The sequence below is a fragment of the Ruegeria sp. BB10 genome (genome assembly GCF_056535725.1).
The window spans coordinates 1-455,532 of record NZ_JBQFIW010000001.1 but is presented as its reverse complement, the minus strand read 5'-3'; the positions used below and the strand labels follow the sequence as shown (position 1 = coordinate 455,532).

General features: G+C 57.9%; 450 protein-coding genes, 6 tRNA genes, 1 other RNA gene and 7 pseudogenes (1 of these 464 only partly in view). 206 read left to right on the top strand and 258 right to left on the bottom strand.

The window, feature by feature from the left end; all coding sequences use genetic code 11:
- From cydB to ACR3EP_RS02305, 4 genes are all read right to left on the bottom strand, one after another.
- Nucleotides 1-743 carry the 5' portion of a cytochrome d ubiquinol oxidase subunit II gene (gene cydB, locus ACR3EP_RS02320; RefSeq protein ID WP_170374659.1) on the bottom strand. Its footprint begins 259 nt before the window's first position, so only the first 743 of its 1,002 coding nucleotides appear in the window; its start codon is at nt 741-743; the stop codon falls past the left edge of the window.
- Nucleotides 743-2,125, bottom strand: a complete 1,383-nt coding sequence (locus tag ACR3EP_RS02315) for a cytochrome ubiquinol oxidase subunit I (RefSeq protein ID WP_480636128.1) — start codon at nt 2,123-2,125, stop codon at nt 743-745. The genes cydB and ACR3EP_RS02315 overlap by 1 nt, the downstream gene beginning before the upstream one ends.
- Before the next feature lie 404 nt (nt 2,126-2,529).
- Nucleotides 2,530-2,820 carry a glycine zipper domain-containing protein gene (locus ACR3EP_RS02310; RefSeq protein ID WP_058283947.1) on the bottom strand — a complete coding sequence of 97 codons (291 nt, stop codon included), beginning with the start codon at nt 2,818-2,820 and terminating at the stop codon, nt 2,530-2,532.
- Nucleotides 2,821-2,963: 143 nt separating this feature from the next.
- Complete coding sequence (locus tag ACR3EP_RS02305) at nt 2,964-3,971, bottom strand: helix-turn-helix domain-containing protein (RefSeq protein WP_480636126.1); 1,008 nt, start codon at nt 3,969-3,971, stop codon at nt 2,964-2,966.
- Nucleotides 3,972-4,368: 397 nt separating this feature from the next.
- On the opposite strand from ACR3EP_RS02305, the gene ACR3EP_RS02300 reads away from it, so the two are divergent.
- On the top strand, nt 4,369-4,749 hold the full coding sequence (locus ACR3EP_RS02300) for a hypothetical protein (protein ID WP_170347760.1): 381 nt from the start codon (nt 4,369-4,371) through the stop codon (nt 4,747-4,749).
- Nucleotides 4,716-5,963 carry an HlyD family secretion protein gene (locus tag ACR3EP_RS02295; RefSeq protein ID WP_217353028.1) on the top strand — a complete coding sequence of 416 codons (1,248 nt, stop codon included), beginning with the start codon at nt 4,716-4,718 and terminating at the stop codon, nt 5,961-5,963. Before ACR3EP_RS02300 ends, ACR3EP_RS02295 begins: the two co-directional genes overlap by 34 nt.
- A gap of 435 nt (nt 5,964-6,398) precedes the next feature.
- On the opposite strand, the gene ACR3EP_RS02290 is transcribed toward ACR3EP_RS02295, so the two are convergent.
- The 5 genes and pseudogenes from ACR3EP_RS02290 to ACR3EP_RS02270 form a co-directional block, all read right to left on the bottom strand.
- Nucleotides 6,399-6,905, bottom strand: coding sequence for a tetratricopeptide repeat protein (locus tag ACR3EP_RS02290; protein ID WP_480636124.1), 507 nt, complete (start codon nt 6,903-6,905; stop codon nt 6,399-6,401).
- Nucleotides 6,906-7,081: 176 nt separating this feature from the next.
- Nucleotides 7,082-7,333: a hypothetical protein gene (locus ACR3EP_RS02285; RefSeq protein ID WP_480636123.1), complete on the bottom strand. Its 252-nt coding sequence runs from the start codon at nt 7,331-7,333 to the stop codon at nt 7,082-7,084.
- A 150-nt stretch (nt 7,334-7,483) separates the two neighbouring features.
- Nucleotides 7,484-7,930: an adenylate/guanylate cyclase domain-containing protein gene (locus ACR3EP_RS02280; protein ID WP_480636121.1), complete on the bottom strand. Its 447-nt coding sequence runs from the start codon at nt 7,928-7,930 to the stop codon at nt 7,484-7,486.
- A gap of 312 nt (nt 7,931-8,242) precedes the next feature.
- Nucleotides 8,243-8,949, bottom strand: a pseudogene (locus tag ACR3EP_RS02275) (IS6 family transposase).
- A gap of 70 nt (nt 8,950-9,019) precedes the next feature.
- On the bottom strand, nt 9,020-9,691 hold the full coding sequence (locus ACR3EP_RS02270) for a GntR family transcriptional regulator (RefSeq protein ID WP_480636120.1): 672 nt from the start codon (nt 9,689-9,691) through the stop codon (nt 9,020-9,022).
- Between the two features lie 115 nt (nt 9,692-9,806).
- Between ACR3EP_RS02270 and ACR3EP_RS02265 the strand changes: the two genes are divergently transcribed.
- The 4 genes from ACR3EP_RS02265 (at nt 9,807) to ACR3EP_RS02250 (ending at nt 13,856) form a co-directional block, all read left to right on the top strand.
- Nucleotides 9,807-10,805, top strand: coding sequence for a TRAP transporter substrate-binding protein (locus tag ACR3EP_RS02265; protein WP_010437266.1), 999 nt, complete (start codon nt 9,807-9,809; stop codon nt 10,803-10,805).
- Nucleotides 10,806-10,883: 78 nt separating this feature from the next.
- Nucleotides 10,884-11,369 (top strand): TRAP transporter small permease, encoded by a 486-nt coding sequence (locus tag ACR3EP_RS02260; protein WP_480636118.1) that lies wholly within the window; start codon nt 10,884-10,886, stop codon nt 11,367-11,369.
- A 10-nt stretch (nt 11,370-11,379) separates the two neighbouring features.
- Entirely contained in the window at nt 11,380-12,663 is a 1,284-nt protein-coding gene (locus tag ACR3EP_RS02255; protein WP_480636116.1) for a TRAP transporter large permease, read from the top strand.
- A gap of 47 nt (nt 12,664-12,710) precedes the next feature.
- Nucleotides 12,711-13,856, top strand: a complete 1,146-nt coding sequence (locus ACR3EP_RS02250) for an alpha-hydroxy acid oxidase (RefSeq protein WP_480636114.1) — start codon at nt 12,711-12,713, stop codon at nt 13,854-13,856.
- Between the two features lie 24 nt (nt 13,857-13,880).
- On the opposite strand, the gene ACR3EP_RS02245 is transcribed toward ACR3EP_RS02250, so the two are convergent.
- The 13 genes from ACR3EP_RS02245 to ACR3EP_RS02185 form a co-directional block, all read right to left on the bottom strand.
- Nucleotides 13,881-14,294: a methylglyoxal synthase gene (locus ACR3EP_RS02245; protein ID WP_480636113.1), complete on the bottom strand. Its 414-nt coding sequence runs from the start codon at nt 14,292-14,294 to the stop codon at nt 13,881-13,883.
- On the bottom strand, nt 14,275-14,793 hold the full coding sequence (locus ACR3EP_RS02240; protein WP_010437260.1) for a 2,4'-dihydroxyacetophenone dioxygenase family protein: 519 nt from the start codon (nt 14,791-14,793) through the stop codon (nt 14,275-14,277). Before ACR3EP_RS02240 ends, ACR3EP_RS02245 begins: the two co-directional genes overlap by 20 nt.
- A gap of 9 nt (nt 14,794-14,802) precedes the next feature.
- Nucleotides 14,803-15,504, bottom strand: coding sequence for an SDR family NAD(P)-dependent oxidoreductase (locus ACR3EP_RS02235; RefSeq protein ID WP_480636111.1), 702 nt, complete (start codon nt 15,502-15,504; stop codon nt 14,803-14,805).
- A complete protein-coding gene (locus tag ACR3EP_RS02230; protein WP_480636110.1) occupies nt 15,501-16,127 on the bottom strand; it encodes a 2-dehydro-3-deoxy-6-phosphogalactonate aldolase in 627 nt (208 codons plus the stop codon). The genes ACR3EP_RS02235 and ACR3EP_RS02230 overlap by 4 nt, the downstream gene beginning before the upstream one ends.
- Nucleotides 16,124-17,044, bottom strand: a complete 921-nt coding sequence (locus ACR3EP_RS02225) for a 2-dehydro-3-deoxygalactonokinase (protein ID WP_170548120.1) — start codon at nt 17,042-17,044, stop codon at nt 16,124-16,126. The genes ACR3EP_RS02230 and ACR3EP_RS02225 overlap by 4 nt, the downstream gene beginning before the upstream one ends.
- Nucleotides 17,025-17,714: an RraA family protein gene (locus ACR3EP_RS02220; protein WP_108861947.1), complete on the bottom strand. Its 690-nt coding sequence runs from the start codon at nt 17,712-17,714 to the stop codon at nt 17,025-17,027. Before ACR3EP_RS02220 ends, ACR3EP_RS02225 begins: the two co-directional genes overlap by 20 nt.
- A gap of 12 nt (nt 17,715-17,726) precedes the next feature.
- Nucleotides 17,727-18,758, bottom strand: coding sequence for a C-terminal binding protein (locus tag ACR3EP_RS02215; RefSeq protein ID WP_170378467.1), 1,032 nt, complete (start codon nt 18,756-18,758; stop codon nt 17,727-17,729).
- Entirely contained in the window at nt 18,751-19,245 is a 495-nt protein-coding gene (locus tag ACR3EP_RS02210) for a lactoylglutathione lyase family protein (protein ID WP_108861949.1), read from the bottom strand. The genes ACR3EP_RS02215 and ACR3EP_RS02210 overlap by 8 nt, the downstream gene beginning before the upstream one ends.
- A gap of 22 nt (nt 19,246-19,267) precedes the next feature.
- Nucleotides 19,268-20,056 (bottom strand): SDR family NAD(P)-dependent oxidoreductase, encoded by a 789-nt coding sequence (locus ACR3EP_RS02205; RefSeq protein ID WP_480636108.1) that lies wholly within the window; start codon nt 20,054-20,056, stop codon nt 19,268-19,270.
- A gap of 1 nt (nt 20,057) precedes the next feature.
- A complete protein-coding gene (locus ACR3EP_RS02200; protein WP_170351637.1) occupies nt 20,058-21,059 on the bottom strand; it encodes an ABC transporter permease in 1,002 nt (333 codons plus the stop codon).
- Nucleotides 21,056-22,579 carry a sugar ABC transporter ATP-binding protein gene (locus ACR3EP_RS02195; RefSeq protein WP_480636106.1) on the bottom strand — a complete coding sequence of 508 codons (1,524 nt, stop codon included), beginning with the start codon at nt 22,577-22,579 and terminating at the stop codon, nt 21,056-21,058. The genes ACR3EP_RS02200 and ACR3EP_RS02195 overlap by 4 nt, the downstream gene beginning before the upstream one ends.
- 84 nt (nt 22,580-22,663) lie before the next feature.
- On the bottom strand, nt 22,664-23,698 hold the full coding sequence (locus ACR3EP_RS02190; protein WP_480636104.1) for a sugar ABC transporter substrate-binding protein: 1,035 nt from the start codon (nt 23,696-23,698) through the stop codon (nt 22,664-22,666).
- Between the two features lie 26 nt (nt 23,699-23,724).
- Nucleotides 23,725-24,675: an SMP-30/gluconolactonase/LRE family protein gene (locus tag ACR3EP_RS02185; RefSeq protein WP_480636102.1), complete on the bottom strand. Its 951-nt coding sequence runs from the start codon at nt 24,673-24,675 to the stop codon at nt 23,725-23,727.
- A gap of 25 nt (nt 24,676-24,700) precedes the next feature.
- Between ACR3EP_RS02185 and ACR3EP_RS02180 the strand changes: the two genes are divergently transcribed.
- The 7 genes from ACR3EP_RS02180 to ACR3EP_RS02150 all read left to right on the top strand — a co-directional run bounded on the left by ACR3EP_RS02180 (nt 24,701) and on the right by ACR3EP_RS02150 (nt 31,661).
- On the top strand, nt 24,701-25,372 hold the full coding sequence (locus ACR3EP_RS02180; protein ID WP_010437239.1) for a GntR family transcriptional regulator: 672 nt from the start codon (nt 24,701-24,703) through the stop codon (nt 25,370-25,372).
- 225 nt (nt 25,373-25,597) lie between these two features.
- On the top strand, nt 25,598-27,073 hold the full coding sequence (locus ACR3EP_RS02175; protein ID WP_480636100.1) for a sugar ABC transporter ATP-binding protein: 1,476 nt from the start codon (nt 25,598-25,600) through the stop codon (nt 27,071-27,073).
- A 2-nt stretch (nt 27,074-27,075) separates the two neighbouring features.
- The gene (locus ACR3EP_RS02170; RefSeq protein ID WP_174818509.1) at nt 27,076-28,062 is read left to right on the top strand and encodes an ABC transporter permease; all 987 of its coding nucleotides are present in this window, start codon (nt 27,076-27,078) and stop codon (nt 28,060-28,062) included.
- Between the two features lie 56 nt (nt 28,063-28,118).
- A complete protein-coding gene (locus ACR3EP_RS02165; protein WP_010437236.1) occupies nt 28,119-29,114 on the top strand; it encodes a substrate-binding domain-containing protein in 996 nt (331 codons plus the stop codon).
- 52 nt (nt 29,115-29,166) lie between these two features.
- Nucleotides 29,167-30,069: a hypothetical protein gene (locus ACR3EP_RS02160; RefSeq protein ID WP_480636098.1), complete on the top strand. Its 903-nt coding sequence runs from the start codon at nt 29,167-29,169 to the stop codon at nt 30,067-30,069.
- On the top strand, nt 30,057-30,866 hold the full coding sequence (locus tag ACR3EP_RS02155) for an NAD-dependent epimerase/dehydratase family protein (protein ID WP_480636097.1): 810 nt from the start codon (nt 30,057-30,059) through the stop codon (nt 30,864-30,866). The genes ACR3EP_RS02160 and ACR3EP_RS02155 overlap by 13 nt, the downstream gene beginning before the upstream one ends.
- 303 nt (nt 30,867-31,169) lie before the next feature.
- Nucleotides 31,170-31,661: a carboxymuconolactone decarboxylase family protein gene (locus ACR3EP_RS02150; protein ID WP_480636095.1), complete on the top strand. Its 492-nt coding sequence runs from the start codon at nt 31,170-31,172 to the stop codon at nt 31,659-31,661.
- Between the two features lie 286 nt (nt 31,662-31,947).
- On the opposite strand, the gene ACR3EP_RS02145 is transcribed toward ACR3EP_RS02150, so the two are convergent.
- Nucleotides 31,948-32,655 (bottom strand): IS6 family transposase, encoded by a 708-nt coding sequence (locus ACR3EP_RS02145; RefSeq protein ID WP_480636093.1) that lies wholly within the window; start codon nt 32,653-32,655, stop codon nt 31,948-31,950.
- Between the two features lie 149 nt (nt 32,656-32,804).
- On the opposite strand from ACR3EP_RS02145, the gene ACR3EP_RS02140 reads away from it, so the two are divergent.
- Nucleotides 32,805-33,497: a hypothetical protein gene (locus ACR3EP_RS02140; RefSeq protein WP_480636092.1), complete on the top strand. Its 693-nt coding sequence runs from the start codon at nt 32,805-32,807 to the stop codon at nt 33,495-33,497.
- Between the two features lie 374 nt (nt 33,498-33,871).
- Here ACR3EP_RS02140 and ACR3EP_RS02135 read toward each other — a convergent pair.
- A tRNA-Ser gene (locus tag ACR3EP_RS02135) sits at nt 33,872-33,961 on the bottom strand.
- Between the two features lie 202 nt (nt 33,962-34,163).
- Between ACR3EP_RS02135 and ACR3EP_RS02130 the strand changes: the two genes are divergently transcribed.
- The 8 genes from ACR3EP_RS02130 to ACR3EP_RS02095 all read left to right on the top strand — a co-directional run bounded on the left by ACR3EP_RS02130 (nt 34,164) and on the right by ACR3EP_RS02095 (nt 41,803).
- Nucleotides 34,164-35,531 (top strand): SPOR domain-containing protein, encoded by a 1,368-nt coding sequence (locus ACR3EP_RS02130; RefSeq protein ID WP_480636090.1) that lies wholly within the window; start codon nt 34,164-34,166, stop codon nt 35,529-35,531.
- Nucleotides 35,532-35,548: 17 nt separating this feature from the next.
- Nucleotides 35,549-36,715: a D-alanyl-D-alanine carboxypeptidase family protein gene (locus ACR3EP_RS02125; RefSeq protein ID WP_170348191.1), complete on the top strand. Its 1,167-nt coding sequence runs from the start codon at nt 35,549-35,551 to the stop codon at nt 36,713-36,715.
- The gene (gene tmk, locus ACR3EP_RS02120) at nt 36,712-37,335 is read left to right on the top strand and encodes a dTMP kinase (protein ID WP_480636088.1); all 624 of its coding nucleotides are present in this window, start codon (nt 36,712-36,714) and stop codon (nt 37,333-37,335) included. The genes ACR3EP_RS02125 and tmk overlap by 4 nt, the downstream gene beginning before the upstream one ends.
- Before the next feature lie 10 nt (nt 37,336-37,345).
- Nucleotides 37,346-38,467, top strand: a complete 1,122-nt coding sequence (locus tag ACR3EP_RS02115) for a DNA polymerase III subunit delta' (protein WP_480636086.1) — start codon at nt 37,346-37,348, stop codon at nt 38,465-38,467.
- On the top strand, nt 38,464-39,270 hold the full coding sequence (locus ACR3EP_RS02110) for a TatD family hydrolase (RefSeq protein ID WP_170348188.1): 807 nt from the start codon (nt 38,464-38,466) through the stop codon (nt 39,268-39,270). Before ACR3EP_RS02115 ends, ACR3EP_RS02110 begins: the two co-directional genes overlap by 4 nt.
- Nucleotides 39,267-40,064, top strand: coding sequence for an MBL fold metallo-hydrolase (locus ACR3EP_RS02105; protein WP_170548103.1), 798 nt, complete (start codon nt 39,267-39,269; stop codon nt 40,062-40,064). The genes ACR3EP_RS02110 and ACR3EP_RS02105 overlap by 4 nt, the downstream gene beginning before the upstream one ends.
- A 42-nt stretch (nt 40,065-40,106) precedes the next feature.
- Nucleotides 40,107-41,039: an AEC family transporter gene (locus ACR3EP_RS02100; protein ID WP_480636085.1), complete on the top strand. Its 933-nt coding sequence runs from the start codon at nt 40,107-40,109 to the stop codon at nt 41,037-41,039.
- 71 nt (nt 41,040-41,110) lie between these two features.
- Nucleotides 41,111-41,803 (top strand): CbiX/SirB N-terminal domain-containing protein, encoded by a 693-nt coding sequence (locus ACR3EP_RS02095; protein WP_170395782.1) that lies wholly within the window; start codon nt 41,111-41,113, stop codon nt 41,801-41,803.
- 33 nt (nt 41,804-41,836) lie between these two features.
- On the opposite strand, the gene ACR3EP_RS02090 is transcribed toward ACR3EP_RS02095, so the two are convergent.
- From ACR3EP_RS02090 to ACR3EP_RS02070, 5 genes are all read right to left on the bottom strand, one after another.
- Nucleotides 41,837-42,859, bottom strand: a complete 1,023-nt coding sequence (locus ACR3EP_RS02090; protein WP_480636083.1) for a GGDEF domain-containing protein — start codon at nt 42,857-42,859, stop codon at nt 41,837-41,839.
- Nucleotides 42,856-43,443, bottom strand: a complete 588-nt coding sequence (locus ACR3EP_RS02085) for a heme NO-binding domain-containing protein (protein ID WP_480636081.1) — start codon at nt 43,441-43,443, stop codon at nt 42,856-42,858. The genes ACR3EP_RS02090 and ACR3EP_RS02085 overlap by 4 nt, the downstream gene beginning before the upstream one ends.
- A 121-nt stretch (nt 43,444-43,564) precedes the next feature.
- The gene (locus ACR3EP_RS02080) at nt 43,565-45,124 is read right to left on the bottom strand and encodes a trimethylamine methyltransferase family protein (RefSeq protein ID WP_170348182.1); all 1,560 of its coding nucleotides are present in this window, start codon (nt 45,122-45,124) and stop codon (nt 43,565-43,567) included.
- A gap of 120 nt (nt 45,125-45,244) precedes the next feature.
- The gene (locus tag ACR3EP_RS02075) at nt 45,245-45,937 is read right to left on the bottom strand and encodes an HAD family hydrolase (RefSeq protein WP_170548100.1); all 693 of its coding nucleotides are present in this window, start codon (nt 45,935-45,937) and stop codon (nt 45,245-45,247) included.
- Between the two features lie 24 nt (nt 45,938-45,961).
- Nucleotides 45,962-46,246, bottom strand: a complete 285-nt coding sequence (locus ACR3EP_RS02070; RefSeq protein WP_170548099.1) for a DUF3572 domain-containing protein — start codon at nt 46,244-46,246, stop codon at nt 45,962-45,964.
- Between the two features lie 87 nt (nt 46,247-46,333).
- On the opposite strand from ACR3EP_RS02070, the gene ACR3EP_RS02065 reads away from it, so the two are divergent.
- On the top strand, nt 46,334-47,734 hold the full coding sequence (locus tag ACR3EP_RS02065) for a diguanylate cyclase (RefSeq protein WP_480636078.1): 1,401 nt from the start codon (nt 46,334-46,336) through the stop codon (nt 47,732-47,734).
- Nucleotides 47,735-47,739: 5 nt separating this feature from the next.
- Here the strand turns inward: ACR3EP_RS02065 and ACR3EP_RS02060 are convergent, their stop codons facing one another.
- From ACR3EP_RS02060 to ACR3EP_RS02045, 4 genes are read right to left on the bottom strand one after another with little or no spacing between them, the layout of a single operon-like run.
- Nucleotides 47,740-48,213: a periplasmic heavy metal sensor gene (locus ACR3EP_RS02060; protein ID WP_480636077.1), complete on the bottom strand. Its 474-nt coding sequence runs from the start codon at nt 48,211-48,213 to the stop codon at nt 47,740-47,742.
- On the bottom strand, nt 48,210-48,560 hold the full coding sequence (locus ACR3EP_RS02055) for a hypothetical protein (protein ID WP_480636075.1): 351 nt from the start codon (nt 48,558-48,560) through the stop codon (nt 48,210-48,212). The genes ACR3EP_RS02060 and ACR3EP_RS02055 overlap by 4 nt, the downstream gene beginning before the upstream one ends.
- Nucleotides 48,553-49,164, bottom strand: a complete 612-nt coding sequence (locus ACR3EP_RS02050) for an RNA polymerase sigma factor (RefSeq protein WP_480636073.1) — start codon at nt 49,162-49,164, stop codon at nt 48,553-48,555. The genes ACR3EP_RS02055 and ACR3EP_RS02050 overlap by 8 nt, the downstream gene beginning before the upstream one ends.
- 6 nt (nt 49,165-49,170) lie before the next feature.
- Nucleotides 49,171-49,638, bottom strand: a complete 468-nt coding sequence (locus tag ACR3EP_RS02045; protein WP_170348176.1) for an EF-hand domain-containing protein — start codon at nt 49,636-49,638, stop codon at nt 49,171-49,173.
- A 199-nt stretch (nt 49,639-49,837) separates the two neighbouring features.
- On the opposite strand from ACR3EP_RS02045, the gene ACR3EP_RS02040 reads away from it, so the two are divergent.
- Both ACR3EP_RS02040 and ACR3EP_RS02035 read left to right on the top strand, forming a co-directional pair.
- On the top strand, nt 49,838-50,236 hold the full coding sequence (locus tag ACR3EP_RS02040; protein ID WP_170360144.1) for a DUF983 domain-containing protein: 399 nt from the start codon (nt 49,838-49,840) through the stop codon (nt 50,234-50,236).
- Nucleotides 50,237-50,261: 25 nt separating this feature from the next.
- Nucleotides 50,262-50,963 carry an NUDIX hydrolase gene (locus tag ACR3EP_RS02035; RefSeq protein ID WP_170409218.1) on the top strand — a complete coding sequence of 234 codons (702 nt, stop codon included), beginning with the start codon at nt 50,262-50,264 and terminating at the stop codon, nt 50,961-50,963.
- Between the two features lie 3 nt (nt 50,964-50,966).
- Here ACR3EP_RS02035 and ACR3EP_RS02030 read toward each other — a convergent pair whose 3' ends face one another.
- From ACR3EP_RS02030 to ACR3EP_RS01880, 31 genes are all read right to left on the bottom strand, one after another.
- Nucleotides 50,967-52,634 (bottom strand): ribonuclease J, encoded by a 1,668-nt coding sequence (locus tag ACR3EP_RS02030; protein ID WP_170548094.1) that lies wholly within the window; start codon nt 52,632-52,634, stop codon nt 50,967-50,969.
- Nucleotides 52,631-53,410 (bottom strand): type III pantothenate kinase, encoded by a 780-nt coding sequence (locus ACR3EP_RS02025; RefSeq protein ID WP_170360150.1) that lies wholly within the window; start codon nt 53,408-53,410, stop codon nt 52,631-52,633. Before ACR3EP_RS02025 ends, ACR3EP_RS02030 begins: the two co-directional genes overlap by 4 nt.
- 11 nt (nt 53,411-53,421) lie before the next feature.
- On the bottom strand, nt 53,422-54,171 hold the full coding sequence (locus tag ACR3EP_RS02020; protein WP_170348169.1) for a biotin--[acetyl-CoA-carboxylase] ligase: 750 nt from the start codon (nt 54,169-54,171) through the stop codon (nt 53,422-53,424).
- A gap of 54 nt (nt 54,172-54,225) precedes the next feature.
- Nucleotides 54,226-55,668 carry an NADH-quinone oxidoreductase subunit NuoN gene (gene nuoN, locus ACR3EP_RS02015; RefSeq protein WP_170348167.1) on the bottom strand — a complete coding sequence of 481 codons (1,443 nt, stop codon included), beginning with the start codon at nt 55,666-55,668 and terminating at the stop codon, nt 54,226-54,228.
- 15 nt (nt 55,669-55,683) lie between these two features.
- Nucleotides 55,684-57,228 carry an NADH-quinone oxidoreductase subunit M gene (locus ACR3EP_RS02010; protein WP_170348165.1) on the bottom strand — a complete coding sequence of 515 codons (1,545 nt, stop codon included), beginning with the start codon at nt 57,226-57,228 and terminating at the stop codon, nt 55,684-55,686.
- Nucleotides 57,228-59,375 (bottom strand): NADH-quinone oxidoreductase subunit L, encoded by a 2,148-nt coding sequence (gene nuoL / locus ACR3EP_RS02005; RefSeq protein WP_480636070.1) that lies wholly within the window; start codon nt 59,373-59,375, stop codon nt 57,228-57,230. Before nuoL ends, ACR3EP_RS02010 begins: the two co-directional genes overlap by 1 nt.
- A gap of 6 nt (nt 59,376-59,381) precedes the next feature.
- Nucleotides 59,382-59,687 carry an NADH-quinone oxidoreductase subunit NuoK gene (gene nuoK, locus ACR3EP_RS02000; RefSeq protein ID WP_005984024.1) on the bottom strand — a complete coding sequence of 102 codons (306 nt, stop codon included), beginning with the start codon at nt 59,685-59,687 and terminating at the stop codon, nt 59,382-59,384.
- Nucleotides 59,688-59,691: 4 nt separating this feature from the next.
- Entirely contained in the window at nt 59,692-60,294 is a 603-nt protein-coding gene (locus ACR3EP_RS01995; protein ID WP_480636068.1) for an NADH-quinone oxidoreductase subunit J, read from the bottom strand.
- Nucleotides 60,291-60,701 (bottom strand): carboxymuconolactone decarboxylase family protein, encoded by a 411-nt coding sequence (locus tag ACR3EP_RS01990; RefSeq protein WP_425080958.1) that lies wholly within the window; start codon nt 60,699-60,701, stop codon nt 60,291-60,293. Before ACR3EP_RS01990 ends, ACR3EP_RS01995 begins: the two co-directional genes overlap by 4 nt.
- Entirely contained in the window at nt 60,698-61,192 is a 495-nt protein-coding gene (nuoI, locus tag ACR3EP_RS01985; RefSeq protein WP_039524264.1) for an NADH-quinone oxidoreductase subunit NuoI, read from the bottom strand. The genes ACR3EP_RS01990 and nuoI overlap by 4 nt, the downstream gene beginning before the upstream one ends.
- 2 nt (nt 61,193-61,194) lie before the next feature.
- Nucleotides 61,195-62,232 carry an NADH-quinone oxidoreductase subunit NuoH gene (gene nuoH / locus ACR3EP_RS01980; protein WP_170348155.1) on the bottom strand — a complete coding sequence of 346 codons (1,038 nt, stop codon included), beginning with the start codon at nt 62,230-62,232 and terminating at the stop codon, nt 61,195-61,197.
- Between the two features lie 195 nt (nt 62,233-62,427).
- Complete coding sequence (gene nuoG / locus ACR3EP_RS01975) at nt 62,428-64,449, bottom strand: NADH-quinone oxidoreductase subunit NuoG (RefSeq protein ID WP_480636065.1); 2,022 nt, start codon at nt 64,447-64,449, stop codon at nt 62,428-62,430.
- A 3-nt stretch (nt 64,450-64,452) separates the two neighbouring features.
- On the bottom strand, nt 64,453-64,857 hold the full coding sequence (locus ACR3EP_RS01970) for a DUF5333 domain-containing protein (protein WP_226688668.1): 405 nt from the start codon (nt 64,855-64,857) through the stop codon (nt 64,453-64,455).
- Between the two features lie 98 nt (nt 64,858-64,955).
- Nucleotides 64,956-65,327 carry a hypothetical protein gene (locus tag ACR3EP_RS01965; RefSeq protein ID WP_480636064.1) on the bottom strand — a complete coding sequence of 124 codons (372 nt, stop codon included), beginning with the start codon at nt 65,325-65,327 and terminating at the stop codon, nt 64,956-64,958.
- A 23-nt stretch (nt 65,328-65,350) separates the two neighbouring features.
- On the bottom strand, nt 65,351-65,767 hold the full coding sequence (locus ACR3EP_RS01960) for an MAPEG family protein (protein WP_170348149.1): 417 nt from the start codon (nt 65,765-65,767) through the stop codon (nt 65,351-65,353).
- Between the two features lie 408 nt (nt 65,768-66,175).
- Nucleotides 66,176-67,474: an NADH-quinone oxidoreductase subunit NuoF gene (gene nuoF / locus ACR3EP_RS01955; RefSeq protein ID WP_480636062.1), complete on the bottom strand. Its 1,299-nt coding sequence runs from the start codon at nt 67,472-67,474 to the stop codon at nt 66,176-66,178.
- A 12-nt stretch (nt 67,475-67,486) separates the two neighbouring features.
- Nucleotides 67,487-67,708, bottom strand: a complete 222-nt coding sequence (locus ACR3EP_RS01950) for a DUF5337 domain-containing protein (RefSeq protein WP_170349358.1) — start codon at nt 67,706-67,708, stop codon at nt 67,487-67,489.
- A 32-nt stretch (nt 67,709-67,740) separates the two neighbouring features.
- Nucleotides 67,741-68,838 carry an NADH-quinone oxidoreductase subunit NuoE gene (gene nuoE, locus ACR3EP_RS01945; RefSeq protein ID WP_480636061.1) on the bottom strand — a complete coding sequence of 366 codons (1,098 nt, stop codon included), beginning with the start codon at nt 68,836-68,838 and terminating at the stop codon, nt 67,741-67,743.
- On the bottom strand, nt 68,838-70,061 hold the full coding sequence (locus tag ACR3EP_RS01940; protein WP_170409203.1) for an NADH-quinone oxidoreductase subunit D: 1,224 nt from the start codon (nt 70,059-70,061) through the stop codon (nt 68,838-68,840). Before ACR3EP_RS01940 ends, nuoE begins: the two co-directional genes overlap by 1 nt.
- Complete coding sequence (locus tag ACR3EP_RS01935) at nt 70,061-70,186, bottom strand: hypothetical protein (RefSeq protein ID WP_264187107.1); 126 nt, start codon at nt 70,184-70,186, stop codon at nt 70,061-70,063. The genes ACR3EP_RS01940 and ACR3EP_RS01935 overlap by 1 nt, the downstream gene beginning before the upstream one ends.
- 1 nt (nt 70,187) lies before the next feature.
- A complete protein-coding gene (locus ACR3EP_RS01930) occupies nt 70,188-70,361 on the bottom strand; it encodes a hypothetical protein (RefSeq protein ID WP_480636058.1) in 174 nt (57 codons plus the stop codon).
- Nucleotides 70,361-70,966, bottom strand: a complete 606-nt coding sequence (locus ACR3EP_RS01925) for an NADH-quinone oxidoreductase subunit C (RefSeq protein ID WP_170348140.1) — start codon at nt 70,964-70,966, stop codon at nt 70,361-70,363. The genes ACR3EP_RS01930 and ACR3EP_RS01925 overlap by 1 nt, the downstream gene beginning before the upstream one ends.
- A gap of 11 nt (nt 70,967-70,977) precedes the next feature.
- On the bottom strand, nt 70,978-71,511 hold the full coding sequence (locus ACR3EP_RS01920) for a NuoB/complex I 20 kDa subunit family protein (protein ID WP_010442777.1): 534 nt from the start codon (nt 71,509-71,511) through the stop codon (nt 70,978-70,980).
- Nucleotides 71,502-71,867 (bottom strand): NADH-quinone oxidoreductase subunit A, encoded by a 366-nt coding sequence (locus ACR3EP_RS01915; protein WP_050602775.1) that lies wholly within the window; start codon nt 71,865-71,867, stop codon nt 71,502-71,504. The genes ACR3EP_RS01920 and ACR3EP_RS01915 overlap by 10 nt, the downstream gene beginning before the upstream one ends.
- A 193-nt stretch (nt 71,868-72,060) precedes the next feature.
- Nucleotides 72,061-72,843, bottom strand: coding sequence for a crotonase/enoyl-CoA hydratase family protein (locus ACR3EP_RS01910; RefSeq protein ID WP_480636056.1), 783 nt, complete (start codon nt 72,841-72,843; stop codon nt 72,061-72,063).
- 9 nt (nt 72,844-72,852) lie between these two features.
- A complete protein-coding gene (locus ACR3EP_RS01905) occupies nt 72,853-73,707 on the bottom strand; it encodes a hydroxymethylglutaryl-CoA lyase (protein WP_170532802.1) in 855 nt (284 codons plus the stop codon).
- Between the two features lie 78 nt (nt 73,708-73,785).
- A complete protein-coding gene (locus ACR3EP_RS01900) occupies nt 73,786-75,714 on the bottom strand; it encodes an acetyl/propionyl/methylcrotonyl-CoA carboxylase subunit alpha (protein WP_480636054.1) in 1,929 nt (642 codons plus the stop codon).
- Nucleotides 75,715-75,717: 3 nt separating this feature from the next.
- On the bottom strand, nt 75,718-76,143 hold the full coding sequence (locus ACR3EP_RS01895; protein WP_480636052.1) for an ASCH domain-containing protein: 426 nt from the start codon (nt 76,141-76,143) through the stop codon (nt 75,718-75,720).
- The gene (locus tag ACR3EP_RS01890; RefSeq protein ID WP_480636050.1) at nt 76,143-77,747 is read right to left on the bottom strand and encodes a carboxyl transferase domain-containing protein; all 1,605 of its coding nucleotides are present in this window, start codon (nt 77,745-77,747) and stop codon (nt 76,143-76,145) included. Before ACR3EP_RS01890 ends, ACR3EP_RS01895 begins: the two co-directional genes overlap by 1 nt.
- Before the next feature lie 46 nt (nt 77,748-77,793).
- Nucleotides 77,794-78,369: a lysozyme inhibitor LprI family protein gene (locus ACR3EP_RS01885; RefSeq protein ID WP_480636048.1), complete on the bottom strand. Its 576-nt coding sequence runs from the start codon at nt 78,367-78,369 to the stop codon at nt 77,794-77,796.
- Nucleotides 78,363-79,892, bottom strand: coding sequence for an AMP-binding protein (locus ACR3EP_RS01880; RefSeq protein ID WP_480636047.1), 1,530 nt, complete (start codon nt 79,890-79,892; stop codon nt 78,363-78,365). Before ACR3EP_RS01880 ends, ACR3EP_RS01885 begins: the two co-directional genes overlap by 7 nt.
- Before the next feature lie 136 nt (nt 79,893-80,028).
- Between ACR3EP_RS01880 and ACR3EP_RS01875 the strand changes: the two genes are divergently transcribed.
- Entirely contained in the window at nt 80,029-80,631 is a 603-nt protein-coding gene (locus ACR3EP_RS01875) for an OmpW/AlkL family protein (protein WP_170348125.1), read from the top strand.
- Between the two features lie 44 nt (nt 80,632-80,675).
- Here ACR3EP_RS01875 and ACR3EP_RS01870 read toward each other — a convergent pair whose 3' ends face one another.
- From ACR3EP_RS01870 to ACR3EP_RS01860, 3 genes are all read right to left on the bottom strand, one after another.
- A complete protein-coding gene (locus ACR3EP_RS01870; RefSeq protein ID WP_480636045.1) occupies nt 80,676-81,839 on the bottom strand; it encodes an isovaleryl-CoA dehydrogenase in 1,164 nt (387 codons plus the stop codon).
- A 161-nt stretch (nt 81,840-82,000) separates the two neighbouring features.
- Nucleotides 82,001-83,191 carry a DegT/DnrJ/EryC1/StrS family aminotransferase gene (locus ACR3EP_RS01865; protein WP_480636043.1) on the bottom strand — a complete coding sequence of 397 codons (1,191 nt, stop codon included), beginning with the start codon at nt 83,189-83,191 and terminating at the stop codon, nt 82,001-82,003.
- A 3-nt stretch (nt 83,192-83,194) separates the two neighbouring features.
- Nucleotides 83,195-83,902: an HAD-IA family hydrolase gene (locus ACR3EP_RS01860; RefSeq protein ID WP_480636041.1), complete on the bottom strand. Its 708-nt coding sequence runs from the start codon at nt 83,900-83,902 to the stop codon at nt 83,195-83,197.
- A gap of 134 nt (nt 83,903-84,036) precedes the next feature.
- Between ACR3EP_RS01860 and glmU the strand changes: the two genes are divergently transcribed.
- The 3 genes from glmU to ACR3EP_RS01845 are packed head-to-tail and all read left to right on the top strand — an operon-like array spanning nt 84,037 to nt 87,949.
- Complete coding sequence (gene glmU, locus ACR3EP_RS01855; RefSeq protein ID WP_170548080.1) at nt 84,037-85,389, top strand: bifunctional UDP-N-acetylglucosamine diphosphorylase/glucosamine-1-phosphate N-acetyltransferase GlmU; 1,353 nt, start codon at nt 84,037-84,039, stop codon at nt 85,387-85,389.
- Nucleotides 85,390-85,392: 3 nt separating this feature from the next.
- A complete protein-coding gene (gene glmS / locus ACR3EP_RS01850) occupies nt 85,393-87,213 on the top strand; it encodes a glutamine--fructose-6-phosphate transaminase (isomerizing) (protein WP_480636039.1) in 1,821 nt (606 codons plus the stop codon).
- 52 nt (nt 87,214-87,265) lie between these two features.
- Nucleotides 87,266-87,949, top strand: coding sequence for a DNA alkylation repair protein (locus ACR3EP_RS01845; RefSeq protein WP_480636038.1), 684 nt, complete (start codon nt 87,266-87,268; stop codon nt 87,947-87,949).
- Here the strand turns inward: ACR3EP_RS01845 and ACR3EP_RS01840 are convergent.
- Nucleotides 87,937-88,368 carry a hypothetical protein gene (locus tag ACR3EP_RS01840; protein ID WP_480636036.1) on the bottom strand — a complete coding sequence of 144 codons (432 nt, stop codon included), beginning with the start codon at nt 88,366-88,368 and terminating at the stop codon, nt 87,937-87,939. The two genes, ACR3EP_RS01845 and ACR3EP_RS01840, sit on opposite strands and share 13 nt — an antisense overlap.
- A 90-nt stretch (nt 88,369-88,458) precedes the next feature.
- Between ACR3EP_RS01840 and moaA the strand changes: the two genes are divergently transcribed.
- Entirely contained in the window at nt 88,459-89,466 is a 1,008-nt protein-coding gene (moaA, locus tag ACR3EP_RS01835) for a GTP 3',8-cyclase MoaA (RefSeq protein ID WP_480636035.1), read from the top strand.
- A gap of 13 nt (nt 89,467-89,479) precedes the next feature.
- Complete coding sequence (locus tag ACR3EP_RS01830; RefSeq protein WP_480638987.1) at nt 89,480-90,790, top strand: 3-deoxy-D-manno-octulosonic acid transferase; 1,311 nt, start codon at nt 89,480-89,482, stop codon at nt 90,788-90,790.
- A gap of 51 nt (nt 90,791-90,841) precedes the next feature.
- Here ACR3EP_RS01830 and ACR3EP_RS01825 read toward each other — a convergent pair whose 3' ends face one another.
- The 7 genes from ACR3EP_RS01825 to ACR3EP_RS01795 all read right to left on the bottom strand — a co-directional run bounded on the left by ACR3EP_RS01825 (nt 90,842) and on the right by ACR3EP_RS01795 (nt 98,787).
- Nucleotides 90,842-92,005, bottom strand: coding sequence for a M20 aminoacylase family protein (locus tag ACR3EP_RS01825; protein WP_480636033.1), 1,164 nt, complete (start codon nt 92,003-92,005; stop codon nt 90,842-90,844).
- 57 nt (nt 92,006-92,062) lie between these two features.
- Nucleotides 92,063-93,205 carry an MFS transporter gene (locus ACR3EP_RS01820; RefSeq protein WP_480636032.1) on the bottom strand — a complete coding sequence of 381 codons (1,143 nt, stop codon included), beginning with the start codon at nt 93,203-93,205 and terminating at the stop codon, nt 92,063-92,065.
- A gap of 61 nt (nt 93,206-93,266) precedes the next feature.
- Entirely contained in the window at nt 93,267-94,544 is a 1,278-nt protein-coding gene (locus tag ACR3EP_RS01815) for a DUF3422 family protein (protein WP_480636031.1), read from the bottom strand.
- A 107-nt stretch (nt 94,545-94,651) separates the two neighbouring features.
- Complete coding sequence (locus ACR3EP_RS01810) at nt 94,652-94,816, bottom strand: VOC family protein (RefSeq protein ID WP_480636029.1); 165 nt, start codon at nt 94,814-94,816, stop codon at nt 94,652-94,654.
- Between the two features lie 352 nt (nt 94,817-95,168).
- On the bottom strand, nt 95,169-96,623 hold the full coding sequence (locus tag ACR3EP_RS01805; protein WP_170360212.1) for an NAD(P)(+) transhydrogenase (Re/Si-specific) subunit beta: 1,455 nt from the start codon (nt 96,621-96,623) through the stop codon (nt 95,169-95,171).
- A 13-nt stretch (nt 96,624-96,636) separates the two neighbouring features.
- Nucleotides 96,637-98,208 (bottom strand): Re/Si-specific NAD(P)(+) transhydrogenase subunit alpha, encoded by a 1,572-nt coding sequence (locus ACR3EP_RS01800; protein ID WP_480636027.1) that lies wholly within the window; start codon nt 98,206-98,208, stop codon nt 96,637-96,639.
- A 129-nt stretch (nt 98,209-98,337) separates the two neighbouring features.
- Complete coding sequence (locus ACR3EP_RS01795) at nt 98,338-98,787, bottom strand: methyltransferase family protein (RefSeq protein ID WP_170348100.1); 450 nt, start codon at nt 98,785-98,787, stop codon at nt 98,338-98,340.
- A 166-nt stretch (nt 98,788-98,953) separates the two neighbouring features.
- Here ACR3EP_RS01795 and kynU point away from each other — a divergent pair, with 166 nt between their 5' ends.
- A complete protein-coding gene (gene kynU / locus ACR3EP_RS01790; RefSeq protein WP_170348098.1) occupies nt 98,954-100,147 on the top strand; it encodes a kynureninase in 1,194 nt (397 codons plus the stop codon).
- On the opposite strand, the gene ACR3EP_RS01785 is transcribed toward kynU, so the two are convergent.
- Entirely contained in the window at nt 100,140-100,718 is a 579-nt protein-coding gene (locus tag ACR3EP_RS01785) for a TetR/AcrR family transcriptional regulator (RefSeq protein WP_480636025.1), read from the bottom strand. The genes kynU and ACR3EP_RS01785 overlap by 8 nt on opposite strands.
- 99 nt (nt 100,719-100,817) lie before the next feature.
- On the opposite strand from ACR3EP_RS01785, the gene ACR3EP_RS01780 reads away from it, so the two are divergent.
- Complete coding sequence (locus tag ACR3EP_RS01780) at nt 100,818-101,282, top strand: (2Fe-2S)-binding protein (RefSeq protein WP_480636024.1); 465 nt, start codon at nt 100,818-100,820, stop codon at nt 101,280-101,282.
- 3 nt (nt 101,283-101,285) lie between these two features.
- Entirely contained in the window at nt 101,286-103,526 is a 2,241-nt protein-coding gene (locus ACR3EP_RS01775; RefSeq protein ID WP_480636022.1) for a xanthine dehydrogenase family protein molybdopterin-binding subunit, read from the top strand.
- Nucleotides 103,527-103,565: 39 nt separating this feature from the next.
- On the opposite strand, the gene ACR3EP_RS01770 is transcribed toward ACR3EP_RS01775, so the two are convergent.
- The 3 genes from ACR3EP_RS01770 to ACR3EP_RS01760 form a co-directional block, all read right to left on the bottom strand.
- Nucleotides 103,566-104,345: a gamma-glutamyl-gamma-aminobutyrate hydrolase family protein gene (locus tag ACR3EP_RS01770; protein WP_170348090.1), complete on the bottom strand. Its 780-nt coding sequence runs from the start codon at nt 104,343-104,345 to the stop codon at nt 103,566-103,568.
- 220 nt (nt 104,346-104,565) lie between these two features.
- On the bottom strand, nt 104,566-104,991 hold the full coding sequence (locus ACR3EP_RS01765) for a GlcG/HbpS family heme-binding protein (protein ID WP_170348089.1): 426 nt from the start codon (nt 104,989-104,991) through the stop codon (nt 104,566-104,568).
- Between the two features lie 25 nt (nt 104,992-105,016).
- Nucleotides 105,017-107,149, bottom strand: a complete 2,133-nt coding sequence (locus ACR3EP_RS01760) for a malate synthase G (RefSeq protein ID WP_480636020.1) — start codon at nt 107,147-107,149, stop codon at nt 105,017-105,019.
- Between the two features lie 206 nt (nt 107,150-107,355).
- On the opposite strand from ACR3EP_RS01760, the gene pepN reads away from it, so the two are divergent.
- From pepN to ACR3EP_RS01735, 5 genes are all read left to right on the top strand, one after another.
- A complete protein-coding gene (gene pepN / locus ACR3EP_RS01755; protein WP_480636018.1) occupies nt 107,356-109,908 on the top strand; it encodes an aminopeptidase N in 2,553 nt (850 codons plus the stop codon).
- Nucleotides 109,905-110,333: a hypothetical protein gene (locus tag ACR3EP_RS01750; protein WP_170504715.1), complete on the top strand. Its 429-nt coding sequence runs from the start codon at nt 109,905-109,907 to the stop codon at nt 110,331-110,333. Before pepN ends, ACR3EP_RS01750 begins: the two co-directional genes overlap by 4 nt.
- Nucleotides 110,334-110,593: 260 nt before the next feature.
- The gene (locus tag ACR3EP_RS01745; RefSeq protein WP_480636017.1) at nt 110,594-111,724 is read left to right on the top strand and encodes a hypothetical protein; all 1,131 of its coding nucleotides are present in this window, start codon (nt 110,594-110,596) and stop codon (nt 111,722-111,724) included.
- A gap of 70 nt (nt 111,725-111,794) precedes the next feature.
- Nucleotides 111,795-113,306: an Asp-tRNA(Asn)/Glu-tRNA(Gln) amidotransferase subunit GatB gene (gene gatB, locus ACR3EP_RS01740; protein ID WP_480636015.1), complete on the top strand. Its 1,512-nt coding sequence runs from the start codon at nt 111,795-111,797 to the stop codon at nt 113,304-113,306.
- 140 nt (nt 113,307-113,446) lie between these two features.
- Entirely contained in the window at nt 113,447-113,857 is a 411-nt protein-coding gene (locus tag ACR3EP_RS01735; RefSeq protein WP_480636013.1) for a DUF4177 domain-containing protein, read from the top strand.
- A 17-nt stretch (nt 113,858-113,874) separates the two neighbouring features.
- Here the strand turns inward: ACR3EP_RS01735 and ACR3EP_RS01730 are convergent, their stop codons facing one another.
- Both ACR3EP_RS01730 and ACR3EP_RS01725 read right to left on the bottom strand, forming a co-directional pair.
- Nucleotides 113,875-114,099: a GDCCVxC domain-containing (seleno)protein gene (locus ACR3EP_RS01730; protein WP_226688691.1), complete on the bottom strand. Its 225-nt coding sequence runs from the start codon at nt 114,097-114,099 to the stop codon at nt 113,875-113,877.
- 32 nt (nt 114,100-114,131) lie between these two features.
- A complete protein-coding gene (locus ACR3EP_RS01725; protein ID WP_480636011.1) occupies nt 114,132-114,386 on the bottom strand; it encodes a BolA family protein in 255 nt (84 codons plus the stop codon).
- Nucleotides 114,387-114,494: 108 nt separating this feature from the next.
- On the opposite strand from ACR3EP_RS01725, the gene ACR3EP_RS01720 reads away from it, so the two are divergent.
- Nucleotides 114,495-115,118, top strand: a complete 624-nt coding sequence (locus tag ACR3EP_RS01720; protein WP_170348074.1) for a J domain-containing protein — start codon at nt 114,495-114,497, stop codon at nt 115,116-115,118.
- 6 nt (nt 115,119-115,124) lie between these two features.
- Here ACR3EP_RS01720 and ACR3EP_RS01715 read toward each other — a convergent pair whose 3' ends face one another.
- The gene (locus ACR3EP_RS01715; RefSeq protein WP_480636009.1) at nt 115,125-115,967 is read right to left on the bottom strand and encodes a Hint domain-containing protein; all 843 of its coding nucleotides are present in this window, start codon (nt 115,965-115,967) and stop codon (nt 115,125-115,127) included.
- Between the two features lie 517 nt (nt 115,968-116,484).
- Between ACR3EP_RS01715 and cobS the strand changes: the two genes are divergently transcribed.
- The 5 genes from cobS to ACR3EP_RS01690 all read left to right on the top strand — a co-directional run bounded on the left by cobS (nt 116,485) and on the right by ACR3EP_RS01690 (nt 122,540).
- On the top strand, nt 116,485-117,471 hold the full coding sequence (cobS, locus tag ACR3EP_RS01710) for a cobaltochelatase subunit CobS (protein WP_170360236.1): 987 nt from the start codon (nt 116,485-116,487) through the stop codon (nt 117,469-117,471).
- Nucleotides 117,472-117,475: 4 nt separating this feature from the next.
- The gene (locus ACR3EP_RS01705; protein ID WP_480636007.1) at nt 117,476-118,195 is read left to right on the top strand and encodes a sulfotransferase family 2 domain-containing protein; all 720 of its coding nucleotides are present in this window, start codon (nt 117,476-117,478) and stop codon (nt 118,193-118,195) included.
- Nucleotides 118,196-118,405: 210 nt separating this feature from the next.
- Nucleotides 118,406-120,283: a cobaltochelatase subunit CobT gene (cobT, locus tag ACR3EP_RS01700; RefSeq protein WP_170348067.1), complete on the top strand. Its 1,878-nt coding sequence runs from the start codon at nt 118,406-118,408 to the stop codon at nt 120,281-120,283.
- Nucleotides 120,284-120,356: 73 nt separating this feature from the next.
- On the top strand, nt 120,357-122,138 hold the full coding sequence (locus ACR3EP_RS01695) for an aminopeptidase P family protein (protein ID WP_480636005.1): 1,782 nt from the start codon (nt 120,357-120,359) through the stop codon (nt 122,136-122,138).
- Between the two features lie 60 nt (nt 122,139-122,198).
- Nucleotides 122,199-122,540, top strand: a complete 342-nt coding sequence (locus tag ACR3EP_RS01690) for a DUF427 domain-containing protein (RefSeq protein ID WP_170360242.1) — start codon at nt 122,199-122,201, stop codon at nt 122,538-122,540.
- 241 nt (nt 122,541-122,781) lie between these two features.
- Here the strand turns inward: ACR3EP_RS01690 and ACR3EP_RS01685 are convergent, their stop codons facing one another.
- Nucleotides 122,782-123,216 carry a hypothetical protein gene (locus ACR3EP_RS01685; protein ID WP_480636004.1) on the bottom strand — a complete coding sequence of 145 codons (435 nt, stop codon included), beginning with the start codon at nt 123,214-123,216 and terminating at the stop codon, nt 122,782-122,784.
- A 218-nt stretch (nt 123,217-123,434) separates the two neighbouring features.
- Between ACR3EP_RS01685 and ACR3EP_RS01680 the strand changes: the two genes are divergently transcribed.
- Nucleotides 123,435-124,799, top strand: a complete 1,365-nt coding sequence (locus ACR3EP_RS01680; protein ID WP_480636002.1) for a DUF3179 domain-containing protein — start codon at nt 123,435-123,437, stop codon at nt 124,797-124,799.
- Here ACR3EP_RS01680 and ACR3EP_RS01675 read toward each other — a convergent pair.
- The 16 genes from ACR3EP_RS01675 to ACR3EP_RS01600 form a co-directional block, all read right to left on the bottom strand.
- The gene (locus ACR3EP_RS01675) at nt 124,796-126,481 is read right to left on the bottom strand and encodes a chloride channel protein (RefSeq protein ID WP_425080992.1); all 1,686 of its coding nucleotides are present in this window, start codon (nt 126,479-126,481) and stop codon (nt 124,796-124,798) included. The genes ACR3EP_RS01680 and ACR3EP_RS01675 overlap by 4 nt on opposite strands.
- A 100-nt stretch (nt 126,482-126,581) precedes the next feature.
- Complete coding sequence (gene recN / locus ACR3EP_RS01670; protein ID WP_480636000.1) at nt 126,582-128,231, bottom strand: DNA repair protein RecN; 1,650 nt, start codon at nt 128,229-128,231, stop codon at nt 126,582-126,584.
- A gap of 35 nt (nt 128,232-128,266) precedes the next feature.
- A complete protein-coding gene (locus ACR3EP_RS01665; RefSeq protein ID WP_170360251.1) occupies nt 128,267-129,109 on the bottom strand; it encodes an outer membrane protein assembly factor BamD in 843 nt (280 codons plus the stop codon).
- Between the two features lie 127 nt (nt 129,110-129,236).
- Nucleotides 129,237-130,157: a UDP-3-O-acyl-N-acetylglucosamine deacetylase gene (gene lpxC, locus ACR3EP_RS01660; protein WP_170360253.1), complete on the bottom strand. Its 921-nt coding sequence runs from the start codon at nt 130,155-130,157 to the stop codon at nt 129,237-129,239.
- Between the two features lie 213 nt (nt 130,158-130,370).
- Complete coding sequence (ftsZ, locus tag ACR3EP_RS01655; RefSeq protein ID WP_480635998.1) at nt 130,371-131,981, bottom strand: cell division protein FtsZ; 1,611 nt, start codon at nt 131,979-131,981, stop codon at nt 130,371-130,373.
- A 349-nt stretch (nt 131,982-132,330) separates the two neighbouring features.
- Nucleotides 132,331-132,747, bottom strand: a complete 417-nt coding sequence (locus ACR3EP_RS01650) for a hypothetical protein (protein WP_480635997.1) — start codon at nt 132,745-132,747, stop codon at nt 132,331-132,333.
- Nucleotides 132,734-134,068: a cell division protein FtsA gene (ftsA, locus tag ACR3EP_RS01645; RefSeq protein WP_170360645.1), complete on the bottom strand. Its 1,335-nt coding sequence runs from the start codon at nt 134,066-134,068 to the stop codon at nt 132,734-132,736. The genes ACR3EP_RS01650 and ftsA overlap by 14 nt, the downstream gene beginning before the upstream one ends.
- Before the next feature lie 8 nt (nt 134,069-134,076).
- A complete protein-coding gene (locus ACR3EP_RS01640) occupies nt 134,077-135,078 on the bottom strand; it encodes a cell division protein FtsQ/DivIB (RefSeq protein ID WP_480635995.1) in 1,002 nt (333 codons plus the stop codon).
- A complete protein-coding gene (locus ACR3EP_RS01635; RefSeq protein ID WP_170360258.1) occupies nt 135,066-135,989 on the bottom strand; it encodes a D-alanine--D-alanine ligase in 924 nt (307 codons plus the stop codon). The genes ACR3EP_RS01640 and ACR3EP_RS01635 overlap by 13 nt, the downstream gene beginning before the upstream one ends.
- Before the next feature lie 101 nt (nt 135,990-136,090).
- Nucleotides 136,091-137,020 (bottom strand): UDP-N-acetylmuramate dehydrogenase, encoded by a 930-nt coding sequence (murB, locus tag ACR3EP_RS01630; protein ID WP_425080997.1) that lies wholly within the window; start codon nt 137,018-137,020, stop codon nt 136,091-136,093.
- A gap of 792 nt (nt 137,021-137,812) precedes the next feature.
- Entirely contained in the window at nt 137,813-138,061 is a 249-nt protein-coding gene (locus ACR3EP_RS01625; RefSeq protein WP_170348045.1) for a DUF2484 family protein, read from the bottom strand.
- Nucleotides 138,058-138,306: a DUF2484 family protein gene (locus ACR3EP_RS01620; RefSeq protein WP_170548058.1), complete on the bottom strand. Its 249-nt coding sequence runs from the start codon at nt 138,304-138,306 to the stop codon at nt 138,058-138,060. Before ACR3EP_RS01620 ends, ACR3EP_RS01625 begins: the two co-directional genes overlap by 4 nt.
- Before the next feature lie 75 nt (nt 138,307-138,381).
- On the bottom strand, nt 138,382-139,791 hold the full coding sequence (gene murC / locus ACR3EP_RS01615) for a UDP-N-acetylmuramate--L-alanine ligase (RefSeq protein ID WP_480635993.1): 1,410 nt from the start codon (nt 139,789-139,791) through the stop codon (nt 138,382-138,384).
- A complete protein-coding gene (locus ACR3EP_RS01610; protein WP_480635992.1) occupies nt 139,788-140,885 on the bottom strand; it encodes a UDP-N-acetylglucosamine--N-acetylmuramyl-(pentapeptide) pyrophosphoryl-undecaprenol N-acetylglucosamine transferase in 1,098 nt (365 codons plus the stop codon). Before ACR3EP_RS01610 ends, murC begins: the two co-directional genes overlap by 4 nt.
- Nucleotides 140,885-142,048 (bottom strand): putative lipid II flippase FtsW, encoded by a 1,164-nt coding sequence (gene ftsW / locus ACR3EP_RS01605; RefSeq protein ID WP_170348041.1) that lies wholly within the window; start codon nt 142,046-142,048, stop codon nt 140,885-140,887. The genes ACR3EP_RS01610 and ftsW overlap by 1 nt, the downstream gene beginning before the upstream one ends.
- A 214-nt stretch (nt 142,049-142,262) precedes the next feature.
- Complete coding sequence (locus tag ACR3EP_RS01600; protein WP_170374536.1) at nt 142,263-142,598, bottom strand: cupin domain-containing protein; 336 nt, start codon at nt 142,596-142,598, stop codon at nt 142,263-142,265.
- A gap of 181 nt (nt 142,599-142,779) precedes the next feature.
- On the opposite strand from ACR3EP_RS01600, the gene ACR3EP_RS01595 reads away from it, so the two are divergent.
- Nucleotides 142,780-143,958, top strand: a complete 1,179-nt coding sequence (locus ACR3EP_RS01595; RefSeq protein ID WP_480635990.1) for a BaiN/RdsA family NAD(P)/FAD-dependent oxidoreductase — start codon at nt 142,780-142,782, stop codon at nt 143,956-143,958.
- On the opposite strand, the gene ACR3EP_RS01590 is transcribed toward ACR3EP_RS01595, so the two are convergent.
- The 9 genes from ACR3EP_RS01590 to mraZ form a co-directional block, all read right to left on the bottom strand.
- Entirely contained in the window at nt 143,955-144,329 is a 375-nt protein-coding gene (locus tag ACR3EP_RS01590; RefSeq protein WP_254428516.1) for a glycine zipper family protein, read from the bottom strand. The genes ACR3EP_RS01595 and ACR3EP_RS01590 overlap by 4 nt on opposite strands.
- Before the next feature lie 108 nt (nt 144,330-144,437).
- Nucleotides 144,438-145,835 (bottom strand): UDP-N-acetylmuramoyl-L-alanine--D-glutamate ligase, encoded by a 1,398-nt coding sequence (gene murD / locus ACR3EP_RS01585; protein ID WP_480635988.1) that lies wholly within the window; start codon nt 145,833-145,835, stop codon nt 144,438-144,440.
- Between the two features lie 150 nt (nt 145,836-145,985).
- Nucleotides 145,986-147,068: a phospho-N-acetylmuramoyl-pentapeptide-transferase gene (gene mraY, locus ACR3EP_RS01580; RefSeq protein ID WP_170360278.1), complete on the bottom strand. Its 1,083-nt coding sequence runs from the start codon at nt 147,066-147,068 to the stop codon at nt 145,986-145,988.
- Nucleotides 147,069-147,092: 24 nt separating this feature from the next.
- Nucleotides 147,093-148,487, bottom strand: a complete 1,395-nt coding sequence (locus ACR3EP_RS01575) for a UDP-N-acetylmuramoyl-tripeptide--D-alanyl-D-alanine ligase (RefSeq protein ID WP_480635986.1) — start codon at nt 148,485-148,487, stop codon at nt 147,093-147,095.
- Nucleotides 148,484-149,965, bottom strand: a complete 1,482-nt coding sequence (locus tag ACR3EP_RS01570) for a UDP-N-acetylmuramoyl-L-alanyl-D-glutamate--2,6-diaminopimelate ligase (RefSeq protein WP_480635984.1) — start codon at nt 149,963-149,965, stop codon at nt 148,484-148,486. Before ACR3EP_RS01570 ends, ACR3EP_RS01575 begins: the two co-directional genes overlap by 4 nt.
- Before the next feature lie 21 nt (nt 149,966-149,986).
- A complete protein-coding gene (locus tag ACR3EP_RS01565; protein ID WP_170548052.1) occupies nt 149,987-151,774 on the bottom strand; it encodes a peptidoglycan D,D-transpeptidase FtsI family protein in 1,788 nt (595 codons plus the stop codon).
- Nucleotides 151,771-152,139, bottom strand: coding sequence for a cell division protein FtsL (gene ftsL, locus ACR3EP_RS01560; RefSeq protein WP_170348029.1), 369 nt, complete (start codon nt 152,137-152,139; stop codon nt 151,771-151,773). The genes ACR3EP_RS01565 and ftsL overlap by 4 nt, the downstream gene beginning before the upstream one ends.
- The gene (gene rsmH / locus ACR3EP_RS01555) at nt 152,136-153,128 is read right to left on the bottom strand and encodes a 16S rRNA (cytosine(1402)-N(4))-methyltransferase RsmH (protein ID WP_480638986.1); all 993 of its coding nucleotides are present in this window, start codon (nt 153,126-153,128) and stop codon (nt 152,136-152,138) included. The genes ftsL and rsmH overlap by 4 nt, the downstream gene beginning before the upstream one ends.
- 4 nt (nt 153,129-153,132) lie before the next feature.
- Nucleotides 153,133-153,636 carry a division/cell wall cluster transcriptional repressor MraZ gene (gene mraZ, locus ACR3EP_RS01550; protein ID WP_480635983.1) on the bottom strand — a complete coding sequence of 168 codons (504 nt, stop codon included), beginning with the start codon at nt 153,634-153,636 and terminating at the stop codon, nt 153,133-153,135.
- A 909-nt stretch (nt 153,637-154,545) separates the two neighbouring features.
- Between mraZ and ACR3EP_RS01545 the strand changes: the two genes are divergently transcribed.
- On the top strand, nt 154,546-154,770 hold the full coding sequence (locus ACR3EP_RS01545; protein ID WP_170374516.1) for a DUF1127 domain-containing protein: 225 nt from the start codon (nt 154,546-154,548) through the stop codon (nt 154,768-154,770).
- A gap of 521 nt (nt 154,771-155,291) precedes the next feature.
- Here ACR3EP_RS01545 and ACR3EP_RS01540 read toward each other — a convergent pair.
- Complete coding sequence (locus ACR3EP_RS01540) at nt 155,292-157,688, bottom strand: ATP-dependent helicase (RefSeq protein WP_480635981.1); 2,397 nt, start codon at nt 157,686-157,688, stop codon at nt 155,292-155,294.
- Nucleotides 157,689-157,877: 189 nt separating this feature from the next.
- Between ACR3EP_RS01540 and ACR3EP_RS01535 the strand changes: the two genes are divergently transcribed.
- From ACR3EP_RS01535 to ACR3EP_RS01510, 6 genes are all read left to right on the top strand, one after another.
- Nucleotides 157,878-158,417 carry a hypothetical protein gene (locus ACR3EP_RS01535; RefSeq protein ID WP_480635979.1) on the top strand — a complete coding sequence of 180 codons (540 nt, stop codon included), beginning with the start codon at nt 157,878-157,880 and terminating at the stop codon, nt 158,415-158,417.
- A 109-nt stretch (nt 158,418-158,526) separates the two neighbouring features.
- The gene (locus ACR3EP_RS01530) at nt 158,527-159,300 is read left to right on the top strand and encodes a GGDEF domain-containing protein (RefSeq protein WP_480635977.1); all 774 of its coding nucleotides are present in this window, start codon (nt 158,527-158,529) and stop codon (nt 159,298-159,300) included.
- Nucleotides 159,300-159,446 (top strand): hypothetical protein, encoded by a 147-nt coding sequence (locus ACR3EP_RS01525; RefSeq protein ID WP_480635976.1) that lies wholly within the window; start codon nt 159,300-159,302, stop codon nt 159,444-159,446. The genes ACR3EP_RS01530 and ACR3EP_RS01525 overlap by 1 nt, the downstream gene beginning before the upstream one ends.
- A 39-nt stretch (nt 159,447-159,485) precedes the next feature.
- Nucleotides 159,486-160,622 carry an alpha-hydroxy acid oxidase gene (locus ACR3EP_RS01520; RefSeq protein ID WP_480635974.1) on the top strand — a complete coding sequence of 379 codons (1,137 nt, stop codon included), beginning with the start codon at nt 159,486-159,488 and terminating at the stop codon, nt 160,620-160,622.
- Nucleotides 160,623-160,768: 146 nt separating this feature from the next.
- Nucleotides 160,769-164,206 (top strand): pyruvate carboxylase, encoded by a 3,438-nt coding sequence (locus ACR3EP_RS01515; RefSeq protein WP_480635972.1) that lies wholly within the window; start codon nt 160,769-160,771, stop codon nt 164,204-164,206.
- A 74-nt stretch (nt 164,207-164,280) separates the two neighbouring features.
- A complete protein-coding gene (locus tag ACR3EP_RS01510; RefSeq protein WP_170348022.1) occupies nt 164,281-164,664 on the top strand; it encodes an MAPEG family protein in 384 nt (127 codons plus the stop codon).
- A gap of 16 nt (nt 164,665-164,680) precedes the next feature.
- Here the strand turns inward: ACR3EP_RS01510 and ACR3EP_RS01505 are convergent, their stop codons facing one another.
- Nucleotides 164,681-164,833: a hypothetical protein gene (locus tag ACR3EP_RS01505; protein WP_170348021.1), complete on the bottom strand. Its 153-nt coding sequence runs from the start codon at nt 164,831-164,833 to the stop codon at nt 164,681-164,683.
- 148 nt (nt 164,834-164,981) lie between these two features.
- Here ACR3EP_RS01505 and ACR3EP_RS01500 point away from each other — a divergent pair.
- The 3 genes from ACR3EP_RS01500 to ACR3EP_RS01490 all read left to right on the top strand — a co-directional run bounded on the left by ACR3EP_RS01500 (nt 164,982) and on the right by ACR3EP_RS01490 (nt 166,117).
- A tRNA-Gly gene (locus tag ACR3EP_RS01500) sits at nt 164,982-165,056 on the top strand.
- Between the two features lie 34 nt (nt 165,057-165,090).
- Nucleotides 165,091-165,165 (top strand) — tRNA-Gly (locus ACR3EP_RS01495).
- A gap of 85 nt (nt 165,166-165,250) precedes the next feature.
- Nucleotides 165,251-166,117 (top strand): GNAT family N-acetyltransferase, encoded by an 867-nt coding sequence (locus tag ACR3EP_RS01490; protein WP_480635969.1) that lies wholly within the window; start codon nt 165,251-165,253, stop codon nt 166,115-166,117.
- Here ACR3EP_RS01490 and ACR3EP_RS01485 read toward each other — a convergent pair.
- Nucleotides 166,114-166,353: an Lrp/AsnC ligand binding domain-containing protein gene (locus ACR3EP_RS01485; RefSeq protein WP_058280212.1), complete on the bottom strand. Its 240-nt coding sequence runs from the start codon at nt 166,351-166,353 to the stop codon at nt 166,114-166,116. The two genes, ACR3EP_RS01490 and ACR3EP_RS01485, sit on opposite strands and share 4 nt — an antisense overlap.
- 154 nt (nt 166,354-166,507) lie before the next feature.
- Between ACR3EP_RS01485 and hisB the strand changes: the two genes are divergently transcribed.
- Both hisB and hisH read left to right on the top strand, forming a co-directional pair.
- Entirely contained in the window at nt 166,508-167,095 is a 588-nt protein-coding gene (hisB, locus tag ACR3EP_RS01480; protein WP_170348018.1) for an imidazoleglycerol-phosphate dehydratase HisB, read from the top strand.
- The gene (hisH, locus tag ACR3EP_RS01475) at nt 167,096-167,734 is read left to right on the top strand and encodes an imidazole glycerol phosphate synthase subunit HisH (RefSeq protein ID WP_480635967.1); all 639 of its coding nucleotides are present in this window, start codon (nt 167,096-167,098) and stop codon (nt 167,732-167,734) included.
- Between the two features lie 4 nt (nt 167,735-167,738).
- Here the strand turns inward: hisH and ACR3EP_RS01470 are convergent, their stop codons facing one another.
- On the bottom strand, nt 167,739-168,140 hold the full coding sequence (locus tag ACR3EP_RS01470; protein ID WP_480635965.1) for a DUF2147 domain-containing protein: 402 nt from the start codon (nt 168,138-168,140) through the stop codon (nt 167,739-167,741).
- A gap of 134 nt (nt 168,141-168,274) precedes the next feature.
- On the opposite strand from ACR3EP_RS01470, the gene hisA reads away from it, so the two are divergent.
- Nucleotides 168,275-168,997 (top strand): 1-(5-phosphoribosyl)-5-[(5-phosphoribosylamino)methylideneamino]imidazole-4-carboxamide isomerase, encoded by a 723-nt coding sequence (gene hisA, locus ACR3EP_RS01465; RefSeq protein ID WP_480635963.1) that lies wholly within the window; start codon nt 168,275-168,277, stop codon nt 168,995-168,997.
- Between the two features lie 49 nt (nt 168,998-169,046).
- Here the strand turns inward: hisA and ACR3EP_RS01460 are convergent, their stop codons facing one another.
- Nucleotides 169,047-169,493: a DUF302 domain-containing protein gene (locus ACR3EP_RS01460; protein ID WP_480635961.1), complete on the bottom strand. Its 447-nt coding sequence runs from the start codon at nt 169,491-169,493 to the stop codon at nt 169,047-169,049.
- Nucleotides 169,494-169,909: 416 nt separating this feature from the next.
- Here ACR3EP_RS01460 and ACR3EP_RS01455 point away from each other — a divergent pair, with 416 nt between their 5' ends.
- From ACR3EP_RS01455 to ACR3EP_RS01440, 4 genes are all read left to right on the top strand, one after another.
- The gene (locus tag ACR3EP_RS01455) at nt 169,910-171,952 is read left to right on the top strand and encodes a fused MFS/spermidine synthase (RefSeq protein WP_480635959.1); all 2,043 of its coding nucleotides are present in this window, start codon (nt 169,910-169,912) and stop codon (nt 171,950-171,952) included.
- 99 nt (nt 171,953-172,051) lie between these two features.
- Nucleotides 172,052-172,813: an imidazole glycerol phosphate synthase subunit HisF gene (gene hisF, locus ACR3EP_RS01450; protein ID WP_117872606.1), complete on the top strand. Its 762-nt coding sequence runs from the start codon at nt 172,052-172,054 to the stop codon at nt 172,811-172,813.
- Nucleotides 172,810-173,127, top strand: a complete 318-nt coding sequence (locus ACR3EP_RS01445) for a phosphoribosyl-ATP diphosphatase (RefSeq protein WP_170360315.1) — start codon at nt 172,810-172,812, stop codon at nt 173,125-173,127. The genes hisF and ACR3EP_RS01445 overlap by 4 nt, the downstream gene beginning before the upstream one ends.
- 73 nt (nt 173,128-173,200) lie before the next feature.
- Nucleotides 173,201-173,767 (top strand): hypothetical protein, encoded by a 567-nt coding sequence (locus ACR3EP_RS01440; protein WP_480635957.1) that lies wholly within the window; start codon nt 173,201-173,203, stop codon nt 173,765-173,767.
- Here the strand turns inward: ACR3EP_RS01440 and ACR3EP_RS01435 are convergent.
- The 4 genes from ACR3EP_RS01435 to rlmB form a co-directional block, all read right to left on the bottom strand.
- Nucleotides 173,764-174,234: a CoA-binding protein gene (locus ACR3EP_RS01435; RefSeq protein WP_170504682.1), complete on the bottom strand. Its 471-nt coding sequence runs from the start codon at nt 174,232-174,234 to the stop codon at nt 173,764-173,766. The genes ACR3EP_RS01440 and ACR3EP_RS01435 overlap by 4 nt on opposite strands.
- A gap of 198 nt (nt 174,235-174,432) precedes the next feature.
- Nucleotides 174,433-174,885, bottom strand: a complete 453-nt coding sequence (locus ACR3EP_RS01430; RefSeq protein ID WP_170360318.1) for a YHS domain-containing (seleno)protein — start codon at nt 174,883-174,885, stop codon at nt 174,433-174,435.
- Between the two features lie 106 nt (nt 174,886-174,991).
- Nucleotides 174,992-175,306, bottom strand: coding sequence for a hypothetical protein (locus ACR3EP_RS01425; RefSeq protein ID WP_174821525.1), 315 nt, complete (start codon nt 175,304-175,306; stop codon nt 174,992-174,994).
- Nucleotides 175,287-176,060, bottom strand: coding sequence for a 23S rRNA (guanosine(2251)-2'-O)-methyltransferase RlmB (gene rlmB / locus ACR3EP_RS01420; protein WP_170374477.1), 774 nt, complete (start codon nt 176,058-176,060; stop codon nt 175,287-175,289). The genes ACR3EP_RS01425 and rlmB overlap by 20 nt, the downstream gene beginning before the upstream one ends.
- Nucleotides 176,061-176,176: 116 nt before the next feature.
- Between rlmB and ACR3EP_RS01415 the strand changes: the two genes are divergently transcribed.
- Nucleotides 176,177-176,260, top strand: a tRNA-Tyr gene (locus ACR3EP_RS01415).
- Between the two features lie 34 nt (nt 176,261-176,294).
- Here ACR3EP_RS01415 and ACR3EP_RS01410 read toward each other — a convergent pair.
- From ACR3EP_RS01410 to ACR3EP_RS01395, 4 genes are all read right to left on the bottom strand, one after another.
- Nucleotides 176,295-177,413 (bottom strand): alanine racemase, encoded by a 1,119-nt coding sequence (locus ACR3EP_RS01410; protein WP_480635954.1) that lies wholly within the window; start codon nt 177,411-177,413, stop codon nt 176,295-176,297.
- Nucleotides 177,410-178,657: a D-arabinono-1,4-lactone oxidase gene (locus ACR3EP_RS01405; RefSeq protein ID WP_480635952.1), complete on the bottom strand. Its 1,248-nt coding sequence runs from the start codon at nt 178,655-178,657 to the stop codon at nt 177,410-177,412. Before ACR3EP_RS01405 ends, ACR3EP_RS01410 begins: the two co-directional genes overlap by 4 nt.
- Nucleotides 178,658-178,744: 87 nt before the next feature.
- On the bottom strand, nt 178,745-179,266 hold the full coding sequence (locus ACR3EP_RS01400) for a DUF2478 domain-containing protein (RefSeq protein ID WP_170374471.1): 522 nt from the start codon (nt 179,264-179,266) through the stop codon (nt 178,745-178,747).
- Nucleotides 179,267-179,338: 72 nt separating this feature from the next.
- Nucleotides 179,339-180,004 (bottom strand): NnrU family protein, encoded by a 666-nt coding sequence (locus ACR3EP_RS01395; RefSeq protein ID WP_170374468.1) that lies wholly within the window; start codon nt 180,002-180,004, stop codon nt 179,339-179,341.
- A gap of 168 nt (nt 180,005-180,172) precedes the next feature.
- On the opposite strand from ACR3EP_RS01395, the gene ACR3EP_RS01390 reads away from it, so the two are divergent.
- Nucleotides 180,173-180,835 carry a DNA-3-methyladenine glycosylase I gene (locus tag ACR3EP_RS01390; protein ID WP_480635950.1) on the top strand — a complete coding sequence of 221 codons (663 nt, stop codon included), beginning with the start codon at nt 180,173-180,175 and terminating at the stop codon, nt 180,833-180,835.
- A 40-nt stretch (nt 180,836-180,875) separates the two neighbouring features.
- Nucleotides 180,876-181,562 (top strand): hypothetical protein, encoded by a 687-nt coding sequence (locus ACR3EP_RS01385; protein WP_170548032.1) that lies wholly within the window; start codon nt 180,876-180,878, stop codon nt 181,560-181,562.
- A 3-nt stretch (nt 181,563-181,565) separates the two neighbouring features.
- Here the strand turns inward: ACR3EP_RS01385 and ACR3EP_RS01380 are convergent, their stop codons facing one another.
- Nucleotides 181,566-181,970 carry a c-type cytochrome gene (locus ACR3EP_RS01380; protein WP_170348001.1) on the bottom strand — a complete coding sequence of 135 codons (405 nt, stop codon included), beginning with the start codon at nt 181,968-181,970 and terminating at the stop codon, nt 181,566-181,568.
- Between the two features lie 92 nt (nt 181,971-182,062).
- Here ACR3EP_RS01380 and ACR3EP_RS01375 point away from each other — a divergent pair, with 92 nt between their 5' ends.
- Complete coding sequence (locus ACR3EP_RS01375; protein WP_170360332.1) at nt 182,063-182,500, top strand: DMT family transporter; 438 nt, start codon at nt 182,063-182,065, stop codon at nt 182,498-182,500.
- Here ACR3EP_RS01375 and ACR3EP_RS01370 read toward each other — a convergent pair.
- Together ACR3EP_RS01370 and ACR3EP_RS01365 are read right to left on the bottom strand one after the other, a co-directional pair.
- Entirely contained in the window at nt 182,484-183,170 is a 687-nt protein-coding gene (locus ACR3EP_RS01370; RefSeq protein ID WP_480635947.1) for an ABC transporter ATP-binding protein, read from the bottom strand. The two genes, ACR3EP_RS01375 and ACR3EP_RS01370, sit on opposite strands and share 17 nt — an antisense overlap.
- Nucleotides 183,163-184,458, bottom strand: coding sequence for a lipoprotein-releasing ABC transporter permease subunit (locus tag ACR3EP_RS01365; protein ID WP_480635945.1), 1,296 nt, complete (start codon nt 184,456-184,458; stop codon nt 183,163-183,165). Before ACR3EP_RS01365 ends, ACR3EP_RS01370 begins: the two co-directional genes overlap by 8 nt.
- Before the next feature lie 376 nt (nt 184,459-184,834).
- Here ACR3EP_RS01365 and ACR3EP_RS01360 point away from each other — a divergent pair, with 376 nt between their 5' ends.
- Nucleotides 184,835-185,188 (top strand): hypothetical protein, encoded by a 354-nt coding sequence (locus tag ACR3EP_RS01360; protein WP_480635943.1) that lies wholly within the window; start codon nt 184,835-184,837, stop codon nt 185,186-185,188.
- 2 nt (nt 185,189-185,190) lie between these two features.
- Here the strand turns inward: ACR3EP_RS01360 and ACR3EP_RS01355 are convergent, their stop codons facing one another.
- Together ACR3EP_RS01355 and proS are read right to left on the bottom strand one after the other, a co-directional pair.
- Nucleotides 185,191-186,102 (bottom strand): glycosyltransferase family 2 protein, encoded by a 912-nt coding sequence (locus tag ACR3EP_RS01355; protein WP_480635941.1) that lies wholly within the window; start codon nt 186,100-186,102, stop codon nt 185,191-185,193.
- Nucleotides 186,086-187,426 (bottom strand): proline--tRNA ligase, encoded by a 1,341-nt coding sequence (gene proS / locus ACR3EP_RS01350; protein WP_425081027.1) that lies wholly within the window; start codon nt 187,424-187,426, stop codon nt 186,086-186,088. The genes ACR3EP_RS01355 and proS overlap by 17 nt, the downstream gene beginning before the upstream one ends.
- A gap of 168 nt (nt 187,427-187,594) precedes the next feature.
- Between proS and ACR3EP_RS01345 the strand changes: the two genes are divergently transcribed.
- From ACR3EP_RS01345 to ACR3EP_RS01325, 5 genes are all read left to right on the top strand, one after another.
- A complete protein-coding gene (locus ACR3EP_RS01345; protein WP_480638985.1) occupies nt 187,595-188,959 on the top strand; it encodes an FAD-dependent oxidoreductase in 1,365 nt (454 codons plus the stop codon).
- Nucleotides 188,959-189,933 (top strand): isopenicillin N synthase family dioxygenase, encoded by a 975-nt coding sequence (locus ACR3EP_RS01340; protein WP_480635940.1) that lies wholly within the window; start codon nt 188,959-188,961, stop codon nt 189,931-189,933. Before ACR3EP_RS01345 ends, ACR3EP_RS01340 begins: the two co-directional genes overlap by 1 nt.
- A 91-nt stretch (nt 189,934-190,024) precedes the next feature.
- Nucleotides 190,025-191,098: an AI-2E family transporter gene (locus ACR3EP_RS01335; RefSeq protein ID WP_170360345.1), complete on the top strand. Its 1,074-nt coding sequence runs from the start codon at nt 190,025-190,027 to the stop codon at nt 191,096-191,098.
- Nucleotides 191,099-191,788 (top strand): HdaA/DnaA family protein, encoded by a 690-nt coding sequence (locus ACR3EP_RS01330; RefSeq protein WP_170374440.1) that lies wholly within the window; start codon nt 191,099-191,101, stop codon nt 191,786-191,788.
- Nucleotides 191,789-191,837: 49 nt separating this feature from the next.
- Nucleotides 191,838-193,382, top strand: coding sequence for a Ppx/GppA family phosphatase (locus ACR3EP_RS01325; RefSeq protein WP_170347991.1), 1,545 nt, complete (start codon nt 191,838-191,840; stop codon nt 193,380-193,382).
- On the opposite strand, the gene ACR3EP_RS01320 is transcribed toward ACR3EP_RS01325, so the two are convergent.
- From ACR3EP_RS01320 to scpA, 6 genes are all read right to left on the bottom strand, one after another.
- A complete protein-coding gene (locus ACR3EP_RS01320) occupies nt 193,379-193,750 on the bottom strand; it encodes a hypothetical protein (RefSeq protein WP_170347990.1) in 372 nt (123 codons plus the stop codon). The two genes, ACR3EP_RS01325 and ACR3EP_RS01320, sit on opposite strands and share 4 nt — an antisense overlap.
- A 38-nt stretch (nt 193,751-193,788) precedes the next feature.
- A complete protein-coding gene (locus tag ACR3EP_RS01315; RefSeq protein ID WP_170360350.1) occupies nt 193,789-194,766 on the bottom strand; it encodes an endonuclease/exonuclease/phosphatase family protein in 978 nt (325 codons plus the stop codon).
- Between the two features lie 4 nt (nt 194,767-194,770).
- Nucleotides 194,771-195,451, bottom strand: a complete 681-nt coding sequence (locus ACR3EP_RS01310; protein WP_425081031.1) for a TerB family tellurite resistance protein — start codon at nt 195,449-195,451, stop codon at nt 194,771-194,773.
- 9 nt (nt 195,452-195,460) lie between these two features.
- Nucleotides 195,461-195,985 (bottom strand): N-acetyltransferase family protein, encoded by a 525-nt coding sequence (locus tag ACR3EP_RS01305; protein ID WP_480635936.1) that lies wholly within the window; start codon nt 195,983-195,985, stop codon nt 195,461-195,463.
- Entirely contained in the window at nt 195,982-196,584 is a 603-nt protein-coding gene (locus ACR3EP_RS01300; RefSeq protein WP_170548023.1) for a VOC family protein, read from the bottom strand. The genes ACR3EP_RS01305 and ACR3EP_RS01300 overlap by 4 nt, the downstream gene beginning before the upstream one ends.
- A 107-nt stretch (nt 196,585-196,691) precedes the next feature.
- Nucleotides 196,692-198,818, bottom strand: coding sequence for a methylmalonyl-CoA mutase (gene scpA / locus ACR3EP_RS01295; RefSeq protein WP_480635934.1), 2,127 nt, complete (start codon nt 198,816-198,818; stop codon nt 196,692-196,694).
- A gap of 168 nt (nt 198,819-198,986) precedes the next feature.
- Here scpA and ACR3EP_RS01290 point away from each other — a divergent pair, with 168 nt between their 5' ends.
- Nucleotides 198,987-199,433 (top strand): DUF4174 domain-containing protein, encoded by a 447-nt coding sequence (locus tag ACR3EP_RS01290; RefSeq protein ID WP_170347984.1) that lies wholly within the window; start codon nt 198,987-198,989, stop codon nt 199,431-199,433.
- 76 nt (nt 199,434-199,509) lie between these two features.
- Here ACR3EP_RS01290 and ACR3EP_RS01285 read toward each other — a convergent pair whose 3' ends face one another.
- Nucleotides 199,510-201,555 (bottom strand): acetyl-CoA carboxylase biotin carboxylase subunit, encoded by a 2,046-nt coding sequence (locus ACR3EP_RS01285; protein WP_480635932.1) that lies wholly within the window; start codon nt 201,553-201,555, stop codon nt 199,510-199,512.
- Between the two features lie 114 nt (nt 201,556-201,669).
- The gene (locus tag ACR3EP_RS01280; RefSeq protein WP_170347982.1) at nt 201,670-201,873 is read right to left on the bottom strand and encodes a hypothetical protein; all 204 of its coding nucleotides are present in this window, start codon (nt 201,871-201,873) and stop codon (nt 201,670-201,672) included.
- 650 nt (nt 201,874-202,523) lie between these two features.
- On the opposite strand from ACR3EP_RS01280, the gene ACR3EP_RS01275 reads away from it, so the two are divergent.
- Complete coding sequence (locus tag ACR3EP_RS01275; protein ID WP_480635930.1) at nt 202,524-203,687, top strand: DcaP family trimeric outer membrane transporter; 1,164 nt, start codon at nt 202,524-202,526, stop codon at nt 203,685-203,687.
- 87 nt (nt 203,688-203,774) lie between these two features.
- On the opposite strand, the gene ACR3EP_RS01270 is transcribed toward ACR3EP_RS01275, so the two are convergent.
- From ACR3EP_RS01270 to ACR3EP_RS01260, 3 genes are all read right to left on the bottom strand, one after another.
- Nucleotides 203,775-204,128 carry an alpha-amylase family protein gene (locus ACR3EP_RS01270; protein WP_170347980.1) on the bottom strand — a complete coding sequence of 118 codons (354 nt, stop codon included), beginning with the start codon at nt 204,126-204,128 and terminating at the stop codon, nt 203,775-203,777.
- A 133-nt stretch (nt 204,129-204,261) separates the two neighbouring features.
- Entirely contained in the window at nt 204,262-204,744 is a 483-nt protein-coding gene (locus tag ACR3EP_RS01265; RefSeq protein ID WP_254429464.1) for a DUF6497 family protein, read from the bottom strand.
- A gap of 99 nt (nt 204,745-204,843) precedes the next feature.
- The gene (locus ACR3EP_RS01260) at nt 204,844-206,376 is read right to left on the bottom strand and encodes an acyl-CoA carboxylase subunit beta (protein ID WP_170347979.1); all 1,533 of its coding nucleotides are present in this window, start codon (nt 206,374-206,376) and stop codon (nt 204,844-204,846) included.
- A gap of 183 nt (nt 206,377-206,559) precedes the next feature.
- On the opposite strand from ACR3EP_RS01260, the gene ACR3EP_RS01255 reads away from it, so the two are divergent.
- Nucleotides 206,560-207,765 (top strand): multidrug effflux MFS transporter, encoded by a 1,206-nt coding sequence (locus tag ACR3EP_RS01255; RefSeq protein ID WP_170347978.1) that lies wholly within the window; start codon nt 206,560-206,562, stop codon nt 207,763-207,765.
- Between the two features lie 65 nt (nt 207,766-207,830).
- Complete coding sequence (locus tag ACR3EP_RS01250; RefSeq protein WP_170347977.1) at nt 207,831-209,231, top strand: helix-turn-helix domain-containing protein; 1,401 nt, start codon at nt 207,831-207,833, stop codon at nt 209,229-209,231.
- A gap of 74 nt (nt 209,232-209,305) precedes the next feature.
- Here the strand turns inward: ACR3EP_RS01250 and ACR3EP_RS01245 are convergent, their stop codons facing one another.
- From ACR3EP_RS01245 to ACR3EP_RS01220, 6 genes are all read right to left on the bottom strand, one after another.
- Nucleotides 209,306-209,545, bottom strand: coding sequence for an HP1242/YdcH family protein (locus ACR3EP_RS01245; protein ID WP_170374421.1), 240 nt, complete (start codon nt 209,543-209,545; stop codon nt 209,306-209,308).
- Between the two features lie 79 nt (nt 209,546-209,624).
- Complete coding sequence (gene betA / locus ACR3EP_RS01240; RefSeq protein WP_480635927.1) at nt 209,625-211,283, bottom strand: choline dehydrogenase; 1,659 nt, start codon at nt 211,281-211,283, stop codon at nt 209,625-209,627.
- A 72-nt stretch (nt 211,284-211,355) separates the two neighbouring features.
- Nucleotides 211,356-212,864, bottom strand: coding sequence for a choline-sulfatase (gene betC, locus ACR3EP_RS01235; RefSeq protein ID WP_480635926.1), 1,509 nt, complete (start codon nt 212,862-212,864; stop codon nt 211,356-211,358).
- Nucleotides 212,861-213,433 carry a choline-binding transcriptional repressor BetI gene (gene betI / locus ACR3EP_RS01230; protein WP_170347973.1) on the bottom strand — a complete coding sequence of 191 codons (573 nt, stop codon included), beginning with the start codon at nt 213,431-213,433 and terminating at the stop codon, nt 212,861-212,863. Before betI ends, betC begins: the two co-directional genes overlap by 4 nt.
- Nucleotides 213,434-213,522: 89 nt before the next feature.
- Nucleotides 213,523-214,431, bottom strand: a complete 909-nt coding sequence (locus ACR3EP_RS01225; protein ID WP_480635924.1) for a DMT family transporter — start codon at nt 214,429-214,431, stop codon at nt 213,523-213,525.
- A 40-nt stretch (nt 214,432-214,471) separates the two neighbouring features.
- On the bottom strand, nt 214,472-215,071 hold the full coding sequence (locus ACR3EP_RS01220; RefSeq protein WP_170347971.1) for a LysE/ArgO family amino acid transporter: 600 nt from the start codon (nt 215,069-215,071) through the stop codon (nt 214,472-214,474).
- Nucleotides 215,072-215,159: 88 nt separating this feature from the next.
- On the opposite strand from ACR3EP_RS01220, the gene ACR3EP_RS01215 reads away from it, so the two are divergent.
- Entirely contained in the window at nt 215,160-216,050 is an 891-nt protein-coding gene (locus tag ACR3EP_RS01215) for a LysR family transcriptional regulator ArgP (protein ID WP_480635923.1), read from the top strand.
- Here the strand turns inward: ACR3EP_RS01215 and ACR3EP_RS01210 are convergent.
- Nucleotides 216,045-217,334 (bottom strand): permease, encoded by a 1,290-nt coding sequence (locus tag ACR3EP_RS01210; RefSeq protein WP_480635921.1) that lies wholly within the window; start codon nt 217,332-217,334, stop codon nt 216,045-216,047. The two genes, ACR3EP_RS01215 and ACR3EP_RS01210, sit on opposite strands and share 6 nt — an antisense overlap.
- Nucleotides 217,335-217,469: 135 nt before the next feature.
- The gene (locus ACR3EP_RS01205; protein ID WP_170347968.1) at nt 217,470-218,210 is read right to left on the bottom strand and encodes a YebC/PmpR family DNA-binding transcriptional regulator; all 741 of its coding nucleotides are present in this window, start codon (nt 218,208-218,210) and stop codon (nt 217,470-217,472) included.
- A gap of 110 nt (nt 218,211-218,320) precedes the next feature.
- Here ACR3EP_RS01205 and ACR3EP_RS01200 point away from each other — a divergent pair, with 110 nt between their 5' ends.
- The 4 genes from ACR3EP_RS01200 (at nt 218,321) to ACR3EP_RS01185 (ending at nt 223,447) form a co-directional block, all read left to right on the top strand.
- Nucleotides 218,321-220,093: an SLC13 family permease gene (locus tag ACR3EP_RS01200; protein ID WP_170395579.1), complete on the top strand. Its 1,773-nt coding sequence runs from the start codon at nt 218,321-218,323 to the stop codon at nt 220,091-220,093.
- 16 nt (nt 220,094-220,109) lie between these two features.
- Nucleotides 220,110-220,844, top strand: a complete 735-nt coding sequence (locus ACR3EP_RS01195) for a glutamine amidotransferase (protein ID WP_480635918.1) — start codon at nt 220,110-220,112, stop codon at nt 220,842-220,844.
- A 72-nt stretch (nt 220,845-220,916) separates the two neighbouring features.
- Nucleotides 220,917-221,774 (top strand): bile acid:sodium symporter family protein, encoded by an 858-nt coding sequence (locus ACR3EP_RS01190; RefSeq protein WP_480635916.1) that lies wholly within the window; start codon nt 220,917-220,919, stop codon nt 221,772-221,774.
- An 11-nt stretch (nt 221,775-221,785) separates the two neighbouring features.
- Nucleotides 221,786-223,447 carry an FAD-binding dehydrogenase gene (locus ACR3EP_RS01185; RefSeq protein ID WP_480635915.1) on the top strand — a complete coding sequence of 554 codons (1,662 nt, stop codon included), beginning with the start codon at nt 221,786-221,788 and terminating at the stop codon, nt 223,445-223,447.
- 10 nt (nt 223,448-223,457) lie between these two features.
- On the opposite strand, the gene ACR3EP_RS01180 is transcribed toward ACR3EP_RS01185, so the two are convergent.
- The 3 genes from ACR3EP_RS01180 to ACR3EP_RS01170 all read right to left on the bottom strand — a co-directional run bounded on the left by ACR3EP_RS01180 (nt 223,458) and on the right by ACR3EP_RS01170 (nt 226,978).
- Complete coding sequence (locus tag ACR3EP_RS01180; protein ID WP_480635913.1) at nt 223,458-224,198, bottom strand: YbaY family lipoprotein; 741 nt, start codon at nt 224,196-224,198, stop codon at nt 223,458-223,460.
- A 95-nt stretch (nt 224,199-224,293) separates the two neighbouring features.
- Complete coding sequence (locus tag ACR3EP_RS01175; protein WP_170374398.1) at nt 224,294-226,072, bottom strand: SLC13 family permease; 1,779 nt, start codon at nt 226,070-226,072, stop codon at nt 224,294-224,296.
- 90 nt (nt 226,073-226,162) lie between these two features.
- Entirely contained in the window at nt 226,163-226,978 is an 816-nt protein-coding gene (locus ACR3EP_RS01170; RefSeq protein ID WP_480635911.1) for a TIGR00282 family metallophosphoesterase, read from the bottom strand.
- Between the two features lie 89 nt (nt 226,979-227,067).
- Between ACR3EP_RS01170 and ACR3EP_RS01165 the strand changes: the two genes are divergently transcribed.
- The gene (locus ACR3EP_RS01165) at nt 227,068-227,301 is read left to right on the top strand and encodes a putative hemolysin (RefSeq protein WP_480635909.1); all 234 of its coding nucleotides are present in this window, start codon (nt 227,068-227,070) and stop codon (nt 227,299-227,301) included.
- A gap of 5 nt (nt 227,302-227,306) precedes the next feature.
- Here ACR3EP_RS01165 and ACR3EP_RS01160 read toward each other — a convergent pair whose 3' ends face one another.
- Both ACR3EP_RS01160 and mgtE read right to left on the bottom strand, forming a co-directional pair.
- Nucleotides 227,307-227,870, bottom strand: coding sequence for a 5-formyltetrahydrofolate cyclo-ligase (locus ACR3EP_RS01160; RefSeq protein ID WP_480635908.1), 564 nt, complete (start codon nt 227,868-227,870; stop codon nt 227,307-227,309).
- Nucleotides 227,867-229,261 carry a magnesium transporter gene (gene mgtE, locus ACR3EP_RS01155; RefSeq protein ID WP_480635906.1) on the bottom strand — a complete coding sequence of 465 codons (1,395 nt, stop codon included), beginning with the start codon at nt 229,259-229,261 and terminating at the stop codon, nt 227,867-227,869. Before mgtE ends, ACR3EP_RS01160 begins: the two co-directional genes overlap by 4 nt.
- A gap of 140 nt (nt 229,262-229,401) precedes the next feature.
- Here mgtE and guaD point away from each other — a divergent pair, with 140 nt between their 5' ends.
- On the top strand, nt 229,402-230,691 hold the full coding sequence (guaD, locus tag ACR3EP_RS01150; RefSeq protein ID WP_480635904.1) for a guanine deaminase: 1,290 nt from the start codon (nt 229,402-229,404) through the stop codon (nt 230,689-230,691).
- Here guaD and ACR3EP_RS01145 read toward each other — a convergent pair.
- The 3 genes from ACR3EP_RS01145 to ACR3EP_RS01135 form a co-directional block, all read right to left on the bottom strand.
- A complete protein-coding gene (locus ACR3EP_RS01145; protein ID WP_480635902.1) occupies nt 230,688-232,022 on the bottom strand; it encodes an 8-oxoguanine deaminase in 1,335 nt (444 codons plus the stop codon). The genes guaD and ACR3EP_RS01145 overlap by 4 nt on opposite strands.
- Nucleotides 232,023-232,136: 114 nt before the next feature.
- Nucleotides 232,137-232,928, bottom strand: a complete 792-nt coding sequence (gene hisN / locus ACR3EP_RS01140; protein WP_480635901.1) for a histidinol-phosphatase — start codon at nt 232,926-232,928, stop codon at nt 232,137-232,139.
- A 46-nt stretch (nt 232,929-232,974) separates the two neighbouring features.
- Nucleotides 232,975-233,346 carry a helix-turn-helix domain-containing protein gene (locus ACR3EP_RS01135; RefSeq protein WP_170347955.1) on the bottom strand — a complete coding sequence of 124 codons (372 nt, stop codon included), beginning with the start codon at nt 233,344-233,346 and terminating at the stop codon, nt 232,975-232,977.
- Between the two features lie 338 nt (nt 233,347-233,684).
- Between ACR3EP_RS01135 and ACR3EP_RS01130 the strand changes: the two genes are divergently transcribed.
- Nucleotides 233,685-234,641: an NADPH:quinone oxidoreductase family protein gene (locus ACR3EP_RS01130; RefSeq protein WP_480635900.1), complete on the top strand. Its 957-nt coding sequence runs from the start codon at nt 233,685-233,687 to the stop codon at nt 234,639-234,641.
- Here ACR3EP_RS01130 and ACR3EP_RS01125 read toward each other — a convergent pair.
- Nucleotides 234,638-235,519: a LysR family transcriptional regulator gene (locus ACR3EP_RS01125; RefSeq protein ID WP_170516519.1), complete on the bottom strand. Its 882-nt coding sequence runs from the start codon at nt 235,517-235,519 to the stop codon at nt 234,638-234,640. The genes ACR3EP_RS01130 and ACR3EP_RS01125 overlap by 4 nt on opposite strands.
- Nucleotides 235,520-235,646: 127 nt before the next feature.
- On the opposite strand from ACR3EP_RS01125, the gene ACR3EP_RS01120 reads away from it, so the two are divergent.
- The gene (locus ACR3EP_RS01120; protein WP_170516520.1) at nt 235,647-235,856 is read left to right on the top strand and encodes a DUF1127 domain-containing protein; all 210 of its coding nucleotides are present in this window, start codon (nt 235,647-235,649) and stop codon (nt 235,854-235,856) included.
- Nucleotides 235,857-236,038: 182 nt separating this feature from the next.
- Nucleotides 236,039-236,818, top strand: coding sequence for a Bax inhibitor-1/YccA family protein (locus ACR3EP_RS01115; RefSeq protein WP_170347951.1), 780 nt, complete (start codon nt 236,039-236,041; stop codon nt 236,816-236,818).
- Nucleotides 236,819-236,985: 167 nt separating this feature from the next.
- Here ACR3EP_RS01115 and ACR3EP_RS01110 read toward each other — a convergent pair whose 3' ends face one another.
- Nucleotides 236,986-237,492 carry a hypothetical protein gene (locus tag ACR3EP_RS01110; RefSeq protein ID WP_170347950.1) on the bottom strand — a complete coding sequence of 169 codons (507 nt, stop codon included), beginning with the start codon at nt 237,490-237,492 and terminating at the stop codon, nt 236,986-236,988.
- Nucleotides 237,493-237,699: 207 nt separating this feature from the next.
- Nucleotides 237,700-237,867 (bottom strand): 50S ribosomal protein L33, encoded by a 168-nt coding sequence (rpmG, locus tag ACR3EP_RS01105; RefSeq protein ID WP_037309480.1) that lies wholly within the window; start codon nt 237,865-237,867, stop codon nt 237,700-237,702.
- Between the two features lie 280 nt (nt 237,868-238,147).
- Between rpmG and ACR3EP_RS01100 the strand changes: the two genes are divergently transcribed.
- The 3 genes from ACR3EP_RS01100 to ACR3EP_RS01090 all read left to right on the top strand — a co-directional run bounded on the left by ACR3EP_RS01100 (nt 238,148) and on the right by ACR3EP_RS01090 (nt 240,034).
- Nucleotides 238,148-238,783 carry a DUF1326 domain-containing protein gene (locus ACR3EP_RS01100; protein WP_480635898.1) on the top strand — a complete coding sequence of 212 codons (636 nt, stop codon included), beginning with the start codon at nt 238,148-238,150 and terminating at the stop codon, nt 238,781-238,783.
- An 11-nt stretch (nt 238,784-238,794) separates the two neighbouring features.
- Nucleotides 238,795-239,616 carry a DUF2182 domain-containing protein gene (locus ACR3EP_RS01095; protein WP_480635897.1) on the top strand — a complete coding sequence of 274 codons (822 nt, stop codon included), beginning with the start codon at nt 238,795-238,797 and terminating at the stop codon, nt 239,614-239,616.
- A gap of 85 nt (nt 239,617-239,701) precedes the next feature.
- On the top strand, nt 239,702-240,034 hold the full coding sequence (locus tag ACR3EP_RS01090; protein ID WP_170347947.1) for a GYD domain-containing protein: 333 nt from the start codon (nt 239,702-239,704) through the stop codon (nt 240,032-240,034).
- 9 nt (nt 240,035-240,043) lie between these two features.
- Here ACR3EP_RS01090 and rnpB read toward each other — a convergent pair.
- The 5 genes from rnpB to gatC form a co-directional block, all read right to left on the bottom strand.
- An RNA gene (gene rnpB / locus ACR3EP_RS01085) (RNase P RNA component class A) lies at nt 240,044-240,459 on the bottom strand.
- 44 nt (nt 240,460-240,503) lie between these two features.
- Nucleotides 240,504-241,217, bottom strand: a complete 714-nt coding sequence (locus tag ACR3EP_RS01080) for an N-acetylmuramoyl-L-alanine amidase (protein ID WP_254437381.1) — start codon at nt 241,215-241,217, stop codon at nt 240,504-240,506.
- Entirely contained in the window at nt 241,162-241,875 is a 714-nt protein-coding gene (locus tag ACR3EP_RS01075; protein ID WP_480635896.1) for a hypothetical protein, read from the bottom strand. The genes ACR3EP_RS01080 and ACR3EP_RS01075 overlap by 56 nt, the downstream gene beginning before the upstream one ends.
- A gap of 40 nt (nt 241,876-241,915) precedes the next feature.
- Nucleotides 241,916-243,403 (bottom strand): Asp-tRNA(Asn)/Glu-tRNA(Gln) amidotransferase subunit GatA, encoded by a 1,488-nt coding sequence (gene gatA, locus ACR3EP_RS01070; protein ID WP_170548000.1) that lies wholly within the window; start codon nt 243,401-243,403, stop codon nt 241,916-241,918.
- Between the two features lie 3 nt (nt 243,404-243,406).
- Nucleotides 243,407-243,694, bottom strand: a complete 288-nt coding sequence (gene gatC, locus ACR3EP_RS01065) for an Asp-tRNA(Asn)/Glu-tRNA(Gln) amidotransferase subunit GatC (RefSeq protein ID WP_058280141.1) — start codon at nt 243,692-243,694, stop codon at nt 243,407-243,409.
- 228 nt (nt 243,695-243,922) lie between these two features.
- On the opposite strand from gatC, the gene ACR3EP_RS01060 reads away from it, so the two are divergent.
- On the top strand, nt 243,923-244,081 hold the full coding sequence (locus ACR3EP_RS01060; protein WP_170360410.1) for a hypothetical protein: 159 nt from the start codon (nt 243,923-243,925) through the stop codon (nt 244,079-244,081).
- A 149-nt stretch (nt 244,082-244,230) separates the two neighbouring features.
- Nucleotides 244,231-244,794, top strand: a complete 564-nt coding sequence (locus ACR3EP_RS01055; protein WP_480635894.1) for a DUF4202 domain-containing protein — start codon at nt 244,231-244,233, stop codon at nt 244,792-244,794.
- On the opposite strand, the gene ACR3EP_RS01050 is transcribed toward ACR3EP_RS01055, so the two are convergent.
- Entirely contained in the window at nt 244,785-245,441 is a 657-nt protein-coding gene (locus ACR3EP_RS01050; protein ID WP_480635892.1) for a ceramidase domain-containing protein, read from the bottom strand. The two genes, ACR3EP_RS01055 and ACR3EP_RS01050, sit on opposite strands and share 10 nt — an antisense overlap.
- Nucleotides 245,442-245,501: 60 nt before the next feature.
- Between ACR3EP_RS01050 and ACR3EP_RS01045 the strand changes: the two genes are divergently transcribed.
- Entirely contained in the window at nt 245,502-246,194 is a 693-nt protein-coding gene (locus tag ACR3EP_RS01045; RefSeq protein ID WP_170516530.1) for a metal-dependent hydrolase, read from the top strand.
- On the opposite strand, the gene ACR3EP_RS01040 is transcribed toward ACR3EP_RS01045, so the two are convergent.
- Entirely contained in the window at nt 246,184-246,645 is a 462-nt protein-coding gene (locus tag ACR3EP_RS01040; RefSeq protein ID WP_170347939.1) for a nucleoside deaminase, read from the bottom strand. The two genes, ACR3EP_RS01045 and ACR3EP_RS01040, sit on opposite strands and share 11 nt — an antisense overlap.
- 61 nt (nt 246,646-246,706) lie before the next feature.
- Between ACR3EP_RS01040 and ACR3EP_RS01035 the strand changes: the two are divergent.
- The 15 genes and pseudogenes from ACR3EP_RS01035 to ACR3EP_RS00965 form a co-directional block, all read left to right on the top strand.
- Nucleotides 246,707-247,513, top strand: a pseudogene (locus ACR3EP_RS01035) (pseudouridine synthase); the annotation flags it as partial.
- A gap of 177 nt (nt 247,514-247,690) precedes the next feature.
- The gene (locus ACR3EP_RS01030) at nt 247,691-248,605 is read left to right on the top strand and encodes a 5-bromo-4-chloroindolyl phosphate hydrolysis family protein (RefSeq protein ID WP_170516532.1); all 915 of its coding nucleotides are present in this window, start codon (nt 247,691-247,693) and stop codon (nt 248,603-248,605) included.
- Nucleotides 248,606-248,635: 30 nt separating this feature from the next.
- Nucleotides 248,636-249,826, top strand: a complete 1,191-nt coding sequence (locus ACR3EP_RS01025; RefSeq protein ID WP_170347936.1) for a toxic anion resistance protein — start codon at nt 248,636-248,638, stop codon at nt 249,824-249,826.
- Entirely contained in the window at nt 249,801-250,796 is a 996-nt protein-coding gene (locus ACR3EP_RS01020) for a DUF2927 domain-containing protein (RefSeq protein WP_480635889.1), read from the top strand. The genes ACR3EP_RS01025 and ACR3EP_RS01020 overlap by 26 nt, the downstream gene beginning before the upstream one ends.
- A gap of 22 nt (nt 250,797-250,818) precedes the next feature.
- Nucleotides 250,819-251,967 (top strand): SPFH domain-containing protein, encoded by a 1,149-nt coding sequence (locus ACR3EP_RS01015; protein WP_170360424.1) that lies wholly within the window; start codon nt 250,819-250,821, stop codon nt 251,965-251,967.
- A gap of 35 nt (nt 251,968-252,002) precedes the next feature.
- Nucleotides 252,003-253,091: a TFIIB-type zinc finger domain-containing protein gene (locus ACR3EP_RS01010; protein ID WP_480635887.1), complete on the top strand. Its 1,089-nt coding sequence runs from the start codon at nt 252,003-252,005 to the stop codon at nt 253,089-253,091.
- A gap of 103 nt (nt 253,092-253,194) precedes the next feature.
- The gene (locus tag ACR3EP_RS01005) at nt 253,195-253,863 is read left to right on the top strand and encodes a nitroreductase (protein ID WP_480635886.1); all 669 of its coding nucleotides are present in this window, start codon (nt 253,195-253,197) and stop codon (nt 253,861-253,863) included.
- 25 nt (nt 253,864-253,888) lie between these two features.
- A complete protein-coding gene (gene dtd, locus ACR3EP_RS01000) occupies nt 253,889-254,326 on the top strand; it encodes a D-aminoacyl-tRNA deacylase (protein WP_170360429.1) in 438 nt (145 codons plus the stop codon).
- Complete coding sequence (locus tag ACR3EP_RS00995; RefSeq protein ID WP_480635883.1) at nt 254,326-255,429, top strand: glycerate kinase type-2 family protein; 1,104 nt, start codon at nt 254,326-254,328, stop codon at nt 255,427-255,429. Before dtd ends, ACR3EP_RS00995 begins: the two co-directional genes overlap by 1 nt.
- 51 nt (nt 255,430-255,480) lie before the next feature.
- Entirely contained in the window at nt 255,481-255,882 is a 402-nt protein-coding gene (locus tag ACR3EP_RS00990) for a hypothetical protein (protein ID WP_226688745.1), read from the top strand.
- Between the two features lie 259 nt (nt 255,883-256,141).
- Entirely contained in the window at nt 256,142-257,728 is a 1,587-nt protein-coding gene (locus tag ACR3EP_RS00985) for an ABC transporter substrate-binding protein (RefSeq protein ID WP_170360434.1), read from the top strand.
- Between the two features lie 15 nt (nt 257,729-257,743).
- Nucleotides 257,744-258,700, top strand: coding sequence for an ABC transporter permease (locus tag ACR3EP_RS00980; protein WP_170347928.1), 957 nt, complete (start codon nt 257,744-257,746; stop codon nt 258,698-258,700).
- A complete protein-coding gene (locus ACR3EP_RS00975) occupies nt 258,697-259,512 on the top strand; it encodes an ABC transporter permease (protein ID WP_170347927.1) in 816 nt (271 codons plus the stop codon). Before ACR3EP_RS00980 ends, ACR3EP_RS00975 begins: the two co-directional genes overlap by 4 nt.
- Complete coding sequence (locus ACR3EP_RS00970; RefSeq protein WP_170347926.1) at nt 259,509-261,146, top strand: ABC transporter ATP-binding protein; 1,638 nt, start codon at nt 259,509-259,511, stop codon at nt 261,144-261,146. Before ACR3EP_RS00975 ends, ACR3EP_RS00970 begins: the two co-directional genes overlap by 4 nt.
- A 150-nt stretch (nt 261,147-261,296) precedes the next feature.
- A complete protein-coding gene (locus ACR3EP_RS00965; RefSeq protein WP_170347925.1) occupies nt 261,297-262,133 on the top strand; it encodes an alkaline phosphatase family protein in 837 nt (278 codons plus the stop codon).
- A gap of 4 nt (nt 262,134-262,137) precedes the next feature.
- Here ACR3EP_RS00965 and ACR3EP_RS00960 read toward each other — a convergent pair whose 3' ends face one another.
- From ACR3EP_RS00960 to ACR3EP_RS00925, 8 genes are all read right to left on the bottom strand, one after another.
- The gene (locus ACR3EP_RS00960) at nt 262,138-263,061 is read right to left on the bottom strand and encodes an alpha/beta hydrolase (RefSeq protein ID WP_480635880.1); all 924 of its coding nucleotides are present in this window, start codon (nt 263,059-263,061) and stop codon (nt 262,138-262,140) included.
- A gap of 12 nt (nt 263,062-263,073) precedes the next feature.
- Entirely contained in the window at nt 263,074-264,963 is a 1,890-nt protein-coding gene (locus ACR3EP_RS00955) for an acyl-CoA synthetase (protein WP_480635878.1), read from the bottom strand.
- A 157-nt stretch (nt 264,964-265,120) separates the two neighbouring features.
- Entirely contained in the window at nt 265,121-266,941 is a 1,821-nt protein-coding gene (locus ACR3EP_RS00950; protein WP_170360444.1) for an ABC transporter transmembrane domain-containing protein, read from the bottom strand.
- Between the two features lie 128 nt (nt 266,942-267,069).
- Nucleotides 267,070-267,144 (bottom strand) — tRNA-Gly (locus tag ACR3EP_RS00945).
- A 108-nt stretch (nt 267,145-267,252) separates the two neighbouring features.
- Nucleotides 267,253-268,389, bottom strand: coding sequence for an N-acetylglucosamine-6-phosphate deacetylase (gene nagA / locus ACR3EP_RS00940; RefSeq protein ID WP_480635876.1), 1,137 nt, complete (start codon nt 268,387-268,389; stop codon nt 267,253-267,255).
- Nucleotides 268,386-269,414 (bottom strand): SIS domain-containing protein, encoded by a 1,029-nt coding sequence (locus tag ACR3EP_RS00935; RefSeq protein ID WP_480638984.1) that lies wholly within the window; start codon nt 269,412-269,414, stop codon nt 268,386-268,388. Before ACR3EP_RS00935 ends, nagA begins: the two co-directional genes overlap by 4 nt.
- Before the next feature lie 18 nt (nt 269,415-269,432).
- Nucleotides 269,433-270,182: a GntR family transcriptional regulator gene (locus ACR3EP_RS00930; RefSeq protein ID WP_480635875.1), complete on the bottom strand. Its 750-nt coding sequence runs from the start codon at nt 270,180-270,182 to the stop codon at nt 269,433-269,435.
- Nucleotides 270,169-271,044 carry a glucosamine kinase nucleotide-binding domain-containing protein gene (locus ACR3EP_RS00925; protein WP_480635874.1) on the bottom strand — a complete coding sequence of 292 codons (876 nt, stop codon included), beginning with the start codon at nt 271,042-271,044 and terminating at the stop codon, nt 270,169-270,171. The genes ACR3EP_RS00930 and ACR3EP_RS00925 overlap by 14 nt, the downstream gene beginning before the upstream one ends.
- A gap of 170 nt (nt 271,045-271,214) precedes the next feature.
- Between ACR3EP_RS00925 and ACR3EP_RS00920 the strand changes: the two genes are divergently transcribed.
- The 7 genes from ACR3EP_RS00920 to ACR3EP_RS00890 all read left to right on the top strand — a co-directional run bounded on the left by ACR3EP_RS00920 (nt 271,215) and on the right by ACR3EP_RS00890 (nt 279,322).
- Nucleotides 271,215-272,099, top strand: coding sequence for an N-acetylmuramic acid 6-phosphate etherase (locus tag ACR3EP_RS00920; protein ID WP_480635872.1), 885 nt, complete (start codon nt 271,215-271,217; stop codon nt 272,097-272,099).
- A 23-nt stretch (nt 272,100-272,122) separates the two neighbouring features.
- Complete coding sequence (locus ACR3EP_RS00915; RefSeq protein WP_170347916.1) at nt 272,123-273,376, top strand: ABC transporter substrate-binding protein; 1,254 nt, start codon at nt 272,123-272,125, stop codon at nt 273,374-273,376.
- Nucleotides 273,377-273,441: 65 nt separating this feature from the next.
- A complete protein-coding gene (locus ACR3EP_RS00910) occupies nt 273,442-274,356 on the top strand; it encodes a carbohydrate ABC transporter permease (RefSeq protein ID WP_170347915.1) in 915 nt (304 codons plus the stop codon).
- A 10-nt stretch (nt 274,357-274,366) separates the two neighbouring features.
- A complete protein-coding gene (locus tag ACR3EP_RS00905) occupies nt 274,367-275,206 on the top strand; it encodes a carbohydrate ABC transporter permease (protein WP_170360456.1) in 840 nt (279 codons plus the stop codon).
- Entirely contained in the window at nt 275,203-276,237 is a 1,035-nt protein-coding gene (locus ACR3EP_RS00900; protein WP_480635869.1) for a Gfo/Idh/MocA family protein, read from the top strand. The genes ACR3EP_RS00905 and ACR3EP_RS00900 overlap by 4 nt, the downstream gene beginning before the upstream one ends.
- Nucleotides 276,234-277,229 carry an ABC transporter ATP-binding protein gene (locus ACR3EP_RS00895; protein WP_170347912.1) on the top strand — a complete coding sequence of 332 codons (996 nt, stop codon included), beginning with the start codon at nt 276,234-276,236 and terminating at the stop codon, nt 277,227-277,229. Before ACR3EP_RS00900 ends, ACR3EP_RS00895 begins: the two co-directional genes overlap by 4 nt.
- Nucleotides 277,230-277,432: 203 nt before the next feature.
- Nucleotides 277,433-279,322, top strand: a complete 1,890-nt coding sequence (locus ACR3EP_RS00890; protein WP_480635867.1) for a PhoX family protein — start codon at nt 277,433-277,435, stop codon at nt 279,320-279,322.
- Between the two features lie 39 nt (nt 279,323-279,361).
- On the opposite strand, the gene ACR3EP_RS00885 is transcribed toward ACR3EP_RS00890, so the two are convergent.
- Both ACR3EP_RS00885 and ACR3EP_RS00880 read right to left on the bottom strand, forming a co-directional pair.
- Entirely contained in the window at nt 279,362-279,925 is a 564-nt protein-coding gene (locus tag ACR3EP_RS00885) for a tetratricopeptide repeat protein (RefSeq protein WP_170347910.1), read from the bottom strand.
- Between the two features lie 30 nt (nt 279,926-279,955).
- Complete coding sequence (locus ACR3EP_RS00880; protein ID WP_170374334.1) at nt 279,956-280,444, bottom strand: Lrp/AsnC family transcriptional regulator; 489 nt, start codon at nt 280,442-280,444, stop codon at nt 279,956-279,958.
- Nucleotides 280,445-280,546: 102 nt separating this feature from the next.
- On the opposite strand from ACR3EP_RS00880, the gene putA reads away from it, so the two are divergent.
- Together putA and ACR3EP_RS00870 are read left to right on the top strand one after the other, a co-directional pair.
- Nucleotides 280,547-283,948 (top strand): bifunctional proline dehydrogenase/L-glutamate gamma-semialdehyde dehydrogenase PutA, encoded by a 3,402-nt coding sequence (putA, locus tag ACR3EP_RS00875; RefSeq protein WP_480635865.1) that lies wholly within the window; start codon nt 280,547-280,549, stop codon nt 283,946-283,948.
- 42 nt (nt 283,949-283,990) lie between these two features.
- Nucleotides 283,991-284,734, top strand: coding sequence for a rhomboid family intramembrane serine protease (locus ACR3EP_RS00870; RefSeq protein ID WP_170360462.1), 744 nt, complete (start codon nt 283,991-283,993; stop codon nt 284,732-284,734).
- A gap of 3 nt (nt 284,735-284,737) precedes the next feature.
- On the opposite strand, the gene ACR3EP_RS00865 is transcribed toward ACR3EP_RS00870, so the two are convergent.
- Nucleotides 284,738-285,568 (bottom strand): IclR family transcriptional regulator, encoded by an 831-nt coding sequence (locus ACR3EP_RS00865; RefSeq protein WP_170409018.1) that lies wholly within the window; start codon nt 285,566-285,568, stop codon nt 284,738-284,740.
- A gap of 186 nt (nt 285,569-285,754) precedes the next feature.
- Here ACR3EP_RS00865 and bhcA point away from each other — a divergent pair, with 186 nt between their 5' ends.
- The 4 genes from bhcA to bhcD all read left to right on the top strand — a co-directional run bounded on the left by bhcA (nt 285,755) and on the right by bhcD (nt 290,174).
- Nucleotides 285,755-286,945 carry an L-aspartate--glyoxylate aminotransferase BhcA gene (gene bhcA, locus ACR3EP_RS00860; protein ID WP_170360466.1) on the top strand — a complete coding sequence of 397 codons (1,191 nt, stop codon included), beginning with the start codon at nt 285,755-285,757 and terminating at the stop codon, nt 286,943-286,945.
- 11 nt (nt 286,946-286,956) lie between these two features.
- Entirely contained in the window at nt 286,957-287,931 is a 975-nt protein-coding gene (bhcB, locus tag ACR3EP_RS00855) for a beta-hydroxyaspartate dehydratase BhcB (RefSeq protein WP_170360468.1), read from the top strand.
- 12 nt (nt 287,932-287,943) lie between these two features.
- Nucleotides 287,944-289,107 (top strand): 3-hydroxy-D-aspartate aldolase BhcC, encoded by a 1,164-nt coding sequence (gene bhcC, locus ACR3EP_RS00850; RefSeq protein WP_480635863.1) that lies wholly within the window; start codon nt 287,944-287,946, stop codon nt 289,105-289,107.
- A 77-nt stretch (nt 289,108-289,184) separates the two neighbouring features.
- Nucleotides 289,185-290,174, top strand: coding sequence for an iminosuccinate reductase BhcD (gene bhcD / locus ACR3EP_RS00845; protein ID WP_480635861.1), 990 nt, complete (start codon nt 289,185-289,187; stop codon nt 290,172-290,174).
- 72 nt (nt 290,175-290,246) lie between these two features.
- Here bhcD and ACR3EP_RS00840 read toward each other — a convergent pair whose 3' ends face one another.
- The gene (locus ACR3EP_RS00840) at nt 290,247-291,032 is read right to left on the bottom strand and encodes an inositol monophosphatase family protein (protein ID WP_170347901.1); all 786 of its coding nucleotides are present in this window, start codon (nt 291,030-291,032) and stop codon (nt 290,247-290,249) included.
- A gap of 96 nt (nt 291,033-291,128) precedes the next feature.
- A complete protein-coding gene (locus ACR3EP_RS00835) occupies nt 291,129-292,034 on the bottom strand; it encodes a LysR family transcriptional regulator (RefSeq protein ID WP_170395905.1) in 906 nt (301 codons plus the stop codon).
- Nucleotides 292,035-292,128: 94 nt separating this feature from the next.
- Here ACR3EP_RS00835 and metF point away from each other — a divergent pair, with 94 nt between their 5' ends.
- Both metF and ACR3EP_RS00825 read left to right on the top strand, forming a co-directional pair.
- On the top strand, nt 292,129-292,995 hold the full coding sequence (metF, locus tag ACR3EP_RS00830; RefSeq protein ID WP_425081076.1) for a methylenetetrahydrofolate reductase [NAD(P)H]: 867 nt from the start codon (nt 292,129-292,131) through the stop codon (nt 292,993-292,995).
- 189 nt (nt 292,996-293,184) lie between these two features.
- Nucleotides 293,185-293,847, top strand: coding sequence for a DnaJ domain-containing protein (locus ACR3EP_RS00825; RefSeq protein WP_254442389.1), 663 nt, complete (start codon nt 293,185-293,187; stop codon nt 293,845-293,847).
- A 52-nt stretch (nt 293,848-293,899) separates the two neighbouring features.
- Here the strand turns inward: ACR3EP_RS00825 and ACR3EP_RS00820 are convergent, their stop codons facing one another.
- The gene (locus tag ACR3EP_RS00820) at nt 293,900-294,418 is read right to left on the bottom strand and encodes a YHS domain-containing (seleno)protein (protein ID WP_480635859.1); all 519 of its coding nucleotides are present in this window, start codon (nt 294,416-294,418) and stop codon (nt 293,900-293,902) included.
- Nucleotides 294,419-294,649: 231 nt separating this feature from the next.
- Here ACR3EP_RS00820 and yghU point away from each other — a divergent pair, with 231 nt between their 5' ends.
- Nucleotides 294,650-295,528, top strand: a complete 879-nt coding sequence (gene yghU, locus ACR3EP_RS00815; RefSeq protein ID WP_480635858.1) for a glutathione-dependent disulfide-bond oxidoreductase — start codon at nt 294,650-294,652, stop codon at nt 295,526-295,528.
- Nucleotides 295,529-295,574: 46 nt separating this feature from the next.
- On the opposite strand, the gene ACR3EP_RS00810 is transcribed toward yghU, so the two are convergent.
- Nucleotides 295,575-296,363: an SseB family protein gene (locus ACR3EP_RS00810; protein ID WP_480635856.1), complete on the bottom strand. Its 789-nt coding sequence runs from the start codon at nt 296,361-296,363 to the stop codon at nt 295,575-295,577.
- On the bottom strand, nt 296,356-296,943 hold the full coding sequence (locus tag ACR3EP_RS00805) for a uracil-DNA glycosylase family protein (RefSeq protein WP_226688755.1): 588 nt from the start codon (nt 296,941-296,943) through the stop codon (nt 296,356-296,358). The genes ACR3EP_RS00810 and ACR3EP_RS00805 overlap by 8 nt, the downstream gene beginning before the upstream one ends.
- A gap of 233 nt (nt 296,944-297,176) precedes the next feature.
- Between ACR3EP_RS00805 and ACR3EP_RS00800 the strand changes: the two genes are divergently transcribed.
- From ACR3EP_RS00800 to ACR3EP_RS00785, 4 genes are read left to right on the top strand one after another with little or no spacing between them, the layout of a single operon-like run.
- Complete coding sequence (locus ACR3EP_RS00800) at nt 297,177-297,836, top strand: ABC transporter ATP-binding protein (RefSeq protein WP_170347894.1); 660 nt, start codon at nt 297,177-297,179, stop codon at nt 297,834-297,836.
- Nucleotides 297,814-299,388: a KpsE/RkpR family capsule polysaccharide export protein gene (locus ACR3EP_RS00795; RefSeq protein WP_480635854.1), complete on the top strand. Its 1,575-nt coding sequence runs from the start codon at nt 297,814-297,816 to the stop codon at nt 299,386-299,388. The genes ACR3EP_RS00800 and ACR3EP_RS00795 overlap by 23 nt, the downstream gene beginning before the upstream one ends.
- 5 nt (nt 299,389-299,393) lie before the next feature.
- Nucleotides 299,394-300,227, top strand: coding sequence for a 3-deoxy-8-phosphooctulonate synthase (gene kdsA / locus ACR3EP_RS00790; protein WP_480635853.1), 834 nt, complete (start codon nt 299,394-299,396; stop codon nt 300,225-300,227).
- A 14-nt stretch (nt 300,228-300,241) separates the two neighbouring features.
- Nucleotides 300,242-301,738: a phosphomannomutase/phosphoglucomutase gene (locus ACR3EP_RS00785; RefSeq protein ID WP_480635851.1), complete on the top strand. Its 1,497-nt coding sequence runs from the start codon at nt 300,242-300,244 to the stop codon at nt 301,736-301,738.
- A 33-nt stretch (nt 301,739-301,771) separates the two neighbouring features.
- Here the strand turns inward: ACR3EP_RS00785 and ACR3EP_RS00780 are convergent, their stop codons facing one another.
- Nucleotides 301,772-303,730, bottom strand: coding sequence for an AsmA family protein (locus ACR3EP_RS00780; protein ID WP_480635850.1), 1,959 nt, complete (start codon nt 303,728-303,730; stop codon nt 301,772-301,774).
- A gap of 96 nt (nt 303,731-303,826) precedes the next feature.
- Here ACR3EP_RS00780 and rimO point away from each other — a divergent pair, with 96 nt between their 5' ends.
- Nucleotides 303,827-305,215 carry a 30S ribosomal protein S12 methylthiotransferase RimO gene (gene rimO / locus ACR3EP_RS00775; RefSeq protein ID WP_226688757.1) on the top strand — a complete coding sequence of 463 codons (1,389 nt, stop codon included), beginning with the start codon at nt 303,827-303,829 and terminating at the stop codon, nt 305,213-305,215.
- A 508-nt stretch (nt 305,216-305,723) separates the two neighbouring features.
- Here the strand turns inward: rimO and ACR3EP_RS00770 are convergent.
- Together ACR3EP_RS00770 and ACR3EP_RS00765 are read right to left on the bottom strand one after the other, a co-directional pair.
- Nucleotides 305,724-306,080, bottom strand: coding sequence for a diacylglycerol kinase (locus ACR3EP_RS00770; RefSeq protein ID WP_480635847.1), 357 nt, complete (start codon nt 306,078-306,080; stop codon nt 305,724-305,726).
- A gap of 131 nt (nt 306,081-306,211) precedes the next feature.
- A complete protein-coding gene (locus tag ACR3EP_RS00765) occupies nt 306,212-306,400 on the bottom strand; it encodes a hypothetical protein (RefSeq protein WP_170347886.1) in 189 nt (62 codons plus the stop codon).
- 229 nt (nt 306,401-306,629) lie between these two features.
- Between ACR3EP_RS00765 and ACR3EP_RS00760 the strand changes: the two genes are divergently transcribed.
- A complete protein-coding gene (locus tag ACR3EP_RS00760) occupies nt 306,630-306,872 on the top strand; it encodes a CDGSH iron-sulfur domain-containing protein (RefSeq protein ID WP_226688758.1) in 243 nt (80 codons plus the stop codon).
- Here the strand turns inward: ACR3EP_RS00760 and ACR3EP_RS00755 are convergent, their stop codons facing one another.
- From ACR3EP_RS00755 to ACR3EP_RS00740, 4 genes are all read right to left on the bottom strand, one after another.
- Complete coding sequence (locus tag ACR3EP_RS00755; protein WP_170347884.1) at nt 306,873-307,133, bottom strand: DUF6455 family protein; 261 nt, start codon at nt 307,131-307,133, stop codon at nt 306,873-306,875. It lies immediately after the preceding gene.
- Nucleotides 307,134-307,251: 118 nt separating this feature from the next.
- Nucleotides 307,252-307,503: a DUF6455 family protein gene (locus ACR3EP_RS00750; RefSeq protein WP_170374306.1), complete on the bottom strand. Its 252-nt coding sequence runs from the start codon at nt 307,501-307,503 to the stop codon at nt 307,252-307,254.
- 69 nt (nt 307,504-307,572) lie between these two features.
- Nucleotides 307,573-307,941, bottom strand: coding sequence for a YigZ family protein (locus ACR3EP_RS00745; RefSeq protein ID WP_480635845.1), 369 nt, complete (start codon nt 307,939-307,941; stop codon nt 307,573-307,575).
- Nucleotides 307,938-308,645, bottom strand: a complete 708-nt coding sequence (locus tag ACR3EP_RS00740) for a M48 family metallopeptidase (protein WP_170516566.1) — start codon at nt 308,643-308,645, stop codon at nt 307,938-307,940. Before ACR3EP_RS00740 ends, ACR3EP_RS00745 begins: the two co-directional genes overlap by 4 nt.
- 122 nt (nt 308,646-308,767) lie before the next feature.
- On the opposite strand from ACR3EP_RS00740, the gene ACR3EP_RS00735 reads away from it, so the two are divergent.
- The gene (locus ACR3EP_RS00735) at nt 308,768-309,016 is read left to right on the top strand and encodes a hypothetical protein (protein WP_170347880.1); all 249 of its coding nucleotides are present in this window, start codon (nt 308,768-308,770) and stop codon (nt 309,014-309,016) included.
- Here the strand turns inward: ACR3EP_RS00735 and ACR3EP_RS00730 are convergent.
- A complete protein-coding gene (locus tag ACR3EP_RS00730) occupies nt 309,004-309,279 on the bottom strand; it encodes a DUF167 domain-containing protein (RefSeq protein ID WP_480635843.1) in 276 nt (91 codons plus the stop codon). The genes ACR3EP_RS00735 and ACR3EP_RS00730 overlap by 13 nt on opposite strands.
- A 138-nt stretch (nt 309,280-309,417) precedes the next feature.
- Here ACR3EP_RS00730 and ACR3EP_RS00725 point away from each other — a divergent pair, with 138 nt between their 5' ends.
- Together ACR3EP_RS00725 and ACR3EP_RS00720 are read left to right on the top strand one after the other, a co-directional pair.
- Entirely contained in the window at nt 309,418-309,996 is a 579-nt protein-coding gene (locus tag ACR3EP_RS00725; protein WP_480635842.1) for a nitroreductase family protein, read from the top strand.
- Nucleotides 309,996-310,691 (top strand): EI24 domain-containing protein, encoded by a 696-nt coding sequence (locus tag ACR3EP_RS00720; RefSeq protein WP_480638983.1) that lies wholly within the window; start codon nt 309,996-309,998, stop codon nt 310,689-310,691. Before ACR3EP_RS00725 ends, ACR3EP_RS00720 begins: the two co-directional genes overlap by 1 nt.
- Nucleotides 310,692-310,694: 3 nt before the next feature.
- Here ACR3EP_RS00720 and ACR3EP_RS00715 read toward each other — a convergent pair whose 3' ends face one another.
- On the bottom strand, nt 310,695-310,970 hold the full coding sequence (locus tag ACR3EP_RS00715; RefSeq protein ID WP_170347877.1) for a DUF1467 family protein: 276 nt from the start codon (nt 310,968-310,970) through the stop codon (nt 310,695-310,697).
- Nucleotides 310,971-310,985: 15 nt separating this feature from the next.
- Nucleotides 310,986-311,390 (bottom strand): methylmalonyl-CoA epimerase, encoded by a 405-nt coding sequence (mce, locus tag ACR3EP_RS00710; RefSeq protein ID WP_170347876.1) that lies wholly within the window; start codon nt 311,388-311,390, stop codon nt 310,986-310,988.
- 134 nt (nt 311,391-311,524) lie between these two features.
- On the opposite strand from mce, the gene ACR3EP_RS00705 reads away from it, so the two are divergent.
- A complete protein-coding gene (locus ACR3EP_RS00705; RefSeq protein WP_480635840.1) occupies nt 311,525-312,241 on the top strand; it encodes a response regulator in 717 nt (238 codons plus the stop codon).
- 220 nt (nt 312,242-312,461) lie between these two features.
- On the opposite strand, the gene aspS is transcribed toward ACR3EP_RS00705, so the two are convergent.
- The 4 genes from aspS to ACR3EP_RS00685 form a co-directional block, all read right to left on the bottom strand.
- Nucleotides 312,462-314,237, bottom strand: a complete 1,776-nt coding sequence (gene aspS / locus ACR3EP_RS00700; protein WP_170347874.1) for an aspartate--tRNA ligase — start codon at nt 314,235-314,237, stop codon at nt 312,462-312,464.
- A gap of 78 nt (nt 314,238-314,315) precedes the next feature.
- A complete protein-coding gene (locus ACR3EP_RS00695) occupies nt 314,316-314,987 on the bottom strand; it encodes a CPBP family intramembrane glutamic endopeptidase (protein ID WP_480635838.1) in 672 nt (223 codons plus the stop codon).
- On the bottom strand, nt 314,984-315,631 hold the full coding sequence (locus ACR3EP_RS00690; protein WP_480635836.1) for an aminotransferase class IV family protein: 648 nt from the start codon (nt 315,629-315,631) through the stop codon (nt 314,984-314,986). The genes ACR3EP_RS00695 and ACR3EP_RS00690 overlap by 4 nt, the downstream gene beginning before the upstream one ends.
- Entirely contained in the window at nt 315,586-316,713 is a 1,128-nt protein-coding gene (locus ACR3EP_RS00685; RefSeq protein WP_480635835.1) for an aminodeoxychorismate synthase component I, read from the bottom strand. Before ACR3EP_RS00685 ends, ACR3EP_RS00690 begins: the two co-directional genes overlap by 46 nt.
- Nucleotides 316,714-316,889: 176 nt before the next feature.
- Here ACR3EP_RS00685 and carB point away from each other — a divergent pair, with 176 nt between their 5' ends.
- Both carB and ACR3EP_RS00675 read left to right on the top strand, forming a co-directional pair.
- Nucleotides 316,890-320,234: a carbamoyl-phosphate synthase large subunit gene (carB, locus tag ACR3EP_RS00680; RefSeq protein ID WP_480635833.1), complete on the top strand. Its 3,345-nt coding sequence runs from the start codon at nt 316,890-316,892 to the stop codon at nt 320,232-320,234.
- 258 nt (nt 320,235-320,492) lie between these two features.
- Nucleotides 320,493-320,903 carry a VOC family protein gene (locus tag ACR3EP_RS00675; RefSeq protein WP_480635831.1) on the top strand — a complete coding sequence of 137 codons (411 nt, stop codon included), beginning with the start codon at nt 320,493-320,495 and terminating at the stop codon, nt 320,901-320,903.
- An 18-nt stretch (nt 320,904-320,921) separates the two neighbouring features.
- On the opposite strand, the gene ACR3EP_RS00670 is transcribed toward ACR3EP_RS00675, so the two are convergent.
- The 3 genes from ACR3EP_RS00670 to ACR3EP_RS00660 are packed head-to-tail and all read right to left on the bottom strand — an operon-like array spanning nt 320,922 to nt 325,475.
- Entirely contained in the window at nt 320,922-323,963 is a 3,042-nt protein-coding gene (locus ACR3EP_RS00670) for an efflux RND transporter permease subunit (RefSeq protein WP_170347868.1), read from the bottom strand.
- Between the two features lie 10 nt (nt 323,964-323,973).
- Nucleotides 323,974-325,011 carry an efflux RND transporter periplasmic adaptor subunit gene (locus ACR3EP_RS00665; RefSeq protein ID WP_170347867.1) on the bottom strand — a complete coding sequence of 346 codons (1,038 nt, stop codon included), beginning with the start codon at nt 325,009-325,011 and terminating at the stop codon, nt 323,974-323,976.
- Nucleotides 325,008-325,475, bottom strand: a complete 468-nt coding sequence (locus ACR3EP_RS00660) for a MarR family winged helix-turn-helix transcriptional regulator (protein ID WP_170347866.1) — start codon at nt 325,473-325,475, stop codon at nt 325,008-325,010. Before ACR3EP_RS00660 ends, ACR3EP_RS00665 begins: the two co-directional genes overlap by 4 nt.
- 165 nt (nt 325,476-325,640) lie before the next feature.
- Between ACR3EP_RS00660 and ACR3EP_RS00655 the strand changes: the two genes are divergently transcribed.
- Nucleotides 325,641-326,765, top strand: a complete 1,125-nt coding sequence (locus ACR3EP_RS00655) for a beta-ketoacyl-ACP synthase III (RefSeq protein ID WP_170374283.1) — start codon at nt 325,641-325,643, stop codon at nt 326,763-326,765.
- Between the two features lie 92 nt (nt 326,766-326,857).
- Here the strand turns inward: ACR3EP_RS00655 and ACR3EP_RS00650 are convergent, their stop codons facing one another.
- Together ACR3EP_RS00650 and ACR3EP_RS00645 are read right to left on the bottom strand one after the other, a co-directional pair.
- Nucleotides 326,858-327,979, bottom strand: a complete 1,122-nt coding sequence (locus tag ACR3EP_RS00650) for a PLP-dependent transferase (RefSeq protein ID WP_480635829.1) — start codon at nt 327,977-327,979, stop codon at nt 326,858-326,860.
- Between the two features lie 142 nt (nt 327,980-328,121).
- Nucleotides 328,122-328,583: a hypothetical protein gene (locus tag ACR3EP_RS00645; RefSeq protein WP_170347863.1), complete on the bottom strand. Its 462-nt coding sequence runs from the start codon at nt 328,581-328,583 to the stop codon at nt 328,122-328,124.
- A gap of 356 nt (nt 328,584-328,939) precedes the next feature.
- Between ACR3EP_RS00645 and ACR3EP_RS00640 the strand changes: the two genes are divergently transcribed.
- On the top strand, nt 328,940-329,518 hold the full coding sequence (locus ACR3EP_RS00640; RefSeq protein WP_480635827.1) for a thymidine kinase: 579 nt from the start codon (nt 328,940-328,942) through the stop codon (nt 329,516-329,518).
- Here the strand turns inward: ACR3EP_RS00640 and ACR3EP_RS00635 are convergent.
- The 5 genes from ACR3EP_RS00635 to ACR3EP_RS00615 all read right to left on the bottom strand — a co-directional run bounded on the left by ACR3EP_RS00635 (nt 329,515) and on the right by ACR3EP_RS00615 (nt 332,711).
- Complete coding sequence (locus tag ACR3EP_RS00635) at nt 329,515-330,465, bottom strand: 2-hydroxyacid dehydrogenase (RefSeq protein WP_480635826.1); 951 nt, start codon at nt 330,463-330,465, stop codon at nt 329,515-329,517. The genes ACR3EP_RS00640 and ACR3EP_RS00635 overlap by 4 nt on opposite strands.
- Nucleotides 330,465-330,803: a tRNA-binding protein gene (locus tag ACR3EP_RS00630; protein ID WP_480635824.1), complete on the bottom strand. Its 339-nt coding sequence runs from the start codon at nt 330,801-330,803 to the stop codon at nt 330,465-330,467. The genes ACR3EP_RS00635 and ACR3EP_RS00630 overlap by 1 nt, the downstream gene beginning before the upstream one ends.
- Nucleotides 330,796-331,611, bottom strand: a complete 816-nt coding sequence (gene proC / locus ACR3EP_RS00625) for a pyrroline-5-carboxylate reductase (protein ID WP_170374273.1) — start codon at nt 331,609-331,611, stop codon at nt 330,796-330,798. Before proC ends, ACR3EP_RS00630 begins: the two co-directional genes overlap by 8 nt.
- 36 nt (nt 331,612-331,647) lie before the next feature.
- On the bottom strand, nt 331,648-332,148 hold the full coding sequence (locus ACR3EP_RS00620) for a type III secretion system chaperone family protein (RefSeq protein ID WP_170347858.1): 501 nt from the start codon (nt 332,146-332,148) through the stop codon (nt 331,648-331,650).
- A 314-nt stretch (nt 332,149-332,462) separates the two neighbouring features.
- Nucleotides 332,463-332,711: an accessory factor UbiK family protein gene (locus ACR3EP_RS00615; RefSeq protein ID WP_037308471.1), complete on the bottom strand. Its 249-nt coding sequence runs from the start codon at nt 332,709-332,711 to the stop codon at nt 332,463-332,465.
- Nucleotides 332,712-332,808: 97 nt separating this feature from the next.
- On the opposite strand from ACR3EP_RS00615, the gene lgt reads away from it, so the two are divergent.
- The 5 genes from lgt to ACR3EP_RS00590 all read left to right on the top strand — a co-directional run bounded on the left by lgt (nt 332,809) and on the right by ACR3EP_RS00590 (nt 337,029).
- Nucleotides 332,809-333,696 carry a prolipoprotein diacylglyceryl transferase gene (gene lgt / locus ACR3EP_RS00610; RefSeq protein WP_480635821.1) on the top strand — a complete coding sequence of 296 codons (888 nt, stop codon included), beginning with the start codon at nt 332,809-332,811 and terminating at the stop codon, nt 333,694-333,696.
- Nucleotides 333,693-334,760 (top strand): class I SAM-dependent methyltransferase, encoded by a 1,068-nt coding sequence (locus tag ACR3EP_RS00605; protein WP_480635819.1) that lies wholly within the window; start codon nt 333,693-333,695, stop codon nt 334,758-334,760. Before lgt ends, ACR3EP_RS00605 begins: the two co-directional genes overlap by 4 nt.
- Complete coding sequence (pgeF, locus tag ACR3EP_RS00600) at nt 334,757-335,515, top strand: peptidoglycan editing factor PgeF (protein ID WP_170347855.1); 759 nt, start codon at nt 334,757-334,759, stop codon at nt 335,513-335,515. Before ACR3EP_RS00605 ends, pgeF begins: the two co-directional genes overlap by 4 nt.
- A gap of 270 nt (nt 335,516-335,785) precedes the next feature.
- Nucleotides 335,786-335,914: a hypothetical protein gene (locus ACR3EP_RS00595; RefSeq protein WP_302476795.1), complete on the top strand. Its 129-nt coding sequence runs from the start codon at nt 335,786-335,788 to the stop codon at nt 335,912-335,914.
- Nucleotides 335,915-336,246: 332 nt separating this feature from the next.
- On the top strand, nt 336,247-337,029 hold the full coding sequence (locus ACR3EP_RS00590) for a Hint domain-containing protein (RefSeq protein WP_480635817.1): 783 nt from the start codon (nt 336,247-336,249) through the stop codon (nt 337,027-337,029).
- A gap of 116 nt (nt 337,030-337,145) precedes the next feature.
- Here the strand turns inward: ACR3EP_RS00590 and ACR3EP_RS00585 are convergent, their stop codons facing one another.
- Entirely contained in the window at nt 337,146-337,646 is a 501-nt protein-coding gene (locus ACR3EP_RS00585) for an Lrp/AsnC family transcriptional regulator (protein WP_170374263.1), read from the bottom strand.
- Nucleotides 337,647-337,872: 226 nt separating this feature from the next.
- Between ACR3EP_RS00585 and trxB the strand changes: the two genes are divergently transcribed.
- The 5 genes from trxB (at nt 337,873) to ACR3EP_RS00560 (ending at nt 343,921) form a co-directional block, all read left to right on the top strand.
- Nucleotides 337,873-338,814 carry a thioredoxin-disulfide reductase gene (trxB, locus tag ACR3EP_RS00580; RefSeq protein ID WP_170547954.1) on the top strand — a complete coding sequence of 314 codons (942 nt, stop codon included), beginning with the start codon at nt 337,873-337,875 and terminating at the stop codon, nt 338,812-338,814.
- Between the two features lie 4 nt (nt 338,815-338,818).
- Nucleotides 338,819-339,277, top strand: coding sequence for an RES family NAD+ phosphorylase (locus ACR3EP_RS00575; protein ID WP_480635815.1), 459 nt, complete (start codon nt 338,819-338,821; stop codon nt 339,275-339,277).
- 69 nt (nt 339,278-339,346) lie between these two features.
- Entirely contained in the window at nt 339,347-341,017 is a 1,671-nt protein-coding gene (locus tag ACR3EP_RS00570) for an adenylate/guanylate cyclase domain-containing protein (RefSeq protein WP_170360523.1), read from the top strand.
- Between the two features lie 216 nt (nt 341,018-341,233).
- Nucleotides 341,234-342,952, top strand: coding sequence for a bifunctional sulfate adenylyltransferase/adenylylsulfate kinase (locus ACR3EP_RS00565; RefSeq protein ID WP_170347849.1), 1,719 nt, complete (start codon nt 341,234-341,236; stop codon nt 342,950-342,952).
- 120 nt (nt 342,953-343,072) lie between these two features.
- On the top strand, nt 343,073-343,921 hold the full coding sequence (locus ACR3EP_RS00560; RefSeq protein WP_480635812.1) for a hypothetical protein: 849 nt from the start codon (nt 343,073-343,075) through the stop codon (nt 343,919-343,921).
- Here ACR3EP_RS00560 and ACR3EP_RS00555 read toward each other — a convergent pair.
- The 4 genes from ACR3EP_RS00555 to ACR3EP_RS00540 form a co-directional block, all read right to left on the bottom strand.
- A complete protein-coding gene (locus ACR3EP_RS00555) occupies nt 343,918-344,793 on the bottom strand; it encodes a glycosyltransferase family 10 fucosyltransferase (RefSeq protein ID WP_170347847.1) in 876 nt (291 codons plus the stop codon). The two genes, ACR3EP_RS00560 and ACR3EP_RS00555, sit on opposite strands and share 4 nt — an antisense overlap.
- Nucleotides 344,790-345,677, bottom strand: coding sequence for a PhzF family phenazine biosynthesis protein (locus ACR3EP_RS00550; protein WP_480635810.1), 888 nt, complete (start codon nt 345,675-345,677; stop codon nt 344,790-344,792). The genes ACR3EP_RS00555 and ACR3EP_RS00550 overlap by 4 nt, the downstream gene beginning before the upstream one ends.
- Before the next feature lie 109 nt (nt 345,678-345,786).
- Complete coding sequence (locus ACR3EP_RS00545; RefSeq protein ID WP_170347845.1) at nt 345,787-346,011, bottom strand: DUF1150 family protein; 225 nt, start codon at nt 346,009-346,011, stop codon at nt 345,787-345,789.
- Between the two features lie 5 nt (nt 346,012-346,016).
- On the bottom strand, nt 346,017-346,430 hold the full coding sequence (locus tag ACR3EP_RS00540; RefSeq protein WP_170347844.1) for an Hsp20 family protein: 414 nt from the start codon (nt 346,428-346,430) through the stop codon (nt 346,017-346,019).
- A 165-nt stretch (nt 346,431-346,595) separates the two neighbouring features.
- On the opposite strand from ACR3EP_RS00540, the gene ACR3EP_RS00535 reads away from it, so the two are divergent.
- Nucleotides 346,596-346,820, top strand: a complete 225-nt coding sequence (locus ACR3EP_RS00535; protein ID WP_058280035.1) for a YdcH family protein — start codon at nt 346,596-346,598, stop codon at nt 346,818-346,820.
- Nucleotides 346,821-346,911: 91 nt separating this feature from the next.
- On the opposite strand, the gene ACR3EP_RS00530 is transcribed toward ACR3EP_RS00535, so the two are convergent.
- On the bottom strand, nt 346,912-348,297 hold the full coding sequence (locus tag ACR3EP_RS00530; protein ID WP_480635808.1) for an FAD-binding oxidoreductase: 1,386 nt from the start codon (nt 348,295-348,297) through the stop codon (nt 346,912-346,914).
- A 161-nt stretch (nt 348,298-348,458) separates the two neighbouring features.
- Here ACR3EP_RS00530 and purE point away from each other — a divergent pair, with 161 nt between their 5' ends.
- Together purE and ACR3EP_RS00520 are read left to right on the top strand one after the other, a co-directional pair.
- Nucleotides 348,459-348,947 (top strand): 5-(carboxyamino)imidazole ribonucleotide mutase, encoded by a 489-nt coding sequence (gene purE / locus ACR3EP_RS00525; RefSeq protein ID WP_170347842.1) that lies wholly within the window; start codon nt 348,459-348,461, stop codon nt 348,945-348,947.
- Entirely contained in the window at nt 348,940-350,007 is a 1,068-nt protein-coding gene (locus ACR3EP_RS00520; RefSeq protein ID WP_480635807.1) for a 5-(carboxyamino)imidazole ribonucleotide synthase, read from the top strand. The genes purE and ACR3EP_RS00520 overlap by 8 nt, the downstream gene beginning before the upstream one ends.
- A gap of 1 nt (nt 350,008) precedes the next feature.
- Here ACR3EP_RS00520 and ACR3EP_RS00515 read toward each other — a convergent pair whose 3' ends face one another.
- The 6 genes from ACR3EP_RS00515 to ACR3EP_RS00490 all read right to left on the bottom strand — a co-directional run bounded on the left by ACR3EP_RS00515 (nt 350,009) and on the right by ACR3EP_RS00490 (nt 355,811).
- Nucleotides 350,009-351,160: an alpha-D-ribose 1-methylphosphonate 5-triphosphate diphosphatase gene (locus tag ACR3EP_RS00515; RefSeq protein ID WP_480635805.1), complete on the bottom strand. Its 1,152-nt coding sequence runs from the start codon at nt 351,158-351,160 to the stop codon at nt 350,009-350,011.
- Nucleotides 351,157-351,930, bottom strand: coding sequence for an alpha/beta fold hydrolase (locus tag ACR3EP_RS00510; RefSeq protein ID WP_480635803.1), 774 nt, complete (start codon nt 351,928-351,930; stop codon nt 351,157-351,159). The genes ACR3EP_RS00515 and ACR3EP_RS00510 overlap by 4 nt, the downstream gene beginning before the upstream one ends.
- 38 nt (nt 351,931-351,968) lie before the next feature.
- Entirely contained in the window at nt 351,969-352,811 is an 843-nt protein-coding gene (locus ACR3EP_RS00505) for a DMT family transporter (RefSeq protein WP_170347838.1), read from the bottom strand.
- Nucleotides 352,812-353,000: 189 nt separating this feature from the next.
- Nucleotides 353,001-354,644 (bottom strand): chaperonin GroEL, encoded by a 1,644-nt coding sequence (gene groL / locus ACR3EP_RS00500; RefSeq protein ID WP_170347837.1) that lies wholly within the window; start codon nt 354,642-354,644, stop codon nt 353,001-353,003.
- A gap of 53 nt (nt 354,645-354,697) precedes the next feature.
- Nucleotides 354,698-354,985, bottom strand: a complete 288-nt coding sequence (groES, locus tag ACR3EP_RS00495; protein WP_170347836.1) for a co-chaperone GroES — start codon at nt 354,983-354,985, stop codon at nt 354,698-354,700.
- 151 nt (nt 354,986-355,136) lie between these two features.
- Complete coding sequence (locus ACR3EP_RS00490; RefSeq protein ID WP_480635801.1) at nt 355,137-355,811, bottom strand: DUF2161 domain-containing phosphodiesterase; 675 nt, start codon at nt 355,809-355,811, stop codon at nt 355,137-355,139.
- 124 nt (nt 355,812-355,935) lie between these two features.
- Here ACR3EP_RS00490 and ACR3EP_RS00485 point away from each other — a divergent pair, with 124 nt between their 5' ends.
- From ACR3EP_RS00485 to ACR3EP_RS00445, 9 genes are all read left to right on the top strand, one after another.
- Nucleotides 355,936-356,916 carry a TraB/GumN family protein gene (locus ACR3EP_RS00485; RefSeq protein ID WP_480635800.1) on the top strand — a complete coding sequence of 327 codons (981 nt, stop codon included), beginning with the start codon at nt 355,936-355,938 and terminating at the stop codon, nt 356,914-356,916.
- 109 nt (nt 356,917-357,025) lie between these two features.
- Nucleotides 357,026-357,946: a manganese-dependent inorganic pyrophosphatase gene (locus ACR3EP_RS00480; protein ID WP_480635799.1), complete on the top strand. Its 921-nt coding sequence runs from the start codon at nt 357,026-357,028 to the stop codon at nt 357,944-357,946.
- 127 nt (nt 357,947-358,073) lie between these two features.
- Complete coding sequence (locus tag ACR3EP_RS00475; RefSeq protein WP_480635797.1) at nt 358,074-359,150, top strand: DUF389 domain-containing protein; 1,077 nt, start codon at nt 358,074-358,076, stop codon at nt 359,148-359,150.
- Between the two features lie 106 nt (nt 359,151-359,256).
- A complete protein-coding gene (locus ACR3EP_RS00470; RefSeq protein ID WP_170347831.1) occupies nt 359,257-360,132 on the top strand; it encodes a TIGR01459 family HAD-type hydrolase in 876 nt (291 codons plus the stop codon).
- Nucleotides 360,133-360,232: 100 nt separating this feature from the next.
- On the top strand, nt 360,233-360,676 hold the full coding sequence (locus tag ACR3EP_RS00465; RefSeq protein WP_058275996.1) for a MaoC family dehydratase: 444 nt from the start codon (nt 360,233-360,235) through the stop codon (nt 360,674-360,676).
- Nucleotides 360,677-360,735: 59 nt separating this feature from the next.
- Entirely contained in the window at nt 360,736-361,497 is a 762-nt protein-coding gene (locus ACR3EP_RS00460; RefSeq protein ID WP_480635796.1) for a Stf0 family sulfotransferase, read from the top strand.
- A 51-nt stretch (nt 361,498-361,548) separates the two neighbouring features.
- Entirely contained in the window at nt 361,549-362,481 is a 933-nt protein-coding gene (locus ACR3EP_RS00455) for a bifunctional riboflavin kinase/FAD synthetase (protein ID WP_480635794.1), read from the top strand.
- Nucleotides 362,478-362,951, top strand: a complete 474-nt coding sequence (locus ACR3EP_RS00450) for a YcgN family cysteine cluster protein (protein ID WP_480635793.1) — start codon at nt 362,478-362,480, stop codon at nt 362,949-362,951. Before ACR3EP_RS00455 ends, ACR3EP_RS00450 begins: the two co-directional genes overlap by 4 nt.
- Nucleotides 362,951-363,985 (top strand): threonine aldolase family protein, encoded by a 1,035-nt coding sequence (locus ACR3EP_RS00445; protein WP_480635791.1) that lies wholly within the window; start codon nt 362,951-362,953, stop codon nt 363,983-363,985. Before ACR3EP_RS00450 ends, ACR3EP_RS00445 begins: the two co-directional genes overlap by 1 nt.
- Nucleotides 363,986-363,997: 12 nt before the next feature.
- Here ACR3EP_RS00445 and ACR3EP_RS00440 read toward each other — a convergent pair whose 3' ends face one another.
- Nucleotides 363,998-364,600: a DsbA family protein gene (locus tag ACR3EP_RS00440; protein WP_480635789.1), complete on the bottom strand. Its 603-nt coding sequence runs from the start codon at nt 364,598-364,600 to the stop codon at nt 363,998-364,000.
- Between the two features lie 108 nt (nt 364,601-364,708).
- Here ACR3EP_RS00440 and ACR3EP_RS00435 point away from each other — a divergent pair, with 108 nt between their 5' ends.
- Entirely contained in the window at nt 364,709-365,728 is a 1,020-nt protein-coding gene (locus tag ACR3EP_RS00435; protein ID WP_170347825.1) for a ribose-phosphate pyrophosphokinase, read from the top strand.
- Nucleotides 365,729-365,830: 102 nt separating this feature from the next.
- A pseudogene (gene rpiB, locus ACR3EP_RS00430) lies at nt 365,831-366,278 on the top strand (ribose 5-phosphate isomerase B).
- A gap of 1,044 nt (nt 366,279-367,322) precedes the next feature.
- Here the strand turns inward: rpiB and ACR3EP_RS00425 are convergent.
- From ACR3EP_RS00425 to ACR3EP_RS00395, 7 genes are all read right to left on the bottom strand, one after another.
- On the bottom strand, nt 367,323-367,673 hold the full coding sequence (locus tag ACR3EP_RS00425; protein ID WP_480635787.1) for an H-type lectin domain-containing protein: 351 nt from the start codon (nt 367,671-367,673) through the stop codon (nt 367,323-367,325).
- A gap of 116 nt (nt 367,674-367,789) precedes the next feature.
- The gene (locus tag ACR3EP_RS00420) at nt 367,790-368,200 is read right to left on the bottom strand and encodes a F0F1 ATP synthase subunit epsilon (protein ID WP_170374225.1); all 411 of its coding nucleotides are present in this window, start codon (nt 368,198-368,200) and stop codon (nt 367,790-367,792) included.
- A 12-nt stretch (nt 368,201-368,212) separates the two neighbouring features.
- Nucleotides 368,213-369,637, bottom strand: coding sequence for a F0F1 ATP synthase subunit beta (gene atpD, locus ACR3EP_RS00415; protein WP_170347820.1), 1,425 nt, complete (start codon nt 369,635-369,637; stop codon nt 368,213-368,215).
- Between the two features lie 19 nt (nt 369,638-369,656).
- Entirely contained in the window at nt 369,657-370,532 is an 876-nt protein-coding gene (locus tag ACR3EP_RS00410; RefSeq protein WP_058280013.1) for a F0F1 ATP synthase subunit gamma, read from the bottom strand.
- A gap of 15 nt (nt 370,533-370,547) precedes the next feature.
- Nucleotides 370,548-372,086, bottom strand: coding sequence for a F0F1 ATP synthase subunit alpha (gene atpA / locus ACR3EP_RS00405; protein WP_170347819.1), 1,539 nt, complete (start codon nt 372,084-372,086; stop codon nt 370,548-370,550).
- Nucleotides 372,087-372,647, bottom strand: a complete 561-nt coding sequence (locus tag ACR3EP_RS00400) for a F0F1 ATP synthase subunit delta (RefSeq protein WP_480635784.1) — start codon at nt 372,645-372,647, stop codon at nt 372,087-372,089.
- Between the two features lie 311 nt (nt 372,648-372,958).
- The gene (locus ACR3EP_RS00395; protein ID WP_480635782.1) at nt 372,959-373,693 is read right to left on the bottom strand and encodes a methyltransferase domain-containing protein; all 735 of its coding nucleotides are present in this window, start codon (nt 373,691-373,693) and stop codon (nt 372,959-372,961) included.
- A 61-nt stretch (nt 373,694-373,754) separates the two neighbouring features.
- Between ACR3EP_RS00395 and gloB the strand changes: the two genes are divergently transcribed.
- Together gloB and clpA are read left to right on the top strand one after the other, a co-directional pair.
- Complete coding sequence (gene gloB, locus ACR3EP_RS00390; protein WP_480635781.1) at nt 373,755-374,522, top strand: hydroxyacylglutathione hydrolase; 768 nt, start codon at nt 373,755-373,757, stop codon at nt 374,520-374,522.
- 166 nt (nt 374,523-374,688) lie between these two features.
- The gene (gene clpA, locus ACR3EP_RS00385; RefSeq protein WP_170347815.1) at nt 374,689-377,013 is read left to right on the top strand and encodes an ATP-dependent Clp protease ATP-binding subunit ClpA; all 2,325 of its coding nucleotides are present in this window, start codon (nt 374,689-374,691) and stop codon (nt 377,011-377,013) included.
- A 52-nt stretch (nt 377,014-377,065) separates the two neighbouring features.
- Here clpA and ACR3EP_RS00380 read toward each other — a convergent pair whose 3' ends face one another.
- From ACR3EP_RS00380 to ACR3EP_RS00365, 4 genes are all read right to left on the bottom strand, one after another.
- Nucleotides 377,066-377,596 (bottom strand): phosphotransferase, encoded by a 531-nt coding sequence (locus ACR3EP_RS00380; protein WP_480635779.1) that lies wholly within the window; start codon nt 377,594-377,596, stop codon nt 377,066-377,068.
- A gap of 230 nt (nt 377,597-377,826) precedes the next feature.
- A complete protein-coding gene (locus tag ACR3EP_RS00375; RefSeq protein ID WP_480635777.1) occupies nt 377,827-379,464 on the bottom strand; it encodes a peptidoglycan -binding protein in 1,638 nt (545 codons plus the stop codon).
- Between the two features lie 3 nt (nt 379,465-379,467).
- Nucleotides 379,468-380,646, bottom strand: a complete 1,179-nt coding sequence (locus ACR3EP_RS00370) for a biopolymer transporter ExbB (protein ID WP_480635776.1) — start codon at nt 380,644-380,646, stop codon at nt 379,468-379,470.
- A 69-nt stretch (nt 380,647-380,715) separates the two neighbouring features.
- Nucleotides 380,716-381,246 carry a gamma-glutamylcyclotransferase gene (locus tag ACR3EP_RS00365; RefSeq protein WP_480635774.1) on the bottom strand — a complete coding sequence of 177 codons (531 nt, stop codon included), beginning with the start codon at nt 381,244-381,246 and terminating at the stop codon, nt 380,716-380,718.
- 67 nt (nt 381,247-381,313) lie between these two features.
- Here ACR3EP_RS00365 and ACR3EP_RS00360 point away from each other — a divergent pair, with 67 nt between their 5' ends.
- Entirely contained in the window at nt 381,314-382,315 is a 1,002-nt protein-coding gene (locus ACR3EP_RS00360) for a DUF2125 domain-containing protein (protein WP_480635772.1), read from the top strand.
- On the opposite strand, the gene ACR3EP_RS00355 is transcribed toward ACR3EP_RS00360, so the two are convergent.
- From ACR3EP_RS00355 to ACR3EP_RS00340, 4 genes are all read right to left on the bottom strand, one after another.
- Entirely contained in the window at nt 382,312-383,142 is an 831-nt protein-coding gene (locus ACR3EP_RS00355) for an extensin-like domain-containing protein (RefSeq protein WP_170347809.1), read from the bottom strand. The two genes, ACR3EP_RS00360 and ACR3EP_RS00355, sit on opposite strands and share 4 nt — an antisense overlap.
- Nucleotides 383,139-384,059: a prephenate/arogenate dehydrogenase family protein gene (locus tag ACR3EP_RS00350; protein WP_480635771.1), complete on the bottom strand. Its 921-nt coding sequence runs from the start codon at nt 384,057-384,059 to the stop codon at nt 383,139-383,141. Before ACR3EP_RS00350 ends, ACR3EP_RS00355 begins: the two co-directional genes overlap by 4 nt.
- Nucleotides 384,056-385,141, bottom strand: coding sequence for a histidinol-phosphate transaminase (hisC, locus tag ACR3EP_RS00345; RefSeq protein WP_480635769.1), 1,086 nt, complete (start codon nt 385,139-385,141; stop codon nt 384,056-384,058). Before hisC ends, ACR3EP_RS00350 begins: the two co-directional genes overlap by 4 nt.
- A 65-nt stretch (nt 385,142-385,206) precedes the next feature.
- The gene (locus ACR3EP_RS00340; RefSeq protein WP_480635767.1) at nt 385,207-386,622 is read right to left on the bottom strand and encodes an aminotransferase class V-fold PLP-dependent enzyme; all 1,416 of its coding nucleotides are present in this window, start codon (nt 386,620-386,622) and stop codon (nt 385,207-385,209) included.
- 102 nt (nt 386,623-386,724) lie between these two features.
- On the opposite strand from ACR3EP_RS00340, the gene ACR3EP_RS00335 reads away from it, so the two are divergent.
- Nucleotides 386,725-387,186, top strand: coding sequence for an Lrp/AsnC family transcriptional regulator (locus tag ACR3EP_RS00335; RefSeq protein WP_480635765.1), 462 nt, complete (start codon nt 386,725-386,727; stop codon nt 387,184-387,186).
- Between the two features lie 124 nt (nt 387,187-387,310).
- On the opposite strand, the gene rpsD is transcribed toward ACR3EP_RS00335, so the two are convergent.
- From rpsD to ACR3EP_RS00320, 3 genes are all read right to left on the bottom strand, one after another.
- Nucleotides 387,311-387,931, bottom strand: a complete 621-nt coding sequence (gene rpsD / locus ACR3EP_RS00330; RefSeq protein WP_170347804.1) for a 30S ribosomal protein S4 — start codon at nt 387,929-387,931, stop codon at nt 387,311-387,313.
- A gap of 203 nt (nt 387,932-388,134) precedes the next feature.
- Nucleotides 388,135-388,512, bottom strand: coding sequence for a hypothetical protein (locus ACR3EP_RS00325; RefSeq protein ID WP_170516620.1), 378 nt, complete (start codon nt 388,510-388,512; stop codon nt 388,135-388,137).
- Nucleotides 388,513-388,827: 315 nt separating this feature from the next.
- Nucleotides 388,828-391,110: an adenosylcobalamin-dependent ribonucleoside-diphosphate reductase gene (locus ACR3EP_RS00320; protein WP_170374200.1), complete on the bottom strand. Its 2,283-nt coding sequence runs from the start codon at nt 391,108-391,110 to the stop codon at nt 388,828-388,830.
- 129 nt (nt 391,111-391,239) lie between these two features.
- On the opposite strand from ACR3EP_RS00320, the gene ACR3EP_RS00315 reads away from it, so the two are divergent.
- Entirely contained in the window at nt 391,240-391,671 is a 432-nt protein-coding gene (locus ACR3EP_RS00315; RefSeq protein ID WP_170347801.1) for a DUF1489 family protein, read from the top strand.
- On the opposite strand, the gene hisG is transcribed toward ACR3EP_RS00315, so the two are convergent.
- The 3 genes from hisG to hisS are packed head-to-tail and all read right to left on the bottom strand — an operon-like array spanning nt 391,672 to nt 394,937.
- Complete coding sequence (hisG, locus tag ACR3EP_RS00310) at nt 391,672-392,361, bottom strand: ATP phosphoribosyltransferase (protein ID WP_170347800.1); 690 nt, start codon at nt 392,359-392,361, stop codon at nt 391,672-391,674.
- The gene (locus tag ACR3EP_RS00305) at nt 392,358-393,446 is read right to left on the bottom strand and encodes an ATP phosphoribosyltransferase regulatory subunit (protein ID WP_480635762.1); all 1,089 of its coding nucleotides are present in this window, start codon (nt 393,444-393,446) and stop codon (nt 392,358-392,360) included. Before ACR3EP_RS00305 ends, hisG begins: the two co-directional genes overlap by 4 nt.
- Before the next feature lie 3 nt (nt 393,447-393,449).
- Nucleotides 393,450-394,937, bottom strand: a complete 1,488-nt coding sequence (hisS, locus tag ACR3EP_RS00300) for a histidine--tRNA ligase (RefSeq protein WP_170347798.1) — start codon at nt 394,935-394,937, stop codon at nt 393,450-393,452.
- A gap of 126 nt (nt 394,938-395,063) precedes the next feature.
- Between hisS and ACR3EP_RS00295 the strand changes: the two genes are divergently transcribed.
- Both ACR3EP_RS00295 and ACR3EP_RS00290 read left to right on the top strand, forming a co-directional pair.
- On the top strand, nt 395,064-395,258 hold the full coding sequence (locus ACR3EP_RS00295; RefSeq protein ID WP_170360583.1) for a SlyX family protein: 195 nt from the start codon (nt 395,064-395,066) through the stop codon (nt 395,256-395,258).
- 105 nt (nt 395,259-395,363) lie between these two features.
- Complete coding sequence (locus ACR3EP_RS00290) at nt 395,364-396,122, top strand: SDR family NAD(P)-dependent oxidoreductase (RefSeq protein ID WP_480635760.1); 759 nt, start codon at nt 395,364-395,366, stop codon at nt 396,120-396,122.
- A gap of 44 nt (nt 396,123-396,166) precedes the next feature.
- Here the strand turns inward: ACR3EP_RS00290 and ACR3EP_RS00285 are convergent, their stop codons facing one another.
- From ACR3EP_RS00285 to dnaE, 3 genes are all read right to left on the bottom strand, one after another.
- Nucleotides 396,167-396,535 (bottom strand): hypothetical protein, encoded by a 369-nt coding sequence (locus tag ACR3EP_RS00285; RefSeq protein ID WP_480635759.1) that lies wholly within the window; start codon nt 396,533-396,535, stop codon nt 396,167-396,169.
- A gap of 5 nt (nt 396,536-396,540) precedes the next feature.
- The gene (locus ACR3EP_RS00280; RefSeq protein ID WP_170347795.1) at nt 396,541-396,762 is read right to left on the bottom strand and encodes a YMGG-like glycine zipper-containing protein; all 222 of its coding nucleotides are present in this window, start codon (nt 396,760-396,762) and stop codon (nt 396,541-396,543) included.
- A gap of 85 nt (nt 396,763-396,847) precedes the next feature.
- Nucleotides 396,848-400,348 carry a DNA polymerase III subunit alpha gene (gene dnaE, locus ACR3EP_RS00275; RefSeq protein ID WP_480635757.1) on the bottom strand — a complete coding sequence of 1,167 codons (3,501 nt, stop codon included), beginning with the start codon at nt 400,346-400,348 and terminating at the stop codon, nt 396,848-396,850.
- A 343-nt stretch (nt 400,349-400,691) separates the two neighbouring features.
- Between dnaE and xdhA the strand changes: the two genes are divergently transcribed.
- The 7 genes from xdhA to ACR3EP_RS00240 are packed head-to-tail and all read left to right on the top strand — an operon-like array spanning nt 400,692 to nt 410,061.
- Nucleotides 400,692-402,053 carry a xanthine dehydrogenase small subunit gene (xdhA, locus tag ACR3EP_RS00270; RefSeq protein WP_480635756.1) on the top strand — a complete coding sequence of 454 codons (1,362 nt, stop codon included), beginning with the start codon at nt 400,692-400,694 and terminating at the stop codon, nt 402,051-402,053.
- Nucleotides 402,050-404,464: a xanthine dehydrogenase molybdopterin binding subunit gene (gene xdhB / locus ACR3EP_RS00265; RefSeq protein WP_480635754.1), complete on the top strand. Its 2,415-nt coding sequence runs from the start codon at nt 402,050-402,052 to the stop codon at nt 404,462-404,464. Before xdhA ends, xdhB begins: the two co-directional genes overlap by 4 nt.
- Nucleotides 404,464-405,399 (top strand): xanthine dehydrogenase accessory protein XdhC, encoded by a 936-nt coding sequence (xdhC, locus tag ACR3EP_RS00260; RefSeq protein ID WP_480635752.1) that lies wholly within the window; start codon nt 404,464-404,466, stop codon nt 405,397-405,399. The genes xdhB and xdhC overlap by 1 nt, the downstream gene beginning before the upstream one ends.
- On the top strand, nt 405,396-406,913 hold the full coding sequence (locus ACR3EP_RS00255) for an ABC transporter ATP-binding protein (RefSeq protein WP_170347790.1): 1,518 nt from the start codon (nt 405,396-405,398) through the stop codon (nt 406,911-406,913). Before xdhC ends, ACR3EP_RS00255 begins: the two co-directional genes overlap by 4 nt.
- A 36-nt stretch (nt 406,914-406,949) precedes the next feature.
- The gene (locus tag ACR3EP_RS00250; protein WP_170360597.1) at nt 406,950-408,032 is read left to right on the top strand and encodes an ABC transporter permease; all 1,083 of its coding nucleotides are present in this window, start codon (nt 406,950-406,952) and stop codon (nt 408,030-408,032) included.
- A gap of 3 nt (nt 408,033-408,035) precedes the next feature.
- A complete protein-coding gene (locus ACR3EP_RS00245) occupies nt 408,036-408,956 on the top strand; it encodes an ABC transporter permease (RefSeq protein WP_170547920.1) in 921 nt (306 codons plus the stop codon).
- A gap of 31 nt (nt 408,957-408,987) precedes the next feature.
- Nucleotides 408,988-410,061, top strand: coding sequence for a BMP family ABC transporter substrate-binding protein (locus ACR3EP_RS00240; RefSeq protein WP_170347786.1), 1,074 nt, complete (start codon nt 408,988-408,990; stop codon nt 410,059-410,061).
- A 3-nt stretch (nt 410,062-410,064) separates the two neighbouring features.
- Here the strand turns inward: ACR3EP_RS00240 and ACR3EP_RS00235 are convergent, their stop codons facing one another.
- From ACR3EP_RS00235 to ACR3EP_RS00225, 3 genes are all read right to left on the bottom strand, one after another.
- Nucleotides 410,065-410,943 carry a hypothetical protein gene (locus ACR3EP_RS00235; protein WP_480635750.1) on the bottom strand — a complete coding sequence of 293 codons (879 nt, stop codon included), beginning with the start codon at nt 410,941-410,943 and terminating at the stop codon, nt 410,065-410,067.
- A gap of 116 nt (nt 410,944-411,059) precedes the next feature.
- Complete coding sequence (locus ACR3EP_RS00230; RefSeq protein ID WP_170374176.1) at nt 411,060-412,292, bottom strand: HlyD family secretion protein; 1,233 nt, start codon at nt 412,290-412,292, stop codon at nt 411,060-411,062.
- 3 nt (nt 412,293-412,295) lie between these two features.
- The gene (locus tag ACR3EP_RS00225; protein ID WP_170349334.1) at nt 412,296-412,676 is read right to left on the bottom strand and encodes a hypothetical protein; all 381 of its coding nucleotides are present in this window, start codon (nt 412,674-412,676) and stop codon (nt 412,296-412,298) included.
- 152 nt (nt 412,677-412,828) lie between these two features.
- Between ACR3EP_RS00225 and ACR3EP_RS00220 the strand changes: the two genes are divergently transcribed.
- Entirely contained in the window at nt 412,829-413,902 is a 1,074-nt protein-coding gene (locus ACR3EP_RS00220; RefSeq protein ID WP_480635748.1) for an NAD(P)/FAD-dependent oxidoreductase, read from the top strand.
- Complete coding sequence (locus ACR3EP_RS00215) at nt 413,899-414,552, top strand: DUF938 domain-containing protein (RefSeq protein WP_480635747.1); 654 nt, start codon at nt 413,899-413,901, stop codon at nt 414,550-414,552. The genes ACR3EP_RS00220 and ACR3EP_RS00215 overlap by 4 nt, the downstream gene beginning before the upstream one ends.
- A gap of 42 nt (nt 414,553-414,594) precedes the next feature.
- Here ACR3EP_RS00215 and ACR3EP_RS00210 read toward each other — a convergent pair whose 3' ends face one another.
- The 5 genes from ACR3EP_RS00210 to ACR3EP_RS00190 form a co-directional block, all read right to left on the bottom strand.
- Nucleotides 414,595-417,102 carry a GcvT family protein gene (locus ACR3EP_RS00210; RefSeq protein ID WP_170504526.1) on the bottom strand — a complete coding sequence of 836 codons (2,508 nt, stop codon included), beginning with the start codon at nt 417,100-417,102 and terminating at the stop codon, nt 414,595-414,597.
- A 136-nt stretch (nt 417,103-417,238) separates the two neighbouring features.
- Nucleotides 417,239-418,513 (bottom strand): hypothetical protein, encoded by a 1,275-nt coding sequence (locus ACR3EP_RS00205; RefSeq protein ID WP_480635745.1) that lies wholly within the window; start codon nt 418,511-418,513, stop codon nt 417,239-417,241.
- 66 nt (nt 418,514-418,579) lie between these two features.
- The gene (locus ACR3EP_RS00200; RefSeq protein WP_480635744.1) at nt 418,580-420,001 is read right to left on the bottom strand and encodes an FAD-binding oxidoreductase; all 1,422 of its coding nucleotides are present in this window, start codon (nt 419,999-420,001) and stop codon (nt 418,580-418,582) included.
- Between the two features lie 12 nt (nt 420,002-420,013).
- A complete protein-coding gene (gene ggt / locus ACR3EP_RS00195) occupies nt 420,014-421,807 on the bottom strand; it encodes a gamma-glutamyltransferase (RefSeq protein WP_480635743.1) in 1,794 nt (597 codons plus the stop codon).
- Nucleotides 421,808-421,846: 39 nt separating this feature from the next.
- Nucleotides 421,847-422,833 (bottom strand): 2-hydroxyacid dehydrogenase, encoded by a 987-nt coding sequence (locus ACR3EP_RS00190; RefSeq protein WP_170349330.1) that lies wholly within the window; start codon nt 422,831-422,833, stop codon nt 421,847-421,849.
- A 170-nt stretch (nt 422,834-423,003) separates the two neighbouring features.
- On the opposite strand from ACR3EP_RS00190, the gene ACR3EP_RS00185 reads away from it, so the two are divergent.
- On the top strand, nt 423,004-423,492 hold the full coding sequence (locus tag ACR3EP_RS00185; protein ID WP_480638982.1) for an SH3 domain-containing protein: 489 nt from the start codon (nt 423,004-423,006) through the stop codon (nt 423,490-423,492).
- A 27-nt stretch (nt 423,493-423,519) separates the two neighbouring features.
- On the opposite strand, the gene ACR3EP_RS00180 is transcribed toward ACR3EP_RS00185, so the two are convergent.
- Nucleotides 423,520-424,026 (bottom strand): ferritin, encoded by a 507-nt coding sequence (locus ACR3EP_RS00180; protein WP_480635741.1) that lies wholly within the window; start codon nt 424,024-424,026, stop codon nt 423,520-423,522.
- Nucleotides 424,027-424,456: 430 nt separating this feature from the next.
- On the opposite strand from ACR3EP_RS00180, the gene ACR3EP_RS00175 reads away from it, so the two are divergent.
- Nucleotides 424,457-424,531: transfer RNA gene (locus ACR3EP_RS00175), tRNA-Gln, on the top strand.
- A gap of 631 nt (nt 424,532-425,162) precedes the next feature.
- Here ACR3EP_RS00175 and ACR3EP_RS00170 read toward each other — a convergent pair.
- Nucleotides 425,163-425,765, bottom strand: a complete 603-nt coding sequence (locus ACR3EP_RS00170) for a helix-turn-helix domain-containing protein (protein ID WP_170360624.1) — start codon at nt 425,763-425,765, stop codon at nt 425,163-425,165.
- A 146-nt stretch (nt 425,766-425,911) separates the two neighbouring features.
- On the opposite strand from ACR3EP_RS00170, the gene glyA reads away from it, so the two are divergent.
- The 13 genes and pseudogenes from glyA (at nt 425,912) to ACR3EP_RS00105 (ending at nt 440,308) form a co-directional block, all read left to right on the top strand.
- Nucleotides 425,912-427,165, top strand: coding sequence for a serine hydroxymethyltransferase (gene glyA, locus ACR3EP_RS00165; RefSeq protein ID WP_480635739.1), 1,254 nt, complete (start codon nt 425,912-425,914; stop codon nt 427,163-427,165).
- An 11-nt stretch (nt 427,166-427,176) separates the two neighbouring features.
- The gene (lpdA, locus tag ACR3EP_RS00160; protein WP_480635738.1) at nt 427,177-428,556 is read left to right on the top strand and encodes a dihydrolipoyl dehydrogenase; all 1,380 of its coding nucleotides are present in this window, start codon (nt 427,177-427,179) and stop codon (nt 428,554-428,556) included.
- A gap of 14 nt (nt 428,557-428,570) precedes the next feature.
- Nucleotides 428,571-429,515 (top strand): lipoyl synthase, encoded by a 945-nt coding sequence (lipA, locus tag ACR3EP_RS00155; RefSeq protein ID WP_170347764.1) that lies wholly within the window; start codon nt 428,571-428,573, stop codon nt 429,513-429,515.
- 25 nt (nt 429,516-429,540) lie between these two features.
- Nucleotides 429,541-430,911 carry an alanine/glycine:cation symporter family protein gene (locus ACR3EP_RS00150; RefSeq protein WP_226688796.1) on the top strand — a complete coding sequence of 457 codons (1,371 nt, stop codon included), beginning with the start codon at nt 429,541-429,543 and terminating at the stop codon, nt 430,909-430,911.
- A gap of 81 nt (nt 430,912-430,992) precedes the next feature.
- Nucleotides 430,993-431,415 (top strand): universal stress protein, encoded by a 423-nt coding sequence (locus ACR3EP_RS00145; RefSeq protein WP_170347762.1) that lies wholly within the window; start codon nt 430,993-430,995, stop codon nt 431,413-431,415.
- Nucleotides 431,416-431,431: 16 nt separating this feature from the next.
- Nucleotides 431,432-432,525, top strand: a pseudogene (gcvT, locus tag ACR3EP_RS00140) (glycine cleavage system aminomethyltransferase GcvT).
- 17 nt (nt 432,526-432,542) lie between these two features.
- On the top strand, nt 432,543-432,908 hold the full coding sequence (gene gcvH, locus ACR3EP_RS00135) for a glycine cleavage system protein GcvH (RefSeq protein WP_170352139.1): 366 nt from the start codon (nt 432,543-432,545) through the stop codon (nt 432,906-432,908).
- A gap of 144 nt (nt 432,909-433,052) precedes the next feature.
- Nucleotides 433,053-435,907 (top strand): annotated as a pseudogene (gene gcvP / locus ACR3EP_RS00130) (aminomethyl-transferring glycine dehydrogenase).
- A gap of 74 nt (nt 435,908-435,981) precedes the next feature.
- On the top strand, nt 435,982-436,980 hold the full coding sequence (locus ACR3EP_RS00125) for a helix-turn-helix domain-containing protein (RefSeq protein WP_480635735.1): 999 nt from the start codon (nt 435,982-435,984) through the stop codon (nt 436,978-436,980).
- A gap of 123 nt (nt 436,981-437,103) precedes the next feature.
- The gene (locus ACR3EP_RS00120; RefSeq protein ID WP_480635733.1) at nt 437,104-437,430 is read left to right on the top strand and encodes a hypothetical protein; all 327 of its coding nucleotides are present in this window, start codon (nt 437,104-437,106) and stop codon (nt 437,428-437,430) included.
- Nucleotides 437,431-437,550: 120 nt separating this feature from the next.
- Nucleotides 437,551-438,663: a DUF4153 domain-containing protein gene (locus ACR3EP_RS00115; protein ID WP_480635731.1), complete on the top strand. Its 1,113-nt coding sequence runs from the start codon at nt 437,551-437,553 to the stop codon at nt 438,661-438,663.
- Entirely contained in the window at nt 438,660-439,337 is a 678-nt protein-coding gene (locus ACR3EP_RS00110; protein WP_170552636.1) for a response regulator transcription factor, read from the top strand. The genes ACR3EP_RS00115 and ACR3EP_RS00110 overlap by 4 nt, the downstream gene beginning before the upstream one ends.
- The gene (locus tag ACR3EP_RS00105) at nt 439,334-440,308 is read left to right on the top strand and encodes a sensor histidine kinase (protein WP_480635729.1); all 975 of its coding nucleotides are present in this window, start codon (nt 439,334-439,336) and stop codon (nt 440,306-440,308) included. Before ACR3EP_RS00110 ends, ACR3EP_RS00105 begins: the two co-directional genes overlap by 4 nt.
- Nucleotides 440,309-440,397: 89 nt before the next feature.
- On the opposite strand, the pseudogene ACR3EP_RS00100 reads toward ACR3EP_RS00105, so the two are convergent.
- From ACR3EP_RS00100 to ACR3EP_RS00070, 7 genes and pseudogenes are all read right to left on the bottom strand, one after another.
- A pseudogene (locus ACR3EP_RS00100) lies at nt 440,398-442,195 on the bottom strand (BCCT family transporter).
- An 84-nt stretch (nt 442,196-442,279) separates the two neighbouring features.
- Nucleotides 442,280-442,408, bottom strand: coding sequence for a hypothetical protein (locus tag ACR3EP_RS00095; protein WP_480635727.1), 129 nt, complete (start codon nt 442,406-442,408; stop codon nt 442,280-442,282).
- 140 nt (nt 442,409-442,548) lie between these two features.
- A complete protein-coding gene (locus ACR3EP_RS00090) occupies nt 442,549-443,808 on the bottom strand; it encodes an efflux RND transporter permease subunit (RefSeq protein WP_480635726.1) in 1,260 nt (419 codons plus the stop codon).
- Nucleotides 443,808-444,641 (bottom strand): efflux RND transporter permease subunit, encoded by an 834-nt coding sequence (locus ACR3EP_RS00085; protein ID WP_480638981.1) that lies wholly within the window; start codon nt 444,639-444,641, stop codon nt 443,808-443,810. The genes ACR3EP_RS00090 and ACR3EP_RS00085 overlap by 1 nt, the downstream gene beginning before the upstream one ends.
- Nucleotides 444,601-445,395 carry an efflux RND transporter permease subunit gene (locus ACR3EP_RS00080; RefSeq protein ID WP_480635724.1) on the bottom strand — a complete coding sequence of 265 codons (795 nt, stop codon included), beginning with the start codon at nt 445,393-445,395 and terminating at the stop codon, nt 444,601-444,603. Before ACR3EP_RS00080 ends, ACR3EP_RS00085 begins: the two co-directional genes overlap by 41 nt.
- 8 nt (nt 445,396-445,403) lie before the next feature.
- Entirely contained in the window at nt 445,404-445,631 is a 228-nt protein-coding gene (locus tag ACR3EP_RS00075; RefSeq protein WP_480635723.1) for a permuted SH3 domain-containing protein, read from the bottom strand.
- The gene (locus tag ACR3EP_RS00070) at nt 445,625-446,503 is read right to left on the bottom strand and encodes an efflux RND transporter periplasmic adaptor subunit (RefSeq protein ID WP_480635722.1); all 879 of its coding nucleotides are present in this window, start codon (nt 446,501-446,503) and stop codon (nt 445,625-445,627) included. Before ACR3EP_RS00070 ends, ACR3EP_RS00075 begins: the two co-directional genes overlap by 7 nt.
- A 183-nt stretch (nt 446,504-446,686) precedes the next feature.
- Here ACR3EP_RS00070 and ACR3EP_RS00065 point away from each other — a divergent pair, with 183 nt between their 5' ends.
- The 5 genes from ACR3EP_RS00065 (at nt 446,687) to ACR3EP_RS00045 (ending at nt 449,499) form a co-directional block, all read left to right on the top strand.
- Nucleotides 446,687-447,100: a VOC family protein gene (locus ACR3EP_RS00065; protein ID WP_480635720.1), complete on the top strand. Its 414-nt coding sequence runs from the start codon at nt 446,687-446,689 to the stop codon at nt 447,098-447,100.
- A 19-nt stretch (nt 447,101-447,119) separates the two neighbouring features.
- The gene (locus ACR3EP_RS00060) at nt 447,120-447,587 is read left to right on the top strand and encodes a cysteine hydrolase family protein (protein WP_170377932.1); all 468 of its coding nucleotides are present in this window, start codon (nt 447,120-447,122) and stop codon (nt 447,585-447,587) included.
- A gap of 38 nt (nt 447,588-447,625) precedes the next feature.
- Complete coding sequence (locus ACR3EP_RS00055; protein ID WP_170350942.1) at nt 447,626-448,141, top strand: hypothetical protein; 516 nt, start codon at nt 447,626-447,628, stop codon at nt 448,139-448,141.
- A gap of 141 nt (nt 448,142-448,282) precedes the next feature.
- Entirely contained in the window at nt 448,283-449,086 is an 804-nt protein-coding gene (locus ACR3EP_RS00050) for a cation:dicarboxylate symporter family transporter (protein ID WP_480635718.1), read from the top strand.
- Entirely contained in the window at nt 449,032-449,499 is a 468-nt protein-coding gene (locus ACR3EP_RS00045; protein WP_480635716.1) for a cation:dicarboxylate symporter family transporter, read from the top strand. The genes ACR3EP_RS00050 and ACR3EP_RS00045 overlap by 55 nt, the downstream gene beginning before the upstream one ends.
- 461 nt (nt 449,500-449,960) lie before the next feature.
- On the opposite strand, the gene ACR3EP_RS00040 is transcribed toward ACR3EP_RS00045, so the two are convergent.
- Nucleotides 449,961-450,845, bottom strand: coding sequence for a hypothetical protein (locus ACR3EP_RS00040; protein ID WP_480635715.1), 885 nt, complete (start codon nt 450,843-450,845; stop codon nt 449,961-449,963).
- Between the two features lie 122 nt (nt 450,846-450,967).
- Between ACR3EP_RS00040 and ACR3EP_RS00035 the strand changes: the two genes are divergently transcribed.
- The 7 genes and pseudogenes from ACR3EP_RS00035 to ACR3EP_RS00005 all read left to right on the top strand — a co-directional run.
- Nucleotides 450,968-451,219 (top strand): hypothetical protein, encoded by a 252-nt coding sequence (locus tag ACR3EP_RS00035; RefSeq protein WP_480635713.1) that lies wholly within the window; start codon nt 450,968-450,970, stop codon nt 451,217-451,219.
- A gap of 10 nt (nt 451,220-451,229) precedes the next feature.
- On the top strand, nt 451,230-451,817 hold the full coding sequence (locus tag ACR3EP_RS00030) for a sulfatase-like hydrolase/transferase (RefSeq protein ID WP_480635712.1): 588 nt from the start codon (nt 451,230-451,232) through the stop codon (nt 451,815-451,817).
- 29 nt (nt 451,818-451,846) lie between these two features.
- The gene (locus ACR3EP_RS00025) at nt 451,847-452,752 is read left to right on the top strand and encodes a sulfatase-like hydrolase/transferase (protein WP_480635710.1); all 906 of its coding nucleotides are present in this window, start codon (nt 451,847-451,849) and stop codon (nt 452,750-452,752) included.
- Between the two features lie 225 nt (nt 452,753-452,977).
- Nucleotides 452,978-453,838, top strand: a complete 861-nt coding sequence (locus tag ACR3EP_RS00020) for a sulfatase-like hydrolase/transferase (RefSeq protein WP_480635709.1) — start codon at nt 452,978-452,980, stop codon at nt 453,836-453,838.
- A gap of 160 nt (nt 453,839-453,998) precedes the next feature.
- Nucleotides 453,999-454,661 (top strand): hypothetical protein, encoded by a 663-nt coding sequence (locus tag ACR3EP_RS00015; protein ID WP_480635707.1) that lies wholly within the window; start codon nt 453,999-454,001, stop codon nt 454,659-454,661.
- 4 nt (nt 454,662-454,665) lie between these two features.
- Nucleotides 454,666-455,355 carry a DUF3179 domain-containing (seleno)protein gene (locus tag ACR3EP_RS00010; protein ID WP_480635705.1) on the top strand — a complete coding sequence of 230 codons (690 nt, stop codon included), beginning with the start codon at nt 454,666-454,668 and terminating at the stop codon, nt 455,353-455,355.
- Nucleotides 455,352-455,532, top strand: a pseudogene (locus tag ACR3EP_RS00005) (DUF3179 domain-containing (seleno)protein); the annotation flags it as partial. The gene ACR3EP_RS00010 and the pseudogene ACR3EP_RS00005, both read left to right, overlap by 4 nt.

Here is a 455,532-nt window from a genome sequence, read left to right as displayed (position 1 = left end):
CCGCGATGAAGCATCCAAGCAATGAGAGCAACAACAGCCGGCACACACACAGAGAAAACTACACCGGGCCACGAAAACCATCTGATCAGATAGATCGGATCTTGGAACGGGGTCAAAAGACTGACGAGGCCAATCAACCCGAGCGTCATGAGCATCAGTGGACGTGCATAGGAACGCATCTGGTGCTGTATTCCGCCCGTTGTTTTCATATTGAGCCAGGTCGCGCCCAGCAAGGCATACCCGATCACCAAGGCCACACCCGATAGGACAGAGAACGGCGTCAGCCAATCCCACTGTGCACCTGCGTACAGCCGATCTTCGACCGGAATGCCCTGGACCAGCGCGCCAAGCGTGATGCCTTGGCAGAAGGCAGCCACGGTTGAACCGCCGTGAAACGCGACATCCCACAGCCAGCGCCCACGCACCGTTCGCCACCGGTATTCGAAGGCGACACCGCGGAAAACAAGCGCAAGAAGCATGATGATAACGGGCAAATAGATCGCGGGCATCACCACGGAATAAGCCAGCGGGAAAACAGCGAACAAACCTCCGCCGCCCATGACCAGCCAGGTTTCGTTCCCGTCCCATACCGGAGTGACTGAGTTCATCATAACATCCCGATCTTTGTCGGTTTTCGCGAATGGAAAGAGGATTCCAATTCCAAGATCGAAACCGTCCAGGATCACGTAGGTTAAAACGGCAAACGCTATTATGCCTGCCCAGATTGTCGAGAGTTCAAGCATTACGCCGCCTCCGCCATAGTCGGGATTTCAATAGTTCTGTAATTTTCCCGAGGACCTTCGGCGGGTGCTTTGCCCATGAGGCGCAGCATGTAGAACGTGCCCGCTCCGAACACGGCGAAATACACTACGATGAACGCTATCAAAGACGCGGCAACAGAAGGTGCATCCACTTGTGAGAGTGAGTCCGATGTCCGCATCAGCCCGTACACCGTGTACGGCTGGCGCCCCACTTCGGTGGTAATCCAACCGGCCAGTACCGCTACAAACCCGCTGGGCGCCAATAGAACGGATGTCCGGTGCAACCAGCGATCTTCGTTGAGGCGGCCGCGAACCCGCTGAACAAGCGACCACAAGCCGATGCCCAGCATGGCAAAGCCGATGGCGAGCATGATGCGGAAGCTGTAGAATACAATCGCGACCGGGGGTTCTTCGTCATCGGGGATAGTGTCCAGCCCGTCAAGCGGCGCGTTGGGGTCATGTTTCAGGATCAGCGATGATAGTTTCGGGATTTCGATGGCGTAGTCCACGCGCTTTTCATCTTCGTTTGGAATGCCGAACAGGATTAGCGGTGCACCTTCGGGGTGGCTGTCAAAGTGACCTTCCATCGCCATCACTTTCTGCGGCTGATGCTCCAGCGTATTCAAACCATGAAGGTCGCCGGCAACGATCTGCAGAGGGGTGATTAGAACGGCCATCCACATTGCCATCGAGAACATTCGGGTGATCTCAGCCGTGCGATTGCGCCGCAGCAAATGCCACGCCGCAACCCCGGCCACCACAAAAGCAGTGGTGAGATAGGCGGCAAGAACCATGTGCATCAGGCGGTAGGGGAAGGACGGATTGAAGACAATCGACCACCAGTCATCGGGAATGAACTGCCCCAGTTCGTTGATGTCAAACCCAGCTGGGGTTTGCATCCAAGAATTGACTGACAAGATCCACGTAGCCGATATCAGAGTGCCAAGAGCGACCATCGCTGTGGCCATCATGTGCAAGCTCGGACCGACGCGTTCGCGACCGAAAAGCATAATGCCGAGGAAGCCTGCCTCCAGGAAAAAGGCTGACATGACCTCGTAAGCCATCAAGGGCCCGATTACAGGGCCTGCGGTGTCCGAGAATGTGCTCCAGTTCGTACCGAATTGGTACGACATCACGATGCCGGACACGACACCCATCGCAAAACCAACTGCGAAGATCTTTTTCCAGTAGTTGAACAGGTTGAGGTAAGTCCTGTCATTGTGCCATAGCCAGAGGCCATTGAGAACGGCCAAGAAGCTTGCCAAGCCGATAGAAAAGGCCGGGAAGATGATGTGAAATGACACAGTAAAGGCAAACTGGATGCGTGCCAGAGTCTCTGCGTCAAAGTTTGCGAATAAGTTCATTGCCGTTTCCTTTGGCATTGGGTTGCAAAGTGCGGCAGTGAACAGAAGTACCTCGGCTGCCAGCTCATCGATGTCATTCAGATGAGCCGGATTTGGGTTGTTACCTGTTTCAGTTCATTTGGGTTCTGGACGGTTGTTTTTGGGTTTTGGACAAAACCCAGTTCCCATTGGCTGGGACTGAGGCTGAAAGTTGAAACCGCGCCTTCTGGAAACAATTGCGTTCGAGGGCTCAAAACAAAGTTGCCACCCGGCTCGTTTGTGAGCTGGATGGCAACCTATCAGAAACTGTGCGAGTTCTGTGCGGGATGGTCAGTCAAACTGCGTCTGGATGCTAACAGCGCATGCTGACCGGTCGGGTTTGTTCGGCTGTGTTTCTCCTTGTTTGCTTCACTGGGGGTGGTGTCTTAGTCGTTCCAGTCTTTGTGTTCTTCTTTAAAGTCGTCGCGACGCTCCTGGGCTTCGTCCTGCGCGTCTTCGAAATTGTCCTTTTGGATCGCGCCGCCTACGGCTCCGACTGCGGCACCAGCAGCCGCGCCACCTACGATGCTTTCGCCTGCGATACCGGCGACAGTGGCGCCGACAACTGCACCCTTGATCGCCTTGTCGGTGACGTAGTCAGCATGAGCTGTTGCCGCCATGGTGATCAGAAGTGCGCCTGAGATCGGGGCGATAATGAATTTCTTCGAGGTCTTCATAGGGTTCATCCTTGTTCTGGGTTAGCAACCACCGTGGCTGCTGTGTGCCATTGAACTAGGTGACCCGATGGCCCGCTTTCTTTTGGAGACGGGACAAGGTTTTGTGGATCTTGGACATCTTTCGATCCCCGGTGCCAGTCCCTCTAGCGGCCAGCTTTACGGAATCTGGCAGGCGTTTCACCTGTCCAGCGCTTGAACGCCACCGAAAAGGCGGCCTGATCCGCAAATCCAAGCATGAAGGCAACACGGGCAACACCCTCACCGCTACGCAGCATGCGTTTGGACAGGTCGCACAGCACACCTTCCAGAAGAGCCTTAAAGCTTGTTCCCTCGGCCGACAGGTGCCGTGTCATGGTCCGACGCGTCAGGCCAAGTTCTCCGGCTATATCGTCGCCGTTTGGTATCGGTCCGGGAAGACGTTCGCCGAGCATATCCATTATGCGGTCGGACAGACTACGGACTGCATCAGGCTGCGCCTTCAGTTGCTCTTCTCCGTGCCTTCGTAAATGTCCCAATAAGGTGGGGTCTGCCGTTGGTATCTTAAAACTCATGCCGTTTGTGGGCAGGGCCAAGGCGTATCCAGACTTGAAGCCTACGACATCACATCCCGCCAATTCGGCCAGCCGCCGGCAGTGCTCGTCGTCGTCCGTTTCCAACTCGATAGAGATCGGGGCAAGCCTGCCAGAGGTGATTTGTTGAACTCGCTTATAAAGGCCGAATATCAGCATTTCGCGATGACGAGGATATTGATGTGCCGGGATTACATTGCTCTCCAGAGTGATCCTTGGCTCGTCGGGCGCCCCCACCACGTCCAGACTCAAGTCAGGGTCTTGCATTGCGTAAAAACGTTGCGTAAGCGCCAGCGCGTCTTCGATCGTTTCGGCTGCACGAACGATGTAAGCCAAAAGCGTTCCGGGACCTTGCGCCGAAAGCCCAACGCGCGCGGCAAAAGTTTTGTCTTCCAAAACCCGGCAGGCAGTTTCAACTGCACCCGCCTCATGTAGCAGCTCGACAGTTGCGTCGGGGCTATCGCCGATATCAACGGGTGCCCCCGCCATTTCCAGGACTTCGGGAAACGGAATGCGCGCGCCGGGTTCTTGAGAATAACGCAGCCCGACGTTTCGCAGTCTGTAAGTGCTGATGCGTGGCACTTTCGCGTCCTCCCCTGAATGGCACGCAACTCCCTGCAGTCACAGTAATTGTCCAGAAGCCAACAACAAATGTCCAGAACCCTCAGGATTGCTGGCGCGACGACGGTTAGGTCCGGGTCATCAGAAAGGAAACGACCATGATCTACTTCGCAAGGTACTACCGCGTACTGAAGGCAATCCAAAACTCCGCCAAGCAAGAGTGGTCCGGGGGGAACATCCACGGTCTGCGCAGTTCGCCACTTGGCGAGAAAACACCGAACGGACGTCGTTGGGATCCACCCTACGCCCCGCAGGAACAGCCCTCAGAACCCGCACAACAACCAACCGAGAATTGACGTTCTCCAAACACTGAAAATCTACATTCGCAGCGTGGCTGCGTAACAAAAGGACCTGAAACATGAAACCACCCGCGTTCCTGATGGCGCCCTTAGTTGGCGTCATTTCAACTCCGGCCTTTGCCGCTGGCGGCGATCCCAGATGGTGGGTCGCGCCCAACCAAACCGACACCTATGCATGGGTAGGCTTGGTCGTTCTCGCCCTTGCGATCCTGCTGGTCGTACATCTGTACGCGCGCTTTGAACGTTACACCGAACACAAGTCAATCGGCACTCCGCTGCGCACAACTATTCCGACAATGCTCACTGTCGCCTTGGCGTATGAGCTGATGCCTGCCCTGAGCCACTTCAGCAGTCTACTGCCGGGTGCCTTAATCCTGACCGCAATCGCTCGCGACTTCATGTTGTGGTGGCGTCCATCGAAAGAGGAGTTGGCAAAATGATTGAGCTTCTAGTAACCTCTTTTCCGTTTGTCCTGCGCGTGATTTATCTGAAATGGCGCGGGCTACCGGTCACCCTCTACAATGTTCACCGAGCGCTCTTCATGTGGTTCGTTCTCGCCCTGATCGTGTTCTTTGCTGTATTCTACTACTATCCCAAGTCCTACACCGGCCTCGTGCCATTCAGAACTGTTCCGGTCGTCGCCGAGAACGGCGGAACCGTTACGGACATCTATGTAAAGGGCGGCGATCGTGTCGAACCGGGCGATCCGCTGTTTGCAGTCGAGAATGCGTCGGAACAAGCCGCTGTAGATTTTGCGATGCGCAAAGTTGAAGAGATTGAAAGCGCGAAACTGGCCGCTGAGTTGCAGGTCCAGACCGCGCAGGCCGTGGTGGATGCCGCAGTTACCGCTAGAGAACAGGCTGAGCTGGTGCTGATGGATCACGAGGCACTTCAAGCAAAGGGCTCTGCGGCATTTCAAGTGAGCCAGCTGGAGCGCGCTCAAGCAACTTTGAGCACTCGGGAAGCTGAGGTTGAGGCTGCTGAAACGCAACTTGGTGTGGCGCAAGTTCAGGCGACGGCTGTTCTGCCCGCCCAACTTGCATCGGCGCGTGCATCGTTACAGCAAGCTCAGGTGGAACTCTCAAAGACCCTGACGCGCAGCTCTGTCGATGGTGTAGTTGAACAAGTTACCCTGAATGTTGGTTCACGCGCAGCGCAAGCCGCAATGAGCCCCGCAATGCTGATCGTACCCGACCGAAAAGATGTAGAGAAAGGACGCGTCGTAGCCGGCTTCTCACAGGTTTCTCGCACCGAACTGTACGAAGGTATGGCCGCAGAGGTGGCTTGCGAAAGCAACTTCAACATCTCGATGCGCAACACCGTTCTTCCTGCAAGGATCGTACGTATTCAGGAGCAGATTTCTTCGGGTCAGCTCGCGCCTAGCGGTCGCCTGATTGAGCCGAGTGAAAAGGCGAAACGGGGTCAGATCGTTGTGCATCTCGATCTGGTGCACCCAGAACACCGCGAACTTTTGGTGCCAGGTAGTGGTTGCATCGTCCAATCCTACACCACCAAATTTGAAGGTGACATGGAAGGAACACTTGTTGCCCACGGGATCCAGGCTATGGGTATCATCAAGGCAGTCGGTCTGCGGGTTAAAGCTTGGTTCGGTCTGACTTCGGGTATCGGCTTGATCGGTGGTGGACACGCCTGATTTTCCAAAGACCCTCCTATTCAGTAAATGCGGCTCCCGATAAACGTTGGGAGTCGTTTCTTCTAGATCACATGCCAAAAAAATGTAAGTTCTGTTTCGGCGTTCTGATACCCGGCGAACGGTAGGTAGGTCCGCTCAGGTAATCTTTTGCAGGAAAATGACGACCACATACAGTAGACCGGAATGTCAGTTTTGACCGCATAGCCGCCGTCGGTTGATCGCGCAGCAGCAGTCACTATGGGCTCGGTGCGGCCATTCGCTGCTAGTTGCTCGTACGACTGCTTTGCGGACAAAGTGGTCGTTAGACTCCGGCGATCCAAGACCTTTTCTTACACAGAGAAGACGCGTTAATCCTCAATCTTTAAGTTAGCAAATTGTGTATTCAACCAGCGAGGCGAAGTGAGGTTGTCGCCATAGCGCTCCTCAATTCGGCTTTCAATCTTTAGATATCTCGCGATCTTTGAAGTATTCAGTTTGAATGAATGTAGAAGGTCTAAAGTCCGGATCGTGAAGCAACAAATCGCGAACTGCTCGTTCAAGCTTGCAGTCATTATTCAAGTGAGTTGCGGCCGCAGTCCGATAAGCTGCCGCCCGCCGAGTGAGCCTCGCAAATTCATCCACGGTGTTAAAACAAGCCTCAAAATCATGCATGACATAGTAGGCAATTGCCTCTAGTTCGCGGCAATATTCGGGCAAAAAGGGATCAAGCATCTTTGCACGCTTTTGGTACTCAAGAGCAGTCTTTCCATCTCCGAGAAAGTTATGGAGTTCACCGGTTCGTCCGACAATGAACGCGTGATTGGGGTTTAACTCCAGAGCGCGATTGAAGTGGAACTTAGCCCGTTCAAAGTCACGAACATAGAGCGCCAAGGAACCGGCAATTCGATGGCTTTCAGCGTCCGTTTCATCCAGCTCGACAGCTAGGTTCCCTGCTTCGACCAACTCATCCCATACATCTTCACCGGTCCATTCTGCTACTGTAGCGACAGCGCACGCCCTCCACGCATGAACTCGACCATATCTTGGATCTCGTTTCAGCGCTTCGTCAAACCAATGAACTGCTTCCTGTGCATTCTCCTTTGTGACTCCACCAATCCGGTGATAGTACAAACCGCGGATTAAACATTCATAGGCTTCCGGTCACCCGGACGTTTGCGCTGTGCCGTGGCTTCCATTTGCCGTTCGATCTGGCCAGCCACACTAGCTACGATTTTAGCAACAAGGTCATCTTGGAAATCGAAAAGATCCTCCAGATTGCAATCCGCCCGCTCTGCCCAAAGCTGTTCGCCTGACACTGCATCCGTCAGATACGCGTTGATCCGTATGCGATTTCCCAGCTTGCGAACCCCGCCCTCAAGACAGAAACGCACGCCGAGTTTCTGTCCAAGTTCACGAGCGTCCGCCGCAACCCCTTTAACCCAAAACTAGTATTCCCGGAGATCGTGAGAATGTCAGGGAACCGGGACAACTCTGTAATGATGTCTTCCGTCAGGCCATCGGAAAAATACTCCTGCTCGGGATCATTGCTCATGTTCTTGAAGGGAAGCACAACAATTGAGTTGGTGGACTTTGAAGTTCCGCCACGCAGGAAGGCTACTGTCCTCGATAAGGGCGGTTCCGCAACTGTGCGTGCCAAGCTCGCCTGCAACAGCGTAGACCGTAATTGGTTCGGAAATATTTTTTAGCTTTCGGGTGCCCTTGTTCTCAAATTTTAGCTGGGCCGACCGCTTGGCGTGATCGAACACTGCATTGCTTACGAGGACCATACCCGGCTCGGCTTCAGACTCAATACGACTTGCTACATTTACCCCATCGCCAAGCAAATCGTCGCCATCTACTACGACATCGGCAAGATGGACCCCAACCCTGATTTCTAGTCCAATCTCTCGCTTGGTTACTGGTGCAGCGAGTTGAAGTTGTAAGTTGTAAGCACAGCGAACAGCCGCCACCGGGCTAGAAAACTCCAAAGAAAGCCATCACCCGCGCGGTTGAAGACCCGCCCATTGTGCGTAGACGCAACAGTTCCGATTAACTCGTTTAACAGTGTAACACGATTTATCGTGTCGACTTCATCTTCACGCATTCGAGTGGAATAACCGACAACATCAGCGGCCAAGATCGTAGACAATCTCCTATTCATATTGAAGGTTCCTTTTGCGCATAAATTTTAAGCCCTAATGCACGATTGCCCCATAGTAAGCCATTTGACTTCAAGAGTCTGCAAGGGGTGCTGTCAGACTAATTCGAACTAGTTTCAGTTTGCCGCAGAAACCGTGAAGCTATCCGGAACAAAGTTGACGCCACTCGCTAAGAGCGGCGGCGCGCGTCAGCTTGAAGGTATCTCTGCTGGCGAGCGATCTTTCCTGGTTGAAGTGGTTGTAAACGGAGGAATGGACGGAGGCGAATTTCTGTAGACTTCGCATGCGCCTGAAACGTTGCATCGCGCGTTCGCGTCGTCGAAACGGCAGGTGCGAGTTCTCGACGCGGTTGTTGAGCCACCTTCCCGTCTTTTGTGTTTCGAGCGTGCCCAGCTCTCTGAGCGCGGCTCTGTATGAGGCGAAGCGATCCGTGACGACGTTTTCCGCTTTACCGTGTCGCTTCATCAATTTCCTGAGGAATTTCAACGCGGCCTGCTTGTTTCGGCGTTTGGTGACGATTGCTTCCATCACTTCGCCCTCATGATCGACAGCCCGCCAGAGGTAGTGTCTCTTGCCATCACCTTCACGAAAACCTCGTCCACGTGCCACTTCCAATTGGAGTGTGTTCTAAATTGCTGAATACGCTTTCTTCGGGTCTCAGAAGCAAACACCGGACCAAACCTGTTCCACCAATATCGGACAGTTTCGTGGCTCACGTCGATGCCTCACTCGTGCAGCAGGTCTTCGACATTCCGAAGCGAGAGCGGGAAGCGGATGTATAACATCACCGCAAGGCGGATGATCTCTGGACCGGTCTTAAAGTAATTGAAAGAGGCAGGTCTGGTCATGGGCAAAGCTACGCAACCGCCCTGCCCCGCTCAAGCAAAGTTCTACTGACAAGACCAGATGGCAGAACAACTATGCTTGCTTCAGACCAACCAAATCGGAGTAAGAACGCTCACCGCGAGTGATTTGACGTTTGAGGGTGTTCGTTGCTGCTTTTACTTTACCCTCGTCCAATAGCGATGTGATCGCTTGATGTTCCTTGAAAGATTTCTTCGTTCGATTGGAACGTTTGGACAGGTGTGTCCGCATAGTTTGGACGATATCACTGACTTTTTGATATCCATCCCGCAGGTAACTGTTTCCGCAGGACCTTAAAAACGCGTCGTGAAACTCGGCGTCAAGTTCCAAGTACTGTTCGAATTCATCCGCTTCCTGCGCTTCCGACATCTTCGAAACAATTGTAGACAGCTCATTGATCAGAACCGAAGGGTTCTTTTCAAGCGCCTGCTCCAAAGCTGCAGATTCCAGGATTAGCCGATACTGGCAAAGCTGCACCACGTCCTCTTGAGAAAGAGAGAATACAAAGGCTCCTCGATGAGGAAAGATCTGAACGAGACCCTGAAGATTCAAAGCTGATAGAGCTTCGCGAATCGGAGTTTTGCTGATGCCCATGGCATTTGACAACTTCACTTCCGGCAACGATTCACCCAATTGAAACGTGCCATTGATTATGCCTTTTCGGATATGCTCTTCAGCAGTTTTACTCAACGAATCCGGGCGCTTAATCGGCAAAATCTCGGTCATTTTCACTTCGTCCAATTTCGTCTTTCTAACACAATAGCACATGTAAGATTGATTTCTATATTATATCTGATATCTCAGATAATAGATCGAAAAACTAAATCCGTGGGAGGATACCTTGTTCAAGAAATCAACATTGGCGCTTGGCGTCGTCATGTCAGCCGGGCTTGCTTTTGCAGCATCCGCTGAAACAGTCATTAAGGTTGGGCATGGCGCAGCAGAAGCGTTTCATATGCATCGCGCGCTACTGAAATTTGAAGAACTGGTCGAAGCTGGCTCGAATGGTGAGATCGACGTACAGATATTCCCTTCGTCGCAGATGGGCCCTGATCGCGAAATGATCGAAGGTGTTCAAACCGGCGTTCTGGAAATGGCCATTCCTCCTTCCTCTTTCTTCGCGGGCTGGGATCCGGCTTTTGCAGTAATTGAACTGCCCTACATGTATTCCTCCAAGGACATCGCCTTTGATGTTCTTGATGGTGATGCTGGTGATGGCATGCTTGCACGGGTCGAAAACCAGGGATTGGTCGGTCTTGGCTGGCTTGAATTGGGTGTACGCAATGTGACCAACAATGTCCGCCCGGTTGCAACCCCCGCAGATCTCGAGGGTGTCAAGCTACGTACCATGAAGGTTCCGGCGCATGTGGCGACATTCGAAACGCTCGGGGCCAACCCGACGCCGATGAACTTTGGTGAGGTCTATTCTGCTCTCCAGCAAGGCGTGATCGACGGCCAGGAAAACCCACTGGCGATCATTACCTCACAGCGTTTCTACGAGGTTCAGAAATACCTTTCGACCACGGGCCATGTCTTTGCGGTCTATATGCCCGTCATCTCCAAACCGTTCTTTGACTCGCTGTCCGCAGAGCATCAGCAACTGGTCCGGGACTCGATGGCCGCCGCACGTGAATATCAGGCTGAACTGGTCGCGAGCGAAGATGCGGAACAACTGGAACAGATTCGTGCTGCTGGTGTCGAGGTTCTGGAACTGACTGCAGAGCAGCGACAGGCCTTTGCCGACAAAACCGAAAGCGTCCGTCTGCAGTATCGCGACGAGGTTGGCGCTGAAGCCTATGACGACTGGGTAGCAGCGGTTTCCGCAGCGAGCGGAAGCTGACCCTCGGACTACTCAGCCAATACGGGCACCCGCGCCATGAAAGTTCGGGTGCCCCTTTCGTTCAAGGGGAGGTGAACGGTGTCGGTTATCAAATGGATCGATATGAATGCCGAAAAGGTCTTAGCCAGTGCACTTTTGGCCGCGATTGTCTTGTTGATCTTTGGAAATGTGTTCATGCGCTACATTCTGAATGCCTCTCTTTCATGGGGCGAAGAGCTAACGCTTTGGCTGTTTGTATGGTTTGTCTGGCTAGGCGTAAGCTATGCGTTCCACACAGGCGATCATGTGCGTATCACGGTCCTGCGTGATGTCCTAAGCGAGCGCGCAAGGCTTTACGCGGATGTTGTGATCGCGCTTCTTGTCCTTGGATTTCTGATCGTTCTGACAATTGAATGCATCAAGCTTATCCGACAGCCTTTTGTCGCCAGCCAGAGTTCGGTCGTTTTGGGGCTACCGATTCCGATCCTTTATGCTTCGGCGCCGATTGGCGCGGGCCTGTCCGCGATCCGCGTCACTCAACATCTGTTCCGAACCCTGCGTCTGATCGCAGGAACCAAAGCGTGAGGAACCCGGCATGCTTGCAACAACGCTTTTCTTGACGCTCTTTGCCCTGTTGCTCTTCAGCGTGCCTATTGGCATCTGTCTGGGCTTGGCCACTATGATCGTGATGGTCTTTGTAGATGGCACACCACCCATGGTTCTTCTGGCACGGTCGGTGGTAACAGGCGCGGACTCCTTTCCTCTAATTGCCGTCCCTCTGTTCATATTGGCAGGCGACCTGATGCAACACGGCGGAATGTCTCGCCGACTGGTTGGATTTGCCAATGCGCTGATCGGTCATATCCGGGGTGGGCTGGCTTATGTGAACGTGCTCGCCTGTGTGTTTTTTGCCGCCATATCCGGCTCATCTCCTGCGACCGTAGCCGCCATCGGGTCGAACATGATCCCAGAGATGGAAAAGGTCGGCTATACGCGCAAATTCAGCGGCGCATTGACAGCATCCTCAGGAATGATCGGTGTAATGATCCCGCCAAGTATTCCCTTCATCATATATGGTGTTACTGCCGAGGTTTCGATCGGCAAACTGTTTCTTGCAGGCGTTGTTCCTGGCATCCTTTTTGCCCTCATGTTCATGTTGGTCGCTCGTGTTCTGCTGCGAAAGGACGAGGTTGTTCAGCAATCGACGACTACGTTCTCAGGCCCGGGCGTCTGGCAGAGCTTCCGGTCTTCCATCTGGGCGCTATTGGTGCCGGTAATTATCCTTGGGGGCATCTACAGCGGTATCTTCACCCCAACCGAAGCCGGTGCCGTGGCCGTAGTCTATGCCGCTTTCATCGGCATATTCGTCTATGGCGACATCACCCTCAAGGACCTGCCAGAGGTTTTGGCGGGCAGTGCAAAGACCAGCGGGACCATTCTGATATTGGTGATCATGGCGACCGCCTTTGGCAGGTTGATCACGCTCGCAAGAATCCCGACAGAGCTCGCAACAACAATCACCAGCCTGTCCGATAATCCGATCATCATTTTGTTGTTGATCAATTTGCTTTTGCTGGTGATCGGCATGTTCATGGAGACGATTTCGTCGATCATCATCATGACGCCGATCCTGCTGCCGGTTGCAACCACGCTGGGTGTCGATCCGATCGTTTTTGGTGTCATCTTGACGGTCAACCTAGCCATAGGGTTCTGCACACCGCCATTGGGTGTAAACCTGTTCGTGGCCAGCAGCATTTCGAAGGTTTCCATCGAAAGCCTCAGCCGGGCAATCCTGCCATTCTTTGCTGGCATGCTGATCTTGTTGATGTTCATCACTTATGTGCCCGCAATTTCCTTGGCCTTGCCATCCCTTTGGTGACCGGCTGAAGCCCTACTAACGTTAGACAACAACACCAGAGGACCCGGATGGATCTGGACCTATCTCACCCGTCGATAGAAGACCTTCGGCAAACCGCACAGAAGCGTATTCCGAAGTTTGCTTTCGAATACCTCGACAGCGCGACCGGCCGGGAGCTGGGGTTGAAGGTCAACCGGGACGCACTTGATGCCATCGGATTCATGCCGCGTGTACTATGCGGCCGAACACAGGCCGACCTGCAGACTACATTGATGGGTCAAACTTACGATCTGCCATTCGGGATTGCACCGGTCGGCATGTCCGGCCTGATGTGGGCAGGAGCAGAGCGAATGCTTGCCAAGGCAGCAGTCGCTCACAACATTCCGTTTTCGTTGTCCAGCGTGGCGGTTGCTTCACCGGAAGATGTGGCACCTTACATTGGCAATAACGGATGGTTTCAGCATTACCCGGTGAACTCCGGCGATCTGCGTCGCGCCATGCTGCCGAGGATTAAGGCAGCGGGATTTCATACGCTGATTGTCACGGTGGACGTTCCAGAAGAGAGTCGGCGCGAACGACAACGCCGCGCCAATCTGACGGTGCCTCCAAAAGCTGACCTGCGCACGCTGACAGAAATGGCATCACGACCCGCCTGGTGCCTTGCACATCTGCGCGAGGGCATCATGCCACGTATGCGGTTCTTTGACGATTACGTCCCGACCCGCGGGCGAGAAAGCTTTACCCATGCAGGCGCTCTGATCCGTGGGATTCCAGATTGGGACTACCTGCGCGAACTGCGGCGGGAATGGGAGGGTCACCTGATCGTCAAGGGTGTTTTGCGGCCGGAGGACGCGCAAAAAATGGTGGCCGAGGGCGTGGATTGCATCTGGGTCTCAAACCACTCCGGGCGTCAATTCGAAGCCGGACCCGCTGTGATTGACCAACTCCCGAACATCCGCGAGGCGGTCGGTATAGATGTGCCACTGATCTACGACTCTGGCGTTGCCTGGGGATTGGACATCATGCGTGCCCTGGCGAAAGGTGCAGATTTCGTCATGGTCGGGCGCGCCTTTCAATATGCTGTTGCAGCGTTCGGAGCACGAGGGATCGACCATCTCGTTCACATCCTGAAAGCTGACATTGAGGCCAACATGAGCCAGCTTGGTAGCGAAAACCTCGGCAGTCTGGCAGAGCACCTTTTGAAAACCAGCTGATCGGCGCTTGCGGCGCGTGGCGTATCACGCAGGCGCGTTTTCATCCTCGTCAATCAGCCCCTTGACGATCAGATCCGCAGTTGAGCGCGAACATGCCATTGGCAGATTATATACCGTTGCGAGACGGGTCAGAGCCTTAACGTCGACGTCATGTGGCATGGGTGAGAGAGGGTCGACAAAGAAAATCAATGCATCCAGTTTCTCTTCGCAGATCATGGCGCCGATCTGTTGGTCGCCTCCGAGTGGTCCACTTTTCAGGCAGGTCACATCCAGTTCTGGATAGGCTTGCTTAATGCGACTACCGGTAGTCCCAGTCGAAAAGATTTGTACTCTGGACAGGCGGGCCAATTGCAGACCCACCCATTCAACGATTTCGTCCTTTCGCGCATCATGCGCTACAAGCGCGAAACGCGGCGCATCACCGGATGAATTGTTCAACGTAATCTTCTCCAAGACCGACTTCCCCGAAGTGTTTTCGGCACAGATCAATCTTGGTAAAGACATCTTCGTAGCCAGTGACCTTGCCCCACGGATCAACATAGCACATCACGCCATTGACCTGGAAATAGGTGACCATCTCTTCAACATCGTCGGGAACGACCAAAGTATGAGTCTCACCCGGCGGCTCAAAGACATATCCCCCCTCTTCCGCAACCCAATCATGTTCCAGATAATGCCAGCGCCCTTTCAGGACAAAACCGTGGACTGGCTGTGGATGGCGGTGCCGCGAAAGAACACCAGCTTTGCGCACTTTGAGAAGGTTCATCCAATAACCTTGCGAGCGGTTCAAGCAGAGCGGTCGGAACCAGACGTTCTCTGCCTGCGGAACCCATAGCCTGTCGTCTTCGCTCATGGCATTCGGGATCACGATCTCGTCTTGCGCATCCTTGGGAAACGGCAACTGATATGGCATTCGGGCGGTGTCATCGTCATTCATTGATTTTCCTCACATAGCGAGATAGCCGCCATCGACCGGATAGATTGATCCGGTCACAAAGCTGGCGTTTTCACTCAAAAGCCATTGCACAAGCGCACCGACTTCTTCGGGTTTCCCCCAGCGTTTCATAGGCGTACGCGCCATGATCCCCGCTGTTCTTTCAGGGTCTTCCCGAAGGCCCTGGGTCATCTCTGTCTCAATCCAACCCGGCGCGATGGCATTGACCCGGATTCCGTCTTCGGCCCAGCGACCTGCGAGCGCCTTGGTCAACTGTGCCACGCCGCCCTTAGAAGCGGAATACGCCGGAACCAAAGGCCCACCAAAGGTACTGAGCATAGAGGCGGTGTTGACGATGGCCCCACTCGCTTCAGCCAACAATGGATGCGCGGCAAGACAGCAGCGCATGGTGCCTGTCAGATTCACATCGAGCACCTTGGCGAAGACGTCGATGTCATATTCTTCGCCACGCAAAAGAATACCTGCGCAGTTCACCAAGGCATCGAGACCCGTGAGTTCGCCGAATACATCATTGATGGACGTCTGGTCGGTGACATCCAAGAGCTGCACCTTTAACCCGTCCTGAGGCTCGAATGCATCCATTTCGGATTGGGAGGCGGATGCGGCAATGACGGACCAACCTGCGTCTGCCAACGACCGTGCAACACCCGCACCAATCCCTCGCGTACCGCCCGTAACAAGGGCCTGTTTCATCCAAGTTCCTCCAATACATTGGTGAAGGCGCGCGCGCGCCTGCCGATATCATCCAATGTATAGCTCGGTTTGAACAGCGCGGAACCCAGCCCATATCCATCTACACCCGAGGCATGATACGACGCCATCGTATCAGGCGTTATGCCGCCCACCGCAGCGACGACTGCGTCTGCAGGCAATACGGCGCGCATTGCAGCGATGGCAGCGGGTGGCACCATTTCCGCCGGAAAGAATTTGAGGACCGATGCTCCGATATCCAACGCCGTAAAGGCCTCGGATGGGGTCATGACACCTGGACACCAATACAGACCCCGCGCGACAGCCGCGCGCCCGACGTCCGGATTCATATTGGGCGACACGATGATCCGCCCGCCTGCATCTGCGACCGCCGCAACCTGATCCGTAGTCAACACAGTGCCAGCGCCGACTATGGCTTGTGCGCCATGTTTCGCAACGATCTGCGTAATCGATTCCAGCGGGTCCGGTGAGTTGAGCGGCACTTCGATTATCCGAAACCCGGTATCGAAGAGTACATCAGAAACCGGGCGCGCATTTTCTGGTGCAAGCCCCCGCAAAATCGCAATCAGCGGGTACTCGGCAAGAGCTGCGGTGAGGTCAATCATCCGACCAACCCCGCAGCGCGAGCAATCAGAAAATGCCCTTTCGCAACGATATCATCTGGCGCGCGACGGCTTTCGAAACCAGCAGTTCGAAGCGCGATTTCGTATCGGTCGGACAAGTCGCTTCGTCCAACAACAGTGATCGTGCCGACGTCTTTTACTTCGCCGGTCGCGGCAGCAACCTCGGTCCCGATCAACAAGCCCGACAAGTAGTCGGCCGTGGCAACCTTTGGGATTTTGCCCATGAGAGGAAGCGTCCGAACATGAAAAAGGCTGTGCAGCAGGTTCGACTCACCGCTGAGGCCCGCCTTTACGCCCATCACGAATGCGTCTTCGCTGAAGGCGTCCTCCTTCATCAATGTGCCAAGGATCGTGTGTTCTTTCAGCGCCGAAAAGATCTCACCTGTCATGTAAGTCGAGAAATCCACGATCTTCCCGTCCGCAACCTGAACCCATTTGCTGTGCGTTCCCGGCATCACGAACATACCTTCACTCAAGCCAAGCGAAGATGCCCCGATGATCTGGGTCTCCTCGCCCCGCATTACGTCCGGTCCTCCAGCATGTTCTGTCGAAGCACCTGTCACAAAATGAATACGCGCTCCGTTGGCCGCTTCGTGCGGGACCAACGCTCGCGCAAGACCGCCAGCACCCAGCGGCATTTCAGCATATTGCGTTTCTACCCAGCCATTGCGGCTGGTGATCATGCCAGATGCCAGGATCGGCAGGTTAGCCTTGGCGACCCAAGGGCCGATTAGACGATCAAGGACCGCCTCAAAGGTTTGTCCCGCAACCTGCATGATACCTTCAGGCGACGAGACCCCATCGATCACGTCGCCCTCCGCACCAATTAGAAATGCACGAAACGATGAAGTGCCCCAATCTACGCCGATCAGCGCTGGTTCAGATGCGACCGAATTCATTTAGCAGATCCTCAACGGTTTTGCCTTGGGCCACCCATTTACGGGTTTCCTCCTCACGGTCAGCTTGCTCTTGAGCAAGGCGCACGGTTTCTTCTGCAATTTCCTGTGGAACCACGACGACGCCCATAAGATCAGCTACAATGAAATCTCCGGGGTTTACCACGACGCCCCCACAGGCGATTGGCACATTGATCGAAAGTTCTTCTTTACGTTCCGAGAACATCGTGTGCGTTCCGCGCGGCGTGATCGCGCGCGTCCAGATTGGCCAGTTAATGTCTTCCAACTCATCTGTGTCACGCCCAGTGCCATCTACGATCATACCCCGAATGCCACGGTTCTTGGCCAGGCCACCCATTAAACCGCCGCAGACTGACGTTTGACGATCACCACCCGCGTCCACAACGATCACGTCCCCGGGTTGTCCCATTTCAAGCGCTCGCAATGGGTCCACCAGATCACCTTTTGAAAGCTGGACCGTCACGGCCTGGCCTGTCACCTTGGCGCGGAAAGCGGGCTTGATGGCGCTGTCCATCACGCCTGTTCGGTACTGCACATCCGCAAAAATGGCAGCAGCAGAGTACGCCTCCAACACCTTGTCGAATTTTTTGAGAAGTTCCGGGTTTCTTTCAAAATCATTAAAAACCCTAAGGTCCGTGCTGACGTCTGGCATTCTTGTCTCCTGTTATGCGGTAGATACGGCCAATGCGTCGGCATTGACTGTGTAGTCGGGGTTTTGTCCTGTCAGGACCTTGGCCACTTGCGTAGCCGCGGTAACCCGCGCTGCGTGTATCGATTCCTCGGAATAGTAGGCGGCATGTGGTGTTACGAGGACGTTGGGCAGTGTGAACAACGGGTTGTCATCAGGCGTCCAGTTGGCGCGCTTTGCCGGCTCTTCTTCGGGGTCGTCGAGTCCTGCAGCGGCCAAATGGCCTTCGGTCAGCGCCCGGAACAGGGCTTTGTTGTCGACCGTTGGTCCGCGTCCAGTGTTCACGAGTATCGCACCGGGTTTCATGACCGAGAATTCGGCATCCGACAAAAAGTGATGCGTGTTCGGCGTCATCGGCGCCTGCATCAGGATATAGTCGGACCTTGCTAGCAATTCGGGCTTGCTCACCAGCTCGACCCCAATCTTCGCGGCGACTTCTCTTGGCAAATACGGGTCGTAAGCGATGACCGTAACTCCGAAAGATTGCGCCCGCGCAACGATGGCTTGCCCGATTTTACCCAGCGAAACGACACCCATCGTCCGCCCGCGCAACCGGTAGACCGGCTGCCCGCTTTGCCATTGCCAGACCCCTGCGTGAGTGGCCCGATCATAGTCAGGCAACTTGCGCGCCAGGGTCAGCCAAAGGGCAATCGCGTGATCGGCGACTTCCTCGGTGCAATAGTTTTGCACGTTGGTAACGAGGATGCCTTTTTCCGTTGCCGTGCCGACATCCACGATATCTACGCCTACGCCATAGCGCGCGATGACTTCGCAGTTCCGCATCCGCGTAATCGTTTCTTTCCCGATCCGGGCATATTGGTTCATCATCGCTGCGCAATGCGGCGCGACATCAAACAGGTCTTCCTGGCGCTTGGCCTGAAGCGCAATCACCTCGGCTCCTGCGGCTTCCAGGATTTCCGTCTCAACGGCAACATTACCAAAGTCGTAATCGGTTATCACGACCTTGGGTTTGTCCGTTCTGGGGGGAAAGTCGGCGCGATCAGTCATAAGCACCCGCCGAATAGGTCAATTCGTACGAGTGGCTGTAGAGCTCGAAGATGTTGCCAAACGGGTCTTCCATATAAACCATGCGATAAGGCTTTTCACCTGGGTAATACTTGCGCACTTGGCTCATGCGCTGGCGTCCGCCCAGGTCTTCGATAACCTTGATGCGGCCTTCCAGATCCTCGTCCTGTACGCAGAAATGAAACAAGCCACGCCGCCAGTATTCAAACGGGCGTTCTTCTTCGACGGTCTTCGGGAACTCAAACAATTCGATGCCAACACCGTCGCCCATCGACAAATGTGCGATGCGGAAGCTTCCCCAGCCTTCCCCAAATACATCGTCGCACATCTGACCGATGGCGCTTTCGTCATGCAGGATTTCAGTTGGTTCCATCAGCACGTAAAGGCCGAATGCCTTGGAATAGAACTCCACGGCTTTTTCCAGGTCGGGAACTGTGATGCCGATGTGAGAGAAAGTGAGAGCGGCCATGTAGGGCTCCTCCAGTTAGAAGTTAAAGAATGTTGCGAACGATGCCGCCTTCGATCCGGTGCGCAGAACCATTGGAGGCTGTGCTTGCTGAGATCGTGACGATCATGCGGGCGACTTCGTCTGGTTGGACAAAGCGTTGTATGAGCGATGTGGGCTCATCTGATTTGAAGTAATTGTCGACGATCGTATCGAGCGGCTCACCCTTTTGATCCGCGAGACCGTCAAAATAGGCTTCGACACCTTCGGTCCAGGTCGGACCAGGCAGGATCGAGTTAACCCGGACTTTCGTGCCCTTTGTCAGTTCTGCCATGCCGCGTGTCAGACCTAACATGGCAGTTTTAGTGACAGAATAATGCACCATCTGAGGGAGCGGTTTCACTGCCGCTTCGCTGGCCATGTTGATGATAGATCCCTTATCCCGGCCAAGCATGTCAGGCAGGAAAATTCGGCTCATCCGAACGGCGGACAGGACATTGATGTTGAAGTAGTGCATCCAGTCGTCATCCGTGAGATCCTCGAACGGTTTGACCGAGAAGATGCCGACATTATTCACAAGAACATCCACCGCCCCGCGCGCGCGGGCAAAATCCGCCAGTGTTTCTGCATCTGAGGTCTTGGTCAGGTCGGCCGCAATGCCTTCGACCTTGCCCAGAGATGACAGGTCGTCGACGCAGTCGGACACTTCCGCCTCGGTAAGGCCATGCACGATGACCCGCGCGCCTTCTTCCAGGTAGACCCGGGCAGTGGCTTTGCCGATGCCGGAACCTGAGCCAGTCACCAGGACCAGCTTATTTTTGAGCCCTAGATCCATCTCAGGCCTCCTTCTTAACGTTAGATGACTGCTGCGATGAGGGGCGACCGAATATTCGACCCATCAAGCCCGAAATTTCCGCACGCCACATATCTATGCCAACGGCCAACAGAATGATCAGGCCCAACACGATGTTCTGAACCGATGATGGCGCAGCGTTCAGGTTCAAACCGTTCTGGACGATAACGATTGTCATCGCCCCCATCAGCGTGGCGAGGATGTTGCCGCGGCCGCCTGCAAGGCTGGCCCCGCCGACAACAGCAGCGGCAATGGCCTGCAGTTCCAGCGTCTGGCCATAGTTCGGTGAACCAGAGTTGAGGCGCGCGGACATCAGGATCGCACCAACCGCAGTCATGAAACCTGCGATGACAAATGTCGTCGTCTGAACTTTACGTACGTTGATACCTGTCAGAACAGCAGCGGCTGGGTTGCCACCCACGGCATAAATCTCACGGCCGAGTTTCGTGAAGTTCATAGTGAACGCGGCAAGGACGTAGAAGAACACGAGATAGAAGAAAGGCATCGGAACGCCGAACAGCTTGCCGTAAAAGATTGGCTCCAGCGCCGGATCCAGCGAAAAGATCGGAGACCCATTGTTGAAGGTCAGCGCAAGGCCCCTGAAGGCAATCAACGCCGCCAATGTTGTGATGAAAGACGGGATACGCCCGTAGGCTGTTATCAGCCCAATGAACAGACCAAGCAATCCGCCCATGAGAAGAATGAGTGGCAACGCCAGAACCAGTGGAATGCCAACAAATTTCAACATCTGCGCAAGGATCATGGTCAGTAAAGCCACCATAGACCCGGAACTCAGATCGATGCCCGCAGCGAAGATCACGATAGTAGACCCGATTGCGATCAAGGCCACGATGCTTACCTGTAGCGACAAGTTAGAAAGGTTGCCCGGGTTCAGGAAGCGTTCCGTCGTAAGTGCCACGATCAGTGCGACGATCACCATTGCTGCAAATGGTCCGATCAACTGGGTGTCAAAGATCCGCTTCATGCGAAAGCCTCCTTAGGCTTGGATTGAGGAGTGTCGGCGGACGCGCGCACAAGGTCGTCATGAGTGAGGTCGGATGCATCGACCGTGCGCACTATCGTTCCGTGCTGCACGACGGCAATCCGATCGCTCATCGCAAGCAACTCATCATGGTCTGAACTGATCAGAATGATCGATTTTCCCGCCCGCGTGAGCCTGTTAATCAGCTTGTAAACAGCGATCTTGGCGCCGATATCGATCCCTTGCGTCGGCTCATCAAGGATCAGAATGTCCGAGGCTGAGAACAGCCAACGTGCAATCACGATCTTCTGCTGATTACCACCAGACAAGAAGTTGACCGTCTTTTCCTCAGCCTGGGTCGAGATTTCCAGATCGCGGATCAGGTCATGGGTGGCTTGCTCTTCCGCCTTGAGATTCAAAACACCGAACCGGCTTAGCCCGCCGAGGGACGCTGCGGTGACGTTCCCGCTTGCGCGGAAATTGAAGAACAACCCGTCAAACTTACGGTTCTCCGGAACAAGGGCCAATCCAGCACGGATCGCATCGATTTCCCGGCGGAAGCGAACCGATCTGCCGTTCAGTGACATCTGCCCGGCGGTAAGCTCATCTGTCCCAAATAGGGCGCGGGCAATCTCTGTGCGGCCACTGCCCAATACGCCACCCAAGCCCAGAACTTCACCCCGGTGCAACGAAAACGATACATCTTTCACGCCCGAATTGGTGGCCAGACCCGCCGCCTCCAGCACGATATCCTTGGTCGCGTTCTGCTCCTTGGGATAATGTTCACCAATGTCCTCACCGACCATTGCGCTGACAATCTCAGAGACGTTGATCTTGGTCTCGCCACTTGCGCGCACAACACAGCCGTTGCGCAAGATCGTCACCTCATCAACGATCCGTTCAACCTCATCCAGCCTGTGCGACACATAGAGAATAGCGGTGCCGCGCTCACGCATATTGCGCAGTAGCTGGTGCAGGCGCTCAATTTCATCTTCACCCAATGCCGCTGTTGGCTCATCCAGAATGATCATGCGGGCGTCCATCGCGACTGCCTTCGCGATCTCGACCAGTTGTTGCTCGCCGACCGATAGCGAGCCGGTGATGGTCTCGGGTGAAACATCGACATCCATTTCCGCCAAAACGCGAGCGGCTTCGTTGTGGACCTTGGACCAATCGATCACACCAAAGCGGGACCGAGGCATATTGCCAAGGAAGATGTTTTCGCCAACCGACAAGGTGGGCACGATCGAGAATTCCTGAAAAACTGTTGCGACGCCCAGCTCACGGGCCGCCTGCGGGTCGCTGATCGTGACCGGCTTGCCATTGTGCAGGATTTGACCGCTATCGGGTTGCTGTACGCCGGACAGAGTCTTGATCATAGTCGACTTGCCACAGCCATTTTCACCCAGCAGCCCATGAATGGAACCGGGCAAAAGCCGGATGCAGACCTTGTCATTCGCCAAAACCCCAGGATAGGCCTTGGTAATATCGACAAACTCCCAAAGGGGCGTTGCGGGTGTCATCGCGATTGCCTCGACAAAAGTGAAACTCGGTTGGTTTGCGACCCGGCAGCACGCGCACGCGCCACCGGGAAGCGGGGAGAAAACTCAGTACTCTTTGGACGGCTGCGGGAAGAGCTTTTCTGGCTCTTGCAGCACGCTGATCGCACCATCTTTGTCTTCAATTGATGTGGGCGTTTCGATCCAGCCGCCGGGATAGGACCCGTTGAGCGCATCAATGGTTGCGTGCATAGCCGCCTTACCCATCAGGAATGGTGAGGTGTTGACGGTTGCCGTGATGTTGCCAGCCGCAATTTCTTCAAGGCCGGACGTGTCGCCATCATTGCCCAAAAGGACGATGTCACTGCGGCCAAGCGCTTTCGCCGCAAAAGATGCCCCGATGATCATGTAGTCGTTCGCCGCAAAGATCATGTCGAGATCGGGGTTCGACTGCAGGATATCCATGCCAGCTGTGTTGCCGCCTTCAACGTTCCATTTACCGTCAATCGACACCACAACGTCGAAGTTATCGTTGCCCTCGATACCGTCGAGGAAGCCGCCCACACGCTCGGTCGAGTGATAGCCAGGCTGCCCTTCGATGATTCCGACCTTCAACGGTTGATCGCCATAAGTTTCAATGGCCCAGTCAGCGATGGCATGTGTGCCATTGCGCTGAGAGTACCCGACCACGCCATGAATTGGTGTCGGGAAGTTCGGGATGTCCGAGTTGATCATCAAAACTGCCATGCCCTTGTCGACGGCCTGCTTCAGCAGCGGTGCGGCAGCAAATTCATCGTGTGTACCAAAGATGATTGCATCCACATCCTGCGTCAGCACATCCTGGATCATTCCCATTTGGCCGTTGATGTCCGCACCGGACTGGGGCGCAAGCATGAAGACTTCGACCCCGGCCTCAGCAGCAACCGCTTTGATGCCTTCACCGATGGCGATGTAATAGTTGAACTCGGTCGCCGGCGGCATATACGCGATCCGGAACGTATCGTTTTTGGGTTCTATTGCATCGATTGGCGCTTGTGCCCCGTCCTCAAGTGGAACCGGTGTTGGATAATTTTCCGCCAGAGCGACCGTTGCCAGCGTGGCGAACCCCGCGACAAGCGTAGTGGTCATAAGCGTTTTCAACATAGTTTTCTCCTCCAGAAATTCGTCGGTTATCCTTTGAATGGCGCGTCGATCACGCCACGAACGCCGGGTTTCACAGCAAAGAGGCCGCCGGATTCCGGTTCTTTTGTTAAAGCTGCGTCGTCACTCATCAGCCTTGAGGTCGTGATGAACAGCGTGTCGAGATCAGGGCCACCGAAAGCGCAACAGGTGGGCTTCCAGACCGGCACCTCGATCACGCGATCTATCGTGCCGTCAGGTGCGACGCGAACAACGCGATGACCTTCCCATTCGGCGTTCCAGACGCCCCCTTCCGCATCGACACAGGACCCATCAGGCAAGCCAGGCTCATCATTGAAAGAAGCGTGCTGCCGACGGTTCGAAACGGTTCCACTGCGTGTGTCGTAATCAAATGCAACGATTTCCCGATCCGGGGTATCCGCAAAGAACATCGTCTCACCGTCGGACGTAAAGCAAGTCGAATTGGCGCAAGACACTCCTTCGATAATCGTCCGTACACTCAAATCCTTATCGACGCAGATGACTGACGAATCGGCTTTACCAGAAACTTCGTTCATGCCTCCAACAATCAATCGCCCCTGGCGATCAGTTCGCCCATCGTTCAGCCGTGTCTCCGGATTGTTCGGCTCGAATCGCGTCACGAGGGTTTCCTCGCTATTGGGCGACTCGAACAAGACAACTCGATCAGCATAAGCAACTATCAGACCGCCAGACGCGCGCGGCGCGAAGCAACACACGCGCTCCGGCATCTCATGAGAAGCGGTGTCTGACGTTGCAGGATCAAATGACCAAAGCGCGCAGCCCTCAATGTCGGTCCACCAGATAAGGCCATCGGCGGGATTCCAGAAAATCCCTTCCCCGTGCTGGTTCTTACAATCGACGACCAACTCTGCGCGCACTTTTTGATCTCCTAAGTACATTCTGATATCTGATATACCAGCTTGCCTAATCTGGTGTATCAGATATCTTGCATCTGGCAACACCTTTTTTTGGAGATATCCTCAGATGGCGCTTGAGAGACCCAAGTCTTTGCGTGAACTCGCACTGGAACATTTGCGGAATAGTATTATCGATGGCTCCCTGAAAATGGGTCAGGTTTTGTCGGAGCGAAAAATCTCCGAAGAGCTGGGCGTATCGAAATCGCCAGTCCGCGAAGCACTCGCTCAACTACGTGACGAAGGGTTGGTCAGTATCGAGCCTCAAAAAGGCGCACGTGTTTTTTCGCTGTCTGAGCCGGAAGTGACTCAGATCTGCGATTTCAGACAGGCTATCGAAACTGCCGCCTTTGAACTTGCGTTGTTGCGGAACCCGGAAGGTCTTGCCGACGACATGCAGCGTGTCGTGAAGGACATGGAGAAGGAACGCAGGCGAGGTAATGAAAAGGGCTACCTTTCACTGGATACCACATTTCATCAGTTGATTTTTGAACATGCCGGTAACGATTATCTGACGGCCAGCTATACACGCTACATCGGTAAGATTGCCGCATTGCGAACCCATTTGGCGAAGCTGCCACAGCATACTGAGCTCTCCTTCGATGAGCATTCGAAAATCGCTATTGCCGTTCGCGAAGGTGACATGGCCAAAATCAAATCTCTTCTCACAGCGCATATTGACCGCACCAGACAAGCCTACAAAAGCGCCGCCATCGTCCTCGAAGGAGCGACCGCATCCTAGCAAAAACGTAGCTTCGTTGTGACGGGGGCGGGCCAGAACGGCGGCGCCCCTTTCTTTTGAGCACCTCACTGTCTTTTCTTTTTCCGTTGACATCTGAGATATCAGATGCCAATCAGAAGGCGGGAGGAAGCTTATATGACGCCAGCAATGAAACCTGACTCACCGGGGCTACAGCCACTGATCCAACTGGATCGGGTTGGCAAAAGCTTCGGCACGAACATTGTTTTGGATGGCGTCGACTTTGAATTGAGACCCGGCGAAGTTCACGCGCTATGCGGGGAAAACGGCGCCGGAAAATCCACCTGTCTCGGCCTGTTTTATGGACTTCACCAACCTTCTGCTGGGCGTATCCTGTGCGACGGCAAGGAACAGCGGGTCGAAAGCCCGTCGCATGCGCAATCCCTGGGCATCGGCTGTGTTTTCCAAGAGCTCAGCCTCGCTGGCGCACTCTCTGTTGCGGAAAACATCTACGCGGGGCGCGTACCCACCCGATTTGGCGTAGTTGACTGGCCTGAACTGCGCCGCCGTGCGGAGGCGTTACTGGCGGAATTCGGTCTGGATATCGACGTCTCAACACCCGTAGAAAACTTGCCAATTAGCTCCCGCCAGATTGTTGAAATCGCCAAGGCGCTGTCGTTGAATTCCCGCGTCCTTTTGCTGGATGAACCGACATCGGCATTGGCACCCGACGAAGTAGACGCACTATTCGAAGTCCTAAAGTCCCTGACAAAGAAAGGGATTGGCATCGTCTATGTCAGCCACCATATGGCCGAGATTTTCCAGATCTCGGATCGCATTACCGTTTTGCGAGATGGGCGCCACATCAGCACTTTACCGGTTTCGGAAACTTCTCAGGAACAAGTCATTGCCGAGATGATCGGCGGCGCTCACCCCGGTGATGTCACGCGGTCAGGTAAGGTTAACGGCGAAGAGGTTTTGCATGTCCAAGACCTAACCCATCCAGGTGAATTCGAAGACGTTTCTTTCTCCATTAAAGCCGGAGAGATTGTAGGGATGGCAGGGTTGATGGGCGCTCGCCGCAGCGAGATTGTTCGATCGATTGTCGGGCTGATGCATGGCGCGACCGGGGAGATCAGACTTCACGGCAAGCCTGTTAACTTTGCGTCCTTGCGGCAGGCGATGCGTGCTGGAGTCGGGTTTGTTCCCGAGGAACGCAAGACTGAAGGCCTCTTTCTGGAGCAATCACTCAGCGACAACCTGATCGCGGCTAGCCTTTCCGATCATGCGTCTGCTGGGCTCATGCGTTCGGGCTCGATCAAAGCAGCTAGCCAAGCAGCCATTGACGCCTTCAGTGTCAAAACCAGCGGGATTAACGAACTTGTTGGTGATCTCTCAGGGGGCAATCAACAAAAGATAATGTTGGCCAAGTGGCTCAAACGCGCGCCAGCTCTTCTGATCATCGAGGAGCCCACAAAAGGGGTCGATGTCGGAGCCAAATTCCAAATCCACACGGAACTATTGCGTCGAGCTGCCGAGGGAATGGCCATCCTCGTCGTGTCATCCGATTTTCCCGAACTTGTTTCTCTCTCAACCCGCATCCTTGTCGTCCACGACGGTCGCCTCATGGGAGACATCGCAGCCGCTGAGGCAACCGAAACAACGCTTCTTCAAATGGCCGCCGGAAATTCCGCCCCAATTGTTGATGCGCCCCAAACCAATCAATCAGGAGTCGCGACGTGACCATGACCGCTCAAGCCAACTTGCCCATGAAGCGTCCGCTGCTGCGCCGTGTTTTGCAAGCTTTTGTCGATATTCGTGAACTGACTCTGATCGTTCTGATCGCCGCCATCATCATCGTGATGTCCAACGTCAATCCCTACTTCCTCAGCTTCTCGAACTTTCGAGCCGTGGCCGTGGGCATGGCCCCGACCGCGATCATCGTGATCGGTATGGCGATCTTGCTTGCCTCTGGCGGGTTCGATCTTTCCGTCGGGTCGGTAATGGCCTTGTCTTCTACCGTCGTAGCCATGCTGCTTTTGACCGGCATGCCAATTCCGCTCGCTGTGGTATGCGGATTGGTGCTGGGTGGAATTGTCGGCGTAGTGAACGGTTTGCTGGTGACCGGCCTCGGGATCAATCCGCTTATCGCAACCCTCGGCACGATGTCGATTGCGCGAGGCATCGCTCTTGTCCTGACGGAAGGTTTCTCAGTCTCAAGCCTGCCGGCATCATTTGCCTGGATCGGTAAAGCTGACATAGGCGGCTTTCCGGTAATCGTCTTGTTCACCATTCTGCTCGTCGTTCTGTTTGACCTGGCCGTCCGCCATACACGCTTTTTCCGTCAGGTCTATTTCATCGGCGCCAATGAAAAGGCCGCGATGTTGTCAGGCATCCATGTCACACGCGTGCGTATCATTCTGTACGCACTGACCGGTATTCTGGCTGCTTTGGCCGGAGTTTTGCTGGCCTCGCGCCTGATGAGCGGCACGCCCACGGCAGGAAACGGTATCGAACTTCAGGTTCTGGCAGCGGCTGTCATCGGTGGCGCATCTCTACGCGGCGGCGAAGGTACTATTCTTGGTGCTTTCCTCGGCGTCGTTTTCGTTGCGTTGATCAACAACACTATGACGATGCTGGCTGTATCGATCTACTGGCAGATGATCGTCATCGGCGGTGTACTCGTTACAGCGGTCGCCTTGGACATGCTGATCCGAAGCAAACGGGGCTAATCCCGAAGCTTTCCAAAACTTAACAACAACCAAAGATCCAAAACAGGGAGACTACGATGACTGAATTGAATGTGAATCGGCGCAGGCTGCTGACAGCGGGCACCACCGCAGGATTGGCCGCAGCGTTTGGACTGCCCATGCTGTCCAAAGAAGCCATGGCGCAAGCGGCCGGCAAAGAGTATGTTTTCCTGTCCATTGTCACGCAGGTGCCGTTCTGGGTGGACTATCGCAATGCGATGGAAGACCTTGAAGAATTGATGGGCATCAAGGCCACATTCACCGGTCCGTTGGATTTCGACACGGCCGCACAAGCACGTCAATTGGATGAACTGATCGCAAGACGCCCCGCAGGCATTCTTATCTTCCCCGGTGATCCAGCCACTCTGGCCCCCGGCGTCGAACGTGCGGTCGAGGCGGGCATTCCGGTCACATGTTGTATTGGCGATATTCCCGACAGTCCCCGGTCCACATTCCTTGGTATCAACGGTGTTCAGGCAGGACGTGTCGGCGGCGAAATGCTCGCGCAAGCGATTGGCGGCAAGGGCAAAGTTATCCTCGGCACTTTCCCTGCCCCTTCCACATTGGAGCGTGTCGAAGGGTACAAACAAATCTTTGCCGAGAAATACCCGGATATCGAGGTTGTCGACGTCGTCAACGATAAGGCCGACCCGTCTTATGCACCGACAGCCTATCTTCAAGCCATTCAGGCGAACCCGGATATTGTTGGCATTGGCGGTACGGACGGCGACAGCGGCAAAGGCGCTGCAATTGCCGTTAATGAGGCGGGACGCAAGGACATAAAGATCGTCGCGATGGACCGAAATGATGATATGCTTCCCTATATCGAAGACGGCACAATTCACGGCGCAGTGGCTCAGAAATCCTATCTTGAGATCTTTCTCGCCTTCCACATGATGCATTGGCAGAACACTGACGCGCTGAAGGTATTGCCCGATTGGAAGGCGGCTGGCATCAATCCTCTACCCGAGCGTGTTGAAACCGGGGTTATGCCGATCACTGCCGAAAACGTCGTCCAGTTCAAGCACACCTAAGGGATTGTCCCGGTGCATTCTATCGCGCCGGGAAACCGATAGGAGGGGGTACATGTCGGACAGATGGAGCGTTCTTCACCTGCAGCAAAACGATCTGCAGCTGACACTCCTGCCCGGCATCGGGGGCCGCTTATGGGATGTGAATTTCCAGGGGCGCTCCCTCCTCTTTCAGAACACAGATCTCGACGGGTTGGAGGTCGATGACACGCGGCTTACTGATCTACCCACACGCTCTCCACAATTTGGTTTTCCACTCTGGGGCGGTGAGAAGACGTGGATCGCCCCGGATGCATCCTGGGTAAATGGCGCTCCGTTTCCCGTGTTGGATAGCGGCGCTTACCAGATCACTTCAAGAAACAGCACTCGTATCGACATGACCAGCGCAGTATGTCCGACCTCGCACTTATCGGTGTCGCGTCGCATCACACTGACCTCAGCGGAAAGCTGGGAAATAGAACACCTCGTGGTCAACCATGGGACCTCCTCTCGCCTCACCGGCATTTGGTCAGTCATGATGCTTAACACCCCTGCCAAGATCGGTGTCGAGTTGGAAGACCCCGCGTTTTATCCTGTTTTTGGCTCTTCCGAAGGGATGATAGCTACGCACGGCAAAAGCATTGTCGTGGATTGCAACAGACAGCAGGAATTCAAGGTCGGGCTACCGAACCCAAACGGACGTACAGTGGCGCGGTGCGGCGCTGATGGCCCTCTGCTGATGTGTTCAGTACCAGAACCTCAACAGGGCGATCAATTTGCACACGACTATCCGTTTGAGGTCTTTAACTCGGGCGATTACGCCTATTGCGAAGCGGAGTGGCACTCCCCGGCACGCAACCTCGCACCGAATGAAACGCTGAATTTTCGGCAAAAGTTTCACGTTTTGGCGGACGAGAATGCACCCCAAATGCCATTGGGCCTCACAAACAACAAGGAATTCCTGTCATGCATGTCTTGATCACAGGCGCTGGTGGGCATCTAGGCCGCAAACTTTTCGACGCGCTAGAAAATGACCCCGATTACATCGTTTCTGGCCTCGACATTCGCCCCGTTGATCATCCCGACATTCACACCGCAGACCTGTCTGACGACAGCAGTTGGGTCAGTTTGCTAAAGGGCGTGGACGTTATCGTGCATCTTGCTGGTGACCGAGAGCCCTCCGCCACTTGGGCCTCCGCGATCAAACACAATATGGATGCAACGCTTTCTCTCTATCACCATGCGGCAGCCATGGGCGTCAGCCGCGTCGTTCTTGCCAGCTCCAACTGGGTCCATGGCGACAAAAGGTTCACGCATGAGGTGCTCAACAGCGCGACACCACCAGGGCCAGTAAACGCCTACGGCATGTCAAAGCTATTCTGTGAACGGACAGGGGCCTATTTCGCCGAGCATCACGGACTGTCGGTCATCTGCTTGCGCATCGGCTGGACGCAATGGACTCACGGCAACCAACCCGGCACACACATGGCGATGGGCCGGTGGGGTCAGGAAATGTGGTTGAGTGATCGGGACTTTCTAGGCGGAATGCGCGCCGCAATAGATGCCAAGGATATTTCCTTCGCAGCCCTGAACCTAATGTCAGATAACCCAGGTATGCGCTGGGACATCACCGAAACACGACAAGCGATTGGCTATTCTCCAAAGGATGGAAGCCCCGCGAAAATAACATTGGGCATTTCCTTGAGATCCATGCTGCAGCGGCTGTTTACAGTCCGGCTCCCTAGTTATTTCACGACACGTTTTCCAGATTGGTAGAGTATAAGGCCCGGACATTGTTGCGTCTCGCACAATCAGCTTCCGAAACCTCCTATCGAATTAAGAACTTGAAAGATACGCGCCTAAGTACCAATCACCTGGCGCCTGGCTCACAGGTCTGCTGCAGGACGAAACAGGTGATCGGTTGACCGCCATCTGTCTTTGCTGCGTTGCGGCCCGCCAAACCGGCCACTCGCTGCGGGTGCGGAGTTTTCAGATTAACGAACTCACAGTTCGCGGACTAAGCAGGCATTTGTCGATCAAGCGAGTATTGTTGGACTTATATCCGGGCAACACGAACGCTTGGGCACCATTGTTTATGAAGGTCATCAAATAAAGAGACTATTTCCATCCCTTCCCGAGGACGCAACACTTGGCAGCGTCTTTCAAATGTTTCCGGACAGGCTTTCACTTTGGTGCCAGTATGAGAGCCTTGTGATGCGAGGAGAGAGTAAACTTTCCGCCTCCGAACGTGAGTTAATCGCTGCCTACGTTTTCGGGTTGAATGCCTGCTCCTATTGTCACGATGCGCATACTGTATTTGCCCGCGCCTATGGCATTGATCCAAAACTGGTTAAAGCGCTGATGGAAGACCTTCATTCAGCGCCTGTCGATCAACGATTCAAGCCCATCCTTGCTTATGTAAAGAAGCTCACTCTATCGCCTTCCCGTATGATTGAGGCGGACGCACAGGCGGTCTATGAAGCCGGTTGGTCGGAAAGTGCGTTGTTTGATGCGGTCCAGGTTTGTGGTGTTTTCAACTTCGTGAACCGCCTCGTTGAGGGACAGGAATAAGAAAAGTTGTTTAGAACCCTGAAACGATTGATGGGAAACCGTCGCAAAATTGACCAGCACGTCATTCTATACTGACTTCGGCAGGGCCAATGTGTGAGCAAATGGGTCGGCTTTGGGTTCCCAGCAGACCTCCGAGGCGACGCAGCATCCTGAGATATTGTCTCTCGTCATTGTCGGGTTGTCGTCGTGGGAGGGCATGGCAGATCGGAGGATCAGTCATGGAAACCCAAACTGGTGCTGTCAGACGAATTCGAACCAGTCTCAGTTTGGTGTGGAAACCGCGATCCTATCCGGAACAAAGTTGACGCCACTCGACGAGAGCTGCGGTGCGTGTCAGCTTGAAGGCGTCTCGGGTGGTGAGAGATCTTTCCTGGTTGAAGTGGTCGTAAACGGAAGAATGGACGGCTGCGAATTTCTGTAAACTTCGCATGCGCCTGAAACGCTGCATCGCGCGTTCTCGTCGTCGGAACGGGAGGTGTGAGTTCTCGACGCGGTTGTTGAGCCACCTACCCGTCCTTTGTTTTTCGGTAGCGCCAAATTCTCTGAGCGCGGCTCTGTATGAGGCGAAGCGATCCGTGACGACGTTTTCCGCTTTTCCGTGCCGCTTCATCAATTTCCTGAGGAATTTCAGTGCAGCCTGCTTGTTTCGGCGTTTGGTGACAATGGCTTCCAGCACCTCGCCTTCATGATCAACGGCCCGCCAAAGATAATGCCGCTTGCCATTCACCTTCACGAAAACCTCGTCAACGTGCCACTTCGATTTTGAAAAGGCTCGGAGTTGCTGAACCCGTTTTCTTCGGATCTCTGATGCAAACATAGGGCCAAACCTGTTCCACCAATATCGGACAGTTTCGTGGCTCACGTCGATTCCTCGCTCGTGCAGCAGATCTTCGACATTCCGAAGCGAGAGCGGGAATCGGATGTACAGCATTACCGCTAAGCGGATGATCTCGGGACTGGTTTTGAAGTACTTAAAAGAGGCAGGTCTGGTCATCCCTAAACGCTACGCAACCGCCGTGCCCCGCTCAAGCAAAGTTAATCTGACAAGACCCGAAAGATCACGGCGCCTGGCGCACGGGTCTAATGCGGGACGAGACAGGTGATCGATTGACGCCAACCCACACCACGCGCAAAGGTAGACGGTTGCGTTACTACGTCTCCAACAGATTGATCTCGGGTGGCATGGATGTCTCCGGCTGGCGATTGCCCGGCCCGGCGCTGGAACACGCTGTCATGGATGTCATCGTCAGACACCTGCAAGACGCCGCCGCCGCGCACCAGGTTCTGGCGCAACTGGAGGCTGGGTCAGCCGAGGCAGTGCAGACTTCAGTTGCGGATTTAGTAACCCGACTTCGACGGCAATGCGGTCAAGTCGGTGCTGATATTCTAGCCACCGGAAGAATTGCACGAGGACAAATTGACCTCGAATTGAACCGCAAAACCCTGGCAAGCACGTTTGGCATCTCTGCCGATCATCTACACCCGGATCTCACGCACATCACCGCATCCTTCGATCTGCGCCGCCGCGGCGTCGAGGCCAAGGTCATCGCCGGAGACATGGCACCCCAACCCGATCCCCACCTCTGGTCCATGCTGATCCGCGCCGATGGCTGGGCGCGCGATCTGAAAGCCGGGGTTCAACTGATGGAAATCGCACGCCGCGAAAGCGTCCCCGGCGCCTTCATCCGCACCCGTGCTCAGCTCGCCTTTCTCTCCCCGAAGATTCAGGGAGCGATTCTCGACGGCACACAGCCTCCCGAACTCACACTCAAGCGTCTGGTCAGCGTGACCCACCCAGTTGATTGGTCCGAACAGGAACGCCTGTTCGGCTTCTGACATCTCCAGATCCTACGTCCCTGATACGGGGTTCGCCCTCCCTGATCCGTCGGCAAAATTCCCTGTTCCAATGAGAGAATTCCCTGTTCCACGTTTTAGGGAATTTGCAGGATAAACCTCTGTAAAATACTTAGTTCTGACCCGAGAAATGACGGAACTTAGACCCTTTTCGCGAAATTTCCTGTAAATTGCCGGGTATCAGGGAAATCCCGCCCAAAGCGACCCCGCCAAAATGCGGCACTGAGACTAGAGATCGCAATCTACTCAGAGTGTACGGTGTGCGCTGTCTCTGATTGAAAGCCCACGTGCCAACGCGCGGGAATTGCGGCACAATTCCGGATCAGAAAATACAACTGAAGTGAGACAGGTATGAGTGGCGGGGAGACAGGGATTCGAACCCTGGGGACGCTCTCACGCCCAACGGTTTTCAAGACCGCCGCATTCGACCACTCTGCCACCTCCCCGCGTGGGGCTGGGTCTAAGGCCAACTGAAATCGGTGGCAAGAGCAAATAGGGAATTCTCGCCTAAGCATGTGCAGTGGTCTTTCCATGACACCTCACCCACGTTATGCTTTGCAGGAAAGACCGTAACAGACCGGCAAGACAGAACCGGCAATTGGCGGCGGGGTTCAGGAAACGAGACCCCTTCAGGCAAGGGATGACAAAATGAAGCGAGCGACTGAGACACGCGTAAAACCGCGATCGTGGGCGGTGCTGGCCGTGACATTGGCAATTCTGGCGGGGTGTGACGAGACACTGTCGACCGAGGAAGCATTGTCGGACGCACCAAGTGACGGCACCCAGACCAGCGGTACCGTCGAACTGTTTCCCGGTCATTCAGACAAATCAGGCGCAACGGTCGAAGCGCCAGAGGCCTTCAATGTGACCGAGGCCGCGCTGTGGGATGGGCGTCCGTCCTTGGGCGGTATCTGGGTTGCCCACCCAGATGTGACTCAACCCGAACGCGTTGTCATCAAGAATCCGAAAAACAACAAATCCGTGAATGGCGCCTTGTTCCGGCGGGAAAGAAACCTGCCCGGCCCGGCTTTGCAACTGTCCTCTGCGGCCGCTGGCAAGCTGGGTATCCTTGCGGGTGCGCCGACCAAGGTTCAGGTTACTGCCCTGCGGCGCAAACCCGTAGAAAAAGAAGAACCCAAGCCCGAAGAAACCGCGACAACCGAGAATAAATCGGTCACCGATGAAGCAAAATCAAAAGACGCAGCCATAGAAACGGCTACGGCAGATGCCGAAAAGCCCACAAAGCGGAAATGGTGGCAAAAGAAGGAAACGGTTGCCGCAGCAGGTGCAGCCGGAGCCGCTGCAGCGGCAACAGGCGACGCCGCAGCTGAAGCAACCGCCGATGCCGCGGAGGACGTGGTTGAAACCGCAGCTCAGGCCACACCGTCCTCTACTCAATCTGAACCCGAAGTCAGCCCGTCCGAGGAAAAGCCCGCCAAACGGAAGTGGTGGCAAAAGAAAGAACCGGTTGCCGCAGCAGGTGCCGCCGGAGCCACCGCGGCGGCAACAAGCGACACCGCAGCTGAGGCAACCGCTGATGCGGTGGGAGAAGTGGTAGAACCCGCAACTCAACCCACCGCGGCCCCCTCTCTGTCTGACCCCGAAGTCACCCCACCCGAGGACAAACCGGCCAAGCGGAAGTGGTGGCAAAAGAAAGATCCTAACGAGATCACTGAAACGCCGCTTGACCCCGTTGCAGGTGCTGCAGCCGCGATTGAAGCGGCCGACCCCACCCCGGTAAGCGCGCCTGCTCCGGCGGCTCAGGATCCAAAACCACGATCTCTGACCAAGCCGTTTGTTCAGGTTGGAACCTTCAATGTCGAAGCCAATGCCAAGAGCGCGGCGCAAAAAATTGAGCGGAACGGAATGACTGCCAATGTTCGCGAGCTGAAGACCAACGACAAAACGGTCTGGCGCGTATTGGTTGGCCCGGCGAAAACCCGCTCGGAACGCAACGCATTGCAAAGCGACGTCAAGGACCTTGGTTTTTCCGACGCGTTCTCTGTCAAGAATTGAAACAAAGGAGGCCCCTCGTGCTGTCCTCACTGCGATCATCCGTTTTGACCCTTGGGCTGGCTGTGTTTGCCCTGCCCGCCCAAGCCTTTGATACAACAGCCCGCGCGGCATATGTGGTAGATCAGACCACAGGTACGGTTCTACTGTCCAAAGAGGCCGATTTGCCCCTACCGCCTGCCTCTATGTCCAAGCTTATGACGCTTTACGTGGCGTTCGAGGCACTGCGCGATGGCCGCCTGACATTGGATGAAACATTGCCGGTTTCAGAACACGCCATGAGCTATGGCGGCTCAACCATGTTCCTGAACACGCAGGACCGCGTTCGGGTCGAAGACCTGTTGCGCGGCATTATCGTACTGTCGGGCAACGACGCTTGCGTGGTGATCGCCGAGGCGCTCAGCCCTGACGGAACCGAGGCTGGGTTTGCCCGATACATGACGCAACGTGCGCAGCAAATGGGCATGAACAACTCCAACTTTGCCAACTCGAACGGCTGGCCCGCTGCCGGTCATATGATGTCCACCCATGATCTGGCTGTGTTGGCAAATCATCTGATTTCGGATTTCCCGGAATACTACCCCCTGTTCGCCGAGGAAGAGTTTGAATTCGATGGCCGCGCGCCGTCGAACAAACGCAACCGCAACCCGCTGCTCAAGCTGGGGATCGGTGCCGACGGTCTGAAGACCGGCCACACGCAAGAGGCCGGGTATGGCCTTGTCGGGTCGGCCAAACAGGGTGACCGTCGGGTGATTTTTGTACTCTCAGGTCTCGACAGCACCGGCAAACGGGCAGAGGAGGCTGAGGCCGTGGTTAACTGGTCGTTTCGAAATTTTGTCGAGAGGACAGTTGCCAACGCGGACACGCCAATAGCCGAGGCCAAGATCTGGATGGGCGCGCAAAAGACCGTGGGTCTGGTCCCGGAAGAGGACCTGTCGCTGCTGTTCCCAGTTCTGGGTGACAAGAATATCGAGGCCGAGGTTGTCTATGACGGGCCGGTCAACGCGCCAATTGAAAAGGGTCAACAACTGGCTGAGCTGGTTATCAAACCCGAAGGATTGCCGGAAATCCGACGCCCATTGGTGGCGTCTGAAAGCGTCCCGGCCGGAGGCTTCGTGGTGCGCATGATGACCGTGGGCGGTATCTTTCTGACCGATGTAATCGGCAATCCACTGGATGCATTGTGACAAATCCTGGGTTGTTTCTGACCTTCGAAGGCATTGACGGATCAGGCAAATCTTCGCAGGCGCGCATGCTTGCCGAGCGTTTGCGCGACCTTGGTCATGAGGTCGTGCTGACGCGCGAACCCGGTGGCTCGGTCGGGGCCGAAGAAATCCGCCGCCTGGTTTTGGAAGGCGACCCCGACCGCTGGTCGGCCGAAACGGAATTGCTGTTGTTCACTGCCGCGCGGCGGGATCATTTGGAACGCACAATCGAGCCCGCCCTTGCCGCTGGCAAAGTGGTTATCTGTGACCGATTTGCCGATAGCACTCGCATGTATCAGGGCCTGTCGCGTGGCGATTTGCGCGGGGTGGTTGATCAATTGCACAGCTTGGTGATTGGGCGCGAACCCGATCTGACACTGCTGATCGACATGGACCCACAAACCGGTCTGGCCCGCGCCAAGGGGCGACAGGGCACAGAAGAACGGTTCGAAGATTTCGGCATCGATCTGCAGCAAAAGATGCGCGCCGGATTTCTGGCGCTGGCCGATGAGTTTCCGGACCGCTTTCGCGTGATTGACGGCAACCGCGACATGGACAGCGTTGCACAGGATGTGACAGATATCGTTCTGCAAGCTTTGTGACTGACGATAGATGAGCGACGATACCCCAACCCCGGATCAGGCCCCCGGTGCCCCGCACCCGCGCGAAACCCAGCAACTGTTTGGGCAAGCCGCGGCTGAACAGGCATTTCTGAGCGCCTACACCTCGGACCGGCTGCACCACGGCTGGCTTTTGACTGGCCCGCGCGGGGTGGGCAAGGCAACCCTGGCCTGGCGGATTGCACGGTTTTTGCTGGCAACGCCGCCGATGGAAGAGGATGGGCTGTTCGGTGCCCCTCCGCCACCTGAAACCCTTGCGATTGATCCCGAACATCCGGTCGCACACCGCATACTGGCCGGGGCCGAGCCAGGGCTGGCCGCCATCACCCGATCCGTGAATGATCAGGGGCGGTTGCGGAACGAAATTGTCGTTGATGATATTCGCAAGCTGGGGAAATTCTTCGGTCTGTCCTCGGCCGATGGCGGGCGGCGTGTCGTAATCGTCGATTCAGCGGACGAGATGAATGTCAGTGCGGCTAATGCCCTGCTGAAAATGCTCGAAGAGCCACCTGCGCGCACGACATTACTGTTGGTTTCGCACCAGCCGTCACGCCTGTTGCCAACGATCCGATCCCGTTGTCGAACCCTGCGCCTTTCTCCACTTGGACCTGAGGATATGCAAGCCGCCCTCGTGCAAACGGGTGCGGACCTGCCCGCGCAGACCGACCATTTGGCGGCGCTGGCTGCCGGGTCGGTCGGCGATGCGGTGCGGTTGATCAATCTGGGTGGGTTAGAGATTTATGCTGAACTGATCGCCATTCTCGGCACCCTGCCCCGCATGGATCGCCAGCGCGCGCTGGCCCTGGCCGAAGCCGCCGCCCAACGCGGCGCGGCAGAGCGGTTCGAACTGCTGCTGACCCTGATCGACGTCGTCCTGTCGCGCCTGGCGCTGACCGGCGCAACCGGTGCGCCGCCACTACCCGCGGCTGCGCCGAATGAGGCGGAAACGCTGTCACGTTTGTCCCCATCTCCGCATCAGGCCCGTCAATGGGCCGAGGTTGCGGCGACAATCACGGCCCGCGCGCGCCATGGTCAGGCGGTGAACCTTGACCCTGCCGTTCTGGTCCTAGATACGGTGTTCAAGATACAGGAAACCGCCGGTCAGAGCAGATGAGCGACACCCCCCAGATCACCGACAGCCATTGCCATCTGGACTTCCCCGATTTTGAGGGGCAGCTGGACCAGATCATCGCCAATGCCGCCGAAGCAGGCGTGACCCGCATGGTCACGATCTGCACCCGCTTGCGCAACGAACCCACCATTCGTGCCATTGCCGAGGCACACGCGCCGATCTTCTATGCCGCAGGCACCCATCCCATGAGCGCCGCGGATGAGCCGATGGCCACGGTCGACGAACTGATCGCGCTGTCCCGGCACCCGAAATTTGTCGGCATCGGCGAAACAGGACTGGATTATCACTACACCGCTGACTCAGCCTCGGTGCAAAAGCAATCGCTGCGCGTTCATATCGAGGCCGCCCAGCACACCGGTCTGCCGCTGATTATCCACGCCCGCGCAGCTGATGATGACATGGCGCGCATTCTGGCTGAGGAACACCGCAATGCGCCCTATTCCTGCGTAATGCACTGTTTCTCATCCTCGGCGGAACTGGCCCGCGCCGCGCTGGATCTGGGTTTCTACCTGTCCATGTCCGGCATCGCCGCCTTCCCCAAAAGCCAGGAATTGCGCGATATCTTCGCCGCCGCGCCCGTCGACCGCGTTCTGGTGGAAACTGACGCCCCCTATCTGGCCCCGCCGCCTTATCGCGGTAAACGTAACGAACCGGCCTATACCGCCCACACCGCCCATAAGGGGGCCGAAGTGTTCGGGTTGGACTATGCCGATTTCGCTGCCCAGACGCAGGCCAATTTCGACCGTCTGTTCACCAAGGCCGCAACCTACAAGGCGGCTGCATGACCCAGCTGCGCTGCACCATCCTTGGCTGCGGCTCGTCCGGCGGCGTACCGCGACTGGGCGGGCATTGGGGGGATTGCGATCCGCAGAACCCCAAGAATATTCGCCGCCGCTGTTCGATGCTGGTTGAACGTGACGGGCCAGATGGCACGACCACGGTGCTGATCGACACCACCCCCGACATGCGCAGCCAATTGTTGAGTACTGGAACAGGGCGTTTGGATGGCGTGGTTTATACTCATTCCCATGCCGATCACGTCCACGGCATCGATGACCTGCGCATGATCGTCTATAACATGCGCGAGAGAGTATCGGTCTGGGCCGACGGTGATACGCAGAACGCCCTGCTGGGGCGGTTTGGGTATGCCTTCATCCAACCCGAAGGCTCTCCCTATCCGCCGATCCTTGACTTGAAATCCATCGACGGCCCGTTCGAAATCGACGGCCCCGGCGGTTCGATCCCGTTTCACCCCTTCAAGGTCAATCATGGCTCGATCGATTCTTTGGGTTTTCGGATGGGTAAGCTGGTGTATCTGCCGGACGTCGCCGAACTTTATGACGACGCTTGGCCTATGATGGAAGGGCTGGACTGTCTGGTCATTGACGCCCTGCGCCGCAGCCCTCATCCCACACACGCCCATCTGGATAAAACGTTGGAATGGATCGATCAGCTGAAACCCAAACGAGCGGTTCTGACCAACATGCATATCGACCTCGACTATGTCACGGTTGACGCCGAAACCGCCGATCACATCACCCCTGCCTATGACGGTATGGTGATCCATCAGGATTTATAGGGCACTTCCGTTGCAGCCCGCGAAACACTCTGGGGCGGCTGGATGCTGCAAACTCTGATCGAAGTTATCCTGCCGGTATTTCTTGTGATCGGTGCCGGACACACCGCGACCCGTCTGGGGTATTTCAAAGAAGCCCATGTCGAAGGGTTGATGAAATTCACCCAGGGCTTCGCGATTCCCTGCCTGCTGTTTCTGGCCATCGCACATCTGGATCTGAGCGCCAGTTTCGATCCCCGGCTACTTGGCAGCTTTTATGCCGCCGCAGCCCTGTGTTTCACCGCCGGGTTGTTCGGCGCCCGCCTGATCTTTCACCGCGAGTGGGAAGATTGCGTCGCCATCGGCTTTTGCTGTTTGTTCTCGAACTCGGTTTTGCTGGGCCTTCCGATCACGGAACGCGCCTTTGGGTCCGAGAATTTGGACGGGAACTACGCCATCATCGCCTTCCATGCACCATTTTGCTATGCCATCGGCATCACGGTGATGGAAGTTGTCCGAAACCGGGGGAATGGCGGCAGGCGCATGATCCGGTCGGTGATGTCGGCAATGTTCCGCAATGCGCTGATCCTCGGTATCGCGCTGGGATTTATCGTTAACCTTTCAGGAATTGGCGTACCTTCAGTTTTGGACGAAGCGCTTGGCCTTATTACTCGTGCCGCCCTGCCCGGCGCCCTGTTTGCGCTGGGCGGAGTTCTGGTCAAATACAAGCCCGAGGGCGATCTGCGCGCGATTGCCTATGTCTGCTGCATTTCATTAATCCTGCACCCCGCCCTGGTTTGGCTGTTTGGGACCTCTGCTGGTCTGCCTCAGGATTTGTTCCGCTCGGGCGTTCTCACAGCGGCGATGGCGCCCGGCTTCAACGCTTATATATTTGCCAACATGTACGGACACGCAAAACGGGTGGCAGCCTCATCCGTTTTGATTGGAACGGCGACCTCGATTCTGACGGTCTGGTTCTGGCTGACACTTTTAGGTTGATGGCACCTTAGTTTGGATTGACTCTGGCGCGGCGGGACGCACCTATCGGTAAAGCTAAAAGGACAATTCGAATGCACCACGCCCTTATCGTCGCCCATGGCCAACCGTCGGACCCGACCCCGGCCGAACAGGCCTTAGCCGAGTATGCCGCCGAGGTCGACGTACTGTGCGCAAAGGTGACTGTGCGGTCGGCAACGCTGGCGGCACCGGGTATATTCGAAGAGCGCGTTTCAAAGCTGACAGATGACGCGGTAATTTACCCGCTGTTCATGGCAAATGGGTGGTTTGTCACCAGCGCGCTACCCAAACGTCTTGCCGGGCGAAATCTACGCATTCTGGACCCGCTTGGTATCGACCCTGAACTTCCAAAACTTGTGGCCGGGGCGCTGCGCGACAGGTTGGTGGAAAACCAGTGGACGGCGCAGGAAACGGATCTCGTTGTGGCGGCTCATGGCTCAGGTCGCAGTCGCAACCCATCTGCCGTTGCCTTTGCTTTCGCTAGCACGTTAGAAAAATATCTGGCATTCAGGTCCATTCGTGTGGGTTTTGTCGAAGAACCCCCTTCCATCTCCGAGGCCGCGTCAGGTCTGTCGGCGCAAGCTATTTGCCTGCCCTATTTTGCCTGCACCGGCGGTCACGTTCTGGAGGACCTGCCGCAAGAGTTGGCTGAAGCCACGTTCAAAGGACAACTCATGCCAGTTGTCGGAGAGCTTCCACCGATCAAGCGCCATATTGCAAACACTCTGAGCCGTGTGTTCGATTAGCCTTGATCGCATCTAAGCCGGGTCCGCGCGATTTTAATCCAAACGAACCCCGGATGCCGGGTCGCCTTGTCGATGCCCCACCAGTGTCGAGTATAAGCAATGCCGAGATCTGCCTTTCCTCTTCGCCTCATACAGCGCCAAATCAGCCGCGTTCAGAATTTCCGCGGATATGGGGGGCGAAAACTGCGTGGACAACGCGGTCCCGATACTGGCTGATATCCGACAGGGGTTTTTCTCGAACACCATTGGTTTTTGCAGCCGGTCAATAAGACGTGACGCAATTGCTGAAAGGACAGATTCATCCATCAAACCCTTGAAGATAATAACGAACTCATCCCCGCCAATGCGGGCCACTGTATCATCGTTGCGGGTTTCCTCTACCATGATCCGGGCGGCCTGCTGCAACACGTGATCCCCCGCTGCGTGCCCATATTGATCATTGACCGACTTGAAGAAATCCAAATCCAGATGCATCAGGGCGAAAGGCGAATTCCCGGATATCAGATGGCCCAGAACCACGTCCATGGCCCGACGGTTCTTTAACCCGGTCAGCATATCGGTAAAGGCTTGTTCTTCGGCGGCCAACATCGCCCCTTGCAGCCGCAGGTTAAGCGACCGCGAAGCCTCCATCGCGGCCGATTTAGCCTCGACCAGGTACAGCAGTTCGATCGCAAGGTCGGTGCCAGAAAAGTCCGCACTGGTCAGCGCATAATCACGTACAGCATCCAAAATCGAAATGCCGAAGGACAGGTTAATTACTGCGCCTTTTCCGTTGGGCAGTGGGGCAATCAATCCCTTCAACGCCGTTCGTGGCGTATCATGGAGTTTCAGGTGCAGTTTTGCGCCAGCCAACGACATCAGCGCCGAAAGGGTTGTGACAGCGCGCGGGCGTATCAACTCGAATACGTCCAGAAATTCTTTCCCCTCCATCGGTTGATCCGGGCGAAGTTTCTGCAACGTCGGCCCTACGCGTGTTATCCGCCCAGTTTCGCTCACCAGAACGAACATTGGACATAGTGTTTCCAGCAAAGAACCCAGATCGCCAGTATCCATCATGATTTGCGCGCCCCAAGATCGAAATGACGCCCTTCGGCAAAAGCGCTTTCCACAAGTACGACTGAGATGACTTCGGCCTCGCCCTCTTGCCCGTCATGGAACAACATGGCCAAGGCACCGTAATCGTCGGCCATGGCGCGCAAAACCCCGACCATAACGCTGGAATATCCGGCCAATCCGGGATGACAATACAATTGATATTCTGTTGGGCTCACCTCAATAAGCTCCAACATTGGCACGCAAAGGTCGGAAACTGCCAAACGGACGCGGTCGGACAAGTCATCCAGGGAATGCAGGAACTCTATATAAGTGACGCCGCCAAAGCGCAGCAGACGGCGCAGATCCTCCATATTCGGGTGAGACACCAGATATGTTCCCAAATCCTCGAGTATTTCGGCACGTGGGCGCTTTAGTTCGTCGCACAGTGCGTCCAAAACCCGGGCAGTCATGTCATCATCGTAGACGAGCATGGCCTCGAACTCGGTAAATCCCAGCTCAGCCATCTCGGTCACGCGCAACCAGCACGTCTGCCCGTAGGTCGCGCATACGAAGGATTGTACCGCCCGATTGATCAGACCATGCATAAAATGCCCCAGATTGGTTACTTCTCCAATCTGGCCCGAGATTCCTTAACAAACCCCCAAGATAGGACGTTGGATTCCAACAATCTGAACAAATATCACAGTGGAAGTCTTTGACAGAGAACTAGAAATCCGTCGGCGCCCCACCTTCGGCCTTGCGACGGGCGACAAAGTCGGCAAGCTCATCCCGGATCGCATCATCCAGCGCCGGTGGTTCAAAGCTGGTGATGATCTCTTTGAACATGTGATGGGCCCGCTCCGCCGTCCAAATGCCACCCGCAACATTCCACCCCTCGAAGTTCTTCCAATCACTCAGAAAGGGTTGATAGAATGCGGTGGTGTAGCGGTCCTGCGTGTGCTGAATACCAAAGAAATGGCCGTCATTGCCCACCGACCTGATCGCATCCAACGCGATTTCATCTGGACCGGTCGCGGTAATTTCAGGCTGCATATAGCGCTGAATTTGCTGCAATATTTCACAGTCCATGATGAATTTCTCGGGGCTGGCGATCAACCCTCCCTCAAGCCAACCTGCTGCGTGGTAAACCATATTGGTACCCGACTGAACGGACGCCCACAGAGAGTTCGAGGTCTCCCAAACCGATTGGCCATCGGGCACGTTTGCGGCACACACTCCCGACGACCGCATCGGCAGGTTGTAGAACCGTGCCATTTGTCCAGTCATCTGGGTGGAACGCATGTATTCTGGTGTACCAAAGGCAGGTGCGCCTGACTTCATATCCACATTGGATGTGAACGTCCCGATTACGCAGGGAATCCCCGGGCGCACGTATTGGAACAGAGCGATTGCGCACAAGGCTTCGGCCAGCGATTGCGCCACAGCCCCCGCCATCGTTACCGGAGCCATTGCACCAGCCAACGTGAACGGCGTCACAACAATCGCTTGCCCCCGCCGCGCCAAACGCAAGCAACCGTCAATCATCGGGTGGTCGTGTTTCAGCGGTGAGGTCGAGTTGATGTTCGAATACATCCGAGGCGTTGCCTCGAATTCCTCGTGGCTCAGCCCGCCAGCGATGCGGACCATCTCCATCACATCTTCGACCCGTTCCTTCCCGAGGCAATAGGCATGCATCGCCTTGTCGGTCAGCGTTAGCTTGTCATAAAGCACATCCAGGTGCCGGACACTGGCATGTATATCGACGGGTTCAACCGGATACCCGCCCGCAAAGTGAATGCAATTGAAATATTGCGTCAGTTTCAACAGGTTGCGGCACATATCTCGATTGCCGGGAACCTTGGTACCGATCTCCATATCCCAGTAATTCGGCGGCGATGATACGTTGCCGAACACCATGTTCTTTCCGCCGATCTCAATCGTGCGGTCCGTATTTCGCGGAGTAATCGTAAAGCTTGACGGGGCTTTGCCCACCATCTCCATGACAAAGTCCCGGCCCATGCGAACATTGTCGCCCTCGACCGTACATCCTGCCTCACGCAGAATGCCTTTGGCTTCTTCGTTGTAGAACTCGATCCCGATCTCTTCGAGGATGCGCATGGCCCCTTCATGGATCGCCTCGATCCCGTCCTGATCCAACGGTTCAGTCGGGCGGTCGATGTTGATTGGCGGGCTCCACGGCATCTGGTCGATTACCGCAGTACCTCTGCGTTCAGCGGCCCCGGCACGTCCACCACCACGACGCCTACGAGTTTTTGTGTCTGCCATCTGATCCTCCGGAGCTTGCTCTATCACAAGCAAGCCCCGAAGGTCGGGGGCTGGCCGCTCTGTCTGCGACAGACTTTGTCGGTTTTTTATCCCGAAGCGACGAAATTGGCTGGAGCGTGATCAGTTTATCGCCAGCCAGTCGGGAATGTGCCCGATATCCGGCAAAACGACATCCGCCATGGGTGCCAGTGCTTCGGCCGGAGCCATGCCCGTGAGAACGGCAATTGTCGTCATCCCGGCAGCGCGACCAGCTTGCAGGTCGTGCAGGCTGTCGCCCACCATGGCCACCTGTTCAGGTGCCACGCCTACATGGGTCGCAAAGGCAAGCAACTGCCCGGGCCCTGGTTTGTACCCGTGGCCGCTGTCATAGCCCGCGACAAAGTCAAAATGATCGCGAATCCCGACCGATGAGAGATGCTGTTTCGCTGGCATCTCACCGTCATTTGTGGCCACGCCCAGCTTTAGCCCAGCCTGTTTCAAACCTTCCAGAAAGGGGGCCAATGGCACGGCCTGCGCCTGCGGAGCCGACGCCGATTCGGTGTTCAGGACATCGACCAGATCTTCCTGCGTCATGTCGGGAAGATGCGGAACCAAGGCTTCGGCGATTTCATCAACCGTACCGGCGATGACGATGCTGTCCTCGGAATAGGTGGCCTTTTCCAGGTCAAAGCCGATAACACGCCCCAATTCTGAAGCGCGTGCAGGGTCTCCGTCGGCCAGGCGCAACACGACATTGCGCCCGAAAGCCCCCCAGGTGTTGGCAAAGTCAAACAAGGTGCCGTCCTTGTCGAACAGGATCGCGTCGATAGGCATTGCATGCTCCTGCAAAGTTGTGGGTCAGGTCCAGTGGACGTCAGCGCCACCGGACAAAACCGCGCGGGCCTGTCCAGGCAGGTCATAGGGCACGGAATTCGCGTCACAGAAGGCGATTACCCACGAGTCGTCAAGCATAAGAAACTCCAGCACCGACCCCAGAAACTCGGGCTCGCCTGCTCTTTCGCGCAGGTCCTGTGTCGATGCACCGGTTGAGCCAAGGAAAATTGGCAGCAATTCTTCATTGCCCACCAGCCAACTCAGAACATTGAGCGCCAGCGTTTCGGCAGATTGGGCGTTGATTGACATAAAGTAGCCCCGGATCAGGTCTTGGAAAGGGTTTGTTAACCAGACTCATAAACACTTTAGCAACGCATGCAATAAATGGTGACTGATATGTCCGTGCAGGGAACCATCCTTGTCCTCGACGGGGCCTCAACCAATCGCATCATGCTGAAGGTTCAGCTAACTGCGGCTTGGTATCACGTTGTTCAGGGTGAACGGCTTAAGGGTCTGCCCGGGCTTTTACGGCGTGCCAGGCCCGACCTGGTTCTGACCTCGCAAACCTTGCCGGACGGCTCTGCCGCTGACGTAAAGAAGCTTGTCATGGCAGACCCGGATTTGACCGATGTGCCTGTGGTTGCGATCGCACAGCAAAACGACAAGGCCGCGCGGTTGAATGCGCTGGCTGACGGGTTGGACGATGTTCTGGCCCACCCGTTCAAGGATACGTTCCTGCTTGCGCGGGTTCGCAGCCTGTTGCGCGCGCGCGCCGATACCCAAGAATTGCAGGTTGGAACCAGTTCGCACCCCATAGGATTTGCCGAACCCAGCGCTGCGCTGATCATGCCTGCGAAAACCGGTCGAGTCGCTATTCTGACACAATCGTCATGCACCAGCGCTTTGTGGAAAAAGGCCCTATTCAAGCAGACACCGCACAACCTATCCGCTCATACAACATCCAACCTTCGGGGTATTCTGTCGGGACCTGTCCCTGATGCCATCGTGTTCGAGGTCAGTGCAAACCCGTCGGACCTCAAACTGCTGGCCGATCTGAAATCGCGAAGCACAACGCGGCATACGGTTCTGATTGGTGTTCTTGAGGAAGAGAATACCGAATTGGCATCCGAAGCGCTTGATCGGGGTGCCGACGCGATTTGCATGGGTAGTTTCTGCCCCGAAGAAACGCTGTTGCGCCTGGAAAACCAGATTGTGCGAAAGGCCCGGCTGGACCTGATGCGCGCGTCGCTCAGGCGCGGGTTGGAGGATTCCTGGGTCGATCCGTTAACCGGCCTGCACAATCGCCGATATGCGATGCACGCGATGGATCAGATCATGCACAAGGCTGCGCGGACCGAACAAGGTTTTGCGGTGATGCTGGCTGACCTGGATCACTTCAAGTGTATCAACGACTCCTTCGGCCACACCGGCGGGGATCTGGTGCTGGCCGAGGCAGCGGCCCGGATGAAACAAACGATTGGCTCGGCCGGGTTCATCGCACGAATCGGTGGCGAAGAGTTCATGGTTGGCCTCGCCGAAGCAACGCAGGCCAAAGCACTGAAACTAGCAAGAAGCTTGTGTGATTGCATCCGTGACAAACCTTTTGAGCTGCCAGACGCCCCTGCCCCAATACCGGTCACGATCAGCATCGGACTAATCGCAGCCCAACCAAACGGATTGTCGCAATCACTTCAACCACTCCGGTTGGAGGGGCTGATCAAATCGGCCGACACCGCGCTTTATGCTGCCAAGTCGGCTGGGCGCAACCAGGTTCGGGTCCGGCAGAGCGCAGCCTGAACCGATCAATCCTTGTGCTTGCGCCCATGCGCCTTGCGCTCGACCACTTCCTGCAGCCGGTCCGCGTAAGCCTGACGTTCCGCGTCAGTCATCGCGGTAATGCGGTCCAGCCATTTATCCTGTAATGCGCTTTGCAATTCGGCCATGGCTTGCGCCTGTTGCTGCAGCAGCGCCTGCACCGCCTCGGGATCGAACGGTTCCGCGCGCAAGGCTGCCTCAAGCGCGGCAAAGTCCTGCGACCGCATCTTCGCCCCCTTGATATGCCGCTCAGACAACTCACCGCGCAACGCTTTCCGTTCCTCTTTGGGCAGCGCCCGGTACAATGTTGGGGCAAATCCGGGCGGACCCTTGCCGTGATGCCCGCCTTTGACCCTGTAAACAGTGCCCAAAGCGACCCCGACAACCAAAAGGTTCAGCGCCAGCGATACGGTCAAAAGAACCGTCACCCACCGTCTTTTGGGTTTGGCATTATCGCTCATTCGGCGTCCTCCAGAAAAGTTGTGTCCAGGCCAAGGTCAGCGACCACAAAGCTGGTGTCCTGCGGAAAGATAATCGTTGCCGGGTCAGGTAAAAAGTCGGGCGCGGCAAATCCAATCCAAACCCCTGCGGCACTGGCCGCGGCCAAACCACCCATGCTCTGCCAGCCTCCGATCCCGTCCAGCAGCCGCGCCCAGACAGAACGCGGTGGATCTGCAGGTTTCATCCGGTCAAGACGCACCGTTTCGGCGTCCGTCAGAATGCGAACCGCCAGATCATCGGGCAGTTCCGGCCGGGCTTGCCGTGCCTGAGCAAACAACTGGTCCAATTTCATGTCATCTTCAGCCATCTTCGTACCCCAGTTCATCTTGCCGTCCTGCCAGTATTGCCGCCAAGGCGCGCTTTCCGCGCGCGGTCAGGCTTTCTACCGCTTCAGTCGAAATGCCCATGATCCCGGCGATTTCAGGGTTGGGCAGTTCTTCGATATGCCGCAAAATCACCGCTTGCTGTTGGCGGTCTGGCAATTGCGACAACGCTGATTGCAGCGCATCCTTACGCGCCGCTTCTTGTAGCCGCTCGGTAGCGCTCAGGTCTTCATCCTCGGGCTCGGGCACATCGTCCAGACAGTCCGGCCTTTTCTTGCGCTGCACATCCACACACAGGTTCAGCGTGACCCGATACAGCCAGGTGGACACCTTGGCCTGCCCCGGCGCCCATTTTGGGGCCATCTGCCACAGCCGCATCATGGCGTCCTGCGTTACGTCTTCGGCCTCGGCCCGGTTGCCCAGCATTCGCATCGCGACTGAAAAACAACGCGGCCCCAACCGGTCAGTCAACTGACGGGCAGCCGCCGCGTCGCCGCCCGCGAACTGCCGCAGCAACGCATCATCTGTCGTATCCGCGGCACATTCTGCGCCGCGGACATCCTGTAAGGGAGAGGTCAGATCCTCCATCCTTCATCAGCTGTCGTCAGAGTCCGCCTTGCCGTGTTTCTTGTGCTTGCGACCCATCCGCTCTTTCGCATCGGCGTATTCCTGTTCCGAGATCGTTCCGCTGTTATCGGCGTCGATACGGTCAAACATCTTGCCAGCGCGGCGCGGTTTGGGCAACTCGTCTTCACTCAGAAAGCCGTCCTGATTGGCGTCGTGTTTTTCGAACATCTTGGTCACGCGGTCATTGGCGCGTTTTTGGCCAGCGGCCTGCATTTCTTCGACGCTCAGTTTGCCGTCGCCGTCAGCGTCAGCGTTCGAGAATCGCTGCGTGCGGTGGGCCTCCAATTCTTCCTGCGTCAGTTGACCGTCACCATTGGCATCCAGTTCTTGAAAGCTTGCAGGTTCACGATCCTTTGGTCCGGCCGCCAATACGGACGTGCCTGTGATTGCAATAGCCGAGATAAGGATGGCCGGAATGAATTTGGCGCTTTTCATGTCGTTTTCCCTTTGTTTGGCGGCCCCATCGCCGCTGCTCACATAAGTTCAAACGCAGGGCTGGATGCTTTCCGTCGCAAAAATCCAAAAAACTTTGCAGGCCTTTACCAACACCCCACGCCACAAAGCGACGCACCCCTCTTTTTTTCAGGGCAAAACAAGCGCATTATCCGGCTCAAACGAACGCGCGAGTTTTACAATGACAGATCAAACGATCGACACCACGACTGAGAATGACCGCCCCACTTGGCCTGCTTTGGTCAAAGGCTTCCGCTGCCGCTGCCCCAAATGCGGCGAGGGCAAGGTTCTGAAAGGCTATCTGAAGGTCAAGGACAGCTGCGACTCTTGTGGGCAAGAGCTGTTTCACCATCGGGCAGATGACGGTCCGGCGTACCTGACCATTCTGCTGGTCGGACACCTGATGGCACCGGCCCTTCACGTGTCTTATGTAGAGTTTCGCCCGGAACCGATGACCATGTTCCTGATCTTTGCCATCGGTTGTACGGCCCTGTCCTTGTTCCTGCTGCCTCGGCTGAAGGGCGCGGTTGTCGCGTACCAATGGGCACGTCGCATGCACGGGTTCGAAAAAGCGCAATGACCTCGCTCATCGGCTCGCACAGAACATGACAGTCGACAAATCAGCGATACGGGACGCGGCAACGGTCATCGTTCTGCGAGATCGTATGATCGAGCCGTCCATCCTGATGGGGCAACGCGGTGCAAAGGCCGTATTCATGCCCAATAAGTTCGTGTTTCCAGGCGGTGCCGTCGATGCCGAGGACAGCTCGGTCCCTTTGGCCACGCCCCTGCCCGCGTTGTGCAGCGACAGGCTGGACGAAAAGTCCGAACCGGGATTGCAAAACGCACTGGCCGCAGCCGCAATTCGTGAATTGTGGGAAGAAACAGGGCTGATCCTGGGGGATCCCGGCGGGTGGAGCGGCACAGTTCCGGACGATTGGCAGGGCTTTGCCGACTTGGGTTACCGCCCATCGGCCAGCGCGCTGCAATTTGTGTTCCGTGCTGTGACCCCTCCGGGGCGCCCACGCCGTTTCGACGCACGGTTCTTTCTGGTCGATGCCAACGCCGTTCAGGGGGATCTGGATGATTTCAGCCGCGCGTCGGATGAGCTGTCCCATTTGCAATGGGTCCCGCTGGACCGCGCGCGCGAACTGGACCTGCCTTTCATAACCGAGGTCGTTCTTGCCGAAATAGCGGCCCGGGCTTCAAATCCCGAACCACCCGCCACCGTGCCGCTATATCTGCATACCGAAGAACAAAGCCTGTTCTTGCAGCTCAAGGGTTATCCCATGCCCGACGCGGACTAGGCGTCACCTCATCCGGCTGATAACCGTCGTCACCTCGGGCTTTTTACCGATTTCTGACTTGGCGGTCTGGCGCACGATGCGGCGCAAAGCTTCCTCCAGCTTGTCATCGTCGCGCAACGTCTTGGCATCGGCCCGCATCAGAAATTGGTTCAGATCCTCTTCCAACACCTCAATCAGCGCCGCCCGCGACGTCCCGATTTCAGGCAAGCCCATCGTGTCGCACCACGGCTCACCCAGCGGCTCGTCCTCTTCGTCCAGAATGACCGTCACGGTCACGTGCCCGTTCAAAGCCATGCGAATACGGTCACGCACGATCCCGTCCAGAGCCCCGACCTTGACGGTGCCGTCCAGATAGGTGCGGCCGGTTTCAATATAATCCACCACCTGCGGCGCATTGCCTGTCAGGTCAACCATCGTTCCGTTGACGGCCAGAATGCCCGTACGCCCACCGGCCTCGGCCAGTTTAGTGTGTTCACGCAAATGCCGATGCTCGCCGTGCATCGGGATCACCATCTGCGGGTCGATCAGGGCGTGAACTCTTTCAAGATCCGGTCGGTTGGCATGGCCGGACACGTGGTACAGACCTGAACTGTCATCCACCACATCCACACCCTTTTCGCTGAGCTGGTTCATGATGAAAATCACGCCGCGCTCATTTCCGGGGATGGTTTTGGATGAGAACAGGAACAGATCACCCTCTTTCAGCTCCAGCCCGCGGTATTTGCCCCGCGCCAGTTGGGCACTGGCGGCGCGGCGTTCGCCCTGGCTGCCGGTCACGATCAGCATCAGGTTCTGGCGCGGCATGTCCACGGCCTCTTCGGCACTGACAACCTTGGGAAAATCCGTGAGGATTCCAGTTTCAGTCGCGGCTTCAATCATCCGTCGCATGGCACGCCCCAGCAACACAACCGAACGCCCGGCGCGCTGGCCCGCTTCGGCCAGTGTTTTCACCCGTGCAACGTTCGATGCAAAGGTGGTCGCAACCACCATACCTTCGGCGCTTTCAACCAGTTTGGTGATCTCGGGGCCAACCTCGGATTCCGAACGACCCGCATGGCCAGAAAAAACATTGGTGCTGTCACAGACCAGCGCCTTAACACCGGATTTCGCGACCTCGGCCCACAGATCGGGATCAAAGGGCTCACCCACCACGGGGTTTTCATCCAGCTTGAAGTCACCAGTATGCACAATCCGCCCCTTGGGCGTGTCGATCACCAGCGCAGCACTTTCGGGGATCGAATGCGACACAGGCAGGAAGCCAATCGTGAAGGGACCGACCGAGACCTGCTCGGGCCAGGCCGATACCGTGCGGACCGCGTCCTCGGGGTGACCATGTTCCTCCATCTTGCGACGGGCAATGTTGGCGGTGAAGGCGCGTGCATAGACAGGTGCGCCCAGTGTCTCATAGCAATGGGCCACGGCGCCGACGTGGTCTTCGTGCGCGTGGGTGACGAATACGGCCTCAAGCCGGTCCGCCCTTTCGCGCAGCCACGAGATATCGGCATGGATCAGATCAACGCCCGGCGTCGTGTCCATATCCGGAAAGGTCACGCCAAGATCCACCAGGATCAGACGCTCTTTCCCGGGCTTTCCATAGCCATAGACATACGCATTCATGCCAATTTCGCCGGCGCCACCCAGCGGCAAATAGATCAGTCGTTCACTGCTCATGTCGAGCCATTATCCTTGTTATAGCGATGGATCACGGTCAGCCCGTGCATCGTCAGATCTTCTTCGATCGCGTCAAACCCGACATCCGCCTGATCGAACAAAGGCGCAAGCCCACCGGTGCCGACCACTTTCATCGGCATACCGTATTCCGCCTTGATCCGGGCAATCAGCCCCTCGATCAAGCCGGAATAGCCCCAATACACGCCGGACTGGATGCAGCCAACCGTATTCGTACCAATCACCTTTTCCGGGCGGGTAATGTCGATATGCGGCAATGCAGCCGCGCCTTGGTGGAGTGCCTCAAGGCTGAGGTTCACACCCGGTGCAATGATGCCGCCAACATAGGCACCGTCGTGGGCCACTACATCGAAATTCGTGGCCGTCCCGAAATCGACCACAACAACATCGCCGCCATGGCGGTCAAACGCGCCCACGGCATTGGCCAACCGGTCCGGGCCGGGGATTGTTCCTTCGTCAATGCGCGGTGCCACGGGCAACAGGCATTCAGGCTTGCCCACAACCAGCGGCCGACACCCAAAGAAGCGATCAGCAAAAATACGCAGGTTAAAGACCACACGCGGCACGGTCGAGGCGATCACCACGTCAGTAATCTCCGCTTCGATCCCGTAATGTTTCACCAGCGTCGAATACCAAGTGAAATAGGCATCCGCCGTACGCGAATGATGGGTCGAGGTGCGCAGGGTACACAGGAACTTTTCGCCGTCCCAGATCGAGAAAACGGTATTGGTGTTGCCGCAGTCGATAGCCAGAAGCATCTGAGCCCCCTTTAGAAGTACACGTCCGCCGCAGGAATGCTGACACGGCCTTTTGCGGTCTTTAGGACAAGGTTGCCGCCCGAGTCCACGGTTTCAAAGGTTCCAACCGTTTCAGATGTCGAGGTTCGCGCTGTGATCACTTCACCCAAGCGAGCGGCACGAGACAGCCAGGCAGTGCGGATCGGCTCGAACCCGTAGGTCACGAACTGAGTTTCATATTGTGCATAAGCCGCGGCCAATTCGGTCAGAAAATCCTCGGGCAGCACTGCGGCACCGGTTTCCGACAACAGAGAGACTGGCCGCACCGCGCTTTGTTCCACCGCATAGGCTGGGGGCGCCTGGGAAAGATTTACACCGATGCCAATCGACAGATACGACACGCCCCCGCCCTTTCCGGTGCTTTCCAGCAAGATGCCCGCCAGCTTGCCCCCGTTCAGCAGCACGTCGTTGGGCCACTTCAATGACAGCCCGTCGGCGCGACCGGTGACCGCGACACAGGCGTCGAACAGCGCCAAGGCCGCCACAAAGCTGCGCAAGGCCGCTTGTTCCGGATTACCCTGCGGTCGCATTAACAAGGTCGCCGCCAGGTTGCCCTTGGGGTTGGCCCACGCCCTACCCCGTCGTCCCCGCGCCGCCGTCTGGTGATGCGCCATGATCCACACAGGGCCCGGCGCCGTAGGGGCAAGCCGGGCAGCCTCATTCAATGTACTGTCGACTTCCTGCACGATGTGCAGTCCGTATCCTTGCGGCCAATCAGTCACGTCAAAAAGGCCCGGCCTTTTGACCGAGCCCCCTGAAATTGGATGTTAAACACGTCAGTTGACAAGCGTCGCTGCCGCAGCTGCAGCCGCGCCTTCGATGCCGAACTGATAGAAAACGCCCACCAGCATCAGCGCCGCCGACCCCATCAGCGCGACCCACAGAACCGGGGTCGAGTGGGTTTCGATCGGATCCTCGTTCTCGGCCCCGAAATACATGTAGAACACGATCCGCAGGTAATAGAACGCACCGATCACAGAAGCGATGGCCGACACGATCACCAACCCGGTCAGACCCGCGCTGATACCAGCCTGCCAGACGCCGAACTTGGCGAAAAAGCCCAACATTGGCGGAACGCCAGCAAGGCTGAACATTAGGATCAGAACAGCCAGGGCCTTACCCGGATCGCGTTTGGAAAACTGGCGAAGCGCATCGATATCAGTGACGGGTTTGCCATCGCGCTCCATCATCAGGATGAAGGCAAAGGTGCCGATATTCATGGTCACGTAAATTGCCAGATACATCAGCATCGCTTTGATGCCCATTTCCGTACCCGCTGCCAGACCGATCAGCGCATAACCCATATGGGCAATCGATGAAAACGCCATCAGCCGCTTGATATTGCGCTGACCAATCGCGGCAACCGCACCCAGCAGCATCGACAGAACCGAAAGCAGTACGATCACCTGCTGCCAGTCTTTCACTACGCCACCAAAGGCGTCATGCATCAAGCGGGCAAACAGCGCCATCGCCGCCACTTTTGGTGCGGTAGCAAAGAAGGCGGTGATCGGCGTGGGCGATCCTTCGTACACGTCCGGCGTCCACATATGGAAGGGCACAGCCGAAACCTTGAAGGCAAGGCCCGAGATCAGGAAGATCAGGCCGAACAGCAGACCAACCGAGATGTCGTCATGGTGGACCGTTTGGATGATGCCCGAAAACAGCGTCGTGCCAGTAAAGCCATAAACAAGCGATGCACCATACAGCAGCAGCCCCGAACTGAGCGCACCCAGTACGAAGTACTTCAGACCGGCCTCAGTTGATTTGGCGCTGTCACGACGCAACGCAGCCACGACGTACAGCGACAGGGATTGCAGCTCCAGCCCCATATACAAGGACATCAGATCGCCTGCGCTGACCATCATCATCATACCGACAGCAGCCAGTGCCACCAGCAACGGGTATTCGAACCGCAACAGATCGCGGCGGGTCATATATTCCTGGCTCATCACCAGAACAGCCGCAGCCGACAGCAGGATCGCGACCTTGGCAAACCGCGAGAACCCGTCATCGACGAACATCCCGTTGAACGCCACGTTGGTGCCATCGCCATTGGTTGCAATCCAGAAGGACAGCAGCGCCATCAGCCCCGCCGTCGTCCACACCAGAATTGGCGCCAGCGCGTCTTTCGTCGTGTAAACTGCCCCGATAAGGGCGGCCATCGCATACACGGCCAGAACGATTTCCGGCAGGATTATTGTCAGATCAGCCTGGATCATGTCTCCAAAGCTCCCTTAATGCGAGGCGGCCGTCTGGGTCGCGGCCTCAGCCGCGGCCAGAGCCGAGTCATAGTTCGAAATCAGCGCGGCGGTCGAATTGCCGATCACATCGGTTACCAGCGACGGGTAAACGCCAAGCAGGATGGTCATCACGATCAGCGGTGCAAAGATCAGCCGCTCGCGCGAGCTCATGTCCGTCATTGCCTTGAGGCTTTCCTTGATCAGATCGCCAAACACGACCCGGCGATACAGCCACAGCGCATAGGCAGCCGAGAAGATCACGCCAGATGCAGCCACAGCCGTCACCCAGGTATTGACCTGGAACGCGCCCATCAGCGTCAGGAATTCACCGATGAACCCGGATGTGCCCGGCAGGCCGACATTGGCCATTGTGAACAGCATGAAGACCAGCGCGTATGCGGGCATGCGGATCACCAGACCGCCATAAGCGTCGATGTCACGCGTGTGCATGCGGTCATAGATGACACCGACACACAGGAAGAGCGCGGCCGAGATAAACCCGTGGCTGAGCATCTGGAAGATCGCGCCGTCAATACCCTGCTGGTTCGCAGCAAAGATACCCATAGTCACAAAGCCCATATGAGCAACCGAGGAATAAGCGATCAGCTTTTTCATATCCTCCTGCACCAGCGCCACCAGCGAGGTGTAGACTACTGCGATGGCCGACATCCACAACACCAGATCGGTCATCACCGCTGACCCGACCGGGAACATCGGCAGACTGAACCGCAGGAAGCCATAGCCGCCCATCTTCAGCAGGATCGCCGCCAGCACAACCGAGCCTGCAGTCGGCGCCTGAACGTGTGCGTCAGGTAGCCAGGTATGAACCGGCCACATCGGCATTTTCACCGCAAACGAGGCAAAGAAGGCCAGGAACATCAACGTCTGCATACCGCCGACGATATAAACGCCCAGCACGCTGAACCCTTCGGACGAGAAATGGTGGCTCATCAAGGCTTCGATATCAGTGGTGCCTGCATCGGAATACATCGCAACCATCGCCACCAGCATCAGCACCGAGCCCAGGAAAGTATAGAGGAAGAACTTGAAGCTCGCATAAATCCGGTTCGCCCCACCCCAGATGCCGATGATCAAGAACATCGGGATTAGGCCGGCCTCGAAGAACAGGTAGAACAGCACCAGATCCAGCGCCATGAACACGCCCAGCATCAGCGTTTCCAGCAGCAGGAAGGCGATCATGTATTCTTTGACGCGGTCGGTGACCTGCCAGCTGGCCAGAATAGTCAGCGGCATGATGAAAGTGGTCAGCAGTACGAACAGAACGCTGATACCATCTACACCCATCTTGTATTTTAGGCCCAACAGCCACTCGGCCTCTTCCACCATCTGAAAGCCGGTATTGGACGGATCAAAGCCTGTATAGATACCGATCGAGACAAGGAAGGTCACCGTGGTCGCCACCAGTGCAACCCATTTCGCGTTGCGCTGCGCAGCCGCGTCCTCACCATGCAGGAACAGGGCCAGGATGCCTGCCGCCACTGCCGGAATAAAGGTGACGATCGAGAGGATATTATCCATTAGTGTGCGCCTCCGCCGATCGACATCCAGGTGACCAGGGCAGCGATACCCAGAACCATCCAGAAGGCATAAGTAAAGATGTAGCCCGTCTGTGCCTTGCCTGCGAGGCGGGTAAAGAAGGGAATAACACCCATCGAAACCCCGTTCAGGAAGCCGTCGATGGTATTGCCATCACCGCGTTTCCACAGGAACCGACCAAGCGCAACGGTGGGTTTGACAAAGATCGCATCGTAGATCTCGTCAAAGTACCACTTGTTCAGCAGGAACAGGTAAAGCGGACGCTGGTTCTGTGCCAGACGCCCCGGCAGGGACGGGTTCACGATATAGAACCAATAGGCCATGACAAAACCCAGCGCCATCGCGACAAAGGGTGAGACCTTGACCCATTTCGGGGCGGCATGCGCATCGTCCAGAATATGGTTGTCCGGCGCGATATAGATCGCGCCCTCGCCCGGCTCACCCGCGAAGACATAGTGGTGATCACCGCCATGCGCGTCCTTCTCGCCGTGCCCATCATCGGCATGAGTATCTTCTGCGTGCCCCTCATCAGCGTGTGCATCATCCGCATGTGAATCCGCAGTGCCATGATCGCCCGCCTCGGCATGCTCCGACGCCTCGGCCACCGGAATGCCATAGAACTTGCCGACCTTATCCGCGTGACCAAAGAAGTTGCCATACCAGATCATCCCGGCAAAGACCGCGCCCAAGGACAGCACGCCCAAAGGAATCAACATGGTCATCGGACTTTCATGCGCATGCTCATGCGTATGTTGATCACCGCGCGGCGTGCCATAGAAAGTCAGAAAGATCAGGCGCCAGCTGTAGAACGCAGTGAACGCAGCCGCGATCACCAGCAGCCAGAAGCCATAGGCAGACCCACCAGCATAGGCACTCTCGATGATGGCATCTTTGGACAGGAACCCGGCGAACCCGATGGTGGTCAGCGGAATACCAACCCCGGTAATAGCCAGTGTCCCGATCATCATCGCCCAGAAGGTATAAGGGATTTTCTTACGCAGACCGCCGTATTCGGTCATTTCCTGCTCGTGATGCATAGCGTTGATCACCGAACCGGCCCCAAGGAACAGCAGCGCCTTGAAGAAGGCGTGCGTAAACAGGTGGAACATCGCCGCCGAATACATGCCCACACCAGCGGCCACGAACATGTAGCCCAGCTGCGAACAGGTAGAATAGGCGATGACGCGCTTGATATCGGTCTGAACCAGACCCACGGTCGCCGCAAAGAACGCGGTCGAGGCGCCTAGTACGGTGATGAACCCAGTCGCACCCGGCGCGAACTCCATCAGCGGCGACATGCGGCAGACAAGGAAGACACCTGCTGTCACCATGGTCGCAGCGTGGATCAGTGCCGACACTGGTGTCGGGCCTTCCATCGCATCCGGCAACCAGGTGTGCAGGATCAGCTGCGCCGATTTACCCATCGCACCGATGAACAGCAGCACACAGATCACCTCGATGGCGTTCCACTCACCCCACAAGAAGTGCAGTTGCGTTTCCGCTAGCTCAGGGGCCGACGCGAAAATGTCGGAAAAATTGATGCTGTCCGTCAAGAAGAACAGCGCAAAAATCCCCAGCGCAAAACCAAAGTCGCCCACCCGGTTGACAATGAACGCTTTCATCGCCGCCGCGTTGGCCGATGGCTTGCGGTAGTAGAAGCCGATCAGCAGGTAAGACGCGACACCCACACCTTCCCAGCCAAAGAACATCTGAACCAGATTATCCGCCGTCACCAGCATCAGCATGGCAAAGGTAAAAAACGACAGATAAGCAAAGAAGCGCGGCTTATAGCTCTCGCCTTCACGCCATTGCGGATCATGGGCCATATAGCCAAAGGAATACAGGTGTACGAGCGCCGATACGGTCGTCACCACGATCAGCATGATCGCGGTCAGCCGGTCCAGCCGCACGGCCCAGCTTGTCGAGAGCGAGCCGCTCTCGATCCAGCGCATGATCTCGACCTGCTGGGTCACCCCGTCAAAGGTGAAGAACACGATCCACGACAGCAAACAGGCCAGAAACAGCAGGCCGGTGGCGGTCCACATCGCGGCTTTTTCGCCAATGAATCGCCAGCCGAACCCGCAAAGCAGCGCGCCCACCAGCGGGGCAAAGAGGATGGTAGTTTCCATGTTCTCTTACCCCTTCATCATATTGACGTCTTCAACCGCGATGGTGCCGCGGTTGCGGAAGAAGCAGACCAGAATGGCCAGACCAATCGCCGCCTCGGCCGCTGCAACGGTCAGCACGAACAGCGTAAACACCTGCCCGACCAGATCGCCGAGGAAACTGGAAAACGCCACAAGGTTGATATTCACCGCCAGCAGCATCAGTTCGATGCTCATCAGCAGGATGATGACGTTCTTGCGGTTCAGAAAGAGACCGAAGATGCCGATGACGAACAGTGTCGCCGCGACCGTAAGATAGTGTTCAAGTCCGATCATCGTCTCAAAGTCCCTGCCCCGGTTTCACGTCCTTCAACTCCATCGCCTTGGCCGGGTCGCGCATCATCTGGCCGATGATGTCCTGACGCTTGATGTCCTGACGGTGGCGCAGCGTCAGAACAATGGCGCCGATCATGGCCACCAGCAGGATCAGGCCCGCCAGCTGGAACAGAAGGAAGTATTGATCATAAAGGATGACACCCAGCGCCTCGGTGTTATGGCGATCAACAGGCACCGGCTGAGCCAGATTGGCCGCCGCGCCCTGCGCGCTGTCCCAGGCCCCAAAGGCCATGACGAACTGCATCAGAATGACCAGACCGATCAGCAAGGCCAATGGCATGTAACGCGCCATCTCGGCCTTGAGCTCGGCAAAGTCCACATCCAGCATCATCACCACGAACAAGAACAGAACCGCGACCGCGCCGACATAGACGATAATCAGCAGCATCGCCACAAATTCGGCCCCCAGCAAAACGAACAGCCCCGCCGCAGACAGGAAAGACAGGATCAGCCACAGCACCGAATGCACCGGCTGGCGGCTGATCACCGTGAACAGCCCGCCGGTGATGGCGCTGATGGCAAACAGGTAGAAGGCAAAGACGGTCATTGATCCTCATCCTCGTTATCGCCCATGACCTCTTGCGCCAGATCCAGTGCGCGGGTCATGGCCGGGATGCCGGCAAAGACCGACATCTGGCCGATCGTTTCCACGATCTCTTGTTTCTTTGCGCCCGCTTCCAGCGCGTGACGCACGGTCTGACGCACCGCTGAATCCGCCTGCGCGCCCTGACAGGTCAGCCCGGCCAGCGTCAGCAGCAGGCGGGTCTTGGCGTCCAATCCGTCCTTGTTGACGGTGTTGCCGAACATCATTTCCATGACCTCTTTCGGCATGGTCGGCCACAGCGCCTCGAACCCTTTGGGCGAGAAATTCTCCATCGCCGGGTTCATCGCCTTGGCCATGTCCTGAGCCTGCTTCATCATCAGGTCGAACGGATTTTGGGGCGTGTCACTCATCTGTACGGCGCGTCCATTTCCAGATTGCGGGCGATCTCGGCTTCCCAGCGTTCACCGTTATCCAGCAGCTTTTCCTTGTCGTAGAACAATTCTTCCCGGGTTTCGGTCGCAAATTCGAAGTTCGGGCCTTCGACAATGGCATCGACCGGGCAGGCTTCCTGACAGAAGCCGCAATAGATGCACTTGGTCATGTCGATGTCATAGCGTGTCGTACGGCGGCTACCGTCCTCGCGCGGTTCGGCGTCGATCGTGATAGCCTGCGCCGGGCAGATCGCTTCGCACAGTTTGCAGGCGATGCAGCGCTCCTCGCCGTTCGGATAGCGGCGCAGGGCGTGTTCGCCCCGGAAACGCGGGGACAGAGGGCCTTTTTCGTGCGGGTAGTTCACGGTGGCCTTCGGGGCGAAGAAATACTTCAGTCCCAGCTTCATGCCGACCCAGAAATCCTGCAGCAGGAAGTACTTGGCAGCGCGGGTGTAGTCGATTTGCGTCATGATTAACCTCCTACGCTCCAACGGGCGAATGCCCCCCAGAACCAGTCGAATTTCGCCGCAAAGGCCACAAACACCACCCAAGCCAGTGAGAATGGCAAAAACACTTTCCAACCCAGCCGCATCAATTGGTCATAGCGGTAACGCGGCGTGATCGCCTTGACCATTGCAAAGAGGAAGAAGAAGAACGCCATTTTGGCGACCATCCACAGCACTCCGTCGGGCAGACCCGGGATCGGCGATAGCCAGCCACCGAAGAACAGCAGCGATGTTAGCGCGCACATCAGGAAGATCGCAATGTATTCGCCTGCCATGAACAGCAGGAAGGGTGTGGCCGAGTATTCCACCTGATAACCGGCGACCAGTTCGGATTCCGCCTCGGGCAGGTCAAACGGTGGGCGGTTGGTTTCCGCCAGCGCCGAGATGAAGAACAGGAAGACCATCGGGAAATGCGGCAGCCAGTACCAGCTGAATAGGCCCAGCCCGCCATCCTGCGCGCGTACGATGTCGCCGAAATTCATCGACCCTGTAGAAATGATCACACCAATGATGATCAGGCCGATGGAAACCTCGTAAGAAATCATCTGCGCAGCTGAGCGCAACGATCCTAGGAACGGGTACTTTGAGTTCGACGCCCAACCACCCATAATCACGCCATAAACCTCCAACGAAGATACGGCGAAGACATACAGAATGGCAACGTTGATATCTGACAGGACCCAGCCATCGTTGAACGGGATCACCGCCCAGGCGATCATCGCCAGAACAAAGCTGGTCAGCGGTGCCAGAATGAAAACCGTGCGGTCGGCCCCGGCGGGGATGACCACTTCTTTCACCACATATTTCAGCGCATCTGCCACCGATTGCAGCAGGCCATAGACGCCCACCACATTGGGACCGCGGCGCATCTGTACCGCTGCCCAGATCTTGCGGTCGCCATAAACGAGGAACAACAGCGAGATCATCACAAAGGCTACAACGGCAAGCACTTGCGCCAAAATGATGATGGCTATTCCGCCTGGGGTGTTAAAGAAATCAGCCATTGGTCCTCACACCGTGGGTATTCCGTTTTCCGCGTAAATTGCGAAGGCCATTTGCCTGCGCAAACTGCGGCTGGGTCGGCGCGTTGGTGTAAACAGCATCCGCCGCACTTACGCCACCCTTATTGTTGCGTCTCACGCGCATTTTCCCAGCCACCTTATTGCAGGCGCCCGAAAGCGATATGAAACAGGTCTGTTTCATTCCGCCGCGATCTTCCTGGCCTTGCGTGCCTGTGCCTGCGCCGACAGCTCGGCCATCAGTTGCGAGGCGCGGGCGATTGGATTGGTCAGGTAAAAGTCCTTGATCGCATTGCGGAAAGTGGCTGTACCTAGGGGGCCAGCCTCCATCAATTGCACTTCGTTTTCGATCACCTCGTCGATGCGCGTAAGATGCGGCACTGCTTCGATCAGCGCACTGCGCAACTGCGCCAGCGAGTCGTAAGGCAGCGTCGCGCCCAATTCGGCCGACAAGGCCCGCAGGATCGCCCAGTTTTCCTTGGCCTCACCCGGTGCAAAGCCTGCGCGCATGGCCAGCTGAGGACGGCCTTCGGTGTTCACGAACAGGCCGTTTTCCTCAGTATAGGCGGCGCCTGGCAGGATCACATCGGCGCGGTGTGCGCCCCGGTCGCCATGGCTGCCCTGATAGATGACGAACGCGCCCTCACCGATCTCGACCTCGTCCGCGCCAAGGTTATAGATTACGTCCGCCGCGCTGATCGCGTCCATACCACCTTCGTTTGTCGCATCCACGTCCATCGCACCCACGCGCGAGGCTGCTGTATGCAGAACGATCAGACCGCTTTCTGTATTTGCAGCAATGGCTTGCGCAGTGGCCAAAACAGCGGCACCGTCAGCCTCTTGCAGCGCACCCTGCCCCACAACAACCAGAGAGGCCTTGCCTTTGATCACATCATCGCCGCCCATATCGACGACTTTTTGCAGTGCTGCGCGGTCATCACCCATGTGGTGATATTTATAGGTCAGATCGACAGCCGGACCGACCAGAGCAACCTCGGCCCCGTGCGCCCATGCTTTGCGGATACGCGCGTTCAAAACCGGAGCTTCCTCACGCGGGTTGGTGCCGATCAACAGAATACGCTCGGCTCTGTCGATATCCTCGATCGCAGCAGTCCCGGCATAAGCCCCACGGTTACCCGAAGGCAGTCGGGCACCGTCGGTGCGACACTCGACGACACCGCCCAGGCTTTCGATCATCTGTTTGAGCGCAAAGGCCGCTTCGACTGGCGCCAGATCACCCACGATACCCGCCGGTTTCTCGGCACCTTTCAGCGCCTCGGACGCTTTGGTCAGCGCCTCGGGCCACGAGGCCGGGCGCAGCTTGCCGTTTTCGCGAATATATGGGCGGTCCAAACGCTGACGCCGCAGACCGTCCCACACAAAGCGGGTTTTGTCGCTGATCCACTCTTCGTTCACACCGTCATGGTTGCGCGGCAGGAAGCGCATGACCTCACGCCCCTTGGTATCCACCCGGACGTTCGAGCCCAAGGCATCCATCACGTCGATGCTCTCGGTCTTGGTCAATTCCCACGGACGAGCCGTAAAGGCGTACGGTTTCGAGGTCAGCGCCCCCACCGGACACAGGTCGATGATGTTGCCCTGCAGGTTCGAATCCAGCGTCTGGTTCAGATACGAGGTGATCTCGGCATCTTCTCCGCGCCCCGTCTGACCCATCTGAGTGATCCCGGCAACCTCGGTCGTGAACCGCACACAACGGGTGCAGCTGATGCAGCGCGTCATCGCAGTGCCAACCAGCGGTCCCAGATCCAGATCGTCCACCGCGCGCTTGGCTTCCTTGAAGCGGCTGCCCGACAGACCATAGGCCATCGCCTGATCCTGCAAGTCACACTCGCCGCCCTGATCACAGATCGGGCAGTCCAGCGGGTGGTTGATGAGCAGAAACTCCATCACCCCTTCGCGGGCCTTTTTGACCATGGGTGAGTTCGTTTTGACCTCCGGCGCTTGCCCTTCGGGGCCGGGGCGCAAATCGCGCACCTGCATCGCGCAGGACGCCGCAGGTTTGGGCGGGCCGCCCACAACCTCAACCAGGCACATCCGGCAGTTCCCTGCGATCGACAAACGTTCGTGATAACAGAAGCGCGGCACCTCGACCCCGGCTTGCTCACAAGCCTGGATCAGGGTCATCGCACCATCGACTTCGATTTCCTGCCCGTCGATATTGATCTTACGGAGGTCAGACATCGTCTAGTTCGCCCTCAAATACACGCCAATGGCGCTGTTTCTTTCAATCTCTGCCCGCCCCAGCGTGCAGAAGGAATTGGGGTTTTCGTAGGTGACGCCGTGTCGGGCCAGATACGCCTCGCCCTTGGCGCGCATCCGGTCCTTTTCAGCATCCGAATCCACATACGCCCGGATTTCATTGTCCGAGTATCCCAGTTTGTTCGCTTGCGACTTCAATCCCCACAGCACACCGATCGCTTTCAGACGCCGCCCGCTGATCGAGGGGCAATACTCTGAAATCTCATTTGCAATGGCGATGTAATAGAGTTCGTTGTCGATCTCTTTGACTTCGCGCAAGGGCGGTTTCGCTTCAACGATGGTGGGCAAAGCCAGCACAGACAGCAGCGTCAACATTTTCACACTGGACATGACAATTCCTTTCGTCTTGGGAAACCCAAGACGACCGGCAGTCGGGGTGCTATGCAATAACATCCCCCGTGTCTTCGAGTGATATGCGAACACACGCGTCATGGTCGCTGGCAAGCTCCTGCAAAGGTCAACTTGTCGTCGCTGACACGCAAGTTCTGGGGTTCAGTATCCGGGCCGACCTTCCACGCGATGCTGGAAGAACCGAAGTTCTTGATGCAGAATTTCGTCCCCTCGTACCGTCCCGCTTCGCGCGCGCCGTCCAACGAGGCAGAAACCCCATTCACAACCACGGTGAATTCGGTCGGCATCTTTTTTTTATCGACGGGCTTTGCTTTGGCCCGAAAATACTTACCGTCAAACAGGACACGATCACTGGACGACGTGATGCCACCGCACGCCGAAACAAGTGACAACGTAAGGACACCGGCCAACACGGACACGCGACCGGCAACACTTTTACGTCCTAGCATCTGATTTTTTCCCCAAGTCTTCATCAAAACGCCGCCACTATTGCCATAATCCCCATCACGACCATGCAGGCCCAGGCGATGACATACAGAACCGAGCGCAAACCAGCAGACGGTTTGCCGATACCGCGAATATGCACCACCAGCATTATCAGGCGCGCCAGCAACGCGACCGAAGCCAGCAGGTTAACCCAAAATGGGCTGGCCCCCATAAGAATGGCCGCGACAATGACCGTCAGATAGGCGGGCAGCGTCTCGGTCCCATTCAGGTAGGCGCGATTCAGGCGATAGGCCTTGTCAGCATAATCTTGTTCGGGTGTGGCCCCCGGCGCCAACCCTTTGCTTTGTTTCGCCAAAGCCGTGAATGGCGACATGAACAGGAGTACGAGCGTGAAGATCACTATCGAAGTAACTGCGTGGGAGTAGTCGGTTAGAAATTCCATCTAGGTCACTCCTTTACCAGAAATCGCCCGATAGCATCTTCGGTTCCTGCCACGCCTCGTCCAAACGCACACAGAGATTTATTGTTTGAAATTTCTACATTTCTGTCGTCGAGAACATTCCTTACTTGCCCCTTAAGCCAATCGGATCTCCCATAGAATAAGAACTTGCGCATTTTTGCCGACGCAATCCCTGAGCCGCAGTCAGTTCTGTCGCGGTCAGTACGTAACTCTGGTAATCTGAACCGCCAACAGTGGCCAGACCGCTGCATCTGTCTTTTATGAAATGAGCCGCAAGAACCTCACCGACAGCCTGATCGTATACCGCACGTTTCGCAGCTGCGGCTGGGGCTGCTACAGCCCCGATAAGCAAGAGTGCGACACAAGTTGTTCGAAAGCTCCGCATCTCGATCACTCCGCCGCCATCGCGCCCATGCGGCCCGATTTCTGGGCCTTGATGCGATCTTCAATCTCTTCGCGGAAGTTGCGGATCAGGCCCTGGATCGGCCAGGCCGCCGCGTCGCCAAGGGCGCAGATGGTGTGGCCTTCGACCTGTTTGGTCACATCAAACAGCATGTCGATCTCTTCCAGCTCGGCCTCGCCGCGCACCAGACGGTCCATCACGCGCATCATCCAGCCGGTGCCTTCACGGCAGGGCGTACACTGACCGCAACTTTCATGTTTGTAGAATTTCGACAGCCGCCAGATCGCCTTGATAATGTCCGTGGACTTGTCCATCACGATGACCGCAGCAGTCCCCAGGCCCGAGCCCAGATCGTTGCGCAGGTGGTCAAAATCCATGATCGCATCGCGCATTTTCTCGCCGCGCACACAGGGTACCGAAGACCCACCCGGGATGACCGCTAGCAGATTATCCCAACCGCCGCGAATGCCGCCGCAATGGGTTTCGATCAGCTCCTCAAAGGGAATAGACATTGCCTCTTCGACCACGCAGGGGTTGTTCACGTGACCCGAAATGGCAAACAGCTTGGTCCCTGCATTGTTCTGACGGCCGAATCCCGCAAACCAGTCCGCACCACGGCGCAGGATGGTCGGCACAACCGCGATGGATTCTACGTTGTTCACCGTGGTCGGGCAGCCATACAACCCCGCGCCCGCCGGGAACGGAGGCTTCATCCGCGGCATACCTTTCTTGCCCTCAAGGCTTTCGATCAGCGCGGTCTCTTCTCCGCAGATATAGGCACCGGCGCCGTGATGCAGGAACAGATCGAAATCCCAACCCGAACCGGCGGCGTTCTTGCCTAGCAGACCCGCGTCATACGCTTCGTCAATCGCGGCCTGCAGCGCCTCGCGCTCGCGGATGTATTCGCCGCGCAGGTAGATATAGCAGGTGTGTGCGTTCATCGCGAAAGACGCGATCAGGCAGCCTTCGATCAACGTGTGCGGATCATGGCGCATGATCTCGCGGTCTTTGCAGGTGCCGGGCTCGGATTCATCCGCATTCACCACCAGATAGGCCGGACGACCATCACTTTCCTTGGGCATGAACGACCATTTCAGACCAGTTGGGAAACCCGCGCCACCGCGCCCACGAAGGCCCGAGTCCTTCATCGTCTGAATGATCCAGTCGCGCCCATTGCCAATCAGGCCAGCTGTGCCGTCCCAATGCCCGCGGGCCTGCGCACCTTTCAGCGTGCGCTCGTGCATCCCGTAGATGTTGGTAAAGATCCGGTCCTGATCCTTCAGCATCGCGTGTTACCTTCAGCTATCCTGACGCATGCGCCAGAGTTGAAATATGTTGACGCCCGCATAGACGAACGCCGCCAGAGCGGCGAGATCAAACAACAACGCATGGCGCGTCGTCAGTTCCAGTGCGGGGCCAATGAACAGGTTCATGGCAAGCCAAATGGTCATCGTCACTGCAATGACGATACCTATGTGACGACCCTTGCGGGCTATGGCCTGTTCTTTGTCCTTGTCCATCTCATCCTTCATGCCCCGGATGGGCATGCGTCCTAGTCTTCGTAAGTGCCGTCTTCCTTGGCACGTTTGGCGAACTCGGTTTCCTCGCCCGCCGCCAGCTTACCGGCCTGTTCGATCCAGCCGTCCCGCTCGATCCGACCTTTGAACTTCAGCCGCGCATCAACCCAAGCCACCTGTTCCGATGTCCAGGCCGCAATCTGGTCGTAGTGGTAAAAGCCCAACTCGTTCAGCGTTTCTTCCAGCTTGGGTCCGACACCTTTGAGCATCTTCAGGTCATCAGCTTTTCCATCGCGCGGCGCGGTCAGGGTTTCCGGCTGGTCTTCTTTCGCCTTCGCCTCTTCGGCCTGTTTCACCGCAGGCTTGCCCGGTGCCGGCGCCTTCGGAGGTTTCGGTGCTGCCTTGGTCGCTGCAGCCTTACCGTCCTTACCCAGCCAAGGGGTCAGGATGGGCACTTCGGTCCCATCAATCCGCTTGACTGTATCGCCCAGATCATTCGCCAGTTCGACACTGGCGTTAAACTGGGTTCGACCACTGTCATATTCCGTCAGACTGGTCAGACCCTTGAGAGGTTCTGCCGCATAACGCCCATTCTGCGGGCCCGGTGTCGGAACTTTGCCCGCAACCAGATCGTCGAGGATTTTGCCAAAGCTCTCGGTGGTCAGGTCCTCATAATAGTCCTTACCAATCTGCGCCATCGGCGCGTTGGTACAGGACCCGAGGCATTCCACCTCTTCCCAGCTCAGCTTGCCATCGGCAGATAGTTCATGCGGCCTGGCAGCGATCTTGTCCTTGCAAACCGCAATCAGATCCTCGGCCCCGCAGATCATGCAGGACGTCGTGCCGCAGATCTGAATATGTGCCACCGAGCCAACCGGTTGCAACTGAAACATGAAGTAGAAAGATGCGACCTCAAGCACGCGGATATAGGCCATGCCCAGCATGTCGGCGACGGATTCAATCGCCGGACGACTCAGCCAGCCTTCCTGCTCCTGCGCGCGCCACAGCAACGGGATAACCGCGCTGGCCTGGCGCCCCTCGGGGTATTTGGTGATCTGCGCTTCGGCCCATTGCTGGTTGGCAGCGGAGAAGGCAAAGCTTTCGGGTTGTTCGGGGTGGAGGCGGCGGAGCATTAGCGGTCAATCTCTCCAAATACGACGTCCATGGTGCCGATGATGGCAGCAACATCGGCCAATTGGTGGCCTCCGGCGACGTGGTCCATAGCTTGCAGGTGCAGGAACCCCGGTGCGCGCAGTTTGGCGCGGTAGGGTTTGTTGGTGCCGTCGGCGACAAGATAGACGCCGAACTCGCCCTTTGGGGCCTCAACGGCGGCGTAGACCTCACCGGCGGGAACGTGGAAACCTTCGGTGTAAAGTTTGAAATGGTGGATCAAGCTTTCCATCGAGGTCTTCATGTCTGAGCGTTTCGGCGGGGTGATCTTGCCGCGCGCCAGAACATCGCCGGGGCACTCACGGATTTTGACGATGGCCTGCTGGATGATCGACAGCGACTGGCGCATCTCTTCCATGCGCACCAGATAACGGTCGTAGCAGTCGCCGTTCTTGCCGACGGGGATCTGGAATTCGAACTCGTCATAGCATTCATAAGGCTGCGCGCGACGCAAATCCCATGCCAGACCAGACCCGCGCACCATCACGCCCGAGAAGCCGTATTTCTGGATGTCATCCTCGGTTACGACGCCAATATCGGCATTACGCTGTTTGAAGATACGGTTTTCGGTCAGCAGACCGTCGATGTCATCGAGAACGGCGGGGAATTCGTGGCTCCACGCCTCGATATCGTCCAGCAGTTCCGGCGGCAGGTCCTGATGGACACCACCAGGGCGGAAATAGGCGGCGTGCAGGCGGGCACCGCAGGCGCGCTCATAGAACACCATCAGCTTTTCGCGTTCCTCGAAGCCCCACAGCGGCGGCGTCAGCGCGCCGACGTCCATCGCCTGCGTGGTCACATTCAGCAGATGGTTCAGGATGCGCCCGATCTCGGAATAGAGAACACGGATAAGCGAGCCGCGACGCGGCACTTCAACCCCGGTCAGCTTTTCGATGGCCAAACACCAGGCGTGCTCCTGGTTCATCGGCGCCACGTAATCCAGGCGGTCGAAATACGGCAGGTTCTGCAGATACGTCCGGCTTTCCATCAGCTTTTCGGTGCCACGGTGCAGCAGACCGATATGCGGGTCACAGCGTTCGACGATCTCACCGTCCAGCTCAAGCACCAGACGCAAAACCCCGTGTGCCGCAGGGTGTTGCGGGCCGAAGTTAATGTTGAAGTTGCGGATCTTCTGTTCTCCGCTCAGCGCGTCCGTGCTGCCGTCATCGTATCTTGAGCCGTCCATCAACGCCCCCGTTTTTTCTTTTTCGCTTCGGCCCGAACCCGAACCTTTTCAGCTTCGGCCGCTTTGGCAGCGGCACCTGCCAGCAGCACCCCCAGCGCACCCAGAATGATAAGTTCACCCATCATCTCAGCGGCGCTCCAACTCTTGCAGTTTCAGCCCAACCCACCACAGCAACGCAATTGTGCCAAATGGAACCAGACAAAGAAGGCACCAGAACTTGTTGATCCCGAAAAACGGCAAAATCTTCACCATCGGAATGATGGTCATTGCAGAAAGGATCAGCCACCAGATGCCACCCATTATTCAGTCTCCTGTTTTTCATCCCCCGGAAGAATGTAGTTCGCGCCTTCCCACGGGGACATGAAATCAAACTGACGGTATTCCTGCACCAACGACACCGGCTCATAGACAACGCGCTTTTGCGCTTCGTCATAGCGCACCTCGGTATAGCCGGTGGTCGGGAAATCCTTGCGCAGTGGGTGGCCGCGGAACCCATAGTCGGTCAGGATGCGGCGCAGGTCCGGGTGGCCCGAGAACAGGATGCCGAACATGTCGAACACCTCACGCTCGAACCAGTTCGCCGAGGGGTGAACGTCAACGATCGAGGGCACCATGTCTTCTTCTCGAATTGAAACCCGCAGGCGGATGCGCTGGTTCTGGTACATCGACAGGAAGTGATACACCACATCGAACCGCTTGGCCCGTTCGGGGTAATCCACGCCAGTGATGTCAACCAGCGACGAAAACTGGCAATTCCGGTCGGATTTCAGGAACTCAACGAATTCCACAAGGTTCGACGGCGCCACATCCACGTTCAGCTCGCCATGGGTCACATCCCAGGACAGAACGCAATCGGCCCGTTTCAGTTCAAGCTGCGCGCCGAGTTCTTTGAGTGCTTCGCTCATCAGCTCTCTCCTCAGCGTACGATGGTGCCGGTGCGGCGGATTTTGCGTTGCAACTGCATCAGGCCATACAGCAACGCCTCGGCGGTTGGCGGGCACCCGGGGACGTAGATATCCACTGGAACCACGCGGTCACAGCCGCGCACGACCGAATAGGAATAGTGGTAATACCCACCGCCATTTGCGCAGGACCCCATCGAGATCACATAGCGCGGCTCGGGCATCTGGTCGTAAACCTTGCGCAGGGCCGGGGCCATCTTGTTAGTCAGCGTTCCCGCCACGATCATTACATCGGACTGACGTGGGGACGCCCGCGGGGCGATACCAAACCGTTCGGCATCATAACGCGGCATCGAGGTGTGCATCATCTCAACCGCGCAGCACGCCAGACCGAAGGTCATCCAGTGCAGCGATCCGGTGCGGGCCCAGTTGATGATATCTTCGGTCGAGGTCAGCAGGAACCCTTTGTCCTGCAGCTCGGCATTCAGGGCCTGGGTGGCGACTTCTTTGTCGACGCCAGCGGTGTTTGCACCCGTCATCACTCCCATTCCAAGGCCCCCTTCTTCCATTCATAGGCAAAGCCGATGGTCAGAACGCCCAGAAACACCATCATGGACCAGAACCCAACATCGCTGATGTCCTTGAAGCCCACGGCCCACGGAAACAGAAAGGCGATTTCCAGATCGAAGATGATGAAAAGAATCGAAACCAGATAGAACCGAACGTCGAATTTCATCCGCGCATCGTCGAAGGCGTTGAAGCCACATTCATATGCGCTGACCTTTTCAGGGTCGGGGTTGCGGACTGCCAGAACCACAGCCGCCAGAATCAGGACGATTCCAAGGCCGACAGCAACGGCCAGAAACACCAGAATCGGGAGATACTCCCGTAGCAGGTCTTCCACGAATAGCTCCTTTCCTGCGCAACCCGGTCGGGGGGCGCCGTCAATTGGCGTGTTGACTGGACATTCTCTATCCGCGCGGGGTCAGAGGGTCAACCGAACACAGTCGCAGACAGGAGTAATAATCCACTTGTCATGCCCTGTGATCCGGGAAAGGTGATTCCTACTGCAACTGCAATGAAATTAAGGCCTAAACCTAACTTTTCCATACAGGTTTTCGCTTTTCAAAGAACGCACCGATTCCCTCCATCGCTTCGTCGGTTTCCCACCGATCCACCAAGGATCGGATCGTCTGGTCAATCACAGCATCGTCAATATTGGGTCCCAGCTTGCTGACCAAATCCTTGGCCGAGGCAACCGCGCCTGGCGCACAGGAAAGATAGGGCAGAACTTCGGCTTCGACCGCATTAGCTAAATCGGTTGCCGGAACGGATTTGGCCAGCAGCCCAAGCTCGACCGCCTCGACAGCATCGAACAAACGGGCCGACATGAACACGCGCCGCGCCCGCGCCTCACCCATCCGGGCAATCACATATGGGCCAATCGTGGCGGGGATCAGGCCCAGCCGCGTTTCGGTCAGAGCCATTTTTACGCTGTCCACACCAATGGCCACGTCGCAAACGGCAGCCAAACCAACACCACCGCCAAACGCATTGCCCTGAATTGCACCGATCAGCGGGCGGGGCATGGTGTTCAGCGCCTGCAGCATCTCGGCCAGCTTGCGCGCCTCGGCAAACCGCGTTTCGGGGTCGGCGGCCATCTGGTCCTGCATCCAGCCCAAATCACCGCCTGCACAAAAACTCTTGCCCGCCCCGGTCAGCACCACCACGCGCACTGTGTCATCTGCACCCAGTTGCGCGGCCGCTTGTGTCAGTTCGGCAATCATCTGCGCCGACATCGCGTTGTGTTTTTCCGCCCGGTCGAGCGTCAAAGTCGCAACTCCACGCGCGTCTGTGGTCACCGAGATCGTTTCAAACATGCCCGCCCCTCACTCTGGCCGCATGGCCCGCGCCATTTGCGCGGCCTGCTCTACGATTTCCAGATCAAGCCCGGTTTCATAGCCCAACCGCTCCAGATGGGCGGCCACGGCCTCGGTCGCGACATTCCCCGCAGCTCCGGGCGCATAAGGGCAGCCGCCCAATCCACCAACTGCCGTATCAAAGGTCCGCACGCCCAGCGCCAGGGCAGCATCAATATTGTCGAGCGCCCGGCCATTGGTGTCGTGGAAATGCCCAGCCAGACGGGTTACTGGCACGCGTTCTCGTACGGCCAAGAGCATATGCGCGATGGTATCTGGCGTCCCCTGCCCGATTGTATCGCCCAATGAGACCTCATAGCAGCCCAAGCCAAACAGCTGATCAGCGACCTCGGCCACCTTCTCGGGCGGTGTTGGGCCATCATAGGGGCAGTCGGTCACGCAAGAGACATAGCCACGCACCGGCAGATCAATGTGGCGCGCGGCCTCGAGGATCGGTGTAAATCTCTCGATGGATTCGGCAATCGTGGCGTTGATATTGGCTTTCGAAAATCCCTCGGAGGCCGAGGCGAATACTGCAATCTCATCCGTTTTGGCCGTCAGGGCGTCCTCATATCCACGCATGTTGGGCGTCAGCGCGGCATAGCGCACCCCATCTGTCCTTTTTATTCCGGCCAAAACTTCCGCACTGCCGGCCATCTGCGGCACCCATTTGGGCGATACAAAACTGGCTACTTCGATCCGGTTGAACCCGGCGCGGCTGAGGCAGTCGACCAGCGCCACTTTCTCGGCAACCGGGATCTCACGCTGTTCATTTTGCAGGCCGTCACGTGGACCTACTTCGAAAATCTCGACCCGCTCACCCATGGCCGCGCTCCTCCCGGTTTTGTTTCGTGTCCTGTTCGGATGGCCTGACTGTGCCACGCGATGCGGCGCGCGAACAGGTCACTCTTCTTTTAATCTGATCAGGGCCGCTCCGGCTTCGACCTGCGCGCCGTCCTCAGTCAGCACCTCGGCAATGACACCGTCGCGGGCGGCCAGAAGGGAATGTTCCATTTTCATCGCCTCCAAAATGGCAAGCCTGTCTCCCTCACTTACCTTTTGACCAACGGCGGCAAACACCGCCTTGACCAATCCGGGCATGGGGGCTTCGATCACGTTAGTATCGCCTGCAGCGCTGGCATCGCGGTCCAGCGGATCAACAATGTCAAACGCCTGCCCGTAGGTGTCAAAGACCGTGATCCGCGCGCCCGAAACCGACACCTGCGGCATTGGGCTGCCGTCAATGGACCAGATACCGTTGCTGCGCTCGGCAATGACAGTATCTTCCCCGACCTGCCAAACCTGACGATTTGAACCTTCAACCTGAACATCAAGATCAAGGGTGTCATCTACCTTTAGCTGAACTGCACGGTGCAACGGAGCCCACAGGGAAAACCCAGTCTCTTCCTTCGTATCGACCAAGTCCAACGCCGTCATCGCAGCCGCCACGCATGTCGCTGCCGAAATCGGAGATACTTCTGTCAGCGCATCAATATCCCGCCCTATCAGCCCGGTATCCACATCACCTGTGGCGAAACCTTCATGCCGGGTCAGCGCGCCCAGAAAGGCGAGGTTGGTCACGGTGCCCGCGACCTCGGTCTGCTGCAGGGCACGATGAAGCTGTTCCAGTGCAACCGCGCGCGTGGGGCCATGGACGATGACTTTAGCGATCATCGGGTCATACCATGGGCTGATCGTGTCACCCGCACGCACTCCGCTATCGGCACGGCAGGCCGTAGGGAATTGCAGATGCGTCAGGCTGCCCGTTGCAGGCAGGAAGCCCTTGGGCACGTCCTCGGCATAAAGACGGGCCTCAAATGCGTGGCCAGTGATGGATAGATCGTCCTGACGTTTCGGCAACGCCTCGCCAGCGGCGACCCGCAATTGCCATTCGACCAGATCGACCCCGGTGATCGCTTCGGTCACGGGATGCTCGACCTGCAGGCGCGTGTTCATCTCCATGAACCAGAACCTGTCCGGACGCAGCCCGTCCGAAGCATCAACGATGAATTCAACCGTCCCTGCGCCCTTGTACCCGATCGCCTCGGCGGCCCGCACGCCCGCCTGCCCCATCGCCTCGCGCATCTCAGCCGTCATACCCGGAGCCGGAGCCTCCTCGATCACCTTCTGGTGCCGGCGTTGAAGCGAGCAGTCTCGTTCAAACAGATGCACCGCATGGGTGCCGTCGCCAAACACCTGCACTTCGATATGGCGGGGTTTGGCGACAAATTTCTCGACCAGAACGGCGTCATTGCCAAAGGCTGTTTTGGCCTCACCACGGGCACTGTCCAATGCTGAGGCGAAATCCTCGGGGCGTTCGACCAGCCGCATGCCTTTGCCGCCACCACCCGCCACGGCCTTGATCAACACAGGGCAGCCGATGGTTTCAGCAGCGCCCGCCAGATGCTCGGGGTCTTGATTGTCACCGTGATACCCAGGAACAACGGGCACACCTGCCTGCTCCATAAGAACCTTGGCCGCATCCTTGAGACCCATCTTGCGGATCGCATCCGCCGAAGGGCCGATAAACGTCAAACCAGCCGCATCGACCGCATCCACGAATTCGGGGTTTTCCGAGAGAAAGCCATACCCCGGATGGATCGCCTGAGCTCCGGTATCCAGCGCAGCCTGAATAATCACGTCGCCCTTCAGGTAGCTTTCAGCGGGAGCCGCGCCGCCGATATGGACAGCCTCATCGGCCATCTGCACATGTTTTGCCGAGGCATCCGCGTCGGAATAGACCGCAACACAGAAGACGCCCATTTTCTGAGCCGTTTCCATGACGCGACATGCGATCTCGCCCCGGTTGGCAATCAGGATTTTATTGAACATGTCTTACCCCTCAACAGCCAGATCTTCGACAAGACGGAAACGTTCGCACAATAACTCCATCTCGGGATCGAAACCGCCATTGCGCTCGAAGTAACGACGGTGATCCTCGCGCCATCCTTCAAGCGTTTCATTCTCACCCTCGGCCAATGCAAAGACCTCAGTCACATCGCAAAAACGACAGATCGTGACATCGACCGTTTCGATCACCAAAGCCGGGGTGTCATCCCATTCCAGAACGATATCGCGTCGCCCGACAACTGGTGTCTCAGGGCTTCCGTCCGGATAGTCGCGCAGCGCCCCACAAGTTGCTTTTTTTTGGCCTGAGCGCACCAATGCCAGCAATTCAGCACTCAAGGCAGCGCTATCGCCGAACTTAAAAGTCTGTGCGTCCGGGTAGCGGGCCATTACTTCTTTCAGGTCCATGCACATCACATCCTGAACACGCCGAAACGTGTCTCTTCAATTGGGGCATTCAGCGCGGCGCTCAGCGACAGCGCCAGCACATCGCGGCTTTTGCGTGGGTCAATGATGCCATCATCCCACAACCGGGCTGAGGCATAGAGCGGGTGCGACTGTTCCTCGAACATCTCCAGTGTGGGGCGCTTGAACTCGGCCTCCTCCTCGGCAGACCAGGTGCCGCCCTGCCGTTCGATCCCGTCGCGTTTGACGGTGGCCAGAACGCCCGCCGCCTGCTCGCCCCCCATCACGGAAATCCGCGAATTCGGCCAGGTCCATAGGAAGCGCGGCTGATAGGCCCGTCCCGCCATGCCGTAATTCCCGGCCCCAAAAGAACCGCCGACCAGCATCGTGACCTTCGGCACGTTCGTCGTGGCCACTGCTGTCACCATCTTGGCCCCATGCCGTGCGATACCCTCGTTTTCGTATTTCCGACCAACCATGAAGCCGGTGATATTCTGCAAAAACACCAGAGGGATTTTCCGCTGCGAACACAGCTCGACAAAATGCGCGCCCTTCTGCGCAGATTCGGAAAACAGCACGCCGTTGTTGGCAATGATCCCGACAGGGCAGCCTTTGACATGAGCAAACCCCGTCACCAGCGTCTCGCCAAAGCGCGGTTTGAACTCATCGAAACGCGAGCCGTCGACCAGCCGCGCGATCACCTCGCGGATGTCATACGGCGTGCGCAGATCGGCGGGCACAACGCCCAGAATTTCCTCGGGGTCATAGGCCGGGTCCTCGGGGCTGGCCCAATCCACCGTCTGCGGTTTGCGCAGGTTCAGCGACCCGACCGCGCGCCGTGCCAGAGCGAGCGCGTGGGCGTCATCCTCGGCCAGATAGTCGGCTACACCAGACAAGCGAGTATGAACGTCGCCGCCACCCAAATCTTCGGCGCTGACGATCTCTCCGGTCGCGGCCTTGACCAGAGGCGGCCCCGCCAGAAAGATCGTGCCTTGGTCGCGCACAATGATCGTCACATCCGACATCGCAGGCACATAGGCCCCGCCCGCCGTACACGACCCCATGACCACGGCGATCTGTGCAATCCCTTTGGCGCTCATCCGTGCCTGATTGTAGAAGATGCGGCCAAAGTGGTCGCGGTCGGGGAAGACCTCATCCTGATTGGGCAGGTTCGCGCCGCCGCTATCGACCAGATATATGCAGGGGAGGTTGTTTTCCTCAGCAATCTCCTGCGCCCGCAGGTGTTTCTTGACCGACATCGGGTAATAAGTGCCGCCCTTCACGGTGGCGTCGTTGCACACCACCATGACCTCGCGCCCCTGCACCCGACCAATGCCCGCGATGACCCCAGCACAGGGCGCAGCATCGCCATACATCGCATGCGCCGCCGTCGCCCCGATCTCAAGGAACGGAGACCCCGGGTCCAGCAAGTTCGCCACCCGACGACGTGGCAGCATCTTTCCCCGGGATTCATGCCGCGCGCGGGATTTCTCACCACCGCCCACGCGGGCTGCTTCGGCGGCGGCAGCGATTTGTGCCAGCGCATCGAGATGAGCGGTGCGGTTTGTCTTGAAGCCCTCAGAGGCGGGCATGGCTTTGGATGTGAGTTTCATTCTTTGCTTTCCTGGTCCATCAGAAAACCCGCCGAAATAAGAAGCATCATCTTTCCTCCAACAACGTCTTCAACCAAACCACTCTTTGGCTCGTTCGCTCCAAGCGACACCCGGCCCCAAGGAGTTTCGCACCTGTTCCCCCTCTCCACTGAAGATACTCCACCAAGCAGTCCGCCTCCCGCATTTCTTCCCAACGTTCTTGTGCTTCGGTTAAACTCGGCACTCTAAAAGGTAGAGAGGAAGCTTTCTCAGCGTCTCCTTCATCAAGCATGCTGTAATGAACCAGCAGGTCTGCGGCACTCTCGTCCACCAGCGTGTCCCAGACCGCTGTTTCAGCTTCGACGCAAAAGTAAATTCCCAGAGTGCTTTGCCCCCAAGAAATATCTTCATTCATGCAATCGCCCGAAAAAGCACCAATACAGTCGGAAAGGTCTGTTGGTGCTCCAGCACTTTCGACACACCCACGGACTTGAGCATCCATGTAGGCTTGGTCCACGGTAGTTTGTCCGTGCTCATCTTGAACTTGATAGCTCTGTGCCCAAAGGTCTTGGGGCAGCACAAAGGTGAGAACTGAAACAGTGCTTAGAGTAAGCAAATCAAAGCTGTGCAACTTATTCAGCATTGTTTGTCCTCCGCCGCCGCTCGCACTTTCAATTCCTTCCGGATCACCTTCCCCGTCACCGTCATCGGCAACTCCTCCAGAAATGCGACCTCACGCGGATAGGAATACTGAGCCAGACGCGCCTTGACCCAGTCCTGCAACTCCGACCCCGAAGCCTCGGCCCCCGGTTTCAGCACCACAAAGGCCTTCACGATCTCGGTCCGTAGTGGGTCGGGCTTGCCGACCACGCCCACGGTCGCCACCGCCGGGTGGGTTAGCAGGCAATCCTCGATCTCGGCCGGGCCGATGCGGTATCCGGCTGAGGTAATCACGTCATCATCGCGACCGACAAAGCGTAGATACTCGCCCTCCCACACGCCGCGATCTCCGGTGATCAGCCAGTCGCCGCGAAACTTCTCAGCCGTCGCCTCGGGCCGGTTCCAGTATTCCAGCAACATCGAGGCCGAGCCGCGCCGGATGGCCACGTCACCCTCTTCATCGATCGGATTGCCGTCTTCGTCGATCACCGCGACTTCATGCCCCGGCACCGGTTTACCGATGCAGCCGGGTTGCACCGGGAAATCCTCGGAACAAGAAGACACGACCATGTTGCATTCGGTCTGGCCGTAGAATTCGTTGATCGTCAGGCCAAACGCCTGTTGCCCCCATGCCAGCATCTCGGCCCCCAGCGGCTCACCGCCCGAAGCGACCGAGCGCAGACCGGGGATTGCCTGATCCGCCGCCTTCAGCATGCGAAGTGCGGTCGGAGGGAAGAACACGTTCCGCACACCGCCGCGGGCGATCACGTCGGCGCAGGCTTCCGGCGTAAACTTTTCCAACCGCGCCGCGACCACAGGAATACCCAGCGCAAGCCCGGGCATCAATACGTCGAACAGACCTCCGATCCAGGCCCAATCCGCAGGTGTCCATAGGCAACCGCCTTCGCGCAGGTGATTGTGGCTGATCGAGACACCCGGCAGGTGGCCGGTCAGAACCCGGTGCCCATGCAGTGCGCCCTTGGGGCTGCCCGTGGTGCCCGAGGTATAGATCAGCACCGCCGGGTCCTCGGGGCCTGTATCTGAGCAGGGGAACGGATCATCCGATGGCGCAATATGTTCGACCAGAACCGGGTGGGCCAGATCGCCCAGCAACGCGGCTCCTTCGGCATCGGTCAGCACCAGACGCGCACCCGCATCCCCCACGCGCGAGGCCAACGCATCCCGCTTGAACAGCTTGAACAGCGGCACCGAAATCGCCCCAAGCTTCCAGATCGCCAGATGCGCCGCCGCACACCAGGGCGACTGGCTCAGCAACACACCCACGCGGTCGCCGGGCTGCACCTGCTGATGCAGTTCACGTGCAATCCCGTCCGTCATGCGCGTGAGTTGACCGAAGGTAACGGTTTCGCGGTACCCGTCTGTCAGATCAACGATGGCCACATTGTCACGAGGATGCGCCAAGCATTGTCGCGCCATATTGAGCTGATCCGGAAAATCCCAGACGCCCGCCTTCCGCATACCGGGTATGCACCTATCGGGATGCATGCGCAAAACCCCTTGTTTTTCTTACCCTTGGCGGGCGCGGACGCCCCCCTGCTTTCACAGGAACTTGATACAGATCAGAGTTCGCAACGGTCCGGTCCTGCACAAGCGACTCATCAACAAATTCAAAGGCCATAAAATGACCAAAACACTCGCCGCTTTGACGCTCTCGACTGCGCTTGTCGCACTTGCCGCCCCTGCAATGGCCCAAAACCAAGGTGACTGGACCGTGGGTGTCGGTGTTGGTTATCTGGACCCGAAATCCGACAACGGAACCCTGGCTGGTCTCGATACCGACATTGACGCAGACACCAGCGCGATCTTCACAGTAGAGTATTTTGTCCAGGACAATCTTGGCATCGAACTGCTGGCCGCGACCCCGTTCAGCCACAGCATCGCGCTGGGGGGCACCGATCTGGCCAGCACCAAACACCTGCCGCCCACCCTGTCGCTGAACTATCACTTCGCGACCAACAGCGCCTGGAAGCCCTATGTTGGCGCCGGACTGAACTACACCATCTTCTTTGACGAAAAATCCGCGCTTGGGGATCTGGACATCGACAACTCCTTCGGTGTGTCGCTGCAAGCCGGTTTGGACTACATGGTCACCGAAAAAGGAGCCGTGCGTCTGAACGTGCGCTGGTTCGACATCGACTCGGACGTCAAACTGAACGGCACCGATATCGGCACTGCAGAAATCGATCCCTGGCTGGTCGGCGTATCCTACGTCCATCGCTTCTGATCCTTGTCTTTAACGCCTCGCCACCCTTTGGCGGGGCGTTTTTCTCAGCGCATTTCGCTCATCAACTCGCGCCCGATCAGCATTCGGCGAATTTCGCTGGTGCCCGCGCCGATCTCCATCAGCTTGGCGTCTCGGAATATCCGGCTGACCGCTGAATCCGACAGGAACCCGGCCCCGCCCATCGCCTGCACAGCCTGATGCGCCTGCGTCATCGCCTGTTCCGAGGCGTAAAGGCAGCACGCCGCTGCATCCTGACGGGTCACGTCACCCCGGTCACAAGCTTTGGCAACTTCATAGACATAAGCCCGCGCGGAATTCATCGCGGTATACATGTCGGCAATCTTGCCCTGCATTAGTTGGAAGCTACCGATCGGTTTGCCGAACTGCTTACGCTCGGCCAGATAGGGCATGATCTCGTCCAGACAGGCAGCCATGATGCCGGTGCCGATCCCAGCCAGCACGACTCGTTCATAATCCAGACCTGACATCAGAACCGCAACGCCCTTGCCCTCTTCGCCCAGAACGTTCTCGAACGGCACTTCGACATCTTCAAAGATCAGTTCGGCTGTGTTCGACCCCCGCATCCCCAGCTTGTCGAAATGCGGAGAGGTCGAGAATCCCTTCATCTCTTTCTCGATCAAAAAGGCCGTGATCCCTTTTGAACCCGCCTCGGGGTCAGTCTTGGCATACACGACCAGCGTGTCCGCGTCCGGCCCATTGGTGATCCAATATTTGTTGCCGTTAAGACGGTAGTGATCGTTACGCTTTTCCGCGCGCAGCTTCATCGACACAACGTCTGATCCGGCAGAGGCTTCGGACATTGCAAGCGCGCCAACATGGTCACCCGAGATCAGGCGCGGCAAGTATTTCGCCTTCTGCTCGTCATTGCCGTTCAGCTTGATCTGATTGACGCACAGGTTCGAATGCGCCCCGTAAGACAGCGAGACCGAAGCCGAGGCCCGCGCCACCTCCTCCACCGCTACGGTGTGGGCCAGATAGGACATCCCCGCCCCGCCATACTCTTCGGGCACGGTGATGCCCAACAGCCCAAGGTCACCCATCTCTTTCCACAGTTCATTGGGAAAGGCGTTCGATTGATCGACCTCGGCCGCCATCGGTTTGACCCGATCCTGCGCCCAGCGATGCACCATCTCGCGCAGAGCGTTCACATCCTCACCCAGATCAAATTGCATTGTGGCCGTGAACATGTTGCGACCTCCTCATCGAATTAATGAACACTTGTTCAATAATTAGGTAACAGCGAATCCTCCACGGGTCAATGAGAAGGCTAGCACCAAAGAAAATGCCACCCCGAACAGGGTGGCATTTTTCAAGATTAAAGCGTGCGCCAAAGGCGCACTCAATTGGATCACGATTGAAACACAGCCCCAACTTCGGCCCGGATGATGCGCGCGATCAGGCGGCAGTCGTCCAGCGAAAAAGTCAACGGCACGCGCATATCCATCACCCCGGCAAGGATACGATCACTTGCGGGCAAAGGCGTGCTTTCGGTATAGCGCCAGCTGTCATAGCGCGAGGTGAATCCCGTCGGCTCCGCCCCACCAAACCACTTAATCTCAACCCCCCGTGCACCGCAACGACGGATTACCTCGGCAATACGTTCGGGCGTCCAGTCGAGCAGCAAGAACTGGATCGACGAACCGACATAGGTCTCTTGCTCGGGACGCTCGACGATGGTCAGACCGGGGGTGTCCCGCAGGCCGGCCGCGATCTCGTCATAGCGTTCGTTCCAGCGCTGCACCTGCCGGTCAAGATCACGCAGTTGCGGGCGCAGGATCGCGGCGCGCAGATTGTCCATGCGGCCGGACACATTGGGCGTGGTGTATTTGATCTTTTCAAACACCTCGGGCCCCGGTGCAGCAAGGTGGCGTTCATATAGCATGTACGAACCCGACAGCATCGTGGCCTTGGCCGCAAGCACGTCGTCATCGGTGATCAGCAGGCCGCCTTCACCGGAATTGACGTGTTTGTACGTCTGGCAGGAATAGCACCCAATCGCCCCCTGACGCCCCGACAATTGCCCGCGCCATGCGGCACCCATTGTGTGGGCGCAGTCCTCGATCACCGCAACGCCCGCCGTATCACACATCTGCATTAACCGGTCCATATCGCACAGATGTCCGCGCATGTGGCTGAGCATCAGCACCCGCGCCTGATCCAGCTTGGCCTCAAGATCATCCAGATCAATCGTCAGATTCTCAGTCACGCCCACAAAAACCGGCCTTGCCCCGACCGAGGCAATCGACCCCGGCACCGGCGCAAGCGTGAAGGCGTTGGTCAAAACCGGATCACCCGGCTGCACCCCCACGGCCCGCAATGCGGTGGCCAGTGCATAACCCCCAGAAGACACAGCCAGACAGTATTTCGCCCCCATTTGCGCCGCGAACTCCTGCTCCAGCAGCGCGGTTTCGCCCAACTCTCCGGGTACGACGTTATAGCGATGCAGACGCCCATGGCGCAGAACGGCCATGGCGGCGTCAATCGCCTCTTCTGGAATAGGTTCCTGCTGGGTGAAGCTGCCAGTGAATGTTTCGGTCATGGGCTAGTTCTGATCCTGCAAAGGGTTGGGGTCAAGAATTTGTGCCGCCGCACCAATCAGTCCGGTGACCAGCTCAGGCAGATCATCAAAGTGATGCAGCAGTGCTTCGGGTTCCAATGCGGCCATATCTTCCCCGGACGGGCCAAACGTCACCAGCACCGAGGGCACGCCCGCTGCCCGCGCCGTATTTCGGTCGGTGTCGGAATCGCCGATCAGCACACACAAATCGGGGTGTCCCCCGGCCCGGCGCGCGGCTTCGCGCAGTGGTTCGGGGTCCGGTTTGCGCACGGGCAACGTGTCTGCCCCCACCAAAGACGCAAACTGATCCCGCACGCCCATCTGGGTCAGCAACTGATGGGCCAGAGCCTCGGGTTTATTGGTGCAGATACCTACGCCATAACCTTGGGATTTCAGTATTTCGACAGCCTCAAGCGCACCGGGATAGAACCGAGTGTGGGTGTCGATGTCCTTCGCGTAAGCCTCAAGCAGGGTGGGATAATAGGCCAGAACAGTATCCTCATCATAAGCACCGACCCGCTTCAGCCCATGGGTCAGCATCATCCGTCCACCCCGCAAGGCAACGGCTGCGTCATCATCGTGAACCAGGACATCCCCATGCCCCATCTGGCGAAAACAGTGGTTGGCCGCAGCCAGCAAATCGCCCGACGTATCGGCCAAAGTTCCGTCCAGATCGAAGATTACTGTGCGCATTGTGCCTCCTGCCTCGGCGGTTTATTGCCGTCTCGTGTTGCAAACGGCAATCTTGTTTGATCCGTGAACCGCTTGCGCCTTTGCCCTCAGCGGATAAAACGGAGCGCAACAAAACACAAAGAGAAATCGATTTCATGAGCACTGCCCTTGTCATCCTTGCCGCTGGAAAAGGCACCAGGATGCATTCGGATATTCCCAAAGTTCTTCATCCCATCGCGCAGGTCCCGATGCTGGTGCACGCCATGCGCGCCGGGGCCGTATTGTCGCCCGAGCGGACCGTGATCGTCACCGGGCACGGGGCTGAAGCCGTAGCCAAGGTTGCAACTGCCGAGGATGAAGCGGCGCAAATCGCTGTTCAGGACGAGCAGTTGGGCACTGCCCATGCCGTCGCGCAGGCACGCGAGGCTTTGGACGGATTCACCGGCGACGTCGTGGTTTTGTATGGCGACACGCCGTTTCTGCAGCCCGATACGCTGGAACGCATGATCGCGGCGCGGGCAGAAAACGATCTTGTCATTCTGGGGTTTGAGGCCGCCGATCCTGCGCGTTATGGTCGCCTGGTGATGAACGGTGACAGTCTTGAGCGGATCGTCGAATTCAAAGACGCATCGGATGAAGAGCGCGCGATAACCTTTTGCAACTCTGGTCTTTTGGCCTGTGATGCGCAGGCGTTGTTTTCCCTGATCGACACGGTAAGAAATGACAACGCGGCAGGTGAGTATTATTTGACGGACGTCGTGGAAATCGCGCGCGCGCGCGGTCTGAAAGTCACCGCAGTCGCCTGTGACGAAGCACAGACATTAGGTGTGAACTCCCGCACCGATTTGGCTGCGGCAGATGCTGTGTTTCAGGCCAGTGCCCGTGCCGAACTGTTGGATCTTGGCGTCACCCTGATGGCACCCGATACTGTTTATCTGGCCGCTGACACCGTCATCGGGCGCGACACTGTGATTGAACCCAACGTGGTTTTTGGCCCCGGCGTCACAGTCGAAAGTGGTGCTACAATCCGGTCGTTTTCGCATTTGGAGGGCTGCCACGTCAGCCGCGGTTCTATTGTTGGGCCCTATGCCCGCCTGCGCCCAGGTGCCGAATTGGCCGAAAACGCCCGCATCGGCAATTTTGTCGAGATAAAGAACGCCGAGATCGCCGAAGGGGCCAAGGTTAACCACCTCAGCTATATCGGTGACGCGTCGGTAGGTGCGGCGTCGAATATCGGCGCTGGAACAATCACCTGCAACTATGACGGTGTGATGAAGCATCGCACCACAATTGGTGAGAATGTTTTTGTCGGCTCAAACACAATGCTGGTGGCCCCGGTGAAGGTCGGAGACGGCGCAATGACAGCCACCGGCACAGTCGTGACGCGAGACGTCGAGCCCGACGCGCTGGCCGTGGCCCGCGCCAAGCAGGACAACAAGCCGGGTTATGCACGTAAATTGTTTGATATGTTGAAGGCGAAGAAGGCTCGCCGCGACAAAGGAGCCTGATCTATGTGTGGAATTGTAGGTGTACTGGGGCAACACGAAGCCGCCCCTATTTTGGTTGAGGCGCTGAAACGGCTGGAATATCGCGGCTATGACAGCGCCGGTATCGCGACGGTCAATGACGGTGAACTTGGGCGGCGTCGGGCTGTGGGCAAGTTGGTCAACCTCAGCGATTTGCTGGTGCACAATCCTCTGCGCGGAAAATCGGGCATCGGGCATACCCGTTGGGCCACACATGGCGCACCATCAGTCACCAACGCGCACCCGCACAAGGCAGGCCCCGTGGCCGTGGTGCACAACGGAATCGTCGAAAACTATCGCGATTTGCGGGCTGAGTTAGCCGAACATGGCGTCGATTTCGTCACCGAGACCGATACCGAAACCGTGGCCCTGATGGCCGAGCATTATCTGAACAATGGACTATCGCCCGTTGATGCGGCGTTCAAAACCATCGAGCGGCTTCAAGGGGCGTTTGCACTTGCATTTCTGTTTGACGGGCAAGACGACCTGATCGTCGCGGCGCGTAAGGGCTCACCTTTGGCCATTGGGCATGGGGAAGGCGAAATGTATGTGGGTTCGGACGCCATTGCGCTGGCCCCGCTGACGGATCGTATCACCTATCTTGCAGAAGGCGACCGGGCGGTCCTGACCCGCACTTCGCTTGAAATCCGCAACGAAGCCGGAGAACTGGCCAACCGCGAGACCCGCCAGATCAAACTGGATCAAACACGGGCCGACAAGGCGGGTCACAAGCATTTCATGGCAAAGGAAATCGCCGAGCAACCCGTGGTGGTTGCCGAGGCAATCCAATCCTACCTGCCCACTGGCGGCAACGAGATAACTCTGCCGTGTGAGCTGGATTTCAGCAAGCTGGACCGCCTGACCATGGTCGCCTGCGGAACTGCCTTTTATGCCTGTCTGACAGCAAAGTACTGGTTCGAACAGTTGGCCAGAATGCCCGTCGAGGTCGATATCGCCAGCGAGTTTCGCTATCGCGAACCTCCGATCCCCGATCGCACGGCGGCCTTGTTTGTCAGCCAGTCGGGTGAGACCGCCGACACGCTGGCCGCGCTGCGCTATTGCGAGGGCAAGGCCGATAAGATCGTTTCGGTGATCAATGTCCCCGAAAGCTCGATCGCGCGCGAAAGCGACATCGCCCTGCCGATCCATGCTGGGGTTGAGATCGGTGTGGCCTCGACCAAAGCTTTCACTTGTCAGCTAAGCGTATTGCTGATGCTGGCGCTCAAGGCGGCTGCGGATCGGGGCACCCTAAGCGATGAGGAACTGGCTGATCATGCCGCCGCATTGCGTGGATTGCCGACCGCACTAAATGCCGCGCTGGATCAGAACCAGTCCATCAAGGCCTCGGCCCAGCGCTTGTCCGAGGCGCGCGATGTGCTGTTCCTGGGCCGCGGCCTGATGTATCCACTGGCTATGGAAGGTGCGCTGAAACTAAAAGAAATCAGCTATATACATGCCGAAGGTTATGCATCTGGCGAGCTAAAGCACGGTCCCATCGCCTTGATCGACAAGCACATGCCGGTGGTGGTCATGGCCCCGCGCGATGCGGTGTTCGACAAGACCGTGTCGAACATGCAAGAGGTCATGGCGCGCAAAGGCAAGGTCATACTGGTCTCGGATGATGACGGCGTTACCGAGGCCGAGGATGGGGTGTGGAGCACTATTCGCATGCCCCATATCCATCCCAGCCTTGCCCCGATCCTGTATTCGGTTCCGGCGCAGCTGCTGGCCTATCATACGGCTGTCGCCAAAGGTACCGATGTGGACCAGCCCCGCAATCTGGCAAAATCCGTCACCGTCGAATAAGCCAAGATCGGGCCGCGCACACGGCCCCGTTTCACCAACAGGGCGGCAAACGTTGAATTTCTATCTGGATCAGATCAAAGCTCATGCCGACCTCGAGCGCGCGAGCCAAATGGCGGCCTATCACAAGGTCGACCGCCCCTATCTGGGTGTCGCGAACCCCGTTCTGAACGACCTGACGAAAGATTGGCGTCAAGACCTGGATGTATCTGAGCGCGTGGAGTTGGCGGATGCCTTGTGGCAGACCAATATACACGAGGGCCGTCTGGCCGCTGCCAAACTGCTGACCCAGGCCCGCATTCGGCCTGAAGGGGCGGTCTGGGATTTACTGCACAGTTGGTTGCCCGATTTCGACGCCTGGGCTACGGCCGATCACGCCTGCATGGCGATGCAAAAACGTCTGTCAGCCGACCCAACCCGGTTGGATCAGGTGGAAATCTGGACGACTTCCGATCATATGTGGACACGGCGCGCAGCGCTGGTTGCCACCCTGCCCTGGACCAAGCAGAATCACCCCAAACCCGACGATCTGGCACGGCGCGACCGCATCCTTGGTTGGGCGGCAAGCTATGTGCCGGACCGGGACTGGTTCATTCAGAAAGCCATTGCTTGGTGGCTGCGTGACCTGTCCAAACACGACGCTGAACGCGTCATCGCTTTTCTGAAAACCCATGGTGACGCGATGAAGCCTTTCGCCCGCCGCGAAGCCGGAAAATACCTGAAAGATCAGTTGGAATAGACCTCAAGTTCAACCAATTCGTCGAATGGCAACAACAAGACCCGCATCGCATCCAGAGACAACCGACTGCCACCGCTTTCGGGCCCTGGCGCTGGAACCAGCGTAATATAAGCCTGCGAGCCGGTTCTGGGAACGACCACGCGACCGGTGAATTCGACGTCGACCAGCGGAGTTTCCAACCAACGACCCGGCGTGGTCGGATCGCCCAGTCCGGCTATGGTCGTCTTTGCGCCCACCCAGCCGGCAGCAGTGGCCGCAACGGGTTCTGGTTCAACTGCTTCCTCTGCCACAACCTCTTCGACCACGGCGTCTTCAGGTTCAGAAGGCGTCTTTTCGCCCCCAAAGACCCGATCTGTCGTGGACCGCACGGTGTCGCATCCGGCCACCAGCATACACAAAGCAAATAGCATATATCTCATGCCATCAACCTATCGCCCTGTGCGCATCTGTACCAGCGCAAAGGAAACTTCGCCCTTGTCGCAGGCAGGTCGCGGCTTTACCTATGTCGCATGACTGCTCCGCTTATCGACCCATTCGCACGTGCGATCACCTATCTCCGCGTCTCTGTTACGGACCGCTGCGATTTCCGCTGTGTTTACTGCATGTCCGAGGACATGAAGTTTCTGCCAAAGAAAGACCTGCTGACGCTGGAAGAGCTGGACCGCATGTGCTCGACCTTCGTGAAGTTGGGGGTTGAAAAGCTGCGCATTACCGGTGGTGAGCCGCTTGTGCGCAGAAATATCATGACGTTTTTCAACAGCATGACCCGCCACCTGGACAGCGGCGCGTTGAAAGAGCTGACGCTGACCACCAATGGCTCGCAGCTGCACCGTTTTGCCGATGACCTTTACGCAGCCGGTGTGCGCCGGGTAAATATCTCGCTGGATACGCTGGACGAAGATAAATTCGCGGCGATCACCCGCTGGGGCCGTCTTAAACAAGTGTTGAACGGCATCGACGCGGCGCAGAAAGCCGGGCTGAGGATAAAGATAAACGCGGTGGCCCTGAAGGGCTTTAACGAAGAAGAATTGCCCACGATCACGGAATGGTGTGCGGAACGCGATATGGACCTGACCTGGATCGAAGTCATGCCCATGGGCGATATCGGCAATGAGGATCGTCTGGATCAATACTGGTCGCTCAAGGATGTTCGTAAGGAATACGAGAACCACTATTCCGTGACCGATCTGGCAGAACGCAGCGGCGGGCCAGCGCGTTATGTTCGCCTAGAGGAAACCGGCCAAAAGATCGGCTTCATCACCCCTCTGTCGCATAATTTCTGCGAAAGCTGCAACCGCGTGCGCCTGACCTGCACTGGTGAGCTGTTTATGTGTCTGGGCCAAGAGGACATGGCTGACCTGCGTGGTCCACTACGCGATCACCCCGATACAGAGCAACCGCTCGAAGACGCAATCCGCGCGGCGATCAACCTCAAGCCCAAGGGACATGATTTCGACTATTCCCGCCAGGCGGTCGACGGCAAGATGAGCCGTCACATGAGCCACACAGGCGGCTGACGTGCCGGACCAGATGGGCCGACCGACGCTGCTGTATCATCTGTATTGCGGCCTGACCTCTGTTGTGGAGCCGTTTGTCTGGCGCACCGTACGGAACAAGCTGCAAGCCGCGGATGTTTCCGTAACCCGACAACAGGAACGCCAAGGCCGTGCCAGCCTGCCCCGCCCCGACGGCCAGATGATCTGGTTCCACGCCGCCAGCGTTGGTGAAACCCTTTCGGTCATCAGCCTGATCAAACGGTTGGGGGAACGTCTGCCGGATGCCGAGTTTCTGATCACCTCTGGCACGCCAACCTCGGCTGCGCTGATCGAAAAACGCATGCCACCACGAACGCGGCACCAGTACCCTCCACTAGACACCGCAAGCCCTGTGCGGCGCTTTCTGGACCACTGGCACCCAAATGCCGGTATTTTCGTCGAAAGCGAAATCTGGCCCCGTCTGATTGTCGAAGGTGCCAAGCGTGGCATGCCCTTGGCTCTGCTCAACGCACGCCTGTCGGACAAATCCGTCGAAGGCTGGAAGAAACGCCCGGACACAGCCCGGTTCATTCTGGATCGTTTTCGCCTGTTCCTGACCCAGAACGACAAGACCGCGCAAAACCTGATCGTGATGGGCGCGCCCGCTGATCGTGTACAGCCGGGCACGAACCTGAAGGCCATGTCTGACCCCTTGCCGATTGATCAGGCCACGTTGTCCGAAATCCGCGCACAGATCGGCGCCCGCCCCGTCTGGATCGCCAGTTCGACACATGCCGGTGAAGAGGAAACCGTTCTTGCCGCCCACGCAGAGCTGCTCAAACGCTGGCCCGACCTGCTGCTGTTGCTGATCCCGCGCCACCCTGAACGCCGCGCCGAGGTCGCCAGTCTGGCAACCCAAGCGGGGCAAACTGTGGCCATTCGATCGAATGACGACAAGATCACCGACAAAACGCAGGTCTACATGGCAGATACGCTGGGTGAAACCGGCACATGGTACGCGCTGTGCCCTATTGTGTTCCTTGGCGGATCACTGAAAGAGATCGGCGGCCATAATCCGTTCGAACCGGCCCAGGCGGGTGCCGCTGTAATCACCGGCCCCGGCAATTTCAACTTTGCCGAAACCTTCGCCCCGCTGATCGAATCCGGCGGGGCGCTACAAGTTCAATCTGCTTCCGAACTGACCGAGGCCGTGGAAACCTGGCTATCGGACCAAACCACGCTGGACACAGCCCGTAAGGCTGCGAAATCCTGCGTAAACACCCAACAATCGGCACTGGATGCAATCGTTGAGACGCTATGCACCGAACTCAGCTTAACTGGGTCGGGTTCAACGTCATCTGACTAAGTTTGTCCCGGGTAGCGCGAGGGGCTGGCCCCTCGCCACCCAACGCCAAGATCAGGCCGCCGGCATCCGCTGTTCGACAATCTCAGCCCACCAGCTGCACCCTGCCGGAATGGCCTCGTCGTTAAAGTTGTACTCAGGGTGATGCACCGCCGCCGTGTCGCCATTGCCAACCAGAATATACGCCCCCGGCCGTTCTTCGAGCATAAAGGCGAAATCCTCGCCGCCCATGATCAACGGCGCTTCGTCGCAATTGCCCGCCACTGAACGCGCGACATCCGCTGCAAAGTCGGTCTGCTCGTCGCTGTTCACCATCACCGGATAGCCCAAGTAATAGGTGACATTGGCCGTTCCGCCAAATGTCGCCGCGATACCGTTGCAAATCTCTTTGATGCGCTTTTCCGCCATTTCCCGCATTTTTGAACTCATCGTACGGACGGTACCTTTGATCTGTACCGTTTGGGGGATGACGTTAAAGGCGGTGGTCGAGGTTTCAAACGACGTAACTGAAACCACGACCTGATCCACCGGATCTGCATTGCGCGACGCCACCGTCTGCAATGCCAGAACCGCCTGCGCCGCCATCACGGTTGTATCGACTGTCTCATGCGGTTTGGCCGCGTGACCGCCCTTGCCCTCAAAGGTGATATCAAATTGATCTGTGGCCGCAAAGAACGCACCGGGACGAATGGCAAAACTGCCGACCGGGCGACCCGGCCAGTTGTGCATGCCATAGACCTCTTGGATGCCCCAACGGTCCATCAAGCCGTCCTCGCACATCTCGCGGCCTCCGCCGCCACCCTCTTCGGCAGGTTGAAAGATCACCACGACGGTGCCGTCGAAATTCCGCGTTTCCGAGAGGTATTTCGCCGCGCCCAGCAACATCGCAGTATGCCCGTCATGGCCACATGCGTGCATCGCCCCATCGGTCTTGGAGGCATACTCCAGACCCGTCGCCTCATGTATCGGCAGTGCATCCATATCGGCCCGCAGACCGATCACCTTGCCCCCCGTGTCGACCTTACCTTTGATCACCCCAACGACCCCGGTGCGACCAATTCCGGTGACAACCTCATCACAGCCGAATTCCTTCAGCTTCTCAGCAACCAGTGCGCTGGTGCGGTGCGTTTCGAATAGAATCTCGGGGTTTTCATGAATATCGCGCCGCCACCCAGTGATTTCACTCTGCAATTCGGCAAAACGGTTTTTGATCGGCATAGTCTTCTCCCATCTTTTTTCTTTGCCCCGGCTTTATCCCGGCGCGGAATTCTCAAGTCAGTCCAAATACGCAGGCCGCAGCGCGCCGGACAGCAGGACAATCAGGATGGCCAAGGGCAACAAAACCATGAATGCCAATCGTAATGTAAGCATCTCGGCCAAAATCCCAATAAGCGGTGGGCCGATCAGTAACCCTCCGTACCCCAGCGTCGCCACACTGGCGATGGCCTGCCCCGGCGGCACATGCGGATCATTGGCTGCCCGGCTGAAGGCCAGCGGCATGATCACAGCATAACCAACCCCCATCAGGGCAAAACCCGCCAAGGCCAATCCCGCCTCTGATGCCGAGATCACACCGAACACGCCAAGTGCCGCGCAAATGCCTCCAAAACGGGCCGTTGCGACAGGACCAAACCGCGCGATTGCAAATCCGCCAGCCAGCCGAAACGCCACCATCGTCACCGAAAACACGGCATATCCCAACGCAGCGACGCTTTCGGCGGCACCGGTCACATCGCGCAGGAATATTGCACTCCAATCCGCTACGGCGCCTTCCCCCAAAGCGCCGCACAGCGCAGTGAACCCAACCAGGATCAACGCACCGGACGGCAGGGCAAAGACACTGCCGTCATGTGAGACAGTTCTGCGCGACGTCCACTTAACCCAGGACAGGGTCAGCGCCAGCGCCACGACAACTCCGCCAGCCAGTAAAAAGTGCTGCATTACTGTCAGTCCCAGCTGCACCGCCCCGTATCCGCTAAGCGCCCCCAACCCGGCGCCCAAACTCCACATCGCGTGGAACGAGGACATGACTGGTTTGTCATAGGCTTGCTCGACCTCGGCGGCCCAGGCGTTCATGGCCACATCCATTGAACCGTGAAAGGCACCGAATACGAACAGGAACCCCGCCAGCACCCAGAACCCATCGGCCACGGCCAACAGGATCAGAGACAACGTGTACAGCACCGCAATAACCCGCGTGATGGCTACGGCCCCGAACCGATCAGACAACCGCCCCGTCACCGGAAAGGAACACACAGCCCCCGCTGCCATGAACAGCAGACCATAGCCCAAAGCCTCATGCGTCAATTCCAGCCTGTCCCGCACGGCTGGAATGCGAGATGCCCAAATGCCAAACAGCGCACCGTTCAGGATGAACATGGCAGCCACCGCCCGCCATGCAGACATAATTCCGATCACAGAAAACTCCCACGCGCAGTTTGCTGTTCCTAAAGCGCCCTAGGTAATTCGCAATTGTGGGCTATTGCAAACGCTTTCGAATCTGACGGATGGCAACCCAGACGCACAGAATGACAGGGATCGTCACAACCGAAGTCAACCGTCCCTGACTGATCCCATCCTCGGTCAGCGGGTAAAGAAAGTCACTGACCAGCGTCACCGCGTAGAAACTGATAGCTACCACAGACAGCCCTTCGACGGTGTGCTGTAGCCGCAGCGCAATCTGGGCACGCCGATCCATGCTTTCCAGCAGTGCCTGGTTTTGCGCACTGCGTTCTACATCGACCCGGGTACGTAACAATTCTCCGGCACGGATCGCCCGGTCGGACAAAGCCTGCAGGCGGCGCTCGGTGGATTTGACGGTTCGAATGGCTGGATCATACCGGCGCATCATGAAATCGGCGAAACTCTGACGGCTCTCAAACCGCTCTTCTCGCAGCACTTCGATCCGCTGGTTCACGATTGCCTCATAGGCCCCCGTCGCCCCAAACCGAAAGGAACACTGGGCGGACAGCGTTTCCAGCTCGGTCGAGGTGGACAATAGATCGGGCAGCAATTCATCTGGGTGGGCCGTGTTGTCGGTCATTTGCCCCATCAACTCGGTCAGCCTACCGTCCAATTCACCGATACGTGGGGTCAGCTGTTTGACGCGGGCAAACCCAAGCATTGACATTGCTTTATAGGTCTCGATCTCACACAAACGCTGAATGATCCGCCCCGTCCTGCGTCGCCCTGTGCCCTTGCTGACAAACAACGCAAAGCGCATATGCCCGGCCGGATCGATACGGAAATCACTGGCACAAATGGCGGTATCGTCCAGCACCCGGGCCACGGCAAGGCTTTCAGGCTCGAACCAGTTCCCCAGAGAGGACCGGACCGCTTCGTCGTCCTTGCGTTCAACCACGCGGAGCATGGCCGACGTCACCCTCTGCCCTGGGCTGGCCATCAACCAATCAGGGGGAAAGACTTCGAAATCTGCCGGGTTGAAGGGGCGATCGCTGACATTTTGTGTAATCGCAGTGTAAGTGACGAATTCGGTATGCTGTTCCCATTTCAACCAATGACGGCCAATCTGACCAGCGTAATGCGTCGCCTCCGGCTGCGGATGTTGTGCGCCGTGGCGATCCAGCAGATTGATCAGATGGGCCAGATCCTCATTTCGGTCCCGCGCCACGGCTGCGTCTGGCTTCTTGATCGCCAAGAACACCACCGTGCACGGCGTCGCGGCCACCGGAAAGGGGCGCGCGTGCAGTTCATTGGCCAGCGCATAGCGCAGCGGGTGATCATCAATGGGCGTCATGCAGAGCTCCGTTTTGTCCGGGGCACTATACGCCACCTCAAAAATACATCAATTCTCTTTTTATTTCATATACTTAAGTGGATACGGCTGTATACATTCCCTCTATCTCATTGATTTGGCTGCCACAGCTCGGTCGGATTGCCCTCGGGATCGTGAATGCAGGCAAACTTTCCCACCTCACTGTCCCACTCAGCACGTGTTTCCACGGTGATCCCGGCGGCCTCAAGCTGCGCTATCAGCGCCGCCAAATCGTCTTCTTGGAAATTGATCATCCATTGCTGATCTGCGCGGCCGCAGTATTCCGTATCTTCGGCAAATGGGGCAAAGACAGTAAACCCTTCGCGCTGCTACCAGGGCAAAGGATCGTAATGATTGACGCCCAAGTGTTTCTCATACCACGCGCTCAACGCGTCTGGGTCGCGGGCCCGAAGGAACACACCACCTATGCCGTTTACTTTCTGCGTGGCTACTCTCCTGACACCCACCACGTCAGACCAGTCTATCAAAATCCGCCTGCTTCATCTGGCTACAAATATCCCCAAGGTCCGGAGGCAGAGCCTCCTTCACTACAAATAAGAAAAGGGCGCCCGAAGGCGCCCTTTGCAATTTGGTTACACCCCAAGCTCAGTCGATCATGGGCAGAAGCTTGTCCAAGCTGGCCTTTGCGTCGCCATAGAACATGCGGGTGTTTTCCTTAAAGAACAGGGGGTTTTCGATGCCCGAATACCCGGTGCCCTGGCCGCGTTTGGACACGAACACCTGTTTCGCCTTCCAGCATTCCAGAACCGGCATGCCGGCGATGGGGCTGTTGGGGTCTTCCTGTGCCGCAGGGTTCACGATGTCGTTCGAGCCGATGACGATGGCCACATCCGTTTCGGGGAAGTCGTCGTTGATCTCGTCCATCTCCAGCACGATGTCATACGGCACCTTCGCCTCGGCCAGCAGCACGTTCATGTGGCCCGGCAGACGGCCCGCGACCGGGTGGATCGCAAAGCGCACGTTCTTGCCCTGGGCGCGCAGCTTGCGGACCAGTTCGGATACCGACTGCTGCGCCTGCGCCACGGCCATGCCATAGCCGGGGATGATGATGACACTGTCAGCATCGTTCAGCGCTGCGGCCACACCATCGGCCTCGATGGCAATCTGCTCACCCTCCACGGCCATCTGTTCGCCCTGCGGGCCACCAAAGCCGCCCAGGATTACGCTGACAAAGTGACGGTTCATCGCCTTACACATGATGTAGGACAGGATCGCACCGGACGAGCCCACCAGCGCACCAACCACGATCAGCAGGTCGTTGCCCAACGAAAAGCCAATCGCCGCCGCGGCCCAACCCGAATACGAGTTCAGCATCGACACAACCACGGGCATGTCGGCACCGCCGATTCCCATAATCAGGTGATAGCCAATGAACAGCGCGGCCAGCGTCATCAGGAACAGCGGGAAGAAGCCGCCGGTCGAGGTGTACCAGACCAAGCAGATCAGCGAGAGACCTGCAGCCGCCGCATTTAGCGCATGACCGCCCGGAAGCTTGGTCGCCGCCGATGTGACCTTGCCGGCCAGCTTGCCATAGGCCACGACCGACCCGGTAAAGGTGATCGCACCGATGAAGATGCCCAGGAACAGTTCGACATGCAGGATTGCCAACTCAGCCGAGGTTTTCTTGGCAATCAGCTTGGCGAATGCCCCCAGATCAGAAAGGTCCGCTTCTTTTGCACTGTCGGCAATGGCCATGACCTGCGCCACGTTGCCAATCTCAAAATGTGCGTTGAAGCCAACGAACACAGCCGCCAGACCAACCAGCGAGTGCATCGCAGCCACCAGCTGCGGCATCTCGGTCATCTGCACGCGTTGTGCGACGTACTGACCGATCAGGCCACCGCCCGCAATCAGCAGCAGCGACAGCAGCCACAGCCCCGAACCGGGACCAACCAGCGTGGCAAAAACCGCCAGCGCCATACCGACGATGCCATACCAGACCGCGCGCTTGGCACTTTCCTGGTTCGACAATCCGCCGAGCGAAAGGATGAACAGAACAGCCGCAACAACGTAGGCGGCAGTAGTGAAGCCAAATTCCATGTGCCCGGCCTCCTTAAGATTTCTGGAACATGGCGAGCATGCGCCGGGTTACGAGGAAGCCGCCGAAGATGTTAATCCCGGCCATGAAGACAGACAGCGCCGCCAGCAGAATAACCAGGAACGACCCCGATCCGATCTGCATCAAGGCCCCAACAATGATGATCGACGAGATCGCGTTGGTGATCGCCATCAGCGGTGTGTGCAGACTGTGTGCAACGCCCCAGATCACCTGGAAGCCCACAAAGATCGCCAGCACAAAGACGATGAAGTGCTGCATGAAGCTGGCCGGAGCGATCAGCCCCACCAGCAGCATCAGCGCGCCACCGACACCCAGCAGGGTGAACTGCTGTTTGGTCTGCGCCTTGAAGGCCGCAATCTCTTGCGCCTTTTTCTCTTCCGGGGTCAGTTCCTTGACCTCGGGTTTTTTCTGCGCCGCAATCGCCTGCACCTTAGGCGGTGGCGGCGGGAAGGTGATCTCGCCCTCATGGGTCACGGTCGCGCCACGGATCACGTCATCTTCCATGTCGTGATTGATCTGACCGTCTTTCTCAGGGGTCAGGTCCGTCATCATGTGGCGGATGTTGGTCGCGTACAGAGACGACGATTGCGCCGCCATCCGGCTGGGGAAGTCGGTATAGCCGATGATGGTCACGCCATTGTCGGTCACGACCTTCTCATCCGCGACGGTCAGCTTGCAGTTGCCGCCCTTTTCCGCCGCAAGGTCAACAATGACCGAGCCCGGCTTCATCGCCTCGACCATATCCTTGGTCCAAAGCTCGGGCGCTTCGCGGTTGGGGATCAGCGCCGTGGTGATGACGATGTCCATTTCCGGCGCTAGTTCACGGAACTTGGCCAGCTGCGCCTCGCGGAACTCGTCCGACTGGACGCTGGCATAACCACCGGTGGCCGCGCCGTCCTGCTGGTCTTCTTCAAAATCCAGATAGACAAACTCGGCGCCCATGGATTCGACCTGTTCGGCCACTTCGGGGCGCACGTCGAACGCGTAAGTGATCGCACCCAGCGAGGTCGAGGTCCCGATCGCCGCCAGACCGGCAACACCGGCCCCTACGATCAGCACCTTCGCAGGCGGCACCTTACCGGCCGCCGTCACCTGACCGGTAAAGAACCGGCCAAAGTTGTTGCCCGCTTCGATTACCGCTCGGTAACCGGCGATATTGGCCATTGACGACAGCGCATCCATTTTTTGTGCGCGGGAAATACGCGGCACCATCTCCATGGCGATGACGTTGGCGCCCTTGGCCTTAGCCGCTTCCATCCCTTCTTCGTTCCCTGCCGGGTTGAAGAAGGAAATCAGCGTCTTGCCCTTGGTCAGTCGCTTTAGCTCGGTTGCGTCGGGCTGTCGGACCTTGGCAACAATGTCAGCCGCTTTCCACAGCGATGCGGCGGTCTTGACCAACTCAACGCCTGCAGCCTCATACGCCGCATCCGAAAAGCCCGCAGCAGCCCCAGCGCCTTTCTCAATCAGGCACTCATAGCCCAGTTTCTGCAACTGCACCGCAGAGTCCGGCGTCATCGCAACGCGGTTCTCGCCCTCATATATTTCCTTCGGTGTGCCTATCTTCACTGGCAGTCCCCCTAGTTCTCACTCAAGCTGAGCGGGTGGTCGGTATTCTTCGTTAAGCAAACATGTATCTTGCGCAACATTATTTCGCAAGTGCAGCATTCACGATATGATATTATCGGTCTATCCATCCTAAACCCACCGGCGGGTTTTACGTTCGTAACGGGCAAAATCAGCGTGAAAAGTACGGCGCAGGCGGTCTTCTTCGGGCAGAATGAACCGGCGCTCAAGCACCCAGACGAAGATTGGGATAAGGATCAGAGACAGCACAGCATCAAACCGTAAAACCAAACCAGCCAGAATCAGAACATCGCCAACATAGATCGGGTTGCGGCTGCGTTTATAAATGCCTGACTGAACCAGCGCCGAAGGTGTTTCGTGCGGGATAACGGTTGTTTTGTGACGGCGAAACTCCATAATCGCCAATACGGCGAGCAGAATGCCGCCCCCGATCAGCAACCCGCTTAACAAGTCAGTCAGTCCACCGTCCAGCGACAAGCCCAGGGGGAAATGACGCGCCTGCAGCCAGGCCAGAAAAGCGAACCCAACAAGCCAGACGGGCGGTATGTCGATCCGGTGCATGCGCATCCCCGCAACTGACAACATGCACAGGCATGTCGTTTCTGGCCGATGTCCTACCGCTTTCGAACCGAAATGGCAAAAGCTCAGGTTGTCGCATCAATGGACAGGCCGATACGGATCGGCTAGGCCGAAAGAAAGCAACACAACACAAAGTAGTGAGCCGCCCATGACCGACTTTGCCGCGACCAAAGCCATGTTCGATCTGCCCGAGGATGTCATTTATCTGGACGGCAATTCGCTGGGTCCGTTGCCGCTGGCTGCCAGTGATCGTGTCAGTGACATGATGGTCAAGGAATGGGGCCAGATGCTGATCACCGGCTGGAACAAGGCCGGATGGATGGGTTTGCCGACCGGCCTGGGCGACCGCATTGGCCGTCTGATCGGCGCGGAACCCGGGACGGTTGTGACCGGCGACACCCTGTCGATCAAAGTGTATCAGGCCGTGGCATCTGCGCTGGAACTGTGCCCGGACCGCAAGGTGGTCCTGTCGGATAACGGCAACTTCCCGTCTGATTTGTATATGGTGGACGGGCTACTACGCTCGCTGGGGCCGGGTTATGAACTACGCGTTGTCGCACCCGAGGACGTGGCCGCTAACATAACCGACGACGTCGCCGTGTTGATGCTGACCGAGGTGGACTATCGCAGCGGGCGCATACACGACATGAAGGCGCTGACCGAACTGGCACATGCAAACGGGACGGTCACTGTCTGGGATCTGGCCCATTCCGCCGGAGCTATCCCAGTGGACCTGTCCGGCTGCAACGCCGATTTCGCGGTGGGCTGCACATATAAATACCTTAACGGGGGCCCCGGTGCGCCAGCCTTTATCTATGTCGCGCCACGCTTGACAGATCGCGCCCGTCCGGCCTTGTCAGGTTGGCTGGGGCACGAGGCACCCTTCGCCTTCGACCTGGACTACCGCCCCGGCAGCGGGATCGAGAGGATGCGGGTCGGCACCCCTCCGATCCTTCAAATGACCGCCCTGTCCGCCGCGATGGACATCTGGGACATGGCGGACATGGCTGATGTGCGCGCCAAATCCATCGACTTGACCGAGTTGTTCATAGCCCGTGTCGAAGGCACCTGCCCTGAGTTGGAACTGGCCAGCCCACGTGATCCGCAGCAGCGCGGCAGTCAGGTCTCGTTTCGGTTTACTGAAGGTTACGCCGCCATGCAGGCTCTGATCGCGCGCGGCGTGATCGGAGATTTCCGTGCGCCGGATATCATGCGCTTCGGGTTCACGCCTTTGTATATCGACGCGAGGGACGTCGAGCGCGCTGTCGAAATCTTGGCTGACATTATGCAAAACCGTTTATGGGATGCACCGGAATTCAAAGTGCGGCAGCGGGTTACCTGACCTCAAGCCCCGCACCGATCAACGCCGCGATCTGCGCAACCTGCTGTTCATAGACCTCTGCACCTGCACCGATCAGCTTGAGCCCCTTAAGCGTGGCCGTAATCGTCCGACCAGTCTCGGCCGCACCGGCCAGCAGGCGCACCCGCCCGGCTCGTTCTTGCTGTGTCAGCCAATCCGCGTATAGCCCTGACAGTTTAGCCTCACCCTCCTCGATGATCTCGGCGGACAAGGATTTGGTGTTGTCCAGCATCTCAAGCCCATGAGGCGAGGCCAGTATCGCGGCCATCCCTGCCGTCTGCGCCTGAATCGCACTGGCTAGAACCTCGGACACTGAACCTGACGTTGCCAGCGCCTCGGCAACAGCCGCGCATTTTTCGACATAGTAGATCTCGGTCAGTTTACTGACGATCGCCTCTTTGTTCTTGAAATGCAGATACAGCGCCGGCCGGGACATCCCCGCCCCCTGCGCAATGTCATCCATCGAGGTTTTTCGGTACCCATAGGCGGCAAAAGCCTGAAAAGCCGAGTTCAGGATGGTTTTTTGCCGTAAATCTTCAACTGCTTCCGTCATACCAGAACCTTTGACATTTTTTGTATATTTTGTCAATTGACACACTGACACTTTGCGCTAAATATGTCAGCAACCAGCCACAGCCAGATGAGGTGCGCCATGGCGACCACCCTGAAGATTAACGGTAAGCAACATCGGGTTGACCTGCCCGATGACGTCCCCTTGCTTTGGGTCTTGCGCGATGAGGTCGGCCTGACCGGCACCAAATTCGGCTGCGGCGTGGCGGCCTGTGGTGCCTGCACAGTTCATATTGATGGCGAGGCTGTGCGCTCGTGCCAGGTGAGCCTGTCGGATGTTTGGGGCGATGTCACCACGATTGAAGGTATCGGGACGCCGGGTACGATGGCGACAATCCAGCAAGCCTGGGTCGATCATCAGGTGGCGCAGTGCGGATATTGCCAGTCGGGCCAGATCATGCAGGCCGCTGCGTTGCTGGCTGAAAACCCTGCACCTTCGGACGCCGATATTGATGAGGCGATGCAGGGCAACCTGTGTCGTTGTGGCACCTACCCCCGTATCCGCGCTGCGATCCATGACGCGGCTGGCAAACTGAAGGAGGCGTAACTCATGGCTTCTGTTGGTAAAATCCTTCGCCGCACTTTCCTGATCGGCTCGGCCGCAATTGTCGGCGGCGTAGCATTCGGCGCCTATTATGTCAGCCGCCCCGCCGCGAACCCGCTAAAACCTGGCGAGGGTCAGGCGGCGTTGAACCCGTTTGTCCTGATCGACCAAAACGGCGTAACCCTCTTTGCACCGCGCGCTGAAATGGGTCAGGGTGTCAAGACCACATGGGCCGCGCTGATTGCCGAGGAATTGGACGTGGATCTGAACCAGATCACTGTGCTGCACGGTCCGGCGGCAGCGGCCTACTATAACTCTGCCATGCTGGGGGAAGGTCTGCCTAACAAGGGTTATGACATATCGGACTTCCAGCACAATCTGGGCGAAGCGCTGGGTGTGCTTGGCAAAGCTCTTCACCTCCAGGTCACCGGCGGGTCGACATCGATGAAGGATGGGTTCGAGCGGATGCGTCGGGCCGGTGCCTCGGCCCGAGACACGCTCAAACGCGCTGCGGCCCTTCGTTTAGGTGTTGACCCGTCGGAACTGGGAACTGCCGCAGGGCATGTCATCGCGCCAAATGGCGACAAGATTGCCTATACGGACTTGGCCGTAGACGCCGCCGGACTTGAGCCGGTCGAAGTGCCCCTTCGCGATCCGTCCGAATGGCGTTATCTGGGCCAAACCCAGCCGCGTCTGGACATGGTCGAAAAGGCAACTGGTACCGCCGAGTTTGGCGTCGACGTTCGCCTGCCGGGGATGAAATTCGCGGCCGTGCGCATGAACCCCAAGCTGGGCGGCGCGATGAATGGTTTTGACGACAGCGCCGCGCAATCCATGCCGGGGGTCGAGAAAATCGTTGATCTGGGCACAGGTGTCGCCGTGATTGCCAACAACACGTGGCTCGCCAATCAAGCAGTCGAGGCCATCGACGTGGATTGGGGTGACGCCCCCTACCCGCCCGAGACGGATGGCATTTTCACCAAGATCGCCGAGGCGTTTGATGACTCGGCGAATTCGACAATGCGCGACGATGGCGATGTCAGCGTCACACCCGAAGGCGCAACCGAGATTACCGCAGAGTATCAAGTGCCATATTTGGCCCATGCCACGATGGAGCCGATGAACGCCTCTGCGCTGTATACCGGCGATGCGTTGGAGCTGTGGTGCGGCAATCAGGCCCCAACCCTGATCCGGTTTCGCGCGGCCAACACCGCTAATCTGGACACCGAAGCGGTACAGATCCACACCACATATCTGGGTGGTGGGTTTGGTCGCCGGGGTGAACTGGATTTCGGCGAGATTGCCACCAAGGTTGCCATGGCCATGCCCGGCACCCCGGTTCAGACGACCTGGAGCCGCGAAGAAGATATGCGCCACGACTATTACCGCCCCGGCGCCATTGCCCGGATGCGCGGGGCAGTGCAGGACGGCAAGGCAGTTCTGATTGACGGCAAAGTTTCGGCGCAATCCTGCACTCAGCAGGCCGTGACGAGATACACTGGCATGCCTGGTGCCGGCCCGGACAAGGTTCTGGTCGAAGGTTTTTTCAACCAGCCCTACGCGGTGCCGAACTACCGCATGAGCGGCCACATCCCCAAACTTGACGTCCCCGTCGGGTTCTGGCGGTCGGTCGGCAACAGCCATAACGGCTTCTTCCACGAAACCTTCATGGATGAGATGGCCTATGCCGCGGGCCGCGACCCGCTGGAATTCCGGTTGGAACTGATGAAGAGTGAACATGCACCCTCGGCCGGATGCCTTGAAGCGGTGCGCGAAATGTCCGGTTGGACCGGGCAGACACCGGACGGCGTGGGGCGCGGCGTGGCGTTCACCTACAGTTTCGGTACTCCGGTCGCACAAGTGATCGAGGTGGTAGACGAAGACGGCACCATCCGCATCAACAAGGCGTGGATTGCCTGTGATATGGGGCTGGCTCTGGACCCCGAGAACGTCAAAGCGCAGATGTTCGGCGGCATGATGTATGGTCTGTCAGCAGCCTGCTTCGGCGAGATCACCTTTGCCGAAGGTGAGGTCGAGCAATACAACTTCCCCGACTACGATGCGATCCGAATGCATACTGCTCCGCAGGTTGAGGTGCGCGTGCTGGAAACCAACCGCCACATGGGTGGCGCGGGCGAACCCGGAACGCCGCCATCAATGCCGGCGCTTGGCAATGCGTTGTTTGATCTGACCGGAGAACGCGCCCGAAAGCTGCCTCTGAATCAGCAGTTTGATCTGTTGATTTGATTGCAATGCGCCAGTCCCCTTTGTGGATCAGCGCGACATTCACGCCCGTTGCTGTACCAGACTGGCATCCGAACCGGTGGCCCATGCCCGTACTGCGGCACCGAATGCCTCGAACAAAGGTCGGGAAACGGGATCGTTCATTGCATCCCATTCAGGGTGCCATTGCACCGATAGAGTAAAGCCTGGCGCATCCTTGATATAGATCGCCTCGGGCGTACCATCAGGCGCGTGGCCGTCGATGACAACACGGTCACCGACCGTCTTGATACCCTGCCCGTGCAAAGTGTTGGTCATCACTTCGGGCGCGCCGAATAGTTGGTGGAATACGCCACCTTCGTCCAGTGTCACCACATGTCGCAAGGCAAACTTCTCTTCCAAAGTTCCGTCCGGGGGCATGCGGTGGTTCATTCGACCCGGCAAATCGCGTATTTCAGGATAGAGCGTGCCGCCCATGGCGACGTTGACCTCTTGAAACCCGCGGCAGATGCCCATGAAGGGCTGACCACGCTCAACACAGGCGCGAACCAAAGGCAAAGTGACCGCATCCCGCGCCCGGTCGAACTCACCATGCGCGTCAGTGGCGTCCTCGCCGTATTCTTCGGGATGTACATTCGGGCGCCCACCGGTCAGCAGGAACCCGTCGCAGACCTCAAGCAATTCCTCAACCGTGACAAAGCGCGGGTCGGATGGGATCAGCAGCGGCAGACAATGCGAAACATTAGCCACGGCCTCAGAGTTCATCGTTCCACCCGCATGGGTAGGGTATTCATCGTTCATAAGGTAAGAGTTGCCGATGATACCGACGACAGGTCGAGACATTCCGCATTCCTTGCAGTTTCTGTAACTAACAGGGAAGCTATCCTCAGCAGAAAGAACGTGCAACAGAACACGTCCTGCATGACGGCGCAAGGACGTGTTCAACTGCGCACAAAACGTTCGGGCTATACGGCAAATGTCGGAACAGAATTACAAATGATACCAAGTTTTTGAGAGTTTTTCCCTATTCTCTGGAAAAACCAGCACCACAGGCTGATCGAAATCAGGCTTCTCCGGTCAGGCCTGCCCCCTCGACCCCGGTCATACCCGCAACGACATCATTGTCCGATGTGTCGCCTGTCACACCAATGGCCCCGATCACCGCGCCCTTGCGATCACGCAGCAAAATTCCCCCCGGAACCGGCACAACCTGACCACCATAAACGCCGTTCACCGCATTCATGAAATAAGCCTGAGCTTCGGCACGTTGCATTTGCGCAGTGCCCGCCATGCCCAGCATGACCGACCCATAAGCCTTACCATGCGCGATAGCGAAACGGCCGGGCGCTGCGCCATCTTCACGTTCAAACGCGATGACGTGCCCACCCGCATCCAAGACCACGACCGAGAGCGGCTTCAGCTCCATCTCGCGGCCTTTCTCAAGAGTTTTGCGAATGATCGTGCGGGCTTTGCGCAGAGAAATGGTCATGGTGTGTCCTAACGTTTTTGCGAAGTTAAAGGCTGGCTTTCAGTTCAAGACGGCGCGCATGCAGAACCGGCTCGGTATACCCCGAAGGTTGAATACGTCCCTTGAATACCAGATCACACGCGGCCTGGAAGGCGATCCCGTCGAACCCCGGCGCCATCGGCGAGTATTCAGGATCATTTTCGTTCTGACGGTCCACCACGGCAGCCATTTTTTGCATCGCAGCCATCAATTGTTCTTTACTGACGACACCATGATGCAGCCAGTTGGCCAGCGCTTGCGAGGAGATCCGGCAGGTTGCCCGATCCTCCATCAGACCCACATCGTTGATATCCGGCACTTTCGAGCAGCCCACGCCCTGATCAATCCAGCGCACGACATATCCCAAAATGCCCTGAGCGCTGTTTTCGATCTCACGCGTGATCTCATCTTCGCTGAGGTTGCGGCCATCCAGCAGCGGTATCGTCAGCAAATCCCGCAATGTGCCACGGGCGCCACCAGCGGCCAGTTCGTCCTGACGGGCCAGAACGTCGACCTTGTGGTAATGCGTGGCGTGCAGGGTCGCAGCGGTCGGTGACGGCACCCAGGCGCAGGTCGCGCCGGATTGCGGATGGCCGATCTTGACCTCAAGCATCTCACCCATACGGTCGGGCATCGCCCACATGCCTTTACCGATCTGGGCCTTGCTCTTCAGGCCGCAAGCCAGACCGATATCGACGTTACGGTCTTCGTAAGACGCAATCCAGGGCGTGTTCTTGATGTCGCCTTTGGGCAGCACCGGACCTGCTTCCATCGAGGTATGAATCTCGTCCCCCGTCCGGTCCAAAAAGCCGGTATTGATGAAAGCCACGCGCGATTTCGCAGCTCGGATACATTCCTTGAGGTTGGCCGAAGTGCGGCGTTCCTCATCCATGATGCCCAGTTTTACGGTGTTGCGCGGCAGACCGAGAATGTCTTCGACCAAGTCAAAAATCTCGACCGAGAATGCCACCTCTTCCGGCCCGTGCATCTTGGGTTTCACCACGTAAACCGACCCGTTGACCGAATTGCCGCCTTCGCGCTGCAGATCGTGCATTGCGATCACAGTGGTGCAGAGCGCATCCATTAGACCTTCACCGGTCTCATTGCCGTCGGCATCCAGTACGGCGGGGTTGGTCATCAGGTGACCCACGTTACGCACCAGCATCAGCGAGCGGCCTTTCAGCGTTGCCTGCTCTCCATCTGCGGTGGTGTAATCGACATCCTCTGCCAGCTTGCGGGTGAAGGTATTTCCGCCTTTGGAAACCTCTTGCGTCAAGTCACCTTTCATCAGGCCCAGCCAGTTGCCATAGGCCACAACCTTGTCTTCGGCATCAACACAAGCAACCGAGTCTTCGCAGTCCATGATCGTTGACAAGGCCGCTTCGACGACCACATCGGCGATGCCTGCCGGGTCGGATGCGCCGATCGTGCTGGACGGATCGATCACGATTTTGACGTGCAGACCGTTGTTCTTCAGCAGTACGAATTCGGGGTTTTCAGCGGCGCCGCCATATCCAACAAAACGCGAGGAGTCCGCCAGCGCGGGCACCAGTGCTCCGTTTTCCACACGCAGTCCCGAGACATCCGCCCACGAACCGCTGGCCAGCGGTGCAGCGTCATCCAGAAAACCTTTGGCCCAGGCGATCACCCGTGCGCCGCGTTCAGTGTCATATCCTTTGCCAGTGGGAAGATCACCCATCGCATCAGTGCCATACAGCCCATCATACAAACTGCCCCAACGGGCGTTCGCAGCGTTCAGGGCAAAACGGGCATTGGTAATCGGAACAACCAACTGCGGCCCGGGGATTGCTGCGATTTCGGGATCGACATTTGCCGTTTCAATCTGGAAATCGGGACCTTCTTCTACCAGATACCCGATTTCTCGCAGGAATGCCTCGTATGCGGCGGCATCATGGGCCTGCCCCTTGCGTTCCAGATGCCAACCATCAAGACGGCTTTGAATTTCCGACCGCTTGGCAAGTAGTTCCCGATTTTTTGGGCCAAGCTCATCAACCAAGCGGGCGAAACCGGACCAGAACACCTCGGGCGTGACACCTGTTCCAGGCAATGCCTGATTTTCGATGAAAGCCGCCAGCTCCCAGGCAATCTGCAGCCCTTTCCGGGTTTCTCTGCCGCTCATAAGTCAATTCTCCCGCATTGTGTACGTTGGCATGCAGGCGTCAATTAGTGCGAAAGTTTCCGATAGGCAACAGACCCCTCAAGTTTCCGGTGGAATTTGAAGACCAAATTGACCTGCCTGGCGGCTCGGAATACCCAGCATCGGCTTGCGGCTGACAAGTGATCCCCATAACGTCACGCCAGAACTCAACCGATACGAGGCCCCCGATGCGTGACGCTGCCCCCACCACGATCTATCTGAAAGATTACACGCCTTTTGGCTATCTTGTGGACAGCGTGCATCTGACGTTTGATCTGGCAGATCATGCCACACGCGTTACGTCTCGTATTGCGTTCCGCCCCAACCCCGAGGCAACGGATCGTACGTTTTTTTTGCATGGCGAAGACCTGACCCTGATCTGGGCGGTTGTTGACGGGGTCGAAGTCACCCCCAATGTCACCGACAAGGGCTTGACTGTTGAAGTCCCCAATGCGCCCTTCATCTGGGAGGCCGTTGTCGAGATCGACCCCGGTAACAACACCGCGCTTGAGGGCCTGTATATGTCGAACGGCATGTATTGCACCCAGTGCGAGGCTGAAGGTTTCCGCAAGATCACCTATTACCCCGACCGGCCCGACGTGATGTCCGTGTTCACCGTACGCATCAACGGTGACTTGCCGGTCTTGCTGTCCAACGGCAACCCCTCGGGCAAGGGAGAAGGCTGGGCTGAGTGGACCGACCCGTGGCCCAAACCCGCCTATCTGTTCGCGTTGGTCGCAGGCGACCTGATCGCCCATCCCGGTCAGTTCACCACCATGTCGGGCCGTGACGTGGAACTGAACCTCTGGGTGCGCCCCGGAGACGAAGGCAAATGCGCCTTTGGGATGGGGGCGCTGAAAAAGTCGATGAAATGGGACGAAGACGTCTATGGCCGCGAATATGATCTGGACGTGTTCAACATCGTGGCCGTTGATGACTTCAACATGGGCGCGATGGAGAACAAGGGGCTGAACATCTTCAACTCCTCCGCCGTTCTGGCCAGCCCCGAAACCTCGACCGATGCCAATTTCGAGCGGATCGAGGCAATCATTGCCCATGAGTATTTTCATAACTGGACCGGCAACCGCATTACCTGCCGCGATTGGTTCCAGCTGTGTCTGAAAGAGGGCCTGACGGTGTTTCGCGATGCGCAGTTTACGTCCGATATGCGCTCGGCCCCGGTGAAACGCATCCATGATGCGATCGACCTGCGCGCACGGCAATTTCCCGAAGACAATGGCCCGCTTTCACACCCCGTTCGACCCGAAAGCTTTCAGGAAATCAACAACTTCTATACCGCGACAGTTTATGAAAAAGGCGCCGAGCTGATTGGAATGCTCAAACGGTTGGTCGGGGATCAGGCCTATGCGCAGGCGCTAAACCTCTATTTCGACCGCCATGACGGGCAGGCCTGTACTATTGAAGACTGGGTCAAGGTGTTTGAGGACACGACAGGCCGCGATCTGACCCAGTTCAAACGCTGGTACAGCCAATCCGGCACGCCGCGCATCTCAGTTGCCGAAGACTGGCAGGATGGCACCTATACCCTAACCCTGTCACAAAGCACCAAGCCTACACCCGGCCAGCCCAAGAAACTGCCGCAGGTGATCCCCGTCGCCGTGGGCCTGCTGGGCCAGAACGGGGACGAAGTGCGCGCCACCGAAGTGTTGGAGCTGACCGAAGCCGAGCAAAGCTTTACTTTCACTGGACTGGCAGCAAAACCTGTGGCCTCCATCCTGCGCGATTTCTCGGCCCCGGTCATTCTGGAACATGACCACACGGATGCCGAACGCGCATTTTTGCTGGCCCACGACACCGATCCGTTCAACCGTTGGCAGGCAGGGCGGTCGCTTGCGCAAGATACGCTGCTGCGCATGATCCGCGAAGATTCAGCGCCGGGAACGAACTATCTGGATGGTATGTTGGCCGTGCTGCGTGACGGCGATCTGGACTCAGCCTATCGCTCTTTGATGTTGGGTCTGCCAACGCAATCCGAACTGGCTGCGGCCTTGTTTGAAAGTGGTAATACTCCTGATCCGATGGCGATATGGACCGCCGTCGAAACCCTGCGCCAAGCGACCGCACAGCATGTGCAGGACCTGCTGCCAAGGCTGCACAGCGAAACACTGATCGACGCGCCGTTCAGCCCCGATGCTGATCAGGCCGGCAAGCGGGCGCTTGGTGGCGCAGTACTGTACTTGACTTCGCGGCTGGATGGCGGTGCCAAAGCGGTCGAGGAATACGCAGCAGCCGACAACATGACCCGCCAACTGACCGCCCTGTCTTGCCTGTTGCGGGCGGGCGCGGGCCAAACCGAACTGGCGGACTTTTACAGGCAGTGGCAGCATGACCGGCTGGTGGTCGATAAGTGGTTCGGCCTGCAGGTGACAACGGCCTCTCCTGAAACTACGCCGGATGTTACGCGCACATTGACCAAGCACCCTGATTTCAATTGGAAGAACCCCAACAGGTTCCGGGCAGTCATGGGGGCGTTGGCGATGAACCACGCCGGGTTCCATCGTGCGGACGGGGCAGGATATGCGTTGTTGGCAGACTGGCTGATCAGGCTGGACCCGGTTAACCCCCAGACCACCGCCAGGATGTGTTCTGCCTTCCAGACTTGGAAACGCTATGACACCGATCGTCAGGACCTGATGAAAGTTCAGCTGACGCGTATCGCCGACACACAGAACCTGTCGCGGGATACAACGGAAATGGTGTCTCGCATCCTCGGCGCATGACCCCGTTTACTTTCCAACGCCACAACGGGACGCCACGCGCCGTCGTGATCCTGATGTGCGTCTACGCGGGGCTGATCGCGTTGGTTATTCTGTTCGATGCGGCGTGGTGGCTGGTTGGGTTGCTGAGCTTGCCCACCCTGCCCGCCCTTTGGGACATTGCGCATGGCACAAGTGCCGGACTAACCTTGGATCACCGCGCAATACGATGGTTTTCAGGCAATCGCGAGGCTGAGGTTGCCTTGGCCGATATCGACCATGTCCGGCTCGACACGCGCTGGGACTTTTCCGTGCGCACGTCACTGGTTCTGGCCTCGGGCAAGCGGATTCGGCTGCCGGATGAAGCCACACCACCCCACAAGACCCTTGAAACTGTCCTGCAAGACGCCGGATTACGGGTTGAACGGCACCATTTCACTGTTTTCTGAAACAATCAGTCGGAAAGGGACCTATTCTCCCGGCCTGTCACACAACACCCCCCAAAAAACTTGAATTTGAGGTGATTTTCGGTAAAAGTTTCAAGCTAACTTACCAGTTTGTTACGGTTTCGAGTTTTACCATGTTTCGGTTTTTCAGGGCACGTGAGGCCCTTTCTTATTTATCCAAGGGTCATTCCACGCAAAACGTGCGGGTAACCGACTGCGCGGTGACGGCATCACTGCCGGATAAAGGGCAATTGAACATTCCAGTGGCCGATATCAGGACCGAAGACCTGACCGCCCGTAACACCATTGAAGAAGGGCGCACACTGGCCAGACAGGACCGCTGGGCCAAGCTGTCCAAAATGATGCATGCCGCCGACAAGGACCGCGCAATCGCATCGGACGCAACACCGATTGCCGATCTGTTGGCCTTTGGCGCGCGTTCCGACGTTGTATTGGCAGTGGAACATGCCCTGTCGGATGGCAGCGCGCTGTGCGAATATGACTTGCTGGGCGGTATCTCAGAGCTTGAAGACGAAATGCGTGAGCATCCGAGTGATCCGATGATTACGCTGGTGGTCGCCTTAGCACACATTGACCTGGCCTGGGCATGGCGCGGAACCGCAACGGATGCCACGTTGCCGCCCCTTCACCGGTCGCGTTGCGCGGCCCATTTCGACCGGGCCGCAGACCTTTTGCCGACATGCCGCGCTGCGTTGCCAGACAGCCCCATTGTCGCAGCCGCAAGCTGTGCCCTGTTGGCAGGTCAACGGAAGACCAACCAGCGTGTAGCCGAAGAATACGAACGCCTGATCTCCCTGGATCCGCACAATCAGCGGCCTATGCGGGCGATGGGCACGCATCTGCTGCCGCGTTGGTTTGGCAGCTATGAAAAGCTTGAAGTTCAGGCACTGCGGAACGCCGCGCGGACTGGCGACATCTGGGGCGCTGGCGGCTATACTTGGGTCCAGTTTGACGCCATCGCATTGGACGAAGAGGCCTGCGCTCGTCTGGATGTCGAGTACTTCCTGGAAGGGTTGGATGACATTTTGCATCGCCGCCCCGATCAGCAGACCGTCAACATGCTGTCGGCCTATTGCGCCATCACGATACAGAACGGTCAGGGCCTGAACGAAAAGGCCGACCTTGTGCGCTCGCAAATTCACGAATCTGCAAACAGGCTGATCCGCGACCACATGACTGAACTGCACCCGCTGATCTGGGCGCATGCCGCGAATGGGTTCAACAACTCGGTTCGCATCAATTCTGCCGAACGGTTTGCAGCCCGCGGCAAGCGCGATGCGTTGCGTGCCATCCGTGATCTGTTCCGCGAGGAACTGCGCAGCGGCACGGACGTGACCTTTACACCGTCTGGTCTGCGCCTGTCTCAACACTGATTCCCCCTTGCCCCTCGCCCCTGCCGGGCCTAATACGCAGGCTTAGACTTCTGCGGAAATGAGGCGCGCCATGCTCGACCTGACATATGAAATGCCCAAACCCAAAACCATTGCCGGGGCCAAGCACGATTGGGAACTGGTGATCGGGATGGAGGTGCATGCGCAGGTCTCGTCCAATGCCAAACTGTTCTCGGGAGCGTCGACCCAATTTGGGGCCGAACCGAACGCGAACGTGGCCTTTGTGGACGCGGCGATGCCGGGCATGCTGCCAGTGATCAACGAATACTGCGTCGAACAGGCCGTCCGCACCGGGCTGGGCCTGAAGGCGGATATCAACTTGAAATCGGCGTTTGACCGCAAGAACTATTTCTATCCTGACCTGCCGCAGGGATACCAGATTTCCCAACTTTATCACCCGATTGTGGGTGAAGGTGAAGTGCTGGTTGAAATGGGTGATGGAACCGCGCGCAACGTGCGGATCGAACGCATCCATATGGAGCAGGATGCGGGCAAATCGATCCACGACATGGACCCGCATATGTCCTTTGTCGATTTGAACCGGACCGGTGTCTGCCTGATGGAGATCGTCAGCCGCCCCGACATTCGCGGACCCGAAGAAGCGGCGGCCTATATCGTCAAGCTGCGTCAGATCCTGCGCTATCTGGGCACCTGTGATGGCAACATGCAAAACGGCAACCTGCGGGCTGATGTGAACGTCTCGATCTGTTTGCCGGGCGCGTATGAGAAATACCAGGAAACGCAGGATTTCTCGCATCTGGGCACCCGCTGCGAAATCAAGAACATGAACTCGATGCGCTTTATCCAGCAAGCGATCGAGGTTGAAGCCCGTCGTCAGATTGCCATCGTCGAAGGCGGCGGCAAGGTCGATCAGGAAACCCGCCTGTATGACCCGGATAAGGGCGAGACCCGCTCGATGCGGTCCAAGGAAGAGGCGCACGACTATCGCTATTTCCCCGACCCCGACCTGCTGCCGCTTGAGATCGAGCAGGCATGGGTGGACGATATCGCCGCCAAACTGCCAGAGCTGCCCGACGACAAGAAGGCGCGCTTCATAAGCGAATTCGGCCTGACCGATTATGACGCTTCCGTGCTGACCGCCGAGGTGGAATCGGCCGCCTATTTCGAAGAAGTTGCCAAGGGCCGCAACGGTAAGCTGGCCGCAAACTGGGTCATCAACGAATTGTTCGGTCGCCTCAAGAAAGAAGACCACGACATCACCGAGTCGCCCGTGTCGCCGGCACAATTGGGTGGAATCATTGACCTGATCGCATCGGATGCGATCTCGGGCAAGATCGCCAAGGACCTGTTCGAGATTGTCTATACAGAGGGCGGCGACCCGGCGCAGATCGTCGAAGAGCGTGGCATGAAACAGGTGACCGACACCGGCGCGATTGAATCTGCACTGGATGAGATCATCGCCGCCAACCCAGCGCAGGTTGAAAAGGCCAAGGTGAACCCGAAACTGGCGGGCTGGTTTGTCGGCCAGGTAATGAAAGCCACGGGTGGCAAGGCCAACCCCAAGGCAGTGAACGAGCTGGTCAGCAAGAAGCTGGGCTCGTAAAGCCTTCGAGATATCGAACAGTCGCGGCGGGGTTTGAACAAAACCCTGCCGTTTTTCTTTCCGCCACGTCCATGCGATGATGACTTTCCCAAAATCGCCAACATGTTAGATTGCCGGAACACGGCAACCAGGAAAATCCGATGCAGCGCTACGAATACAAAGTTGTCCCAGCCCCGCAAAAAGGCACCAAGGCCAAGGGCGTCAAAACCGCCGAAGGACGGTTTGCAGCATCCGTGGAACAGCTGCTGAACGAGATGGGGCAAGACGGCTGGGAATATCAGCGGGCCGAATTGCTGCCCAGCGAGGAACGCACTGGCCTGACCGGTTCAGCCGTGAACTGGCGCAATGTGTTGGTCTTTCGGCGCGAGATCGAGGCGTCTTTTGTCTCGACCCGTAACCCAACCGAAACGCCGGACAGCGTGCCGCTGGCGCAACCCGTACCTGGACCCGAAACAGTTGTTGCCCCGGCTCCGATTGCCGAAGAGGTGAATGACCCGCCCCTGTCGCTGAAAGGGTCCGAGGCGAAATCCGAACCTCAGGAAAAGCCCTGATCGCGGCGAGTCTCAAGTCAAGCGCAGCACGTTTTTCCCTGTTGTATCGGAGGGCAAGGCACCGTTGCGTATGAGCAATAGACGCAGCAATCGCCCTCCAGAGGCTTCAGCACTTGGTGGCAGGATTTGCATTCATAGAACCACTGACACGCGTCCGTGGGCATGGTTTCCGTTTCGACGTGCCCACAGGATGGGCAGGTCAGGGTGGACTCGAGCGTAAAGGCCGTCTCCGTTCTGGACATTTGATCCCTCCCCTCAAAGCACTTTGGGCCAGCTACCCCCCAATATCCAGCGCCAGAGCATGGATGCGCGGCACGATATCGCCCAGCGCCTTGTGTACAGCGCGGTGGCTGGCGACGCGGGACTGGCCCTCGAACGCGCTGGCGCGGATGCGGACATTGAAATGGCTCTCGCCTCCGTCCTGATACCCGGCATGGCCGCGGTGGCTTTCGCTGTCGTCGACGACCTCCAGCTCACGCGGATTGAACGCGGCTTCAAGGCGCTGATAGATTTCGTCACTCACGCTCATTTTTTCGCTCAGCGGCAAAAAATTTACCGCTCCCCCTCTTCTACTTTCGGCTGCTTAGACTAAACTGCTGCCTCCGAGTCGAAAAGATGCCTTGTCGAGGATCAGAGCATGGTAAAATCAGACCCCTTCGGATTCGATATGTCCGTTTCCAGCGCAAAGAAAAAGAACCCGCGCGGGCGCCGGGGGATGTCGGGTGCGTCAGAGACCTCGACGCGAATCTGCGATCACGAGGGTTGTGAGGAGGCCGGTAAGTTTCGTGCGCCCAAGGCGCCGGATGTGCTGGACGACTTCTACTGGTTCTGCCAGCAGCACGTCCGCGAATATAACAACAAGTGGAACTTCTTCGACGGCACCACCGAGGCCGAGTTGAACGCTCAGCGCTCAAAAGACAAAGTGTGGGAGCGTGAGACCAAGCCGATGGGCGACCCCGAAGCGCGTGCCTGGGCCCGTCTGGGCATCGAGGACCCGCATCAGGTTCTGGGCGAGAACGCTACTAAGAACCCCGGCCGCGCCAATTCCGGAGGCCGCCGCCTGCCCCCCACCGAACGCCGCGCAATCGAGATTCTTGAAGCGCAGGACAGCTGGTCCAAGGCTGAGGTGCGCAAGGCCTACAAAAAGCTGATCAAGGTATTGCACCCGGACATGAACGGCGGCGACCGCTCCCAAGAGGAACAGCTGCAAGAGGTCGTCTGGGCCTGGGATCAGATCAAGGACAGCCGGAATTTTAAGTAAGCTCTACTACGCTGAAAACGTACCCCGCAGCGCCTGCGCTTCGGGGCGTTTCAAGCAACGAAGTTTGGTTTTTGGCACCTGCGCGCTGTCACTGAGTTCGGGAAATAGCACGCGCAGTTCGTCAACATCTTCGCGGCTGAAAGAATTCAAAGACTGACCGCCGACATACAGGCTTTCACTTTGCAGGCCATGCGAGGACAGGATGGCATGCTGCTCGCAGGCAATGTGAAAGTAGGTGACGGGCTCATCCGTTCCTATCTGACGGATCGTATCATCGTTGACCAGATGAATCGCGGCCGAGAAGACCATCGGTTCCCCAAATAGCAACTCAGCCCGCCAGCCTTCAATCACAATCCGGTGTTGCGGGGATACGTACAGATCGCGGTTGGGCAGACCTTTGCCTAACGCGTTGCGCTGAATTCTCACTGGGCGAAACCTTGGCTGGAAGCGCAAAGTCTGAGCGCTGAGTGTTCGTTTCCCGATCCATACAATAGGAAGGGTTTGACCATCAGATACGCAAACCCTGTCGCCAACCGACAGTTCTTCGACGGGGCAAGGGCCATTTTTAGTTTCTATCAGCGTCCCCTTCACAAAACACGGTACTGTTCCGGCAGGCAGGTCAACTGTCACACTGAGAGAGGCATTGTTACCATTTCCCGGATTCCCCGTCGTCGCCCGTATTAGAACCGTAAGTTGTGTATTCGGGGGAATGTCAGCGCCCGGTGTAAGTTCAACGGTCAAAACTCCGCTGGATGAAATCGATACAGTGTAGTCGGAAGGATTCAAGCCACCTGAGCCAGTTACGGTCACGCTCCAAGACACAGCTTTGGTCGTGGTATACTGCTGCATAACCGAGGTCGACCCGCTGGGGATCGAGATAGAAGAGGGACCTGAAATAACAAGCGACATCGCAAAACTTACTGTTTAACGCACAACGGAAACGATATCCGGAGCTTATCACGCGTCGATTAACCCAACATTAACTTCTGAATATTCTAATTCATTAGTTTGTTTTGGGACCCCGATTCATGAGCTTACCCTTTGGTTACCGTTAATTTGGTCTTGTCCCCTAGCGCCTATCTCAAGCTGAACCTGCACTCTGCCTAATTAGCACTATCAGCCAGAGCGCCAAAAGTTGGAGGAAGAACGCGCCCCTCGGCCTGTTTCGAATGGAACTTATTTGTGTCGCCCAAGGTTCGAATGAGCGACCACGATCGCTTGTCGAGCACTTCTATAAGGCCAGTTTCGAAGAAACATCCTCTCAGCCTCCGCGCGGCGCCTCTTTCCCTTGCCCTTCCCGGCAATATGTTGCACCACACACGGGTTCAAACCCGGCAAAACGGGCCAAAGGATAAGGACAAGGCGAATGGCTGACGGATCGATTGATATCAACGCAAAACCCACCGAGGAAATCTCGGTTCGGGACGTATTCGGCATTGATACCGACATGGCGGTCAAAGGCTTTGCAGAGCGCAGTGATCGGGTTCCAGCCATCGACCCGACCTATAAGTTTGATCCCGAAACCACACTGGCGATTCTGGCAGGGTTTTCACATAACCGCCGGGTTATGATTCAAGGCTATCACGGCACCGGTAAATCGACCCATATCGAACAGGTTGCCGCCCGTCTGAACTGGCCCGCTGTACGTGTGAACCTGGACAGCCACATCAGCCGGATCGACCTGATCGGTAAAGACGCGATTAAACTGCGCGACGGCAAGCAGGTCACAGAATTCCACGAGGGCATCCTGCCGTGGGCGCTGCGCAACCCCGTAGCCATCGTATTCGACGAATACGACGCAGGCCGCGCCGACGTGATGTTCGTGATCCAACGCGTGCTGGAACATGACGGCAAACTGACTTTGCTGGACCAGAACGAAATCATCACGCCGAACCCGAATTTCCGCCTGTTCGCCACTGCAAACACCGTGGGTCTGGGTGACACCACTGGCCTCTATCACGGGACGCAGCAGATCAACCAGGCGCAGATGGACCGTTGGTCGCTAGTCTCGACCCTGAACTACCTGAGCCACGACGCCGAGACGATGATCGTCCTGTCGAAAGCGCCGCATTACAATACCGAGAAAGGCCGCAAAACCGTCAGCCAGATGGTGACCGTTGCTGATCTGACCCGGACCGCCTTTATGAACGGCGACCTGTCTACCGTGATGAGCCCGCGGACCGTGATCAACTGGGCCCAGAACGCCGAGATTTTCCGTGACGTAGGATACGCCTTCCGCCTGTCTTTCCTGAACAAATGTGACGAACTGGAACGCCAAACCGTCGCCGAGTTCTATCAGCGTTGCTTTGACGAGGAACTGCCGGAAAGCGCTGCCAGCACAAGCCTGGGATAAGTAGGTGCAATTTGCCGCGCAAAAATGCGTGTTCATCCACGTACCGAAAACCGGAGGAAACTTTTTTACGCGCTGTTTCCTTCGGTTCTCAGACGATGCCATCGTCACCAGCGGCCACCAAGACGGCACAGACCGGTTCGAATTAAGCGGTGACGCTACCAAGTCCAAGCATCAGACACTTGCGGAATACAGCCAACTGATTGGCCCGGCCTTTGCCGAATATACCGCTTATGCCTTTGCCCGCCCCCCGGTCGAGCGGATGATCTCGCTGTACTATTCGCCCCACCGCTGGATGAGCGCGCAAGAAGGGGGTGGTTTCGGCCTTGATCCCCGCAACGAACCAATAAACCTTGAGGAATTTGAGACACTTGTGTCGGCTAACAAATCCATCTCGGACTTGTTGGATATCAAAAATGTTTCAGGTAGGTTAACTGTCAACAAAAGCGCCCGGCATGCGTCAGGGGCGCGCGTGTCGCTGTTGGATTTTGCCGATTTACGGCACGGGCTTGAGGCATTTGGCCGGGAAAACGGCTTTGACCTAACCGACATGCCCGGCAAGAAAGTGAACTCCAGTGCTGTAAACGATCCCATGAAGCTCAACACCGGACAGATGCGTGACTTGACGAATATCGTTATGCGCTCGCACCACGGCAAAGATCAGAAACTGTTCCGGAAAAATGGGCTTAAGGGAGTGCTTGAGGGTCTTGTAGGATGGTTCAGGTAGGAACCGCCAAGTCGTTTTGGGGCGCACAAGGCTGGGCAATCTCCCTGGCCTGTAGTTTATAGTTAGTTTGACGCACGCCACCCATCGAGACACCCCATGATTTTACCATAGGTCCCGCTCTGGTTTCATGCGAAAACGGGGTTGGCCCTATGGTCAAGGCCCTGAATTGGCACTAGGTTGCCGGGACAGAACAAGACCGGACTGCCACCGATGAGCAAACCCAACGACAACCCCGCTGATCCGTTCAAGAAGGCTTTGGCCGAAGCCACCAAGGTTATGGCCGACGACCCTGAATTGAACGTGACCTACACAGTCGACCCTTCTGGTATATCGGGCGAGTCGATGCGTCTGCCGCAAGTCAGCCGCCGGATGACGCGCGAAGAGGTTTTGCTGGCACGCGGTACGGCGGATGCTCTGGCGCTGCAGCGGAAATACCATGACGACGCCACCCATGCACGCTACGCGCCTCCGGGTGATATGGCGCGGGATTTGTACGAGGCGATGGAAGTCGCGCGATGCGAGGCGATGGGTGCGCGGGATATGCCCGGCACTGCCAGCAATATCGACGTCAAGATTGGGCATGAGGCCCTGCGGCGCGGATACGACCAGTGCAAGCAGCCAGCGGATGCACCGTTAGCGGTTGCTGCGGGCTATCTGATCCGGCACCTGGCCACGGGGCGGGACCTGCCCCCGGCGGCCTCTAACATCATGAACCTGTGGCGTGGATTTATCGAAGAACAGGCCGGTGGCACGCTGGAAAACCTAGACGAACTGCTCTCGGACCAGGCGGAATTCGCCAAGTTTGCCCGCCAGATGATCAAGGATCTGGGTTACGGCGACCAGCTGGGCGATGACCCTGATGAGTTGGACGACGAACAGGAAGATCAGGCTGAAGACGACGCCGAGGAACAGCCCGATCCCGACAGCACCGGCCAGGATGACCAAGAGGAGCAGGACGCCGACGCCACGCCCGAGCAAACGCAGGAAGAACAGCAGGACCAGTCTCAGGCTCAGGTCTCGATGGATGAGATGGCCGAAGATGAGATGGGCGATGAGGCAGAGATGCCCGAAGGTGAGGCTCCGCTGGAACCCCCTGCCCCCCCGCCGGCATCCGAAGCTGATCCCGATTACAAGGTCTATCTCAACACCTATGACGAAGAGATCGCAGCCGAAGATCTGGCCGAACCGGCCGAACTGGAACGGCTGCGAGCCTATTTGGATCAGCAGTTGGAGCCCCTGAAGGGCGCTGTTAGCCGATTGGCCAACAAGTTGCAGCGTCGCCTGCAGGCACAACAGAACCGCAGCTGGGAATTCGACCGCGAAGAAGGCATTTTGGATGCGGGCCGTCTGGCGCGAGTTGTGGCAAACCCGACTACGCCGCTTAGCTTCAAGGTCGAGAAAGACACCGAATTCCGCGACACGGTGGTAACGCTGTTGTTGGACAACTCGGGCTCGATGCGCGGGCGTCCGATTTCTATTGCGGCGATCTGTGCGGATGTTCTGGCGCGCACGCTGGAACGCTGCAATGTGAAGGTTGAGATTTTGGGCTTTACCACCCGCGCGTGGAAAGGCGGATTGGCGCGCGAGGCGTGGTTGAACGATGGTCGCCCGCAACAGCCGGGGCGTCTTAATGATTTGCGCCACATCATCTACAAGGGCGCGGATGCCCCTTGGCGGCGCGCACGGCCCAATCTGGGCCTGATGATGAAAGAGGGGCTTCTGAAAGAGAATATCGATGGCGAGGCGTTGGAATGGGCGCATCGCCGAATGCTGGCCCGGCGCGAAGCACGCAAAATTCTGATGGTGATTTCGGATGGTGCACCAGTTGACGATTCAACGCTCAGCGTCAACCCCGCTAATTATCTGGAAAAACACCTGCGCGACGTGATCGCCATGGTGGAAAAGCGCAAAATGGTGGAACTGCTGGCCATCGGCATCGGTCACGACGTCACCCGCTATTACGACCGCGCGGTGACGATCACTGACGTCGAACAACTGGCAGGCGCAATGACCGAGCAACTGGCAGCCCTGTTCGATAGTGATCCTCGCGCACGTGCGCGGGTGATGGGGATGAAAAGGGCCAGCTGAGGCTGGCCTTGCCCCGGGCCAGAGAATTTTCCAAAAGAATAAGGGGTGAACCCCCGCTTGGGAGAGGTATGTGATGTTTCAGTCCTTTGAGGTGACGGCGCGCCCGGAACAGGGGCCACCCCGGTTGGCGGCTCTGCGGGGTGAAATTGCGAACGAAGGGCTGGACGGATTTCTGATCCCGCGCACAGACGCGCATCAGGGCGAATACGTGGCCGCTCGGGATGAAAGGTTGGCGTGGCTGACAGGGTTCACGGGATCAGCAGGGTTTTGCGCCGTGTTGCCAGATATAGCGGGCGTGTTTGTCGATGGCCGGTATCGAACCCAGGTCAAGGCGCAGGTCGCCGCCGAATTCACTCCGGTTCCGTGGCCCGAGGTCAACCTAAGCACCTGGTTGAAGGAACACCTTCCCGATGGCGGCAAGGTAGGTTTTGATCCGTGGCTGCATGCAGCAGGTCAGATCACAAGCGCAAAGAATGAGCTGACCGACAGCGGCATCGAACTGGTGCGCTGTGACAATCTGGTGGACCGCGTGTGGTCCGACCAGCCCACCGCCCCGATGAACCCGGTCAAGACCCATCCGATTGAGTTTGCAGGTGAAACCGCGGACAGCAAAATCACCCTTCTGGCCGAAGCCCTGCGCGAGGCAAATTGCACAGCTGCAGTAATCACGTTGCCGGATTCGATCATGTGGCTTTTGAACATTCGCGGCTCGGATATCGGGTACAACCCGGTGGCGCATGGCTTTGCTATTCTGCATGCCGGTGGCCGGGTGGATCTGTTCATGGATCAGGAAAAACTGTCCGAGCCGTTGACGGATCAGGCTTCCGTCCACGCGCCGAGGGCATTTCTGGACGCCGTTACAGCGCTAGAGGGGAAGATACAGGTCGATTTGGGAACGCTGCCTCAGGCTGTAGCCGATGTGTTGCAGGATCGGATGGTGGATGGCGGAGATCCCTGCGCCTTGCCCAAGGCCTGCAAGAATGCGGCCGAGATCGCGGGCAGCGCCGAAGCGCATCTGCGCGATGCAGCGGCGGTTATTGAAACCCTTTGCTGGTTGGATGCGCAGGCTCCGGGTACCCTGACCGAGACGCAGGTGGTGACCCGCCTTGAAGAGAACCGGCGCAAGGACAATGCGCTGCAGGATATCTCGTTCGACACGATTGCCGGCACTGGTCCGAACGGCGCGATCATGCATTACCGCGTGACCGAAGAAACCGACAGCCGCCTTGAAGATGGTCATATTCTGGTTCTGGACAGTGGCGGGCAATATCTGGACGGCACCACTGACATCACGCGAACTATCGCCATCGGTAAAGTCGGAGATGAGGAAAAATCCTGCTTTACCCGTGTGTTGAAGGGCATGATTAACCTATCCATGCTGCGCTGGCCTGTCGGGCTGGCCGGGCGTGACATCGAATGTATCGCACGGGCCCCGCTGTGGGCCGGGGGTCAGGATTTCAATCACGGTGTCGGACACGGTGTCGGTGCCTACCTCAGCGTTCACGAAGGCCCCCAGCGCCTGTCCAAAGTCAGCCATGTGCCCTTGCAACCCGGCATGATCCTTTCCAACGAACCGGGCTATTACCGCGAGGGCGCCTTTGGTATCCGCATCGAAAACCTCGTAGTTGTTCAAGAAGCCCCAGCCCTGCCCGGTGGTGACGCGGAACGCGCGATGCTGAACTGGCGGACCCTGACATACGTCCCAATTGACAGAAGGCTGATTGTGACCGACATGTTGACGTCGGCAGAGCGTGACTGGCTGAATACCTATCACTACGACGTTGCGAAAAAACTGCGCTCAAGGCTGGGCGACGACGCGCAACTGTGGTTGGATGCCGCAACTGCGCCTATCTGACACTGACCTGTTACATACACAGAGCAGAAGAGAGGCCGAAAATAAGACAAGGGAAGAAAAATGGTTGAGATCACGATCCGCAAAGCTCCGGGCAAATGGAGCGTTCGTTCCGGTGGTGCCGTACTGGGTGAAAGCACTGGCGCGCTGGAACTGATCGAAGGTGATCTGACTCCTGTGATCTATTTCCCCCGTACCGATATCGCGATGGCCTTTCTGGATAGCACAGACAAGGTCACCCACTGCCCACACAAGGGGGATGCCTCGCATTTCTCGATCGTCAACAAATCCTCGGTGACCGAAAACGCCGCGTGGAGCTATGAAACCCCTGTTCCCGCCATGGCCGAGATCAAGGGTTATGTGGCCTTTTACCCGGTCGAGTCGGTGAAGGTAGAGCAGATCTAGCGAAAGACCTTTCAGAAGCTCTACCTACTGTTCAATCAGGTACTCTTCCCAAAAATTTATGGTCGGGCCTCATGAATAACTCGACAGGTTGTTTGCGATTTTGGAGTTTTGTCACGTACTTGTTTCTTTATGCTCACCAACCACTTGGCCACATCGGATTCGCACGCTAATATTGCGTTTTCCTGTGCTTCAATCGGGTCTGGAAACCCCCATGAATACCCAACGGAGCCGTTTTCTGCGATTACGAATGCACCCGACGAAGATGCAGAGTTTTTCTTTTGGTATTCCGGAAACTGGAATTTCCGTACTGGCTAAGTGTTGTTCCTCCAAAATTCGGGTCATAGTCTTTTGGCACTGTCACAGCATAAACCGCGCACGTATCCGGGTATTCAGAAAGCAAACGGCAATCTCTTAGGCTTTGCTCTTTCGCGACAGCAAGCGAGTGACGGTTGGCAACCCAACCACTGCTGTTTTGTCCAGAAACAACAAATGCCGCAAAATACTCTTTGGTTTTAAATTCTCTGAACCTGGATTTTTGTCGTTTCGACAGTTTTAGATCCATCAAAACTGAAGTTTTCTTGGAAGATTTGTTAACCTTTATCTCAGCAGAAACAGCCGGGACTGTGACCGCATTAACCGCACCCAGCAAAGCAGCCAACCTAAAGTAAAATTTCACGCACAGGCCTTTCCGATTCTCACGTAGGAAATTCTACTATTGATGGTTTCGAAGCTTCTTTCCAGAAAGAATGCTTTGTTGCTCGCAAGGTAAGATGAAACGAGATTTTCTTAAAACGTTGGCACCAATTTAGGTATGCTTCTTTCCCTCACGCACCTGTTGCATGCATGTGAACAGCGGCCGATGCACACTGGACATGGTCACCATCGGAGGATGCCATGTCGATCACCCGTCGCAGTTTTACTGGAATGCTGGCCGCAGCCACGCTACCCAGCGCGCTGTCAGCTCAACAAGACCCCGTGCTTGAGGCTGTCAGGTCCACTCTTTACGGCAGCAACGCAGAATTCGAACAGGGAATGGCCTATCTGGTGCAACGCGGTAACCCGGATGTGGTTCCCGCCCTGCTGACCGGAATGCGTTACGGAGGGCGACGTACCGACGAAATCGCCGAAGTGATGCAGACCCTGACCGGTCAGAACCTTGGCACTGACTGGTTCGATTGGATGTTGTGGCAGGAAAAGAACCCGCAGGTGGTTCCGCACCCTTCGTTGATCCCGTTCAAGCGTGAGGTTCTTCTGGGGATTGACCCGAATTTTGACGACTTCTTGCGCCCAAAATACCTGCAGCGCGACAAGATGAAGATCCGGCTAGAGGAAATCACCTGGGGCGGCGTTAGCAAGGACGGCATTCCTTCGCTCGACAATCCAACACTGATCTCGGCCTCAAAAGCCAGCTACCTGAAAGACGATGATCTGGTCTTTGCCGTCTCGATCAATGGGGATGAACGCGCCTATCCGCTGCGGATCATGGGATGGCACGAGATGTTCAACGAGGTGATCGGCGGCGTTCCGGTAGCGCTGGCTTATTGCACATTGTGCGGATCGGGTATCTTGTTCGAAACTCACGTGACGGGACGGCGAAAACCGCTTGTCTTTGGATCATCTGGTTTCCTGTACCGTTCCAACAAGCTGATGTTTGATCGCGAGACGCATTCGCTGTGGAACCAATACACCGGGAAGCCGGTTGTGGGCCCGCTGGTCGGCAGTGGAATCACGCTACAGCAGCGCCCAGTGGTGATCACCACATGGGAAAGCTGGAAAACTTCACATCCCGGCACGCGCGTTCTGTCTCAGAACACCGGCCATCGGCGCAACTATGGCTCTGGCGTGGTGTATCGTGAGTATTTCGCCTCGCCCGAACTGATGTTTCCAGTACTGGTTGACCAATCCGAACATCGGCAGAAAGACTATATCTTCGCTATCCGCCAGTTCGGCGCGGCGCGGGCCTGGCCTTTGGATGCGTTTAGCAAGACGCGCGTGATCAATGACGCGATTGCCAACCGGCCGCTGGTTCTGATCGGCAACCCCGACAAGCGCGCGGTACGGGCGTTTGAACGCGCCTCGCACCGGTTCACCGCGTCCGACGGCGGCCTGGTGGATCAGACCGGGCAGAAATGGACCATGACCGAAGAGGCGTTGATCGGACCAGACGGAACTCGCTTGCCGCGTGTGGCTGGACATATCTCTTACTGGTTTGCATGGGACAATTATCTAGGCGACGCGGCAACGGTCTACGACGGTTAGGAATGTTCCTCGGCCGCCGTGGCGGCCAGCGCCCGGTTATAGGCCTTGAGCGCGTCGATATGAAATAGAGCACCGACCGGGGATTCGTTACCCTCGTCGTCAATCACCACAACCGGGATGCAAGGGATGTCGTCGTGGTCGAAATAGGGCATCGCCGCCTCAAGCGTGGCACTGGCCTGTACGCATAGGCCCTGCTCTATCAACTCCTGTGCCTTTTCTTTGGTGATCGAGCGCGGATCCCCAATCGGGCGCATCACCGCCCCGGTGCGCAACATCGCCAACAAATAGGCCTGTGGTCCTGCGGCCAGATGAACATCGCGGCGCTCCAGCTGTGTCAGGAAGAACGACCGGTCCACAAGACGTGAGGCCAAGGCTGTCGACATCGAAACCGAGACCATAACCGCAATTCCGATCTGCCAATCTCCGGTCAGCTCAAAAACGATCATCGTGGTGGAAATCGGCGCACCCAGCACTGCGGCGGCCACGGCACCCATGCCCGCAAAGGCATAGAGCGTATGGGTCCCGGACACATCCGGCAGCAGCCCGGTGGCGATTAACCCAAAGGCCAATCCGGTCAGAGCGCCAACCATCAGCGAAGGAGAAAACACACCACCGCCCATACGCCCCCCCATGGTGATGGCCAAAGCAACTGTTTTTATCACCGCGAACAATATCGCGACGGTCAGGGTCAGATCGCCAGTCAGGGCACGGATCGTCGTTTCATATCCGACCCCGATGATATGCGGAAACCAGATCGCCAGCAGTCCCAGCATCGCACCGGACACGGCGGGGCGCAGCCAACGTGGCAGCGACAGGCGATTTTGAACGTGAGTGCCGATGTCCTCGGCAAAGAAGATCGAGCGCATCAACAGCAACGACACCAGCCCGCAGATCAGCCCAAGGATCAAAAAGGCTGGCAGCTCCACATAGAATTGCAGCGAGCCCGGGGTTTCCAGAACGAACTCGGTCACATCTCCGTATTCCAGCCGGTTGATCACCGTACCCGCGACCGAGGCGATAACAATGGGCGCAAATGCATGCACGGCAAAGTGGCGCAGCACCACCTCAAGCGCGAATAATGCCCCAGCGATGGGTGAGTTGAAGCTGGCTGAAACCGCTGCTGCCACAGCGCAGCCCAACAGATCGCGGCCAGTGATGCCATCCGCATGGATACGCTCACTGACCCAGGTCGAGATCACTCCGGCCATATGCACCACCGGACCTTCCCGACCAGTTGACCCGCCTGTGCTGAGCGTAATCAGCGAGGCAAAGAACGAGGCGATTCCCGCCTTCCCCTCAACCCGCCCATTGGTCAGCGCCGAACCCTCGATCACGTCCGCAACTGAGCGTACGCGGCCGTCATCGGTGAACCTGTGCAGGATAACGCCAACGATCAGACCACCAATGATCGGTATGATCAGGATCAGGAACCATGGCAATTTCTCAGCATGGCTGTGCAGCAACAGGATATCATCTGTGTCGTAGACATAGGCCTGCAGCGACCGGATCGCCTTGCGGAACCCAAGGGCCATAAACCCTGCCGCAATCCCAATTGCCAACGCAATGAACCAGAACTGAATTTGGCTAGGCCCACGTCGCAACATAACCCGCCACGCATCCTTCATCGCGGCCAGAGCCTGATTGAGCTGGTTGCGCAGAACGGTGCGGGTCGTTTGGGTCATTGGCACTCGGGGATCAAGGTATATTCCTTAGTAAGCCACGGAGCCCCCTTATAAAAGTAGGATCGCGACGGTTTGAAAACCGGAAAGCGGCAAATTTAACTCAGGCGTCCAACAATGCGCGGGCGGCGGCGCGCGCCTCGTCCGTGATGGTGTCCCCTGCGACCATCCGGGCGATTTCATCCACACGGTCTGGTTCGGCCAGCGGAATAACGGTGGACAATGTCTGCCCGCCAGTTACCTGTTTTTGAACCCGCCAATGATGCGCCGCGCGGGCGGCAACCTGCGGCGAGTGGGTCACGACCAGAACCTGCCCCCCCTGTGCCAAAGAAGCCAGACGGCGACCCACCGCATCAGCAGTCGCCCCACCGACACCCCGGTCGATTTCATCAAAGATCATAGTTCGCGCGCTATCGTCGCCGGTCAGACACACTTTGAGCGCCAGCAAAAACCGGCTGAGTTCCCCGCCCGAAGCGATCTTATTCAGTGGGCCAGACGGAGCGCCGGGATTGGTGGCAACGGTAAAGGCCACCGCATCCACCCCCTCAGGTCCGGGATCGGCGCCCGTGATTTCGGTTTGAAATACCGCGCGTTCCATCTTCAACGGTGCAAGCTCGGTCATCACGGCCGCATCCAATTGCCCGGCCGCCTGTTGGCGCGCGGCGCTAAGTGCGGCGGCGGCGTTGTCATAGGTTTCCTGTGCAGCCGCAACCGCAGCACGCCGATCCGCCAAGTCGGCGTCACCTGCATCCAAACGGGTCAGTCGATCACGCAGCGTGTCGGCAAAAACTACCAATTCGTCAGGCACCACATCATGCTTACGGGCCAACGCTCGGATGGCGAAAAGACGTTCTTCTGCGGCTTCAAGCTCAGCCGGGTTAAAATCCAAAGCTTGAAGGCAGGCGCTCACCCCGTCCTGCGCTTCACCCAATTCGATCAAGGCGCGCCCCAATGCGGCTATCGGGGCCTCAAGCTGCCCGCCCGCATTGTCGGACACGCCTTCCAACCAACGCACCGCGTTAGACATCGCCACCTCGGCCCCATCTGCGCCCAACAGGTCAAAAGCACGGGCAACGTCATCGCGAATGCGTTCAGCCCCTTGCATCATGCGCCGACGGGCATCCAATTCAGCATCCTCACCGGGCTGAGGGTCCAGCTTGTCCAGCTCGGCAACGGCGTGGCGCAGAAACTCCTCCTCGGCGCGCATGGCGGCCAGCGTCGCCTCGGTCTCGTCCAAATCCTTACGCGCGCGGGACATATCCATCCACGCCGCACGCACAGCTGCCAGAAGGTCCTCTGCCCCCGCATAGTCATCCAGCATTGCCCTATGCCCGCGCGGGTTCAGCAACCCGCGATCATCATGCTGGCCGTGCAGTTCGATCAACGTCTCGGACAGGGCGCGCAGTACCTCACCGGAACAGCGCCGGTCATTGACCCAAGCGGTCTTGCGCCCCTCGGCTGTATTAACCCGGCGCAGGATCAGTTCCTCACCACCAGGCAAGCCTGCCTCGGCCAGAATCGCATGGACGGGGTGGCCATCTGGCAGCTCAAACTCGGCTACAACCTCCCCCTGCGCAGCGCCTTGCCGAACCAATTCAGCCCGCCCTCGCCAGCCCAGCACGAAACCCAGCGAATCCAGCAAGATCGACTTGCCCGCCCCGGTTTCACCGGTCAATGCGTTCAAACCCGGCTGAAACGTCAATTCCAGCCGGTCAATGATCAGCATGTCGCGGATATCAAGGGCGCGCAGCATCGGGTCTTAGCGTCCCACGCCTTTAGCCATGACGATTACAACCACTCACCTTTGATGGTCTGACGGTAGATGGTGCTTAGCCAGTTGTTTCCACGGCTCTTCAATTCCAACCCACGCGAGGTCAGCAATGCATAGCCCGCATCGTACCATTCCGACGATTGATAGTTGTAACCCAAGATAGCACCGGCTGACTGCGCCTCATCCACCAAGCCCAGCGACAGATAGGCTTCGATCAGACGATACAGCGCCTCAGCTGTGTGGGTTGTGGTCTGGAAATCTTCGACCACGACACGGAATCGGTTGATTGCTGCGGTATAGTGATCCTGACGCAGATAATAGCGCCCGATCTCCATTTCCTTACCAGCAAGATGGTCGAAGGCCAGATCGAATTTCAGAACCGCCGACGTGGCATATTCGCTATCAGGATAAACCTCGATCACTGTACGCAATGACTGCAGCGCCTGAAAAGTCAGCCCTTGGTCGCGGCCAACCTCGTCAATCTGGTCATAGTAGCTCAGCGCCAAAAGATACTGCGCATAGGCCGCATCTTCGTCAGTCGGATAAAAGTCGATATAGCGCTGCGCCGCTGCCCGGCTTTCTTCATAGTTCTTGTCCGTGTGGAACGAGAACGCCTGCATGATCAGCGCGCGCTTGGCCCAATCCGAATAGGGATACAAACGCTCAACTTCCGAGAAGTACCACGCCGCATCATCCGAGCGATTCTGCGACAGCTCAAACTCGCCGCGTGTGTAAATCTGTTCTGGCGTAAAGCCTTCCAGGTTCTGATTGCGGTCTGCGCCTTTTCCGCCGCATGCCGTCAAAACTGCTGTCAGAAGAATCGCGCCTGCGAATCTGACTGCCGCTTTGGTGCCAACCATTCCGCCTATCCTCGTCGTATTGCTTATCGGGGCACGCCCCGGATTGGCCTTTGGTCTAGCATAGATAATTCCGGGGCAAAACGCCTTAGTACACTCACTAGCGGAATTGTCGGCAGAGTTGATCCAATCAGGCGACTTCGGGGATTTCGTCCCAAACAAGGCCCTGACCCGGCAGGCGCGCGGCCTGTTCGGGGGTACACAGTACCGGACGCACCGCACCAGGCGTTTCAAACAGCTTGCGCAGCAGCGTGTTGGTCATCGCGTGGCCGGATTTGTCGCCAGTGAAGTGACCCAGAATCGGGCCTCCCGCCAGGTAAAGGTCGCCCAGAGCATCCAGCATCTTGTGGCGAACAGCCTCATCCGCATGGCGGAAACCGCCAGGGGTCAGAACTTCGTCACCCTGTACAACGACAGCGTTTTCCAGCGTCCCACCCAAGGCCAGGCCGTTTTCGCGCATCGCTTCAACGTCTGTGCGGCGGCAGAATGTGCGGCAATCGCTAAGCTCACGTGCGAACGAGCCGTTACGCATGTCCAGCGTTTTGGTCTGATGGCCAATTGCGCCGTCTTCGAAATCAATGTGGAAATCGATGATCAACCCATCTGCGGGCGCGATTGACGCGCTGGCGCCTTCGCGCGTGGCAGTGACGGGCTTGAGAACTTCGAACGCAAGAACAGGGCTGGCCTGACGACGTACACCCTTGGCCATGATACCGCGCACGAAATCAATCGACGACCCATCCATGATCGGAACTTCGGGTCCGTCAATCTCGATCAGCGCGTTATGCACGCCGCATCCGGCGAGCGCGGCCATGATATGTTCGACGGTCGACACCGAAACATTTGCATCGTTCACCAGACGGGTGCAAAGCGGCGTCCGCTCGACCACGTCATAGATCGCGGGGATCAGCGCATTGCCCAGCTCGATATCCGTCCGTTTGAACCAGATGCCGTGACCGGCGGCTGCCGGTTTCAGGACCATCGTCGCAGGCTTGCCGCTGTGCAGCCCGACGCCTGTAAACGTGATCGGAGATTTGAGCGTATGTTGCAAGGTGAACCTCGGTGAGTGGTGTCCGGCCTTTTCGGTCCGTGTTGGACACTCACCTAAGGAAGCAAGCGTCAAGGCTCAACTCACTCTTTGTAACTGAATGAAACATGAATGTAACAGATCGGCAAAAGCCTGCTTACATACAGTTAAAGCCGTGTATTTCAAAAGAAAAGGGTCGCCAAAAGGCGACCCTAAGTCGTTAATTTGTTACCGTGATCAGTTGGCCTGACGACGCAAGAAGGCGGGAATTTCGATCCGATCCTGATCGGGGTCGGCCTCATCATGCGCAGGTGCCGTAGCGTCAGCTTGGCGCATCGGGGGCTGCTGGCGCACCGGCTGTGCCGGCGTATCGGCGGCGTGGCCGGTCATCCGATCGATCAGGCGGTTAAAGCCGAACCGGGAACGATCCTGCCCTTCAGCCTGCGGTGCGGGGGCCGGTTGCGGTGCCTGTGGGCGCGGCGCCGCATACCCACGTTCAGAGGCCGGGACATTTTGTACAGCGGCCTGCAAACGCTGCAGCGCTTCGGGCGACGGTGTGCCTGCGGAGTGCTGTGGCTGCGGTGCGACAAAGCTTTCCGGCGCGGGCTCAATCGGTTCAGGTGTCGGCTCGAACTCAGCCACACGGGGCTGATAGGCCGGGGGTGGTAGACCGTCATCGTCACGCTCCACCTGCGGCTGCGCCGGTTCCTCGGCGGTTTCGAACAGCGAAGGTTCACGGTTCACTTCTGGCTGGGGCGCGGGCTCCGCTACTTCGGCCACAGCAGCGGGGGTCTCATCCTGCTGCGCCTCTTCCGCGGAAACGGTACGGGTCAGCGGCTCGGACATCGAGCGACGCGCAACCGGAACGTCGACGGGCTTTTCGCTGGCGTCGATACCAGTGGCCACAACCGACACACGCATACCGCCTTCCATCACGGTATCCAGGGTCGAACCGACGATGATGTTGGCCTCGGGGTCCACTTCCTCGCGGATGCGGTTGGCCGCTTCGTCCAACTCGAACAGGGTCAGGTCGTGCGAGCCGGTGATGTTGATCAGCACGCCCTTGGCACCCTTGAGGCTAATTTCGTCCAGCAGCGGGTTGGCAATCGCCTTCTCAGCCGCCTGAACCGCGCGATCTTCACCGGTGGCCTCGCCAGTGCCCATCATCGCCTTGCCCATCTCGTCCATCACGGCACGAACATCAGCAAAGTCGAGGTTGATCAGACCCGGACGGACCATCAGGTCAGTCACACCTTTAACGCCCTGATACAGAACGTCATCCGCCATCGAGAATGCCTCGGTGAACGTGGTCTTTTCGTTGGCCAGGCGGAACAGGTTCTGGTTCGGAATGATAATCAGCGTGTCGACAACCTTTTGAAGTGCCTCAACGCCGTCTTCAGCCTGACGCATCCGCTTGGCGCCTTCAAACTGGAAGGGTTTTGTGACAACGCCAACAGTGAGAACGCCAAGCTCCCGCGCGGCCTGCGCGATGATCGGCGCCGCACCCGTACCTGTGCCACCGCCCATACCAGCTGTAATAAAGCACATATGTGCGCCAGCCAGATGGTCGACGATCTGCTCGATGCTTTCTTCGGCCGCCGCAGCGCCCACGGTCGGACGGGCCCCTGCCCCCAGACCTTCGGTCACTTTCACGCCCAATTGCACCCGCGCCGAAGACTGGCTTTGCTGCAGCGCCTGCGCATCAGTGTTGGCGACGACAAAATCAACGCCGTCCAGCTGTTTCTCAATCATGTTGTTGACAGCGTTGCCGCCCGCGCCACCAACGCCAAATACTGTAATCCGAGGCTTCAGTTCGTCGTGCCCGGGCATCGAAAGATTCAATGTCATGCTCTGTCCGCCTGTTTTATTGACCCGCCAAAGCGGTGTTTTTCTTACCTATCCGCTTACAATCCTACCGGTCCAAACGGCAAAGGTCACGCCAAAAATCGCCGAATCCCACAAAATATGGAGGAAATAAGGCAGTCGTCAGCGGTATTTTGCATTCATAGCCAGATGTTGCGGATTGAACTCAATCCACCACAAAGCAAGCGACACACGCGCCGCAGTCAACATGCACGCCACTCGAGGGATTCACTGATTTTTCAGATGCGGAAAACTGCTCAGGTCCTGCCGCAGGGCCTCTGACGGGCCTTGTGGATATCTTGCGGGATAAGACCGCTGGCTGCAAGCCATTTCTTTAGCTAATTGGGGTACTTGGGCAATTCAAACCGTCTTCGGTAATGCTGCGCACCTCTTGAATTTCGCGTCGGTTGAAGTTGGCAAGTCGCACCAAAAGGCGGCCCTCGTGCTGAAAGGTCCACCAGCACACCGGCACGTCATCCGGGTCATCATCGTACAAAAAGCAGATCTGACCATTGGGTGTAGTGATCTGCCCATAGACACAACCCCGCCCCTCCATCCGCCAGACAGACAGTTTGGGGCTGAGAAATTCCTCGGTCCCCACCAGAAGGCCGCTGGGATAGTCGTGAAACGTAACGGTTTTACCCTGCACAGCAGCCAGAAATGCCTCAGGCGGTATCCGTGTCTGGGCGTGTGTGGCAAGCGGGGTTGCAACGACCAGCGCCGCAACGCCGACCGCTTTACCAATTGTCACGGAACCAGCGCATGGCGCGCTTGAAAGGTCGCGCGGCATAGGTATCGACCGGAATTTCGAAATCCCACCATTCGTCCTGCGGATGCGCAGCGAACAGGCTAAGCCCCACCGCTGACGAAAAACCTGGGCCTGTCGCCGATTGCGGCAGACCGTGAACGCGCAAGGGTCGACCCAAACGTACGCGCTGACCCAGAATGCGGGTAGCGAGGCCATCCAGCCCCATGATCTGACTGCCACCACCTGTCAAAACGATCTGCTGGCTGGGCATATGCTCAAATCCGGCGGCATCCAAACGCACACGCACTTCTTCCAGAATCTCTTCGACGCGAGGGCGCATGATACCGATCAACTCGGCCCGACTGACGGTGCGGCGGTCGTGTTCCCAATCACCGGTATCACCACCAATATCGATCAGGTCGCGGTCGTCAGCGCCAGTCGCGTGGACACCTCCGTTAAAGGTCTTGATCCGTTCGGCCACAGCCGCCGGAACACCCAGTCCCATCGAGATATCGGCGGTCACGTGGTCGCCGCCCATACGCACGCAATCGGCATAGATCATGTGTTTTTTCATGAAAATCGACACGCTGGTTGTACCGCCACCCATATCGATACAGGCGGCACCCAACTCTTGTTCGTCCTCGACCAGGGCCGAGACGCCAGACACGTAGGCCGAGTTCGCGATCCCCGCCAGTTCCAGATCGCAGCGTTTGATGCAGCGCACGATGTTCTGGATCGCGACGGCATCGACGGTCAACATGTGCATGTCGACCGCAAGGCTTTGGCCCATCTGCCCGCGCGGATCGATCAGCCCCGAGCGATTATCTAAGGCAAAATTCACCGGCTGGGCATGCAACACTTCGCGCCCTGCCCCGTAATCGGGCACGTCGCAAGCGTTCAAAACACGGCCAACCTCGGCCTCGGACACAACCTGACCTTCCAGATCAACCTGAGCGTCCAGACCGTAAGAACGCGGGTTTGCGCCCGAGAAACAGGCGATTACGTGATCCACCCGGATATCAGCCATCTTCTGCGCCGCCTGCAACGCGGTACGGATGGCGCGTTCGGTTTCCTGCATGGCAGTGACTTCACCAAACTGCACACCACGCGACCGCGTGGTCGCAGCGCCAATCACCCGAAATCCGGTCTGACCGGCCAGGGACCCGATGCTGTTATCTTCGCTCAAGCGGTTTGCGCCATCGAAGCGCAGCACAAGGCAGGCAATCTTGGAACTGCCGACATCCAGAATGGCGACAACACCGCGTTGCATCGCCTGCCTGCGCATCTGCCGCATGGCCCGTTGGGACTGATAAAGATCGGTCATCATGTTCGTTACTGCCCGTTACCCACTGTCACTTTTGTATTCCACCAGTCTTCGCTGGCAGCTTTGGTCATTCTTATTGTCGGGCGCTGCCCAAGCCGCATGTCCACCACGGCCACGTCACGCTCCAACAGGTCCTGCACTTCGTTCACGGCAAGCACACGTTCCAACGCGCGCACCGGGCGTTCGGTTGGCAACATGATGCGTTGGCCGCGATCCAGAACCAGATCCCAGCGGCGTTCACCGATCCGCACCAGACCGCGAACCCGGCCACCCAAGCTGCGGGCAGTGGTCACCAGTTGCAGCGCCTCGGCCACATGGGCATCCGCACCCTTGCCTGCGATCAGCGGCAGGTTGGTGTGTTCCTTACGCGAAGCGATGCGTTCCACATGCGCGCCGGTTTCATCCAACAGTTCGATCCCGCGGCGCGTGCGCCAGACGATGACGGGCTGACGCTCTTCAACATCCACTTGCAAGATACCACCGGGGCGCACCCGGACCGAGGCGGATTTGACCGGGTCCAGCCCGGTGATCGTGTCGCGGATCTGTTCGACATCCAGATCCCAGGAGCTTATCGGGAAATCCAACGGCACCACTTCGCGGATGTCTTCAGACAGATTGGTGCCCGCGCCATCAATCGCCATCAGATTGACCATGAATTCAGGCCGCTGCTGGATCGAGGTCTTGATGTCGGCCACATAGGCCACCACAGCCTCGCGCCGCTCGGTCGAGCCGAAATAGATCCCGGCCGCAGCGCAGAGCGCGAATATGGGCAAACCAACCCGCAAACCCCGGCGCACACCCGGCGTCAGCATCCAACGCTGCAATCGGTAATTCAGCCGCGACGGCGCCGGATCAAAGCGTTGCGATTTGCGACCGAACAGCTTGACCCCACTCAACCGCAGCTTTGGCTCCGCCTCGGACCGCGCGCCCGAGCCAAAATCCGCATCCGGTCCGGCCAGCGGCTTTGATCGGTGGATCACCGGCGCACGAGTGGCCCTTAGCGGTCGCATGAGGCGTCCTCCACCATCCACGCGCAAAGCTGGCCAAAGCTCATGCCGAAATGCTCGGCCTGTTCTGGCACAAGCGACGTTGGCGTCATCCCGGGTTGCGTGTTGGTTTCCAGCAGGAACAGCCCATCAGCCCCCATGCCGTCATCCCAACGAAAATCAGTGCGGCTTACCCCCTTGCACCCCAACGCATCATGGGCGCGCAATGCGTAATCCAGACAACGGTCAAAGATGTCTTGCGGGATTTCGGCTGGCAGCACATGCCAGGACCCGCCTGGCTTGTATTTGGCGTCATAGTCGTACCAACCACCATCGGTCATGATCTCGGTCACGGTCAGCGCGCGGTCCCCCATCACGGTCACTGTCAATTCACGACCTGCGATGTATTTCTCGACCATCACGAATTCAGGCATATCCTCGGACAGTTGCGGCGGGCCGTTTGACCCTTCATGCACGATATAGATACCGACGCTGGAGCCTTCGTTATTGGGCTTGGCGACGTAAGGAGGTTCCATAACGTGAACCTCGATCACCTCGATCTTTGGAACGATCACGCTGGGCACTACGGGCAGACCTACGGCCTGATACACCTCTTTGCTGCGTTGCTTGTCCATCGCCAGCGCCGAAGCCAGCACGCCGGAATGCGTGTACGGAATGCGCATCCACTCCAGCAGACCCTGCACGCAACCATCCTCACCCCAGCGGCCATGCAGGGCGTTGAAAACCACATCTGGTTTGATGTCTAAAAGGCGCGCGTAAAGGTCGGGACCTGCGTCCAGCTCTACTACTTCAAAGCCTTCTCCCCGCAGGGCGGCTGCGCATTCGCGCCCAGAGCTGAGAGACACCTCGCGTTCCGCCGAGGGGCCACCCATCAATACCGCCACTTTGGGGTTTGTCCTGCTCGACTTACCCACTTAGCGCCTCAATGTCCCAGGACCTTATGTAGTGGTCCGTACTGCGTTATGCCTTTGATCCGTCGCCTGAATTTGCCTGTTATGGTCTGACGGTTGGGGCTTTATTCTTTCAGCGGATCACCGACCCGCATGATTTCCCACTCTAGCGTGATGCCGCTTGTTTCGTAAACCTTTTTTCGCACCTCTTCGCCCAGACCTTCCAAGTCAGAAGCCGTGGCAGAGCCGGTATTGATCAGGAAATTCGAATGCTTTGGGCTCATTTGCGCCCCGCCCCGCGATGCCCCGCGCATACCGGCATCGTCGATGACTTTCCAGGCCTTGAGGTCATGCACGTCATCAGCGCGACCCGTGGACGAAAAGCCCGCCGGGTTGCGAAAGGTCGAACCGGCACTGCGGTCTTTGGTGGGTTGGGTCTCGTCGCGCTTTTGCAATTGTGCCGCCATGCGGGTGTGCAATTCCTCGGGGTCACCAGCCGGACCTTCGAAGGTAGCGGAAACCAATACCGCCCCGTCGGGCAGATCGGACTGACGGTAGCGAAAGTTCAGATCCTCTGGGCTCAGGTCCAGAACCTCACCCTGTCGCGTGACGATGGTGGCCTTGCGCAGCACATCCTCTGTGTAGCTGCCATAGCATCCCGCATTCATCCGCACAGCCCCCCCGATCGAGCCGGGAATGGTGCGCAGAAACGTCAGGTCCACACCCACATCCGCCGCCTTGCGCGCCACATGCGTATCCAGCGCTGCCGCGCCAGCGGTGACGGTGTTGCCATCGACCGAAATACCGTTGAACCCGCGCCCAAGCCGGATCACCACCGCGCGCAACCCGCCATCCCGAACAATCAGGTTCGAACCAACACCCATTGGGAAGACGGGAACCTCAGCAGGCAAGTCGCGCAGGAAGTGCTGAAGGTCTTCGATATCTGCAGGCTGGAATAAATAATCCGCAGGCCCACCGACCCGAAGCCAGGTTAAATCATTCAAAGGTCGGTTTTCAGTGAGTTTGCCACGAGGCGCAGGAAGTGTTTGAACCATGGCGCTCTGGTAGTTCGATTCTGTTCGCTTGTCATCTATCTGGACTAAGTTTTGCATACGCTTTGACCGCTGTCGGCTACGCAGACCTGTACTGAATCCCAAAACCAACCCGGTTCCCAAAGGAAAGGCTGTGAACATAACGAAAAGATTATAGAAGTCTTCGGCCCGCCACCACATCGGCTCTAACAATCCTACGTTGTCCGAAGCCAGAAACCCATAGGCACTGGACAAAACAAGAAACAACAAAAGATAGACGGGCCCACGAAAACGACCCCGTTTAACAAGATTGTGGGATGCCAGCCCGGATAAAAATACCGGAAGCGCCATCGCCAACACGACAGCGGCTACTACTTCAATTATCTCCAATCAGTGTCCTCATCTGAATGTTTGGTCAAAATGGTTCAGCTGTCCTCAACCAAGCGTTTCTTTGGAGCACAGCATTTTACCCTCTTGGGTTATTACACGGGCGCAATACTGGCATCAGACTTCAACTTCCTGAGCAAAATCCGGTGCAATCCACCAGTCAAAATTCCAAGGGTAAGACCTGGCACGAATTGGACGATCACGCTCGAGGTATAAGCGACTGTAAATAGCACAACGAACCCCTCGGCGCTCTGACTGGCGTACGCGCTAACAGGGGTCCAATACCACACGGCAAAAGAAACAAACAAAAATATAAGAAGATAGATCGGTCCTCTGAACTTCCCTTTAATAATAAGAATGTGTGAGGCTATCCAAATCAAAAACAGGGGCAGAAAGAATGCGAGAGTGTAAAATACGTATTCGACCATGTCAGTGTCCAACAAGCCGTCGCACCCAACGCCCCAGATAAATCACCGGCCAGCGCAGCACCGACATGCCTGCTGCCATTACAATCAACCCGATCCACGGTCCGTTCTGAAGCGTCACGTATCCCAAAATCGGAATCCCCACCGCAATCAGGATATAGGCGCGGGTCCAGTGATTGTCTTTGCTGGGGATCATCGCCAGCACATTTGCGGCAATTCCCCAAAGCGCGGCAAGGGCGATGGACAAGTTCATTTCTGAACCTCCGCACCGGTCCAACGGCGCCAGTAAAACCGGATGGGATTGCGGAACATGGATACAAAGGCAGCGCTAGCCAACAGCCCAAACACCCAGCCATAGTCATGGCCCAGCCAGACAATCAGAGCAGGCGCAGAGATGAATAACACAACTCCAGGCGGGAACTGCAGACGCATCGGCAACATGGCCACAATTGTCGAGGCCACGACCCACAAAGCTGCAAACATTACCGAATATGCCATATGCCCCTCCGAGGACATCCCGTCTGCGATTGCGACGTCACACTTTATAGTTGCAATAGGCGAGAGTCCATTGCCTCAGACCGCCTGTTTTTGCTGCAATCGAGCGGGCAATCCGTTGGCCCAAGCACTGATCGTACCTGCCCCCAGGCAGACGACCATATCTCCGGGACGCGCCTGTTCGCGAACCAGACGTTCAAGATCGCCTTCGTCCAGCAATGCGCGGGCGTGTCGATGGCCGTGGCGGATCAGGCCCTGCACAAGATCATCGCGGGATGCACCCTTGATCGGGTCCTCTCCGGCGGCAAATATGTCAGCGATGGCAACGACATCGGCGTCGTTGAAACACGTGCAGAAATCATCAAACAGGTTGGACAGGCGGGAATACCGGTGCGGCTGATGCACGGCGATGACCCGTCCCTCAGTGGCCTGACGGGCAGCTTTCAGCACAGCAGCAATTTCCACAGGGTGATGGCCGTAATCGTCAATGATGGTGACCCCATCAACCTCACCCACCTTGGTAAAGCGGCGGTTCACGCCACCGAAATTGGCCAGCGCATCACGAATTTCCGAGGTCTTCATGCCTAGGTGCCGGGCCACTGACGCCGCAGACAAGGCGTTTGAGACGTTGTGATCACCGGGCATCGGCAAGGTACAGCCTTCGATCACCGTGTCTTCGTATTGCAGGTGGATGTCGAAATGCGCGATGCCGCCTTTGTAAGTCAGGTTAACTGCACGTACATCGGCCTGCGCATTGAAACCATAGGTCCGCACGCGCCGGTCAGTGATGCGGCCAACCAGCGTCTGCACCTCGGCATGATCGGTGCAGCACACGGCCAGACCGTAGAAAGGCAAGTTCGACACGAACTCGTAGAAACCGTCGCGCAATTTGTCGAAGTCGCCCCAGTGTTCCATATGCTCGGGGTCGATATTGGTAACAATGGCTATGGTCGCAGGTAGACGATTGAACGAGCCGTCGGATTCGTCGGCCTCGACCACCATCCATTCGCCCTGTCCCATCCGCGCGTTGGAGCCATAGGCGTGGATGATCCCACCATTGATCACCGTCGGGTCGAAATCACCGGCCACCATCAACTCGGCCATCATGGTGGTGGTGGTTGTTTTGCCGTGGGTTCCGGCAATCGCGATGTTGGACTTCAGGCGCATCAATTCGGCCAGCATGTCAGCCCGGCGTACAACCGGCAGTCCGCGCGCGCGGGCACCGTCCAATTCCGGGTTGCCCGGTTTGATCGCGGTCGACACCACTACTACGGCGGCGTTTTCCAGGTTCTCGGCGCGTTGGCCGACAAAAATCTCGCCCCCCAAGCTGGCCAGACGGTCAGTGATTTTCGAGGCCTTCAGGTCCGACCCCTGCACCCGGTAGCCAAGGTTCAGCAGCACTTCGGCAATGCCCGACATCCCGATCCCGCCGATCCCTACGAAATGGATCGGCCCTACATCTTGCGGCAGTTTGGTTGCAGGATTCATGCGGTCTCCTTCTGCGCCAGTTGCTCGACAAGGGCCGTCAGACGCTCGGTTGCGTCCGGAGCTCCGGTCGAAAGGGCGGCATGGGCCATTTTTTGCGCGGCTTCAGGGTTAGTCAGAACTGCGGTGATTTGCTCGGTCAGCGAGGAAACGTCAAGGGCGTTTTCTGGAATCATGATCGCCCCACCCGCCTGTACCAGCCCGCGTGCATTGGCGGTCTGGTGGTCGCCTGCGGCAGCCGCAAACGGGATCAGGATCGAGGGTCGCCCGATGACCGAAATATCGGCAACGCTTGACGCCCCCGAGCGCGAGATAACCAACTGTGCATCCGACATGCGGCGGGGAACGTCGTGAAAAAACGGTTTGACCTCGGCACGGATGCCGTGATCAGCGTAGAACGCCGTAACCCGTTCGCCATCTTCGTCACGTGCCTGATGGGCAACGCGGATATGGCCGCGCAGCAATTCGGGCAAAGCTGCAATCGCGCCGGGCACCACATCGCTGAGGATGCGCGCGCCCTGCGATCCCCCCACCACCAGGATCGACATCGGGTAATCTCCGGGCGGAATGTAACCCGCCGCCGCGCGTTCAAGAACGGCGGCCCGAACCGGATTGCCAGTATGGATGCCCTTTGCCCCCTCGGGCAGGTCCGTGGGCCAAATACCGCAAGCTACCTGAGACACGCGGGTCGCAAACAGCTGGTTTACCCGTCCCAGAATACCGTTCTGTTCATGGATCATGCGCGGGATTTTCAACATCGTCGCCGCGCCCAGCGCCGGGATCGAAGGATAACCGCCAAATCCCACAACCACATCCGGCCGGTCGCGCATCATCTGCAATGACATGCTGGTCACGCCACCCGCAATCTTGGGTCCGACCAGCGCCTTTGCGGCCAAACCACCACGCGCGAAAGTGGCCGAGGACGCCTCGACAATTTCGGTCGAGTGCGGGAAGCCACTGGTATACCGTGCGCCGCGCGTATCGGTAGACAGGCGCACGCGCCAACCTTTTTGCAGCATCGCCTCGGCCAGCGCTTGTGCCGGGAACATGTGCCCCCCGGTGCCGCCAGCTGCAATCAGAAGGTAGGGTTTGTTCATTAACCTCGTCCGCGCAGAATATCGCCAAGCTCGCCCTGTGGGCGGGTGCGGGTGAAGGCCAACAACATGCCAACCGCGATGCCGCCCGCAATCAGGGATGAACCACCATAACTGACAAACGGCAGCGTCATGCCCTTGGCGGGCAGAAGCCGCACCGCAACACCCATGTTGATCATGGCCTGGACGCCAAACATGCAGGCCAGACCTGTGCCTGCCAGACGGATGAACATGTCCCGCTCGCGCATCAACCGCAGCAGCGAGCGTACAACGATGATCGAATAGAGCGCGATGATGATCAGCACCAGGATCAGGCCGTATTCCTCAGCCGCGACAGCGATGATAAAATCGGTATGCGCATCGGGCAGCGACCATTTTACCTGCCCCTCGCCCACGCCAACACCGAACAATCCACCTTCGCGAATGGCGTTGGTGGCATAGCCCAGCTGCGTGGTCGGATCGACCTCTTGGTTCAGGAACCCGTCGATGCGGCGGGCAAAGTGTTCCGAGTTCGAATAGGCCAGCATACCGCCCAGCACGACCGCCCCGGCCATACCCAGCAGAAGCAGCATAGGTGCCCCTGCCACAAAATACATCACGCCCCAGCCAAACAGGATCAGACAGGCTTGACCGAAATCAGGTTGCAACACCAGCATGCCAACGATGGCCATGCACAGCGCAAAGGACCATAACCGCCCCGGAGGACCGTTGATTTCCTGCGACGCGGCCAGCAACCATGCGGCCACGACAATAAAGCCGGGCTTTAGAAACTCGGATGGCTGCATCGAGGCAAAGCCCAGCGAATACCAACGCACTGCCCCCTTGCCGAAATCGGTGCCAAAGACCGGCAGAAACGCCAGCGCCACAAACGACGCAAGAAAGCCCAGCACTGCCAGACGCCGCACCAGTGTCGGGGACATCATCGAGGTCAGCAGCATCGCAACCAGAGCCAGCCCGCCAAAGATCGCCTGCCGTTCGACATAGTGGAACGGGTCAAACCCGTTGCGCCCGGCCAACGGCGGCGACGAGGCCAGCCCCAGCAACAGCCCAATGACAAACAGGATCAGCACACAGGACATGGTCCAGCGATCAATCGTCCGCCACCACTTTGGTAGAATCGGTTCTCCGCGCTGGTCCTGGACCGCGCCATACACCATCTCAGTCATGAGATACCGCCACTTACTGCCTCGTTCACGCCCCGTTTTCGGGATCTGATTGAGAGTCTACAGACATTTTTGCGTTTGGGCTAGCGGAATGAGCGGGTATGCGGAAAACGGCCCGTCAGTGGCGGTGACCTTAGCAATTGGACAAACGGCCCCAATCCCATCGCGGTGTCAAAGGGGCTGAATAATGCCCGCGCAGGACAGCGCAGAATTTACGTCACTCTTTGATTGGATACCGATCCGGCTCTTCAAACACGTCGATCACACGGGTCCCGGCCTTGATCTGCCCGCCGTGTTCCACCCCGGCCGGAATCGAATAGCTGTCACCGGGACGGTAGGTTTTGGTAACTCCTCCGATAGTCAGCTCGACCTCACCTTCGATGACCGTTCCCCATTGGGCCCCATGTGAATGCAATGGAAGCTCCATATCCTGAAGAAACGTAAAAAACGCCGCGAGGCCGGCGTCAGATCTTATGACCGCCGTCTGCACGACATCCTCGGGGAAAGGCACATCCAACTTTGGAAACGCAGTAATAAAGTCCGGAAATCGCATCCATTCATCCTTTTTCGAAAACGCGCGTCAAAAGGGCAGCATGTCAGCGCGTTGGGTAGCTGGCAATCTGTATTTCTACTGAACAAAGCGCTTCACGTGCAGTGACGCATGAAGGCTTTAGCAACGTGCCGAAACCGCGCTGGCTCTTGCCTTCCTTCCAATTCCACGCCATGCGCAGCCCATGACATATGACACGATCATCCTCGGTGCCGGTGCAGCCGGTATGATGTGCGCGATCCATTGCGGTGGGTGCGTTCTGGTGATCGATCATGCCAAAGCGGCCGGAGAGAAAATTCGCATCTCAGGTGGCGGGCGTTGCAATTTCACCAACATGTACGCCGGGCCGGGCAACTTCCTGTCGCAAAACCCGCATTTCTGCAAGTCGGCCTTGGCGCGATATACGCAGTGGGATTTCGTTGACCTGGTCGGGCGCCACGATATCGCGTGGCATGAAAAAACCCTTGGCCAATTGTTCTGCGACGGTTCCTCGAAACAGATCATTCAGATGCTGTTGACCGAGATGGAGCGCGCCGGGGCCGATCTGTGGGTGCGTACCGAGTTGAAAGACTTGCGCAAGACCGAGGCCGGTTTCGCGCTGGAAGTCGACCGCGAAGGGCAGCGCCTCAGCCTGACTTGCACCAATCTGGTTCTGGCAACGGGCGGTAAGTCGATCCCCAAGATGGGTGCAACCGGCTTGGCCTATGATATCGCCCGCCAGTTCGGTCTGCGGATCACCGACACACGCGCAGCATTGGTGCCGTTCACCTTCTCGGACGGGAAATTCAAGGACCTTTCCGGCGTGTCCCTGCCCGCACGCCTGTCAAACGAGCGCACCAGCTTTGACGAGGCGCTGCTGTTCACCCATCGCGGCCTCAGCGGGCCATCGGTGCTGCAATTGTCTTCTTATTGGCGCGAGGGTGAGGCGATCCGGGTCAACCTGATACCCGATCTTCCCCTTTTCGACCTGCTGCGCGATCAGCGGCAGAGCGGGGGCCGCAAGGCCCTGACCACCGAACTTGCCCGCCACTTGCCAACACGGCTGGTGGAGTACCTAAGCCAGCATATTCCGATGCAGGGCAACCTGGCCGACCAATCCGACGCGGCACTGACCGATTTGATTACGGCCCTGTCCAATTGGCCACTGACCCCTTCTGGCACCGAAGGTTATCGCACCGCCGAGGTCACCCTGGGCGGGATCGATACTGATGATCTGTCGTCAAAAACGATGGAGGCCAGGGATGTCCCCGGCCTCTATGCGATTGGCGAAGCGGTGGATGTCACCGGTTGGCTGGGCGGCTACAATTTCCAATGGGCGTGGTCCTCGGGCCACGCTGCTGGAGTTGCAATCGCAACCCGTTAGCCGACGACGTTATAGCCACGTCCGCGCATACAGTTGCGCACGATGACTTCTTTATTCTGGTTTTTGTTGATCACGTCCGCACCGGCACCGACCAGAGCGCCAGCGACCGCTGCACGACCCAGATTGTCGCTGCTGTCCTGAACGATCCCGGTAACCGCAGCCGCACCTGCCGCGCCGATTGCGGCGTTCCCGGCGGTGGAGCCATCAACGCTGGCTTGCGATGCAGCCAGCTGTTGGCATTGCTGCAGATCCACGTTGTAGTTCGGGCCAATCGGGCCATCGACAATCGGCTGATAATTGGCACCAACATTCGTGCAGGCACCAGCCACCAAAACGGCGGGTAGGATCAGAGAAAACTTACGGTATGGCATAGTCATTACCTCGTGTTGAATTTGCCCGGAGCCAAACGTAATTGTCACGGCGCGTCAAGCTGATAGCACTGTAGCTTGGCCCAACCGGCGGTCTATTGCAAATGACTATCACGCCAGCCGTTGCCGAACCTGTTCAGCGAAGTCCTCTCCGCGCTGTTCAAAATTGTCATACTGATCGAAACTTGCCGCTGCAGGGGCCAGCAGCACCGTCTCTCCCGGTTGCGCATCTGACATGGCCTGCGCTACGGCTTCCGCCATTGTGGTGCAGACCTGCGCTTCGGCTTCAAGTTGAAGCGCGAAATTGGCAGCTTCGCGCCCGATCACATAAGCCTTGAGCACCTGATCCGCCGCGCCGTTCAACGCTGAAAGACCACCCTCTTTTTCCAGTCCCCCACAAATCCACCGGATCTTTTTAAACGCGCTCAACGCCTTCAGCGCGCTGTCTACATTGGTGGCCTTGGAATCGTTCACATAGGTCACGCCGTCCACTTCGGCGATAATCTGGCTGCGATGCGGCAAGCCGGGATAGCTGTGCAGCGCATCCTCAATTACGCGCGGCGCCAGCCCCAACGCGCGGCAGGCAGCATAGGCGGCACAAGCGTTCTGATGGTTATGAACGCCGGGCAGGCCCTTGATCTGACGCAGGTCGATTGACCCAGCCTGCCGCCCCTTGCGGTACTCCGACAAGAACCCCTTGCGTGCAAAGACCTGCCACCCCGGCCCGGTCAGTTTGCGCGCCACCGAGACACGGATGACCCGGTCGTCAGTCGGCCCTTCGGACAGCTGGCCCGCCAGAAACGCGCCTTCGTTTTCATCCACACCAATCACTGCGCGATCCGGTCCGCCCTCGGCAAATAACCGGCGTTTGGCTGCGAAATAGCCCCCCATCCCGCCATGCCTGTCCAGATGATCCGGAGACAGATTGGTGAACACTGCCACATCCGGCGTCAGAGCGCGGGCCAGATCGGTCTGATAGCTGGACAACTCCAACACAACCACCGACCCGTCTCCACCCGGATCAATATCCAGCACCCCGCGCCCAATATTCCCTGCCAGCTGTGCCTCACGCCCGGCTTCGGTCAGGATGTGATGAATCAATGCAGCGGTGGTTGATTTCCCATTCGACCCGGTCACCGCAATAACGCGAGGCGGAGTGTCATAGTTGTTCCATTCCGGCCCGGCAAAGGATCGGAAGAACAGCCCAATATCGTTGTCCACCGGCACTCCGGCGTCTAGCGCAGCAACCACAATCGGGTTCGGTTCGGGATAGAGATGCGGAATTCCCGGCGACACGATCAGCGACGCGATGTCGTCAAACGCCCCGTGGCGGTGCAAATCGGCGCAAGTGAAACCTTCTGCCTCGGCTGTTTCGCGAGCGGCGGGATTGTCATCCCAACAGACAGGCTCAGCCTTACCTGCCCGCAATGCACGGGCCGTGGCCAGACCCGATCGGCCAAGCCCCAGAACCGCAACCTTTTGCCCTGAAAACCCTTTGACCGGGATCATGCCGCCCACCTTCTTCTGACGTCCAATTGGCCGTCACACTGCGCAGAAGAAAACTCTATTGGCAAGGGCAACAAAAGGCTCGCGCGTCAGCGCGAGCCGGGCACAACAGGTGGCAGGTGGACCGCAGGTCCGCCGAACCTGGCGGGAGCGTTACCGGACTTTCAAAGTCGCCAGACCAATCATCGCCAGGATCAGCGAGATGATCCAGAACCGGATCACAATGGTCGGCTCGGCCCACCCCTTTTTCTCATAGTGGTGATGGATTGGTGCCATCAGAAACACGCGGCGACCGGTGCGTTTGAAGTACAGAACCTGAATAATCACACTCAGCGCTTCCACAACGAAAAGCCCACCGACAACGGCCAGTACCAGCTCGTGCTTGGTGGCCACCGCAATTGCACCTAGCGCGCCGCCCAAAGCCAGCGAACCGGTATCGCCCATGAACACAGCCGCGGGTGGCGCGTTGTACCACAGAAACCCAAGCCCCGCGCCAAACAGTGCCGAGGTAAAGATGAAAATCTCCCCCGTACCCGGCACGTAATGCACGTCCAGATATTCGGTAAAGTCGACCCGACCGACCGCATAGGCAATGATGCCAAGTGTCGAGGCCGCAATCATCGCTGGCATAATCGCCAGCCCGTCCAGCCCATCGGTCAGGTTCACGGCGTTGGCCGCGCCCACGATCACAACAATTGCGAACGGAATATAGAAAATACCCAGATTGACCAGCGTGTCCTTGAAAACTGGCACCGCCAATTGGTTCTGCAGCGCCTCAGGGTGATGCAATGTCGCCCAAAGCGAAGCCAGAACCGCAATAATCACCCCCAGCGCCATCCTTGTCTTTCCGGACACACCCTTAGTGTTCTGCTTGGACACCTTGGCATAGTCATCTGCAAAACCGATTGCCGCATAAGCCAGTGTCACAAACAACACCATCCAGACATAAGGATTGTCCCACCGCGCCCAGACCAGCGTTGAGGTCACCAGCGCACCAACGATCAGCAACCCGCCCATAGTTGGCGTACCAGCCTTGGAAAAATGCCCCTCAGGACCGTCGTCTCGGATCGGCTGACCTTTACCCTGTTTCCTGCGCAATACGTTGATCAGCGGCTTGCCGAAGATAAAGCCAAAGATCAACGCGGTCAGAAAGGCTCCGCCCGCACGGAAGGTGATATAGCGGAAGAGGTTAAAGAAATCCCCCCCATCCGACAGGGCGGTCAACCAATAGAGCATGTCAAAACCTTTCTCATGCGGAGGTCATGGGTCAAGCGCGCTCCCTTGCCCCATTTTCCGCAAACCGTCAACAATCTGAGCCAGCGCCATGCTCAGCGACCCTTTGGCCAGAACCGTATCGCCTGCCCGGATCAAATCCGGCAGATGCGCGGCCATTTCGGTGCTTGTTTCACTCCACAACCCGCGCTTGCCCTCGGGCAGCGCTGCATGCAGAGCCTTCATCAACGGACCGATACAGTGAACCTGATCGACCTGCGCCATTGCCGCGACATCCGCCATTCCGGAATGCATGGCGATTTCCTGCGTGCCCAACTCTTTCATATCACCCAAAAAAGCGACCCGGCGCGTGCCCTCCGCCGCAGCCAACACATCCAACGCGGCCTCCATCGAGGTGGGATTGGCGTTATAACTGTCATCCAACAGCTCAATCTGCCCGCCCGCCGCCAGCGGCAGCACCTCGCGCACGCCCCGCCCTTTGACCGGAGACCATTGGCGCAGACCTGCGATGGCTTCATCAAGATCAACACCCATTTCAACACAGGCCGCCAATGCACCCAGCGCATTCATGGCAAAATGCGTTCCTGCCGATTGCACGTCATAGGTGATGGTGGCATCCCCAACCGCAGCTTCCGCACGCACCGAGTCGCCTCCTTGCGAGATATCGGTCAAAGCGTAATCTGCAGCCTTACGGCCAAAATCAACGATACCGGCCCCGTAGTCCTGCGCGATCTGACGCAAAATTTCTGCGTGTTCGATATCTGCATTCACGATGGCCGCTCCACCGGGTTCGAGCCCTTCGAAGATCGCGGCTTTTTCCTGAGCGATACCCGCAACCGAATCGAACGCCTCAAGATGGACCGCCGCAACCGTCGTCACCAACGCCACATGCGGGCGTGCCTGACGCGCCAACGGGGCAATCTCTCCGGGATGGTTCATGCCGATCTCGATCACGGCGAATTCAATGTCGCGCGGCATCCGAGCCAGCGTCAGGGGAACGCCCCAATGGTTGTTATAGCTGGCCACGCTGGCGTGGGTTTTTCCCTGCTTTTCCAATATGGTCGCCAGCATTTCCTTGGTCGAGGTCTTTCCGACGCTGCCGGTAACACCCACCACGCGCGCGTCGGTTCGGGCGCGGCCTGCTTGCCCCAATGCCTCTAGCCCGATCTGAACATCATCGACTATCAACAGCGGAGCGTCTTTCGAAACACCTTCGGGAATGCGCGACACCAAAGCAGCACCCGCACCTTTTTCCAACGCCTGCGCCACAAAATCATGCCCGTCACGCTCGGCTTTGAGAGCAACGAACAAATCGCCCGGCTGAATGGTCCTGGTGTCGATCGATACGCCATTTACCGCCCAATCGGTCGTGGCGCGCCCTCCGGTGGCCTCGGCCGCCTCGGCTGCTGTCCAAAGCGTCATGCCACCCTCCCGTCCAGCGCGGCCACACTGATACTGGCCTGTTCCACATCATCAAACGGCAACACCTGATCACCGACGATTTGCCCAGTCTCATGGCCTTTTCCGGCGATCAACAGCGCGTCACCGGGTTGCAGAGCGTCAATGCCGCGCAGGATGGCTTCGGCCCTATCGCCCACTTCGGTGGCCTCCGGCGCACCCAGCAGAACAGCGGCGCGGATCGTGGCCGGGTCCTCGCTGCGTGGGTTGTCGTCGGTGACAAAGACAAGATCCGCATGATCGGCGGCTGCCTTACCCATCAGCGGGCGCTTGGTGGCATCCCGATCCCCACCCGCGCCGACAATGGCGATCAGGCGCCCCATGACATGCGGCCGCATCGCCTTGAGCGCCGTTGCCACCGCGTCCGGCGTATGGGCGTAATCGACAAATACCGCTGCGCCGTTGTCACGGGTCGCAGCCAGCTGCATTCGGCCCCGAACGGTTGTCAGGTGCGGCAAGGTTTCGAACACACGCTCGGGCTCTTCTCCGGCGGCGATGACCAGCCCGCAGGCAAGCAGGATATTCTCGGCCTGAAACCCTCCAATCAGGTTCAGACGGGTTTGCAGCACCTTGCCCTGCCAGGAAAACCGCAAGTCTTGCCCGGTTGCGTCAAAACGCTGACCGATTAGGCACAGATCGGCATCGCCCAGCCCGACGGTCAATACACTTTGACCCCGCGCTTCGGCTATTTTGCGAACCTCGACACCTTTGGGGTCGCTCATGTTGATTACCACGGTGCCGTCCTGTGGCAACACACGATCGAACAATCCCACCTTGGCGGCGAAATAGGCCTCGAAGGTTTCGTGATAGTCTAGGTGATCCTGCGTGAAATTCGAAAAGCCCGCAGCGGCCAGATGCACGCCATCCAGACGACGTTGTTCGAGCCCGTGCGAAGACGCCTCCATCGCGGCATGGGTCACGCCGTTTTCCGCAGCTTCGGCCAAACAGCGGTGCAAGGTAATCGGCTCGGGCGTGGTATGCGCCAGCGGTGCGGTCCACGCACCCTCAACCCCTGTTGTTCCAAGATTGACGGCGGCCAGTCCAAGTTCCATCCAAATCTGGCGTACAAATGTGGCCACGGACGTTTTTCCGTTTGTCCCAGTGACAGCCACGATGTGCTGCGGCTGGGCCCCAAACCAAAGCGCGGCACATCCGGCCAGCGCTTGACGGGGGTCTTCAACCACGATCAAAGCAGCGTCCGATGCGGCCAGTTCCTCCGCCGCTATTTCAGCGCCTTCGGCATCTGTCAGGATCGCAGCGGCCCCCATACGCAGGGCGAATTGTATGAACTCTCCACCATGTACGCGGGTGCCGGGAAGCGCAGCGAACAGATAGCCATCCTTCACCTCACGGCTGTCAACGGCCAGCCCGGTAATGTCGGGATTCGCCCCGCCCCGCGCAGTCAGGGCCAGTTGGCTAAGTGTTTTCGTCCTTGTGCCCATGACCCACCTCTGCTGGACAGCCTAATTTGAGGTCAGGGTTATAGCAGCGCGCGCCTCAGGCTCAAGCCGGGGACGCAACCCAAGTAGCGGGGCAATCCGTCCGATCAGCTCGGCAGCCACGGGAACTGCCGTCCAACCCGCCGTCCGCCGCTTTTCGCCGTAGGCCACGATGGACGGTTCATCCAGAGTGACGATCAACACATATTTCGGATCATAGGCCGGGAAGATCGTCGCGAACGTCGCGATTACCTTTTCATCATAATACCCACCGCGCGGCTTGGGCTTATCCGCCGTGCCGGTCTTACCCGCCACGTCATAGCCTGCAACATCGCCAAAGCTGGCAGTGCCATCTGTCACCACACGGCGCAGCATGTTCTGCGCCTGTTTCGCGGCGCTTTCGGACATGACTCGCGGCCCGTATTGAGCACCATTTTTGCGCAGAATGGTCGGGCTGACATAATGCCCGCCATTGGCTATCGCTGCATATCCGGCTGCGAGATGCATCGGGCTGGTGGATAGGCCATGACCGTAAGAAATGGTTACCGTACTCAGCTCGCCCCATTTCTTGGGCTTGAGCGGTTCACCGCCTGCGGCCTCGACAATTTCAAAGGGGGTGGGTTCGAACATGCCCAGCGCCTCAAGGAAATCCTGCTGACGACGCGACCCGATCTGCAAGGCCAATCGGCCCGTGCCACGGTTCGAGCTGTGGACGATCACATCCGCAACGCTGATCTTACCATAGTTCTTGCCGTTGAACTCACCAATCGGGAACCGTCCGATCCGCATCGGACCAGAGGTGTCGATGATTGTCTCAGAATTCACTAACCCCAACTGAACAGCCTGTGCGGCAGTAAAGATTTTGAATACCGAGCCCAGCTCATAAACGCCCTGCACATAGCGATTGAACAATGGGCTGTCCGACGGATCAAACCCCGAGGTTGGCGGGCGCGGACGGTCGTTCGGATCGAAGGACGGCAGCGACGCGGCCGAGATGACCTCGCCCGTGTGTGCGTTCATCAGCACCGCCGAGGCCCCTTTGGCGTTCATGATCTTCATGCCGCCATACAAAACCTGCTCAACCGCCGCTTGAATGGTCAGGTCCAGCGAAAGTTGCAGCGGTTTGTTGCCGTTGGCCGGGTCACGCAGATAATCGTCGAATTGCTTCTCGACCCCCGCCACGCCGATAACTTCGGCGGCGCTGACGCCTTCGCGGCCAAAGCCCGAACCACCCAGAATATGCGCGGCCAGACGCCCATTCGGATACAACCGCATCTCGCGCGGGCCAAATAAGATGCCGGGATCGCCGATATCATGCACCGCCTGCTTCTGTTCCGGTGAGATACGTTTCTTGATCCACAGGAACTTACGACTACCGGTGAAATCTTTGACTAGACGCTCTTTTTCCAGATCAGGGAAGATCGCCACCAGCTGATCTGCAGCGGCGACTGGGTCGATCATTGCAGGCGGCTGGGCATAGACAGAATAGGTGTCCAGATTTGTCGCCAGAATGCGCCCCTCGCGATCCACGATATTTGCGCGCTGCATCGCAATCGCAGCACCGGGGGCGCTTGCCAGCGGCTCTTGTGCCTCGGACGTCGCAAGCATGCCCATTCGGACCCCTACCACCGAGAAAGCGCAGAAGAAGAACAGGCCCAGCACCAGCAAACGCCCTTCGGCGCGGGCACGGGCGCGATCTTTCATGTCTTCGTGACGCTGACGGATGTTTTCCCGCTCGATCGCCTTTGGGTTTTCCCCGCGGGCGCGAGCGTCAAGAACACGGGCCAGGGGGCGCAGAGGGGTACGGGTCATGGGATCTGCACCTCGCCCAGCGCCTGAGTACTGGTGATCGCCTGCAACTCGACCGGGTCGACGATAGGCAGGTCCGGGTCCTCGGCGTAAGAAATCTGATCAGCGCGTCCGAATTGTTCGGCGCGCAGCGGCAACAGGCCCAGACGTTCAAAGTTCAGGTCGGCCAATTCGCGCAGCCGGTCGGGACGGTTCAGGTAAGCCCATTCGGCGTTCAAAACGGCCAGCCGCACCTGCGCCATGCCAATCTCGCGCTGTAGCTTCTGAGTTTCCTTCACCACTTGCTGGGTGCGGTAATTCTCTTGATACGCCCAAAGCGCCAGTCCGAACACGGCCAGAGCAGTCAACACATACAAAACACTCTTCATTTTGCCCTTCCCCCCAGTTGCGGCATCCCAATGGCGCGGGCATCAATTTCCCCTGCCGGAGCCTCAGTCCGTACCGCCACACGCAGCTTGGCCGAGCGCGCACGCGGATTTTCCTGCAATTCCTGTTCATCCGGACCCACAGCTTTGCGGGTCTTGAGCGTGAACTGCGGCAGTTCTTGTTCCATTTCAGGTGCATAGCGATTGGCACGCCCGGTCTTGCCTGCGCGGGACTGAAAGAACCTTTTGACCATCCGATCCTCGATGGAATGGAAAGTCACAACAGCCAGTTGCCCGCCTGGCTTCAACGCGCGTTCGGCAGCCATAAGCCCCTGAAACAGCTCTTCATATTCCGCGTTCACTGCAATCCGCAGCCCCTGAAAGCTGCGCGTTGCCGGGTGCGACTGCCCCGGTTTGGGGCGCGGCAAGCAAGATTCGATGATCTGAACCAGACGCAGGGTCGTCGTAATCGGGTCATCCGCCCGCGCTTTCACAATCGCCTTGGCGATCCGTCGGCTGGCGCGTTCTTCACCATAGTGGAACAGAATATCGGCCAGTTGGGCCTCGGTCGCCGTGTTCACCAGATCGGCGGCGCTCTCACCCTCCTGGCTCATTCGCATGTCCAGCGGGCCGTCCTTCATGAAGGAAAAGCCACGCTCGGCCTGATCCAACTGCATGGACGAGACGCCGAGGTCCAGCACCACGCCATCCAGATCTTGCGCGTATTCATCCATGCGGGAAAACACCCCGGGCTGCATAACCAGCCGGTCGCCATAGCCACCCGCCCAGTCTGCCGCCATCTCAAAGGCCAACGGATCACGGTCTACGCCAATGACTTTGTCAGCCCCGGCCTCCAGTAGGCCACGTGTATAACCACCCGCCCCAAACGTCCCATCCAGCCAAGCACCGGACACCGGCGCCACAGCGGCCAGTAATGGGCGCAGCAGAACAGGGATATGAGGTTTGTCGGAAGGGGTGTCAGCGCCGGCCATGCCGTCACGCGTCCCCGACGCCATCTAGGAACTCCAGAGGATCGAAATCCTCGGGCTGTTCGTCCAGCCAATCTTCGGCGGCCGCCAGCTCTTCAGACTCATATGTCTCAGGCTTCCAGATCTGGAACGTATCACCCGCGGCAATAAAGAACGCCTCGTTTTCAAGCCCGATCTTGGTGCGCAACTTGACCGGCAGCACAAGGCGACCCGTCTCATCCACAGTTGTCGGGAAAGACTGACCGTGGAACATGCGCTGCAGCATCTTCCGCTGCATCGAACCACGCGGAAGCGCGTCAATCTTGTGATCGACCTCGTCAATCGCCTGCATGGTATAGCATTCAAGGAATTTGCGGCGGTGATCTCCATAGACGATCACCAGTTCGGGGGTATCACCGGGCTGCCAGTTCGGGTCCGAAGCCTCAAGCACACGGCGAAACGAGGCCGGGATCGACACCCTACCCTTCGTATCCACCTTGTGGTGGCTTTCACCTCTAAACCTGCGCGCCAAGACGACTGTCCCTTTCGCTTGCGCCCCACCCAAAATCCACGTTCCCCCCGGATGAAAAACGGCGGGTTGATCTGCTGCCACTGATCAACCCGCCGCATTGACCCGCTTTGCGGGATGTCCAGCTGCGCGCGCCACCTGGGGGGATGTCTGCTCGCCCGCGCGCCGGATCTCTTGATTGATGAAAGCGAGATGCCTGTATGAAACCTGTTTTTATTGGTTCGGGGTCGTTTGGCGCCCCATGTGCCTCGTCCTCATCGGATAAACAAGGGATGCCATGGGAATTCATGGAAATCAATAGGAAACTTCAAGGCACTTAAGCAAGAATCGCAATATAGACACATGGCAATCAATTGAAAACCACCCGCGCTACACCATAATTAGAATTTATATCGAGGCAAAATACCATATATAGCTAAAAGTTTACACTGAACATCATGTCCCATGAATTCCCAAAAATTTTCCAGATTTTGGAAAATTCAATCACCCAGAGGTCAATCTCACAGCTTCCACCGTACGAATCACCTTCCATTTGCCGCCCCCTATGCAAATCGCCAAGGCATTCCCAGACGTCGCCCATGATTTCCCATGCACACCAGAACACTCTTTTAGTGAGGCAAGAGGCGCACCTTAATCAAAAGATGCTCAACTTAGAAACATCGCGCTTAAAGAAGCGGCAATTTTTACTAACCAGTAAAATTCGGAAGATTGCCACCGTGGGCAAGGCACTCATAAAACTCCTGTTTTTAAGGCCCAAATGACAACAGCACACCAACACGTTGATATCTATGCATTTGCCGCATAGCAGCATTGACAAGTTCACCTATTGTGCATGTGCAGCATTTCCTTATCTTCATCCTCAAGCAAACGCCGAGACACAGCGGCAAAAACAAAACATATCGGGTAACACAGATGGCTGTAGCAACACATCAGACCGCGCTCAAAGGCGCACCGGCAACCGGCTTGGCATCACTGATTGAGGCTGCAAAAACCAGGTTCGTTCGGTACCGGGTCTACCGCCGGACTGTGAATGAACTGTCCGAACTGTCGAACCGAGAGCTGGCCGATCTGGGCCTGCACCGTTCGATGATCCGCCGCGTGGCAATGCAGGCGGCCGAAGAATACGTCGCGCACTAAGCGCGCACTGACATAACCGAGATCAGGTCCTTCCTCCTCCCTTTAGGATCTGTATTTCAGCGGCGATATCTCTCCTCCTCCCTGATATCGCCGCACCTTATACCGGCCCTGAAAGCCGGACACTGACACACCGGGTACTTCTCCTCCCTTTCCCGGTGTTAAAAGCGCGCGGCGACGTCTTCCTCCTCCCTGACGTCGCCGCGACTTACACATACCGGGATCAAACCCGGATTCGGATACATCAGGGCTCTTCTCCTCCCTGCCTTGATGTTGAAAGCCCGCGGCGACACCTCTCCTCCTCCCTGGTGTCGCCGCGACTTACACATACCGGGATCAAACCCGGGTTCGGATACATCGGGGCTCTTCTCCTCCCTGCCCTGATGTTGAAAAGAACGGCGGTTCCCCTCCTCCTCCCCGGGAACCGCCGTTTTTCTTTTTTCACAAATGAAACAGGGCGCCGCAGCCATGGCCGGGCGCCCCAAAAAAAACCGAGCATGTGCCGTCAGGAACATTCCTTTTGATTAAAAGGGTATGTTGTCCTTGGCCGACAGGAACCGCGAGACCACCTTTTTGGTGCCCGCCTTTTCGAAATCCACCTCGACCTTGTCGCCTTCGATGCCGATCACCGCTCCATAGCCGAATTTTTGGTGAAACACGCGCTCGCCCAGGGTGAAGCTGGCGACCGCGGTTGCATCGATCACCGTGTTGCGGGTTTCGCGTGGCTGAGACAGCCCATACTGCCCCTGCCGCGCTTGCATCCGCTTCCAACCGGGCGAGTTATAAACATTTGCCTCAGCCGCGCGGGTTTCGATCCCCGCCGCAGGCTGACCGCCGCCATAAAGCCCCGGAGGTGTCAGCACCTCAACATGATCCTCGGGCAGTTCGTCGATAAACCGCGACGGCATCGAATTTTGCCACTGGCCGAACACGCGTCGATTTGCAGCGAAGGATATCGTACAAACTTCTTCCGCGCGGGTGATACCCACGTAAGCCAGCCGTCGTTCTTCCTCGAGGCCCTTAAGGCCGGATTCGTCCATCGACCTTTGCGACGGGAACAACCCGTCTTCCCACCCGGGCAGGAACACGGCGGGAAACTCCAGCCCCTTGGCCGCGTGTAGGGTCATGATCGAAACCTTGGCCCCGTCACCCTCCTGCTCGTTATCCATAACCAGGCTGACATGTTCCAGAAACCCTTGCAGGTTCTCGAAGTTGTCCAACTGGTTCACCAACTCCTTGAGGTTTTCCAGTCGTCCTGGCGCCTCGGGCGTTTTTTCATTTTGCCAATGGGTGGTATAGCCGGACTCATCCAGAATGATCTGTGCCAGTTCGATATGCGACACCTCCGGCTCGCCGAACCGCGTGGGCGTAGTACCGTCATCAATAACCGAATCGTCGTCGACCTCGATCCGAGGCCCACGCGTCATCGCATTCCACCGGGCCAGCCCGTCGATCAACTCGCGCAGCGCCTTGCCGCCCTTGCCCTTGATCAACCCGTTATCGACCGCGATCCGCGCGCCATCAACCAGTGACACGCCATGCTCGCGCGCTGTCATCTGGATCGTCTGCTGCGCCTTATCTCCAAGGCCGCGTTTCGGAGTATTCACAATCCGCTCAAACGCCAGATCATCGCCGGGGCTGACCACCAGCCGGAAATAAGCCATGGCATCGCGGATCTCCATCCGCTCATAGAAACGCGGGCCGCCAATAACCTTGTAGGGTAAACCGATGGTCAGGAACCGGTCTTCAAACGCGCGCATCTGATGCGAAGCACGGACCAGAATGGCAATCTCATCCAGATTAAAGGGCCGCGCACCCCGAGTTCCGCCTTGCATCGCGTCGATTTCTTCGCCGATCCAGCGGGCCTCCTCCTCGCCATCCCAGTGGCCGATCAGACGAACTTTTTCGCCCTCTTGCGCGTCGGTCCAAAGTTCCTTGCCCAGACGGTTTTCGTTTCCGCGGATGACATTCGACGCAGCGGCCAGAATATGCGGGGTCGAGCGATAGTTCTGTTCTAACCGTACCACGTAAGCGCCGGGAAAGTCTTTTTCGAACCGCAGGATGTTGCCTACTTCGGCCCCGCGCCAGCCATAGATCGACTGGTCATCATCGCCTACGCAGCAAATATTCTTATGCGCCCCGGCCAGCAGGCGCAGCCATAAATACTGGGCCACGTTGGTATCCTGATACTCGTCCACCAGAATATAGCGGAACCAGCGTTGATATTGCTCCAACACATCCTGATGCGTTTGAAAGATCGTGACCATGTGCAACAGCAGGTCGCCGAAATCCACCGCGTTCAGCTCGCGCAGGCGGACTTGATACTGAGCGTAAAGCTCAATGCCCTTGTTGTTATAGGCCCCGGCATCCGCTGCGGGCACCTTGTCTGGCGTCAGAGCGCGGTTTTTCCAATCGTCGATGATTCCGGCCAGCAATCGTGCGGGCCAGCGTTTGTCGTCGATATTGGCGGCCTGAATCAACTGCTTAAGCAAACGCAACTGATCGTCCGTATCCAGGATGGTGAAATTCGACTTCAACCCTGCAAGCTCAGCATGGCGCCGCAGTAGCTTGACGCAGATAGAATGAAAGGTGCCAAGCCAAGGCATCCCTTCGGCCGGTTGACCCAACAGGCGACCCACACGGTCTTTCATTTCACGTGCGGCCTTGTTGGTGAATGTCACCGACAGAATCTCATTCGGTCGCGCCCGCGCCGTGCTGAGCAAGTGGGCAATACGCGCGGTCAGGGCTTTGGTTTTACCCGTCCCCGCCCCGGCCAGCATCAGAACCGGACCGTCCAACCGCTCAACCGCGTCACGTTGCGCCGGGTTCAACTCATCCAGATAAGGTGCGGGCCGCGCTGCCATAGCGCGTGCCGAAAGCGATGCGCCCTCAAAGGCGTCCATTTCGTCGAAACTGCTCATGACTCCAAACTACGCTGGTTCCGCGACAAGGGAAAGGGTTTGTTCACGGCTTGTTCACCTAAAAAGCAACAAATCCTTAGCTACAGCTCTGAGCAATTCGAGCTTTTTTGTCTGCTCCTATGCCGGTCTCGTTAACTCTCTCTCAAACTCTGGCCTCAATGCTGATGTCAGATTGCGAGGGGACGGGATATGAGCCTCACGGCTCGGGGACGGCTTGCCTATCGGATAAAATGGGCGGGGATCACCGTTTTGTTGATAGCGCTGGCGGCGGTTGCAGGTTGGGGAGTCTATTCTCTTCCGGCACCGGTTGTGGACCGAATGCTGAAAACTGACATATTGAAACAGTCCGAACTGTGGAAACGCCGCGTTGTTCTGCATCTAAAAGATCCCGAAACGGCGCTGCAAACCGGCAAGATCGACCCGCATGATGCCGAATTTCTTTCTTCGATGCCCGAAGCGTCGGATGTGTATCGGTTCAAAATGTTCGACACGGCCGGGCGCGTTATCTGGTCAACACGTCCCGAGGAAATCGGATCCTACGAAACGCGTGCCTTTTTCCGCAGTGATGTTGCACGCGGAATGACGCATTATATTCAGGAAGCGCTCCCACAGTCTGAGATCGACGGACTCGACCTGCATTCCGAAAGCACGCGTACCGCCGTGCAACATCAGGTGGCTGAGGTGTTCGTTCCGATCACAAAAAAGCGGACGCTTCATCGGCGCGATTGAGTTTTTCACCGATTTCACCGATCTGCGCACAACATTTATTACCCGACTGAGGGTTTCACTTTCGATCCTTTGCGGCATTGCTCTGTTCGCTTTGGCCAGCGTCTCATTGGTGACATATCGCACCAACCGTCTGCAGCTACGCGCGCTGCAACGGCAATCAGCCAAAGAACGCAACCTGATGGATGAACAACTTAGGTTGGCGCGTGAGGTACGCCTGTTGGGCGAATTGAATGAATGGCTACAGTCGAGCCGATCCCTGGATGAACTGTTCGACATGGTTTCACGGTTTATGACCCACATCCTGCCCGAGGCAGAGGACAGCGTCTATCTCTACTCCAACTCGCGCGATGTTCTGGATGGCTGCGCAAGCTGGAACGGCGGCACTCACAAGGCGCATATCCACCCTGAAGGATGCTGGGGTCTGCGTCGCGGTCGCACATACCAATACGGCGCGTCTGAGATTGATTTTGTCTGCGAACATGCCGAACCCCATGATGGCCGCCCCTATTTCTGTTTTCCCATTCTGGCGCATGGCGAAACAGTTGGCCTGCTCCATCTGCGGGCGCATGAAGGCAGCCAAAAAGTGTTTCATTCCAATAGAAAACTGGCCCAACTGTGCGCGGAACAGATCAGCAAGGCGATTGCAAACGTGCGAATGCGGGACCAATTGCATGACCAATCGGTCCGTGATCCGCTGACCGGCTTGTTCAATCGCCGACATATGACCGACACGTTGCGCAAATCCATCAGCCGCAGCCAACAGACAGGCGCACCGCTGAGCTTGATCGCTGTGGATGTGGACCACTTCAAGAAATTCAACGACACCCATGGTCATGATGCGGGCGACATGGTGCTGCGCGCGGTTCTATGCCGCAGGATTTGATGCGTGCATCGGATGACGCCCTGTATGTGGCCAAAGACAAGGGTCGAAATCAGGTGCAGGTCGCCAATGGCACTGATCCGGCACAGGGTAATAAAAGCAAGCCCGAGCAACCGACCAAATCGACAACTCAGGCATCAGCGGCCTGAAAACCTTGCAGAATCACTGTGTAGGTCGGATCAATTCGTATGGACCTGCACAGCTCATTCCCCAGCATTGGCGATCTGAAACGCCACGCACGGCGCAAGGTTCCGCATTTCGTATGGGAATATCTGGATAGCGGTACAGGGTCCGAGGTCACGCTGCACAAAAACAGGGCCGCACTGGATGATGTGGAGTTTTTACCCTCAATCCTGCACGGTCCTATCGAATGTGACACCAGCACACGGTTTTTGGGCCAAGACTTTCCCTTGCCCTTCGGTATTGCGCCGATTGGAATGTCGGGGCTGATCTGGCCGGATGCTGAGAAACTGCTGGCCCTCGCCGGTGCCAAGGCAGGGTTGCCGTATACTTTGTCGACCGTCGCCAGCCAAAGCCCCGAAGATCTGGCTCCTCATCTTGGTCAAAACGCCTGGTTTCAACTTTACCCTCCAAAGGACCCGGATATTCGCGCGGACATGTTAGGTCGCATCAAATCCGCCGGGTTTTCAACGCTTGTGCTGACAGTTGACGTCCCGGTTGCATCGCGGCGCGAACGGCAGGTGCGATCTGGCCTGACCCATCCACCCCGACTGACGCCACGTTTGCTGGCGCAGATCGCCCAACGCCCGACTTGGGCCTTGGGCATGGCGCGACATGGTATGCCGCGAATGAGGACGCTCGACAAATACATCGATGGCGATAGCGCGCTGTCCCCCACGGCGCATATCGGATACCTGCTGCGCACATCGCCGGATATGGACTATGTCAAATGGTTGCGCGATGCATGGGATGGTCCGTTCGTTTTGAAAGGCGTGATGCGCGCCGAAGACGCGGCTCGCCTGAAACAAGCCGGTGTTGATGCGCTCTGGGTCTCGAATCACGGTGGGCGGCAGTTCGATGGCGCCCCGGCTAGCATTTGTGCGCTTCCCGCCATACGTGCGGCCACAGACTTGCCGCTGATCTTTGACAGTGGCGTTGAAGGCGGGCTTGATGTTCTGCGAGCTTTGGCGCTTGGGGCGGATTTCGTCATGCTGGGGCGGGGTTTTCTTTATGGGTTGGCTGCCCTTGGGTCACGCGGCCCGGCCCATGTCATCGACATTCTGCGACAGGACATGCTGGCGAATATGGGCCAGATGGGTTTGGCAAAGTTGGATCAACTTACGCTACGTCAATACAGCAATTGATGCTGCAGCGCAGAATTGCTAGTAAGTTTGCGCCACCAAGCGGCGTTTGCGAGCGTTAACATGCCGGTTCTACCCAGAACGACTGATATACGAGCGCGTATTGTCCGCCTATGAATACGGCCAAACCACCAAGACCGGGACCTGATATGACCAACTTCAACAAGATCCTGATCGCCAATCGCGGCGAGATAGCCATTCGCGTGATGCGCGCAGCAAACGAGATGGGCAAACGCACCGTCGCTGTCTTCGCCGAAGAAGATAAGCTGGGCCTGCACCGGTTCAAGGCGGATGAGGCCTATCGCATCGGCGAGGGGATGGGACCAGTTGCTGCCTATCTGAGCATCGACGAAATCATCCGCGTGGCCAAGGAATGCGGCGCGGACGCGATCCACCCGGGCTATGGCCTGCTGTCCGAGAACCCCGATTTCGTGGATGCCTGCGTTCAGAATGGCATCACCTTCATCGGCCCCAAAGCTGAAACCATGCGCGCGCTTGGTGACAAGGCCAGCGCACGACGTGTGGCTATCGCGGCGGGCGTACCCGTCATCCCGGCGACCGAGGTTCTGGGCGATGACATGGACGCGATCCGCAAGGAAGCTGCCGAGATCGGTTATCCGCTGATGCTCAAGGCGTCTTGGGGCGGCGGCGGTCGCGGGATGCGCCCGATCGAATCCGAGGACGAGCTGGAAGAAAAAGTACTGGAAGGCCGCCGCGAGGCCGAGGCTGCGTTCGGCAACGGCGAGGGGTATCTGGAAAAGATGATCACCCGCGCCCGCCATGTCGAGGTGCAAATTCTCGGCGACAAACATGGCGAGATCTATCACCTCTATGAACGCGACTGTTCGGTCCAGCGCCGGAACCAGAAGGTCGTGGAACGGGCCCCTGCCCCGTATCTGTCCGAAGAACAGCGCGCGGAAATCTGCGAACTGGGCCGTAAAATCTGCGCCCATGTGAACTATGAATGCGCTGGCACTGTCGAATTCCTGATGGATATGGAAACCGGCAAGTTCTACTTCATCGAAGTGAATCCGCGCGTGCAGGTCGAACACACCGTCACCGAAGAAGTCACCGGCATCGACATCGTGCAGGCGCAGATCCTGATCGCCGAGGGCAAAACCCTGGCCGAGGCCACAGGTGCCGCCAGCCAGGTTGATGTGCATCTGAACGGTCACGCGCTGCAGACCCGGATCACCACCGAAGACCCGCAGAACAACTTCATCCCCGATTACGGCCGCATCACCGCCTATCGCTCGGCCACGGGTATGGGCATCCGTCTGGATGGCGGCACGGCTTATGCGGGTGGCGTGATTACGCGGTATTATGACTCGTTGCTGACCAAGGTAACCGCAAAGGCCCCAACGCCCGACGCGGCGATTGCCCGGATGGACCGGGCCCTGCGCGAGTTCCGTATTCGCGGCGTCAGCACCAATATCGACTTTGTCATCAACCTGCTGAAACACCCGACCTTCCTGTCGAATGAATACACCACCAAATTCATCGACACGACGCCGGACCTGTTCACCTTCAAGCGTCGTCGCGACCGCGGCACCAAGGTTCTGACCTATATCGCGGATATCACCGTGAACGGGCATCCCGAGACCGTAGATCGTCCCGCCCCGCGCGCTGATCTAAAAGAAGCCAAAGCCCCCGCGCCCAAAGCCGAGCCGCAAATGGGCACCCGCAATCTGCTGGAGCAAAAGGGCCCGCAGGCTGTAGCCGACTGGATGAAGGCGCAGCGTCAGCTGCTGATCACCGACACCACTATGCGTGATGGCCACCAGTCTCTGCTGGCCACCCGGATGCGGTCAATCGACATGATCAAGGTGGCACCGACCTATGCGGCCAACCTGCCACAACTGTTCAGCGTCGAATGCTGGGGCGGCGCAACTTTCGATGTGGCCTATCGCTTCTTGCAGGAATGCCCGTGGCAGCGCCTGCGTGACCTGCGCGAAACGATGCCGAACCTGATGACCCAAATGCTGCTGCGCGGGGCGAACGGGGTTGGCTACACCAACTATCCCGACAATGTAGTACAGGAATTCGTACGTCAGGCGTCCAAGAATATCGACGTGTTCCGCGTGTTCGACTCGCTAAACTGGGTCGAGAACATGCGCGTTGCGATGGATGCAGTGGTCGAGAATGGCAAAATCTGCGAAGGCACCGTTTGCTATACCGGTGACATTCTGGACCCGGATCGCTCCAAGTACGACCTGAAATACTATGTCGGCATGGCGAAAGAGTTGCGCGATGCAGGGGCACACGTTCTGGGCCTGAAGGACATGGCAGGTTTGCTGAAACCGGCCTCGGCCAAGATTCTGATCCGGGCGCTGAAAGAAGAGGTCGGGCTACCGATCCACTTCCACACGCACGACACCGCCGGCATCGCCAGCGCCACCATTCTGGCCGCATCCGAGGCCGGCGTGGATGCGGTGGATTGCGCGATGGACAGCTTCAGCGGCAACACCTCGCAGGCAACGCTGGGCACTGTGGTCGAAGCGCTGCGCCATACCGAGCGCGACACCGGGCTGGATATCAAGGCAATCCGGGAGATCAGCGATTACTTCGAGGCAGTGCGCGGCCAGTACGCGGCTTTTGAGTCCAGCCTTCAAGCCCCCGCGTCTGAGGTGTATCTGCACGAAATGCCAGGTGGTCAGTTCACCAATCTCAAGGCACAGGCGCGCAGCCTCGGCCTTGAAGAGCGTTGGCACGAAGTGGCGCAGATGTATGCGGACGTGAACCAGATGTTCGGTGATATCGTGAAAGTAACACCGTCATCCAAGGTCGTCGGTGACATGGCGCTGATGATGGTCAGTCAGAACATGACACGTGACGATGTGGAAAGCCCGGATTCTGACGTGGCCTTCCCCGACTCGGTCGTCGACATGATGCGTGGCAATCTGGGTCAGCCTCCTGGAGGGTTCCCGGACACCATCATCAAGAAGGTGCTAAAAGACGAGGCACCGAACACCGACCGCCCGGGCAAGGACGTGCCGGCGGTTGATCTGGAAGCCACACGCGCCGAGCTGTCCAAGCAATTGGAAGGCAAAGAGGTCGATGACGAGGATCTGAACGGCTACCTGATGTATCCCAAGGTCTTCCTGGACTACATGGGCCGTCACCGCGTCTATGGTCCGGTCCGCACCCTACCCACGCGCACGTTCTTCTATGGCATGGAGCCAGGCGAAGAGATCACCGCCGAGATCGACCCGGGCAAGACACTGGAAATCCGCTGTCAGGCCATTGGTGAGACCGACGAAAAAGGCGAAGTCAAAGTCTTCTTCGAACTCAACGGCCAGCCCCGCGTGATCCGGGTGCCGAACCGCATGGTCACCTCGACCACGCAGGCGCGGCCCAAGGCCGAGGCGGGCAACCACGACCATGTCGGCGCACCGATGCCAGGTGTTGTGGCCACTGTCGCCGTCACAGCTGGTCAGCAGGTCAAGGAAGGCGACATGCTGCTGACCATCGAAGCGATGAAAATGGAAACCGGCATCCACGCCGAACGCGACGCGACGGTCAAGGCCGTTCACGTGCAGCCCGGAGGCCAGATTGACGCTAAGGACCTGCTGGTCGAACTGGAATAACCGGTTTAGCCGTCTAAATTAACAGGGGCCGCGCGGGGAACCGGGCGGCCTTTTTTACGCCTAGGAGGATCAAGATGCTGTCCGTCACCCCAATCTACGCCGCACTGCTGGCGATTTTGTACGTCGTCTTAAGCGCCAAGGTTATCAGCCAACGTCGCAGCGACAAGATTTCCTACGGGGACGGTGGCAATCAGGACATGCTCAAAGTGATGCGGACGCATTCCAACTTTGTCGAATACACACCCTTTGCCCTTCTGTTGATCGCGATGGTCGAGCTGCAAGGCGCGGGTGGGCTGCTGCTGAATCTGCTGGGGCTGGCCCTGCTGACTGGACGGGTGATGCATGCCTATGGCTTCGGTCGCAGCCCGCAGATCGTGATTCTGCGCCAGATCGGGATGCTGCTAACCTTCACGGCCATTCTGGTGGCCGCAATTGCAAATCTCGTGCTGGCGCTCTGATCCGGCTGGCGGGGGCTTATCCCGCCAATATCTGCGTCTCAATCAGTGGTGCTTTCATTAGGACCGGCTCAACCTCGACCAGTTTGCCATCATCTTCCGCACAGAACACGGCCGTCAACACGATCAGTGCAGCCAGCAGTGCCATTTTCATATCTGCAACCCGTATCATTTCCTCTCCTCGAACCCTCTTGTTTTATAATGCTCTGTGGTTTGAACGTGCGGCGGCGGGGTTTCCGTCGAAAGATTTTTCCGCCTTTTTGTCTTTTTCTGCTTGCAGGCCCGCGTGGGAATTTATACATCCCTCCTCACTCAACGGCGCGGGCGTAGCTCAGGGGTAGAGCATAACCTTGCCAAGGTTAGGGTCGGGCGTTCGAATCGCCTCGCCCGCTCCATTGAGAGGTCTTCGGACCAACATTTGTATCTGATGCGGGCGTAGCTCAGGGGTAGAGCATAACCTTGCCAAGGTTAGGGTCGGGCGTTCGAATCGCCTCGCCCGCTCCAGATACAAACCCATTCAAACACACTGGTTTCTTCGTAAGCGTTGCGCCATTCTGGCCGTGATTTCAATCATGCACGGAATTCGCCAATGTCGGACTATGTCATTCGCCCCCTTACTGCCGCCGAAGTCGAACACGCCGTGGATTGGGCCGGTCGCGAAGGGTGGAATCCGGGCAAACATGATGCCAAGTGCTTTCGCACGACAGACCCGGATGGGTTTCTGGGTGGGTTTCTGAATGGCGAGATGATCGCGTCGGTATCAGCGGTAAATTACGACGAAACCTTCGCATTCCTGGGGTTCTATATCGTCAAACCCGAGTTTCGCCACCATGGCCACGGGCTTGAGATCGCTCAGCATGCGTTGGCCCATTGTACCGGGCGCAATATGGGGCTGGATGGCGTGGTCGAGCAACAGGACAATTACCGCAAGTCCGGCTTTACCTTTGCCTATAACAACTATCGTTTTGCCGGCACGAAAAGTCGGATGTTGGCTAAGCTGGGAACCAGACAGAACGATCAAATCACCGATCTGACCCAAGCATCCGACGCCTTGAAAGACTATGATCGCGAACTGTTTCCCGCGCCACGCGACTTGTTTCTGGGCGACTGGCTGAGTGCCTATAGCCACGTATCGAAAGTCTTTACCGAGAACGGCAGAATCAGAGGGTACGCAACACTTCGCCCCTGCCTCACTGGGTATAAGGTTGGCCCTCTGTTTGCGGATAACTCCGACATCGCAAGGGCTTTGCTGGCCGCAATTCTGACTGCAATCCCTGAGGATCACAATGAGCATGAGGTCTTCGTGGACATGCCTCAACCCAACCCATCAGCGTTCGCGCTGGCCGATGAACTTGGGTTGGACAAGGTGTTCGAAACAGCCCGGATGTATTCAGACTACGAACCAGACATCGATCTGAGCCGCATCTTTGGCGTCACGACCTTTGAGCTTGGTTAAAACGCCTTGAACGTCATCGTGGTCAGCGACCGTTCGATGTTGGGAATCACCAGCAGGTTTTCATTGATGAAATGGCCTACATCTTCGGTCTCGGGGATGTAAAGCTTCAGCAGCAGGTCAAACTCACCGCTGGTCGAATACAGCTCAGAATGGATTTCGCGCAGGGCGATTTCCTCGGCCACCTTGTAGGTAGAGCCGGGTTTGCAGCGAATCTGGATGAAAACGCAAGTGGACATGGGCCGTGCCTTGTTGGTTCAGTTTCCTGCAGGCTGGCATGGGCCGCGACCGGGCGCAATCCCCTGCAACAGTTTGCGGTGAATGCCACGCTTGGTCTGGATAAGGCGGGCCATCCCCGTCTATAAGCGCGCCTGTAGCAAAAGGAATTCGCCCATGCGCAGCGCAAAGATCAGCCGTCAAACCGCCGAGACCGAAATATCGGTCGAGGTCAATCTGGACGGCACCGGCACCTATGACAACCAGACCGGCGTCGGTTTCTTCGATCATATGCTGGACCAGCTGGCGCGCCATTCGCTGATCGACATGACGATCCGCGCCAAGGGTGATTATCACATCGACGACCACCACACGGTCGAGGATACCGGCATCGCGCTGGGTCAGGCGTTGACCCAGGCCCTAGGCGACAAGAAAGGTATCCGCCGCTATGGCGAATGCCACCTGCCCATGGATGACGCCCAGGTGCGGTGTGCGCTGGATCTGTCGGGCCGTCCGTTCCTGATCTGGAACGTGGACCTGCCGACGCCCAAGATCGGCGCGTTCGACACCGAACTGGTACGCGAGTTCTTTCAGGCGCTCAGCACCCATGGCGGCATCACGTTGCACATCGACCAGTTGCACGGCTTCAACAGCCACCACATTGCCGAGGCCGCGTTCAAAGCCGTCGCCCGCGCCCTGCGTCTGGCGGTTGAGACTGACCCGCGCAAGGCCGATGCGATTCCGTCGACAAAGGGCGCGCTGTAAATGCTCACGGCCATTATCGACTACGAAAGCGGCAACCTGCACTCGGCCGAAAAGGCGTTTCAGCGCATGGCGCGCGAAATGGATGCCGGTCAGGTCGTAGTGACCTCGGACGCGGATGTTGTGGCGCGGGCCGACCGTCTGGTTCTGCCCGGTGACGGCGCCTTTCCAGCCTGCGCGTCTGAACTGCGCGGCCACAAGGGCATCTATGACGCGATGGTCGAGGCGGTGGAACAAAAAGGCCGCCCGTTTCTTGGCATCTGCGTCGGGATGCAGCTGATGGCCTCAAAAGGTCATGAATACACCGAGACCGACGGCCTGGATTGGGTGGCCGGTGATGTGCTGCGGATCGAACCCTCGGACGATGCGCTGAAGGTGCCCCATATGGGTTGGAACGATCTGGTGCTGGAAAGCGATCACCCAGTGTTCAGTGGCGTCAAAACAGGTGATCATGTCTATTTCGTCCACTCCTACCATTTTCGGGTAACAGACCCGGCAGAGCGGTTGGCTTTTGTGGACTATGGCCAAGAGGTCACGGCCGTGATTGGCCGCGACACAATGGTTGGCATGCAGTTCCACCCCGAGAAAAGCCAGGACGTGGGCCTACGCATGATCGGAAACTTCCTGACCTGGATGCCCTGAACGGTTACTGAACCCGCGTCCAGGTCTGCCCACGGCAGACCAGACCACCAGCAACACAGCCTTTGACAGTCAGCTCATTCTGACTGTCCAGTGTCATTTTCGAGTTGTAGGTCTTGTCGCGGTCTGGCGCCCAGATTTTTCCGCTGTCGTACTGACCATCCCCCTCGGGCACCATATCCCAGATGATCTGTTTGCCCAGGTTTTCATATTCCAACTGCTGGTTGCCATCACCGTCGAAGGCGCTGTCAATTGTGCCACAAATCGCACTGCCACATTCCGCAATGGTTACATGCAGATAGCCGCCCGTATCCCCCGGCTGGGTCTTCCACAGCCCATCAACCGGGTCAGCCGCAAAGGCGGTGGTCGCCATGGTGGCTAAACCTGCTGCAAGTAGAAATTTCTTCATAATGCTCTCCCTGTGTTGCGATCACTCTGGCCCGGCGACCGGCTTCGGGCAAGAATGACTTTGCGTCGCGTTGCATCCCCTGCCCTGACTGTGCGATATCCCGCGCGACTGACCAAGATATAGGGCCGCCCGACATGATCCTCTACCCCGCCATTGACCTCAAAGACGGCCAGGCCGTGCGCCTGCTGCGCGGTGAAATGGACAAGGCCACCGTGTTCAATGACGATCCGGCCGCGCAAGCCCGCGCCTTTGTCGAGGCCGGGTGCGAGTGGCTGCATCTAGTCGATCTGAACGGCGCTTTTGCCGGTGAGCCGATCAATGCCGCGCCGGTCGAGGCCATTCTGAAAGCCTGCAACGTGCCCGCGCAGTTGGGTGGCGGCATTCGCGACATGACCACAATCGAAACCTGGATCGAAAAAGGCCTCGCTCGCGTAATTCTGGGTACGGTTGCAGTGGAAAACCCCGATCTGGTGCGTGAAGCAGCAAAGGCATTCCCCGGCAAGGTCGCTGTGGGCATTGACGCGCGGAACGGTATGGTCGCCACCAAGGGCTGGGCCGAAGAGACCGACGTTCAGGTCACCGATCTGGCCCGCAGTTTCGAGGATGCAGGCGTCGCAGCCATCATATACACAGACATCAACCGCGATGGCGCGATGCAGGGCCCGAATATTGAAGCAACCGCCGATCTGGCCCGCGCCGTCTCAATCCCGGTCATTGCCTCGGGAGGTGTCAGTTCGCTGGATGATCTCATCGCCCTGCGCGATTGCGGCGTCGAATTGAACGGGGCGATTTCTGGTCGGGCGCTCTATGACGGAGCCCTCAATCTGAAAGAGGCCCTGGCCACCCTGAGCAACTAGAGCGGGCCCAAATGCGCCAGCAAGAAGTGCAGCTGGCGCATTCCTGATGTTATTGAGCCGCGACCGAAGTCAGTTTGGCCAACGCACCGCGCATCTTTTCGATGACCGGAGAATTCTCGACGGCGTCAAGCTCATCCATGGTCTCTTTCGGGTCTTCATAAGCCAGCCAAACCTGACCGTTTTCATCCTCATAGGCTTGAACTTTCAGTGGCAGGAACAATCCCGCCCGCGGGTCGATCTGCATCGCGGGCGTTCCCAGCGCCGGGTTGCCGAAGATCAGCACCTGATTGGCTGGGATACTCAGCCCGACCTTTTCCGCACCAGCCGCGTGATCGACGCGCGCAAATACGGTCGCGCCTGCATTGCCAACGGCGGCTTCAAGTGCATCCATTACCTCGGGTACGGATTTAGCTGTGTTTACCTTGATGATATCGTCTGCCATCGCTGCGACGGTCCCCCCAAATACAAAAGCGGCTGTCAAAAAAAGTTTACGCATCTCTTTGATCTCCTGATGAATTTGGGCGCAGTGTTCACAGTTTTGAACCGGGTGGCAATCACATCTCCGGCATCGGCGAGGCTTTGCCGGTTGCGAATTAAATGGGTTTCAATGGGTCCGCCGCGACCGATGACAAATCGTGAACAATTCCACGTTTCCGGTAAGAGTTTGCACATATCAGCCGCAAAATAGTCTTATTCCGTCGCTAGGGCTGAACCGCAATCTAATGCCGGAGTTTCATTGTGTCCGTTTCAAACGTATCTCAACCGACTGAAAATTGGCGCTATTATGCTCCGGTCATCAGTTTTTGCGCGACAATTTTTGTCAGCGCTAGCCTTTTGTTTTTTGTTCAACCGCTTTTCGCAAAACTCGTCTTGCCCAAAATCGGCGGTGCACCGGCGGTTTGGACAACAGCTATGCTGTTTTTCCAACTTATGTTGATAATGGGATATCTGTACGCCCATATCCTGACCCGGTGGTTTAGCCTGCGTTGGCAACTTGTTACACATCTGGCCCTTTGGCTGATCGCCCTCAGCTTTTTACCCTTGGCCACGCAAGAAGGCTGGAGATTCGATTCTTCGCAATCTATTGCCCTTCAAACGCTGATTCTGTTTGCGGCAGGGGTAGGCGTTCCATTTGCAGTGCTGTCCGCAAATGCCCCGCTTCTTCAGGCATGGTATTCGCGCTCTGGCGGTCCATCGGCCAACGATCCATATTTTCTGTACGCAGCCAGCAATGTTGGATCGCTGCTGGCCCTGTTGGCGTTCCCACTGATGGCCGATCCATTCTTTGGTGCGCAAGACATCAGCCTGTTCTGGTCCGTCGGATTTGTCGTGTTTGGTATTCTTATGGCCGTCAGTGGTGTGTTTGCCCTTCGTGGTGGAACCGAACCTGTCGCCGTACATGAACCGCAAACGACAGGCAGCGCCCTGAGCATCAAGACAATTTCCACTTGGGTGTTCATTGCATTCATTCCGTCATCCCTGATGCTGGCCACAACAACCAAGCTCAGCATCGATCTTGGTGCCATCCCGCTAATCTGGGTTCTGCCACTGGCGACATATATCCTGACCTTCATTCTCGCTTTTACCAAATGGCGTCGAGTCACCCTGGATAGTCTGAAAGTTCCGGTTTTGATCGCGCTGGCAATCGCCGTGGTCCTGCTGTCCAAGGTTGCACCGACGCACAAGGCCTTGGCGTTGATGATGCTGTATGTTCCGATCCTCTTTCTGGTCGCCCTGTTTGCGCATAGGCTTCTGTATGAACTTCGGCCACCAGCCGAGCATCTGACCGTCTTCTATCTGGCGCTTTCGGTTGGAGGGGCTTGTGGAGGCCTGTTCAACTCGATCATTGCGCCGGTCTTCTTTGACCGCGAGATCGAATTCGCCCTGACACTCATTGCGACCGGTGGACTGTTTCTGCTGCACGCAGGTACTTTTAGTATCCGTCACGTTGCCATTGGAATCATTGCGTCGATTCCGCTGTTGTTCGTGACAGGCGCACTGCGCTTCAGCCTCGTGTTCGACTCTCGCACACTTGGTATCTTGGTGGCGTCCTCACTTGTTGCCGCAGTGCTACTGGCCTTTAGAAATGCCCCGACCCGATTGGCGACAGTTCTGCTGATCGTTTTGGCACCGAACCTGATCTCGAAGACTCAGGTCTATTTCCGCGATCGCAGCTTTTTCGGAACCCACGCCGTCTATGATTTCAAAGAGTTCCGGGTCTACAAGAACGGAACCACCGTACACGGCTGGCAAAGGCAAACACCGCCTAGTACGCGGCCGGTCGGATCCTCGTATTATCATCCGAACGGGCCAATGGCCGAAATCCTGACATCGGAATACGGCCAGAACTCGGACAATGTCGCAATTGTCGGCCTTGGGACCGGTGCGTTGGCTTGCTATGGGCAACCGCATCAGACGTGGGATTTCTTTGAGATCGACCAAACCGTTGATCGCATTGCACGCGACCCTGAACTATTCACGTATATGTCCACATGTGCACCGGACACGACCACCCATCTGGGCGACGCCCGGATCGTTCTGGAATATCAAAAGTTCGACTTTGATATCATGGTGCTGGACGCCTACAGTTCAGACGCGATACCGCTCCACCTGATCACGCAGGAGGCAATCGAGGTCTATCTGAACCATCTGGATCAGGATGGCACGTTGGTCTTCCATATCTCGAACCAGTATTACGATCTTTCACCGCAACTGGCGCGAGCCGCAGCAACGCTGAACCTGCACGCAGCACTTCAAATGGACGATGCCACCGAGGAAGAAGAAAAAACCGGCGCGTCTGACACGCATGTCGTCATCCTGAGCCGAGACAAAAATCGCATCGAATCGTTCATCGATACCGGCAAGTGGGAGCCTTTGGTCACCGACGGTCAGGTTCCGTGGACGGATGACAAGGCGAACCTTCTGTCGGCCCTCAAGATACTGCACACAAACTGATTGCACATAACGCAACCTGTGCCCCGCCACAGTCAGGCTGTTCAGCACTGGCATCGGCGGGGCTTTGTAGGTAGAGGTGCGGCAACAAAGGATGCCGACATGCTGAAAACCCGCATCATTCCCTGTCTGGATGTCGCTGATGGCCGTGTGGTCAAGGGCGTGAATTTCGTTGGCCTGCGTGATGCTGGTGACCCGGTTGAATCGGCCAAGGCCTACGACGCCGCCGGCGCAGATGAGATCTGCTTTCTGGACATCCACGCCACCCATGAAAACCGCGGTACAATGTTTGACGTGGTACAACGCACCGCCGAGCAGTGCTTTGTGCCCCTCACCGTGGGTGGCGGTGTGCGTACTAAAGATGACGTGCGCGCTCTGTTGCTGGCTGGTGCGGACAAGGTCAGTTTCAACTCGGCCGCCGTGGCAAACCCCGATGTGATTGCGGAATCGGCTGATCAGTTCGGCAGCCAGTGCATTGTCTGTGCCATCGACGCCAAGACCGTCAGCCCCGGCAAGTGGGAGATTTTCACCCACGGCGGCCGCAAACCCACCGGCATTGACGCGGTGGAATTCGCCAAAACCGTCGTCGCCAAAGGTGCCGGGGAAATCCTGCTGACGTCAATGGACCGCGACGGCACCAAGGCCGGGTTCAACCTGCCCCTGACCCGCGCCATTTCCGACGCGGTGGACGTACCAGTGATCGCTTCGGGCGGGGTTGGAAACCTTGACCACCTGGTCGAAGGTGTGACCGAAGGCGGGGCCAGCGCAGTTCTTGCCGCCTCGATCTTTCATTTCGGCGAATACACTATCCGCGAGGCTAAGGAACACATGGCCGCTGCAGGTATTCCGATGAGGCTAACATGAGCATTCTGCACGACCTGGCCGCCACCATTGAGGCCCGTAAAGGAGCTGATCCTGACTCCAGTTGGACCGCCAAGCTACTGGCAAAAGGGCCCGAGAAATGCGCCGAAAAATTCGGCGAAGAGGCCGTCGAAGCCATTATCGAGGCCGTCAAGGACAACAAGGCCGCGCTTACGGCAGAGGCGGCGGATGTGCTCTATCATCTGCTTGTCATGCTGGCTGCGCGGGATGTGGCACTGGATGATGTGCTGGCGGAATTGGAACGTCGTCAGGGCACCAGCGGCATCGCCGAAAAATCCGCGCGCCCCAAGGGGTAATCGGCAGGGTTTCGTCATACCGCTCAACCCTTTATCATCGTGTTTCATGCTTTGCAGATCGAAGGGCACGCAGATGATCAAAGCTTTGGCCTTGGTGCTGGCCCTTCTGACGTTGGGGGCATGCGCGTCCCCTCCCCCTTCGACCGGAGATGAAGTTCAACGGCTGGCCAGCGAAATACGCAGCCTCGGCCCCGATATCGCCCCGGAAGAGGCTGACCGCGCCGCGCGCATTGCCTATTCCTATACGGCGCAATTGGTGCAGGAATACGAAATCACCGACCCTCCGTTGATCCACAACGCCAAGGTCAACAAGGGTCTGCGCCCGCGCGGGCTGTGCTGGCACTGGGCCGAAGATATCGAGCGCCGCCTGAAGCAGGAAAACTTCCAGACGCTTGACCTGCACCGCGCCATCGCCAACGCCGACAACCCGTTCAGAATCGATCACAGCACGGCCATCATCAGCCGCAGAGGGGAAACGATGTATGACGGTGTGGTGTTGGATCCGTGGCGCTATGGCGGCGTGCTGTTTTGGTCGCCGCTGATCGAAGACACAAAATACGAATGGGTGCCACGCGACGTCGTTTTGGAGAAGCGCCGCGTGGAACAATACGGCGATCTCTTGCCCTATACCGGCGGCTAGATTTTAGACGAGATGACACCAGTGGCAAATCCGCCCATGCGCAACTCACCAAACAGGCGCTGATATTCGATCTTGGGGCAACGGTTCATCACCACATCCACCCCGCGCGCCTGTGCCTTGGCGGCAGCATCAGCGTTTTCAACTCCGATCTGCATCCAGACGGTGCGCAGGTTCGGGAAGGCATCCAATGCCTCATCCACAATAGGTGGCACAGCTTCGGACCGGCGGAAAATGTCGACCATATCCACGGGCTCAGAAATCTCGGACAACGTTGCCCTGACGGTCTGACCAAACAGCTCTTTGCCTGCGTGGCCCGGATTGACCGGAATGACCGTAAAGCCCTTCAAGGAAAGATATCGTGCCACATAATAACTGGGGCGTACCGGGTTCATTGACACACCCACAACAGCGACAACTTTGGTGCGCTGAAGAATCTCTTTTAGGTGCTTATCGGAATAGTCGGCCATCTGCGCACCCTATGCCGTCCTTACCAAAGAAAAAAGCGCCCAGGTTGAACCTGAGCGCCAGTTGTTGGAACGAGGGACAGTGAAATGACCCGCGGCAGTTCCGTTCCGCGGTCACTGTGACATTTAGGCATAAATTGAGAGAAAAAAAGAGGGGGTGCGCATTTTTGTGATGACAGATCACGAAAAGCGAAAACCCGCCTATTGCTCGTAAAGAATTACAGGCCAATGCGCCTCGGCCATACGGATATATTCCGTCCTGGCTTCACGCCACATCGCTTCGATTTCGGGTGAGTGGGTCAGATACAGCCGACCGTCCACGACCTGCCATGCCTTGGGATCGGTGCTAACAAGCGATCCATGCGCCATGGCATAGGCGCAATATCCACCGAATTGAGGGGCAAAGGCACGTGGATCACGTTCAAACGCGTCACGGTTCTCAGCGGTTGCAAAGTGCCACTGGGCCCCTTTCCAGACAACGGCGTATTTCGGCTGACCATGAACCGGAGCATCGCCATTGAAATACGACACCACGTCATACCCGGACATCGCGGTGCCATCGGTCACGTAGAAGACAGGTATCTCCTGCGCTGTTGCGGCAGGAGTGATCAAAGCGGCGGCAATCGCGCCCAGAAGAAAACGTCGGGTCAACATCACAGAAATCGGAACAAGGTCATCAGGGTCTCAAGATGCAAGTTTTATGACCAAGTGACACCCCACTTAACGGGCTTGTGATCACCTGTGTCGCCCAGGCGCCACATCAATCAAAGATGTCTTCGATGACATCCCATGCCTCATCCAACACGTGTGAGAAGACACTCTTTTTCTTTTTCTGCTTCTTTTTCTTGTGGCTTGCAGTCGGCTTTGCCGCACCACGCCTTGATTGGCTTTCGGACAATTTACGCTTGGGCATCATCTTGAGGTTATGCAATGGCGCCCCGCAGCTGGAACAGCTCAGCTCATGACGGTCCTGACCTTTCAGAACCAGCGCAGCGCGGGTCCCGCAATAACAACAGGTGGCGATTTTGGACGGGCTGGGAATGGCACTCTCCTGTCTATCTGTGCCTTGAGGCATATAGGGCAATTGCGGCAGCATTTGAGACGTTAAGTGACCCAAACCCGCCCGCTGCGTCGATTTTCACCAGTTGATCAACTGTTTCTTTGGTTTTTTGCCGCAAGCCCGGCCCCTCGGCCCCCAATACCAACGCAACCGGCTGATCAAGTTTGCCACCCAACGCTGTCTCAATGGTTTCTTCGGCCTCACCATCCAGACCAAGAACCAGAAATCCCATGTTCTGAAGCTCGACGATGGCGTCGGCCAGATTGCGAACCCGCAAATACGGCTGACGTTCCAACGCGCCGCTAGCGGTTTTAGCCAGCGCCCCGGTTTCCGGCGCCGAATGGTGCCGCGTGCCGATAACCGCACTGGCCCCCAAAACCTCGGCTGAGCGCAGAATCGCCCCGACGTTATGCGGGTCGGTCACCCGGTCCAGCAGAATCACGCGAGGATGTTCGCGCCCGATGCAATTCTCGGCCAGCCCACCCCAATCCAGCGGTTTAACCTCAAGCGCTGCGCCTTGATGGACAGACCCCGGATCAATCGGCGCGGTGAATTTGCGCGGATCGACCATTTCGGCCTCAATCCCTGCAAAATCAATGGCCTCTGTCAGCTTGTCCTGCGCATTTCGCGTCACGATCAAACGCAGTTTTTGCCGCTTCGGATTCATCAACGCATCGCGTACAGCGTGAAGGCCAAACAGCCAGACAGTTTCGGACGCAGCCGCTTTACGGGCTTGTTCTTTCTCAACGACCCACTTGGGTTTCTTCATTTCTTGGGCCTCCGGGCCGGGAAATCGGTTTCCTGCGTCAAAGCGGTATTTTCCTGTTGACGCTCCTTTAAGGCGCTAGTAATCACGCCTCCACGTCAGGTGCAACGCCTGACAGTGGGCGACAGGCCGCAAGGTGTGGCAGGGGACTGTAACTCCCTCGCGGAGACGCACGCCTGGTTCGATTCCAGGGTCGCCCACCATCTTCTTCTGATGGTGACAAAGTGCAAGGGGCCGTTAATTCGGCAGGCATTCCCATTCGTCTACCACCTGACCACCCCTAACTGCCAATACGATCCCGAACTGGTTCAGCACTGCTTCGCTCTGACTTGGGTGCAGCAGGGCGATGTCGCCAGGTTTGACAGGCGCATCAGGTGGGCCTGTCCAGACCTCCTGATTGGTTGAACGTCCGAAAATGGAGGAATAGCCAAAGCCGTTGGGAAATACCGGTTTACCGCGGAAATACCCCCCGAAAATCGCAAGATCGGTTTTGCGCCGGGCCAGAAAATCCAATCCCGGCAGCGAATTACCGGGCATGGTTTTCAAAACCGGAGTCGCGATGAACGCTGCGGGTTGAAATCCCTGTGTCGTTTTGTGGTCGAAATCTGTGGGTTTCACGAGGACCGACCCAAAAGCGATCTCGGTGGTCTTACCTGTTGTGCGGTAGGACTGAAAAGTCAGACTGCCACCCGTGTTCAGGCACAGCCCCTTGGCCTCATTCGGCAGGCTGGAAACGGCGTGATCGAACGCATCCGCGCTGGCCCGAAAGGCACGCTTGCCCAAGAAATGCGGCAGTTTGGCCAGATGCGCCTCGTACCCCATAACACCGGACAACCGCGCATTAGGGTTTGTCGCAATTTCTTGCGCAATGCCCGCAACTTGATCTGGTTGAAAACCTCCGCGATGCAGGCCGATATCAACCTCAAGCGACAGGCGCAGGGCTAGCTGACGATCCGCCGCAAGGGCCAGATAGGATTGCAACCGTTCCGACGAGTCGATCAGCCATTGAACACGCGCGGCTGCATCCGGACATTCGCTCAGAACCCGCGCAGCCGACCGGACAGGGAGAGGTTTGCCGATCAAATGGTCGGTTTTCGGCTCGGCCTTCAACAGCACCAACAGCATGGGCTCGGAAAACGTCATCAGGCCCGAGGTCTGGATCAGGCCCCGAATATGATCCAGCAGCGGCAAACAAGGCAGGGATTTGGCGACCAATCGACGGTCCAACCCATCATCCGACCTGTCCACCGCCAAGGCACAATTTGCATCGAGCCTGTCCAGATCAACCACCGCGACCGGCTTGTCCACGCCATACGCACGCAGCGTTTCAGAAAGGTTTTGGAGATAGTCCATCATGGTCGAAAAAGCCTGGCAAGCGCGGGCGTAAGGAGCTTGCCCGACGGGTCCAATTGTTCCCGCAGCGCGCAGAAATCGTCGAAATCAGGATACAGGGTGGATAGTTCTGCATAGCCGAGGCTGTGCATTTTGCCCCAATGCGGTCGTCCGCCAGCTTCGATAAACAGTGGTTCAATGGCGTCAAAGTACCGTTGGTGATCCTCGTTCGCATCTGTGTGTATCGCAATTGAAATGCGCGGCCCGCCCTGAAATGGGGATAGGCAGGCCGAGTCGCCCGCAGTTTGGCGGACTTCAATTGGGAAATAGATATCCTTGTGGTCGCGATGCAGCCGGGTAATGACCTCTTGCAGAACATCTTGGGCGACGTCGGGCGGCAGGTGGTATTCCATTTCTTTGAACCGAATATGCCTGTCACTGCACAGTACCCGCCAGCTTTCGCCCACATAGTCTTCGTCCGATTGCGCCATGGTCAGTAGTCGCAACAGCAAATCGCGTAGCCCACTGCTGAGCCGACCAACATTGCGCGCCAGCTTCAGCACTTTGACGGCAATCATGTCCAGATCACGTGGTGCCCTGCTTTCGGCTGCGTCTGAAATTTCATGGCGCAGCTCGACGGCCTTACCGGTGAAAGGGATATAGAAGAACTCGAAATTTCGGTTCTGTGCCCAGTTCTGGTGCATGTTGGCGATGCAGTCCTGCAGATCAGCCAATCGTACCCTTCGGCGCAGGTTGTATTTCGGCACGACCGAGATTTGGGCCTCGGTCAAAATGCCCAACATGCCCAAAGTGACTTGCGCCATCTCAAGCGGAAGGTCGTCGGTTGTCAGAATATCCCCACCCGCGCTGACCAGTTTTGCGGCGGTGATTTCCGCTGCCAGACAGGGCAGCGAGCGTCCGGTGCCGTGTGTGGCGGTTGATACTGCACCGGCCAAAGACTGTGTGTTGATGTCACCGAGATTGCGAAAGGCCATTCCCTGCCCTGCCAAGGCCGGAGACATGTCGCGCAGCCGGGCATTTGCGTTCACCCAAACCTTGTCTTCCCCGACTTCTCCGACCACTGGCAAGTCGAGATCCGACAAGTCCAGTATCCGATCCCCACCGGCAACGATGGGTGTGAACGAATGACCCGCGCCTACAACCCGCAGCGTGCCTGACTGCGCCACGGCTTGCTGCAACTCGGAAATCGAGGTTGGGCGTTTGATCGGCGTCTGCGTACGCTGGTTTCCGGCCCAGTTGGTCCACATATGCAATCTCCTCCGAAATCGAAGATTGCAGCACAGGTGGAACGAAACAAGTCAGGACTACAGAGGTTTACCCAACGAGAGGTTAACTCAGGCCGCAGCCGCGCGTTGCGCGTTGACCCGGTCGAACCAAGCAGAGATGGCTTCGAGGTTCGGCTCCAGCTGCTCGGCCGCGCCGCCGGTGAACTCTTGAAACTTTTCCTTGTTCAATCCGTTCACGCCGACCAGCACGGGGATATCCAGTGTCAACGCTTCGGCGATCACCGGGCGAAAACCGCGCCCGTCAGCCTCATGCTTGCCGAACTTGTTGATGATCAGCAACTGCGGCGCATCCTCAAGCGAGTTGGTGACATACCCCACAGCCCGCTCCAACGCAGCCGGGTCCAGCCGACAACCGCGCGAATGCTCGCCCAGAGATTGCGAAATGCGGATGGTCTCGCCGTCTGGCAGCACACGGACATCCATGTCGCATTTGCTGCTGTCGGCGCATTCGGTGTTAGTTTGAACCACGCCGACCAGACGGGCATCGTTGGCCAGAAGATGTTCGGCAACGGCGCTCAGCAGGCGGTCGGTCGCGCCGCGATCGGTGGTGGTAACATAGGCCAGATACATTGAAAGACCCTCATAGTCCTAAAGTGTGACTTTCCAGATAGCACGCATGACCCGGTCCGGCCACTCCTTGCGTTATGGCAGGGGCGAAAGGCCGATCACAGGCGCGTGCAGGTGAAGCAGAACCACAAATGCGGCCAAGGAAATCAGCGCGATCCCCAAGCCAGGCCAGGGTTGCGGCGCGCGCAGGGAAAACCGCGCCGTATTGCGGGACAGGCGCACCCATTCGATCCCCATATCGCGCGCCTTGCGCTGATCGATCAGCGCCATGCCCCACGCTGCAAAACCAGCAAATAGGCCGAACAGGATGACATGCGACAGGCTGCCATTCGCCAGAAGATGCGCCAAGGCCCACAGCATCATGGCAGCAAGAAGCGGGTGACGCGTGGTGCGCAGGATACCGGGGTTTTCGGGGTCGAACCGACGGTGGCCCAGGCCGCCAAAAGAAAACGGATTTTGGATTGTCAAACCTGCCACGGCCAACCAGCACACCACTGGCATGGTCAACAGCGGCACCCAACGCAGGATGGGAAGCGGTGGAATTACTTCAACATAGGGCGCTTGCGCTGCGGCGACGATCAGCCAGCCCAAAACTAGCAGGGACAACGCGGAATACGCCGTAAAATACCCCCTGCGTCCCATCACGTCGATCAACCGCCCGCGCACGACGGGTCGGGCGGGGATGGCGTGGGTCAGCAGAAAGGTGATCAGTGCGGCAAGGAAAAGGGCCCAACCCAGCATGATATTCTCCGTTAATGTTGGCCGCTATTTAGGTCCGTAACGCGGCATGATCCTTGTCCGAAATCAAGTCGGGTGCGGCGCATGGGGTTTCCGCGCATGTTCTGGGGATATTGTTTCAACGCTTGCAACCCGACAATGAACAGGCAACCCTGCCTGCGGAGGACACCGATGCACCATTTCGATGAGATCTACACCATGGCTGCCAATCGCCACGGTGGGCCCGACGCGTTGCGGGTCAAGCTGAGCAAACCTAAAAGCGTGGCTGAGTTAACCGCCCTGCCCGATGATCGCTGGCTTTCGATCATCACGAAATGCGTCTTTCAAGCCGGGTTCAACTGGAAGGTTATCGAAAACAAATGGGATGGGTTTGAAGCTGCCTTTGATGGTTTTGACGTCGGCCGCTGCGCCTTTATGGATGATGAGAAGTTCGACGCCCTGCTGCAAGACACCCGCATTGTCCGCAACGGCACCAAGATCGCCACGGTCCGCGACAATGCCGCGTTTCTGTTGGAACTGCGTCAGGAAGGTGGCGTGGGAAAGGTGCTGGGCGGCTGGCCCTCGGCTGATTACGTCGGCTTGCTGGCGATGCTAGGCAAGCGCGGGTCGCGTCTGGGTGGGGCCTCGGCGCAATACGCCATGCGATTTGCCGGGCGCGACAGTTTCATCCTGTCGCGGGACGTCACCGCCCGATTGATTGCTGAAGGCGTGATCGACAAAGCGCCAAGCTCCAAGAAGGCGATGGCTGCCGTTCAAGACGCATTCAACACCTGGATGGACCAATCCGGGCGGTCGTTGACGGAAATCAGCCGGGTTTTGGCGATGAGCCTGTAAAACCGGTTGCAGTGCGGGTGCTTCACACTAGGCTCACTTCATGACCTGCCGCATTTTGATGATGGTTCTCCTTCTGCTTGCATCCTGCGGTCGCCCGCTGACCGAGCAGGAACGTGCTTTTGCCACCGCTGTTCAGGGCGAGTCGCTGAATCTGGATCGGGTGCGCCTAGTCGAGGGGGCTCCGGTCGCGCCAATCACGTTTTACCGCAAGGAACGGCCCCGTCTGGCCTGCCGTGAACGCATATTGCCAGCCCCGACCGAAGGGGTCGTCACAGCAAAGCCCGCCGCCGTAGCCCTGTTCAACAAGGTCTATTTCACGCGTGAGTGGTATCTTGAGGACTATATGTCCGACTTCCCCGAGCAGATGAACCTAATCGCCGGAATGCTGCTGGCGCATGAGCTGACACATGTGTGGCAATGGCAGAACCGGAAAACCACAGGCTATCACCCTTTGCGTGCAGCGGCCGAGCATGGTGGCAACAAGGACCCCTATCTGTTTGATATCGAAACCTCGTCCGACTTCCTATCCTACGGGTTTGAACAACAAGGCGCGATTGTCGAGGAATATGTCTGCTGCCGGGCGCTGGACCCTCAAGCCCCCCGCACCCAACGCTTGCACGACATGCTGGGCGCACATTTCGACATTTCACCCCTGCCGAACCAACCGCGTGAGCGCGATATCGTCATCCCCTGGAGCGGTGCAAAAACCGAAGGCATTTGCCGCTAGACGTTACCCGCCTTGCAATGTTTCAAGATAGGCGATCAGATCCACGATCGGCTGGCTGGTCAGAATCGGCTGCCCCTCTGGTGTTTTCATCGAGGTATCCTGCCCGTCGAAATAAGGACCATAGACTGGCATCGGGCTGCCGTGGCTGACCAACGGATCGCGCCCGTCAATCCGCGCAACGACGCGCGCAGTTGGGAAAACACCGTCTTCTCCGGCCAGCTTGGTCAGATCAACCGGCTGAATGACCAATATCCCCGCCATCGGCCCATGCCCGGTCGCATCGATTCCGTGGCAGGTTGCACAATAGTGCTGATACAGCTCGGCCCCGGTATCCACATCCTGTGCCGCGACCTGCGCAGCGGTCACAAGCACTCCGAACGAAACGGCAGTCATTAGGGGTCTGGGCATCGCATCCTCCTGTCACGATTGACATATACAGGCTTGCCCGAGGGCCGGCTTGGCGCAATGATCCAGATCAACGAAGCAGATGGGTACGGGCAATGACACAATATGCAGTTATCATGCTGGCCGCCGGGATTGGCGTTCCAATCCTTGCCGCTCTGAACGCGGCGCTTGGAAAGCTGATCGGATCACCGACCACCGCCGCCGTCATCCTGTTCGCCATCGCGTTCGCAGCATCCGCGCTGGTGATGGTTTTATTTACCGGCACGGGCGCGCTGCCCAAAGTCACGCAGGCCCCGAAACACCTGCTATTGGCCGGTGTCCTGATCGCCTTTTACGTCCTATCCATCACCCATGTCGCACCGCATTTCGGTGTCGGTAATGCGGTGTTCTTCGTTTTACTCGGGCAACTGATCAGCACGGCAGCCATCGACCACTTCGGGCTTTTCGGCGCGCAAGTCACGCCGCTGACATGGATACGCGCAGGTGGGATCGCCGTGATGGCCGCGGGCGTTGCGATCACTCAACTGGCCTGAGTATACCGCCCTCCAACCGCAGCTTGCGGTCCATCCGCGCGGCAAGTTCCATGTTATGCGTGGCGATGAGTGCCGACAGCCCTTCGTCCCGCACCAGTGCCATCAGCGCGTCAAACACCTGATCCGAGGTTTCGGGATCCAGATTTCCTGTCGGCTCATCCGCCAGCAGAACGCGCGGCTTGTTGGCCAGCGCCCGGCAAAAAGCAACCCGCTGTTGTTCACCGCCTGACAGCGCCGCCGGGCGGTGATCAGCGCGCGGTGCCACACCAACGCGGTCCAGCAAAGACTTCGCCCGCGCTTGTGCCGCCGCCTCGGACACCCCGTTGGCCAGTTGCGGCAAGGTGATATTCTCCAGCGCCGTGAACTCGGGCAGCAGATGGTGGAACTGATAGACGAACCCGACGTCCTGACGCCGCAATGCGGTGCGTGTCCGGTCGCCCTTACCCTTGAAATTCTGACCCGCAATCTCGACCGAGCCGTCATCCGGCGTGTCCAGCAAACCGGCAATGTGCAAAAGGGTCGACTTGCCCGCGCCGGATGGTGCAACCAGCGCCACCGCTTCGCCCGCGTGCAGTTCCAGATCGGCCCCACGCAGCACCTGAACCTCGCCCGGTGTGCCCTTCAGATAGGTCTTGGTCAGACCGCTCAATCGCAATGTCACATCATTCATAGCGCAGCGCCTCAACCGGATTCAGCCGCGCCGCGCGGCGGGCGGGGAAATAGGTGACGAAAAAGGACAGGCCCAGCGACAAGCCGATTGCCTTCAACACGTCCGACAGGTGCAGTTCGGCGGGCAGGGCATAGATGCCGCGAATGGAAGGGTCCCAGACACCGCCACCCATGACGTAGTTCACGAACGAAAAGATCGGGTCGATATAAATCGCGAACAAGCAACCCAGAACAACACCCATCACGGTGCCTATGATACCGGTGAATGCACCGCAGATGAAGAACACCCGCAGTACGGACCCCTCGCTCAGACCGATGGTGCGCAGGATGCCGATATCGCGCCCCTTGTTCTTCACCAGCATGATCAACCCCGAGACGATATTCATCGCCGCAATCAACACGAGGATCGACAGGATGATAAACATCACGTTGTCCTCGACCTCTAACGCGCGCAGGAACCCGCCCGAGGCGTCCTGCCAGGTCCAGATCTGACTTCGTTCGCCGGCGGCCTCAAGAATAGGGATCAGGATCGGTGTCAGTTCTTCAGGGCGGTCAACTATCACCTCGATCTCATCCGCAACGCCCTCGCGGTTGAAAAAGCCCTGCGCCTGTTCGAACGGCATATAAACGCGGGTACGGTCGATATCATAGCGCCCGGCCGAGAAGACATAGACCACCCGATAGGCATTTACACGAGGTGAGGTACCAAAGGCCGTCTTCACCCCGTTAGGGGACGTCAGTTTGACCGTATCCCCCACAGTTGCCCCAATACTGCGCGCCACGCCCGAACCGATGGCGATAACGTCCTCTCCATTCTGGAATTCGGAGAGATCCCCCACCGCCTGTTCGCTTTCGGCGACGCCGGGCAGGTCCAGCAGGTCGTCAGGCTGAATGCCAAAGACCTCAACCCCGCTGCTGCGCTCGCGATTGGTAATCAGCACCTGCCCTTTGACCAAGGGCGCGGCGCGTTCAACGCCGGGCACCTGCGCAACGCGCTCAGCCACTCCGTCATAATCCGCGATGGTGCGGTCCAGGTTACCCTGCGCATCAAAATTACCCGCCGAGTAAACAGTGACATGCGCATTGGCCCCCAGAATGGTACCCACGAACTCGGATCGGAAGCCCGACCGAACGGCCAGCGTCGCGATCAGGGCAAACACCGCCAGTGTAATTCCGATCAGTGAAATCCAGGTCATCACGCTGACACCGCCCTCGGCACGGCGTGCGCGCAGGTATCGCCAAGCGATCTTCCATTCGAATGGGGCAAAGGGCGGGGGCGTCTTGGCCATGTCTGCTCCGGGGCTTTTTGGTTTGCGCGACCCTTTCGGCATTTGCAGGGATGGTCAAGGTGGTTATGCGCTTCCCGCCCGGGATCGGCAATCCTGCGACTTTTATTGACATCGCCCAATGCGAATCACTCTATGTATCAGGAAGGCCGCTCTGGCGGAAGGAGATGGAAATGGCCCAAGTTATACCCTTGGTTGTGACCCCCTTCACAGACAACCCCCAATTGTTTCAGCTATGAAGTCAATAGGGCCGTTGCGTGAGTTACTGAACTCAAAATGCAACATTGATTAAGCAATATTCTTTCGCCTTTTGCTTATTTTTTAAAACTTTGTCACCCTAGATGTAAGGGGGATACCATTTTAAGAGCGGGGGTCGCTCATGTTTGTAAAGAGTAATAAGGAATTGTTGGACCCGATTTTGGTCCGAAACGCATCTTCAGAACTGGATTGTGAAACAGCAGCATTGTTGCGCGCAGTCATTCGTCCTGTATTCGATACAGCGGCAAGCTGGGCAAATTTGACCGATATCCTGAAAGACAAAGGATACCGATTGGCGTTCCGTCAGGGGCGGCTGTGCATTACGGATCGCACGACCGATCAACGGGTTTGTGGGATACGCTTTCTAGGGTTCGAATACAAAGATCTGGTCAGACGTCTGGGCCGTCCGATTGTCGTAGCACGCGGCAACAGTGCGGATGGTGAAATTCTGACGGAACGACCGGAACCGCAGTGAACCTAGAAAGACCGCCAGAACTGAGCCTTGCGACGTAACGTCTTTGTCAGGCTGTAAAGAGCGGCACGCGCGATAGCGGGCTGCGATAGCGATTTCAGCAAAATGGCGCCTGAAACCCGAACCGGCAAATGGCCTTGCTTGTACCAACCAAAGCGCTGCGCGTCCGAGTACCCGGACAGATCGCAGAACTGACTGTAGTTTTTCAGCCAACATGCGGCCATTTCGGCCCCGGCAGCGTCTGTGTCTGCTGATACTCCACCGATCCGAAACAGTGATATTGGGGCCTGCAACCGCTGGCCGGAATGGCCAGACAGGATCATTCGCAAAACCATGTCATAGTCCGCGGCGATACGGAATTGCAGGTCGTGACCGCCCAATTCCTGAAACAACGCCCGTTTCAGGACCATCGCATTGTGACCGAATGGTAAGCGCTGCAAGATGGATTTCGGGGTTAGCCGACGGGCATGACGACGGTTGCCCTCATCATCGAAAAAGACGGTTTCACCATACACAAAATCGGGCTTATCGGGCTCGATAGCTTTTTGCACCCTCAACAGGCTGTCAGGGTCTGCAATCAGATCGTCCGAGTTGAGAAACAAGACATACTCGCCGCGACACCGATCAACCGCCTGGTTCATCGCGTCATACAGGCTTTTGTCTGCCTCGCAGAAGTACCGCACCGGAATGGGGTCGCCCGACTCCGAGATTTTCTGAATCGTGTCTTTCAGCAGGTCCTGCGTTCCGTCATCGGATTGGCCGTCCCAGATCACATGCTCGATGTCACGGAGCTTTTGCGACTGCACGCTGTCCAGGGCGGCGAGGACTTGCACCTCGCGCCCTGCTTCGATCAGGTTCCGCGTAACGGTGACGACCGAGATCAGCGGCCGATGATCCTGTTCAGGCGATTTGCTCATAGATTTCGGCAACTTTCGTGACGGCAGCTTCGGGGCTCAACTCCTCGCTTTCACCGGTACGGCGGCAGGTCAGCTCAACGACGCCGTTTTTCAGACCCCGCGGCCCGACGGTGATACGCCACGGCAACCCGATCAGGTCCATGGTGGCAAACTTGCCCCCTGCCCGTTCGTTGCGGTCATCATACAGCGGCTCAAGACCCAGTGCGGTCAGCGCGCCATAGAGTTTGTCGCAGGCGGCGTCAGCCTCATCATCACCCTGCTTGAGGTTTACGATACCGCAATGGAACGGTGTTACGCCCTCGGGCCAGATGATGCCCTTGTCGTCATGGCTGGCTTCGATGATCGCACCGATCAAGCGGCTGACACCAATGCCATGGCTGCCCATATGGACCGGCGTTGGCTTGCCATCGGGGCCTTGAACAGTCGCGCCCATCGCCTCGGAATACTTGGTTCCAAAGTAGAAGATCTGGCCCACTTCGATCCCACGCGCCACACGGCGACGCTCTTCGGGCACCTGATTGAACAGCGCCTCGTCATGGGTTTCATCGGTACGGGCGTATTTAGAGGTGAATTCTTCCAGAATGGCCTGACATTGCTCTCGGCTGTCATAGTCGATTTGACGATCACCAAAGGTCAGATCGGTGACGGCGCTGTCATAGAACACCTCGGATTCACCGGTTTCGGCCAGCACGAGGAATTCATGGGTGTTGTCTCCGCCTATCGGGCCGCTGTCCGCACGCATCGGGATCGCCTGCAGGCCCATGCGTTCATAGGTGCGCAGATAGGTAACCAGATGACGGTTATAGGCGTGCAGAGCGTCTTCCTTGGTCAGGTCGAAATTATACCCGTCCTTCATGTAGAACTCGCGCCCCCGCATCACGCCAAAGCGCGGGCGGATCTCGTCACGGAACTTCCACTGGATTTGGTACAACGTCAGCGGCAGGTCCTTGTAGCTGCTGACGTGGCCGCGGAAGATATCGGTGACCAGCTCTTCGGCCGTGGGCGTGAACAGCATATCCCGGTCATGCCGGTCCTTCATACGCAGCATTTCCTGACCGTAGTCATCATAGCGCCCGGATTCACGCCACAGGTCTGCCGATTGGATAATCGGCATCTGGATCGCGATATGGCCTGCGCGCGCCTGCTCTTCATGGATGATATTTTCCAACTTACGCAGAACTTTGAAACCCAGCGGCAGCCAGGAATAAATCCCGGCCGATGCTTGCTTGATCATCCCGGCGCGCAGCATCAGCCGGTGGCTGACGATCTGGGCCTCGGACGGGTTTTCCTTGAGAACGGGCAGAAAGTAACGGCTGAGGCGCATTGTATGACCTTCACGGGTGAGAATTCGACTTCAAAGGTCCTTATTCCAAAGCCCCGCCGGGGGCAATCGGCCATTGGTTATTTTGCGACCTCGGGACGGTCGGAATTTTGATTGACCCGCCAGCCAAGGTTTTCAATGGTGGCTAAAATGCAAACCCATGAGGCGCCGATGCAAACCATTCAGGAACCCGCCCGTCAAATTCCCGTTGCTCACAAAACCGACGTTCTAGTTGTGGGCTCCGGCCCCGCGGGGCTAGCCGCTGCCTTGGCGGCAGCGCGCGCAGGGGCCGAAGTGTCTCTGGTCGACCGCTTTGGCTGCATGGGTGGCAATATCACCGCCGTGGGAGTCGAAGGATTTGCTTGGTACCGCCATGAGAAAACCGTCGAAGCAGGCGGCATTGGTCTGGAATTTGAAACCCGCGCCCGGGACATGGGGGCAGCGGTGCCAGAGAGCCAGTCGCTCAGCTATGAGTTGGACAGCGAAGGGTTCAAACTGGTTGCTGACAAGCTGGTCGAAGAGGCCGGGGTGCATCCGATGTTGCACCGTCAATTCGTTGCTCCAATCATGGATGGTGACCGGATCACCGGCGTCATCACCGAATCCAAAGCCGGGCGTGAGGCGATTTTGGCCAAGGTAGTGATCGACGCCACCGGGGACGCGGATGTAGCCCATCGCGCAGGCGCGCCCACCTACAAGACCGCGCGCGAGGATATGATGGCCGCTTCGGTCATGTTCCATCTGGCAGGCGTCGACAAGCGCGCCTTCATGGAGGGCGTCAAGGCCGACCCGCAGACCTATAAGGACTGGGGCGGCGGTGGCGAGTGGAACATTGAAACCAGTGGTAAAGAGGACGACATGTTCTCACCCTTCGTCAAGAAACCGTTCCAGCAAGCCATCGAACAGGGTCTGATCCCACCGCATCTGAACACCATCGCCGGCACTTGGGGCGCGGTCCACGATACGGGTGAGCTGACTTATATGAACCTGATCCATATGGACGGGATAGACGGCACCGATCCCGATAGCCTGACCCGTGGCGAGATCGAGGGCCGTCGACAGTCAATGCTAGCCATCGAGGCGCTGCGCCGTTTCATGCCCGGCTGCGAAAACGCGCGTCTGCGGAATTTCGGCATGACCATCGGCATTCGCGACACCCGCAAGATCGATGCGATCTACAATATGACCGAGTACGACGCCCGGCATCAGGGTCGGTTCGAGGATACGATCGGCATCTATCCTGAATTCATCGACGGCTATGGCATCCTGATCCTGCCGACCACGGGCCGGTATATGCATGTGCCCTACCGTTCGATGCTGCCGAAAGGCGTTAAGGGTCTGCTGGTTGCAGGCCGGTCGCACGGGGCAGACAAGGTGGCCCATGCCGCCACCCGCAATATGTCCTGCTGTGCAGTCATGGGTCAGGGGGCCGGAATTGCAGCCGCCCTGTCGCTGAAAAGCAATCAGGACTTGCATGGGCTGAACCTAGCCCCGGTTCATGCCGAACTTGACCGCCAAGGCGTCAGGGTTCACTGATGGGTCGCATTCCCACTATCGACATCGCCCCGCTGTTTAATGCGTCCCATGCGGATTATGAGCAGACCGTTCAGCAGGTTATGAGCGCCTGCACTGATATCGGTTTTTTGTCGATCACTGGAACTGACATATCCACTGACACGGTTCAAAACATGCGCGTCTGTGTGCAGGCCATCTTTGACGTTGAAGAAGGTGCCAAGTGGGATCAGGCCATCACCCGCGACAATTATCGCGGGTTCATCCCGCTGGGGTTCTTCACCCCAAATGACGGGTCTGGCAAGGCGGACAAATACGAAGGCTACAAGTTGCACTATGAGGTCGCCAGCGATGCGCCGATCCGCAACGATTGTGCCTTGTACGGCCCGAATGTCTGGCCGTCGCAGGTGCCAGACGCTCGCGGAATGATCCTTGACTACTGGTCCCAACTCGACCGCGTTGCAGATGCCTTGCTGGGTGCATTGGAAACAGGACTGGGCCTGCCCGCGCGCCAATTGCGGGACGCTTTCCGCGATCCCATGACCAACATGACTCTGCTGCACTATCCGCCTCAAGCCCCCGATGAGGGCGGCTATGGCATTCATCCCCACAAGGACACCGATGCCCTGACCATCATCGCCCCTGATCCCGTCGGCGGACTTGAAGTGCAAACCCGCAACGGCGGCTGGATCAGCCCTGATTACCCGCCGGGAGGATTTGTCGTCAATATCGGAGACATGCTGGAACTATGGTCCGGCGGGAGGCTGAAATCTACGCCGCATCGGGTGGTGAATCGCTCGGGACAGGAACGTTACTCGTTTCCTTATTTTGCCGTGCCCCGCCATGACGTGGTGGTTTCACCTCTGGTCGCCCCCCTGCCCGGCTTTGATCGGCCCGCGGTACATTGCGGCCATTGGTCTGCGGAAATCTGGCGCACCAACTGGCCGGACGAGGCCGCCCATGACGCCACGCCTGAACTGGGCACGCTCAGCGATTAGCGCCCGGGAAATGTACGGGCGATGAAGCGCTTGCATCATGGGGCTGCATGCGCCAAGAACACTGGCAAGAGCCGAAAACAAGGGGACAGCCATGGCTTTGCCGGTGAAGGATCAGCTCAGGTACTGGGGCATAGCCGCTGTAGTTTTTGTGCTTCTATTGTGGGCACTTGGCGACGTTCTTTTGCCCTTTGTGATTGGCGGAGCAATCGCTTACTTCCTTGATCCAATTGCAGACCGGTTGGAAAACTTGGGGCTGTCGCGAATGGCCGCGACAGGGATCATCACCATTGTCGGCGTTCTGGGATTTGTGCTCATGGTGCTGATGGTGGTGCCCGCGCTGATTACCCAGTTGATCGATCTGGTCGAAGTTATGCCCAGTCTGCTTAAAGAACTGCGCGGCTTCATCGAAAAACAATTCCCATCCCTGCTGGATACCGAATCCAGCTCTCACCAATTCCTTGTGTCGCTGGGCGAGACGTTGCAATCCAAAACTGGAGACGTTCTGCAATCCGTCGCCGCTTCGCTGGGGTCAGCCATCAACGTGGTGGTTCTGCTTGTCATCGTGCCGGTGGTCGCCGTGTATCTGTTATTAGATTGGGATCGTATGATAGCCCGCATAGGAGAGCTGCTACCTCGTGACCACGCCCCAACGATCAAGCGGCTGGCGGGTGAGATTGACGATGTTCTTGCCTCATTCGTCCGCGGCATGGGAACCGTCTGTCTGATCCTGGGCACTTATTACGCCGTTGCGCTGATGATTGTTGGTCTGCAATTCGGCCTGATCGTGGGCTTCATCGCGGGGCTCGTGACATTCATCCCCTATCTGGGTGCCCTGATTGGCGGCACGTTGGCTATCGGCCTTGCGCTGTTTCAGTTCTGGGGCGATTGGCTTCATATCGGCCTGGTGGCAGGCATCTTCGCGCTGGGACAGGTGACCGAGGGCAATTTCCTGACGCCCAAGCTGGTTGGCAGCTCGGTCGGGTTGCACCCTGTCTGGCTGCTGCTGGCCCTGTCCGTCTTTGGCGCGCTGTTCGGCTTTGTGGGTATGCTGGTTGCTGTTCCGGTTGCCGCAGCGCTGGGCGTGGTCGCCCGGTTCCTGACCTCAATCTATCTGGACAGCCGCCTGTATACCGGCCTCGACGGGTTGAAGCAGGAAGACGAATAAATGGCCCAACAACTCAGCTTTGATCTACCGGCCAAAACCGCACTGGGCCGCGAAGATTTTTTTGTCTCGCCCGCCAATGCGCTGGCCGTTGCGATGATCTCGGCGACATCGTGGCCCGGTAACAAGCTGGTCCTCAGCGGCCCTGCCGGGTCTGGCAAAACGCATCTGGCCCATGTCTGGGCTGCCGAAACCGGCGGGCGGATCATTCAGGCCCGTGATGTGCGGTACGAAGACGTGCCCGCCTTGGCCAGCACTCCGATAGCGGTCGAAGATATTCCGATGGTCGCAGGCGACCTCGATCAGCAAAAAACCCTATTTCACCTGCACAATCTGGTGTTGGCAGAAGGCCATGCGCTGTTAATGACCGGGCGGTTGGCGCCAAAGCTGTGGGAACTGCCACTGCCCGATCTGCAAAGCCGGATCGAAGGGGCGCATCACGTGGCGCTGGACCCACCGGACGATGCCCTTTTGGGGGCCGTTCTGGCCAAGCTGTTTGTCGACCGCCAACTGAACCCCGGACCAGACGTGATTGCCTATCTCGTCAAGCACATGGATCGGCGGTTCAAGACCGCAGCCGAGGTCGTAGCCCGGTTGGATCATCTGGCCTTGTCGGAAAAGCGGGAAATCACCCGCGCTCTTGCGATCCGGGTGCTAAACGCGGACATGACAGATGTCGCATCCGACAATTGACCCGCACACTGCGATTTCGCATTCTGCCACCCGAATATCTGGAAACGACATGGATCAGATTGCAGAAGCCAAAATCCCGGACTGGGGATCGTTCGGCAAGCCCTTGTTCGACAACCCCGAGGCCCGCGCCCTGTCGCGGGTGGGCGTGGTCGACGTTGGATCGAACTCGGTCCGGATGGTAATCTTTGACGGGGCCGCGCGATCCCCGGCTTATTTCTACAATGAAAAGATAATGTGCGAGCTGGGTGCGGGCCTGTCGGAATCCGGGTTCCTTAACCCGCGCGGGCGCAAGCGTGCGCTGTCCGCTTTGCGCCGGTTTCAGCAATTGGCCAATGATCTGGACCTACCGGGCCTGCATGTCGTGGCAACCGCTGCAGTGCGCGAAGCCAAGGATGGACCGGATTTTTGCAATCAGGTTCATTCGGAAACCGGTTTGACCGTTCAGGTCATAGACGGCGGCGAAGAGGCGCGCTTGTCCGCGCAGGGTGTGTTGCTGGGCTGGCCCGGGGCTTATGGCCTGATCTGCGACATTGGCGGTTCATCCATGGAACTGGCCGAGATTGGCGACGGTCAGGTCGGGCGCCGTCTGACCTCGGCCCTGGGGCCATTGAAACTACGCGATATCAAGGGCGGGCGGCGCGCGCGCAAGGCCCATATCAAGGCCACCATGGAAGAACTGCGGGATCAGCTGGGGCCGCAGCGGGATCGCCTGTTTTTGGTGGGCGGCAGCTGGCGCGCCTTTGCACGTCTGGACATGCTGCGCCGGGGTTATCCGCTGAACGTGCTGCATGAATACCGCATGACCACAAAGCAGGTCCGTGAGACCATAAAGTTCATCGAAAAAGGTGATCCGGATCAGCTGCGCAGTCAGGCGGGCGTGTCTAGTTCCCGCATGGCGCTGATCCCCTATGCGATGGACGTTCTGGCGCGGCTGATCCGCACTTTCAAACCAAAGGACATCGCGATCTCAAGCTATGGCATCCGCGAGGGGCTGCTGTACGAGCAAATGCCGCAAATCCTGCGCGACCGTGACCCGCTGATCGAAGCCAGCTACTTCTCCGAAGCCAAAGATGCCCGTCTGCCCGGATTTGGCAAACACCTTTTTGATTTCGTCATGCCGTTGTTCAAATCCGCTCCGGAGGCACGCGTGCGCCTGATCAAGGCAGCCTGCCTGCTGCATGACGTCAGCTGGCGCGCTCATCCTGATTACCGAGCCGAGATCTGTTTCGACAATGTCACCCGCGCCAATCTTGGCGGGCTGAAACATTCAGAACGGGTTTTTATCGGCCTTGCGCTGCAACACCGATATCGCAACAAGCGCGAGGGCAACCGGTTCGAGCCACTTTATAAACTGCTGGACGAGAAAGATCAGAAACAGGCTGAAATTCTGGGCAAGGCCATGCGCTTTGGCGCCATGCTGTGGATGCACCACGATGTCAAAATGGGCACGCTGCGATTCTATCCCAAAAAGCGTCAGCTTGAACTGCGGCTGCCCAAAGCCGCAGAGCCATTGTTCAGTGAGGTGGCCGAAGCGCGCCTGAATTCCTTGGCGAATGCCCTAAAGTCAGAGGTTCACGTCACTATCCGAGGTTAGATTTCCGTCGCTCCGTCAGCTTCTTCTTCGATTTGCTCGGGCTCTTCTGGTTGATCCTCAGGCTTTTTGCGGATGATGATATCCCCATTGGGCAATATCTCAGGCGCTTCATAGGCGCTCCAGTCCTCGATCTCACCCGCCAGTTCGGCCAGGGCTGGGCCCATCTCTTCAAAGAATGACTGCATTGCCGGGCCAAATTGGCTGACCAGCCCCTGCAAGTCTTCCAGCGCGGGTTCCATTTCCTTGCGCAAACCTTCAAAAAACAGCTCGGCCCCCTGCTCCATCAAGGATTTGCCGGTATCTTCCTCGGCCTGTGCGGGCAAGGCCAGCGCGACCGATAACGCGCAGATCGCAATGAGATGTTTCATGTCAAAGAATATAAGCAGAGCCTTCCGTCGATAAAAGGTCACAACGCGATATCCAGAGTAACGGGGAAGTGGTCGGACGCGGTCAACAAGGCCTGATGCAAGTCCTCTGACGCACGAAGGCCTGCGTCTTTGAAAGGGTGCCAGATACGCCACGCCGGACGTTTGGCACGCAAGTTTTCACTGACCATGATGTAGTCCAGCAGCGCCTCAAGATACCGCCCACCCTCGCGGGCAAACCGGGCGGTTGACGGCTCTGCGTCCGTCCCCGCGGCATGCGGGTCAAACAATCCGGCCTGCAGCAGAATTTCGACCGAGGATCGGCCAAACAGGTGTTCAAACTCATCCAGCCCCGGCCCATCGTTCAAATCGCCCAGCAGGATGACCTGTTCCTCGGCCTCGACATGCGCTTTGACACGCCGAGACAGCCACACGGCCTGCGCCAGTTGCTTGCGGCGATTCGCGATCGAGATGCGGATCGCCTCATCCCGCGATCCCGCCCCGTGCGGGGCCTTGGATTTCAGATGCGCCCCGATCAGGCGAAGCTGCGCGCCGGATCGGATCTGCACCGCCAGTTCCATCGGGGGTTTGGAAAAACGCACAAGATCCTCGGTCGCATCGATATCGAGGTCGATATGGAACACGTCGTCGAACCTGGGGGCCGCATCGTTGCCCGCAACCGGGTCGTGCCGCGCTTGCAGCACATTCGGATCGTAAAGCAGCGCCAGTTCTTGATGGGTATCGTTGGGAAACCCCATCACCGCGTGTGAGGTGCGCAGATCAAACGCCTCGGCAAAATTCTGCAAAGCACGGATGGTGTCCTGCGATTTCCCGGAATTGGGGGCTTCGACAATCAAAACTGCATCCGCGTCAATTGCCGTCAGAACCTTGGCGATGGCCTCGACCTGCTGCGCTTTGGTGACGTTGTGACGACCGGACCACCGGTCATTGACGACCAAATTATCATTGCGGTCAAACAGGTTGGCGAACCATTCGATGTTGTAGGTCGCCAACCGCATTCGCCTACGCCCGTGCGCCGTTGATCTCGTCCCAGGCGCGGTTGATGTCGATCATCTTTTTCTCGGCCAGACGGATGGCTTCTTCGGGCACACCGCGGGCCATCATCGCGTCGGGATGGGTATCACGAACAAGTTGCCGCCAAATCTTGCGGATTTCAGGCAGCGGCATGTCGTGCGGCACTCCCAACACGGTATAAGGGTCATTGGGTGCGTCAGGCACAAACCGCGCGCGCAAGGCCATGAACTGCGCGTCGGTCTGACCGAAAATGCGGCTGACCTGTTCCAGAAATTCGTTCTCGTTCGGGTGATAGAACCCGTCGGCCATGGCGATGTGAAACAGCCCCTCCATCAGGTCGCACAGCGTAGTGCTGTCATCGGCAAACATACGGGCAATCTTGCGGGCATAGTCCTGATAACCGGCAACGTCCGTCCGGGCCATGTCGAAAACACGTGCGGCACCGGCCTCATCATCGCGGGCAATCTGGAAGACATCGCGAAAGGCGGTGACCTCATCCCGCGTCACCTGCCCGTCAGCCTTTGCCATCTTCGCACCCAGCGCGATCACGGCAATTGCAAACGCAACCGAGCGTTCCGGCGGCGTGCGCAGTTTTTCAAATACGTCCGTAAGGCTTTCACCCTGGGCAAGCGCACTTAGCGCATCGGATATGCGGGTCCAGATCGACATGGGCGCACCCTAGCGTCCGAAATCGCGACTGTCAGGTACGACAGGTGGGTCAGAGGAAATAATTTTCTGCATCAGCACAAGATCCAACCGTTTGCCCCATTTGAATCCAACCTCTGGCATGTGCCCCACTTGCTTAAACCCCAGCGCCGCGTGGAATGCGACCGCCCCAGGATTCGCCGAGGAGATCCCGGCCACCAGCACATGCACACCTTCCACCCGGGCGGCGGTCTCAAGCGCCGCCATCAATGCCCTCCCAACCCCCTGCCCCCGCGCATCAGGGGCCAATTGGATCGTAAGCTCGCGGCACTGCGTGTAACCTGGCCCAGAGCGGTATGGGCCGTAGGTGGCAAAACCCACAACTTGCTTGCCTTTTCCCGCAACCCAATAGCCGTCCCCACGAGAAACAATATCCTTGGCGATGCTTTCGACGCTGCGCTCATCCGTGGTGAAGGTCACAAGCGTATCGCGGATGATCGTGTTGGTGATTTCCGCGATTGAGGCCGCGTCCGCGACCATTGCGCGCCGTATTTTCATTCCAGCACGCGGGGGCCATGCGGGGTTTCGAACTCGGCCCGCAAGGCGGCCGGACCGGTATCGAACACCACGGTTTCCAGATTACCCAGCAACCGCGCCAGATCCAAAGCGTCAGGATGAAAAACCACCAAACGTCTCAGGCGGCATCCACTGTCTTGCAACATACGCGCCGGGTGTAGATCGCCGTACCATTGAATGAGCGCAGGAAACAGATTGTCGAATGGCAGCCGCCCGTTGGGCGGGACCGCCATTTGCCACCTCAGCGCACCTCGGGTCAGGTCAATTGGTTGGCCTACGCCATCTGGGAACATGGACAGCGCGGCCTGGATATCTGAGACCCGGCATATCCAGTTTGTTAGGCGCGGCTGGCCAGAAAATCGATCCAGATCGAACCACCGTGTGCGCTTTAGTTTTGGTGCCTGCGGATCAATCGCGATGGCCTCGAGATAGAGCTCTTCCCGCAAACCCAGTAAACGGTTGTGCGTGCCGAAAGCATCATGTTTACCGCCCGCCTGCAATGGCACTCCCAATGCCTGTTCGATATGGGCCGAGGCTTCTTCCAATGTCTCGCCCGCAACGGCCAAATGATCCAGTAACACCTGCGCTGCCTCCAACAAAAAACGACCAGATCCTGATGGGTCTGGTCGCATGTTTTCGCCAACGGCGGTGAATCACAAGATTTTTCGGCGAAAAATCTTGGCTGGCCTCAGCCTTTTGCTTCTCGGATCAGACGCAGGATATCCTGCGCGGCCTCGGGGATATTGGTTCCCGGACCAAAGATCGCCTTTACGCCATGGTCAAAAAGGAACTGATAATCCTGCTGCGGGATCACGCCGCCACAGATCACAATGATGTCCTCTGCCCCGGCTTTCTTGAGTTCCTCAACCAGTTGCGGCGCCAGTGTCTTGTGCCCCGCGGCCTGCGAGGAAATGCCAACCACATGCACATCGTTATCAACTGCGTCTTGCGCAGCTTCGGCAGGTGTTTGGAACAACGGGCCAACGTCCACGTCAAACCCGATATCGGCAAAGGCTGTGGCGATGACTTTGGCACCCCTGTCATGCCCGTCCTGCCCCATCTTGACCACCAGCAAACGGGGGCGACGGCCTTCGGCTTCGGCGAACTCCTCAATGGATTTCTGGATCGCAGCAAAGCCCTCATCACCTTCGTAAGCCGCGCCGTAGACACCGGCCAAAGTCTTCACCTCGGCGCGGTGGCGGCCGAATTCTTTCTCCATTGCCATGCTGATCTCTCCTACGGATGCGCGGGCGCGGGCGGCCTCGACCGCAGCAGCCAGCAGGTTGCCACCCTCGCGGGCAGTCTTGGTCAGTGCGTCCAGCGATTGTTGGCACGCAGCTTCGTCGCGGGTGGCGCGAATGCGTTCCAGACGTGCCACCTGAGCCTCACGCACGGCGACATTGTCGACGTCCAGGATGTCGATCGGATCTTCCTGTTCCTTGCGGTATTTGTTGACCCCGACGATAACCTCGTCACCCCGGTCGATCATTGCCTGACGACGGGCGGCGCTTTCTTCGATCCGCAGTTTCGGCATGCCCGAGGCCACGGCCTTTGTCATGCCGCCCATTTCCTCGACTTCTTCCATCAACGCCCAGGCCTTTTCGACCAGTTCATTGGTCAGGCTTTCGATGTAGTACGACCCGGCAAGCGGATCGACCACATCGGTCACGCCGGTTTCTTCCTGCAGTACCAACTGAGTATTCCGCGCGATACGTGCCGAGAAATCGGTGGGCAGCGCAATCGCCTCGTCCAGCGCGTTGGTATGCAGCGATTGGGTACCGCCCAGAACCGCACTCATCGCCTCATAGGCGGTGCGAATCACGTTGTTGTAAGGGTCCTGCTCTTGAAGCGACACACCAGAAGTCTGGCAGTGGGTGCGCAGCATCTTCGACCGCTCGGATTTTGCTCCGAACTCGGTCATAACCCGGTGCCACAAGGTGCGTGCGGCACGCAGTTTGGCAATCTCCATGAAGAAGTTCATGCCTATGGCAAAGAAAAATGACAAGCGTCCAGCGAATTTGTCCACGTCCATCCCGGCCTGCGTTGCGGCGCGTACGTATTCACGCCCGTCCGCCAAAGTATAGGCCAGCTCCTGCACCAAGTTCGCACCGGCTTCCTGCATGTGATAGCCGGAGATCGAGATCGAATTGAATTTGGGCATCTCATTCGACGTGAATTCAATAATATCCGAGATGATCTTCATCGAAGGATCGGGCGGATAAATATATGTGTTGCGCACCATGAACTCTTTCAGAATGTCGTTCTGAATGGTGCCCGACAGGACGGATTTGTCGTGCCCCTGCTCTTCGCCCGCCACGATAAAGCTGGCAAGGATGGGGATCACCGCACCGTTCATCGTCATCGAAACCGAGACCTTGTCCAACGGGATGCCATCGAACAGGATTTTCATATCTTCAACGCTGTCGATGGCCACACCAGCCTTGCCGACATCACCAACCACGCGCGGGTGGTCACTGTCATAGCCCCGATGCGTCGCCAGATCGAAAGCAACCGAGACGCCCTGTTGGCCCGCAGCCAGATTGCGGCGGTAAAAAGCGTTCGATTCCTCGGCCGTCGAAAACCCGGCATACTGGCGAATTGTCCACGGCCGCCCCGCATACATCGTCGCCTTCACCCCGCGCGTAAACGGACCGAAACCGGGCAACGATCCCATATGCGGAAGATTTGCAGTGTCCTCCTGCGTATAGAGCGGTTTGACGTCGATGCCTTCCAACGTCTCTTTCGTCAGGTCCTCCAACGGACGCCCGCGCAGCTCTTTTTCGGCTAGCGCGCGCCAGTCTTTCGTATCGGTCATAGCGATATCCTTTTTTCAATTCGGGTCGCGCTGGGGCCTGGCCTGCGCGTTGTGGTGTTCGGACGGGTTGGTTCAGACAGCGCTTTACGCAAAATTTTGAACCTTTGATGCAATTCGCCGGTCGCATTCACCGACGCAGGGGCTATATTCAATTCAACAGGAGGCCCCATGATACGAACGCTTGCCCTTGTTTTCTCGGCACTATTCCCGCTGGCCGCCTTGGCTGCCGACGGGTCCGCACCGGTGGAAGACGAATTTGTTCGCCCTACTGGTGACAGCGATCTCAGTGAGTTTCTTTGGGTCAAACGGCCCATCGTCGTTTTTGCCGACACGCCAGCCGACCCGCGGTTCCAGCAACAGATCGATATGCTGACCGAAGGCGAGGCAGCGATGCGCGACCGTGATGTGGTCGTGCTGACCGACACCGACCCTTCGGCGCGGTCTCCGATCCGGTCGCAGCTGCGGCCTCGCGGGTTCCAAATGGTATTCGTCGACAAGGACGGCGTGGTCAAACTGCGCAAACCGTCCCCATGGAGCGTGCGTGAAATCGGCCGGTCCATCGACAAAACCCCCCTGCGCGAACGCGAGATTCGCGAGCGGCGCCAGGGCGGCTGAACGCATTCGCCACGCCCAAAGCACCCGGCGCAAAACGCCGGGACCGTATGGATATATGACGATCGCGCGAACATGATCACTCGAACTCGATGATCACGTCGTCCACGGCCAGACTGTCGCCGGGGCCTGCGTTGATCTTGGCGACCACACCTTTCTTCTCGGCGCGCAGGATATTTTCCATCTTCATTGCCTCGACCGTACAAAGCGCCTGACCTTCCTGAACCTCCTGACCTATTTCGACGTCGATCTTCACGATCAGTCCGGGCATCGGGCAGAGCAGCATTTTCGAGGTATCAGGTGGCAACTTCTCGGGCATCAGTTTGGCCAGTTCTGCCTGACGCGGTGTACGGACATGAACTTTCAGGTCAGCACCTCGATTGCGAATACGGAAGCCGCCAGAGATTTTGCCGACCTTCAGAACAAGCGGAGCGCCGTCTACATCTAGCAACGCAAGCTGATCGCCCGGTGTCCAATCTGATGCAACACGCATCACCGCACCGTCAGTGAACGTAACCGTTGACCCGTCATGATCCGCCTCGATGGCAAGTTCGAAATCCTGACCTTGCAGGGTAACGGTCCAATCGGTTCCGACCTTACGCTCGTGATTATCCATGCGGCCCGAAACACGGGTGCGGCGAATCTCAGCAACACGATGCATCGCCGCGCATGAGGCCGCGATGCGACGCAAGTCGGCCTCGGGCAAGGTTACACCTTCAAACCCGTCGGGATATTCTTCGGCGATGAAGGCCGTTGTCATATCGCCGCTGACGAATTTCGGGTGATCCATCACAGCGGACAGGAACGGCAGGTTGTGACCGATGCCTTCGACCTCGAAACTGTCCAGCGCTACACGCATCGCCTCAATCGCGGCTTCACGGGTCGGGGCCCAGGTACACAGCTTAGCGATCATCGGGTCGTAATACATGCTGATCTCGCCGCCTTCATAGACGCCGGTATCGTTGCGCACGGCGGCCTCACCATTGGGCGCGTCACCCTGCCACTTGCCGTTGACCAACATTGGACCAGCAGCGGTTTCCTGCGGCGGGCGATAGCGGGTCAAACGGCCAATCGACGGCAGGAAGTTGCGATACGGGTCCTCCGCATACAGACGGTTTTCGATGGCCCAGCCGGTCAGGGTCACGTCGTCCTGCGTGATGGACAGAGGCTCACCCGCAGCAACGCGGATCATCTGTTCGACCAGGTCGACGCCGGTGATCAACTCGGTCACTGGGTGTTCCACCTGCAGGCGTGTGTTCATTTCAAGGAAGTAGAAGTTCTTGTCGCCATCCACGATGAATTCCACCGTACCCGCGCTGGCGTAGTTCACAGCCTTGGCCAGAGCGACAGCTTGTTCGCCCATCGCCTTGCGGGTTTCGGGGTCAAGGAAGGGCGACGGGGCTTCTTCCACGACTTTCTGGTTCCGGCGCTGGATCGAACATTCACGCTCGCCCAGATAAATCCCGTTGCCGTGGCTGTCGCACAGCACCTGAATTTCGATATGGCGCGGCTGGGTCACGAATTTCTCGATGAAAATCCGGTCATCGCCAAACGAATTCGCGGCCTCGTTCTTGGAGGACTGGAACCCTTCGCGCGCTTCTTCGTCGTTCCACGCGATCCGCATGCCTTTACCGCCGCCACCGGCGCTGGCCTTGATCATGACCGGATAACCGATTTCGTTCGAAATCTTCACCGCCTCATCGGCGTCTTCGATCAGGCCCATATAACCGGGAACAGTCGAAACACCCGCATCCTGCGCGATTTTCTTCGAGGTGATCTTGTCACCCATGCTTTCAATCGCACCAACCGGGGGACCCACAAAAGCCACGCCTTCGACATCCAATGCCTCGGCGAATTTGGCGTTTTCAGACAGAAAACCGTAACCCGGATGCACCGCCTGCGCCCCGCTCTGGCGGATGGCATCCATCACCTTGTCGATCACAATATAGGACTGGTTCGCGGGCGGCGGGCCGATGTGTACGGCCTCATCCGCCATCGATACATGCAACGCTTGTCTGTCCGCGTCCGAGTATATGGCAACTGTGCCGATACCCATCTTGCGTGCAGTCTTGATGACCCGGCAGGCGATCTCACCCCGGTTGGCGATCAGGATCTTGTTGAACATGGAACGTCCTTTGTCTTGATGTTCTGGAAACGCAAAACGCCGCCGCAGGGCGTAAACCCTGCGACGGCGTGATGCGCAATGGCAACCGGAGCGGCGGGCGCCCCGAATTCTTGGTTAGTAACAGTTCTTCTGTGTTTTGCAGTACAGCACGTTGCCCGCAGCCCCGACTGCTGCGCCGACAAACGGATCCGCTCCGATGACCGCCGAACCCAGTGCCCCTGCGCCGCCGCCAAGCAACGCCTGTTCACCGAATGAGTCGCCGCAGGCAGCAAGGCCCGCGCAGGTCGCAACGGCCAGGAAGAATTTTGAGATTCGCATGTGTTTTGCCCCTTTAGCTTTCTTGATGCATTGGGGCGCAGATGCCGGAACCAAGCGCTGTTATTCAATAACAAGCGCTGGAAATGGATGTTTTGCGCAGATTTATGCCGCATTAAGCCTGCATTGTGCGCAAAGAAAAACGCGGGCAGGATTTTGTGGGTTTCACAAACCTGCCCGCGGAAGGAAGGGGTACGGAATAGTAGGTGCTTGTGCGGCGCAGGCAAAGTAGAGCCGCACGGCCCGATCACATTGCACGGCACAAATGAGGCCGCAAACAAAGTATTGTTTCCACCCAAATTTCCGGCCAGAATTCGCCCATAAGGCGAATTCCCGCGCAAAATCGTGCCGACACCGGGTCGTCCCGACTGGAAAACGCCATCCTCTGAATCAGTCACACTTCCGTTACAAGTCGCGCTTCCGAGGCAATTTTCTGCACGTGCAACATCACGTTTCAGTTCGCGGATTCCGCGTGAAAAAGTCTTTGTGAACGTATGGTTAACCGATCTGTTCACCTTACTGTGAAAAATACCGGCTCTTTGCACAATTTTGCTTGAGGAAAACGGCGCTTTCTTTGCCGTTCTCGTGATTTCCCCCAATGACGTTTGCGTGAAACTTTGCGTGGGCACACTCGCACACAAGGAATCAACTGCATGATTACAAATAGAAAAAAGGCAATCTTGCTTGCTGCCTCTGCGCTTAGCGTCACGGGCACGCTCGCGCTCGCTCAAGATGCCGGAACCCAGGCCGAACTGGATGCGCTGCGCGCCCGCGTCGAGGCGCTGGAGACCGCAAATACCGGCTCTGGGGGCGGAGACGGAGACCTGAGGATCGGAAACACCACCTTGGATCTCTATGGCTACGTCAAGGCCGACTTTTTCTACGATACGGATTTTGAACTTGGCGATTTGGCCGATACGTCGCGGATTGGTGAGCCCCAATTTGCCACGGATGGAACCTTTGGCGCCACGGTTCGCCAATCTCGGGTCGGATTGCGCACGACGACGCCAAGTGCGTTGGGCGATATCGGTGGTCAACTGGAACTGGATCTTTTCTCCGGCGGTACGGACGGTCCGGCCGAATTGCGTCTGAGACACGCCAACATCACAATCGGTGACCACTGGTTGATCGGTCAGTACTGGACCAACTTCCAGCCGCTGGATACCTACCCGACCTCTGTGGAATTCAACGGCCCCGTTGGTATCCCCTTCGCGCGTGTCCCTCAGGTACGCTTTACGAATAAGATTGGCGGCAACGCAACCTTTGCCCTTTCGGTTGAAGAAAATGTCGGCGCTTCGAATTCCGATGATCCGGTTCTGACGGCGTCGGCGGAATATAATGACGGGAAATACATCGCCCGAGCCTCGGCCTTGTACGGCAGGGCACAATCCGGTGATGTCGAAGTTGATCAAACCGGCTTTACTCTGTCGGCTGGTATCCGTCCCTGGGAAGGTGGTCTGTTTCAGGTCAACTACGTCGACGGCGAAGCGCTTGGCCCATATCTGATCGGCTTCGGGGACGCCATCGTCGGTGGCGAGGCCAACGACGTTGACGGCTTTACCGTCGAACTCCGGCAGCAAATTAGCGAAAAGTGGAATGTCGGCATTGCCTATGGCGAAGAAGATTACGACCTGCCCACCTCGACCGGAACTCTGGCTTTTACCGAGCTTGAGACAATCCACGTCAATGCCTTCTACAAGGCAACCGACGACCTGACGTTCAGCGCCGAATATTTCTTTGGCGAACGCAACGACGCGTCTACAGGCCGGACATTTGACTCGGACCGTGTTCAATTCGCGGCCCAGCTGAATTTCTAGGCACACAAATCCACCCTGCCCGATCCTGGGCAGGGTTTTTTCCGAAGTTTCCCCCGAATGGATATGCGCGACAGCGGGTTGCACGGATCAGCGTATCCCGTCGAAGATATCTGGGAACGACATGCGCGCCGCGTCCACATCAATCACCAGCAGCGCATCATAGCTGGCCGGATCGAACGGATCTTCGGCCGCGATCACCTCACGCTCGAACAACCAACTTAGGCGACCGGCGTCCAGGTTGCCGCGCTCGAACGGCTGGTCTCCGAAATTCTGCCACAGCGCTTCCATAAACGCCGCATCCGCACGGCGATCGGCGGGTTTGCGGTCACGGAACCGCTCGCGCCGGGCAATCGGGGTTACGCCCTTGGGATTGGCGCGGCGAATGGTGAACTGAAAATCAGTTCCGGCCAGACGTCCGGGAAATCCGCGGTGCTTCAGCATGCCAGCACCTCGTTGTTCGATATATTCCGGGAAACAAACTTGCACCCGAGTGCAGACGGGATCATTTCGCGCACCTCCAAAGTCGCTTTGGTGTCTAGGAACGCTCGGACGTGGTGAAAACGGGGTTTCATGGTCAGAGCCCCTCCCAGATACATTGGGATTGCTCCAACCGGTAGGCTTCAAAGAACTGAGTTGCGTCAGGTGAAGATCGCCCGAATTCAAGGGGTCGATCAGACAAGGAGATTACGACCCGCGCCGGATCAAGCTCGTATTTCGCGACATAGGCCACCGCAAGGGTTTGGCACAGATGTTCCATGTCCACCGAGGCCACATCATACCCGATCCGTCCAACGTCCGATCCGATCTTAGGCGCGATAAAACGGAACCTGACCCACAGCTCGCCCGGGTTGTTGTCCAGCAGCACATCACTCAGATGCACCGGCTGACCAGAGGGGACAGGCAACAGGTTTTCGGATTGAGCGATTGCAGGGGAAGTCCATGCCAGAAACGCCATTACAAAAGCGCGATCCCAGACCCACAAGTGGGCTCCTCTCTCCGGGATCGCGCGCGCATGGCTTTCGGCCCGCGCGTGTTTGTATCTGGTAAGACGTCTCATCTAGCAGCTTTGGCCTCAAAGTCAAACGTACCGACAGTTACCTTGCCATGACCCGCCCAAGGAACATTCTGCAAAGGGCAGGTCATTCAGCGCAGTCCGTTACAGCGGAATGTTGTCGTGCTTTTTCCACGGGTTTTTCAGCTGCTTGTTGCGCAGGCTGGCAAATGCGCGCGACACTCGGCGGCGGGTGGATTGCGGCATGATCACCTCGTCGATGAAACCGCGCTCAGCCGCAACAAAGGGGTTGGCAAAGCGATCTTCGTAGTCCTGCGTGTGCTGCGCGATCTTTTCGGCATCGCCCAGATCGGCACGGTGGATGATCTCAGTCGCGCCCTTGGCACCCATCACCGCGATTTCAGCTGTGGGCCAAGCATAGTTGAAATCGCCGCGCAGGTGCTTGGAGGCCATAACGTCATAGGCGCCACCATAGGCTTTGCGAGTAATCACGGTGACCTTTGGAACCGTAGCTTCACCATAGGCAAACAACAGCTTGGCGCCGTGCTTGATCACCCCGCCATATTCTTGCGACGTCCCCGGCAGGAATCCGGGCACGTCCACCAGCGTCAGGATCGGGATTTCAAAACAGTCGCAGAACCGCACGAACCGCGCCGCCTTGCGCGAACTGTCGATATCCAGACATCCAGCCAGAACCATCGGCTGGTTCGCCACGACACCCACGGTCTGCCCTTCCAACCGGATGAAACCGGTGATGATGTTCTTGGCGTAATCTTCCTGAATTTCGTAGAAGTCGCCCTCATCCGCCACCTTGGTGATCAGCTCTTTCATGTCGTAGGGCGTGTTGGGATTGTCTGGGATCAGAGTATCCAGCGAGGTTTCAACCCGTTCGGGGCTGTCAAAGAACGGACGAACGGGCGGTTTCTCTTGGTTGTTCAGCGGCAGGAAATCGACCAGACGGCGCACCTCGGCCAGTGCTTCGACGTCGTTTTCAAACGCGCCATCAGCGACCGAGGACTTCTTGGTGTGGGTCGACGCACCACCCAGTTCCTCTGCCGTGACAACTTCGTTTGTCACGGTTTTCACCACGTCGGGGCCGGTCACAAACATGTACGACGTGTCTTTGACCATAAAGATAAAGTCGGTCATCGCCGGGCTGTAAACCGCACCGCCCGCACATGGCCCCATGATCACGCTGATCTGAGGAACGACGCCCGAAGCCATGATGTTGCGCTGAAACACTTCGGCATAACCGGCCAGCGAAGCCACGCCTTCTTGGATTCGCGCCCCCCCCGAGTCGTTGATTCCAATTACAGGTGCGCCGTTTTGGATCGCCATATCCATGATCTTGCAAATCTTCTGCGCATGGGTTTCCGACAGCGAACCACCAAACACGGTGAAGTCCTGACTAAACACATAGACCATGCGGCCATTGACTGTGCCCCAGCCTGTGACCACACCATCACCCGCAGGCTTTTGATTTTCCATCCCAAAGTCAGTGCAACGATGGTTGACGAACATGTCGAACTCTTCGAAACTGCCCTCATCCAACAACAGTTCGATCCGCTCGCGTGCTGTCAACTTACCGCGGCCGTGCTGCGCGTCGATACGCTTTTGCCCACCCCCAAGACGGGCGTCGTTGCGGCGGTCTTCAAGCTCAGTCAGGATGTCTTTCATGGCGCTAATTCCCTGTGAAATTTAGGCGGACACTATACGCACGGATGCCGTTGCCAAAGTACATTTCGGCAAATTTGCAAACCTTTGGCAACAAAGTTATGGAAAACTGTAAAATTGCTAAGTTTCATACTGAAACACCGTCTTGGATAGCATTCCCTGAAACGGTCATTATACCTGTGAACCATGCAGTTTAGTTCACCTATGGCGCGTCGGTCGCCACCCACCATTTTCACGCTGGTTTTGCTGTCGGGGCTGTCCGCCCTCAGCCTGAACCTGTTCTTGCCCAGCCTCCCAAATATGGCGCTGCATTTTCAGACCGACTACAAGGTCATGCAACTTTCCATCGCGCTGTACCTGCTGGTCAATGCGGTGCTGCAGGTACTGATCGGCCCGATTGCGGATAAAGCGGGGCGTCGCCCGGTTTTACTATGGGGATTGGCTCTGTTTCTGATCGCCACGCTGGGCTGTATCTATGCGCCGACGGCCGAGGTTTTTCTAGCCTTTCGAATGTGCCAGGCCATCGTGGTGGTCGGCATGGTGCTGAGCCGAGCAGCCGTCCGGGATCTTTATGATCAGGATCAGGCGGCCTCGATGATCGGCTATGTGACCATGGGCATGGCCATCGTACCGATGATCGGCCCTGCCATCGGCGGCCTGCTTGAGGAAAGCTTTGGGTGGAAAGCCAATTTCTGGCTGCCTTTCGGCCTGGGCGCTTTGACTCTGGCCTTGACCTTTGTCGACTTTGGGGAAACCTCCGCCAAAAGCGGTAAAACGCTGGTACAGCAATTCCGGGAATATCCAGAGCTGCTGCGCTCACCTCGGTTCTGGGGCTATTCCTTGTCCTCTGCCCTGTCTTCGGGCGCTTTTTTTGCCTATCTGGGCGGCGCGCCCTTCATCGGTACGGAATTGTTCGGCCTCAGTGCCGCGCAGGTCGGCATCTATTTCGGCGCTCCTGCTGTCGGGTATTTTGTCGGCAATTTTCTCAGCGGTCGATACTCGGTCAGATTTGGCGTCAACCGGATGGTATACTGGGGATGTTGGCTGAACGCGATGGGTGTTGCCTTGTCGGCCATCCTGTTTCTGGCAGGTTTTGGCACCGCGCTCAGCTTCTTTGGCCTCATGACCTTTGTGGGCCTTGGCAACGGCATGACGATCCCCAACGCGACCTCGGGCGCCCTGTCGGTTCGTCCGCATCTGGCCGCCACCGCCTCGGGCCTCAGTGGCGCGATCATGCTGGGCGGTGGTGCGGGCCTCAGCGCCCTGGCCGGGACGCTGCTGACCCATGAAACCGGCGCCATGCCCCTGCTTTGGCTGATGCTGGCAACATCGGCGCTGGCGATCTGCGCGATTGCGTCCGTCATCCGACGCGAGAGGCAACTGGGCTTGTAACACAGCTTGCACCGCATGGTTTGCAAAGTTAGCTTGCCACAACGGAAAAGTTGCAAAGAAACGCCATGGCCACTCAAAAGCTATATGCCGGTGCGAAACTGCGCGAAATGCGCACACGCCTGACCCTGACGCAAAAGGAATTCGCCACCAAATTGGGCGTCTCATTGCCCTACTTAAACCAGATGGAGAACAATAACCGGCCGATCTCGACCACAGTTGTTCTGGCTCTGGCACAGGAATTCGGTATGGACGTGACCGAGCTGAGCACCGGCGACAGCGAGCGTCTGGTCTCGGACATGCGCGAGGCTTTGGCCGACCCGGTTTTCGATGACGCCATACCACCACTGGCCGATCTGCGCCTGACGGCCTCGAACGCCCCTGCGCTGGCGCGCGCGTTCATTGCACTGCACCGCACCTATCGGCAAACCCATGAACGGCTCGCTTCGCTGGACGAAGCCTTGGGTCGCGAGGACGCGCAGATTCAGGCCAGCCCCTGGGAAGAGGTGCGTGACTTTTTCCATTATTGCGACAACTACATCGACGCGGTCGACCGCGCGGCCGAACATTTTTCGACCCGCGCTGGTAAGGCCGATGGCATAAGGGCGGAAGCGATCAACAGTCTTAATGAGCGCGACATTCGGGTGCAATTTGTCGATATCCCCGAAACACGGAAATACGACGCTGACAGCAAGACACTGCAACTCTCGTCCCGTATCGCTCCGCAAACACAAGTGTTTCAACTGCTGCTGCAGTTGGCGCTTATCAGCCAGGACAAACTGCTCGAAGCCACCCTGGACTTCGCCAAGTTCCAAAGCGAGGAAGCCCGCGCCATCGCCAAGATCGGTTTGGCCAACTATTTCGCCGGGGCGTCCTTGATGCCTTACGACGCCTTTCTGACCGCAGCGCAGGATTATCGCCACGATCTGGAACTGCTCAGCAACCGGTTCGGCGCGTCAATCGAACAAGTGGCACACCGGCTTTCCACACTGCAACGCCCCGGCGCCAAAGGCATCCCGTTCTTCTTTGTCCGCGTTGATCAGGCTGGTACGATTACCAAACGCCATTCGGCCACTCGCCTGCAATTTGCACGTTTCGGCGGTGCCTGCCCCCTGTGGAATGTCCACCGTGCCTTTGAAACGCCCGGCCATTTCCTGCGGCAACTGGCGGAAACACCCGACGGCGTGCGCTATATCTCTCTGGCTCGGGATGTTTCGAAATCGGGCGGTTCCTATGGCGCGCCGGTGCGTCGCTATGCCATCGCGCTTGGTTGCGAAATCCGCCACGCCGAAGCGCTGGTCTATGCCGACAATCTCGACATCAATAACGCCAGCGCCTATGAGCCCATCGGCATCTCGTGCCGTATCTGCGAACGGCAAACCTGCCACCAACGCTCGGTCCCGCCGCTGGAACGCCGCCTGTCGATCGACGCCCACACCCGTGGAACCCTGCCATATAAGGTCACCTGATCTTCACCTGGCCTGAAAATACTTGAGGGGAGTCGCGGCCTGCGGCGACGGGGGCATCGCCCCCGCCTTAAGGTTTAGGCTTTCGACAAGATCGCCCAGATCTCATCCTTGAGCGCCGCGCGCTTCTTGCGCATTTCACCCTCGGTCAGATCTTCGACTGGTTCGATGTTGGTCTCGGCCCGATGCACGATGCGGTTGATCTCGTGATACTCATCCGCCAGCCGGGCAAAATGTGCATCCGCTTGCTTGAGTTGGCTCATCAGTTCGACCTTGTCCGGAAACTCTTCGGCCAGTTCATGCGGGGTGTGGGACATTCCTGTTCGCTCCTCAAAATATGTCGTTGCGATTCAGGTCTATACGTCTTTTCCACACCCTGCTTTGACGCGGATCAAATCACCGCTGCGCTGTTGCCCATGCCGGATGAATCCACGGACGGTCATTGGCTTTTGGCAGGGCTTCTTTACCCAACAGATGATCCGACATTTTCTCACCCACCATGATCGACGGCGCGTTGAGGTTGCCGTTGGTGATCTGCGGAAAGATCGAGCTGTCGGCGACGCGCAGGCCGTCCACACCAATCACACGACCCTCAGGATCGACCACCGCATTCTTGTCATCGACCCGACCCATGCGACAGGTACCGCAGGGGTGATAGGCGCTTTCGGCATGTTCGGCGATGAAGCCATTCAGCTCTTCGTCTGTCTGCACGTCGGCACCCGGCTGGATTTCCTTGCCCGCATAGGGTTTGAACGCATCCTGCCCGAAAATCTCGCGGGTCAGGCGGATACATTTGCGGAAGTCCTCCCAATCCGTTTCGTGGCTCATGTAGTTGAACCGGATCACCGGCGCGTCCTCGGGCTTGGCCGAGCGAAGCGTGACTGCCCCGCGCGAAGGCGAACGCATCGGCCCTACATGCGCCTGAAAGCCATGCCCCTCGGCCGCCGCCTGCCCGTCATACCGGACAGCAATCGGCAGGAAGTGATACTGGATGTCCGGGTATTCGACACCGGGGTTCGACCGGATGAAGGCCGCGCTTTCGAACTGGTTCGACGCGCCAAGGCCGGTTTTGGTAAACAGCCACTGCGCCCCGATCAAGCCCTTGCTGATCAGGTTCCAGTGCTTATACAGCGTGATCGGCTGCAGCGAAGCCTGTTGGATATAAAGCTCCAGATGGTCCTGCAAATTCGCCCCCACACCGGGGCGATCAGCGACAACTTCGATCCCATGTTCGGCCAGATGTGCCGCCGGACCAATGCCCGACAACATCAGCAGCTTGGGCGAGTTGATCGAGGATGCGGCCAACACCACCTCGCGCCGCGCACGGATAATTTCCTTTTTACCACCACGCACCAGCTCAACACCCGTCGCACGGCCGTTCTCCATGACCACGCGCGCGGCCAGCCCGCGCACGATATCGCAGTTTTCACGATTGAGCGAAGGCTTCAGGTAAGCATTCGCAGCCGACCAGCGCCGCCCTTTCCAGACGGTCTGCTCCATCGGGCCAAAGCCTTCCTGTTTTTCGCCGTTATAGTCTCCAGTAACTTCATAGCCAGCTTGCTGACCAGCATCGACAAAGGCCTGAAACAGCGGATTTTCACGGGGACCGCGCGAAACATGCAGCGGCCCATCAGTGCCGCGCCATTCAGGATCACCACCATGGCCACCATCATGCCAGGTCTCCATACGCTTGTAGTAGGGCAGCACATCCGAATAGGACCAGCCATCAGCCCCCATCTCGGCCCAGGTGTCAAAGTCACGCGCATGACCTCGCACATAAACCATGCCGTTGATCGAGGATGACCCACCGATCACCTTGCCACGCGGACAGGCCAGACGGCGGTTATTCAGGTGCGGCTCGGGTTCAGAATGATAGCCCCAGTCATAGCGCGACATATTCATCGGATAGCTCAGCGCCGCGGGCATCTGGATGAACGGACCGACATCGGTACCGCCATGTTCGATCACCAGAACCGAGGCCCCAGCCTCGCTCAGGCGATAAGCCATCGCGCATCCTGCGGATCCTGCGCCAACGATGACGAAATCTGCTTCCATTATTTGGTCTCCATGCCCCGCCGAACCAAGTTGCGAATTTTCGGCGAGGTATCTTCGATTAGGTTGATAAGTCTATTCGCCACGCGGAAAACGCGCGTTTTCCTCAACGACATTCAGATCCATGTGATTGCGCATGTAGCGTTCCGATGCCTTCTGCAGCGGCTGGTAATCCCACGGGTAATACCCACCCTGCCGCAGCGCCTCGTACACCACCCAGCGGCGGGCCTGGCTGGCGCGGACATCCGCGTCGAACTGATCTAGATCCCAGCGGGCCTCGGACTTGGCGCGCAGCGTTTCCAGCGTTCCGGCATGCGACGGGTCTTCGGCCAGGTTGGCCTGTTCGTGCGGGTCGGCCTCAAGATCGAACAACTGGTCCGGGTCCAGCGCGCAGCGGTTGTATTTCCACTTGCCATAGCGCAGCGAAACCAGCGGGGCATAAGATGCCTCGGCCGCATATTCCATTGCTACGGGCGCGGTGCGCTCAACGCCCTTGGCCAGCGGCACGAGGTCTTCCCCATCGGTCCAAGGTTCGATCTCGGCCATATCGACACCTGCCAATGCACCCAATGTCGGCGTCACGTCGATTGTCGAAACTGGCGTGTCGATCCGACCGGCAGGCAAGTCAGAGGCCGAAATCATCAGCGGAACACGGGACGAGCCCTCGAAGAAGGTCATCTTGAACCACAATCCACGCTCACCCAGCATATCGCCGTGATCCGAGACAAAGAGGATGATCGCCTCTTGCCGTGTACTTTCCAGCACTTCAAGAATCTCGCCTATCTTGTCGTCCAGATACGAAATATTGGCAAAATAGGCGCGGCGGGATTTGCGGATATCTTCTTCGGTGATGTCGAAGCTGCGCCAGTCATTGGCGTCAAAAATCCGTTTGGAGTGCGGGTCTTGGTTGTCATAGCCAAGGTCCGCGATCTCGGGCAGCAGATGTTCGCAATCCTCGTACAGGTCCCAATACTTGCGGCGCGCCACATAGGGATCATGTGGATGGGTAAAGCTGACGGTTACGCACCAGGGTCGGTCATCCTTACCGCGCGCCAGATCATACAGCTTGGTTTTGGCGTTATAGGCGACCTCGTCGTCGTATTCCATCTGGTTGGAAATCTCGGCCACGCCTGCGCCCGTCACCGAGCCCATGTTGTGATACCACCAATCAATCCGTTCACCCGGTTTGCGGTAGTCGGGCGTCCAGCCGAAATCGGCCGGATAGATATCGGTGGTCAGGCGATCCTCGAACCCGTGCAACTGATCGGGGCCGACGAAATGCATCTTGCCGGACAGGCAAGTGTAATACCCCGCACGGCGCAGATGGTGCGCATAGGTGGGGATGTCGCTGCGGAACTCAGCGGCGTTGTCGTAGACGCCGGTCCGCGACGGCAACTGGCCGGACATAAAGCTGGCCCGCCCCGGCGCGCATAGCGGCGAGGCCGTATATGCATTGGCGAACCGTGTCGACCTTTCCGCCAATTTCTTCAGATTGGGTGCATGCAGCCAGTCTGCGGGACCATCTGGAAAGAGTGTCCCGTTGAGCTGATCCACCATCAGGATCAGAATGTTCGGTTTTGTCATTTTTCAGCCTCGAGCAGAGTGTTGAGGACACGCAATGCGTGATTAACCGCCAGTTGCGGCTTTTTCGGCGCGCTCAGCGCGGCGCGGATATACAGCCCGTCAATCAGAGCAATCATATTCTCGGCCGCTTCGACCGGGTCGCTCATCAACGGGCGCAGGGCATCAATCAGATTGGAACGGATACGCGCCTGATAGATCTGCCACAGGCGCAGCGCGTCATCGTTGGTTTGGGCCAGAACGTAAAACGTCATCCATGCGGCAATGACATCGGGCGTAAAGCACGAGGGCGCAAAACAGGCCCGGATGATGGCCTGCGCCCGCTCCTGCGGTGCGGCTGCCTTAAGCTCGCTGCGAGCCTCGGCACCGAAATCGGACAGGATGCGTTGCATCGCCGCCAGAAAAATCTGGTCTTTGCCACCGAAATAGTGATGCGCAAGGGCGCTGGACATGCCGGCCCGCTTGGCGATTTGGCTGACGGTCACATCTAGGGATTTCTTCGACCCAAGCTCGGCAATCGTCGCCCGGACGATTGCGTCACGGCGGATCGGCTCCATTCCGAGTTTCGGCATAGCTGTCCCCTCCCTATGACTGGTAGGAAAACGCTACGGTGTTTTTATTGACTCGTCAATCAATAACCATTTCCGCACGCTGAAACCTGCTAGAGTTTTGAAGCTATACTGGGCGTGGTCAGGTTGCTGCGGTTCAGAACCGCTTCGCGCCAGGCGATGAAGCTGACGGCAGACAGGATCAGCGTACCCCCGGCAACAACCCAGATGTCAACACTTTCGTGAAAAACCAAAGCGCCCAGCAGTGTGGCCCAGATCAATTGCAGGAAGGTCACCGGCTGCGTGACCGCCACCGGAGCCGCCTGCAAGGCCAGCGTCATGAAATAGTGCCCCGCGGTGGCAAAGCAGGCGACCAGAAACAAAACCCAGATGTCACGCAAGCTGGGCGGCTGCCAAACGGCGATGGCAAAGGGGATCAACGCCAGTGTCACCCAAATCGACAAATGCGCCACGACCACCGATGGTGGAATATCGCGCACCAGCAGTTTGGCCAGCAGGTAGGACCCTCCAAGCAGCAGAGCAGTTCCTAACATGGCCAGGTGACCGGTCGAAACCTCTCTGAACCCCGGGCGCAGGATGATCACCACACCGACCAACGCCACCATTATCGCCGCAATTCGGCGAAAGGCCAGCGGCTCACCCAAGAACAGCGCCGCACCCAACGTGACATAGACCGGCGTCATATAGTTCATCGCCGTGACCTCGGCCAAGGGGATCTGGGTCATCGCATAGAACCACAGCATCACAGCAAAGGCGTGAATGATCCCACGCAGCCCGAACAGGGTCAGATGACGCTTTGTGAGATGAGTCGACAGGATCAAACGCAGGGCCGGCAACAGAAATACCAACCCCAGAGCATAGCGTATGAATGCCGCCTGGATCGGACTCATTGTTGTGCCCAGCGATTTGACCAAGGCCGTCATCACCACAAAGGACAGCCCGGCGGCAAACATCCAGAACATGCCCGCAAGGGGCCGGTATGAGGTTGCAGACGTTTTCATGCCGAAACCTGAACACTGAAAACTGCGCAGGTACAACCCTTCACATGGCAACAAGTTTCAGTGCGATCCCCAGCATGACAATACCGATGACCACATCCAGAATCTGCCAGGCACGCGGTCTTACAAAGACCGGGGACAGCACCCTGGCCCCATAACCGAGGGAAAAGAAGAACACGAAGCTGGACAGCATCGCACCGCTCGCAAAGGCCAGACGGTCATCATACTGGGCCGAGATCGATCCGATCAACACTACCGTATCCAGATAGACATGCGGGTTGAGCCAGGTAAAAGCCAGCACCGTCAGCAGCACTGACCGCAGGCTGGCGCGTTGGCCTTTGGTCACGTCCATCGCCGCCCCGCCCTGCCACGCAGATTGCAGGCTGCGCAGCCCGTACCACGTCAGAAAGATCGCCCCTCCGTATCGCATGACTGTCTCAAACCAAGGTGCCGCTTCGGCCAGCGCACCAAACCCCGCGACACCTGCGGCTATCAGGATGGCATCCGACACTGCGCAGGTCAGACACAGGGGAAAAACGTGTTCGCGCCGCAATCCCTGACGCAACACAAAGGCGTTTTGTGCTCCGATGGCTAGGATGAGACTGAAGCCCAGTAAAAAACCGGCGAAAAGGGATGCGGACATGATGCCTCCTGTGCGTTCAGGGGCATTGACTATGTGCATTTTTGCATCCTATCAAATTAAAGATGTTGATCCTAATTAAGTTTAGCTAATGATACTCGACCCCAACCACTTGTCGGCTTTGTCGTCGATTTTGCGGCACGGCAGTTTTGAGGCCGCTGCGACGGAACTTACGGTGACGCCTTCAGCCATATCCCAGCGGATCAAGGCACTGGAAGATCGCGTGGGGGCAGCATTGATCAATCGCGGACCGCCTTGCACCGGAACACCGGCAGGGCTGCGTATTGCCCAGCATGCTGAGGATATCGGTTTGCTCGAAGCGAAGCTGGCCCGCGAACTGACATTGGATCAAGGCACCGGCCCGGCCCGTGTCCGCGTGGCAGTGCCTGCCGACGTTCTGGCCACGTGGTTCATTGATGCCATGGCACAGGTAGATGGGTTGTTGTTTGATCTGGTGGTGGATGATCAGGATCACTCGGCCGAGTGGTTGCGGCGCGGCGAGGTCAGCGCTGCAATCACGGTAGGCGGTCAGCCGGTTTCGGGGTGCGACACCTATGCCTTGGGCGCGCTGCGCTACATCGCGACCGCCAGCCCGGCCTATATGCAACAATGGTTTGCCGAGGGTGTAAACGAACGCTCGCTGGCCCTTGCCCCTTGCTTGACGTTCAACCGCAAGGACAACCTTCAACGAACGTGGATCATCGAACAGATGGGGTGCCGGATTTCCCCACCCTCGCATTTTCTGCCGTCTCCGCAAGGGTTTGTGGATGCGGCCATAGCTGGGATGGGTTGGGGCATGAACCCTGTCGGGCTGGCGAAGAGCGCACTAAATGATGGGCGACTACGTCCGCTGCTGCCTGAGGCCCCTCTTGACGTGGGTCTGACTTGGCAGGTGGGGCGCGTTCTGTCCTCTGCGCTGATTCCGCTGACCCGTGCGGTCAGACAAACCGCGGCAAAGGAGCTTCTTCCGTCGCAATCATGACTGTCCTGGTTGCGCGCCCTTGGCCTGTTCCGCGTTGGGAAGGACCACGCGGTAACAGGTGAGGGCAGCAAACAGACTGACCATAGTGATGAACACAATGGCCCACGCAACCTCATGCATATGGGCGACCCCGGCCAAGGCCGCCGACAGGATCACCGCCGTGATCCGGCAAATACTTTTGATCGCCGCCGCGCCTTTGACACGTTGATCCTTTGGGGCCACGTCCAAATAATACAACTGCCGCGCACCGCTTATGCCAGTTACGGCCACGGTCACAACGAACAGCGCGATAGCATGCAGATGAACTGCGTGATCAATACCCAGAAAGTGGACAGTAACCAACGTGGCACCTGTCGCGGCAACCATCAGGTTTCCGGCCACCATGACGGCGCGGTGGGATTTCATGTTCACCAGCTGCCACAGCGGTGCCGAGACCAAATATCCCGACGCGGATGAGATGATCATGGCCGTCAGTCCCTTGGCTGAGGCATGATGCGCCTCGGCCGCGATCAGGGCAAAAAATGGCACCGACAGGGAGACCACGACCAAGGGCAGCCGCATGACCAGATACCGACGGAACCAAGCCTGGTCGAACATGGCGGCAATATCGGTAAAGTTCTCTGAGAATTTCCGTTTCCGCACCCTTTGCGGTGTGTCCTTGACCTCATCCTCTCGTGCGATTTCCGAGATCGCAAGAATGGACAGGCCAGACAGAACGAAAAAGGCCACCGAAACCGCAATCACGGTGGAATGGCGGGAAAACGGTGGGTTTTCCTTGGTGATCTCATGCACCAGCAGCGCCAATCCGATGGCTCCCAACCCGCCTATACCTAATTGAAGATAGTGCATGATCATCCGCGATTTGGATTGCACTTGATCCCCTATCAGATCCGTTAACATCAACGATTGAATTTCTTCGATCAGGCCGATCACGAAGAACGCCGCGACAAAGGCCAGTGCAATTGCAGGAACAAACCCGGTCGCGGCCACCAAAACAGCCATGACAAGACAGGCGCCTATACAAACCTCGGTAAGGGCAATCCCGCGTTTCTTCTGCTGTCGCGCCGAAATCGGCTGTGCCAGAAAGATATCCGAAATCATGCTGCCGACCATCCGAATGGACACCAATGCGCCTGCGATGAACATGGGCAATTCAAAAGAAACGGCCAGAAACGGCAGGACGATTGAAGGGCTGCCAAGCGTCCACGCGACCTGAGACAGGATGCTCTGACCGGTCAGAACAGGAATATTGCGTTTGGGTTGGCTGGCTGGGCTGTCCGTCATTCGCTCAATCAGATTATGTGCCGTTTGGGCACAGATATTCTGGTCAAGCCTATCGGGTTCTGTCCAACCGGCCAAGAACCCACAAAGCAAAAAACCCGACCAGAGGCCGGGTTTTCCAACAGAAATTCAAAACGCTTAAAGCTGCGCCATGACCTCGTCTGTGGCCTCGAAGTTCGTGGTCACGCGCTGTACGTCATCGTCATCTTCCAGCGCATCGACCAGCTTCATCAGCTTTTGCATGTCTTCCAGCCCCAGCTCGGTTGTGGTGGTGGGTTTCCAGATCAGCTTGGTAGATTCGGATTCGCCCAGCGCGCCCTCCAGTGCGTTCGACACATCATTCAGGTCGGTGTCAGCACACCAGATGATGTGACCGTCTTCCGAGCTTTCGACGTCTTCGGCGCCGGCATCGATGGCGGCCTCAAAAACGGTGTCCGCATCGCCTGCAGTGGCCGGATACACCACCTCGCCCTTGCGGTCGAACATGAACCCGACCGAGCCGGTTTCACCCAGATTGCCGCCATTCTTGGAAAAGGTTGAACGCACGGTCGAGGCGGTGCGATTGCGGTTGTCAGTCATCGTCTCGACGATCACAGCCACACCGTTCGGGCCGTAACCCTCATACCGGATTTCTTCGTAATCGTCGCCTTCACCCGCAACCGACTTTTTGATGGCCCGGTCGATCACGTCCTTGGGGACTGAGTTCGACTTGGCCTCTTTAACTGCCAAACGCAGGCGTGGGTTCTTTTCGGGATCGGGGTCGCCCATCTTGGCGGCGACGGTGATTTCTTTCGACAGTTTGGAAAACAGCTTGGACCGCGCGGCGTCCTGACGTCCCTTGCGGTGCTGGATGTTGGCCCATTTGGAGTGGCCTGCCATGGTGCGTCCTCGTGATAGTGATTGCGTATTCGGCGCTCATATAGACGTTTGCAGGGCATGGGATCAAGAGAGCGGCTTGCGAGACGCCCCCTTGCGGGTATGGTGACGGGATGACGACAGATCAGATTATTCTTTTCACCCTTTTTGCCACTGTATTCGGAATGCTTCTGTGGGGGCGGTTTCGCTATGATCTTGTGGCGTTTTCTGCGCTGTTAATCGGGGTCGTTCTTGGCGTCGTGCCGGTGGACAACGCCTTTGCCGGGTTTGGACATCCGGCAACCATTATTGTGGCGTTAGTTCTGGTTGTCTCAGCAGGGCTGGTTCGGTCGGGGGCGGTGTTTCTGATCACGCGCACGCTGGTTGATGCCTCGCGCGGGCTTGGCGCGCATATCGCACTGATGGGCGGGATCGGAGCTGTTCTGTCGGCTTTCATGAACAACGTGGCCGCATTGGCCTTGTTGATGCCGGTCGACATTCAAACCGCGCGCAAGGCGGGGCGGTCGGTAGGCCTGACCCTGATGCCGCTGAGCTTTGCCACCATTCTGGGCGGAATGGCCACCCTGATCGGGACGCCGCCAAATATCATAATCGCCTCGATCCGTGCCGAAACATTGGGAGAGCCGTTCCGGATGTTCGATTTCGCCCCTGTCGGCGGGTTAGCGGCCATTGCCGGGCTGACCTTTGTGTCTTTGATCGGATGGCGTCTGATCCCGAACCGCGGCCCGCAAGAGGAAACGTCCGAGGCGCTGGCGGAATACATCGCCGAACTGACCATCCCTCCGGAATCAGCGCATATCGGCAAGCGGGTCAGCGAATTGTATGAGGCTGCCGAGAAATCCGACGTCGCCATCATCGGTTTGATCCGCGATGGCAAGCGGCGCTATGGACGATCGGCCCATGCTACCTTGAAACCGGGCGACGCGCTGGTGCTTGAGGCGCGGCCCGAGGCACTGGATGAATTCCGTGCAGCGCTGAACCTCGATTTTTCGGACACGCGGAGGCAGGAGTTGCTGACGGCCGAGGGCGACGGGTTGGAAGTGATCGAGGTTGTTGCCACCGAAAGCGCCCGCATCACCGGACGCACCGCGCAAGGGTTAGGGCTTGCCTGGCGGCAAAGCACTGTGCTGATGGGCATCTCGCGCCAGGGTCGCCGTATCACCGAACAGGTCCGAAAGACCGAAGTCGAGGCAGGCGATATCCTGCTGCTGCTCTGCCCTCGTGACCGCAGTGCCGACGTGACCGAATGGCTGGGCTGCCTGCCGCTGGCCACGCGTGGCCTGAACGTCACCGCCAATGACAAGGCCTGGCTGGCCATCGGGCTGTTTGTCGCTGCGGTGTTGGCCGCAAGTGTCGGGCTGATCTACCTACCGATTGCCCTGGGGTTTGTCGTAGTCGCCTATGTGCTGACCAAAATCTTGCCGATTGCCGATCTCTATAACCATATCGAATGGCCGGTCGTTGTGCTGCTGGGATCGATGATCCCATTGGGCAGTGCTCTGGAGACTTCAGGCGGCACCGAATTGATCGCCAATGCGCTAGTGCAACTGACGGATGGCCTGCCCGCATGGGCGATCCTGACGGTATTGATGGTTGTTACAATGACCCTGTCGGATGTGCTGAACAACACCGCCACGGCCATCGTCGCCGCCCCCGTTGGCATCCAAATGGCGCGCACGCTTGAAGTCTCTCCCGATCCGTTTCTGATGACGGTTGCCGTGGCAGCCTCGGCCGCGTTCCTTACCCCGATCGGGCACAAGAACAACACGCTGGTGCTGGGGCCTGGCGGATATCGGTTCGGGGACTACTGGCGCATGGGGCTGCCGCTGGAAATCCTCATCGTTGCAGTTTCCGTTCCTGCCATCCTTGTCTTCTGGCCGCTTTGACGGGTAAGGGCACTGCATGAAACGATTTCTGATCCTGCAACTGCGTCCCGAGACCGAAGCTTCGGACGCCGAATACGCCTCGATTCTGGACAAGACCGGTCTGTCGACGGACCAGACCCATCGTATCCGTCTGGATTGTCAGGGCCTGCCCGCGGGTCTGGATGTGACAGATTATGCCGGCGTTATCGTAGGTGGAGGCCCCGGTTGCGTCAGTGATGATCCGGCGACGAAATCCGAGATGGATGCAAGTATCGAAGCGGCCATCATGGGTTTGATGCCGCAGATTACCGCGAATGATCACCCTTTCATGGGCTGCTGTTACGGATTGGGCATTCTGGCGGCGCATCTGGGCGGCGATGTCAGCAAGAAACAGTTCGGAGAACCCGTCGGCCCCTCGACCTGCCAACTGACAGATGAAGGCGCGCTTGACCCGCTGACCGCCGGGCTGGGCGACAGTTTCGAGGCTTTCGTCGGCCACAAAGAGGCTGTGCAGTCCCTGCCCGACGGATGTGTCCACTTGCTGGCCTCGGACCCCTGTCCGTTTCAGATGATCCGCTGGGGTCAAAATGTGTATGCCACGCAGTTCCACCCCGAGGCCAACGCGCAAGATTTCGAACAGCGCATCAATATCTATAAGGATTTCGGCTATTTCCCGCCCGAAGACGCCCAGCGCCTGATCGATATCTGTCACGCCGCCGAGGTCACCAAGCCCGGCGAAATCCTGCGTCGCTTCGCCCAACGCTACATGTGACCCAACGGCGCGGTTGCTTGCGCGTTGAACCCTCGCTTAGGCTGATCCGAACGACTGAGGGAGGAGTTGTTCTTGGATTTGCTAATAAATGTCGGGCTGCCGTTGTCGCTGGCCATTATCATGCTGTCCCTTGGTGTTGGGCTTCAGGCATCTGACTTCCAACGGGTGCTGCGCCGGGGTTATCCTTTTGCCATAGGCGCGCTAAGCCAAGTTGTTTTGCTGCCCGTCGCAGCCTTCATCATAGTCAAACTCTTCGCTTTGCCGCCCGAGATCGCGGTGGGGTTCATGCTGCTTAGCTTTTGCCCCGGAGGGGTCACCAGCAACATCCTGTCCAAACTGGCCAAGGCCGATGTCGCGCTGTCGGTTAGCCTGACTGCCGTGATCAGCCTGTTGTCCATGATTACCGTTCCCGTTTTGGCGGCTTGGACCATCGCTCACTTCATGGGCGAAGACGCGCCCGAAGTGTCGATCACCGGGCTGGCCATTGCAATGTTCCTGATAACCACACTGCCCGTCGCCATCGGCGTCAGCCTGCGCCAATTCGCAGCCGGATTTGCCGAACGGATCGACGCGCCGCTGTCCAAGACGGCCACCGTTCTTTTCGTTCTGATCGTGATCGCCGCGCTTGCCGGGAACTGGCAGTTGTTCGTCGACAACCTTGGGATCATGGGCGCGAGTCTGATCACGCTGAACGTTGCGCTGTTGGCGATTGGATTGGGAATTGCCCGTGCCGCGAAGCTGTCGTGGACGGAAAGCAAAACGGTCTCAATCGAAACCGGCATTCAGAATTCGACGCTGGGGATCACGTTGGCGGCGCTGATCACCGGGACAGACAGCGGGTTCAGCCCGCTGGCTCTGCCCTCGGCCGTCTACGGGATCATGATGTATGTCGTGGCCCTGCCCTATATCGCCTGGCTCCGCAGCCGCTGAAAGGACAAGAAATGACCAACACTACTGCTGACGCCATTGTCGTGGGCGCCGGACTGGCCGGGCTGGCCGCTGCGGCTGAGTTGGGGGATCGTGGCAAGAAGGTGATCGTGCTGGATCAGGAGCCTGAGCATTTTCTGGGCGGGCAAGCGCATTGGAGTTTGGGCGGTCTTTTCATGGTCGACACGCCAGAACAGCGCCGGATGGGCATCAAAGACAGTCAGGACCTTGCGCTGCGCGACTGGATGGGCAGCGCGCAGTTTGACCGCGAAGAAGACGCATGGCCCCGCAAATGGGCCGAGGCCTATGTGGAATTCGCCGCAGGTGAAATGCGTCCGTGGCTGTATGAGATGGGTCTGCGCTGGTTCCCTATCGTTGGCTGGGCTGAACGCGGTGGGTCCTATGCGGATGGTCATGGAAATTCAGTGCCGCGGTTTCACATCACATGGGGCACCGGACCGGGCGTTCTGAAGAACTTTGTCCGCCGCGTGCGCGAACATGTCAGCGCCGGTCTGATCGAGTTGAAATTCCGCCATCAGGTCAGCCACATCATTATGCAGAACGGGTGCGCCAAAGGGGTCTCGGGTGAGATTCTAGCCGATGACACGGCACCCCACGGTGCCAAAACCAACCGCGATGAAGTTGGTGAGTTCGAGGTCTATGCGCCCTCGGTCATCGTTACCTCGGGTGGGATCGGCGGCAATTTTGAGATGGTGCGCAAAAGCTGGCCCCGCGATCGGCTGGGTGAGCCGCCCAAAGATATGGTGGCGGGCGTTCCATTTCACGTGGATGGTCGTATGATCCCCATAAGCGAAAAGGCCGGCGGGCACGTCATCAACGGCGACCGGATGTGGCACTATACTGAGGGTGTGCGGAACTGGAATCCGATCTGGCCCGCGCATGGCATCCGTATCCTGCCCGGCCCCAGCTCATTGTGGTTTGACGCGCGTGGCAATCGGTTGAAACCGCCCTTCATGCCGGGGTTCGACACGCTGGGCACGCTGCAGGAGATTCTTAAAACAGGATATGAATACAGCTGGTTTGTTCTGACCCAAAAGGTGATCAAAAAGGAATTCGCCCTGTCGGGTTCCGAACAGAACCCAGACATGACTGATGGCGGCTGGCGCGAGGTGCTGTTCCAGCGCGTCCTGACCGGCTCAAAAGCCACCGCGCCTGTCGAGGCCTTTAAGGAACATGGTGAGGATTTCATTGTCGCCAACACTCTGACCGAACTGGTCAGCGGTATGAACCAGATGGGCGATGGGTTGATTGACGAGGCGCATCTGCGCGCCCAGATCGAGGCGCGGGATTCACAGGTCGACAACCCCTTTACCAAAGACGCGCAGATGGCCGCCATTCTGGCTGCTCGCAACTATCGTGGCGACAAGCTGATCCGCACCGCCAAGCCGCACAAGTTTCTTGATCCCGCAAACGGCCCGCTGATCGCCGTGAAACTGCACGTGCTGACACGCAAAACGCTGGGTGGATTGCAGACCAATCTCGACAGCCAGATGATCGGCGTCGATGGTCAGGTTGTGCCCGGCCTGTTTGCGGCAGGCGAGGTCGCCGGGTTCGGCGGCGGTGGCTATCACGGTTACAATGCTCTTGAAGGCTCGTTTCTGGGCGGCTGCATATTCTCGGGCCGCAATGCCGGGCGATCAAGGGCCGTCGCCTGACGGCCCCGCCTTACCGGGTGCGCACGAATTTGATAACCGGTTCGCCTGCGGCATCCAGAAAGGCCAGCGCATCGCCTTCAACCGCGTAAGTGGTGACGCTTTGCAAGGCTTGAAAGAATTGCCGCTCAACCTCTTCCAAGGCCGGAGGACACGCCATCAGCGTGGCAGCCATATTGTCAGGGAATGTGATAGTCGCACCGGAAATGTCGGCCTGCCCGTTGAACCGGTTGCAGCCACCGCTGCCTGAAAAGGCACCATCTGGGGCAAAGTTAATCTCTGGGCGGCGCTCTGCTTCAATCGGTGCGCCGTTCAGGGCGGCGGCCGTCCACTGCGTGTTGTCCAGCATGTTTCCCCCCTGCACTTGCACCAGCATAAGGTCTGCGGAATTTCCTGCCCCATCGGTCAGAACCGGATAGGCCGTATCGGTGGTGAACAGCAGGTCTTGCCCCTGGCTGATCGAGGCCCGCACCACATAGCGGTGCCCGTCCTTAATCAGCGCGTCATCGAATGTCAGCTCGAACTGCGCGGGAACGCTGTCCATTGCATAGCGTTTAGCAGCAAGGGACACTGCCGGCGCATCGGCCAGAGAGACATCCTGAAGCTCGACATATAGCGTCGCATCGGGCGGCACGGCAATCCGCTCGCGATAGGCAGCGGTTCCCGTTACGGTTCCAGCATGGCTTTGGCTGCCCAAAATAGTCAGGACAAGAGCGCAGACAACGATGGCCTGGCCGAGCTTTGGAAACGGCATGACACAATCCTTTCACTTCCACTTTGGTGAAAAGATCGTGGCCAGATCAGTATTTACAAGACCTAGTGATCCAAATCGGCGATTCCACGCCTGATTTACAGGGGCCAGATCAGCGGGATCAGCAACGACGCCAGCAGCCCAACAGTCAGGTTCAGCGGAATGCCGACCTTCATGAAATCGACAAACCTGTACCCGCCCGGACCATAAACCATCATGTTGGTCTGATACCCGATCGGCGTCGCGAACGAGGCTGAGGCCGCCACCATCACCGCCACCACCAGCGGGCGCGGGTCAATCCCGACCGCCTGAGCCAACCCGATGGCAATCGGTGTCACCACCACGGCCACCGCGTTGTTTGATACCAGTTCGGTCAGCACCGAAGTCAGCAGGTATACGGCCCAGATGATCAGGAAGGGCGGCAATGAGCTGAGGCCCGGAGCAATCGCCTCGACAATCAGCGATACGGCCCCGGATTTATCCAGCGCGGCCCCTATAGCCAGCATCGAGAAGATCAACGCCAGCAAGCGGCCCTCGACAAAAGAAAATGCCTCATCCGCGTCGATGCAGCGCGTGATCAGGACCACCGCAACTGCCAGAACCGACAGCAACAGGATCGGCGCGACACCCAACGCGGCCAAGGCGACGATACCGACCAGCGCGCCAATCGCAATGGGGGCATGGCTTCGCCTGAACGCACGTGCCGACGGTTGCGAAACGTCGACCATGTCCATGTCGGCGGCCAGTTTCTGAATGTCAGCGGGCGATCCTTCCAGCAGCAGCGTGTCGCCGACCCGCACCACAAGATCATCCAGTTGACGCCCGATATTCTGGTTCCGTCGGTGTACAGCCAGCACATAGACACCATACCGACGCCGCAAACGCAGCGTGCCCAGCGTCCGACCCACCATGCGGCAACCTGGGGTGATCAGAACCTCGACCGTCTTGGTCTCAACGGCCGAGACCTGATCGACGCGCTTTAGTTCCTTGTTGCTTTGCAAGCTCAGCAATTCGGTCATTTCGGTTCGCAGAACGACACGGTCGCCAAGTTTCAGCTCAACACCTTTCAGATTACGCCGCAGCGACTCATCCCCGCGGATTACGTCGATCAGCCGCACACCGGGGCGCTTGAACAGCTGAACCCCTGTGACCTCTCGACCGATCAGGTTGCTTTCAGGCGGAATGACAGCCTCGGTGAAAAACTTCATTTTGGATCGGTCAGACAACAACGTCGCCATGCTGTCCCGATCCGGCAGCAGTCGCGGCGCGATGAAGCGCAGGTAGACCATACCGTAGATCACCAGAGCGATGCCCAACGGGGTCACCTCGAAAATGGTGAAGGCAGTCATCCCCTGCGCACGGGCCACACCATCCACCAACAGGTTGGTCGAGGTTCCGATCAACGTCAGCGTGCCGCCTAAAATCGCTGCATAGCTCAGCGGGATCAGCAGTTTCGAGGCCGGAACATTCAGCGTGCGCGCGATCTGCACAAATACCGGGATCATCACGACAACCACCGGCGTATTCGACACCACGGCCGACGCCAGCACAACAAACGCCATCAGCAGCCCGATGGCGAAACGCGGGTTTACCTGTGCTTGCTTTTGCGCGGTCGAGGTAAATGCGTCCAGCGCGCCAGTGCGCACCAGAGCCCCCATGATGATGAACATCGCCGCAATCGTCCACGGCGCCGGGTTGGATAGAACCGCCAGCGCGCTTTGATACGGCAAGATACCCGTCACCAGCATGATGGCGACACCGCCGATGGCAACGACCTCGGTCGGATAGACCTCACGCAGGAACATGACGAACATGCCCGCGACGACCAAAAGCGCCAGTATTGCGCTGCCTGTTTCTGTCAGTTGAAGGAATTGCATTCTTGGTATTCTGTCCGAACCCTAGCCTGGCTTGCGCGCCCGGCAGCCAGTGTCACGCATTGCGCGCGGCAGAGCAAGCCTGACATCGCCTTATTGCGGCCCGGCCTGCTGCAAACGCCCACCGACGCGCACCATTTGCACAGATTTTGCCCGCCCGTCGCGGTCATCGGTTTCAACGAACACACCGCTCAGCGTTGCTTCGCCATTGGCCGGGGTGAACCGCGCCTTGGGCATGCCGGTGATAAAGCGGCGCATCGGCTCGACCTTGTCCATCCCGATCACCGAGTCATAGTCGCCACACATCCCCGCATCGGTCAGATACGCCGTGCCACCCGGCAGGATCTGTGCATCCGCAGTTGGAACATGCGTATGCGTGCCGACCACAAGGCTGGCACGTTTGTCGCAATAATGGCCCATCGCCATCTTCTCAGACGTGGCCTCGCAATGCATATCCACGATGATCGCCTGGGCCTGCCCGCCACGCGGGTGGGACTTCAGAATGGGCTCAACCGCCGAGAACGGATCGTCAAAGGGCCGTTTCATAAAGACCTGCCCCAGAACCTGCACCACCAGAACCTTGCGCCCACCTGGGGCTGTATACAACCGATGCCCCCGCCCCGGCGCACCCTTGGCAAAATTCACCGGGCGCACGATACGCGGTTCGCTCTCGATGAATTGCAGCATTTCTTTCTGATCGAACGCGTGATCGCCCAGCGTTAGACAGTCCGCGCCCGCGTCCAGCAGCAACTTGGCATGATCACCGGTCAACCCCATCCCGTTCGAGGCATTCTCGCCATTGACCACAACGAAATCCAGCCGCCATTCGTCGCGCAAACGCGGCAGATGTTGCTGTATGGCCGTGCGTCCCGCGCGGCCCATGACGTCACCCAGAAAAAGTATCCTCATCCAACCTGTCCTAAGTGTGGCAATGACCAAGCACAAGTGATTAAGCTGCCTGCATAATCTGTCAAAGCACATTACACAGGAGAATCTTTATGTCTCGCATCCTTCTGGCGGCCGTCGGGCTCGCGATTTTGACCGCCTGTCAGCCCATAACGCCGCACGAACTTGCGCCACAACTGGCAAACCCGGCGGCGACCCATTGCATCGACGCAGGTGCCAAGTACGAAATCCGCGATGGCGACAATGGCCAGACAGGTGTTTGTATTTTGCCGGATGGGCGCGAAGTGGACGCGTGGGAGTTCTTCCGTGAAAACAATCCGGGCTGAGGTGATCAGGCCGGAAACGTCAGAACCCGGCTTTCCGTAATTACCATGTCCAATGGCTGATCCGTTGGCTCCAACGGCAGACCCTCGGCCTGCTGCGCGTCAAAGGCAAAGCCAATGGCCAGTGTTGAACGTATGGCGCGCAGGCCTTCCAGCGTGCGGTCATAAAAGCCGCCGCCGTAACCCAGCCGCCCGCCCTGCGCATCGAAAGCGACCAGCGGCACGATCAGGATTTCCGGATCGAAGTAATCGTCGACCTCGGGCACTTTAGCTCCGAATGGGCCATCTTTCAGCGTACCCTCTGGGGTCCAGCGCGAAAACTTCAGCGGTTGACCTGCAGCCTGTATAACCGGCACGCCGACCGGTCCATAAGCCGAGGCCTCGGCCATCGCCGGCACCGGATCAATCTCGGTTCGGATCGGCATGTAGCCGGACAGGGGCACGCCTCGATGACCTGCCAGAACTTCGGACAAGCGCCCCGCCGCACCGGGCAGACGGGTGTCAAATGCAACCTTACGGCGTGCAAAAGCCGCTTTGCGCGCCGCAGCTTTGATTTCGGTTAGATCGGTCACAGTAGTACCACGCTGGCGAGCCCAAGAAACAGGAAGAACCCCATGACGTCCGTTGTGGTCGTCACGAAGGTGCCGGAGGCAAGCGCCGGGTCAGCGCCCAAACGGTCCAGCACCACAGGTACTACCGTACCAATGAACCCCGCGATGATCATGTTCACGACCAAGGCGGCACCGATCACGACACCCAGCAGCGCGGAATCAAACCACATCATCCCGACGGTTCCCAAAACGATGGCGAAACACAGGCCGTTCAGCATCCCCACCAACAATTCCCGCCGGATCACGCGCAAAACGTTGGAACCCGTAAGGTCGCGCGTCGCCAAGGCCCGCACCGCAACAGTCAGCGACTGAGTGCCCGCATTGCCGCCCATCGACGCCACGATCGGCATCAGGATGGCCAGCGCCACCAACTGATCAATCGCCGCCTCAAACTGCGAGATCACCAACGAGGCGCAAATCGCCGTGCACAGATTCACCGCCAGCCACGGCAGGCGACGCTTGCTGGTCGCGGCAACGCTGTCGGACAGCGAGCTCTCGTTGCTGACACCCGCAAGGTGCAGCATGTCCTCTTCGTATTCCTCATCCAGAACAACCATCGCGTCGTCGATGGTGATCACACCGACTAGCCGCCCGTCTGCATCGACCACGGGCGACGAGATCAGGTGATACTGGTTGAACGCATATGCCACGTCCTCTTCGTCCTGATCGACAGGAATAGTGTGGAACTCTTCTTCGGCGATGTCGTGCAGCGGCACCTCACGCCGAGCGGCCATCAGCTTGCCCAGCATGACCTGCGCTACCGGTTTCAACCGGGGATCGACCAAAACAACGTGATAGAACTGTTCCGGCAGGTCGTCATTGGCCCGCATAAAGTCGATGGCCTGCCCAACGGTCCAATGTTCGGGGGCCATGACAACCTCGCGCTGCATAAGGCGGCCGGCCGAGTTTTCGGGGTAGGACAGCGCCTGCTCGGCCGCGATCCGCTCAGAATCCTCTAGCGCGTCAAGGATGGCCTCTTGCTGCGGTTCTTCGAGGTCTTCTAGAAGGTCGACAACATCGTCGCTTTCCATGTCCCGTACAGCGTCGGCCAGAACGTCCGGGCGCAGAACCTCGATAACCTCTTCACGAACGGCCTCATCCAGTTCCGACAAGATATCACCGTCGAATTCCTTGTCGTACAGACGGATCAGTTGGGCGCGTTCCTGAGGGCTGATCTGTTCCAGAAGGTCGGCGATGTCCGCAGCGTGCAGCGGATCCATCAGCTCGATCAGTTTGTCGCGATCATCCACTTCGACCGCGTACAGGATATCCGCCACAGTCTTGCGATCCAGCGCATAGACGTCTTCGTCACTTGTGGACTCGGTTACGGGTTCATCAAAGCCTGTTGTCATGTCTGCCCCCGTTTCGCGCGCTCATTGCCCCCTAATTAGAAGAAGCAGCTACCGGAAAACAATGACAATGCGCCGATTTACCGGCAAGTTTCGCCCGCCTATGCTGTTTCACAGTCCTATTCAGGCGGAGATGGATGAAAATGGCGCAAAAAACGCTGCTGAAAGGTCGTGTTCTGAGCTTTACGGGTTCCCCTTTTGAAGGAGAACCGACCGAAGCCGTGAAAATCAGCGGGGCCGTTCTGGTTGAAGACGACCGAATATCCGCTGTTGGGGATGCCGAAAGCCTGTGCGCCAACAACTCCGAGGCCAACGTGGTGGATCACGGCCAGAACGTGATCATGGCAGGTTTCGTCGATGCGCATGTCCACTATCCCCAAACAGCGATGATCGCCAGTTGGGGCAAACGTCTGATCGACTGGTTGAACACCTATACCTTTCCCGAAGAGATGAAATTCGGTGATCCGGCCTATGCCGGTGAAATCGCCAATCGCTATCTCGACCTGACAGCTGCGCACGGCACCACGACCATGTGCAGTTTCTGCACCATTCACCCCGAAAGCGTTGATGCATTTTTTACCGCCGCGCAAAAGCGCAACCAACGGGTTGTGGCGGGCAAAACCTGCATGGACCGCAATGCGCCCGAGGGGCTGCGGGACACGGCGCAAACGGGTTATGATCAGTCCCAGACGCTGCTTGAGAACTGGCACGGCATAGATCGCCTGTCTTATGCTATCACCCCGCGTTTTTCGCCCACGTCCACGCCGGAACAACTGGAAGCCATGGGCGCGCTCTGGGCCGATTACCCGCATTGCCTGATGCAAACCCACCTGAGCGAACAAACCGATGAGATCGCCTGGGTCCGCGAGCTATTCCCCGAGGCACGCGATTATTTGGATACCTATGAAAAATTTGGCCTATTAGGGTCGAACGGCCTGTATGGCCACGTTATCCATCTTGAGGCACGCGAACGTGATCGCCTGCGCGAGGTCGACGCGGCGCTAATCCACTGCCCGACCTCGAACACATTCATCGGCTCTGGCTTGTTCGATATGGCGGGGTTGATGCGTGACGGCCATCGCGTCGGGTTGGCGACGGATACCGGCGGCGGGTCCAGTTTTTCGATGCTGCGAACGATGGCAGCAGCTTATGAAATCGGACAACTGCGCGGGGCGCCGCTGCACGCCGCGCAACTTTTGTGGCTAAGCACGGTTGGCTCAGCACGTACGCTAAGGATGGACGATTGCATCGGCAACGTTGCACCGGGGATGGAGGCTGATCTGATCGTGCTCGACCTCGCCTCGACTCCCGCCATTGCCCAGCGCGAAGCCTGCGCCGAGAACCTGTGGGAGGCCATCTTTCCCACCATCATGATGGGCGATGACCGGGCGATCGCAGAGGTCTGGATCGCCGGTCAACGTGTTTCCAACTAGACTTGCAGGGCGCGGGCCAGCTGGTTCTGCCGCTCGATCACGCGGGGCATGTCCAAACTGGTGACATGCCCGTCACATACGATCTGGCGGCCCTCGACGAACAGGTGCTTGACCTTCACCGGCCCGGCCAACAGCAAAGCCGCCGGATCCCAACTGCCGGCGCTTTCGATACAGCTTGTGTCCCAAATCGCGATGTCAGCGCGTTTTCCGGGCTCCAGACGTCCGCAATCAGGACGGTTCAGCACATCTGCACCACCGCGTGTCGCAATCTCTAGCACTTCGCGCGACGACATGGCATCCGCGCCGTTGGCTACCCGTTGCAACAGCATGGCCTGACGCGCCTCGAGGATCATGTTGCCAATGTCATTGCTCGCTGAACCATCCACGCCCAGTCCAACAGGCACGCCGTGATCCCGCATCTCGCGCACCGGCGCGATGCCCGAACCCAGCCGACAATTGGAACAGGGGCAATGCGCGACGCCGGTTTGTGTTTTGGCGAACAGGTCTATTTCCACCCCATCCAGTTTGACGCAATGGGCGTGCCAGACGTCCGTGCCGGTCCAGCCCAAATCCTCGGCATATTGGCCCGGACGGCAGCCAAACTGGGCCTGCGAATAGGCGATGTCCTCGTCATTTTCCGCCAGATGAGTATGCAGCATAACGCCCTTGTTCCTAGCGAGAAGCGCAGCATCGCGCATCAGGTCACGGCTGACGGAAAATGGCGAACACGGTGCAAGCCCTACACGGCACATTGCGCCTTCGGACGGGTCATGAAACGCGTCGACCACACGGATCATGTCGTCCAGAATCGCTTTCTCTTTTTCGACCAAGGCGTCGGGCGGCAGACCTCCGTCGCTTTCCCCGATACTCATCGCACCGCGCGTCGGATGGAATCGCATTCCGATCTCGGCGGCGGCAGCAATCGTGTCATCCAGCCGGGCACCGTTGGGGTACAGGTAAAGGTGGTCGGAACTGAGTGTACACCCTGACAGCGCCAGCTCGGCCAACCCGATCTGGGCCGAGACAAACATTTCTTCGGGCCCAAAGCGGGACCAGATGGGATACAGCGTCTTAAGCCAGCCAAACAGCAGCGCATCTTGCCCACCGGGCACCGCGCGGGTCAGGCTTTGGTAAAGGTGGTGATGAGTATTCACCAGTCCCGGCGTTACGACGCATCCTGTTGCGTCATGCACCTCTCCAGTTGTTTGCAGCCCGTGGCCGACTTGTTCGATCTGTCCACCACGGATCAGGATATCCGCGCCGGAAAACTCGCGGCGTGTGTCATCCATCGTCAGGATGGTGTCTGCGTTCTTGATCAGGATTTCGGTCATGTCGCCCTCCTTGCATCCGCCCGTTTCGTGCAAGAAGGTATGGGCTGGCGGAAAACGGGCATAAGAACCAGCCGGGCAGAGATTACCTGACCAGCCTTAACCCGACAAGCTGTTTCAGTAGTTGCGCAGAAGCTTTAGCGCCGCCGCATGTAATTCGGCATTTGCCGCAGCCAACACCCGTCCGCCCTCATGGGCTGGACCACCTTGCCAATCTGTCACGATACCACCTGCGGCCTCGATCACCGCAATGGGGGCTTGAACATCATAAGCATTCAGGCCCGCTTCGATCACCAGATCGACCTGCCCCGCCGCCAGCAAAGCGTAAGCGTAGCAATCCATGCCATACCGGGTCAGTTGCACCTGTTGGGCCACAGCCTCGAACCCGGCGCGGTCTTCAGGGGTGCCGACCTCGGGGAAGGTCGTGAACAGAATGGCCTGATCCAGGCTGGAGGTTTTGCGAGTTTTCAGCGGCATAGTTCCGGTCGGCCCAGTCGCCTGTGCAACATCCGCTGATCCAAGGAAACGTTCGCCGATATAGGGCTGATCAATGACGCCCAAGAACGGCCCGTTCTGGTTGCTCAGCGCGATCAGCACGCCCCATGTCGGTGTGCCGCTGATAAAACCGCGGGTGCCATCGATCGGGTCCAACACCCACGTCCGGCCGGAATTGCCCTGCGTCTGGCCGAACTCCTCGCCGAAAATGCTGTCATCGGGGCGGTGCTTGGCCAGAACCTCGCGCATGGCCTTTTCCGCATTCCGATCCGCGACCGTGACCGGATCAAAGCCGTCGACCAGCTTGTTCGAAGTCTCAATATTTGATTGTCTAAAAAACGGAAGAATGGCCGCACGCGCCGCGTCGGCCATTTCTTCGGCTACATCCAGATCACTTAAAGTTGTCTCTTGCATGCGCTACCCGTGCGGATCACACGTGCCAGAGTCAACCCCGGTTCTCTCAGGCGACGTCGCTCAGGACGCGGGCAAGTTCGAACAAGCGGCGGCGCTGGTTTTCCGGAATCGCATAGTAAGAGCGCACCAGATCTAGAGCTTCCTTGTCCCCCATCAGATCGGCCGGAACCGATTTTTTGCCGGCTGTTTCCTTTTCAGATTCTTCCAGACCTTCAAAGAAAAAGCTGACGGGAACATCCAATGCCTCGGCAATGTCCCAAAGTCGCGACGCGCTGATCCGGTTGGCCCCGGTCTCGTATTTCTGAATCTGTTGAAACTTAATACCAACCTGCTGCGCCAACTGCTGTTGGGTCATGCCAATCAGCCAGCGGCGATGCCTGACGCGTTTGCCCACATGGACATCGACGTGATGGGTCATTGGTATTCTCCTCTTAACTACACACACAACTAATTCGGGTGTGCGACATGCATGTACTACCGCAACACTAGCGAGCCGCCCTTAACCACTCCCTAATCAGGAACATGCCCCCCAAATCAGCACCTGGGACAATATTGCTCTTTTTGGGCTTTTTTTCAAGAAGGTTGAATCTGTTTCGCCATGCACAGGACTAAGGTTGTGCCCTTTCGATCCCGCACACGCAGTTACCGTGGGGAAGCCTGAGACGTCATCCATACAGTCCTTTCCGCCGCGCCGGGTAAGCGATTGACATTCCCCGGTCAGCACGAACCTATGCGCCAAACCACAGGAGCCCGACCATGCTGGCCTATAGAATTTCATCCACGGACGCCGCCGCCCAGCTTTGCGACATTGACGTGCCGACCCCACAAGAAGGCCAGGTCCGTGTCGCGATCAAGGCATGCGGTCTGAACTTTGCCGATCTGCTGATGCAGAAGGGAACGTACCAGGACACGCCGCCCGCGCCGTTCACTCAAGGAATGGAAATCGCCGGCGTGGTCGAAACAACAGGTCCCGGCGTTTCGCATCTAAGCCCAGGTGACCGGATTGCGGTCTATTCAGGTCTGGGCGGTCTGGCGGAATTCGGGGTGTTTGACGCTGAACGCGCAATTCCCCTGCCTGACTCGGTCAGCTTTGAGGACGCCGCCGCGATTCAGATCGCTTATGGCACCAGTCACATCGCCCTGGATCACCGCGCCCAATTACAACCCGGAGAAACTCTGCTGGTCACTGGCGCGGCTGGTGGTGTTGGGCTGACCGCCGTCGAGATCGGCAAGCTGATGGGGGCAACCGTAATTGCGCAGGCGCGCGGCGCAGACAAACTGGCGGTCGCTCAGGCAGCGGGGGCGGATCACCTGATTGATGCGTCCGAGGATTTACGCGCGCGTGTCAAGGAACTGGGCGGAGCGGACGTGGTGTATGACGCCGTTGGCGGCGACGTGTTCAAAGCCGCCTTTCGCGCCACCAACCCCGAAGGCCGCCTGCTGCCTATCGGTTTTGCAGGCGGAGATGTGCCGCAGATTCCGGCCAATCATCTGCTGGTTAAGAACCTGACGGTGATCGGCTTTTACATCGGTGGTTATCTGACCTTTCGGCCGCAGATCGTTCAGGACAGTTTTGACACGTTGTTTCGGTGGTGTGCCGAAGGGCGGATCAAGCCGCATATCAGCCACGTGCTGCCCCTGTCGGATACCGAGAAAGGCCTGCAATTGTTGCGCGACCGCGCGGCAACCGGCAAGGTCGTGATTACGCCCTAACCGACCACAGCCTTCAGGGGCGCACTGCCGAGCATGCGGAAATTCTGTCGAACCAAAGCTGCAAGTGCCTCAACCAACGGCCCGCGTCCGGTATCGCCTCCGTACAGGTTGATCATATGTTCGGGCAGCTCAGGCAATACACCGCCATCATCGATTTGAACCAAATGCGCAGCCTCGGTTCCGTCGAGCATGGCGTGGACGGCCAAGTCAGCGGCGACGGTCGCCTCGATGGTGCGATCATTTTCGGTTTCAACCGACAGCTCCCACGGGATGCCAGCCTCATCCAATGCCGCGATGACCTGTGGCCGGAACATGCAGCGACGGCCAAGCGCTATTGGGATCGGCCGCTTGCGCCACGCCGATCCACCCGGCGCCCCGATCCAGCGCAACGGCAATTCGGCGATGATTTCGCCCCCCTCGCCCGCACTTGCCTCAGTTGTGAGGATCAAATCGCATTCGCCGCGTTTGAACATTTCCTTCAACTGCATCGTGTACGAAGAAACCAACTGCACCCGCACCCGTGGGAAATCCACGTTGAACCGCTGCAGGACACGCGGAATAGCCGGGTAAACGATGTCATGCGGCACACCCAGAACGACTTCGCCCTCAAAGGCTTGGTCAGTGAGTTTCGAGATCACCTCATCGTTCAACGCAATCATCCGGCGGGCATAAGCCAACAATTGTTCTCCGGACGCTGTCAGCGCGATGGTTCGGCCACTGCGATCCAACAGTTCCAGTCCCAGCAGCTCCTCCAGACGCTTCAACTGCATTGAAACGGCGGATTGCGTCAGGTGAAGGAACCCGGCGGCACGTGTCACTCCACCCTGATCCGCCACCGCCACAAACGATCGCAATGTCGTAATGTCCAAATTCCGCATGTTCACGAATCCTTATGCATCACTTCAAAAACATTCATTTTTAAAATGTGTCATAGTGCGCCATATAAATCAAGGAACTTGATGAGAGATCGAAAACTCATCGAGGATCGATGAAAGGACATATATTATGACCCAAATTGCAATTCACAGACCTTGCCCGCCCCGTCGTCGTTTTGGCCTGACCATGTTGTTGGATGCGTTCTCGCTGCGTCGCCAGCGTTGCACGCTTGCCAGATTGGATGCCCGAGCGCTGGAAGATATCGGAATCACCCGCGAACAGGCCGATGCCGAAGCCGCTCGCCCCTTCTGGGATGCACCGGAATACTGGCAAAAATGACTCTGACACTCATGTTTTCCTTTTGAATGGCGGCCCGCTGACGCAGGTCGCCATTTTGTTGCATGTTTTAACCGGTTTCCCGCTCTAAACTCTTGAAACACGGCCCGCAGTTGCCGATATTTGCTGGGAACGGGGTCCGGGTTTCGGACCGCGAAAAGAATTATGTGAAGGGAGACCCTTTAATGGCACAATTTGACACGATCCGGACGGCTGCCGGTACGCGCGCTGCCCAGATTGACGAGGGCCTGCGCGCCCATATGAACAAAGTCTACGGCACGATGTCCGTGGGCATGCTGATCACGGCGCTCGCCGCATGGGCGATTGCCGGTCTTGCTGTGACGTCTGATCCGACCAACGCAGTGGCCCAGATCGGCGCTGACCGTTATCTGACCAGCCTGGGTGGGGCACTATTCATGTCGCCGCTGAAATGGGTTGTGATCTTCTCGCCTCTGGCCTTCCTAATCTTCGGATGGGGCGCACTTATGCGGCGCGGATCGGCTGCAGCCGTACAGCTGGGCTTTTTCGTCTTCGCCGCCGTAATGGGCGTGTCGATGAGCTCGGTGTTCATGATCTACACCCCCTACTCGATCGCACAGACGTTCATCGTGACCTCGATTGCCTTTGCTGGCCTAAGCCTCTTTGGCTACACCACCAAGCGCAACCTGAGCGGCATGGGCACGTTCCTGATGATGGGTCTGATCGGCCTGCTGGTGGCGATGGTCATCAACATCTTCCTGCAATCGCCTGCGATGATGTTCGCAATCTCGGCCATTGGTGTATTGATCTTTGCTGGTCTGACCGCGTTCTACACCCAAGACATCAAGAACACCTACATTGCGCACGCAACCCATGGTGATCAGGAGTGGTTGAACAAAGCCGCGATTGACGGCGCGCTGAGCCTGTATATCTCGTTCCTGAACATGTTCCAGTTCCTGCTGATGTTCATGGGGCAGCAAGAATAACGCGCTTCAACACTGCACCAATCAAACAGGGCGGGTCCAAAACGACCCGCCCTTTTCTTTTGCCTATTTAGCCGTTTCACTGCCCGGCGGACACCTCGACCGGTGCCCCAAAAAGACAAAGGCCCCGCTCAAATGGCGAGGCCTTGGAAGTTAGAAAGAACGGGGTCTTAGCTGCAGTTCAGCGGCACCGCAAAACCCGAACTGCTGTCGGAAGAGCCCTTGCGGTAAACGTCACCCGCAGGCAGACAGCCGGTAAACTGTTCCGCGTTGCGACCAAAGTTGGCACCGATCTGATTATCGACGCGCGTGCTGTTGTTCGGGGTGCGCAGAACACCATAGAGGGTGCCGTTCACATTGACGGTGCTGAGGAACAGATTGGTGTCCTGCCCGGTCAGAACCACCGAGTCCGTATCGCTGCGCCCACCATTTTCAATTGCAACTCGGGCAACTTTCTCTGCCTCAGTCTCATCCGTCGTGACGGCCACGGCAGGCAGAACAGCCAGTTCAGCCGGCACATTCGTTGCAGGCGGAAGGATGCCCACTGCACCGGGTACATCCGAAAGCGAGCGCGGTTCACCATCGATACCCGTGAATCCGATGCCTTCGCGGTTATAGGGATCTTCACAGGCCGCTAGGGCCAGAATGATCGTAGAGGAAAACAAGATTTTTTTCATGACGGCCAACATTTTGGAACGAGTTGTTGAAGCGTATGAGTAAGACGTCAAAAAAAGCAACCCGTCGACGATCCGATTGCCCCAATCGCTGATGCTTCGTTGCAACGGCGCGGAACGCCACAAGCGCGATCCCATCGGGATATGCGCAAAGAAAAAGGGTCCTGCCGCGGCAGAACCCTTTAAAAACTGTCCAAGCTGGACGGCAGATTACTTAATCTTGCCTTCCTTATACTCGACATGTTTCCGAACGACCGGATCGTATTTACGAATGGTCATTTTCTCGGTCATGGTGCGCGCGTTTTTCTTGGTCACGTAGAAGTGGCCCGTGCCCGCGGTCGAGTTCAGACGGATCTTGATTGTCGTCGGCTTCGCCATGGTTATCTCCTGCGTCCGGAAAGGCAGGGGCCTTTCGGTTGAATTCCTATGAGCGTGCGCTTTTACTCGGTCGCGCAGCCGAGTCAACCAGATTCCGCGCACAACGCGCACAATTCCTGCAGTCGCACCCTGCCCCGGTTTGGCGCGATCACGGTTCTGTGATAAGGTCCCGCCGTTCTATCCCACAAAGAAGCCGACGACAGGCTCGTATTTCGAAACGGCAGCAACAGGCGAAACCCTCTGCGAGCAGAGGTTTTAAGCATGTTTTTGGGGGGCTATCATGACGGAATGGAAACTTCAGGGTGAAGAATTGGCCAATTGCAACTGCAACTTTGGATGCCCGTGCCAGTTCAGCGTTCTTCCAAGCCATGGCAATTGCGAGGCTGTTGTCGTGTTCGATATCGAATCCGGGAACTATGGCGACACCGATCTGGCCGGGGTGCGCGCGGCTGGCGTGTACCACTGGCCCGGCCCCATTCACGAGGGCAATGGCCAAATGCAGCTGATCATTGACGAAGCCGCCAGCGCCGACCAGCGCGCCGCTATTGAGGCCATCATGAAAGGTGAAGACACCGACGAAATGGCGACCATGTGGTACGTTTATAGCGCCATGGCCCCGACAAAACATGAGACTTTGTATGCCCCGATCGAATTGAAGTGGAACCGGGATGAGCGTGCTGGATACGCCAAAGTTTCGGGTATCTTCGATGTAGAGGTCAGCCCGATCCCGCATATCGTCTCAGGCATGCCGCATCGTGCCTCGATACAATTGCCCAACGGGTTCGAGTATCGCCACGCCGAGGCGGCCTCGGGGACCGCCAAGACAACAGGCGGCGCGATCAGCCTAACCTTTGACGCAACACACGCGCATTTGGCGCATCTCAACATCTCAGGCCACGGAGTCCTCGGCGCGTAGCGGAGGCTGACATGAACACGTTCCCTCCCCGACCCGGAGTCGTAGATCGGGTGCTGCGGCGCGACAGCGGCATCGTTGTGTTCTGCGTTCTGCTGATCATTCTGGGCGCGTCCTGGTACACGATTGCGGGCATCGGTATGAACATGTCCGCCATCGACATGACCCGAATGGCTGGCCCGATTGGCGAGCCGATGAATATGGCGACTGAAACACGCTGGACGCCGATCTACGCCGTTCTGATTTTCCTGATGTGGTGGGTCATGATGATTGCCATGATGACCCCCAGCGCTGCCCCCACCGTTCTGTTGTATACGGCGATCAAACGAATGGGGCCGGACAAGTTGCGGGCGTCGCGTCTCAGCCTGCTTTTTTTGACGGGCTATCTGGTTGCCTGGGCGGTGTTCAGCATCATTGCAACCGGGGCGCAATGGGCGATGGAAAGCGTCGGACTGTCCGATGGGCCGATGATGACGATCCACTCGAAATTTTTTGCCGGATGCGTACTGGTCGCTGCCGGTTTGTACCAGTTGTCCAGCTTGAAAACCGCTTGTCTGCGCCACTGCCGCAGCCCCGCCCAATTCCTGGCCGACCACAACAGGCCCGGTGCCTATGGCGCGTTTCGTACCGGCGCGCTGCATGGTGCGTTTTGCCTTGGATGTTGCTGGGCGTTGATGTTGCTGCTGTTCGTGGGCGGTGTGATGAACCTTTATTGGATTGTGGGGATTGCCGTTTATGTCGCGCTGGAAAAGCTGATGCCACGGGTGCGGTGGTTCGTTCCGCTCACTGGTGTTGCGTTGATCGTCGCGGGCGTTTGGCTGATCGCAATCTCATAGATCGCGACAGGCTGAAACGTTCATAAGGGCTGAAGGACCGGCCAAATTTCAGGTTCTGCATTAACTTTTTTGACAGGAGGTAGTCATGCCTATTTTCATTACCTACGCGTCCTATTCGCCGGAAGGCGTTAAGGGAATGCTCAAGAAACCCGTGGACCGTTCGGGCGCGGTCAGGGCATTGCTGAAAAAAGCCGGCGGTAAGCTGGTGGCGTTTTACATGACCTCTGGCGACAATGACGTGGTGGTTGTCAGCGAATTGCCGGAAAGCACGGATGCAGTTGCTATAGGCATGGCCGTTGCAGCATCAGGCGCGGTGTCAAAAGTTGAAACCGTGCGCGCATGGAAGGCAAAGGACTTTGTCGCTGTGACCAAAAAAGCCGCAAAACTGACCGGAGCCTACAAGGCGCCGGGCCGTTAATCGGGATCTACGCGCGGAGGGCCTGTAAGCCGGATCTTGTTCCAGGGTTACCCCCTTCGATGACCATTCCTCTAGGCCGTGCATTGCTGCGCGGCTCAAGCTGCCAACCCGGTCCCTCTCGGCCAAGACGCGCTTAGCGGCGGTATCGGCTGACGCCGACCGGCCCGCGCGGGGACCCTATTTGGCATTGCTCCCGGTGGGGCTTGCCGTGCCGCCGCTGTTGCCAGCGGCGCGGTGGGCTCTTACCCCACCGTTTCACCCTTACCGCTTATTGCCTGAGGCGAACCTCTGCAATGGTGCGGCGGTCTGATTTCTGTGGCGCTTTCCGTCGGGTTGCCCCGCCCGGGCGTTACCCGGCACCGTTGTCTTGTGGAGTCCGGACTTTCCTCTCGGGCATACGCCCCAGCGGCCATCCGTCCCTCCGCGCGGGGTGTGGGTATGCTCTGGGTACGGCGGCGTCAAGTGCGGATCAGGTTTTCTTGATCAAGGGTATAAGGTCAGCCGGTTCCAACGGGCCGTCACCCCATGGACGATATCTGAGGCGTACCGCGGCCAGAAGCGTGTCATGGTCCGTCTCCGCCGAGTAACCTGCTGCGCGCGCCAACGCATTGAACGTATTTAAAGGGGTTTTGCCAGGGTCGTGTTGAGAGCGCTTTCCGGCAAGGGCCATGTGTTCCAGCCGCTGCCAAGGAAAGCGCGGACCGGGATCGGACTTACGGCCCGGTGCCATGTCGGAATGGCCAATTACATGTTCAGGGGGGATAGCCCACCGGTTCATGATCTGGTGTAACAGGGTTTCCAAAACGTCCAACTGCAGCTCGGAAAAAGGGTGCGCGCCGGTGTTGTCCAGTTCAATTCCGATCGAACGGGAATTGATATCGCTCTGGCCATGCCACTCACCCGCCCCGGCATGCCAGGCCCGATCCTCCTCGCGCACCATCTGCCAGAGTGTACCATCCCCACCGATCAGGTAATGCGCGGATACTTCATGGGCAGGGTCGCACAGCCGGTCCAGCGCCTCGGTTGCGCTGTCCATCGCGGTATAGTGCAGCACGATCAGCGACGGGGTCAGCCCATCCCTGCGTTCGCCAAAGTTAGGGGACGGGTGCCAGTTAGGCGTCAGCGGCTCAGTTGTTGACGGCACTGCGGAACGGGCTGGGGTCCCAGCCACAAGCGTAGCCATCGCCATCCGGGTCAAGTCCCTTGCGGTCGCGTTGCGGGCCACCGTTGGACAGGAACTCAATCTGAGCCTGATCCGGGGATGGAAAGCGGGCGCAATTGCGCTGCGCCTTGGCCTGAAGGTTCAGACCTGCACGGCTGTATAGTTGGGTCCCGACCGGGTTCGATGTGTTCAGCGCGTATTGCACGATATTGGGCTGACCATCCGTTCCACGTTCCGGAACGGCGGTGGGCGCGACCACCTCATAGGTCTGGCGGTTCTGTTCGATCAATGCGGCGTCGGATTCGATGGTGCGACGGTCAGAGACCGCTCCAAAATCCTGCTCATCGGAAATCGCGTTGTTGGTGGGGTCTTCGACGGGCGACGGTGCCGGAGTGATCGCGCCTTGCCCTGAGGTGCCAGCCAGCGCAGCCGCGGTCGCCGAAGCGATGTCGGCATTTTCGCCGGTTGGCAACGGGGCTACTGTGCCAGGCGCGCCCAGCTGCTGTTCTGACACGTCGGGCGGGCCAAGCAGCGGGTTGCCAGTATATCCCTGCCCCGCCAACTGGGCCTCACGCTGTGCCTGATAGGTGGGGGTGTTGAAATCCGTGCCACCTATCGGGGCCACCGTATTACAGGCGGCCACGAACCCGATTGCGGGGATCAGAAGCGTAAAGCGCATCCAGCTGCTCCGTCTTGCGTTGTCTTGCCTGACTTGAGGATTACCACCATTTGCCAGGCTTGGCCACAAACCCGGCGGCGTTTTCCAGCGCATAGGCCGTGTTGAGCAGATCGCCCTCTTCCCACGGGCGACCAATCAGCTGCAGACCCAGCGGCAGGCCCTGTTTGTCCAGACCGGCAGGCACAGAGATGCCCGGCAGACCGGCCAGGTTCACTGTCACCGTAAAGACGTCGTTCAGATACATCTGAACCGGGTCCGCCTCGGTCATTTCACCCAGGCCGAAAGCGGCCGACGGCGTTGCCGGGGTCAGGATCGCGTCGACACCTGCGGCGAAGACATCTTCGAAGTCTTTCTTGATCAGGGTACGGACGCGACGCGCGCGATTATAGTAAGCGTCGTAGAAACCTGCGGACAGTACATATGTACCGACCATGACGCGGCGCTGCACTTCGTGACCAAACCCTTCGGCGCGGGTCTTTTCGTACATCTCGGTGATGCCGTCGCCCTGCGCCAACTGAGCGCGGCGGCCATAGCGGACACCGTCATAGCGCGCGAGGTTCGACGAGGCCTCAGCCGGTGCGATCACGTAGTAGGCAGGCAGCGCGTATTTGGTGTGCGGCAGCGAGATATCGACGATCTCCGCCCCTGCCGCTTTCAGCATTTCGGCCCCTTCAGACCACAGCTTTTCGATCTCGGCGGGCATGCCATCCATGCGGTACTCTTTTGGGATACCGATTTTCTTGCCTTTGATGTCACCCGTCAGCATCGCCTCGAAATTCGGAACGGCCAATTCGGCGCTTGTCGAATCCTTGGCGTCGTGACCGCACATGGTTTCCAACATGATCGCCGCATCACGTACGTTCTTGGTCATCGGACCGGCCTGATCCAGCGAGGATGCAAAGGCCACGATACCCCAGCGCGAACAACGACCATAAGTCGGCTTGATACCGGTGATGCCAACAAAGGCGGCAGGCTGACGAATCGAGCCGCCTGTATCGGTGCCGGTTGCGGCTAGGCACAGGTCGGCTGCAACGGCCGAAGCGGACCCACCCGACGAGCCACCTGGTGTCAGCTGCGCGTCATCATTACCACGGCGCCAGGGGCTTACCGCATTGCCATAGACGGATGTCTCGTTGGACGAGCCCATGGCGAATTCGTCCATGTTCAGCTTGCCCAGCATCACGGCACCCGCATCGGCCAGTTGCTGCGACACGGTGGATTCGTATTCAGGCTTGAAGCCATCCAGAATCTTTGACGCGGCCTGCGAAGGCACGCCCTTGGTGCAGAACAGGTCCTTGATACCAATCGGCAGACCACACATTGACGGTGCGTCGCCACCCTTGATCCGCTCATCAGCCGCTTTGGCGCGTTCCAACGCAATCTCGGGCGTTTTATGGACAAAAGCGTTCAGCGCGTCCGCGTCATCAATAGCCTTAAGGCAGGATTCGGTCAGCTCGACCGAGGTCACATCACCCTTACGCAGCGCGTCGCGGGCCTCGGCCAGGCCAAGTTTGTTCAGATCGCTCATGTCTTACTCCACCACTTTGGGGACTGCGAAAAAGCCTTCGCGTGCGTCGGGGGCATTGGCCAGAACCTTGGCCTGCTGATTGCCGTCGGTGACCACATCCTCGCGACGTTTAAGGCGCATCGGCTCGACCGAGACCATCGGCTCGACGCCTTCGACATCGACCTCATTCAGTTGCTCGATGAACCCAAGGATTGTGTTGAACTCGGACGCCAGCGCGGGCAGCGCGTCATCCTCGACCTTGATCCGGGCCAGTTTGGCCACCTTGGCGGCGGTGCTTTGGTCAATCGACATCGGAAAACCTCATATGCGTTAGGGGGCATTTACCCGTCTGATGCCCGGGTCGCAAGTCCGCCGAAGAGCGGATGTGACGCTGTTTCCGTCGTCGGCGCGTCCAGCCATTCAAAACTGAATAACCAGTATACGCAAAAGTAAACCAATTAGTTCAGTTTTCACCTTGAAAAAGTGAACCAAACTGTTCACCTCATGATCCATGGCACAGCCAGAAACCGGAGAAAGAAAATGAAAACCTTCATTACCGCAGCCCTTTTGACCGCAACCATTCTGAGCACCCCCGCCATGGCCTTCGGCCCTACGACGCAAACCCTGATCCCCGACGTCTCGTTCCCGACCCCCTCGCCCGAGACGGTGACACAGGATAGCGCCAAAGTCGGCAAATAAGGTGCCTTTTGCCGCCGGGCCAGAATCCCCCCGACTGGCCCGGCCAGGATGCAATTGACTGCTGCATCCGATGAAACCAACCGCTACGATGGTGCGAAATACCCCGCCGGAATGCATTGCAAATCCGGCAAAAGCCAACGGAGCAGAAAATGAGCGCACGCAAGCAAGCGGTTCTGGACGCAATAGATACGGCCAACAGGCAAGACCCCACAATCGAAGATGGCCAACCCGCTGCCCTGCTATACGGCCAGAGGATGAGCACCGAGTTGGACCGGCTGTTTCCAGACGCGTCGGACCCATTGCAGATCGCGGCACGCGGTCAGCATGTGGAACGCTGGAAGCTGGCGCGCAGCGAATACCCCGAAGGCCGAACCGGGTACCTGACCTGGCGCAAGGCACAGGCTGAACATCACTCCGAGATTGTCATGGGGCTGATGGAGCAAGCTGGATACAGCAAAGACGAGGCCGAATCCGCCGGTCGCATGCTGCGCAAACAGGGCATCAAGCGCGATGACGAGGTTCAGGCGCTAGAAGACGTCATCTGTTTCGTTTTCCTCAAGTGGTATTTCGCGCCTTTCGCGGAAAAACACTCGGCCGAGAAAATTCAACGCATTGTGGAGAAAACCGCGCGCAAGATGTCAGGCGACGGACGGACGCGGGTGCTGTCCGAATTTAACCTCCCGGAACATCTGGCCGCCGCGTTTCAGGTCTGAGACACGCGCGCCAGATTCCTACGATAGACCTCGATCATCCATCCCAGCATGGTGGCGTTCAGGATGTGCCACATGAAATGCGTGCCCAGCGGCACCTGCGCACAAATGGGGTCATCGAGCGCACGAAATGCAATCGAGACGATAAGGATCACCGCCCCGATGGCCAGTCCCTGCGCTGTATCCGGCGCCCGATTGCGCAGCAGGAATGCATAAATCAGGATCAGCAGCGGAACCGGAGCGTAAGCCGCTGATCCGCCCAGCCCCGGAACAAGCTGAAACACGGGCACGGTCAGCGCCGCGTAAGGTATGAACAGGGCCGTCAAGATTGCCGCGATCATCGGTCTAAACCGCCAGACATCCCGGTTGATGGCAAAGATATAGACCAGAATGTACAGCAGGATCGGCACGACATCCGCCATGGCCGCCCAGGTCTGCGCATGGGTATGGAACAGAAAACTGCCAACACCGATGGTAGCCAGAATGGCCACAAGCGCCATTGCCAGCGGCATCCCCCGCCCCCGAACGCGCCGCCATATAACAAACGCCGCGATCAGAAACGCCGCGTTTGTCACCGCGTTGATCGGCTCGGCCCAATAGGCGGGCGACAGACGCTCACAATAGCCGTCAATTTCCTGAAACCAGTCCATGCACTTTTACATAGCCGATGCTAGGTTGATGCCAACAGTATGATCAGGAGGATTTTTTCAATGAATATCATCTGGCTGGGCCACGGCAGTTTCCGTATTGAAACCGGGGGGCAGGTGCTGTTGATCGACCCGTGGCTGACCGGTAACCCGGTGTTGTCCGAGGACCACCATGACAATGCGCTGGATGGTGCGACGCACATTCTGCTGACGCACACACATTTCGATCACGTCGCAGACGTGGTGTCGCTGGCCAAGCATCTGAAGGTTCCCGTGGTCGGCCAATACGACCTGATGGGGTATTGGAGCGAGACCGAAGGGCTGGAAACCGTCGGCTTCAACAAAGGCGGCACAGTGGATTTGAACGGGGTCAAGGTATCCATGGTGCCTGCCTCGCACAGCTCGACCTTTTCAACGCCGGACGGCCTGCGGACCGGAGGCAGCGAGGTCGGCTTCATGATCGCCTCGGAAGATCACATGCTTTACGTGTCAGGGGACACCGACATCATGGCGGATATGGAGTGGATGGGCGATTACTACAAACCCGACATCGGCATCCTGTCAGCAGGCGGACATTTCACCATGGACATGAAGGGCACGGCCTATGCGGCCAGACGGTATTTCAACTTCAAGACGGTGATTCCCTGTCACTACAAAACTTTCCCAATTCTGGAACAGTCTGCTCAGGCGCTGATTGATGGGTTGCCGGGGGTGGACGTGATCGAACCTGAGTTGATGAAACCTATCACTCTTTAATATCACGGCGTGCAGCGAAGAAGGCTCTCAGAAGATCGGCGGCTTCTTGGGCTGCGATGCCGTCGTAAATCTCGGGGACATGGTGCGCCTGTGTGTGGGTGAAAACCCGCGCGCCATGGGCCACACCGCCAGATTTCGGATCGGCAGCCCCATAATAAATGCGCCGGATACGCGCCGCGGCCAAAGCTGCCGCGCACATGGCGCAGGGTTCCAGCGTGACGTAAAGGTCATGATCCGGCAGCCGTTCAGACCCGGCCTCGGCACAGGCTGTGCGCAGGGCCAGAATCTCGGCATGGGCAGTGGGGTCGTTCATTTCGCGTGTCCGGTTGCCCGCCGCAGCCACGATCCGGCCGTCAGGCGCGACAATTACGGCCCCAACCGGAACCTCTCCGCGATCTGCCGCAGCGCGCGCCTCGACTAACGCCTTATCCATATGCGATTTGAACGTCATGCCCCTGACTGCATCAGAAACCTGCCTTTCGCAAGCGGGCGGGATGCGCTATGGGCTGCGGATGACAAAAACCCCTCCTCCCGGCGACCGGATCGCCAAAGTGCTGGCCCGCGCGGGCGTTGCCTCGCGCCGTGAAGCGGAACGCATGATCGAAGCTGGCCGCGTGGCAGTGAATGGCAAGGTTATTGATAGCCCAGCCCTAAACGTGACTGCCAAAGACAAGGTCGTCGTCGACGGCAAACCTGTGTCGGAACCCGAACCCTCGCGTCTGTGGCTGTATCATAAGCCGTCCGGTCTGGTGACAACGACCCGCGACGAAAAAGGCCGCGCCACTATTTTCGACAACCTGCCCGAGGATATGCCCCGCGTCATGAGCGTGGGTCGGCTTGACCTGAATTCCGAAGGGTTGCTGCTACTGACCAATGACGGCGGCATCAAACGCAAGCTTGAGCTGCCTTCGACCGGTTGGCTGCGCAAATACCGTGTTCGTGTGAATGGCCGCCCCAAGGACGAAGACTTTGCGCCGCTGCGCAAGGGGCTTGTGATCGACGGAGAACGCTTTCTGCCGATGGACGTTTCTCTGGACCGCCAGCAAGGCGCAAACGCATGGCTGACCATCGGCCTGCGCGAAGGCAAGAACCGTGAGATTCGCCGCGCAATGGAGGATATCGGCTATGCCGTGAACCGCCTGCTACGGGTATCTTACGGACCGTTCCAACTGGGCAGTCTGAAACCCGGCGAGGTTGAAGAGATCCGCCGCCGCGTTATGCGCGACCAACTGGGTCTGGACCCTGAGCCCGAAACCAAACCCAAACGCCCTGCTCGTCCGCAACGAAAACGACCGCCGGTCGGCAAGAAATCTCGCAAGTGACGCGGGTTTAGCAACCTTCCCCCTAGCGCCAAGCCCACGTATCGCCTAAATTTTCCGTAAGTTATTCCACGGGGGAACGCCATGTCAGGGACCGGAGTGCAAAAACTGGCCTATGCGGCCCTTCTTGTGCTGATGTTTGGTGTTTGCACCGGTGTGCTGGGGGGGCTATAGCGCATGGCTAAGCGGTATGGCGGAAAATTCAGTCCCGAAGGCGGCAGCTCTGACGACGACCAACCGCAGCGCGGGCAATTTCATGGCGCGCGCGTCGAACCGGCAGGTGCACGGGCCAATATCCTGTTTCTGCCTGCCATTCCCCTGGTGTTTCTGTCGTTAAACGATGGTGCAGTCGGGATGACGATTGGGCTGGTCGCCGCTGGCCTGCTGACCGCCGCTGCCTTTCTGTTGCGCGAAGGGTTGCGCGCCGAGGCCGAATTTAACACACGTCGCACCGCGAGACGCCCTGCCTTTCCACGCAAGATTTTCGCTAGCGTGTTGACCGGTATTGGTGTCGCTGTGGCCGCGTACCGGACGGAATACCTGGATGCCGAAACTGCTGCTCAGGCCGGCCTGCTGGCCCCGATCCTGTTCGGAGCGGTGGCAACGGTCCTGCATTCCGTGTCCTTCGGTCTGGACCCGATGAAAGACAAGGGCATGGAAGGGATCGATACCTTTCAGCAAGACCGCGTGGCCCGTGTGGTTGAAGATGCCGAAACCCATCTGACAGAGATGACCGACGCCATCAAACGTGCGGGCGACCGCCGGATCGAAGCGCGTGTCGAACGGTTTCAGGACACCGCCCGCGATCTGTTCCGAACAGTCGAGGAAGACCCGCGCGATCTGGCCGGTGCCCGCAAATACCTGACTGTCTACCTGCAGGGTGCCCGTGATGCGACGGTGAAGTTTGCTGATGTCTATGCCCGCACGCGGGATGCGCAGGCACTGGCCGACTATTCGTCCCTGCTGGACGATCTGGAACAGAATTTCGCGGCCCGCACCCGCAAGATGTTATTGGATGACCGTAGCGATCTGACGGTCGAAATTGACGTGTTGCGCGAACGGCTGCAGCGCGAAGGCGTCCGGTTGGACTAACCGGCCCATTTTTTGAGAAAGGATTACCCCATGTCCGATGAAATCAAGAACAAGGCGGTCGAAGCAGAAACGCTGGTACAGGAAGTGACCGCCGTTGCGTTGCCTGAACCCACGGCCGAAGTCATCTCGCTGGAAGACGCAGACGACCCTGTCGGCGCTGAAATCCGCAAACGCATGGACGAGCTGGATATGAGCAACACGAATTCGATCGTATCATTCGGTTCGTCCGCTCAGGCGGAATTGCAGGAAATCAGCCAGGCCATGCTGGCAGATGTGCGCAACAAGGATGTGGGGCCCGCTGGTGACAGCCTGCGCGATATCGTCACCTCGATCCGGGGCTTTTCGGTCAGTGAATTGGATGTGCGCCGTGAACGCAGCTGGTGGGAAAAGCTGATCGGCAAAGCTGCGCCCTTCGCCAAGTTTACCGCACAATACGAAGAAGTTCAGAGCCAGATCGACAGGATCACTGACGACTTGCTGGGTCATGAACACACGCTGTTGAAAGATATCAAGTCACTGGACTTGCTGTATGAAAAGACCCTTGGGTTTTACGATGAGCTGGCGCTTTATATCGCGGCGGGCGAGGAAAAGCTGACTGAACTGGACAGCCAGGATATCCCTGAAAAAGAGGCTGAGGTTCAGGCTGCACCCGAGGATCAACAAGTGATGAAAGCGCAGGAGCTGCGCGACATGCGCGCCGCGCGGGACGACCTGGAACGCCGCGTGCATGACTTGAAACTGACGCGGCAGGTGACAATGCAATCGTTGCCCTCGATCCGGTTGGTTCAGGAGAACGACAAGTCGTTGGTGACCAAGATCAACTCGACGCTGGTTAATACTGTACCACTGTGGGAAACCCAGTTGGCCCAAGCCGTGACCATCCAACGCAGCGCCGAGGCCGCCTCGGCCGTGCGCGATGCAAATGACCTGACCAACGAATTGCTGACTTCGAATGCTGCGAACCTGCGTGAATCGAACAAGATGATCCGCGAGGAAATGGAACGCGGCGTGTTCGATATCGAAGCGGTCAAACAAGCCAATGCCGACCTGATCGGCACCATCAATGAAAGTCTGGCCATTGCCGACGAGGGCAAGGCCAAGCGTGCCGCCGCCGAGCAAGAGCTTCAGAAGATGGAGGCCGAACTGCGCGATACGCTGGCCGCGGCCAAAGCCCGCAAGGATGGTATTGGCGACAATGCCGGTACGGCAGTACCGGGCTGACGGCGGGCGAAGGGTGCGGTTTTCGGGATATCTGAAGCCGGTCATGGGCTTTCTATTGCTATTGGCTCTGGCCAATTGCGATGAAACGCTGACATCCTCTGTCGTTCCGCAACCGCGCCCAGAGGCACCAGCGCCTGCCGCCAATGCCTATGTCCCCCCATCCGCTGCCAGTCAGGACCTGGCCCGGTTCTATCAGCGGGTCGAGAGGGATCTGTTGACCCGCGGTTTGCTGCGAACGGACGGAGGAGGCCCTGACACACCGTATGACGCTGATGATTTAGCCCGCAATTTTGACAAAATTGCTTTCATCAACGAACACTCCGGCAAATCCGCCGCATTTGTCAGCGGCCCGAGCGAGATTAAGTTAAATCGCTGGAAGAGCCCGATCCGCATCAGGACTGAGTTTGGTCCGAGCGTTTCTATGGAAAGCCGCGAAGCTGATCGGCAAACCATTCAAAACTATGCCAAACGGCTGCAAAAAGCGACCGGGCACAACGTTCGAAGTGTAAATGGTGACGGGAACTTTCTTGTTTTCATAGCAGGTCAGGACGACGTGGCTTACGCTCAGGATAGATTAAAATCACTTGTTCCGGGTATCCCTGACGACAGGTTGAATTTGCTGAGGACGCTGGACCGGCCGTTTTATTGTTTTGTCTTTACGTTTTCCGGCCAAGAGGACACCAATACCGTAATCCGTGCCGTAGCTTACATACGTGCAGAACTACCCAATCTGCTGCGGTTGAGTTGCATCCACGAAGAAATTGCGCAGGGACTTGGCCTTCCAAACGACAGCCCCGCAGCGCGGCCTTCGATTTTCAACGACGATGATGAGTTTGCGCTGCTGACCAGCCATGACGAAAAACTACTGACCATGCTTTACGACCCGCGCCTTCAGCCCGGGGTGACGGCGGATGACGCCCGCCCCGTGGTGCGGATCATTGCACGCGAATTGATGGGCCAGCAGCTCTGAGCCCAAGGAAAGGAGACCCCAAATGGGTATTTTCGATTTTCTGACCGGAGAATTTATTGATGTCATTCACTGGGTCGACGACACCCGAGATACGATGGTCTGGCGGTTCGAGCGTGAGGGCCATGAAATCAAATACGGCGCTAAGCTGACGGTGCGCGAAGGTCAAGCCGCCGTGTTCGTGCATGAAGGGCAGTTGGCGGATGTGTTCACGCCGGGTCTCTATATGCTTGAGACCAACAATATGCCGATCATGACGACCTTGCAGCACTGGGATCATGGCTTTCAGTCGCCCTTCAAGTCCGAGATCTATTTCGTCAATACGACCCGGTTCAATGACCTGAAATGGGGCACCAAGAACCCGATCATGCTGCGGGATCCCGAATTCGGCCCGACGCGCATCCGGGCTTTTGGTACTTATACAGTACGGGTAAAGGATGCCGCGAAGTTCCTGATCGAGATCGTTGGCACCGACGGTGAATTCACGATGGATGAGATCAGCTTTCAGATCCGCAACATCATCGTGCAGGAATTCAGCCGAGTGATCGCCGGATCAGGCATTCCGGTTCTGGACATGGCCGCAAACACCGCCGATCTGGGCAAGCTGATTGCAGCCGAGGTTTCCCCAGTGCTGGATGGCTACGGTCTGGAGATGCCGGAATTCTACATCGAAAACATCTCACTTCCGCCTGCAGTTGAGGCGGCCCTGGACAAACGGACCTCAATGGGGTTGGCGGGCGATCTTGGCAAATTCACTCAGTATTCCGCCGCCGAGGCGATGACAGCCGCGGCCAACAACCCCGGTCAGGGTGGCGGTATGGGCGCCGGTCTCGGCATGGGTATGGGAATGGCGATGGCGCAACAGATGTCGAATATGGCAGCGGGTCAACCCAGCGGCCCGTGGGGCAGTTCCGCCCCCGCTGCGCCGCAACCGGCAGCACATGCCGCACCGCCACCTCCACCTCCGGTCGAACATGTGTGGCATATCGCGGTGGACGGGCAAACCAGTGGGCCGTTCTCAAAAGCCAAGATGGGACGTATGGCAACGGACGGAGAGATCACCCGCGACACCCATGTCTGGACCGCCGGTCAGGACGGTTGGAAAAAGGCAGGAGACGTGCAGGAACTGGCGCAGCTGTTCACCATCCTGCCGCCGCCACCGCCTGGAGCCTAATGCGCCAGTCACCGGCGTAAGAATAAGGCTACACGATGAACGAAGAACACAGATTTCCCTGCGAGCAATGCGGCTCAGACTACCGATTCAACCCCGGCGATGGCAGCCTGACCTGTGACCATTGCGGGCATTCCGAAGCGATTGGCGCAGGCCCCTGGGGCGGTGCCAGTTTGAAAGAACTGGATTTCAACGCCGCCATCGCGGAACAGCTTCCGGACAGCGAGATCGAGGAAACGCGTGTTCTGTCCTGCCCCAATTGCGCGGCTCAGGTCGAGTTCGACCCCGCCACCCATGCCGCCGAATGCCCGTTCTGCGCGACACCCGTAGTAACGGATACCGGCGTCAACCGGCATATCAAACCGCGCGGTGTGCTGCCCTTTGCGCTGGATGAACGCACGGCGCACAAGGCGATGGGAGATTGGCTGGGACGGCTCTGGTTCGCGCCCAACGGGTTGAAAGAATATGCCCGCAAAGGTCGCAGAATGCAGGGCATCTATGTGCCGTATTGGACCTTTGATGCGGACACCACGTCCAACTATCGCGGTGAGCGGGGCGTTGTTTATTACGAGACCCGCACCGTCATGCGCGACGGCAAGCGCGTACAACAGCAAGTGCCCAAGGTGCGGTGGTCTCCGAAATCCGGGCGGGTCGCGCGATTCTTTGACGACGTGTTGGTGTTGGCATCACAGTCTTTGCCCAAAAGCTATACCGACGCATTGGAGCCCTGGGACCTGCCGGCGTTGGAACCTTATCAGCCAGAATATCTGGCCGGCTTCCGGGCCGAGGCCTACACCGTGGAACTGCAGGAGGGTTACACCGAGGCCCGCGGATACATGGCGCGGGTGATCGAACGCGACGTGCGCTTTGATATCGGTGGCGACCGTCAGCGGATACACGCAATTGACACCGATGTGCGAAACGTGACCTTCAAGCATATCCTGCTGCCGGTCTGGATGGCGGCCTACAAATACCGTGGGCAGACCTATCGGTTCGTCGTGAACGGACGCACGGGCCGCGTTCAGGGAGAGCGCCCCTGGTCCGCCATCAAGATCACCCTTGCCGTTATTCTGGGTCTGCTTGTGGCGGCAGGCGTCGGGTATCTGATGGCAACCGGCCAACAATGATAGAACTGTCGGCAAGCAAAGAAATCAGTCGATGTTAGCGCTTGAACTTCCCGCTGCGTGACGCCATCCTCCACGGCGTCGACGCCTAAGGGGAGAGGCCAGAGTGACACTATCCAATCTGAACCGGTTGCTGGCCTCCCGGTATTCCTGCCGGGCCTTTCGCCCCGATCCGGTGCCCAAGGATCAGATCAAACAAATCCTGAACAGCGCCGCGCGTGTGCCTAGCTGGTGCAACGCTCAACCCTGGCACGTCACTATCACCAGCGGCGCAGAAACAGACCGGTTTCGCACGGCAATACAGGCCGAGGCCGCAACGGGCACCCCCTGCCCCGACATTCCCTTTCCAACCTCTTATTCCGGTGTATACCAAGATCGCCGTCGAACCTGTGGTTGGGCTTTGTACGAGGCTGTCGGGGTTGAGCGCGGAGACCGCGATGCTTCGGCCCGGCAGATGATGCAGAATTTCTCTCTGTTCGGGGCACCCCATTGCGCCATCGTCACAAGCCCGGCCGAGCTTGGCACTTATGGCGCGCTGGATTGCGGCGGGTTCATCACCGCATTTTCACTGGCCGCGCAGGCGCTTGGCATCGCCACAATCCCGCAGGCCGCACTTGCCACCTACAGCCCGTTCCTGCGTAGGTATTTCGATATCCCGGAAGACCGGTTGATTTTATGCGCGATTTCCTTTGGCTATGCGGATACAGATCATCCCGCCAACGGCTTTCGCACCGACCGCGCCGATCTGAGTGAGATCGTGAACTGGGTCGGATGACAAGCACACCAAGCGGAGAACGATTTTGCGCGCTGTTCTACAACGAGTTTCACGAGCCAACGTCTCGGTCGACGGTCAGGTGATCGGTCAGACCGGACCGGGGTTGATGATTTTGATCTGTGCCATGCAGGACGATGACGAAGCCAAGGCAGATCAGCTTGCCGCCAAGGTCTCCAAGCTGCGCATCTTCAAGGATGAAGCCGGAAAAATGAACCGGTCCGTGAAAGATATCGAAGGGTCCGCACTGGTGATCAGCCAGTTCACGCTGGCGGCCGATACCTCTCGCGGCAACAGGCCCGGTTTTTCCGAAGCCGCCGCACCGGATGTCGGCAAACATTTGTATGAGGTCTTTGCCCAGCGGTTGCAGGCGCATGGTGTGCCGGTAGAGACCGGACAATTCGGTGCTGATATGGCCGTGGAACTGGTCAATGACGGGCCCGTCACGATTTGGATGGAAAGCTGATGGACAGGAAAGAACAGGCAATTCGCGTCTGGCAGGCCGGGGTCGACGCTGTGGGCGGCCACGTAGCAACCAGCAAGGTTTTGCAGGACATCCCCGAACCCGATCAGATACTGGCTGTCGGCAAACCCGCCGCGTCCATGGCGCGCGCGGCGCTGGAACATTTCGGCCCGCGCCCGACGCTGGTTGTCACCAAGGACGACCACGGACGTTATCTGCCGGATTATGTGACTGTGATCGAAGCCTCGCACCCCGTTCCAGACGCGCGCAGCCTTCAGGGAGGTCAGGCATTGCGCGAGGCGGTTGAGGTAATGAAGCCGGGCTCGCATTTGTTGTTGCTGGTTTCGGGCGGGGCATCCTCGCTGGCCGAGGATTTGCTGCCGGGTAAGACACTGGATGATCTGGAACAGCTGAACAAAAAGCTGTTGTCCGAAGGGCTGGACATCACCACGATGAATGCGGAACGGCGCAAACTGTCGCGGATCAAGGGGGGCGGATTGCTGTCCCATTTCCAGGGCGACAGGGCGACCGTTCTGGCGATTTCGGATGTACCGGGCGATGATCTGAATGTTGTCGGGTCGGGCATCGGAGCGCTGCCGGGTAAGGTTGACTTTGCGGCGACGACTCAGATCGTGGCCTCAAACGCCCACGCCCGCGCAGCCGCTGCTGAATTGGCAAAAGACGACGGCATCCCGGTACACGCCAACGAAGAATGCCTGCACGATGATTTCCTGAAAATTGCCGAAGCGCTTGGCGAACGTATCCGCACCATGCCCAAAGGGGCATTGATCTTCGGCGGTGAACCAACCGTCGTACTACCCGACAATCCGGGGCGCGGCGGGCGCAATCAGGCGCTGGCACTGGCACTCGCCCGCGAGATTGCAGGGTACGACGGAATCACGGTGGTAGTCGGCGGCACCGACGGCACAGACGGGCCGACGCAAGCCGCCGGAGCTGTCGTCGACGGCACCACTTGGGGCGACGGCGCCGAGTTGGCGTTACAACAGGCAGACAGCGGCAGCTATCTGGATCGCGTGGGCGCCTTGCTGGTGACGGGTCCGACCGGAACAAACGTGATGGACTTGCTTGTCGCGATCCGCACATGATTTGACGGTTTTCGGACTGCCCGGGTTATAAAACACCCGGACAATATCTGAATGACGCCGCCCTCAAACGCGCTACACAACATGCAAGACCTTTCCAACGTAGGCACTAGTATGCGCGATGATTGTCGCCGGTCGGCCCGCGTGTCCCGCCCCTCGGATGCTCTGAAAACCTCTGCCCCCGCCATTTTTGGCATTCTGCTTTTTGAGAAACGCGACGGCGTCTCGATATGGGATACGCTGGCCCCTTTGCGGTTCGCGGAACACGGCTGTGGACGCATTCGTTTGGATATGCGCGGCAATTACAGCAGCGAAGACCTGATAAGAGAAGTTTACACCCGCCAAGCGCTAGACAACAATTGGTGGCGCTGCTCGGTCTGGGAAATGTTCGGGGCAATCAAAGCCATGAATAATGCCGCCGCAGGCAGGAAATCAGTCGGATTGGTATCGATTTGAGAAAAGGGACGTCTTGCGAATTGCAGGAAGAAGAACCGACATTCTACCCCTTGGCAGAAATGAATGCCTTTGATGGTGAATGCTTGCTATCAACAAAGCAGGTGGAGGATACCAATTCACGCGATCAAATATAAATCATTCGCCGGATTGAGACAGACATTTACCCTTGCTCGGCTGACCGAAATGCGCCTACTTTGACTCATGCGTCAATAAAAAGCCCGCAAAGGGCTAATAATCCAATCAACTGGGAGATCTTTGAATGAACGAACAACTCACTCACATGACCAAGCAGGTCACAGCGGGCAAGCTGACCCGCCGCGAATTCATGGGGAAAGCAGCGGCTCTGGGTGTCACCGCAGCGATGGCAAGCACCATGTTTGCAGATGCCGCGCGTGCGGCAGGCCCGAAAAAAGGCGGTGATCTGAAGTTCGGCCTTCAGGGCGGTGAATCCACCAACTCGCTTGACCCAGCAACCTATGCAAGCTCGGTGCCATTCCAGAACGGCAAGCAATTTGGTGACCAGCTGGTAGAGGTTGCACCCGACGGCTCGATCGAACCTCGTCTGGCAGAAAGCGTAGAAGGCAGCGCGGATGCCAAGGTCTGGACCTTCAAACTGCGTCAGGGCGTCGAATTCCACAACGGCAAGACCATGACCAGTGAAGACGTGCTGAAGACCATGGAGCGCCACTCAAACGAAGATTCGAAGTCCGGTGCTCTGGGCATCATGAAAGGCATCGAGTCGATGAAGGCCGATGGCGATAACTTCCAAGTCACCCTGACAGAACCAAACGCCGACCTTCCCTATCTAATGGCCGACTATCACCTGATCATTCAGCCAGACGGCGGTATGGAGAACCCAGGTGCGGGTATCGGCACTGGACCATACAAGGTAGAAGTGGATGAGCCCGGTGTACGTCACCTATACACGAAGTTTGAAAACCACTGGAATCCCGACTTCGGAAATTTCGACAGCGTCGAAGTAATTGTCATCAACGATGCGACTGCCAGAACGGCTGCTCTTCAGGGTGGGCAGGTTCACGCGATCAACCGCGTTGAGCCGAAGGTTGCTGACTTGCTGGGTCGCGCACCGAATTTGACCGTGCATTCGACGGCGGGACGCGGGCACTATGTGTTCATCATGCACTGCGACACCGCGCCGTTCGACAACAACGAACTACGTCTGGCACTGAAACACGCCATTGACCGTCAGGACTTGGTCGACAAGGTTCTGCGCGGGTACGGCACAGTTGGCAACGATATGCCTGTTAACGCAGCATACCCGCTGTTTGATGGGTCAATTCCTCAGCGCGAGTTCAGCCTTGAGAAAGCGGCTGAGCATTACAAGAAGTCGGGCCATGACGGTTCGCCGATCGTCCTGCGCGTTGCAGATGGCGCCTTCCCAGGTGCCGTGGATGCTGCGGCCCTGTTCCAGCAAACAGCAGCACAGGCCGGTATCCCACTGGAAATCAAGCGCGAGCCCAACGATGGCTACTGGTCCGAAGTCTGGAACGTGCAGCCCTTCTGTGCTTCCTACTGGGGCGGTCGTCCGGTGCAGGATCAGATGTACTCAACCGCTTATTTGTCTAGTGCTGATTGGAACGATACCCGTTTCAAGGTTCCAGAATTCGACGAGATGTTGTTTGCAGCGCGCGCTGAGTTGGACAACGACAAACGCAAGGACATCTACAGCAAGATGGGCATGATGGTCCGTGACCAAGGCGGCCTGATCTGCCCAATGTTCAATGACTTTGTCGAAGGCGTCACTAATCAGCTGGAAGGTTGGGAAAACGATCCGACCCAAGAGATGATGAATGGCAACATGTCGCGCAAGATGTGGTTCTCCTGATAGGGCCCACGGATAATGCATCCTATCATTAAATTGGTTTCCCAGCGCCTTGCGCTGGGATTCCTGCTTCTCTTCGGTGCATCGGCTCTGATATTCGGCCTCACCGAAGCCCTTCCTGGGGACGCTGCGCAAGCGGTCCTAGGCCAAGCTGCAACCCCCGAGGCGCTGGCAAACCTGCGCGAGGAAATGGGCCTCAACCGGCCCGCCCTGACCCGTTATTTCGAATGGCTGGGCGGCATTGTTCAGGGTGATCTTGGTCAATCCCTGACCAATAAACTGGATATTGCTGACTCTATTGGCAGTCGTCTGGGCAACACGCTGTTTCTGGCCTTCTGGGCCGCCGTTGTATCGGTTCCGCTGGCCATCTTTCTGGGCCTGCTGGCCGTGCGTTACCGCAACCGCTGGCCGGACAAGCTGATTTCAGCGGTTACACTCACAACCATCTCGATCCCCGAGTTTCTGATCGGTTACGTGCTGGTCTATTTCGTTGCCGTTAAGCTGGGCATGTTCTCGCCGCTGGCGATGATCAATGACAGCATGTCCTTTTGGCAAAAGCTGAATTCGATCGCTCTGCCCGTTATCGTTCTGACGCTCGTTGTTCTGGCGCATATGATGCGCATGACCCGCGCCGCGATCCTGAACGTGATGCAGTCTGCATACGTCGAAACCGCAGAGCTGAAGGGTCTGAGCAATTTTCAAGTTATCTATCGCCACGCCTTCCCGAACGCCGTCGCGCCCATCGTCAACGTGGTGATGCTGAACCTGGCCTATCTGGTCGTCGGCGTCGTCGTGGTTGAGGTGGTGTTCGTCTATCCCGGAATGGGGCAGTACCTTGTGGACCACGTGACCAAGCGTGACGTTCCGGTGGTTCTGGCCTGCGGCGTCATCTTTGCCGCGATCTATATCGGACTGAACATGATTGCAGACATTGTTGCCATTCTGGCCAACCCAAGGCTGAGGCATCCGAAATGAAGAACATCCCTATCTCTGCAATGATCGGGCTGGCCTTTACAGCCCTGTACTTCATCATCGCCCTCCTCGCCCCTCTGCTGGCCCCTTATGGCATGGCTGAGGTCGTGGGAGATGTATGGGAGCCGTCCAGCTCGCAATTCTGGCTGGGTACCGACAACATTGGCCGCGATCTTCTTAGCCGGATGATCTATGGCGGGCGCACGACGATCTTTATCGCCACGGCGGCCACGATCCTTAGCTTCGTGACCGGGTCCATCCTTGGTTTCCTGGCCGCGGTGCTGGGTGGTTGGGCCGATCAGGTCATGTCGCGCGCGGTGGATTTGATCATGTCGATCCCGACACTGATCTTTGCGCTGGTTGTTCTGGCCATGGTGCCGGTGACAATCCCGGTTCTTATCCTTGTCATGGGCCTGTTGGACGCCACCCGTGTCTATCGTCTGGCCCGCGCCGTTGCCGTGGATATTGCGGTCATGGACTATGTCGAGGCCGCGCGCCTACGTGGTGAGGGCCAGGTCTGGGTCATCTTCCGTGAAATCCTGCCCAACGCCCTGTCGCCGCTGGTTGCGGAACTGGGTCTGCGGTTCATCTTCATGGTTCTGTTTGTCTCGACCCTGTCGTTCCTGGGTCTGGGCGTTCAGCCGCCGTTGGCGGACTGGGGCGGCATCGTGAAGGAAAACAAGGACGGTATCGTCTATGGCATCGGCGCTGCGCTTTACCCTGCTGTGGCCATCGCAACGCTGGCGATCTCGGTCAACCTTGTGGCTGACTGGGTCCTGAATCGTACCACATCGCTGAAAGGAGGCCGGGGATGACAGAAGCCCTTCTCAAGGTCCGCGACCTCAAAATCGGCGCGACCGTCTACCCGCCGGGTGAAAAACCCCATGACATCGAAATCGTGCACGGGGTCAGCTTTGACCTCGCGCCTGGCAAGGTGCTGGGGCTAATTGGCGAATCCGGTGCCGGTAAATCGACCATCGGCCTGGCCTCGATGGCTTATGGCCGGGGTGGCGTGGAAATCACCGGTGGTGAGGTTTGGGTCAACGGGCGCGATATCCTCAAGACATCCCATGGCGATATCCGCAAGCTGCGCGGGGGTGAAGTCACATATGTGTCCCAATCCGCCGCAGCCTCCTTCAATCCCGCTAAAAAGATCATGGATCAGGTGGTTGAAGCCGCGGTCGAACAGAAAAAGTTCAGCCGCAAAGAGGCCGAAGGCCGCGCCCGGGAACTGTTCGCCAAGCTGGGTCTGCCCGATCCGGATAACATTGGTGATCGCTATCCGCACCAGGTTTCAGGCGGTCAGCTACAGCGTTGCATGACGGCGCTGGCGCTATGCCCCGAACCTGATCTGGTGGTGTTCGATGAACCCACCACCGCGCTGGACGTGACGACTCAGATCGACGTTCTGATGGCCATTAAAGAGGCCATTGCAGACACCGGCGTTGCCGCGCTTTACATCACCCATGACCTTGCGGTCGTGGCGCAGGTAAGTGACGACATCATGGTGCTGCGGATGGGCAATACGGTCGAGTATGGCAATACCGACCAGATCATCAACAACCCGCAGGAAGAGTATACGCAGGCTCTGGTCTCGGTCCGCTCGATCGAGCACGAAGAAAAGAAACCCACACCAGATCCCGTGCTGAGCGTCGACGGCATCACCGCGCGCTACAAAGGGTTGAATTTCGATGTGCTGCACAACGTAAATGTCGAGCTTCATCCGGGGCAAACGCTGGCTGTTGTGGGCGAATCCGGTTCGGGCAAGTCCACGCTGGCGCGAGTAATCACCGGCCTGCTGCCGCCGCGCGATGGTGAGATCACCTTTGCCGGTCGCAAGCTCAGTGGCGATCTGAAAGGCCGTACCCGCGAAGACCTGCGCGAGTTGCAGATGATCTATCAGATGGCTGACGTGGCGATGAACCCACGCCAGACCGTCGGCACGATCATCGGGCGTCCGTTGGAGTTCTACTTCAACATGCGCGGCGCGGAAAAGCGCAAGCGGATCATCGAACTGCTGGATGAGATCGAGCTGGGCGAAAAGTTCATGGATCGCTATCCGGCCGAGCTGTCCGGTGGTCAGAAACAGCGTGTCTGTATCGCGCGGTCGCTGGCAGCCAAGCCCAAGATGATCATCTGTGATGAGGTCACCTCGGCGCTTGATCCACTTGTGGCGGACGGCATCCTCAAGCTGTTGCTTGACCTGCAAAAGATCGAGGACGTGGCCTATCTGTTCATCACCCACGATCTGGCGACGGTTCGAGCGATCAGCGACAGCATCGCGGTGATGTATCAGGGCCGCGTGGTCCGCTATGGTCCCAAAAGCCAGGTGCTGAGCCCACCGTTCGACGATTATACCGACCTGCTGCTCAGTTCGGTGCCCGAGATGCATCTGGGTTGGCTGGAAGAGGTTGTCGCCCATCGCAAGATGGAGAGTGCGGGGAACTGACCCGGTTCGCGACAGGTTGAAAAAACTGAAAATCCCGGCGCTTTGTCTGATGACAGGTGTCGGGATTTTGCTATTGGGGGCGGGAACAGGCAGCCCATATGCAACGAATCCCCTAGGGTCGCCTGAGGGACTTTAAGAAAGGGTCAGGGAATGGACCGAAAACTCCTCCTCATCATTCTAGACGGTGTTCCGTGGCGCAATTTTCGCCGCCTGTTCGGTAATCTGGAAGGGTGGGTCGACAGTGGCGAGGCGCAGGTTTGGAAGCATCGCGCGGTGCTGCCATCGATCTCGGCCAGTTGCTATGCCTCGATCCACACCGGCGTCACGCCGCAGGAACATGGCTGTACCGGCAACGGCAACGTCTTCCGCCTAAGCCACAAGGACGTCTTCAGCCAAGTCCGCGAAGCGAGCGGCGTGACCGGGGCGGTGACCCACAGCTTTTGGTCGCAATTCTTCAACCGTCACCCGTTCGATTATGTCCGTGACGTCGAATATGACGAGCCCGAGAGCAAAACGATCAACCATGGCCGGTTCCACTCAATGACCGGCTACAGCAAAGTGAACCAGATGACGCCGTCGGACGTTGATCTGTTTGGCACTCTGACCAATCTGTGCCTGCGCTTTGGGCTGGATTACGGCGTCCTGCACACTTGCACGCTGGACAGTATGGGTCACCGGTTTCATCACGACTGCGAGGAAATGGACCACGCCTGTTTTGTCATGGACGAAATGCTGGCCCCTTTCATCCCGCGCTGGCGGCAACTGGGGTATGAGGTCATCGTGACCGCCGATCACGGTCAGGACGAACGTGGCCATCATGGCGGGCGCAGCCCGCTTCAGCAGGAAACTGCATTGTATTATTTCGGCGATGCCGAAGGCCCCGAGGCTGATGCGGTGATCGACCAGCTGCAACTGGCACCCACGATCCTGAATCGCATGGGCGCACCGATCGCCGAGACGATGAAAGCCAAGCCTTTCCTGAAGTAACGGATCAATCGTAGGGCCAGATCTGCTGGCCCAGCGCCTCGATCGCAACTGATATCCGTTCAAAACTGTCTGCGGCGCGTTTCACTGAGGTGCGCGCCCGCAGGTACCCGTGCACAAGGCCGGGCTCATTCACCCAATGCGCCCTCCCGCCCGCTTCGGTGATCTTAGTGCAATAGGCCAGGCCATCGTCGCGCAACGGATCGCAATCGGCAGTGACCACCACAGTAGGCGGCAGGCCCGAGAAATCTTTATCCTGCAGCGGCGCAAACGTGGGATCGTTCTGCGGCGCAGGTCCGCCACAGCGCACTTTCTCGTAGAACCGAATTTCTTCCAGCGTCAAAAGCGGTGCCTGGGCGTGCTCGATATATGACCCTGTGGATGTGTCCCCGCCCAGACCGGGATAAATTAGGACCTGCCCCAGCACTCCATCAAGCCGCCCCCGTGCATGCTGCGCCACCGCGGCGGCCAGATTGCCACCCGCGCTGTCACCGGCCAAAATCAACGGGTCGCCGTATTCCTGCACCACCCAATTCGTTGCGGTCCAGCTGTCCTGAAACTGTGCCGGGTGCACATGTTCGGGGCACAGGCGATAGTCTACGGCAACAACCCGATACCCGGTCTGAACGCAAATCTCAGCACAAACGTCATCATGGCTATCCAGCCCACCAACGACGAAACCGCCGCCATGAAAATAGACGACGGTTCGGGTCGGATCTCCGGCGGTGTAAACCCGGACAGGCACGCCATTGGCGGACCTGTCCTGCACATCCAGACCTGCAGGCCGGGGTTGGCGAAAGTCCTGACACATCTTGTTGTAGACGCGGCGCTGATCTTCGATCGAAAGGTCGACAGCGTCATCAGGATAGCTTTCAGCCGTTCGTCTAATGAACGCCCAAGTCTCTTCATCAATCAGACGTTCATAATCCATTGTCCCTCCCGGTCAGGCAGCCCATTCCCATGGCCGGGTGAACGATCCCAGCACCTTACCGACATCGTCGTCCGAGCAGCCGTTCGCGTCAAGCTGCGCGACAAGCCCGCGCTTTTTGTCGTCAATCACGGATACGACGCGCGCATCCAGCCCGGCCTCTTCCAACGCGCCGTTATAGATGCGAGTGATCGCCTGCTTGCGCAGTTCGGGTTTAAAGACCTTACCCACGGCGGTTTTCGGCAACTCGTCCAGAATGGTCATATGCTTGGGTCTTGCCGCACGTTCGTGGACATGCACACCGCAGTAATCCATCAATTCGTTCTCGGTCACACTGGCCCCGTCGACCAGTTCGACAAAGGCGCAGGGCACCTCGCCCGAGTGCGCGTCGGGTTGACCAATAGCGCCGGCAAAGGCAACGGCATCGTGGCCCAGCAAAGCCTCTTCGATTTCGGCTGGGTCGATATTGTGGCCGCCACGAATAATCAGGTCCTTAGCGCGGCCGGTGATCCACAGATACCCATCGTCGTCAAACCGACCCAGATCGCCTGTGCGCAGGTACTTGTCGAAATGGTACAGATCAACGTTCTTGTCCGCCTCGGTATAGGTGTTGCCCGCATAGACGCCGGGATTCGAGATACAGATTTCGCCGATCTCATCCGCGCCGCATTCCTTAGGGCCGTCCGGCCCGTCCTGCAGGATTTTCACATCCGTATAGGGGAATGGAATCCCGATCGATCCGATTTTCTTTTCGCCATCCACCGGGTTGCACGACACCAGACAGGTTGCCTCGGTCAGTCCATAGCCTTCGACGATGGTCACACCCGTCGCTTCTTCGAACCGGCGGAACAGTTCGACCGGCAGCGGGGCCGAACCCGAGAAGGCTGTTTTCACGCTTGAGATATCGGCATCCACCGGGCGTTGCATCTTGGCGGCAATCGCGGTGGGGACGGTGATGATGAAACTGACCTTCCAGCGCTCGATCAACTTCCAGAAGTTATCAAACACGCCATCGCCCCGATACCCGGCAGGGGTCGGGAAGACCACATGCGCGCCCGACGACACCGCGGCCATCACGATCACATGCACAGCAAAGACATGGAACATGGGCAATGGGCACATGATCACGTCTTCGTCCGAGAACAACAGCGTGTTTCCAAGCCAGCCGTTGTAGATCAGGCCCGAGTATTTATGCTGCGCCACCTTGGGCATACCGGTGGTTCCGCCGGTGTGGAAATAGCAGGCGACACGATCTTCGGTGCTGTCGTCGAAGGTCAGCGTAGTAGGCTGTTTGGCCAGTTCCTTGTTAAAGTTCTTATAATCCGCATGCGCAAGATGTTCCTTGTCGCCCATCTTGGGACGCAGGAGCGGAACCAGCCAGGATTTCGGTGGCGTCAAATAGCGGTTGAGGTCGATCTCAAGAATGGTTTTGACGTTGGGCGCATGGCGCACGGCCTCTTCGACCTTTTGCGCCACATCGGCCTTGGGGAAGGATTTCAGCGTAACCACGACCTTGGCGCCGGTTTCGCGCAGGATCGCGGCTATCTGCTCGGGCTCCAGCAACGGGTTTATAGGGTTCACGATCCCTGCAACCGCGCCACCCATCATGGTGATCAGCGTCTCGTTACTGTTGGGCAGCACGTAGGCCACCACATCCTTTTCACCGATCCCGAGCGAGCGGAACAGATTGGCGGCCTGGTTGACCTTACCCAGCAGCTCGGACCAGGTCAGCGTTTCGGCCTTGTCGGTCGGCCCGGACAAAAGCTGAAAACTGATCGCATTGCTGTTGGGGAACTTGCTTGCCGTGCGCGACAACAACTGATGGAAGGTGACCGGAACATCGCGGTCCTCCCACGGCATTTCCTGCTCCATCCTTGCCTTGTCTTCCAAACCCACAAAGGCCATATGACTCCTCCCTTATCTCTCCCGTGTCCGGCACGGGTTTTGTATCCACCGCCAAGATGGAAGCAAAACCGTGCATGATCAAGAAAGGGCTTAGCTGTGAAGCCCGGAAAGAGGTAGAATTACGCTGCGGAGCGAATTGCCCTGCCCCCGCGTCAATTTATTCTGCCGCCATGCCGTCGGTGAACTGCAGACGCGCCAATCTGGCATACAGGCCGTCCTGTGCCACCAGATCGTCATGGGTGCCCTGCGCCACGATACGGCCGGCCTCCATCACCACGATCCGGTCAGCCTTTTTCACCGTCGCCAGCCGGTGCGCCACGATCAACGTGGTGCGCCCGGCTCGCATCTGATCGACAGCGCCTTGAACCGCACGCTCGCTTTCGGCATCCAGCGCCGAGGTCGCCTCGTCCAACAGCAGTACCGGCGCGTCCCGCAGGATCGCACGAGCGATGGCGATACGTTGCTTTTGCCCGCCAGACAGCATCACACCCCGTTCACCAACGAAACTGTCGTAACCTTCGGGCAAAGCCGAAATGAAATCGTGTGCGGCGGCGGCCCGGGCGGCGGCCTCAACCTCGGCATCGGTGGCGTCCAGACGACCAAACCGGATGTTTTCACGCGCCGAAGAGGCAAAGATGATCGGGTCCTGAGGCACCAGCGCCATGTGGCGGCGGAACTCGGCCCGGTCGATGTCACGCAGATCGACGCCATCCAGACTGACCTGCCCCGAGACCGGATCATAGAACCGCTGGATCATCTGGATGACGGTTGTCTTGCCCGCCCCCGAGGGGCCGACAAAAGCCACCGTCTCGCCGGGGTTAACCTGCAATGACAGATGTTCCAGCGTGACAACATCGGGGCGTGACGGATAGCGGAAGGTCACATCGTCAAAGCGGATCTCACCCCGAACCGGTAATGGCAGCGTCTTGGGATTGGACGGATCGGTGACGGTGTCCTGTGCATTCAGCAATTCCACCAGTCGTTCAGTTGCGCCTGCGGCGCGCTGCAATTCACTCCAGATTTCAGACAAGGCCGCCACAGAACCCGCCATGATAATCGAATAGATCACGAACTGGATCAGTACGCCTTCGGTCATCACGCCGTTGCGGACATCATTTGCGCCCATCCACAACACGCCGACAATGCCCGAAAAAACTAAAAAGATGACGATAACGGTCAGAACCGCGCGAGTCTGAATACGGCGCAGCGAGACGACGTAAGACGTTTCCGTCATATCCGCGAATTGCTTGCGGCTGGCCTGTTCATGAGTAAAGGCTTGCACGGTTTGCACCGCGCTCAGCGCCTCACCTGCATTACCGGACGAGGCTGCGATCCAGTCCTGATTTTCGCGGCTGATCACCCGCAGGCGGCGCCCCAGCACCAGAATCGGCACCACCACCACCGGGATCAACAACAAAACCAAACCTGTCAGCTTGGCCGATGTCAGTAGCATCAACACCAGCCCGCCGAAGAACAACAACATGTTGCGCAGCGCGATGGACACAGACGAGCCAAGCACTGACTGGATCAGCGTCGTGTCGGTGGTTATCCGGCTCAGGACCTCGCCGGTCATGATACGTTCGTAGAATTCGGGGCTCATTCCGATGACGCGGTCGAACACGGCCTCGCGGATATCGGCGACCACCCGTTCGCCCAGCCGGGTCACTAGCGCATAGCGCAGGCCGGTGCCCACGGCCAGAACCCCGGCGATGCCCAGCGCGGCCAGAAAGTACCACTCTAACAACTCACCATCTTCGATGCGGAAATTGTCAACCACACGGCGCACGGCCAGTGGCAGCGCAAGGGTCATGCTTGCCGTCAGCACCAACGCCAGTGTCGCCCCGGCCATCAACATCCGATAGGGGCGCATGAAGGGCCACAACGACGCCAGAACGCCAATTTTCTTGGACCGGGCGCGCTCTTCACTGGCGCCGGGTGCGGGTTGTTGTGCTGGACTGGCTGGGGCGGTTCTTGCCATGCGTGGCCCTTAGTTCAAATTCGCAATCAGGTGGTCGCTTCTTGGCGGCAGCAGACGGCGGGGTCAAGCAGCGCGTCACCAATTCACAGCCTGTAAGGGCCATTTGACGCAGAATTTCGGGGCTGATTTGGAGCGGGCGGCGGGAATCGAACCCGCTTCATCAGCTTGGAAGGCTGAGGTAATAGCCAGTATACGACGCCCGCTCAGCGCAGGTCGGTTTAAGGGATGCGTCTGGTGTCGTCAAGCGCCGTTCGGCGCAGGAAATCAATTTCTGTAATCGCGTTCTAATGCAGAAGACAGACGCCCTTCCCTCAACCCTGTGAACATATCCAAGAACAGGATTCGAGGTCCGAGGAAATCCGAATCATCGACTCGGCACGCAGCGGTTGCGCAACCGGCTGGCCGATCAGAGACGCCGGATAAGTCGTGGCTGCAGCCAGCGCCTCCTGAAGCGGCACGTCAGCATGTGTGACCAGAATGCGGATCGCAGTGGTCAAGTCCAAATCGGCCCCAGCCAGCGTTCCATCCTCAAGTGTCAGGCGTCCGTCCGTCCGCGTGATCCGGCGACCCTCCAGTTCGAACGCGGCCTGATCCGTACCCGCAACAGCCATGGCATCGCTGACAAGAAATATCTGGCCGGGCGCTTTCTTGGCAGCCCAGGCCGAGCGGATAACCTCGGGGTGGACATGGATACCGTCGGCGATCAACCCCGCCGACAGCCCGCCCGTCGCCAGCGCCGCGCCAACAAGACCGGGTTCCCGGCTGCCCAGTTGGCTCATGGCGTTGAAAAGGTGTGTGACGCAGCGCGCGCCCGCCGCGGCATAACGCTGACACGTCTCGAAATCTGCATCGCTATGCCCTAGCGACACCAGAATCCCGGCGTCCGACAAAGCTTGCACTTGCTGCAGGGACACGGATTCGGGCGCAAGAGTCACCTTCAGGCACGGCAATTGCTCTGCTGCCGCAATCAGCATGGTCAGGTCCGCGTCCTCCATCGGACGAATTAGCGCCCCGTCATGCGCGCCCTTTCGCGCCACCGACAGGTGTGGCCCTTCAAGATGCAACCCAGCCACACCCGGAACCCCCGCGCGAACCGCCTCTATCGCGGCTGCAACGGCGGCTTCGGTTTTCTGGGGCGTGTCGGTGATTAGTGTCGGCAGCAAGGAAGCCACACCCAGACGGCGATGCGCTTCGGCGATCTGCCGGATCGAGTCAACCGAGGGGGCGTCGTTGAACATCACGCCGCCGCCGCCGTTCACCTGCAGGTCGACGAAGCCGGGGCACAAGATATCCCCGTTCAGGTCGATGACTTGCCCTTCGATCTGTGCGGTCTCCTCACGCTCAAGCGCAGCAAGGGCGCCGTTGCGAAATGTCATGGCGTGACCAAAATGCAGGCGCTCACCGTCGAACAGAGCACCATTGCTAAATGTCATGGAGTCTGAGGTCATACCGTCTCTGTCACCTTTCTCAGATGGCGCGGAGTATCTGGGTCGATCCCGCGCGCCTGCGCCACGGCTTCGACCATGCTGTAAAACGACGTGATCGTGGCAATGGGGTCAGTCAACCAGTGATCTGTGCGGGTTACCGGCAGGCAATGCGCCTTGGTGACCTTATCAGTGGCCGCGAAAACAGCCGCACCTTTGCCTGCCAACGCATCAGCCGCCTCGGCTGTCGTTTGCTCGGCGGCATCTGCGGCGGCAAAAACGATGGCAGGAAACCCCTGTTCAACGATTGAGACCGGACCATGCAGAACCTCGGCCGCCGAATAGCTTTCGGCGTGAATCTGGCAGGTTTCCTTGATTTTCAGAGCAGCTTCATTGGACATCGCAAAGGACGGACCGCGGCCCAGCGTGAACAGTGACCGGCCGGTGATTGCATCAGCCGCCGCCGACCAATCGCAATGCGCGGCCTGCCCCAAATGACCGGGCAAGGATCGGATCGCGGCCGTCAAATCACCATCCCCCTTGATTTCAGCCAACAGCCACAACCCCGCCACAAGCGAGGTGACAAAAGTTTTGGTCGCAGCGACACTCAGTTCCGGCCCTGCGTGCAGGGGCAAGACCGCATCCGTCACTTCAGCAAGGCGCGAGGCCGTGTTGTTGGTGATCGCAACCGTCACCCCGCCCGAAGATTTCAGCGTTCGGGTCATCCCTACAATGTCTGGACTTTGGCCCGATTGCGACACCGAAAGGCACACCGCCCCAGCCGCACGCAGATCAGCCCCATAGATCGAACTGACCGACGGCCCGACCGAGGCCACAGGCAGGTTCAGCAACAATTCGGCAGCGTATTTCAAATACGCGCAAGCGTGGTCCGACGACCCCCGCGCCACTGTAATCAGAAACCGGGGATCGGCCTCTTTCACCCGCCTTGCCGCTTCCTGAATATTGGCGGCACCCTGGCTTAGCAATCGGTCAACGGCGTCGGGGATTTCCAAAACCTCCTGACGCATTTTCGAACTGTGTTCTGACATGCTCACTTGCCTTTCCGGCTACAGCCGCAATTCGGCGACAAAGTCATAGGTGTCGCCTCGGTAGAGGGATCGGGTCAATTCCGCGACCCGCCCGTTTTTAAGAAATGAAACGCGTTCGATGTTCAGTCCGGCGGCCCCTTCGGGCACCTCCAGCAACTCAGCCTCTCGCGCTGCGAGGTTAAGGGCCGATATCTTCTGCACCGCGCGCACTGGTCGTCGCCCCAGACCGTCTAGCACCTCATAGAGCGAGGTGGTCACCTCGATCGGGTTTGGCAGGATATCCAGCGGCAGCGCAGCACGTTCCAGCGCCAGCGGGCGGCCATTTGCCTCGCGCAGGCGATAGATTCGGGAAATTTGCTCGCCCTCTCTCAGGCTCAGGGCTTGGACCTCCTCGGGGGTAGGTGCAAAGACGCCGCGTTCCAGCCATTTTGAGGTGGTCTGCATACCGCGGCTCGACATGTCCTCGGTGAACGAGGTCAAATGAGTCAGCGATTGTTCGACCCGCGCCACACGTTCGCGAATGAACGAGCCTGACCCCTGACGTTGTTCGATCACACCTTCCTGCACCAGTTCATGAATCGCTTTACGAACGGTAACGCGCGAAAGATCGGTGATTTCAACCAGCTCACGTTCCGACGGCAGCGAGGAATTCGGAGGCAACACGCCGGTGTCGATCCCCTCTTGCAGCCTGTGCCTTAGCTGAACATAGCGCGGCCCTTTGTCCGGGCTCAGCCACAAATCGGCACGCAGGAAGTCAGAGATGCTCATGTCGGATCTCCTTCGCAAGGGCCAAGGCCCCGGTCAGCGGCTCACCCAGCGAGGGGCGAATGGCCGATTGCATGTCATCAGGTAAATAGTGCGCATATTGCCCCGCAATCCCACCGGTCAGGCAGATCGTCTGACCCGCCTGCCAGCCCAACTGCTTGGCGGTATCCGCGATATAGCCAGCCCCCGCTCGTAGAATATGTACGGCAACCGCATCGCCCTTTTTCGCAGCGGACGTCACTGTAGGTGCGAGCACTCCGAATTGCGCGGGCGTGGCCGTTCCAGCAAAGCGCACAATACCAGCCGGGCCCTGAAGGTCAGCCAACAGCATTTGCGTCAGATCGGTTTCGGCTTGCGTGCCATCATATGCACGCAGCGTCTCAGCCAAGGCTCTGCGCCCAACCCATTGGGCCGAGGCCTCATCCCCCAGAATCGAACCCCAACCTCCGGCAAAACGCATCGCGCCAACCGCCTGCACCGCAAGAAAAGACCCGGTGCCGCAATGCGCGATCAAACCGTCCCGCGCGCCCAATGCCCCCCGCACGGCGGCGGGCCGGTCATCTTCGACCCGCGCGCAGGTCAGGCCCAGCGCATCCCGCAACCGCCCTGCGATCGCGGCATCAGTAACGCCCGCCAGTCCCACAAAAGCAGGCAGAGTGATTATATCCCCTATGGTCACCTCGATCTGACGCGACAATTGATCCAGCCCAGCCTGAATCTGCGCCAGCGCGCTGTCAAAATCGGTCGAAACATTGGCCGCTCCGGTCTCGACACTGTGGACCACACCCCCGATTTCACAGGCGACGCGGCATCGCGTCCCCCCGCCATCAACGGCCAACACAGCATTATCTCGAGACTCATTCATGACAATACCATTATAATACCTTTCAGCGATAGAAAAGGCCAAATTCAACACCGAATGGCCACATCGCCAACTAAACGGATGAATTACTTCAATAAGTCTCAGTCAGAAATAAAATTCTAGACAAGTGGTATTAGATAGGTATTGTATTGGGGAAACGTGGGAGGATTCTCTTGGCGCTGCCGTCAACCGAACAATTACACCCTGATGCCGCGCGCCTGTCACCAGGCGATCTGGCCACTTCGGCTCGCGCGTTGGCCGAAGGTCAAATCAAAGCTGCCGCAGCCGTTCGCGACGCCGAGGACAACATCGTCCGGGGCGCCAAGGCCATGGCAGAAACCATTCGCGCAGAGGGGATATTGCACTTTGTGGCCGCCGGGTCATCTGGCCTGATGGCAGCTGCTGACGCGCAAGAGCTGGGCGGCACATTCTCGATCCCCCCTGCCCGTCTGCGCATACATATGGCAGGTGGCCTGCCCACCGGGGTTGAAATGCCGGGCGGGGCCGAGGATGCGACCGAAGGGTTGGAACAAGCCTTGGACAGCTTACAAGCCAAAGACACGGTGATTGCGGTTTCAGCAAGCGGCTCTACGCCGTACACCGTGGCTGCCATGAACATCGCCCGCACCAAGGGCGCAACTGTGATCAGTATCGCCAATAACGGCGGCAGCCCCTTGCTGCTGGGCGCTGACATTCCCATCCTGTTGGCGACGCCGCCCGAGCTGATCTCAGGCTCCACACGCATGGGCGCTGGAACAGCGCAGAAGATTGCGCTGAACATGCTGTCTTCGCTTATGGCGGTTGAGCTTGGCCATGTGCATGGCGGCATGATGGTCAATCTACGTGCCGACAACGACAAACTGCGGGGCCGCGCCGCCGGGATCGTCGCCCGCATCGCCGAAGTGGATACAGAAACGGCGCAAAACGCACTGAACGTTGCGCATGGCGACGTAAAACCCGCCATTCTAATTGCCGCACAAGACCTGTCGTTGGCGCAAGCGGATGCTCGCCTGCGAACCACGAAGGGAGTTCTGACCGCAGCATTGGCCAAGGATTAACAACTAAATAACGGGAGAGAGAGATGAAACATAAAAGCCTGAAGCTGGCCTTATTGGGGACAACCCTGATGGCCACAACTGCCTATGCCGAAGACGTAACCCTGACCATCGAAAGCTGGCGCAATGATGACCTGACCCTGTGGCAGGACCAGATCATTCCCGCGTTCGAAGCGCAGCACCCCGGAATCAAGATCGATTTCACCCCGTCAGCACCAGCAGAGTATAACGCCGTTTTAAACTCGAAACTGGACGCGGGTTCAGCCGGTGACCTGATCACCTGCCGCCCCTTTGACGCCTCTTTGGCGCTGTATGATGCAGGACACCTGACCGATCTGTCCGGAGTCGATGCGATGAGCAACTTCTCGGACGTGGCAAAATCGGCCTGGCAGACGGATGATGGCGCGGTCACATTCTGCGTTCCGATGGCTTCGGTAATTCATGGGTTCATATATAACAAAGACGCATTTGCTGAACTTGGGATCGAAGTTCCAACGACCGAGGATGAGTTCTTTGCCGCGCTCGACAAGATTCGGGAAGATGGCACCTATATTCCGATGGCAATGGGTACCAACGACCAGTGGGAAGCCGCCACTATGGGTTACAACAACATCGGGCCGAACTACTGGAAGGGTGAGGAAGGCCGTCAGGCCCTGATCGCGGGTGAGCAAAAGCTTACCGATGAGGCCTGGACAGCCCCTTATGCCACATTGGCACGCTGGGGTGAGTATCTGGGCGACGGGTATGAGGCACAGACCTATCCCGATAGTCAGAACATCTTCACACTAGGTCGCGCGGCGATCTATCCCGCAGGCTCATGGGAAATCTCGGGCTTCAACACACAGGCCGATTTTGAGATGGGTGCATTCAAGCCGCCAGTCCGTAACGCTGGCGACACCTGCTACATTTCGGACCACACCGATATCGGTATCGGCATGAACGCCGCGACTGAACATCCCGAGGCCGCCGAGACATTCTTGACCTGGGTCGCAAGCCCGGAATTTGCAGAAATTTTCGGCAATGCCCTGCCCGGCTTCTTCCCACTTTCCAACACGCCTGTCGAATTGCAAGATCCACTGGCCAAGGAAATCGTGGGCTGGCGCGACGAGTGTGAATCGACCATCCGCTCGACCTATCAAATCCTGTCGCGCGGTACACCGAACCTTGAAAATGAAACCTGGGGCGCATCGGTTGCCGCCATCAAAGGCGCCAAATCCCCCGAGGATCTGGGTGCAGAATTGCAGGAAGGCCTCGCCTCCTGGTACGCACCACACCAGTAAACCCAATCATACCCGGGCGGCGGTGATCGCCCGGGTAAACCCGACACCCCATTGAAAGCAGTCCAATGAACCGCCCCCGCTTCCGCTGGCATATCGTCGTGTTTCTGGCACCGGCCGTGCTGGTCTATACCGCGGTTATGATCTTTCCGCTGTTCAACACGCTGCGTCTGGCGCTGTTTACCGAGGTCGATCAGACCCGTGTGTTCGTAGGCCTACAGAATTTTCGAACGCTGTTCTTTGACCCGATCTGGTCCGAACAGTTCTGGAATGCGCTGGGGAATAACTTCTGGTTTTTCCTGATCCATATGCTGGTGCAAAACCCCATTGGCATCGCACTGGCCGCGCTTCTCAGCCACCCACGGCTTCGATTTGCGGCCTTGTACCGGTCGGCGATCTTCATCCCTACGATCCTCAGCTTTGTGATTGTCGGCTTCGCCTGGAAATTGATCCTGTCGCCGATCTGGGGCATCGCTCCGTCAATGTTGGACGCGATTGGGCTGAAATCCCTGTTCGCTCCGTGGCTGGGAAAAGAGGAATACGCCCTGACCACGCTGGCGCTGATCTCGGTTTGGCAGTTCGTGGGCATACCGATGATGCTGATCTATGCCGCCTTGTTGACCATCCCCGAAGAAATCCTTGAGGCGGGTGAGATTGACGGCATCACCGGGGCTTCGGCCTTTTGGAAAATCAAGCTGCCGCTGATCCTACCGTCGATTGGGATCATCTCGATCCTGACCTTCGTGGGCAATTTTAACGCGTTCGACCTGATCTATGCGTCTCAAGGCGCGCTGGCCGGGCCGGATTTCTCGACCGATATTCTGGGTACCTTCATGTATCGCACCTTCTTTGGCTTCCAATTGCAACTGGGCGATCCGCATATGGGATCAGCCATCGCCGGGGCCATGTTTGCCATCATCCTGGTGGGTGTCTGCATCTATCTGTTTGGCATCCAGACCCGGATGCGCCGGTATCAACTGTGAGGGTGAACGGATGAACAAAGCACGCCAAAATCCCTTCAACACCGCCGCGATGCACGGTGCGTTGATCCTGTATACGCTGATCGCCCTGTTCCCGGTCTTTGTCATTCTGATCAACAGCTTCAAAACCCGCCGCGCGATCTTTCGCGAACCCCTGGCCCTGCCCAGCGCCGACAGTTTTTCACTGATCGGGTACGAGACGGTGATGAAGCAGGGGGATTTCTTCCTCTACTTCCAGAACTCGATGATCGTCACGGTCGCATCGCTGTTCTTCATCCTACTGCTTGGCGCCATGGCGGCCTATGCGCTGTCTGAATACCAGTTCAAAGGCAACCTGCTCATGGGGCTTTATCTGGCGCTGGGGATCATGATTCCTATCCGCATCGGCACTGTGGCGATCCTTGAGATGATGGTGGCGACCGGGCTGGTGAACACGCTGTGGGCGCTGATCCTTGTCTACACAGCGCAGGGGTTACCGCTGGCTGTATTCATACTGTCTGAATTCATGCGGCAGGTTAGTGATGACCTGAAAAACGCAGGCCGCATTGACGGTCTGTCGGAATACACGATCTTTTTCCGACTGGTCCTGCCACTGGTTCGTCCGGCAATGGCAACTGTAGCCGTGTTCAACATGATCCCGATCTGGAATGACCTGTGGTTCCCGCTGATCCTTGCCCCGGCTGAAGAAACCAAAACACTGACGCTGGGCAGTCAGGTCTTTATCGGGCAGTTCGTGACCGACTGGAACGCGGTTCTTTCGGCCCTGTCGATGGCAATCCTGCCGGTTCTGGTTCTCTACGTAATTTTCTCGCGCCAACTGATCCGTGGCATCACATCCGGAGCTGTCAAATGACCCGTGTACTGATCGCAGGTCTGGGCAATATGGGGCTAAGCCATGCGCTGGCCCATCACCACCACCCCGATGCGCAAATCGTCGGGCTGGTGAACCGATCCGGGCGCGTAGATCACCCCGAACTTTCGGATTATCCAGCGTATTCGGATTTCGAAACTGCTCTGAATGAGACCCGCCCCGATCTGGCTGTGATCGCGACCTATTCCGACAGCCACGCCGATTACGCCTGTGCGGCGATGCAGGCAGGCGCGCATGTCTTCGTCGAAAAGCCGCTAGCCACCAACGTCGCTGACGCGCGGCGGGTGGTGGAAACCGCCACGCGGCTGAACCGCAAGCTGGTCGTGGGCTATATCCTGCGCCACCACCCGTCTTGGATGCGCTTGATCACCGAGGCGCGCAATCTGGGCGGGCCATATGTGTTCCGTCTGAACCTGAACCAGCAATCCTCGGGCGCGGAATGGGAAACGCATAAGGCGCTGATGCAAACGACCTCACCCATTGTCGATTGCGGAGTTCATTATGTCGACGTCATGTGCCAGATCACCGATGCGCAGCCTGTCCGGGTTCATGGGATGGGTCTGCGCCTATCCGATGAGATCGCCGAGGACATGTACAATTACGGTCAGTTTCAGGTGGTTTTCGATGACGGCTCGGTCGGCTGGTACGAGGCCGGATGGGGCCCAATGATGTCTGAAACAGCATTTTTCGTGAAAGATATCGTGTCGCCCAACGGATCGGTTTCAATCACCGATGGCAATAAAGGCGCATCTTCCGATATTGATGGGCATACAACGGTTGGCGGCCTTCTGGTCCATACGCCACAAGGTGATCGAACCATCGATATGCCCGATGAACCCGGCCATCAGGAACTCTGCGATGCCGAACAAGCCTATATGCTGCGCGCAATCGCCGAAGACATCGACCTGACCCGTCATATGAATGACGCCGTTCAATCCCTCGCCATTTGTCTGGCCGCGGATGAAAGCATCCGCACCGGCCAGCCCGTTTCCCTTGAGGAGCCCGCAAAATGACCGCCCTGACGTTGAGCAATGTGAACAAATCCTTTGGCAATGTGCATGTCCTCAAGGACATCACGCTTGAGGTTGAAGAAGGCGAGTTTGTTGTCTTCGTCGGCCCCTCGGGTTGCGGCAAGTCCACCCTGCTACGTGTGATTGCGGGGCTCGAAGATGCCTCCTCGGGCGAAATCAATATCGGTGGTCAACAGGTCAATCTGGTGCCGCCATCCAAGCGTGGCATAGCTATGGTGTTTCAAAGCTATGCACTTTACCCGCACCTCAGCGTGCGCGGGAACATGACGCTGGCGCTGAAGCAGGAAAAGCAGTCCAAAGCGGTGATAGAGGAACGCGTTGCCAATGCCAGCCGGATGCTGAACCTCGAGCCCTATCTGGATCGCTATCCGTCTGAATTGTCGGGTGGTCAACGCCAGCGGGTCGCTATCGGCCGCGCCATTGTTCGGGAACCCAAGCTGTTCCTGTTTGACGAACCGCTATCCAATCTGGACGCCGCCTTGCGGATGAACACACGGATCGAGATTGCGAACCTGCACCGGGCACTGGACGCCTCGATGATCTATGTCACTCATGACCAGACCGAGGCGATGACACTGGCCGACAAGATCGTCGTTCTGCGTGACGGACGGGTGGAACAGATCGGTAGCCCGATGGAGCTGTACAACAACCCTGCAAACCAGTTCGTTGCCGGATTTCTAGGCTCACCGTCTATGAATTTCCTACCCGAAAGCCTGTTGGGGGATAGCGGCCAGAACATCATTGGAATCCGCCCCGAAGACCTGTTTCTGTCCGACGACGGCCCGCTGACAGCTCAGGTCAGCCACGTTGAAAAACTGGGTGGGGACACAAACGTCATCGCCAAAATACACGACCAATCCGTGACCGCGCGGCTATTCGGTCAGCACGCCATTTCCGAAGGTCAGGAATTGCGGCTCGCCTATACCGCTGACAAGGCCTATCGGTTCGACGCAGCTGGTCAGCGTTTGCGCTAAATGTCGCAGGCACGCGTGTTTTTCTGCGGAATAATCGCGCACCAGAACGCGCGGATTCCCGCAGAGAAAAGGCCTTTTCCCTTTTCATTGCACGCAAAATTCTGAAAGATCAGGCCTCTCCCTTAACGGGGTTGTTATCAAGCTGTCACAAAGAAATTCTAATTGCCTTTCATCTGCTATTTTCTGACAGCCAGGAGCTATCCATGAAAGACATTGATCCCACCACCCTGTCCGCCGACGATTGGGACGAGCTGCATTTCCCCCGCCCCGAAGAAAACGACTTTGACCGTGTTGTAGAAAGCGCCATTTCGCGCCGAGGTTTTCTGGGTGGTGTGCTAGCATTTGGATCAGGCGCTGCCGCTATGGGCGCGGGTCTGATGGGGTCGACTGCCGCTGATGCCGTCACCACGTCGCGCTTTACATTCACGCCAATTGCTGCGCAGACCGATGGCACCGTGCATGTGCCCGAAGGGTATGAGTGGAAAATTCTGATGCGTTGGGGCGATCCACTGTTTTCCGATGCTGATGGCTATGACCTGACGGATGGCGGCCCATTGGACAAATCAGACCGTATCTTCGGTGAAAACACTGATGGGATGGAGACATTTTCGTTCCGGGGTCATGAGCTGATCGCCATCAACCACGAATACCCGAACCGCAAGATCAATATGTCAGCTACGCAGGAAGGCGTGCCCGCCAACGCGGACGATGTTTTGAAGCTGCAGAACATTCAGGGTGTGACCGTGATGGAGATCGCCGAAGGCCCCAACGGCTGGTCGGTTGTCAAAGACAGCCCCTTCAATCGCCGTATCCACCACAATACGCCAATGAAGATCGTAGGTCCCGCTGCGGGTCACGATCTGCTGAAGACGCAGGCCGACCCGACCGGCACGGCGTCTCTGGGCACCATGAACAACTGTGGCGCGGGTAAAACGCCATGGGGCACATACCTGACCTGCGAAGAGAACTTTAACGGCTATTTCGGATCGTCCGATGAAAACGCCAGCTACGACCAGAAGGTGGCAGACGGCTTCAAACGTTACGGTGTCAAAGCCGAAAGCTGGAACGGGTATGAGCTTTTCGATCCGCGTTTCGACACGTCAAAAAACCCAAACGAACCGCACCGCGCGGGTTGGATCGTGGAAATCGACCCGACCAAGCCGAACAGCACGCCGGTCAAGCACACCGGCCTGGGCCGCTTCAAACACGAAAACGCCGAGGTGACACTGGCCGCAGATAGCCGTGTGGTTGTCTATATGGGCGATGACGAGCGCGGCGAGTACTTGTACAAGTTCGTCTCGAACGGCACCTATCAGCCAGGTGGCGAAACCGAGAGCTTGCTGAATGACGGAACGCTGTACGTTGCCAAGTTCAACGACGATGCGACCGGTGAATGGCTGCCACTGACGCCGGAAACGACTGGCATGGATGATGCTGAAATCCGGATCTTTACCCGCATGGCAGCGTCTGCCGTAGGTGGCACCACTATGGACCGCCCAGAATGGGTGGCGTCGAACCCGGTTGCGGTCGAGGCCTATTGCTGCCTGACCAACAACAAGAACCGTGGTGTCAAACCGAATGCCGGTGGTGACGACACTTCGGTCAATGCCGCCAACCCACGTGAGGCCAACAAGTACGGTCAAATCGTCCGCTGGCGACCCTCGAATGACGATCACGCCGCAGACACGTTTGACTGGGATCTCTATGTCATGGCGGGCAACCCGACGGTGCATTCCGACGACCGCGCTGGCTCGCCGAATGTGAATGAGGGTAACCTGTTCAACTCGCCCGATGGCATGGTCATCGACTCGACTGGCCTGATCTGGATTCAGACCGACGGTAAGGACAACAATGAGGGTGACTTTGCTGGCAATGGCAATAACCAGATGCTGGTTGGCGACCCGGTGACCGGCGAAATCGTACGGTTCATGACGGGCCCCAATGGTTGCGAGGTCACCGGCTTGGCCTGGTCCAACGACCTGCGCACCATGTTTGTGGGCATTCAGCATCCGGGCAGCAACTGGCCCGATGGCGGTACACCGCGATCATCGGTCATCGCCATCAAGCGCTCCGACAACGGTTTGGTCGGCTAAACGTCGAAAAAGCCCCCACTCTATAGTTGGGGCGTTTTGTCAGATATCCTCACCCGGAGGCGCCAGTGGCCCTCCGGGTGCCAGAAGATGACGCTCCGAAAGCCACGGGTTCAGTTCCAGTGCTTGGTTCAAAGCTTCGCGCGCCTCGTCAATCCTTTGCAATCCCAACAAGGTCAGGGCGCGCCCGCTGATGGCCGCCACATGGTTAGGCGACAGTTCGATCGCCTTGTCCAGATCTGGTAACGCGGCCTGAAAATCCTGCCGCAAATAATGCGCAAAGGCGCGCTGGTTGTACCCTTCGGCATATGACGGGCAATAGGCGACCAGCTTGTTGAAATCCTCGATGGCGCCCAGCAGATCCCATGCGTTTCGGCGCGTCATGCCTCGGTCCAGAACCGCCTGCGCGCTTTCATCAGGTGCGTCCGTCCAAAACTCCCACAATTGGTTCGACAAGAGACGGGCGGCCTGTTCGTTTTCGGCCTGTTGTATCTGGGCGATTACGCCACTGACATCGGCGCTGTGATCCGGCGCAACAGGGCATTCATCGGCATGCGCTGTTGTGGATGTTATTAACAGGATGGTGGCATAGGTGATCTGTTTCATGACCCAATGGTGACGCGTGCGGGGTTTTCGTCAACCCATCCCGTCAATGGCACCGGACACGCCCGTCTCTTTCACCGCTTCCATCGCGACGAAGGTCGATGTGTTGGCCACATGCGGCAGGGATGAGATTTTCTCGGCCAGCACCGCGCGATATTCCGACATCGAGCCGGTACGAATTTTCAACAAATAGTCAAAATTCGACGCAATCATATGGGCTTGCTCGATCTCGGCCACCCTACGCACTGCCGCGTTGAACTCGGCCAGGGCCTTTTCGCGCGTGTCGGTCAGGCGTACCTCGACAAAGGCGACGTGATCCAGACCAAGACGGATCGGGTCCAGCAGGGCACGGTATCCGGTGATGATGCCCTCGGCCTCAAGTCTTTTCACACGTGCTTGAGTTGGAGATTTCGACAACCCGATCCGCCGCGCAAGGTCGGCAACCGAAATGCGCCCGTCCTCGGCCAGAATCGCCAGGATCGACCGGTCGAACCGATCCAGATCGGGATTATCTTTTTGCATCGCTGAACCTCGAAATTTCAGAACATTCGCCTACCATTTTTTGAACTTAAGGCGATTGTCCTGAAAAATCGACTGTATACTCCCCAAAAGCCCGGAGGATACATGACACACAGCCTGCGCACCCATATCGACGGCCAGACCTATGCTGACCAGTCTGCAGTATTGGATCAGTTGGTCGAACATGCCAAGCTGCCCCAAGCCGACCGCACGGCGATCTGCGCAGCAGCGGCTCAGTTGGTGCGTGACATCCGGTCCAGTACTTCGCCCGGCATGATGGAGGTGTTTCTGGCCGAATACGGCCTGTCCACCGACGAGGGCATCGCGCTGATGTGTCTGGCCGAGGCGCTGCTGCGCGTCCCTGATGCCGACACCATCGACGCGCTGATCGAGGATAAGATCGCACCGTCGGATTGGGGCAAACATCTGGGGCAGTCATCGTCTTCGCTGGTGAACGCGTCAACTTGGGCGCTGATGCTGACCGGAAAGGTTCTGGACGAGGGCAAAGCGTCGCCCGTCGGCGCCCTGCGTGGGGCCATCAAACGATTGGGCGAACCGGTGATCCGTACGGCCGTTGGCCGCGCGATGAAAGAAATGGGCCGTCAATTCGTACTGGGTGAGACTATCCAGTCCGCCATGGACCGGGCCGCCGGGATGGAGGCAAAGGGTTACACCTATTCCTACGACATGCTGGGCGAGGCGGCGCGCACCGAAGCTGACGCCGCCCGTTATCACCTGTCTTATTCCCGCGCCATCGCGGCCATTGCCGATGCCTGCACCCATGACGATATCCGGGCCAATCCGGGGATATCGGTGAAGCTGTCAGCCCTGCATCCGCGCTATGAACTGGCGCAGGAACAACGGGTGATGGAAGAGCTTGTCCCTCACCTGCGCGCCCTGTGCCTGTTGGCCAAAGCCGCCGGTATGGGCCTGAATGTAGACGCCGAGGAAGCCGACCGCCTGTCGCTTTCCCTGCAAGTGATCGAGGCCGTTATGGGTGAGCCCGCATTGGCCGGTTGGGATGGTTTCGGCATTGTCGTGCAAGCCTATGGTCCGCGTGCGGGGCTTGTTCTGGACACGCTCTATGACATGGCAGAACGTCATGACCGCAAACTGATGGTCCGGCTGGTCAAAGGGGCCTATTGGGATACTGAGGTCAAGCGCGCGCAGGTCGAGGGTGTCGACGGTTTCCCGGTTTTCACACGCAAGGCGGCGACCGATATCTCGTACATCGCCAATGCCCGCAAGCTGTTGGGTATGACCGACCGGATTTACCCGCAATTTGCCACCCATAACGCCCATACCGTCAGCGCAATCCTGCATATGGCCGACGCGCAACCGTTCGAGTTTCAGCGTTTGCATGGCATGGGCGAAACTTTGCATCAGATCGTTCGCGATCAAAGCAACACTCGCTGCCGAATTTACGCTCCGGTCGGAGCACATCGCGATCTTTTGGCCTATCTGGTGCGGCGTTTGCTTGAAAACGGTGCGAACTCATCCTTCGTGAACCAGATCGTCGATGAAAATGTGCCACCCGAGGAGGTCGCCTCGGACCCGTTCGACACCATTGCAGAACCAAAATCACCGCTGCCAACCGGCCCTGAACTGTTTCAACCCGAGCGACCCAATTCTAAAGGGTTCGATCTGCAACACACACCGACGCTCGATCGGATTGACGCCGCCCGCGATGCGTTTCGCGCGCATCACTGGTACGCGCAGCCGCTTCTGTCACAAGACGCGCATCCCGACGCTGACGAACCCGTCACCAATCCGGCGCATCCACAGGACCGTCCGGGCGCAGTCGCCCCGGCCAGCGCTCAGGATGTCGAACTTGCGTTGGCCACGGCGGCTCCGTGGAATGCTCCGGCTGAACTACGGGCGCAGGTATTGAATACAGCAGCTGATCTGTACGAAGCACATTATGGTGAGCTTTTCGCTCTGCTGGCGCGAGAGGCTGGCAAATCGATTCCCGATGCGGTCGCTGAACTGCGCGAGGCGGTCGATTTCCTTCGTTATTATGCTGCTAATATCCCGGCGGCTGAACTGGCGGGCACGTTTACTTGCATCAGCCCCTGGAACTTTCCGCTGGCAATCTTTACCGGGCAGATTTCGGCGGCTTTGGCCACCGGCAACGCCGTTCTAGCCAAGCCTGCGCCGCAAACACCGTTGGTCGCGCACCGGGCTGTCCAACTGCTGCACGAGGCCGGAGTACCGCGCGACGTTCTGCAACTGCTGCCCGGTGGGCCGTCCGTCGGGGCGGCGTTGACGTCAGACCCGCGCGTGTCTGGGGTCGCCTTTACAGGCTCGACCGCCACCGCATTGAAAATTCGTTCAGCAATGGCAGAGAACCTGAAACCTGGCACGCCTTTGATCGCGGAAACCGGCGGATTGAACGCCATGATTGTGGACAGCACCGCACTGCCTGAACAAGCCGTGCAATCCATCATCGAAAGCGCATTTCAATCTGCGGGTCAGAGATGCTCGGCCCTGCGCTGCCTCTATGTGCAGGAAGATATCGCCGACGACTTGCTGAACATGCTGACCGGCGCGATGGAGGCTTTGCAGGTCGGTGACCCATGGCTTTTGTCGACCGACTGCGGCCCGGTCATTGATCAGGACGCGCTGCAAGGCATTGCGGACCACATCGCGCAAGCGCGCGCAGAAGGCCGGGTAGTGAAGGAACTGAACACGCCCCCCGAAGGGACTTTCATCGCCCCTACCCTGATCGAAATCCCCGGTATCAGCGCACTGGAGCGTGAAGTGTTTGGCCCGGTCCTGCATGTCGTCCGCTTCAAGGCTGCTGAGATTGATCAGGTCATCGCCGACATCAATGCCACGGGTTATGGGCTGACTTTCGGCCTGCACACCCGCATCGATGACCGGGTGCAACACATCACCGAGGCCGTTCACGCGGGCAACATTTATGTCAACCGCAACCAGATTGGTGCGATCGTGGGATCTCAGCCCTTTGGCGGCGAAGGTCTGTCGGGCACTGGACCCAAGGCGGGTGGACCGAACTACATGGCACGCTTCTGTGCACCGGATCGTCAACACAGCACGGCGAATTGGAACAACACGATGGGCGATCTACCCGATCCGCAAGGCCAGCCTGCTGCCGTACGCACGCAATCCCTGCCCGGCCCGACCGGCGAATCCAACCGACTGAGTGAATTCCCCCGCGCGCCATTGTTGTGCATGGGGCCAGGACCCGAGGCCGCACAAGCGCAGGCCGAAGCAGTCGCAGCCCTGGGCGGCACCGCCATTCTAGCGACCGGAATGGTGGACCTGCACAGGCTAGAGAACATCGCCAATATCTCAGGAGTTCTGTGGTGGGGAGATGACGAAACCGCGCGCGAGATCGAACGCCACCTGGCCCGCCGTGACGGCCCGATCCTGCCGCTGATCCCCGGTCGGCCTGACCGGGCGCGGGTTCTGGGCGAGCGTCACGTCTGCGTCGACACCACCGCCGCCGGAGGCAATGCGGCCTTGTTGGGAGGTGCGGCGTAACCGTACCTTGACGCTGGGCCGGGAAAAGCCCAGCGTCCCCCCATGTTTCCGATCCGTGACCACAATCCGTCTGGGCGCACGCCCTATGTCGTTTACCTACTGATGGCAGCCAATATCCTGATTTTCTTCAGCTATGTGGGGATTATGGATAATGCACCGCTGATCAACAGGCTGTATTTCGACTATGCTATCATCCCGGCGAGGATCACCGATGGATTTGCGTTCGAAACCCTTGTGACGTCGATGTTTCTGCATGGTGGATGGATGCATCTGGCCGGGAACATGCTGTTTCTCTGGATTTTCGGGGACAATCTTGAAGATGAGATGGGCCACCTGCCCTTCCTGCTGTTCTATTTGCTGGCTGGTGTCGGCGCAGGCCTGATCCACGTTGCCACCGCGCCGGATTCGGTGGTGCCGACCATTGGAGCCTCGGGTGCGATTGCCGGGGTGATGGGCGGCTATCTTTTGCTGTTCCCCAAAGCGCGCGTAGACGTTCTGCTGATTCTGATCGTCTATTTTCGGATTTTCACCATCCCGGCTTTCCTCATGCTGGGCATCTGGTTGGGCCTTCAATTCATGGGCAGCCTTGCAAGCAACCCGGACGAAGGTGGAGTTGCCTATTGGGCGCACACGGGCGGCTTTTTTGTCGGCCTGGTCCTGTGCGTCCCGCTTTGGCTTAAACGAGGTGGCCCCGCGTATTGGGGCCGCACCCACGGCCACCCGCCCCACCCCGAACACAAATACAAATTATCGCAATCCCGCATTCCACGGGTCCCGCGAAAATAGGCGCTAGTCCTCAGGCGGCTTCGGTAATCGACCGCCGCTGAGCTGCGTGATCTCTTCTGCGGCGTCCCGAACCAACGCACCCAGTTCTGTTGCCCGGTCGGCAATGAACCGGACAGACGGCCCAGACACGGAAATCCCGGCACAGGGTTCGCCCCGGTCATTGTAGATGGCGGCACCAATACAGGACATGCCTTCGTACCGTTCCTCATGATCATGCGACCAGCCGCGGGCATGGGTTTTAGCCAAATCCGCCTCTAACCCTTCGTTCGGCAGCAACGTATGTGAGGTGAAACGAACAGCGTCAGCCGCCAATGCTTTGCTGGCCGCAGACTCGCTCATCGCGGCCAATATCGCTTTGCCAGTGCCGGACGCGTACATCGGCGTCCGCGCACCCGGTGGGAAAAACGCCCGGATCGGGTTCGGCGTTTCAACCTGTCCGACAAAAACCACTTCGGACCCGTCTGGCACGGCCAAATTCGCGGTTTCGCCACTTTCTTGCATCAAACGCCGCAAGATCGGTCGCCCGATTTCAATCACGCTGTTTCGACGCAGGAACGAAGCGCCGGTGCGATACGCTTCAATCCCGATCATCCACTCCTGCCGTTCGTCATCGAAGGCGACAAACCCATGTTTCTGCAACGTCGCCAGAATGCGGTGCGTAGTGGCTGTAGGTACATCCACTTCGCGCGCAAGATCGCTTAGCGCAGCGCGTTCCATTCGTGCCACTGCGGTCAGAACAACCAGCGCCCGATCCAGTGATTGCATGGTCCCGGCCGAGCTTTCCTTGAACAGCGATTTGGGCCTGCCGCGCGGCCTTTTGGGGGTGTCCGTCACTGATTTCTCCTTTCAGACCGGCAAAGTTTTTTTCATCCCGCTTTCTGAAACTCAAAAATGAAAAACGGAAAATCACATCTATTCAATGGATTATTTATTTAATTGCAAAAATGAAAATATTTTTCAAGAAAATTGCGCCAAGGAGCGATTTCGACAACACTCTTCTTCAAATCGGAGGATCTAGAAATGTCCAATCAAAACCCGGTATTCATTCCCGGCCCCACCAATATCCCGGATCGGTTGCGCCTAGCGATGCAGGTCCAGACACAAGACCACCGCGCGCCTGATTTTGTCGAAACCTTTGCCCCTGTGCTGGAAGACACCAAAAAGGTGTTTGGAACCAAAGAAGGGAAGATCATCACCTTCCCGGCCAGCGGAACAGGCGGCTGGGAGGCATCGGTGACCAATACGCTCAGCCCCGGCGACAGCGTACTGGTTGCGCGCTATGGCATGTTCAGCCATCGCTGGATCGACCTGTGCCAACGGCACGGCCTGGATGTCCGCATCATCGAATGCCCCTGGGGCAGCGGCGCGCCCGCCGATAAGTTTGCTGAAGCTCTTGCCGCAGACAAAGAGCATAAGATCAAAGCAGTTCTGGTAACGCATAACGAAACGGCGACCGGCGTACGCTCGGATATCGGAGCGGTGCGCAAGGCAATGGATGCCAGCGACCACCCGGCGATGCTGTTTGTGGATTGCGTCAGTTCACTGGCCTCGATGCCGTTCGAGTTTGATGGCTGGGGCGTCGATATCGCGGTGTCGGGTTCGCAAAAGGGCTTCATGCTGGCAACCGGTATGGCGATCCTGTGTGTCAGCCCCAAGGCGCTGGCTGCGATGGAAACGGCCCAACTGCCGCGCACCTTCTTTGATTTCCGCGACATGATGAACGCAAATGCGTCGGGCGGGTTTCCCTATACCCCACCACTGCAGCTGATCTATGGTATGCGCGAAAGCCTGAAGATGCTGTTCGAGGAAGGGCTGGACAACGTATATGCCCGCCATTTCCGTCTGGCCGAAGGGGTCCGCAAGGCAACTGCCGCCTGGGGGCTGGAGTTGGTGGCGCAATCGCCCGACCTGTATTCCGATACCGTCAGTGCGATCTACGTACCTGAAGGCTTTGACAGCAATGCGCTGACCGATCACGCCTTTAATGCCTATGGCGTAAGCTTTGGCATCGGGTTGGGCGAAATGAACGGCAAAGCCTTCCGTATCGGCCATCTGGGCAGCCTGACGGATGTAATGGTTCTGTCCGGTCTGGCCACGATCGAAATGGCGATGGCTGATCTGGACTATCCGATCACGTTGGGCAGCGGTGTTGCAGCAGCGCAGGAGTACTTCCGCAGCGGCAGCGCCACACCGATGCAATCCGCAGCTTAAGGAGGAGCTTGATGTTGGACGCACTCACCACAGCTGAAAGCCTGACGCTGGCCGACATGCGCGAAGCGCACGAACGGATTCGGCCACATATCAACCGCACCCCAGTGATGCGTTCGGACTATCTGGACGAACTGACCGGCGCACAGCTGTTCTTTAAATGTGAAAACTTCCAAGAAGCCGGGGCCTTCAAAGTGCGCGGGGCCTGCAATGCGGTCTTTGGGCTGGATGACGACGCTGCAAAGCGCGGCGTGGCCACCCACTCTTCGGGCAACCATGCGCTCAGTTTGTCATATGCAGCCGGACGGCGGGGTATTCCCTGTAACGTCGTGATGCCGCGCACGGCACCGCAAGCCAAGAAAGACGCGGTGCGCCGTTATGGCGGGATCATCACCGAGTGTGAACCTTCGACCACCTCGCGTGAGGCCGTGTTTGCCGAAGTGCAAGGCCGGACGGGCGGTGAGTTCGTTCACCCCTACAACGACCCGCGCGTAATTGCAGGGCAAGCCACCTGTTCCGCCGAACTGCTTGAGCAAACCGACGGTGTGGACGCTGTAGTCGCACCCATTGGTGGCGGCGGCATGATCTCGGGCACGTGCCTGACCCTGTCGAACGCGGCCCCCGAGGTAAAGATATACGCCGCCGAACCGGAACAAGCCGACGACGCCTATCGCAGCTTCAAGGCCGGGCACATCATCGCGGATGACGCGCCGATCACTGTCGCCGACGGTCTGAAAGTGCCGCTGAAGGAAAACACCTGGCACTTCGTGTCCCGCTTTGTCACCGACATTCAAACCGCCAGTGAAGACGAAATCGTCGAGGCGATGAAGATCACCTGGAAATACCTGCGTGTCGTGATGGAGCCCAGCAGCGCCGTGCCATTGGCCACCATCCTGAAACACCCCGAAGTGTTCAAGGGCAAACGCGTCGGCGTGATCATCACTGGTGGCAACGTGGATTTGGATAAATTGCCCTGGATCAAGGGCTGAGGAGGAAGAAATATGAACAAGCCTGTGAATATTGATCAGCTTGAAGTTGGCTTTGACATTCCTGCCGCGATTGGCACGGACGAGGCCGATATTCAGACGCCAAGCCTGGTGCTGGATCTGGACGCGCTGGAGCGCAACATCAAAAAGATGGGTGACTATGCCAAGGCCCATGGGATGCGTCACCGGGTGCATGGCAAGATGCATAAATCCGTCGATGTGGCAAAGCTGCAGGTCGAGCTAGGCGGGGCCTGTGGGGTATGTTGCCAGAAAGTCTCTGAGGCCGAGGTCTTTGCCCGCGGCGGTATCAAAGACGTCCTGGTCTCGAACCAAGTGCGCGACCCGGCCAAGATCGACCGCCTTGCGCGCATGCCCAAGCTGGGCGCACGGACGATCTGCTGTGTCGACGACATCGACAATGTCGCCGATCTGTCCGAGGCGGCACAACGCCATGGCACCCAGATCGAATGTCTGGTGGAGATTGACTGCGGCGCAGGTCGCTGCGGCGTGACGACGACGCCCGAGGTAATCGCCATCGCCAAAGCCATCGACGCGGCTCCGGGGCTGACGTTCTCTGGCATTCAGGCTTACCAGGGCGCGATGCAGCACATGGACATTTATGAGGACCGCAAGGCCAAGATCGACGTTGCCGTGGCACAGGTCAAAGACGCAGTGGACGGGTTGGCCGCAGAAGGTCTGGAGTGTGACATTGTCGGCGGTGGCGGCACCGGGTCTTACTATTTTGAAAGCACTTCGGGCGTGTACAACGAACTGCAGTGCGGTTCCTACGCCTTCATGGACGCCGATTATGGTCGTATCCTTGATCAGGACGGCAACCGCATCGACCGTGGAGAATGGGAGAACGCGTTCTTCATCCTCACCAGCGTCATGAGCCACGCCAAGGCCGACAAGGCCATTGTCGATGCAGGCCTCAAAGCGCAGTCGGTGGACAGTGGCTTGCCGGTGATCTTTGGGCGCACCGATGTGGAATACATCAAGTGTTCGGACGAACACGGTGTTGTCGCTGATCCCGATGGTGCGCTGAAGGTGAACGACAAACTGCGCTTGGTTCCGGGTCACTGCGATCCCACCGCCAACGTCCATGATTGGTATGTTGGGGTGCGCAACGGCAAGGTCGAAACCCTCTGGCCAGTATCCGCTCGCGGTAAGGCGTATTAAGCCGAACCGCATTGATCCGGGCGGCGGTTCTTCCCTTCCCTGCCGCCCGGACCTGCCCTCAAGCTAAGGAAAAGGTCATGAAAGATATGTCGGAAAAACCCTTGCTGATCGTCGGAGAAGATCTGTGCCAGCAACTGGTTGGCCGCAGCGACGCGTTTGACGCGGTGCAGGACGTGTTCGCCGCAATGGCGCGCGGTGATGCTTACAACTTTCCGGTCATCCGTGAAGCGATTGGCTATGCCGATGCGCTTTATGGATTCAAATCCGGCTTTGACCGCGCAGGTCAGGTGCTGGGTGTCAAATCCGGCGGCTACTGGCCGGGCAATCTGGACAAAGGGTTGACCAACCACCAATCCACTGTCTTCCTGTTCGACCCGGACACCGGGCGTCTGTCTGCACTGGTCGGCGGCAACTACCTGACCGCCGTGCGCACGGCTGCATCGTCTGCCGTTTCCATCGCCCATCTGGCCCGAAAGAACTCCAAGGTTCTGGGCATGGTTGGCGCTGGCCATCAATCTGCCTTCCAACTGCGCGCCGCAGCCGAGCAACGCGACTTTGAAAAAGTCGTTGCCTGGAACCCCCACCCCGAGATGCTTCCGCGTCTGGGTGAGGTCGCGAAAGAAATCGGCCTCGACTTCGAAGCTGTTAGTCAAGAAGAGCTGGGCGCACAGGCGGATGTCATCATCACCATCACGTCGGCGTTTGAACCTTTGCTGATGAAAGACTGGATCAAACCGGGCACCCATCTGGCCTGCATGGGCACCGATACGGTAGGCAAGCAAGAAGTCGATGCCGCTCTGGTTGCCAGTGCAACGGTTTACACCGACGAAGTTGCCCAATCGGTCACCCTTGGCGAAGCTCAGCATGCCATCGCAAACGGCTCGTTGACCGAAGATCAGATCACCCCAATCGGTGCCGTCATCAATGGTGACCATTCGGGGCGGGCAAGCGCGGATGAAATTACCTTGTTCGACGGAACCGGTGTTGGGCTACAGGACCTGGCGGTTGCATCTGTTGCCGCACGGCTGGCGGATGAAGCCGGGCTGGCGCAGCGCGCGACCCTCTGAATCCAGTCTCTTTGAAACAACAAAGCGCGCCTGTAACAGGGCGCGCTTTTTTTTAATGGATTTGCAGGAAGCTTAGCCCCGGATCACCTTGGCGAACTGGTCAAAGATCGGCTCATTGGCGCAGATCACCTCGCCATCCTCAAGCACGTTGCCTTCGGGGTTCAGGGCTTGCACAAAGCCACCGGCCTCTTTCACGATGATGATCCCAGCAGCCACGTCCCAGGCGTTCAGGCGACGCTCCCAGAACCCTTCATAGCGGCCTGCGGCCACATAGGCCATGTCCAGCGCCGCAGCGCCCCAGCGGCGCACGCCAGCGCAGGCAGGCATCAGCCGGGCCAGATCCTGCAACGTGGCAGGCAGGTCCGAGCGGCCACCAAATGGCAAACCTGTCGAGAAGATGGACTCGATCATGCGATGACGGCCCGAGACACGGATACGGGTATCGTTCATCCATGCGCCTTCACCTTTTTCGGCAAAGAACATCTCATCCTTGGCGGCGTCATAGATCACTCCGGCCACGATCTTGCCCTTGTGTTCCAGCGCAATCGACACCGCCCAGTGCGGCAGGCCGTGCAGGAAGTTGGTTGTGCCGTCCAACGGGTCTACGATCCAACGGCGGGTTGGGTCCTCACCATCAATCGCGCCGCCCTCTTCGGCCAACCAGCCATAGGTTGGGCGCGCACCCAGCAGTTCCTCTTTCAGGATTGCCTCGGCGGCAATGTCGGCCTTGGAGACAAAGTCGCCCGCGCCTTTCATCGACACCTGAAGGTTCTCGACTTCACGAAAATCCTTGACCAAAGAACGCCCCGCCTTGCGCGCGGCTTTGATCATGATGTTGAGGTTTGCACTGCCAACCATTGTCCAAAGGCTCCTGTCCGGTCAAACCGCGCGTATACTGGTGCAACGCGCCCTTGCCAAGAGGAATGATGCGCATAGCAGACCCGCGTTTTTGACCTATTGCGCTTGCAGCTTGCGCGCCTCGGTTCCCGCCAGCTCGATCAGTTCCTGCACATAGGGTTTTTCCAGGTCTTCCGAGCGCACAGCCGCGTACAATGTGCGGGTAATTCCGTTTTCCGTCAGCGGGCGGGTGACATAGTCCGAGTTGTATTTTACCTCGCGCACGACCCAGTCAGGCAACGCAGCAACGCCCCGGTTCGAGGCCACAAGCAACAGGATCACTGCCGTCAATTCCACCTGCCGGATTGCGGCCGGTTCAACGCGTGCCGGGATCAGCAATTGGCTGAACACATCCAGACGTGTGCGTTCGACCGGGTATGTAATCAGGGTTTGCCCTCTGAAATCCTCGGCCTCGATGAACTCTTTCTGCGCCAAGGGGTGCGAGGACGACGCGACAAAGACCGCGTCATAGTCAAACAGTTCGATGAATTCTATGCCCGGCAGCTCCTCAGGGTCGGACGACACCACCAGATCGACCTCTTCCTTCTGCAGGGCAGGCAAAGCGTCAAAGGCCAGACCTGGGCGGATATCGACATCTACGTCGCCCCAGGATTTGCGGAAAGACTCCAGCACCGGGAACAGCCATTCGAAACAGGCGTGACACTCGATGGCGATATGCATCCGCCCCGTGCGGCCGTCCCGCAGAGAGGAAAATTCCTGTTGCGTCGCCTCAAGTTGCGGCAGAATCTGCTCTGCCAGCCGTAACAGACGCAAGCCCGCCGCCGACAGTTTCATCGGCTTGGACCGGCGCAGGAACAATTCGACCCCCGCCTGATCCTCCAACCCCTTGATCTGATGGCTCAGCGCGGATTGCGTGATGTTCAGCTGATCCGCCGCACGGGCCAGGCCGCCGCATTCATGGATGGCCTTAATCGTACGCAGGTGTCGGAATTCGATGTGCATTGTAGTGCGGCTCATGTTGTTCTTGAGTAATATGAGTTTGTCTCACAATGCGCAAACTGGCACAAGGGCCACAGATAGGACCAGTGAGGCAGCCATGACGAAACCAGAAATTTCATTCGAGTTTTTCCCGCCGCAAACGCTCGAGGCCTCATTCCGCCTGTGGGATACGGTTCAGACGCTGGCCCCGCTTGAGCCGCGCTTTGTCTCGGTCACCTATGGGGCGGGCGGCACAACCCGCGAACTAACCCGCGATGCCGTGGCCACCCTGCACAAATCATCCGGCCTTCCTGTGGCAGCGCACCTGACCTGCGTGGACGCCTCGCGCCAGGAAACGCTGGAGATCGCCGACACATTCGCGCGTGCCGGGGTTCAGGACATTGTCGCCCTGCGGGGTGATCCGCCGAAAGGTCAGGATCGGTTCGTGCCGCATCCCGATGGGTTCGCAAACTCGGTCGAGTTGATCGAAGCCCTGGCTGAAACCGAAATGTTCAGCATCCGCGTCGGCGCCTATCCCGACAAGCACCCCGAGGCACAGGATTTTTCGGCTGATGTCGACTGGCTCAAGGCCAAGCTGGATGCCGGTGCGGACGAAGCCCTGACGCAGTTCTTCTTTGAGGCCGAGACCTTTTTCCGCTTCCGCGATGCCTGCGAAAAAGCCGGGATCGACAAGCCCATCGTGCCCGGCATCCTGCCCATCGAGAACTGGAAAGGTGCCCGCAATTTTGCCCGCCGCTGTGGTGCGCATATCCCTGACTGGGTCGAAAACGCCTTTGAAAAGGCGATTCGCGATAATCGAGAGGATCTGCTGGCCACAGCACTATGCACCGAACTGTGTTCGGACCTGATCGACGAAGGCGTGGACAAGCTACATTTCTATACCCTGAATCGGCCTGAACTGACGCGCGACGTGTGTTTTGCACTGGGTATTACTCCAAAGGCCGAATTGCAAAACGTCGCCTGATTTGATCCCTGTTGATTACTTTGCCCGGACCCTACCAAGGCTCCGGGCTTTTTTGCGGGATCACAAGTGCAACCGGGATGTGAACAATAGCGCGACCCCTTTCGAACTGTCCCCCAAATAGCGATAAATTTTTGATAAAGTTTGACAAATTCGTGAGCCTCCACACACTGAGTTCGCAGTGTTTGTTTAATGAGTGTTTTGGCTATGGAGCCTGTTGAAAAGATAAATGCACGCGTTGACGCGCTCGAAGCTTTGGGCTTGGACCAGAATGCAGGGTCCGACGATATCCGAGATGCTTGGCGCCACATCGCATTTCACGCACATCCAGACCACAGAAACGGCGATTGCACACATTTCGCGCGCGCCAAAGAGGCGTATGATTTTTTACGCCGCGAAGGGCTGACCGTCAAAGGACGTGCCACCGGCATGCCGCGCCGGCCGAAGCTACGCAAACGTGTCATTGAATTGGAAAGTGCCGATATCGACGCCTGCCGCGTGTTGCTGAACACAGCTCTGGCGCACAGCCCGGATGGCGCAAACCCGGAATCTCAGACCTCAATCGAAGCGGACCATGTCCCTGAAGCCGTTGGGTTCTATGGCCGTCATCTGACTTATTTTGTTCCAACACCGGTTTGTGAAGGGTCCAACCGGGTGGCGCTGCCAACCTCGGTTCTTGCCTCGGCCCGGCGGACGGAAACCGAAGTGCTGAGCTTTCAGTCGAACGATGCAGGCGCCGGAGAAGTCGTGGTTCCCGACACGATCACCGAACGAAAGTTTCCCGGCGCGAAAAGCGTTCGCATCAAGTTCGACGCGGATCAACAGATGCGCGACGACTTCTGGCTGGCTGGCTAACAGCAAAAACCCGGCCTAGTGTGGGCCGGGTTTAGCTTTGGTGAGTAGCGTATTAGTTTGCGATCGGACCTTCAGAGGTGAATTTCGGAATAACGCTGGTCGATGCGTCATCGCCTTCGATCCCCGGCCAGTTGCCTTCGGCCAGATTGATGTTGCCGGGGATATCCTCTTCAAAAAAGCCGACAACAACATCAGTGATGTTCAGGTACAGCTTGTCATCGACAATCCGCCACAGGTTCGGGTTCGCCGGAACCTTGCCACCACGCGATACACCGTAAGCGCAATGCCCATCATAGGCCGGGGCGTAATAGGCGGGGTTATCAAGAAACTTATCGCGGTTCTCTTCGGTCGAGAACGCCCAGGTGGCACCGTTATAGTCCGCTGTAATATCAGAACGGCCACGCACGGCCTCGGGCTGGGCTTGGCCAACCGGCGCCTGATCCAGGCCACGATAGGCGACAACGTCGTAACCCGACACGGCAAAACCGGTGCCGTCTACATACTGATCACCGGCGAAAGCCGGCTCGGCAAAGGCCAAAGCTGTCACGAAAGTCAGGGCAAAGCGTTTCATGTGGTAAATCCTTTTGTCCTCGGGGTTGGGCACTTGCTGAGAGAATAGATATTTTCGCCCCAATGGGCAGTCCTGCTCGCGCCGCTGTGACATCGCATGAAGAAATGTGAGAGGTCCGATCCCGAATGTTACAAAACTGCCCCAACATCCGGGGTTGGACTCGGGGCTTTGCAACATTAGCTGTTGAGACGGACATAAACTTTACCAGAACGCAGCTGAGAAAGACGATAGATGAGCGAGCAATCCCCATACACGCCCCCCGCAGTCTGGACATGGGACAGCGAAAGCGGTGGTCGATTTGCCAATATCAACCGACCCATTGCCGGAGCGACCCACGACAAGGACCTGCCGGTCGGAAAGCATCCATTGCAACTTTATTCACTGGCTACCCCAAACGGTGTCAAAGTCACAGTGATGCTGGAAGAACTACTGGCGCTGGGTCACGAAGGTGCCGAATACAACGCATGGCTGGTTAATATCGGCGAGGGGGACCAGTTCAGCTCGGGCTTTGTCGACGCCAATCCGAACTCAAAAATCCCTGCGCTTTGGGACCGCTCGGGTGATGCGCCTGTGCGTGTTTTCGAAAGCGCCTCGATCCTGTTCCATTTGGCCGAAAAGTTCGATGCTTTCCTGCCGAAATCGGGTCAGGAACGCACCGAGGTGATGAACTGGGTATTTTGGCAGATGGGCAGTGCGCCTTATCTTGGCGGCGGTTTTGGCCATTTCTACGCCTATGCGCCTGAGAAATGGGAATACCCGATCAACCGCTTCGCGATGGAGGCCAAACGGCAACTGGACGTGCTGGACCGGCAGCTGGCTGAAAACGCTTATATTGCAGGCGAACTCTATACCATTGCTGATATGGCCATCTGGCCCTGGTATGGCCAACTGGTGTTGGGCCGCCTCTACAGCGCCGCCGAGTTCCTGGATGTCGAGTCCTATAAAAATGTGATGCGGTGGGCCAAGGCGATCGACGCGCGCCCCGCTGTTCAGCGTGGCCGCATGGTCAACCGTGCGTTTGGTGAGCCGCATACGCAGCTGCACGAACGCCATGACGCAAGCGATTTCGACACCCGCACACAAGACAAGCTGGAAGCAGCAGCAGAATAGTCGCGACGCCCCGCGGTTCGTTGGATCGCGGGGCTTGCCTGACCACCTATTTCAAAATTGGTGGCTTATCCGGGTTACTGCCCGGCGTAACCTGTTCGATGACCCGCGCCTCGGGCTGTGGCAAGTCGAACCGTAAGCCAACCCGTGCCAGTGCCGCTGATGCTGGATCATGCAGGCCAAAAAAACCAACATCCATCGCCCCAGCCTCGATCCCGGAAAAGGTCAGTGCCTCGGACGCGGCTTTGGCCAGTGCGGGCTCAGCCCCCTCAACCGCGCCGACAAAACCAAGAAGGTGGCCCATGCCGCCCTCTTCCGTCTTGGTCCCAACAAGAAACGCAGCTTCGGCCAAGCCGACGGCTGTGGCCAGCTTCGTGTCCAGCGCTGTCAACAGATCATCCGGCATGCCCTTTGGCGGCAGGAACTCTGCCAGACGTTGCTGTACCTTTTCTGGTGCATGTTCCAACGTGGTGGCCAGCCAGCCCAGCGCTTCGGCCGGGATCAGCATGGATGAAGGTGCGACCTCAAGGTTCAGACCCAGCCCGATCCCCTGCCCTGCCAGCATCGTCGACAGCACCCGCCCCGACAGCGCGACGTAAGGCACGGGACGTTCCGCAAATCGGGCCAAACGGTCGTGGCGATCAAAGGCCAGTACAAAGCGGCCATCCGCAACATCGAACAGCTCGGGCAAGATATTCTCGTCCTGCGCTTCTTCGGCCAGCAACAGAAACAGCTCAGAGTCTGCCAGGCGCTCAAAAAACCGCAGACGCGCCGCGTCATCCTGCGGATTTGCCTCCATCGTGGCATGGGCGGCGTCAAGGGCCGTGGCGTCAGTCATTCAGAACCTCTTGCACCCGCGCACGCAGAACCGGCAGCAGTTCAGCTTCGAACCACGGGTTTTTCTTTAGCCATGCCGTATTCCGCCAAGACGGATGAGGCAAGGGAAAGACGCGCGGCGCATGGTCTCGCCAGTTGCGCACGGTTTCGGTCACGGCCGTACGTACACCCAAGTGATATTTGTGCGCATGCCCCCCGACCAGAACCGTCAGCGGTACCTCGCCTAACTCATCCATCACCCTGTCATGCCATGTCTTTCCGCAGATGGGCGGTGGTGGTAGGTCGGCTTTACGCTCGTTATATCCAGGAAAGCAAAAGGCCATCGGAACGATCGACACGCGGGCGCGGTCATAGAATACGGCCTCGTCAATCCCCAGCCAGTCCCGCAGACGGTCGCCAGAGGGATCGGTGAACGGACGCCCCGAGGCATGGACCCGCGCGCCAGGCGCCTGCCCTGCGATCAACAATGGCGTACCAGACCGAAACCAGACCACCGGACGCGGCTTATGCGCGGTAAACGTGGTCTGAAACCTGTCTGCGCAAATACGGCAGGCCTCAATTTCTTTCTGTAGCGAATTCATCAGATCGCAAGACTTCCTGCATCAAATTGGTTGACGGTCGAAAGGAAAGATAGTCAACGGACACCCCAAGGCCAACAGATGCAAAAGTCACAAAACCAACAGCACAGCGACGGTACGCATTGATCATTTGTTTCACAATTCGACATAATGTAGCCAACATGGACCAATAAATTTGTCGATGGTTTACCAACCTGGGCGGTGTACCAAACAAACGCCCGAGCAGCAGGCCGTGAATGCTTGAGTTTGAGAATGTCAGTAAGTCCTTTTGGACCGGGACCCGCCGCAAGGTGATCCTGGATCGGGTCTCGTTCCAGATCGAACTGGGCCGGTCGATTGGCATATTGGCCCCAAACGGCACCGGCAAGACGACATTGATCAACATGATGGCCGGGCTGGAAAAACCGGATGAAGGTGTGATCCGCAAATCCTGCCGCATCTCGTTCCCGATGGGGTTTTCCGGCGGTGTGGTCAAAAAGCTTTCGGCCCTGGAAAACGCCCGCTACATCGCCAAAATCTATGGAATGGATCCCGACTATGTCGAGGCGTATTGCAGCTGGCTGTGCAATCTGGGTGAGTATTTCAACCAGCCTATCGGGACCTATTCATCCGGTATGCGGGCTCGCTTTACCTTTGCTCTGATGCTGGCGCTGGATTTTGACATGTACCTGATTGATGAGGGCATGCCCTCATCCACGGATGTAGAATTCAACCGAAAAGCAGGTGACATCCTGCGAGAGCGTTTGCGGACAACCACACTGGTGATCGTGTCCCACAATCCCGACGTTCTTGAGAAATTTGCACAGCAGGCGGCCGTTCTATTGGACGGTCAGCTTTACATGTTCGACACCTTGGAAGAGGCACGACAGTTATATGACTACCAAACCCAAGGCTAAAAAATATCGCTGGCGCCGCAATCGTCAGGGCTCGGGTTCCGCAGACGCACGGGCCGACGCGATTTCGCGCATCAGAAAAGCGACGCAACCGTCTGAGGCGGCAAATAACCCGTCTCCCTCGACCGATATTGAAGCGATCAAGCGCGAAGGGCTAACCGGTCGCCAACTGCGTGTGGCGCGTCGTCTGGCCCAGAAAAACGGGCTTGCTGCAACGTCGGATTACGACGCGGTGCGGCTATTGCGTAAAAAGGGCATCGATCCGTTCGAACGTGCCAACTTGCTGGATTTGGCAGCCGAAAAAACAGGTTCGAATGATCAGGCAAAGGACAAGATCAAGATCCAGTTGCCGCAGACGATTTCGGACTCTTCCCAAGACCTGACCGGTCCGGAGCTAACGCCAGCCGAGCGGCGAAATCTTGAAATCGGTGAAATTCAGAAGGACATCGCACGCCGCCGCAAACGCAAGCTGTTTGCGCTGTTTGCGCGTCTGGCAGCCTTTGTACTGCTGCCGACCCTGATTGTGGGCACCTATTTCTATCGGTACGCAACACCGATGTACGCCAGCGATTCCGCCTTTTCAATCTTGCAGGCAGACGGCGGCGGGGCGTCCTTTGGTGGGTTTCTTGCAGGCACTCAATTCGCCACTGCACAAGATTCCGTTGCCACGCAGGAATTTTTGGAATCCAAAGACGCGCTGGTGCGACTTGAGAACGACACCAATTTTTCCGAAATCTTCAAGCAGGATTGGATCGATCCGATTCAACGCCTGCCGCAGGATGCATCTCTTGAGGATACCTATAAGCTTTACAAGCGGATGATTACCATTGGGTACGACCCCAGCGACGGTATCATCCGGATGGAAGTTGCGGCACCAAGCCCCGAGATTTCAGTCGAACTTTCCAATCTTCTACTGTCCTATGCCGAGGAAACCATCAACGGTCTGACCGAATTGAAACGCGAAGACCAAATGCGCGATGCCCGGGCCGGTTTTGAATTGGCTCAGAACGAACGCCGGAAAGCTCAGGAGGAACTGATCGAGCTGCAGCTTCAGGGGGCGGTTTTGGACCCAGAAAACGTCCTCCTTGGCCTGCGCGAACGGATCAACGTAATCGAAATCGAATTGCAGGAAAAAGAACTGCAACTGGCCGCACTTTTGGACAACTTGCGCCCAAACCAAGCCAAAGTGGATGGTGTCCGTGCGGACATTCAACGACTTGAAGTTGCCCTGGCAGAACTGAACGCCGAAATGCTGGACGCGTCAGCAGGCGAAAACTCGCTGGCGCGTTTAAGCGTGCGAATTCAGATGGCCCAGGCCGACCTTGTGGCTCGTGATTTGATGCTGCAAACCGCAATGGAACAGATGGAAACCACACGGACCGAAGCCAACCGCAAAGTGCGTTATCTGACGGTTTCAGTGAACCCGGTCGCCAGTGAGGAACCCAGCTATCCGCGCAAGTTTGAAAATACGATTTTGGCTTTCCTATTGTTTGCTGGTATCTACCTGATGATCTCGCTTACCGCGTCGGTCCTTCGTGAACAGGTATCCTCGTAAGACACATGAAACATGTAAAAATCTCCGATCTCACGGTCGGTAATGATCTGCCTCTGACGATCATTGCCGGCCCCTGCCAACTTGAAACCGCCGATCACGCCCAGATGATCGCAGGCAAAATGAAAGAGGCCTGCGACGCCGCCGGTGCTCAGTATGTGTTTAAAGGCTCGTTCGACAAGGCTAACCGCACCTCTGTAAACGCTGCTCCTGCACTGGGCCTCGACAAAGGTTTGGCAGTGCTGCAATCGGTAAAGGACAGCATTGGCGTGCCAGTCACCACGGATGTGCATGAGAAGGAACAATGCGCGTCCGTTGGCGAGGTGTGTGACATCCTGCAAATCCCCGCTTTCCTTTGCCGTCAAACCGCCCTTCTAAAATCCGCAGGCGCAACAGGCGCGGTGGTCAACGTCAAAAAAGGTCAGTTCCTGGCCCCTTGGGACATGCAGAACGTCGCGGCCAAGATCGAAAGCACCGACAATCACAACATCATGCTGACGGAACGTGGTGTCAGCTTTGGCTACAACCGCCTCGTGGTGGACATGCAATCTCTGCCGGAAATGGCTCGCACCGGGTACCCGGTGATAATGGACGCCACCCACACTGTGGCTCAGCCCGGTGGATTGGGAGGTGCATCCGGTGGTCAGCGCGAATTTGCGCCCGTTATGGCACGCTCGGCTGTTGCCGTTGGTGTAGCCGGTGTATTCATGGAAACACACCAAGATCCGGACAACGCCCCCTGTGATGGCCCCAACATGATCTATCTGGATCAAATGCCTCAATTGATTGACACATTGATGCGCTTTGATGCATTGGCCAAAGCCAACCCGATTCAGATTTAAGCAAGAGCGATAGTATGACCAAACCCATCCCCGAGGTGACTCCGAACACCTGGAGTTTTCTGCGCGACCCGATGATCAAACCCACCGGGTTTCGCGAATATGACGCCCGTTGGAAATACCCCGAAGAGATCAATCTGCCGGGCATGACGGCGCTGGGGCTGGGTTTGGGCACTCAGATGCGCAAGCGTGGAATCGCGCCTGTGATCGCGGTCGGCAACGACTATCGCGACTATTCGCTGGCAATCAAGAATGCGTTGATCCTGGGCCTGATGCAGGCCGGAATTCAGGTCAAGGATATCGGCCCGGCACTGAGCCCTATGGCCTATTTCGCCCAGTTCCATCTGGATGTCCCTGCCGTGGCCATGGTCACCGCCAGCCACAACCCGAACGGCTGGACCGGCGTGAAGATGGGCTTTGAACGCCCGTTAACTCACGGCCCGGACGAGATGTCGGAATTGCGCGACATTGTTCTGAATGGCGAAGGCGTCCCCCACGAAGGGGGTTCGTACGAATTCGTGGACGGCGTGAAAGAGGCTTATATCGACGATCTGGTTGGCGACTTCAAAATGTCCCGGCCCCTGAAAGTCGTCTGTGCGACGGGTAATGGTACAGCGTCAGCCTTTGCGCCCGAGATTTTCGAACGGATGGGGGTCGAAGTCGTGCCCAGCCACAACCGGCTGGACTACACCTTCCCCAACTACAACCCTAATCCTGAAGCCATGGAGATGTTGCACGACATGGCCAACACCGTGAAATCCAGCGGCGCCGACATGGCGCTGGGATTTGACGGTGACGGAGATCGCTGCGGTGTTGTCGATGACGAGGGTGAAGAGATTTTCGCAGACAAGGTCGGCGTGATCATGGCCCGCGATCTGGCCAAGCTGTACCCCAACGCGACCTTTGTGGCGGACGTCAAATCAACCGGGCTGTTTGCCAGCGACCCCGAGTTGCAGGCCCACGGCGTCAAAGCCGATTACTGGAAAACCGGCCATAGCCACATGAAGCGCCGGGTTAAAGAAATCAATGCTCTGGCAGGGTTCGAGAAATCGGGCCACTACTTCCTGGCAGAGCCGATCGGGCGCGGCTATGACTGCGGCATGCGGGTCGCGGTCGAGATCTGCAAACTGATGGATCGCAACCCGGACAAAAGCATGTCGGACCTGCGCAAGGCGTTGCCAAAAACCTGGTCGACGCCGACCATGTCGCCCTATGCCGCCGATACCGAGAAATACGACATTCTCAAACGGTTGGTGGACAAGCTGGTTGCCAAGGCCGATGCGGGTGAAACCCTGGCAGGCCGCGCGGTCAAAGAGGTCGTCACCGTCAATGGCGCCCGCGTTATTCTGGACAATGGCAGCTGGGGGCTGGTGCGGGCGTCCTCGAACACGCCAAACCTGGTTGTGGTCTGTGAAAGCAGCGAAAGCGAAGAAGAAATGCGCGCCATATTTGCCGATATCGACGCCGTCATCCGGACTGAACCCGGCGTTGGGGATTACGACCAAACCATCTGATTTGGGATCGGGGCGCCTAAGGCGCCCCGCCCTTTAATTTCCGCCCAACAGTTTGAACAAGCCTTTCTTGGCCTCTTCTTCCAGCTTATTTTTCAAAGCATCCTCGACACTTTCACTGTCAGTCACTGCCGTACCCAGTTCATCACCCACTTTGTCCAGAACCTTTTGCTTGGCGTCGTCCTCAAGGTCTTTTAGCTGACCTTCGGCGGCGGCCTCGATCACTTTGGACAAATCGGGTTGGATCGAAGGGTCGCTCCACGGCCCGACAATCCGCACTGGAACCGAAAGACCCTGCCCCGAGTTGGCCCGCAGCGCGGTTGGGGTAAACAGATAGTCGATCCTGCGTGCGCCGATATTGACCTTGCCCGTCCCATCTGCACGGAAATTGTCCAGTGACATCAGCAGGTCGTTATTGGTCAGCACACCCTGATCAATGGTAAAATTGGCTGTCAGGCTGTTGAACACGGTTGTCCCACCCGAACCTTTGCCGCGCCCCATCAGGCGATCCAGATCAAAACCCGAAATCACGCCCTGCCCCACATTCAGATTGCCCGTGCCACTGAGGGATCGCATGATCTGGTCTTCGGTCTGCCCGACGCCTAGAAATTCAAACTCACCCGTTCCTGTACCCGTAAAACGCTCAATCCCGGCAAGGGTGGACAGGGCTTGTTGAACGTTCATGTTTTTCGCCTTCAGCTTACCGCCGACTGACAGGCCATTGCGGTTGTTGGCCACCACCTGCCCGTTAACCTGACCCGAGAACAAAGTGGCCGGGTTCATCTGCAACACAGCACGGGACCGGTCGAGTATCAGCGTCAGGTCGCTGGCTCCCAGTTCTATGTCGGGCAGGACAATGGACGAGGCCGTCAGGCGTATTTCCCCATTGGCCAGCGACAGGGCCGAGGCATCAATCGGGGCCTTGGACCACCCACTGTCGGGCGAGGACGCCGTTCCCGACCCACCCCCGCTCGACGCCGGCGCGTCATTGAAACGTGACAGGTCAATATCCCCACTCTTGAGCCGCGCGGTGATTTTCGGCGGATCCGAAATCTCGATATCCGTTTCTCCGGTAAAGCGGTTGTGGTCCAACTGCGCCACCATGTTGCGCAGTGAAATACGGCCCTCGCTGGTATAGGTCATCTGCCCAGACACATCGGCCTTGCGGCCCAATCCCAGCGGCACCCCGACACCCGCCTGTCCAAAAGCGGCCAGCATTTCCTCGGTGTTCCTGGTTTTGACCGCAAGCGCGCCGTCCATTTCTCCAGCAAGGTTGACGCGGCCATCGAACCCAACCTCGCCGCCCGGCGCGGTCAGAGCCAATTTCAAAGGTGCGACCGCCCCGGATGCATAGGTCGGCAGGTCCGGTATTTCGAGGTCAACTTTCACGTGGCCGCCCGGCACTGCCATCCGCGCCTCCATGACCATGGGTGAGGTCGGCCCCGGCCAGCTGGCCGACAGATCAACGTTTGAGAAGTTGAATTTCGTTGCGCCATTTTCGATGTAAACCAACTGTGCATTGGTCAGTTCCAGACGGTCCAGCGTCACGGCACCTTGCGGCGATGCAGATGACGCGCTGGTATTGCTTCCGGTCGTCGCCTGCGAGGCAACCGGAGCGCTTAATTCCCAATTGCCGCGTCCATCGGATAACTCGAGCCTCAAAACCGGATTATCCGCGACAACCCGCCTTATCCGTAAATCTCCGTTCAGCAGCGCCGAAGCATCCACGCCGACGGCAAGGCTTTCGGCGCTGAGCATCGGTTCGGACCCGGCCCAGGGTGCGTTGCCAAACGTGACAGGGCCGGTCTCCATCCCCAGAACGGGCCAGAACGACAGGTTCACATCCCCCGACAAGGTCAGGTCGCGCCCCGTTTCGCTTTTGACCTGTTCCGCCAGAATCGCCGCCAGCTTATCCCCCGGCATCAGCAATAAGGCGCCGATGACCAACCCGATTGCGGCCACGAATAAGAAGAGTATGCGCACCAGCCACTTCATTTTTCTGCTCTCCGCTTATTTGGCATGCGTTGAAAAGATCATCCAAAGCCCAGCCCGTATTTGCAAGAGGAAGCGTTCCCCACTATATGCCGCGCCATGAGCACGAACCCACCAAACCTCCGCCCTGACCTGGCGCCCGCCGCCAGGATGCCTGATACGCCACGTACCAACCAACCAACCATTGGTATGGTGTCGCTGGGCTGCCCCAAGGCCTTGGTCGATAGCGAGCGGATTTTGACCCGTCTTCGTGCAGAAGGGTACGGCATTTCGCCAGATTATTCCGGGGCCGATGCCGTAATCGTGAACACTTGCGGGTTCCTCGACAGCGCCAAGGCTGAGTCTCTGGACGCCATTGGCGAGGCTTTGGTAGAAAACGGCAAGGTCATTGTGACCGGCTGCCTGGGGGCCGAGCCCGACTATATCCGTGAACACCACCCGCGCATTATGGCCGTGACCGGGCCGCATCAATACGAACAGGTGCTGGATGCGGTGCATTCAGCAGTTCCCCCCGATCCTGATCCATTCGTTGATCTACTGCCCGCCGCCAGCGTGCAGTTGACCCCGCGCCATTACAGCTATCTCAAGATATCCGAGGGCTGTAACCACAAGTGCAAATTTTGCATCATCCCAGACATGCGCGGGAAACTGGCCAGTCGTCCCGCCCACGCCATATTGCGTGAGGCCGAAAAGCTGGTCGACAATGGCGTGCGCGAGTTGCTGGTGATCTCGCAGGATACCTCGGCCTATGGGCTGGACCGGAAATACGATGTGAACCCGTGGAAGGACCGTGAGGTGCGCAGCCACATTACCGATCTGGCGCGTGAGCTGGGGCAGCTGGATGCCTGGGTTCGTCTACACTATGTCTACCCCTACCCGCATGTGCGCGAGCTGATCCCCCTGATGGCCGATGCCGGGTGCAACATCCTGCCCTATCTAGACATTCCGTTCCAACATGCCCACCCGGACGTTCTGAAACGCATGGCCCGCCCGGCGGCAGCGGCGAAAACACTGGACGAGATCGCAGCATGGCGCGCGACCTGCCCCGATATCACCCTGCGCTCGACCTTTATCGTCGGCTATCCCGGCGAGACCGAGGCTGAGTTCCAGACGCTTTTGGATTGGATGGATGAGGCGCAATTGGATCGCGTGGGATGCTTCCAATACGAAAACGTGGATGGCGCACGCTCGAACGATCTGCCCGACCATGTTCCGGCCGAGATCAAACAAGAGCGCTGGGAACGGTTCATGGAGAAGGCACAGGCGATCTCCGAGGCAAAGCTGGCCGCAAAGGTCGGCCAGACCATCGAGGTGATCGTGGACGAGGTCGATGGCGAAGCCGCCACTTGCCGCACCAAATCCGACGCGCCCGAGATCGATGGGAATCTGTTTATCGACGAAGGGTTTGAAACCCTCAACCCTGGCGACATCGTCTCGGTCGAGGTCGATGAGGCTGGCGAATATGACCTTTGGGGCAAGCTGACCTGATCCGGTCACCCCTGCTGGGCAAAGCGTGAGGCAAGTTTATTGGCGTTTTGCGCCAGACTCGCGGATTATGACGGGACATACCGCCTTATAGGAAGGAAGTTCCAATGTCCTGCCTACGCCCCTTTGGCCTGAAATGCATAACGGTTATACTTGCTGCCCAACTTTATGCCGTTCCCGCTGTTGCGGACAACGTCCGCGCGGGCGGTTTCATAATTATTGGGTCCGAACCGCTGAGCCTGCATCTGCGCAGCAAACACCATGTACAGCGATACTATGGCGCACCTAAAGTCTATCATCGGTCCAGCAAACACAAACATCAAACCAAGCCGAAAGTGTACCACCACAAGAGCAAACCCAAGGTTCATTACGTCAAACCGGTCAAACGACACCACCGGTCAAGGCAAGCGTTCAGCAACAAACATGCCTCGCCATATTACCTTCCACGGAGTTACGGAATTCAAAACCGGGGATATCGCTATGGTACAAAACGGCGGTGGTATTGATGGCTTCAGAACAGGCTTAGAAGCCCGATGACCCAAGCCAATCCCGCCGCCAAAGCCGTTAACGCAACAGCAGCACTGGCGGCGTCCTTGGCCTGCCCCGCCAGTTTATTGTGATCGGTCGAGGTGTGATCGACAGCGCGCTCAATCGCGGTATTGAACAGCTCGGCCACCAAAACAAGCAGGCCAAATATCAGGATCAGGGCGCGTACCCCTTCACCGAGCGGCAAACAAACGGCCAAAGCAGCCGAGACCAGATTTGCCCAAACCCAGGCGCGGAACGAATACTCTTCACGCCAGGTCGCGACCAGCCCTTGCCAGCTCCAACGCGTTCGATCCTTGAGATGTGTAAGAAGGTTTCTCATCAGCCTTCAACTTTTCGGTGTACGGAACTGAAGCCGCATTGATTTATGGAGGGCAAGAAAAAACCGCCCCGAGGGCGGTTTTTTGTCGAGAATGTGCGGGCAGCCTTAAAAACGGGCCACCCGCGGAATAGTTATTGTGCGACCGGATTACAGACGGTCTGGCCTGCTTCTGTTGTGGCCAGCTCAGTTCCTGCCGGGCAGCTAGGTGTGCCGAATTTGTCGTACTCAGGCGTGATATAAACCGGCGCCGGTTCTTCCTGCTGCGAGCAAGCAGCCAAAACAAGGGCAAATGCACCAACGGCAGCAAATTTGAGTTTCATGTCCGTCATTCCTCTATTAATTTCCTGATATTGCCCAAGAATCCGGGGCCGGTCTCACAATACGACTTGAATGGCATATTTGCAACGAATTCGATCACGCGATCGTGAAGAAAGGCGAAACAACGCCGGTAACCCCCTCAGAAACAGCGGATTTATGAGCATAGGCTACCGATTTTCGCGTATCGCTCTACACTGGTAGAGTGACATCAGCAAAAGACGGAGTAGCCACATGTCTGACAGCCCCACCATCGCGCAAAAAGGTCCCTTCCCGGTCGAGGTGATCGAAGGGAAAAGCTATTTCTGGTGCGCATGCGGCCAATCCAAACGGCAGCCGTTTTGCGATGGATCGCACAAAGACACCGGGTTCGAACCGGTCAAGTACACGGCAGACAGTAGCAAAAAAGTCTTTTTCTGTGGCTGCAAACACAGCGGGAATCCTCCGCTGTGCGACGGGTCGCATTCCAAACTGTAATCAGGTCTTCAACGCGTTCAACAGATCAGCGTTGGCACAGAATTCGGGTGCGGTATGGGCCTCGGATTGTTGTTCAGACAACCAGATGGCACATTGGTTGCTGCACTGCGATGCCCGGCAGCGTGTTACCAGTTCGGCATAGCGATCCGGTGTCAGCCGTTTCTCTGCCATGGCTTCGGTCAACGAGATTTTCATACATCGCGCCACCGAACGGGTTAGCCAAAAGTGTTTTTCGACATCCCCCAAAGAATTTCGCGCCATCAGTTTTCCTGCTTTGATCATGTTTTCAACACAGCAAACCGGTGTTGGTTTCTGCTAGTCTGTAGGTCACCTATCGCGTCCGGTGACCACTCTCATGCAGCATGAAACCTTCCTGTCGTTAAGGCTGCAGTTTTCGGAGCATTTCCTGATTGCGGCAGTATTCCGGCGTTTGGCCCGCCTGCGCGGGCTGCTGTAGGAAGCTCTGGCAATGATTGGGATTTGCACAGCCCGTACACCTCAGAACAGCATCGGAAAGCTGATCGATCGAAACATCACCTTCAATCGCGGATTGCTGCAAATCCACACCAAGTTTCGTAGCCATCTGATCTACAAGACCTGCATGGAATTTCAAGACTTCTTGATCGGGCATGAGAGGTCCTTTCCTGCCATCTGTCCAGAACAGGATATCTCAGCCCGGTGCTTGGGCCTTTGACTCACATCAAGGCCTGGCACTGATGTGATCCAGATAGGCTCGGGTCGCGTCCTGCACGCGCCTAAATCGATCCCCACCCAGCTTTTTTCCGCCGTACCAGCGGGTGACGATGACCACATGACTGTCCAGCCCGGCCCGTTCAAGCATCCTTAGAATCACCATGCCCGCACCGCTTTCCCCGTCATCGGCCTTCAACGCCCCGGTCGGCAAAATGGCCGCCCAGGTGTTGTGCGTGGCTTTGGCATAAGCCTTGTCTGCCTTGAGCTCCTGCAAGACTGCATCAACATCGGCCCGCGTGCCAACGGCTGCGCCTGTTACCGCGTATTTCGACCCCCGGTCCGTCAGGATAACGCCCAGCCGTGTCAGGGACGTCATTGCGTCAAACCCAATTGTCTTGCGGTTTCAAGAACGATCTGAACCCGGTCGGCATTTGGGGGGTGCGTGCCCAGAAACTGATCCCCCGGATCGGGAAGGCGATCAAAGTATTTGGCGCCGATTAAAGGGTTGTATCCCGCGTTATGGGTGATGATCGTGCCCAGTTGGTCCGCCTCCAGCTCGAACGCTTTCACGTTTACCTGCACACCCAACTCAGCCCCCAATTTCTGCGTGCGTTCAAGGTCTTTGCCTTCCTCGCCATGCAGCTTGCCCAATTCGCTGAAGATTGCGGCACTTTCCTGGGCGTTTTTCGACTGCCGGGCTATGTGTCCCAAAACATGATGCGCTGCCTCGTGCCCCATGACAAACGCCAGTTCATCAGGATTCTTCGCAGATTGGATCATAGAACGTGTGAATATGATTACCGGCTGATTGTCATCATCCAGAGTCTGAAAGGCATTTGCCGGTGCGCGCGGGTTCAGGTCGACCAATATCGTGAAATCGCAATTTTCGACCTTGGCCTGGCGCAGACATTCGGCGCGGGCTTCGTCGCCGACCTGACGGCTGATATCCCGAAACGCGGCGGCGTCGACCTGAAATTCACTCGAATCCAGCGACCATTCATTTGCCGGTTGAACACGCAGAACACCAGCACTGCAGGCCGTCAGCACCAGAGGAAACAGCAAATAGATCAGACGGCGCATTTATATTCCTTTGAAACGGTGGTCCCGTTTGAAAAACCATAGCGCGACACCTGGGGGACCGCCACCGTCGGATTGCACGGGAACGGGTTGCATTGCCGCCTTGCTCCCTGCACTCTGCCTATATGTTTTCGATTGAGCATGAATTCGACTCGACAGTCATTACTCTGGTGGACGAAGGCCCCAAACCTTTGCAAGAGGATGTCGTCATCAACAGCTTCGCCGAATGTGTGACGCTTGAGCAGCTGGACCCACGCACAGACAAGATCCAGAAAATAACCTTGTCGCCCGAGCAGGTCCGCGATCTGGCCGCTGCGCTGGATTTGCCGGAAGGGGTGTATCAAATCCACGAAAGACCCAGTCAAGGCGCATAGACAAACAGCTTGTCCCGCGCAGTCTGCCCTTGTTTTAGGGTCAGCGTCGAAGGGGCCACCTGCATGGCCGTGGCCAGTATCCGGCGCACAGCTTCGTTGGCTTTGCCGTTTTCGGGCGGCACAGTGACCGTAATGCGGATTACGCCCTTGTCCATCGTGATGCTGTCCTTTGCGGCTTTCGGCGTGACCCGGACCGGAACGGCCGTACCAGGGGTGGCATAGGCGCTTAGGTCGGGTATGTCGCGCAGTTTCGGCCTGGCCATCTTTTCACCTCTTGCCTGTAAACACCCTTGCATGGGGCACCGGGGAATGAAAATGATCCGGCCTATCCAGCTGATTGCACTTGAAACGCGCCAGATACTCAACCAGATACAGACTGCCCATGTAAAGGAAGTTAACATATGTCCTTGAAAAACCCGGCTGCCTTGGAATTTCTGCAATCGCGTCGGTCTCGCCCTGCCAAAACGTTGATTGCTCCGGCTCCGACGCGGGATGAGCTGTTGCCGCTTTTGACCGCCGCCGCCCGCAGCCCCGATCACGGAAAGCTGGAACCGTGGCGCTTTATCGTGCTTGAGAAAGGCGCAATGCCGCGCCTGTCCGGGTTGACGCACGGGCGGGGCGTTGCCCTGGGCAAGTCGCCCGAGGACATCGCAAAAGCGCAAAGCCAGTTTGATATGGGCCATCTAGCCGTTGCCGTGGTCGAGGTGCAGAAACCATCCGAAAAAATCCCGGCGATTGAACAGACCTATTCGGCTGGTGCTGTCTGTCTGGCCTTACTGAACGCGGCGCTTGCAGCGGGTTGGGGGGCGAACTGGTTGTCCGGCTGGCAAACCCATGATCCCGAATTCTGCCGTCAAGCCTTTGGCTTGCAAGACAACGAGCGCATCGTTGGCCTGATCCACATTGCTACCGAAGGCACGGCCCCGCCAGAACGCCCTCGCCCGGATGTGGCAGCGCTGACCGAATGGGTCGAGGAATGATGATCCTCAACGCGTTTTTTGCGGCGCTTGGTCAGATCGGAGACCCCAAGTTCCGCGCAGTCCTGCTGCGTGGCATAGGTCTGACGGTCGCGCTGTTGATCGCGGCCTGCGCTGGTGCGATTTGGTTAATCAACAGGCTGTCCGGGAATGAGATTTCGCTGCCCTGGATCGGCGCAGTCCCGTGGTTGAACGATGTTCTGAATTATTCCGGCATCTTTGTGGTGCTGATTCTGCCGGTGTTTCTGATGATGCCAATCGCCTCGGCGATTACGTCTTTGTTTCTGGAAGAGGTCGCGCAGGCGGTCGAGGATAAACACTATCCCACCCTGCCCGCCGTTCCAGGCATCCCGTTCAACGAAGGGTTAAGGGATGCGGTTAGCTTCATGGGCGTGCTGGTTGTTGCCAACCTGCTGGCGCTGATCCTCTATGCGATGTTCCCACCACTGGCGCCGTTTATTTTCTGGGCAATGAACGGGTTTCTGCTGGGTCGGGAGTATTTCACGCTTGCCGCGATGCGACGTATCGGGCGGGACGGCGCGCGCAAGCTGCGCGCCAAACACTCCGCCACCATTTGGCTGGCCGGCACCTTGATGGCCATTCCCCTCTCGGTGCCGCTGGTGAATCTGGTGATCCCAATCCTCGGGGTTGCCACTTTCACCCATATCTATCACAAGCTGTCAGGTCTTTCGACCTGACGCTCAGTTCCGCGGTTCCAGTTGGTTCAGCCAGTCGAAATCGCGCACCGAGATCACACCAGAGATGATAATCCCGGCAATAACAGCCCAGAGCACCACCGAAATCCCGGTGGTGATCCACATCTTTTTCTTCATGTGATGCACCTCCGGCGCACCCGCATGGGTGCCCGGAACGATATCACCCAGATCGCCTTGCGTTTTGATACGGATGGGCAACACAACCAACAGCGTCATGAACCAGATGACGGCAAACAATACCAGTGCAGCAGTGATCGTCATGACAGCCTCGCTTGATTAAACCTGTTCTAGTTCGACCAGGCAGCCGTTAAAGTCCTTGGGGTGCAAGAACAGTACCGGCTTGCCATGCGCGCCGATCTTCGGCTCGCCCGATCCCAGAACGCGGGCACCGGTTTCCTTTAAGTGATCACGGGCAGCGATGATGTCTTCGACCTCATAGCAAACATGGTGGATTCCGCCTGCCGGGTTCTTTTCCAGAAAGCCGTTGATCGGGCTGTTTTCACCCAGCGGGTACAGCAATTCGATCTTGGTGTTGGGCAGTTCGATGAACACAACGGTAACGCCATGATCGGGCTCATCCTGCGGCGCACCGACCTTGGCGCCCAGTGCATTGCTATATTGCGCGGACGCGGCCTCAAGATCGGGTACGGCAATGGCGACGTGGTTCAGACGACCAATCATTGAACTCTCCTGTGTTCTGCGTTGCCGCGGTTATGGGGGCAGTTTGGCCAAAGAACAAGTGCGCCAAATTGCCGTTAACCCTGTGTTAGCCAGAAGTTCCTAGCTTAGGGCATCTGCTGATTAGGAGTTCTGCCATGGACGATTCGAGCCCCTTCGCCTCACCCGCGCAGCCGACGGCCACGCGGCCTCTGCTGGGTCAAACCATTCTGGTTGTCGAAGACAGCCGCTTTGCCTGTGACGCGATCCGGCTGATGTGCCTGCATAGCGGTGCGCGTATCCGGCGGGCGGATTGCCTGACCTCGGCTCGGCGCCACCTGCAGATCTATCGCCCTTCTGTCATTCTGGTGGATATCGGCTTGCCAGATGGGTCCGGTGCCGACCTGATTGCCGAATTGGCCGAAGCAACCCCACGTATCGGCGCTATTCTGGGCATGTCCGGCGACGATCACAGTCAGGAGGCTGCGTTGCAAGCAGGTGCCGATGGGTTTTTGAACAAACCCCTGAAATCACTTTCTCATTTTCAGCAGTTCATTCTGGAAAACCTGCCCCAGGATCGTCGACCCAACAACCTGCACGCCATTCGGGATGAGGTTATCCACCCGGACCCGATGGCCTATCAAGACGACATGGCCCATATCGCAGATGTACTGGCCGGGCCGAACGATCATCGCACTTTGGATTATGCGGCCCAATTCCTGATCGGCGTTGCCCGGGATGCCGAGGATACGGTTCTGGCGGATGCCGCGCAGAAACTGGCCGAAACGCGCGCAGGCGGAGGACCAGTTACGGCGCTGGCCGCAAAGGTCGCCGGCATCGTTCAGGCGCGACTGGAACAGCGCGAGGCGATCTGAATTGATAACGGCGTATTTTCTGACATCCACGATCCTGACGATCTGGGCCTATTCTCAGACCCGTGCAACAGCCCGGAACATCCGTGTTGCACGCGGATCAAAATTCTGTCCGTTGACCGACACTGAAGCAACACAGCAGTTACCGCAGAATATTAACCACAGGCTTGTGGCACCTGATCCAAAGGAAAAACCCGCCGCAGGGGCTGCGGCGGGTGATTGATCAATCCTGTGGGATGATCCGCAATCCCAATTCCATCAACTGATCCGAGGTCGGATCGGATGGCGCGTCCATCATCAGGTCTTCGGCGCGCTGGTTCATCGGGAACATCATTACTTCGCGGATGTTGGCCTCATCAGCCAATAGCATCACGATCCGGTCGATCCCCGCAGCACAACCACCGTGCGGCGGAGCGCCATAGTGGAAGGCGTTGAACAGCGCACCAAAGCGGCTTTTCACCTCATCCTCGCCATAGCCTGCCAGTTCAAAGGCTTTCAGCATGATCTCAGGCTTGTGGTTCCGGATCGCACCCGAGACCAGCTCATACCCGTTGCACGCCAGATCGTACTGATAGCCGCGCACGTCCAGAGGATTACCCTGCAGCGCCGCCATACCACCTTGCGGCATCGAGAATGGGTTGTGTTCAAAGTCGATGGTTCCGGTTTCTTCGTCCTGTTCGTAGATCGGGAAATCTACGATCCAGGCAAAGGCAAAGCGGTCTTTCTCGGTCAGACCCAACTCCTCACCGATCACATCGCGCGCCTTACCCGCCACCTTTTCAAAGGCTTTCGGCTTGCCGCCCAGGAAGAACGCGGCGTCACCAACACCCAGACCCAGCTGTTGACGGATTGCCTCGGTCCGCTCGGGGCCGATGTTCTTGGCCAACGGACCTGCGGCCTCCATGCCTTCGCCCTGATCGCGCCAGAAGATATAGCCCATACCGGGCAGACCCTCTTTCTGGGCAAAAGCGTTCATGCGGTCACAGAACTTGCGGCTGCCACCAGTCGGCGCAGGAATGGCGCGGATTTCGGTGCCTTCCTGCTCCAACAGCTTCGCGAATATCGCGAAGCCAGAATCGCGGAAGTGGTCGGAGACCACTTGCATTTTAATAGGATTGCGCAGGTCCGGCTTGTCGCTGCCATACCAAAGTGCCGCGTCCTTGTAGGAGATTTGCGGCCACTCCTGATCAACCTTGCGACCACCGCCGAATTCCTCGAACACACCGGTCAGAACGGGCTGGATCGTGTCGAACACGTCCTGCTGTTCAACAAACGACATCTCAAGGTCAAGCTGATAGAAATCGGTGGGTGAGCGGTCGGCGCGTGGGTCTTCATCGCGGAAACACGGCGCGATCTGGAAGTATTTGTCAAAGCCCGACACCATGATCAGCTGCTTGAACTGCTGCGGCGCCTGCGGCAACGCATAGAACTTGCCCGGATGCAGACGCGAAGGCACCAAGAAGTCACGCGCGCCTTCCGGCGACGACGCAGTGATGATCGGCGTCTGATATTCGCGGAACCCCTGATCCCACATGCGACGGCGCATGGACGCCACAACGTCCGAGCGCAGCGTCATGTTCTGCTGCATCGCCTCGCGGCGCAGGTCCAGATAACGATAGCGCAGGCGGGTTTCTTCGGGATATTCCTGATCGCCGAACACCATCAACGGCAGCTCATCAGCGGCGCCCAGCACTTCCAATTCGCGCACGTAAACTTCGATCTCGCCGGTGGGCAGTTTCGGGTTTACCAGCTCAGCGTCGCGCGCTTTGACAGTGCCGTCGATGCGGATACACCATTCGGACCGAACCTTTTCCAGCTCGGCAAAGGCGGCGCTGTCACCGTCACACAGAACCTGTGTCACTCCGAAATGATCGCGCAGGTCGATGAACAGCACGCCACCGTGATCTCGGACACGATGCACCCAACCGGACAGGCGGACGGTTTCACCGACATTGGCGGCGGTCAGAGCGGCGCAGGTGTGGCTGCGGTAGGCGTGCATGAAAATATCCCTTCGGGCGCAGAATTCGTCGCGCCGATACACCCTGTCAGGCATGGAAAGTCAAGGCAGGTCGCGCCGTCAAAACGGCCTTTGCACGTTGCCCGAGTAGAAATAGATACCCAGACCGGCGGCAAAGATGATGTTTCCCGCAATCGCGTGCAATAAGACCGCGTAGAAAAACGACCCGCGTTTGCGATAGGCCCAGGTAAACAGCAACCCTCCGGCAAAGGTCATGACGGCGACGACCCAGCTCCAATACATCAGATGTGCCAGTGAAAACAGCGCAGCGTTCAGCATATAGGCCGCGCGTCCGTTTGGCAGGATTTTGTGATAGCGGCGGAAGAACAGGGACCGGAACAAAAGCTCTTGCGGCAGGGCCGACAGCAATGGGTAACCAATCCAAATCACCAGAAGGAATTCGGGTCGATTTCGCAGTAGGAAAAACGCCGCCTCGGGTCGCATTGCCATCACAACCACGGCGCAAAAGATCGTCATGGCTAAGGTAAACAAAGCAACCTCGCGCCAGGACCAGTTGCGCCAGTTGTACCGTAGTTCAGCCCAGGCAAAGCCGGGTGTAATGTGCAGCAACACAATCCCGATGACCGTGAAGGTGAATAATGACGGGAACATCCAGTTGGGTGGAAAGAACACCGCGATCAGCACCGGCGCAGCGATAAAAAACAATCCAAATTCCAGCCGCAATCGCAGATACGGCACCCCGCTGTCCGCCCAATCGGTTTGTTTGCTCACTGTATTGCCAACTCCGCCCGGATCAGGCCACGCAACGAATTTCCCATATAGACTTTTTCTGCGTTTTTCAGGTCGGTCAAGGTCAGGGTGGCTTCGGTAACCTCTTTATTACTCAGTAATTCTTCGCGCAGAATGCCGGGTAGAACGCCGCTGGACAACGCAGGCGTTAGGCGACGGCCATCCGGCATATGCAGAAACAGATTGGTGATGGTGCCTTCGCACAACTCGTCGCGTTCGTTTAGAAACAGGACCTCGTCTATGCCATGAGGCAAAGTCGCCCGAGTGGTGTCGTATATGGCACGCTGTGTTGTTTTGTGCTGCAACCAGATGTCAGACGCGATCAGGCGCGGTTCGGCAATGGCGCACCGCCAGATCGTCGGATTATCGGCCAATGCTCCGGTCGTTATATCCAGCTGACCACCTGCGGTCAGCGTCAGTCGACACCTAAGCGGTGATGAGCCACCCACGCCGTTCAACAGATCAATGGCGCGGTCCGCGTCAAAGGAAATCCCAAAGGCTTGGGCGGATCGGGCCATCCGAGCCAAATGCCGATCACGTCGCACGAACCCCTGTTCTGGCCGAAAGGCCAGCGTTTCGATTATGCGGAAGTCAGGATCAGCTGGTGGGCAAAGCGGGCTTTCCATAGCGCTTCCTCGTATTCCGATGGGGCTGTGCTGTCCCAGACCAAGCCGCCGCCCACGTTCAGAGTGGCTTTTCCATCCTCAACCATTAGCGTGCGGATCGCCACGTTGAACTCGGACCGGCCGTCCGGCGCGGCCCAACCGATGGCGCCGCAATAAATGTCACGGGGCCAGGGTTCCAAATCGGCCAAAATCTCCATCGCACGGATCTTGGGCGCACCGGTGATTGAACCACAGGGGAACAGCGCCATCAGGATATCGGACAGCTCGGCCCCCAAATGCAGATGCGCCTGCACCAACGAGACCATCTGATGCACAGTCGCATAGGTTTCGACTTTGAACAGCTCGGGCACTTTGACCGATCCGGGCAGCGCAACACGGCTAAGGTCATTTCGCAGAAGATCGACGATCATCAGGTTTTCGGCCCGATTCTTTTCGTCAATCGACAGAAAGGCCCGGCGTCGCGCGTCCTCGGCCATATCATCGCTGCGAGGTTGCGTGCCTTTCATCGGGCGGGTTTCAATCCCTCGATCCGCATCGGTACGAAAGAACAACTCGGGCGAGCGGCTGAGCAGATCAGGTAAGCCGTCCTGCTGTACCAGCGCGCCGTGACCCACCGCTTGCCCGGAAGCCAGTGCGGCATATAGCGCGGTGCTGTCGCCCTGGATGGTCAGGTCGATAGGAAAGGTCAGGTTGGCCTGGTAGATATCCCCGGCCCCGATGGCGTCATGAACCTGTTGAAAGGCGCGCGTATACCGTGCCTCATCCCAGCGGGGCTCAAATTCGGTGACGCCACCAGCTGCCGAGGGAAGATCGCGTTGCACTGGGGCCTCATAAACGCCAAAGCACAGCAAAGGCAGACGGCGATCCGCGGGCAGTCGGTCAGCCAAGCGCGGCTCAAGCACATAGCCCAGCTCATAACTGGCATAACCGGCAAGCCACGCACCGTCGGCGCGCGCCTCATCCAGTGCCACCAGTGCTTGGGGCACGTCGTCCGGCTTGTCCGCACGGATCACACTGGCTGGCCGGTCGAAACTTGTTCCGGGTCCGGCTGGCCCCTGATCGAAACGAATACGCAATTGCATCCTCATTTGTCGTGCTGCGCGGTATAGAGAATACGACGGCAAGGGAAAGAGGGGAAAGCGGCAATTTCGTCACCGTTTCCGATACCCCTTGAACCTTTTCGCGCGGTCCCTATAACGCAGGACAATTTGGGCGCATGGGGGCGCCCTGACTCGCAGTTAACCGAAGGAACCAGGCCATGCCCAGAAGAACCGACATCCAGTCGATCATGATCATCGGAGCGGGGCCCATCGTCATCGGTCAGGCCTGCGAATTTGACTATTCCGGCGCACAGGCCTGTAAGGCGCTGCGCGAAGAAGGATACCGGGTCATCCTGGTGAACTCAAACCCGGCCACCATCATGACCGACCCCGGTCTGGCTGACGCCACTTATATCGAACCGATCACCCCCGAGGTTGTCGCCAAGATCATCGAGAAAGAACGCCCCGACGCCTTGCTGCCCACCATGGGCGGGCAGACCGGGCTTAACACCTCGCTGGCGCTGGAAGAGATGGGTGTGCTTGAAAAGTTCGGGGTCGAGATGATCGGCGCCAAACGCGACGCCATCGAAATGGCCGAAGACCGCGCCCTGTTTCGCGAGGCGATGGACCGGCTGGGGCTGGAAAACCCCAAAGCAACCATCGTGACCGCTCCCAAGCGCGACGACGGTTCCACCGATCTGGACGCCGGTGTGCAGATGGCGCTGGATGAGCTGGAAGAAATCGGCCTGCCCGCCATTATCCGCCCTGCCTTTACCCTGGGCGGCACCGGTGGCGGCGTGGCCTATAACCGTGAGGATTATATCCATTTTTGCCGCTCGGGCATGGATGCCTCGCCCGTCAACCAGATCCTCGTCGATGAAAGCCTGCTGGGTTGGAAAGAGTATGAGATGGAGGTGGTGCGCGACACCGCCGACAACGCCATCATCGTCTGCTCCATCGAAAACGTCGATCCGATGGGCGTGCATACCGGCGACTCGATCACCGTGGCCCCTGCCCTGACGCTGACCGACAAGGAATACCAGATCATGCGCAATGGTTCGATCGCCGTTCTGCGCGAGATCGGCGTTGAAACCGGCGGTTCGAACGTACAATGGGCGATCAACCCCGATGATGGCCGCATGGTTGTGATCGAGATGAACCCACGTGTGTCGCGCTCCTCGGCGCTGGCGTCCAAGGCGACCGGTTTCCCGATTGCGAAGATCGCGGCCAAGCTGGCCGTTGGCTATACGCTAGACGAGTTGGACAACGACATCACCAAGGTCACCCCGGCCTCGTTTGAGCCGACCATCGACTATGTCGTCACCAAGATCCCGAAATTCGCCTTTGAAAAGTTCCCAGGCTCCGAGCCTTACCTGACTACCGCCATGAAGTCGGTGGGAGAGGCCATGTCCATCGGCCGCACGATCCACGAATCGATGCAAAAGGCGCTGGCCTCGATGGAATCGGGCCTGACCGGGTTTGATGAGATCGAAATCCCCGGGCTTAACGTAGGTGTCTGGGAAGAAGCCACCGACAAGGCTGCTGTCATCAAGGCAATCAGCAAACAAACCCCCGACCGTCTGCGCACCATCGCGCAGGCCATGCGTCACGGTTTGACCGATGACGAAATCTTTGGCGTCACCAAATTTGACCCATGGTTCCTGGCCCGTATCCGCGAGATCATCGAGGCTGAGCGCGTTGTCCGCAAAGATGGCCTGCCGGTGACCGAAGACGGTATCCGCAAGCTGAAAATGCTGGGCTTTACCGATGCTCGTCTGGGCAATCTGACCGGCCGGGATGAGGACAACGTCCGCCGCGCCCGCCGCAATTTGGGCGTCAACGCCGTGTTCAAGCGCATAGACACTTGCGCCGCCGAGTTCGAAGCACAGACGCCTTATATGTATTCAACCTACGAAGCGCCCATGATGGGCGAGGTCGAATGTGAAGCGCGCCCGTCTGACCGCAAAAAGGTTGTCATCCTTGGCGGTGGCCCGAACCGGATCGGTCAGGGCATCGAGTTTGATTATTGCTGCTGCCACGCCTGTTTCGCACTAACCGAAGCGGGATATGAAACCATCATGGTCAACTGCAACCCCGAGACGGTCTCGACCGACTATGACACCTCGGACCGGCTGTATTTTGAACCGCTGACATTCGAACACGTCATGGAAATCCTGACGAAAGAGCAGGAGAACGGCACGCTGCACGGTGTTATCGTTCAGTTCGGCGGCCAAACCCCGCTAAAACTGGCCAACGCGCTTGAGGCTGAAGGTATCCCGATCCTCGGCACCACGCCGGATGCGATTGACCTTGCCGAAGACCGTGAACGCTTTCAGGCGCTGGTCAATGATCTGGGCCTGAAACAGCCCAAGAACGGCATCGCCTCGACCGATGATCAGGCGCTGGAGATTGCCGACGAGATTGGCTTCCCACTGGTCATCCGCCCCTCTTACGTTCTGGGTGGCCGCGCAATGGAAATCGTGCGCGATATGGAGCAGCTGAAACGCTATATCAACGAGGCTGTGGTGGTCTCGGGCGACAGCCCGGTTCTGCTGGACAGTTATTTGGCCGGTGCGGTTGAGCTGGACGTGGATGCCATTTGCGACGGTGAGGCCGTACATGTCGCTGGCATCATGCAGCATATCGAAGAGGCTGGCGTTCACTCGGGTGACTCGGCTTGTTCGCTGCCGCCCTATTCGCTGTCGAAAGAAATCCTGGATCAGATCAAGGATCAGTCGTTCAAGCTAGCCAAAGCTCTGAATGTCGTCGGCCTGATGAATGTGCAGTTCGCCATCAAGGATGGCGAGATTTACCTGATCGAGGTCAACCCGCGCGCCTCACGGACCGTACCGTTTGTCGCCAAAGCGACCGACAGTGCCATCGCGTCGATTGCCGCGCGTGTCATGGCCGGTGAGAAGCTGGCGAACTTCCCGCAGCGCCCGCCTTATCAGGACGGTCAGGACACCAAGATCGCAGACCAGATGACACTGGCTGATCCGGACATGCCGTGGTTTTCGGTGAAAGAGGCGGTGCTGCCATTTGCCCGTTTCCCCGGCGTCGACACCATTCTGGGTCCGGAAATGCGCTCGACCGGTGAGGTCATGGGCTGGGACCGCGACTTCCACCGCGCTTTCCTAAAGGCACAGATGGGTGCTGGTATGGTACTGCCGTCCTCGGGTCGTGCGTTTATCTCGATCAAGGATGCCGACAAGACCCCCGCGATGCTTGAGGCCGCGCAGGTTCTGACCGGGCAAGGTTTTTCTCTGGTGGCCACACGCGGCACCCAGTCCTGGCTGGCTGAACAGGGTGTAGCCTGTGATGTGGTCAACAAGGTCTATGAAGGCCGCCCTGACGTGGCTGACATGCTGAAAGACGGTCAGGTGCAATTGTTGATGAACACCACCGAAGGCGCACAGGCGGTCGAGGACAGCAAGTCCATCCGTTCAATCGCGCTCTATGACAAGATCCCCTATTTCACCACCGCGGCCGCCAGCCATGCTGCCGCGCTGGCGATCAAGGCACAGGCCGAAGGCGATGTTGAGGTGAAGTCGCTGCAGGGCTAACTCCCCTGAGGTGAAACCCGCGCATTTTGAACCAAACACACCGCGCCCGTTGACCCCGTGTCTTCGGGCGCGCATCTTTTTTGCAAACGAGCAGAAGGAAAACAAAATGCGCAGGTTTATGGTTCTCGCCGCTTTGATGACGCTTGCCGCGTGTGATGTGCCGCTGATCCCACTGATCTGACGCGAACCGCAGGGCCGTTTTCGCTTTCCCTGTGTTGTCGCGGGCAGCATGATGCTGTTCTGACAACCGGTGAAACCATGCGCCTTTACACCACATACGGAACCAATGACTTGTCCCGGGCCATCCGGTTCTATGACGCGATCTTTTCTGTACTGGATCAGCCGCGCCTTCCGGGTTGGTCAAAGGATCGCGCAGGCTGGGGAAACCATCCCGATGCCGGGACAGGGTTTTGGGTCTGTACGCCATTTGATGGTGGGGCGGCCTGCGTGGGCAATGGAACGATGATTGCTTTTCCGGCCAGCAGCGCAGCGCAAGTTCGGCGTTTTCACGTGGCAGGTCTGGAATTTGGGGGCACGGACGCAGGTGCGCCGGGCATTCGGGACTATTACGCGCCTGTTTTCTATGTCGCCTATCTGCGCGACCCGGACGGAAACAAGCTATCCTGTTTTTACTATCATTATGATCCGGAAAAGGACCCGGGCGACTGAAACGCCGCCCGGTACCAGTCAGGCCTGTGCAACCTCGCGTTTTTCATCGCGTGCAAAGAACACCATGTAAAAGACCGGAGCCGCGACCATGGTCAGGATCGTGGCAAAGGCCAAACCGCCCATAATCGTCACCGCCATCGAGCGGAAGAACGCGTCCGTCAGCAACGGTGCCATCCCTAGTATGGTGGTGATCGCCGCCAGCATCACAGGGCGCAAACGCGAGACAGAAGCTTCGACAATCGACTCGCGCAGGGGCTTGCCGGTGGCGCGGACCAGATCAATCTCTTCGACCAGAACGATCCCGTTCTTGATCAGCATCCCCGACAGGCTCAGCAGCCCCAGCAGCGCTGTGAAGGTGAACGGCAGACCCGTCCCCAACAGCCCGATCACGACGCCGTTCACCGACATCGGCACCAACAGCCAGATGATGATCGGCTGGCGGATCGCGTTAAAGATCAACACTGAGATCAGCACCATGATCAGCAGGCTCAGGGGCAACTGACGCCCAAGGCTTTCGTTGGCCTCGCCAGCGTTTTCGAACTCGCCCCCCCATTCCATGCGATAACCGGGTGGCAGGTCCATGTCTTCGATGGCCGCGCGTACCTCGGAATGGACCTGTGCCGCCGTCATGCCGGGCGGGATATCAGCCCCGACGGTGATCGTCAGCACGCGGTCACGACGATGCACCAGCGTGTTGAGCGGCTTGTATTCGAACCCATCGACCATTTGCTCGATTGGAACGAACTTTTGCGATTCTTCTGAAAACACCACCTGATCGACGATCGAATAATCCCCGTCCGCGGGACGGCGTATGATGATGGGGATCAGACGGTCCCGCTCACGGAATTCTCCGGCGGTGATCCCGTCCGTGGAAAACTGCAAAGTCGCGGCAATATCTTCTCGGGACACACCTGCGGTCTGCGCCCGCTCGGTCGCATAGATCGGCTGCACTGCCAGCTCCTGCTCGCGCCAATCATGATAGACGTTCAGCGCATTAGGGGAAGCCTCGCGCATTTTCAACACCGCCTCATCGGCTAGCTGGCGCAATACCTTCGGATCACTGCCCGAGAACCGGGCTTGGATTGGGTCTCCGCCGCCCGGGCCGAAGATCAGGCGTTTGGTACGGAATTTGCCCTCGGGGAATTGTGCCTGCCCAAACGCTTCCAAATCCGCCTGCAAAACTGGAATGTCATCCAGCGTTTCAGTACGAATGATCATGTGCCCATAGCTGGGGTTTGGTTTTTCGGCCGAATAGGTCAACAGGAACCGAGTTGCGCCCTGCCCGACAAAGGTGGTGACGGACACGACATCGTCGCGCTCGGCCAGCCAGTCTTCGAAGACCGCCATATCCTCAGCCGTGCGCGCGATGGGCGTGCCTTGCGGCAGGTTGTAATGCACGAAAAACAGCGGTGTGTTCGAGTCAGGGAAAAACTGCTGTTTCACCAAACCAAAGCCAGCGAAACAGGCCACCGTCACCCCGACCAGCGCGGCAATCACCAGCCAGCGCATCCGCAAGGACCACCGCAGGATCGCACCGTAGACACGGAACATGATGCCGCCATAAGCGTCCACCTCGCCCTCTTTTCCCTGCTTGAAGAAGTAATGCCCCAGCATCGGCGTCACCGTAAGCGCCAGAACCCAACTAAGCAGCAGCGAGATACCAATTACCGCAAACAATGAGAACAGAAACTCACCCGTCGCATCCGGGCTAAGGCCAATACCGGCAAAAGCCATGATGCCGATGACCGTCGCCCCCAACAACGGGATTTGCGTTTTCGACGCCGCCTCATCAGCCGCATCGCGGGAATTTTTACCGCGCAGCATGGCGATCTGCATTCCCTCGGCCACCACGATGGCGTTGTCCACCAGCATCCCCATCGCAATGATCAGGGCGCCCAGCGATATTCGCTCCATCTCGATCGAGAAGATCGACATGAACAACAGTGTCCCAACTACGGTCAGCAGAAGGGTCGAGCCCACGACCACCGCCGCGCGCCAGCCCATGAAGATAGCCAAAACCGCTACAACGATGCTGACTGACATGGCCAGGTTCACCAGAAAGTCGTTCGAGGCCTGTTCGACCACCACATGCTGCTGATAGATCGGCAGGATTTCGACCCCAAAGGGAATCTGAGGGTCCAACTCGGCGAATTTGGCATCGGCACGCTGGCCGACTTCGACGATATTCTCGGTCGACAGGCCCGCGATTCCCAGCGTAAACGCCTCGGTCCCGTTGAACCGGATCATGACCTCGGGGTCGGTCTGACGGCCACGAAAGACGTGCGCCATGTCGAATAGGTTGATCACCTGCCCCTGCGACCCCAACGACAAACCGGCAATGGCAGAAACTGTATCTGACCCTTCGGCCGTCAGGATCGTGGTGCGGTCATTCTCAGTTCGGACCGATCCAGACGCATTAACCGAGTCCGCGTTGGCAATGGCCTCGTTGATGGACGGGATAGGCACGTTCTGGTTGACGGAAATGGCCAGATCGGGTTCGACAAAGATCGCCTCGTCCGGCAGGCCCATCACCTCAACATCCGCGACACCGGGAACGGTCAGCAATTCGCGCCGCAAAAAAGTGGATAACTCATGCTTTTCAGCGTCCGAAAACCCTTCGGCCGTGACAGCGTAAAACAGGCCGAACACATCACCGAACCCGTCATTCACCATTGGTTGGCTTACGCCCGATGGCAATGCACGCGATGCGTCGCGCACCTTGGCGCGCAGCTTGGTCCAAATTTCAGGCAGTTCTGTACCGTCATAAGTCGATTTGATCTCGACCTCGATCAGCGAAAATCCCGGTTGGTTGACCGAGGTGATCGTATCAACCTCGCCCATCTGCTGGATGGCAGATTCCAATGGTTCCGAGACCTCGAGCGCCACTTCTTCGGCTGTGGCGCCTGGGTATTGCGTTGCTATGACGGCATTCTTGATGGTGAAGGCCGGGTCTTCCAGACGACCCAGCGACAGGAAGCCCCAAATTCCCCCAAACAGGGCAATCAGGATGATCAGCCACGTATAAATCGGCCGGTCGATCGAGGCGCGCGCGATGTTCATCTGTTTGCCCTCAATTCGCAAAGCCAGCAAAGCGGCGTACGGCCTGACCGTCGGTCAGCGCACTGCCGCCAGCGACAACGATTTCGTCACCGTCCGACAGACCGGTCAGCACTCGGACCTCGCCGGTCTGGGTGGGCTCGATGGTGACAGGAACGTATTGAACGGCGCCTTCGTCGGCGCCAACTGGCGAAAACACCATGACGCCCAAAGCTCCATCAGCGCCTGCAACGATGGCCGCGGCCGGAATGACGATACCGGTTCGGCCATCCTCTACCTGAACAGTCACAGTCACGGACGAGCCCGGCAGGATTTGCAAACCCTCCGGCGGGGTTAGGCCGAACTGAATGCGGAATGTCTGCCCCACGGTTGAGCTTTCGGCATCAAACTCACGAATCTGAAGGGGGAATACCTCGTCACTGGTCGGGAATTTCGCGGTGATCGTATAGCTTTCTTCCTGACCCGAACGCTGAAACAGAATCTCGGGCACATCGACCTCGATCCGCAATTCCGACATGTCGTGAATGCGCACGATGGGGGCGCCAGCTGACACGGTGGTAAAGGCTTCGACCGCCCGGCTGGACACTAGCGCGTCGAATGGCGCGGTCAGAGTCGCATGTTCAAGATCGTATTCCGCATCCCGCACGGCGATATCAGCCAGTTGCGCCTCTGTCTCCGCATCGTCCACGGCCACTTGGCTGGCGGTGGTACCCCGCAATCGAGACAAGCGAGCCACGGTTCGGTCAGCCTGATCCTTTTGCAGGACCGCGCGGTCGTACCGGCGCTGGAAAGGTGCTTGATCCAGCTGCGCGATCAACTCACCCTTGGGGATCACAAAACCTTCGGTCACCGGCATCTCAACAATCTGACCCGAGACCTGAAAGGCCAGATCAACGGTTTGTCGGGCGGCCACGCGCCCAAAGAACTGGCGTGAAAAGCCCGGTGCGGTTTCGCGCACCTGCATCAGCTTGACCGGCTTGGCGGTTTCTTGAGCCAGAACCGGTGTCGTCAGCGCGATCAGGGTCGCACTCAGAACAGAGAGGAGTTTCATTTCGTCAATCCCTCGGGAATTCCTGTTTTCAGGATGTTGTCTCGGATTTTGCGCGCCAATCGCGCGAATTCGGCAGTTTCCTTTGCATCCAATCCGGATGCGCGGTGAAAAAGGTCACCGGCTTCGGACACCAGCATATTCCGGGCCTCTTCGCCCTGCTCAGTCAGAACCAGCAACCAGGCACGGCGGTCTTCGGGGTCACGTTCACGCGTCAGATAGCCAGCTTTTTCCAAACCGTCCGCCGTGGCGGTTATGGTCGAAGGGACACTCAGCATGTCGGCCGCCAGAACGCCCATACGCTTGGGTTGATCCAGTTTGATCAACATGTGGCATTCCGGATGGCTAAGTTCCGTTTCAATGCAATCGAACGCCTCTTCCAGCTTCCAGTACAGGGCATACACACCCATGATTGACTGGATTTCAGGGCTTAGGCGGCCAAGCCTGTCGCTTATGTTGTCTGGCATTGGGAGCTCCGTATGTCCGTGGCGTCATATACTTCAGATTATGAACCATTCAAGTTGTGAAGCAGTAATTTGACTGGTTTCGCTGCATTCCCTTGGGTCACCTTCTCTTGATCAAAACCCGCAGCGACTGCATTTTAAGCGGATTCGAAACATTCAGGACCCGCCATGTATACGCCCGCAATCACAGGCACCGGTGTTTTCACGCCCGAGAACGTCATCACCAACGCCGAGCTTGTCGCCGCCTTCAACGCCTATGCCGACACGCAAAACGCCAAGAATGCCGACGCGATTGCAGCGGGTGAGATTGAACCGATACAGCATTCGTCCGTAGAATTCATCCTCAAGGCATCGGGTATCGAGAACCGATATGTGATGGATAAATCCGGTGTGCTGGACCCAAACGTGATGCATCCCCTGCTTCGCCAACGCGGCGATGACGAACCCGGCATCATGACCGAGATGGCCGTGGATGCCTGCAATAAAGCGCTGGCTCAGGCGGGTCGCAGTGCCGAAGATGTCGATCTGGTGATCTGCGCCGCGTCAAACCATGAACGCGCCTATCCTGCGATCGCGATCGAGATTCAGCAGGCGTTGGGCATTGACGGCTTTGGCTTCGACATGAACGTCGCCTGCTCCTCGGCCACGTTCGGTATTCAGGCAGCGGCGGATATGATCCGTTCGGGTTCGGTCCGGTCAGCGCTGGTGGTCAACCCCGAGATCTGTTCGGGTCACCTGGAATGGCGTGATCGCGATTGCCACTTTATCTTCGGCGATGTGGCCACGGCCACCTTGGTCGAGCGGATCGAAAACGCGACGGGCCCGCATTTCGAAATCCTCTCGACCCGCTGCGCCACATCCTTCTCGAACAACATCCGCAATAATAATGGCTTCCTGCGCCGCTCGCGCCCTGATGGGGTGATCGACCGGCGAGACATGCAATTCATGCAAAACGGCCGGAAAGTGTTCAAGGAAGTGCTGCCGATGGTCAGCAAACACATCTCGGATCACATGGAATCCGAAGGGGTTGGCAGCAGCGACCTGAAACGCCTGTGGCTGCATCAGGCCAACAAGACGATGAATGATTTCATTGGCAAAAAGGTACTGGGACGCGAACCCGAAGCGGGTGAACAGCCCAATATTCTGCAGGACTATGCTAACACATCCTCAGCCGGGTCGATCATCGCGTTTTCCAAGTATTCCGATGATCTGTCGGATGGAGATGTTGGTCTTATTTGTTCGTTCGGCGCTGGGTATTCGGTGGGATCGGTGATCGTGAAGCGGCACGGGTAACGGCCTGTATACAGAAGTCACATAAAAAAGAGTTCGCCTGTCCGCTTTGAGCCCAATTTGACCAATGCCGCAGGTTGCGTAAATGTCAGCTTTTAGGGTTTTTGATATTGGGACACTACTTCTCTTATTCGATCCAGAACTGTGTCGATTTCTTGTTGCGTTAGTTGGACTAGCTCCAACACTATCTCCGACTGGTGGGTTAAATGGTCCATGATCCAGATCGAAGGTTCACCGGCTTTCAAAGCTGCTGCCATTTGTGCCGCATCAGGAAATTCTGACGATTTGGCAATGCAGAGATGCGCTCGATCAAATGGCAGATTTGTAGGATCAGGATTCGCTTTGGCCGTGATACCTTCAATCGTGTTCGCTACTGAGACAAATCGGGCAACCTTTTCCTTTTGTTCTGACGACCAAGCCTCTTTGTTATGCTGTTGGCGAAGCTTCAAAGCAGTAAGGACACCGAGAAGAGCTTCCTTTGATGCCTTCATGCCGCGCCCTATTCCTTTTTCCTGTGCTCTGACTGCTGAAACCAGATCGGGCGTTCCAAGAACCAAACCTGATGTTGGGCCAGCTAAGTATTTTTGGCCGCTAATGAGAACCACGTCAGCTCCGGTATCCAGCAAGTCTTCAATTCGAAAATCCTGGGCCGCGCCATCAATCACCACTGGCAGATCATGTTCATGGGCCGCAGAGACTGCTTTTCGAAAATCCAGCATTTCGCCTCCAGTAAGTCTGGAGGAAACAAGCACTAAACAACACGCATCCAGTTTTGAACAAGCGTGAGCAAGGTCCTCAATGCCGCAAGCCGAATTGTCGCCCACAAGCTCCGGTTTCGCACCTGCAAGTCGGATAGCTTGCTCAATGGGATGACCGTAATTTACTGCGTGGTTTGCAGGCAAAATGACTCGGCTCTTGAGACCGCTTGCATCGGGAAGCTGTTTAATCGCGCCTGGGGAACTACCGGTCATAGAGGCCGCTACAGCCAATGTAATCGCAGCCGCAGTGCAATGTACGACAGTGGCCGCGCTCGCTTTGGTCATTTCGGCAATTTCTCGACCCACTGCATCATGGAGATCATCCATAATGAAGTGACGCCCTAAAGCATCGGAAACAGCTTCACAGACTTCTTTTGAGGATCGAGAAACACCAAGAGGTGTAAAAACACCTCTAGCATTGATCACTTCTGAGAGCGTGTTTTGCGTTCCAATCAGCATATGGCAATTCTAGACTAAGTATCTGCCAATGCATAGGAAGCTGACCTTCAAATCGCCGGCAGTAAAGTCCGGATTGTCCGCAAAGCAGACCTTTGAAGCCCGACTCTGCAGGTATTATTCGCGGGAAGGTTAACGATCAGACCTAGCTCACGCTTTCCTCTTCCAGATGCAGCTTCATCTCGATCAACACCTGTTGCAGCAGGCTGGTTTCCTTCAGCAGGCGTTTAGCCTCGTTCACGGTGATGATGCCGTCTTCGATGGCGGCCTGATATTCAGTCATCAGCATGGCGAACCGCTGGCTCAACGCGATCACGTCCGAATTCACCCCACCGGTGCGCGGGCTTTCGGTGTTGCGACCGTCATACGACAACGTGATGTTTTTCAGATCGGCCAGCGCCGAGGTCACATGCGGGTAGTTTGACACAGCCTCAAGCCGGGCCACGGCGTCCACGGGCATGAACCGGTCGGCGTGTTCGGCATTGTCTGAATAATACCGCCCCAGAGTCGCCTTGGATTTTCCGGTGATCTCACACGCGGATTCAATGCCGACGTCTTTGACCAACGCCTCTGTGTGCTTTTTCAGGTAGGCCCCGATATCTGCCATGTTTGTACCTTTGCTGCCTGTGCCCTCCACAACATCTGCCACTGTGGGGGAAAGGGACAGGAAATTTCCCATATTCGATTCATAGTTGAAATGTCATAAATTGGCTATCCCTCAGATATGCAGGGGTTTTGTGAGTGAGTGGCGGCCGTTCCGGCCGGTAAAGAGTGATTGCGGGGCGCAATTTAAGCCTCGTTTGGTATAGGCCGCATGTTGGCCGACGGCGTCGCTGTTGTAGGCGCGGGGGATCCATCCCCTTTGAGCGTACGCTCTGTCCCTGCAATGACAACGGCGACGTCGCTTCCTTAACTGGTTTTGATGCCTTGCCCAGGCAGGTCTTGCCAATTAGACCCGGGTGCATGGCAAAGCTCTACTTCAATTATTCCACCATGAACGCGGGTAAATCGACTGTGTTGCTGCAAGCCTCGCATAACTATCGTGAGCGGGGCATGGACACCTATTTGATGACCGCTGCCCTGGATGGGCGCGCTGGTGTCGGGAAAATTGCGTCGCGGATCGGGATTTCCGCAGACGCCGATACGTTCACAACCGAAGATGATGTCTTTGGCATGATCCGAGCGCGGCTGGATCAGGGTAATATCGCCTGCGTTTTTATAGATGAGGCGCAATTCCTGACGGAAGATCAGGTCTGGCAACTGGCCCGTGCGGTAGATGACCTAAACGTGCCGGTATTGGCTTATGGGTTGCGAGTGGATTTTCAGGGGCGTCTGTTTCCGGGCTCAGCAGCGCTGTTAGCTCTGGCTGATGAAATGCGTGAGGTGCGCACCATCTGCAAATGCGGGCGCAAGGCGACGATGGTGATTCGTCAGGATGAGAACGGCAACACCATCACCGAAGGTGCACAGGTGCAGATCGGCGGGAACGAGACCTATGTCTCGCTCTGCCGCAAACACTGGCGCGAGGCGGTCGGATCTTAGACCGGATTTGGCAGCGGCCGTCCCTCGACAAAGGCCGCCACGTTGTCCAGTGCCATATGGCCCATGTCGCTGCGCACTTCCTCGGTGGCTGTGCCAAGATGTGGTAACAGGGTCACGTTATCCATATCACGCAGCGCCTGCGGAACGGCGGGCTCGAATTCATACACGTCCAGCCCGGCGCCCGCGATCTGGCCGGACTGTAGGACGGCGATCAGGGCGGTCTCGTCAATGACCTCACCGCGGGCGATGTTAATCAGAATGCCTGATGGGTTCATTGCCTCTAACACCTGTGCGTTGATCAGGTGACGGGTTTCAGCCCCGCCAGGTACGGCAGTCACGAGGAAATCGACCGACGCCGCCAAAGACGACAGGTCGGAGATATATTCAGCAGGAAACTCTACTTCCTTCGGGCTGCGTGACTGATACGCCACCTGCATCGCGAACCCGAAATGACAGCGCCGGGCAATGGCCTGACCGATCCGGCCCATACCAACGATTCCGACGCGCTTGCCGGTAACGTGGTGGCCCAGCATCTGCGTTGGATGCCATCCTTGCCAGTTGCCCGCGCGGACCAGCCGTTCGCCTTCGCCCGCGCGGCGGGCCGTGGACAGCAAAAGCGTCATTGCAATATCGGCCGTCGCATCGGTGACCGCGCCCGGCGTGTTGGTGACGGCGACACCGGCGGTGCGCGCGGCGTCTACGTCGATATGGTTGTACCCGACTCCGAAATTGGCCAACAGCTTGCAGCGGGGGTTGGGGGCATCCGCGAAAATCTGGGCCGAAAACTGGTCACCCAATGTGGGCACGACCACATCGAAGTTCCTTAGTGCGCGTAGCATTTCCTCGGACGTCATGGGCAAGGTGTTGCTACGGATTTCCACATCGAACGCGCGGCGAGCGCGGGCCTCGACGGAGTCAGTCATTGGGCGGGCAATTAGCAGTTTCATCAGTGCATCCGCCCGCCGATAGGAACTTCGCCATCCGGGCCGATCAAGACCACTTCACCGTTTCCATCGGGCAAGCCTAGAACCAGAACTTCAGACATGAACCGACCGATCTGGCGCGGAGGGAAGTTCACGACGGCCATCACCTGTTTGCCCACCAGCGTCGAAGGATCGTAATGCGCGGTGACCTGAGCTGAAGTTTTGCGCTCACCAATCTCTTCCCCAAAATCGATCCACATCTTGATCGCAGGCTTACGGGCCTCTGGGTAAGGTTCGGCCCGGATCACCTCGCCCACGCGGATGTCGACCTTGAGAAATTCGTCGAATGTAATCTCACTCACGGGACAGCTCCTTAGATCGATCTGTCGCAGCTTTGACTGCACGGTGCAGCAGGTCGGGGAAACCTTCTTCCTCGTGCATCAGCACCTCAAGCGCGGCTTGGGTTGTGCCGTTAGGCGATGTGACATTGACGCGCAGTTGCGAAGGGTCTTCTTCGGCCGCCATGGCCAATGCCCCTGCCCCGGCCACAGTGGATTTGGCCAGCTTCATCGCCAGCTCATGTGGCAAGCCCTGTGCCTGACCAGCGGCGGCGAGCGTTTCAATCAGGTGAAAGACATAGGCCGGGCCTGACCCGCTGAGCCCGGTGACGGCGTCCATCTGCGCCTCATCTTCCAGCCGAACGGTCTCGCCGATGGCAGACAGCAGGTTTTCAGCCAATGCCACATCGGCGTCCGAAGCCTTCGCATTGCCGATAAGCGCCGTGATTCCCTGCCGGATTGCGGCTGGCGTGTTTGGCATGGCGCGCACGATCGGGGTGTCTTTGCCCAGAACGGCCTCGAACGTGGCAATCGATGTCCCCGCTGCGATCGAGACAAACAGGCTGTTACCTCCGCCCAACGCTTTGATCGCAGGCAGCGCCTCGCCCATCATCTGCGGCTTGACGGCCACTAGTACCACGGCGGGGGCCTCGGGCAGCGGGGTGTTGATGTTGACGCCCTGCGCCTTAAGCCAGTCCGAGGGGTTAGGATCAATTACCCAGACCGCTGACGCAGGAAGGCCATGCTCTAACCATCCGGCGAGCATGGCCGATCCCATCTTACCGCACCCCAGAAGAACCAGCCCCTGTTCGGCAACGCGTGACATGTCCATGATTGCCCCTCTCCTCATTCGGTTCGGGGCAAAGCTTTACGCGCGGCCGTAGGCCTCTGCAATGGCGACTTGTATCGCTTCTTCGGGGGTCCGATTGCCCCATGTGACCAACTGGATCGCCGGATAGTAGCGCTCGGCGCTCAGCACCGCGGCGCTGATCATCGTGTCGATCTGATCCGGGCTGGCCATCTGACCACCGGCCAGAACCAGACCATAGCGATAAACCATCAGCTTTTGATTGGCCCAGTACGTAAACGCCCCGGCCCAGCACTGATCATTCATCTTGTTCAGCAGTTCATACAGCTTGGCTTCGCGATCCGTTGGTGGCTCCATCTCGAACGAGCACACCATGCGCAGGGTTTCGTCATAGTTCGACCAGGCCAACGTGATCGAGTATGTGCGCCACTGCCCTTCGACGGCCATGGCAATCTGATCATCCCCGATCCGGTCAAAGTCCCAGTCGTGATGTTCAGCAATATGTTCAACAATATCGATCGGATGAAGGTCTTCTTCGAGAAACTGCTCGGAAAGGGCCATAATGCCACCTCACTAATCTCTAGCCTTTTAGGGGCTGGCAGCGCCCCAATGCTAGTTGCTTACTCTACAAGCCGGGGCCAACCCCGTCTGCCTGTACTAAATATGGTGCGATGCGAGATGGGTTCTGGCAACCCTATTTATTGGGGATAACAGCAATAAGTTGTGGACAGTCGGCAACGGCGATCAAAATATTGGCACGAATTGTAGCTTTGTCTTGATTAATCTCAGCAGGGCGGCATGATGCACAACACCGCACAACCCAAGCTCGGATTGCGCGGCGGATAGCTTTAGCCAAAAATCAGATTGTTGGGGTGTTACTTGTCCAGCTTTGCCTCAAGCGCGGCTATGCGGGACTCCAACGCTGCGTTTTCTTCACGCGCTTTTTGGGCCATCGCGCGAACGGCGTCGAATTCTTCGCGTGTGACGAAATCGCGGTCGGCCAGCCAGCGGTCGATCATCGACTTCATCGCATTCTCAGCCTCTTCCCGTGCGCCCTGGGCCACGCCCATTGCGTTGGTCATCAGTTGGGAAACATCATCGAGGATCTTGTTGCGGGTTTGCATGGCTCTACTCCGAAATCGCGGTTGGTCTCTATATGGGGAATGATTACTCCGGGCTCAAGGTTGACTTGCCCTGCAAACCCCGGGCAATGAGACGCACATGCAGGCTGTTCTGAATTTCCCCGATCTGTCGCCCGAGTTGTTCTCGATCTCATTGTTTGGGATGGAGTTCGCCCTGCGGTGGTACGCGCTGGCTTATATCGTTGGCATTCTTATTGCTTGGCGGATGGGCATTGCGGCGCTGCGGCGCCCGGCTCTGTGGCCCGACAAGACGCCCCCGATGAAGCCCGAACAGCTTGAAGATCTGATTACCTGGATCATCCTCGGTGTGATTCTAGGTGGGCGCCTGGGATTCGTGCTGTTCTACCAGCCCGCCTATTACCTTTCGAACCCGCTGGAGATTCTCAAGGTCTGGCAGGGTGGCATGGCGTTCCATGGCGGGCTGTTGGGGGTAGTAATCGCCTCTTATCTTTATGCGCGACGCCACCAAATTCCGGTTCTGTCCATGGCCGACCTGATCGCCCATACAGTGCCGCCAGGACTATTGCTCGGGCGGTTGGCGAATTTCACCAACGCCGAGTTGTGGGGGCGCCCCAGCGAATTGCCATGGGCCGTGATCTTTCCCGGCGGGGCAGCTCAGGATTGCCCCGGTGTCGTCGCCGGGATGTGCGCGCGGCACCCCTCACAGCTTTACGAGGCGGCGTTAGAGGGACTGTTTCTGGGTGCCCTGCTGCTGTGGCTCGCCTATCGGCGTGGCGCGTTTCACAGGCCGGGCCTGGTCATGGGGGTCTTTCTGGCCGGCTATGGTGCCTCTCGATTCATTGTCGAATTCTTCCGTCAGCCCGACGCGCAGTTTATTTCGGCCGGGAATCCGCTGGGTCTGGCCTGGCACGTGGGCGGCTATGGTCTGACGATGGGCCAATTGCTGTCACTGCCGATGATTGCCCTTGGCTTGTGGTTCGCCCTGCGTGCAAGATCGAAGGCATGAGCCTGCAAGATCATCTGCTGGCGCGTATTGCGCAGGACGGCCCGATAAGTGTTGCCGATTACATGGTCGAATGCCTGCTGCACCCGACATACGGTTATTACACCACCCGAGACCCTCTGGGCGCACAAGGCGATTTCATCACTGCCCCCGAGATTAGCCAGATGTTCGGAGAATTGATTGGCCTGTCCCTGGCCCAAAGCTGGTTGGATCAGGGCCACGTCGAACATTTTGTGCTGGCTGAGCTTGGACCAGGGCGTGGCACATTGATGGCCGACATGCTGCGCGCCACGTCCCGCGTGCCGGGCTTCAATGAGGCCGCCGAGGTCGTGCTGCTTGAAGCCTCGCCTGCTCTACGTGACGTACAAGCGCAGACTTTGAAGGATCATAACCCGCGCTGGATCGACTCGGTCGCCGAGCTGCCCGAAGAGCCGTTGTTTCTGATCGCGAACGAGTTCTTCGACGCCCTGCCAATACGACAGTTCCTGCGCGACCGCGATGGCTGGCGCGAGCGGTTGATTGGCCGCGATGGCACCGCGTTAACTTGGGGATTGGGTCCACATGCAGATCAGATCGCCCTCAAGAATCGACTGAACGACACTGCTGATGGTGACCTGGTCGAACTGTGCGCCGCTGCCATTCCCATCATTACCGTGGTTGCTGGGCGGATTGGCACCCATGGCGGCGCAGGGTTGATTGTGGATTATGGCGACTGGCATTCGCTTGGCGACACGTTTCAGGCACTGCAGGCACATGAACGCGCTGATCCTTTGGCCCAACCCGGTCAGGCTGATCTTACGGCACATGTGGATTTCGAACCACTGGCACTGGCGACCCGCGCCGCTGGATGCGCCCATTCGCGCCTGACACCACAGGGTGTATTTCTGGAGCGCTTGGGAATTGCCACCCGCGCACAAGCCCTTGCCGCGCCCCTCGGCGGGTCTGAGCTTGAAGCGATAATTGCCGCACATCGCCGGTTGACGCACCCCGATGAAATGGGAAACCTGTTCAAAGTGCTGGGCCTCTACCCCACCCCTTCCGCACCACCTCCGGGATTGGAGCCATGACCTTGGAAATTCTGACCTCTGATTTATTGGCCCCTGTGCGCCACGGTTTTTTCAGCCGACGCGGCGGTGCGTCATCGGGTATTTTTTCGGGCCTCAACTGCGGCTATGGCTCCTCCGATCAGACCGAAGCGGTCACGGTAAATCGCAAGCGCGTGGCGCAGGCGATGGACGTCACGCCCGAAGCCCTGGTGGGCATTCATCAGGTCCACTCTCCCACCGTTCTGACTGTCGACGCCCCGATCAACGGTGACAAACCAAAAGCCGACGCGGTGGTCACAGCAACCCCTGATCTGGCCCTGACGATTCTCACCGCCGACTGCCAGCCGGTCCTATTTGCCGATTCTGACGCGAACGTGATCGGAGCTGCGCATGCCGGATGGCGCGGCGCTTTGGATGGGGTGCTTGAGGCAACGTTGGACGCAATGGAGGCGCTTGGCGCCAAGCGGGAAAACACCGTGGCGGTAATCGGCCCCTCGATCTCGCAGGCGGCATATGAGGTCGGGCCGGAATTTCTGGATGAATTCGTCGCGGATTCTCCGAAAAACCTGCAGTTTTTTGCGAATGGAACGGGCGACCGACTGCAGTTCGACTTGCCTGCTTTTGGCCTTCACAGGCTGCGTCAGGCGGGGGTCGGACAGGCCGAATGGACACGCCATTGCACCTATTCTGACCCCGACAGATTCTACTCGTACCGCCGGTCAACCCACGCGAAAGAGGCTGATTACGGTCGCCTCATTTCTGCCATAAAACTTTAAGACTGGGTCCGAATTGCGGCGAAATCGCCGCTTTTTCGCCACAATTTTCCTATCTATTCGTGTCTCGACAATTTGATAATTATTGTCCGCTCTCAAGTGTTTATCTGCCGATTCTCCAGTGGAGCGCGACGCGATCAGAAAAGAGGAAATGCAAGACTTCATTTGTCCTGAATTCAATCCGGATCAGCCTTATCGCCGCCGTAATAAGCGGGCAGACTTAAGTGTCAGAGGAAAACGGGGCGTCAGTTCCCAAGCGAGCAGGACACAAAAATGAAGACGAGATCACGCTTTCTAAGCGCCGTACTTGTGGCCACCAGAGAGCAAAAACTGGAGATGCCGTGGAAACGGGTTTCCAGCAATTCGGTCAGAGTTGCGCGCCGCCTGGCGGCCCGACGCTGACGATGACTTTCCCGCGAACCAAGCTGCCGGTTCTGGGGAATAAGACGCACAACGGAGGGGTGCTCCGATCCGGTGTGCGGCCTGCCGCCAATATTTGCGCGGCTCAATACCGGGGCGTGTGTGCGCTGGCAATTTCGCCTGCGTTTGTATGAGTTTGTCTGGGGGGTCATTGTGCTGACCAAAAATGTAGGAACTTCCTTCGCAAAAAGCGATCTGCGTTTCTGTCGCCTTGCGTGTCGCCGCTTTCTTCCAAGACATGGAAATAACCGATCAGGCTGGCCTGTACGGGGGTCTTGCCTGCCTGCGCGGTTTTTAGAGGGGACGGAATTGTAATGGCTATTCCAAATTCTTTATCACGCGCCGCCAGAAATGCTGTTGAAACCTCAGCATTGCTGCGCGAGGCGCCAAGACCGACCACACAACACAAGGCGCAGCTGCGGCGCTATGAGGTCAGTACGCTGATGAAAAACGGCGATGTGGTCCAGACTCGTCACATCGCACCTGCCCTGCCAATGTTCGAGGACGCGTTCTGCGCATTTACGCGTGGGGCGTTGGTTGAAACGGAATTTGGCCCGATGGCAATCGAAGATCTGCTGCCAGGTGATACAGTCCTGACGCAAGATGGTGTATCCGAAACAGTGTTGTGGAAAGGGTCAGTCACGCTGATACCCGGGCGTGTGGATTCGCGGGGGCGGACACGTCCACTGACACGGATTATGGCCGACACGTTCGGGATGCAAAAACCGATGTCCGGTGTGATCGCTGGCCCTGCTGCGCGAATCGTGGGCACGCCCGCGCATTTGCGTCATCTGCACGGAGACGAACAGGTGCTAACGCCGGTCCACGAATTTCAGGATGGTATGGGTGTCATTGAAACCCTGCCACCAACGCCGGTCGAACTGTTTCACATTTGCCTGAAACGGCACTCGGTCATTCGGGTCGATGGTCTGCAATTCGAATCCTATCACCCTGGCACCAATGCAATTCGCCGGGTCAGCCGGTCGCTAAGATCGGTCTATCTGAACCTGTTCTCGCATGTCGAATCACTCAATGATTTCGGCCCGCTGGTCATGCCGCGCGCGGGGGATGGTGAGGTGGACGCAATTTCCGCCTAGTTTAAAACGAGTTCTGCAATGTGGGGGCATTATGCAGTTATTAGTCAGTTGGATGGTCTCTATGTCGGTGGCAGCCTTCCTGCCACAGATGAAACCGCATCCGAAACATCGGGAATTCAGGCCGTTCGGTTCATGCGTTCCTCGAGAACGTCGAATGGCACGCCTGGTTCGTCTTTTGCGCCGCGAATAACGAGCGATGTCTTGACGCTGGCCACATTCGGCGTGGTCAGCAGCTTGCCGGTCAGAAACTGCTGAAAACTGCTTAGGTCAGGCGCAACGCATTTCAGAATGAAATCAACTTCGCCGTTCAGCATGTGGCATTCCCGAACCAAAGGCCATTCGCGGCAGCGTTCCTCGAATGCGGTCAACTCGGCTTCGGCCTGACTCTCCAGACCGACCATGGCAAAGACCTGAACCTCAAACCCCAGCTCGCGTGAATTTACATCGGCATGGTAGCCGCGGATCAGGCCTGATTCTTCAAGGGTGCGTACGCGCCGCAGGCAAGGTGGGGCGGAAATTCCCACACGTTTTGCCAATTCGACATTGGTCATGCGACCGTCTGCCTGCAATTCCGCCAGAATCTTGCGGTCAATCTCGTCCAGCCGTATCGCGACCATCAAATACTCCTGAATTTTTCGGTTGTTATATCAGCACCCGGCAGATGCGCAATAATCTTTCGTGAATGCGCAATATTGTTTATTTTCAATGTTCTTATTCAACCGTCATCTACCTAGCGTCTGACAGGCGTAAATCAGGAAGGGGCTTTAAGCGCGGCACAGGGGTCGCTATATCCATCCGCCAGGGGCCACGCGCCCAAATTAGGCAGATCGAGTTGGGGGTACCATGAGCGAGACACGTCACACCAAGGTTCTGATCATCGGATCGGGACCGGCCGGTTACACTGCGGGCGTATACGCAAGCCGCGCGATGCTTGAACCGATCCTGGTTCAGGGAATCGAGCCCGGCGGTCAGTTGACAACAACCACCGACGTCGAAAATTACCCCGGTTTCACCGAAGTTCAGGGGCCTGATCTGATGATCAAAATGCAAGAACATGCCCAGGCGATGGGTTGTGAGGTCATCGGCGATATCATCAGTGATCTAGACATCAGCAAACGCCCCTTCACCGCAAAAGGCGACAGCGGCAATATTTATACTGCGGACGCGGTCATTCTGGCCACCGGTGCGCGCGCTAAATGGCTGGGCCTGCCATCGGAAGACAAGTTCAAGGGTTTTGGTGTTTCGGCCTGTGCGACTTGCGACGGCTTTTTCTATCGCGGACAGGAAATCGTGGTCATCGGTGGCGGCAACACCGCTGTGGAAGAAGCGCTGTTCCTGACCAATTTCGCCAGCAAGGTTACTCTGATTCACCGCCGAGACGAACTGCGGGCCGAGAAAATTCTGCAGGATCGTTTGCTGAAACACGAAAAGATCGAGCCGATGTGGTTCCACGAGTTGGAAGAAGTGATCGGCACCGATTCCCCACTGGGCGTCGAAGGTGTGCGCGTCAAGAACGTCAAAACCGGTGAGATCACCGAGGTTCCCTGTAAAGGCGTCTTTGTCGCCATTGGTCACGCGCCAGCAAATGAGCTGGTCAAAGACTCGCTGGAAACCCATATGGGTGGGTATGTGGTGACCAAGCCGGGCTCGACCGAAACCTCGGTGCCGGGTGTGTTCGCGGCAGGCGATCTGACCGACCACATCTATCGTCAGGCCGTCACGAGCGCCGGTATGGGCTGTATGGCCGCGCTGGATGCCGAGCGGTTCCTGGCGGAACAGGACTAGGCTAATGCTGGAGTTCTCCGGCCCGGTCTGGAGAATTCTGTTTCTCTCCCAAAGTGACGGCCCTTTGGCCCCTGCCTGGGCGCCCGAGGGGCGTTTTCATCATTCAGGGCAGATTGCTCTCTATGCCTCTCTCAGCGCCGAAGGTGCAGGGGTCGCCATTCGTCGGTATGTCTCGCCTGACGATCCGCCGCGGATATTGCAAAGAGGCCAAGTTACTGGTGCAAGACTGGTCGATCTGAGGGGCCAGTCCGATGCGTCGATTATCTGGCAGGATATCCATGAAGAACGGGGCGTTTCACCGACATGGCGCTTCTCTGATCACGCCCGCGATATGGGTGCTGACGGGTTAATCTACAGCTCTCGGTCCCGACCGGAGCTAAGCCATATTGTGCTGTTTACTCTTTCGCCAACGATTATTTTCGCTGAATCCCAAGCAACCCCGTGGACACCGCCATTTACGTAACCATAACTTGACCCACTCGCGTCGCCGTACCAGACTCAGGAACACGCGCGGCGAATACAGGTGGCTTGATTGAAAAGCGTTTTATGGCAAGGCGGGTGGACAACCCGGCTTAGGATCATCAGCGGTCTTACCCTGTTCGCCTTTGCCTTCTTTCATTTCATCAATATCGGGTTGGGGCTGTTCCATACCGATTACCTGCACGGCATGCAGGATGGGCGCCACGCAGTTACCCGGCACAGTCTGGGCAGCGTGATCTTGTATCTGGCACTGTTCGTCCACCTTGGCCTTGCGCTTTATTCCATTAGCCAACGCCGAACGCTACGCATGCCCTTCAGCACGGCCTTGCAGGTCATTCTGGGGCTTTTGATCCCGCTGCAACTGATCTCGCATATCGTGCAGACGCGCTATGCCCACGAAATCTATAACGTCAATGACGAGATGGGATACATCATCATTCTGATGTGGCCCAACTCGGCGATCTGGATGCAAAGCCTGCTGTTGCTGGTGGTTTGGGTCCACAGTTGCATTGGGCTGCACATGTGGCTGCGACTGACCCGCTGGTGGTCCAGATGGGTGCCTTACCTGATCGGTCTGGCGGTATTTGTGCCCAGCTTTGCGCTGGCTGGGTTGCTTACCGAAGGGCGCCGCATCTGGGCGGATTTTGCCGATCCGTTCCTGCGCGATCAATATATCGAACATTACAACTGGCCCACGCCCGAGGCCTTTCAGGTCATGTTCAGTGTCAAAGACAATGCGTTAATGGCCTTCTGGATCGCCTTGGGGGCCTCGCTGGCGGTATATGCTATCCGCAAACTGTGGCGCCGCAGGCACTCGGTCCGGGTCAAGTATGTCGATGGCCCCGAGGTCGTGGCCGAAAAGGGCATGACCCTGCTTGAGATTTCGCAGGCCAATGGCATTCCGCACACGGCCCTTTGCGGGGGCAAGGGGCGTTGCACCACCTGTCGCGTGATCATTGAGGATGGCGCGGATCAACTGCCCACCCCGGATGAGGTTGAAACCCGCAGCCTTGCCGCCGTCAGCGCCCCGATTGGCGCAAGGCTGGCCTGTCAGATACGGCCAACCGCCCCCCTCACTGCGTTTCGGATGTTCCGCTCTGATGGCAAGCGCGGACGAGCCCATGCCAGCCAAGGGCAGGAACGCAAGCTGGCGGTTCTGTTTCTCGATATGCGCGGGTTCACATCGCGGACCACGGGCCAGTTGCCCTATGACATCGTATTCCTGCTGAACCGTTTCTTTGATGCCATCGTCCCGGCAATCACGGCGGATGGCGGGGTGGTCGACAAATACATGGGCGACGGCTTGCTGGCCGTGTTCGAAACCCCGAATGCCAAAGACTCGGCCCGTGCCGGACTGAAGGCCGCCGCCGATGTCAGCCGCGCGCTTGAGTATTTCAATCAACAGCTTCAAGCCGAAGGCAGCCCCCGGATACGCATCGGAATGGGTCTGCATCTGGGCGATCTGGTACTAGGTGAAATCGGCGCTGCAGGCAGTTCTGCGCGCACCATTGTCGGCGACGCGGTTAATGTGGCCAGTCGTCTTGAAGGCCAGACCAAGGCGCTTGGGGCGGAACTACTGGTCTCGGCCGAATTACTGCAGGCGGCTGGGTATGACGGCGATCTGTCCGGACTGCAATCGTTTGAGCTGCGCGGCGTGACACAACCGGTTTCCGCGCTGCCGGTGACGCGCGCTGCGGACCTTATGACGGACAAGGCCGCCTAGGAACGGATGTACTGAATTCACACGACAGGCGCGTGTCAGCGGGATACAAGTCGGGAAAAGCTGCGTCAGGCGAAAAATCCTTCCATTCCGGACAAAAACCGCGCATATCGTCCTTAATTTCGTGAATGTATATGGACTTCGCCCAGCAGCCGGGGCACATGCCCCATAAACACCCCTGAATCACCGATAAAACCGCACTGCGACAAGAGTATTCCTATGACGATGTTAAGCAATCTGGCTCCGATCTCTGAACTGTACGTTTCGTACGAGTCGGCGCAGAAATTGAAAGTGGAAGCTGCCGACCTGACCAGCTGGGACCTGAGCCCGCGTCAGATCTGCGATCTGGAACTGCTGATGAATGGCGGGTTCAACCCTCTCAAAGGGTTCCTGAGCGAAGCTGACTACGACAACGTCGTCGAAAACATGCGTCTGGCCGACGGCACCCTGTGGCCGATGCCCATCACGCTGGACGTCAGCGAAGACTTCGCTGAGACCATCGAATTGGGTCAGGACATTGCCCTGCGCGATCAGGAAGGTGTCATTCTCGGCACCATGACCGTGACCGACCGCTGGACCCCGAACAAAGCACGCGAGGCCGAAAAGGTCTTTGGTGCCGATGACGATGCGCACCCGGCGGTGAACTATCTGCACAACGTGGCTGGCAAGGTCTATCTGGGTGGCCCCGTAGTCGGCATTCAACAGCCGGTTCACTATGATTTCCGTGGCCGCCGGGACACGCCGAACGAGTTGCGCGCCTATTTCCGCAAGCTGGGCTGGCGCCGCATCGTTGCGTTCCAAACCCGCAACCCCCTGCACCGCGCACACCAGGAACTGACCTTCCGCGCTGCGAAAGAGGCGCAGGCCAACCTGCTGATCCACCCTGTCGTTGGCATGACCAAACCGGGCGACGTCGATCACTTCACCCGCGTCCGCTGCTATGAGGCGGTTCTGGACAAGTACCCGGCATCGACCACCTCGATGTCGCTGCTGAACCTGGCGATGCGCATGGCTGGCCCGCGCGAGGCGGTCTGGCACGGCCTGATCCGCGCCAACCATGGCTGCACACATTTCATCGTTGGCCGAGACCACGCCGGTCCGGGCAAGAACTCGGCGGGTGAAGATTTCTACGGCCCCTATGACGCGCAGGACCTGTTCCGCCAGTTCCAGGATGAAATCGGCGTCGAAATGGTTGACTTCAAACACATGGTATATGTGCAGGAACGCGCCCAGTACGAACCGAACGACGAGATCGCAGACAAGGACAACGTCACGATCCTGAACATCTCGGGCACCGAGCTACGCCGCCGTTTGCGCGAAGGGCTGGAAATCCCCGAATGGTTCAGCTTCCCTGAGGTTGTCACCGAACTGCGCCGCACGTCACCGCCCCGCTCGGAACAAGGCTTTACCGTGTTCTTCACCGGTTTCTCGGGCTCGGGCAAATCCACCATCGCCAACGCGCTTATGGTCAAACTGATGGAAATGGGTGGCCGTCCGGTCACATTGCTGGATGGTGATATCGTTCGTAAGAATCTGTCGTCTGAACTGGGTTTCTCGAAAGAGCACCGCGATCTGAACATCCGTCGTATTGGTTACGTGGCTAGTGAGATCACCAAGAATGGCGGCATCGCCATTTGTGCGCCAATCGCGCCCTATGCCACCACCCGCCGCGCGGTACGGGAAGATATCGAACAGTTCGGTGCCTTCTGTGAGGTCCACGTGGCCACCAGCATCGAAGAATGCGAACGCCGCGACCGCAAAGGCCTTTACAAGCTGGCGCGTGAAGGCAAGATCAAGGAATTCACCGGTATTTCCGACCCTTACGATGTACCGGCCAACCCCGAACTGAGCGTCGAGACCGAAAATGTCGATGTCGACAACTGCGCCCATCAGGTGCTGCTCAAGCTGGAAAGCATGGGTTTGATCGCCGCGTCTTAAGCGCAGGCAATTCCATTCAGGCGGCCTCCGACTTTCGGGGGCCGTTTTTTTGTAGGCACGATTGACAAGGCGCTGGCCAATTGGTGCATTTGCCTGACCTGATTTGGACGCAACACGCCTATGCCCTCTGACCTGCCCACTATAGCCAGTTTCTGGTTTGGATCAGAACTAAGCTGGCTAGAGGCATTGTGCATCCAATCCTATCTGGATCGGGGTCACCGGTTTATTCTTTATACCGGGCACGAGATCGAAGGCGTTCCCGCAGGGGGCGAATTGAGGCCTGCCAGTGATATCTTCTGGCCCGCGCCGTTTGATATGCCTGCAGGTGACCGGCGAAGCGTCGCGGTTTTTTCCGACATTTTTCGTCTGCGGCTGATGCAGAAAACCGATTTTATCTGGGTGGATCTGGACGCCTATTGTGTCAGGCCCTTTGCCTTTCCATCAGCGTATATCTTTGGACAGTCCCATACCGGAAATTTCCTGACCGGAGTGTTGCGCCTGCCAGCAGACTCGCAAACGCTGGCGCATATGCTGGACTTTGTGACCACAGCCAACCCGACCCAGCCCTGGCGGGGCGGTCCGCTGCACCGGCGCAACCGTCAACGCATCCAGGACGGTGAGACCTGGGGGATCGAGAGCCTGCCCTGGGGCAGTTCCGGCCCCAAAGCCTTTGCACATTTCCTGCGCAAGACCGACGAGGACAACCATGCCATGCAAGCGGAGGTGTTTTACCCTCTGTCCAAGCATGATCTGTGGAAATTGCACAACCCGTTCACCCCGACCGCACAGATTGAAGGCGACATGGTTCATTCCGTCCACGTCTATGGTCATCAGAAACGGCTGATGGCACAGAACACGGGCGGTTTGCCGGTGCGCGGATCGTATCTGCAGCGGCTATGCGATCGGCACGGGATTGACCCCGAGGCCCGTCCAATTCTGCAAGAAGGCTGGTTGGCACCCGCTGGTTAGTTCGGGCCCGCGTCTAGTTCAGCACGCAGAAGGCGCACGGCTCTGCCCTCAAAATCCCCATATTCTGCTGCGTGTTGCTGGATCGCCTGCAGATGCGGCAGGCGCGCGGCAAAATCCTCGATTGATGCGGATTGGATCGCGCGCTGAATATCCTCTTTGGTTTCGCACAGGATCATACCAGAGGTATCGAAGAAATCGCCGATATTCGGGCAACCCCAATAGATCGGGACCGAAGAGCACAAGATCGCATCCGTCAGCTTTTCCGAAAAGTAATTCTTCTCACGCACGTTCTCGATCACCACAGAATAGCGATACGGTGCTAACCCGTCGGATTTGAGATCAAACGGAGTGTACCCCCGGCCCATGATATCAACATCTGCACCCGTTTCACGCACCCAGTCGATCACCGAATGGCGCAACTGATGCCCTACAAGATCGCGCTTGGCCGAAGCAATCAGCGAACAGGATTTGGTTTTCTCAACCTTAAGGTCCTGCCAGTCGGGCACCATCGTCACGCCATACGGCAGGAACACTGCATTCGGGATGTTGTGTAGCAGCACGTCATGAAAGGTCAGCACCCGGAAGAACCGCCGCCATGTATATCGCAGCATCCGATCATGTTTGGCGTGAATGGCCGAAGGCTCGCCCATCATCAATGAAATCCGCGCGCGGGTACCGCGACGCAAGCGCAAATGCACGGTCGAGTTCGGGTACATGATCAGGTGATCGGTGCGCTCCAGATCACCCACCGTCTTGCCGGTCAGGCGATCCGGGCACCCTTCGGGCCAGATCAGTTCGGACAGCGAAACCGAGGCCAGTTTTGGCCCCAGCCGATGCCCATATGGCAGGATGGCAATGGCAGGTCGTGTCATTGTGTTGTCTCGGGCAGATCAACCTGCCCCCGCATCAACACATGACCGCGCCCTGCGACTTTGATACCGGTCATCGCATAGCTTGGGCCAACGCGCGTCACAACGGCCTGACCCGGGCGACCCATGTCATGACCCTGTTCAGCGATAAAGCTGTCCTTGGTTATCATCCCGTATTTCCATAGATAAGCCGCCATGGCACCGGTGGCTGATCCGGTGAACGGGTCTTCGGGCAGGCTGGGCGGCGCCATCAACAAGCGCGAGAACGTATCGCCAACCGCAGTCGCACCCTGCAGCGTGACAAGGAACGGCTCTGCCATATCCGTGCCAGAAAACCCGGCCTCTGCTGCTACTTTACGCAACATCTCAAGGTTCAATTTCGCCGCGCGCAGGGCCTTGTGATCGCGCAGAATCGTAATGCAAAAGGGCAACCCGGTAGAGACAAACTGCGGCTGACAGATAATCGCATCCTCAGGCAAACTGACCGAAGCGGCGACCAGACCCGCAGGTACAAGATTGCCGAATTGTGGTGCGACCTGCGTCATCTCGATGTCATCCCCGTTCAATCGGATCGAGACAATTCCCGCACCAGTTTCCAGCGTCAGCGTGTCGCCTTCAACCATGCCACGGGACCGCATCGCCGCGACAGTTGCAATCGTGGGATGCCCGGCAAAGGGAATTTCCCGACTGGCCAAATAGTAACGCACCCGGATATCGGCCACATCGGATGGCCCCGTAAAAGTACATTCAGCCAGAGAGGTCTCGCGCACGTAAGCCGTGCAAACATCCTCGGGCAAGTCAGCGCCGTCAAAAACCACGGCGCAGCCATTGCCGCCAAAGGCGCGATCACTGAAGGCGTCTACCCAATCGAAATCGAACCAGCTCATCCGCAAAATCCCCTGATGCAGAGTAAATCAGCCGGGCAATTCATGCCGGTTCGTATGTGTCGCGCTTGTTGTTGGGATTGTCACGCCGAAAAATAACCGGCGGGGCCGTTCAGTGAACGGCCACCGGTGACAGATCGTGTTCACGGGCCAGGAAAAAGGCCATCTTACGATCAGTCACAAGCGCAAGCTGCTGGCCATCGGAATCGTGAACCGCGTACAACTGATCCAGATCGCCTGCCTTATCCCGGACATCGCGCGGCAGATCGGCAACATCGACGGTTTTCACATAAACGATGCGGTCGCCTTCGGCGTTATATTCAATCGGTGTATTCATAGCTCTTACCCCTTTTTTATGTTGATCGTTTGCACCACGGTCTCAGGCACGGCGCGGGTCAGGTCCACATGCAGCAGACCGTTCTCCATGATCGCCTCGCCCACCTCGACACCATCGGCCAGCACGAACATGCGCTGGAATTGACGCGCGGCGATGCCGCGGTGCAGAAAAATGCGCCCCTCGCTGTCGTCGCGTTGACGCCCCCGGATCACAAGCTGGCGATCCTCGATTGTGATCGACAAATCCTGTTCCGCGAACCCAGCCACAGCCAGGGTGATGCGGTATGAAAAGTCCGAGGTCTGCTCAATATTATAAGGCGGGTAGCCTTCGTTACCGGCCTTTGCAGACCGTTCCAGAAGACGTTCCAACTGCTCGAACCCCAAAAGATGCGGGTATGAGCCAAGAGTAAGTTTTGACACGTATTCTCGTCCTTTTTTTGCCAAAGCGACGTGTGATGCGGCCCCGTTCCGGCAACCGCGTATAATAGAATATGGGATTATGCCGTGATGTCCACAAGGTCTGGCCGGATAAACCCTGACACACTATCTTGTGTCACAAGCACCACAAAAGGCACTGAGTCGCTCATGAATGCGCCAACAGATCTTTCGATGAAAACAGATGAGGTTTTGCGGGTTGAACTGGAGGTTTTTCGCCGCCAACACCGTGATCTGGACGAAGCGATCGAGGCGCTGCAGTCCACCGGCACAGCCGATCAGTTGACGATTAAGCGACTGAAAAAGCAAAAACTTCGCCTGAAGGACATCATTCGCCTGATCGAGGACCGCTTGACGCCGGACATCATTGCCTGAAAACTCCGCCACTCGGTTCACACGCACATTCAAGGCGCTTATGAACCGAGTTTTGCAGTGTTACGTCATATTCAAACGGATGACATCTGTTTCAAGGTGAAACATTTGCGTTCGCGCAGAAGAAATTGGTCGGATCGTATTTCCGCTTAACTTCTTTCATTTGATCAAGATTTTCACCAAATGCCGTCTCTATCGCGCTGTCTTCATCGGCGCCCAGATAGTTCAGATAAGTTCCGCCCGTGGAATAGGGCGCAATTGCATCATGCATGGACCGCGCCCAGGCAATCTGATCCGCGTCATCCGCTGGATCAGTCCACAGCGGTAGTATCGCAATCAGATAGTCGTGACCGCGTTGCGCAAAGGCGTTGTCCCCATTTGATTTGGACTTTGCTGCGCCAGCGCAATGTTCGATCAGAATGCCCGAACCGGGTATTGTCATCCCTTCGGATTGTGCAACGATCGTATCAATGGCCTCATCCGTCAGCGCGTTGAGATATGCAGATTTCCAGTAGTTCCGGCTGCCTGGACCATAGGCCCCATCCAGCATGCTTTGTTTGGCGGGGAACGGCATCTCGTGCAGGTCGACGACCAAAGGTTCTCCGATCTCCGTCAGGGGTTGGATTGCCTGACGCCCAGCTTCCTTATCGTCTCCAATCCAACACGGCACCATAGCTGTTAGCGGCGTTCCATCCGGTCCCCACAACAACCCCGCATAGACCGTCAGTTCATCAGGTGCCCGTGAAACGATATCCCGAAAACCTCGCAGCACTTCGGCGGCGTCGGCTCGGGGATATGCAATCATGCCCCCCAACACCGTAGACAGAGGATACGCCCTGTAAAGGAATGACGTCACGATGCCGAAATTTCCGCTGCCGCCGCAGATGCCCCAATAAAGGTCTGGATTCCTGTTCGCATTCGCAGTTCTGATCGAACCGTCCGCCGTTACGACTTCGGCCTCGATAACGTTGTCGCAGGTTGGCCCGTATTTTCGTGCCATCCAGCCGAATCCGCCACCCGTCGTCAATCCGCCAATACCTGTCTGCGATACGACGCCCAATGGCACAGCAAGGCCGTGAAGATGTGTTTCGCAGTCTACATCTCCCAACGTGGCCCCGCCCTGAGCGCGTACGGTTTGGGTTTCTGCATCAACATGGACCGCGCGCATGCAGGACAGGTCAATTACGAGGCCATCATCGCAGACGGCGCGCCCACCCACGTTATGACCGCCACCTCTTACCGATACCAGTATGTTGTTTTCAAACGCGAACCTGGCGGCCGCTGCGACATCGGCGGTGCCGTGGCACCGCAGTATTGCACCGGGATACTTGTCAACCAACGCGTTCCAAATACTGCGCGCACCGTCATACTCGGGGTCACCGGGCAAAATCAGTGCCCCGCGAATTTGCGATTTGAATGCCTCAATACTGTCCTGCGGCACGGCTTGGCCGTCCCGGTTTTTCAAAACTGTATCTGTCATGGGTACCTCCTCGGGAACCACTGTCCCGCGATCAAGTATACACTAATTCGAATGTATTTTCAGCAGGACGTCAGACGAGCCATACGGTCGCCAAACCACATTGCCTCTGGGACCGATTTAGCTATAGTGCGCGCTCTTTCAGACGGCAGGGAAACAAGCGGATGAGTGATGTGAAAGTGGGGATCATCATGGGCAGCCAGTCGGACTGGCCCACGATGAAGGAAGCCGCGAACATTCTTGATGAGTTAGGCATCGCGTACGAAAAGCGCATTGTCTCGGCGCACCGCACACCGGACCGCTTGTGGGACTATGGCAAGACCGCCGCATCACGCGGGCTGCATGTGATCATTGCCGGGGCCGGTGGGGCCGCGCATCTGCCTGGCATGATGGCGTCGAAAACACGGGTGCCGGTGATTGGCGTTCCGGTACAGACGCGGGCCCTGTCGGGCGTCGACTCTCTGTATTCCATCGTGCAGATGCCCAAAGGGTTCCCTGTTGCCACTATGGCCATCGGCGCCGCCGGTGGTGCCAACGCGGGCCTGATGGCGGCCGGGATTCTGGCCTTGCAGGATGACGCTTTGGCGCAACGACTGGACGCATGGCGCGATGCACTGTCGGCGTCGATCCCCGAGGAGCCCGTCGATGAGTGACGCATTGCAAACGGGTGCCAGGATCGGAGTTCTGGGCGGCGGTCAATTGGGCCGGATGCTGTCCGTGGCAGCGTCTCGTCTGGGGTTTGTGACCCATATCTACGAACCCGGCGCCAACCCTCCTGCCGGCCAAGTGGCCGATCGCGTGACCACCGCCGCCTATGACGATATCGATGCGCTAAAGGTGTTTGCCGGGTCGGTAGATGTCATCACATATGAGTTCGAGAACATCCCGACCGAAGCGCTGGACCTGCTTGAAGCGCACTGCCCGATCCGTCCGGGGCGAGAAGCGCTGCGCGTCAGCCAGGACCGGTTGACCGAGAAGAATTTCCTGCAGGGGCTTGGCCTGCAAACCGCGCCTTTCGCGGATATCACCGATCTGAACAGCCTGTATGCGGCGATCACGCAGATCGGTACGCCCGCAATCCTGAAAACGCGCCGGTTTGGCTATGACGGTAAGGGGCAGGCCCGTCTGCGCGCACCCGAGGATGCCGAAGCCGCGCTGGCCGATATGGCCGGGGCACCCGCGATCCTTGAGGGGTTTGTGGAGTTTAGCCACGAGGTATCGATCATTGCGGCCCGCGGGCTGGACGGTCAGGTTGCCTGTTTCGATCCCGGTGAAAACATACACCGCGATGGTATCCTGCACACCACAACAGTCCCTGCCCGTCTGCGCCCGGCGCAACGGACAGATGCCGTTCTGTTGGCCGCCAACATCCTAAACGCGCTGGATTATGTCGGCGTCATGGGCGTCGAACTGTTCGTGACGCCCGGCGGTCTGATCGTGAATGAGATCGCGCCACGCGTGCATAACTCGGGCCACTGGACGCAGAATGGCTGCGCCGTGGATCAGTTCGAACAGCATATTCGGGCCGTCGCAGGATGGCCTTTGGGAGATGGTCAGCGGCATTCGGACGTGGTCATGGAAAACCTGATCGGAGCGGACATGGACCGCGTGCCCGAACTAGCGCAGGAACGCGACGTGGCGCTGCATCTCTATGGCAAGGCCGAGGTTAAGGCAGGCCGCAAAATGGGGCATTTCAACCGCATTGCACGGTGAATCAGCCAACAAACCGCGCCGCAATATCACCTGACAAATAGCTAACCCGCCCGCCAGCCAGCGTGGCGGCTACGCGGCGGGTTTCGGCATCCAGTATCACCAGATCGGCGCGCTGGCCGGGGGCCAGCTTGCCCCGATCCTGCAAACCAAGGACACGGGCGGGGCCGGATGACACCAGCGCCCAGGCCCCGGCGAAATCCACCAAGCCAGACTTCGCCACCATCAGCGCCGCGCGGCGCGGGCTGGGATAGTGATAATCCGAGGCCAACGCATCGCAATATCCCATCGTGATCAGGTCAAGCGCGCTGACATTACCCTTGTGCGATCCACCGCGCACCACGTTGGGCGACCCCAAAATGATGTAATCCCCGGCCGCACGCGCGGCCTCAGCGGCTTCGAGCGTTTCCGGGAATTCCGAGATATGCGCCCCCCGCGCCCGCCAGTCGGCCCGTATTTGTGCAGTCGCGTCGTCATGGCTGCCCATGCGCACGTACTGTGAGTCCAAAGCCGCACATAGCGTGTCCAGCGCCGCTGGCACTTCGTCACGACGGGCGTGCATGGACAACAGCATTTCAAAATGCGTGTCTGGGTTTCGCCCGGCTTTCAGGGCTTGGCCGGTCAGACGCGGCGGCTTGCGCCCCTCGGCCAGACGGTCATGCGGCAGGTGGTCGTTGAACACGACATAGGGCACCTGCCAGTCCGCGATACGGCCGGGCAGGTCCGCATAGTCATCCAGCATGTGTGTCTCGAACCGCAACTGAGGCATCAGGTCGGTCACGACGCGATCCTTGACCGAGGTTATGGCGCGAAACACCTGATCCGCGAATTCCGGGCCACGAACCCCACCCTCCCAACTGTGAAACTGGGCCAGAACGGCGGTAGTGATACCATTCGCAGCCAATTCAGCCTCGACCGAGAGAATGCCTTCGTCCATCTGCTTCATCGCCCCGCGGCGTGGCGCGATATGGCGTTCGAACCCATCCCCGTGCAGGTCGATAATGCCGGGCAGAACAAGATAGCCGGACAGGTCGATCTGTCGCCCGGCCCGATCCGTTTGAATAATGCCATCCGCCAGAGACAGATCGGCGGGCACGAGGCCATGCTCCGGCAACAGCACCTCTGCACCGGTCAGGGTCAGATTCAATGCGGTCATTGCGTGGGCTCCGACTCGGGTTCCGAGCAATCCTGCCCGATACAGATTTCGTTGATGATATCCATGACGCCATCCAGCCAGGTGATCTGCGGATCGAATTGCCCGAATTCGATAAAATGCAGCGCCTGCGCCATGACGCGGGGATTGTTCATCATAAAAGTGTGCGTCACCGGAAGAACGATGTGATCCGTCATGCCGTCCACTTTTGTCGTTTCAATCGAGACCTTGCCGTCATCCTTGCCGTCGATCAGCGAGGAAAACAGCGGGTTCAGCGAGTTCTCACCCGCGATCACGCCCACCTCAAACTCAACGGATGGCAGGTTGCGCGGTATGCCCTCGGGGCCCGTGCCCAAGGCCAGCCCGGCGGGGCCATGCAGCATGCCGAACACCTCATACGCGCCCAGTTCATCCACAAGCTGACTGCCCTGATTGGGCGGGCCGAGCATGACCACACGGCCCAGATTTTCCGGGTGATGGTCCTGCAACCAATAGCGCAGCAGGATGCCACCCATTGAATGCGCCACCACGTTCACGGTCTCATCACCACAGGCCGCGAAGGCGTCCGGCAATGTCTGGTTCGCCAGTTCAGGTATCGGCAAATCGGTCGAAGGATAGCCGGGTCGGACAACGGTGTACCCGTGCGCCTGAAACAGTTGTTCCATCACTGTGAAGGACGCCTCGGTCCGCGCCAGCCCGTGTAAAAGCACCACGCATTTGGCCTGGGCCAAGGCGGGAACAAGGAAAAGAAACAGGGCAAGCAGATATCTCATAGCCGCCAGATAAGCGTTATCCGATTGCGTTGAAACCCCTAGCGCGGCTTCAGGCGCAGGACAGCCAGCGCGATGCCGCCCAGAACCAGCGCCGCGCCAAAGATCAGGCGCAAACTGGCGACTTCTCCCAACAACAAAACGCCAGCGAGGATGGCGATGATTGGTACGCTCAATTGCACTACCGCCGCCGTGCTTGGCGCCAGTTGCGGCAAAACCCGATACCATACGGCATAGCCCATCCCCGAGGTCACACCTCCGGAAAGGGCAGCCAGCAGGTAGCCAGCGCCACTCATCTGCCAACCCCCAACGGTCAGCATTAACGCTAGCGCAGTAACCGGCAGGGCTATAACGAAATTGGCCGCCGTTCCAGCAAGGGCGTCAGGCTCAAACCGCCCAACCAGCGAATAGACTGCCCATCCGACCCCGGCAGCTGTCATCAGAGCTGCGCCAATCGGGTCGACCTGTACTGCTCCGGACGGCCACAGGACATAGACCAGCCCCATAAGGGCGATTGCCGCGCCCCCCATCTGTCGCGCAGTCGGAGCATTGCCGGTTAACGACGTCACTGCGAACATTGTGATCTGCACAACGCCAAACAGGATCAGCGCCCCAAGGCCCGCATCCAACGTCAGATAGGCGATGGAAAACCCAATCATATAGAGTGACAGCGATCCTGCCCCCGCCAACCTGCGCCGGTTGCGCAATGGCAGACGACCTGACCTGAGCCAAACCAGACCGGTCAGCACCACTGCCCCGGACAACACGCGAATTATGGCAAACCCGGCGGGGTCGCTGGCACCGCTGTCTATGGCCAGACGATTCAGGATCGAATTCGCCGCAAAGGCGCACATGGTCAGAGTGGTGAGCAGAAACAAACGCATATCAACCGCATAGCGGTATCGCGAGCGTTTGCACACTCACTTTCCAGCGCGGCGTAGTGGTAAAAAGAAACGGGGCCGCCCAAAGGCGACCCCGTCAGTAAGTTCTATGGCGGTCCCTCTAAGCAATCTGGCCATAGGGCCAAGCGCTTGTCGGGATCGTCGGAATTCGCCGGGGCGAATTCGACGTGCTTACATCATGCCGCCCATGCCGCCCATGTCGGGCATGCCGCCTGCAGGTGCTGCGCCTTCTTTGGCAGGCTTGTCTGCAACCATGGCTTCGGTGGTGACCAGCAGGCCAGCAACCGATGCCGCATCTTCCAGAGCGGTACGGACAACCTTGGCCGGATCGATCACGCCGAACGAGAACATGTCACCATATTCTTCGGTCTGTGCGTTGAAGCCGAATGCTGCGTCAGCAGATTCACGGACTTTGCCCGCAACAACCGCACCGTCAACACCTGCGTTCTCGGCGATCTGGCGCAGCGGCGCTTCGATGGCTTTGCGAACGATGTTGATGCCAGCGTTCTGGTCAGCGTTTGCACCTTCCAGAGTTTCCAGTGCTTTACCGGCCTGAACCAGAGCAACACCACCACCGACAACAACGCCCTCCTGAACTGCAGCGCGTGTTGCGTTCAGAGCATCGTCAACGCGGTCCTTACGCTCTTTCACTTCAACTTCGGTCATGCCGCCGACGCGGATAACGGCAACACCGCCTGCCAGTTTGGCAACGCGCTCTTGCAGCTTTTCACGGTCGTAGTCGCTGGTGGTTTCTTCGATCTGAGTGCGGATCTGAGCAACACGTGCTTCGATCTCGGCTTTCTCGCCAGCACCGTCGACGATGGTGGTTTCGTCTTTGGTGATCTCGATTTTCTTGGCGGTGCCCAGCATGTCCATGGTGACGGACTCGAGCTTCATACCCAGATCTTCCGAGATAACCTGACCGCCGGTCAGGATCGCGATGTCCTGCAGCATGGCTTTGCGGCGATCGCCGAAGCCCGGTGCTTTGACAGCAGCAATTTTCAGGCCGCCGCGCAGTTTGTTGACAACCAGAGTTGCCAGCGCTTCGCCTTCAACGTCCTCAGCAATGATCAGCAGCGGCTTTTGCGACTGGATCACCTGCTCGAGCAGCGGAACCATCGGCTGCAGCGAGGACAGTTTCTTTTCGTGCAGCAGGATCATGCAGTCGTCGAGTTCTGCGATCATCTTGTCTGCGTTGGTGACGAAGTAAGGCGACAGGTAGCCACGGTCGAACTGCATACCTTCGACAACATCGGTCTCGGTTTCCAGACCTTTGTTTTCTTCGACGGTGATGACGCCTTCGTTGCCAACCTTCTGCATCGCGTCTGCGATCTGCTGGCCGATTTCGGCTTCGCCGTTGGCCGAGATGGTGCCAACCTGAGCAACTTCTGCCGAGTCTTTGACTTCGCGCGAGGCGTCTTTGATGCCTTCAACAACCTTGGCGGTTGCCAGGTCGATACCGCGCTTCAGGTCCATCGGGTTCAGGCCCGCTGCAACCTGCTTCAGGCCTTCGCGAACGATTGCCTGCGCAAGAACGGTTGCGGTGGTGGTGCCGTCGCCGGCTTCGTCATTAGTGCGGCTGGCGACTTCTTTCACCATCTGCGCGCCCATGTTTTCGAACTTGTCTTCCAGTTCGATTTCCTTGGCAACCGAAACACCGTCTTTGGTGATGCGCGGTGCGCCAAAGGATTTGTCCAGAACCACGTTGCGGCCTTTTGGGCCCAGGGTCACTTTGACAGCATCGGCCAGGATGTTCACACCTGACAGCATGCGGTTGCGGGCATCGGTGTCGAACTTGACGTCCTTAGCAGCCATATTGTCTCTCCTTGAGAAATAAGTTGGAAATGAAGATCAGAGAAGCGCGCGGCTTACTCGATGATCCCCATGATGTCGCTTTCTTTCATCATCAGCAGCTCTTCGCCGTTGACCTGAACCTCGGTGCCCGACCATTTGCCGAACAGGATCTTGTCACCGGATTTTACAGCCATTGCGATCAGTTCGCCGCTGTCCTTGCGTGCGCCTTCGCCGGTTGCAACGACTTCGCCTTCGCTGGGCTTTTCTTTAGCGCTGTCAGGAATGATCAGCCCGCCTGCTGTTTTTTCTTCGCTTTCGGTACGGCGAACCAACACGCGGTCATGAAGCGGTTTCAATGCCATCTTTGCAGCTCCTTGGGCTCAAAGTTTATTTATCCTCCCCTCGCCGGATGGCGAGGCGTTAGCACTCGGGTGATGAGAGTGATAACGACGCATAGCTAGGGGGTCGCAATCCCCGAGTCAACAAGCTGTGATCGATTTTTTGCAACCGGGCTCAGTCAGGCTGTTCCCAGCTGTAAGCCCAGTGTTTCAGACCGTCCTGCCCGACGGCGGTCAGGTCGTAGACGCCCTTTTCCACCTTACCGAACCAACCGTAGTGATTGTCGCGCATCAGGCGAGTGGCCTCAGGAACGCCGGTTGCCTTGGCGACTTCGGACCCTTTGGTTGCCCCACATTCCGCCAGATGTGCCGCGCATTTCAGGGCGTCCTGACGATAGGCCGTGACGATCCCGTGTCGCGTGGCACCGCCTGCATTGGGATCGCCCTCAAGCCGGTCGAACTCACGCAACAGTCGTGCAGTCTTAGCCTTGGACTTGCGCGGTGCGTACGGGCCGGGATCACATTGCACCTCGACCTTGCCATCGGCCCGCACGGTGATCAGCCCCAACCCCAGCCGGCGACACAGCGCCAGATTGTCCTTCAGCGCCCGACGCGCGCTGCGGCCTTTGGGCTTGCACACCCCGATGTAAACCTGATCCGTCACTTTCAGCCGTGTGATCGCCTGATGGAACAATGCCAGCGAAAACCGCAGCTTAAGCTCGACGATGACCGGTTCTTCGCCATCCCGCACGGCCACGATATCAGCCGCGCCAACCTCGCCTTTGACGGAATAGCCCTGACGCTCTAACAGCGCCTTGATGGGGGGATAGAGATCCTGCTCTCGGTTCATGTTTGCATGCTATGCTATTTGCGACGGAATGCCAGACGCTAGGCGCAGCTTTCCAATCGGCCTTGCACCCATTCACCTGCCGAGGCAGTGTCTCAGCAACTCTGTTTTCAAAGGAAATTTCCACATGCGCATAATTCTGCTGGTGATCTGCCTGTTGCTGCCCGTCACGGTTCACGCAGCTTGCGAGGGGCGCGATCTAAAGGGCGAATTGTCACCTGCAGCCCACGCCGAGCTGAAAGAAACCCTGACCAACGTCCCATTTGCAGAAGGCAACCACTGGATCGCAACAAAGGGCACAACGGTGCTGCACCTGATAGGCACGATGCACCTGAACGATCCGCGCATGGATGCGATTGTCGCAAACCTGACGCCAATACTCAGCCAAGCCGATGCATTTTATTTCGAAGTAACCCAAGACAAGATGAAGGCCTGGGAAAAGGAACTGGCTCTGGACCCGAGCCCGATCTTGATTACGTCCGGCCCCACCTTGATTGACCTGCTACCCGAAGAGGCTTGGACAACCCTGTCTTCCGCCCTGGCCGAACGCGGCATACCCAGTTGGATGGGAGCGAAAATGCGCCCCTGGTTTCTGGGCATGACTCTGGCCATGCCTACATGCCTACTTCAGGACCCGAACGCCAATCATGGGCTGGATGCGCGTCTGACCGTTTTAGCCGAAGATCAAGGCATCCCTCAATTTTCGTTGGAGAGCATTGAGGAACTGATGACCATGTTTGAAATCCACTCGATTGAGGAACAGGTGGAATCGCTAGCGCGGTGGGTCAATTCGTACGAAACCAGCGACGATCAGCTGGCCACCATGACAAACTCATATTTCGAGGAAAATCACGCACAATCCATCGAACTAGGCCGTATTTTGGCGCGAGAGCATTCTGGCATGTCGCCGGAAGTGTTTGACGAAGAATGGCAGGCGTTCGAACAGCACTTACTGGTCGGGCGAAACAACAATTGGATGCCGAGGATTCTGGACATTCAAGATCAGACCGCCGTGATCGCAGTGGGTGCTGGACATCTAGGCGGCGCGCATGGATTGCTGAACCAATTGCAGCAGGCTGGATATATCTTGACCCGCGCGCCATTCTGATCGCGCTCGGCAAAAGACAGACCAACCGTCGCAGCAAGGATTCTGCCGGGTGACAACCCCGGCGGACCGCCCTATAAGGCGCGCAAATTATCATCCTCAGGACGCTGACATGACAACCCTTGTATTTGGCCATAAATCTCCCGACACCGACTCCACAGGTTCACCGATCTTGTGGTCGTGGTACCTGAACGAAGTCAAAGGCGAACAGGCCGAGCCCGTTCTGCTGGGCGAGCCCAACACCGAAGCCGCGTTCATGCTGCAGCGCTGGGACCTGCCCAAGCCGCGTATCATCGACGACGTCGAAGCCGACGCGCCGGTTGTCATCGTTGACACCAACAACCCGGCCGAACTGCCCGCCAGCATCAACAGTGCCGATATCCAAGCCATCATCGACCACCACAAGCTGGTTGGCGGGCTGGAAACCAAAGGCCCGATCGACATCACCGTGCGCCCGCTGGCCTGCACCGCCACCATCATGGTCGACCTGATGGGAGACGACGCAGCCAAGATGCCCGACGCCATCAAAGGCGCGGCGCTGACTTGCATCCTGTCGGATACGTTGGAGTTCCGCTCGCCCACCACCACTGCGCATGATCGCGAAGTGGCCGAGAAACTGGCTGCTGATCTGGGTCTGGACGTGTCGGCCTATGCCGCCGACATGTTTGCGGCAAAATCGGATGTATCGTCCTTCTCGGACGCTGAACTGATCCGCATGGACAGCAAGGAATACGAGGTCGACGGCACCAAGTTCCGCGTCTCGGTTCTGGAAACCACGGCCCCCGGCGTCGTGCTGGACCGCAAGGCCAGCCTGGCGGACTCGATGGTCAGTGTGGCCAGCGAGGACGGCGTCGATCAGGTGCTGCTGTTCGTGGTCGACATTCTGAACGAAGAGGCCACTCTGCTGGTGCCGAACGATCTAGTCAAAGGCGTGGCCGAGAAAAGCTTTGGCGCATCGGTCAACGGCGACGCCGTGGTCCTGCCGGGCATCATGAGCCGCAAAAAACAAATCATTCCGAACCTCAAGGTCTGATCTTTAGATCTTTCCAAAGAAAAGGCGCCCAAGTGGGGCGCCTTTTTTTGTTGAGGCATAGGATTTGCGCGATCCGCTTCCATTGCTACTCTGGTCAGGAGAGCAAGTAGCGGATCAGTTCCGACATATGAGTACACGCAAGTTCAGCACCACCCGAGACATCCTGCGGTTTGAAGGCAAGGACAGAGCAGCCTATTGGCGGCGCTTTGCGATGCTGCTGACCCTATCGGTTGTGATCGCTACGATGGGCATGCTTCGCGATTCAGGCGCGGTGGTGATTGCCGCAATGCTGGTGGCGCCGCTGATGGCCCCCATATTGGGCGTGGCAGCGGCTATGGTCATGGGTTGGCTGGGACGTGCGTTCTATCTGGCTCTGATTGTCTGCGGTGCGGCCATTCTTTGCGTATTGCTCGCGTGGCTCTTGGTCTATGTCGCAGATGTCCCGCGCGGCATCCTGATCCCCGATCAGGTCCTGGCCCGGACCGACCCCGGAACCGAGGACCTGATTGTTGCTCTGGCCGCAGGCGTCGCCGGTGCATACGTGCAAATCAACCGTTCCGAAGCCAGCTTGCTGCCCGGCGCGGCCATCGGCGTGTCACTGGTGCCGCCCCTGTCCGCCTCGGGCGTTCTGCTGTATTTCGGCGAACCGGGCGAGGCGTATGAGGCCGGGTTGTTGTTCGCCACCAACCTTGGCGCGATCATCCTGTCCGCCTGCGCGGTTTATATCGTGTACGCGGCCCGCTCGATGGTCTTCAGCAAAGGTCGCCGGAAACTGAACTTTACCGCCAGTGTGACTGTGACATTGGCCTTTCTGGCTCTTGTCGTTTTGCAGTTGGGCAAATCCACCTATAATCGCTATCTCGAAACCCGAACCGAAGCTCAGGTCGCACAAGCCATCCGCGATTGGGCAGACCCGGTGTCGGTCGAGGTCATCCGCATTGACGTAAACGCCAAACGCAAGCAGGCAGATATCTGGCTAATCGTCGACCTGCCGATTGAAGCGGCTTACAAAGTCTCCTCGGTCGCTGGATTGCTGCCGGAAAGCCTGCGCGAGACACCTTTGGTCGATGTCCTACAGGATCAACTGGGTCCAGGCTATCTGGTGGTGGTGCGGTTCCAAAACAGGATTGGCGCGCAAGTCATTCTGGGCACCGATGCCGTCCAGCAGGCGCCGGATGTCGACGAGATCAGCGAAGAAAACTGACCGACACAACCATTTAAAGGCGGCAATTGGCATTGCGGGATGGTCAAAACCCGTCAGCTTTGCAATAGCTGACGCAACCCTGCATTCAACTCGCCCGAGGTCCTCAATGACTCAGATCGTCCACGCCCTGTCCGACATATCCGACCGCTACAAAGCACTGTTCGTTGACCTTTGGGGCTGTGTTCACAACGGCATCACCGCCTTCCCCGAGGCCGTCGCTGCCCTCAAAGCCTATCGTGCGAAAGGCGGGATTGTCGTGCTGGTGACGAACTCTCCGAAACCCCGCGCGGGCGTTGCCCAACAATTGGTGCAATTCAACGTCCCCGAAGATGCCTATGACACCATCGCCACCAGCGGCGATTCTGCGCGGTCGGCGATGTTCCGGGGCGCCGTCGGAGAAAAGGTCTATTTCATGGGTGAATGGCAGCGCGATGCGGGGTTCTTTGAGCCGCTGAAAATACTGCACCACCCGATCCACATCGAACGGGTCCCGCTGGATGAGGCCGAAGGGATCGTCTGTTGCGGTCCGTTTGATCCGATGGCGGACCCGTCCGTCAACCGCGCGGATTTCCTCTATGCCAAGCAAAAGGGAATGAAGCTGCTGTGCGCCAATCCCGATATTGTGGTCGACCGGGGCGAGGTGCGCGAATGGTGTGCCGGGGCGCTGGCCAAACTGTATACGGAGATGGGCGGCGAAAGCCTGTACTTCGGCAAACCCCACCCGCCGATCTATGATCTGGCCCGCCGTAGGCTGCAAGAACTGGGCCACGACATCCCCGATGGCGACATTTTGGTGATCGGTGACGGCCCCCATACCGACATTCTGGGCGGCATGGGTGAGGGGATTGATTCTCTGTTTATCTCGGGTGGATTGGCTGCTGCAGAAACAAAAACTGAGCATCATCCGCACCACGAATCGCTAACTGACTACATCGCAAGGGAAAATATAAATCCCACCTATACAATCGGTCGCCTGAGATAAGCAGAAAAGGCTTGATTTTCTGCGCTTGCGAAGTAATAAAGTTGCCGAACACGGGCAACATTGATCCTTTTGTTGCTCAACGGATTCTAGTGAGGGCGACATGTTGGACAATCTTCCGCGCGGCACGATCTGTATTGAAGACATCGAAATGGGCATGACCCGTCACCTGCGCAAAGTGGTGACTGACGAAGATATCGAGATGTTTGCGCAGGTTTCGACCGACCGGAATCCGGTGCATCTGGATGATGACTATGCCCGCGACACGATCTTTGAGGGGCGCATCGCACATGGGATGCTGACGGCGGGCCTGATCTCGGCCGTCATCGGCGAACAACTGCCCGGCCACGGCACCGTGTATATGGGTCAGTCGCTGAAATTCCTGGCCCCCGTGCGCCCCGGTGACATGGTCTATGCCGAGGTCAAAGTGATCGACATCGACTTTGCCAAGCGTCGGGTGAAACTGGATTGCCACTGCGCCGTAGATGGCAAAAAGGTTCTGGTCGGCGAAGCAATGGTTCTGGCCCCGTCGCGCAAGTTCGACTGATCCAAAGCACAGCTTTACCAGCCTTGTTTCGTTCACCGGCCCGGTCCAGACCCGGGTCGGTGAACAATTTTGACAGCTCCTTAATTTGCACGACCCCGCGCAGTGGCAGCACTTTGCTGTGCCAGCTACTGGCCGCCACGGGTTGCGCAGGAAAACCGGATTCGTACTTTCATGCCCCGATCCTGGAAGAATGGATGGCGTATTACGATCTGGATCGCAGCGCGTTTCCGGATACAAAAAGCACCCTGCGCGCAATCTTTGCCGAGGCCATTCACCAGGGAAAAGCCGGTACAGACATCTTCGGATTGCGCCTTAAAGGCAAAACTCGGGCCTTCTTTCTTCAGCAATTGCGCACTCTATACCCGACCGCCGGGGATGACCTAGCCCGGTTGAAAGCCACCTTTGGCGAGGTCTGCTTCATTTACCTTAATCGCCGCAACAAGCTGGAACAGGCTATTTCGATTGTGAAAGCCGAACAGGCCGGATTGTGGCACCGCAACGCAGATAGGACCGAGTTGGAGCGTCTCACCCCACCTGCCGACCCGGTTTGCGATCCGATCTCCATCGCCCGATACATGGCTGAACTTGAAGAAGGGGATGCGGCCTGGCGTGACTGTTTCGCCGCGCAGCAGTTCACGCCACATATCATCCATAACGAACAACTTGAAAACGATCCAATTGGCGTTTTGACCGATGTACTATACCTGCTGGGGATCGATCCCGCGCGGGGTGCCGAGATCGCGCCCGCCACCGACAAGCTGGCAGACTCGAAAAACCGGGAATGGGCCAGACGTTTTTTGGCCGATCATCCCACACACTGACAATGCAATCAGATGCTTGAACCCGAACCGCAGTCCCGTTAGGCAGATGCTATGCGCATAATCCGTGATTTTCAGTTCATCGAGCCTCAGGACCGCGGCGCCAGCGTGGCGATCGGGAATTTTGACGGCGTCCACATCGGCCACCAGTCTGTGATCGAACTGGCCCGCAATGCCGCGCCGGATGCGCCCTTGGGGGTGATGACCTTTGAGCCGCACCCACGCGAGTTTTTCGCACCCGCAGCCCCGCCTTTTCGCCTGATGCGCTGCAATGCCCGTGCGCACCGGCTGGAAAAGCTGGGTGTCAAGAAATTGTATGAACTGCCCTTCAATTCCGCCCTTGCCGGGCTGACTCCGGAAGAATTCGCGTCGAACGTGATTTGCAACGGGTTGGGCCTGTCGCATGTGGTTGTCGGTGCCGATTTCTGTTTCGGCAAGGGGCGCAGCGGTACGGCGGATGATCTGGTTCGGTTCGGTCAACAAATGGGCTTTGGCGTCACCATCGCACCTTTGATGGAGCGGTCCGAGAATATCGTGTCGTCCACCGCGATCCGTACAGCGCTGACCGAAGGCCGCCCTCGCGATGCGGCAACCATGCTGGGCCATTGGCATCGGATCGAGGGTCCGGTGATCGGCGGCGAACAACGTGGCCGCGAGTTGGGCTTCCCGACCGCCAACATGTCCATCGAAGGTCTGCACCCGCCAAAATTCGGCGTCTACGCGGTGCTGGTCGATGTGTTGGACGGCCCGCATCAAGGCAGCTATCAAGGCGCGGCCTCGGTCGGGACGCGGCCAATGTTTGAGGGCGAAGTGCCGAATATCGAAACCTTCCTGTTCGACTTTTCAGGCGACCTTTATGGTGCGACCCTATCGATTGGTCTGGTTGAATATCTACGACCTGAATTGACCTTCGACGGGCTGGACGGGTTGATTGCACAAATGAACTCTGATTGTGACAAGGCCCGAACACTGCTGGCGACGCTATGACCGCCGATCCTATTGATCGCACTGGCCTGAGCCCCCGGTTCTGGGAACGCAAACCCCTAACCAAGATGAACGAGCAAGAGTGGGAGGCGCTTTGCGACGGCTGCGGCAAGTGTTGTCTGAACAAGCTTGAAGACGAAGACACAGGCGAGGTGGCCCTGACCTGCGTCGCCTGCCGTCTGATGGATGATGAGACCTGCCGCTGCACCCAATACGATATCCGCCACCAGTTCGTGCCGGAATGTATCGTGATGAAGCCCGACAATATCGACGATCACGCCTATTGGCTGCCGCAAACGTGCGCTTACAGGCTGTTGTGGGAAGGGAAACCTCTTTACGACTGGCACCCATTGATATCAGGTACGCCGGACAGTGTTCACGCTGCCGGAATCTCGGTTCAGGGGCGCACGGTGTCCGAGTTCGAAACACCCATCGAAGAATGGGAAGACTATATCATCGAGGAGCCCAGCTGATGTATTTTGCCTCTGACAATTCCGGGCCGGTTCATCCGCAGGTCATGACCGCTTTGAACGAAGCAAATCAGGGCTATCAGATGGCCTATGGGGCCGACACACTGATGAATGAGGTGCGCGATCGAATTCGCGGCATCTTTGAAGCGCCCGGTGCTGCGGTGTATCTGGTAGCCACCGGAACGGCGGCAAACTCGCTGGCATTGGCAACCCTGGCACAGCCGTGGGAGACGGTGTTCTGTTCGCCCGTCGCCCATATCCACGAGGATGAATGCAACGCGCCGGAATTCTACAGCGGCACCAAGCTGACGTTGGTACCCGACGGCGACAAGATGGATCCCGAAGCGCTGCGCCGTTCCATTCTGGCCGAAGAAACCCGCGGTGTGCATGGTCCGCAACGCGGACCGGTTTCGATCACCCAGGTGACCGAGCGCGGCTCGGTCTATTCGCTGGAGGAGTTGCAGGCATTGTGCGGCGTAGCAAAGGAGTTTGACCTGCCCGTCCATCTGGATGGAGCTCGGTTCACAAACGCTTTGGTCGCGCTGAACTGTTCTCCGGCTGAAATGACGTGGAAAGCGGGCGTCGATGCGGTCAGCTTTGGCGGCACCAAGAACGGTTTGATGGGGGTCGAGGCAGTTGTCTTCTTTGACGAATCCAAAGCCTGGGAGTTTGAACTGCGGCGCAAGCGCGGTGCGCATCTGTTTTCAAAACATCGCTATCTGTCCGCACAGATGGCAGCCTATTTGCAGGATGACCTGTGGTTGACTATGGCACGTAAGGCCAACGCCAATTGTGCCCACCTGGCCGACGGCCTGCGCGCCAAGGGCGCGACTTTCCTGCACGAGCCGCAGGCCAACATGGTGTTCGCCCAGTTTTCCCGCGCCCGGCACAAGCAACTGCATGAGGCCGGGGCGATCTACCACCTTTGGGGGGCCGAACTTGACGGGGCAAGTGACGAAGAGACGCTCGCCTGCCGTCTGGTCTGTGACTGGTCGATCAGCAGCGACGATATCGACCGTTTCCTCGACCTGCTTTGACTGGCATGCCGGTCAACCCTTGGCCTCGGTCAGGTGCCGGTCCAGATCATCTAAACGGTCCTGCCCCCAGAACCGCTGGCCATCCTCAGTAATGTAGAACGGCGCGCCAAAGACGCCGCGTTCAACGGCCTCTTCCAGATTGGCGGCATAGGTTTCGGCACCGACCAGCAGGCCACTGTCTGCCAGATTTGGGTCAAAGCCCGCCTGCGTCAGGCAATCGCGGATCACATCATCCTGTGCGATGTCTTTTTCCTCGGCCCAACAGGCCCGCAGCAAGGACTGGACCAACTTACCTACATCCCCTGCCCCATCCTTCATCGCTGCAATCACTGCATAGGACGACGGCGCCATATTGGTAGGCCAATGCGCCGGTTGCAGATTGAATTCTAATCCCAGGTTCTTGGATTGCCGCAGCAGTTCCTGCGCCCTGTATTCATTGCGCGACGGGTGGCGATCTTTTGGCGGCGTTCCCCCCGTACGCCCGAACAGCGCCATGATATCCAGCGGTTTGTAATTGATCGTCGCGCCATGCTTGGCCGCGACCTCCTCTAGCCGCTCACCTGCCAAATAGGTGAATGGCGAAATTGTCGCAAAATAGTAGTCAATCCGGGCCATGTGCACTTTCTCCGCTGCGTTACCTTTGCTGGACGGTAAGGCCATGCTAAGCGGTGTCAACATCACGAATCTGTCACATTTGCCATTGCTGCCCGGGGACCTCAGCCGATGCCGACACTCAACGAACCCAAGCTTATCGCTGGGAACGCAAATCTTCCGCTTGCCGAATCCATAGCTCGCCGCATGAGCCTGTATCGCGGCGTCGATCAGGGTCTGGTCGATGCGAGAGTTGAACGGTTCAATGACGGCGAGATTTTCGTCGAAGTGTTCGAAAACGTGCGTGGCGAGGACATGTTCATCGTCCAGCCAACCTCGAACCCCGCCAATGACAATCTGATGGAACTGCTGATCATTGCCGACGCGCTGCGCCGGTCATCGGCCCAACGGATCACCGCCGTTATCCCCTACTTCGGTTACGCCCGTCAGGACCGCCGCACCAAGGCCCGCACGCCGATCAGCGCCAAACTGGTGGCCAACATGCTGACCGGTGCAGGGATCGAGCGGATCCTTACCATGGACCTGCACGCAGCGCAGATTCAGGGGTTCTTCGATATGCCGGTCGACAACCTCTATGCCTCGCCAATCTTTGCACTGGATGTAAAACACCAGTTCAAGAACAACCTGGATGAACTTATGGTTGTCTCGCCCGACGTGGGCGGTGTGGCCCGTGCACGTGAACTTGCCAAACGCATCAGCGCTCCCTTGTCGATCGTTGACAAACGACGCGAAAAGGCTGGCGAAGTGGCAGAAATGACCGTGATCGGCGATGTCAAAGACAAGATTTGCCTGATCGTGGACGACATGTGCGACACTGCCGGCACGTTGTGCAAAGCGGCTCAGGTACTAATGGATAATGGTGCGAAAGAGGTTCACTCTTACATCACACACGGCGTCATGAGCGGCCCGGCAGTCGAACGCGTAACCAATTCGGTAATGAAGTCGTTGGTGCTAACCGACACGATCCAGCCAACCCCAGAGATCGCAAAAGCCAAGAACATCCGCATCGTACCAACGTCTCCGATCTTCACGCAGGCGATCCTGAATATCTGGAACGGTACCAGCGTGTCGTCGCTATTCGAAGACAAGACCTTGATCCCGATCTACGAGTCTATGTACCACATGGACTAAATTTGGATCGGGCGGTCCTTTGGGCCGCCCTTCCCTTTGCAGGCCTCCGCGCCCGCGACCAACCTGCCACGAAAATCAGCGTGGTTATCTATGGAAAGTCCCATGACAGTCAACAAACGCATCGTTCTCTCCAGTGACCACGCAGCCATTGATTTACGTCAGGCTGTTGCCGACCATGTTGCGGCAAATGGATGGGAAGTGGTGGACATCGGCCCTACAACTCCCGAAGCACGCATTACCCCAAGCACGGCAAAGCCGCCGCGCGGCCGTAGCCTCGGGCGAGTGTCAGTTGGGGATTGTTCTCTGCGGCACCGGTCAGGGCATCATGATGGCGGCTAACAAGGTGCCTGGCATCCGCTGCGGCGTCTGTTCAGATGCTTTCTCGGCCCGGATGATCCGTCAGCACAACGACGCCAACATGCTGTCCATCGGTGCGCGCGTTGTCGGTGAAGGTCAGGCCTTGGATATCGTCGATGCCTTTCTGACCGCCGAGTTTGAAGGCGGCCGTCACGCGACCCGTGTGGACATGATTGAGGGAAATGAGGCCTAGAGCAGCATTTCACGCCACTTCAGACCACCGCAATCCTGGCAACGCCCGCTTGCAGAGCTTGGTTGGACCGTGTCTGGAACACGTCAATGCATGTCGGCGAAACAACTTTATGAGCGACCTGTGCCTTAGCGCTACGAATGTTGTCAAACGTAGAAAAGTTCAGACGTCTCACACCCAATTATGTTGCGGCTCCTTTCTTGGCCTCGGCGCATCAATTGCGCTGACGTCGGACCAATTTTCAACACATTACCCTGGCAAAAAATCTACAAGCACTAACTGATAGAGTTTCAGACCTCGACCCATGTCCAACACAAGCTTTCAAGACCGCATTCAACGCATCAACGCCAATAACCCTCAAGCAACCTCTGACCTTTCGCAAAAAGTAACAAAAGCTCCATCACTCCGACCAAATCACTGGAAGGTCCTTGTCGGCATACTGTTTTTGAGTGTCGGGCAACAAGCAGTAAAACAGGCGAACGAAAGTTACGAGGTTATAAAGCAAAGCTATGGGATCGGCGCCGCAGCCGGGCTGGGTGTTGCGGGGGTGTTCGCGTTAGTGGCTGGCTGTATCCTTATGTACCGCGGCATTTTGGCTGGTGACAAACAGCGGAACAAGGCGATCTCGGACGCCTCCGAAACGGGAGGGCGTCGAAAGCGTATTACGTCAAACAGGGCTCGGACCATATGTTCCATAGTGGGCTTCAGCTTTGGCGCCATTGCCACATTTTACCTTATTACAGGCAAAATCGCCCACTCGATGGATACTGAGAGTGCCCGAGTACGCCCTTGGGGCCAGCGTGATTATGATTGGTCTCCCTATGCTTTCTCTGCTCATAGGATTTATCGGACTTTTCGTGCGTGGTTTTGCCTTGGGTCGTGTTCCCGTCTTTTGCGTGCTTGGAGCTATCATAACGATTTGCGCCATAATTCTGAGCGGTGCTAATCCTTACGAGTGGAACTGGTTGTTTTCCAGACTACACTGATTATCCCGAAAAGCGCGCAGCATGTTTTTCAAACCACTTCCTGGCTCAGGCGTTGAATCAATCACGAGATATCCCAGTCATCCTCATGTGCGACCTCACCAATGGCCGTCCATGTCACCCGTATCCGGGCAATTCGCGTATCCGACCAGGTTCGGAATACGGCAAAAAAGCCCTCAGGTGTAATGTCCGCAGTCGTCACCTCGGCACGTAGCGCGGAGGACGTGTCCACATCCCACAGCGAAACTCCTATCTGGACCACCGGTGCAGATCGAAACGGTTGACTGAATGTGATGGCAGACCGTCGCTCGCGTGGCCCCTCACCCGTCCACATATCGCCGCCATCAGCGAAATCGGAAAACAGCACTGCCTCGCCTTGGTCGATACCAATAGGGTGGGTTCGAAAAGTCTTCATTGTTGATGTCTTTGTCTTTGTATTCCTTACACCTATCCTGCAGCCTCAGCAAAATCACGACAAAAAACGGCCCCGCGCAGGCAGGGCCGTTCTAAATCACAAGAATTGCCAGAGCCTTACAGGCTCATATGCGTTCCAAGGGCTTCCATGTCGGCCAGCAGTTTGGCGGCGTCGTCGACGATTGTCTGATCATCGCCTTCCTTCGCTGCCTCGTGCGACGCGCGTGCCTCGGCGATCAGATCGTCCAGGTGTGAGCGTGTCACTTCGGCAACCGGGATCGCCTTTTCGGCCAGAACCGACAGGCCATCGCCATTGATCTGAGCAAACCCACCGGTGACTAGGTATTCGCTGGACCCTTCAGGTGCTTCGACCTTCAGGATGCCCGGGCGCAGCGTGGTGATGGTGGGGGCATGGTCGGGCATTGCCGTCATGTCCCCGTCCGCGCCGGGAATCTGGACCGCCGTCGCGCTGAGCGAAGCAAGGCTCCGCTCGGGGCTGACGAGGTCGAATTGCATCGTGTTTGCCATCAGGGATACTCCTTAGGCGGCTTCTGCGGCCATCTTTTCCGCTTTGGCGATCACTTCGTCGATGCCGCCAACCATCAGGAAGGCCGCTTCGGGCAGGTGATCGTATTCGCCAGCCACAACGGCCTTGAACGACGCGATTGTGACATCCAGAGGAACCTGAACGCCCGGCGAGCCGGTGAAGACCTGCGCCACGTCGAACGGCTGCGACATGAAGCGTTCGATCTTACGGGCACGGGCCACGGTCAGTTTGTCCTCTTCCGACAGCTCGTCCATGCCAAGGATGGCGATGATGTCCTGTAGCGACTTGTAGCGCTGAAGGATCTGCTGAACATCGGTCGCAACCTGATAATGCTCTTCGCCAACGATGGCCGGGTCGAGCAGACGCGAAGTCGAGTCGAGCGGGTCAACCGCAGGGTAGATACCCTTTTCCGAGATCGCACGGTTAAGAACGGTAGTCGCATCCAAGTGAGCGAACGAGGTTGCCGGCGCAGGGTCGGTAAGGTCGTCCGCAGGCACGTAGATCGCCTGCACCGAGGTGATCGAGCCCGACTTGGTCGAGGTGATGCGTTCCTGCAGGGCACCCATGTCAGTGGCCAGTGTCGGCTGGTAGCCCACCGCCGAAGGAATACGACCCAGCAGAGCCGAAACCTCGGAACCCGCCTGCGTAAAGCGGAAGATGTTGTCGACGAAGAACAGAACGTCGGTACCGGACTGGTCGCGGAACTGCTCGGCCAGGGTCAGGCCGGTCAGAGCAACACGCGCACGCGCTCCGGGAGGTTCGTTCATCTGACCGTAAACCAGGGCCACCTGCGATTCCGACAGGTTGTCCGGTTTGATAACATTCGATTCAATCATCTCGTGGTACAGGTCGTTCCCTTCACGGGTCCGTTCACCAACACCCGCGAACACCGAGAAGCCCGAGTGCACTTTTGCGATGTTGTTGATCAGTTCCATGATCAGAACGGTTTTACCAACGCCGGCGCCGCCGAACAGGCCGATCTTACCGCCTTTGGCGTAAGGGGCCAGCAGGTCCACAACCTTGATGCCGGTAACCAGAACTTCCGACTCGGTCGACTGTTCTGCGAAGGTCGGTGCAGGCTGGTGGATGGCGCGGGATTCGGTTGCCTCAACCGGGCCCTTTTCGTCGATGGGATCGCCAACAACGTTCAGGATGCGGCCCAGGGTGGCGTTACCAACCGGAACCGAGATCGGTGCGCCCATGTCGGTCACTTCAGCACCACGAACCAGACCTTCGGTCGCGTCCATCGCGATGGTGCGGACAGTGTTTTCACCCAGGTGCTGGGCAACTTCCAGTACCAGACGCTTGCCGTTGTTTTCGGTTTCCAGCGCGTTCAGAATTTCAGGCAGCTGATCTTCGAAGTGCACGTCAACGACGGCCCCGATGATCTGTGTGACTTTGCCTTTTGCATTCGCCATATTGTTGTCTCCGGTTTTCTTACAGCGCTTCGGCGCCGGAAATAATTTCAATCAGCTCGTTGGTGATCACGGCCTGACGCGAGCGGTTGAACTGGATCGTCAGCTTGTCGATCATCTCACCCGCGTTGCGTGTCGCGTTGTCCATTGCGGACATCCGTGCACCCTGTTCAGACGCTCCGTTTTCGAGCAGGGCCGAGAAGATCGCGGTTGCAACCCCCTTGGGCAGCAGGTCGGCCAAGATGGCCTCTTCGCTGGGCTCGTAGTCGAAAACAGCACCGCTATCGTCACCCTCGGTTTCCTCGAACGAGGCGGGGATGACCTGCTGTGCCGTCGGGATTTGGGTCACAACGTTGACGAACTTCGAATAGAAGATCGTGGCAACGTCGAACTCACCTCCGTCAAAGCGCGACAGGACGTCCTTCGCGATGTCTTGCGCATTGGTGTAACCCAGACGCTTGACCTCGCTCAGGTCGATATGTCCAACGAACAGATCGCCAAAATCACGCTTGAGCGCGTCGCGGCCTTTTTTGCCGACGGTCAGAACTTTGATCGTCTTGCCTTTGGCGCGCAGCTCGTCCGCTTTTTGACGGGCCAGCTTGGCGATGTTCGAGTTGAAGCCGCCGCACAGGCCGCGTTCAGCTGTCATGACGACCAGCAGATGGACATCATCACTGCCCGTACCACGGAGCAGCTTGGGGGCGCTGTCGCTGCCCCCGACCGAAGCAGCCAGCCCCGCCATCACGGCATTGAACCGTTCGGCATAGGGACGCGAGGCTTCGGCAGATTCCTGGGCGCGGCGCAGTTTTGCAGCCGCGACCATCTGCATGGCCTTGGTGATCTTGCGGGTCGATTTGACCGACTCGATCCTGTTTTTAAGGTCCTTAAGATTTGGCATATGCCCGCCTCTCCCTTAAGCGAAGGTTGCGGCGTATTCGTCCAGCGCAGCCTTGATCTTATCGGAAGCGTCACCCTTGATCTTGGGATCTTCGTCCGTGATCCACTGAAGCAGATCCGCGTGCTTGCCACGCAGGTGCGCCAGCAGGCCAGCTTCGTAACGGCCAACATCGGACACGTCGATCTTGTCGAGGTAACCGTTGGTACCGGCGAAGATGACGCAGACGATTTCAGCATTGGTCAGCGGCGAGTACTGCGGCTGTTTCATAAGCTCGGTCAGACGCGCACCACGGTTCAGCAGCTGCTGCGTCGCGGCGTCTAGGTCGGAACCGAACTGAGCAAACGCAGCCATTTCACGGTACTGAGCCAGTTCCAGTTTAACCGGACCGGCAACCGACTTCATCGAGTTGGTCTGAGCAGAAGAGCCCACACGCGAAACCGACAGACCGGTGTTCACAGCAGGACGGATACCCTGGTAGAACAGTTCGGTTTCCAGGAAGATCTGGCCGTCGGTGATCGAAATCACGTTGGTCGGAATAAACGCCGAAACGTCACCACCCTGAGTTTCGATAACCGGCAGAGCAGTCAGCGAGCCCGCACCGAAATCCTCGTTCAGCTTGGCCGAACGCTCCAGCAGGCGCGAGTGGAGGTAGAAAACGTCGCCAGGATAGGCTTCACGTCCGGGCGGGCGGCGCAGCAGCAGCGACATCTGACGATAGGACACAGCCTGCTTAGACAAGTCATCATAGATGATCAGCGCGTGACGGCCATTGTCTCGGAAGTATTCGGCCATCGCGGTTGCAGCGTAGGGTGCCAGGAACTGCATCGGAGCCGGGTCGGACGCGGTTGCGGCCACAACGATCGAGTATTCAATCGCACCGGATTCTTCCAGCTTCTTCACCAGCTGCGCAACGGTCGAACGCTTTTGACCGATGGCAACGTAAACGCAGTACAGTTTCTTCGACTCGTCGTCGCCTGCTGCGTCATTGTACACTTTCTGGTTCAGGATCGCGTCCAGAGCAACGGCAGTTTTACCGGTCTGACGGTCACCAATGATCAGCTCACGCTGGCCACGGCCAATCGGGATCATCGCGTCAACCGATTTCAGGCCGGTTGCCATCGGCTCGTGAACCGACTTACGCGGGATGATGCCTGGTGCCTTAACGTCTGCAACGCCACGCTTGGTTGCGTTGATCGGGCCTTTGCCGTCCAGCGGGTTGCCTAGACCGTCAACAACACGGCCCAGCAGCTCGTCACCGATCGGAACGTCCACGATCGAGTTGGTGCGCTTGACGGTGTCACCTTCTTTAATGTCACGGTCGGAACCGAAGATAACGACACCGACGTTGTCGCTTTCCAGGTTCAGCGCCATGCCCATGATGCCGCCGGGGAATTCGACCATCTCACCGGCTTGTACGTTGTCCAGGCCGTATACACGGGCAATCCCGTCACCGACGCTTAGCACGCGGCCAATCTCGGCCACTTCGGCTTCCTGACCAAAATTCTTGATCTGGTCCTTCAGGATTGCAGAAATCTCTGCAGCTTGGATTCCCATTTATCCGACCTCTTTCATTGCATTCTGTAGGGAGTTCAGCTTCGAACGGATCGAGCTATCGATCATTTTCGAGCCCACTTTAACGACAAGACCGCCGATGAGGCTTTCATCAACGGTCGCATTGATTGTCACGGTCTTGCCCACACGCTCGGACAGCGTCTTGGACAGTTTATCCAGTTGCGTCTTGGTCAACGCCTTGGCCGAGGCGACATCGGCGGTCACTTCGCCGCGTTCGTCTGCCAGCATCTCGCGCAGTACCTGCACCAGTTGCGGAATAACAAACAGGCGGCGCTTTTCGGCCATCAGACCCAGCGTGTTGCGCAGGATGGTATGCAGACCCATCTTGTCGGCAATCGCGGTAATCGCTGCTTCCTGTTCGGCGCGGGATACCAGCGGCGATGCAATCAGGTCGCGCAAGTCGGCGCTTTCGCCCAAAGCTGCTGCCAAATCGTTGATGCCGGTTTCCAGACCTGCAAGGTCATTATTCTCTTTGGCGATCTCAAAGATCGCGGTGGCATAGCGTTCAGCAATGCCAGTGGAAATCGAAGCTGGTTCGGACACGTCCACCCTTCCGATATTTGAGGCCCCGATTTTGAGTAGCGGCCGCTACCACGGGGGCGTGAGGAAACCCCGCCCAGACGGCCGGGGATCAAAATCACCGGGGATGTAGCAGAGCCGAACCAAGCTAGCAATATATTATCACGGCAAGCACTTTATCCACAAAATGTTTTGTTTCAATTACTTACGAAGGGTGCGACCCTTTTATCCGGCTGGAAGGCAGGAAAAATGTTACGAAAGTGTAGGTTTTTGCGATTCCTGTGACCTATTTCCCGCAAATTCGGGCTTTGAAACGTCCCAAATCGACACAAGAATTATGCTGGCTTCAACAGTCCATCTAGCGCCTTGATCGGGCGACGTTCGGTATCTTTTGTGACGGTGCCGCTGGGGGGGCGGATGTGCTTGGTGACCTCTACCATCAGCACGCCCCCGGCCATCACCGTTGGCATGCGCTGACCGGTTTTTTCGATCAGACTGCCAGATTTCAACCAGAACCGGCGAAACGAAGGCGGCATATACAGGGCCGAGCAGTGGCCTTCGGGAATGAAGTGATGCGCCTTGAGCTGGCTTTCCAACTGCGACGCCGAATACGGGCGCCCGAATCCAAAGGGCGTTCGATCTGATCGCGACCACAGCCCGGCCCGGTTCGGCACAATGAAAATCGCGCGCCCGCCTGGTCCCAGAACCCGCCAGCATTCGTTCAGCAATTCGCTGGGCTGGCCTGAGGTCTCCAACCCGTGCATCACGACCAATTTGTCCACGTGCCCGGTTTCAATGGGCCAGAGCGTTTCTTCGGTCAGCACAGAGACATTGGGCATCCCGGCAGGCCAGGGCATGACCCCCTGCGGCCCTGGCATCAAGCCGATGACACGACGCGCTTCTACCAGATATGGCCGCAAAAGTGGCACCGCGAAGCCAAAGCCTACTACGGTCTGACCTTTGGCCTCGGGCCACAACTGCGTCAGCCGTCCACGAATAGCGGCCTGCGCCGCACGGCCCAATGTGCTGCGGTAGTAGAAATTCCTCAGATCCTGCACATCAAGATGCATTGCGGACACCTGGTCAATCGGCTTAGCTGGGCGCAGTCTAGCAACGAAAGGGCAAAAGGCCATGCCTCTTGAGATCGTAACCATCCCCTGTCTCAGCGATAATTATGCTTTTCTGGCGCATGACGCCACCAGTGGCCAGACCGCCCTGATTGATGCGCCCGAAGCAGGACCGATTCTGGCAGAACTGGACGCCCGCCGCTGGACGCTAAGTCACGTGTTGCTGACCCATCATCATTGGGATCACGTCGACGGGCTGGCCGGTATTCTGGAAAGACACCACGCCAAAGTCATTGGTGCCAGCGCCGACGCCCACCGCCTGCCCCCACTGGATCTGCAAGTGGCCGAGGGCGACTCGTTCCAGATTGGTGACGAACCGGTGCAGGTATTGGATGTGTCAGGCCACACGGTTGGTCATATTGCATTCTACATGCCGCAAAGCGCTGCCGTTTTTACCGCAGACAGCCTGATGGCCCTGGGCTGCGGTCGCCTGTTCGAAGGTACCGCGCCGCAGATGTGGCAATCTCTTTCCAAGTTGGCCGCACTGCCCGACGAAACAATCGTCTATTCGGGCCACGAATATACGCAATCCAACGCCAAATTCGCCATTACGGTCGATTCATGCAATGCTGCACTGCAGCAACGCATGGCGGATATCGACACTGCCCGCACCGCCGGAAAACCTACGGTTCCCTCGAGCCTGGCGCTGGAAAAGGCCACAAACCCGTTCTTGCGTGCCACTGACGCGTCGATTCAGGCCAATCTGGGTATGGAAAACGCCGAACCGGCGGCTGTATTTGCCGAAATCAGGGCTAGAAAAGACCGCTTCTAATGCCTATTTAGCCCTCTTCACGGCCACGGTCACAGGAAATGTGACTGTCAAGTGAAAGAAAACCCTTGAAGCCGGGCCACGATCAACCAAACTCTATTAGTATGAGGACATGGTTGAACCGGGGCCACATCCTGCCCCTTTCGACCCAAGACAGAGGAGCACCCGCGTGCCTTCATTCTCGAGCACTTTAGAACAAGCCATCCACGCGGCCCTTGCGGCTGCGAATGAACGGCGACATGAATTTGCAACGCTGGAACATCTGCTGCTGGCGCTGCTGGAAGAACCCGATGCCATCCGCGTCATGAAAGCCTGCAGCGTCGATCTGGAAGAATTGCGCAGCACTTTGGTCGAATTCATCGACGAAGACCTGTCCAATCTGGTCACCGACATTGATGGGTCCGAGGCCGTACCAACCGCCGCTTTCCAGCGCGTGATTCAGCGAGCCGCGATCCACGTGCAAAGTTCGGGCCGCACCGAAGTGACCGGAGCCAACGTTCTGGTCGCCATATTTGCCGAACGCGAAAGCAACGCGGCCTATTTCCTGCAAGAACAGGACATGACGCGCTATGACGCGGTGAATTTCATCGCACACGGTGTGGCCAAAGATCCGGCATATGGCGAAAACCGCTCGGTTTCCGGCGCGGATCAGGTCGAGGAAGAGGCTCAATCCAGCACCACTGATGGTGATCAGAAAGAAAGCGCGCTGGGGAAATATTGCATCGATCTGAACGCCAAGTCGCGTGCAGGCGATGTCGACCCCCTGATCGGTCGCGCCGATGAGGTGGAACGCTGCATTCAGGTGCTATGCCGTCGCCGCAAGAACAACCCGCTGCTGGTGGGTGACCCGGGCGTGGGCAAAACCGCCATTGCCGAGGGTCTGGCCCACAAGATCGTGGGCGGCGAAGCCCCTGATGTGCTGTCGAACACCACCATTTATTCGCTGGATATGGGCGCGCTGCTTGCGGGCACCCGCTATCGCGGTGATTTCGAGGAACGGCTGAAAGCAGTCGTGACGGAATTGGAAGATCACCCCGACGCTGTGCTGTTTATTGACGAGATTCACACCGTGATCGGTGCCGGTGCGACTTCGGGTGGCGCGATGGATGCGTCGAACCTGCTGAAACCTGCCCTGCAGGGCGGCAAGCTGCGCACCATGGGCTCGACCACTTATAAAGAGTTCCGTCAACATTTCGAAAAAGACCGCGCGCTCAGCCGCCGGTTCCAGAAGATCGACGTGAATGAACCTTCGGTCGAAGACAGCGTAAAAATCCTGCGCGGTCTGAAACCCTATTTCGAGAAGCATCACGAGATCAAGTACACTGCGGATGCGATCAAAACCGCCGTAGAACTGTCGGCGCGCTATATCAACGACCGCAAACTGCCAGATAAGGCCATCGACGTGATCGATGAGGCCGGTGCCGCACAGCATCTGGTCGCAGAAAGCAAACGCCGCAAGACCATCGGTGTGAAAGAGATTGAGGCCGTCGTTGCCAAGATCGCGCGCATTCCGCCCAAAAACGTCACCAAGGACGATGCGGAGGTTCTGAAAGATCTGGAAACTTCGTTGAAACGGGTGGTGTTTGGTCAGGACGAAGCTATCGAGGCGCTTGCCAGCGCAATCAAGTTGGCCCGTGCTGGTCTGCGCGAACCAGAAAAACCCATCGGCAACTATCTCTTCGCTGGTCCAACCGGTGTGGGTAAGACCGAAGTGGCCAAACAGTTGGCAGATACGCTGGGCGTGGAACTGCTGCGCTTTGACATGTCGGAATATATGGAGAAACACGCGGTCTCCCGTCTGATCGGTGCCCCTCCGGGTTATGTCGGGTTCGATCAGGGTGGTCTGCTGACCGACGGCGTGGATCAGCATCCGCATTGCGTGCTGCTGCTGGATGAGATCGAAAAGGCCCACCCGGACGTGTTCAACATCCTGCTGCAGGTGATGGACCACGGGGAGCTGACCGATCACAACGGCCGCACGGTGAATTTCCGCAACGTGGTTCTGATCATGACGTCGAACGCGGGTGCGCAGGAACAGGCCAAGGCCGCCATTGGCTTTGCCCGTGACCGCCGCGAGGGCGAGGATACCGCTGCGATCGAACGCATGTTCACGCCGGAATTCCGCAACCGTCTCGACGCCGTGATCTCGTTCGCACCTCTGCCGAAAGAGGTCATCCTGCAAGTGGTCGAGAAATTCGTCCTGCAGCTTGAGGCGCAATTGCTGGATCGCAATGTGACCATCGACCTGACGCCCAAAGCCGCCGAATGGCTGGCCGACAAGGGCTATGACGACAAGATGGGCGCGCGTCCTCTGGGCCGCGTGATCCAGGAACACATCAAGAAGCCTCTGGCCGAGGAGTTGCTGTTCGGCAAGCTGGCCAAGGGTGGTGTGGTTCGTGTCTCGGTCAAGAAGGGCGAGTTGAACCTGGAAATCTTCGGCCCCGATCAGCCGCGCATTCCGGGGGACAAGCCACCGCTGCTGACCGCAGATTGATTGCATCGTGATACAGAAAGAAACCCGCCTTCAACGGCGGGTTTTTTTATGTTTATTTGGTGCGCTGTGGATGCGGGCTGTGAAAATACTCTGATCGACGGCGCCGTGAAGCCCGATAGGCCGACAGAAAGACTTGAGCATAACGCAGCCCGTCGAAACTCTGAGACAAAGCGGACACCAACGCGATTCCAACGTCCCTGGCTTTGCGAATGCGCCCGGCCCTGGTTTGCACAAAGTATTCGAGATCAATGAAACGAATTTGCTGCCCGTCCCAGCACATATCCCGAAAAGCCGGGCGCCCGTGGGCTAGGTCGATTGAATGCAAGCGTGCCAACGCTTGCCCCGCCGCATGACATGCCTTTTCTTTATCCTCGGCGGTCAAAGAGTCAGACTTGCAGATGTCAGTCAGACTGGCGCCAGCATCTTCAAGCACAAAGTAGCCGGTACCTTCGGTCACAATTGCCGGGACTGGCACACCGCTGTGCCACAGGAAATGATGTGAACACCGGTCCCGGTCGAACGCCATATTCGGAGTTCCCTTTACCAGCCAAAGCAGAGGCGCAGACTGCTCAATGCGCTTCATCCAAAACGGGGTTCCTTTTAAGGTCTCAAACCGGACCACACGCCGATAAGGTGCTTGCAGGGCTTCATCAACCGCGCTTTGCAATTCAACTGCCAATTTGTTCAAATCCGTACCTGCTCAACCTATGGGGCAGATATAGGGGCATCACACTCGCCTTTCACCCAGCGCGAGCTAAAATTGCGGCGGATCGAAACCACTTTCGTCTGCCTGAAAAAGCCCATTGTAGCGATTTAACGCTCAGTCAATTTCAACTCGATCCTGCGGTTCTGGGCGCGGGCTTCGGGGGTATCGGCGGGATTGACAGGCTGGAACTCACCAAACCCGTTGGCGGCCAGCCGGTTCGGCGGGATACCCAGCGCTTCGACCATGTATCGCACCACCGAAAGCGCCCGGCCCTGGCTGAGTTCCCAATTGTCGCGATACCGGCCCGTCCCGGCCAGAGGTACGTTGTCCGTGTGGCCATCGACACGGATGACCCAGTTCAGACCCTCGGGAATTTCTGCCGCTACACTGCGCAGGATATTGGCCACCTTGGCGACCTCTTGCCGCCCGACCGGCGACAGCGTAGCTGATCCTGTGTCGAACAGCACCTCGGATGAGAAAACGAACCTGTCTCCTTCGATCCGCACGCCTTCTTCATCGCCTAGGACATCGCGCAAACGACCGAAGAATTCAGAACGGTAACGCTGCAGGTCCTCGGCCTGTGCTGCCAGTTCTTCGGCCTCGGCCTCTAGGCGAACGCGCTCGGCCTCTTCCAGCAGTCGGCGGCGACGTTCTTCCGACGCGGCCCGCGCCAACGCTGCATTCAGGTCCTGACCCAGCGTCTGGATACGGATATCGGCGGCCGCATTGCGCTCCTGATAATCGTCCAGCAACGCCTGCAACCCACCCAATTGTTCGCGCAGTGCCGCCATTTGCTGATTGAGCAATGCCGTTTCGCGCTGCGCTTTTTCCGAAATCGCCTGCTCATTCGACAGCGTATCACGCGCAACGGCCAGCAAGGCCGCGCGTTCGTCGGCCAATGTGCGTTGTTCCTGCGCTTCAGCCTGAGCCTCGGTCCGGGCTGCCAAGGCTGCCTCAAGCCGAGCTTGCAGATCTTCTGCGTTCAAGGCCCCAAACTCCCGTTCCAATTCGGCTTTTGCAGCCTGTGCAGCGGCCAACAGTGTCAAGGTCTCTTCAGCCTCTTTCCGCTGCGCTTCCAGCGCCAAGGTCATGGCCGTCAGTTCAGCATCCGCGTTCAGCAATCGGTTGCGCAGATTTTCGGCGGCGGCGGCCTCAGCCAGCTTGGCAGCCTCTTCGGTGCTCAGTTGTTCTTCTAGCTCAGAAATCCGCGTGGACTGCGCCGCATCGCTTTGTTCTAGATCAGCAACCAAGGCTTCCAGCGCCTCGCGTTGCGCTGCAGCCAGACGCGCGGCTTCGGTCTGTTCATCGATCTCAGCGCGGCTTTGCGCCAAGGCCAGATTCAACGCGCCCTGCTCATCAACCAACTCGGCGATTTGACCCTGTGCACGCTCCTGCTCTACCAGTAGGGCCGCGACCTGAGCCTCAAAATCGGTCAGTTGGATCTGCGCTTGCACCAGTTCGTTCTCTACCTGCGACAGAGTCGAGTTCAACACACCTAACCGCGCTTGCAACCGGCTGTTTTCCCGTTCTTCCAGCCCCAACGCTCCGGCCAGCGCCGCAACCTCATCCGACAAGGCTGTCAGTTCGTCCTCTTGCCCGGAAATAGTCTCACGCAGCACAAACTGCACGACCATGAAGATCGTCAGCACAAATGTCAGCACCATCAAAAGTCCGGTGATCGCATCCACAAAACCGGGCCAGACCGACCCCTGGAACCGTTGACCTGTGCGTCGGGACAGGGCCATGGATTACTCTCCTTCCGGAGCGGTTCGCACGGCGCCTCGGGGTAAGGTCAGGGCTTTGACCAGCAATTCGATATCCTTGCGCAACTCGCTCATGCTTTCCTGACGGCCAGCCGAGATTTCTTCGAGAATACGAAGCAACTGCACATCCATCGAGCGCAGGCGCATACGGCTTTCGGCGTCTATCCCGTCACCAGCCCCCTGTTCGCGCATGTGATCCAGCAGGGCGTCCTGCCCAAGCGCAACCCGTTCCAAGGCAGCTGTCACGCCCTCGGTATCGGACTGTCGCACGTTCATTTCGCCGATCGAATCCGCCAATTGGCCCAGTTTGGACGACACCGCAGCGCGATCAGCCTCTTGCGCTGAAAACAGATCCTGCAGTGCGTTCATCTGTTCGGACATGGCATCCAATACTGGCGTCAGAACCGCCAGTTCAGCGCCACCTTCATCGCTGGCCCCGAAGCCAACGCGGGTGATCGAGGATAACCATTCCTCAAGCTCGCGGTAGAACCGGTTCTGTCCATGGCCCGCAAACAATTCCAACAGACCAACGATCAGCGATCCAGCCAGACCCAACAACGAAGACCCGAAAGCCACGCCCATGCCCTGCAGCTGCGATTCCAGCCCGACCATAAGGCGGTTGAACACGGCCAGCCCCTCTTCACCTTCCTTCGGGTTAAGGCTGCGGATCGTGTCCACGATGGCGGGAACCGTGGTGGCCAGCCCGAAGAACGTGCCCAAAAGACCCAGATAGATCAGGACGTTGGTGATATAACGGGTGATCTCACGTTCTTCCTCGACCCGTTCTGCGACTGAATCCAGAATGGACCGTGTCGAAGTTGAGCTGATCTGAGACCGCGCGCCCCGTTCGCGCAGCAGGGATGCCAACGGTGCCAGTAATTGCGGTGTGCGGGCATCTTCGCGCACAACACCGCCCACAAACGCCTCGATCCATCGGACAGAGCCGATCAGTTGGGTCACCTGAAAGAAACAGGCGAAAACACCGATGATGAACACCAGGATGATAAAGCCGTTCAGGTATGGGTTGGCCTCAATCACCGGCATCACATAGGGCAAGGCCATAAAGACGCCCAACCCGGCCAGACCTATTGCGACCAACATCATCACAATCTGTCGAATGGGATGCGAGAAATGAGGTCTCGCGCCCTGATGTGCCTGCGCCATGCGCGTGGTTCCCGGTTTTTGCCTGCTCTGCGCTGAATCTAGCGAACTTATACCGGTGACGCCAAGGGTTTATGCGATGATATCACGCACACGTTGCGCCAACCACTCAAGATCGGGGTCGCGCAGGTCGATCTCGGCCAAATGTTCGGCGGTGTTATAGAGGTATTCGGTGTTTGGCCCCCGCCCGCCGACCGCATGGGCGATTATCTGGGCCTGCTCTTCCAGAGGGATACCGCCGCAATACTGCACATGATCGGCGTCGATCACGTAAGTCACGGCATTCACAACCTCGCCGCTGTCCAGGTGCAGGTCCAGCATTTTCTCGACATAGGCTGACGAGATCAGCTCGCGCTCGCGCAATTCATGCAGGGTGCGGTCTTCGTGTCCTGCCTCAACCGCCAGAGCCAGCCCCTTGCAATTGGCGTCGGCCTGTTCGTCCAGCGCCAGAACCAGACCAGGATGGTCTTCAGTACCGCGATGGTGGATCGAGCTCATGCAAAAGGACCGCGCATAACCGTTCAGTGTGGCGCGTTCGCTGCGGGCCACCGGAAAGCCCGGATTCCACAGCAGCGATCCATATCCGAAAACCCACATCGTCATAGCACTGGTCCTTGCCCGTTTGCGTCTATAAACATCAATTCCGAGGTGGGAAAAAGGGCGAACTGCCATGCGCGGTCTGATACGGGTAATCATTTTCATCGCTGTAATCTGGAGCGTCTATTGGTTCGTCGCCGGATTCGGCCTGCGCAACGCGATCACCGCATGGTTTGACAAACAGCAGGAACAGGGCTGGCAGGCTGATTTTTCAGACGTTGAAACTGCCGGGTATCCACTGAACCACATGACGCGCCTGAATAACCCGGCGCTGGCCGATCCGGTCAATGGCACCGCCTGGAGCGCGGACTGGATCGAATTCCAAAGCCCGGCAATCTGGCCTGGTCGACAAGTGCTGCGATTTGCCGACACGCCGCAGCGTCTGTCCTATTTCGATCAGACCGCAACCATTCAGGCCACCGACCTGCAGGCCGAACTGGAACTGCAACCCGGCGTGGCGCTTATGTTGGAAAAGATGGCTCTGACTGCCGGGCCGTGGTCGATCACCGATGATTCCGAGGCTTTGGCCGGGGGCAACACATTGGCCCTTGTGATGGAACAGACTGCCACCCCCGAGGCATATGTGATCAGCGCGCAGGCAGACGGCTTCACCCCCGGCGATGACCTGCGCGAACTGATGCGTTCGGCCACTACCCTGCCGCAAGCGTTTGAAACGCTGGAGCTGGACCTGACGGCCACTTTCGACAAGGCATGGGATCGATCCGCGCTGGAACAAAGCAGACCGCAACCGGTTAAGCTGGACTTGCGCCTGGCAGAAATGAAATGGGGCGCGCTGCGCCTGTTCGCAACCGGAGAGCTGGACGTAGACCCGCAGGGCATTCCCACCGGAGAAATCGCGATCCGGGCCGAAAACTGGCGCGACATGATCGCCATGGCCAATGCAGCGGGCGCCCTGCCCGATCAGGCGGTGGACCCTGTGACAACAACGTTGAACTTTCTAGCCGGGCTTGGCGGCAACCCCAATGCGTTGGACGTGCAGCTGAATTTCCGCGATGGGTTTGTCGCCATGGGCCCAATCCCTTTGGGCCCGGCACCGCGTCTGATCCTGCGTTAACGGCAGTACGGCCCGCGACGATGGCGTGCCGTATCCAGGTGGAAATGATCGCGATGATACCGGTCCGCATTCGGCCCCAGAACCGTGCCAAACGGGCCGCACGCCCCGCGCCAGACTTTGGTCAGCTGACGTTTTGACGGGTTCTTTCGCCAGCCGTTCAGAACGGTCACGACCTCTCCGTCTGCCATCTTAAAGCCCGAGATGTCGATTGCCCGGCCTTTGCCGTGTTCTGAAATTCTGGCCCCTTTTTGATTGTTTCGGGTCCGACAAGCGTAATGGGCAGCGATCTGAAGCTCGGCCACCGGACCGCGCCGCTTGAAGGTGGGTTTAACCGTTTTGTCGACCCATTTGTTCAATGCCATCGCCGTACCGCAATCCATCGTCGACGGGCGGCTGAGCACCACACCTGAAACCGAGGTGATTTGCACAGCATCCTTGATGCCGCAGGCCTTGATACGACCGGGCACATTTCCGACAGGCTTGCCCTGAATAGCAATATCCCCACAGACCGAAGTTTTGCGCAGTTTGCGTTTCTTGAACAACGCCTCCTGTTCCAATTCCTTGGGCCGTAGATACGGCATCAACGAGGTATCCGGCCCCAGCAACGGCAATTCCGAGGGGCGCGCTGCCACGGCTAAGACCTGCGGCGACTCAGGGCGCAATACAGGCCGTGTCTTCACATTGGGCAACGGGCTGGCAAAAGCCAGAACAGCGGTCGTTGCGGGCCGCGCCATAGGAACGAGCGACTGTTCAGGAGGCGCTGCGTTGGACACTGTGGCGCAGACCGCCAAATATCCAATCACAAGGAACCTCCAGCCGCGTTTCATGGGTTTGCCTTTCCCCGTCCGAAATCAGGCGCATCCGTATCCTGCCCCGCATCGATAATCCCACGCCGGATCGCGCGGGTACGAGTGAAATAGTCAAACAGATGTTCGCCATCGCCGGTGCGAATAGCACGTTGCAGCGCAAAAAGCTCCTCGGTAAAGCGCCCGAGGATTTCCAGGGTCGCGTCTTTGTTGGTTAGGAACACATCGCGCCACATGGTCGGGTCCGACGCCGCGATGCGGGTGAAGTCCCGAAAACCAGCGGCCGAATACTTGATGACCTCGCTATCGGTGACGCGGCGCAGATCGTCTGCAACCCCCACCATCGTATAGGCAATCAGGTGCGGCGCATGTGAGGTCACGGCCAGAACCAGATCGTGGTGGTCCGCGTCCATCTCATCCACATTCGCGCCCATTCCTTCCCAAAGCGCACGCAAACGGGCGATTGCGTCCGGGTCCGAACCTTCAACCGGCACCAGCAGACTCCAGCGATTATCGAACAGTTCGGCAAACCCGGATTCGGGGCCGGAATGCTCGGTCCCTGCCAGCGGGTGAGCCGGTATGAAATGCACTCCTTCGGGAATATGGGGCGAGACCGCCTCTATCACGTGCCGCTTGACCGAGCCCACATCGGTCACCGTCGCGCCCGGTTTCAGGACCGGTGCGATTTCTTGCGCGACCGTCCCCATTGCGCCGACGGGTACGCAAAGCACTACCAAATCAGCACCCTCAACCGCCTCTTGCACCGTGTCACAGACGCGGTCGCACAGGCCTATCCGACGGGCAGTATCGCGTGTGGCCTCGGACCGGGCATAGCCGGTGACCTCACCCGCAAGACCCGCGCGTTTGATGGCCCAGAACATGGACGACGCAATCAGGCCCAGCCCGATCAGTGCGACGCGGTCGTATACCTGGCTCATGCGGCGCCCCCTTTGAATGCGGTGATGGCCGCAACGACACGGCGGCATGCCTCTTCATCGCCCACGGTAATCCGCAAGGCGTTGGGCAGGTTGTAACCCGCCACACGGCGCACGATCAAACCCTGCGTCTTGAGGTAATCGTCACAGGCCTCGGCCTCGGCCTGATCGGTGAAACGGGCCAGTATGAAATTGGTGCAAGACGGGTCTGTAGGCACGCCAATCTTGGCAAGTTCTTCCGAAAGCCAAACGCGCAGCCGGGCGTTTTCGCCGTGACAGAAGGTCAGGTAGTCGTCGTCTTTCACCGCCGCTTCGGCCGCAGCCAACGCGGTCAGAGACAGGTTGAACGGCTGGCGCACACGATTCAGCACGTCGATGATCGATTGCGCGGCATAGCCCCAACCGACCCGCATTCCGCCCAGCCCATAGATCTTGGAAAACGTACGGGTCATGATCACGTTCTCGAACCGATCCACTAAAGACGCACCACCATCGAACCCGTCGACGAATTCTGCATAGGCTCCGTCAATGACCATCAGACAGCTTTGCGGCAAAGCTTCGGCCAACCGCACAAGGTCCGCCTCGCCGATCATAGTCGAAGTCGGATTGCCTGGATTGGTGACAAACACGATGCGCGTTTGCTCGGTAACCGCGGCAAGGATGTTGTCCACGTCCACGTGACGATCCCGTTCCGGCACCATGACCGGCGTTGCCCCGGCCATGCGGGCGATAATCGGGTACATGGAAAACCCGTGCTCGGTGTAAATGACCTCATCCCCCGGCCCGGCATAGGCTTGCGCCACGAATTGCAGCACCTCGTCACTGCCCACACCGCAGATGATCCGCGCGGGGTCCAGCGCGTGACGTTCCCCGATCGCGGCACGCAGGCTAGCGTGGTCGGTGCTGGGATAACGATGCAAGGTCACGGCACTGTCGCGCACCGCCTCAATCGCCTTGGGGCTGGGCCCGAACGGGTTTTCGTTAGAACTGAGCTTGATCACATGCTCGACCCCGGCCACATGCGACTGGCCGCCCTGATACAGCGCGATGTCCATAATGCCGGTTTGAGGGGTGATCTTGGTCATAAGAGGCTCCGTTAATTGGAGCCTCTCATACCCGTCTCAACGCGTTGAGAAAAGCGGCAATTCCGTCACGCCGCTTTGAAGCGGGCCGTTGCCGGGTCAGCGTTGTAGAATGGCACGAACTCTTCGGTCCGGTGGGACAGGTCATTAATACTGTCGATGATGAACTGAACAGTCTCTTCGCTCATCAAATACGAGAAGTTCAGCCGCACCCAGCCGGGTTTCCTCATCTCTTCCCCCGCGGACAGGGCCGCGTGCAATTCATCCGAGGTTGCGCGGTCGATCCCCAGAAGACGGTGCGCATATGGCCCCGCACAGGCACAGCCGCCGCGCGCCTGAATGCCATAAATATCGCTAAGCATCCGGGTGAACAGTTGCTGATGAACCGGCTGGCCAGAGTTATCCCGCACAAGGAAGGAATAGATCGGCAGACGATGCGGGTTATCGACGCCCAGCAAGGTCAGGTTCGGGTTATCACCCCACCCGTCCAGCGCCATACGGTTAAACTGCGCCTCTTTTTCGGCGATCTCATCAGTGCCGACAACATCCTTGACGATAAAGGCTAGCGCCGCGCGGATGTCTCCGACCACGTTGGGTGTTCCGGCCTCTTCGCGCGTGGCCAGGTCCTCGCTGTAGTCGTGCCGCCAGGGCGAAACAAAACTGACCGTGCCACCACCGGGCCAACTGGGGCATGTGCGGCGCACGGCGGTCTGATTGACGATCAGAACACCCGACGCTCCCGGCCCGCCCGGAAACTTATGCGGAGACACAACGATAGCATCCTTGCGCGCATCCTCTGGCCCCATGTCCATCGGCAGATAAGGACCACCGCCTGCGTAATCCCAGACCGAAACGGCGCCATGTGCCTTGAGCAGTCGGGTGATCGGATCCGGGTCGGTAATGATTCCGGTTACATTCGACGCAGCCGAAAACGACCCGATGATTAGATCCGATGCAGCATTGTCGATCAGAACCTGCTCCAGCGCCGCCAGATCAACCCCACCTTCAATAGCTTCAGGAATCTCGATCACCTGTGCCTTGCTTTCACGCCACGGCAAAATGTTCGAATGATGCTCGTACGGCCCGATCAAAACGACCGGCCGGTCAGCCGCATCCACACCCAACAAGCTGACCAGCCGGTTCAGACCCGCAGTAGCGCCGGACCCGGTGAAAATCACCGCGTCTTCTCCCCTCGCGCCAACGATGCGGGCAATCTCTGCACGCGCCTCGCGGCGCAACCGAGTCATGTATGAACCGCAATAGGAGGCCTCGGTGTGGCTGTTGGCATAAAAAGGCAGCACCTGTTCGGTGACAAAATCCTCAACCTGCCGCAGCGCACGGCCCGAAGCGACGTAATCCGCATAAACCAGCGGCACGTCCCCATGTAGACCCGGGATCAGAACGTTCTCTCCGATCAGCCCGTCGCGCAGGCTTGAATTGCGAGTGGTGGACAGGATGTCTGCGCGAAATTTGGACAGGGTCATGGCATAGTCTCCGTATTGCCCTACCAATGTGATTGCTTTTGCCTGAGTAATCTTCACCGTTCTTTTGATAGATTTTAAAAAATTTGTGTCATATGATCAGGAATGGCGGAAAAAATAGATCAAATTGATAAACGCATCCTGCGTGAGCTGCAAACAAACGCGACCTTGTCCCAACGCGAACTGGCCGATCGGGTCGGGCTGTCGCAGAACGCCTGTTGGCGGCGGTTGAAGGCACTGAATGAGGATGGCGTGATTACCGGCTCAACCGCACGGATTGCCCGCGAGAAGTTGGGGCTAAGCCTTGTGGTTTTTGTTATGCTGCGCACCCGGCATCACTCGGCCGACTGGTTGCAAGCATTTCGCAGCCACGTACTGACCATCCCCGAAGTGGTGGATTTCCACCGGATTGGTGGCGACTATGACTATCAATTGAAGGTCGTGACCGAGGACATGGCGTCATATGACAAGGTCTATCAACGCCTGATCGAAAAAGTCGAACTGGACAGCGTGACCTCGTATTTCGCGATGGAAGCAATCGCCGAAGGTCGCCCCCTGCCGATCTGATCCGCTTTTTCATCTGGCCAAAAATATCTCGGGGGAGTCGCGCATCGACTGGGGCAGAGCCCCTACAAACAAAAAAAGACCGCGCTGAAAGCGCGGCCCTTTAAATTTTGCGTCTCGGCGAAGATTAGTTCTTCGCGTAGAATTCGACGACCAGGTTCGGCTCCATCATGACCGGGTACGGCACATCGCCCAGACCCGGTGCGCGCACGAAAGTCGCGGTCATTTTCGAGTGGTCTGCGTCGATGTAGTCAGGCACATCACGCTCGGCCAAAGCAACAGCTTCCAGAACAACAGCCAGTTGCTTGGACTTGTCACGCACTTCGATTACGTCGCCTTCTTTGACGCGGTAGCTGGGGATGTTGACCCGCTTGCCGTTCACTTTGACGTGTCCGTGGTTCACGAACTGACGTGCAGCAAACACGGTCGGCACGAACTTGGCGCGGTAAACAACAGCGTCCAGACGGCGCTCCAGCAGACCGATCAGGTTTTCACCAGTATCACCGTTCACACGGACGGCTTCTGCGTAGATGCGGCGGAACTGTTTCTCGGTCAGGTCGCCATAGTAACCTTTCAGCTTCTGCTTGGCGCGCAGCTGCAGACCGAAGTCCGACAGTTTACCCTTGCGGCGCTGACCGTGCTGGCCGGGGCCGTATTCGCGGCGGTTGACCGGGGATTTCGGACGACCCCAGATGTTTTCGCCCATCCGGCGGTCGATTTTGTGCTTGGCAGACGTGCGTTTGGTCACGGCTGATCTCCTTCTTAAGGTCGAGGTCCAGACGGACCACTATGAAGGGCGTTGTCCTCTTGAGGTTTCCCCCATGACAGGCATCCCCTTGCGGGGGCCACCAACACCAATGAAGCCGCGCTTATATCCGCGAAACCGGCAGAGTCAACACACCATGCCATGCAACATTGGAATTTCCATTGAAATCGAGGTTTACCTGCGGGTCAGTCAGCTCTGCGTCCGACAGAAACCGCCCTCTGCTGATCTTGATCATCCAGGACCGGAGTGGATCGGGATGGGAACGCTATGACAGTCTCATCCATCCCGGTTGCTTCGTTCCCTTGGCCCGCAGATTCGGCGACTTCACTAATCCAGAAATCCTGATCCCGCTCTGGGCAATCGCCTTCGAAGACCAGCATCGGGGCTGATTCGCCAGCAACTGGGAACAACGCCGCTGTGAAAGTTTGCGCACCGTTGGTCAACACAAGCAGGCCACTCGCTTCCTCTGAAAGGTTTTGAACATGCACGCAATGGCTCAGCGTCGCTAAGTCGGAACCAATGTCTTCGGCTCCTTCCAGCATCTGCACAGAGGAATTCTTCAAAAATCGTGCCTGTCCGCGCCACGACCAGGCAGCTCCGACGCTCAAAAAGGACAAGGGCGCTGCCTCAAGTCCATCGATTTCCGTCTGCCTCCAAAAAATGGCTATACGACCGCTTTGTCCGGTTCTCATATTACCGCCTGTACCCTTAAACCCATCACTGCGTACTGGGATACCCTTATCAACGTAAATTAAGGCGGAAAAGAGACGTTAATGTATTGTTAACGAAATTGTGGCCTTTGAGATTCAACTATTGACTTCCGGAGGGGTATTTTCCCGCCAGAATCGATCAACTTTTGTTGATTTAGGATTTCTAACTCAGCCACACTTGGAATGCCCGCAACTGCGGCAGGTCATGCAACCTTCGATCATCACCATATCGAACTGACCACAGGACGGGCAGGCTTTGCCGCGTGGCGCATCCATGTTGACCACCTGCGCCTGAGGGTCGGATTTCAGCCCCATGCCTTCCCCTTCAAGAAAGCCGATATTGATCAGGTGCTGCTCGATCACGCCACCAATCGCGGCCAGGATCGACGGGATGTATTTGCCCTGAACCCAGGCTCCGCCGCGCGGGTCAAACACAGCCTTCAACTCTTCGACCACAAAGGATACATCCCCGCCCCGCCGGAACACAGCCGAGATCATCCGGGTTAGCGCCAGCGTCCAAGCGTAGTGTTCCATGTTCTTCGAGTTGATGAACACCTCGAACGGGCGACGCCGGCCGCCGATGACAATGTCATTGATGGTCAGATAGATCGCGTGCTCGCTATCGGGCCACTTCAGTTTATAGGTCGACCCCTCCAACGCCTGCGGACGATCCAAAGGCTCGGACATGTACACGACTTCGCCTCCATCGACCTCATGCGGCGCAGCGGCGCTTTCGCCCGGCGCAGTGTCGGCACTTTCCGAAACGGTCAGCACCGACCCGGTCACGTCATTCGGTCGATAGGTGGTGCAGCCTTTGCACCCCTGATCCCACGCCTGCATGTAAACATCCTTGAACGCGTCAAAGCTGATGTCCTCGGGGCAGTTGATCGTCTTGGAAATCGAACTGTCGATCCATTTCTGCGCCGCGGCCTGCATCTTGACGTGATCGGACGGTGGTAGCGTCTGCGCATTGACGAAATAGTCGGGCAATTCCGCGTCCCCGAACTTGTCACGCCACATCTGCACGGCATAATCCACCACCTCTTCCTCGGTGCGCGAGCCGTCTTTCTGCAGAACTTTGCGCGTATAGGCATAAGCAAAGACCGGCTCGATTCCCGATGACACGTTCCCGGCGTATAGGGAAATCGTCCCTGTGGGCGCAATCGAGGTCAGCAATGCATTGCGGATGCCATGTTCACGGATCGCATCGCGCACATCCTCGTCCATTTGCTGCATCGTGCCGCTGGCCAGGAATTTCTCGGCATCGAACAGGGGGAACGCCCCTTTTTCCTTCGCCAAGTCCACCGACGCCAGATACGCGGCGCGGGCGATCGCGTGCAGCCAGCGCTCGGTCTGACGCGCCGCCTCGTCCGAGCCATAGCGCAGGCCCTTCATCAACAATGCATCTGCCAGACCTGTCACACCCAGCCCGATGCGGCGTTTGGCTTGCGCTTCGGCCGCCTGCTCCGGCAGCGGGAATTTCGACGCGTCGACCACATTGTCCATCATGCGTACGGCGGTGGCGACCAGATCCTGCAATGCGGCCTCATCCAGGTGTGCTGCATCCTCGAAAGGTTCAGCTACCAATCGCGCAAGGTTGATCGAGCCCAGCAGACACGCGCCATATGGCGGCAGGGGCTGTTCACCACATGGGTTGGTGGCGGCGATGGTTTCCACATAGCTCAGGTTGTTGGCCTGGTTGATGCGGTCGATGAAGATCACGCCCGGCTCGGCATAGTCATAGGTGGCCTGCATGATTTTGTTCCACAGATCGCGCGCCTGAACGGTGTGATAGACCTTTTCACCAAAGACCAGATCCCACGGGCCGTCGGCTTTGACGGCTTCCATGAAGGGGTCGGTCACCAGCACCGACATATTAAACATGCGCAGGCGGGCCGGGTCGGATTTGGCTGTGATGAACTGTTCGATATCCGGGTGATCGCAGCGCATGGTGGCCATCATCGCACCCCTGCGCGAACCCGCCGACATGATAGTGCGGCACATCGCGTCCCACACATCCATGAACGACAACGGCCCCGAGGCATCGGCGGCCACCCCATGCACATCAGCCCCACGTGGGCGGATGGTCGAGAAATCATAGCCGATCCCCCCACCCTGCTGCATGGTCAACGCAGCCTCTTTCAGCATGTCAAAGATACCGCCCATGCTGTCGGGAACGGTTCCCATGACAAAACAGTTGAACAGGGTCACCTGCCGTGCAGTACCTGCGCCCGCAGTGATACGACCTGCGGGCAGGTATTTGAAATCTTCCAGCGCTTCAAAGAACTTATCTTCCCAATGCCCCTGATCTTTTTCCACTCGTGCCAAATCGCGGGCAATGCGCCGCCAGCTGTCTTCGACTGTCTGGTCGATCGGTGTGCCATCCGCCTGTTTGAAGCGGTATTTCATGTCCCAGATCTGCTCGGCGATGGGGGCGGCAAAGCGGCTCATTGGTGATTCCCTGTACTGAAAGAGGTATCCAGACTATCCTAAATCACACGTCCACCACAACACCTTGATGACGCCGGTCATCAGGCTACAATATAAAGGTGGGCCTTGGGACGACTCTGTGGGAAAGCTGTGGATAAGTACGTAAACCTGATAAAACTCTCGGTCGGATCGGAAAGTGTAGACACGCTGATCGCGTGGCAGGACAGCCGTAAACCGCTGTACGAGGATGGTTGCCCGCGCCATGTCACCCGCATGTGGCCCAAGCGCGAGGCCGAGATTTTGAACGGCGGGTCAATTTATTGGGTGATCAAGGGTGTAATCCAATGCCGTCAGCGCATCCTGCGGCTGGATGAGGTGCGCGGTGAGGACGGCATCCGCCGTTGCGCCATCGTGCTTGATCCAGAGGTGCACCGTACGCAAACCGCTCTGAAGCGCCCGTTTCAGGGCTGGCGCTATTTGAAACCCGAAGACACCCCTGCCGATCTGCCACAAGGGCGCGAGCAGGACGACGCCCTGCCCGATGATTTGAACCGCGCGCTGGCCGAAATCGGAGTGCTTTGATCAGGTCAGGTGATCCAGTAACTTGGATAGAACCGCTTTGTCATCGGCTGAATAGTTGGGCACCCTGCTGCGCCACAGCGTCGCCTGCGACCGTAAGATCACTCCGTCCGACAGAATCTTCAGGTGATTTGCCCGCAGGGTTTCACCGGTCGAAGTGATATCCGCAATCGCCTCGGCCGTTTCGTTCATCACCGTGCCCTCGGTCGCACCCTGACTGTCGACCAGGGTGTAATCGGCGACGCCCGCATCGGTCAGAAACTCGCGCACCAGCCGGTGGTACTTGGTGGCAATCCTCAGCCGATGGCCATGGGTTTTACGAAAGGCCGCTGCAGCAGCGTCCAAATCGTCCAGCGTGTCGACATCCACCCAGCAGGCCGGTGTCGCAATGATCAGGTCAGCCTTACCGAAGCCCAGCTGTGACACCTCTTCCACCTGCTGTTCCCAGCGCGGCAGCTTTTCCTGCACCAGATCAATACCGGTCACGCCCAGATGAATGCGCCCAGCCGCCAGTTCGCGCGGAATTTCCCCTGCAGACAGCAGAATCAGCGATACGCCCTCAATCCCTTCGACCTTGCCGGCATATTCCCGGTCCGAACCACTGCGCGACAGGGTAATGCCGCGCTTTTCAAACCACGAGAAGGTTTTCTCCATCAACCGGCCCTTCGAGGGCACGCCCAGTTTCAGGCTCATTGCGCGCCCTCCTCGATTTCCAGGATCAGGTCAGGGCGCAGCACGCCACCCACAGCAGGGATTTCAGCACCATTGCCCAATTGCCGGGTCAGCGCATCATACCGCCCACCTGTGGCAACCGGAGGCAGGTCCGGGCGTCCCTCGGCATAAAAGCCAAAGACGAACCCGTCGTAATATTCCATGGAAGTACGGCCATAGGCAGCTTCGAAGTCCAGCCTCTCGACATCGACGCCACGCGCCTGCAATGCGGCCACGCGTATCTCAAGACGGTCCAGCGCCGGGGTAATCTGCGGCAGGTCTACCGCCACATCGCGCAATTGCTCTAACGCAAAAGGCATGGTTTCGCGCACGTTGAGCAAAGTTTCCAACCCGCCTAGTTCGCTGTCGGAAATCGGCGGGATGTCGCGGTCTTCGCGCAAGGCTTCGATCCGCGCCTCAATCTCGCTTACGCGGCGTTTGCCGATCATCGGCACATCAATGGCCAGCGGGTCCTGGGAATCCAGCAAGGCATCACGGCCTTCTGGCACCGGCTTGCGCCCTGCAAACCGATCCAGCAGATTGCGGAAACGACGCGGATGCCACAGGTGCCGCATCAGGGCGGCCTTGCGGCGATCCGTGGTGCGCAGGCCCTGAACCGCAGCCATCAGGATGCCAATATCGCCGGTCGCCGCACGCAACGGCAGCCCGCGCAGCTGAAGGGCGAACAGCGAAAAAACCTCGGCATCTGCGCCCGAGGGATCATCGCGGTCAAAGACCTCGTACCCCACCTGAATGTATTCGTTTGACCGATCCGGGTCGTGCTCCTGACGGCGGAATACCTCACCGGAATAAGTATAGCGCGCGGGTTCAGCCCCATCGCTCATGTGCATCTGCACGACTGGCAGCGTGAAATCTGGGCGCAGCATCTGTTCGCCGCGCAGCGCATCCGAGGTCACATAGGCTCGGGCACGGATATCTTCGCCATAGAGGTCCAGCAGCGTTTCGGCTGGTTGCAACAGGGGCGGGTCGACGACCTGTGCACCAGCGGCCTCGAACCGGACCCGCATCATCGCGGCGCGGGCTTGTATCTGGGAACGGTTGGCCATGGATCAGTCCTGACTGTCCAGAATTTCGCGCACCTTGGCGACCAGATCGCCACGCGGCACTTCAAACTGGCTTGGGCGTTCTTTCCATTCCTCCAGCGTGGCGCTTTCGGCGATCTTCGCACCCAGGATCAGGTCTTTGATCTGTACGATGCCATTGGCCTTTTCATCGCCGCCTTCAATCACCGCGATCGGAGAGTTCCTCTTATCCGCATATTTCAGCTGATTGCCAAAGTTCTTGGGATTGCCCAGATAGACCTCGGCCCGGATGCCAGCATTGCGCAGCTCGGCCACCATGGTCTGATAGTCGGCCATCCGATCCCGGTCCATGACAGTCACAACGACGGGGCCTGTCGCCTGCGCAGCGATCCGACCCTTTTCGCGCAACGCGGCCAGCAATCGGTCGACGCCGATGGAAATACCGGTCGCAGGCACTTCCTGCCCGGTAAATCGCTTGACCAGATCGTCATAGCGACCACCGCCAGAGACCGACCCGAACTGCCGCTTGCGGCCTTTCTCGTCGAAAATCTCAAAGGTCAGTTCGGCCTCATACACCGGCCCGGTATAGTAACCGAGGCCACGCACGACTGAAGGGTCAATCTCGATCCGATCCGCACCGTAGCCGCCCGCATCCAGCAACGCGCCGATCTGTTCCAGTTCGGCAATACCATCGGCACCGATCTTGCTGTCACCGACAGCAGCACGAAGGTTGGCCAATGTCCCAGCGGTGTCTGCGGCTTTCGAAGTCAGGAAAGCAATCACTGGTTCGGCCTGATCGTCGCTGAGGCCCACGCCGTCGATAAACGCCCCCGAGGCATCCAGACGGCCTTTGGTCAGCAACTCGCGCACGCCCTGCTCACCCACCTTGTCGAACTTGTCGATGGTGCGCAGGACATTGTCGCGGGCAGCAGCGTCTTCGCCCAGACCCATCGCCTCAAGCACGCCGTTCAGAACTTTGCGGTTGTTGACCCGAACCAAGTAGTCGCCGCGCGGGATGCCCACGGTTTCCAGCGTGTCCGACAACATGGCGCAAATCTCGGCATCGGCCGCCATCGAGGCCGTACCCACAGTATCCGCGTCACACTGATAAAACTGACGATAGCGTCCCGGACCCGGCTTCTCGTTGCGCCAGACCGGGCCCATCGCATAGCGGCGATAAGGTGTCGGTAGATCATTGCGGTGCTGCGCATAGACACGGGCCAGTGGCGCGGTCAGGTCATAGCGCAGGGCCATCCAGTCGCCCTTGTCATTCTCGTCCACTTCCTGCCACGCGAACACACCCTCGTTCGGGCGATCCACGTCGGGAAGGAACTTGCCCAGCGCCTCAACGGTCTCAACCGCGCTGCTCTCTAAGGCATCAAAACCATATCGATGATAGACGTCCGCAATAGCCCGCAGCATCTCGGTGCGCTGCGTGACTTCCTGGCCGAAATAGTCGCGGAACCCTTTTGGCGTTACTGCCTTGGGGCGGGGCTGTTTCTTGGGCTTGGCCATGTGGGGCGTCCTTGGGCGTTTAGTGTTCCGCGCGCGGTCTATCTCATGGCCCGCATCGGGGCAAGGCGCGCTTTCGCTGGCCTTGGGCCTCACGTGTCGCTATGACCGGCAAAGAAGGAGTCCCCCATGCAGCATCTGGAAGAGCAGATCGCCCATCTGACCCGCACGGTCGAAGAACTAAACACGGTTGTCACCCGCCAGCAATCCGAGATCGACCGCCTGACCCGCCGGGTCGAGATGCTGATGCGTCGCGAAAGCGAACGGGCGCAGGAAGGATCAGGTGGTGTTGTGTTCGGAGACGAACGTCCGCCGCATTATTGAGCGCTTTTTGTGTACCACCTTTATCAAGAGGCTGAAATTCTATTTCTTCAGTCTCATTGGTGAAACGGGTTGCATTCACAGCAACCAAATAACCGGAGAAAATTAATGGTCAAAAAACTCGCTCTGGTTACCGGTGCCGCGCGCGGTATTGGGCTGGCTACCTCAAGACTGTTTCTCCAGGACGGGTGGCACGTTGCGATGGTCGATCGTGATGCTGACGCATTGACCGAGGCGGCCAGCGGTCTTGATGGCACGGCGCCGATTGTTGCCGATGTTTCAGATCCAGATCAGGTGGACGATACAATACAGGCCGTTATATCGAATTTTGGACGAATTGACGCCGTGGTGAACAATGCGGGTATCGCCGAATTTGGACCAATCGAGCAACACGACTTTGCGGTGTGGCGCCGCGTCATGGAAACCAATCTTGACGGTGTGTTTCTGGTTTCACAGGCTTCAATTCCAGCCCTTCGCGAAAGCCGGGGCTCCATTGTCAATATCGCCTCGATCTCGGGACTGCGGGCCAGCACCCTACGTGTTGCGTACGGCACTTCAAAAGCTGGCGTCATCCACCTGACCAAACAGCAAGCCGCAGAATTGGGAGAATACGGGATTCGAGCCAATTGCGTCTGTCCCGGCCCGGTTCGTACCAAGCTGGCGATGGCCGTTCACACACCCGAAATCATCAACGCGTATCATGACGCCATTCCGCTGAACCGTTATGGTTCGGAAGAAGAGATCGCTCAGGTGATCTTATTTCTATGCTCGGACAAGGCCAGCTATGTAACTGGCCAAGTGATTGCGTCCGATGGCGGGTTCGAGAGCACTGGCGTCGGGCTGCCCGCACTGCGGTCACCCGACTGAATTCTCAATCCAGAAATCTGGTCAGAGATACGGAAAACCGTTGATCACAGACCCAGCGTTGTTTTCACTGCGTTGTCGACCACTCCGCCCAAGAGGGCATGCTTATCCGCGGCGCAGCCTTCCGACAGTGCGGCTATGAAAGCTTCACGCAGTTGGGCCTTTTCTTCGTCCGTGGTCGCGTGATCTTCGATATTGATCTGGCGGTTGTAGAGCGATAGGGCCGTCATCTTACCAACAACCTCTACAACAAAGGCTTCATCCCCGTCCGCCTCCTCGGCAATCGAGGCGCAGGTATAGTGCATCACAGGCAATGCGTCCTGGACCATCTGTTCAGCAGCCTCATCGGCCGTCGCCAAACACGGGGCCGCCAGGATCGCGGCGCAAACAAGCATTCTGAATCTAACAAACCGCATCACAATCACTTCCAGTTATGTCCGATAATGGCCCCGGCCACGCCACCGATGGCTGCACCCTTGCCGTCGCCGATCAACGCACCCACGCCCGCTCCGATCAAAGCGCCTTCGATCGTTTGCTTTTTCTTCTTGTCATCCTTGTCATCTGCCAGCGACCCGGACGCCACCGCCAGTGACGCAGCGGCTGCCAATGCAAATGTTCTGAACCCAATAGCTGTAATTGCCATAGCTGTGCCCTCCTGTGACACACCCCGAAACGGAGCATAAGTCCAGCCTAGCGGCGCAAAAACACTGTGGCAACAAAAGGGTGGGTCAGATTTCCTCGACCATGGTGACGCCATCCAAAGATTTAATGGCCCCCTTGATCTGCGGATTGATTGGGAAATCCTGTCCCAGATCCATCTCAACATCCCCCGGCAGACCGGGATCCAGCAGACAGATGTGGACCGGCCCTTTGGCCGCGCGCTTGGCTGCACCAGCCGCGTCTTCTAGAACCTTGGCGACCGTCGGAAGCACCTCGGGGACGTCAACAAATATTCGCAACCCAGTTGCGCCTGCTTCGGCAACTACAGAATCAACCGGCCCAACAGAATTCGCAAGCAACTTGAGCTGATCGGATTCCATTTCGGCTTTGACGGTCAGCACCACTTGCGATCCGGTCTCTAGAAACTCGCGCGATTTCTCCAGGGTTTCCGAGAACAGCGTGACCTCGTACGCCCCACTTGGATCAGACAATTGCGCAAAAGCAAAGCGGTTGCCCTTGGCCGATTTGCGTTCCTGACGCCCAGAGACCACACCGGCCATCTTGGCAATGAACGGGCCCGAGCGCGCCTGTTCCGTCACCTCATCCAATGTCATGACCTTCTTGCGTTTCAGCGCGGGCATATAGTCGTCCAGCGGGTGACCGGACAGATAGAAACCGATGGCTTTGAACTCTTCGCTCAGGCGCTCCGCAGGCAGCCAGTCCGGCGTTTGCGACAAGCGGGGTTCGGGCAAGTCATCGCCTGCTTCGCCAAATAGTGAAACCTGGTTCGAGTTCTTTTGGTCGTGGATCGCCGCCGAGTACTGTACCAGCGGATCAAGGCTTTCGAACACACGGCGGCGGTTTTTATCAAGCTGGTCGAATGCTCCGGCCCGCGCCAGCATTTCAAGCGGGCGTTTGCCGACTTTCTTCAGGTCCACCCGGCGGGCAAAGTCGAACAGGTTGACGAATGGCTTATCGCCTCGGCCATCAACCACGAGGGTCATGGCCTCGGCGCCCACGTTCTTGAGCGCGCCCAGCGCATAGACCAACTGCCCGTCGACCACATCAAAGGTTGACAGGGATCGGTTCACGCAGGGCGGCACGTAGGGCAGCTCTAACCCCTTGCGAACCTCTTCGAAATACACGGCCAGTTTGTCGGTCAGATGGATATCGCAGTTCATGACACCCGCCATGAACTCGACCGGGTGGTTCGCCTTTAGCCAACCGGTTTGATAGCTGACCACTGCATAAGCGGCAGCGTGAGATTTGTTGAAACCATAGTTGGCGAATTTTTCCAACAGGTCGAAAACCTCAGAGGCTTTCTTGGCATCCACGCCATTCTCACCCGCGCCCTTTTCGAATTTGGGGCGTTCGGCATCCATCGCCTCTTTGATCTTCTTACCCATCGCGCGGCGCAACAGGTCCGCGCCACCAAGGCTGTACCCAGCCATCACCTGCGCAATCTGCATCACTTGTTCCTGATAGACGATGATGCCTTGGGTTTCCTCAAGGATGTGGTCGATCAGAGGATGTACTGATTCAATCTTGCGAAGCCCATTCTTGACCTCGCAGTAGGTGGGGATGTTCTCCATTGGCCCCGGGCGATAGAGCGCCACAAGCGCGACGATATCCTCAATACACGTGGGCTTCATGCGTTTCAGCGCATCCATCATACCCGACGATTCCACCTGGAACACCGCTACGGTTTTGGCGGCTGAATAGAGCTTATACGTCGCTTCGTCATCCAGCGGGATAGCGTTGATCTGGTTTTCGGCCCCCTCGGCGGGCTCATACAGTTCCGTGCTATCGGCGGCGATGTGCAGGGGTCGCCCGGATTTGAAGATCAGATCCATCGCATTCTGGATTACAGTCAGGGTTTTCAGACCCAAGAAGTCGAACTTGACGAGACCGGCCTGTTCCACCCATTTCATATTGAATTGGGTTGCAGGCATATCCGAACGCGGATCTTGATACAGCGGCACCAGCGCGTCCAGCGGACGGTCCCCAATCACTACCCCCGCCGCGTGGGTCGAGGCGTTCCGCAACAGACCCTCGACCTGCTGGCCATAGGTAAGCAGCCGGTCCACGACCTCTTCACTGCGGGCCTCTTCGCGCAGGCGGGGTTCGTCTTTCAACGCTTTTTCGATGGAGACGGGTTTGACACCCTCGACCGGGATCATCTTGGACAGACGATCCACCTGGCCATAGGGCATTTGCAACACCCGACCGATATCGCGTACAGCGGCCTTGGACAGCAAGGCACCAAAAGTGATGATCTGCCCCACCTTATCGCGCCCGTATTTCTGCTGCACATAGCGGATCACCTCTTCACGGCGGTCCATGCAAAAGTCGATATCGAAGTCGGGCATAGAAACCCGTTCGGGGTTCAGGAACCGTTCGAACAGCAGTGAATAACGTAGCGGATCAAGGTCCGTGATGGTCAGAGCATAGGCCACCAGCGAGCCCGCACCCGAACCCCGCCCCGGCCCCACCGGGATGTCTTCGTCTTTCGCCCATTGGATAAAGTCAGCAACGATCAGGAAATAGCCGGGAAACCCCATGCCTTCGATTATGTCCAGTTCGAAATCCAGCCGTTCCTGATATTCCTCGGGCGTCACCGCATGCGGGATCACCGCCAAACGTTTTTGCAGACCCTCATTGGCGATGCGGCGCAATTCGGCGACCTCGTCATCGGCGAATTTCGGCAGGATCGGGTCGCGGCGATAAGCCATGAAGGCGCACCGTTTGGCGATTTCCACCGTATTCTCGATCGCCTCGGGCAAATCGGCGAACAGTGTCACCATTTCCTGCTGCGACTTGAAGTAATGCTGCGCAGTCAGACGGCGGCGCCCGTCCTGCTGATCGACATACGCCCCTTCGGAAATACAGATCAGCGCATCATGGGCCTCGTACATGTCCGAGGTGGGAAAAAAGACATCATTGGTGGCGACCAGCGGCAGGTTCTTGGCATAGGCCATTTCGACATGCCCACGCTCGGTCAGGTGTTCGGCCTCGGGCTGACCACCCTCGCCCGGATGGCGTTGCAACTCGATGTAAAGACGATCAGGGAACATGCCCGCCAGCCGATCCACCAAAGCCTCAGCCGCCGGGCGTTGGCCTTGCTGCAGTAACATACCCACCGGCCCGTCCGGCCCACCTGTCAGGCAGATCAGGCCGTCCGAGTGCTGTGCCAGTTCTTCCAAGGTGACTTGCGGAAGCTGTCCGCCCTTGTCCACATAAAGACAGGAGCTCAGCTTCATCAGGTTCTCATATCCGACCTCGGACTGCGCCAGCAGCACCAGCGGAGCCGGGATTTTCGGCTTTTCACCCGGCTGTGCCTGCACATAGGTCAGATCAACCTGGCACCCCATAATCGGTTGCACCCCTGCCCCGCTTGCGGTGACCGAAAACTCCAAAGCCGAGAACATGCTGTTGGTGTCGGTCACGGCGACGGCTGGCATCTCCATTTTTTCGCATAATGCGGGCAGTTTTTTCAGCCGTACGGCGCCTTCCAGCAGGGAATATTCGGTGTGAACGCGGAGGTGAATGAATCGTGTGGTGCTGCTCATACCGCCTACGCTATCCCAGCCAGCGGCGCGGCAAAAGCGGGAACCGATGCTTTTGAAAGCTTAAAAAATCAAAACCGATTGTTCGGTTTTTACAGAAGGTGCTTCGGGCAGAAATTCGTTGGATTGACAGAAAACACTTTAATTTCAGATGCCTGAATATTACAGAAACCCGGTGTTTTTTCGCAAAACGGTCCTAATGGTACATCATATAGGCAGTTTTTCTTGCCAGATAACCTGCCCTGTTTCTAACATCTAATGGCAAGCTTTCCGCCCGCCACTCTTTCTACGTCGCATCGAAGGAGGGCCACAGGGGCGCAACCGGGTAAGGCGACGGGTTTCTCGAATGGATATCACGTTTCTTCTGAACGGAGAGACAGTGGAACTGGCGGATGTCGATCCGACAGCGACCCTGCTGGATTGGCTACGCGAGGATCGGGGCCTGACCGGCACCAAGGAAGGCTGCAACGAAGGTGATTGCGGGGCTTGCACCGTCATGGTCACGGATGAAGGCGGCGCCAAGGCGCTGAATTCCTGCATCCTGTTTTTACCGCAACTGCACGGCAAAGCGGTTCGTACCGTCGAAGGTGCAAGCGGCCCAAATGGCGAAGCCCATCCGGTGCAGCAGGCCATGGTTGATCTGCATGGATCGCAGTGCGGCTTTTGCACCCCCGGTTTCGTGATGTCGATGGTGGCCAGTCATTCAAACGACGCAAGGGACCATGACACGCAGTTGGCGGGGAACCTTTGTCGCTGCACCGGATACGCCCCGATCATCCGCGCGGCCAAAGCCGCCGAAGAACACCCCGTGCCCGTTTGGGTCAAGGACAAACCTGTTTCTACACCTGCCACGATGCCCATGCTGCCGGGCTCCTCTGACGAATTGGCCGCGGTCTATGCCGAACACCCAGATGCCACTCTGGTCGCGGGCGCAACCGATGTAGGGCTGTGGGTCACCAAGCAATTGCGCGATCTTGATCCGGTGATCTTCCTGAACCGCTGTGACGATCTGAAAGACATTACAATAACGGACGATGAAATTCGTTTTGGGGCCATGGTCGATATGAACCGCATGGGTGAGGCGCTGACCGATCTGCACCCCTCGTACGCCGAGATGATCCGCCGATATGCCAGCGTTCAGGTGCGCCACGCGGCCACCGTCGGCGGCAACATCGCCAATGGCTCCCCCATCGGGGACAACCCGCCCGCGCTGATTGCCCTGAACGCCACCCTGCATCTGCGCAAGGGCAACGACCGCCGTTCGATACCGCTGGAGGAGTTCTTCATCGACTACGGCAAGCAGGACCGCAGCCCCGGCGAGTTTGTTGAGGCCGTCAGCTTCCCCCGTCAGGCGGATCGCCTGAAGGCTTATAAGATCAGCAAACGGTTCGATCAGGATATCTCGGCCGTGTGTGGTTGTTTCAACATCACCGTTTCAGATGGTGTCGTCGACCAGGCGCGCATCGCCTTTGGCGGCATGGCCGGCGTCCCAAAACGCGCCACTCAAGTCGAGGCCGCGTTGAACGGCAATCCATGGACACGTGAAACGGTGCATACTGCGATGCTGGCCTTTGACGATGACTTCACACCAATGACTGATATGCGCGCCTCGGCCACCTATCGGCTTGAGACGGCCAAGGCGCTGCTGGAAAGGTATTACCTTGAAGATCAGGGCCACGTGACCAACGTGCTGGAGGTGTCGGCATGAGCGTGACAAAACCCCTCCCCCACGACGCAGCGCCGCTTCATGTGTCCGGCACCGCCCGCTACGTAGATGACATTCCGACGCCCAAGGGAACGCTTTATCTGGCGTTCGGTATGAGCCCGATTGCCAAGGGCAAGATCACCGCGATGGATTTGTCCGCGGTCAAAGCAGCCGAAGGCGTCGAGATGGTCATGACGGCCGAAGACCTGCCTTTTGCCAACGATGTCTCGCCCTCGATCCATGATGAGCCGCTGCTGTCTGACGGCACCGTTCACTATATCGGCCAACCCGTTTTTCTGGTGGTCGCCACCAGCCATCTGGCCGCCCGCAAGGCCGTACGGCTGGGCAAGATCGACTATGACGAAGAAACCCCAATCCTGACGGTCGAAGAGGCGCTTGCTGCCAATAGCCGGTTCGAGGAAGGCCCGCGCATTTATGCCAAGGGCGACGCTGATGCGGCTATCGCGGGCGCGACCCATGTGATCGACGGGGGCTTTGAGCTCGGCGGGCAGGAACATTTCTATCTGGAAGGTCAGGCCGCCCTGGCCGTGCCGAACGAAGGTGCGGATATGCTGGTGCATTCCTCGACCCAGCACCCGACCGAGATTCAGCACAAGGTTGCTGACGCTTTGGGCGTTCCGATGCACGCCGTACGGGTCGAAACCCGCCGCATGGGCGGAGGGTTCGGCGGTAAGGAAAGCCAGGGCAACGCGCTGGCCGTGGCCTGTGCCATTGCCGCGCGTGTAACCGGCAAGGCCTGCAAGATGCGCTATGACCGCGACGATGACATGGTCATCACCGGCAAGCGCCATGCGTTCCGGATTTCGTATCGCGCAGGCTTTGATGAGCATGGCCATATTCAGGGCGTATCCTTCCTGCAATACGCTATCTGCGGCTGGGCGCAGGACCTGTCCCTGCCGGTCGCTGACCGTGCCATGCTGCATTCGGATAATGCCTATCTGCTGCCCAATGCGCGGATTGAAAGCCACCGGTTGAAAACCAACACCCAATCCGCCACCGCCTACCGCGGATTTGGCGGCCCGCAGGGCATGATCGCGATTGAACGGGTCATGGACCACGCCGCATATGAATTGGGTTTGGACCCGGTCGAGCTGCGCCGCCGGAACTATTACGACCCCGCTCATCGGCCAATCATGGAACCTGAACATCTGGCGAAGCGTCCTTTGGAACGCGTCGATCCGCATGAGGATCTGACAAGCCTTGGCGCTGTTGAGCAGGTTGAGACCGCTCCGCCCGTGCGCCCGGTGCCGGAAGGCGGCAATACAACGCCCTACGGCATGGAAGTCACCGATTTCGAACTGCACGGAATGACCGAAGCGCTGCTGAAATCCAGCGACTATGCCGCGCGCAAGGCGGCGATCGCGGCGTGGAACGCAGAAAACAGCGTGGTTAAGAAAGGCATCGCCTTCTCTCCGGTGAAATTCGGGATATCCTTCACACTAACCCACCTGAATCAGGCGGGTGCGTTGGTGCATGTGTATCAGGACGGTTCGGTCCACTTGAACCATGGCGGCACAGAAATGGGCCAGGGCCTGTTCCAGAAAGTCGCGCAGGTTGCGGCCTCGCGCTTTGGCATTCCGCTCGAGTTGGTAAAGATCACCGCCACAGACACGGCCAAGGTGCCGAATACCTCTGCCACGGCCGCGTCTTCGGGCAGTGACCTGAACGGCATGGCGGTGAAGGCCGCGTGCGACACGATCCGCGATCGGATGGCCGACTATCTGGCCGAACGGCATCAGGCTGATCCGTCCAGCGTTACTTTCACGGATGGCCACGTCTCGGTCGGCGAAGAACGCTATACCTTCGCCGAAGCCGCTGCATTGGCGTATCAAGGGCGCATCAGTCTGTCGGCAACCGGGTTCTACAAGACGCCTAAGATCGAATGGGACCGGATCAAGGGCCGGGGTCGCCCGTTTTATTACTTTGCTTATGGTGCTTCGATCACCGAGGTTGCCGTCGACACATTGACCGGAGAGAACCGCATTCTGCGCACCGACATCCTGCATGATGCGGGTGTGTCGCTGAACCCGGCACTGGATATCGGGCAGGTAGAAGGTGGCTATGTGCAAGGCGCAGGCTGGCTGACGACCGAAGAACTGGTCTGGGACGACAAGGGCAACCTGCGCACGCATGCACCGTCAACCTACAAAATCCCCGCCTGTTCGGACCGACCCGACATTTTCAACGTCGCACTCTGGGACGGACAGAACCGCGAAGACACGATCTATCGCTCAAAAGCGGTGGGTGAGCCGCCCTTTATGTTAGGAATTTCCGCCTGGCTGGCACTGTCCAACGCGGTGGCGGCCTGTGGAGACAGCTATCCGGCACTGGATGCGCCTGCCACGGCCGAAGAAGTCTGGCGCGGCGTCCAAAGGGTGAAGGGAGGCATCTGATGGGATTCGACCTGGAGGCTTTGAGGGAGGCGGTCAAAACCCACGGGAAAGTAACTCGAGTGGTCATCGCGGCGATCAAAGGGTCGTCCCCACGCGAAGTTGGGGCCGCTATGCTGGTTTGGAAGGATGGGCAAAGCGGTACAATCGGGGGTGGCGTACTTGAATACGAAGCAGCCCAGGCCGCACGAACCCAAATCGTATCCTCGCGACTGACGCATCATGCGCTTGGCCCAGACATGGGGCAGTGCTGCGGCGGCGCGGTCTCGTTGTTTAGCGAAGTCTTTGACGCCAAGGCAGTGAACGCGCTGGACGATACGGTCATCGCAAGAACGGCAGCGGGAGATGACATGCCCCTGTCCGTCATACGCCTGCTGGCGGCTGCGCGCGGTCAGGGTATCGCGCCCGAACCGCAACTGATCGACGGCTGGATGGTTGAACCGGTACACAAACCGGCCCGCAATCTGTGGATCTGGGGTGCAGGTCATGTCGGCCGCGCGCTGGTGGATGTTCTGCACCCGCTGCCCGATCTGGCAATCACATGGGTCGACACTGCACCTGAGCGTTTTCCGAACACGGTTCCAAACGGAGTAACAGTGGTTCCGGTCGCAAAACCGGCCGAGTTGGTGCGCCACGCGCCGACCAATGCCGAACATCTTGTGCTGACTTATTCACACAATCTGGACCTGGAGCTGTGCAACCGGCTGCTTTCACACGATTTCCGCTTTGCGGGGCTGATCGGCTCGGCTACGAAATGGGCGCGATTCCGGTCTCGGTTGGCAGCGCTGGGGCATATGCCCGAACGGATTAACCGGATCACCTGTCCAATCGGCGACCCCGACTTGGGCAAACACCCGCAGATGATCGCCGTTGGCGTCGCAGCAGACCTGCTGCGTCCCGCCCGGCAGAACGAATTGAAGAAGGACCTGAGCGCGTGACCACTCCACTGCTAAGCTTACAAGGTTTGACCAAGGCCTATCCCGGCGTCGTGGCCAATGATCAGGTGTCCTTTGACATCGGCGAAGGCGAAGTTCATGCCCTGCTGGGCGAAAACGGCGCGGGTAAATCCACGCTGGTGAAAATGATCTATGGGCTGGTGAAGCCCGACAGCGGCACAATGCTGCTGCGCGGTCAGGCTTTTGCTCCGCCAGAACCCCGCGCCGCGCGGGCCGACGGGATCGCGATGGTGTTCCAGCACTTCTCGCTGTTTGACGCGCTGAACGTGGCTGAAAATATCGCGCTGGGGATGGAGAACCCGCCGCCGATGGGCGATCTGGCCTCGCGTATCCGCGAAGTGTCGGAAACCTATGGCCTGCCGCTGGACCCGTTCCGCACCGTTGGCGATCTGTCCGCGGGTGAGCGTCAGCGGGTCGAGATCATCCGCTGCCTGTTGCAGGACCCCAAGCTGCTGATCATGGACGAGCCAACCTCGGTTCTGACCCCGCAAGAGGTTGAGATCCTGTTCGAAACACTGAACAAATTGCGGTCCGAGGGCACCTCGATCCTGTATATCTCGCACAAGCTGGAAGAAATTCGCACGCTTTGCGACCACGCCACCATTTTGCGCCTGGGCAAGAACGTAGGTGAGTGTGTGCCGTCTGAAACCTCGGCGCGGGACATGGCCGAGATGATGGTCGGCTCGACCTTGCAGACACCGGAACGCTCGGGGCGTGAATTTGGCGAGGTAGCGCTGGATGTAAGCGGGCTGTCGGTTCCGTCGCCCTCGGAATTTGGCACGGCTTTGAAGAACGTTCACATGACAGTCCGTAAGGGTGAGGTTCTGGGGGTCGGCGGCGTGGCTGGCAACGGTCAGGATGAACTGCTGGGCGTCCTGTCCGGTGAAATCCAGACAACAGCAGATGCCATCAAGTTTAACGGCCAGCCGATCGGCAAGCTGGGGCCGACGGCCCGACGCAAGCTGGGCGTGCTGACCGCGCCCGAAGAACGACTGGGCCATGCTGCTGCCCCGGACATGAGCCTGACCGAAAACGCATTGCTGACCGGTTCGGTTCGCGAAGGTTTGGAAAGCAACGGCTTTCTGAAGTGGTCGGAAACCAAGAGCTTTGCTGAAAAGATCATCAGCGCCTTCGACGTCCGCACGCCCGGGCCAGAGAACGCGGCGCGGTCATTATCAGGTGGCAACCTGCAGAAATTCGTGATCGGACGCGAGGTGTTGCAGAACCCTGACGTTTTGGTGGTGAACCAGCCCACCTGGGGCGTGGACGCGGCGGCGGCAGCCTCGATCCGGCAGTCCATTCTGGACCTGGCGGCCAAAGGAACCGCAGTCATCTGCATTAGCCAAGATCTGGATGAATTAATGGAAATCTCGGACAGCTTTGCCGCCCTCAACGAAGGGCGTCTGAGCGCGCCGCGCCCAACCACCGGCCTGACCGTGGATGAGATTGGCCTGATGATGGGCGGCGCACATGGCATGGAGGTGGCCCATGTCTAACCCATTACAAAAGAATGAAATCAGGGGGATGAGCGGATGATTGTGTTGGAGAAACGGCCGCAGCCGTCCAAGGCGTGGTCTTATGCCACCCCGCTGGTGGCGGTGTTGGCAACGATGGTGTTTGGCGGCATTCTGTTCGCCATTCTGGGTAAGAACCCGATCGAAGCCATCGGCACTATTTTCTGGGAACCTCTGTTCGGAGAATTCGCCTTTTATTACCGTCCGCAATTGCTGGTGAAAGGGGCACCTCTGGTGCTGATCGCCATTGGCCTATCGCTGGGTTTCCGCGCCGGTATCTGGAATATCGGGGCCGAGGGTCAATACATCATGGGGGCCATCTTTGGTGCCGGTGCGGGCTTGGCCTTCTATCCGCTAGAGGCGTTTTACGTCTTTCCGATCATGGTGATCGCTGGCGCGCTTGGCGGATGGCTGTGGGCATCCATTCCGGCCTTTCTAAAGGTCCGCTTCGGCACCAATGAAATACTTGTTTCGCTGATGCTGGTGTACGTGGCCGAACAGATGCTGGCCTCGGTCTCGCTGGGCCTGCTGAAAAACCCTGAAGGCTTCGGCTTTCCAGGCTCGCGTAACCTGCAATCCTATGAAAGCGCACATAATGCGGAACTGATCGCGGGGTCCGGGATGCACTGGGGTGTCGTGACCGCGCTGATCGCGGTGATCTTTGCCTATGTCCTGCTGAACCGGCACATGTTGGGCTTCCACATCCGGCTGACCGGAGAAGCCCCTCGCGCGGCAAAGTTTGCAGGCGTGAACCCGGCGCGGCTGATCTTGTTCTGCCTGGGTCTGTCCGGCGCGCTGGCCGGGCTTGCGGGCATGTTCGAAGTGTCCGGCCCCTCTGGTGTGGTCAGCATCGACTTTAACGTCGGCTATGGCTTTACCGCGATCATCGTGGCCTTTCTGGGCCGTCTGCATCCGGTGGGTATCCTGCTGGCCGGTGGCCTGATGGCGCTGACTTATATCGGCGGTGAAATCGCGCAGTCTCAGCTGGGCCTGCCCGCCGCTGCCATTCAGGTGTTCCAGGGGATGCTTCTGTTCTTCCTGCTGGCTTTCGATCTTTTGACCAACTACCGCATCCGTGCGGCCCATAGCGAGGTGGCGTGACCCATGGATTTAGGTGAAATCAATCCCGTACTTCTGATCGCCTCGCTGATGGTGGCCGCAACTCCGCTGCTGTTGGCTGCAATCGGAGAGCTGGTGGTCGAGAAAGCAGGCGTCCTGAACCTTGGCGTCGAGGGTATGATGATCGTGGGTGCAATCAGCGGATTTGCGATCTCGGTCGAAACCGGCTCACCCTGGCTGGGGTTCATTGCGGCGGCCATCGGCGGCGCCGTACTGTCGCTACTGTTTGTGCTGCTGACACAGTTCGCGCTGGCCAATCAGGTTGCAAGTGGTTTGGCCCTAACCCTGTTTGGCCTGGGTTTCAGCGCCCTTCTGGGCCAAAGCTATGTAGGTATCAAGCCGCCCAGCATGGGTGACATCCACATCCCGGTGATCAGCGATATCCCGGTGATCGGCCCGATCCTGTTCCAGCATGACCCGATCCTGTATGTCGGTATCGCACTAACAGCCGCCGTGTGGGCCATTCTGAAATACACTCGCGTCGGTTTGATCCTGCGCGCGGTGGGTGAAAACCACGATGCGGCTCACGCCTTGGGTTACAAGGTTATCAAGATCCGCATCATGGCGATCCTGTTCGGTGGCGCATGCGCGGGCCTCGGCGGAGCCTATATCAGCCTGATCCGCGTCCCGCAGTGGACCGAGGGCATGACGGCCGGTGTCGGCTGGATCGCCCTGGCGCTGGTGGTCTTCGCCAGCTGGAAGCCATGGCGCGCCTTGCTGGGTGCCTATTTGTTCGGCGGAATCACGGTGTTGCAGCTTAATTTGCAGGCGGCGGGCGTTGCCATTCCAGTCGAGTATCTGGCAATGTCGCCCTATATCATCACGATCCTTGTGCTTGTGATCCTTTCGGCCGACAAGAGCAGCGCACCCGCCTCACTAGGCCGGATCTTCCATGCCTCACACTAGGGGCCAATTAAACCAACTTGGGGAGTAACACATGAAATTCACATCACTTTTGGCAAGCGCCGCCATGGCGCTGGGTCTGGCGACAAGCGCCATGGCCGAAGACAAAACCAAAGTCGGTTTCGTCTATGTCGGCCCCGTCGGCGACGGCGGCTGGACCTATGAACACGACAAGGGCCGTCTGGCGGTCGAAGAGCATTTCGGTGACAAGGTTGAAACCGTGTTCGTTGAATCGGTGCCCGAGGGCCCGGACGCTGAACGTGTGATGACTCAGATGGCGCTGGAAGGGGCTGACCTGATCTTTACCACTTCGTTCGGCTATATGGACCCGACCATCAACGTGGCCAAGAAATTCCCGAACGTGAAATTCGAGCATGCGACAGGCTACAAGACCGCCGACAACGTCTCGGTCTATTCTGCTCGCTTTTACGAAGGTCGTGCCGTTCAGGGCCACATCGCCGGTAAAATGACCGAGTCGAACATCGTCGGCTATATTGGTTCCTACCCGATCCCCGAAGTGATCCGCGGCATCAACTCGGCCTATATTCACGCCAAGAAGGTGAACCCGGATGTCGAGTTCAAGATTGTCTGGGCTTACACTTGGTTCGATCCCGCAAAAGAAGCGGACGCCGCCACCGTTCTGATCGAACAGGGGGCCGACGTGATCCTGCAGCACACCGACTCGACCGCGCCGCAGGCGGCCGCGCAAGAGGCAGGCAACGTAATCACCTTCGGGCAGGCCTCGGACATGAGCGAATACGCCCCCAAGCCGCGCGTATCCTCGATCATCGACAACTGGGCGCCCTATTACATCGCGCGCACCCAGGCTGTTATGGATGGGTCGTGGGAAACCGTGAACACCTGGGACGGCATCAAAGAAGGCATGGTTGAGATTGGCGAAATCTCGGACGCGGTTCCTGCCGAAGTGAAAGAAGAAGCGCTGGCGATGAAGGCCGCCATGGCCGCAGGTGAATACCACCCCTTCACGGGTCCGCTGAAAAAGCAGGACGGCAGCGACTGGCTGGCAGAAGGCGAAACCGCCGATGACGGAACGCTGGCGGGCATGAACTTCTATGTCGAAGGGCTGGAAGGCGACATTCCGCAGTAAGCTCTATTGAGCCAAGACAGGAAAGGCCCGCAGTTCTAGCGGGCCTTTTTCAAAGGGCCGTTCTGAGCCCAAACACCCCAGACCTATGGGCACAAAGTCGGCAAATATCGATTGAGTTTGTGTCGAGAATTTCGAAGCGCATCCGCTTTTTGACCAGTTGTAGACCTCAGTTCGCTCGTCAGATGGAGTAACCAGGATGGCGTGATAGTCCAGAATTACTGTGCCGGTCGGTCCCGTCCTACTCGTCGCGACTTCAGGAAGACGCATTTCCCAAATGGAAATGAGTTCGGTGTCATAACGAGTTGGTTCAGGCACAAGAATACATGCCTCTTGTGTATCGCTAACCGCCCCACGATGAACGTACATGCTTATTGCTGAAACCCAAGACCACGTTGCAAGAAGAAAGAGGATCAAGAAACCTCTTCGAGGGAACCACCGCGAGGTCCGTCTTGGTGTAATAATGTCAGCAAGCAATTGTAGATAGCCAGCAAACCCCACGACGAAAAACAAGGTGATTGCCCCATCAACTGGTGTACCTAAGGCCAACGCCACAAAAGCGAGTAAAGCCCCGCCAATCAGAACGAGGACTGTGAGCACCGACAGTGCTCTAGCTGGCCACCGGTGTTCCTTTAGTGGCTTTTGGACAAGAAGTACCGCGAGCAATCCAAGGGTACAGATTGTAATGACCGAAAGCGCCCATCTATCCAGTGAGATTGGGAGCCAACTACTATACCAGAAAATAAGCACAAAAACGAAGATGCGGCTTTCAACTGAATTTATGCTCCAAGCTAATTTGCGCTGTATCACAACTATGGCTTTAAATTCGTATCCCATCCGAGTGCGCTGTCCAAGGTCAGCTTTGTCCGCAAACAGGCCATTCATGCCCCTCGTCAGACAGGAACAATGAGCAACGGCATTCCCAAAACCCATCGCGGTCAAACGAGCCCTTCGAATCTCAGGTCCATCCCGTCAAATGTGACGAGGTGAACCTTCAGAAATCAGTGCCCGGTCAAAACCAACGTATTCACCGGCATCAGGATCAGACGCAGGCGCAGGCCCGCAGCGTGAACAACGCCAATCGTGTCGATTACATGCAGCGTTGCAGATTTCCAGAAACCCAAATCCTCATGCTCTAGCCGTTCGTGGTTGTCGGTATAGACATTGGCCAGACAGTTGCTGCCCGGCGGGATGTCATCGGCCATGCTTTTATAAAGCGGCTCCATATACACCAGGATTGATCCGGGATTGGTATTGGCCTGCACATCCCGCAGCTCATCCGAAGGGCGAATTTGGCCCGAGGGGATAACATCCTGCACCTCAACCACGACCATCGGGATCACGGTGAACGGTTTGGTCATACAACCCAGCTCTCCGATCATTCCTGGCTTGATAACCTGAGCGGACATTTGGTTGAAAGCGGCCTGAAACCGATCATGGCCCGAGTGTGACGGCACCAAGATACCTGCCGGACGCAACAGAGGGCTGACATAGTCACCGACCTGCAGGCCAAACTGTTCAATCCGGCCAGTGACCCCGGCGCTGATCACGGTTTTGTCCAGCTCGGTCAGGGCAGCGTCCAGCTGAGCGTTGGCGCTGGCCAGTTGAGCGGGGATCAACTCCTCGATCTGCTGCACGACTGCTGCGCGCTGTGACTCGGCGGCCCGCAATTGTGCCTCACGCTCGGCCACCAGGTTTTCCAGCCGGTCAATCTCGGCCAGACGCACGGCGCTGGACCCTTCGTCCCGCAGCGTGGTGTTGCGTTCAAGATCTTCAAGCGACTGATCCAACGCAGCGCGTGCCCCGGCGATGCCAGCCTCAGCCTCGGCCAGGTCGGTCTGCGCCACCCTGAGCGATGCCTGAACCTGCGCTATATCGGCGTGCGCGGCCTCGACCATGGCTCTCTGTGTGAAATCCTCGATCCGAAAGATCGGCTGTCCAGCGGTCACCGTTTCGTTGTTGCGCACATAAACCTCGGACACACGCCCGCCCAGTTGCGGCAGGATCGTCACGGTGCGGAAATACGAGGCCGCGGTTTTGCTGGCGGGATGAAAATAAAACAGCGTGGTGATCACCGTCAGCGCCAGAATGGCGCAAGTGGTCAGACCCCAGCGCAATTCGTACCACATGGTGAACAGCGTGATTTCATGCCCGATCCGCTTACCCTGAACGTAGCGGCGAAACAGATAGTCGGGCAGCACCGTCACCAGCGCGCACATCAATGTCTCAAGCATATTCTAATGCTCCTGCTGCGCGGTGGGTTCGGTGGGTTGGGCCGGTGCGGGGCCTTCGGGGCGTTGATTGCCTAAAGATCGGATTGCATCCGCAATGGCTCTGAGTGGAGCGGCCACATCGGGGAACTGGAACCCAGCCACCAGAATGGCGGCGACCCAGAACAACCCGTTATGGGTGAACAGCGCCAGCAAGGCCAGTATCCCGACCAACTGGAACTGAGGGTGGTTGGATTCGTGCGCTATCTTTTCGGGGATCGAATGCAGGGTGAAATATCCAACCCCGATCAGAACAATCACCAAAACGGTAAACACAAACATGAACGTTAAAAGAAAATCACTGCCGTCCGCCTGGGTCACGTAGGACGGAATATGCCCCGTGGCCATCGGGTGTAGATCTGCGGTGCTCACCCTGCCCTCCTGTTATTGCTTGTTACTTCTTTGGATGGGTTGATGCGCAAATTCAAGCCTGCTTAGAGTTCCAGACAGGTTAGGACGATCGGTTTCGCCATAATAGGTACGCGGTGAAAAGGGGACATATGATTGATTTTCTTGTCATAGGCGGCGGTATCGCCGGTCTGAGCGCCGGGGCACGCCTGTCATATCACGGTCGGGTAACTGTGCTCGAGGCTGAGGATGCGTTGGGCTATCACGCGTCTGGCCGGTCCGCCGCGTTGTTCGAGGAAAACTATGGTCCGCCCTCCGTCGTTGCGCTGAACAGGGCCAGTGCCGCATTTATGCGAGCTGAAAACGGCGGGTATCTGACGCCCCGCGATCTGATGTTGGTTGGTCGTAAGGATCAGGCCGAAATCTTTGAACGGGACGTCCATGATCTGAATATGCAGGTGATCCCAACGGCGCAGGCGCTGGCACGTGTGCCAATCCTGAACCCAGACACTCTTGGGTTCGCAGCGCTCAGCAGTGGGGCATTTGATATCGACACGGACCGGTTGCTGCAGGATTTCGCCCGCACCATTCGCGGCAATGGCGGTGACGTGGTAACCAAGGCCAGGGTCACCGCCATTCGCAAGGATGGGCGCTGGGTCGTCGAGGCTGGGGAAGTCTTTGAAGCCCGCATCCTGATCAATGCTGCCGGCCCTTGGGTTGACGAGATCGCCGTGATGGCGGGGATTGCACCAATCGGAATAATTCCGAAACGCAGGTCAATGGCGCGGCTGCCTGCCCCCGGCGGGCATGACCTGAGCGGCTGGCCGATGATGTTGGGCGCGGGTGAGACATGGTATGCCAAGCCAGATGCGGGCAAACTGTTGGTTTCCCCGTGCGAGGCCGACCCCGTACCACCGCAGGATGCCTACGCCGATGACTTGGTGTTGGCTGAAGGGCTGGCCCGGTACGAAGAGATGGTGACCGAACCCGTCACCCGGGTTGAGGTAAATTGGGCCGGGCTACGCAGCTTCGCGCCGGATGGAACTTTAGTATTGGGGCCCGATCCGTCTGATCCGTCCTTTGTCTGGTCTGCGGGTCAGGGTGGCTATGGCTTCCAGACCTCTCCGGCGGCTTCGCAACTGGTTGCTGATCTGACGGCCGGCGCGACATCTGAACTGGACCCTGAAACCATAGCGGCCCTCAGCCCCAAAAGGTTGCGTCGATGAGTAAAAGAACCCTCCCCTCTAACGCCAGCGTTGCCACCGAAGGTCAGGACGGGCGGCTTGTCGCCCCTGCCGCGACCCGCAATGCCGAAGCTTTGTGTGACCTACTGGCTCAATGGACCCCCAAGGCAGGCCGGGCGCTGGAAATTGCCAGCGGCACCGGCCAGCATGTCAGCGCATTCGCCCAGTGCCTGCCAAACCTCATCTGGCAACCGACAGAAGTCGAGGTCGAGCGGATAACCAGCATTAAAGCCTATGCTGCCGATCTGCCCAACGTTGTGGACGCAGTGGCTTTGGACGCCACAGCGCAAGGTTGGCACACCGAATTCGACGGTCAGGACCTGATCGTCCTGATCAATCTGGTGCATCTGATCAGCTGGCCGGAAACACAAATGCTGGTGACCGAAACCGCGCAGGCGTTGGACCCCAAGGGGCGGTTTATCCTGTACGGACCATTCAAACGTTCGGGGCAATTGACCAGCGATGGCGACCAACGCTTTCACGATGCTCTGGTCCAGCAAGACGCTGAGATCGGGTATAAGAATGATGAAGACATTGCAGCGTTGATGCGCGCCCAGAACCTGACCGTCGTCGGGATGGTCGAGATGCCTGCGAACAATCTGGCCTTTATCGCAGAAAAGCCGGGCCAATAGCAAAACAGGCGGCACCTCTGCGCCGCCTGTTCTCTGTCCGGGTTAACCGTCTTTGCGGATGGTTTCGTTTTTCGGATCGTAGGGGCTGTCGCAGGTCACGACCGCATCCCAAAGCTTGTCCTGAATTTTGACCTTCAGCTTGGTGCCTTCGACTGCCATTTCAGGTTTCACGTAGCCCATACCGATGGACTTTTCGAACGCCACCGAGTAGCCGCCCGAAGTCAGACGTCCCACACGCTCGCCTTCTGGCGTATACAGCGCCTCGCGGCCCCACGGATCAGCATCGTCCGGTCCGTCGATCAACAAAGTGCAGCACTTCACACGCACGCCGGTCTCTTCCAGCTTGGCCTTGCCGTGGAAGTCCTTTGACAGGTCGACAAAACGCGGCAGGTCAGCTTCCAGCGGGGTCGCGTCGCGGCCCAGTTCGGTTCCAAAGGCGCGATAGGATTTCTCCTGACGCAGCCAGTTCTGGGCGCGCGCGCCAACCAGCTTCATACCGTGCTTCTCACCCGCTTTTTCCAGCAAGTCGAACAGGTAGTTCTGCATCTCGATCGGGTGGTGCAGTTCCCAGCCCAGCTCACCAGTATAGGCCACGCGTATTGCGTTGACCGGGCACATGCCCAGTTCGATCTGACGGGCCGACAGCCACGGGAAGCGCTTATTGGACAGAGCGGTTTCCGGATCGGCGTCCTTGATGACCTCCTTCAGAACGTCACGCGATTTGGGTCCGGCGATGGCAAAGACGCCCCACTGGGTGGTCACATCCTGGATTTCGATATAGCCGAACTCATCCATCTTGTCCTCAGCCGCCTTACGCAGATAGTCGGCGTCATACTCGGTCCAAGCGCCGGCTGAGACGATGTAATAGTTATTCTCGCCATTGCGGACGATGGTGTATTCGGTTCGGGTGGTGCCATGCGAGGTCAGCGCGTAGGTCAGGTTGATACGACCAACTTTGGGCAGCTTGTTGCAGGTGAACCAGTCCAGAAACTGGGTGGCACCGGGGCCTTTGACGACATGCTTGGTAAACGCGGATGCGTCGACCAGACCCACGCCTTCACGGATCGCTTTGGCCTCTTCGACGGCGTATTGCCACCAGCCACCACGACGGAACGAACGGCTTTCCTTATCAAAGTTATCTGGTGCATCGGTGGGACCGAAGTAGTTCGGACGTTCCCATCCGTTAACCCAACCGAACTGCGCGCCGCGTGCTTTCTGACGGTCGTAGGCCGGAACAGTCCGCAGCGGACGGCAGGCTTCACGCTCTTCATCCGGGTGGTGCAGGATGTAGACGTGCTCATAGCATTCTTCGTTCTTGCGCGCCGCGAATTCGGTGGTCATCCAGCTCGAGGAATAGCGCTTGGGGTCCAACGAGGCCATGTCGATCTCGGCTTCGCCGTCGACCATCATCTGTGCCAGATAGTAGCCGGTGCCGCCTGCAGCCGTGATGCCAAAGCTGAAGCCCTCAGCCAGCCACATGTTGCGTAGGCCCGGAGCCGGACCAACCAGCGGATTGCCATCGGGAGTATAGCAGATCGGGCCGTTGAAATCGTCTTTCAAGCCGGATTCGGCACAGGATGGCACACGCTCGGCCATTGCCATGTACTGATCAGCAATCCGGTCCAGATCCAGCGGGAACAGGTCCGCGCGAAAGCTGTCCGGAACGCCGTGTTCGAACTGCGCAGGCGCGCCGTGTTCATAAATACCCAGAATCCAGCCGCCACGTTCCTCGCGGGCGTAAGATTCGTTGTCAGCATCACGGACAACAGGGTGTTCGGGGTTACCAGCTTCACGCCATTTGACCAGCTCGGGGTCTTTATCCATGACGATAAAGGTGTGCTCGACCGGGATCGCAGGCATTTTGATGCCCAGCATCTTGGCCGTGCGCTGCGCGTGGTTTCCGGAAGCGGTGACGACATGCTCGGCGGTGATAACAACCTGCTCATCCGAAGGAATGAGGTTGCCGCCCTTCTCGACCATCTTAGTGCAGGTGACTTCCCAGTGGGTACCGTTCCAGTGGAACGCATCGGCTTGCATCTTGCGGACGATATCGACGCCGCGTTGACGCGCGCCTTTGGCCATCGCCTGCGTCACGTCGGCCGGGTTAATGTAACCATCTTCGGTGTGGTAAATCGCGCCCTTCAGGTCCGACGTCTCGATCAGCGGCCAGCGTTCCTTGATCTGGTCCGGGGTCAGCCATTCATATGCAACGTCGCAGGTCTCGGCGGTGGACGCATACAGCATGTATTCGTCCATACGTTCTTGCGTTTGGGCCATGCGCAGGTTGCCGACCACGGCAAACCCTGCGTTCAGACCGGTTTCTTCCTCAAGCGTCTTGTAGAAGTCGACCGAGTACTTGTGGATGTGAGTTGTCGCGTAGGACATGTTGAACAACGGCAGCAGGCCAGCGGCGTGCCAGGTCGAGCCGGACGTCAGCTCATCCCGTTCAATCAACATCACATCATCCCAACCCGCTTTGGCCAGATGATAGGCAATCGAGGTCCCAACGGCGCCGCCGCCAACAACCAATGCTTTGACTTGGGTTTTCATAACCGGGCGTCTCCCCTTGAATTCAGTTGACACCATATGGCGCATTTGAAGCACCCGGCGCGACATTCATCCGACCAGTGAGAGAAAAAAAACGACCCGCTACCGTAAACAGACTGCGGAATCATCGTGATTGGCGTTATTGCCCCGAGGCTGAACACCGCTTGATGCTGCCAACCTGCGCGCAGGACGTCCCCAACCCGCCCTTATGCACGCGCACTGGTTGCGAGGTTTTTTTCGGGGCCGGTTTCACTGCCGTATCCTTGTACTTGGGCGCTGCGAAGGCTGGCAGTTTGTTTTTCAGCCTGTTGAAAAACCCCGATCCTTCGGCCTGGTCCTCTTCTGCCAAAGCCGCCTGGCGCTGATCAGAGTCCAACAGCAGTTTTTGCGCCCGACCATACCCGATTTGCAGGATGTCCTGATTTTCGAATACCTCACCCCCGGTAATATCCATGATGCCATCGCTGTTGAAATCCGACGCCGTCAACGAATTGACCATCATCGCCGTGACATCCAGATTCTTGAGCTTTTCATCGGTGGTCTTTTCCTGAACCAACTGCATTTCCTTATACAGCTGATCCATCTTTTCGGCGACCTCTGGCTGGCGGTCTTGCTGGACCGAAACACCCTGCCCCACCACAAGCGACGGATAAGTCAGTAAAGTGTTAAGGGAGGCATAATCGACGGCCTCCAAAAGCTCTAGAATCGTGGCGTCATCGGCATTGGTGCCCATCCGGATCACAACCTCTTCGTCAATCCCGATCCGCCCGATGATCCTGCGATAATCCACCGCTTCGGTGGGATTGGTCAGGTCCTGAGTGATTTCCATGAATGCGACACCGTCAATCACCGCAAAACCCTGTTTGATCGCGGTATGCGACATGAAATTTTGCTGCCGCGAAAGGGCAATGCCCGCCAGCGAGTTACGCGCCGATTTTGGTTTGAGGCTGATGTCGAACCAGACGACCTCATCACCTTTGGCATATACCAGCCCGGTTTCGCTCAGCTTGCGCGCGATCCCTTTCTTGCCGCCTTTCACCAGACGCATCAGTTCAGCCGTACCAGATACCGAACTGATCAGGGGGATCGGGGCATAATTCGAAAGCACCGTATCGACGGGCGCGCTGTCCATCTGGGTCAGCTCAAATTGTGCCCATCCGGCGCTGGCTGCTGGCAGATAAGACTTAGCCCCGGCTTTCCAGCGTTTTTTCCGGTTACGTTCGACGGCTTTGGCCTCACGCTCTTCCTGTTGTTGCGCAAAACGTTGCTTGATCGATTCGACATATCCACTGACGGACAAAGTGCCTTCGTGTTTTTTGCCCTGTTGGTAATAATCAAGGCCCGCAATAGTCGAAATTACGACCACCATAAAACCAAAAATCCGCAAAATGCCCATCTGAGATTCCAAAATCAATCGCTGCTCATTTTTACGAAAGATAGAATGGAATTTGGGCAGCCTTGTGGCTTTCAGCCCGAAATTTTAACGATGGTCGAAATCTGCATTCGACAGGATTTTCCCCGGGTTCATGATGTTGTCCGGGTCGAGTGCTTTTTTGATTGCATCCATATAGCTGACCGCCGCGCCCAGTTCCTTGATCAGATAGGGTCGCTTGCCCTGCCCGATTCCATGCTCACCGGTACACGTGCCCTCCATAGAGATGGCCAGATCGTTCAGCCAACCGACAAACCCATCCGCCCGCGCCACCTCATCGGCGTTGTCCATGTCGATCAACAGCAGAGTGTGAAAATTCCCGTCCCCCACATGCCCCACGATCGGTGCCATCAGGCCCAGTTCCTTGGCCTTGTCCCGGGTCGTGGTGACGCATTCCGCCAGGCGCGAGATCGGAACGCAGACATCGGTGGAAATCCCCCGCGCACCAGGGCGCAATTGCAGACTGGCCCAGTACATATCATGCCGGGCCTGCCACAGCTTGTTGCGCTCTTCCGTTGTTGAAGTGGCGGCGAAATCCATAACACCGAACTCGTCAGCGATCTGACCAAAGGTTTCGGCCTGCTCAACCGCGCCGGATTCCGATCCGTGGAATTCCAACAGCAGCAAAGGCGTTTCCGGCAGGTTAAGCCCGGAATAGGCGTTGGCTGCCTTGACTGACAGTTCGTCCAACAGCTCGATCCGGGCCACGGGCACGCCGTATTGGATCGTCATCATCACCGCCTGACAGGCCGCAGCAACTGTTGGAAAGGAGCACCGGGCCGAGGTGATCGCCTCTGGGATGCCCTGCAGGCGCAGGGTGAGTTCGGTGATTATGCCCAGCGTGCCCTCGGCCCCAATCAGCAAGCGGGTCAGGTCATACCCGGCCGAGGATTTCCGTGCCCTGCGGCCGGTGCGGATGATCTGACCATCGGGCATGACCGCTTCAAGGCTTAGGATATTGTCCTTCATCGTGCCATAGCGCACCGCGTTGGTGCCCGAGGCCCGCGTTGCCGCCATCCCGCCCAGCGATGCATTGGCACCGGGGTCAATGGGAAAGAACAGGCCCTGATCGCGCAGATGGGTATTCAGGTCTTCTCGCGTCACCCCTGGTTGAACAACGCAATCCAGATCACCTGCATGCACGGCCAACACCTGATTCATCTGGCCCAAGTCGACCGAGATACCACCCGCCGGGGCGTTCACATGCCCTTCCAGCGATGTGCCGGTGCCAAAGGCGATCACCGGCACCTTGTGCTGGGCACAGGTTTTGACAATCTCGGATACTTCCGCGGTCGAACGGGGAAAAACCACCGCGTCCGGAACCTGATTGTTGATCCAGGTCGTCGTGTGGCCATGCTGTTCTCGGACCGACTCGCCAGTTTGCAGGCGATCACCAAACTTCTGCTTTAGAATACTGACAGCCGTTTCAATCCCGGCCTCGTTTCGCGGCAACGCTGCTGCCTGCACCATTTAATTTTCCTTTTATTCGCCCAGCGCGATGCCTTCGCGACGTGGATCCGCGCCACCGGTTAGGACCTCTCCGATCTCGATCGCATGCAGGCCAGACGTCAGATCGCGCGGGTTCACCTCGAACCCCAGCTCGATCAACGGGTCCGAGAACCCTTCGGCTGCGGTGCCTTGTTCCACATCATAGGTGCCAAAGCGATTAACCAGATGCGGCAGTGACAACGCCTGTTGCACATCCATATCCCAATCCGCCCAGGCGATAATCGACTTGGCGACATAGCCAATGATACGGCTTCCACCGGGTGATCCAATGGCCAATACCGGTTTGCCATCTTGCATGACTATCGTCGGGCTCATCGAGGAACGAGGCCGCTTGCCGGGCTCTAACCGGTTAGCAATCGGAACACCATCGCTGTGGGTTTTGAACGAGAAATCGGTCAGTTCGTTATTCAGCAGGAACCCGTTGGTCATCAACCTTGAGCCGAACCCGTTTTCAATCGTCGTGGTCATCGACAGCACATTGCCATATTGGTCGACAATCGAGATATGCGAGGTCGAGGGCAACTCGAGCGAAACATCATCCGCCCAGTTCGACGCGTGATCGAACTCTGGATTGCCCGGGGTCGCTTCGATCAAAGCGCCCTCGCCGCCCAGCAGTTGCCCGCGTTCAGACAGATAGGAGGGATCGACCAGACCCTGCGTGGGCATCGGCACATAGTCGTGATCGGCCATGTAACGGCCGCGATCCGCAAAGGCCAAACGCGACGCATCGCCGATCAACCGCCAAGCATTCGCATCCTCGGGGCCCATCGCGGTCAGATCATACCCGTCTAGCATGCCAAGGATCTGACCGACCGTCAGCGCCCCGGATGAGGGCGGCCCCATGCCGCAAACCTCATAAACACGATAGGCAGCGCAGACCGGTTCGCGTTCAATCACCTGATACAGCGCCAGATCTACGCCGGACAGAACTCCGGGATTTCCGGGCGCTCCGCGCACCGTGCTGACGATGCCGGCGGCGATTTCACCGCCGTAGAACCCGGCCGACCCTTCACTGGCCAAAACACGCAACGTTTTCGCATAGTCCGGGTTCATCAGGCGCTGACCTTGCTGCAAAGGCGTACCACCGGGCAGGAAGTATTCAGCCGTCACAGGAAAACGCGATAACCTCTCAGCATCTGCCTCGACCAAAGTGGCCAATCGCGGAGATACAAGGAACCCTTCATCCGCCAGCGTGATGCCATCCTGAAACAGGCTGGGCCACGGGCTGCGACCCCAACGCCGGTGCGCCTCTTCCAGCAACGCTGGCGTACCGGGCGTACCGACTGACAGCCCCCCCACCACGGCATCGTAGAATTGCAAGGGCTCACCATTCTCATCGTGGAATAGGCGGTGGTTCGCTTCCAGCGGAGCCGTCTCGCGCCCATCCAGCGTGGTCAAATTGCCAGTTGCCGCGTCGTACCAAACCAGAAACGCGCCGCCACCAAGGCCCGAGGATTGAGGCTCGACCAACCCCAACACGACCTGCACCGCGACCATGGCATCCGCCGCAGACCCTCCGGCCCGCAGAACCTTGGCTCCGGCCTCAACGGCCAACGGGTTCGCCGCAGCAACCATCCAGTTCTGCGAAGTCACGGGCTGACCGGCCAACTTCGCCTCAAGCGAGGCAATCACTTCGTCGGTCAGGCCCTGAACCTGCCCGTCCGAGGCACCCTCGGGTGCTACCGCATCCGCTGTTTCCTGCGCAAAGGACGCCCCGCCAAAGGTCAACGCCGTCACAAACAATCCTGAAATCAGATTTCGTCGCATCGTATCCTCCTGAAAAATTGTTCCTTCGGCGCGGCTGCGTCACAACATGGATGGCACAACCTGATCCGGCGGGCGATGCCCGTCTTCGAAGGTCTTGATATTAATAATAACTTTCTCACCCATCTCGATCCGCCCTTCCAACGTGGCCGATCCCATATGAGGCAGCAAAACAACATTGGGCAATTGCCGCAAACGCGGGTTTACCTGAGTGCCATGTTCGTAAACATCCAACCCTGCGCCTGCAATATCACCCGATCGGATCAGACGCGTCAGCGCATTCTCGTCAATCACTTCACCCCGAGAGGTGTTGATGACAACCGCCGAGGGCTTAAGCAACTTTAACCGACGCGCGTTCATCAGATGAAAGGTCGACGGGGTCGACGGGCAATGAATTGAAAGAACATCCATCCGAGCGACCATCTGGTCTAGGCTTTCCCAATAGGTGGCTTCCAACTCGTCTTCGACCTCAGGGCGTAGGCGACGACGATTGTGGTAATGCACCTGCATTCCAAAGACACGGGCACGGCGGGCCACGGCCTGGCCGATCCGACCCATGCCCAGAATGCCAAGGCGTCGACCACCGATCCGCCCACCCAACAGCGCGGTCGGCGCCCAGCCGGTCCAATCTCCCCGTTGCATCACACCGACCCCCTCGGGAAAACGCCGTGTGACCGCTAGGATCAATGCCATGGTCATATCGGCCGTATCGTCTGTCAGCACACCGGGGGTGTTGGAAACAAGAATGCCCCTCTGTCGCGCCGTCGACACATCAATATTGTCGACACCGGCCCCGTAATTGGCGATCAAGCGCAGGTTTTCGCCCGCCTGCCCCAGCAAACCGCCATCAATTGTGTCGGTCACCGTTGGAACAAGGACATCTGCACTCTGAACTGCTGCGACCAGCTCTTCGCGCGACATGGGGGTGTCATCCTCGCGCAGCTGGACGTCGAACAACTCGCTCAGTCTGGTTTCCACTGCCTCGGGCAACCGTCGCGTTACAACAACACTCAGACGTTCTCTTGGCACTTTCGCCCTCCCATCGCTTTGCAAACCTTCGCGCGCCATGGCATCGTGGCGCAGGATAAGGCGGGGCACAAGAACCCCAACGCATTGAGACGACCTTTTTTCGGAACCAAATCAACAGGCACAAGAGCAGGCAGTCAGTGAGTGGTTTTCTATCGGTAAAACGCCGCCTTCTGGTGGTTTTGTCCGTATTTCTGTTTGTGCTGAGCACTTTGGCTGCCAGCGCACAGGATGCCCGCGGCCCTGTGACCAACCTGCCATTGCCAAGATATGTTTCGATGAAGGCCGCCGAGGGCAATGTTCGGCGTGGTCCTTCGTTAACACATCGAATCGACTGGGTGTTCAAACGGCGCGGCATGCCGCTGCAAATCACGGCTGAATACGGCAATTGGCGCAAGGTTCAGGACCGTGACGGTGCCGGCGGGTGGGTTCACTATGCCCTACTGTCCGGTGTGCGGACCGTATTGATCGAATCCGAAATGCTGCCTGTCTATGCCAGCCCCGACCCAAATGCGCAGATCAGTGCCCAATTCGAATCCGGGGTGGTGGCGCGCCTAGGCAGTTGCAGCCTGGACTGGTGCCAAATCTCTGCTGGCGGTTACCGCGGCTGGGCCCGGAAATCGAGCCTATGGGGAGTCGACCCCTCTGAAATCCGCGAGTAACGGGGGCGACTACAGCCGTCCCGTCGCCTATTCCGTAGCCTGGGTTGGTCGCGTGCCCATATCCTTGTCCAACAGCAACAGGTTCCACCGATCGCCATTGGCCGCCTTGGTCTCGTCGAGAATCTTGCCAAACAAGTCTTCTTCTTCGTTCTGCTCGGCCAAAAACCAGTTCAGCATGTTTTGCGTGCTGTATTCCTTGACCCCGTGCGCCAGTTCAAACAGCGCATTGATCTGACCTGTGACCTTTTCCTCGTTGGCAAGCGCATATTCCAGCGCCTCGACCGGCGAGTCATAGTCCATCTTGGGTGTGTCGATTCCTTCCAGTTCGATTCTCCCGCCACGCTGTGCCACAAAATCGAAGATACGCATGGCATGTGTTTGTTCTTCAACCGAGTGACCGCGGAACCATTGCGCGAATCCTGGCAGATCCTGCGATTCAAAATATGCGGCCATCGCAAGGTAGGTGTAGGATGCCTGAAGTTCACTGTTGATTTGACGGTTCAGTGCTTCTGCGACATTCGGGTTCAGCTTCATCTTCGTCTCCTGTGACACGGGGTATCGGTTCATTCGCATTGCTACGTATTTTCATGGAATCCCGCAACCCAGTTTCTTGTTTTTATAATTTAATTTCAATATTTTAGATGTAGCTTCCTGCAAATGAAAGGCGTTTGCAAATCCGAGGCGAATTTCCGGGTCAATGTATTTCCCAGCTTCAAAATGCCGCTCAGAACGTGGGTGAAAGACCCTCCGCCCTTCGAACACAGTGGCTGTGTTCAACACTTTCAGACCTTTCCCATGGGCTTTGTGACCAATAGATCCTTTTCCAGATAGGCAATCCATGACCGGAAATTTCGCCAATTTGGATCGTCGGGAGCGTGGAAAAAAATTTTTGCTCCAAGTCAGTTTTTTTCACTCGAAAGCCCTTGAACCCTCCAACCAACAATCGTAGACAGCGCCTCACCGTTGGGGTGTAGCCAAGTGGTAAGGCAGCGGTTTTTGGTACCGTGTATCGTAGGTTCGAATCCTACCACCCCAGCCACTTTTTCTCTTAATGTGCCATCCGGTATGAATCGCGACTTGTCCGGTTAGAAAACCAACTTTTGTCGGGCTAGAACGCAATCTTCAACAAATTCGGCGGATTTGGTAGTGGGCTCTCGGCCTAGTTTGCTGATTTGTTCATTTCCAAGAACCACCGCGGCACATGCTGCCAAGGGACTAAAAAGTCGGTAATTGGCGCGGAAAGTGTGCATTCGCCGCTCCGCAGCGAGGATTTCCGGAGATCGAGGAAGCGGACCTTCGCCCCCACGAACCCGGGTTGGTACTGTTTCGGGACGGTTCTTCAGGGAGGCGAACGTTCGCTGCCAATGCACAGAAATCCGCTCGTTCTTCCGAATGCAGACATTACTGGCCGGAAATGCCAGACTGACTTTTAGCTGCCGAAAGCCGCTGAAAGCTCCGAAACTCTTCGGATATACGAAGTTGACCGCATAGATTGTTCTTAAACCGCGACAGCAAAGGATCACAGCAGGTTTTAGCGGTCCATCCCAAGACGTCTAACCTCAATATTGAAATTTCCACAAACTGGGTTTTTAGTTCTTCTGTGCGCGAAACCCAAGCCGCACCGGAAAGGTGAAAAACTGCGGTAACGCCTAATTTCCCAGGTACATGCCCTATTCCAACGACACCCAAAGAACCTGCGCGTCTTCTTCACTGGTCGACACACAGCCATGCCCCATGCTGCTGTCATAATACAGTGAATCACCCGTTTTCATCGGCAGAGGGCGGTAGTGTTCCGAGATAAAGATCAACTCGCCACTCAGCACGTACATGAATTCTTCGCCCGAATGTCGAATCCAGGGGTCAAACTCAGAGATATCGCGGGCCCGTATCGTGGCCACATAGGGCAGCATGCGTTTGCTTGTCAGATCCGAACACAGCAATTCGTGCAAATAGGTGGCGGTTTCCCGGAACTCACCCTGCCCCTTAGCGGTATAGTCCCGCCGACCGTTTATGCCTGACTGACCCGATTGAAGAAAAAGTTGCGGAGGGTTCATATCCAGCGCCTGTGTCAACCGCCGCACGATCTCAAAGCTGGGTTTGGTTTGATTGTTTTCGATCTTCGACAGGGTCGATCGCCCGATACCTGCCGCACGCCCGGCCTCTTCCAGAGTCCAGCCCTTTTCCCGTCGCGCGTCGCGGATGGAACGCCCCAAGGCCGCCCCTTCATCCAGTTCTTCGGGTGTAACCCCTTCGTTTCTTTGGTCTTCGCCCATGAAAATCTCCCCGTTCTTTCCAGCTTACATATTCCCTTAGTCGCACGCAACTTCACGAATAAGAGATTTATGTTGCCTTAAGGGAATCAATTCCACTATAGGAAACACAGTTTCGAACCGGAGATTCGAAATCAGAGGAGATGACCATGTTCAAAACGTCGCTTACACAGGCCGACCCGACCATTGCTGCATCAATTGCACGCGAGGGCGCACGTCAGGCCGAACAGATCGAGCTGATCGCATCTGAAAACATCGTCTCTCAGGCTGTGATTGACGCCCAGGGATCGGTGCTGACCAACAAGTATGCCGAAGGGTATCCCGGCCGCCGCTACTATGGCGGATGTGAATATGTGGATGAGGTTGAGCAGGAAGCCATCGACCGGTTGAAGCAGCTGTTTGGTTGCGAATTTGCGAACGTGCAGCCGCATTCGGGCGCCCAGGCGAACGGTGCGGTAAAGCTGGCACTGCTCAGCCCCGGTGACACCATTCTGGGCATGTCGCTGGACGCCGGCGGCCACCTGACCCATGGCGCGAAACCGGCGCAATCCGGCAAATGGTTCCGTCCGATCCAATATGGTCTGACCGATGCCGGTTTGATCGACTATGATCAGGTCGAAGCGCTGGCCAAGGCTGAAAAGCCCCAGCTGATCATTGCTGGCGCGTCGGCCTATTCACAGAAAATCGACTTTGCCCGCTTCCGCGCGATTGCGGATGAGGTTGGTGCCTGGCTACTGGCCGACATGGCCCATATCGCCGGTCTGGTTGCGACTGGACTGCACCCCTCGCCCATCGGTCACGCACATATTGTGACTTCGACCACGCATAAAACCCTGCGCGGTCCGCGCGGTGGCATCATCCTGACCAATGACGAAGCGCTGGCGAAAAAGATCAACTCAGCCGTATTCCCCGGTTTGCAGGGCGGCCCGCTGATGCATGTGATCGCCGGTAAGGCCGTCGCTTTCGGTGAGGCTCTGAAACCCGAATTCAAAGAGTACATGCAGCGCGTCGTCGACAGTGCCTCGGCTCTGGCCAACGTTATGATGGCACGTGGCTGCGACATCGTCTCGGGCGGCACGGAAAACCACCTGATGCTGGTGGACCTGCGCCCGGTTGGCGTAACCGGTAAAGACGCCGAAGCCGCGCTGGAACGCGCTGGCTTTACCTGCAACAAAAACAGCGTGCCCGGTGACCCCGAGAAACCCACCATCACCAGCGGTATTCGTCTGGGTACTGCGGCCGGTTGCAGCAGGGGCTTTGGCCCCGAGGAATTCAGGCAAATCGGCCATCTGATCGGTGACGTTCTGGACGCACTGGCGCAGAACCCGGGCGGAGACGAAGCCGTTGAAAAAGCAACCCGTGAAAAAGTGTGCGCCCTGTGCGCAAGCCACCCGATCTACTGAAAGTTAGCGTCATGACCTACGATCTGATTGTCATCGGGGGCGGACCTGGCGGCTATGTCGCTGCGATCCGCGCGGCTCAGCTGGGACTGAAAGTGGCCTGCGTCGAAGGGCGCGGGGCACTTGGCGGGACCTGTCTGAATGTGGGGTGCATCCCCTCCAAAGCGTTGCTGACCTCCTCGGCCAAGTATGCCGAACTTGCACATCTCTCCTCCCACGGCATTGCGGTCGAGGGGGCCAGCATCGACGTACCCGCGATGATGGGGCGTAAGGACAAGATCGTAGGCGACCTGACCAAAGGCATCGCGTTTCTGTTCAAGAAAAACGGGGTCGACCATATCGAAGGCTGGGCCAGCATCCCCTCCGCCGGACAGGTCAAGGTCGGCGATGATGTCTATCAAGCGAAAAACATTCTGATCGCCACCGGCTCGGAACCGACCTCGCTGCCGGGGATCGAGATCGACGAGCAGGACATCTTGAGTTCGACCGGTGCGATTGCATTGGAGAGCGTACCGGACCATCTGGTCGTGATCGGCGCAGGTGTGATTGGGCTGGAACTGGGGCAGGTTTGGTCCCGTCTGGGCGCAAAGGTTACCGTGGTCGAGTATCTGGACCGCGTTCTACCCGGCATTGATGGTGAGATCGCCAAGCTGGCACAACGCGCACTGTCCAAGCGCGGGTTGAAATTCCAGCTGGGTCGTGCGCTGAAAACGGTCGAAAAGACCGATACCGGTCTGGTGCTGACCGTTGATCGCGTCGGCAAAGACAAAGAAGAAGTGATCGAGGCTGATAAGGTCCTGATCGCTGTGGGCCGCCGCCCTGTCACCCGTGGGCTGGGCCTGGAGGAGCTGGGCGTTACAGTAAGTCAGCGCGGCTTCATCGAGGTGGATGGGACGTTCCAGACCTCGGTTCCCGGCATTTACGCCATCGGCGACTGCGTGCCCGGCCCGATGCTGGCGCACAAGGCCGAAGAAGACGGCGTCGCCTGCGTGGAAACGCTGGCAGGTCAAGTTGGTCACGTCGATTATAACACCGTGCCGGGTGTCGTGTATACCGACCCAGAAGTCGCCTCGGTCGGTCTGACCGAAGAAGCGCTGAAAGAGGCTGGCACCGAGTATTCGGTTGGCAAGTTCGCCTTCATGGCCAACTCGCGCGCCCGTTCGACCGGCGACACCGACGGCGCAGTCAAGGTTCTGGCGGACCCAAGCGGCGAAATCCTGGGAGCCCACATCTGTGGCGCCCACGGCGGAGACCTGATTGCCGAGTTGGTTCTGGCCATGACCAAAGGCGCAACCGTCGCCGAGGTCGCTGCCACTTGTCATGCACACCCAGCCATGGGCGAGGCGGTCAAAGAAGCCTGCCTTGACTCCATGGGCCGCGCAATCCACGCCTAAGAGGGACCTGCCAGATGACCATCCAGCTTCGCCCCCGCCACCCTGAAAAGGCCAAGAAGGCAGACAGTGTCATCCCGCGTAAGCCCAAGTGGATTCGCAAGAAAAAGGGCGACAGCGCCGAATATTACGAAACCCGCCGTCTGATGCGCGACCACAATCTGGCGACCGTCTGCGAAGAGGCCGCCTGCCCCAATATTGGCGAGTGCTGGTCCAAGCGTCACGCCACGATGATGATCATGGGTGAGGTCTGCACCCGCGGTTGTTCCTTCTGCAATGTTGCCACGGGCCGCCCCGATGCGCTGGACGCCTTTGAACCGGGCCGCGTCGCTGCCGCGGTGAAAAAGCTGGGCCTACGCCATGTGGTGATCACATCCGTGGACCGGGACGATCTGGCTGATGGCGGGGCCGAACATATCGCTCAGACCATTCGGGCCGTCCGCCACCAAAACCCAGGCACAACGGTCGAGGTTCTTACCCCCGATTTTCTAGGTAAAGGCGACGCGGCGGATGTCGTGTTCCAGGCTGCCCCAGACGTCTTCAACCACAATTTGGAAACCGTTCCACACCTGTATCCGTCCGTTCGCCCCGGCGCGCGCTACTATACCTCGCTGCGGCTGCTGGACGATGCCAAACGCGCCAACCCCGAGATCTTCACCAAATCCGGCTTGATGGTCGGGTTGGGAGAATCCCTGAACGATGTTCGCCAGGTGATGGATGACCTGCGCGCGGCTCAGGTCGATTTCCTGACGGTCGGGCAATACCTGCAACCGACCGCGAAACACCACCCGATTGATCGTTTTTGGTCTCCGGACGAATTCGCCCAGCTGGAGCAAATCGCGCGCTCCAAGGGCTTTCTGCACGTGTCAGCAACCCCGCTGACCCGTTCGTCGTTCCATGCGGACGAAGACTTTGCCGCCCTCAAGCAAGCCCGCCAACGGGCTATCGCCAACGGGGCATAATCCAAACGCAAATGGGAGGGAAACCATGGAAGCGTTAAATTCAATCGTAGGGGCCATCAATGGCGTCGTGTGGGGGCCGCTCATGCTGGTTCTCATTCTTGGCGTCGGCTTCTTCTTGCAGGTGGGGCTGAAATTCATGCCGATCCTGCGCATCGGCACTGGCTTTAAGCTGTTGTTCGCAGGCCGCGAAGGTCAGGGTGACGGTCAGATCAGCCCGTTCAACGCGCTGATGACGTCGCTGTCGGCGACCATCGGTACGGGTAACATCGCCGGTGTGGCCACTGCTGTCTTCCTGGGCGGTCCGGGCGCATTGTTCTGGATGTGGATGACCGCCCTGGTGGGCATGGCCACCAAATATGCCGAAGCCGTCTGCGCGGTGAAGTATCGCGAGAAGGACGAGCTGGGCAATTTTGTTGGCGGCCCGATGTACTACATCAAGAACGGTCTGTCGTCGAATTGGCACTGGCTGGGTTGGGCCTTCGCCCTATTCGGAGCCATTGCTGCCTTCGGCATCGGTAACGGTGTACAAGCAAACGGTGTGGCTCAAGTTCTGGAATCGAATTTCGGCGTGAATACCTCGGTCACCGGAATTATTCTAATGGTCCTGACCGCCGCCGTTATCCTGGGTGGCATTACCCGCATCGGTGCGGTTGCCGGTAAGCTGGTTCCGGCCATGGCGATCGCTTACATCGTCGCTGGCCTGTTGGTTCTGATCATCAACATTGGCGAAATCGGTAACGCCCTGTCGCTGGTCTTCACCTACGCCTTCACCCCATCTGCCGCTGAAGGCGGTTTTGCAGGTGCAGCCGTCTGGGCCGCAATCCGCTTCGGTGTGGCACGTGGCGTGTTCTCGAACGAAGCTGGTCTGGGTTCCGCTCCGATTGCACACGCAGCAGCCGAGACCAAAGGTCCGGTCAATCAGGGCCTAATCGCGATGCTGGGTACATTCATCGACACTATCATCGTCTGCTCGATCACCGGTCTGGCTATCATCTCGACAGGTGCATGGACCTCGGGTGAGTCGGGCGCGGCTCTGACCTCGCTGGCATTTGCAACCTCGCTTCCGGGCGGTGGTCACCTGATCGCAATCGCGCTGTCGATCTTTGCCTTCACCACCATCCTTGGCTGGTCGTTCTATGGCGAGAAATGTGTTGAGTTCCTGCTGGGCGTCAAATCCCTGCTGCCCTACCGCATCCTTTGGATCGTTGCGATCTATTTCGGTGCGACTGCAGATCTGGGCTTTGTCTGGCTGCTGGCGGATACGCTGAACGCCATGATGGCCATCCCGAACCTGATCGCTCTGGCATTGCTGAGCCCGATCGTCTTCAAACTGACGAAAGAGTTCTTTGCCTCGAACGGCCAGTCCGAAGAACCGGGTGGCTCACCTGCCGAATAACTTCGGCACTGACAAAAAAAACGGGGGGCCAACCCGGCCCCCCGCCTTTGAAACAAATTTTCTATCTCGAGGAGAGACGTGATGGCCACGAAAATCCTGCTGCCGATTGATCACACTGACGACCGCTCGTGGAAACTGGCTTTGCCGGTCGCTTTGGAACAGGCAAAATTCTATGGTGCCGAACTGCACACGGTCGCCGTCATCCCCGAGATCATCCAGTTGCCGAACCTACCCGCCAACTATGGCGCAGGCGCCAAAGACCACGTGCGGGGTGCGGTTCAGGCCATACTGGATCACGCCAATGCCTCTGATGTGCCGGTGCATGTAGAAGAAGGCAGCGTCTACCGCGAAATTCTGAAGCTTGCCTACAAGGACGGCTTTGATCTGATCGTCATGGCGTCGACCAAAGGCGATTTCCCGAACTATGAGATTGGCCCGAACCTGGCCCGTGTTGTGCGCAACGCGCATTGCACCGTCATGGTTGTCCGTGACCAGTCCCGTTGATTGAAAGGCTACAGCTATGACTGACTTAAAACGCACTCCTCTCTACGATCTCCATGTTGAGTTGGGAGGCAAGCTGGTTGATTTTGCGGGTTGGGAGATGCCTGTTCAGTATCCGCTGGGGATTATGGGAGAGCATAAGCAGTGTCGTGAGAAGGCGGCGGTGTTTGATGTGTCGCATATGGGTCAGGTGATCCTGCGCGGTGAGGATGTAGGCGCGAAGCTTGAGGCGATCTGTCCGCAGGCTTATGCGACGCTGAAGGAAGGCAAAGCCCGCTACGGGTTCTTCACGAACGAAGACGGCGGGATCATGGATGATCTGATCGTGTCGAATGCGGGGGATCATTTCTTTGTGGTGGTGAACGCGGCGCTGCGGCATCAGGACATTCCGCATATGAAAGCGAACCTTGAAGGCGTTGAAGTGACCGAGATCTTCGACCGCGCGCTGGTGGCGGTTCAGGGCCCCAAGGCCGAAGATGTCGTGGGCGAACTGTGCCCGGCGGCGCGGGACCTGAAGTTCATGGAAACCACCGTCGCCGATATCAACGGTGTCGAATGCCGCATCTCGCGGCTGGGCTATACCGGCGAGGACGGGTACGAGATCTCGATCCCCGAAGACAAGGCGATCGAGGTCACCAAGGCCTTTCTGGCGCATGAGGATTGCGAACCTGCCGGTCTGGCGCGCGCGACAGCCTGCGGCTGGAGGCGGGTCTGTGCCTCTATGGCAATGACATCGACCAGACGACCTCGCCGATTGAGGCGTCCCTTGGCTGGGCCATTCAAAAGCGCCGCAAGGAAGAAGGCGGTTTTCCGGGTGCGGACCGCGTACAAAAGGAACTGGCCGAGGGTCCTGCGCGCAAGCTGGTGGGCATCAAGCCCGACGGTCGCGCGCCCGCGCGTCAGGGCGTCGAAGTCCAATGTGCCGAGGGCAATACCATCGGCCAGATCACCTCGGGCAGCTTTGGCCCCACGGTCGGCGGTCCCGTTGCGATGGGCTATGTGAGCAAGGGTCATGGCGAGCCGGGCGAGAAGGTCAATCTGATCATCCGGGGCAAGGCGCAACCGGCGCAGATCGTGGCGCTGCCCTTCGTCAAACAGAATTACAAGCGTTGAAGTCAGGAGAGAGAGACATGGCAACCTATTATTCCGAAGAGCATGAATGGCTGACCGTCGAAGGGGACACGGCCACTCTGGGCATCACCAAACACGCGGCTGAGCAGCTGGGCGAAGTGGTCTTCGTCGAGCAGCAGGAAGCGGGCGACGAGTTCGAAAAAGGCGGCGAGATCGGCGTGATCGAATCCGTCAAGGCCGCGTCCGAGCTTTATGCGCCGGTCGATGGCGAGATCACCGAGGTCAACGAGGCGCTGGCCGACAACCCCGGCGCGCTGAACGAAGACCCCGAGGGCGAGGCCTGGATCTACAAGATCAAGATCGCGGATGCCGCGCAGCTTGAGGATCTGATGGACGAAGCCGGCTACAAGTCCTTCATCGGGTAAATCTATGTCGGAGCCCTGTCCCTGGGGCTCCGCCCGTTCGGGCCTGAATCTGTCCACCGGACAGATTCCGGGACGGCCCTCACTCTCCGCCGGAGGCTCCCGCAGTCTCCGCCGGACCTGACCTTTTTCGACAGGAGCGCTGCAATGGCCTTCAAACTGACCGATTACGAAGCCTATGACTTCGCCAACCGCCGCCACATCGGCCCGTCGCCCACCGAGATGCGCGACATGCTCAAGGTGATCGGCTTCAAGACGCTGGACCAGCTGATCGACGCCACGGTGCCGCCTGCGATCCGGCAGAAAGAGCCGCTGGACTGGGGTCCGGCGATGACGGAACGCGATGCGCTCTTTCACATGAAAGAGGTGGCGAGCAAGAACAAGGTTCTGACCTCGCTGATCGGTCAGGGCTATTATGGCACCACCACGCCGGCACCGATCCTGCGCAACATCCTGGAAAACCCGGCCTGGTACACCGCCTATACGCCGTATCAGCCCGAGATCAGCCAGGCCGTCTTGAGGCGCTGTTGAACTTCCAGACCATGGTCAGCGATCTGACCGGGCTGGACGTGGCCAACGCCTCGCTGCTGGACGAAGCCACAGCCGCTGCCGAAGCGATGGCGATGGCCAAGCGCGGCGGTCGCTCCAAGGCCAACAACGCGGCCTTCTTTGTCGACCGCAACTGCCACCCGCAGACCATCGCGGTGATCAAAACCCGGGCTGAGCCGCTGGGCATCGACGTGCAGGTCGGCGACCCGATGCGCTGGATGCAGGTGCCGTCTTTGGCGCGATCTTCCAGTATCCCGGCACCCACGGCCATGTGCGCGACTTCACCGCCGAGATTGCGGCGCTGCACGAACACAAGGCGATTGCCATCGTCGCCGCCGACATCCTGTCGCTGGCGCTGCTGAAGTCACCGGGCGAGATGGGCGCGGATATCGCCATTGGCTCGACCCAGCGCTTTGGCGTGCCAATGGGCTATGGTGGCCCGCACGCCGCTTATATGGCGACCACCGACAAGCTGAAGCGGTCGATGCCCGGCCGGATCATCGGTGTCAGCATCGACAGCCGCGGCAACAAGGCCTACCGCCTGTCGCTGCAAACCCGCGAGCAACACATTCGCCGCGAGAAAGCCAACTCGAACGTCTGCACAGCGCAGGCGCTGCTGGCGGTCATCGCCTCGATGTATGCCGTGTACCACGGCCCCGACGGCATCAAGGCCATCGCGCAATCGGTGCATCGCAAGACCTCGCGCATGGCTGCCGGTCTGGAAGAGGCGGGCTTTGCCGTGGAACCGGAAGTGTTCTTCGACACCATCACGGTTGAGGTCGGCCACCTGCAGAACGTCGTGATGGAGGCCGCCGTGGCCCGTGGCGTCAACCTGCGCAAGGTCGGTGATACCAAGGTGGGCATCAGCCCTGGACGAACAGACCCGCCCCGAGACCATCGAGGCCGTCTGGGGCGCCTTCGGTATCGACCGCAAGGATGACAGCTCGAACGTGGCCTACCGCCTGCCGGATTACGCGCTGCGCGAAAGCGCCTATCTGACTCACCCGATCTTCCACCAGAACCGGGCCGAGGCCGAGATCACGCGCTATATGCGCCGTCTGGCCGACCGCGACCTGGCGCTGGACCGGGCGATGATCCCGCTGGGGTCCTGCACCATGAAGCTGAACGCCACGATCGAGATGATCCCGGTCACCTGGCCCGAGTTCGGTAACCTGCACCCGTTCTGCCCCGAAGATCAGGCGCAGGGCTATCACGAGATGATTGCGGATCTGAACGACAAGCTGTGCCAGATCACCGGCTATGACGCGATCTCCCAGCAGCCCAACTCGGGCGCGCAGGGCGAATATGCGGGCCTGCTGACCATCCGCAACTATCATGCATCGCGGGGTGAGGCGCACCGCAATGTCTGCCTGATCCCGACCTCGGCGCATGGCACCAATCCGGCCTCGGCGCAGATGGTGGGCTATCAGGTTGTGCCGGTGCAGGCGGATGAGAACGGCAACATCGATCTCGCCGATTTCCGCGCCAAGGCGGAAAAGCACAGCGATCATCTGGCTGCCTGCATGATCACCTATCCGTCCACCCATGGCGTGTTCGAGACCACCGTGCAGGAGGTCTGCCAGATCACCCATGATCACGGCGGTCAGGTCTATATCGACGGTGCCAACATGAACGCCATGGTCGGCCTGTCGCGTCCCGGTGACATTGGCGGCGACGTCAGCCACCTGAACCTGCACAAGACCTTCTGCATCCCGCATGGCGGCGGCGGCCCCGGCATGGGCCCGATCGGCGTCAAGGCGCATCTGGAAGAGCATCTGCCCGGCCACCCGGAATACGGCAGTGCCATCGGCCCGGTCTCGGCCGCGCCCTTCGGCTCGCCGTCCATTCTGCCGGTCAGCTGGGCCTATGTGCTGCTGATGGGTGGCGCGGGTCTGACCCAGGCCACGAAAGTGGCGATCCTGAACGCCAACTACATCGCCGCGCGTCTGAGCGAGGCCTATCCGATCCTCTACACCTCGGAAACGGGCCGGGTGGCGCATGAATGCATCCTCGACACCCGTCCCTTGGACGAGGCGGCCCATGTCAGCGTCGACGACATCGCCAAGCGTCTGGTCGATTCAGGCTTCCACGCGCCCACCATGTCCTGGCCGGTGGCCGGCACCCTGATGGTCGAGCCCACGGAATCGGAACCCATGGCGGAACTCGACCGCTTCTGCGACGCCATGCTGTCCATCCGGGCCGAGGCACAGGACATCATCGACGGCAAGATCGACGCGGACAACAACCCGCTAAAAAACGCCCCCCACACGGTGCGCGATCTGGTCGGCGACTGGGATCGCCCCTACACCCGAGAACAGGCCTGCTTCCCGCCGGGCTCCATGGGCGTCGACAAATACTGGTCCCCCGTCAACCGCGTCGATAACGCATATGGCGACAGAAACCTCGTCTGCACATGCCCACCAATGGACGCATACCTCGACGCAGCTGAGTAAATCACACCCCCCGCCAAAAGGCGGGGGGTACACCGACCAAAACAACGCAGCCAAATCAGGCAGGGGGAGGAGAAATGAAACACTATGTCCTCGGCAACAACCACGTACAGTTGGCCCGAACGGCCTCTGAACGGCTGCGAAGTATCGACGTTTTTCTAAACGATCCCGAGGCCGAAGGTTCGGCCGAAATGGTTACCGAGTTTTTTCATGCTCTGAATGATCTTGTCGAAGATCACACCTATGCCGTCACCATTCGGAATACATCCGAAGCCTTTACTGGCGACCCCCTGTATTGGGCGGGTCGCACTGCGATTTTTTGGGGCGACATTCACAAACCCTGGCACTGCGCCAGACAGGACAAGACCCGCGTTGCGCAGATACTGAATCTGGCGTCACGCTCCATTCTGGTCGGGGGGGCTGCTCTGCTGCTGGCGCACAGCGCGAAGACTGATGAGCCCCTCGCCGCCATCCATCCGAATTTCTCGGCCGCAGCGCAGGAGATCGGGCTTGCCGACTGTCACAAACCCACGCACAAATCACCCGATGGGCGGGTACACAGTGCCGCGACCAAACTGAGCGCCCTGCGCCTGCTGGCGGAATTCGTAGCATTGGACCACGGTGAACATCTAGCCGAAAGTCTACGAGGCTACATTGGCCTTACCGAACCAAAACGCGGCTGTGCAAGCCAGTTGGCCAACCGCCTGATCCAACGGTCCGGGGCTGATCCGATGGTCCGGCAGGTGATCGACAAGATGCTGAACAATGTCGAAGACCCGCTGAAAATCTCGGACCTGTCGCAGGCGCTTGGGGCCTCGACCCGTCAATTGCAGCGGCGGTTTCTGAACAAGACCGGTGTCAAATTGTTGACCACCTATCGCGAGCTGCGGCTTGAGCGCGCCTACAGCTTGCTGCGCTATACCGACATGCCACAGCTTGAGATTTCAACAGCAACCGGGTTTTCATCAGCTTCTGCCCTGGGGCGGGCTTTCAGGGCGCAGTATTCCACCACGCCCGAGGCCGTTCGCAGCTGCCGATTTGCCGGAGAACTTAGGGATCACGGCGCGCTACACTAACCTGCCAGACACCCCTTGCCGGGCCCGTAGGTCCGGGCCAATCTGCACGAATTCTGCACAACTGCTGCAAAGGTTCTGCGATCTGCCCCTGCAATCTTGAGGAAACTCAAGCAGGAGGCTGATATGCCCAACGAACTTATAATCCGGGGGGTGCCCCGCTCACTTGCCCATGATGGCTGGTGGCTGGCCAGTGAAAGTGGCACGTCGGTTGACCCAACGCCCCCGCCTGCGACCCCGGGAAACGTGCTGGACGGCGTCCGAAGGTTTCCGCGGGTTACTGCACTGATCCTGCTTGTTCTGCTGGGCGATCTACTGTTCTGGGGCCACAAACCCGGGCTCTCACTGGCCCTTTTCGCTTGGTGCATCTTTGCTGCCGTCTGGGTGAAAAAGCCCACCCGCTCAAAACTACTGGTGCCCGCAGTTGTGTTGATGCTGGCCACCTGCCCTTGATAGAACATGTCCAGCTTTTGTCGGTGACCTTCCTGATCGCGGGGCTGCTCAGCGCGATCGTGTTGCAAATCCACCAGAGGTCAAATACCGCAAGCTCTTTCCTGGCTGGCCGGTGGAGTCTTGCGCCTGATCAAAAGGGTTCCGACTGCCGGCCTGAAGGAATGCGCAACGCACGTTCGGGGATGGCGCCGTAAACCGGTAGCACATGGCGAAACCGGCCGTTCAATAGTTCATGTATTCATCCGCAACTGGGCCTTTCCGTTGGGTGGCTTCTTCGTGCTTGGGGCGTTGCTGATCAGTGCTAATCCGGTGTTGGAACATGCTTTGGTCCGAGTGCTTAAGGTCGATTTCGACCTGTTTGTGCTGATCCGCCGGATCGCGTTCTGGGGCGGGCTGGCCTTGTTGATCTGGCCGTTCCTGACAGCCCCCGCGCCGGATGCGCCTATGGCAGCTCCCACCCTAAGCTGGAACATGTCACGCCTATTGAATGCCGGATCGGTTTTCAGGGCATTGGTTCTGTTCAACCTCATGTTGGCGGCGCAGAGCATCATGGACATCTCGATCCTGTTCGGCGCCGCCGCCCTGCCCGAAGGTATGAGCCACGCCACATATGCCCATCGCGGCGCTTACCCCCTGCTGATGACGGCCTTGCTGGCTGGGGCCTTCGCACTGGCGGCGCGCCCCTTTCTTGGGCAAAGCCCAGCGTTGAAACCCTTGTTGCTTGTGTGGCTGGCGCAGAACGTTTTGCTGACCTTGTCCGCAGCGTTCCGGTTGGACTTGTATATCGACGCGTTTGGCCTGACTTACCTACGGATCTACGCGCTGATCTGGATGGGATTGGTGGCAATTGGGTTGGCCATGGTGGCCTGGCAGGTGCAAAGGGGGCGTTCGTCTGTCTGGTTGATGCTGCGGGTCACTATGTTGAGCGTGGGAACCTTCTATATCTGTGCGTTCATCAATTTCGCTGCGCTGATTGCGGCGGATACATTGTCGCGTGCTGCAGATTCGGATACTGCGACCCGGACCGACTGGATCTATCTGTGTGGCTTGGGGCACTCGGCCTCCAAGGCAATTTCTACCCAGATCGCCAAACAGCCGATCATGCACATTCCCGACTGGGCGCAAAGCTGTGTGCATCCTGCCCCAACCCATCCGAACTGGCGCGAATGGGACTTTCGCACTGCACGTGTGAATGGCTATCTTACAGCGAACTCCAAAGGCGAGGCGCAATGAAAATCCTGTTGGTTGACGATGATCCCCGCCTGCGCGATCTGGCTGGTCTGGCGTTGGAACGCGCCGGCTTTCAGGTGATCGCCGCCAGCGATGGCCAGATGGCCGTGACCCACGCCGCCCGCGAAGCACCGGATCTGATCGTCCTGGATATTGGCCTGCCCGAGATGGACGGGTTCGAGGTCTGCCGCCGCATCCGCGCCCGATCCGAGGTTCCAATCCTGTTCCTGACCGCGCGCGATGATGAGATTGACCGGATACTGGGCCTGGAAATGGGCGCGGATGACTATGTCACCAAACCCTTCAGCCCGCGTGAGCTGGTGGCGCGGGTGCGCGCGATCCTGAAACGTGCATCCAGGTCGCGATCCAGTCCGACCTTGACCCATGGGCGGATCACGCTGGACCCAGGCGCGCATGTCTGCAGGTTGGACGGAAACGCCATATCGCTGACCGCGACCGAGTTCACTTTGCTGGCCACGCTGGTCGAACGTCCCAGTCAGGTACACACCCGCGCGCAGCTGATACAGGCGGTCTGGGGGGCGTTGTCGCAAGTCTCGGACCGTACTCTGGACAGCCATCTACGCAACTTGCGGGGTAAGCTGGCGCAGGCCGGTTGCACTGGGGTGATCGAAACTGTGCATGGTGTCGGCATCCGCATTCAGGACACCGCGGCATGAGGCGCAAGTGGCGCCCCAGCCTTGCCTTCGTGCTGGGCGGCGCCCTATGCGGCACATTGCTGTTGTCCCTGACCGGGCTGGTTGCGTTTCGGTATCTGGGACCGGAACTGGGCTATCGCAATGCCGCCGTTTTGCTGGCGGTGATCATCACGGCGGCCACGGCTGTTCTAGGCTGGTTGTTGGTGCGGCTATTGCTGCGACCGATTTTTGCGCTGGAACGTTTTGCCACGCAGGTTGTTCGGCACCCCGCCGATCCCCTCTCGCCGCCCTCACGTTTTGGCACTCAAGAGCTTGGCACCACCGCCCAGCGCGTCATCGACATGGCCGAAACCCTGCGCAACCGTGAAACCACTATCCGCAGTTTCTCGGACCATGTCACGCATGAGTTGAAGACGCCTGTTGCAACACTTAGGGTAGCGACGGAATTACTGCGCGATGATGACACGCTATCGGCTGAAAACCTGAGGCTGGTGGACCAGATTGCCGGCGCGGGCGTGCAGATGGAACAGCAGATCGACGCCATGCGTCAGGTAGCCCGCGCGCGCGAGTCGCGTCATGAGGGGGTGACCTGTCTGAACGCCGTGCAAGACGCATTGTGCCGCGATTTTCCCACTCTCGAAATGCGTTTTGACGGCGGCGATCTAATTATCCCGATTGGTTCCAATGGCTTGCTGGTCGTGTTGCGCCAATTGCTCGGCAACGCGCAAGAACATGGCGCGCAGGTTGTGACCCTGTCGGCAACAGGAGACGATACCGAAGTGATCCTGCGGTTTAGCGATGATGGGCCAGGAATTTCCTCCGGCAATGCAGCGCGGGTATTTGATCCGTTCTTTACCACCAAACGCGATCAGGGCGGGACTGGTATGGGGCTGTCCATCGTGCGCAATACACTGCGGGCACATGGTGCGGATATCTCGTTACTACCGACACATGACGGCGCTGCTTTTTCGATCTGTTTCTCGACCAAATAGGCGCAGATCATTCCCAGGATCAGTCAGTTTTCTCGACGGTGCTAGTCGATCCAATCTGATGCGCCCCTGAAGGTCACGCTCAGATAAGATTAGGTTTCAGTCTCGTTTTCTTCGTGGCGCGCACGCCGCAGATCATTGATCATCGCCTTGGCAAGCGAGACACACATCAGCAACAAGACCACGCTAAAAGGCAGCGCACCAATGATCATGGAATTGGTCAATGCCTCAAGCCCACCGCCCCCGGCCATCAGCAGCGTTCCAATCACCAGCGTCAGCAACCCGCCCCACAAAACACGGTGCATGACCCCGGTTTTCTCGGCCCCGCCGGACATAATCGTGTTCATCACCAGAATGCCGGAATCCGCAGACGTGACCAGAAAGGTCATGGTCAGCACCACGCACATAAAACTGATGATTACCAGCAGATGTCCCGAGATCATCTCGCTGAGCGTCACAAATAGCGTCGCCGTGGTCGAGGCCGCGAGAATGGCGCCATCGGCGTCTCCGTTCAGTTCCAGATCAATGGCCGAGCCGCCCAGAATGGTCATCCAGGCAAAACAAACCAAAGACGGTGCAACCACTGCGCCAAGGATGAATTCGCGCACTGTGCGCCCACGCGAGATGCGGGCCAGAAACAGACCGACAAAAGGGGAAAAGGCAATCCACCACGCCCAATAGAAGGTCGTCCAGCCCGATTGCCAGCCGAACAGCCGCCCCGGTGTACCTGCATCATAGGCGGCCTGCTTTGTCGTGTCAGGCAGGTCGGCCACGTCCCCGCTTAACCCTGCCAAAAAGCTGTCACGCGTGTCCCAGGCATCAGTAGCGCCGGGAAACAGCTCGGCCACGAAGGGGCGGCTTCAGGTGGCAGGCTGCGGCATACGCGGATTGGGACATCGGGGAATGGGCCTGAAGGCTGAGCGGTATAAAATTGACGATATAGTCCACCAATGCCTGCCCATAGATCCTGATCGCAAAGAAAACGAGCCAAAGAAAATGAACACCGCCAGAAGAATCAGCGACAGGATCAGATTAAGGTTCGAAGGTATTTCACCCTCGCCCCACGCCGGACACTGCCGAAAGGGTCGACATCATCATGACCAACGCCAGCGCCGCAATCAGACCCGCGGTCGAGGGTTTCATGACCCCTTCCATCAACCACTGCGCACTGGTGATCAGGAAGGCGCCGTCGACAAGCTGCGACACCCGTACCCGATGGTCACCGCCACCCCGAGGATGGTCGCCACCACGCCCAATATGTCGATCACGTGGCCCGCAACCCCGTTGGAATACTCGCCCAACAGCGGCGTCAGCGCCGTTCTGATCGTCAGAGGCATGTCGCGAGTATAGGCGTAATAGGCTAAGCTCAACCCTGTCACCACGTAGATGGCCCAAGCGTGGAAACCTGTATGCAGAAAGGTATAGCGATAGGCACCCTGAATCGCCTCGGCGCTTTCGGGCGACCTCACCAGACATGGTAAGCGGATTTGATTCCCACAGGCCCAACGGTTCGGCCGTAGCATACACCATCAACCCAACGCCCAGCCCGGCCCCGAACATCATCGAAAACCATGAGAAGTTGGTGAATTCGGGCCGCTCATCATCACCCCCCAACCGCATACGCCCGGTGGCAGGAAGGAGAGCAACCACAAACAGAAAGAAGGCAAACAACGCGACCGAGAGGTTGTAGAAGACGTTAAACTCGCTCAGCAGCCCGGATTTCCACGATCTCAGCGTGTCATTCGCATTCAGCGGCCAGACCAACGCCCATAGCACCAGCAACGAGACCGTGATCTTGCTGACCAGCGCAATCGGCAGGTTGTAGCCCTTGTAAAACCCGCTGTCCTGCCGTTCGATTTTAAGATCCGTAAAGGGGTCTTGCAGCGACATTTTGCGTGGGCCCACCTCGGTTTCCGTGCCGTTCAGCATCCGAGAAACCCGGAAGACTGCAACAATTTTCAGGTCTTGCGGGAACTACTCGTTGGCAGTTCGCAACCCAGACAGCCATTCCCGAACGGTCTGAAATGCCGCATACAGCACCGGGATCATAAGCAGACCCAGCGTGCTGTCCATGATCATGCCAAACAGTACCGGATACCCCACCGAGACCCGCGCCGCCGCCCCGCCCCGCTGGACAGAACCAGAGGCATAACCCCACGATGAAACATAGGCCCGTCATCGTCACCGGCCGGAACCGGATTTCAGCCGCCTTTAAGGCCGCGTCCTTAATGCTGGCCCCGCTTTCACGTTGCTGATTGGCAAATCGACCACCATGATCGCCTTTTCGCGGCCAACCCGATTAGCAGCACCATCCCCACCTGCGCAAAGATATTGCTGGTCAGGAACGGTAATACCACCAATGGGATCAACGCGCCCAACAGGGCAAAGACCGCCGACGTGATGATCGACAGCGGCAGAATCCAGCTTTCATACAGCACCACAAGAAACAGATAAGCCAAGACCAGCGCCGACAGCATGATGAAGGGCACAAGCCCCTGTGCCTTCACCTCTTGCTGGGTGACACCCGACCAGTCGATCCGAAACCCGTCAGGCAGCGTCTTGTCGGCAATCGCCTGCATCGCGATGATTCCGTCGCCCGAACTGACCCCTTCGGCCAATTGCGCACTGACCGAGGCCGCCGTGAACAGGTTGTAGCGCGGGATCGTGTCCGGTGCGAGGACCGGTTCGCTGCTGACGAAATTGCGCACGGGCAGCGAGTCTCCGGCGCTGTTTTTGACATAGATGTTATCCACGTCATCCAGCGTCTGACGGAATTCGGCATCGGCTGAAATCACCACCCAATAGACGCGCTCGTCCAGTATGAAGTTGTCCACGAAGTACGAGCTAAGATTGGCCTGCAACGCGGTAAAGATATCCGCCACGCTGACGCCTAGCGTCTCGGCACGGTCTCGGTCGATGGACAGCTTGTATTGCGGGCTTTGGGCCGAGAAATCGCCATGTGCACGCGAAAACTCGGGCGCGGCATTCAGGGCGGTTACAAAGCCGTTCATTACCGCATCCAATTGTGCCCCGTCGCCTTTGCCCAGATCCAGCAGTTGGACCGAGATACCCCCCGTCGAGCCCAACCCGTGAATGGTTGGAAAGGGAAACACGTATGAGACCCCCTCTGACAATGTCGCCAGCTGTCGTTCAAGCCCATGCATGATGGCGTACCACTGCAAATCCGGACTGGTGCGTTGATCCCATGGGGTGAGCGTAACAATGGCCATGCCCACATTCGAACGCCCCCCGGCCAGCATGGAATGACCCGAGACCGTTGTGACCGCTGCAACCCCTGGCGTCTGTTCGATCAGCTTACCCACCTGCGCCATGAAGGCCTGGGTGCGCTGTAACGAGGCCCCGTCCGGCAGTTCCATCGACGCCATCAGAACGCCGTTGTCTTCCTGCGGAATCAGGCCGGTGGGCACAGTTTTGAACAGATACACCGTCACGCCGACGGCCCCGGCAAACACCAGCAGCGACACCGCCATATAACGCAGCATCAGCGCCACAAGGCGCAGGTATGGCGCCGTAGCCAGACAATCACTGCCGGAACAATCGCCAGCGGACCGATGGGCCTGCTGTCAGTTTTCAGCATCATCGCGCACAAGACCGGTGCCAACGTCAGGGCGTTCACCGCAGACAGGACAAAGGCAAAGATGATCGTCAGCGCGAACTGGAAATAGATCGTCCCCGTCACGCCCGGAAAGAAGCACACCGGCACGAACACGGCTGCCAGAACAAAGGTCGTCGCCACGATCGGCCGGTTGACCTGAGACATCGCCTTCAGGGTCGCCGCACGCGGGTCCAGCCCCTCATCCCGCAGGATACGTTCGGCGTTCTCGATGATGATGATCGCGTCATCCACCACCAGGGTAATGGCCAGAACCAAAGCGAACAGTGTGATCATATTGGCGCTGAACCCGATGGCATAAATCAGCGCCACAGCACCCAGTAGCGACACCGGGATGGCGATGGCCGGTACGATGGTTGCACGCAGGCTGGCCAGAAACAGAAAGGTCACCGCAATCACCAGCCCCGCCGTCAGGGCCAGCGTCGTCATGATATCGCGGATCGAAACACGCACCGCGTCAGTAACGTCATAGGTGATCTCATACGACACGCCCTTGGGAAATTTCGCCGACAGATCCTTCATCAAAGCGCGCAGTGAGTCTGAAATCTCAAGCGCGTTGGCGGCGCTTTCCTGATAGACGGCGATAGTGGCCGAGTCCTTGCCGTTCAGCTTGGTCGACCCGGAATATGTGGCCGCGCCCAGCTCGATCCGAGCGATGTCCTCAAGCCGCGTGACTGACCCGTCGGGGTTCGAGGCGACAATGATCCGCCCAAATTCCTCGGCATCGCGCAGCAGCCCTCAGCCCGCAGCTTAAACTGGAAATCGGTTCGTCCCTCGGCAATGGCGGAGCCCCGACCTGTCCGGCGGCGGCGATGACGTTCTGATCCTCGATGGCGTCGGCAACCTCGGACGCGGTGATATTCAACGCGGCCATACGCACCGGATTGATCCAGACCCGCATGCTGTATTCCAGCTGACCGAATTGCGACACCGTCCCTACCCCCGGCAATCGCTGCAACGGGTCGTGCAGGAAATCAGCACCGAAATTGCTGAGAAACAGCTCATCCCGCGATCCATCGGGCGAGGTCAGGTTGATCACCACAATCATGTTGCCTGACCGCTTGGTAACCTCGACCCCTTGCTGCAATACGGCCGAGGGCAGTTCGGAACTGGCCAGCGCCACGCGGTTTTGCACCTCAACAGCCGCCACGTCGGGGTCAGTGCCTAGCTCAAAGGACACGTTCAGCATATAGGTGCCGTCATTCGAGCTTTTGGACGACAGCGATAACATGCCCGGAATGCCGTTCACACGCTCTTCGATGGGGGTGGCGACGGATTCAAGAATGACCTGCGCGTCCGCCCCCGGGTAAGACGTATCCACATAGATCTGCGGCGGCGTGATATGCGGGTATTCGGTAATCGGGATCAGGCGTACACAGACCGCGCCGAACAGAACCATCAGGATCGCAATCACGGCTGCAAAATGCGGCCTGTCGATGAAGTAGCGTGCGATCAAACCTGCCCCTAACCCTGACTGTCTACTGCTTTCACGACCAGCCCGTCATGTATCTTCTGAAGTCCCTGTACCACCACACGGTCGCCTTCGCTCAGCCCGGATACCACCTGAGTGCGGGTCGCGGTCTGAGTGCCGATCTCGATATTCTGCCGGTGGGTTTTGCCGTCACTGTCGACCGAAAACACGAAATAACCCTGCTTGTCGAACTGCACAGCGTTGCGCGGAACGGTCAGCACTTTGGGCTCCTCTGAACGGCCAAACCCACGGTCACGAATTGACCGGGGATCAGCACGCCGTCAGGGTTGGCGAAACTGGCGCGCAGCTCAATCGTGTCGGTGTTCTGGCTGACGCTGTCGCCCACGAATATGACTTCGCCCGTGGAGGCATAGGTTTTCCCATCCGCCAGTTTGATGTTTGTGGTCAGCTTGATATCGTCTGGCGTGATGCGCCCTTTGCGGCGTTCTTGCAGCAAGACCGGCTCGCTGATGTAAAAACTCACCAGCATCGGATCAACGCTGTTAACCGTTGCCAAAACTCCGGTATCGGAGCTTACCAAATTGCCCGCATCCACCGCTGACAATCCGATGCGCCCATCAATGGGACTGAGGATTTCCGTGTAATCCAAATCAATCTGCGCGATTTTCAGATCGGCCCTCGCCTCATCCACCGCAGCCTGCCCTGCGGCATAGGTTGCCAATGCCGTGTCCAAAACAGCCTGTGGGACATCGCCCTTATCGAACAGAGCCTGCTGACGATCCAGCGCCGCTTTGTCGGTCTGCGCGCTGGCCAGCGCGCTTTTCAGCGCTGCCTGTGCGCTGTCCACACTGGCCGCGTATTTCTTCTTTTCGATGCGAAACAGCACATCCCCTTTGGCGACTGTCCCGCCTTCGGTAAAATTGACTTCTTCCAGAAACCCTTCGACACGGGCCTGCAGATCGACGCTTTGATCCGCCACGACCCGGCCAACAAACTGGGCCTTTTTCTGCAAATCCTCCAACGTCACCGGCGCGACGGTCACACTTGGCGGCGGCGCGTCGGACTGGGCCGCTGCCGGGCCCGGCAGAAACAGGGGGATCAATGCGCAAACAAACAGCTTGGTAGGGTTCATCAAGGACCCCCGGTAGTTTGTGATCCCTTCACTATCCCTGCATCCCCCACACGGTGCAACGGTTTTCTGACTGTCACGGCGCACGCATTTCCCTGCTATATCAATCCCTTTGATACAGGGCTTGCCTGTCGCTGGTTCTTGGGATTTTCTGACGCCAACCACCAATCAAAAGGCCGGGCCTTCATGAAACTTGAATTCCATCACATCAACTTTGTCTCGGACGATGTTGAGCGGTTGCACCGTTTCTACACTCAGGTTCTGGGGTTGGCCGATATCCCGATCGAGAATTTTCCTCGGCCCGATGAGACCGACGACAAGGGCTATAGCGGCAAGATCCGCTTTGCCACCGACGGGGCCATACAGATGCATCTGGCCGAAAAGAACCTCGACGTCGCGTTCAAACATGGTAAGACTATCAACCCTGTCGAACGCGGCCACATCGCGTTTCGCACCGATGATATCGAGGCGTTCAAAAAGCTGCTCGATGACAACGGCATTCCGTATTCGGACTATGGCACCGCATTCGCGAAAGAGTGGCACCAACTGTTCTTCTACGACCCCGAGGGCAATATCATCGAGGTTCATCAAGCGGTTTAGCCAGCATCGGAGGTATTGATTGAAACAGGCCGTATTGGTTGTCGACGTCCAACCCAGCTTTGACCCGCCTGATTGGCTGGTCGAACGCAGCCGTCTGTTGGCGACCAAATTCCCCTCGGTCGCTACCGTTGAACGCCATGACGAGGACAAAGTTCCCTTTTTTCGACAAATTGGGTGGAAGCCACGTTCTGTCGACGAAAGCCTTGTTCAGGCAGATCATATTGTCCTGAAATACGGCTACAGCCCGCCCCCGGAAGTCATCGCACAATTTCAAAGCTGGAAAGTCGACCGTGTGCTGGTCTGTGGCATCCAGGCCGACACCTGCGTTCTTGCCGCAGGGTTCGCCCTATTTGACGCGGGCCTGCAACCGACCATAATTGCCGATACGGTTGTTGGGTCTTCGCTTGATCGCAGCGGTAAGCTGGGCGTGGACCTGTGGCAGCATCATTTTGGCCAGGTGATTGATAGGCACTCTGATATTTTGTGACGTCGCAATCTCTGTCCGCATCAGAGAGGAGAGCTATTGTGACCTCGAACCCCATTTTAAGAAAAACAGCCTTTGCCATTTTTGTGGCCATCCCTTGTGCAGCATATGCAGAAGGCTTTTCACTGACCGGCCAATACGAAGGGCGCTATGCCTGTGACAGCACCACGGGTGGCGTGCCCTCAAGCTGGTCCGACCCCATGAGTGCCGGGATCGTTCAGGACGGAGACCGCATATCCATCGACCTGCGATACACGGACAAACAAGAGCTTGGGGCTGAATACTCGCTTTATACCGGATCAGTTGTTCTGAACCCCGAGGGCACCTTGGTCAGCGGCTATTTCGAAGCCTGCGGCGGCACTTTCCCGTCGAAAGAACTTGCACGGTTTTTTCCCGCTGCTGCAAACACGCCATTCAGTTTTTCGGTGACCAGTGTTTGGGCTTCGGATCAGGTGCCAAACCTGCCAGGCCTAACTGTTCAAACCTGCACCTGGAGCCTGCAGCGCGTGTCCACGGAAACACCCACAGTCAGGCCGTGCGAGACGGCGGCTCAATAAAGAAATTTCCAATCTGGACCTATTCCTTAAGTCCAGATGTTTAAATTGATCCAAAAGACCCATATAGCCGCAATCTTATAAATTAACCGTGTTGAACAGCGACAATTCCCTGTCAGGCCCCAATCAAACTGGATGGTCCCGATGAATTTTATTCTACGCGGTAGCCTGGTTACGCAAATCATCATCGGTCTGGTAGCCGGTGCCCTTCTCGCCACCCTCTGGCCCGCTGCTGGTTCAGCCGTCGGTCTGCTGGGTGATTTCTTTGTCGACGCGCTAAAGCCGTTGCCCCGTTCTGGTGCTGATCCTTGTCTGCGCCGCAATCACCAACCACAAGAAAGACAGCCAGGCCCGCATGGGGCCGGTGGTGATGTTATACATTCTCGGCACGTTTGCCGCTGCACTAGTGCAGGGCGCAAGTTTCCTGTTCCCCGTCTCTTTGCACCTGACCGGCACGCCCGAGCTTTGGACGCCCCGGACGGGCTGGCAGAGGTGGTCAAGAACATCCTGTTGAAGATCGTGGACAATCCGGTGAACGCGCTGGCGCAGGCCAACTATATCGGCATTCTCGCCTGGGCCATCGGCCTTGGACTGGTTTTCCGCCACGCCAGCGACTCGACCAAGACCCTGATGTCCGATCTGGATGGCGCGATCACCAAGATCGTGGCTGCAATCATCCGGGTTGCACCCATTGGTATTTTTGGCATCGTGGCCTCGACCATTGCTGAAACCGGCTTTGAAACGGTTGCCAGCCAGCTGCTGTTGCTGCTGATTGGCTGCATGGCGTTCATGGCGCTGGTTGTGAACCCGCTAATCGTGTTCCTGCGCATTCGTAAGAACCCCTATCCGCTGGTCTTCACCTGCTTGAAGGATCCGGGATCACCGCGTTCTTCATGCGCAGCTCGGCCGCCAATATTCCGGTCAACATGGAGCTGTGCCGCCGCATGAATCTGGATGAAGAGACCTATTCGGTCACCATCCCCATCGGCGCCACAATCAACATGGCCGGTGCCGCCATCACCATCACGGTGATGACACTGGCGACCGTGCACACCATGGGAATTCAGGTCGATTTCTTCTCGGCTCTGTTCCTAAGCATCATCGCTTCGGTTGCAGCCACCGGCGCGTCGGGCGTCGCGGGCGGGTCTCTGTTGCTGATCCCAATGGCCGCCAGCCTGTTCGGTATCGACAACGCAACGGCCATGCAGGTGGTCAGCATCGGGTTCATTATCGGTGTTCTTCAGGACTCGGCGGAAACCGGTCTGAACTCGTCCACCGACGTGCTGTTCACGGCGGCAGGATCGTACAAGCAAGGCGATCCCTATCCCCGCAAACTGCCGATGGAGCAGGTCGCCGCCTAAGCGGTCCTGATCCCACCCCACAACCGTCAGGTTTACTCGGCGGTTGTGAGTCTGCACTACCCCAACCGGCGGCGCGCATTGCCGAAGTTAGATCCCGTACAGGACCTGGATCGGCAAATACCCTGGTTTTCAACGCCTCCAACGGAAAGTTTGGCCAGGTCCTGGCGTATAATTCGGCCAGTCTGCGTGCCTCACCCTGATCACCGTTTTTCCAATGCGCGGCCATCAGATAGGCAGTTGAAATTGGCCCGAATGGGCCGCCGCGCGCGATCGTATTCTCATAGGTTCGGATTGAGCCCGCATAGTCGCCGGTGTGAAACTGCGCCGCACCCAGCGCGTTTCCGGCAACCGACCCACCACCATCTTCAGCCAGCGCCTGATAATGCTGTGCCTGTGAAAGTACGCGTTCAAAGTCAGAAGTATAAAGCGATATCAGGGCGTCAAATTCCGCAATATGTGGATCATTGGGGGCCAGCTTGGTTGCCCTGTGAGTCGACTGACGGCCTGATCGAAATTGCCGGCAGCGAACTCAGACCATGCTCTGGCAGACAAAGCCCAGGGCGCATCCGGGGCCAGTTCAAGTGCATGGGCACTATTCTTATCGGCAGCTGCAAGCAACTCCTCTGCGACAGGATCGTAGAACTGCAAAATGGCAAGCATGGTTTCCACCTGCGCAGCCCTGCATAGCCGTAATACAGCGGGTCCCGCTGTATAGCCGTTTCAAACACCATCAGAGCCGGGCGGAGCCGTTGTAAATCCACAACCGGAAAAATCAGGTCCTGACCAGCGCTACACAGGTTCATCGCCTCGACCCGGGTCGGAGAAACATCGTAGATCGTGGATTGATCGCCGGTGGTCGGTGGCGCATTGCGGCCGCTCAGATGCGTGGTTGCCACATAACCGCCAAGGCCCAGCAGAACCGCTCCGGTTACCGCTCCGACCAGCAGCAGGTTGCGCTTACCTCCAACCTCGGCCGCACCCGACCGAAACTCTGGCGCGTAGCTGCCGACGGGCAAGGTGATGACCACCGGGTCCGACGCGCCTTGCCCCCCGTAATACGCCTTAAGTTTGCGCCGAACGCGACCCGCGTCGACACGCACGACCCCTTCGCGTCGGGACAAGTCATCGGTGCTGTAACCATAGACGTCCATGGCAATCGTCTTGGCGCGGATTTCATCCGTGCGTCCGGCAAGCGCCTCGGTCACGACATAGGTCAGAAATGACTGCATCCGCGCCGAACCCTTGAAATCCTTCGACGCAAGAACCCGATCAAGCGCCGACTGGATCTGTTCCTTTGGGAACGATCCTGCATCCCTCTGCGTGGTATCGTCGGTTGCGGCAGTCAAGAACTATCCTTTCAAGGTAAGGACTTGGCGGCATTCTGCTACGGTAGCATGCGGTTTAATACGTTCAAGACATATTCTTGGACAGGCATGTTTGAATGGCGAATCCAGCGGATGCCGTTACAATGACAGATGATGACTTCTTTGCAGCACAGTTTCCCGGCGCGGCACATCAATTGCAGGCTTTGCGCGCGCGGGACAAGGAGTTTAACCAAATCTGCGCCGATTACCACGAGGTACTCCGCGAGTTGGCGCTTGCCCCGCGATCCGCAGGTGGAACGCAGACCCGTTACCTCGCGGATCTGGCCGAAAGTGTCTCGGACCTGCGAAGCAGTATTGAAAAACGGCTGCACGCCCCTGACCGCACAAATGAGTGAAAGGTTGACCATGAAACTCTGTACCCTTCTGCCCCTGCTGATCCTGACCGCCAGCCCGGCCATTGCTCAGGACACCCCGATCATTCACGATGGTGAGTTCGAATACCTGCGCGCGCAGTTCGGCACTGCCTGGGACGCACAGGATGTTGAAATTGACGCCAAGCTTGCCGAAATCCGCGATGCGAATGGCGGCCAACCACCCAATTTCCTTTACATCCTGATTGATGACGTGAGCTTTGGTCAGATGGGCGACCGCAAGATGAACTACGTCATGGGGATCGAGACACCGAACATCAACCAGCTGGCAACCGAGGGTCTGTCGCTGATGCGAATGTATACAGAACCCTCCTGCACACCCACACGCACGGCAATGCTGACGGGCCGCCATCCGGTGCGAGCCGGGGTGGAAGAGGTCAAGGTGGCGCTGGTGGGCGAGGGTCTTCCGGCCTCAGAAGTCACTCTCCCTGAAATCCTGAAACAAGCGGGCTATAACACCGCCCATGTCGGTAAATGGCATCAGGGCGATATCGAACAATCCTACCCCCACAATCAGGGGTTCGACTGGGCCGCCTTCCCCTGCACCAACAAGTACAGCTGAGCCTCATGACCCCGAGGCGATGCGGTCCAATGCCATGCTCGGCTATGTACCCGAAGGACAGAACAATCAGTTCCTTCTGGACGCGGTTCAAACCCTACGGTCTGGTCACAGGTGTCGAGGCCGAGGCGGGGGGCGTGGCCCGCGAAGTCGACATGGCGGCGGGCGAGGTTTGGACCCAGGACAAATACGAAGACATGAACCTGCGCTATCAGCAGCAAGCTCTGGAACAACTTCAGCGCGTTGCAGCTGAAGATGCGCCGTTCTTCCTGCAATACTGGCCGCTATACCCGCTAAATTTTGTCTATCCCGATCAGGCGATTTCACGCAACGGGGGCTTTCACGCGGACAAGCTTCAATTGCTGGACGGCTGGATCGGTGATCTGCTGGCCGCGCTGGAAGAAACCGGCGAAGCCGACAACACAATCGTCGTCCTGATGGCCGACAATGGCCTGATGTATCACTACGAGGGCACCTCAGGCCTGAACCAGTTGATCTATCGCGGTGGCAAGACCCAGCATCTTGAGGGCGGTGTGCGCACCGATGCCTTCATCCGCTGGCCCAACGTCGTCGAAGCCAACAGTGCAGCCGGCGATATCTTTCACGTCTCTGATATATACACCACCATGGCCAGGATCGCGGGAGCGACGGACTATATCCCGCGCGATCGTGTAATTGACGGCATCGACCAGACCGCCCTTTTGCTGAACGGCGAAGGCCACGGACGGCGCGATTATGTCTATGTTTACGAGGGGCCGGTCCTACGGTCTGTGGTCAAGCAAGAGTTCAAGATGCACCTGCCTGCCCCGGACAACCTGGCGCTGGCGCACCGACCTACAACATCTATCGCGACCCGCGCGAACAACACCCGCTGGTGGGGTATTCCCTTTGGGCCGGGGCCTCGTTTCAGGACATGGTCAAACGCCATCAGAAAATGATCGCCAAATACCCGCATTCCGAGATTGGCACTGGCCTGCCCTATGAAGGGATCGAAAACCTGCGTCCGGAATCGGAACTGGCGCGCGAAACCTTCATGAGCTGGCAATGAGGTAAACCGTAGAATTTTAGAAATAAACATCATAATGTTTCAATGTGAGAATGCCTCGGCAGCCATAGGCCAAGAGAACATCTTGCATACAAGGGGAGTAAGGAATGAAACTGGGATGGTTAATCACCTTGTCAGGTCTTGTGGCCACATCGGCATTGGCGCAGGAAACCCCATTCAGCACGACGCCGAATTTTACGTTCTGCAAGCCCAGCACGCCGAGCAATGGGCACAGGATGATGCTGTAAACGAAGCATTGGCCGCGTTTAGGGACCGCAACGGCGGCAACCCTCCAAACATTGTCAGCGTGCTGATCGATGATATGGGCTTCGGCGACATGGGCATCCCCGAACTGAACGCGGTGCGGGGATATGAAACGCCAAATATCAACGACTTTTCGGATCAGGCTATGCGGATGGTGCGCATGTACACCGAACCTTCCTGCACGCCGACCCGCGTGGCGCAGATGACCGGACGGTTGCCGGTGCGCATGGGTATGGGCGACACGACGGTGGACATTGCCGGGTTTGGATTGCCTGGGGCCGAGGTCACCTTGGCCGAAGTTTTGAAACAGGCGGGCTATGCGACCAGCCATGTCGGCAAATGGCACATGGGCGATATCGCCGAAAGCTGGGCAATGAACCAGGGGTTTGACTATGCCCAGCATGCCATTCACCAGCAAGGCCAACTGACCATCTTCAATGATGACGCGATTAAAGAGCAGGTCTCGGTCGCGATCCGCGACTATGACGACAAATACACGCTGGACGGCTGGTTCCGGCCGGACTCTGCCGCGATGATGACGGTCATCGAAGGGGAAACCGGCGGCCCGATCCGCGAAATCCGCATGGAAACGGGTGAGCGCTGGAACGCCGCGAAATACGATGAGATGAACCAAGCCTTCAGGACAAAACCCTGTCTGAACTTGAGCGTTTGGCCGGCGATGAAGAACCTTTCTTTCTCCAATATTGGCCAATGATCTCCGGATAACACGCGTGCTGGTCGTGACGGACCCAAGCGCCAACGGCGGGCTGTATGTGGACAAGATGCAGTTGCTGGATCAGTGGCTTGCGACCTATTCGCCAAAGTGGACGAGCTTGGGCTAACTGAGAACACCATCATTGTCGTAATGGGCGACAATGGCCATTTCACCGTATTCTCCGCAATCAGGGTTCACCCCAATGATCTTCCGCGGTGGAAAAGCTGACACGACAGAAGGTGGTGTTCGTGTTGATGCCTTTATTCGCTGGCCGGGAATGATTGAAGAAGACGCATTGTTGAACAGCATTGTTCATGTCTCTGACATGTACACAACGTTTGCGCGGTTTGCTGGTGCGGAAGAGTTCATCTCGCGACCGGCTTGTCGATGGTGTGGACCAGTCGGCCGCACTTCTTTGCCGATGAATCCAGCACGCCGGGATCACGTGATCATCTACTCGGTCGCCAAGCCCGAAGCTATCGTCAAAGATCAGCTCAAGCTCAAGCTGCCGGGACCCGGTGAAAGCCCGATTGTTGCCAAGTTTTTCGACCTATATCGCGACACGCGTGAGGAGTATTCGGTGTCGACCGTTGGTGCCTGGGGTGGACAGGAGTTCGTTCGATTCCGGGCGCCACAATGCGCGAAAGGAAAATTCCCGGATACTCCTCCGGCCACGGTGTTCCGTACGAGGGCATCGACAACATCCGCCCCGAGACACAGCAAGCGGTTGAAGCGTTCCCGGTCAAACGCCAATCGTCACAACAATAAGCTTAGACTGCCCGCAGTATTTCCGCGGGCGGCCTTTTCAACTGACAGCAGGTAAGGCGATGGCTGGAAACATAATCTTCGCACTTGGCATAGTGGTGTCGCTTGGGATCGGCTTTGTCTACTTCCGCGATCTGGGTGACATCTCGCAAATGCTGTTGAAGGTGAAGCGCGAGAATATGGTGCGGTTCATCCGGCATGAATACCGCCTGATCGGTATCGGGTTGGGCGCATTTGCCGTCTCCACGCTGACCTTTCTCTTTTTGGGTGGCGGGTCGTTCTGGTTGTGGGCTTTGTCTGCGTTGCTGGTGCTGTTCTTTTACGGCTTCCCTTTTGTCTGGGTGCATCTGGGCCTGCGTAACCAGTTGAACGACGCGGCCTTCTTTCCGATCAGCGAGGCCCGCAAATATGTCGGCCCAACCGCGCCGGTCATTGTGATGGATCACAACGGCCATGCCCGCGCGCACCTGGATGCACAGATCATGCGACCTCATCTGGCCGGTGACGTCGATGGGTTGGGCGGTGAAGATGTGGTGATGACCTATTGCGCAATGGCCAACCTCGGCCAGGATACACCCCACGGATCGAGGCAAGCGGCTGACCTTGAGGTGCTGGCCCAGCACGGCAACAACCTGATCCTGCGCGACAATGAATCGGCGAACCGATCCAGCACATCTATGGCTTCCGCGAGGCTGACCGCGACCCGAACGCAGATGGGCTCGCCTGCCCCCTGCGCCCCGAGGCGCAGATGAAGCCCTGGCCGACCTACCGGATGACGTTCCGAGGATTCCAAAAGGCCTTTCCCGACGGCGAAGTCTTTCTGAACAAACCCTCGTCCAATCCTCTGCTGCGGCTGCTGGACATGGTGACCGAAATCACCTTTGGCTGGGGCATCGGCCGCCAGCATCAGGAAGAAGCACCCGTGATGG

Bases quoted from the DNA above. Each gene is read 5' to 3' on its own strand.
- gcvH (WP_170352139.1), top strand. From the start codon at position 432,543: ATGGCAACCTATTATTCCGAAGAGCATGAATGGCTGACCGTCGAAGGG.
- ACR3EP_RS01825 (WP_480636033.1), bottom strand. From the start codon at position 92,005: ATGCCGATCAAAAACCGTTTTGCCGAATTGCAGAGTGAAATCACTGGG.
- ACR3EP_RS01185 (WP_480635915.1), top strand. From the start codon at position 221,786: ATGACCAACACTACTGCTGACGCCATTGTCGTGGGCGCCGGACTGGCC.
- ACR3EP_RS02310 (WP_058283947.1), bottom strand. From the start codon at position 2,820: ATGAAGACCTCGAAGAAATTCATTATCGCCCCGATCTCAGGCGCACTT.
- nuoL (WP_480636070.1), bottom strand. From the start codon at position 59,375: ATGGAAACTACCATCCTCTTTGCCCCGCTGGTGGGCGCGCTGCTTTGC.
- betC (WP_480635926.1), bottom strand. From the start codon at position 212,864: ATGACAAAACCGAACATTCTGATCCTGATGGTGGATCAGCTCAACGGG.
- ACR3EP_RS00620 (WP_170347858.1), bottom strand. From the start codon at position 332,148: ATGGCCCTTTCCGAGCAGTTTCTCGAAGAAGACCTTCATCCGATCGAT.
- ACR3EP_RS01860 (WP_480636041.1), bottom strand. From the start codon at position 83,902: ATGCGCACAGTAATCTTCGATCTGGACGGAACTTTGGCCGATACGTCG.
- ACR3EP_RS00970 (WP_170347926.1), top strand. From the start codon at position 259,509: ATGACAGAAGCCCTTCTCAAGGTCCGCGACCTCAAAATCGGCGCGACC.
- ACR3EP_RS01735 (WP_480636013.1), top strand. From the start codon at position 113,447: ATGCAGCGCTACGAATACAAAGTTGTCCCAGCCCCGCAAAAAGGCACC.
- ACR3EP_RS01200 (WP_170395579.1), top strand. From the start codon at position 218,321: ATGACGACAGATCAGATTATTCTTTTCACCCTTTTTGCCACTGTATTC.
- ACR3EP_RS00915 (WP_170347916.1), top strand. From the start codon at position 272,123: ATGAAACATAAAAGCCTGAAGCTGGCCTTATTGGGGACAACCCTGATG.
- ACR3EP_RS01805 (WP_170360212.1), bottom strand. From the start codon at position 96,623: ATGGAATTTGGCTTCACTACTGCCGCCTACGTTGTTGCGGCTGTTCTG.
- ACR3EP_RS00145 (WP_170347762.1), top strand. From the start codon at position 430,993: ATGGCCACGAAAATCCTGCTGCCGATTGATCACACTGACGACCGCTCG.
- ACR3EP_RS02110 (WP_170348188.1), top strand. From the start codon at position 38,464: ATGAGCGACACCCCCCAGATCACCGACAGCCATTGCCATCTGGACTTC.
- xdhB (WP_480635754.1), top strand. From the start codon at position 402,050: ATGAGCGTGACAAAACCCCTCCCCCACGACGCAGCGCCGCTTCATGTG.
- ACR3EP_RS00455 (WP_480635794.1), top strand. From the start codon at position 361,549: ATGCGCATAATCCGTGATTTTCAGTTCATCGAGCCTCAGGACCGCGGC.
- ACR3EP_RS02215 (WP_170378467.1), bottom strand. From the start codon at position 18,758: ATGACTGATCGCGCCGACTTTCCCCCCAGAACGGACAAACCCAAGGTC.
- ACR3EP_RS00825 (WP_254442389.1), top strand. From the start codon at position 293,185: ATGAGTGTTTTGGCTATGGAGCCTGTTGAAAAGATAAATGCACGCGTT.
- ACR3EP_RS01610 (WP_480635992.1), bottom strand. From the start codon at position 140,885: ATGAACAAACCCTACCTTCTGATTGCAGCTGGCGGCACCGGGGGGCAC.
- bhcD (WP_480635861.1), top strand. From the start codon at position 289,185: ATGAAAGATATGTCGGAAAAACCCTTGCTGATCGTCGGAGAAGATCTG.
- nuoF (WP_480636062.1), bottom strand. From the start codon at position 67,474: ATGCTGAAGGATCAGGACCGGATCTTTACCAACATCTACGGGATGCAC.
- groES (WP_170347836.1), bottom strand. From the start codon at position 354,985: ATGGCATTGAAACCGCTTCATGACCGCGTGTTGGTTCGCCGTACCGAA.
- ACR3EP_RS01965 (WP_480636064.1), bottom strand. From the start codon at position 65,327: ATGCTAGGACGTAAAAGTGTTGCCGGTCGCGTGTCCGTGTTGGCCGGT.
- ACR3EP_RS01385 (WP_170548032.1), top strand. From the start codon at position 180,876: ATGACCTGCCGCATTTTGATGATGGTTCTCCTTCTGCTTGCATCCTGC.
- ACR3EP_RS01080 (WP_254437381.1), bottom strand. From the start codon at position 241,217: ATGGCTACGCTTGTGGCTGGGACCCCAGCCCGTTCCGCAGTGCCGTCA.
- ACR3EP_RS01995 (WP_480636068.1), bottom strand. From the start codon at position 60,294: ATGACCGTCTTTGCCTTCTACCTGTTTGCCATCAGCGCCATCACCGGC.
- ACR3EP_RS01900 (WP_480636054.1), bottom strand. From the start codon at position 75,714: ATGTTCAATAAAATCCTGATTGCCAACCGGGGCGAGATCGCATGTCGC.
- ACR3EP_RS01770 (WP_170348090.1), bottom strand. From the start codon at position 104,345: ATGTCTCGACCTGTCGTCGGTATCATCGGCAACTCTTACCTTATGAAC.
- ACR3EP_RS00425 (WP_480635787.1), bottom strand. From the start codon at position 367,673: ATGAAGACTTTTCGAACCCACCCTATTGGTATCGACCAAGGCGAGGCA.
- kynU (WP_170348098.1), top strand. From the start codon at position 98,954: ATGACCGACTTTGCCGCGACCAAAGCCATGTTCGATCTGCCCGAGGAT.
- mgtE (WP_480635906.1), bottom strand. From the start codon at position 229,261: ATGACAACAGGCTTTGATGAACCCGTAACCGAGTCCACAAGTGACGAA.
- ACR3EP_RS01120 (WP_170516520.1), top strand. From the start codon at position 235,647: ATGACCCAAATTGCAATTCACAGACCTTGCCCGCCCCGTCGTCGTTTT.
- mce (WP_170347876.1), bottom strand. From the start codon at position 311,390: ATGATTGGTCGTCTGAACCACGTCGCCATTGCCGTACCCGATCTTGAG.
- ACR3EP_RS00490 (WP_480635801.1), bottom strand. From the start codon at position 355,811: ATGAACCGAGAGCAGGATCTCTATCCCCCCATCAAGGCGCTGTTAGAG.
- nuoK (WP_005984024.1), bottom strand. From the start codon at position 59,687: ATGATCGGACTTGAACACTATCTTACGGTCGCGGCGACACTGTTCGTC.
- hisC (WP_480635769.1), bottom strand. From the start codon at position 385,141: ATGACCAAGATCACCCCTCAAACCGGCATTATGGACATCGCGCTGTAT.
- scpA (WP_480635934.1), bottom strand. From the start codon at position 198,818: ATGACCGATACGAAAGACTGGCGCGCGCTAGCCGAAAAAGAGCTGCGC.
- ACR3EP_RS00785 (WP_480635851.1), top strand. From the start codon at position 300,242: ATGACCAAACCCATCCCCGAGGTGACTCCGAACACCTGGAGTTTTCTG.
- nuoH (WP_170348155.1), bottom strand. From the start codon at position 62,232: ATGGCTGATTTCTTTAACACCCCAGGCGGAATAGCCATCATCATTTTG.
- ACR3EP_RS01695 (WP_480636005.1), top strand. From the start codon at position 120,357: ATGTTTCAGTCCTTTGAGGTGACGGCGCGCCCGGAACAGGGGCCACCC.
- ACR3EP_RS02315 (WP_480636128.1), bottom strand. From the start codon at position 2,125: ATGAACTTATTCGCAAACTTTGACGCAGAGACTCTGGCACGCATCCAG.
- kdsA (WP_480635853.1), top strand. From the start codon at position 299,394: ATGAAACATGTAAAAATCTCCGATCTCACGGTCGGTAATGATCTGCCT.
- ACR3EP_RS00410 (WP_058280013.1), bottom strand. From the start codon at position 370,532: ATGCCAAATCTTAAGGACCTTAAAAACAGGATCGAGTCGGTCAAATCG.
- ACR3EP_RS00885 (WP_170347910.1), bottom strand. From the start codon at position 279,925: ATGAAACAGATCACCTATGCCACCATCCTGTTAATAACATCCACAACA.
- ACR3EP_RS00420 (WP_170374225.1), bottom strand. From the start codon at position 368,200: ATGGCAAACACGATGCAATTCGACCTCGTCAGCCCCGAGCGGAGCCTT.
- ACR3EP_RS00780 (WP_480635850.1), bottom strand. From the start codon at position 303,730: ATGAAGTGGCTGGTGCGCATACTCTTCTTATTCGTGGCCGCAATCGGG.
- mraY (WP_170360278.1), bottom strand. From the start codon at position 147,068: ATGCTCTATTGGTTGACCGCCCTGTCGGATGGGGGGGATTTCTTTAAC.
- ACR3EP_RS00280 (WP_170347795.1), bottom strand. From the start codon at position 396,762: ATGGCAATTACAGCTATTGGGTTCAGAACATTTGCATTGGCAGCCGCT.
- hisA (WP_480635963.1), top strand. From the start codon at position 168,275: ATGATCCTCTACCCCGCCATTGACCTCAAAGACGGCCAGGCCGTGCGC.
- ACR3EP_RS01445 (WP_170360315.1), top strand. From the start codon at position 172,810: ATGAGCATTCTGCACGACCTGGCCGCCACCATTGAGGCCCGTAAAGGA.
- ACR3EP_RS01340 (WP_480635940.1), top strand. From the start codon at position 188,959: ATGGGTCGCATTCCCACTATCGACATCGCCCCGCTGTTTAATGCGTCC.
- ACR3EP_RS00900 (WP_480635869.1), top strand. From the start codon at position 275,203: ATGACCCGTGTACTGATCGCAGGTCTGGGCAATATGGGGCTAAGCCAT.
- ACR3EP_RS00605 (WP_480635819.1), top strand. From the start codon at position 333,693: ATGAGCCTGCAAGATCATCTGCTGGCGCGTATTGCGCAGGACGGCCCG.
- ACR3EP_RS00365 (WP_480635774.1), bottom strand. From the start codon at position 381,246: ATGACGATGTGGGTTTTCGGATATGGATCGCTGCTGTGGAATCCGGGC.
- ACR3EP_RS01935 (WP_264187107.1), bottom strand. From the start codon at position 70,186: ATGATGGGTGAACTTATCATTCTGGGTGCGCTGGGGGTGCTGCTGGCA.
- hisN (WP_480635901.1), bottom strand. From the start codon at position 232,928: ATGCAAGAGACAACTTTAAGTGATCTGGATGTAGCCGAAGAAATGGCC.
- ACR3EP_RS00835 (WP_170395905.1), bottom strand. From the start codon at position 292,034: ATGCACATCGAATTCCGACACCTGCGTACGATTAAGGCCATCCATGAA.
- ACR3EP_RS01225 (WP_480635924.1), bottom strand. From the start codon at position 214,431: ATGAAAACGTCTGCAACCTCATACCGGCCCCTTGCGGGCATGTTCTGG.
- ACR3EP_RS01905 (WP_170532802.1), bottom strand. From the start codon at position 73,707: ATGGGTGAGCGGGTCGAGATTTTCGAAGTAGGTCCACGTGACGGCCTG.
- ACR3EP_RS01250 (WP_170347977.1), top strand. From the start codon at position 207,831: ATGGCCACTCAAAAGCTATATGCCGGTGCGAAACTGCGCGAAATGCGC.
- ACR3EP_RS00720 (WP_480638983.1), top strand. From the start codon at position 309,996: ATGATCCTCAACGCGTTTTTTGCGGCGCTTGGTCAGATCGGAGACCCC.
- ACR3EP_RS00805 (WP_226688755.1), bottom strand. From the start codon at position 296,943: ATGAATTCGCTACAGAAAGAAATTGAGGCCTGCCGTATTTGCGCAGAC.
- ACR3EP_RS01060 (WP_170360410.1), top strand. From the start codon at position 243,923: ATGAAAACCTTCATTACCGCAGCCCTTTTGACCGCAACCATTCTGAGC.
- ACR3EP_RS01380 (WP_170348001.1), bottom strand. From the start codon at position 181,970: ATGCCCAGACCCCTAATGACTGCCGTTTCGTTCGGAGTGCTTGTGACC.
- ACR3EP_RS02095 (WP_170395782.1), top strand. From the start codon at position 41,111: ATGCACCACGCCCTTATCGTCGCCCATGGCCAACCGTCGGACCCGACC.
- ACR3EP_RS00725 (WP_480635842.1), top strand. From the start codon at position 309,418: ATGTCCTTGAAAAACCCGGCTGCCTTGGAATTTCTGCAATCGCGTCGG.
- ACR3EP_RS01910 (WP_480636056.1), bottom strand. From the start codon at position 72,843: ATGTTTGAAACGATCTCGGTGACCACAGACGCGCGTGGAGTTGCGACT.
- ACR3EP_RS00475 (WP_480635797.1), top strand. From the start codon at position 358,074: ATGAGTACACGCAAGTTCAGCACCACCCGAGACATCCTGCGGTTTGAA.
- ACR3EP_RS02065 (WP_480636078.1), top strand. From the start codon at position 46,334: ATGTCCGTGCAGGGAACCATCCTTGTCCTCGACGGGGCCTCAACCAAT.
- ACR3EP_RS01970 (WP_226688668.1), bottom strand. From the start codon at position 64,857: ATGTCCAGTGTGAAAATGTTGACGCTGCTGTCTGTGCTGGCTTTGCCC.
- ACR3EP_RS00685 (WP_480635835.1), bottom strand. From the start codon at position 316,713: ATGCAATTGCGTATTCGTTTCGATCAGGGGCCAGCCGGACCCGGAACA.
- ACR3EP_RS02090 (WP_480636083.1), bottom strand. From the start codon at position 42,859: ATGATGGATACTGGCGATCTGGGTTCTTTGCTGGAAACACTATGTCCA.
- ACR3EP_RS01195 (WP_480635918.1), top strand. From the start codon at position 220,110: ATGAAACGATTTCTGATCCTGCAACTGCGTCCCGAGACCGAAGCTTCG.
- lpdA (WP_480635738.1), top strand. From the start codon at position 427,177: ATGACCTACGATCTGATTGTCATCGGGGGCGGACCTGGCGGCTATGTC.
- ACR3EP_RS01775 (WP_480636022.1), top strand. From the start codon at position 101,286: ATGGCTTCTGTTGGTAAAATCCTTCGCCGCACTTTCCTGATCGGCTCG.
- ACR3EP_RS00985 (WP_170360434.1), top strand. From the start codon at position 256,142: ATGAACGAACAACTCACTCACATGACCAAGCAGGTCACAGCGGGCAAG.
- ACR3EP_RS01360 (WP_480635943.1), top strand. From the start codon at position 184,835: ATGTTTGTAAAGAGTAATAAGGAATTGTTGGACCCGATTTTGGTCCGA.
- ACR3EP_RS00730 (WP_480635843.1), bottom strand. From the start codon at position 309,279: ATGGCCAGGCCGAAACTGCGCGACATACCCGACCTAAGCGCCTATGCC.
- ACR3EP_RS01320 (WP_170347990.1), bottom strand. From the start codon at position 193,750: ATGAAACATCTCATTGCGATCTGCGCGTTATCGGTCGCGCTGGCCTTG.
- betI (WP_170347973.1), bottom strand. From the start codon at position 213,433: ATGCCGAAACTCGGAATGGAGCCGATCCGCCGTGACGCAATCGTCCGG.
- rlmB (WP_170374477.1), bottom strand. From the start codon at position 176,060: ATGAAGAAACCCAAGTGGGTCGTTGAGAAAGAACAAGCCCGTAAAGCG.
- ACR3EP_RS00150 (WP_226688796.1), top strand. From the start codon at position 429,541: ATGGAAGCGTTAAATTCAATCGTAGGGGCCATCAATGGCGTCGTGTGG.
- ACR3EP_RS00870 (WP_170360462.1), top strand. From the start codon at position 283,991: ATGTTTCCGATCCGTGACCACAATCCGTCTGGGCGCACGCCCTATGTC.
- ACR3EP_RS01895 (WP_480636052.1), bottom strand. From the start codon at position 76,143: ATGTGCATGGACCTGAAAGAAGTAATGGCCCGCTACCCGGACGCACAG.
- ACR3EP_RS01625 (WP_170348045.1), bottom strand. From the start codon at position 138,061: ATGAACTTGTCCATCGCCCTTGCCGCGCTTTGGGGAATTGCCGCAAAT.
- ACR3EP_RS00015 (WP_480635707.1), top strand. From the start codon at position 453,999: ATGGCCATTTCACCGTATTCTCCGCAATCAGGGTTCACCCCAATGATC.
- ACR3EP_RS00285 (WP_480635759.1), bottom strand. From the start codon at position 396,535: ATGCGGTTTGTTAGATTCAGAATGCTTGTTTGCGCCGCGATCCTGGCG.
- ACR3EP_RS00220 (WP_480635748.1), top strand. From the start codon at position 412,829: ATGATTGATTTTCTTGTCATAGGCGGCGGTATCGCCGGTCTGAGCGCC.
- ACR3EP_RS01245 (WP_170374421.1), bottom strand. From the start codon at position 209,545: ATGTCCCACACCCCGCATGAACTGGCCGAAGAGTTTCCGGACAAGGTC.
- ACR3EP_RS01125 (WP_170516519.1), bottom strand. From the start codon at position 235,519: ATGCGGAATTTGGACATTACGACATTGCGATCGTTTGTGGCGGTGGCG.
- ACR3EP_RS00340 (WP_480635767.1), bottom strand. From the start codon at position 386,622: ATGACCCTGTCCAAATTTCGCGCAGACATCCTGTCCACCACTCGCAAT.
- ACR3EP_RS00090 (WP_480635726.1), bottom strand. From the start codon at position 443,808: ATGCTGCGTTATATGGCGGTGTCGCTGCTGGTGTTTGCCGGGGCCGTC.
- ACR3EP_RS01015 (WP_170360424.1), top strand. From the start codon at position 250,819: ATGGGTATTTTCGATTTTCTGACCGGAGAATTTATTGATGTCATTCAC.
- ACR3EP_RS01885 (WP_480636048.1), bottom strand. From the start codon at position 78,369: ATGCTGAATAAGTTGCACAGCTTTGATTTGCTTACTCTAAGCACTGTT.
- hisF (WP_117872606.1), top strand. From the start codon at position 172,052: ATGCTGAAAACCCGCATCATTCCCTGTCTGGATGTCGCTGATGGCCGT.
- ACR3EP_RS00990 (WP_226688745.1), top strand. From the start codon at position 255,481: ATGACGCCGCCCTCAAACGCGCTACACAACATGCAAGACCTTTCCAAC.
- ACR3EP_RS01920 (WP_010442777.1), bottom strand. From the start codon at position 71,511: ATGGGAGTGATGACGGGTGCAAACACCGCTGGCGTCGACAAAGAAGTC.
- ACR3EP_RS01310 (WP_425081031.1), bottom strand. From the start codon at position 195,451: ATGTCGATCTGGACCCGCATATCCGATGCGCTAAGTGCGCTTGCCCAG.
- ACR3EP_RS00515 (WP_480635805.1), bottom strand. From the start codon at position 351,160: ATGACCGCATTGAATCTGACCCTGACCGGTGCAGAGGTGCTGTTGCCG.
- ACR3EP_RS01525 (WP_480635976.1), top strand. From the start codon at position 159,300: ATGCGTGCATCGGATGACGCCCTGTATGTGGCCAAAGACAAGGGTCGA.
- ACR3EP_RS01165 (WP_480635909.1), top strand. From the start codon at position 227,068: ATGTCTCGCATCCTTCTGGCGGCCGTCGGGCTCGCGATTTTGACCGCC.
- ACR3EP_RS01815 (WP_480636031.1), bottom strand. From the start codon at position 94,544: ATGACGCCCATTGATGATCACCCGCTGCGCTATGCGCTGGCCAATGAA.
- ACR3EP_RS02210 (WP_108861949.1), bottom strand. From the start codon at position 19,245: ATGGCCGCTCTCACTTTCTCTCACATCGGCATCACAGTTCCCGACCTG.
- bhcA (WP_170360466.1), top strand. From the start codon at position 285,755: ATGTCCAATCAAAACCCGGTATTCATTCCCGGCCCCACCAATATCCCG.
- ACR3EP_RS02180 (WP_010437239.1), top strand. From the start codon at position 24,701: ATGGCGCTTGAGAGACCCAAGTCTTTGCGTGAACTCGCACTGGAACAT.
- ACR3EP_RS00690 (WP_480635836.1), bottom strand. From the start codon at position 315,631: ATGGAAAGCCCGCTTTGCCCACCAGCTGATCCTGACTTCCGCATAATC.
- ACR3EP_RS02055 (WP_480636075.1), bottom strand. From the start codon at position 48,560: ATGGCTGAAGATGACATGAAATTGGACCAGTTGTTTGCTCAGGCACGG.
- ACR3EP_RS00575 (WP_480635815.1), top strand. From the start codon at position 338,819: ATGCTGGAGTTCTCCGGCCCGGTCTGGAGAATTCTGTTTCTCTCCCAA.
- ACR3EP_RS02085 (WP_480636081.1), bottom strand. From the start codon at position 43,443: ATGCATGGTCTGATCAATCGGGCGGTACAATCCTTCGTATGCGCGACC.
- glyA (WP_480635739.1), top strand. From the start codon at position 425,912: ATGTTCAAAACGTCGCTTACACAGGCCGACCCGACCATTGCTGCATCA.
- ftsA (WP_170360645.1), bottom strand. From the start codon at position 134,068: ATGACCGATCTTTATCAGTCCCAACGGGCCATGCGGCAGATGCGCAGG.
- ACR3EP_RS01575 (WP_480635986.1), bottom strand. From the start codon at position 148,487: ATGACGCTTTGGACAGCAGCCGAGGCGGCCGAGGCCACCGGAGGGCGC.
- ACR3EP_RS01115 (WP_170347951.1), top strand. From the start codon at position 236,039: ATGGCACAATTTGACACGATCCGGACGGCTGCCGGTACGCGCGCTGCC.
- ACR3EP_RS00660 (WP_170347866.1), bottom strand. From the start codon at position 325,475: ATGCCAGACAACATAAGCGACAGGCTTGGCCGCCTAAGCCCTGAAATC.
- ACR3EP_RS01925 (WP_170348140.1), bottom strand. From the start codon at position 70,966: ATGAGCGAAGCACTCAAAGAACTCGGCGCGCAGCTTGAACTGAAACGG.
- pgeF (WP_170347855.1), top strand. From the start codon at position 334,757: ATGACCTTGGAAATTCTGACCTCTGATTTATTGGCCCCTGTGCGCCAC.
- ACR3EP_RS00995 (WP_480635883.1), top strand. From the start codon at position 254,326: ATGGACAGGAAAGAACAGGCAATTCGCGTCTGGCAGGCCGGGGTCGAC.
- ACR3EP_RS01455 (WP_480635959.1), top strand. From the start codon at position 169,910: ATGCTGTTTTTCCAACTTATGTTGATAATGGGATATCTGTACGCCCAT.
- ACR3EP_RS01170 (WP_480635911.1), bottom strand. From the start codon at position 226,978: ATGAGGATACTTTTTCTGGGTGACGTCATGGGCCGCGCGGGACGCACG.
- ACR3EP_RS00320 (WP_170374200.1), bottom strand. From the start codon at position 391,110: ATGAGCCGCTTTGCCGCCCCCATCGCCGAGCAGATCTGGGACATGAAA.
- ACR3EP_RS00565 (WP_170347849.1), top strand. From the start codon at position 341,234: ATGACGATGTTAAGCAATCTGGCTCCGATCTCTGAACTGTACGTTTCG.
- ACR3EP_RS01275 (WP_480635930.1), top strand. From the start codon at position 202,524: ATGATTACAAATAGAAAAAAGGCAATCTTGCTTGCTGCCTCTGCGCTT.
- ACR3EP_RS00955 (WP_480635878.1), bottom strand. From the start codon at position 264,963: ATGGCCTTTGTGGGTTTGGAAGACAAGGCAAGGATGGAGCAGGAAATG.
- yghU (WP_480635858.1), top strand. From the start codon at position 294,650: ATGAGCGAGCAATCCCCATACACGCCCCCCGCAGTCTGGACATGGGAC.
- ACR3EP_RS01460 (WP_480635961.1), bottom strand. From the start codon at position 169,493: ATGCGTAAACTTTTTTTGACAGCCGCTTTTGTATTTGGGGGGACCGTC.
- murD (WP_480635988.1), bottom strand. From the start codon at position 145,835: ATGATCCCGGTCAAAGGGTTTTCAGGGCAAAAGGTTGCGGTTCTGGGG.
- ACR3EP_RS02270 (WP_480636120.1), bottom strand. From the start codon at position 9,691: ATGACCGAGATTTTGCCGATTAAGCGCCCGGATTCGTTGAGTAAAACT.
- ACR3EP_RS00110 (WP_170552636.1), top strand. From the start codon at position 438,660: ATGAAAATCCTGTTGGTTGACGATGATCCCCGCCTGCGCGATCTGGCT.
- ACR3EP_RS00125 (WP_480635735.1), top strand. From the start codon at position 435,982: ATGAAACACTATGTCCTCGGCAACAACCACGTACAGTTGGCCCGAACG.
- ACR3EP_RS00465 (WP_058275996.1), top strand. From the start codon at position 360,233: ATGTTGGACAATCTTCCGCGCGGCACGATCTGTATTGAAGACATCGAA.
- ACR3EP_RS01110 (WP_170347950.1), bottom strand. From the start codon at position 237,492: ATGAAAAAAATCTTGTTTTCCTCTACGATCATTCTGGCCCTAGCGGCC.
- ACR3EP_RS01930 (WP_480636058.1), bottom strand. From the start codon at position 70,361: ATGGGTGGCATCTGGTGGCTGATCCTTTCTGCAATGACCATCATTCCG.
- ACR3EP_RS01680 (WP_480636002.1), top strand. From the start codon at position 123,435: ATGTCGATCACCCGTCGCAGTTTTACTGGAATGCTGGCCGCAGCCACG.
- ACR3EP_RS02155 (WP_480636097.1), top strand. From the start codon at position 30,057: ATGCATGTCTTGATCACAGGCGCTGGTGGGCATCTAGGCCGCAAACTT.
- ACR3EP_RS00555 (WP_170347847.1), bottom strand. From the start codon at position 344,793: ATGACACGACCTGCCATTGCCATCCTGCCATATGGGCATCGGCTGGGG.
- putA (WP_480635865.1), top strand. From the start codon at position 280,547: ATGACACACAGCCTGCGCACCCATATCGACGGCCAGACCTATGCTGAC.
- ACR3EP_RS00590 (WP_480635817.1), top strand. From the start codon at position 336,247: ATGGCTATTCCAAATTCTTTATCACGCGCCGCCAGAAATGCTGTTGAA.
- ACR3EP_RS00250 (WP_170360597.1), top strand. From the start codon at position 406,950: ATGATTGTGTTGGAGAAACGGCCGCAGCCGTCCAAGGCGTGGTCTTAT.
- ACR3EP_RS01325 (WP_170347991.1), top strand. From the start codon at position 191,838: ATGGATCAGATTGCAGAAGCCAAAATCCCGGACTGGGGATCGTTCGGC.
- ACR3EP_RS01600 (WP_170374536.1), bottom strand. From the start codon at position 142,598: ATGCGATTTCCGGACTTTATTACTGCGTTTCCAAAGTTGGATGTGCCT.
- ACR3EP_RS02050 (WP_480636073.1), bottom strand. From the start codon at position 49,164: ATGGAGGATCTGACCTCTCCCTTACAGGATGTCCGCGGCGCAGAATGT.
- ACR3EP_RS01050 (WP_480635892.1), bottom strand. From the start codon at position 245,441: ATGGACTGGTTTCAGGAAATTGACGGCTATTGTGAGCGTCTGTCGCCC.
- ACR3EP_RS00740 (WP_170516566.1), bottom strand. From the start codon at position 308,645: ATGCGCCGTCTGATCTATTTGCTGTTTCCTCTGGTGCTGACGGCCTGC.
- ACR3EP_RS00225 (WP_170349334.1), bottom strand. From the start codon at position 412,676: ATGGCCACGGGGCATATTCCGTCCTACGTGACCCAGGCGGACGGCAGT.
- ACR3EP_RS01840 (WP_480636036.1), bottom strand. From the start codon at position 88,368: ATGAGATATATGCTATTTGCTTTGTGTATGCTGGTGGCCGGATGCGAC.
- ACR3EP_RS00950 (WP_170360444.1), bottom strand. From the start codon at position 266,941: ATGGCAAGAACCGCCCCAGCCAGTCCAGCACAACAACCCGCACCCGGC.
- ACR3EP_RS02165 (WP_010437236.1), top strand. From the start codon at position 28,119: ATGACTGAATTGAATGTGAATCGGCGCAGGCTGCTGACAGCGGGCACC.
- ACR3EP_RS00665 (WP_170347867.1), bottom strand. From the start codon at position 325,011: ATGAAACTCCTCTCTGTTCTGAGTGCGACCCTGATCGCGCTGACGACA.
- hisG (WP_170347800.1), bottom strand. From the start codon at position 392,361: ATGAGCCTGAAACTGGGCGTGCCCTCGAAGGGCCGGTTGATGGAGAAA.
- ACR3EP_RS02100 (WP_480636085.1), top strand. From the start codon at position 40,107: ATGCTGCAAACTCTGATCGAAGTTATCCTGCCGGTATTTCTTGTGATC.
- ACR3EP_RS00050 (WP_480635718.1), top strand. From the start codon at position 448,283: ATGAATTTTATTCTACGCGGTAGCCTGGTTACGCAAATCATCATCGGT.
- ACR3EP_RS02030 (WP_170548094.1), bottom strand. From the start codon at position 52,634: ATGAGCAGTGAACGACTGATCTATTTGCCGCTGGGTGGCGCCGGCGAA.
- ACR3EP_RS01505 (WP_170348021.1), bottom strand. From the start codon at position 164,833: ATGATACGGGTTGCAGATATGAAAATGGCACTGCTGGCTGCACTGATC.
- ACR3EP_RS01180 (WP_480635913.1), bottom strand. From the start codon at position 224,198: ATGCCGTTTCCAAAGCTCGGCCAGGCCATCGTTGTCTGCGCTCTTGTC.
- ACR3EP_RS01675 (WP_425080992.1), bottom strand. From the start codon at position 126,481: ATGACCCAAACGACCCGCACCGTTCTGCGCAACCAGCTCAATCAGGCT.
- ACR3EP_RS01485 (WP_058280212.1), bottom strand. From the start codon at position 166,353: ATGTCCACTTGCGTTTTCATCCAGATTCGCTGCAAACCCGGCTCTACC.
- ACR3EP_RS02105 (WP_170548103.1), top strand. From the start codon at position 39,267: ATGACCCAGCTGCGCTGCACCATCCTTGGCTGCGGCTCGTCCGGCGGC.
- ACR3EP_RS00675 (WP_480635831.1), top strand. From the start codon at position 320,493: ATGCGCCTTTACACCACATACGGAACCAATGACTTGTCCCGGGCCATC.
- ACR3EP_RS00530 (WP_480635808.1), bottom strand. From the start codon at position 348,297: ATGACAGATACAGTTTTGAAAAACCGGGACGGCCAAGCCGTGCCGCAG.
- ggt (WP_480635743.1), bottom strand. From the start codon at position 421,807: ATGCGACGAAATCTGATTTCAGGATTGTTTGTGACGGCGTTGACCTTT.
- ACR3EP_RS00550 (WP_480635810.1), bottom strand. From the start codon at position 345,677: ATGAGCTGGTTCGATTTCGATTGGGTAGACGCCTTCAGTGATCGCGCC.
- ACR3EP_RS01205 (WP_170347968.1), bottom strand. From the start codon at position 218,210: ATGGCAGGCCACTCCAAATGGGCCAACATCCAGCACCGCAAGGGACGT.
- ACR3EP_RS01330 (WP_170374440.1), top strand. From the start codon at position 191,099: ATGGCCCAACAACTCAGCTTTGATCTACCGGCCAAAACCGCACTGGGC.
- ACR3EP_RS00010 (WP_480635705.1), top strand. From the start codon at position 454,666: ATGGCTGGAAACATAATCTTCGCACTTGGCATAGTGGTGTCGCTTGGG.
- ACR3EP_RS00120 (WP_480635733.1), top strand. From the start codon at position 437,104: ATGCCCAACGAACTTATAATCCGGGGGGTGCCCCGCTCACTTGCCCAT.
- glmS (WP_480636039.1), top strand. From the start codon at position 85,393: ATGTGTGGAATTGTAGGTGTACTGGGGCAACACGAAGCCGCCCCTATT.
- ACR3EP_RS01075 (WP_480635896.1), bottom strand. From the start codon at position 241,875: ATGCGCTTTACGCTTCTGATCCCCGCAATCGGGTTCGTGGCCGCCTGT.
- ACR3EP_RS02080 (WP_170348182.1), bottom strand. From the start codon at position 45,124: ATGGCAGACACAAAAACTCGTAGGCGTCGTGGTGGTGGACGTGCCGGG.
- ACR3EP_RS00470 (WP_170347831.1), top strand. From the start codon at position 359,257: ATGACTCAGATCGTCCACGCCCTGTCCGACATATCCGACCGCTACAAA.
- ACR3EP_RS00215 (WP_480635747.1), top strand. From the start codon at position 413,899: ATGAGTAAAAGAACCCTCCCCTCTAACGCCAGCGTTGCCACCGAAGGT.
- ACR3EP_RS01535 (WP_480635979.1), top strand. From the start codon at position 157,878: ATGAGCCTCACGGCTCGGGGACGGCTTGCCTATCGGATAAAATGGGCG.
- ACR3EP_RS00820 (WP_480635859.1), bottom strand. From the start codon at position 294,418: ATGAAACGCTTTGCCCTGACTTTCGTGACAGCTTTGGCCTTTGCCGAG.
- hisB (WP_170348018.1), top strand. From the start codon at position 166,508: ATGCGCAGCGCAAAGATCAGCCGTCAAACCGCCGAGACCGAAATATCG.
- ACR3EP_RS01145 (WP_480635902.1), bottom strand. From the start codon at position 232,022: ATGACCGAAATCCTGATCAAGAACGCAGACACCATCCTGACGATGGAT.
- ACR3EP_RS00905 (WP_170360456.1), top strand. From the start codon at position 274,367: ATGAACAAAGCACGCCAAAATCCCTTCAACACCGCCGCGATGCACGGT.
- ACR3EP_RS01175 (WP_170374398.1), bottom strand. From the start codon at position 226,072: ATGCAATTCCTTCAACTGACAGAAACAGGCAGCGCAATACTGGCGCTT.
- ACR3EP_RS00760 (WP_226688758.1), top strand. From the start codon at position 306,630: ATGTCTGACAGCCCCACCATCGCGCAAAAAGGTCCCTTCCCGGTCGAG.
- ACR3EP_RS00230 (WP_170374176.1), bottom strand. From the start codon at position 412,292: ATGCTTGAGACATTGATGTGCGCGCTGGTGACGGTGCTGCCCGACTAT.
- lipA (WP_170347764.1), top strand. From the start codon at position 428,571: ATGACCATCCAGCTTCGCCCCCGCCACCCTGAAAAGGCCAAGAAGGCA.
- ACR3EP_RS00450 (WP_480635793.1), top strand. From the start codon at position 362,478: ATGACCGCCGATCCTATTGATCGCACTGGCCTGAGCCCCCGGTTCTGG.
- ACR3EP_RS02060 (WP_480636077.1), bottom strand. From the start codon at position 48,213: ATGAGCGATAATGCCAAACCCAAAAGACGGTGGGTGACGGTTCTTTTG.
- ACR3EP_RS00770 (WP_480635847.1), bottom strand. From the start codon at position 306,080: ATGAGAAACCTTCTTACACATCTCAAGGATCGAACGCGTTGGAGCTGG.
- ACR3EP_RS00435 (WP_170347825.1), top strand. From the start codon at position 364,709: ATGCCGACACTCAACGAACCCAAGCTTATCGCTGGGAACGCAAATCTT.
- ACR3EP_RS00750 (WP_170374306.1), bottom strand. From the start codon at position 307,503: ATGCCCGATCAAGAAGTCTTGAAATTCCATGCAGGTCTTGTAGATCAG.
- ACR3EP_RS01780 (WP_480636024.1), top strand. From the start codon at position 100,818: ATGGCGACCACCCTGAAGATTAACGGTAAGCAACATCGGGTTGACCTG.
- ACR3EP_RS01830 (WP_480638987.1), top strand. From the start codon at position 89,480: ATGGGCCGACCGACGCTGCTGTATCATCTGTATTGCGGCCTGACCTCT.
- cobT (WP_170348067.1), top strand. From the start codon at position 118,406: ATGAGCAAACCCAACGACAACCCCGCTGATCCGTTCAAGAAGGCTTTG.
- ACR3EP_RS01545 (WP_170374516.1), top strand. From the start codon at position 154,546: ATGGCTGTAGCAACACATCAGACCGCGCTCAAAGGCGCACCGGCAACC.
- moaA (WP_480636035.1), top strand. From the start codon at position 88,459: ATGACTGCTCCGCTTATCGACCCATTCGCACGTGCGATCACCTATCTC.
- ACR3EP_RS00595 (WP_302476795.1), top strand. From the start codon at position 335,786: ATGAAGACGAGATCACGCTTTCTAAGCGCCGTACTTGTGGCCACCAGA.
- guaD (WP_480635904.1), top strand. From the start codon at position 229,402: ATGGCGCAAAAAACGCTGCTGAAAGGTCGTGTTCTGAGCTTTACGGGT.
- ACR3EP_RS01045 (WP_170516530.1), top strand. From the start codon at position 245,502: ATGAATATCATCTGGCTGGGCCACGGCAGTTTCCGTATTGAAACCGGG.
- recN (WP_480636000.1), bottom strand. From the start codon at position 128,231: ATGCTGCGCGCCCTTGATATCCGCGACATGCTGATCATTGACCGGCTG.
- groL (WP_170347837.1), bottom strand. From the start codon at position 354,644: ATGGCTGCTAAGGACGTCAAGTTCGACACCGATGCCCGCAACCGCATG.
- metF (WP_425081076.1), top strand. From the start codon at position 292,129: ATGACGAAACCAGAAATTTCATTCGAGTTTTTCCCGCCGCAAACGCTC.
- ACR3EP_RS01055 (WP_480635894.1), top strand. From the start codon at position 244,231: ATGAGCGCACGCAAGCAAGCGGTTCTGGACGCAATAGATACGGCCAAC.
- ACR3EP_RS02255 (WP_480636116.1), top strand. From the start codon at position 11,380: ATGCTTGCAACAACGCTTTTCTTGACGCTCTTTGCCCTGTTGCTCTTC.
- ACR3EP_RS01335 (WP_170360345.1), top strand. From the start codon at position 190,025: ATGGCTTTGCCGGTGAAGGATCAGCTCAGGTACTGGGGCATAGCCGCT.
- hisH (WP_480635967.1), top strand. From the start codon at position 167,096: ATGCTCACGGCCATTATCGACTACGAAAGCGGCAACCTGCACTCGGCC.
- gatB (WP_480636015.1), top strand. From the start codon at position 111,795: ATGCTCGACCTGACATATGAAATGCCCAAACCCAAAACCATTGCCGGG.
- ACR3EP_RS00105 (WP_480635729.1), top strand. From the start codon at position 439,334: ATGAGGCGCAAGTGGCGCCCCAGCCTTGCCTTCGTGCTGGGCGGCGCC.
- ACR3EP_RS01280 (WP_170347982.1), bottom strand. From the start codon at position 201,873: ATGCGAATCTCAAAATTCTTCCTGGCCGTTGCGACCTGCGCGGGCCTT.
- ACR3EP_RS00800 (WP_170347894.1), top strand. From the start codon at position 297,177: ATGCTTGAGTTTGAGAATGTCAGTAAGTCCTTTTGGACCGGGACCCGC.
- ACR3EP_RS01690 (WP_170360242.1), top strand. From the start codon at position 122,199: ATGGTTGAGATCACGATCCGCAAAGCTCCGGGCAAATGGAGCGTTCGT.
- aspS (WP_170347874.1), bottom strand. From the start codon at position 314,237: ATGCACGCCTACCGCAGCCACACCTGCGCCGCTCTGACCGCCGCCAAT.
- ACR3EP_RS00520 (WP_480635807.1), top strand. From the start codon at position 348,940: ATGAGTGACGCATTGCAAACGGGTGCCAGGATCGGAGTTCTGGGCGGC.
- ACR3EP_RS00245 (WP_170547920.1), top strand. From the start codon at position 408,036: ATGGATTTAGGTGAAATCAATCCCGTACTTCTGATCGCCTCGCTGATG.
- ACR3EP_RS00735 (WP_170347880.1), top strand. From the start codon at position 308,768: ATGTTTTCGATTGAGCATGAATTCGACTCGACAGTCATTACTCTGGTG.
- ACR3EP_RS00650 (WP_480635829.1), bottom strand. From the start codon at position 327,979: ATGCTGATTGGAACGCAAAACACGCTCTCAGAAGTGATCAATGCTAGA.
- ACR3EP_RS01270 (WP_170347980.1), bottom strand. From the start codon at position 204,128: ATGCTGAAGCACCGCGGATTTCCCGGACGTCTGGCCGGAACTGATTTT.
- ACR3EP_RS02035 (WP_170409218.1), top strand. From the start codon at position 50,262: ATGACAGTCGACAAATCAGCGATACGGGACGCGGCAACGGTCATCGTT.
- ACR3EP_RS01020 (WP_480635889.1), top strand. From the start codon at position 249,801: ATGCCGGTACGGCAGTACCGGGCTGACGGCGGGCGAAGGGTGCGGTTT.
- ACR3EP_RS01990 (WP_425080958.1), bottom strand. From the start codon at position 60,701: ATGAGTGACACGCCCCAAAATCCGTTCGACCTGATGATGAAGCAGGCT.
- ACR3EP_RS00380 (WP_480635779.1), bottom strand. From the start codon at position 377,596: ATGAAGCGCATTGAGCAGTCTGCGCCTCTGCTTTGGCTGGTAAAGGGA.
- ACR3EP_RS00350 (WP_480635771.1), bottom strand. From the start codon at position 384,059: ATGAGCCAGGTATACGACCGCGTCGCACTGATCGGGCTGGGCCTGATT.
- ACR3EP_RS02040 (WP_170360144.1), top strand. From the start codon at position 49,838: ATGACAGATCAAACGATCGACACCACGACTGAGAATGACCGCCCCACT.
- ACR3EP_RS01540 (WP_480635981.1), bottom strand. From the start codon at position 157,688: ATGAGCAGTTTCGACGAAATGGACGCCTTTGAGGGCGCATCGCTTTCG.
- ACR3EP_RS00745 (WP_480635845.1), bottom strand. From the start codon at position 307,941: ATGACGTCCCTGACACGGCTGGGCGTTATCCTGACGGACCGGGGGTCG.
- proC (WP_170374273.1), bottom strand. From the start codon at position 331,611: ATGGACATGTCACGCGTTGCCGAACAGGGGCTGGTTCTTCTGGGGTGC.
- ACR3EP_RS01100 (WP_480635898.1), top strand. From the start codon at position 238,148: ATGACGGAATGGAAACTTCAGGGTGAAGAATTGGCCAATTGCAACTGC.
- ACR3EP_RS01865 (WP_480636043.1), bottom strand. From the start codon at position 83,191: ATGACCGAAACATTCACTGGCAGCTTCACCCAGCAGGAACCTATTCCA.
- ACR3EP_RS01725 (WP_480636011.1), bottom strand. From the start codon at position 114,386: ATGAGCGTGAGTGACGAAATCTATCAGCGCCTTGAAGCCGCGTTCAAT.
- hisS (WP_170347798.1), bottom strand. From the start codon at position 394,937: ATGGCCAAGCCCAAGAAACAGCCCCGCCCCAAGGCAGTAACGCCAAAA.
- pepN (WP_480636018.1), top strand. From the start codon at position 107,356: ATGCGTGACGCTGCCCCCACCACGATCTATCTGAAAGATTACACGCCT.
- ACR3EP_RS01950 (WP_170349358.1), bottom strand. From the start codon at position 67,708: ATGGACAAGGACAAAGAACAGGCCATAGCCCGCAAGGGTCGTCACATA.
- ACR3EP_RS01620 (WP_170548058.1), bottom strand. From the start codon at position 138,306: ATGGCATATTCGGTAATGTTTGCAGCTTTGTGGGTCGTGGCCTCGACA.
- dnaE (WP_480635757.1), bottom strand. From the start codon at position 400,348: ATGAGCAGCACCACACGATTCATTCACCTCCGCGTTCACACCGAATAT.
- rimO (WP_226688757.1), top strand. From the start codon at position 303,827: ATGAGCACGAACCCACCAAACCTCCGCCCTGACCTGGCGCCCGCCGCC.
- ACR3EP_RS02195 (WP_480636106.1), bottom strand. From the start codon at position 22,579: ATGACACCCGCAACGCCCCTTTGGGAGTTTGTCGATATTACCAAGGCC.
- ACR3EP_RS01880 (WP_480636047.1), bottom strand. From the start codon at position 79,892: ATGCATCCCGATAGGTGCATACCCGGTATGCGGAAGGCGGGCGTCTGG.
- ACR3EP_RS00180 (WP_480635741.1), bottom strand. From the start codon at position 424,026: ATGAAGCTGAACCCGAATGTCGCAGAAGCACTGAACCGTCAAATCAAC.
- ACR3EP_RS01640 (WP_480635995.1), bottom strand. From the start codon at position 135,078: ATGCGACCGCTAAGGGCCACTCGTGCGCCGGTGATCCACCGATCAAAG.
- ACR3EP_RS01220 (WP_170347971.1), bottom strand. From the start codon at position 215,071: ATGTCCGCATCCCTTTTCGCCGGTTTTTTACTGGGCTTCAGTCTCATC.
- ACR3EP_RS01590 (WP_254428516.1), bottom strand. From the start codon at position 144,329: ATGCCATACCGTAAGTTTTCTCTGATCCTACCCGCCGTTTTGGTGGCT.
- ACR3EP_RS01290 (WP_170347984.1), top strand. From the start codon at position 198,987: ATGATACGAACGCTTGCCCTTGTTTTCTCGGCACTATTCCCGCTGGCC.
- ACR3EP_RS00395 (WP_480635782.1), bottom strand. From the start codon at position 373,693: ATGCATCTTGATGTGCAGGATCTGAGGAATTTCTACTACCGCAGCACA.
- ACR3EP_RS02045 (WP_170348176.1), bottom strand. From the start codon at position 49,638: ATGAAAAGCGCCAAATTCATTCCGGCCATCCTTATCTCGGCTATTGCA.
- ACR3EP_RS01395 (WP_170374468.1), bottom strand. From the start codon at position 180,004: ATGCTGGGTTGGGCCCTTTTCCTTGCCGCACTGATCACCTTTCTGCTG.
- ACR3EP_RS02300 (WP_170347760.1), top strand. From the start codon at position 4,369: ATGAAACCACCCGCGTTCCTGATGGCGCCCTTAGTTGGCGTCATTTCA.
- ACR3EP_RS01010 (WP_480635887.1), top strand. From the start codon at position 252,003: ATGAACGAAGAACACAGATTTCCCTGCGAGCAATGCGGCTCAGACTAC.
- ACR3EP_RS00485 (WP_480635800.1), top strand. From the start codon at position 355,936: ATGCGCATAATTCTGCTGGTGATCTGCCTGTTGCTGCCCGTCACGGTT.
- ACR3EP_RS00440 (WP_480635789.1), bottom strand. From the start codon at position 364,600: ATGGCCCGGATTGACTACTATTTTGCGACAATTTCGCCATTCACCTAT.
- ACR3EP_RS01390 (WP_480635950.1), top strand. From the start codon at position 180,173: ATGCACCATTTCGATGAGATCTACACCATGGCTGCCAATCGCCACGGT.
- ACR3EP_RS00370 (WP_480635776.1), bottom strand. From the start codon at position 380,646: ATGGCGCAGGCACATCAGGGCGCGAGACCTCATTTCTCGCATCCCATT.
- ACR3EP_RS01355 (WP_480635941.1), bottom strand. From the start codon at position 186,102: ATGAGCAAATCGCCTGAACAGGATCATCGGCCGCTGATCTCGGTCGTC.
- ACR3EP_RS00335 (WP_480635765.1), top strand. From the start codon at position 386,725: ATGGCGGAAAAAATAGATCAAATTGATAAACGCATCCTGCGTGAGCTG.
- ACR3EP_RS01305 (WP_480635936.1), bottom strand. From the start codon at position 195,985: ATGAAAATACGGCGCGCAATGGTCGCGGACGCGGCCTCAATCGCGGAA.
- carB (WP_480635833.1), top strand. From the start codon at position 316,890: ATGCCCAGAAGAACCGACATCCAGTCGATCATGATCATCGGAGCGGGG.
- nuoI (WP_039524264.1), bottom strand. From the start codon at position 61,192: ATGACGCAAATCGACTACACCCGCGCTGCCAAGTACTTCCTGCTGCAG.
- ACR3EP_RS01810 (WP_480636029.1), bottom strand. From the start codon at position 94,816: ATGATCAATTTCCAAGAAGACGATTTGGCGGCGCTGATAGCGCAGCTT.
- ACR3EP_RS01470 (WP_480635965.1), bottom strand. From the start codon at position 168,140: ATGAAGAAATTTCTACTTGCAGCAGGTTTAGCCACCATGGCGACCACC.
- ACR3EP_RS01345 (WP_480638985.1), top strand. From the start codon at position 187,595: ATGCAAACCATTCAGGAACCCGCCCGTCAAATTCCCGTTGCTCACAAA.
- cobS (WP_170360236.1), top strand. From the start codon at position 116,485: ATGGCTGACGGATCGATTGATATCAACGCAAAACCCACCGAGGAAATC.
- ACR3EP_RS00240 (WP_170347786.1), top strand. From the start codon at position 408,988: ATGAAATTCACATCACTTTTGGCAAGCGCCGCCATGGCGCTGGGTCTG.
- ACR3EP_RS00635 (WP_480635826.1), bottom strand. From the start codon at position 330,465: ATGAAACTGCTAATTGCCCGCCCAATGACTGACTCCGTCGAGGCCCGC.
- nuoN (WP_170348167.1), bottom strand. From the start codon at position 55,668: ATGATCCAGGCTGATCTGACAATAATCCTGCCGGAAATCGTTCTGGCC.
- ACR3EP_RS01210 (WP_480635921.1), bottom strand. From the start codon at position 217,334: ATGACGGACAGCCCAGCCAGCCAACCCAAACGCAATATTCCTGTTCTG.
- ACR3EP_RS00810 (WP_480635856.1), bottom strand. From the start codon at position 296,363: ATGACTGACGCCACGGCCCTTGACGCCGCCCATGCCACGATGGAGGCA.
- ACR3EP_RS00480 (WP_480635799.1), top strand. From the start codon at position 357,026: ATGACAACCCTTGTATTTGGCCATAAATCTCCCGACACCGACTCCACA.
- nuoG (WP_480636065.1), bottom strand. From the start codon at position 64,449: ATGTCTGACCTCCGTAAGATCAATATCGACGGGCAGGAAATCGAAGTC.
- ACR3EP_RS01215 (WP_480635923.1), top strand. From the start codon at position 215,160: ATGATACTCGACCCCAACCACTTGTCGGCTTTGTCGTCGATTTTGCGG.
- ACR3EP_RS01435 (WP_170504682.1), bottom strand. From the start codon at position 174,234: ATGGCCGACTATTCCGATAAGCACCTAAAAGAGATTCTTCAGCGCACC.
- ACR3EP_RS01040 (WP_170347939.1), bottom strand. From the start codon at position 246,645: ATGACGTTCAAATCGCATATGGATAAGGCGTTAGTCGAGGCGCGCGCT.
- ACR3EP_RS01315 (WP_170360350.1), bottom strand. From the start codon at position 194,766: ATGCGGTTGGCGACCTACAACATCGAATGGTTCGCCAACCTGTTTGAC.
- ACR3EP_RS00840 (WP_170347901.1), bottom strand. From the start codon at position 291,032: ATGGTTGGCAGTGCAAACCTCAACATCATGATCAAAGCCGCGCGCAAG.
- ACR3EP_RS02190 (WP_480636104.1), bottom strand. From the start codon at position 23,698: ATGTTGAAAACGCTTATGACCACTACGCTTGTCGCGGGGTTCGCCACG.
- lgt (WP_480635821.1), top strand. From the start codon at position 332,809: ATGCAGGCTGTTCTGAATTTCCCCGATCTGTCGCCCGAGTTGTTCTCG.
- ACR3EP_RS00925 (WP_480635874.1), bottom strand. From the start codon at position 271,044: ATGAATGAGTCTCGAGATAATGCTGTGTTGGCCGTTGATGGCGGGGGG.
- bhcC (WP_480635863.1), top strand. From the start codon at position 287,944: ATGAACAAGCCTGTGAATATTGATCAGCTTGAAGTTGGCTTTGACATT.
- ACR3EP_RS01510 (WP_170348022.1), top strand. From the start codon at position 164,281: ATGCTGTCCGTCACCCCAATCTACGCCGCACTGCTGGCGATTTTGTAC.
- ACR3EP_RS02225 (WP_170548120.1), bottom strand. From the start codon at position 17,044: ATGAATTCGGTCGCATCTGAACCAGCGCTGATCGGCGTAGATTGGGGC.
- ACR3EP_RS01715 (WP_480636009.1), bottom strand. From the start codon at position 115,967: ATGCAGCAGTATACCACGACCAAAGCTGTGTCTTGGAGCGTGACCGTA.
- ACR3EP_RS00505 (WP_170347838.1), bottom strand. From the start codon at position 352,811: ATGCGTTTGTTTCTGCTCACCACTCTGACCATGTGCGCCTTTGCGGCG.
- ACR3EP_RS01940 (WP_170409203.1), bottom strand. From the start codon at position 70,061: ATGGACGGCTCAAGATACGATGACGGCAGCACGGACGCGCTGAGCGGA.
- ACR3EP_RS01260 (WP_170347979.1), bottom strand. From the start codon at position 206,376: ATGAAAGACATCCTGACTGAGCTTGAAGACCGCCGCAACGACGCCCGT.
- ACR3EP_RS00965 (WP_170347925.1), top strand. From the start codon at position 261,297: ATGGACCGAAAACTCCTCCTCATCATTCTAGACGGTGTTCCGTGGCGC.
- purE (WP_170347842.1), top strand. From the start codon at position 348,459: ATGAGTGATGTGAAAGTGGGGATCATCATGGGCAGCCAGTCGGACTGG.
- ACR3EP_RS01520 (WP_480635974.1), top strand. From the start codon at position 159,486: ATGGACCTGCACAGCTCATTCCCCAGCATTGGCGATCTGAAACGCCAC.
- ACR3EP_RS02145 (WP_480636093.1), bottom strand. From the start codon at position 32,655: ATGACCAGACCTGCCTCTTTTAAGTACTTCAAAACCAGTCCCGAGATC.
- nuoE (WP_480636061.1), bottom strand. From the start codon at position 68,838: ATGCTCCGCCGCCTCCACCCCGAACAACCCGAAAGCTTTGCCTTCTCC.
- ACR3EP_RS01870 (WP_480636045.1), bottom strand. From the start codon at position 81,839: ATGTTCACGGCCACAATGCAATTTGATCTGGGTGAGGATGTGAACGCT.
- ACR3EP_RS02200 (WP_170351637.1), bottom strand. From the start codon at position 21,059: ATGAAGCGGATCTTTGACACCCAGTTGATCGGACCATTTGCAGCAATG.
- ACR3EP_RS02240 (WP_010437260.1), bottom strand. From the start codon at position 14,793: ATGAATGACGATGACACCGCCCGAATGCCATATCAGTTGCCGTTTCCC.
- ACR3EP_RS01255 (WP_170347978.1), top strand. From the start codon at position 206,560: ATGCAGTTTAGTTCACCTATGGCGCGTCGGTCGCCACCCACCATTTTC.
- ACR3EP_RS01030 (WP_170516532.1), top strand. From the start codon at position 247,691: ATGGCTAAGCGGTATGGCGGAAAATTCAGTCCCGAAGGCGGCAGCTCT.
- ACR3EP_RS01760 (WP_480636020.1), bottom strand. From the start codon at position 107,149: ATGAGCGGCAGAGAAACCCGGAAAGGGCTGCAGATTGCCTGGGAGCTG.
- ACR3EP_RS00200 (WP_480635744.1), bottom strand. From the start codon at position 420,001: ATGGTGCAGGCAGCAGCGTTGCCGCGAAACGAGGCCGGGATTGAAACG.
- ftsZ (WP_480635998.1), bottom strand. From the start codon at position 131,981: ATGACATTGAATCTTTCGATGCCCGGGCACGACGAACTGAAGCCTCGG.
- ACR3EP_RS01720 (WP_170348074.1), top strand. From the start codon at position 114,495: ATGGTAAAATCAGACCCCTTCGGATTCGATATGTCCGTTTCCAGCGCA.
- ACR3EP_RS02070 (WP_170548099.1), bottom strand. From the start codon at position 46,246: ATGTCAATCAACGCCCAATCTGCCGAAACGCTGGCGCTCAATGTTCTG.
- ACR3EP_RS01890 (WP_480636050.1), bottom strand. From the start codon at position 77,747: ATGAAACTCACATCCAAAGCCATGCCCGCCTCTGAGGGCTTCAAGACA.
- ACR3EP_RS00030 (WP_480635712.1), top strand. From the start codon at position 451,230: ATGAAACTCTGTACCCTTCTGCCCCTGCTGATCCTGACCGCCAGCCCG.
- ACR3EP_RS00045 (WP_480635716.1), top strand. From the start codon at position 449,032: ATGCGCAGCTCGGCCGCCAATATTCCGGTCAACATGGAGCTGTGCCGC.
- ACR3EP_RS02220 (WP_108861947.1), bottom strand. From the start codon at position 17,714: ATGCCAGACGTCAGCACGGACCTTAGGGTTTTTAATGATTTTGAAAGA.
- ACR3EP_RS01130 (WP_480635900.1), top strand. From the start codon at position 233,685: ATGCTGGCCTATAGAATTTCATCCACGGACGCCGCCGCCCAGCTTTGC.
- xdhC (WP_480635752.1), top strand. From the start codon at position 404,464: ATGGGATTCGACCTGGAGGCTTTGAGGGAGGCGGTCAAAACCCACGGG.
- ACR3EP_RS00170 (WP_170360624.1), bottom strand. From the start codon at position 425,765: ATGGGCGAAGACCAAAGAAACGAAGGGGTTACACCCGAAGAACTGGAT.
- gloB (WP_480635781.1), top strand. From the start codon at position 373,755: ATGCCTCTTGAGATCGTAACCATCCCCTGTCTCAGCGATAATTATGCT.
- ACR3EP_RS00655 (WP_170374283.1), top strand. From the start codon at position 325,641: ATGTATACGCCCGCAATCACAGGCACCGGTGTTTTCACGCCCGAGAAC.
- ACR3EP_RS00795 (WP_480635854.1), top strand. From the start codon at position 297,814: ATGACTACCAAACCCAAGGCTAAAAAATATCGCTGGCGCCGCAATCGT.
- ACR3EP_RS01410 (WP_480635954.1), bottom strand. From the start codon at position 177,413: ATGATGGACTATCTCCAAAACCTTTCTGAAACGCTGCGTGCGTATGGC.
- ACR3EP_RS00960 (WP_480635880.1), bottom strand. From the start codon at position 263,061: ATGGATTATGAACGTCTGATTGATGAAGAGACTTGGGCGTTCATTAGA.
- ACR3EP_RS01370 (WP_480635947.1), bottom strand. From the start codon at position 183,170: ATGAATGATGTGACATTGCGATTGAGCGGTCTGACCAAGACCTATCTG.
- ACR3EP_RS00025 (WP_480635710.1), top strand. From the start codon at position 451,847: ATGCCATGCTCGGCTATGTACCCGAAGGACAGAACAATCAGTTCCTTC.
- ACR3EP_RS00640 (WP_480635827.1), top strand. From the start codon at position 328,940: ATGGCAAAGCTCTACTTCAATTATTCCACCATGAACGCGGGTAAATCG.
- ACR3EP_RS00305 (WP_480635762.1), bottom strand. From the start codon at position 393,446: ATGGCCAACCGTTCCCAGATACAAGCCCGCGCCGCGATGATGCGGGTC.
- ACR3EP_RS01135 (WP_170347955.1), bottom strand. From the start codon at position 233,346: ATGACCCATCACGTCGATGTCCATGTGGGCAAACGCGTCAGGCATCGC.
- ACR3EP_RS01285 (WP_480635932.1), bottom strand. From the start codon at position 201,555: ATGTTCAACAAGATCCTGATCGCCAACCGGGGTGAGATCGCCTGCCGG.
- ACR3EP_RS01665 (WP_170360251.1), bottom strand. From the start codon at position 129,109: ATGGTTGGCACCAAAGCGGCAGTCAGATTCGCAGGCGCGATTCTTCTG.
- atpD (WP_170347820.1), bottom strand. From the start codon at position 369,637: ATGGCGAATGCAAAAGGCAAAGTCACACAGATCATCGGGGCCGTCGTT.
- ACR3EP_RS00510 (WP_480635803.1), bottom strand. From the start codon at position 351,930: ATGAGATATCTGCTTGCCCTGTTTCTTTTCCTTGTTCCCGCCTTGGCC.
- gatC (WP_058280141.1), bottom strand. From the start codon at position 243,694: ATGTCGATTGACCAAAGCACCGCCGCCAAGGTGGCCAAACTGGCCCGG.
- xdhA (WP_480635756.1), top strand. From the start codon at position 400,692: ATGGATATCACGTTTCTTCTGAACGGAGAGACAGTGGAACTGGCGGAT.
- ACR3EP_RS01730 (WP_226688691.1), bottom strand. From the start codon at position 114,099: ATGTCCAGAACGGAGACGGCCTTTACGCTCGAGTCCACCCTGACCTGC.
- ACR3EP_RS00445 (WP_480635791.1), top strand. From the start codon at position 362,951: ATGTATTTTGCCTCTGACAATTCCGGGCCGGTTCATCCGCAGGTCATG.
- ACR3EP_RS00645 (WP_170347863.1), bottom strand. From the start codon at position 328,583: ATGGCAGATATCGGGGCCTACCTGAAAAAGCACACAGAGGCGTTGGTC.
- ACR3EP_RS01515 (WP_480635972.1), top strand. From the start codon at position 160,769: ATGACCAACTTCAACAAGATCCTGATCGCCAATCGCGGCGAGATAGCC.
- ACR3EP_RS02075 (WP_170548100.1), bottom strand. From the start codon at position 45,937: ATGCCTATCGACGCGATCCTGTTCGACAAGGACGGCACCTTGTTTGAC.
- ACR3EP_RS02170 (WP_174818509.1), top strand. From the start codon at position 27,076: ATGACCGCTCAAGCCAACTTGCCCATGAAGCGTCCGCTGCTGCGCCGT.
- ACR3EP_RS01765 (WP_170348089.1), bottom strand. From the start codon at position 104,991: ATGACCATTTCTCTGCGCAAAGCCCGCACGATCATTCGCAAAACTCTT.
- ACR3EP_RS02115 (WP_480636086.1), top strand. From the start codon at position 37,346: ATGAGCGACGATACCCCAACCCCGGATCAGGCCCCCGGTGCCCCGCAC.
- ACR3EP_RS01595 (WP_480635990.1), top strand. From the start codon at position 142,780: ATGACATATGACACGATCATCCTCGGTGCCGGTGCAGCCGGTATGATG.
- ACR3EP_RS00535 (WP_058280035.1), top strand. From the start codon at position 346,596: ATGAATGCGCCAACAGATCTTTCGATGAAAACAGATGAGGTTTTGCGG.
- ACR3EP_RS01960 (WP_170348149.1), bottom strand. From the start codon at position 65,767: ATGGAATTTCTAACCGACTACTCCCACGCAGTTACTTCGATAGTGATC.
- ACR3EP_RS00930 (WP_480635875.1), bottom strand. From the start codon at position 270,182: ATGAGCATCTCTGACTTCCTGCGTGCCGATTTGTGGCTGAGCCCGGAC.
- bhcB (WP_170360468.1), top strand. From the start codon at position 286,957: ATGTTGGACGCACTCACCACAGCTGAAAGCCTGACGCTGGCCGACATG.
- ACR3EP_RS02010 (WP_170348165.1), bottom strand. From the start codon at position 57,228: ATGGATAATATCCTCTCGATCGTCACCTTTATTCCGGCAGTGGCGGCA.
- ACR3EP_RS00715 (WP_170347877.1), bottom strand. From the start codon at position 310,970: ATGACGATCACTGCTGCACTGGTATTGTTTGCCGTCATCTGGTTCATG.
- nagA (WP_480635876.1), bottom strand. From the start codon at position 268,389: ATGACCTCAGACTCCATGACATTTAGCAATGGTGCTCTGTTCGACGGT.
- ACR3EP_RS00890 (WP_480635867.1), top strand. From the start codon at position 277,433: ATGAAAGACATTGATCCCACCACCCTGTCCGCCGACGATTGGGACGAG.
- murC (WP_480635993.1), bottom strand. From the start codon at position 139,791: ATGAATCCTGCAACCAAACTGCCGCAAGATGTAGGGCCGATCCATTTC.
- ACR3EP_RS02250 (WP_480636114.1), top strand. From the start codon at position 12,711: ATGGATCTGGACCTATCTCACCCGTCGATAGAAGACCTTCGGCAAACC.
- proS (WP_425081027.1), bottom strand. From the start codon at position 187,426: ATGCGCCTCAGCCGTTACTTTCTGCCCGTTCTCAAGGAAAACCCGTCC.
- ACR3EP_RS01405 (WP_480635952.1), bottom strand. From the start codon at position 178,657: ATGTGGACCAACTGGGCCGGAAACCAGCGTACGCAGACGCCGATCAAA.
- atpA (WP_170347819.1), bottom strand. From the start codon at position 372,086: ATGGGAATCCAAGCTGCAGAGATTTCTGCAATCCTGAAGGACCAGATC.
- ACR3EP_RS01440 (WP_480635957.1), top strand. From the start codon at position 173,201: ATGATCAAAGCTTTGGCCTTGGTGCTGGCCCTTCTGACGTTGGGGGCA.
- glmU (WP_170548080.1), top strand. From the start codon at position 84,037: ATGAGCACTGCCCTTGTCATCCTTGCCGCTGGAAAAGGCACCAGGATG.
- trxB (WP_170547954.1), top strand. From the start codon at position 337,873: ATGAGCGAGACACGTCACACCAAGGTTCTGATCATCGGATCGGGACCG.
- ACR3EP_RS02130 (WP_480636090.1), top strand. From the start codon at position 34,164: ATGAAGCGAGCGACTGAGACACGCGTAAAACCGCGATCGTGGGCGGTG.
- ACR3EP_RS00670 (WP_170347868.1), bottom strand. From the start codon at position 323,963: ATGAACATCGCGCGCGCCTCGATCGACCGGCCGATTTATACGTGGCTG.
- ACR3EP_RS01095 (WP_480635897.1), top strand. From the start codon at position 238,795: ATGAACACGTTCCCTCCCCGACCCGGAGTCGTAGATCGGGTGCTGCGG.
- ACR3EP_RS01090 (WP_170347947.1), top strand. From the start codon at position 239,702: ATGCCTATTTTCATTACCTACGCGTCCTATTCGCCGGAAGGCGTTAAG.
- ACR3EP_RS00910 (WP_170347915.1), top strand. From the start codon at position 273,442: ATGAACCGCCCCCGCTTCCGCTGGCATATCGTCGTGTTTCTGGCACCG.
- ACR3EP_RS00210 (WP_170504526.1), bottom strand. From the start codon at position 417,102: ATGAAAACCCAAGTCAAAGCATTGGTTGTTGGCGGCGGCGCCGTTGGG.
- ACR3EP_RS00895 (WP_170347912.1), top strand. From the start codon at position 276,234: ATGACCGCCCTGACGTTGAGCAATGTGAACAAATCCTTTGGCAATGTG.
- ACR3EP_RS01365 (WP_480635945.1), bottom strand. From the start codon at position 184,458: ATGGCCAAGACGCCCCCGCCCTTTGCCCCATTCGAATGGAAGATCGCT.
- ACR3EP_RS02205 (WP_480636108.1), bottom strand. From the start codon at position 20,056: ATGGATCTAGGGCTCAAAAATAAGCTGGTCCTGGTGACTGGCTCAGGT.
- ACR3EP_RS00765 (WP_170347886.1), bottom strand. From the start codon at position 306,400: ATGAAACTCAAATTTGCTGCCGTTGGTGCATTTGCCCTTGTTTTGGCT.
- ftsW (WP_170348041.1), bottom strand. From the start codon at position 142,048: ATGACTGAGATGGTGTATGGCGCGGTCCAGGACCAGCGCGGAGAACCG.
- ACR3EP_RS01875 (WP_170348125.1), top strand. From the start codon at position 80,029: ATGACCAAAACACTCGCCGCTTTGACGCTCTCGACTGCGCTTGTCGCA.
- ACR3EP_RS02160 (WP_480636098.1), top strand. From the start codon at position 29,167: ATGTCGGACAGATGGAGCGTTCTTCACCTGCAGCAAAACGATCTGCAG.
- ACR3EP_RS00545 (WP_170347845.1), bottom strand. From the start codon at position 346,011: ATGAATACACCGATTGAATATAACGCCGAAGGCGACCGCATCGTTTAT.
- ACR3EP_RS00020 (WP_480635709.1), top strand. From the start codon at position 452,978: ATGGTTAATCACCTTGTCAGGTCTTGTGGCCACATCGGCATTGGCGCA.
- ACR3EP_RS01375 (WP_170360332.1), top strand. From the start codon at position 182,063: ATGACACAATATGCAGTTATCATGCTGGCCGCCGGGATTGGCGTTCCA.
- ACR3EP_RS00560 (WP_480635812.1), top strand. From the start codon at position 343,073: ATGCCCTCTGACCTGCCCACTATAGCCAGTTTCTGGTTTGGATCAGAA.
- ACR3EP_RS00980 (WP_170347928.1), top strand. From the start codon at position 257,744: ATGCATCCTATCATTAAATTGGTTTCCCAGCGCCTTGCGCTGGGATTC.
- ACR3EP_RS02235 (WP_480636111.1), bottom strand. From the start codon at position 15,504: ATGAAACAGGCCCTTGTTACGGGCGGTACGCGAGGGATTGGTGCGGGT.
- ACR3EP_RS00360 (WP_480635772.1), top strand. From the start codon at position 381,314: ATGCGCGGTCTGATACGGGTAATCATTTTCATCGCTGTAATCTGGAGC.
- ACR3EP_RS00755 (WP_170347884.1), bottom strand. From the start codon at position 307,133: ATGGCGCGAAATTCTTTGGGGGATGTCGAAAAACACTTTTGGCTAACC.
- ACR3EP_RS00070 (WP_480635722.1), bottom strand. From the start codon at position 446,503: ATGAACCCTACCAAGCTGTTTGTTTGCGCATTGATCCCCCTGTTTCTG.
- gatA (WP_170548000.1), bottom strand. From the start codon at position 243,403: ATGAGCGATCTGAACAAACTTGGCCTGGCCGAGGCCCGCGACGCGCTG.
- ACR3EP_RS00935 (WP_480638984.1), bottom strand. From the start codon at position 269,414: ATGTCAGAACACAGTTCGAAAATGCGTCAGGAGGTTTTGGAAATCCCC.
- ACR3EP_RS00880 (WP_170374334.1), bottom strand. From the start codon at position 280,444: ATGCAAAAAGATAATCCCGATCTGGATCGGTTCGACCGGTCGATCCTG.
- ACR3EP_RS00035 (WP_480635713.1), top strand. From the start codon at position 450,968: ATGACAGATGATGACTTCTTTGCAGCACAGTTTCCCGGCGCGGCACAT.
- ACR3EP_RS00615 (WP_037308471.1), bottom strand. From the start codon at position 332,711: ATGCAAACCCGCAACAAGATCCTCGATGATGTTTCCCAACTGATGACC.
- murB (WP_425080997.1), bottom strand. From the start codon at position 137,020: ATGGTTCAAACACTTCCTGCGCCTCGTGGCAAACTCACTGAAAACCGA.
- ACR3EP_RS01750 (WP_170504715.1), top strand. From the start codon at position 109,905: ATGACCCCGTTTACTTTCCAACGCCACAACGGGACGCCACGCGCCGTC.
- ACR3EP_RS00355 (WP_170347809.1), bottom strand. From the start codon at position 383,142: ATGAAACGCGGCTGGAGGTTCCTTGTGATTGGATATTTGGCGGTCTGC.
- rpmG (WP_037309480.1), bottom strand. From the start codon at position 237,867: ATGGCGAAGCCGACGACAATCAAGATCCGTCTGAACTCGACCGCGGGC.
- ACR3EP_RS00235 (WP_480635750.1), bottom strand. From the start codon at position 410,943: ATGAATGGCCTGTTTGCGGACAAAGCTGACCTTGGACAGCGCACTCGG.
- ACR3EP_RS00375 (WP_480635777.1), bottom strand. From the start codon at position 379,464: ATGGCCCTGTCCCGACGCACAGGTCAACGGTTCCAGGGGTCGGTCTGG.
- ACR3EP_RS01795 (WP_170348100.1), bottom strand. From the start codon at position 98,787: ATGCACCGGATCGACATACCGCCCGTCTGGCTTGTTGGGTTCGCTTTT.
- ACR3EP_RS02025 (WP_170360150.1), bottom strand. From the start codon at position 53,410: ATGCTTCTGGCTATCGACTGCGGCAACACCAATACCGTTTTCTCGATC.
- ACR3EP_RS01490 (WP_480635969.1), top strand. From the start codon at position 165,251: ATGTCGGACTATGTCATTCGCCCCCTTACTGCCGCCGAAGTCGAACAC.
- ACR3EP_RS01785 (WP_480636025.1), bottom strand. From the start codon at position 100,718: ATGACGGAAGCAGTTGAAGATTTACGGCAAAAAACCATCCTGAACTCG.
- ACR3EP_RS00295 (WP_170360583.1), top strand. From the start codon at position 395,064: ATGCAGCATCTGGAAGAGCAGATCGCCCATCTGACCCGCACGGTCGAA.
- betA (WP_480635927.1), bottom strand. From the start codon at position 211,283: ATGGAAGCAGATTTCGTCATCGTTGGCGCAGGATCCGCAGGATGCGCG.
- ACR3EP_RS02230 (WP_480636110.1), bottom strand. From the start codon at position 16,127: ATGATTGACCTCACCGCAGCTCTTGCCGAGTACCCGCTGATTGCGATT.
- ACR3EP_RS01570 (WP_480635984.1), bottom strand. From the start codon at position 149,965: ATGGGCACAAGGACGAAAACACTTAGCCAACTGGCCCTGACTGCGCGG.
- ACR3EP_RS01430 (WP_170360318.1), bottom strand. From the start codon at position 174,885: ATGTTGACCCGACGTTTTCTTCTGGGCGCGATTGCCGCCGCTTTGATC.
- rsmH (WP_480638986.1), bottom strand. From the start codon at position 153,128: ATGGCCGGCGCTGACACCCCTTCCGACAAACCTCATATCCCTGTTCTG.
- ACR3EP_RS00065 (WP_480635720.1), top strand. From the start codon at position 446,687: ATGAAACTTGAATTCCATCACATCAACTTTGTCTCGGACGATGTTGAG.
- ACR3EP_RS00975 (WP_170347927.1), top strand. From the start codon at position 258,697: ATGAAGAACATCCCTATCTCTGCAATGATCGGGCTGGCCTTTACAGCC.
- ACR3EP_RS01025 (WP_170347936.1), top strand. From the start codon at position 248,636: ATGTCCGATGAAATCAAGAACAAGGCGGTCGAAGCAGAAACGCTGGTA.
- ACR3EP_RS01565 (WP_170548052.1), bottom strand. From the start codon at position 151,774: ATGACCCGTACCCCTCTGCGCCCCCTGGCCCGTGTTCTTGACGCTCGC.
- ACR3EP_RS00585 (WP_170374263.1), bottom strand. From the start codon at position 337,646: ATGGTCGCGATACGGCTGGACGAGATTGACCGCAAGATTCTGGCGGAA.
- ACR3EP_RS01400 (WP_170374471.1), bottom strand. From the start codon at position 179,266: ATGTATCTGGCCTATGTTACCACCACCGATCGCGGCGCGACCGACCGC.
- ACR3EP_RS00290 (WP_480635760.1), top strand. From the start codon at position 395,364: ATGGTCAAAAAACTCGCTCTGGTTACCGGTGCCGCGCGCGGTATTGGG.
- ACR3EP_RS01265 (WP_254429464.1), bottom strand. From the start codon at position 204,744: ATGAGACGTCTTACCAGATACAAACACGCGCGGGCCGAAAGCCATGCG.
- ftsL (WP_170348029.1), bottom strand. From the start codon at position 152,139: ATGAAGAGTGTTTTGTATGTGTTGACTGCTCTGGCCGTGTTCGGACTG.
- ACR3EP_RS00705 (WP_480635840.1), top strand. From the start codon at position 311,525: ATGGACGATTCGAGCCCCTTCGCCTCACCCGCGCAGCCGACGGCCACG.
- ACR3EP_RS01425 (WP_174821525.1), bottom strand. From the start codon at position 175,306: ATGCCTCAAGGCACAGATAGACAGGAGAGTGCCATTCCCAGCCCGTCC.